Source organism: Streptomyces sp. PL-25 (genome assembly GCF_058344915.1).
Genome location: NZ_CP136997.1, coordinates 798073 through 1255628, shown reverse-complemented (window position 1 = coordinate 1255628; position 457556 = coordinate 798073). Strand labels below are relative to the sequence as shown.

Annotated in this window: 398 protein-coding genes, 7 tRNA genes, 3 rRNA genes, 10 pseudogenes and 2 riboswitches (2 of these 420 only partly in view); of the genes and pseudogenes, 244 read left to right on the top strand and 174 right to left on the bottom strand. The window is 73.6% G+C overall.

Annotated elements, in window-relative coordinates:
* The 4 genes from cbiE to R4Z62_RS05515 all read left to right on the top strand — a co-directional run.
* On the top strand, window positions 1–438 hold the 3' portion of the coding sequence (gene cbiE, locus R4Z62_RS05530; RefSeq protein ID WP_355478634.1) for a precorrin-6y C5,15-methyltransferase (decarboxylating) subunit CbiE. The gene continues 804 nt to the left of window position 1, outside the view; only the last 438 of its 1242 coding nucleotides appear in the window; its start codon lies off the left edge, out of view; its stop codon occupies window positions 436–438.
* 345 nt (window positions 439–783) lie between these two features.
* Window positions 784–4797: a nicotinate-nucleotide--dimethylbenzimidazole phosphoribosyltransferase gene (gene cobT, locus R4Z62_RS05525; RefSeq protein ID WP_491519248.1), complete on the top strand. Its 4014-nt coding sequence runs from the start codon at window positions 784–786 to the stop codon at window positions 4795–4797.
* Between the two features lie 197 nt (window positions 4798–4994).
* Complete coding sequence (gene cobA / locus R4Z62_RS05520; protein WP_064531733.1) at window positions 4995–6227, top strand: uroporphyrinogen-III C-methyltransferase; 1233 nt, start codon at window positions 4995–4997, stop codon at window positions 6225–6227.
* A gap of 42 nt (window positions 6228–6269) precedes the next feature.
* Window positions 6270–7088: a TrmH family RNA methyltransferase gene (locus R4Z62_RS05515; RefSeq protein WP_064531731.1), complete on the top strand. Its 819-nt coding sequence runs from the start codon at window positions 6270–6272 to the stop codon at window positions 7086–7088.
* A 107-nt stretch (window positions 7089–7195) separates the two neighbouring features.
* Here the strand turns inward: R4Z62_RS05515 and R4Z62_RS05510 are convergent, their stop codons facing one another.
* Window positions 7196–8668, bottom strand: coding sequence for a serine/threonine-protein kinase (locus R4Z62_RS05510; protein ID WP_491519247.1), 1473 nt, complete (start codon window positions 8666–8668; stop codon window positions 7196–7198).
* A 589-nt stretch (window positions 8669–9257) separates the two neighbouring features.
* Between R4Z62_RS05510 and R4Z62_RS05505 the strand changes: the two genes are divergently transcribed.
* The 3 genes from R4Z62_RS05505 to R4Z62_RS05495 all read left to right on the top strand — a co-directional run bounded on the left by R4Z62_RS05505 (window position 9258) and on the right by R4Z62_RS05495 (window position 11123).
* Entirely contained in the window at window positions 9258–9452 is a 195-nt protein-coding gene (locus R4Z62_RS05505; RefSeq protein WP_064531727.1) for a hypothetical protein, read from the top strand.
* Between the two features lie 336 nt (window positions 9453–9788).
* Window positions 9789–10742, top strand: a complete 954-nt coding sequence (locus tag R4Z62_RS05500) for a phosphotransferase family protein (RefSeq protein ID WP_491519246.1) — start codon at window positions 9789–9791, stop codon at window positions 10740–10742.
* Between the two features lie 81 nt (window positions 10743–10823).
* Window positions 10824–11123 (top strand): TFIIB-type zinc ribbon-containing protein, encoded by a 300-nt coding sequence (locus R4Z62_RS05495; RefSeq protein ID WP_018570257.1) that lies wholly within the window; start codon window positions 10824–10826, stop codon window positions 11121–11123.
* A gap of 56 nt (window positions 11124–11179) precedes the next feature.
* Here R4Z62_RS05495 and R4Z62_RS05490 read toward each other — a convergent pair.
* From R4Z62_RS05490 to R4Z62_RS05470, 5 genes are all read right to left on the bottom strand, one after another.
* Window positions 11180–11251: transfer RNA gene (locus R4Z62_RS05490), tRNA-Val, on the bottom strand.
* Between the two features lie 34 nt (window positions 11252–11285).
* Window positions 11286–11357, bottom strand: a tRNA-Val gene (locus R4Z62_RS05485).
* 36 nt (window positions 11358–11393) lie between these two features.
* Window positions 11394–11465, bottom strand: a tRNA-Val gene (locus R4Z62_RS05480).
* A 1-nt stretch (window position 11466) separates the two neighbouring features.
* Window positions 11467–11540 (bottom strand) — tRNA-Cys (locus R4Z62_RS05475).
* A gap of 37 nt (window positions 11541–11577) precedes the next feature.
* Window positions 11578–11650 (bottom strand) — tRNA-Gly (locus tag R4Z62_RS05470).
* A gap of 177 nt (window positions 11651–11827) precedes the next feature.
* On the opposite strand from R4Z62_RS05470, the gene R4Z62_RS05465 reads away from it, so the two are divergent.
* The 3 genes from R4Z62_RS05465 to R4Z62_RS05455 all read left to right on the top strand — a co-directional run bounded on the left by R4Z62_RS05465 (window position 11828) and on the right by R4Z62_RS05455 (window position 14612).
* Window positions 11828–12889 (top strand): chorismate-binding protein, encoded by a 1062-nt coding sequence (locus R4Z62_RS05465; RefSeq protein ID WP_355478642.1) that lies wholly within the window; start codon window positions 11828–11830, stop codon window positions 12887–12889.
* Window positions 12886–13707, top strand: coding sequence for an aminotransferase class IV (locus tag R4Z62_RS05460; protein WP_355478644.1), 822 nt, complete (start codon window positions 12886–12888; stop codon window positions 13705–13707). The genes R4Z62_RS05465 and R4Z62_RS05460 overlap by 4 nt, the downstream gene beginning before the upstream one ends.
* 80 nt (window positions 13708–13787) lie before the next feature.
* Window positions 13788–14612 carry a GNAT family N-acetyltransferase gene (locus R4Z62_RS05455; protein WP_382851038.1) on the top strand — a complete coding sequence of 275 codons (825 nt, stop codon included), beginning with the start codon at window positions 13788–13790 and terminating at the stop codon, window positions 14610–14612.
* Between the two features lie 22 nt (window positions 14613–14634).
* On the opposite strand, the gene R4Z62_RS05450 is transcribed toward R4Z62_RS05455, so the two are convergent.
* Entirely contained in the window at window positions 14635–15174 is a 540-nt protein-coding gene (locus R4Z62_RS05450) for a DsbA family protein (RefSeq protein ID WP_491519245.1), read from the bottom strand.
* A 256-nt stretch (window positions 15175–15430) separates the two neighbouring features.
* Here R4Z62_RS05450 and R4Z62_RS05445 point away from each other — a divergent pair, with 256 nt between their 5' ends.
* Window positions 15431–15889 (top strand): hypothetical protein, encoded by a 459-nt coding sequence (locus tag R4Z62_RS05445; protein WP_491519244.1) that lies wholly within the window; start codon window positions 15431–15433, stop codon window positions 15887–15889.
* Window positions 15890–16027: 138 nt separating this feature from the next.
* Window positions 16028–16180 carry a hypothetical protein gene (locus R4Z62_RS05440; protein WP_018570251.1) on the top strand — a complete coding sequence of 51 codons (153 nt, stop codon included), beginning with the start codon at window positions 16028–16030 and terminating at the stop codon, window positions 16178–16180.
* Window positions 16181–16243: 63 nt separating this feature from the next.
* On the opposite strand, the gene R4Z62_RS05435 is transcribed toward R4Z62_RS05440, so the two are convergent.
* The gene (locus R4Z62_RS05435; RefSeq protein ID WP_064531712.1) at window positions 16244–16804 is read right to left on the bottom strand and encodes a CGNR zinc finger domain-containing protein; all 561 of its coding nucleotides are present in this window, start codon (window positions 16802–16804) and stop codon (window positions 16244–16246) included.
* 261 nt (window positions 16805–17065) lie between these two features.
* Complete coding sequence (locus tag R4Z62_RS05430) at window positions 17066–17479, bottom strand: SsgA family sporulation/cell division regulator (RefSeq protein WP_004002642.1); 414 nt, start codon at window positions 17477–17479, stop codon at window positions 17066–17068.
* Between the two features lie 190 nt (window positions 17480–17669).
* Here R4Z62_RS05430 and R4Z62_RS05425 point away from each other — a divergent pair, with 190 nt between their 5' ends.
* The 4 genes from R4Z62_RS05425 to R4Z62_RS05410 all read left to right on the top strand — a co-directional run bounded on the left by R4Z62_RS05425 (window position 17670) and on the right by R4Z62_RS05410 (window position 19218).
* Window positions 17670–18170 (top strand): TIGR02611 family protein, encoded by a 501-nt coding sequence (locus tag R4Z62_RS05425; protein ID WP_491519243.1) that lies wholly within the window; start codon window positions 17670–17672, stop codon window positions 18168–18170.
* 113 nt (window positions 18171–18283) lie between these two features.
* A tRNA-Val gene (locus R4Z62_RS05420) sits at window positions 18284–18355 on the top strand.
* Between the two features lie 302 nt (window positions 18356–18657).
* Window positions 18658–19104 carry an SRPBCC family protein gene (locus tag R4Z62_RS05415; RefSeq protein ID WP_064531708.1) on the top strand — a complete coding sequence of 149 codons (447 nt, stop codon included), beginning with the start codon at window positions 18658–18660 and terminating at the stop codon, window positions 19102–19104.
* 39 nt (window positions 19105–19143) lie between these two features.
* Window positions 19144–19218, top strand: a tRNA-Val gene (locus R4Z62_RS05410).
* 122 nt (window positions 19219–19340) lie between these two features.
* Here the strand turns inward: R4Z62_RS05410 and R4Z62_RS05405 are convergent.
* Both R4Z62_RS05405 and R4Z62_RS05400 read right to left on the bottom strand, forming a co-directional pair.
* Window positions 19341–19691 (bottom strand): annotated as a pseudogene (locus R4Z62_RS05405) (ATP-binding protein); the annotation flags it as partial.
* A gap of 166 nt (window positions 19692–19857) precedes the next feature.
* On the bottom strand, window positions 19858–20586 hold the full coding sequence (locus R4Z62_RS05400) for a 3'-5' exonuclease (protein ID WP_355478711.1): 729 nt from the start codon (window positions 20584–20586) through the stop codon (window positions 19858–19860).
* A gap of 279 nt (window positions 20587–20865) precedes the next feature.
* On the opposite strand from R4Z62_RS05400, the gene R4Z62_RS05395 reads away from it, so the two are divergent.
* From R4Z62_RS05395 to R4Z62_RS05380, 4 genes are all read left to right on the top strand, one after another.
* Window positions 20866–21432 carry a DUF4365 domain-containing protein gene (locus tag R4Z62_RS05395; protein WP_355478652.1) on the top strand — a complete coding sequence of 189 codons (567 nt, stop codon included), beginning with the start codon at window positions 20866–20868 and terminating at the stop codon, window positions 21430–21432.
* Complete coding sequence (locus R4Z62_RS05390; protein WP_355478654.1) at window positions 21429–22667, top strand: hypothetical protein; 1239 nt, start codon at window positions 21429–21431, stop codon at window positions 22665–22667. The genes R4Z62_RS05395 and R4Z62_RS05390 overlap by 4 nt, the downstream gene beginning before the upstream one ends.
* Before the next feature lie 99 nt (window positions 22668–22766).
* The gene (gene thrS / locus R4Z62_RS05385; protein WP_064531702.1) at window positions 22767–24743 is read left to right on the top strand and encodes a threonine--tRNA ligase; all 1977 of its coding nucleotides are present in this window, start codon (window positions 22767–22769) and stop codon (window positions 24741–24743) included.
* A gap of 80 nt (window positions 24744–24823) precedes the next feature.
* Entirely contained in the window at window positions 24824–25369 is a 546-nt protein-coding gene (locus tag R4Z62_RS05380; RefSeq protein WP_064531700.1) for an HIT family protein, read from the top strand.
* Between the two features lie 31 nt (window positions 25370–25400).
* Here the strand turns inward: R4Z62_RS05380 and R4Z62_RS05375 are convergent, their stop codons facing one another.
* Window positions 25401–27056 (bottom strand): AbeC-like domain-containing protein, encoded by a 1656-nt coding sequence (locus tag R4Z62_RS05375; RefSeq protein WP_064537260.1) that lies wholly within the window; start codon window positions 27054–27056, stop codon window positions 25401–25403.
* 195 nt (window positions 27057–27251) lie between these two features.
* Entirely contained in the window at window positions 27252–29450 is a 2199-nt protein-coding gene (locus R4Z62_RS05370) for an elongation factor G-like protein EF-G2 (protein WP_491519242.1), read from the bottom strand.
* Between the two features lie 206 nt (window positions 29451–29656).
* Between R4Z62_RS05370 and pgsA the strand changes: the two genes are divergently transcribed.
* From pgsA to R4Z62_RS05295, 15 genes are all read left to right on the top strand, one after another.
* The gene (gene pgsA, locus R4Z62_RS05365; protein WP_064531696.1) at window positions 29657–30388 is read left to right on the top strand and encodes a phosphatidylinositol phosphate synthase; all 732 of its coding nucleotides are present in this window, start codon (window positions 29657–29659) and stop codon (window positions 30386–30388) included.
* Window positions 30385–31329 carry a phosphatidylinositol mannoside acyltransferase gene (locus R4Z62_RS05360; RefSeq protein ID WP_382851334.1) on the top strand — a complete coding sequence of 315 codons (945 nt, stop codon included), beginning with the start codon at window positions 30385–30387 and terminating at the stop codon, window positions 31327–31329. The genes pgsA and R4Z62_RS05360 overlap by 4 nt, the downstream gene beginning before the upstream one ends.
* Window positions 31326–32489 (top strand): glycosyltransferase family 4 protein, encoded by a 1164-nt coding sequence (locus tag R4Z62_RS05355; RefSeq protein ID WP_382851332.1) that lies wholly within the window; start codon window positions 31326–31328, stop codon window positions 32487–32489. The genes R4Z62_RS05360 and R4Z62_RS05355 overlap by 4 nt, the downstream gene beginning before the upstream one ends.
* Window positions 32490–32947: 458 nt before the next feature.
* Window positions 32948–33490, top strand: coding sequence for a LemA family protein (locus R4Z62_RS05350; RefSeq protein ID WP_064531690.1), 543 nt, complete (start codon window positions 32948–32950; stop codon window positions 33488–33490).
* Window positions 33491–33636: 146 nt separating this feature from the next.
* Window positions 33637–34551, top strand: coding sequence for a pyridoxal 5'-phosphate synthase lyase subunit PdxS (gene pdxS / locus R4Z62_RS05345; protein ID WP_018570236.1), 915 nt, complete (start codon window positions 33637–33639; stop codon window positions 34549–34551).
* 8 nt (window positions 34552–34559) lie between these two features.
* Window positions 34560–35171, top strand: coding sequence for a pyridoxal 5'-phosphate synthase glutaminase subunit PdxT (gene pdxT / locus R4Z62_RS05340; RefSeq protein ID WP_491519241.1), 612 nt, complete (start codon window positions 34560–34562; stop codon window positions 35169–35171).
* Between the two features lie 79 nt (window positions 35172–35250).
* On the top strand, window positions 35251–36003 hold the full coding sequence (locus tag R4Z62_RS05335; protein WP_064531685.1) for a YebC/PmpR family DNA-binding transcriptional regulator: 753 nt from the start codon (window positions 35251–35253) through the stop codon (window positions 36001–36003).
* Between the two features lie 108 nt (window positions 36004–36111).
* Window positions 36112–36669 carry a crossover junction endodeoxyribonuclease RuvC gene (gene ruvC, locus R4Z62_RS05330; protein WP_018570233.1) on the top strand — a complete coding sequence of 186 codons (558 nt, stop codon included), beginning with the start codon at window positions 36112–36114 and terminating at the stop codon, window positions 36667–36669.
* The gene (gene ruvA / locus R4Z62_RS05325) at window positions 36666–37271 is read left to right on the top strand and encodes a Holliday junction branch migration protein RuvA (protein WP_355478665.1); all 606 of its coding nucleotides are present in this window, start codon (window positions 36666–36668) and stop codon (window positions 37269–37271) included. The genes ruvC and ruvA overlap by 4 nt, the downstream gene beginning before the upstream one ends.
* A 57-nt stretch (window positions 37272–37328) precedes the next feature.
* The gene (gene ruvB, locus R4Z62_RS05320) at window positions 37329–38399 is read left to right on the top strand and encodes a Holliday junction branch migration DNA helicase RuvB (RefSeq protein ID WP_064531679.1); all 1071 of its coding nucleotides are present in this window, start codon (window positions 37329–37331) and stop codon (window positions 38397–38399) included.
* A gap of 163 nt (window positions 38400–38562) precedes the next feature.
* Complete coding sequence (gene yajC, locus R4Z62_RS05315) at window positions 38563–39072, top strand: preprotein translocase subunit YajC (RefSeq protein ID WP_355478667.1); 510 nt, start codon at window positions 38563–38565, stop codon at window positions 39070–39072.
* A 132-nt stretch (window positions 39073–39204) separates the two neighbouring features.
* Entirely contained in the window at window positions 39205–41028 is a 1824-nt protein-coding gene (secD, locus tag R4Z62_RS05310; RefSeq protein ID WP_355478669.1) for a protein translocase subunit SecD, read from the top strand.
* Window position 41029: 1 nt separating this feature from the next.
* Window positions 41030–42154, top strand: coding sequence for a protein translocase subunit SecF (secF, locus tag R4Z62_RS05305; protein ID WP_355478671.1), 1125 nt, complete (start codon window positions 41030–41032; stop codon window positions 42152–42154).
* Window positions 42151–42690 (top strand): adenine phosphoribosyltransferase, encoded by a 540-nt coding sequence (locus tag R4Z62_RS05300; protein WP_355478673.1) that lies wholly within the window; start codon window positions 42151–42153, stop codon window positions 42688–42690. The genes secF and R4Z62_RS05300 overlap by 4 nt, the downstream gene beginning before the upstream one ends.
* Window positions 42691–42887: 197 nt before the next feature.
* A complete protein-coding gene (locus R4Z62_RS05295; RefSeq protein WP_064531669.1) occupies window positions 42888–45416 on the top strand; it encodes a RelA/SpoT family protein in 2529 nt (842 codons plus the stop codon).
* A 162-nt stretch (window positions 45417–45578) separates the two neighbouring features.
* On the opposite strand, the gene R4Z62_RS05290 is transcribed toward R4Z62_RS05295, so the two are convergent.
* Window positions 45579–46808: a DUF349 domain-containing protein gene (locus R4Z62_RS05290; protein ID WP_064531667.1), complete on the bottom strand. Its 1230-nt coding sequence runs from the start codon at window positions 46806–46808 to the stop codon at window positions 45579–45581.
* Between the two features lie 138 nt (window positions 46809–46946).
* Window positions 46947–47771: a peptidylprolyl isomerase gene (locus tag R4Z62_RS05285; RefSeq protein WP_355478676.1), complete on the bottom strand. Its 825-nt coding sequence runs from the start codon at window positions 47769–47771 to the stop codon at window positions 46947–46949.
* Between the two features lie 179 nt (window positions 47772–47950).
* Between R4Z62_RS05285 and R4Z62_RS05280 the strand changes: the two genes are divergently transcribed.
* Together R4Z62_RS05280 and hisS are read left to right on the top strand one after the other, a co-directional pair.
* Window positions 47951–48667, top strand: coding sequence for an MBL fold metallo-hydrolase (locus R4Z62_RS05280; protein ID WP_355478678.1), 717 nt, complete (start codon window positions 47951–47953; stop codon window positions 48665–48667).
* Window positions 48668–48678: 11 nt separating this feature from the next.
* Window positions 48679–49941: a histidine--tRNA ligase gene (gene hisS / locus R4Z62_RS05275; protein WP_491519240.1), complete on the top strand. Its 1263-nt coding sequence runs from the start codon at window positions 48679–48681 to the stop codon at window positions 49939–49941.
* Window positions 49942–50065: 124 nt separating this feature from the next.
* Here hisS and R4Z62_RS05270 read toward each other — a convergent pair whose 3' ends face one another.
* Window positions 50066–50920, bottom strand: a complete 855-nt coding sequence (locus R4Z62_RS05270) for an ABC transporter permease (protein WP_355478681.1) — start codon at window positions 50918–50920, stop codon at window positions 50066–50068.
* The gene (locus R4Z62_RS05265; RefSeq protein WP_382850959.1) at window positions 50917–51777 is read right to left on the bottom strand and encodes an ABC transporter ATP-binding protein; all 861 of its coding nucleotides are present in this window, start codon (window positions 51775–51777) and stop codon (window positions 50917–50919) included. Before R4Z62_RS05265 ends, R4Z62_RS05270 begins: the two co-directional genes overlap by 4 nt.
* Before the next feature lie 183 nt (window positions 51778–51960).
* Here R4Z62_RS05265 and R4Z62_RS05260 point away from each other — a divergent pair, with 183 nt between their 5' ends.
* The 3 genes from R4Z62_RS05260 (at window position 51961) to rpsD (ending at window position 54946) form a co-directional block, all read left to right on the top strand.
* Window positions 51961–52617, top strand: a complete 657-nt coding sequence (locus R4Z62_RS05260) for a vitamin K epoxide reductase family protein (protein WP_064531661.1) — start codon at window positions 51961–51963, stop codon at window positions 52615–52617.
* Window positions 52618–52677: 60 nt separating this feature from the next.
* Entirely contained in the window at window positions 52678–54033 is a 1356-nt protein-coding gene (locus R4Z62_RS05255) for a replication-associated recombination protein A (protein ID WP_064531660.1), read from the top strand.
* A gap of 298 nt (window positions 54034–54331) precedes the next feature.
* A complete protein-coding gene (gene rpsD, locus R4Z62_RS05250; protein ID WP_009187613.1) occupies window positions 54332–54946 on the top strand; it encodes a 30S ribosomal protein S4 in 615 nt (204 codons plus the stop codon).
* Between the two features lie 22 nt (window positions 54947–54968).
* Here rpsD and R4Z62_RS05245 read toward each other — a convergent pair whose 3' ends face one another.
* Window positions 54969–57239, bottom strand: a complete 2271-nt coding sequence (locus R4Z62_RS05245) for an ATP-binding protein (RefSeq protein ID WP_491519239.1) — start codon at window positions 57237–57239, stop codon at window positions 54969–54971.
* 173 nt (window positions 57240–57412) lie between these two features.
* On the opposite strand from R4Z62_RS05245, the gene R4Z62_RS05240 reads away from it, so the two are divergent.
* The 12 genes and pseudogenes from R4Z62_RS05240 to nusB all read left to right on the top strand — a co-directional run bounded on the left by R4Z62_RS05240 (window position 57413) and on the right by nusB (window position 71358).
* Window positions 57413–57862, top strand: coding sequence for a DUF948 domain-containing protein (locus tag R4Z62_RS05240; protein ID WP_173860802.1), 450 nt, complete (start codon window positions 57413–57415; stop codon window positions 57860–57862).
* A gap of 9 nt (window positions 57863–57871) precedes the next feature.
* Window positions 57872–58231, top strand: a complete 360-nt coding sequence (locus R4Z62_RS05235) for a hypothetical protein (protein WP_064531658.1) — start codon at window positions 57872–57874, stop codon at window positions 58229–58231.
* Complete coding sequence (alaS, locus tag R4Z62_RS05230; protein ID WP_491519238.1) at window positions 58231–60903, top strand: alanine--tRNA ligase; 2673 nt, start codon at window positions 58231–58233, stop codon at window positions 60901–60903. Before R4Z62_RS05235 ends, alaS begins: the two co-directional genes overlap by 1 nt.
* Before the next feature lie 8 nt (window positions 60904–60911).
* Window positions 60912–61376, top strand: a complete 465-nt coding sequence (gene ruvX / locus R4Z62_RS05225; RefSeq protein WP_064531655.1) for a Holliday junction resolvase RuvX — start codon at window positions 60912–60914, stop codon at window positions 61374–61376.
* 120 nt (window positions 61377–61496) lie between these two features.
* A complete protein-coding gene (gene mltG / locus R4Z62_RS05220; RefSeq protein WP_491519237.1) occupies window positions 61497–63290 on the top strand; it encodes an endolytic transglycosylase MltG in 1794 nt (597 codons plus the stop codon).
* Complete coding sequence (locus R4Z62_RS05215) at window positions 63290–64117, top strand: shikimate dehydrogenase (protein ID WP_491519236.1); 828 nt, start codon at window positions 63290–63292, stop codon at window positions 64115–64117. The genes mltG (R4Z62_RS05220) and R4Z62_RS05215 overlap by 1 nt, the downstream gene beginning before the upstream one ends.
* Before the next feature lie 523 nt (window positions 64118–64640).
* A pseudogene (gene aroC, locus R4Z62_RS05210) lies at window positions 64641–65826 on the top strand (chorismate synthase).
* The gene (aroB, locus tag R4Z62_RS05205) at window positions 65823–67490 is read left to right on the top strand and encodes a 3-dehydroquinate synthase (protein WP_078531242.1); all 1668 of its coding nucleotides are present in this window, start codon (window positions 65823–65825) and stop codon (window positions 67488–67490) included. Before aroC ends, aroB begins: the two are co-directional and overlap by 4 nt.
* Window positions 67491–67654: 164 nt before the next feature.
* Window positions 67655–68569: a Pro-rich N-terminal domain-containing protein gene (locus R4Z62_RS05200; protein WP_491519235.1), complete on the top strand. Its 915-nt coding sequence runs from the start codon at window positions 67655–67657 to the stop codon at window positions 68567–68569.
* A 625-nt stretch (window positions 68570–69194) separates the two neighbouring features.
* Window positions 69195–70301, top strand: coding sequence for an aminopeptidase P family protein (locus tag R4Z62_RS05195; protein WP_355478702.1), 1107 nt, complete (start codon window positions 69195–69197; stop codon window positions 70299–70301).
* Between the two features lie 47 nt (window positions 70302–70348).
* Window positions 70349–70915: an elongation factor P gene (efp, locus tag R4Z62_RS05190; RefSeq protein WP_018570203.1), complete on the top strand. Its 567-nt coding sequence runs from the start codon at window positions 70349–70351 to the stop codon at window positions 70913–70915.
* Between the two features lie 2 nt (window positions 70916–70917).
* Window positions 70918–71358 carry a transcription antitermination factor NusB gene (gene nusB / locus R4Z62_RS05185; RefSeq protein WP_018570202.1) on the top strand — a complete coding sequence of 147 codons (441 nt, stop codon included), beginning with the start codon at window positions 70918–70920 and terminating at the stop codon, window positions 71356–71358.
* A 229-nt stretch (window positions 71359–71587) separates the two neighbouring features.
* Here nusB and bldD read toward each other — a convergent pair whose 3' ends face one another.
* Window positions 71588–72091 (bottom strand): transcriptional regulator BldD, encoded by a 504-nt coding sequence (bldD, locus tag R4Z62_RS05180; protein WP_006131213.1) that lies wholly within the window; start codon window positions 72089–72091, stop codon window positions 71588–71590.
* A gap of 276 nt (window positions 72092–72367) precedes the next feature.
* On the opposite strand from bldD, the gene pyrR reads away from it, so the two are divergent.
* The 14 genes from pyrR to R4Z62_RS05110 all read left to right on the top strand — a co-directional run bounded on the left by pyrR (window position 72368) and on the right by R4Z62_RS05110 (window position 89043).
* Complete coding sequence (pyrR, locus tag R4Z62_RS05175; protein ID WP_355482619.1) at window positions 72368–72964, top strand: bifunctional pyr operon transcriptional regulator/uracil phosphoribosyltransferase PyrR; 597 nt, start codon at window positions 72368–72370, stop codon at window positions 72962–72964.
* Between the two features lie 110 nt (window positions 72965–73074).
* Entirely contained in the window at window positions 73075–74055 is a 981-nt protein-coding gene (locus R4Z62_RS05170; RefSeq protein ID WP_491519234.1) for an aspartate carbamoyltransferase catalytic subunit, read from the top strand.
* Window positions 74056–74060: 5 nt separating this feature from the next.
* Entirely contained in the window at window positions 74061–75347 is a 1287-nt protein-coding gene (locus R4Z62_RS05165) for a dihydroorotase (RefSeq protein WP_491519233.1), read from the top strand.
* A complete protein-coding gene (locus R4Z62_RS05160) occupies window positions 75344–75937 on the top strand; it encodes a PH-like domain-containing protein (protein ID WP_037896515.1) in 594 nt (197 codons plus the stop codon). Before R4Z62_RS05165 ends, R4Z62_RS05160 begins: the two co-directional genes overlap by 4 nt.
* A complete protein-coding gene (gene carA / locus R4Z62_RS05155) occupies window positions 75934–77076 on the top strand; it encodes a glutamine-hydrolyzing carbamoyl-phosphate synthase small subunit (RefSeq protein WP_381737089.1) in 1143 nt (380 codons plus the stop codon). Before R4Z62_RS05160 ends, carA begins: the two co-directional genes overlap by 4 nt.
* Complete coding sequence (gene carB, locus R4Z62_RS05150; protein ID WP_491519232.1) at window positions 77069–80377, top strand: carbamoyl-phosphate synthase large subunit; 3309 nt, start codon at window positions 77069–77071, stop codon at window positions 80375–80377. The genes carA and carB overlap by 8 nt, the downstream gene beginning before the upstream one ends.
* Before the next feature lie 68 nt (window positions 80378–80445).
* The gene (locus tag R4Z62_RS05145) at window positions 80446–81552 is read left to right on the top strand and encodes a quinone-dependent dihydroorotate dehydrogenase (RefSeq protein ID WP_491519231.1); all 1107 of its coding nucleotides are present in this window, start codon (window positions 80446–80448) and stop codon (window positions 81550–81552) included.
* Window positions 81549–82394, top strand: a complete 846-nt coding sequence (gene pyrF / locus R4Z62_RS05140; RefSeq protein ID WP_491519230.1) for an orotidine-5'-phosphate decarboxylase — start codon at window positions 81549–81551, stop codon at window positions 82392–82394. The genes R4Z62_RS05145 and pyrF overlap by 4 nt, the downstream gene beginning before the upstream one ends.
* A 288-nt stretch (window positions 82395–82682) precedes the next feature.
* The gene (locus R4Z62_RS05135; RefSeq protein WP_003977346.1) at window positions 82683–83006 is read left to right on the top strand and encodes an integration host factor; all 324 of its coding nucleotides are present in this window, start codon (window positions 82683–82685) and stop codon (window positions 83004–83006) included.
* A gap of 61 nt (window positions 83007–83067) precedes the next feature.
* On the top strand, window positions 83068–83661 hold the full coding sequence (gmk, locus tag R4Z62_RS05130; protein ID WP_051115955.1) for a guanylate kinase: 594 nt from the start codon (window positions 83068–83070) through the stop codon (window positions 83659–83661).
* Between the two features lie 50 nt (window positions 83662–83711).
* Complete coding sequence (rpoZ, locus tag R4Z62_RS05125; RefSeq protein ID WP_018570191.1) at window positions 83712–83984, top strand: DNA-directed RNA polymerase subunit omega; 273 nt, start codon at window positions 83712–83714, stop codon at window positions 83982–83984.
* A gap of 159 nt (window positions 83985–84143) precedes the next feature.
* On the top strand, window positions 84144–85346 hold the full coding sequence (gene coaBC, locus R4Z62_RS05120) for a bifunctional phosphopantothenoylcysteine decarboxylase/phosphopantothenate--cysteine ligase CoaBC (RefSeq protein ID WP_355482627.1): 1203 nt from the start codon (window positions 84144–84146) through the stop codon (window positions 85344–85346).
* A 238-nt stretch (window positions 85347–85584) separates the two neighbouring features.
* Complete coding sequence (gene metK, locus R4Z62_RS05115) at window positions 85585–86793, top strand: methionine adenosyltransferase (RefSeq protein WP_355482629.1); 1209 nt, start codon at window positions 85585–85587, stop codon at window positions 86791–86793.
* A gap of 102 nt (window positions 86794–86895) precedes the next feature.
* Window positions 86896–89043, top strand: a complete 2148-nt coding sequence (locus R4Z62_RS05110; RefSeq protein ID WP_491519229.1) for a primosomal protein N' — start codon at window positions 86896–86898, stop codon at window positions 89041–89043.
* Between the two features lie 173 nt (window positions 89044–89216).
* On the opposite strand, the gene R4Z62_RS05105 is transcribed toward R4Z62_RS05110, so the two are convergent.
* Window positions 89217–89762, bottom strand: coding sequence for a hypothetical protein (locus R4Z62_RS05105; RefSeq protein ID WP_018570187.1), 546 nt, complete (start codon window positions 89760–89762; stop codon window positions 89217–89219).
* A 338-nt stretch (window positions 89763–90100) separates the two neighbouring features.
* On the opposite strand from R4Z62_RS05105, the gene fmt reads away from it, so the two are divergent.
* The 9 genes and pseudogenes from fmt (at window position 90101) to R4Z62_RS05060 (ending at window position 100316) form a co-directional block, all read left to right on the top strand.
* Window positions 90101–91033, top strand: a complete 933-nt coding sequence (gene fmt, locus R4Z62_RS05100) for a methionyl-tRNA formyltransferase (protein ID WP_064531627.1) — start codon at window positions 90101–90103, stop codon at window positions 91031–91033.
* A gap of 1245 nt (window positions 91034–92278) precedes the next feature.
* A complete protein-coding gene (locus tag R4Z62_RS05095) occupies window positions 92279–93697 on the top strand; it encodes an RsmB/NOP family class I SAM-dependent RNA methyltransferase (RefSeq protein ID WP_355482634.1) in 1419 nt (472 codons plus the stop codon).
* A 79-nt stretch (window positions 93698–93776) separates the two neighbouring features.
* Window positions 93777–94463 (top strand): ribulose-phosphate 3-epimerase, encoded by a 687-nt coding sequence (rpe, locus tag R4Z62_RS05090; RefSeq protein ID WP_064531623.1) that lies wholly within the window; start codon window positions 93777–93779, stop codon window positions 94461–94463.
* Between the two features lie 92 nt (window positions 94464–94555).
* Window positions 94556–95599: a sugar-binding transcriptional regulator gene (locus R4Z62_RS05085; protein WP_079158841.1), complete on the top strand. Its 1044-nt coding sequence runs from the start codon at window positions 94556–94558 to the stop codon at window positions 95597–95599.
* Between the two features lie 65 nt (window positions 95600–95664).
* Window positions 95665–96121, top strand: a pseudogene (locus R4Z62_RS05080) (guanyl-specific ribonuclease).
* A 69-nt stretch (window positions 96122–96190) separates the two neighbouring features.
* A complete protein-coding gene (locus tag R4Z62_RS05075; RefSeq protein WP_491521843.1) occupies window positions 96191–96448 on the top strand; it encodes a barstar family protein in 258 nt (85 codons plus the stop codon).
* 123 nt (window positions 96449–96571) lie between these two features.
* Window positions 96572–98023 carry a GuaB1 family IMP dehydrogenase-related protein gene (locus tag R4Z62_RS05070; RefSeq protein WP_079158840.1) on the top strand — a complete coding sequence of 484 codons (1452 nt, stop codon included), beginning with the start codon at window positions 96572–96574 and terminating at the stop codon, window positions 98021–98023.
* A 321-nt stretch (window positions 98024–98344) separates the two neighbouring features.
* The gene (locus R4Z62_RS05065; RefSeq protein ID WP_064531617.1) at window positions 98345–99820 is read left to right on the top strand and encodes an amino acid permease; all 1476 of its coding nucleotides are present in this window, start codon (window positions 98345–98347) and stop codon (window positions 99818–99820) included.
* A gap of 43 nt (window positions 99821–99863) precedes the next feature.
* Window positions 99864–100316: an Lrp/AsnC family transcriptional regulator gene (locus R4Z62_RS05060; protein ID WP_064531615.1), complete on the top strand. Its 453-nt coding sequence runs from the start codon at window positions 99864–99866 to the stop codon at window positions 100314–100316.
* 9 nt (window positions 100317–100325) lie between these two features.
* On the opposite strand, the gene R4Z62_RS05055 is transcribed toward R4Z62_RS05060, so the two are convergent.
* Entirely contained in the window at window positions 100326–100877 is a 552-nt protein-coding gene (locus tag R4Z62_RS05055) for a hypothetical protein (RefSeq protein WP_064531614.1), read from the bottom strand.
* Between the two features lie 317 nt (window positions 100878–101194).
* Here R4Z62_RS05055 and R4Z62_RS05050 point away from each other — a divergent pair, with 317 nt between their 5' ends.
* Together R4Z62_RS05050 and R4Z62_RS05045 are read left to right on the top strand one after the other, a co-directional pair.
* Window positions 101195–101992 (top strand): carbon-nitrogen hydrolase family protein, encoded by a 798-nt coding sequence (locus tag R4Z62_RS05050; protein WP_491521842.1) that lies wholly within the window; start codon window positions 101195–101197, stop codon window positions 101990–101992.
* Between the two features lie 56 nt (window positions 101993–102048).
* Window positions 102049–103746, top strand: coding sequence for a flavin monoamine oxidase family protein (locus R4Z62_RS05045; protein WP_064531612.1), 1698 nt, complete (start codon window positions 102049–102051; stop codon window positions 103744–103746).
* Between the two features lie 16 nt (window positions 103747–103762).
* On the opposite strand, the gene R4Z62_RS05040 is transcribed toward R4Z62_RS05045, so the two are convergent.
* The 3 genes from R4Z62_RS05040 to R4Z62_RS05030 all read right to left on the bottom strand — a co-directional run bounded on the left by R4Z62_RS05040 (window position 103763) and on the right by R4Z62_RS05030 (window position 107065).
* On the bottom strand, window positions 103763–104692 hold the full coding sequence (locus tag R4Z62_RS05040) for an LLM class F420-dependent oxidoreductase (protein ID WP_491519228.1): 930 nt from the start codon (window positions 104690–104692) through the stop codon (window positions 103763–103765).
* A 111-nt stretch (window positions 104693–104803) separates the two neighbouring features.
* A complete protein-coding gene (locus R4Z62_RS05035) occupies window positions 104804–105526 on the bottom strand; it encodes a DUF5995 family protein (RefSeq protein ID WP_389599939.1) in 723 nt (240 codons plus the stop codon).
* Window positions 105527–105655: 129 nt separating this feature from the next.
* The gene (locus R4Z62_RS05030; RefSeq protein WP_064531608.1) at window positions 105656–107065 is read right to left on the bottom strand and encodes a uracil-xanthine permease family protein; all 1410 of its coding nucleotides are present in this window, start codon (window positions 107063–107065) and stop codon (window positions 105656–105658) included.
* A gap of 152 nt (window positions 107066–107217) precedes the next feature.
* Here R4Z62_RS05030 and R4Z62_RS05025 point away from each other — a divergent pair, with 152 nt between their 5' ends.
* Complete coding sequence (locus tag R4Z62_RS05025) at window positions 107218–107676, top strand: acyl-CoA thioesterase (protein ID WP_064531606.1); 459 nt, start codon at window positions 107218–107220, stop codon at window positions 107674–107676.
* On the opposite strand, the gene R4Z62_RS05020 is transcribed toward R4Z62_RS05025, so the two are convergent.
* Window positions 107636–108847 (bottom strand): MFS transporter, encoded by a 1212-nt coding sequence (locus tag R4Z62_RS05020; protein ID WP_491519227.1) that lies wholly within the window; start codon window positions 108845–108847, stop codon window positions 107636–107638. The genes R4Z62_RS05025 and R4Z62_RS05020 overlap by 41 nt on opposite strands.
* A gap of 138 nt (window positions 108848–108985) precedes the next feature.
* Between R4Z62_RS05020 and R4Z62_RS05015 the strand changes: the two genes are divergently transcribed.
* Window positions 108986–110197 (top strand): ROK family transcriptional regulator, encoded by a 1212-nt coding sequence (locus R4Z62_RS05015; RefSeq protein WP_064531602.1) that lies wholly within the window; start codon window positions 108986–108988, stop codon window positions 110195–110197.
* A 66-nt stretch (window positions 110198–110263) separates the two neighbouring features.
* On the opposite strand, the gene R4Z62_RS05010 is transcribed toward R4Z62_RS05015, so the two are convergent.
* Window positions 110264–111022: an SDR family oxidoreductase gene (locus R4Z62_RS05010; protein ID WP_491519226.1), complete on the bottom strand. Its 759-nt coding sequence runs from the start codon at window positions 111020–111022 to the stop codon at window positions 110264–110266.
* A 378-nt stretch (window positions 111023–111400) separates the two neighbouring features.
* Window positions 111401–111531, top strand: a riboswitch (FMN riboswitch).
* A 151-nt stretch (window positions 111532–111682) separates the two neighbouring features.
* On the opposite strand from R4Z62_RS05010, the gene R4Z62_RS05005 reads away from it, so the two are divergent.
* The 9 genes from R4Z62_RS05005 (at window position 111683) to R4Z62_RS04965 (ending at window position 119182) form a co-directional block, all read left to right on the top strand.
* Window positions 111683–112291, top strand: a complete 609-nt coding sequence (locus R4Z62_RS05005) for a riboflavin synthase (protein WP_064531598.1) — start codon at window positions 111683–111685, stop codon at window positions 112289–112291.
* Entirely contained in the window at window positions 112288–112932 is a 645-nt protein-coding gene (locus tag R4Z62_RS05000) for a nicotinamide mononucleotide transporter family protein (protein ID WP_064531596.1), read from the top strand. The genes R4Z62_RS05005 and R4Z62_RS05000 overlap by 4 nt, the downstream gene beginning before the upstream one ends.
* Window positions 112929–114269, top strand: a complete 1341-nt coding sequence (locus R4Z62_RS04995; RefSeq protein WP_491519225.1) for a bifunctional 3,4-dihydroxy-2-butanone-4-phosphate synthase/GTP cyclohydrolase II — start codon at window positions 112929–112931, stop codon at window positions 114267–114269. Before R4Z62_RS05000 ends, R4Z62_RS04995 begins: the two co-directional genes overlap by 4 nt.
* A 57-nt stretch (window positions 114270–114326) precedes the next feature.
* Window positions 114327–114812, top strand: a complete 486-nt coding sequence (gene ribH / locus R4Z62_RS04990) for a 6,7-dimethyl-8-ribityllumazine synthase (protein ID WP_018570166.1) — start codon at window positions 114327–114329, stop codon at window positions 114810–114812.
* 34 nt (window positions 114813–114846) lie between these two features.
* Window positions 114847–115119, top strand: a complete 273-nt coding sequence (locus R4Z62_RS04985; RefSeq protein ID WP_018570165.1) for a phosphoribosyl-ATP diphosphatase — start codon at window positions 114847–114849, stop codon at window positions 115117–115119.
* A 49-nt stretch (window positions 115120–115168) separates the two neighbouring features.
* Window positions 115169–116017 carry an ATP phosphoribosyltransferase gene (gene hisG / locus R4Z62_RS04980; RefSeq protein WP_064531594.1) on the top strand — a complete coding sequence of 283 codons (849 nt, stop codon included), beginning with the start codon at window positions 115169–115171 and terminating at the stop codon, window positions 116015–116017.
* A gap of 13 nt (window positions 116018–116030) precedes the next feature.
* Window positions 116031–116492, top strand: a complete 462-nt coding sequence (locus R4Z62_RS04975) for a PH domain-containing protein (protein WP_064531592.1) — start codon at window positions 116031–116033, stop codon at window positions 116490–116492.
* A gap of 267 nt (window positions 116493–116759) precedes the next feature.
* Complete coding sequence (locus tag R4Z62_RS04970; RefSeq protein WP_064531590.1) at window positions 116760–118106, top strand: hemolysin family protein; 1347 nt, start codon at window positions 116760–116762, stop codon at window positions 118104–118106.
* On the top strand, window positions 118103–119182 hold the full coding sequence (locus tag R4Z62_RS04965) for a hemolysin family protein (protein WP_064531588.1): 1080 nt from the start codon (window positions 118103–118105) through the stop codon (window positions 119180–119182). The genes R4Z62_RS04970 and R4Z62_RS04965 overlap by 4 nt, the downstream gene beginning before the upstream one ends.
* Before the next feature lie 118 nt (window positions 119183–119300).
* On the opposite strand, the gene R4Z62_RS04960 is transcribed toward R4Z62_RS04965, so the two are convergent.
* Together R4Z62_RS04960 and R4Z62_RS04955 are read right to left on the bottom strand one after the other, a co-directional pair.
* Window positions 119301–121169, bottom strand: coding sequence for an AAA family ATPase (locus R4Z62_RS04960; RefSeq protein ID WP_385502961.1), 1869 nt, complete (start codon window positions 121167–121169; stop codon window positions 119301–119303).
* 518 nt (window positions 121170–121687) lie between these two features.
* Window positions 121688–122311 carry a uridine kinase family protein gene (locus R4Z62_RS04955; protein WP_064531584.1) on the bottom strand — a complete coding sequence of 208 codons (624 nt, stop codon included), beginning with the start codon at window positions 122309–122311 and terminating at the stop codon, window positions 121688–121690.
* A 273-nt stretch (window positions 122312–122584) separates the two neighbouring features.
* Here R4Z62_RS04955 and R4Z62_RS04950 point away from each other — a divergent pair, with 273 nt between their 5' ends.
* The 5 genes from R4Z62_RS04950 to R4Z62_RS04930 all read left to right on the top strand — a co-directional run bounded on the left by R4Z62_RS04950 (window position 122585) and on the right by R4Z62_RS04930 (window position 129057).
* Entirely contained in the window at window positions 122585–123541 is a 957-nt protein-coding gene (locus R4Z62_RS04950; protein WP_064531582.1) for a hypothetical protein, read from the top strand.
* 37 nt (window positions 123542–123578) lie between these two features.
* A complete protein-coding gene (locus tag R4Z62_RS04945) occupies window positions 123579–125123 on the top strand; it encodes an amino acid permease (protein WP_491519224.1) in 1545 nt (514 codons plus the stop codon).
* Window positions 125124–125833: 710 nt separating this feature from the next.
* Window positions 125834–127222, top strand: a complete 1389-nt coding sequence (locus R4Z62_RS04940; RefSeq protein WP_491519223.1) for a C39 family peptidase — start codon at window positions 125834–125836, stop codon at window positions 127220–127222.
* A gap of 156 nt (window positions 127223–127378) precedes the next feature.
* A complete protein-coding gene (locus R4Z62_RS04935) occupies window positions 127379–127534 on the top strand; it encodes an SCO1431 family membrane protein (RefSeq protein ID WP_107440583.1) in 156 nt (51 codons plus the stop codon).
* A 350-nt stretch (window positions 127535–127884) separates the two neighbouring features.
* Window positions 127885–129057 (top strand): acyl-CoA dehydrogenase family protein, encoded by a 1173-nt coding sequence (locus R4Z62_RS04930; protein WP_355482672.1) that lies wholly within the window; start codon window positions 127885–127887, stop codon window positions 129055–129057.
* Window positions 129058–129282: 225 nt separating this feature from the next.
* Here R4Z62_RS04930 and R4Z62_RS04925 read toward each other — a convergent pair whose 3' ends face one another.
* Window positions 129283–129723, bottom strand: a complete 441-nt coding sequence (locus tag R4Z62_RS04925; RefSeq protein WP_491519222.1) for a hypothetical protein — start codon at window positions 129721–129723, stop codon at window positions 129283–129285.
* Window positions 129724–130012: 289 nt separating this feature from the next.
* Here R4Z62_RS04925 and R4Z62_RS04920 point away from each other — a divergent pair, with 289 nt between their 5' ends.
* The 4 genes from R4Z62_RS04920 to fxsA all read left to right on the top strand — a co-directional run bounded on the left by R4Z62_RS04920 (window position 130013) and on the right by fxsA (window position 134093).
* Window positions 130013–130453 carry an Lrp/AsnC family transcriptional regulator gene (locus tag R4Z62_RS04920; protein WP_018570152.1) on the top strand — a complete coding sequence of 147 codons (441 nt, stop codon included), beginning with the start codon at window positions 130013–130015 and terminating at the stop codon, window positions 130451–130453.
* Between the two features lie 68 nt (window positions 130454–130521).
* The gene (locus R4Z62_RS04915) at window positions 130522–132126 is read left to right on the top strand and encodes an amidohydrolase (protein WP_491519221.1); all 1605 of its coding nucleotides are present in this window, start codon (window positions 130522–130524) and stop codon (window positions 132124–132126) included.
* 520 nt (window positions 132127–132646) lie between these two features.
* Complete coding sequence (locus tag R4Z62_RS04910) at window positions 132647–133447, top strand: polyprenol monophosphomannose synthase (protein WP_018570150.1); 801 nt, start codon at window positions 132647–132649, stop codon at window positions 133445–133447.
* An 82-nt stretch (window positions 133448–133529) separates the two neighbouring features.
* The gene (gene fxsA / locus R4Z62_RS04905; protein WP_491519220.1) at window positions 133530–134093 is read left to right on the top strand and encodes an FxsA family membrane protein; all 564 of its coding nucleotides are present in this window, start codon (window positions 133530–133532) and stop codon (window positions 134091–134093) included.
* A 119-nt stretch (window positions 134094–134212) separates the two neighbouring features.
* Here the strand turns inward: fxsA and R4Z62_RS04900 are convergent, their stop codons facing one another.
* The 4 genes from R4Z62_RS04900 to yczE form a co-directional block, all read right to left on the bottom strand.
* Window positions 134213–134587 carry an RNA polymerase-binding protein RbpA gene (locus R4Z62_RS04900; RefSeq protein WP_003977404.1) on the bottom strand — a complete coding sequence of 125 codons (375 nt, stop codon included), beginning with the start codon at window positions 134585–134587 and terminating at the stop codon, window positions 134213–134215.
* A 279-nt stretch (window positions 134588–134866) separates the two neighbouring features.
* Window positions 134867–136228 carry an MFS transporter gene (locus R4Z62_RS04895; protein WP_491519219.1) on the bottom strand — a complete coding sequence of 454 codons (1362 nt, stop codon included), beginning with the start codon at window positions 136226–136228 and terminating at the stop codon, window positions 134867–134869.
* Between the two features lie 83 nt (window positions 136229–136311).
* Complete coding sequence (locus R4Z62_RS04890; protein WP_491519218.1) at window positions 136312–137079, bottom strand: glycerophosphodiester phosphodiesterase family protein; 768 nt, start codon at window positions 137077–137079, stop codon at window positions 136312–136314.
* A complete protein-coding gene (gene yczE / locus R4Z62_RS04885; RefSeq protein ID WP_491519217.1) occupies window positions 137076–137729 on the bottom strand; it encodes a membrane protein YczE in 654 nt (217 codons plus the stop codon). Before yczE ends, R4Z62_RS04890 begins: the two co-directional genes overlap by 4 nt.
* 99 nt (window positions 137730–137828) lie before the next feature.
* Between yczE and R4Z62_RS04880 the strand changes: the two genes are divergently transcribed.
* Window positions 137829–139328 (top strand): SCO1417 family PLP biosynthesis transcription factor, encoded by a 1500-nt coding sequence (locus tag R4Z62_RS04880; protein WP_064531567.1) that lies wholly within the window; start codon window positions 137829–137831, stop codon window positions 139326–139328.
* Window positions 139329–139513: 185 nt separating this feature from the next.
* On the opposite strand, the gene R4Z62_RS04875 is transcribed toward R4Z62_RS04880, so the two are convergent.
* Both R4Z62_RS04875 and R4Z62_RS04870 read right to left on the bottom strand, forming a co-directional pair.
* Window positions 139514–141235, bottom strand: a complete 1722-nt coding sequence (locus R4Z62_RS04875) for an ATP-binding cassette domain-containing protein (protein WP_491519216.1) — start codon at window positions 141233–141235, stop codon at window positions 139514–139516.
* Between the two features lie 124 nt (window positions 141236–141359).
* The gene (locus R4Z62_RS04870) at window positions 141360–141554 is read right to left on the bottom strand and encodes a hypothetical protein (protein ID WP_018570143.1); all 195 of its coding nucleotides are present in this window, start codon (window positions 141552–141554) and stop codon (window positions 141360–141362) included.
* A 345-nt stretch (window positions 141555–141899) separates the two neighbouring features.
* On the opposite strand from R4Z62_RS04870, the gene R4Z62_RS04865 reads away from it, so the two are divergent.
* The 8 genes from R4Z62_RS04865 to R4Z62_RS04830 all read left to right on the top strand — a co-directional run bounded on the left by R4Z62_RS04865 (window position 141900) and on the right by R4Z62_RS04830 (window position 154766).
* Entirely contained in the window at window positions 141900–142292 is a 393-nt protein-coding gene (locus tag R4Z62_RS04865) for an ankyrin repeat domain-containing protein (protein WP_018570142.1), read from the top strand.
* Between the two features lie 325 nt (window positions 142293–142617).
* Window positions 142618–144036, top strand: a complete 1419-nt coding sequence (locus tag R4Z62_RS04860) for a HEAT repeat domain-containing protein (protein WP_491519215.1) — start codon at window positions 142618–142620, stop codon at window positions 144034–144036.
* 177 nt (window positions 144037–144213) lie between these two features.
* Window positions 144214–145347, top strand: a complete 1134-nt coding sequence (locus R4Z62_RS04855) for a glycosyltransferase family 4 protein (protein WP_491519214.1) — start codon at window positions 144214–144216, stop codon at window positions 145345–145347.
* Entirely contained in the window at window positions 145344–146546 is a 1203-nt protein-coding gene (locus R4Z62_RS04850; RefSeq protein ID WP_491519213.1) for a glycosyltransferase, read from the top strand. Before R4Z62_RS04855 ends, R4Z62_RS04850 begins: the two co-directional genes overlap by 4 nt.
* Before the next feature lie 56 nt (window positions 146547–146602).
* Window positions 146603–147298: a GntR family transcriptional regulator gene (locus R4Z62_RS04845; RefSeq protein WP_018570138.1), complete on the top strand. Its 696-nt coding sequence runs from the start codon at window positions 146603–146605 to the stop codon at window positions 147296–147298.
* A 103-nt stretch (window positions 147299–147401) separates the two neighbouring features.
* Window positions 147402–148928: a hypothetical protein gene (locus tag R4Z62_RS04840; RefSeq protein ID WP_491519212.1), complete on the top strand. Its 1527-nt coding sequence runs from the start codon at window positions 147402–147404 to the stop codon at window positions 148926–148928.
* Between the two features lie 102 nt (window positions 148929–149030).
* Window positions 149031–149924 (top strand): hypothetical protein, encoded by an 894-nt coding sequence (locus R4Z62_RS04835; RefSeq protein WP_491519211.1) that lies wholly within the window; start codon window positions 149031–149033, stop codon window positions 149922–149924.
* Window positions 149925–150113: 189 nt separating this feature from the next.
* Window positions 150114–154766, top strand: coding sequence for a hypothetical protein (locus tag R4Z62_RS04830; protein ID WP_491519210.1), 4653 nt, complete (start codon window positions 150114–150116; stop codon window positions 154764–154766).
* A gap of 87 nt (window positions 154767–154853) precedes the next feature.
* On the opposite strand, the gene R4Z62_RS04825 is transcribed toward R4Z62_RS04830, so the two are convergent.
* A complete protein-coding gene (locus R4Z62_RS04825; RefSeq protein WP_491519209.1) occupies window positions 154854–155423 on the bottom strand; it encodes a hypothetical protein in 570 nt (189 codons plus the stop codon).
* A 418-nt stretch (window positions 155424–155841) separates the two neighbouring features.
* Here R4Z62_RS04825 and R4Z62_RS04820 point away from each other — a divergent pair, with 418 nt between their 5' ends.
* The 4 genes from R4Z62_RS04820 to R4Z62_RS04805 all read left to right on the top strand — a co-directional run bounded on the left by R4Z62_RS04820 (window position 155842) and on the right by R4Z62_RS04805 (window position 160359).
* Window positions 155842–158853, top strand: a complete 3012-nt coding sequence (locus R4Z62_RS04820) for a nitrate- and nitrite sensing domain-containing protein (RefSeq protein ID WP_491519208.1) — start codon at window positions 155842–155844, stop codon at window positions 158851–158853.
* Complete coding sequence (locus R4Z62_RS04815) at window positions 158850–159284, top strand: roadblock/LC7 domain-containing protein (protein ID WP_018570131.1); 435 nt, start codon at window positions 158850–158852, stop codon at window positions 159282–159284. The genes R4Z62_RS04820 and R4Z62_RS04815 overlap by 4 nt, the downstream gene beginning before the upstream one ends.
* A 9-nt stretch (window positions 159285–159293) precedes the next feature.
* Window positions 159294–159689 carry a DUF742 domain-containing protein gene (locus R4Z62_RS04810; RefSeq protein ID WP_064531559.1) on the top strand — a complete coding sequence of 132 codons (396 nt, stop codon included), beginning with the start codon at window positions 159294–159296 and terminating at the stop codon, window positions 159687–159689.
* 64 nt (window positions 159690–159753) lie between these two features.
* Window positions 159754–160359 (top strand): GTP-binding protein, encoded by a 606-nt coding sequence (locus R4Z62_RS04805; RefSeq protein ID WP_064531558.1) that lies wholly within the window; start codon window positions 159754–159756, stop codon window positions 160357–160359.
* A 70-nt stretch (window positions 160360–160429) separates the two neighbouring features.
* Here the strand turns inward: R4Z62_RS04805 and glpK are convergent, their stop codons facing one another.
* Both glpK and R4Z62_RS04795 read right to left on the bottom strand, forming a co-directional pair.
* Window positions 160430–161956: a glycerol kinase GlpK gene (gene glpK, locus R4Z62_RS04800; RefSeq protein ID WP_064531557.1), complete on the bottom strand. Its 1527-nt coding sequence runs from the start codon at window positions 161954–161956 to the stop codon at window positions 160430–160432.
* A gap of 259 nt (window positions 161957–162215) precedes the next feature.
* The gene (locus R4Z62_RS04795; RefSeq protein WP_491521841.1) at window positions 162216–163829 is read right to left on the bottom strand and encodes a GGDEF domain-containing protein; all 1614 of its coding nucleotides are present in this window, start codon (window positions 163827–163829) and stop codon (window positions 162216–162218) included.
* Between the two features lie 156 nt (window positions 163830–163985).
* Here R4Z62_RS04795 and R4Z62_RS04790 point away from each other — a divergent pair, with 156 nt between their 5' ends.
* Together R4Z62_RS04790 and R4Z62_RS04785 are read left to right on the top strand one after the other, a co-directional pair.
* Entirely contained in the window at window positions 163986–164834 is an 849-nt protein-coding gene (locus R4Z62_RS04790) for a M15 family metallopeptidase (protein ID WP_491519207.1), read from the top strand.
* 37 nt (window positions 164835–164871) lie between these two features.
* Window positions 164872–165408 carry an NUDIX domain-containing protein gene (locus tag R4Z62_RS04785; RefSeq protein WP_491519206.1) on the top strand — a complete coding sequence of 179 codons (537 nt, stop codon included), beginning with the start codon at window positions 164872–164874 and terminating at the stop codon, window positions 165406–165408.
* Window positions 165409–165516: 108 nt separating this feature from the next.
* On the opposite strand, the gene R4Z62_RS04780 is transcribed toward R4Z62_RS04785, so the two are convergent.
* On the bottom strand, window positions 165517–167877 hold the full coding sequence (locus tag R4Z62_RS04780) for a glycoside hydrolase family 31 protein (RefSeq protein WP_491519205.1): 2361 nt from the start codon (window positions 167875–167877) through the stop codon (window positions 165517–165519).
* Window positions 167878–168090: 213 nt separating this feature from the next.
* Here R4Z62_RS04780 and R4Z62_RS04775 point away from each other — a divergent pair, with 213 nt between their 5' ends.
* A complete protein-coding gene (locus R4Z62_RS04775; RefSeq protein WP_385503018.1) occupies window positions 168091–170058 on the top strand; it encodes an acetoacetate--CoA ligase in 1968 nt (655 codons plus the stop codon).
* Between the two features lie 122 nt (window positions 170059–170180).
* On the opposite strand, the gene R4Z62_RS04770 is transcribed toward R4Z62_RS04775, so the two are convergent.
* A complete protein-coding gene (locus R4Z62_RS04770; protein WP_382847243.1) occupies window positions 170181–171500 on the bottom strand; it encodes an aminotransferase class I/II-fold pyridoxal phosphate-dependent enzyme in 1320 nt (439 codons plus the stop codon).
* Between the two features lie 56 nt (window positions 171501–171556).
* Between R4Z62_RS04770 and R4Z62_RS04765 the strand changes: the two genes are divergently transcribed.
* Window positions 171557–172864 (top strand): MFS transporter, encoded by a 1308-nt coding sequence (locus R4Z62_RS04765; protein WP_491519204.1) that lies wholly within the window; start codon window positions 171557–171559, stop codon window positions 172862–172864.
* Between the two features lie 35 nt (window positions 172865–172899).
* Window positions 172900–173808 carry a DUF8829 domain-containing protein gene (locus R4Z62_RS04760; protein WP_064531550.1) on the top strand — a complete coding sequence of 303 codons (909 nt, stop codon included), beginning with the start codon at window positions 172900–172902 and terminating at the stop codon, window positions 173806–173808.
* Window positions 173809–173937: 129 nt separating this feature from the next.
* Here R4Z62_RS04760 and ptsP read toward each other — a convergent pair whose 3' ends face one another.
* Together ptsP and R4Z62_RS04750 are read right to left on the bottom strand one after the other, a co-directional pair.
* The gene (gene ptsP, locus R4Z62_RS04755) at window positions 173938–175608 is read right to left on the bottom strand and encodes a phosphoenolpyruvate--protein phosphotransferase (protein ID WP_385503027.1); all 1671 of its coding nucleotides are present in this window, start codon (window positions 175606–175608) and stop codon (window positions 173938–173940) included.
* Between the two features lie 77 nt (window positions 175609–175685).
* Window positions 175686–176135, bottom strand: coding sequence for a PTS sugar transporter subunit IIA (locus tag R4Z62_RS04750; protein WP_491519203.1), 450 nt, complete (start codon window positions 176133–176135; stop codon window positions 175686–175688).
* 566 nt (window positions 176136–176701) lie between these two features.
* Between R4Z62_RS04750 and R4Z62_RS04745 the strand changes: the two genes are divergently transcribed.
* From R4Z62_RS04745 to R4Z62_RS04685, 13 genes are all read left to right on the top strand, one after another.
* A 16S ribosomal RNA gene (locus tag R4Z62_RS04745) occupies window positions 176702–178226 on the top strand.
* A gap of 265 nt (window positions 178227–178491) precedes the next feature.
* Window positions 178492–181609 (top strand): 23S ribosomal RNA (locus R4Z62_RS04740).
* An 84-nt stretch (window positions 181610–181693) separates the two neighbouring features.
* Window positions 181694–181810 (top strand): 5S ribosomal RNA (rrf, locus tag R4Z62_RS04735).
* Together the 16S, 23S and 5S rRNA genes form the textbook arrangement of a ribosomal RNA operon.
* A gap of 107 nt (window positions 181811–181917) precedes the next feature.
* Window positions 181918–182526 carry a cardiolipin synthase ClsA gene (clsA, locus tag R4Z62_RS04730; protein ID WP_018571207.1) on the top strand — a complete coding sequence of 203 codons (609 nt, stop codon included), beginning with the start codon at window positions 181918–181920 and terminating at the stop codon, window positions 182524–182526.
* 116 nt (window positions 182527–182642) lie between these two features.
* Window positions 182643–185138 (top strand): sugar phosphate nucleotidyltransferase, encoded by a 2496-nt coding sequence (locus tag R4Z62_RS04725; RefSeq protein WP_491519202.1) that lies wholly within the window; start codon window positions 182643–182645, stop codon window positions 185136–185138.
* Between the two features lie 144 nt (window positions 185139–185282).
* A complete protein-coding gene (locus tag R4Z62_RS04720; protein WP_107440582.1) occupies window positions 185283–186203 on the top strand; it encodes a DUF881 domain-containing protein in 921 nt (306 codons plus the stop codon).
* Window positions 186200–186532 (top strand): small basic family protein, encoded by a 333-nt coding sequence (locus R4Z62_RS04715; protein WP_006134295.1) that lies wholly within the window; start codon window positions 186200–186202, stop codon window positions 186530–186532. Before R4Z62_RS04720 ends, R4Z62_RS04715 begins: the two co-directional genes overlap by 4 nt.
* 5 nt (window positions 186533–186537) lie before the next feature.
* Window positions 186538–187371, top strand: a complete 834-nt coding sequence (locus tag R4Z62_RS04710) for a DUF881 domain-containing protein (protein ID WP_491521840.1) — start codon at window positions 186538–186540, stop codon at window positions 187369–187371.
* 61 nt (window positions 187372–187432) lie between these two features.
* Window positions 187433–188389 (top strand): FHA domain-containing protein, encoded by a 957-nt coding sequence (locus R4Z62_RS04705; protein ID WP_079158838.1) that lies wholly within the window; start codon window positions 187433–187435, stop codon window positions 188387–188389.
* Window positions 188390–188427: 38 nt separating this feature from the next.
* Window positions 188428–189165 carry a transcriptional regulator FtsR gene (gene ftsR / locus R4Z62_RS04700; protein WP_064531542.1) on the top strand — a complete coding sequence of 246 codons (738 nt, stop codon included), beginning with the start codon at window positions 188428–188430 and terminating at the stop codon, window positions 189163–189165.
* 89 nt (window positions 189166–189254) lie between these two features.
* Complete coding sequence (locus tag R4Z62_RS04695) at window positions 189255–189728, top strand: bifunctional nuclease family protein (RefSeq protein WP_026253112.1); 474 nt, start codon at window positions 189255–189257, stop codon at window positions 189726–189728.
* 198 nt (window positions 189729–189926) lie between these two features.
* Window positions 189927–190571, top strand: coding sequence for a MerR family transcriptional regulator (locus tag R4Z62_RS04690; RefSeq protein WP_079158837.1), 645 nt, complete (start codon window positions 189927–189929; stop codon window positions 190569–190571).
* Between the two features lie 114 nt (window positions 190572–190685).
* On the top strand, window positions 190686–192155 hold the full coding sequence (locus R4Z62_RS04685; protein WP_491519201.1) for a DNA polymerase IV: 1470 nt from the start codon (window positions 190686–190688) through the stop codon (window positions 192153–192155).
* A gap of 213 nt (window positions 192156–192368) precedes the next feature.
* On the opposite strand, the gene R4Z62_RS04680 is transcribed toward R4Z62_RS04685, so the two are convergent.
* Complete coding sequence (locus R4Z62_RS04680; RefSeq protein WP_491519200.1) at window positions 192369–192746, bottom strand: PRC-barrel domain-containing protein; 378 nt, start codon at window positions 192744–192746, stop codon at window positions 192369–192371.
* Window positions 192747–192859: 113 nt separating this feature from the next.
* A riboswitch (glycine riboswitch) is annotated at window positions 192860–192954 on the top strand.
* A gap of 176 nt (window positions 192955–193130) precedes the next feature.
* Here R4Z62_RS04680 and gcvP point away from each other — a divergent pair.
* Window positions 193131–196016: an aminomethyl-transferring glycine dehydrogenase gene (gene gcvP / locus R4Z62_RS04675; protein WP_491519199.1), complete on the top strand. Its 2886-nt coding sequence runs from the start codon at window positions 193131–193133 to the stop codon at window positions 196014–196016.
* An 84-nt stretch (window positions 196017–196100) separates the two neighbouring features.
* Here the strand turns inward: gcvP and R4Z62_RS04670 are convergent, their stop codons facing one another.
* The 3 genes and pseudogenes from R4Z62_RS04670 to modA form a co-directional block, all read right to left on the bottom strand.
* The gene (locus R4Z62_RS04670; protein ID WP_491519198.1) at window positions 196101–197192 is read right to left on the bottom strand and encodes an ABC transporter ATP-binding protein; all 1092 of its coding nucleotides are present in this window, start codon (window positions 197190–197192) and stop codon (window positions 196101–196103) included.
* 82 nt (window positions 197193–197274) lie between these two features.
* Window positions 197275–198121: pseudogene (gene modB, locus R4Z62_RS04665) on the bottom strand (molybdate ABC transporter permease subunit).
* Window positions 198118–198946, bottom strand: a pseudogene (gene modA / locus R4Z62_RS04660) (molybdate ABC transporter substrate-binding protein). The pseudogenes modB and modA overlap by 4 nt, the downstream one beginning before the upstream one ends.
* Before the next feature lie 199 nt (window positions 198947–199145).
* Here modA and R4Z62_RS04655 point away from each other — a divergent pair.
* Window positions 199146–199610: a molybdopterin-dependent oxidoreductase gene (locus tag R4Z62_RS04655; protein WP_491519197.1), complete on the top strand. Its 465-nt coding sequence runs from the start codon at window positions 199146–199148 to the stop codon at window positions 199608–199610.
* Window positions 199611–199642: 32 nt separating this feature from the next.
* Here R4Z62_RS04655 and R4Z62_RS04650 read toward each other — a convergent pair whose 3' ends face one another.
* The 3 genes from R4Z62_RS04650 to R4Z62_RS04640 form a co-directional block, all read right to left on the bottom strand.
* Entirely contained in the window at window positions 199643–200035 is a 393-nt protein-coding gene (locus R4Z62_RS04650; RefSeq protein ID WP_064537234.1) for a TOBE domain-containing protein, read from the bottom strand.
* 67 nt (window positions 200036–200102) lie between these two features.
* Window positions 200103–202052: an APC family permease gene (locus tag R4Z62_RS04645; protein ID WP_491519196.1), complete on the bottom strand. Its 1950-nt coding sequence runs from the start codon at window positions 202050–202052 to the stop codon at window positions 200103–200105.
* A 203-nt stretch (window positions 202053–202255) separates the two neighbouring features.
* Entirely contained in the window at window positions 202256–202813 is a 558-nt protein-coding gene (locus R4Z62_RS04640) for a hypothetical protein (protein ID WP_491519195.1), read from the bottom strand.
* Window positions 202814–203276: 463 nt separating this feature from the next.
* Between R4Z62_RS04640 and R4Z62_RS04635 the strand changes: the two genes are divergently transcribed.
* Window positions 203277–203657 (top strand): beta-xylosidase family glycoside hydrolase, encoded by a 381-nt coding sequence (locus R4Z62_RS04635; RefSeq protein ID WP_491519194.1) that lies wholly within the window; start codon window positions 203277–203279, stop codon window positions 203655–203657.
* Window positions 203658–203675: 18 nt separating this feature from the next.
* On the opposite strand, the gene R4Z62_RS04630 is transcribed toward R4Z62_RS04635, so the two are convergent.
* Window positions 203676–203882: a DUF5999 family protein gene (locus R4Z62_RS04630; RefSeq protein ID WP_026253111.1), complete on the bottom strand. Its 207-nt coding sequence runs from the start codon at window positions 203880–203882 to the stop codon at window positions 203676–203678.
* A 332-nt stretch (window positions 203883–204214) separates the two neighbouring features.
* Complete coding sequence (locus R4Z62_RS04625; protein WP_355485400.1) at window positions 204215–204799, bottom strand: hypothetical protein; 585 nt, start codon at window positions 204797–204799, stop codon at window positions 204215–204217.
* A gap of 556 nt (window positions 204800–205355) precedes the next feature.
* On the opposite strand from R4Z62_RS04625, the gene R4Z62_RS04620 reads away from it, so the two are divergent.
* Both R4Z62_RS04620 and R4Z62_RS04615 read left to right on the top strand, forming a co-directional pair.
* Window positions 205356–206876 (top strand): glutamate-cysteine ligase family protein, encoded by a 1521-nt coding sequence (locus tag R4Z62_RS04620; protein ID WP_491519193.1) that lies wholly within the window; start codon window positions 205356–205358, stop codon window positions 206874–206876.
* A 166-nt stretch (window positions 206877–207042) separates the two neighbouring features.
* The gene (locus tag R4Z62_RS04615) at window positions 207043–207843 is read left to right on the top strand and encodes a CPBP family intramembrane glutamic endopeptidase (RefSeq protein ID WP_389602017.1); all 801 of its coding nucleotides are present in this window, start codon (window positions 207043–207045) and stop codon (window positions 207841–207843) included.
* Window positions 207844–207886: 43 nt separating this feature from the next.
* On the opposite strand, the gene R4Z62_RS04610 is transcribed toward R4Z62_RS04615, so the two are convergent.
* Entirely contained in the window at window positions 207887–208696 is an 810-nt protein-coding gene (locus R4Z62_RS04610; RefSeq protein ID WP_491519192.1) for a PhzF family phenazine biosynthesis protein, read from the bottom strand.
* 165 nt (window positions 208697–208861) lie between these two features.
* The gene (locus tag R4Z62_RS04605; protein WP_355483723.1) at window positions 208862–209809 is read right to left on the bottom strand and encodes a GNAT family N-acetyltransferase; all 948 of its coding nucleotides are present in this window, start codon (window positions 209807–209809) and stop codon (window positions 208862–208864) included.
* A gap of 345 nt (window positions 209810–210154) precedes the next feature.
* On the opposite strand from R4Z62_RS04605, the gene R4Z62_RS04600 reads away from it, so the two are divergent.
* The 4 genes from R4Z62_RS04600 (at window position 210155) to R4Z62_RS04585 (ending at window position 213909) form a co-directional block, all read left to right on the top strand.
* Window positions 210155–210769 carry a PadR family transcriptional regulator gene (locus tag R4Z62_RS04600; protein ID WP_078510172.1) on the top strand — a complete coding sequence of 205 codons (615 nt, stop codon included), beginning with the start codon at window positions 210155–210157 and terminating at the stop codon, window positions 210767–210769.
* 253 nt (window positions 210770–211022) lie between these two features.
* The gene (locus R4Z62_RS04595; RefSeq protein ID WP_064531526.1) at window positions 211023–211613 is read left to right on the top strand and encodes a Clp protease N-terminal domain-containing protein; all 591 of its coding nucleotides are present in this window, start codon (window positions 211023–211025) and stop codon (window positions 211611–211613) included.
* A gap of 151 nt (window positions 211614–211764) precedes the next feature.
* Window positions 211765–212781 (top strand): EamA family transporter, encoded by a 1017-nt coding sequence (locus tag R4Z62_RS04590; protein WP_491519191.1) that lies wholly within the window; start codon window positions 211765–211767, stop codon window positions 212779–212781.
* 177 nt (window positions 212782–212958) lie between these two features.
* The gene (locus R4Z62_RS04585; protein WP_491519190.1) at window positions 212959–213909 is read left to right on the top strand and encodes a DMT family transporter; all 951 of its coding nucleotides are present in this window, start codon (window positions 212959–212961) and stop codon (window positions 213907–213909) included.
* Between the two features lie 86 nt (window positions 213910–213995).
* Here the strand turns inward: R4Z62_RS04585 and R4Z62_RS04580 are convergent, their stop codons facing one another.
* The gene (locus R4Z62_RS04580) at window positions 213996–214679 is read right to left on the bottom strand and encodes a pyridoxamine 5'-phosphate oxidase family protein (RefSeq protein ID WP_355483776.1); all 684 of its coding nucleotides are present in this window, start codon (window positions 214677–214679) and stop codon (window positions 213996–213998) included.
* 35 nt (window positions 214680–214714) lie between these two features.
* On the opposite strand from R4Z62_RS04580, the gene R4Z62_RS04575 reads away from it, so the two are divergent.
* Window positions 214715–216046, top strand: a complete 1332-nt coding sequence (locus tag R4Z62_RS04575) for an aminotransferase class I/II-fold pyridoxal phosphate-dependent enzyme (RefSeq protein WP_491519189.1) — start codon at window positions 214715–214717, stop codon at window positions 216044–216046.
* On the opposite strand, the gene R4Z62_RS04570 is transcribed toward R4Z62_RS04575, so the two are convergent.
* Window positions 216037–217131 carry a DMT family transporter gene (locus tag R4Z62_RS04570; RefSeq protein WP_491519188.1) on the bottom strand — a complete coding sequence of 365 codons (1095 nt, stop codon included), beginning with the start codon at window positions 217129–217131 and terminating at the stop codon, window positions 216037–216039. The genes R4Z62_RS04575 and R4Z62_RS04570 overlap by 10 nt on opposite strands.
* Before the next feature lie 73 nt (window positions 217132–217204).
* Between R4Z62_RS04570 and R4Z62_RS04565 the strand changes: the two genes are divergently transcribed.
* The 7 genes from R4Z62_RS04565 (at window position 217205) to R4Z62_RS04535 (ending at window position 222768) form a co-directional block, all read left to right on the top strand.
* Complete coding sequence (locus tag R4Z62_RS04565) at window positions 217205–218107, top strand: LysR family transcriptional regulator (RefSeq protein ID WP_064531521.1); 903 nt, start codon at window positions 217205–217207, stop codon at window positions 218105–218107.
* A 118-nt stretch (window positions 218108–218225) separates the two neighbouring features.
* Window positions 218226–219017, top strand: coding sequence for a HipA family kinase (locus R4Z62_RS04560; RefSeq protein ID WP_491519187.1), 792 nt, complete (start codon window positions 218226–218228; stop codon window positions 219015–219017).
* The gene (locus R4Z62_RS04555) at window positions 219014–219460 is read left to right on the top strand and encodes a DUF3037 domain-containing protein (RefSeq protein WP_385494032.1); all 447 of its coding nucleotides are present in this window, start codon (window positions 219014–219016) and stop codon (window positions 219458–219460) included. Before R4Z62_RS04560 ends, R4Z62_RS04555 begins: the two co-directional genes overlap by 4 nt.
* A gap of 160 nt (window positions 219461–219620) precedes the next feature.
* Window positions 219621–220382 (top strand): 3-oxoacyl-ACP reductase FabG, encoded by a 762-nt coding sequence (gene fabG / locus R4Z62_RS04550; RefSeq protein ID WP_064531519.1) that lies wholly within the window; start codon window positions 219621–219623, stop codon window positions 220380–220382.
* A 13-nt stretch (window positions 220383–220395) separates the two neighbouring features.
* Window positions 220396–221163, top strand: a complete 768-nt coding sequence (locus tag R4Z62_RS04545) for an SDR family oxidoreductase (protein ID WP_018571168.1) — start codon at window positions 220396–220398, stop codon at window positions 221161–221163.
* Between the two features lie 199 nt (window positions 221164–221362).
* The gene (locus R4Z62_RS04540) at window positions 221363–222046 is read left to right on the top strand and encodes a uracil-DNA glycosylase (RefSeq protein ID WP_064531518.1); all 684 of its coding nucleotides are present in this window, start codon (window positions 221363–221365) and stop codon (window positions 222044–222046) included.
* A gap of 194 nt (window positions 222047–222240) precedes the next feature.
* Window positions 222241–222768, top strand: coding sequence for a hypothetical protein (locus R4Z62_RS04535; protein ID WP_382848698.1), 528 nt, complete (start codon window positions 222241–222243; stop codon window positions 222766–222768).
* 90 nt (window positions 222769–222858) lie between these two features.
* On the opposite strand, the gene R4Z62_RS04530 is transcribed toward R4Z62_RS04535, so the two are convergent.
* From R4Z62_RS04530 to R4Z62_RS04520, 3 genes are all read right to left on the bottom strand, one after another.
* Window positions 222859–223380 (bottom strand): hypothetical protein, encoded by a 522-nt coding sequence (locus R4Z62_RS04530; RefSeq protein WP_491519186.1) that lies wholly within the window; start codon window positions 223378–223380, stop codon window positions 222859–222861.
* A 271-nt stretch (window positions 223381–223651) separates the two neighbouring features.
* Window positions 223652–224167, bottom strand: a complete 516-nt coding sequence (locus R4Z62_RS04525; protein ID WP_064531515.1) for a DinB family protein — start codon at window positions 224165–224167, stop codon at window positions 223652–223654.
* 19 nt (window positions 224168–224186) lie between these two features.
* Window positions 224187–224888: a TetR/AcrR family transcriptional regulator gene (locus tag R4Z62_RS04520; RefSeq protein WP_491519185.1), complete on the bottom strand. Its 702-nt coding sequence runs from the start codon at window positions 224886–224888 to the stop codon at window positions 224187–224189.
* A 113-nt stretch (window positions 224889–225001) separates the two neighbouring features.
* Between R4Z62_RS04520 and R4Z62_RS04515 the strand changes: the two genes are divergently transcribed.
* Complete coding sequence (locus tag R4Z62_RS04515; RefSeq protein ID WP_491519184.1) at window positions 225002–226234, top strand: FAD-dependent monooxygenase; 1233 nt, start codon at window positions 225002–225004, stop codon at window positions 226232–226234.
* A gap of 67 nt (window positions 226235–226301) precedes the next feature.
* Window positions 226302–227216, top strand: a complete 915-nt coding sequence (locus tag R4Z62_RS04510) for a Gfo/Idh/MocA family protein (RefSeq protein ID WP_064531513.1) — start codon at window positions 226302–226304, stop codon at window positions 227214–227216.
* On the opposite strand, the gene lnt is transcribed toward R4Z62_RS04510, so the two are convergent.
* On the bottom strand, window positions 227131–228711 hold the full coding sequence (lnt, locus tag R4Z62_RS04505) for an apolipoprotein N-acyltransferase (protein WP_491519183.1): 1581 nt from the start codon (window positions 228709–228711) through the stop codon (window positions 227131–227133). The two genes, R4Z62_RS04510 and lnt, sit on opposite strands and share 86 nt — an antisense overlap.
* Window positions 228712–228944: 233 nt before the next feature.
* On the opposite strand from lnt, the gene R4Z62_RS04500 reads away from it, so the two are divergent.
* Together R4Z62_RS04500 and R4Z62_RS04495 are read left to right on the top strand one after the other, a co-directional pair.
* Complete coding sequence (locus tag R4Z62_RS04500; protein ID WP_064531511.1) at window positions 228945–229532, top strand: DUF4291 domain-containing protein; 588 nt, start codon at window positions 228945–228947, stop codon at window positions 229530–229532.
* 90 nt (window positions 229533–229622) lie between these two features.
* Entirely contained in the window at window positions 229623–230363 is a 741-nt protein-coding gene (locus tag R4Z62_RS04495) for an SDR family NAD(P)-dependent oxidoreductase (protein ID WP_064537228.1), read from the top strand.
* A gap of 84 nt (window positions 230364–230447) precedes the next feature.
* On the opposite strand, the gene R4Z62_RS04490 is transcribed toward R4Z62_RS04495, so the two are convergent.
* The 3 genes from R4Z62_RS04490 to R4Z62_RS04480 all read right to left on the bottom strand — a co-directional run bounded on the left by R4Z62_RS04490 (window position 230448) and on the right by R4Z62_RS04480 (window position 232574).
* Window positions 230448–230627: a hypothetical protein gene (locus R4Z62_RS04490; RefSeq protein WP_037874387.1), complete on the bottom strand. Its 180-nt coding sequence runs from the start codon at window positions 230625–230627 to the stop codon at window positions 230448–230450.
* A 103-nt stretch (window positions 230628–230730) separates the two neighbouring features.
* Window positions 230731–231606 carry an undecaprenyl-diphosphate phosphatase gene (locus tag R4Z62_RS04485; RefSeq protein ID WP_491519182.1) on the bottom strand — a complete coding sequence of 292 codons (876 nt, stop codon included), beginning with the start codon at window positions 231604–231606 and terminating at the stop codon, window positions 230731–230733.
* Window positions 231607–231794: 188 nt separating this feature from the next.
* Window positions 231795–232574 carry a TVP38/TMEM64 family protein gene (locus R4Z62_RS04480; RefSeq protein ID WP_064531509.1) on the bottom strand — a complete coding sequence of 260 codons (780 nt, stop codon included), beginning with the start codon at window positions 232572–232574 and terminating at the stop codon, window positions 231795–231797.
* Window positions 232575–232916: 342 nt separating this feature from the next.
* Between R4Z62_RS04480 and tuf the strand changes: the two genes are divergently transcribed.
* Both tuf and R4Z62_RS04470 read left to right on the top strand, forming a co-directional pair.
* Window positions 232917–234086 carry an elongation factor Tu gene (gene tuf, locus R4Z62_RS04475; RefSeq protein ID WP_064531508.1) on the top strand — a complete coding sequence of 390 codons (1170 nt, stop codon included), beginning with the start codon at window positions 232917–232919 and terminating at the stop codon, window positions 234084–234086.
* Between the two features lie 195 nt (window positions 234087–234281).
* Window positions 234282–235127: a spermidine synthase gene (locus R4Z62_RS04470; RefSeq protein WP_064531507.1), complete on the top strand. Its 846-nt coding sequence runs from the start codon at window positions 234282–234284 to the stop codon at window positions 235125–235127.
* Window positions 235128–235252: 125 nt separating this feature from the next.
* Here R4Z62_RS04470 and R4Z62_RS04465 read toward each other — a convergent pair whose 3' ends face one another.
* Window positions 235253–236308 (bottom strand): DUF8017 domain-containing protein, encoded by a 1056-nt coding sequence (locus R4Z62_RS04465; RefSeq protein WP_355483752.1) that lies wholly within the window; start codon window positions 236306–236308, stop codon window positions 235253–235255.
* A 144-nt stretch (window positions 236309–236452) separates the two neighbouring features.
* Between R4Z62_RS04465 and R4Z62_RS04460 the strand changes: the two genes are divergently transcribed.
* Together R4Z62_RS04460 and R4Z62_RS04455 are read left to right on the top strand one after the other, a co-directional pair.
* Complete coding sequence (locus tag R4Z62_RS04460) at window positions 236453–236890, top strand: DUF4442 domain-containing protein (RefSeq protein WP_018571151.1); 438 nt, start codon at window positions 236453–236455, stop codon at window positions 236888–236890.
* 237 nt (window positions 236891–237127) lie between these two features.
* On the top strand, window positions 237128–237781 hold the full coding sequence (locus R4Z62_RS04455) for a DedA family protein (RefSeq protein ID WP_491519181.1): 654 nt from the start codon (window positions 237128–237130) through the stop codon (window positions 237779–237781).
* 48 nt (window positions 237782–237829) lie between these two features.
* Here the strand turns inward: R4Z62_RS04455 and R4Z62_RS04450 are convergent, their stop codons facing one another.
* Complete coding sequence (locus R4Z62_RS04450) at window positions 237830–238405, bottom strand: gamma carbonic anhydrase family protein (RefSeq protein ID WP_064531504.1); 576 nt, start codon at window positions 238403–238405, stop codon at window positions 237830–237832.
* Window positions 238406–238538: 133 nt separating this feature from the next.
* Here R4Z62_RS04450 and R4Z62_RS04445 point away from each other — a divergent pair, with 133 nt between their 5' ends.
* The 3 genes from R4Z62_RS04445 to R4Z62_RS04435 all read left to right on the top strand — a co-directional run bounded on the left by R4Z62_RS04445 (window position 238539) and on the right by R4Z62_RS04435 (window position 240703).
* The gene (locus R4Z62_RS04445) at window positions 238539–239345 is read left to right on the top strand and encodes an acyltransferase (protein WP_389601590.1); all 807 of its coding nucleotides are present in this window, start codon (window positions 238539–238541) and stop codon (window positions 239343–239345) included.
* 185 nt (window positions 239346–239530) lie between these two features.
* Complete coding sequence (locus tag R4Z62_RS04440; protein ID WP_382850418.1) at window positions 239531–240106, top strand: helix-turn-helix domain-containing protein; 576 nt, start codon at window positions 239531–239533, stop codon at window positions 240104–240106.
* Window positions 240107–240148: 42 nt separating this feature from the next.
* Entirely contained in the window at window positions 240149–240703 is a 555-nt protein-coding gene (locus tag R4Z62_RS04435) for a YbaK/EbsC family protein (RefSeq protein WP_382850421.1), read from the top strand.
* A gap of 63 nt (window positions 240704–240766) precedes the next feature.
* On the opposite strand, the gene R4Z62_RS04430 is transcribed toward R4Z62_RS04435, so the two are convergent.
* Window positions 240767–241183, bottom strand: coding sequence for a CoA-binding protein (locus tag R4Z62_RS04430; protein ID WP_491519180.1), 417 nt, complete (start codon window positions 241181–241183; stop codon window positions 240767–240769).
* Between the two features lie 169 nt (window positions 241184–241352).
* On the opposite strand from R4Z62_RS04430, the gene R4Z62_RS04425 reads away from it, so the two are divergent.
* The 5 genes from R4Z62_RS04425 to R4Z62_RS04405 all read left to right on the top strand — a co-directional run bounded on the left by R4Z62_RS04425 (window position 241353) and on the right by R4Z62_RS04405 (window position 247638).
* Entirely contained in the window at window positions 241353–242084 is a 732-nt protein-coding gene (locus R4Z62_RS04425; RefSeq protein WP_382850427.1) for a hypothetical protein, read from the top strand.
* On the top strand, window positions 242081–242623 hold the full coding sequence (locus R4Z62_RS04420; RefSeq protein WP_491519179.1) for a SixA phosphatase family protein: 543 nt from the start codon (window positions 242081–242083) through the stop codon (window positions 242621–242623). Before R4Z62_RS04425 ends, R4Z62_RS04420 begins: the two co-directional genes overlap by 4 nt.
* Window positions 242624–242681: 58 nt before the next feature.
* Window positions 242682–243308, top strand: a complete 627-nt coding sequence (locus R4Z62_RS04415) for a YigZ family protein (protein ID WP_491519178.1) — start codon at window positions 242682–242684, stop codon at window positions 243306–243308.
* Between the two features lie 120 nt (window positions 243309–243428).
* Window positions 243429–244598, top strand: coding sequence for an exonuclease SbcCD subunit D (locus R4Z62_RS04410; protein WP_491519177.1), 1170 nt, complete (start codon window positions 243429–243431; stop codon window positions 244596–244598).
* 46 nt (window positions 244599–244644) lie between these two features.
* Window positions 244645–247638, top strand: a complete 2994-nt coding sequence (locus tag R4Z62_RS04405; protein ID WP_491519176.1) for an AAA family ATPase — start codon at window positions 244645–244647, stop codon at window positions 247636–247638.
* Window positions 247639–247657: 19 nt separating this feature from the next.
* On the opposite strand, the gene R4Z62_RS04400 is transcribed toward R4Z62_RS04405, so the two are convergent.
* Window positions 247658–248104 (bottom strand): Lrp/AsnC family transcriptional regulator, encoded by a 447-nt coding sequence (locus tag R4Z62_RS04400; protein WP_064531495.1) that lies wholly within the window; start codon window positions 248102–248104, stop codon window positions 247658–247660.
* A gap of 123 nt (window positions 248105–248227) precedes the next feature.
* Here R4Z62_RS04400 and R4Z62_RS04395 point away from each other — a divergent pair, with 123 nt between their 5' ends.
* Window positions 248228–248716: a rhodanese-like domain-containing protein gene (locus R4Z62_RS04395; protein ID WP_491519175.1), complete on the top strand. Its 489-nt coding sequence runs from the start codon at window positions 248228–248230 to the stop codon at window positions 248714–248716.
* Window positions 248717–248823: 107 nt separating this feature from the next.
* Here R4Z62_RS04395 and R4Z62_RS04390 read toward each other — a convergent pair whose 3' ends face one another.
* Together R4Z62_RS04390 and R4Z62_RS04385 are read right to left on the bottom strand one after the other, a co-directional pair.
* On the bottom strand, window positions 248824–250515 hold the full coding sequence (locus R4Z62_RS04390) for a DUF885 domain-containing protein (protein ID WP_491519174.1): 1692 nt from the start codon (window positions 250513–250515) through the stop codon (window positions 248824–248826).
* Window positions 250516–250605: 90 nt separating this feature from the next.
* Complete coding sequence (locus R4Z62_RS04385; RefSeq protein WP_018571136.1) at window positions 250606–251097, bottom strand: Lrp/AsnC family transcriptional regulator; 492 nt, start codon at window positions 251095–251097, stop codon at window positions 250606–250608.
* Between the two features lie 71 nt (window positions 251098–251168).
* On the opposite strand from R4Z62_RS04385, the gene R4Z62_RS04380 reads away from it, so the two are divergent.
* Window positions 251169–252386: a trans-sulfuration enzyme family protein gene (locus R4Z62_RS04380; protein WP_491521839.1), complete on the top strand. Its 1218-nt coding sequence runs from the start codon at window positions 251169–251171 to the stop codon at window positions 252384–252386.
* 233 nt (window positions 252387–252619) lie between these two features.
* On the opposite strand, the gene R4Z62_RS04375 is transcribed toward R4Z62_RS04380, so the two are convergent.
* From R4Z62_RS04375 to pdxR, 5 genes and pseudogenes are all read right to left on the bottom strand, one after another.
* A complete protein-coding gene (locus tag R4Z62_RS04375) occupies window positions 252620–254074 on the bottom strand; it encodes a GNAT family N-acetyltransferase (protein WP_389601580.1) in 1455 nt (484 codons plus the stop codon).
* A 185-nt stretch (window positions 254075–254259) separates the two neighbouring features.
* A complete protein-coding gene (locus tag R4Z62_RS04370) occupies window positions 254260–256923 on the bottom strand; it encodes a DUF7824 domain-containing protein (RefSeq protein ID WP_491519173.1) in 2664 nt (887 codons plus the stop codon).
* Window positions 256920–258329, bottom strand: a complete 1410-nt coding sequence (locus R4Z62_RS04365) for an SWIM zinc finger family protein (RefSeq protein ID WP_064531490.1) — start codon at window positions 258327–258329, stop codon at window positions 256920–256922. The genes R4Z62_RS04370 and R4Z62_RS04365 overlap by 4 nt, the downstream gene beginning before the upstream one ends.
* A gap of 168 nt (window positions 258330–258497) precedes the next feature.
* A pseudogene (locus R4Z62_RS04360) lies at window positions 258498–260082 on the bottom strand (alkaline phosphatase D family protein).
* Window positions 260083–260283: 201 nt separating this feature from the next.
* Window positions 260284–261852, bottom strand: a complete 1569-nt coding sequence (pdxR, locus tag R4Z62_RS04355; RefSeq protein WP_491519172.1) for a MocR-like pyridoxine biosynthesis transcription factor PdxR — start codon at window positions 261850–261852, stop codon at window positions 260284–260286.
* Here pdxR and R4Z62_RS04350 point away from each other — a divergent pair.
* A pseudogene (locus R4Z62_RS04350) lies at window positions 261843–262688 on the top strand (EamA family transporter); the annotation flags it as partial. The gene pdxR and the pseudogene R4Z62_RS04350 overlap by 10 nt on opposite strands.
* Before the next feature lie 93 nt (window positions 262689–262781).
* Here the strand turns inward: R4Z62_RS04350 and R4Z62_RS04345 are convergent.
* Entirely contained in the window at window positions 262782–263612 is an 831-nt protein-coding gene (locus R4Z62_RS04345) for an alpha/beta fold hydrolase (protein ID WP_355483944.1), read from the bottom strand.
* 397 nt (window positions 263613–264009) lie between these two features.
* On the opposite strand from R4Z62_RS04345, the gene R4Z62_RS04340 reads away from it, so the two are divergent.
* Window positions 264010–264771 (top strand): GntR family transcriptional regulator, encoded by a 762-nt coding sequence (locus R4Z62_RS04340; RefSeq protein WP_355483946.1) that lies wholly within the window; start codon window positions 264010–264012, stop codon window positions 264769–264771.
* Window positions 264772–264880: 109 nt separating this feature from the next.
* Here the strand turns inward: R4Z62_RS04340 and R4Z62_RS04335 are convergent, their stop codons facing one another.
* Window positions 264881–266041 (bottom strand): ROK family transcriptional regulator, encoded by a 1161-nt coding sequence (locus tag R4Z62_RS04335; RefSeq protein ID WP_064531485.1) that lies wholly within the window; start codon window positions 266039–266041, stop codon window positions 264881–264883.
* Between the two features lie 384 nt (window positions 266042–266425).
* On the opposite strand from R4Z62_RS04335, the gene R4Z62_RS04330 reads away from it, so the two are divergent.
* Window positions 266426–266869 (top strand): hypothetical protein, encoded by a 444-nt coding sequence (locus R4Z62_RS04330; RefSeq protein ID WP_382848430.1) that lies wholly within the window; start codon window positions 266426–266428, stop codon window positions 266867–266869.
* Between the two features lie 4 nt (window positions 266870–266873).
* Here the strand turns inward: R4Z62_RS04330 and mug are convergent, their stop codons facing one another.
* From mug to R4Z62_RS04295, 7 genes are all read right to left on the bottom strand, one after another.
* Window positions 266874–267431, bottom strand: a complete 558-nt coding sequence (mug, locus tag R4Z62_RS04325; RefSeq protein WP_491521838.1) for a G/U mismatch-specific DNA glycosylase — start codon at window positions 267429–267431, stop codon at window positions 266874–266876.
* Complete coding sequence (purB, locus tag R4Z62_RS04320; protein WP_491519171.1) at window positions 267428–268870, bottom strand: adenylosuccinate lyase; 1443 nt, start codon at window positions 268868–268870, stop codon at window positions 267428–267430. Before purB ends, mug begins: the two co-directional genes overlap by 4 nt.
* 139 nt (window positions 268871–269009) lie before the next feature.
* Window positions 269010–269813, bottom strand: a complete 804-nt coding sequence (locus R4Z62_RS04315) for an SGNH/GDSL hydrolase family protein (protein WP_491519170.1) — start codon at window positions 269811–269813, stop codon at window positions 269010–269012.
* Window positions 269814–269989: 176 nt separating this feature from the next.
* A complete protein-coding gene (locus tag R4Z62_RS04310) occupies window positions 269990–271003 on the bottom strand; it encodes a hemolysin family protein (RefSeq protein WP_389598440.1) in 1014 nt (337 codons plus the stop codon).
* Window positions 271000–272466, bottom strand: a complete 1467-nt coding sequence (locus R4Z62_RS04305) for a hemolysin family protein (protein WP_491519169.1) — start codon at window positions 272464–272466, stop codon at window positions 271000–271002. Before R4Z62_RS04305 ends, R4Z62_RS04310 begins: the two co-directional genes overlap by 4 nt.
* A 167-nt stretch (window positions 272467–272633) precedes the next feature.
* Complete coding sequence (locus R4Z62_RS04300; protein WP_385491688.1) at window positions 272634–273068, bottom strand: GNAT family N-acetyltransferase; 435 nt, start codon at window positions 273066–273068, stop codon at window positions 272634–272636.
* A 139-nt stretch (window positions 273069–273207) separates the two neighbouring features.
* Window positions 273208–274092: an LLM class F420-dependent oxidoreductase gene (locus R4Z62_RS04295; protein WP_491519168.1), complete on the bottom strand. Its 885-nt coding sequence runs from the start codon at window positions 274090–274092 to the stop codon at window positions 273208–273210.
* A gap of 185 nt (window positions 274093–274277) precedes the next feature.
* Here R4Z62_RS04295 and R4Z62_RS04290 point away from each other — a divergent pair, with 185 nt between their 5' ends.
* Both R4Z62_RS04290 and R4Z62_RS04285 read left to right on the top strand, forming a co-directional pair.
* Complete coding sequence (locus R4Z62_RS04290) at window positions 274278–274529, top strand: hypothetical protein (protein ID WP_064531476.1); 252 nt, start codon at window positions 274278–274280, stop codon at window positions 274527–274529.
* Between the two features lie 40 nt (window positions 274530–274569).
* Window positions 274570–274908, top strand: a complete 339-nt coding sequence (locus R4Z62_RS04285) for a fic family toxin-antitoxin system, toxin component (protein WP_381740553.1) — start codon at window positions 274570–274572, stop codon at window positions 274906–274908.
* 191 nt (window positions 274909–275099) lie between these two features.
* On the opposite strand, the gene bioD is transcribed toward R4Z62_RS04285, so the two are convergent.
* The 3 genes from bioD to bioB are packed head-to-tail and all read right to left on the bottom strand — an operon-like array spanning window position 275100 to window position 278377.
* The gene (bioD, locus tag R4Z62_RS04280; RefSeq protein WP_491519167.1) at window positions 275100–275828 is read right to left on the bottom strand and encodes a dethiobiotin synthase; all 729 of its coding nucleotides are present in this window, start codon (window positions 275826–275828) and stop codon (window positions 275100–275102) included.
* Window position 275829: 1 nt separating this feature from the next.
* Entirely contained in the window at window positions 275830–277119 is a 1290-nt protein-coding gene (locus tag R4Z62_RS04275; RefSeq protein ID WP_491519166.1) for an adenosylmethionine--8-amino-7-oxononanoate transaminase, read from the bottom strand.
* Window positions 277112–278377: a biotin synthase BioB gene (gene bioB / locus R4Z62_RS04270; RefSeq protein ID WP_491519165.1), complete on the bottom strand. Its 1266-nt coding sequence runs from the start codon at window positions 278375–278377 to the stop codon at window positions 277112–277114. The genes R4Z62_RS04275 and bioB overlap by 8 nt, the downstream gene beginning before the upstream one ends.
* Window positions 278378–278524: 147 nt before the next feature.
* On the opposite strand from bioB, the gene R4Z62_RS04265 reads away from it, so the two are divergent.
* Window positions 278525–279652: an 8-amino-7-oxononanoate synthase gene (locus R4Z62_RS04265; RefSeq protein WP_491519164.1), complete on the top strand. Its 1128-nt coding sequence runs from the start codon at window positions 278525–278527 to the stop codon at window positions 279650–279652.
* 74 nt (window positions 279653–279726) lie between these two features.
* Here the strand turns inward: R4Z62_RS04265 and R4Z62_RS04260 are convergent, their stop codons facing one another.
* Window positions 279727–279957, bottom strand: coding sequence for a DUF397 domain-containing protein (locus R4Z62_RS04260; protein WP_064531470.1), 231 nt, complete (start codon window positions 279955–279957; stop codon window positions 279727–279729).
* 28 nt (window positions 279958–279985) lie between these two features.
* Entirely contained in the window at window positions 279986–280846 is an 861-nt protein-coding gene (locus R4Z62_RS04255; RefSeq protein ID WP_064531469.1) for a helix-turn-helix domain-containing protein, read from the bottom strand.
* A gap of 218 nt (window positions 280847–281064) precedes the next feature.
* Between R4Z62_RS04255 and R4Z62_RS04250 the strand changes: the two genes are divergently transcribed.
* Complete coding sequence (locus R4Z62_RS04250; protein WP_491519163.1) at window positions 281065–281517, top strand: ATP-binding protein; 453 nt, start codon at window positions 281065–281067, stop codon at window positions 281515–281517.
* Between the two features lie 75 nt (window positions 281518–281592).
* Here R4Z62_RS04250 and R4Z62_RS04245 read toward each other — a convergent pair whose 3' ends face one another.
* Entirely contained in the window at window positions 281593–282066 is a 474-nt protein-coding gene (locus tag R4Z62_RS04245; protein WP_064531467.1) for a C40 family peptidase, read from the bottom strand.
* 689 nt (window positions 282067–282755) lie between these two features.
* On the opposite strand from R4Z62_RS04245, the gene R4Z62_RS04240 reads away from it, so the two are divergent.
* Together R4Z62_RS04240 and R4Z62_RS04235 are read left to right on the top strand one after the other, a co-directional pair.
* On the top strand, window positions 282756–283115 hold the full coding sequence (locus R4Z62_RS04240; RefSeq protein WP_491519162.1) for an ANTAR domain-containing protein: 360 nt from the start codon (window positions 282756–282758) through the stop codon (window positions 283113–283115).
* A 181-nt stretch (window positions 283116–283296) separates the two neighbouring features.
* Entirely contained in the window at window positions 283297–284886 is a 1590-nt protein-coding gene (locus R4Z62_RS04235) for an alpha/beta hydrolase (protein ID WP_491519161.1), read from the top strand.
* Between the two features lie 86 nt (window positions 284887–284972).
* On the opposite strand, the gene R4Z62_RS04230 is transcribed toward R4Z62_RS04235, so the two are convergent.
* Entirely contained in the window at window positions 284973–285722 is a 750-nt protein-coding gene (locus R4Z62_RS04230; protein WP_491519160.1) for a lysophospholipid acyltransferase family protein, read from the bottom strand.
* Window positions 285723–285915: 193 nt separating this feature from the next.
* On the opposite strand from R4Z62_RS04230, the gene R4Z62_RS04225 reads away from it, so the two are divergent.
* From R4Z62_RS04225 to R4Z62_RS04210, 4 genes are all read left to right on the top strand, one after another.
* Window positions 285916–286554, top strand: a complete 639-nt coding sequence (locus R4Z62_RS04225) for a DedA family protein (RefSeq protein ID WP_064531463.1) — start codon at window positions 285916–285918, stop codon at window positions 286552–286554.
* Window positions 286555–286655: 101 nt separating this feature from the next.
* Window positions 286656–287090, top strand: a complete 435-nt coding sequence (locus R4Z62_RS04220) for a DUF6153 family protein (protein ID WP_355483975.1) — start codon at window positions 286656–286658, stop codon at window positions 287088–287090.
* A 114-nt stretch (window positions 287091–287204) separates the two neighbouring features.
* Complete coding sequence (locus R4Z62_RS04215; RefSeq protein WP_355483977.1) at window positions 287205–287951, top strand: DUF305 domain-containing protein; 747 nt, start codon at window positions 287205–287207, stop codon at window positions 287949–287951.
* 167 nt (window positions 287952–288118) lie between these two features.
* Window positions 288119–288607, top strand: a complete 489-nt coding sequence (locus tag R4Z62_RS04210) for a DUF4396 domain-containing protein (RefSeq protein ID WP_355484742.1) — start codon at window positions 288119–288121, stop codon at window positions 288605–288607.
* A 61-nt stretch (window positions 288608–288668) separates the two neighbouring features.
* On the opposite strand, the gene R4Z62_RS04205 is transcribed toward R4Z62_RS04210, so the two are convergent.
* Complete coding sequence (locus R4Z62_RS04205; RefSeq protein ID WP_018571100.1) at window positions 288669–288974, bottom strand: hypothetical protein; 306 nt, start codon at window positions 288972–288974, stop codon at window positions 288669–288671.
* A gap of 210 nt (window positions 288975–289184) precedes the next feature.
* Here R4Z62_RS04205 and R4Z62_RS04200 point away from each other — a divergent pair, with 210 nt between their 5' ends.
* Entirely contained in the window at window positions 289185–289604 is a 420-nt protein-coding gene (locus R4Z62_RS04200) for a CBS domain-containing protein (RefSeq protein ID WP_064531460.1), read from the top strand.
* Between the two features lie 120 nt (window positions 289605–289724).
* Here R4Z62_RS04200 and rocD read toward each other — a convergent pair whose 3' ends face one another.
* The 3 genes from rocD to R4Z62_RS04185 all read right to left on the bottom strand — a co-directional run bounded on the left by rocD (window position 289725) and on the right by R4Z62_RS04185 (window position 292385).
* Window positions 289725–290948: an ornithine--oxo-acid transaminase gene (gene rocD, locus R4Z62_RS04195; RefSeq protein ID WP_491519159.1), complete on the bottom strand. Its 1224-nt coding sequence runs from the start codon at window positions 290946–290948 to the stop codon at window positions 289725–289727.
* Entirely contained in the window at window positions 290945–291757 is an 813-nt protein-coding gene (ddaH, locus tag R4Z62_RS04190; protein WP_064531458.1) for a dimethylargininase, read from the bottom strand. Before ddaH ends, rocD begins: the two co-directional genes overlap by 4 nt.
* Window positions 291758–291881: 124 nt before the next feature.
* Window positions 291882–292385 (bottom strand): Lrp/AsnC family transcriptional regulator, encoded by a 504-nt coding sequence (locus R4Z62_RS04185; RefSeq protein WP_064531457.1) that lies wholly within the window; start codon window positions 292383–292385, stop codon window positions 291882–291884.
* Between the two features lie 77 nt (window positions 292386–292462).
* Here R4Z62_RS04185 and R4Z62_RS04180 point away from each other — a divergent pair, with 77 nt between their 5' ends.
* Genes R4Z62_RS04180 through R4Z62_RS04165 form a run of 4 tightly spaced genes read left to right on the top strand, consistent with a single transcriptional unit; the run spans window position 292463 to window position 296547 of the window.
* Window positions 292463–293218 carry a LytR/AlgR family response regulator transcription factor gene (locus R4Z62_RS04180; RefSeq protein ID WP_064531456.1) on the top strand — a complete coding sequence of 252 codons (756 nt, stop codon included), beginning with the start codon at window positions 292463–292465 and terminating at the stop codon, window positions 293216–293218.
* Between the two features lie 14 nt (window positions 293219–293232).
* Window positions 293233–293592, top strand: coding sequence for a hypothetical protein (locus R4Z62_RS04175; protein WP_064531455.1), 360 nt, complete (start codon window positions 293233–293235; stop codon window positions 293590–293592).
* A gap of 13 nt (window positions 293593–293605) precedes the next feature.
* A complete protein-coding gene (locus R4Z62_RS04170; protein WP_355484747.1) occupies window positions 293606–295336 on the top strand; it encodes a sodium/solute symporter in 1731 nt (576 codons plus the stop codon).
* On the top strand, window positions 295333–296547 hold the full coding sequence (locus tag R4Z62_RS04165; RefSeq protein WP_382848402.1) for a sensor histidine kinase: 1215 nt from the start codon (window positions 295333–295335) through the stop codon (window positions 296545–296547). The genes R4Z62_RS04170 and R4Z62_RS04165 overlap by 4 nt, the downstream gene beginning before the upstream one ends.
* 27 nt (window positions 296548–296574) lie before the next feature.
* On the opposite strand, the gene R4Z62_RS04160 is transcribed toward R4Z62_RS04165, so the two are convergent.
* The 5 genes from R4Z62_RS04160 to R4Z62_RS04140 all read right to left on the bottom strand — a co-directional run bounded on the left by R4Z62_RS04160 (window position 296575) and on the right by R4Z62_RS04140 (window position 301346).
* Complete coding sequence (locus R4Z62_RS04160; RefSeq protein WP_107440580.1) at window positions 296575–296745, bottom strand: hypothetical protein; 171 nt, start codon at window positions 296743–296745, stop codon at window positions 296575–296577.
* A 115-nt stretch (window positions 296746–296860) separates the two neighbouring features.
* Window positions 296861–297811, bottom strand: a complete 951-nt coding sequence (locus R4Z62_RS04155) for a cytochrome c oxidase assembly protein (protein WP_491519158.1) — start codon at window positions 297809–297811, stop codon at window positions 296861–296863.
* Window positions 297812–297960: 149 nt separating this feature from the next.
* Window positions 297961–298986, bottom strand: coding sequence for a 6-phosphofructokinase (locus R4Z62_RS04150; RefSeq protein ID WP_064531452.1), 1026 nt, complete (start codon window positions 298984–298986; stop codon window positions 297961–297963).
* Window positions 298987–299358: 372 nt separating this feature from the next.
* Entirely contained in the window at window positions 299359–300087 is a 729-nt protein-coding gene (locus tag R4Z62_RS04145; RefSeq protein ID WP_064531451.1) for a type 1 glutamine amidotransferase, read from the bottom strand.
* 20 nt (window positions 300088–300107) lie between these two features.
* Window positions 300108–301346 (bottom strand): MurT ligase domain-containing protein, encoded by a 1239-nt coding sequence (locus R4Z62_RS04140; protein ID WP_064531450.1) that lies wholly within the window; start codon window positions 301344–301346, stop codon window positions 300108–300110.
* A 158-nt stretch (window positions 301347–301504) separates the two neighbouring features.
* On the opposite strand from R4Z62_RS04140, the gene def reads away from it, so the two are divergent.
* On the top strand, window positions 301505–302050 hold the full coding sequence (gene def, locus R4Z62_RS04135; protein WP_355484753.1) for a peptide deformylase: 546 nt from the start codon (window positions 301505–301507) through the stop codon (window positions 302048–302050).
* 118 nt (window positions 302051–302168) lie between these two features.
* Here def and R4Z62_RS04130 read toward each other — a convergent pair whose 3' ends face one another.
* Entirely contained in the window at window positions 302169–302813 is a 645-nt protein-coding gene (locus tag R4Z62_RS04130) for a TetR/AcrR family transcriptional regulator (protein WP_018571086.1), read from the bottom strand.
* A 169-nt stretch (window positions 302814–302982) separates the two neighbouring features.
* On the opposite strand from R4Z62_RS04130, the gene R4Z62_RS04125 reads away from it, so the two are divergent.
* Complete coding sequence (locus R4Z62_RS04125) at window positions 302983–304209, top strand: acyl-CoA dehydrogenase family protein (protein ID WP_491519157.1); 1227 nt, start codon at window positions 302983–302985, stop codon at window positions 304207–304209.
* Between the two features lie 119 nt (window positions 304210–304328).
* On the opposite strand, the gene R4Z62_RS04120 is transcribed toward R4Z62_RS04125, so the two are convergent.
* The 8 genes and pseudogenes from R4Z62_RS04120 to R4Z62_RS04085 form a co-directional block, all read right to left on the bottom strand.
* The gene (locus tag R4Z62_RS04120; protein WP_018571084.1) at window positions 304329–304895 is read right to left on the bottom strand and encodes a cupin domain-containing protein; all 567 of its coding nucleotides are present in this window, start codon (window positions 304893–304895) and stop codon (window positions 304329–304331) included.
* A gap of 6 nt (window positions 304896–304901) precedes the next feature.
* Entirely contained in the window at window positions 304902–306134 is a 1233-nt protein-coding gene (locus R4Z62_RS04115; protein WP_064531446.1) for a cytochrome P450, read from the bottom strand.
* A pseudogene (locus R4Z62_RS04110) lies at window positions 306131–307198 on the bottom strand (type III polyketide synthase); the annotation flags it as partial. The gene R4Z62_RS04115 and the pseudogene R4Z62_RS04110, both read right to left, overlap by 4 nt.
* 493 nt (window positions 307199–307691) lie before the next feature.
* Window positions 307692–307931, bottom strand: a complete 240-nt coding sequence (locus tag R4Z62_RS04105) for a DUF6213 family protein (protein WP_018571081.1) — start codon at window positions 307929–307931, stop codon at window positions 307692–307694.
* Window positions 307932–307956: 25 nt separating this feature from the next.
* On the bottom strand, window positions 307957–309342 hold the full coding sequence (locus tag R4Z62_RS04100) for an NADP-dependent succinic semialdehyde dehydrogenase (RefSeq protein ID WP_385491636.1): 1386 nt from the start codon (window positions 309340–309342) through the stop codon (window positions 307957–307959).
* Between the two features lie 77 nt (window positions 309343–309419).
* Entirely contained in the window at window positions 309420–309905 is a 486-nt protein-coding gene (locus R4Z62_RS04095) for an NUDIX hydrolase (protein WP_064531444.1), read from the bottom strand.
* Window positions 309902–311440, bottom strand: coding sequence for an ATP-dependent DNA ligase (locus R4Z62_RS04090; protein ID WP_382843428.1), 1539 nt, complete (start codon window positions 311438–311440; stop codon window positions 309902–309904). The genes R4Z62_RS04095 and R4Z62_RS04090 overlap by 4 nt, the downstream gene beginning before the upstream one ends.
* A gap of 66 nt (window positions 311441–311506) precedes the next feature.
* Complete coding sequence (locus tag R4Z62_RS04085; protein ID WP_491519156.1) at window positions 311507–312547, bottom strand: NAD(P)/FAD-dependent oxidoreductase; 1041 nt, start codon at window positions 312545–312547, stop codon at window positions 311507–311509.
* A gap of 86 nt (window positions 312548–312633) precedes the next feature.
* Here R4Z62_RS04085 and R4Z62_RS04080 point away from each other — a divergent pair, with 86 nt between their 5' ends.
* The 6 genes from R4Z62_RS04080 (at window position 312634) to R4Z62_RS04055 (ending at window position 318288) form a co-directional block, all read left to right on the top strand.
* A complete protein-coding gene (locus R4Z62_RS04080) occupies window positions 312634–313272 on the top strand; it encodes a helix-turn-helix domain-containing protein (protein WP_491519155.1) in 639 nt (212 codons plus the stop codon).
* 137 nt (window positions 313273–313409) lie between these two features.
* A complete protein-coding gene (locus R4Z62_RS04075) occupies window positions 313410–314387 on the top strand; it encodes an NADPH:quinone oxidoreductase family protein (protein WP_389474235.1) in 978 nt (325 codons plus the stop codon).
* Window positions 314384–315577: an acyl-CoA dehydrogenase family protein gene (locus R4Z62_RS04070; RefSeq protein WP_491519154.1), complete on the top strand. Its 1194-nt coding sequence runs from the start codon at window positions 314384–314386 to the stop codon at window positions 315575–315577. The genes R4Z62_RS04075 and R4Z62_RS04070 overlap by 4 nt, the downstream gene beginning before the upstream one ends.
* Entirely contained in the window at window positions 315574–316722 is a 1149-nt protein-coding gene (locus tag R4Z62_RS04065; protein WP_491519153.1) for an acyl-CoA dehydrogenase family protein, read from the top strand. The genes R4Z62_RS04070 and R4Z62_RS04065 overlap by 4 nt, the downstream gene beginning before the upstream one ends.
* A gap of 351 nt (window positions 316723–317073) precedes the next feature.
* Complete coding sequence (locus tag R4Z62_RS04060; RefSeq protein ID WP_385491620.1) at window positions 317074–317967, top strand: phosphatidylinositol-specific phospholipase C/glycerophosphodiester phosphodiesterase family protein; 894 nt, start codon at window positions 317074–317076, stop codon at window positions 317965–317967.
* A 126-nt stretch (window positions 317968–318093) separates the two neighbouring features.
* Window positions 318094–318288: a hypothetical protein gene (locus tag R4Z62_RS04055; RefSeq protein WP_018571071.1), complete on the top strand. Its 195-nt coding sequence runs from the start codon at window positions 318094–318096 to the stop codon at window positions 318286–318288.
* A gap of 44 nt (window positions 318289–318332) precedes the next feature.
* Here R4Z62_RS04055 and R4Z62_RS04050 read toward each other — a convergent pair whose 3' ends face one another.
* The 6 genes from R4Z62_RS04050 to xylB form a co-directional block, all read right to left on the bottom strand.
* Window positions 318333–319565, bottom strand: a complete 1233-nt coding sequence (locus R4Z62_RS04050; protein ID WP_491519152.1) for a phosphodiester glycosidase family protein — start codon at window positions 319563–319565, stop codon at window positions 318333–318335.
* Between the two features lie 212 nt (window positions 319566–319777).
* The gene (locus tag R4Z62_RS04045; RefSeq protein WP_064531437.1) at window positions 319778–320125 is read right to left on the bottom strand and encodes a VOC family protein; all 348 of its coding nucleotides are present in this window, start codon (window positions 320123–320125) and stop codon (window positions 319778–319780) included.
* Window positions 320126–320415: 290 nt separating this feature from the next.
* The gene (locus R4Z62_RS04040; RefSeq protein ID WP_491519151.1) at window positions 320416–322497 is read right to left on the bottom strand and encodes a SpoIIE family protein phosphatase; all 2082 of its coding nucleotides are present in this window, start codon (window positions 322495–322497) and stop codon (window positions 320416–320418) included.
* Window positions 322498–322757: 260 nt separating this feature from the next.
* Window positions 322758–323369 carry an N-acetylmuramoyl-L-alanine amidase gene (locus R4Z62_RS04035; RefSeq protein ID WP_491519150.1) on the bottom strand — a complete coding sequence of 204 codons (612 nt, stop codon included), beginning with the start codon at window positions 323367–323369 and terminating at the stop codon, window positions 322758–322760.
* 473 nt (window positions 323370–323842) lie between these two features.
* A complete protein-coding gene (locus R4Z62_RS04030) occupies window positions 323843–325051 on the bottom strand; it encodes an ROK family protein (protein ID WP_491519149.1) in 1209 nt (402 codons plus the stop codon).
* Window positions 325052–325125: 74 nt separating this feature from the next.
* A complete protein-coding gene (gene xylB / locus R4Z62_RS04025; protein WP_491519148.1) occupies window positions 325126–326571 on the bottom strand; it encodes a xylulokinase in 1446 nt (481 codons plus the stop codon).
* A gap of 180 nt (window positions 326572–326751) precedes the next feature.
* Here xylB and xylA point away from each other — a divergent pair, with 180 nt between their 5' ends.
* Window positions 326752–327918, top strand: coding sequence for a xylose isomerase (gene xylA / locus R4Z62_RS04020; protein ID WP_064531433.1), 1167 nt, complete (start codon window positions 326752–326754; stop codon window positions 327916–327918).
* 57 nt (window positions 327919–327975) lie between these two features.
* On the opposite strand, the gene R4Z62_RS04015 is transcribed toward xylA, so the two are convergent.
* The 3 genes from R4Z62_RS04015 to R4Z62_RS04005 form a co-directional block, all read right to left on the bottom strand.
* Window positions 327976–329343 carry an esterase-like activity of phytase family protein gene (locus tag R4Z62_RS04015; protein ID WP_491519147.1) on the bottom strand — a complete coding sequence of 456 codons (1368 nt, stop codon included), beginning with the start codon at window positions 329341–329343 and terminating at the stop codon, window positions 327976–327978.
* A gap of 495 nt (window positions 329344–329838) precedes the next feature.
* Window positions 329839–331176, bottom strand: a complete 1338-nt coding sequence (locus R4Z62_RS04010) for an SWIM zinc finger family protein (protein ID WP_491519146.1) — start codon at window positions 331174–331176, stop codon at window positions 329839–329841.
* The gene (locus tag R4Z62_RS04005) at window positions 331173–334037 is read right to left on the bottom strand and encodes an SCO1167/SCO6262 family helicase (RefSeq protein ID WP_491519145.1); all 2865 of its coding nucleotides are present in this window, start codon (window positions 334035–334037) and stop codon (window positions 331173–331175) included. Before R4Z62_RS04005 ends, R4Z62_RS04010 begins: the two co-directional genes overlap by 4 nt.
* A gap of 266 nt (window positions 334038–334303) precedes the next feature.
* Between R4Z62_RS04005 and R4Z62_RS04000 the strand changes: the two genes are divergently transcribed.
* Together R4Z62_RS04000 and R4Z62_RS03995 are read left to right on the top strand one after the other, a co-directional pair.
* Window positions 334304–335359 (top strand): fatty acid desaturase family protein, encoded by a 1056-nt coding sequence (locus R4Z62_RS04000; protein ID WP_491519144.1) that lies wholly within the window; start codon window positions 334304–334306, stop codon window positions 335357–335359.
* Between the two features lie 231 nt (window positions 335360–335590).
* A complete protein-coding gene (locus R4Z62_RS03995) occupies window positions 335591–335773 on the top strand; it encodes a tail-anchor membrane protein (protein WP_491519143.1) in 183 nt (60 codons plus the stop codon).
* Here R4Z62_RS03995 and R4Z62_RS03990 read toward each other — a convergent pair.
* Together R4Z62_RS03990 and R4Z62_RS03985 are read right to left on the bottom strand one after the other, a co-directional pair.
* Window positions 335748–337178, bottom strand: coding sequence for a tannase/feruloyl esterase family alpha/beta hydrolase (locus R4Z62_RS03990; RefSeq protein WP_491519142.1), 1431 nt, complete (start codon window positions 337176–337178; stop codon window positions 335748–335750). The two genes, R4Z62_RS03995 and R4Z62_RS03990, sit on opposite strands and share 26 nt — an antisense overlap.
* Window positions 337179–337439: 261 nt before the next feature.
* On the bottom strand, window positions 337440–338402 hold the full coding sequence (locus R4Z62_RS03985; RefSeq protein WP_491519141.1) for a hypothetical protein: 963 nt from the start codon (window positions 338400–338402) through the stop codon (window positions 337440–337442).
* Between the two features lie 454 nt (window positions 338403–338856).
* Here R4Z62_RS03985 and R4Z62_RS03980 point away from each other — a divergent pair, with 454 nt between their 5' ends.
* Window positions 338857–339726 (top strand): oxygenase MpaB family protein, encoded by an 870-nt coding sequence (locus tag R4Z62_RS03980; RefSeq protein WP_491521837.1) that lies wholly within the window; start codon window positions 338857–338859, stop codon window positions 339724–339726.
* On the opposite strand, the gene R4Z62_RS03975 is transcribed toward R4Z62_RS03980, so the two are convergent.
* Complete coding sequence (locus R4Z62_RS03975) at window positions 339703–340236, bottom strand: PadR family transcriptional regulator (protein WP_491519140.1); 534 nt, start codon at window positions 340234–340236, stop codon at window positions 339703–339705. The genes R4Z62_RS03980 and R4Z62_RS03975 overlap by 24 nt on opposite strands.
* 161 nt (window positions 340237–340397) lie before the next feature.
* Between R4Z62_RS03975 and R4Z62_RS03970 the strand changes: the two genes are divergently transcribed.
* A complete protein-coding gene (locus R4Z62_RS03970) occupies window positions 340398–341153 on the top strand; it encodes an alpha/beta fold hydrolase (protein WP_491519139.1) in 756 nt (251 codons plus the stop codon).
* Between the two features lie 57 nt (window positions 341154–341210).
* Here R4Z62_RS03970 and R4Z62_RS03965 read toward each other — a convergent pair whose 3' ends face one another.
* Both R4Z62_RS03965 and R4Z62_RS03960 read right to left on the bottom strand, forming a co-directional pair.
* Window positions 341211–341810 (bottom strand): class I SAM-dependent methyltransferase, encoded by a 600-nt coding sequence (locus R4Z62_RS03965; protein WP_382843396.1) that lies wholly within the window; start codon window positions 341808–341810, stop codon window positions 341211–341213.
* Between the two features lie 195 nt (window positions 341811–342005).
* Window positions 342006–342434, bottom strand: a complete 429-nt coding sequence (locus R4Z62_RS03960; protein WP_491519138.1) for a PPOX class F420-dependent oxidoreductase — start codon at window positions 342432–342434, stop codon at window positions 342006–342008.
* Window positions 342435–342528: 94 nt separating this feature from the next.
* Between R4Z62_RS03960 and R4Z62_RS03955 the strand changes: the two genes are divergently transcribed.
* Together R4Z62_RS03955 and R4Z62_RS03950 are read left to right on the top strand one after the other, a co-directional pair.
* Complete coding sequence (locus R4Z62_RS03955; RefSeq protein WP_491521836.1) at window positions 342529–342942, top strand: roadblock/LC7 domain-containing protein; 414 nt, start codon at window positions 342529–342531, stop codon at window positions 342940–342942.
* A 123-nt stretch (window positions 342943–343065) separates the two neighbouring features.
* Entirely contained in the window at window positions 343066–344124 is a 1059-nt protein-coding gene (locus tag R4Z62_RS03950) for a DUF6397 family protein (protein WP_491519137.1), read from the top strand.
* A 77-nt stretch (window positions 344125–344201) separates the two neighbouring features.
* On the opposite strand, the gene R4Z62_RS03945 is transcribed toward R4Z62_RS03950, so the two are convergent.
* Window positions 344202–345068, bottom strand: coding sequence for an acyl-CoA thioesterase (locus R4Z62_RS03945; protein ID WP_491519136.1), 867 nt, complete (start codon window positions 345066–345068; stop codon window positions 344202–344204).
* Window positions 345069–345126: 58 nt separating this feature from the next.
* A complete protein-coding gene (locus R4Z62_RS03940) occupies window positions 345127–347640 on the bottom strand; it encodes a DEAD/DEAH box helicase (RefSeq protein ID WP_491519135.1) in 2514 nt (837 codons plus the stop codon).
* Between the two features lie 145 nt (window positions 347641–347785).
* Here R4Z62_RS03940 and R4Z62_RS03935 point away from each other — a divergent pair, with 145 nt between their 5' ends.
* The gene (locus tag R4Z62_RS03935; protein ID WP_064531421.1) at window positions 347786–348580 is read left to right on the top strand and encodes a metal-dependent hydrolase; all 795 of its coding nucleotides are present in this window, start codon (window positions 347786–347788) and stop codon (window positions 348578–348580) included.
* A 119-nt stretch (window positions 348581–348699) separates the two neighbouring features.
* Here the strand turns inward: R4Z62_RS03935 and R4Z62_RS03930 are convergent, their stop codons facing one another.
* The 4 genes from R4Z62_RS03930 to R4Z62_RS03915 all read right to left on the bottom strand — a co-directional run bounded on the left by R4Z62_RS03930 (window position 348700) and on the right by R4Z62_RS03915 (window position 353465).
* Window positions 348700–348957, bottom strand: a complete 258-nt coding sequence (locus tag R4Z62_RS03930; RefSeq protein ID WP_018571046.1) for a type B 50S ribosomal protein L31 — start codon at window positions 348955–348957, stop codon at window positions 348700–348702.
* A gap of 69 nt (window positions 348958–349026) precedes the next feature.
* Complete coding sequence (locus tag R4Z62_RS03925) at window positions 349027–349494, bottom strand: DUF5709 domain-containing protein (protein ID WP_491519134.1); 468 nt, start codon at window positions 349492–349494, stop codon at window positions 349027–349029.
* 306 nt (window positions 349495–349800) lie between these two features.
* On the bottom strand, window positions 349801–351582 hold the full coding sequence (locus R4Z62_RS03920) for an ABC transporter ATP-binding protein (protein WP_491519133.1): 1782 nt from the start codon (window positions 351580–351582) through the stop codon (window positions 349801–349803).
* Window positions 351579–353465, bottom strand: a complete 1887-nt coding sequence (locus R4Z62_RS03915; RefSeq protein WP_491519132.1) for an ABC transporter transmembrane domain-containing protein — start codon at window positions 353463–353465, stop codon at window positions 351579–351581. Before R4Z62_RS03915 ends, R4Z62_RS03920 begins: the two co-directional genes overlap by 4 nt.
* 508 nt (window positions 353466–353973) lie before the next feature.
* Here R4Z62_RS03915 and R4Z62_RS03910 point away from each other — a divergent pair.
* The gene (locus R4Z62_RS03910; protein ID WP_079158827.1) at window positions 353974–354564 is read left to right on the top strand and encodes a L,D-transpeptidase family protein; all 591 of its coding nucleotides are present in this window, start codon (window positions 353974–353976) and stop codon (window positions 354562–354564) included.
* Between the two features lie 27 nt (window positions 354565–354591).
* Here the strand turns inward: R4Z62_RS03910 and R4Z62_RS03905 are convergent, their stop codons facing one another.
* On the bottom strand, window positions 354592–355047 hold the full coding sequence (locus R4Z62_RS03905) for a MarR family winged helix-turn-helix transcriptional regulator (RefSeq protein ID WP_355475858.1): 456 nt from the start codon (window positions 355045–355047) through the stop codon (window positions 354592–354594).
* 207 nt (window positions 355048–355254) lie between these two features.
* Between R4Z62_RS03905 and R4Z62_RS03900 the strand changes: the two genes are divergently transcribed.
* Window positions 355255–357057, top strand: coding sequence for an ABC transporter ATP-binding protein (locus tag R4Z62_RS03900; protein WP_491519131.1), 1803 nt, complete (start codon window positions 355255–355257; stop codon window positions 357055–357057).
* Window positions 357058–357200: 143 nt separating this feature from the next.
* Window positions 357201–358103 (top strand): endolytic transglycosylase MltG, encoded by a 903-nt coding sequence (mltG, locus tag R4Z62_RS03895; RefSeq protein WP_491519130.1) that lies wholly within the window; start codon window positions 357201–357203, stop codon window positions 358101–358103.
* 22 nt (window positions 358104–358125) lie between these two features.
* Here the strand turns inward: mltG (R4Z62_RS03895) and R4Z62_RS03890 are convergent, their stop codons facing one another.
* Window positions 358126–359205: an NAD(P)-binding domain-containing protein gene (locus tag R4Z62_RS03890; RefSeq protein WP_491519129.1), complete on the bottom strand. Its 1080-nt coding sequence runs from the start codon at window positions 359203–359205 to the stop codon at window positions 358126–358128.
* A gap of 58 nt (window positions 359206–359263) precedes the next feature.
* Here R4Z62_RS03890 and R4Z62_RS03885 point away from each other — a divergent pair, with 58 nt between their 5' ends.
* A complete protein-coding gene (locus R4Z62_RS03885; protein ID WP_355475850.1) occupies window positions 359264–359686 on the top strand; it encodes a secondary thiamine-phosphate synthase enzyme YjbQ in 423 nt (140 codons plus the stop codon).
* 89 nt (window positions 359687–359775) lie between these two features.
* On the opposite strand, the gene R4Z62_RS03880 is transcribed toward R4Z62_RS03885, so the two are convergent.
* The 3 genes from R4Z62_RS03880 to R4Z62_RS03870 all read right to left on the bottom strand — a co-directional run bounded on the left by R4Z62_RS03880 (window position 359776) and on the right by R4Z62_RS03870 (window position 361912).
* Window positions 359776–360228: a universal stress protein gene (locus R4Z62_RS03880; protein WP_064531411.1), complete on the bottom strand. Its 453-nt coding sequence runs from the start codon at window positions 360226–360228 to the stop codon at window positions 359776–359778.
* Window positions 360229–360286: 58 nt separating this feature from the next.
* Window positions 360287–361009 carry a hypothetical protein gene (locus R4Z62_RS03875; protein ID WP_491519128.1) on the bottom strand — a complete coding sequence of 241 codons (723 nt, stop codon included), beginning with the start codon at window positions 361007–361009 and terminating at the stop codon, window positions 360287–360289.
* A 321-nt stretch (window positions 361010–361330) separates the two neighbouring features.
* Window positions 361331–361912 (bottom strand): TetR/AcrR family transcriptional regulator, encoded by a 582-nt coding sequence (locus R4Z62_RS03870; protein WP_064531410.1) that lies wholly within the window; start codon window positions 361910–361912, stop codon window positions 361331–361333.
* 246 nt (window positions 361913–362158) lie between these two features.
* On the opposite strand from R4Z62_RS03870, the gene R4Z62_RS03865 reads away from it, so the two are divergent.
* The 4 genes from R4Z62_RS03865 to R4Z62_RS03850 are packed head-to-tail and all read left to right on the top strand — an operon-like array spanning window position 362159 to window position 367041.
* Window positions 362159–362770 (top strand): (2Fe-2S)-binding protein, encoded by a 612-nt coding sequence (locus tag R4Z62_RS03865; RefSeq protein WP_491519127.1) that lies wholly within the window; start codon window positions 362159–362161, stop codon window positions 362768–362770.
* Window positions 362767–363759 carry an FAD binding domain-containing protein gene (locus R4Z62_RS03860; protein WP_491519126.1) on the top strand — a complete coding sequence of 331 codons (993 nt, stop codon included), beginning with the start codon at window positions 362767–362769 and terminating at the stop codon, window positions 363757–363759. The genes R4Z62_RS03865 and R4Z62_RS03860 overlap by 4 nt, the downstream gene beginning before the upstream one ends.
* Window positions 363756–365897 (top strand): xanthine dehydrogenase family protein molybdopterin-binding subunit, encoded by a 2142-nt coding sequence (locus tag R4Z62_RS03855; RefSeq protein WP_064531408.1) that lies wholly within the window; start codon window positions 363756–363758, stop codon window positions 365895–365897. Before R4Z62_RS03860 ends, R4Z62_RS03855 begins: the two co-directional genes overlap by 4 nt.
* Window positions 365890–367041 carry an XdhC family protein gene (locus R4Z62_RS03850; protein WP_491519125.1) on the top strand — a complete coding sequence of 384 codons (1152 nt, stop codon included), beginning with the start codon at window positions 365890–365892 and terminating at the stop codon, window positions 367039–367041. Before R4Z62_RS03855 ends, R4Z62_RS03850 begins: the two co-directional genes overlap by 8 nt.
* A gap of 45 nt (window positions 367042–367086) precedes the next feature.
* Here R4Z62_RS03850 and R4Z62_RS03845 read toward each other — a convergent pair whose 3' ends face one another.
* From R4Z62_RS03845 to R4Z62_RS03830, 4 genes are all read right to left on the bottom strand, one after another.
* Entirely contained in the window at window positions 367087–369990 is a 2904-nt protein-coding gene (locus tag R4Z62_RS03845; RefSeq protein ID WP_491519124.1) for an ATP-binding protein, read from the bottom strand.
* A gap of 164 nt (window positions 369991–370154) precedes the next feature.
* Window positions 370155–371177 carry a (-)-alpha-amorphene synthase gene (locus tag R4Z62_RS03840; protein ID WP_491519123.1) on the bottom strand — a complete coding sequence of 341 codons (1023 nt, stop codon included), beginning with the start codon at window positions 371175–371177 and terminating at the stop codon, window positions 370155–370157.
* A 5-nt stretch (window positions 371178–371182) separates the two neighbouring features.
* Window positions 371183–372694 (bottom strand): cytochrome P450, encoded by a 1512-nt coding sequence (locus R4Z62_RS03835; RefSeq protein ID WP_491519122.1) that lies wholly within the window; start codon window positions 372692–372694, stop codon window positions 371183–371185.
* Window positions 372695–372976: 282 nt separating this feature from the next.
* Window positions 372977–373381, bottom strand: a complete 405-nt coding sequence (locus tag R4Z62_RS03830; RefSeq protein WP_398338306.1) for a DUF5997 family protein — start codon at window positions 373379–373381, stop codon at window positions 372977–372979.
* Between the two features lie 72 nt (window positions 373382–373453).
* On the opposite strand from R4Z62_RS03830, the gene R4Z62_RS03825 reads away from it, so the two are divergent.
* Window positions 373454–374311: a LysR family substrate-binding domain-containing protein gene (locus R4Z62_RS03825; protein WP_491519121.1), complete on the top strand. Its 858-nt coding sequence runs from the start codon at window positions 373454–373456 to the stop codon at window positions 374309–374311.
* Between the two features lie 116 nt (window positions 374312–374427).
* On the opposite strand, the gene R4Z62_RS03820 is transcribed toward R4Z62_RS03825, so the two are convergent.
* Entirely contained in the window at window positions 374428–374904 is a 477-nt protein-coding gene (locus R4Z62_RS03820; protein WP_064531402.1) for an Lrp/AsnC family transcriptional regulator, read from the bottom strand.
* A gap of 299 nt (window positions 374905–375203) precedes the next feature.
* Between R4Z62_RS03820 and R4Z62_RS03815 the strand changes: the two are divergent.
* A pseudogene (locus R4Z62_RS03815) lies at window positions 375204–376704 on the top strand (FUSC family protein).
* 213 nt (window positions 376705–376917) lie between these two features.
* Window positions 376918–377955 carry a lactonase family protein gene (locus tag R4Z62_RS03810; RefSeq protein WP_355475834.1) on the top strand — a complete coding sequence of 346 codons (1038 nt, stop codon included), beginning with the start codon at window positions 376918–376920 and terminating at the stop codon, window positions 377953–377955.
* A 183-nt stretch (window positions 377956–378138) separates the two neighbouring features.
* On the opposite strand, the gene R4Z62_RS03805 is transcribed toward R4Z62_RS03810, so the two are convergent.
* Window positions 378139–379059: a sirohydrochlorin chelatase gene (locus R4Z62_RS03805; protein WP_107440579.1), complete on the bottom strand. Its 921-nt coding sequence runs from the start codon at window positions 379057–379059 to the stop codon at window positions 378139–378141.
* A gap of 210 nt (window positions 379060–379269) precedes the next feature.
* Entirely contained in the window at window positions 379270–380259 is a 990-nt protein-coding gene (locus R4Z62_RS03800; protein ID WP_491519120.1) for an N-acetylglucosamine kinase, read from the bottom strand.
* Between the two features lie 227 nt (window positions 380260–380486).
* Here R4Z62_RS03800 and R4Z62_RS03795 point away from each other — a divergent pair, with 227 nt between their 5' ends.
* Window positions 380487–381164 carry a uracil-DNA glycosylase gene (locus tag R4Z62_RS03795; protein WP_064531397.1) on the top strand — a complete coding sequence of 226 codons (678 nt, stop codon included), beginning with the start codon at window positions 380487–380489 and terminating at the stop codon, window positions 381162–381164.
* Window positions 381165–381348: 184 nt separating this feature from the next.
* Here R4Z62_RS03795 and R4Z62_RS03790 read toward each other — a convergent pair whose 3' ends face one another.
* From R4Z62_RS03790 to R4Z62_RS03780, 3 genes are all read right to left on the bottom strand, one after another.
* Window positions 381349–382866, bottom strand: a complete 1518-nt coding sequence (locus R4Z62_RS03790) for a sensor histidine kinase (protein ID WP_491519119.1) — start codon at window positions 382864–382866, stop codon at window positions 381349–381351.
* A 121-nt stretch (window positions 382867–382987) separates the two neighbouring features.
* Window positions 382988–384145, bottom strand: a complete 1158-nt coding sequence (locus tag R4Z62_RS03785) for a WD40/YVTN/BNR-like repeat-containing protein (RefSeq protein ID WP_491519118.1) — start codon at window positions 384143–384145, stop codon at window positions 382988–382990.
* A 180-nt stretch (window positions 384146–384325) separates the two neighbouring features.
* Window positions 384326–386095 carry an acyl-CoA dehydrogenase family protein gene (locus tag R4Z62_RS03780; RefSeq protein ID WP_491519117.1) on the bottom strand — a complete coding sequence of 590 codons (1770 nt, stop codon included), beginning with the start codon at window positions 386093–386095 and terminating at the stop codon, window positions 384326–384328.
* Window positions 386096–386165: 70 nt separating this feature from the next.
* Between R4Z62_RS03780 and R4Z62_RS03775 the strand changes: the two genes are divergently transcribed.
* The 3 genes from R4Z62_RS03775 (at window position 386166) to R4Z62_RS03765 (ending at window position 392611) form a co-directional block, all read left to right on the top strand.
* Window positions 386166–386915, top strand: a complete 750-nt coding sequence (locus R4Z62_RS03775) for a PaaX family transcriptional regulator C-terminal domain-containing protein (protein WP_491519116.1) — start codon at window positions 386166–386168, stop codon at window positions 386913–386915.
* Between the two features lie 258 nt (window positions 386916–387173).
* Window positions 387174–388268: a hypothetical protein gene (locus R4Z62_RS03770; RefSeq protein ID WP_491519115.1), complete on the top strand. Its 1095-nt coding sequence runs from the start codon at window positions 387174–387176 to the stop codon at window positions 388266–388268.
* A gap of 17 nt (window positions 388269–388285) precedes the next feature.
* On the top strand, window positions 388286–392611 hold the full coding sequence (locus R4Z62_RS03765; protein ID WP_491519114.1) for a cation-translocating P-type ATPase: 4326 nt from the start codon (window positions 388286–388288) through the stop codon (window positions 392609–392611).
* Window positions 392612–392692: 81 nt separating this feature from the next.
* Here R4Z62_RS03765 and R4Z62_RS03760 read toward each other — a convergent pair whose 3' ends face one another.
* On the bottom strand, window positions 392693–393772 hold the full coding sequence (locus tag R4Z62_RS03760) for an NADH:flavin oxidoreductase/NADH oxidase (RefSeq protein ID WP_491519113.1): 1080 nt from the start codon (window positions 393770–393772) through the stop codon (window positions 392693–392695).
* Between the two features lie 90 nt (window positions 393773–393862).
* On the opposite strand from R4Z62_RS03760, the gene R4Z62_RS03755 reads away from it, so the two are divergent.
* Window positions 393863–394258 carry an ArsR/SmtB family transcription factor gene (locus tag R4Z62_RS03755; protein ID WP_491519112.1) on the top strand — a complete coding sequence of 132 codons (396 nt, stop codon included), beginning with the start codon at window positions 393863–393865 and terminating at the stop codon, window positions 394256–394258.
* 60 nt (window positions 394259–394318) lie between these two features.
* On the opposite strand, the gene R4Z62_RS03750 is transcribed toward R4Z62_RS03755, so the two are convergent.
* Entirely contained in the window at window positions 394319–395056 is a 738-nt protein-coding gene (locus R4Z62_RS03750; protein ID WP_491519111.1) for a TetR/AcrR family transcriptional regulator, read from the bottom strand.
* A 143-nt stretch (window positions 395057–395199) separates the two neighbouring features.
* On the bottom strand, window positions 395200–395937 hold the full coding sequence (locus R4Z62_RS03745) for an NAD(P)-dependent oxidoreductase (protein WP_491519110.1): 738 nt from the start codon (window positions 395935–395937) through the stop codon (window positions 395200–395202).
* Window positions 395938–396067: 130 nt separating this feature from the next.
* Between R4Z62_RS03745 and R4Z62_RS03740 the strand changes: the two genes are divergently transcribed.
* Window positions 396068–396715 carry a TetR/AcrR family transcriptional regulator gene (locus R4Z62_RS03740; RefSeq protein WP_491519109.1) on the top strand — a complete coding sequence of 216 codons (648 nt, stop codon included), beginning with the start codon at window positions 396068–396070 and terminating at the stop codon, window positions 396713–396715.
* Window positions 396716–396733: 18 nt separating this feature from the next.
* Here the strand turns inward: R4Z62_RS03740 and R4Z62_RS03735 are convergent, their stop codons facing one another.
* From R4Z62_RS03735 to R4Z62_RS03720, 4 genes are all read right to left on the bottom strand, one after another.
* A complete protein-coding gene (locus R4Z62_RS03735) occupies window positions 396734–397471 on the bottom strand; it encodes an HAD family hydrolase (protein WP_064531387.1) in 738 nt (245 codons plus the stop codon).
* Between the two features lie 15 nt (window positions 397472–397486).
* The gene (locus tag R4Z62_RS03730) at window positions 397487–398194 is read right to left on the bottom strand and encodes a phosphatase PAP2 family protein (RefSeq protein ID WP_491519108.1); all 708 of its coding nucleotides are present in this window, start codon (window positions 398192–398194) and stop codon (window positions 397487–397489) included.
* Window positions 398195–398329: 135 nt separating this feature from the next.
* On the bottom strand, window positions 398330–399265 hold the full coding sequence (locus tag R4Z62_RS03725) for a M56 family metallopeptidase (protein WP_491519107.1): 936 nt from the start codon (window positions 399263–399265) through the stop codon (window positions 398330–398332).
* 99 nt (window positions 399266–399364) lie between these two features.
* Window positions 399365–399970 (bottom strand): DUF5134 domain-containing protein, encoded by a 606-nt coding sequence (locus R4Z62_RS03720; RefSeq protein WP_491519106.1) that lies wholly within the window; start codon window positions 399968–399970, stop codon window positions 399365–399367.
* Window positions 399971–400275: 305 nt separating this feature from the next.
* Here R4Z62_RS03720 and R4Z62_RS03715 point away from each other — a divergent pair, with 305 nt between their 5' ends.
* Entirely contained in the window at window positions 400276–401898 is a 1623-nt protein-coding gene (locus R4Z62_RS03715) for an FUSC family protein (RefSeq protein WP_491521835.1), read from the top strand.
* 266 nt (window positions 401899–402164) lie between these two features.
* Window positions 402165–402656, top strand: a complete 492-nt coding sequence (locus tag R4Z62_RS03710; RefSeq protein WP_234021285.1) for a MarR family winged helix-turn-helix transcriptional regulator — start codon at window positions 402165–402167, stop codon at window positions 402654–402656.
* 103 nt (window positions 402657–402759) lie between these two features.
* Here the strand turns inward: R4Z62_RS03710 and R4Z62_RS03705 are convergent, their stop codons facing one another.
* On the bottom strand, window positions 402760–403563 hold the full coding sequence (locus R4Z62_RS03705) for a VOC family protein (RefSeq protein WP_382843348.1): 804 nt from the start codon (window positions 403561–403563) through the stop codon (window positions 402760–402762).
* Between the two features lie 127 nt (window positions 403564–403690).
* Window positions 403691–404083, bottom strand: coding sequence for a VOC family protein (locus tag R4Z62_RS03700; RefSeq protein ID WP_355475802.1), 393 nt, complete (start codon window positions 404081–404083; stop codon window positions 403691–403693).
* A 71-nt stretch (window positions 404084–404154) separates the two neighbouring features.
* Between R4Z62_RS03700 and R4Z62_RS03695 the strand changes: the two genes are divergently transcribed.
* Entirely contained in the window at window positions 404155–404694 is a 540-nt protein-coding gene (locus R4Z62_RS03695; RefSeq protein ID WP_064531380.1) for a GNAT family N-acetyltransferase, read from the top strand.
* A gap of 8 nt (window positions 404695–404702) precedes the next feature.
* On the opposite strand, the gene R4Z62_RS03690 is transcribed toward R4Z62_RS03695, so the two are convergent.
* Complete coding sequence (locus R4Z62_RS03690) at window positions 404703–405386, bottom strand: glycerophosphodiester phosphodiesterase (protein WP_079158824.1); 684 nt, start codon at window positions 405384–405386, stop codon at window positions 404703–404705.
* 443 nt (window positions 405387–405829) lie between these two features.
* Here R4Z62_RS03690 and R4Z62_RS03685 point away from each other — a divergent pair, with 443 nt between their 5' ends.
* The 5 genes from R4Z62_RS03685 (at window position 405830) to R4Z62_RS03665 (ending at window position 410507) form a co-directional block, all read left to right on the top strand.
* Window positions 405830–407227, top strand: a complete 1398-nt coding sequence (locus R4Z62_RS03685) for a DUF6421 family protein (RefSeq protein WP_491519105.1) — start codon at window positions 405830–405832, stop codon at window positions 407225–407227.
* A gap of 41 nt (window positions 407228–407268) precedes the next feature.
* On the top strand, window positions 407269–408027 hold the full coding sequence (locus R4Z62_RS03680) for an SDR family NAD(P)-dependent oxidoreductase (protein ID WP_064531377.1): 759 nt from the start codon (window positions 407269–407271) through the stop codon (window positions 408025–408027).
* Window positions 408024–409097: a threonine aldolase family protein gene (locus R4Z62_RS03675; protein WP_064531376.1), complete on the top strand. Its 1074-nt coding sequence runs from the start codon at window positions 408024–408026 to the stop codon at window positions 409095–409097. Before R4Z62_RS03680 ends, R4Z62_RS03675 begins: the two co-directional genes overlap by 4 nt.
* A gap of 95 nt (window positions 409098–409192) precedes the next feature.
* A complete protein-coding gene (locus tag R4Z62_RS03670; RefSeq protein WP_491519104.1) occupies window positions 409193–409786 on the top strand; it encodes a transglutaminase domain-containing protein in 594 nt (197 codons plus the stop codon).
* Between the two features lie 19 nt (window positions 409787–409805).
* Window positions 409806–410507: a B3/B4 domain-containing protein gene (locus R4Z62_RS03665; RefSeq protein ID WP_355475795.1), complete on the top strand. Its 702-nt coding sequence runs from the start codon at window positions 409806–409808 to the stop codon at window positions 410505–410507.
* Window positions 410508–410510: 3 nt separating this feature from the next.
* Here R4Z62_RS03665 and R4Z62_RS03660 read toward each other — a convergent pair whose 3' ends face one another.
* Window positions 410511–410729: a hypothetical protein gene (locus R4Z62_RS03660; RefSeq protein WP_064531373.1), complete on the bottom strand. Its 219-nt coding sequence runs from the start codon at window positions 410727–410729 to the stop codon at window positions 410511–410513.
* A 126-nt stretch (window positions 410730–410855) separates the two neighbouring features.
* The gene (locus R4Z62_RS03655; protein WP_491519103.1) at window positions 410856–411584 is read right to left on the bottom strand and encodes a lysophospholipid acyltransferase family protein; all 729 of its coding nucleotides are present in this window, start codon (window positions 411582–411584) and stop codon (window positions 410856–410858) included.
* Window positions 411585–411841: 257 nt separating this feature from the next.
* On the opposite strand from R4Z62_RS03655, the gene R4Z62_RS03650 reads away from it, so the two are divergent.
* From R4Z62_RS03650 to R4Z62_RS03625, 6 genes and pseudogenes are all read left to right on the top strand, one after another.
* A complete protein-coding gene (locus tag R4Z62_RS03650; RefSeq protein ID WP_107440768.1) occupies window positions 411842–412213 on the top strand; it encodes a TlpA family protein disulfide reductase in 372 nt (123 codons plus the stop codon).
* A 202-nt stretch (window positions 412214–412415) separates the two neighbouring features.
* A complete protein-coding gene (locus R4Z62_RS03645; protein ID WP_064537215.1) occupies window positions 412416–412940 on the top strand; it encodes a flavin reductase family protein in 525 nt (174 codons plus the stop codon).
* A gap of 229 nt (window positions 412941–413169) precedes the next feature.
* Window positions 413170–413958, top strand: a complete 789-nt coding sequence (locus R4Z62_RS03640; RefSeq protein WP_064531370.1) for an electron transfer flavoprotein subunit beta/FixA family protein — start codon at window positions 413170–413172, stop codon at window positions 413956–413958.
* Between the two features lie 55 nt (window positions 413959–414013).
* Window positions 414014–414976: an electron transfer flavoprotein subunit alpha/FixB family protein gene (locus R4Z62_RS03635; protein WP_064531369.1), complete on the top strand. Its 963-nt coding sequence runs from the start codon at window positions 414014–414016 to the stop codon at window positions 414974–414976.
* Window positions 414977–415125: 149 nt separating this feature from the next.
* Window positions 415126–416863 (top strand): annotated as a pseudogene (locus tag R4Z62_RS03630) (transposase).
* Window positions 416864–417042: 179 nt separating this feature from the next.
* Window positions 417043–418347 carry a DUF6986 family protein gene (locus R4Z62_RS03625; protein WP_064531368.1) on the top strand — a complete coding sequence of 435 codons (1305 nt, stop codon included), beginning with the start codon at window positions 417043–417045 and terminating at the stop codon, window positions 418345–418347.
* Window positions 418348–418397: 50 nt separating this feature from the next.
* Here R4Z62_RS03625 and R4Z62_RS03620 read toward each other — a convergent pair whose 3' ends face one another.
* Window positions 418398–419471, bottom strand: a complete 1074-nt coding sequence (locus R4Z62_RS03620) for a LacI family DNA-binding transcriptional regulator (protein WP_064531367.1) — start codon at window positions 419469–419471, stop codon at window positions 418398–418400.
* Between the two features lie 208 nt (window positions 419472–419679).
* Between R4Z62_RS03620 and R4Z62_RS03615 the strand changes: the two genes are divergently transcribed.
* The 3 genes from R4Z62_RS03615 (at window position 419680) to R4Z62_RS03605 (ending at window position 422271) form a co-directional block, all read left to right on the top strand.
* Window positions 419680–420633: an ROK family protein gene (locus R4Z62_RS03615; RefSeq protein ID WP_389598563.1), complete on the top strand. Its 954-nt coding sequence runs from the start codon at window positions 419680–419682 to the stop codon at window positions 420631–420633.
* Between the two features lie 213 nt (window positions 420634–420846).
* Complete coding sequence (locus R4Z62_RS03610; protein WP_018570967.1) at window positions 420847–421041, top strand: hypothetical protein; 195 nt, start codon at window positions 420847–420849, stop codon at window positions 421039–421041.
* Between the two features lie 183 nt (window positions 421042–421224).
* Window positions 421225–422271 carry an NUDIX hydrolase gene (locus R4Z62_RS03605; RefSeq protein WP_064531365.1) on the top strand — a complete coding sequence of 349 codons (1047 nt, stop codon included), beginning with the start codon at window positions 421225–421227 and terminating at the stop codon, window positions 422269–422271.
* Window positions 422272–423126: 855 nt separating this feature from the next.
* On the opposite strand, the gene R4Z62_RS03600 is transcribed toward R4Z62_RS03605, so the two are convergent.
* Both R4Z62_RS03600 and R4Z62_RS03595 read right to left on the bottom strand, forming a co-directional pair.
* Entirely contained in the window at window positions 423127–423843 is a 717-nt protein-coding gene (locus R4Z62_RS03600) for an MBL fold metallo-hydrolase (protein WP_491519102.1), read from the bottom strand.
* Window positions 423844–423938: 95 nt separating this feature from the next.
* Window positions 423939–425291: a dipeptidase gene (locus R4Z62_RS03595; RefSeq protein WP_355475786.1), complete on the bottom strand. Its 1353-nt coding sequence runs from the start codon at window positions 425289–425291 to the stop codon at window positions 423939–423941.
* A gap of 250 nt (window positions 425292–425541) precedes the next feature.
* Between R4Z62_RS03595 and R4Z62_RS03590 the strand changes: the two genes are divergently transcribed.
* The 3 genes from R4Z62_RS03590 (at window position 425542) to R4Z62_RS03580 (ending at window position 428839) form a co-directional block, all read left to right on the top strand.
* Window positions 425542–426840: a geranylgeranyl reductase family protein gene (locus tag R4Z62_RS03590; RefSeq protein WP_064531362.1), complete on the top strand. Its 1299-nt coding sequence runs from the start codon at window positions 425542–425544 to the stop codon at window positions 426838–426840.
* Between the two features lie 104 nt (window positions 426841–426944).
* Window positions 426945–428177: a sensor histidine kinase gene (locus tag R4Z62_RS03585; protein ID WP_491519101.1), complete on the top strand. Its 1233-nt coding sequence runs from the start codon at window positions 426945–426947 to the stop codon at window positions 428175–428177.
* Window positions 428174–428839 carry a response regulator transcription factor gene (locus R4Z62_RS03580; RefSeq protein ID WP_385491451.1) on the top strand — a complete coding sequence of 222 codons (666 nt, stop codon included), beginning with the start codon at window positions 428174–428176 and terminating at the stop codon, window positions 428837–428839. The genes R4Z62_RS03585 and R4Z62_RS03580 overlap by 4 nt, the downstream gene beginning before the upstream one ends.
* Window positions 428840–428882: 43 nt before the next feature.
* Here R4Z62_RS03580 and R4Z62_RS03575 read toward each other — a convergent pair whose 3' ends face one another.
* Entirely contained in the window at window positions 428883–429644 is a 762-nt protein-coding gene (locus R4Z62_RS03575; RefSeq protein ID WP_355475781.1) for a maleylpyruvate isomerase family mycothiol-dependent enzyme, read from the bottom strand.
* A 220-nt stretch (window positions 429645–429864) separates the two neighbouring features.
* Here R4Z62_RS03575 and R4Z62_RS03570 point away from each other — a divergent pair, with 220 nt between their 5' ends.
* Window positions 429865–432456 (top strand): ATP-dependent Clp protease ATP-binding subunit, encoded by a 2592-nt coding sequence (locus R4Z62_RS03570; RefSeq protein ID WP_491519100.1) that lies wholly within the window; start codon window positions 429865–429867, stop codon window positions 432454–432456.
* A gap of 7 nt (window positions 432457–432463) precedes the next feature.
* Here R4Z62_RS03570 and R4Z62_RS03565 read toward each other — a convergent pair whose 3' ends face one another.
* The 3 genes from R4Z62_RS03565 to R4Z62_RS03555 form a co-directional block, all read right to left on the bottom strand.
* Window positions 432464–433633: an MFS transporter gene (locus R4Z62_RS03565; RefSeq protein WP_355476054.1), complete on the bottom strand. Its 1170-nt coding sequence runs from the start codon at window positions 433631–433633 to the stop codon at window positions 432464–432466.
* Between the two features lie 221 nt (window positions 433634–433854).
* Window positions 433855–434427: an Rv1733c family protein gene (locus R4Z62_RS03560; protein WP_237305298.1), complete on the bottom strand. Its 573-nt coding sequence runs from the start codon at window positions 434425–434427 to the stop codon at window positions 433855–433857.
* 168 nt (window positions 434428–434595) lie between these two features.
* On the bottom strand, window positions 434596–435456 hold the full coding sequence (locus R4Z62_RS03555; protein WP_491519099.1) for a class I SAM-dependent methyltransferase: 861 nt from the start codon (window positions 435454–435456) through the stop codon (window positions 434596–434598).
* A 206-nt stretch (window positions 435457–435662) separates the two neighbouring features.
* On the opposite strand from R4Z62_RS03555, the gene R4Z62_RS03550 reads away from it, so the two are divergent.
* Window positions 435663–436043: a luciferase domain-containing protein gene (locus R4Z62_RS03550; RefSeq protein ID WP_491519098.1), complete on the top strand. Its 381-nt coding sequence runs from the start codon at window positions 435663–435665 to the stop codon at window positions 436041–436043.
* 151 nt (window positions 436044–436194) lie between these two features.
* On the opposite strand, the gene R4Z62_RS03545 is transcribed toward R4Z62_RS03550, so the two are convergent.
* Entirely contained in the window at window positions 436195–436974 is a 780-nt protein-coding gene (locus R4Z62_RS03545; RefSeq protein ID WP_018570954.1) for a DeoR/GlpR family DNA-binding transcription regulator, read from the bottom strand.
* A gap of 131 nt (window positions 436975–437105) precedes the next feature.
* Here R4Z62_RS03545 and R4Z62_RS03540 point away from each other — a divergent pair, with 131 nt between their 5' ends.
* Together R4Z62_RS03540 and R4Z62_RS03535 are read left to right on the top strand one after the other, a co-directional pair.
* Entirely contained in the window at window positions 437106–437996 is an 891-nt protein-coding gene (locus R4Z62_RS03540; protein WP_064531354.1) for an SIS domain-containing protein, read from the top strand.
* A gap of 161 nt (window positions 437997–438157) precedes the next feature.
* On the top strand, window positions 438158–439030 hold the full coding sequence (locus R4Z62_RS03535) for a class II fructose-bisphosphate aldolase (protein ID WP_491519097.1): 873 nt from the start codon (window positions 438158–438160) through the stop codon (window positions 439028–439030).
* On the opposite strand, the gene R4Z62_RS03530 is transcribed toward R4Z62_RS03535, so the two are convergent.
* A complete protein-coding gene (locus R4Z62_RS03530) occupies window positions 439020–440153 on the bottom strand; it encodes a methyltransferase (RefSeq protein ID WP_355475770.1) in 1134 nt (377 codons plus the stop codon). The genes R4Z62_RS03535 and R4Z62_RS03530 overlap by 11 nt on opposite strands.
* Window positions 440154–440275: 122 nt before the next feature.
* On the opposite strand from R4Z62_RS03530, the gene R4Z62_RS03525 reads away from it, so the two are divergent.
* Both R4Z62_RS03525 and R4Z62_RS03520 read left to right on the top strand, forming a co-directional pair.
* Window positions 440276–440926 (top strand): alpha-ketoglutarate-dependent dioxygenase AlkB, encoded by a 651-nt coding sequence (locus R4Z62_RS03525; RefSeq protein ID WP_355475768.1) that lies wholly within the window; start codon window positions 440276–440278, stop codon window positions 440924–440926.
* A gap of 83 nt (window positions 440927–441009) precedes the next feature.
* Window positions 441010–442248, top strand: a complete 1239-nt coding sequence (locus R4Z62_RS03520) for an ROK family protein (protein ID WP_491519096.1) — start codon at window positions 441010–441012, stop codon at window positions 442246–442248.
* A 27-nt stretch (window positions 442249–442275) separates the two neighbouring features.
* On the opposite strand, the gene R4Z62_RS03515 is transcribed toward R4Z62_RS03520, so the two are convergent.
* From R4Z62_RS03515 to R4Z62_RS03500, 4 genes are all read right to left on the bottom strand, one after another.
* Window positions 442276–442662, bottom strand: coding sequence for a tautomerase family protein (locus R4Z62_RS03515; protein WP_382844295.1), 387 nt, complete (start codon window positions 442660–442662; stop codon window positions 442276–442278).
* A gap of 103 nt (window positions 442663–442765) precedes the next feature.
* Window positions 442766–443698, bottom strand: coding sequence for a phosphotriesterase family protein (locus R4Z62_RS03510; RefSeq protein WP_491519095.1), 933 nt, complete (start codon window positions 443696–443698; stop codon window positions 442766–442768).
* A complete protein-coding gene (locus tag R4Z62_RS03505; protein ID WP_491519094.1) occupies window positions 443695–444306 on the bottom strand; it encodes a DUF4865 family protein in 612 nt (203 codons plus the stop codon). Before R4Z62_RS03505 ends, R4Z62_RS03510 begins: the two co-directional genes overlap by 4 nt.
* A gap of 14 nt (window positions 444307–444320) precedes the next feature.
* Window positions 444321–444911 (bottom strand): TetR/AcrR family transcriptional regulator, encoded by a 591-nt coding sequence (locus tag R4Z62_RS03500; protein WP_064531346.1) that lies wholly within the window; start codon window positions 444909–444911, stop codon window positions 444321–444323.
* 347 nt (window positions 444912–445258) lie between these two features.
* On the opposite strand from R4Z62_RS03500, the gene R4Z62_RS03495 reads away from it, so the two are divergent.
* A complete protein-coding gene (locus R4Z62_RS03495; protein ID WP_491521834.1) occupies window positions 445259–445570 on the top strand; it encodes an SHOCT domain-containing protein in 312 nt (103 codons plus the stop codon).
* Between the two features lie 335 nt (window positions 445571–445905).
* Here R4Z62_RS03495 and R4Z62_RS03490 read toward each other — a convergent pair whose 3' ends face one another.
* Both R4Z62_RS03490 and R4Z62_RS03485 read right to left on the bottom strand, forming a co-directional pair.
* Window positions 445906–446448, bottom strand: a complete 543-nt coding sequence (locus R4Z62_RS03490; protein ID WP_064531344.1) for an ATP-binding protein — start codon at window positions 446446–446448, stop codon at window positions 445906–445908.
* A gap of 216 nt (window positions 446449–446664) precedes the next feature.
* Window positions 446665–447006, bottom strand: a complete 342-nt coding sequence (locus R4Z62_RS03485) for a hypothetical protein (protein WP_491519093.1) — start codon at window positions 447004–447006, stop codon at window positions 446665–446667.
* Between the two features lie 367 nt (window positions 447007–447373).
* On the opposite strand from R4Z62_RS03485, the gene cds1 reads away from it, so the two are divergent.
* Window positions 447374–448498, top strand: coding sequence for an L-cysteine desulfhydrase Cds1 (gene cds1, locus R4Z62_RS03480; RefSeq protein ID WP_355475757.1), 1125 nt, complete (start codon window positions 447374–447376; stop codon window positions 448496–448498).
* A 28-nt stretch (window positions 448499–448526) separates the two neighbouring features.
* Here the strand turns inward: cds1 and R4Z62_RS03475 are convergent, their stop codons facing one another.
* Window positions 448527–449414 (bottom strand): DeoR/GlpR family DNA-binding transcription regulator, encoded by an 888-nt coding sequence (locus tag R4Z62_RS03475; protein ID WP_491519092.1) that lies wholly within the window; start codon window positions 449412–449414, stop codon window positions 448527–448529.
* A 339-nt stretch (window positions 449415–449753) separates the two neighbouring features.
* Between R4Z62_RS03475 and R4Z62_RS03470 the strand changes: the two genes are divergently transcribed.
* Entirely contained in the window at window positions 449754–452228 is a 2475-nt protein-coding gene (locus tag R4Z62_RS03470) for a hypothetical protein (protein ID WP_491521833.1), read from the top strand.
* Here R4Z62_RS03470 and R4Z62_RS03465 read toward each other — a convergent pair.
* The 4 genes from R4Z62_RS03465 to R4Z62_RS03450 form a co-directional block, all read right to left on the bottom strand.
* Window positions 452198–454639: a right-handed parallel beta-helix repeat-containing protein gene (locus tag R4Z62_RS03465; protein ID WP_491519091.1), complete on the bottom strand. Its 2442-nt coding sequence runs from the start codon at window positions 454637–454639 to the stop codon at window positions 452198–452200. The two genes, R4Z62_RS03470 and R4Z62_RS03465, sit on opposite strands and share 31 nt — an antisense overlap.
* 192 nt (window positions 454640–454831) lie before the next feature.
* A complete protein-coding gene (locus R4Z62_RS03460) occupies window positions 454832–455437 on the bottom strand; it encodes an Rv1733c family protein (RefSeq protein WP_491519090.1) in 606 nt (201 codons plus the stop codon).
* Between the two features lie 165 nt (window positions 455438–455602).
* Window positions 455603–456427: an MOSC domain-containing protein gene (locus tag R4Z62_RS03455; protein ID WP_491519089.1), complete on the bottom strand. Its 825-nt coding sequence runs from the start codon at window positions 456425–456427 to the stop codon at window positions 455603–455605.
* A 42-nt stretch (window positions 456428–456469) separates the two neighbouring features.
* Entirely contained in the window at window positions 456470–456898 is a 429-nt protein-coding gene (locus tag R4Z62_RS03450; RefSeq protein WP_026253062.1) for a DUF6643 family protein, read from the bottom strand.
* A 299-nt stretch (window positions 456899–457197) separates the two neighbouring features.
* On the opposite strand from R4Z62_RS03450, the gene R4Z62_RS03445 reads away from it, so the two are divergent.
* A protein-coding gene (locus R4Z62_RS03445) for a TerD family protein (protein WP_491521832.1) crosses the window boundary here: on the top strand, window positions 457198–457556 show its start. It continues 994 nt past the right edge of the window; the window shows 359 of its 1353 coding nt (coding positions 1–359); its start codon is at window positions 457198–457200; its stop codon lies beyond the right edge, outside the window.

Below are 457556 nucleotides of genomic sequence, written 5' to 3'. Positions count from 1 at the left end.
GTGTGGGACATCGGCTGCGGCAGCGGCGCGTTCGCCACCGAGGCCGCGCGCGCCGGCGCCGCCGTCATCGCCGTCGACCGCGACCCGGACGCCTGCGCCCGCACCGAGGCCGCCGCCCGCCGCTTCGGCGTCCAGGTGCAGGTGGTGCACGGCACCGCCCCGCACGTCCTGGAGAACCTGCCCGAACCGGACGTCGTACGGGTCGGCGGCGGGGGAGCGGCCGTCGTCGACGCGGCCGCCGACCGGCGCCCGCAGCGCATCGTCGCGCACGCCGCCAACCGCGACACGGCCGAACGCGTCGGCCGCGGCCTGACCGAGCACGGGTACCAGGTCGAGTGCGCCCTGCTCCAGGCCGTCGAACTCGACACCCGCGCCTGGACGGAGACGGAGCGGAGCGTCGCGTTCCTGCTCAGCGGGGTCGCGGACCACGCCCCGTGATCGGATTGTCGGACCGCGCGCGGTAGGCTGGCCGATCGTTGTACCGCACTGGGGGCTCCGGAGCTTCGTTCTCAATGTCCGGAAAACCCACCCGTTGTGCGGGGGGTGCGGTACGGCACAACCGGAGGACGCGCAACGTGGCGCAGTCCACAGCGGGCCGTGGCGGAAGACGCTGTCACGGCGGGCGGACGACCGCGACAATGCCACTCAATGGCTTTGTCGCCTTTTTTGGGTGGGTCGTTCGTGCCGCCGGGCACGGACGCTCGTTCTTCACTGGGGGGCGGTCGGTGCGCCGTTCCCGGTGAGCTGGTCGTAGGAGCACTAACCGATGGGCGAGGGGTACGCATGACCGACACCGGCCAGGTCCCGGGCGAGGGACTGCCGGAGAGCGCAGGCATGGTGGAGCAGCCGGGCGTCCCCGCACACGGCGCGTACACCTACCTCTCCGAGTCTCCCGCCGAGGACGAAGACCTGCTGCTGCCGGGCTCCCAGGGCGCGTGGGGCAACGAAGTGCCCCCGCCCGCCCCGGAACCGGTCGTCGAGGCCGTCCACCAGCCGGGCCCGCACGAGACGTCCGGCCGCGACAGCGGCTCGGTCGACCTGAGCGGCGTCCTGCACCCCGACCCCCAGACGGCCCAGCCGGCTGCCCCGGCACCGGCCCCGCGCCGGCCGCTGCACCTCGGTCCGCCGACCCCCGACGCCTCCACCAGCCCGGTGCGCTCGCTGGCCGACCGCGGCCCGGCCGACGCGCCGGTCCGGCAGCCCGGCCCGGCCTCCACCGTCCCGGGGCCCGAGTACCTCGACGCGGCGCAGGCGGCTCCGGCCCCCGTCGTGAGCCTGCACGGCGCCCCGCAGGGCGCCGCCCCCTGGGGCGCCCCGGCGGCTCCCGCTGCACCGCAGGCGCCCGCGGAGCCCGCGGCCGGGGACGCGGTCGCTCCGGACGCCGAGCCGGTCGGCCCGGCCCAGGCGGCCGTCGCCCGGCTCACCGCCCAGGCGGGCGCACCGGCCCCGGCCCCGGACGCCGCCACGGAGGCGGGGCACGCCCCCGAGACGCGGCAGCCGGAACAGCACGGACACGACGACCGGCACGAGGCAGCGGCTGAGATCGCGTCCGAGGCCGCCGCCGTCGCACCGGGTCCCGCAGCGGAACCGGCGCCCGAGGGCGAGTCCGAGCCCGTACCGTCCGCCGATCAGGTCGCACCCGTGCCCGTGCCCGAAGTGGGGTCGGCCGGGACCGCCGAGGACACCGCCGCCGAGGGTGTACCGGCGCAGGAGGCCGTCGCCGTCCCCGCCGGGACGGACCCCGTCACCCCGGACGCACAGGTCCGGGCGGCCGGTCAGGCCCCCGAGCCCGCCGGGACCGAGGAGGCGGCGCAGCCTCAGCAGCCGGCCGAGGCCCGGCCGGCCGCGCCCGCCGCTCCGGTGGCGGACAGCGCGCCCGCGCCCGGAACGGCGACCGGCGTCCCGGTGGCCGCCGAGCAGCTGGTGGCCGACGAGACCGCCGTACCCGAGCAGGCCGCCGCAGCCGCTCCCGGCCAGCACGTGGACGCCCCGGCCCCCGCCCCTGCGCCGGTGGCCGCCGCAGAGCCGGTCACCGCGCCCGAGCAGGCGCCCGCCCCGGATCAGCCTGTCCCCGCCGAGGCGGCCCCGGAGCCCGAGCAGGCCGTCGAGCCCGCACCGGCACCGGCGCAGGCCCCGGCCGCTCCCGTCGAGGCCGAGACCGAAGCCGTACCCCCGCAGGTACCGCACCCCGGTGCTCCCGAGGTGTCCGCCGAGCAGACGGCAGAGCAGACGGCAGAGCAGGAGCAGCCGGTCACGGCCCCCGCCCCGCAGCCCGCCGGGACCGCCACCCAGAACCCGGAAGCCGGGACCGCCACCCAGAACCCGGAGCGCCAGATCCCCGAGGCAGCCGAGGCGCCTGAGGGCACCCAGGTGCCCGAAGCCGTCGACGGAGCCCCGCAGCCGGTCCCCGCCCCCGAGGAGACCGCCCAGGTCCAGGCCCCGGCCGACGCCTCCGCCGTCGCGCCCGCCGCCCGGCCGGACCAGGCCCAGGCCGCCCCGGTCGCCGACGCCCCGGCTCCCGGGGCCGTCACCGAGCCGGTCACCCCCGAGGCGCCCGCCGTGCCTGAGGCCCAGGCAGTGCCTCAGACACCGGAAGCCTCCCAGGCCCCGGAACCCGACGCCGCCCCCACCGCAGAGGCCCCGGCCCCGGCCCCGGATGTCCAGCTCCCGTCCACCGGCGAACCCGAGTCCCTGTCGGCCGCCCCCCACGCCGAACAGCCCCCCGCCGCCCCGCAGCAGCCGCCCGTCGCCGCACCGGAGCAGGAAGCGACCGCTGCGGCGCAGCCGGTCCAGGTGCCGGTGCCGCAGCCTGTCGCCGAGGTCCCGCAGGAACCCGTGGTGGCGGTCCCGGCGCCCCGTTCCGGTGACACCGAGCCCGTGGCCACCGCCGCGACCGCCGCCCCCGCCGAGCCCGACCCCGAGGTGGTCCAGCAGGCGGACGACCTGGAGACCCGGGGCGCCGGTCAGGAAGAACACGAGGAGCACGAGCACCGGGCTGCCGAGGCCGCCGAGGGGCAGCCGGAGGACGGCCCCGCCCCCGAGGCGGAGGCCCCCCGGCACGTGGGACCGGCCGCGCCCGGCTACGACGACGCCGAGCGCGAGGCCGTGCTCAAGGTGATGCGCGAACGCCGCGACATCCGCAACGGCTTCCGCGACGACCCCATCCCGCACGAGGTGCTGCTCCGGGTGCTGGAGGCGGCCCACACCGCGCCCAGCGTCGGCCACTCCCAGCCCTGGGACTTCGTCGTCATCCGCTCCGCCGACACCCGCCGGGCGATGCACGAACTGGCCGAGCGGCAGCGCGAGGCGTACGCCAAGTCGCTGCCCAAGGGCCGCGCCAAGCAGTTCAAGGAACTGAAGATCGAGGCCATCCTCGACACCCCGGTGAACATCGTCGTCACCGCCGACCCCACCCGCGGCGGCCGGCACACCCTGGGCCGCCACACCCAGCCGCAGATGGCGCCGTACTCCGCCGCGCTCGCCGTGGAGAACCTGTGGCTCGCCGCCCGCGCCGAGGGCCTGGGCGTCGGCTGGGTCAGCTTCTTCGACGAGCGGGAGATGGTCCGCACCCTCGGCCTGCCCGAGCACCTGGAGGTCATCGCCTACCTGTGCGTCGGGTACGTCGACGAGTTCCCGGACGAGCCCGAGCTGATGCAGGCCGGCTGGTCCAAGCGGCGCCCGCTGTCCTGGGTGGTGCACGAGGAGACGTACGGGCGGCGCGCGCTGCCCGGCGAGGACCCGCACGACCTGCTCGCCGAGACCGTCGCGCAGATCCGGCCGCTGGACGCCAAGGCGCTCGGCGAGGCCTGGGAGCGGCAGAAGCGCATGACCAAGCCGGCCGGCGCGCTCGGCATGCTGGAGATCATCTCGGCCCAGCTGTCCGGCCTGTCCCGGCAGTGCCCGCCGCCGATCCCGGAGCCCGCTGCCGTCGCCGTCTTCGCCGGTGACCACGGGGTGCACGCCCAGGGCGTCACGCCCTGGCCGCAGGAGGTCACCGCCCAGATGGTGGCGAACTTCCTCGGCGGGGGAGCGGTCTGCAACGCCTTCGCCAACCAGGTGGGCGCCGAGGTCTGCGTGGTCGACGTGGGCGTCGCCGCCGACCTCCCGGCCACCCCGGGCCTGCTGCCCCGCAAGGTGCGCGCGGGCACGTCCGACATGACCACCGGGCCCGCCATGACCCGCGAGGAGGCCAAGAAGGCCATCGAGGTCGGCATCGAGACCGCCCGCGACCTGGTGGCGGCCGGCAACAAGGCGCTGCTCACCGGCGAGATGGGCATCGCCAACACCACCGCCTCCGCCGCCCTCATCTCGGTCTACACCGGCGTCGACCCCGCCGAGGTCACCGGCCGGGGCACCGGCATCAACGACGAGACGCTGGCCCACAAGACCGAGGTGGTCCGCCGCGCCCTCGACGTGCACCGGCCCGACCCGGCCGACCCGATCGGCGTGCTCGCCGCGATCGGCGGCTTCGAGCACGCGGCCATCGTCGGTCTGCTCCTGGGCGGCGCGTCGCTGCGTACGCCGGTGATCCTGGACGGGGTCAGCGCGGGTGCCGCCGCCCTGGTGGCCCGCGCCATCGCCCCGGAGGTGCTGGCCGCCTGCATCGCCGGGCACCGCAGCGCCGAACCGGGCCATGTCGCCGCCCTCAACAAGCTCGGTCTGCGCCCCCTGGTCGACCTGGACCTGCGCCTGGGCGAGGGCACGGGCGCGCTGCTCGCGCTGCCGCTGGTGCAGAGCACGGCGCGGGCGATGCACGAGGTGGCGACGTTCGACTCGGCGGGCGTCACCGAGAAGTGACCCGGGTGTCCTGAGCCGGGCGGGTACGCGCTCTCCGCGTACCCCCCGGCCCCGCCGTACCCTGAACCCACGGTTAAAATCCGCACGTCAGGGCCGCTCCGAAGCCGTAGCGCCCGTCACCGTCGCACCGCTTCGACCGCATCCCCACGTCGCCCACCGCCGCCGCGACCGCCGTCCGGACGAGGAGCCGCACCACCATGGCCGAACACCCCGCCTACCCCGTAGGACTCCGCCTGTCCGGCCGCCGCGTGGTCGTCCTCGGCGGCGGCCAGGTCGCCCAGCGCCGGCTGCCGGCCCTCATCGCGGCCGGCGCGGACCTCGTCCTGGTCTCGCCAGCGGCCACGGCCTCCGTCGAAGCGATGGCGGACGCCGGTGAGATCTCCTGGCTGCGGCGCCCGTACCAGGACGGCGACCTCGCCGACGCCTGGTACGCGCTGATCGCCACCAGCGACCACGACGCCAACACCCGGGCCTCCGCCGAGGCCGAACGGGCACGCGTGTGGTGCGTGCGCGCCGACGACGCCGACGCGGCGACCGCCTGGACCCCGGCCACCGGCCACAGCGAGGGCGTCACCGTGGCCGTGCTCACCACCCGGGCCAGCGGACGCGACCCCCGGCACACCGCCGCCGTCCGCGACGCCGTCGTCGAGGGACTGCGCGACGGCACCCTGGTCGCCCCGCACCACCGCACCCGCACCCCCGGCGTCGCCCTGGTCGGCGGCGGCCCCGGCGACCCGGACCTGATCACGGTGCGCGGGCGCCGGCTGCTCGCCGAGGCGGACGTCGTCATCGCCGACCGGCTCGGACCGCGCGACCTGCTGGCCGAACTCCCGCCGCACGTCGAGGTGATCGACGCCGCGAAGATCCCCTACGGCCGCTCCATGGCCCAGGAGGCCATCAACAACGCGCTGGTCGAGCACGCCAAGCAGGGCAAGTCGGTGGTGCGGCTCAAGGGCGGCGACCCGTACGTCTTCGGCCGGGGCATGGAGGAGGTCATCGCGCTCACCGAGGCGGGGATCCCGTGCACGGTGGTGCCGGGCATCTCCAGTTCCGTCTCGGTGCCGGGCGCGGCCGGCATTCCCGTCACGCACCGCGGCGTCGCCCACGAGTTCACCGTCGTCAGCGGGCACGTGGCCCCCGACGACCCGCGCTCCCTGGTCGACTGGGCCAGCCTGGCGAAGCTCACCGGCACCCTCGTGATCCTGATGGGCGTCGACAAGATAGGCAGGATCGCCGAGACCCTGGTGGCCCACGGCAAGTCCGCCGACACCCCGGTCGCCCTCGTCCAGGAGGGCACCACCGCCGCCCAGCGCCGCGTCGACGCGACCCTCGCGACCGTCGCCGAGACCGTACGCGCCCAGGATGTCCGCCCGCCGGCCGTCATCGTCGTCGGCCCGGTCGTCACGGTCGGCCCCGCCCCCGCCGCCTGACGGCACCCCTCCCACCGCACCAGGACAAGGCAGCAGCTCCCCGTGGCCGAACTCATCACCGTCGACGACCCCGCCGACCCCCGCCTGCATGACTACACCGGCCTGACCGACGTGGAACTGCGCCGCCGGCGCGAACCCGCCGAGGGCCTGTTCATCGCCGAGGGCGAGAAGGTCATCCGCCGGGCCGCCGACGCCGGGTACGAGATGCGCTCGATGCTGCTGTCCGCCAAGTGGGCCGACGCCATGCGCGACGTCCTCGACACGCTCGACGCGCCCGTCTACGTGGTCGCCCCCGACCTGGCCGAAGAGGTCACCGGCTACCACGTGCACCGGGGCGCGCTGGCGTCCATGCGGCGCAAGCCGCTGCCCGCCGCCGCCGACCTCCTGGCCACCGCCCGCCGGGTCGCGGTCATGGAGGCGGTCAACGACCACACCAACATCGGCGCGATCTTCCGCTCGGCCGCCGCCCTCGGCATGGACGCGGTGCTGCTCTCACCCGACTGCGCCGACCCGCTCTACCGCCGCAGCGTCAAGGTCTCGATGGGCGCCGTCTTCTCCGTGCCGTACGCCCGCCTCGACACCTGGCCGCAGGGTCTTGACGCGGTCCGCGAGGCCGGCTTCGCCCTGCTCGCGCTCACCCCCGACGCACAGGCCCGCTCCCTGGACGAGACGGCCCCGCACCGGATGGAACGGGTCGCGCTGATGCTCGGCGCGGAGGGCGACGGCCTCTCCCGCCGCGCCCTGGCCGCCGCCGACACCTGGGTCCGTATCCCGATGTCCCACGGCGTGGACTCCCTGAACGTCGGCGCGGCGGCGGCCGTCGCCTTCTACGCCGTCACGGCCGGCCGCCCGGAGGCGTAGCCCGCCCGTAGGCGTAGCCCGTACGGAGCCGCGGCCCGCGCGTGAGACGCGTGCCCGCCGGGGCGGGCGGCCCGGTGCGGAGACGGGTCAGTGGCCCGGGAGAAGGGTCAGTGGCCCGGTGCGGAGGCGGTCTCCGCCGCCTGCCCGTGCTGCTGCTCCACGCGTACGCCGCCCTGCTCGACGCCGAGCCCCCGGGACGGCCCCTGGCAGCCCTGGGCCGCCGCGATACCGAGCGCGACCAGCAGCGTCACCACCACGAACACGAACAGCCGCTGCCGCAGCAGCCGCGGGTTGGCCGGGCGCAGACCGGTGGACGTGCCGCGCGGGCGCGGCCGGCCGGGACCGCCGCGGGTGGCGGGACGGTTGCCGCCGCCGGGCCGGGACCCGCCCCTGGACGCCGGGACCGGCCGTCCGCCCGCCCGGGACGACGCGCCGGTGGCCCGCGGCCCGCCCCCGTCCCGGGGAGCGCCGCCCCGCCCGGCCGGGGCGCCGCCGCGCGGCGGGGGCGTCCGGGGCGCGGCAGCCTGCTGCCGCCGCTGCCCGCGCGCCTCGGGATGCCCGCCGCGCTGCTGCTCGGCCGCCCCGCCGCGCCGCTGCTCTGAGTACGGCGACCGCTGGCCCTCGGGACGGGCGGCGCGCTGCTGCTCCGGGTAGGTGGCGCGCTGCTGGTCCGGGTAGGTGTCGGCCATCCGGCCGGTGGGCCGGTCCGCCTCGGCGGCGCGCGGCGACGGCGGCCGCGGCTCGCCCAGGCCCTGCGCCTCGCGGGCGGCGATCTCCTTGAGCCGCAGCGACAGTTGGAGCGTGCTGGGCCGGTCGTCGGGATCCTTGGCCAGGCACGCCCGCACGAGCGGGGCCAGCGCGTCGGGCACCCCCTGGAGATGCGGCTCCTCGTGCACCACGCGGTACAGCATCACCTCGGAGCTGCCGTGCCCGAACGGCGAGTCGCCCGTCGACGCGTACGCCAGCGTCGCGCCCAGCGAGAACACGTCGGTCGCCGGGGTGACGGCGGCGCCGCGCACCTGCTCCGGGGCGAGGAAGCCGGGGGAGCCGACCGCCGTGCCCACATGGGTGAGCGTCGAGGCGCCGGTCGCCCAGGCGATGCCGAAGTCGATGATCCGCGGGCCCTTGGGCGACAGCAGGATGTTGGAGGGCTTCAGGTCCCGGTGCACCACACCGGCCTCGTGGACCGCGACAAGACCCTCCGACAGGGCGGCCCCGACCGCGGCCGCCTCGGCGGCGCCCAGCGCGCCCTCGTCGGCCACCTTGTCGTGCAGGGAGGGGCCGGGCACGTACTGCGTGGCGAACCACGGCCGGTCCGCCTCCAGGTCCGCGGCCACCAGCCGGGCGGTGCAGCCGCCCCGGATCCGCCGGGCCGCCGAGACCTCGCGCGCGAACCGGGAGCGGAACTCCTGGTCCTCCGCCAGATCCGGCCGGATGACCTTCAGCGCGACCCGCTGGCCCTTCCGGTCGGAGCCGAGATAGACCACGCCCATCCCGCCCGCGCCGAGCCGTCGGTGAAGCCTGAACGAGCCGACGACGCGCGGGTCCTCGCGCCTCAGGCGCATCATCGCCATGTTCATCCCCGCTGCCCGGTCCCTGTGACGAGCCACAGCTTACGTTTCCGGGACCGCTCGCGCGCAGAGGCCGCGCCCTCTCGACCCGATCGATTGTCACTGCCGTGCGCGAGAGTTGAGGGGCGGTCAGCGCACGGCCTGCCCGTCGGCCCGGCCCGCGGGCAAGATCCCAACCGCCCGTGCCGACAGGGGGGTTGGAGATCCCGGAGGCCGCCCGCCGGTCCGGGCCGGGGCCGCGCCGAAGACGGCCGGGAGCGAGCGGACGGCACCGTGGCGGGCGGTCGGACGGCGGGCGGACGCGGGGGACCGGCCCCACCCGGAAGTGAGCGATGTCACCGCCCGTGTCCGGAAATGCCGGGCAGTCCGGGCACCCTCTCCGGGATGACCCGGAGACGGAGGAGGACGTCTCCACCCAGGGGAGTACGCCCCCGGGCACGGCTCATCCTCCGGGAGGCCCGCCAATCGGTACGAGGGCATGACGCCCTGCGTCCGCCCCGCCCCTAGATTTGAGGTCAAGCGGCGGGTGCAGCACTCGTCCCCCGAGGTCAGACACCCGCCGCTGCCGATGACAACCGAGACGGTCAGGAGAGGGACCATGGCCCACACGGCACCGCGGACCGCGTTCCGCGTCCCGGGACGCCTCACGCGCCCCCGCCGCACAGGCCGTCGCCACCCGCTGGTGGCGACCGTGATGGCCCTTCCCCTGGCGGCCCTGCTCCTGCTCGTCTTCGACGGGTGGGACACCGTGGCCACACAGGCGTCGTCCGTGGGAGTGATGCTGGGGCGCTGAGCGGCGCCCCAGGCCCGGAAGAGCGGTCCGGGCGGGGACATCCACCCATGAAACCCCGTGGGGACGGGGGTGCGGCGGACGGCAGAATGCCGGCGCAGCTGGGGAGCTGCGCCGGCATTGCCGTGTCCGGCCCCGCCCGCCCACGGGCCACACCCACAGACCTCACTCGCGCACCCTCCCCTCGGACACCGCCCGCGGCTCCCGCCCAGCCCGGGGCCTCCGCCCGCGACACCACCCCGTAGGCTCACTGCCCGGCGCGCCGCACCCGGACGCCATGCCCGGCGCCGCACCCGGACACGGTGCCCAGCCGCCGCACCCGGACACCAGGGGGAGCCCGTGACCGCCACCACCACCGCCCCCATCGACCCGCCCCCCGCACTGGCCGCGCAGGTCATCAGGGCCGCCCACCCCGGCGCGCCCGGCTGCGACCGCCCGACGACCGTCCTGGCCGACCGCCCCGACGCCACGGTGGTCCGGCACTGCGGCACCGTCGCGAAGGCGCACGCACCGGGCACGGACCCCGCCGCGCTCGCCCACCGCCTGGCCCTGGCCGCCCGCCTGCCGGACATCCTGCTGCCCCCGCTCGACCCCGCCCCCGTGGCGTCGGGCGACCGCCTCGTCACCTTCTGGCCGCACGGCACGCCCGTCGACCCCGAGGTCCCGGAGGCCGCGCCCTGGGAAGCCACCGCCGCGCTCCTCGCCCGCCTCCACCGCACCCCCGTGCCGCCCGGACTGCCGCCCATGCGCGGCCCGGAGAAGGCCGCCCGCGCCGTCGCCCGGCTGCGCGCCGGCGCCCCCGGCCACCCGGCCGCCGGCCCGGTCCTGCGGGCGTGGGCCGCCCTGCCCGCCTGGGCGCGCGCCGAGGCACCCGCGCCCGGTCCCGCCGCCGTCTGCCACGGCGACCTGCACCTGGGCCAGCTCGTACGCCATCCGGTACCCGACGGCCCCTGGCTGCTGATCGACGTCGACGACCTCGGCACCGGAGCGCCCGCCTGGGACCTGGCGCGTCCCGCCGCCTGGTTCGCCTGCGGGCTGCTCCCGCCCGACGACTGGACCCGCTTCCTCACCGCCTACCGGACGGCGGGCGGCCCCGCCGTGCCGCATGACGGCGACCCGTGGGCCGCCCTGGACACCGCCGCCCGCGCCCTGACCGTGCAGAGCGCCGCACGGGCCGTGGCCAAGGCGGCGGCGGCTGGCCGCGCCCTGGACGAGGTGGAGCGGGCCGTGGTCGACGCCTGCCACCGAATGGCGCCGCCGCCCGGCGAGTTGGCGGGCGGACCGCCCCAGTAAGGTGCAACCGACCGCGGCCGGACGGAGTCTGTCCAGGCGGTACCCCGAAGCAGAACCCACCGGTGAGGAGTTGAGCCGAGCATGCAGTGTCCCAAGTGCCACGCGCCGATGCACACCTACAACCGCAACGGCATCCAGATCGAGCAGTGCAGTGGCTGCCGCGGCATCTTCCTCGACTACGGCGAGCTGGAGGCACTGACCCGCCTGGAGTCCCAGTGGTCGCAGCCCGCCCCGCCGCCGCCCGCCCCGCAGGGCTACCCGGCCCCGCAGGCGTACCCCGCCCCGCCCGCCCCCGCCTGGGGCGCTCCGCACGGCGGCCACGGGCACTACGGACACGGCCACAAGCGCAAGAGCTTCGGCCACATGCTCTTCTCCAGCTGAGCCCCGGCACGCGAAAGCCCCCGGCCGTACGAGACGGCCGGGGGCTTGCTGCGGTGTGGACGATACTGGGATTGAACCAGTGACCTCTTCCGTGTCAGGGAAGCGCTCTCCCGCTGAGCTAATCGTCCTCGGGACCGTGACCGCAGGATCACGGGCGGTGCGTGCGCGATACTGGGATTGAACCAGTGACCTCTTCCGTGTCAGGGAAGCGCTCTCCCGCTGAGCTAATCGCGCGGGTCAGGACCTCGCCGTACGAGACGGCCGGTCCGGTGGACGATACTGGGATTGAACCAGTGACCTCTTCCGTGTCAGGGAAGCGCTCTCCCGCTGAGCTAATCGTCCTTGGAGGTGGAGACGGGATTTGAACCCGTGTAGACGGCTTTGCAGGCCGTTGCCTCGCCTCTCGGCCACTCCACCAGGAGTGCAGGGGACCGGGAGTCCCCTCTTTCCTGCGAGCGGACGACGAGGCTCGAACTCGCGACCTCAACCTTGGCAAGGTTGCGCTCTACCAACTGAGCTACGTCCGCCTGTCGGTGCGGTCCGCTTGCGCGTCCCGGCGACGTGTTGAACTCTAGCGGATTCCCGGGCCAGTACAAAAACGCGTTTGCGCAGCGTGCTGCGGTGCGTCCCGCCGAGGACCTGGTCAGGCCCCCCGCAGGACACACACGGGCCACCCGGTGGACACCGGTCCTAGACTCGGTGCCGTGCTCGACCTGCCTCCTCTGGCGCGCTTCGGCGACCGCCTCGCGACCGGCCTGACCGATGTCACCGACGACCCGGCGGCCCTGGACTCCACCGGTTTCTGGGCGGTCGCCGCCGACTACGAGGGCCGTCTGACCTGCGCCCGCTTCCGCGACGTACGGCACGCGCCCGTGCCCGCCCCGGTGCCCGGCGCCTGGCGCGGACCGGCCGCCGCCGACTGGACCTCCTCGCTCGACCGCCGCGCGTACACCGCGGGCGTGCGCCGGGTGCGCGAGCACATCGCGGCCGGCGAGGTCTACCAGGTCAACCTCTGCCGGGTGCTCTCCGCGCCGGTCCGCCCCGACGCCGACGTGGACGCGCTCACCGCCGTCCTGGCCCGCGGCAACCCGGCCCCGTACGCCGGAACGATTCGCTTGCCGGAGCACGGCGTGGAGATCGCCACCGCCTCCCCGGAGCTGTTCCTGCGCCGCGCGGGCCGCACCGCGGAGTCGGGCCCGATCAAGGGCACCGCCCGCACCGAGGACGAACTCCTCGACAAGGACCACGCCGAGAACGTGATGATCGTGGACCTGGTCCGCAACGACCTCGGCCGGGTCTGCGCCACCGGCAGCGTCACCGTCCCCGACCTGTGCGCCGTCGAGAAGCACCCCGGCCTGGTCCACCTCGTCTCCACCGTCCGCGGCGACCTGCGCCCCGGCACCGGCTGGCCCGAACTGCTCGCCGCCGCCTTCCCTGCCGGTTCGATCACCGGCGCCCCCAAGTCGAGCGCCCTGCGGATCATCGACGCCCTGGAGACCGCGCCCCGCGGACCGTACTGCGGCGGCATCGGCTGGGTCGACGCCGACCGGGGCACCGGTGAACTGGCCGTCGGCATCCGCACCTTCTGGATCGACCGGCCCGGCGGCGCCGGAACGGGCGCCGTGCTGCGCTTCGGCGCGGGCGCCGGCATCACCTGGGACTCCGACCCCGAGGGGGAGTGGCGGGAGACCGAACTGAAGGCGGCCCGGCTGCTCGCGGTAGCGTCGGGCACCTACGAGCACGGCGGAGAGGACACGGCACTGTGAAGGTATGGCTCGACGGCGCACTGCGGGACCTGGAGTCCGCGCGCGTCTCCGCCCTGGACCACGGGCTGACCGTGGGCGACGGCGTCTTCGAGACGGTCAAGGCCACCGAGGGGAAGCCGTTCGCGCTCACCCGCCACCTGGACCGGCTGACCCGCTCGGCCCGCGGCCTCGGCCTGCCCGCCCCCGACCTCGACGAGGTCCGCCGCGCCTGCGCCGCCGTCCTCGGCGCCCACTCCGTGCCGCTCGGCCGGCTGCGCATCACCTACACCGGCGGCCACGGCCCCCTCGGCTCCGACCGGGGCGAGCACCCGCCCACCCTCGTCGTCGCCCTCGGGGAGGCCGCCCGCCGCCCCGACTCCACCGCCGCCGTCACCGTCCCCTTCACCCGCAACGAACGCGGCGCCCTCACCGGTCTGAAGACCACCTCCTACGCGGAGAACGTCGTCGCCCTCGCCCGTGCCCGCGCCCAGGACGCCTCCGAGGCCCTGTTCGGCAACACCGTCGGACAGCTCTGCGAGGGCACCGGGTCCAACGTCTTCGTCGTCCTCGGCGGCGAGATCCACACCCCGCCGCTCGCCTCCGGCTGCCTCGCCGGTGTCACCCGCGCGCTGGTCCTCGACTGGACCGGAGCCCGCGAGAGCGACCTGCCGCTCGACGTCCTGGACCGCGCCGAGGAGGTCTTCCTCACCTCCACCCTGCGCGACGTGCAGGCCGTCCACCGCGTCGACGGCCGCGAGCTGCCCGGCACGGCGGGCCCGGTGACCGCCAAGGCCATGCGGATCTTCGACGAGCGGTCCGGGGACGACCTCGACCCGTGACCGCGCGGCGGTCGCGGGACGTCGCGCACGTCGCGGAAAAAGAGCTGACGCGGGCCGCCGGGGCGGGTAGAAATCCCCTGATGACCACCACCCTGCGGCCCACCGAGCCGCTCCAGCAGCACCCCGACGGAACCCGCTCGCGCCGCTACCAGGTCTGCGTGAACAGCCGCCCCGTCGGCGTGCTCCATCTGGCCACCCACCCGGTCTTCGGGCCCGCCGTCGCCCGGATCCTCGACCTGCGCATCGACGAGCCCGACCGGGGCCGGGGCCGCGGCACGGTGGCCGCGCTGGCCGCCGAGGAGGTCGCGCGCGACTGGGGGTGCCGGCGCGTCGAGATCACCGTGCCCGCCGCCGAGGAGGCCGCCCTGCGGCTCGTCGCCGCGCTCGGCTACGTCCCGCGCAACCGCGGCATGGAGAAGCGACTCGGCGCCACCGCGCCCGAACTGCCCGCGGGCACCCGCGGCCGGCCGCTCACCGACGCCGAGTACGGCCCGTGGCTGGAGCACGGCAAGGCCGTCTACGCGCAGAGCTGGATCGACCGCGGCGTACCGGCCGACGAGGCGCACGCCAAGTCGGAGGCCGACCACGCCCGGCTGCTGCCCCAGGGCCCGGCCACACCGGACATGCTGATCAGCGTCCTGGAACACGAGGGCACCCCGGTCGGCACCCTGTGGGTCGCCCTCGACGAGGACAGGGCGTTCGTCTACGACGTCGAGGCCGACGCGCGCTTCCGCGGCCGGGGCCACGGCCGCTCCCTGATGCTGCTCGCCGAGGCCCAGGCCATCGCCGCGGGCCGGCCCGTCCTCGGCCTCAACGTCTTCGCCGGCAACACCCCGGCCGAGCGCCTCTACGACTCCCTCGGCTACCGCACGACCCTGCACTCCCTCTACAAGGAACTGCCCTGACCCCACGGCCGCGGGGGAGCGGTCAGGCCGTGTCCTGGCCGCCCCGGCCCTGCTGCGCCAGCAGCCGGTCGACGATCTCCTCGACGCGCTCGCGCAGCCCCTCCTGGCTGGTGCCGCCGTCCAGGCGCTCGCCGCCGACCACATACGTCGGTGTGCCCGTCACCCCGATCGCCTTGCCCTCGGCCTGGTCGGCGTCCACCACCAGGATGTGCCGGCCGTCGATCAGCGCGGTGTCGAACTCCTCGGCGTCCAGGCCCAGTTCACGGGCCACCTCGACCAGCAGCGGCTCGCCCCGGCGGTCCAGCTCCGCCACCCGGGCGAGCACCGCCTCCACGTACGGCCACAGCCGCCCCTGCTCGGCGGCCTCCTCGGCGGCCTGCGCGGCGGCGAAGGCGTGCCGGTGCTTGTCCAGCGGGAAGTGCCGCAGCCGCAGCTCCAGCCGGTCGCCGTAGCGGGCGCGCAGGGCACGCAGGTCGTCCAGCGCCGTACGGCAGTCCGGGCACTGGAGCTCGCACCAGACGTCGAGGACCGGGGCCGTGGATGCGGGGGAGGTGTCGCTCATGCCACCAGTCTTCCAGGCCCGCGGCGCGGCACCCAATCCCCGCCCGCCGCGACCGGCGCCCCCGCCCGGCCCTCGGCCCACGCCCCGCCGGGCGCCGCCCGTGACCGGCACCTGCGGAGGAGGCGACCCGGAGATCTCCCTGATGTCGGTCCCGGACGTGGCCCGCGGCCCGGTGGGAGGTGCAGGATGGAAGGGACGAAGGGCCCGGACCGGCTGCCCGGCCGCCCCGACCGCAGAGCACCGCCTGGAGGACCGGATGATTGCCGAGACCGTCTGTTGCGCCGTCTCCGCGGCCGGGCTGGGCATCGCCGCGGTCACCGCCTACCGCAAGCGGTTCCTCGCGGCCGCCCGGGTCGCCGCCTACTCGCTCGTCCCGGTGGGGCTGGTGATGACCGGGGCCGTCGGCTGGCTGGCCCGCACCGCCTTCAGTCCCACCGCCTGGGCCGGATTCGCCCTGCTCGGCTGCGCCTGGGTGCTCTTCGCGACGACCCGCGCCGTCGAGCGCCGCCGGGGCGGCACCCGCAAGGAGCGCAGAGCGGCGGCCCGCGCCGCCGCACCGGAAGCGGTGGCCCCGGCGGCCTCCGCGCCCTCCCTCGGCGGCGCCCGCAAGCCCGCCGACCGCCCGTCCGGCGCCCAGAGCTCCCGCCCGGCCTCCGCGCGCGGCGGCGACGACTTCAGCGACATCGAGGCCATCCTCAAGAAGCACGGGATCTGACATCCGACCGACGCCGGTCCTGGAAACGATCAAGCTCTGACCCGATCCGGAGCGAAGATCACGGAATCCGCGACGACCCGGACATTCGGTGCGTGTTGATCGCGCCGCGGGTCCTGGCTGGGTCATCATCACCGCGAGATGGTGGACACGACCCAGAGCGAGGCCGCGCCGCAGAAGGACAAGCCGCGCGGCTGCCTCTTCGCCCTATCCCAGCCACCGCTGATGATCTTCCTTGCGGTGATCGGGTGTCTGCTGCTCATGGCTGCGTTGCACGACCTGCTGCTGCTGTGAGCCGTACCGTGGTTCCTCGGCGTCACCCGCCGGGGGCCACGACCCACCGGAGCGGTCCCGGGCTCAGCCCGCCGCCTCCTTGCGCCGCGCGCGGTACGCGGCCACATGCAGCCGGTTGCCGCAGGTGCGGCTGTCGCAGTAGCGCCGCGAGCGGTTGCGGGACAGGTCGACGAAGGCCCGCCGGCAGTCGGGCGCCTCGCACCGGCGCAGCCGCTCCTGCTCCCCGGCCACCACGAAGAACGCCAGCGCCATCCCGCAGTCCGCCGCCAGGTGATCGGCGACCGACGCACCGGGGGCGAAGTAGTGCACATGCCAGTCGTAGCCGTCGTGGTCCGTCAGCCGGGGCGTGGTGCCCGCCGCCGCCACCAGCTCGTTGATCATCCCGGCGGCCGTACGGGAGTCCGGGGCGGAGAAGATCCCCGCGAACCGCCCGCGGATGCGGCGCACCGCCGAGAGATCGAACTCCGAGAGGACCCCGACATCGCTCATGTCGTGCCGGCGTACGAAATCCGTCAGCGCGGCGAGATCCGCCAGCCCGTCCGGCGCCGAGTCGTCCTCCGGTGCGGTGTTCACCAGATCCACCACGGTGTCGAGCGCGCACCGGGTGTCGTGGGTGATCAGCACGTTTCGCTCCCTGGCCTGGGGATCGGGCACACGCCCGCCGATGCAGGCCGATGGTAGCGGCCCCGCCGTCACCCGAGCAGCGCACAGGCGCGCCACGGTGCGCCCAGGCGGGCCCCCGCCGCCCCCGGACGCGCGCGGGCGCACCGGCGGCGGCCCCCGAGGGGAACCGGCGCCGGTGCGCCCTGTGCGCGGTCGTCCTGGCCCGAGCCGTCTCCCCGAGTGGACGGCAACGGGCAGCTCGAAGGGCCTCGGCGGCTACCGCTAACTCTCCGCGAGGATGTGCGACAGCTCCTGATCGAGATCGAAGTGCCGGTGTTCCGTGCCCGGGGGCACGGCCGCGTCCGTCCGCTTCAGGAAGGACTCCAGGGCCCGCGCCGGGGCCTCGAGCAGTGCCTCGCCCTCCGGAGAGCTCAGGGCGATGCACACGACGCCCTGACCATGACTGCGCGACGGCCAGACTCGGACGTCGCCGGTGCCCGTGGGACGGTGAAGCCCCTCGGCGAGGAGGTCGCGGGCGAACACCCACTCGACGGTCTCCTCGGCTCCGGTGTGGAAGGTGGCGTGCACGGCGTAGGGGTCGGCCGTGTCGTACCGCAGGCCTGCGGGGACAGGCAGGGAGGACTCGCTCGACACAACGAGGCGCAGGTGCAGCTCGCAGCTGACCGTGGTGTTCATAAGCGCCAGGGCCTTTCGCTCAGTGTGCGCTCGGGGATTCGCACGTCGGCGAAATCGACATGCCACCTACGGTGCCGTTGTAAACCCCTCTGAGTGTTTTGCCTGGCTTTACGTAACTCTTCCGGCCGAGAACCCGTTCGGGCGGTACGGCCATTCCGGTGACCGGATTCTCTCCGGTAGGTTCGGACATATGAATACGGGGAGTGACGAGCCGGCCCAGGTTGCCGCGACGCCGGACGGAGCGACGATGGAGGGGAAGCCCGAAGTACCCCGCGACCCCCACGGCAGGGCCGGGGCGGACGGGGCGCCGGACCGCCGGGGCCTCGGGTCCCGCGCGCCCGAGTTCGTCCGGTCCCGGCGCGTGCTCCACGTCAGCTGGCAGGTCGGCGTCTTCGTCGTCGGCCTCGCGGTCGTCGTCACCGGCGTCATCCTGCTCCCGCTGCCCGGACCGGGCTGGGTGGTCATCTTCGGCGGCATGGCGATCTGGGCGACCGAGTTCGTCTGGGCCCAGCTCGTGCTGCGCTGGACCAAACGCAAGGTCACCGAGGCGGCCCAGCGGGCCCTCGACCCCAGGGTGCGCCGCCGCAACATCGCTTTGACCGTGGCCGGACTCGTGATCATCGCGGTGCTCGGCGGGATCTACCTGTGGAAGTTCGGCCTGGTCATGCCCTGGAGCATCAAGCACCAGTGAGCCGGACCGGCCGCCGGTGACCGGCCCGCGAGACCTCCCGGCCCCCTGCGGCCCCCTCCCGGACCCTGGTCCGGGGCACCGGCTGACATGCGGTAATGTTCTTCCTGCACCCGGGGCGATTAGCTCAGTGGAAGAGCGCTTCGTTCACACCGAAGAGGTCACTGGTTCGAACCCAGTATCGCCCACCCCGGTCCCACGGCCCGTCCCTGAACACAGGACGGGCCGTCGGTGTATGCGCACCGGTGGACGCCGATCCATGAAGGCGGACTTTCCCGTCCCGCTTTCACCGCCGCGTCCCACCACCGTGTCTCTTTCCACCGGGAGTTCCGCGAGCGGACTCGCGATGAAAATCTCCCGACGATTTCCAATACCCCGTCATATTCCTTCGGACGCAGGGCACAAGAGGCTTCGGCGCCCGTCCTCCGGACCCGGCCCGGCACCGGAAAAGCGGCCCGCGGGCAGCGGCGCACCGGGCAGACTGAGGACCATGGACTGGACCCACTACCGCTTCCTCAGCCGGTGGCCCGTGCCCGCCCCGCCCGCCGCCGTGTACGCGGCCCTGGAACGGGTCGAGGACTACCCGCGGTGGTGGCCGCAGGTGCGCGAGGTCCGCCGGACCGGCGCCACCGCAGGCGTCGTCCGGATCCGCTCCCTGCTGCCGTACGACATGACGTTCACCGCCCGCGAGGCGCGCCGCGACCCGGCCGCCGGGATCCTGGAGGTGGCGATGACCGGGGACATCGACGGCTGGGCGCGCTGGACCCTCACCGCCCACGGCACCGGCACCCTGGCCCGCTACGACCAGGTCGTCGACGTGCACAAGCCGCTGCTCAGACGCCTCGCGGTGCCCGGCCGCCCCGTCTTCCGGCTCAACCACCGGCTGATGATGAGCGCCGGACGGCGGGGGCTGGCCGCGCATCTGGCGACGGTTTGAACGAAGGCCCCCCGGACCTGTATGGTTCAGTGCGTTCCCGGGCGATTAGCTCAGTGGGAGAGCGCTTCGTTCACACCGAAGAGGTCACTGGTTCGAACCCAGTATCGCCCACCAGAAGAAGTTCATTGGAGCCCGGTACCTTCCAGGGGCCGCCCGCCAGGGCGGCCCCTGTTCGGTGTAGGTCGCTGTGCGCTCGCCGGCCGACGCGGGCGCGGCCGGCGTCCGCAGCGGTGGTGTCACACCAGTGAGATCGCGCACCACACGACTTCGCCGCCGGTGGGCAGCAGGCAGTGGTCCCACTCCTTGGAGATCTCGCCCACGATGAACAGCCCTCGGCCGCTCTCAGCGTCCTCGGACTTCGTCGTGTCGGGAACGGGCGGGCGGTTGCTGGGGTCGGCCACTTCCGCGACGAGCCCTGCTGCGTCGTGGCGAAGGGTCAGCGTGACGTGAGCGTCCGGTACATCGGGCGCGACATGCCGCACGGCGTTGGACACCAACTCGCAGACGGCCAGCTCGGTCGTGTCGATCCGCTCGTCGGCGACCTGCCAGGCGCTGAGGACATCGCGGACGTGCCGCCTGGCCCACGGCGTGGCTTCGGGAAACCCAGCCGGATTTCAACCGATGCGCCGTCGTCTGATCGGCCGAGTCCGTTCCTGGTGACGCTCCGGACCAAGGGCCGGCCCGCAGCAGCGGACCGGCCTTCTTCATGTCACCGCCCGCCGCCCCGCCCCGGCGCCGCGGACCCGTACCGCCTCAAGCCGCCGCCGGCAGCTCCGGGCGCAGTGGCCAGGCCGGATCCACGGTCTCCATGGTGCCGGTGCGCGCGAACCACGCCTGCAGGCCCCGCGCCTGCGCCGCGTGCCAGCCCGTCTGCAACGCGTGCAGCTCGGCGGGGGACAGCCGCTCCAGCCGGGCCGCGAACCGGCGGCCGAGCGCCCGGACCACCTCCAGCGCGGCCAGCGCGTCCGCCGCCGCGTCATGCGCCTCCGCCAGCGTCACCTCGTAGTGCGCGCACAGATCGGTGAGCGTGCGCCGCCCCTTGCGGTAGCGGTCCAGATGCTTGTCCAGCACCCGCGGATCCAGCACGCTCAGCGGCGACGACTCCAGCCAGCGGCCCAGCGAGGACGCCCGGTGCCGCCGCAACTCCCGGTCCAGCAGCGTCAGATCGAACGGCGCGTTCATCACCACGAGCGGGCGGCCCAGCGCGGCCTGTTCCGCCAGCTCCTCGGCTATCTCGTACATCACCGGCGCGGGCCAGCGCCCGTTGCGGTGCAGATGCTCCTCCGTCAGGCCGTGCACCGCCGTCGCCGCCTCGGGCACCGGCACCCCCGGATTCACCAGCCAGCGCACCGTCCTGGGCCGCGCGCCCGGCGCGTCCTGGACGACGACGGCGGCCGACACGATGCGGTCGGTCTCGACGTCGACGCCCGTGGTCTCCGTGTCGAAGGCGGCCAGCGGCCCCTCGTACCAGCAGCACGTCATGTCGACCACAACTCCTCGCTCACCCAAGGCGGCTGACGTGCCGTCCGCCACCCGAACCGGTGATACCCGGGCCGTTTGCGGCGTACGCCGGAAGGAGACAACAGCAGTACGGGTCTTTGCAGTTCACGGACCCGCTCCGCGGACCGGGGCACGCGCCCCCGGCGGCGGCCCCGGCACGCGCCCGGCCCGCCCGTCGCCGGCCTCCGTGTCACCCCCGTTCCACCCACACCCCGTTCGGTACGTCTCTCTCGATTCCCCTGGTGCGGAAGGCTGTCGGTCATGGTGACGGCGCAGCCCGAGCGGAGCGGGCTGCTGCCCGGCCGCGCGGGCACCCGACGCGGCACACTCGCCACCACCGCCTGCATGGAGACCTTGCAGGTGGGCTATCTGCACGCCGTCGCCGCCGCGGCCGGCTGCTCCCTGTCCCAGCCCTTCCCGGACAACGGCATCGACTGGCACGTCAGCCACAGCGCCCCCGGACACACCGTCGACGACGAGGTGACCGTCAAGGTGCAGCTCAAGTGCACCTACCAGCTCCCGCCCCACCCGCCGGGCCCGACCTTCGCCTTCACCCTGGACAACGCCCACCTGGCGAAGCTCGCCCGCACCCCGGTCTCGGTCCACAAGATCCTGGTCGTGATGATCGTGCCGCGCTCCCAGGACCAGTGGCTGCGGGCCGGACACGACCGGCTCGACCTGAGGCACTGCTGCTACTGGGTCAACCTCGCCGGCCATCCGATCACCGGCCGCCACCGCACCACCGTACGGATACCGACCTCGCGCATCTTCGACGACCGGGCCCTGTGCGAGATCATGACGCGGGTCGGGACCGGAGGCAGACCATGACGCACCGTCCCCCTGACCAGCCGCAGCGTCCCGCGCGCCCGCACCCCGCCACCGCGCCCCCGGCCGGCGTCCCGCACCCCGCCGACGTCGACCCCGCCGTGCTCGCCGCCCTGCTGCACCGGCACGGCTGGCAGCGGCGCGGCGGCGCCACGGGACGCTACGGCCGCTGGACACCGCCCGGCCCCGGCGGCGCCGCCACCAGCCTGCTGGTGCCCGTCAGCCGCGCCTTCCCCGACAGCGACGACCTGCTCGGCGAGGTGCTCGACGCCCTCGTCCGCGCCCGCACACCGTCCGCGTACGCCGTCCTGGCCGCCCTCGCCGTGCCAAGCGACGAGATCCACTGGTGGCGCGACGAACCGGGCGGCCCGGCCGGGACCGCCGCCTGGACCGCCGCGGAACGGCTGCGCGCCGCCGCCCGGCAGACCCTGCTCGCCGCCGCGCTCGCCACCCGCGCGCGCACCGGCTACCACGGCGCACGGCACCGCCGCCCGGCCGCCGCCTGCCTCGACCACGTCCTGGTCGGCTCCGGCAGCGGCGGCACCGGCCTGACCGCGCTCGTTCCCGTCGACCCCGCCCGGCCGCTCGCCGTCCGGCTCCACCGGGCCGTCCACGCCGTCCGCGAGGCCATTGACCACCGCCGGGCCACCGGAGCCCTGGACGCCTTCGACGGCGCGGTCCGGGCCGGCGCCAGCCGCGAGCTGACCGAGGCGCTGATCGCGCTGGTGCGCGGCAGCGAGAGCGCCCGGATCGCGGTCGACTGGGCACCCGCCGCGGGCGTACCCGAGCACTGCGGGACCGAGCCGGTCGAGTTCTCACCCGGCGACCTGCCCGTGCTGCGCGAAGCCGGCGCCCGCTATCTGCGCGCCGAGCCGTCCGTGCCCGTGCGGATCACCGGCGCGGTGGTCCGGCTGCGCAGACCCCGGCCCTACGGCGAGGGCACCGCGCGGCTGCGCGTCCTCGCGGGCGCCGAGGTGCCCTACGTCCGCGTCGTCCTCGCCGAGGAGGACTACCGCACCGCCGGGCACGCGCACCTGGCCGGCCTGCCGGTGCGGATGCGCGGCAGGCTGGAGAGCCGCGGCGGCTTCCGCCGGGTCACGGGCGCCTGCGAGGTCGTCCCCGTGCGGGTGGACGACGAGGAGCGGGACCGGCTGATGAAATGGCTGGGGGAGGGGCCCGTGGACCCGGATCTCTTCGGCGGACCGGAGGCCGCGGCGGGCGGCGCACCGCGGGGCTGACGACAACCGCTTCGCGGAGGGTGCCTTCGTCTCGGTACCATCCCAGTCATGCGCGCGCTCCCGGTATGGCGCCGCACCCCCTTCAGTCAGGAGAGACCGGTGTCAGACGTCCGTGTGATCATCCAACGCGATTCCGAGCGGGAAGAGCGCACGGTGACGACGGGCACCACGGCCGCCGACCTCTTCGCCGGCGAGCGCTCGATCGTCGCCGCGCGCGTGGGCGGCGAGCTGAAGGACCTGGCGTACGAGGTCGCGGACGGCGAGACCGTCGAGGGTGTGGAGATCACCTCCGAGGACGGTCTGAACATCCTGCGCCACTCCACCGCGCACGTCATGGCGCAGGCCGTGCAGGAGCTGTTCCCCGAGGCCAAGCTGGGCATCGGCCCGCCGGTCAAGGACGGCTTCTACTATGACTTCGACGTCGAGCGGCCCTTCCACCCCGATGACCTCAAGGCCATCGAGAAGAAGATGCAGGAGATCCAGAAGCGCGGGCAGCGGTTCGCCCGCCGGGTGGTCACCGACGCCGAGGCCCGCGAGGAGCTGGCCGGCGAGCCGTACAAGCTGGAGCTGATCGGCCTCAAGGGCTCCGCCTCCTCCGAGGACGGCGCGGACGTCGAGGTCGGCGCCGGCGAGCTGACGATCTACGACAACCTGGACGCCAAGACCGGCGAGCTGTGCTGGAAGGACCTCTGCCGCGGTCCCCACCTGCCCTCCACCCGGCTCATCCCGGCGTTCAAGCTGATGCGCAACGCCGCCGCCTACTGGCGTGGCAGCGAGAAGAACCCGATGCTCCAGCGCATCTACGGCACCGCCTGGCCGTCCAAGGACGAGTTGAAGCAGTACCTGGAGTTCCTCGCCGAGGCCGAGAAGCGCGACCACCGCAAGCTGGGCAACGAGCTGGACCTCTTCTCCATCCCCGAGCAGATCGGCTCCGGCCTCGCCGTCTTCCACCCCAGGGGCGGCATCGTCCGCCGGGTCATGGAGGACTACTCGCGCCGCCGCCACGAGGAGGAGGGCTACGAGTTCGTCTACACCCCGCACGCGACGAAGGGGAAGCTCTTCGAGACCTCGGGCCACCTGGACTGGTACGCCGACGGCATGTACCCGCCCATGCAGCTCGACGAGGGCGTGGACTACTACCTCAAGCCCATGAACTGCCCGATGCACAACCTGATCTTCGACGCGCGCGGCCGGTCCTACCGCGAACTGCCGCTGCGCCTCTTCGAGTTCGGGACGGTGTACCGGTACGAGAAGTCGGGCGTCGTGCACGGTCTGACCCGCGCCCGCGGCTTCACCCAGGACGACGCGCACATCTACTGCACCCGCGAGCAGATGGCCGACGAGCTCGACAAGACGCTCACCTTCGTGCTGAACCTGCTGCGCGACTACGGTCTGACCGACTTCTACCTGGAGCTGTCGACCAAGGACCCGGAGAAGTTCGTCGGCTCGGACGAGGCGTGGGAAGAGGCCACCGAGACCCTGCGCCAGGTCGCCGAGAAGCAGGGCCTTCCGCTGGTCCCGGACCCGGGCGGTGCCGCCTTCTACGGCCCGAAGATCTCCGTCCAGGCCAAGGACGCCATCGGCCGCACCTGGCAGATGTCGACCGTCCAGCTCGACTTCAACCTGCCCGAGCGCTTCGACCTGGAGTACACCGCCGCGGACGGCTCCAAGCAGCGCCCGGTCATGATCCACCGCGCGCTGTTCGGCTCCATCGAGCGGTTCTTCGCGGTGCTCCTGGAGCACTACGCGGGCGCCTTCCCGGCGTGGCTGGCCCCGGTCCAGGCGGTCGGCATCCCGATCGGCGACGCGCACGTCGACTATCTGCACACGTTCGCCGCCGAGGCCAGGAAGAAGGGCCTGCGGGTGGAGGTCGACTCCTCCTCGGACCGGATGCAGAAGAAGATCAGGAACGCGCAGAAGCAGAAGGTGCCGTTCATGGTCATCGCGGGCGACGAGGACATGGCGAACAACGCCGTCTCCTTCCGCTACCGCGACGGCTCGCAGGACAACGGCATCCCCTTCGACGAGGCCATCGCCAGGATCGCGAAGGTGGTCGAGGAGCGGACGCAGGTCTGACCCACGCGAGCAGGCCCCCGGGAGGCACGGCTTCCCGGGGGCCTGCTCCGTCCCCGGGCGGCACGCCATATGCTGCACGCATGACGAGTGAGCCGGAGCAGCAGATCGGAGTGGGGACGCAGGACGCGTTCCAGCGCCTGTGGACGCCCCACCGGATGGCCTACATCCAGGGCGAGAACAAGCCGACCGGTCCAGGCGCCAAGGACGGCTGCCCCTTCTGCGCGATCCCGGCCAAGTCCGACGAGGACGGTCTGATCGTCCGGCGCGGCGAGCAGGTGTACGCGGTGCTCAACCTCTACCCGTACAACGGCGGCCATCTGATGACGGTGCCCTACCGCCATGTCGCCGACTACACCGACCTCACCGCGGCGGAGACCGCCGAGCTGGGGGAGCTGACCAAGCAGGCGATGCGGGCCCTGCGCGCGGCCTCCGGAGCGCACGGGTTCAACATCGGCATGAACCAGGGCTCGGTGGCGGGCGCGGGCATCGCCGCCCATCTGCACCAGCACATCGTGCCCCGCTGGGGCGGCGACACCAACTTCATGCCGGTGGTCGGGCACACCCGGGTGCTGCCCCAACTGCTCGCCGACACCCGCAAGATGCTCGCGGAGGCCTGGCCCGCGTAGTCCCGGGCCCGGCCCCCGCCGCGCGCGGGTGCTACGCGTCGTACAGATCGGCCTTCCTGGGCGAGGCGTCCTGGACCATGCCGCTGAGCACCGAGGAGCGGTTGCCGAACTTCTCGACGTCCACGCCGTTGTCCCGCAGGACCTTCAGCGCCGCCGTGTGCACCACCCGCAGCACGGGCGTGGCGGCGCGCAGCGCGTCGTCGGCCATGAAGCGGTGGCGCCAGGGCTGGTCGGCCCAGGCGTGCCGCAGTCCGAACGGCTCGGGCAGGGCGAGGCTGCCGCCGAGCCAGTTGAGCAGCGGCGGGTACCAGGTCAGCGGGGCGCGGGCGGCGAGCCGTACCACCTCGTCGGTGTCGATCAGGGGCAGCTTGACCTTGCGGGTCTCCCAGAACCGGAAGGCCTTCTGCACCTCCTTCTCCTTGGCCGCGGGCTTGCCGTTGAAGAGCGGGTTGACCGGGCCGAGGGCGTGGCCGGTGACCTCGATGCGCAGCGTGTTGTGCAGCACGGTCACGGTGATCATCATGGTGATCACCAGATGGCCGTCCCAGAGCGTCCACTGGACGCCGAGGTAGTGCCGGTCGCCGCTGCCGAACTGCTGCTTGTTGCAGATGTCCTGCACGGCGTGGCTGCGGACGGTGTACGCGTCCACGTCGGTGCCGCCGGGCCGGGCGACCTCCTTGGCGTTCTCCCCGATGGGGGTGACGATCCAGTGGGTGATCGTCGGCTTGGTGAAGCCGCCGGTGTTGATGGAGGTGCGCTCCAGCATGCCGAGGCCGCCCTGGATGGCGTTGATCACGTCCCAGCTGCGGAACGGGTGGAACTCCTTGCCCGGTTCCGCCGAGACCAGGTCCTCGGCGAGCTGCCAGCTGCCCCAGCGGGTGCCCATGCCGAGTATGCCCTTGGGGCCGGCGTAGAAGACCGAGTTGGAGCGCTGTTCGGCACTGAGCCGGGCGAGTTCCTTGCGGATCTGCTCGGCCGCGTCCCCGGGGTTGCCGGGGACGGCCTCGGGGATCTTGGCGCCGACGCCGCCGCCCGAGAGCAGCCCGGACCAGCGTTCGCGCAGGTCGCGGGCGGTGCGCTCACAGATCCGCTTGGCCCAGAACCAGCCGGCGACCGGCATGACGACGGCCGCGCGCGCGTACCAGGCCCAGAAGCCGTGGAAAGGCATCTTGACCAGGAAGAGGACGGCGAGCGCGCCCATGGCGACCAGCAGGGTGGTGGCGAGCATCCCGGCCCGCTTGTCCTCGCGGCGGCTCATGGTGGTGCGCAGGACGAACACCAGCAGCCAGACCAGGAAGCCGGGCAGGAACAGCACCCCGCACAGCACCGTGACGGCCGAGAGCCAGTTGTCGCGCTCGCGGCGGATGCGCTGGGCGGCCAGGCAGTGCTCCACGACGACCTGGGGTTCGATGCCGAAGGACTGGATGAGCGGCTTGCGTCCGGCGCCGAGCATGCGGTCGATCACGGCGCGGGAGAACGCCTCGCCGAGCCGGGGGCGGAAGATCTTCGCCCAGGGGCGCGGCGGCTTGACCGTGGACTGGTGCCAGTCGTTGTCGGCTTCCTTGATCTTCTCCACTTCGTCGTCCCGGTAGGCGGCGGCGGCCAGCGCGAAGGTGGCCGCTGTCTGTCCCGCCGCGCCCGAGAGGGGAATCTGAGCCCCTGGACTGAAATCGAATCCGTCCGTCACCGCCGCCCCCACTGCCGCCGATTCTGCATCTGCGGCCTTCCCGACTTCCCTGCCTCGCACACCTGTTGATCAGGTCATCAGCGTATCGGCACCCGCCCTTCCGCACAGGTGGACGGCCGAAGCCGTCCACCTGTGCGGAGCGCGGTGTCCCGTACTGCCCCGCGCGACCGCTCCGTTGTGCGCCCGGCGCGTCGACTAGGAGGCTTCGCGCTCCTGTTGGCGCAGCCGGTCGGCGATCTGCTGCGGCATCGGTTCGTGCCGGGCGTAGCGGCGCTCGAAGCGGGCCGTGCCGTGCGACAGGGACCGCAGGTCGATCGCGTACCGGCCGATCTCGATCTCGGGCACCTCGGCCCGCACCAGGGTCCGGCCGCCGCTGATCTGCTCGGTGCCCAGCACCCGGCCGCGCCGCCCGGACAGGTCGCTCATCACGGCGCCCACGTAGTCGTCGCCGACCAGGACGCTCACCTCGGCCACCGGTTCGAGCAGATGGATCCGGGCCTCGGCCGCGGCCTCCCGCAGCGCCAGCGCGCCCGCGGTCTGGAAGGCGGCGTCGGAGGAGTCCACCGAGTGCGCCTTGCCGTCCAGCAGCGTGACGCGGACGTCGATCAGCGGATGACCGGCGGCCACCCCCTTCGCGGCCTGCGCCCGTACGCCCTTCTCGACGGAGGGGATGAACTGCCGCGGCACCGCGCCGCCGACGACCTTGTCGACGAACTCGATGCCCGAGCCGCCCGGCAGCGGCTCCACCTCGATCTCGCAGATGGCGTACTGGCCGTGGCCGCCGGACTGCTTGACGTGCCGGCCGCGGCCCGCCGACCGGTCGGCGAACGTCTCCCGCAGGGAGACCCGGTGCGGGACGACGTCGACCTGGACGCCGTAGCGGCTGCGCAGCCGTTCCAGGGCCACGTCGGCGTGCGCCTCGCCCAGGCACCACAGGACCACCTGGTGGGTGTCCTGGTTCTGCTCCAGGCGCATCGTGGGATCCTCGGCGACCAGCCTGGCCAGGCCCTGGGAGAGCTTGTCCTCGTCGGCCTTGCTGTGCGCCTGGATGGCGAGCGGCAGCAGCGGGTCGGGCATCTGCCAGGGGGCCATCAGCAGCGGGTCGTCCTTGGCGGAGAGGGTGTCGCCGGTCTCGGCGCGGTTCAGCTTGGCCACGGAGACCAGATCTCCGGCGACGGCGTGCGTCACCGGGCGCTGCTGCTTGCCGAACGGGGTGGACAGGGCGCCGATCCGCTCGTCGACGTCATGGTCCTCGTGGCCCCGGTCGGCGAGGCCGTGCCCGGAGACGTGCACGGTCTCGTCCGGACGCAGGGTGCCGGAGAAGACGCGTACCAGGGAGACCCGGCCCACGTACGGGTCGGAGGCCGTCTTGACGACCTCCGCGACCAGCGGTCCGTTCGGGGCGCACGGAGCCGGGCGGCGCGAGCGGCCGTCGGGCGTGGTCACCTCGGGCGCCGCGTGCTCCAGGGGCGTGGGGAAGCCGCGGACGATCAGGTCGAGGAGTTCCACCGTCCCGATGCCCTGGCGGGCGCCGTCGGCGGCGGGGGCGGCGGCCAGCACGGGGAAGAAGGCGCCGCGTGCGACGGCCCGTTCCAGGTCCTTGATCAGGGTCTCCACGTCGACCTGTTCGCCGCCGAGGTAGCGGTCCATGAGGGTCTCGTCCTCGCTCTCGGCGATGATCCCCTCGATGAGCCGGTCGCGGGCCTCGTCCATGCGCGGCAGTTCGTCCGTGCCGGGTTCGGACTCCTTGCGCTCCCCGCTCGCGTAGTCGAACAGCTTACGGGTCAGCAGGCCGACCAGGCCGGTGACCGGGGCGTGTCCGTCGGGGCCCTCGGGTCCGTGCAGCGGCAGATACAGGGGGAGGACGGCGTCGGGGTCGTCGGCGCCGAACGCCTCGGCGCACACCCGGGTCATCTCCCCGAAGTCGGCGCGGGCGGCCTCCAGATGGGTGATCACGATGGCGCGCGGCATGCCGACGGCGGCGCACTCCTCCCACACCATGCGGGTGGAGCCGTCCACGCCGTCGGAGGCCGAGACGACGAAGAGGGCCGCGTCGGCGGCCCGCAGACCGGCGCGCAGCTCCCCGACGAAGTCCGCGTAGCCGGGTGTGTCCAGCAGGTTGATCTTGATGCCGTCCCAGGCGACGGGCACCAGGGACAGCTGCACCGAGCGCTGCTGGCGGTGCTCGATCTCGTCGTAGTCGGAGACGCAGCCGCCGTCCTCCACACGGCCCGCCCTGTTCACCGCCCCCGCCGTCAGCGCGAGAGCCTCCACCAAGGTCGTCTTGCCCGATCCGGAGTGGCCGACCAGCACCACGTTCCGCACGGACGCGGGGTGGTCGGCCGCCATCGCCCTGCCGGCGGCTCCGGGATGTGTGTGCGCCTTGTCGCCCATGATCCTGCCCTCCCGTGCACGGTGAGGTCCTGTGGGCGCGGACACGCGGCACCGCGTCACCGGCGGCTCCTGCGACGCCCGCGGTCATTCGAGCTTTGCACTCCCGTCATGCCGCGTCCATACGAAGGACCCGATCCCGCCGCCCGCCCGTGCCCCGCAAGGGCCCGAGGGTGCCCGGACGCGGCGCACGCGCGCGCGTGACTACGATGGGCCAGCCGGTGGCCAGCAGGGGCCGCCCGGCGACAGCGACCCTCGGGAAGGCCATGCTGAACAAGTACGCGCGTGCATTCTTCACGCGTGTCCTCACACCGTTCGCCGCGTTTCTCATCCGCAGGGGTGTGAGCCCCGACACGGTCACGCTCCTCGGCACCGCCGGAGTGATGGCGGGCGCGCTGGTCTTCTACCCCCGGGGCGAGTTCTTCTGGGGCACGGTGGTGATCACGCTCTTCGTGTTCTCCGACCTGGTCGACGGCAACATGGCGCGCCAGCTGGGCCGTTCCAGCCGCTGGGGCGCGTTCCTGGACTCCACCCTGGACCGGGTGGCCGACGGCGCCATCTTCGGCGGGTTCGCCCTCTGGTACGCCGGGCAGGGCCACGACAACACCCTGTGCGCGGTGTCGATCTTCTGCCTGGCCAGCGGCCAGGTGGTGTCGTACACCAAGGCGCGCGGTGAGGCGATCGGCCTGCCCGTCGCCGTGAACGGCCTGGTCGAGCGGGCCGAGCGGCTGGTGATCTCCCTGGTCGCGGCCGGATTCGCGGGCCTGCACAAGTTCGGGGTGCCCGGCATCCAGTACCTGCTGCCGGTCGCCCTGTGGATCGTCGCCGCCGGCAGCCTGGTCACGCTCGTCCAGCGCGTGGTCACCGTGCGCCGCGAGTCGGCCGAGGCGGACGCCGAGGCCGCCCGGCAGGAGAACCAGGGGAGCGGGGCGTCGGCGTGAGCGCCCGGGAGCGCCTCACCGACGCGCTGTACGGCCTGGGCTGGAGCACCGTCAAGAAGCTGCCCGAACCGGTGGCCGTCCGGCTCGGCCGCACCCTCGCCGACCTCGTCTGGAAGCGGCGCGGCAAGGGCGTCCTGCGGCTGGAGGGCAACTACGCGCGCGTGGTGCCCGGCGCGAGTCCCGAGCGGCTGGCGGAGCTGTCCCGCGCGGGCATGCGCTCCTATCTGCGCTACTGGATGGAGTCCTTCCGGCTGCCCGCCTGGAGCGCCGAGCGGGTCCGGGGCGGCTTCGCCCCCGACGACGTGCACCACCTGACCGACGGCCTCGCCTCCGGCAGGGGCGTCGTCCTCGCCCTGCCGCACCTGGCCAACTGGGACCTGGCGGGCGCCTGGGTCACCACCGCGCTGGAGACGCCGTTCACCACGGTCGCCGAACGCCTCAAGCCCGAGACGCTCTACGACCGGTTCGTCGCCTACCGCGAGGGCCTGGGCATGGAGGTGCTGCCGCACAGCGGCGGCTCGGCCTTCGGCACCCTGGCCCGGCGGCTGCGCGACGGCGGCCTGGTCTGCCTGGTCGCCGACCGCGACCTGTCCTCCTCCGGCGTCGAGGTCGAGTTCTTCGGCGAGACGGCCCGGATGCCGGCCGGGCCCGCGCTGCTCGCCCAGCAGACCGGCGCCCTGCTGCTGCCCGTCACCCTCTGGTACGACGGCTCGCCCGTCATGCGGGGCCGGGTCCATCCCCCGATCGAGGTACCGGCGACAGGTACGCGGCCCGAGAAGACGTCTGTCATGACACAGGCGCTGGCCGACGCCTTCGCCTCGGGTATCGCCGACCATCCGGAGGACTGGCACATGCTCCAGCGCTTGTGGCTCGCGGACCTCGAACCCCGCCCCGAGCGGGCCGGTCGGGCCGGACAGGAAGCGGAGGGGGACGCGGCGTGAGGATCGGCATCGTCTGCCCGTACTCCTGGGACGTCCCCGGCGGCGTGCAGTTCCACATCCGCGACCTCGCCGAGTACTTCATCCGCCTGGGGCACGAGGTGTCCGTCCTCGCGCCCGCCGACGACGACACCCCGCTGCCGCCCTACGTCGTCTCGGCCGGCCGCGCGGTCCCGGTGCCGTACAACGGGTCGGTGGCCCGCCTCAACTTCGGCTTCCTCTCGGCCGCCCGGGTACGGCGCTGGCTGCACGAGGGCCGCTTCGACGTGATCCACATCCACGAGCCGACCTCGCCGTCGCTCGGCCTGCTCACCTGCTGGGCGGCGCAGGGCCCGATCGTGGCCACCTTCCACACCTCCAACCCGCGCTCCCGGGCGATGGTCGCCGCGTACGCCATCCTCCAGGCGGCCCTGGAGAAGATCAGCGCGCGCATCGCGGTGAGCGAGTACGCCCGGCGCACCCTGGTCGAGCATCTGGGCGGGGACGCCGTGGTCATCCCGAACGGCGTCGATGTCGACTTCTTCGCCCGCGCCGAGCCCCGGCCCGAGTGGCAGGGCGGCACGATCGGCTTCATGGGCCGCATCGACGAGCCCCGCAAGGGGCTGCCCGTGCTGATGCGGGCCCTGCCGAAGATCCTCGCCGCGCACCCGCAGGCCCGGCTGCTGGTCGCGGGCCGCGGCGACGAGGAGGAGGCCGTGGCGAGCCTGCCGCGGGAGCTGCGCGCGCGGGTGGAGTTCCTCGGCATGGTCAGCGACGAGGACAAGGCGCGCTTCCTGCGCAGCGTCGACCTCTATGTGGCGCCCAACACCGGCGGCGAGAGCTTCGGCATCATCCTCGTCGAGGCGATGTCCGCGGGCGCTCCCGTGCTCGCCTCCGACCTCGACGCCTTCGCCCAGGTCCTCGACCAGGGCAAGGCCGGTGAGCTGTTCGCCAACGAGGACGCGGACGCCCTGGCCGACGCCGCCGTACGCCTCCTCGCCGACCCGGCCCGCCGCACCGGACTCCGCGAGCGCGGCAGCGCCCACGTCCGCCGCTTCGACTGGTCCACCGTCGGCGCGGACATCCTCTCCGTCTACGAGACGGTCACCGCCGGCGCGGCGGCGGTCGCCACGGACGACCGCGCCACGGGGCTGCGGGCACGGCTGGGGCTGGTCCGCGACTGAGCGGGTGGGGCTGCGGGGTGCGGCGGGCGTGCGGGCGGTTCGATGCGGGCGGTTCCGGGCGCGTGCGGTTCGCAGGCCGTGTGGTTCGAGGGCCGTGTGGTCTGACGGGCGTGCGGCCAGAGTCGCGCACGCCCCTCCGCCCACCCCGCCCCGGTGCCGTCTCGGCCTGCGAGCCCGAGGGACGGATCGGCGCCCCTGCTGTCGCCCCAGGGATGGATCGGCGCCCCCGCTGCCGCGCGTCCGCGCCCTCTTCCGGACAGCCGCAGACCTCGCCCCGCCCCAGGCGCCGTGTCACTCCCCGCCCCCAAGGGGCGGATCGGCGCCCCTGCTGCCGCGCGCCCGCGCCCCCGCTGCCCGCCCCGGGGACCGGCACCCACTGGCCCCGAGCCGCTCGGCACACCCCCGTCCGCCCCGACCGGCCGCAGGCCCCCCTCCCCGCACCGGTAGCCTTGCCGCCCGTGATCGCAACGCTCATCTGGATCCTTGTCGCGCTCGTGGCCGTCGGCCTCTATCTGAGCTGGACGGCGGGCCGGCTGGACCGGCTGCACGCCCGGATCGACGCGGCGCGGGCCGCGCTGGACGCGCAGCTGCTGCGCCGTGCCTCGGTGGCGCAGGAACTGGCCACCTCCGGGGTGCTGGACCCGGCCGCCTCGATCGTGCTGTACGAGGCCGCGCACGCGGCCCGGCAGTCCGAGGAGGAGCAGCGGGAGGTCGCCGAGAGCGAGCTGAGCCAGGCGCTGCGGGCGGTGTTCGGCGAGGCGCAGCAGGTGGAGGCGGTCCGCGCGGTGCCCGGCGGCGAGGAGGCGGCGCGCGAGCTGGCCGAGGCGGTGCGCCGGGTGCCCATGGCCCGCCGCTTCCACAACGACGCCGTGGGCGCGGCCCGCAGACTGCGCGAGCACCGCAAGGTCCGCTGGTTCCGGCTGGCCGGGCACGCCCCCTTCCCGCTGGCCTTCGAGATGGACGACGAGCCCCCGGCGGCGCTGGTGGAGCGCGCGGCCTAGCGATCCGCGCCGCCCGGCACCTGCCGTACAGGGGCCGTCCGGGCAAAAGGATCCACCCGCTTGTCATTGGCCCTTGCCGTGGACTGGTCCACTCGCGTTTCCTCTGGGTGCATCAACCCCCTCTTTCCACCCGAGTGAGGTCACCCGTGTCCACCACGCTTCCCGATTCCGCCCAGACTCCCGAGACCGGTACCGCGCGCGTCAAGCGCGGCATGGCCGAGCAGCTCAAGGGCGGCGTGATCATGGACGTCGTCACGCCGGAGCAGGCGAAGATCGCCGAGGACGCGGGCGCCGTCGCCGTCATGGCACTTGAGCGGGTCCCGGCCGACATCCGCAAGGACGGCGGCGTGGCCCGTATGTCCGACCCGGACATGATCGAGGGCATCATCGAGGCCGTCTCCATCCCGGTCATGGCCAAGTCCCGCATCGGCCACTTCGTCGAGGCCCAGGTCCTCCAGTCGCTCGGCGTCGACTACATCGACGAGTCCGAGGTCCTCACCCCGGCCGACGAGGTCAACCACTCCGACAAGTGGGCCTTCACCACCCCCTTCGTCTGCGGTGCCACCAACCTGGGCGAGGCCCTGCGCCGCATCGCCGAGGGCGCGGCCATGATCCGCTCCAAGGGCGAGGCCGGCACCGGCAACGTCGTCGAGGCCGTCCGCCACCTGCGCCAGATCAAGAACGAGATCGCCCGGCTGCGCGGCTTCGACAACAACGAGCTGTACGCCGCCGCCAAGGACCTGCGCGCCCCCTACGAGCTGGTCAAGGAGGTCGCCGAGCTGGGCAAGCTGCCGGTGGTCCTCTTCTCCGCCGGCGGCGTGGCCACCCCGGCCGACGCCGCCCTGATGCGGCAGCTCGGCGCCGAGGGCGTCTTCGTCGGCTCCGGCATCTTCAAGTCCGGTGACCCGGCCAAGCGCGCCGCCGCCATCGTCAAGGCGACCACCTTCTACGACGACCCGAAGATCATCGCGGACGCGTCCCGCAACCTCGGCGAGGCCATGGTCGGCATCAACTGCGACACCCTCCCCGAGACCGAGCGCTACGCCAACCGCGGCTGGTAGTCCACTCCATGAGCAGCGAAGCACCTGTCATCGGCGTCCTGGCCCTCCAGGGCGACGTACGGGAGCACCTCACCGCCCTGGCCGCGGCCGACGCCGTGGCCAGGCCGGTCAGGCGCCCCGAGGAACTCGCCGAGGTGGACGGCCTGGTCCTGCCCGGCGGCGAGTCCACCACCATCTCCAAGCTCGCCGTCCTCTTCGGCGTGATGGACCCCCTCCGCGCGCGCGTGCGTGACGGCATGCCCGTCTACGGCACCTGCGCCGGGATGATCCTGCTGGCCGACAAGATCCTCGACCCGCGCTCGGGCCAGGAGACCGTCGGCGGCATCGACATGATCGTGCGCCGCAACGCCTTCGGGCGGCAGAACGAGTCCTTCGAGGCGGCCGTGGACGTCCGGGGCGTCGAGGGCGATCCCGTGGAGGGCGTCTTCATCCGCGCGCCCTGGGTCGAGTCCGTGGGTGCCGGGGCCGAGGTGCTCGCCGAGCACGGCGGCCACATCGTGGCGGTGCGCCAGGGCAACGCGCTGGCCACGTCGTTCCACCCGGAGCTGACCGGCGACCACCGTGTGCACGCCCTGTTCGTCGACCTGGTGCGCGCGATACGGGCGGCGGAGTCCTTGTAGGATCTCCAGGGGTACCTCCCGGCTGCTTCAGGCCCGGGGGCGTTCGTACAGGATGGGTTTACGCGAAGGAGACAGGCAGATGTCCGGCCACTCTAAATGGGCCACGACGAAGCACAAGAAGGCCGTCATCGATGCCAAGCGCGGCAAGCTCTTCGCGAAGCTGATCAAGAACATCGAGGTCGCGGCGCGGATGGGCGGCGTCGACCTGGACGGCAACCCGACGCTCTACGACGCCGTGCAGAAGGCCAAGAAGCAGTCGGTCCCGAACAAGAACATCGACTCCGCCATCAAGCGCGGCGGCGGTCTCGAGGCCGGCGGCGCCGACTACGAGACGATCATGTACGAGGGCTACGGGCCGAACGGCGTCGCGGTGCTCATCGAGTGCCTCACCGACAACCGCAACCGCGCCGCCTCCGACGTCCGCGTCGCCATGACCCGCAACGGCGGCTCCATGGCCGACCCCGGCTCGGTGTCGTACCTGTTCAACCGCAAGGGGGTCGTGATCGTCCCCAAGGGCGAGCTGTCCGAGGACGACGTCCTGGGCGCCGTCCTGGACGCGGGCGCCGAGGAGGTCAACGACCTCGGTGACACCTTCGAGGTCCTCAGCGAGGCCACCGACCTGGTCGCGGTCCGCACCGCCCTTCAGGAGGCCGGCATCGACTACGACTCGGCCGACGCCAACTTCGTCCCGACCATGCAGGTCGAGCTGGACGAGGACGGTGCCCGGAAGATCTTCAAGCTGATCGACGCGCTGGAGGACAGCGACGACGTGCAGAACGTCTTCGCCAACTTCGACGTCAGCGACGAGGTCATGGAGAAGGTCGACGCCTGACGCACGTACGGCGCCACCGGCGGGCCGAGGGACACGTCCCTGGGCCCGCCGCCGTTGTCAGTGGCACCCGATAGCCTGCGCGGACAGGAGATCGAAGGGAAAGATCGCGTGCGCGTACTGGGGGTGGACCCGGGGCTGACCCGCTGCGGGGTCGGTGTCGTGGAGGGGGTCGCGGGCCGGCCGCTGACCATGATCGGTGTGGGCGTGGTGCGGACCCCCGCGGACGCCGACCTCGGACACCGCCTGGTCGCCGTCGAACAGGGCATCGAGCAGTGGCTCGACGAGCACCGCCCCGAGTTCGTGGCAGTGGAGCGCGTCTTCAGCCAGCACAATGTGCGCACGGTGATGGGCACCGCCCAGGCCAGCGCCGTCGCCATCCTGTGCGCCTCCCGCCGCGGCATCCCCGTCGCCCTGCACACCCCCAGCGAGGTCAAGGCCGCCGTCACCGGCAGCGGACGCGCGGACAAGGCCCAGGTGGGCGCCATGGTCACCCGTCTTCTACGGCTCGCCGCGCCGCCCAGGCCCGCCGACGCCGCCGACGCCCTCGCCCTCGCCATCTGCCACATCTGGCGCGCCCCCGCGCAGAACCGGCTCCAGCAGGCCGTGGCCCTGCACACCGCCGCCGCCACCAGGACGGCCCCGCACACGAAAGGCCGTACGGCATGATCGCCTTCGTCAGCGGCACCGTCGCCGCACTCGCCCCCGACACCGCGGTGATCGAGGTCGGCGGCGTCGGCATGGCCGTCCACTGCACCCCGGGCACCCTGTCCGCCCTGCGGATCGGCCGCCCCGCCAAGCTGCACACCTCCCTCGTCGTCAGGGAGGACTCCCTGACCCTGTACGGCTTCGCCGACGACGACGAGCGCCAGGTCTTCGTGCTCCTCCAGACCGCCAGCGGCGTCGGCCCGCGCCTGGCCCAGGCCATGCTCGCCGTGCACAGCCCCGACGCGCTGCGCCGCGCGGTCGCCACCGGCGACGAGAAGGCCCTCACCGCCGTCCCCGGCATCGGCAAGAAGGGCGCCCAGAAGCTCCTCCTGGAGCTGAAGGACCGCCTCGGCGCGCCGGTCGGCGCCCCCGCGGTCGGCGCCCCCGTGACCCAGGGCTGGCGCGACCAGCTGCACGCCGCCCTGATCGGACTCGGCTACGCCACCCGCGAGGCCGACGAGGCCGTCACCGCCGTCGCCCCGCAGGCCGAGGCCGCCGACGGCACACCTCAGGTGGGGCAGCTGCTGAAGGCGGCCCTCCAGACCCTCAACCGAGCCCGCTGACGCACCCGAGCCCGCTGACGCCACCGGCGCCCCGCGCCCCGCTAGGAGACATCCGCAGTGAACTGGGACGACACGCCCGACACCACCGCCGCCGAGCGACTGGTGGGCTCTGTCGCCGACCGCGAGGACCAGGCCGTCGAGGCCGCCCTGCGGCCCAAGGACCTCGGCGAGTTCATCGGCCAGGAGAAGGTCCGCGAACAGCTCGACCTGGTGCTGCGCGCCGCCCGCGCGCGCGGTGCCACCGCCGACCACGTGCTGCTCTCCGGCGCCCCCGGCCTCGGCAAGACCACCCTCTCCATGATCATCGCGGCCGAGATGGGCGCCCCCATCCGCATCACCTCCGGCCCCGCCATCCAGCACGCGGGCGACCTCGCCGCCATCCTGTCCTCGCTCCAGGAGGGCGAGGTGCTCTTCCTCGACGAGATCCACCGCATGTCCCGGCCCGCCGAGGAGATGCTGTACATGGCGATGGAGGACTTCCGCGTCGACGTGATCGTCGGCAAGGGCCCCGGCGCCACCGCCATCCCGCTCGAACTGCCCCCCTTCACCCTGGTAGGCGCCACCACCCGGGCCGGACTGCTGCCGCCCCCGCTGCGCGACCGCTTCGGCTTCACCGCCCACATGGAGTTCTACGAGCCCGCCGAGCTGGAGCGCGTCGTGCACCGTTCGGCGCAACTGCTCGACGTGGAGATCGAGGCCGACGGCGCCGCCGAGATCGCCGGCCGCTCCCGCGGCACCCCCCGCATCGCCAACCGCCTGCTGCGCCGGGTGCGGGACTACGCGCAGGTCAAGGCGGACGGGATGATCACGCGTGACATCGCCGCCGCGGCCCTCGCCGTCTACGAGGTCGACGCCCGCGGCCTCGACCGCCTGGACCGGGCCGTGCTGACGGCACTGCTCAAGCTGTTCGGCGGCGGCCCGGTGGGCCTGTCGACGCTGGCGGTGGCGGTGGGGGAGGAGCGTGAGACCGTGGAAGAGGTCGCCGAACCGTTCCTCGTCCGCGAGGGCCTGCTCGCCCGCACCCCGCGCGGCCGGGTCGCCACTCCGGCCGCCTGGGCGCACCTCGGCCTCACCCCGCCCGGCTCGCCCGGGGCGGGAAACGGACAACAGGACCTGTTCGGGGCGTGACGGCGATCCATTGGCCCGGGGAGGAACCCAGGTGCCATGCTGAGCGTTGTTCCTTGCACGCGGACTCCCTTAGACTCCGCCGATGCCGCCCTTGTCGACGGCAAGCACACCCCCAACCATCAGGCCGCTTTCCACCGCGGTCGTGTGAAGGAAGTTCCGACCCGTGAGTCTCGTGACCCTCCTCCCGTTCATCGTGCTCATCGGGGCCATGTTCCTGATGACCCGGTCGGCCAAGCGCAAGCAGCAGCAGGCCGCCACCATGCGGAACCAGATGCAGCCCGGTAGCGGAATCCGCACCATCGGGGGCATGTACGCGACGGTCAAGGAGGTCAACGACGACACGGTCCTCCTCGACGCCGGGCCGGGCGTGGAGCTTCTCTTCGCCAAGAACGCCATCGCGACCGTCCTGTCCGACGACGAGTACAACCGCATCGTCCACGGCGTCGAGCACGACCTGAAGTCCGACACCGACATCGTTCCCGACGACGCCTCCTCCCTCACCGAGACCGACGAGCCCGCCGCCGACGCTTCCGCCGCCTCCGACGACAAGCCCATCGACCTCGGCAAGAAGGACGCGGCCGAGCCGAAGGGGGAGGAATCCGCCGACGCCGCCGCCGAGGCGAAGGCGGACGAAGAGCCGAAGAAGACCGACGGCGACTCCGGGGCGAAGTAGTCACCACCCAGGGCGCGCGGCACCGCCCGCGCGCCCTGGGACGTGTTCACTTCGCGCGGGATCCCGACACCATGTCATGGCCGCACACCAAGCCCACCCGGCGCGGAGCGGCCCGAGAGGGAGTACGAGAAGGTGGCAGCACCTAAGAAGGGCCGGAGCGCGAGCGCCCAGAGCAAGCCATGGCGCTCGCTGGCCCTCATCCTGATCGCCATCGTGGCGCTCACCGGTGGCATGTTCGCCTCCGGGCACACCACCCCGCGCCTCGGCATCGACCTGGCCGGCGGCACCAGCATCACCCTGAGGGCGGTTCCCGAACGCGGTCAGGAATCCGCGATCAACAAGGCCAACATGGATACCGCGGTCGACATCATGAACCGCCGTGTCAATGGTCTGGGTGTCTCGGAGGCCGAGGTTCAGACCCAGGGCCGTGACAACATCATCGTCAACATCCCCAAGGGTACGAACTCCAAGGAGGCCCGGGAGCAGGTCGGCACCACCGCCAAGCTGTACTTCCGCCCGGTGCTGGCCACCGAGGTCTCCGCCGGCCAGCCCCCGGCCAGCCCGGCGCCGTCCTCCAGCGCCTCCGGCAAGCCCGGCGACAAGGCCACGGACAAGCCGGGCGACAAGGCCACCGACAAGACCGGCGACAAGGACAAGGCGACCTCCGGCTCCTCCAGCCCCTCGTCGACCGCGACGCACCAGGGCCGCGCCGTCACCGACGGCCTGAAGGCCGACGCCTCCCCCTCGACGGGCAGCACCGGCTCCGCCAAGCCGGACTCCTCGCAGAGCCCCAAGGCCCCCGCCTCCCCGACGGCCGGCGGCGCCACCTCCGGTGACGACAGCAAGCTCCAGGCCGAGTACGCCGCCCTGGACTGCTCCAAGGAGTCCGTCCGCGCCACGGCCGGCAAGGGCGTCAAGCCCACCGTGTCGACCGTCGCCTGCGGCCAGGACTCGCAGGGCCAGTGGGCGAAGTACCTCCTCGGCCCGGCCGGCGTGGACGGCACCGACGTCAAGAAGGCCCAGGCCGTCTTCAACACGCAGAACGGCTCCGGCTGGACCGTCACCATGGAGTTCACCTCCAAGGGCGCCAAGAAGTTCGCGGACATCACCGGCAAGCTGGCGCAGAACCAGACGCCGCAGAACCAGTTCGCGATCGTCCTGGACGGCAACGTCGTCTCCGACCCGTACGTCCGCGAGGCGCTGACCGGCGGCAACGCCGAGATCACCGGCCGCTTCACGCAGTCCGAGGCGCAGGGCCTGTCGAACATGCTGTCCTACGGCGCGCTGCCGCTGACCTTCAAGGAGGACAGCGTCACCACCGTCACCGCCGCGCTCGGCGGCGACCAGCTGCACGCCGGCCTCGTCGCGGGCGCCATCGGCCTCGCCCTGGTCGTCGTCTACCTGCTGATCTTCTACCGCGGCCTGTCGGTCATCGCCATCCCCTCGCTGCTGGTCTCGGCGATCCTCACCTACGTGATCATGGCGCTGCTCGGACCGGGCATCGGCTTCGCGCTGAACCTGCCGGCCGTCTGCGGTGCCATCGTCGCCATCGGCATCACGGCGGACTCGTTCATCGTGTTCTTCGAACGCATCCGGGACGAGATCCGCGAGGGCCGTACGCTGCGGCCCGCCGTGGAGCGCGCCTGGCCGCGCGCCCGCCGCACCATCCTCGTCTCCGACTTCGTGTCCTTCCTCGCCGCCGCGGTGCTCTTCATCGTCACCGTCGGCAAGGTGCAGGGCTTCGCGTTCACCCTCGGTCTCACGACCGTGCTGGACGTCGTCGTCGTGTTCCTGTTCACCAAGCCGCTGATGACGATCCTGGCGCGCCGGAAGTTCTTCGCCGACGGCCACCGGTGGTCCGGTCTCGACCCCAAGGCCCTGGGCGCCAAGGCGCCGCTGCGACGCACCCGCCGCCCCTCCCGTCCCGCCGGCCCCGTCGACCCGAAGGAGGCGTGAGATGTCCAAGCCCGGCAGCCTCGGCGCCCGACTCCACCGCGGCGAGGTCGGCTACGACTTCGTCAAGAACCGCAAGCTCTGGTACGGCATCTCCATCCTGATCACCATCACGGCCATCCTCGGCCTGGCGGTGCGCGGCCTGAACATGGGCATCGAGTTCCAGGGCGGAGCGGTCTTCACCACCCCCAAGCACATGACCGCCTCGGTCAGCCAGGCCGAGACGTTCGCGGAGGACGCCTCCGGGCACGACGCGATCGTGCAGAAGCTCGGTGACGGCAGCCTGCGCATCCAGATCGCCGGCATCGAGACCGGCAAGTCCGACGAGATCAAGGACGCGCTGGCCAAGGACCTGAAGGTCAGCGGCGAGCAGATCAACGCCGACCTGGTCGGTCCCAGCTGGGGCGAGCAGATCGCCAACAAGGCATGGCAGGGCCTGGCGATCTTCATGGTCCTGGTCGTGATCTACCTGGCGATCGCCTTCGAGTGGCGCATGGCCGTCGCCGCCCTGGTCGCCCTGATCCACGACATCACGATCACCACCGGTATCTACGCCCTCGTCGGCTTCGAGGTCACCCCCGGCACGGTGATCGGTCTGCTCACCATCCTCGGCTACTCGCTCTACGACACGGTCGTCGTCTTCGACAGCCTCAAGGAGCAGACGAAGGACATCACCAAGCAGACCCGCTGGACCTACAGCGACCTCGCCAACCGCTCCATCAACGGCACCCTGATGCGCTCCATCAACACCACCGTGGTGGCGCTGCTGCCGGTGGCGGGCCTGCTGTTCATCGGCGGCGGCGCGCTCGGCGCGGGCATGCTCAACGACATCTCGCTGTCGCTGTTCGTCGGTCTGGCCGCCGGCGCGTACTCCTCGATCTTCATCGCCACGCCGCTCGTCGCCGACCTCAAGGAGCACGAGCCGCAGATGAAGGCCCTCAGGAAGCGCGTCCTGGCCAAGCGCGCCCAGGCCGCCGCCGAGGGCACCCCGGTGACGGCCGAGGGCACCGCGGACGACGGGTCCTACGACGACGAGGCCGAGGACGCGGCCCCCGCCGTGGTCGGCCCGCGCAACCAGCCCGCCGCCCGCAGCCGGGGCCGGGGCCGACCCTCCGGGAAGCGCCGATGACCGACATCCGGGAACTGCTGCTCAGCCGGATCCGCGATGTCACGGACTACCCGGAGCCGGGGGTGGTGTTCAAGGACATCACCCCGCTGCTCGCCGACCCGGCGGCCTTCTCCGCGCTCACCGAGGCACTGGCGGAGATCGCCACCCGCCAGGGCGCGACCAAGGTCGTCGGCCTGGAGGCGCGCGGCTTCATCCTGGGCGCCCCGGTCGCCCTGCGGGCGGGCCTCGGCTTCATCCCGGTGCGCAAGGCGGGCAAGCTCCCCGGAGCCACCCTCCGCCAGGCCTACGAGCTGGAGTACGGCTCGGCCGAGATCGAGGTGCACGCCGAGGACCTGACCGCCGCCGACCGCGTCCTGGTCGTCGACGACGTCCTCGCCACCGGCGGCACCGCCGAGGCGTCGCTCCAGCTCATCCGCCGCGCGGGCGCCGATGTCGCCGGTGTCGCGGTCCTGATGGAGCTGGGCTTCCTCCAGGGCCGCGCCCGCCTGGGCACCGCCCTGGACGGCGCCCCGCTGGAGGCACTGCTCCAGGTCTGAGCACGGCGCACGCACACCCGCGTGACGCCATTACGGCAGCGACGGGACGGGCCCGGAGGAATCCGGCGCCCGTCCCGTGCGTTTTCCCCGGTGAACGGCCCGCGCACCGGGCTGAAGGCGATCCGGGAGCCCGGGATCGCTACCATGGGACCTCCGGAGCCTGACCGGGGCACCCGGATCGCGCACGAGGAGTCCTCTTGCCAGACGAGGCCCAGCCACTGACCGCCGCCAAGCCCGAGTCCGCCTCGGCAGCCGCGGCGAAGCCCGCGCCGAACGCGAAGGACGCGAAGAACGACACCCGCGGCCCGGTCGAGCGCGTCTCGTCCGCACCCGTCGAGAAGGCCGCCGAGTCCGTGCGCCCCAAACCGGCCCCTCCCGTGCGCGCCGCCGGCGGCCAGCCCGCCCGCTCCGGCTCCTCCAACCGCGTCCGCGCCCGCCTGGCCCGCCTCGGCGTCCAGCGCGCCAACCCGTACAACCCGGTCCTGGAGCCGCTGCTGCGGATAGTGCGCAGCAACGACCCCAAGATCGAGACGGCCACCCTGCGCCAGATCGAGCGCGCCTACCAGGTCGCCGAGCGCTGGCACCGCGGCCAGAAGCGCAAGAGCGGCGACCCGTACATCACGCACCCGCTCGCCGTCACCACCATCCTCGCCGAGCTCGGCATGGACCCGGCCACCCTCATGGCCGGCCTGCTGCACGACACCGTCGAGGACACCGAGTACGGCCTGGACGACCTGCGCCGCGACTTCGGTGACGTGGTCGCCCTGCTCGTCGACGGCGTCACCAAGCTCGACAAGGTCAAGTTCGGCGAGGCCGCGCAGGCCGAGACCGTGCGCAAGATGGTCGTCGCCATGGCCAAGGACCCGCGCGTCCTGGTCATCAAGCTCGCCGACCGCCTGCACAACATGCGCACCATGCGCTACCTCAAGCGCGAGAAGCAGGAGAAGAAGGCGCGCGAGACCCTGGAGATCTACGCGCCGCTCGCCCACCGCCTGGGCATGAACACCATCAAGTGGGAGCTGGAGGACCTCGCCTTCGCGATCCTCTACCCCAAGATGTACGACGAGATCGTCCGCCTGGTCGCCGAACGCGCCCCCAAGCGCGACGAGTACCTGGCGATCGTCACCGACGAGGTCCAGTCCGACCTGCGCGCCGCCCGCATCAAGGCCACCGTCACCGGCCGCCCCAAGCACTACTACAGCGTCTACCAGAAGATGATCGTCCGCGGCCGCGACTTCGCGGAGATCTACGACCTGGTCGGCATCCGCGTCCTGGTCGACACGGTCCGCGACTGCTACGCCGCCCTCGGCACCGTGCACGCGCGATGGAACCCGGTCCCCGGCCGGTTCAAGGACTACATCGCGATGCCCAAGTTCAACATGTACCAGTCGCTGCACACCACGGTCATCGGCCCCAACGGCAAGCCCGTCGAACTGCAGATCCGCACCTTCGACATGCACCGCCGCGCCGAGTACGGCATCGCCGCGCACTGGAAGTACAAGCAGGAGGCCGTCGCCGGTGCCTCCAAGGTCCGCACCGACGCGCCCCGGTCCACCGGCAAGGACGGCAAGGCCGGCAGGGACACAGCCATCAACGACATGGCGTGGCTGCGCCAGCTCCTCGACTGGCAGAAGGAGACCGAGGACCCGGGCGAGTTCCTCGAATCACTGCGCTTCGACCTCTCCCGCAACGAGGTCTTCGTCTTCACGCCCAAGGGCGACGTCATAGCGCTCCCGGCCGGCGCCACCCCGGTGGACTTCGCCTACGCCGTCCACACCGAGGTCGGCCACCGCACCATAGGAGCACGGGTCAACGGCCGCCTCGTCCCGCTGGAGTCCACCCTGGACAACGGCGACCTGGTGGAGGTCTTCACCTCCAAGGCGGCCGGCGCCGGGCCCTCCCGCGACTGGCTGGGCTTCGTCAAGTCGCCGCGCGCCCGCAACAAGATCCGCGCCTGGTTCTCCAAGGAGCGCCGCGACGAGGCGATCGAGCAGGGCAAGGACGCCATCGTCCGCGCCATGCGCAAGCAGAACCTGCCCATCCAGCGCATCCTGACCGGCGACTCGCTGGTCACGCTGGCGCACGAGATGCGCTACTCGGACATCTCCGCGCTGTACGCGGCGATCGGCGAGGGCCATGTATCGGCCCAGAACATCGTGCAGAAGCTCGTCCAGGCCCTCGGCGGCGAGGAGGCCGCCACCGAGGAGATCGACGAGAGCATCCCGCCCGCCCGCGGGCGCGGACGCAAGCGCCGCTCCAGCGCCGACCCGGGTGTCGTCGTCAAGGGCGTCGACGACGTGTGGGTCAAACTGGCCCGCTGCTGCACACCGGTGCCCGGCGACCCGATCATCGGCTTCGTCACCCGCGGCAGCGGGGTCTCGGTCCACCGCAGCGACTGCGTCAACGTGGACTCGCTCTCCCGCGAACCCGAGCGGATCCTGGACGTCGAATGGGCGCCCACCCAGTCCTCGGTCTTCCTGGTCGCCATCCAGGTCGAGGCCCTGGACCGCTCCCGGCTGCTCTCGGACGTCACCCGCGTCCTGTCCGACCAGCACGTCAACATCCTGTCCGCGGCCGTGCAGACCTCCCGCGACCGCGTCGCCACCTCCCGCTTCACCTTCGAGATGGGCGACCCCAAGCACCTGGGGCACGTCCTGCGCGCGGTGCGCGGCGTGGAGGGCGTCTACGACGTCTACCGGGTCACATCGGCCCGCAACCGGACCTAGTCAGCACGCACCGGTCCCAGCCGGCCCGGGAGCCGCCCAGGCACCTCAGCCGCCCCGGCAGCCTCCCGGGCGCCCGGAGCACCGGGAAGGCGACGGCAGACGGCGAGAGGGCCCCGTACGGCGTGTACGGGGCCCTCTCGCCGTCTGTCCTGCGCGCCGCGCTCAGCCGCCGAACTCCTGGAGGCCCTTCAGAGCCTGGTCCAGCAGCGCCTGGCGGCCCGACAGCTCCTTCTCCAGCTTGTCGGCCCGCGCGTTGTTGCCCTGCGCCCGCGCCTGCTCGATCTGGCCCCGCAGCTTGTCCACGGCGGCCTGGAGCTGACCGGTCAGACCCTCGGCACGCGCGCGTGCCTCCGGGTTCGTCCGGCGCCACTCGCTCTCCTCGGCCTCCTGGAGGGCCCGCTCGACCGTGTGCATCCGGCCCTCGACCCGCGGACGGGCGTCCCGCGGCACATGGCCGACGGCCTCCCAGCGCTCGTTGATCGAACGGAAGGCGGCACGCGCGGCCTTGAGATCACCGATCGGCAGCAGCTTCTCCGCCTCCTCGGCCAGCTCCTCCTTCAGCTTCAGGTTCTCCGACTGCTCGGCGTCCCGTTCGGCGAAGACCGAACCGCGCGCGGCGAAGAACACGTCCTGGGCGCCACGGAAGCGGTTCCACAGGTCGTCCTCGTGCTCGCGCTGCGCACGCCCCGCGGCCTTCCACTCCGCCATCAGCTCGCGGTACCGGGCCGCCGTGGCGCCCCAGTCCGTCGAGCCCGACAGCGCCTCGGCCTCGGCGACCAGCCGCTCCTTGATCCGGCGCGCCTCCTCGCGCTGCGCGTCCAGCTGCGCGAAGTGCGCCTTGCGCCGCTTGGAGAACGCCGAGCGCGCGTGCGAGAAGCGGTGCCACAGCTCGTCGTCGGACTTGCGGTCCAGGCGCGGCAGCCCCTTCCAGGTGTCCACCAGCGCGCGCAGCCGCTCACCGGCCGCCCGCCACTGGTCCGACCCGGCCAGCTCCTCCGCCTCGGTGACCAGCGCCTCCTTGGCGTGCCGGGCCTCGTCCGCCTGCCGGGCGCGCTGCGCCTTGCGCTCCTCGCGCCGCGACTCGACGGTCTCGACCAGCTTGTCCAGGCGGCTGCGCAGGGCGGCCAGATCACCGACCGCGTGATGCGCGTCGACCTGCTCCCGGAGGTGGTCGACGGCGGCCTGGGCGTCCTTCGCCGACAGATCGGTGGTGCGTACGCGCTTCTCGAGCAGGCCGATCTCGACCACCAGGCCCTCGTACTTGCGCTCGAAGTAGGCCAGTGCCTCATCGGGGGAGCCGGCCTGCCAGGAACCGACGACCTGCTCGCCCTCGGCCGTCCGCACGTACACGGTCCCCGTCTCGTCGACGCGGCCCCACGGGTCGCTGCTCACAGCGCCTCCTCCACATGATGCCTGCGGGGGGCTCTGGAGGCTCCCCCGGGCATCGTCCACAGTTTCGTCACGGCCAACATAGGCGACCAGCGGGTTTCCTGTCCGCATCCAGCGCGACCGAAATCGCGCGGTTGACGGTCAGGACTTCGTGACCGTGGCCTTGTTGATCACGACCGTCGCGTTCGGGGCGCCGTCGCCGGCGCCCGAGTTCTCACCCGCGGCGGCGATCTTCTTCAGCACCGTGAGGCCCGACTCGGAAATCGTACCGAACGGTGCGTAGTTGGGCGGCAGCTGGCTGTTCTGGTACACGAGGAAGAACTGGCTGCCCCCGGTGTGCTTCTGCCCGGTGTTCGCCATCGCGACCGTGCCGGCCGGATAGACGTTGCCCTTGAGGCTGGCGTCCTTGAGGTTCTCGTCCGGGATCGTGTAACCGGGGCCGCCCGTGCCCGTACCGGTCGGGTCGCCGCACTGGAGCACGTAGATCCCGTTCGTGGTGAGCCGGTGGCACTTCGTGTGGTCGAAGAAGCCCTTCCCGGCCAGGAAGTCGAACGAGTTGACGGTGTGCGGAGCGGCGGACGCCTTCAGCGACATGTCGATGTCACCGCACGTGGTGGCGAGCTTCATCGTGTACTTCGCCGACGTGTCGATCGACATCGCCGGCTCCTTCTTCCAGCTCAGCTTCGCCACCGAGCCCGCGGCCGGCTTCGCGCACGGGTCCGGCGCCTTGGGGCTGGCCGACGGGCTCGCGGAGACGTCCGCGCTCGCGTTCGCCTTGTCGTCCTTGTCGCTCTTGAGCGCCCCGGTCGAGTACAACGCGACACCACCGATGACGACCACGCCGAGCACCGACGCGATCACGGAGTTGCGCGTGCGTGCCTTGCGCCGCGCGGCGGTGCGCCGCTGCTGCTGCCGCAAGAACTTCTCCCGGGCGAGCTGACGCCGCCGCTGCTCCTGGCTGACCACCGGGTTCTCTCCTCATGCGTCTGGAATGTCGACCGGCACCCGCGCGGCCGGTGAGCCGGTCGCCCGTGTGTGCCCCGTACCGTATATGGGTTCGCTGAGGATCCGGCAGCGCCGGTAGTCTCTGACCGCGGGCGCGGTCACCCGATGCCCGCCCGTATCGACACAAACGAAGGACGATCGTGCTCATTGCCGGGTTCCCCGCCGGGGCCTGGGGGACGAACTGCTACCTCGTCGCCCCCGCCGCCGGTGAGGAGTGCGTGATCATCGACCCCGGCCACCAGGCCGCCCAGGGAGTCGAGGAAGCGCTGAAGAAGCATCGGCTCAAGCCCGTCGCCGTCGTCCTCACCCACGGCCACATCGATCATGTGGCCTCGGTCGTCCCCGTGTGCGGCGCGCACGGCGTACCGGCCTGGATCCACCCGGCCGACCGGTACATGATGAGCGACCCCGAGAAGGCCCTCGGCCGTTCCGTCGGGGCGCCGCTGATGGGCGAGCTGACCGTGGGCGAGCCCGACGACGTCGAGGAGCTGACCGACGGCGCGCGGCTGGAGCTGGCCGGCCTGGAGTTCTCCGTCGCGCACGCCCCCGGCCATACCAAGGGGTCGGTGACCTTCCGGATGCCCGAGACCGCGGACATCCCGTCGGTCTTCTTCTCCGGGGATCTGCTCTTCGCCGGCTCCATCGGACGCACCGACCTGCCCGGCGGCGACATGGCCGAGATCCTCGACTCGCTGGCCCGCGTGTGCCTGCCGCTCGACGACTCGACCGTGGTGCTGTCCGGCCACGGCCCCCAGACGACCATCGGCCAGGAGCGCGCCGCCAACCCGTATCTGCGGCAGGTGGCCGCCGGCCGCCGCGAGCACGGCGCCGGCGAGGCTCCCCGACGAGGAATGTGACGAGAGACTTCGTGAGCACCTTCAAGGCCCCCAAGGGCACGTACGACCTGATCCCCCCGGACTCCGCGACCTACCTGGCGGTCCGCGAGGCCATCGCCGCCCCGCTGCGCAACTCCGGCTACGGATACGTCGAGACGCCCGGCTTCGAGAACGTCGAGCTGTTCGCCCGCGGTGTCGGCGAGTCCACCGACATCGTGACCAAGGAGATGTACGCCTTCGAGACCAAGGGCGGTGACCAGCTCGCCCTGCGTCCCGAGGGCACCGCCTCCGTGCTGCGCGCCGCCCTGGAGGCCAACCTGCACAAGGCGGGCAACCTCCCCGTCAAGCTCTGGTACTCCGGCTCGTACTACCGCTACGAGCGCCCGCAGAAGGGCCGTTACCGCCACTTCTCGCAGGTCGGCGCGGAGGCCATCGGCGCCGAGGACCCGGCCCTGGACGCCGAGCTGATCATCCTCGCCGACCAGGCGTACCGCTCGCTGGGCCTGAGCGACTTCCGCATCCTGCTCAACAGCCTCGGCGACAAGGAGTGCCGCCCGGTCTACCGGGCCGCCCTCCAGGACTTCCTGCGCGGCCTCGACCTGGACGAGGACACGCTGCGCCGGGCGGAGATCAACCCGCTGCGCGTGCTCGACGACAAGCGTCCCGACGTGCAGAAGCAGCTCACCGACGCCCCGCTGCTGCGCGACTACCTGTGCGACGCCTGCAAGACGTACCACGAGGAGGTCCGGGCCTTGCTGGAGGCTCAGGGCGTCTCCTTCGAGGACGACCCCAAGCTGGTCCGCGGCCTGGACTATTACACCCGCACCACCTTCGAGTTCGTCCACGACGGCCTCGGCTCGCAGTCCGCGGTCGGCGGCGGTGGCCGCTACGACGGCCTGTCCGAGATGATCGGCGGCCCCGCGCTGCCCTCCGTCGGCTGGGCGCTCGGCGTGGACCGCACCGTCCTGGCCCTCCAGGCGGAGGGCGTCGAACTCCGCCTGCCCCCCGCCACCAGCGTCTTCGCCGTCCCGCTCGGCGAGGAGGCGCGCCGGGTGCTGTTCGCCAAGGTCACCGAGCTGCGCAAGGTGGGCGTCGCGGCGGACTTCTCCTACGGGCACAAGGGCCTCAAGGGAGCGATGAAGAACGCCAACCGCAGCGGCGCCCGTTTCACCCTGGTCGCCGGTGAGCGCGACCTCGCCGAGGGTGTCGTCCAGCTCAAGGACATGGAGTCCGGCGAGCAGACGGCGATCGGCGTCAACGAGGTCGTGGCGGAGCTGGAGTCGCGGCTCGGCTGAGCGGCCGGAAGAGCGCGCGGCGGGCGCCGGGAGCCTTGACGGGCACCCGGCGCCCGCCGCCGTTCACGGCGGCACGACCTGGCCGTCCGGGCGGCGCGCTTCACGGGCCGCGCCGCCGTCCCCGTCAGCCCGTACGCCGGTCCTTCCAGCGGAACGTCAGCAGGCACAGCACCAGTCCGCCGGCGCACCAGGCCGCCAGCACCAGCGCGATCCGCCCGAACTCCCAGGAGCCCGCCTGCTCCAGCACCCGGGCCGAGTCGGGCAGGAACACCCCGCGCAGGCCCTGGCAGAGCCACTTGAGCGGGAAGAGGGCGCCGACGTCCAGCATCCAGTCCGGGATGGTGCTGACCGAGATGTAGACCCCGGAGACGAACTGGAGCACCAGGAACGGCAGGACGACCACGGAGGTGGCGCTCTTCGCCGACCGGGGCACCGAGCTGATCGCGATGCCCAGCAGCGCGCACCCGGTCAGACCGAGCACGAAGATCCAGGCGAAGTGGAACCAGCGGACCGCGTCCGTGGGCAGGTCGACACCGTAGACCGTCGTCCCGACGAGCAGCAGGACCGCCGTCTCCAGGACCCCGGTGACCAGCACCAGCCAGATCTTGCCCAGGAAGTAGGCGGCCGGGGGCATGGGCGTGCCGCGCAGCCGGCGCAGCGCCTTCTCGTCCCGCTCCACGGCGATCGACACGCCCAGCGACTGGAAACTCGTCGACATGATGCCCGACGCCATCATCGCGGGGACGTACAGCTGCGAGGCGGTGATGCCGGTGCCCTGGACGGCGTCGTGGAAGATCGAGGCGAACAGGAACAGGAAGACCACCGGGAAGGCGAAGGTGAACACCACCTGCTCGCGCTGCCGGAAGAACTGCTTGATCTCCAGGGCGCCCCGGGCCAGTCCCAGGCCCCACGCCCCCGGCGGCCGCGGATCCGCGTCGCGCGCCAGGGTCCCTCCGCCGGGGGCCGCGGTGGTGGTCATCGGGTGTTCTCCTGTCCGGTCAGCCGGAGGTAGACGTCCTCCAGGGTGGGGCGGCTCACCCGGAGTCCGGGTATCTCGCCGTCGAAGCGGTGCATGAGCGCGGCGACGGTCCTGGTGGGGGTGTCCGTCTGCTCGGTGCGCGCCGCGCCGTCGTGCTCGGTCCACTCCACGGTGGCGCCGGTGCCGAAGCGTGCGCGCAGGGCGGCCGAGGTGCCCTCGGCGACGATCCGGCCGCCGGCCACCACCGCCAGCCGGTCGGCGAGCGCCTCGGCCTCCTCCAGGTAGTGCGTGGTCAGCAGGATCGTCGTCCCCTCGGCGGCGAGCTGCCGGATCAGGTCCCAGAACTGCCGCCGGGCCGCCGGGTCGAACCCGGTCGTCGGCTCGTCCAGGAGCAGCAGTTCGGGGCCGCCGATCACACCGAGCGCGACGTCCAGCCGGCGCCGCTGCCCGCCCGAGAGGGACTTGATCCGGCTGTCCGCCTTCGCCTCCAGACCGACCAGCGAGATCACCTCGCCGGGGTCGCGGGGCCGGGGGTAGTAGCGGGCGAAGTGACGCACGGTCTCGCGGACCGTCAACTCGGCGGGCGCGGATTCGTCCTGCCAGACGATCCCGACGCGGGAGCGCCACGCGCGCGTGCCGGTCGCCGGGTCCGACCCGAGGACGGTGACCTCTCCCGCGTCCCGTGAGCGGTGGCCCTGGAGGATCTCCACGGTGGTGCTCTTGCCCGCCCCGTTGGGTCCGAGCAGGCCGAACACCTCGCCCTTCTCGATGCCGAGATCGATCCCGTCGACCGCGGTGACGTCCCCGTAGCGCTTGCGCAGCCCCCGTACGGCCACCGCGAGTTCGTTCGATGTCATGCCCAGAGCGTCACCCGGAACGGTGGCTTCCGGGGAAGATTTCGCGATCTTCGTCGTTCTACAGCGTTCTTCGGCGGTCTTCCTCGTTCTCCTTATCTCCAGCGAACGGTGGGCACCCGGGTGGGTGCGGCACAATGGCCCTGCCCGAAGAAGGTCCAACTCTCAAGTGACGGAATCGGCGTGATGAGCAAGACGACAGTCAGGGACGTCTCGACGGATCCCGGCCCGCAGTCCGCTGCACCCGGGCCGCGCACGGCGGGCGGCAGCCGTGCCTTCGCGCTGCTGCTGGTGATCACCGGTGCCGCCGGGCTGCTCGCCGCCTGGGTCATCACGATCGACAAGCAGAAGATCCTCGAGGGCAAGCTGTCCGGCAAGACGTTCACGCCGAGCTGCAGCATCAACCCGATCATCTCCTGCGGCAGCGTCATGGAGAGCAAGCAGGCCGCCGTCTTCGGGTTCCCCAACCCGATGCTCGGCCTGGTCGCCTACGGCATCGTCATCTGCGTCGGCATGAGCCTGCTCGCCCGCGCCCGCTTCCCCCGCTGGTACTGGCTGACCTTCAACGCCGGCACGCTCTTCGGCGTGTGCTTCGTCACCTGGCTCCAGTTCGAGTCGCTGTACCGGATCAACGCGCTGTGCCTGTGGTGCTCGCTGGCCTGGGTCGCCACGATCACCGCGTTCTGGTACGTCACGTCGTTCAACGCGCGCAACGGCTTCCTGCCCGCCCCGCGCCCGCTGAAGACGTTCCTGAGCGAGTTCACCTGGGTGCTGCCGGTGACCCACTGCGGGATCATCGCCATGCTGATCCTGACCCGCTGGGGCAGCAGCCTCTGGGCCTGAACCGCCCCCGCGGTCCACGGCCCCGGCGGCGTTGTCAGTGGGGTGCCATAGGGTTTCCGTGTGGAGCCCGACCTGTTCACCGCCGCCGCGGAAGACCGCCAGGAGAAGGACCCGGCCGCCAGCCCCCTCGCGGTCCGGATGCGCCCGCGCACCCTCGACGAGGTGGTGGGCCAGCAGCACCTGCTCAAGCCAGGCTCGCCGCTGCGCCGGCTCGTCGGCGAGGGAGCGGGCGGTCCCGCGGGACCGTCCTCGGTGATCCTCTGGGGCCCGCCCGGCACCGGCAAGACCACTCTGGCGTACGTGGTCTCCAAGGCGACCAACAAGCGCTTCGTGGAGCTGTCCGCGATCACCGCGGGCGTCAAGGAGGTCCGCGCGGTCATCGACGGCGCCCGCCGCGCCTCCGGCGGGTACGGCCAGGAGACCGTCCTCTTCCTCGACGAGATCCACCGCTTCAGCAAGGCCCAGCAGGACTCCCTGCTCCCGGCGGTCGAGAACCGCTGGGTGACCCTGATCGCCGCCACCACGGAGAACCCGTACTTCTCGGTGATCTCCCCGCTGCTGTCCCGCTCCCTGCTCCTCACGCTGGAACCGCTCACCGACGACGACGTGCGCGGTCTGCTGCGCCGCGCCCTCGCCGACGAGCGCGGCCTGAGGTCCGCCGTCGCCCTCCCCGAGGACACCGAGGACCATCTGCTGCGCATCGCCGGCGGTGACGCGCGCCGCGCGCTGACCGCCCTGGAGGCCGCGGCGGGCGCGGCTCTGGACAAGGGCGAGGACGAGATCTCCCTGACGACGCTGGAGGAGACCGTCGACCGGGCCGCGGTGAAGTACGACCGCGACGGCGACCAGCACTACGACGTCGCCAGCGCCCTGATCAAGTCCATCCGGGGCTCGGACGTCGACGCGGCCCTGCACTACCTGGCCCGGATGATCGAGGCGGGCGAGGACCCCCGGTTCATCGCCCGGCGGCTGATGATCTCCGCCAGCGAGGACATCGGCCTGGCCGATCCGAACGCGCTGCCCCTGGCGGTCGCCGCCGCCCAGGCCGTCGCCATGATCGGCTTCCCCGAGGCGGCCCTCACCCTCAGCCACACCACCATCGCCCTCGCCCTGGCCCCCAAGTCCAACGCCGCGACCACGGCGATCGGCGCCGCCCTCGCGGACGTGCGCGGGGGCCTGGCCGGATCGGTGCCGCCGCATCTGCGGGACGGGCACTACAAGGGCGCCGCCAAGCTCGGCCACGCCCAGGGGTACGTCTACCCGCACGACCTGCCCGAGGGCATCGCCGCCCAGCAGTACGCGCCGGACGCCCTCAAGGACCGCGAGTACTACACCCCGAGCAGGCACGGCGCGGAGGCGCGGTACGCGGACGCGGTGGAGTGGACCCGCAAGCACCTCGGTCGGAAGCGGCCATGAGCACCCTGTAGACTGCCTCGAAGTGCCGAGTCCCGTGCCGTCAGAGCGGGACAGCCGGCCGGAGCCCGGACCGTCGAGGACCGGCTCCAGGAGCGTCGCGCACCGTCGAACGGTGTCGCGGGCAGCCCACCACCACCCGGGATCCCGGGACGGTCGGTGGGCCACTCGCGTGCTGCACGTATGTGCCCAGACCAGGGAAGCGGCTGCCCGGCAGTCCCTCAGGGACCGACGGGTTCTCCCAGGCTGCGGATGCGACCTCCGTAACCCTGACAAGCCGAGAACTACGAAATGAGAGACAGTGGCGAACCAGTCCCGCCCCAAGGTCAAGAAGTCGCGTGCCCTCGGCATCGCGCTGACCCCGAAGGCCGTCAAGTACTTCGAGGCCCGTCCCTACCCGCCGGGTGAGCACGGCCGCGGTCGCAAGCAGAACTCGGACTACAAGGTCCGTCTGCTGGAGAAGCAGCGTCTGCGCGCGCAGTACGACGTGTCCGAGCGCCAGCTCGTCCGCGCCTACGAGCGTGCCTCCAAGGTCCAGGGCAAGACCGGTGAGGCCCTGATCGTCGAGCTGGAGCGCCGCCTCGACGCGCTGGTCCTGCGTTCGGGCATCGCCCGCACGATCTACCAGGCCCGCCAGATGGTCGTCCACGGCCACATCCAGGTGAACGGCCAGAAGGTCGACAAGCCGTCCTTCCGCGTCCGCCCCGACGACGTCGTGCAGGTCCGCGACCGCTCCAAGGAGAAGACGCTCTTCACCATCGCCCGTGAGGGCGGCTTCGCCCCCGAGGGCGAGACCCCGCGTTACCTCCAGGTGAACCTCAAGGCCCTGGCGTTCCGCCTGGACCGCGAGCCGAACCGCAAGGAGATCCCGGTGATCTGCGACGAGCAGCTCGTCGTCGAGTACTACGCCCGCTGATCCCGGCAGGCCGCGCGGTACCTCAGCCCGCCGTCTCCCCGCCCTTCCGGGTGGGCGAGGCGGCGGGCTGCCGCGTGTGCGGGCTCCCGCCCCCGGCCTGCCCGCGCGGCCCCGGCAGCGCACGCAGAGGCCGGCTCCCCGCCCGCCCCAGGGCCCGCGCCACGGCCGCCTCCCGGCCCAGTGCGGCCCCCTCGCGCACCCGTGCCTCGTAGTGTGCGTCGCCCAGCCGCTCCCGGGCCCGTGCCTCGCACAGCTCGTGCGGCGCGTTGTAGTGGACCGAGCCGAACAGCCGCAGCCCCACCGACGCCCACATGCCGCCCGCGGCCCCCTGGAGCACCGCGGCCTCCGCCGCGTCGCCCTCGCTGACCGTCACCAGTGCCAGCAGCTCCACCGCCAGCACCGAACCGAGCAGGTCGTGGAAGCCGTGGGTGTCGGTGAGGCAGTCGACCAGCAGATCCCGGGCGTACCCCAGCTTCCCCTCGTGCCAGGCGGCGTACGCCAGCACGTACAGCGCGTAGGCGCGCGACCAGCGCTCCCCGTGGTCGTCGCAGACCCGGCGGACGTCCTCGCACAGCCGCACCGCGTCCGCGAGATCGCCCCGGAAGGCGCGGGCCATCGCCAGCTCGACCCGGCCCATCAGCACCGTGCTGTTCAGCTCGCCGATCTCGCGGTAGCGCTCCAGTGCCGAGCGCAGCAGCCTCTCCGCGCGTTCCATGTCGTCCGTGACCAGCGCCAGACAGCCCGTGCGGTGCTCCGCGTAGGCCAGCGCCGTCGCGCTCGCCGCGGACTCCGCGACGCGGCGGCACTCCTGGAGCGCGGCCAGCGCGGGCCCGGTGTCGCCCTGGAGGATCGCCACGTGCGCGAGCACCCACAGCGCCTTCAGCCGGGACGGCTCATGGCCGCCGTCCAGCGCCACGGCGCGTGCCAGCCAGTGCCGGCCCTCGGCCAGCCGCCCGCACCCGGCCCAGCAGAACCACAGGCAGCCCGCCAGGTACTGGGCCAGACGCGCCTCGTCGGGGCCGGTCATGCAGTACTCCAGGGCGCTGCGCAGATTGGGCAGCTCCGTCTCGATGCGCGCGGCCACCTCGGTCTGCCGGGGCGAGAACCACTCCAGTTCGCACCAGGTGGCCAGGCCGACGTACCAGTCGCGGTGGCGGCGCCGCAGCCGTTCGGCGTCGCCGGTGGCGGCCAGCCAGCCGGCGCCGTAGGCGCGGACCGTGTCCAGCATCCGCAGGCGCGGTCCCGCCGCGGTCTCCTCGCGTGCCACCACGGACTGCGCGACCAGCTCGCCCAGCACGTCCAGGACGTCGTCGGCGGGCAGCCCGTGGCCGCCGCACACATACTCGGCGGCCTCCGGGTCGAAGGGCCCGGTGAACACCGAGAGGCGCGCCCACAGCAGGCGCTGCTCGGGTGTGCACAGCTCATGGCTCCAGCCGATCGCGGTGCGCAGCGTGCGGTGCCGGGGCAGGGTGTCGCGGGGGCCGCCGGTCAGCAGCCGGAACCGGTCGTCGAGCCGTTCCAGCAGCCGGGCCGGGGGCAGGGTCCGCAGCCGTCCCGCCGCCAGCTCCACCGCGAGCGGGAGCCGGTCCAGGCGCCGGCACACCTCCCGCACCGCCGGGTCGGCGGCCTCGACGCTCACGCCGTGCTGGGCGGCCCGCGCGATGAGCAGCCGGACCGCCTCGTCCTCGGCGGGCGGATCCAGCGGGAACAGCCGCTCACCGGCCACCCCGAGCGGCCGGCGCCCCACGGCCAGGACCCGCACCTGCGGCACCCGCCGCAGCAGCTCGGCCACCAGGTCGGCGCATGCGTCGGCCAGGTGCTCGAACCCGTCGAGCACCAGCAGCAGCCGCGGCCCGGCGGCGGCGCGGGCCCCGTCCGCCCCGACCGCCCCGTCCGCCCCGGTGAAGCCCAGGACCCGGGGGAGGGCGAGCAGCGTCTCGCGCGGGGTGCGCGCCGTGTGGTCGGTCAGCTCCAGCGCCTCCACCACGGCGTGGTCGACGAAGTCCGCGTCCCGCAGCGGCGTCAGGTCCACCCGCGCCCAGGCGCGCGGCACCTCCGGATCGGCCCCGCCGCGCCGCGCGCCGTCCGCGGCCCAGCGCGCCGCGGCCCGCGCCGCGAGCCGCGACTTGCCGACCCCGCCGGTGCCGGTCACCGTCACCAGCCGGGCGGCGCCGAGCGCCCGCGCGAGCGCGCCGAGTTCGGCGCGGCGGCCCACGAACGCGTCGGGCTCGGCGGGCGGACCGGCCGCCGCCCCGCACCACCGCGGCGGCCGGCCGGACGTCGGATCAGGCATGGCGTCTCGCATGGGACACGGAGCGTACTGAAACGTAATCACTCCGTACAATCGACGGCGGCGGCCGGCCGCGCGCCGGGGGTAATCGGGTACGGAGCCCCACCCGTGTCGCGATAGGCTCGGTGCACGACTTTCTTGATGTTCTCGAAGTTCAGGCACGTTTCAGGGAGCGGGTGCGCACAGTGTCCGGTGGTGAGGTGGCCGGGATCCTGGTGGCCGTGTTCTGGGCGATCCTGGTCTCCTTCCTCGCCGTCGCGCTGGCGAGGCTGGCCCAGACGCTCAGGGCGACCACCAAGCTCGTGGCGGACGTGACCGACCAGGCGGTCCCGCTGCTGTCCGACGCCTCCCAGGCGGTGCGTTCGGCGCAGACCCAGATCGACCGTGTCGACGCGATCGCCTCCGACGTCCAGGAGGTCACGTCGAACGCGTCCGCGCTGTCGACCACCGTGGCCTCCACCTTCGGCGGTCCGCTGGTCAAGGTCGCCGCCTTCGGCTACGGCGTGCGCCGGGCCCTGGGCGGCCGCAAGGAGGACGTGCCCGCCAAGGCGTCGAGGCGTACGGTGATCGTGGGCCGCACCGTCCCGGCCGCGCGGCGGGGGAAGCGGAACAACCGGGAGAAGTAAGGACTAGCGATGTTCCGCCGTACGTTCTGGTTCAGCACAGGTGTCGCCGCCGGTGTGTGGGCCACCGCCAAGGTCAACCGCAAGCTGCGGCAGCTGACCCCCGAGAGCGTCGCCGCCACCGCGGCGAACAAGGCTCTGGAGACCGGCCACCGGATCAAGGACCGCGCGGTGGGCTTCGCCCTCGACGTCCGCGACAACATGGCCCGGCGCGAGGCCGAACTCGGCGAGGCGCTCGGTATCGACGCCCCCGTCGACCGCGAACTGCCCCCGCCCCGGCGGCTCGCCGCCATCGAGAACCACCACAGCCCGAAGTACGTCGAGGGATCGACGTACCCGACGTACTCGTACAACCGGAATGAGGACCACTGATGGAGTCGGCTGAGATCCGCCGCCGCTGGCTGAGCTTCTTCGAGGAGCGCGGGCACACCGTCGTCCCTTCGGCGTCGCTCATCGCGGACGACCCGACTCTGCTCCTCGTCCCGGCCGGCATGGTGCCCTTCAAGCCCTACTTCCTGGGCGAGGTCAAGCCGCCGTTCCAGCGCGCCACCAGCGTGCAGAAGTGCGTGCGCACGCCGGACATCGAAGAGGTCGGCAAGACCACCCGGCACGGCACGTTCTTCCAGATGTGCGGCAACTTCTCCTTCGGCGACTACTTCAAGGAAGGCGCCATCAAGTACGCCTGGGAGCTGCTCACCAGCCCCCAGGACAAGGGCGGTTACGGCCTCGACCCCGAGCGCCTGTGGATCACCGTCTACAAGGACGACGACGAGGCCGAGCGCATCTGGCACGAGGTCGTCGGCGTGCCCCGCGAGCGCATCCAGCGCCTGGGCATGAAGGACAACTACTGGTCCATGGGCGTCCCCGGCCCCTGCGGCCCCTGTTCCGAGATCAACTACGACCGCGGCCCCGAGTTCGGCGCCGAGGGCGGCCCCGCCGTCAACGACGAGCGGTACGTGGAGATCTGGAACCTCGTCTTCATGCAGTACGAGCGGGGCGAGGGCATCGGCAAGGACAACTTCGAGATCCTCGGGGACCTGCCGAGCCAGAACATCGACACGGGCCTCGGCCTTGAGCGGCTCGCCATGATTCTGCAGGGCGTGCAGAACATGTACGAGATCGACACCTCCATGGCCGTCATCAAGAAGGCCACCGAGCTGACCGGTGTGGCCTACGGCGACACCCACGCCTCGGACGTCTCGCTGCGTGTGGTCACCGACCACATGCGCACCTCCGTGATGCTCATCGGCGACGGCGTCACCCCGGGCAACGAGGGCCGCGGCTACGTGCTGCGCCGCATCATGCGCCGCGCCATCCGCAACATGCGCCTGCTCGGCGCCACCGGGCCGGTCGTCAAGGACCTCGTCGACGTCGTCATCGGCATGATGGGCCAGCAGTACCCGGAGCTGGTGACCGACCGCGAGCGCATCGAGAAGGTCGCCCTCGCCGAGGAGAACGCCTTCCTCAAGACGCTCAAGGCCGGCACCAACATCCTGGACACCGCCGTCACCGAGACCAAGCGGTCCGGCGGCGCGGTCCTCTCCGGCGACAAGGCGTTCCTGCTCCACGACACCTGGGGCTTCCCGATCGACCTCACCTTGGAGATGGCCGCCGAGCAGGGCCTCTCGGTGGACGAGGACGGCTTCCGGCGCCTGATGAAGGAGCAGCGGGAGCGGGCCAAGGCCGACGCCCAGGCGAAGAAGACCGGTCACGCCGACATGGGCGCCTACCGCGAGATCGCGGACAGCGCCGGCGAGACCGACTTCATCGGCTACAGCGACACCCAGAGCGAGTCCACGGTCGTCGGCATCCTCGTCGACGGCGTCTCCTCCCCGGCCGCCACCGAGGGCGACGAGGTCGAGGTCGTCCTGGACCGCACCCCGTTCTACGCCGAGGGCGGCGGCCAGATCGGCGACACCGGCCGCATCAAGGTGGACACCGGTGCCGTCATCGAGGTCCGCGACTGCCAGAAGCCGGTGCCGGGCGTCTACGTCCACAAGGGTGTCGTCCAGGTCGGCGAGGTCACGCTCGGCGCCAAGGCCCAGGCCAGCATCGACGTGCGCCGCCGCAAGGCCATCGCCCGCGCCCACTCGGCCACCCACCTGACCCACCAGGCGTTGCGCGACGCGCTCGGCCCGACCGCCGCCCAGGCCGGTTCGGAGAACCAGCCCGGCCGCTTCCGCTTCGACTTCGGTTCCCCCGCCGCCGTGCCGACGGCCGTGATGACCGACGTCGAGCAGAAGATCAACGAGGTGCTCGCCCGCGACCTGGACGTGCACGCCGAGGTCATGGGCATCGACGACGCCAAGAAGCAGGGCGCCATCGCCGAGTTCGGCGAGAAGTACGGCGAGCGGGTCCGGGTCGTCACCATCGGCGACTTCTCCAAGGAGCTGTGCGGCGGCACGCATGTGCACAACACCGCCCAGCTCGGCCTGGTGAAGCTGCTCGGCGAGTCCTCCATCGGCTCGGGCGTACGCCGGATCGAGGCCCTGGTCGGCGTGGACGCCTACAACTTCCTGGCCCGTGAGCACACGGTCGTCGCCCAGCTCCAGGAGCTGGTCAAGGGCCGTCCCGAGGAGCTTCCGGAGAAGGTCTCCGCCATGCTCGGCAAGCTGAAGGACGCCGAGAAGGAGATCGAGAGGTTCCGCGCGGAGAAGGTCCTCCAGGCCGCCGCCGGTCTGGCCGAGTCCGCCAAGGACGTGCGCGGGGTGGCCGTGGTCACCGGTCGGGTGCCGGACGGCACGACCCCGGACGACCTGCGCAAGCTGGTCCTCGACGTGCGCGGGCGCATCCAGGGCGGCCGGGCCGCCGTGGTCGCCCTGTTCACGGTGAACAACGGCAAGCCGCTCACGGTCATCGCCACCAACGAGGCCGCGCGCGAGCGCGGTCTGAAGGCCGGTGACCTGGTGCGCACGGCCGCCAAGACGCTCGGCGGCGGCGGTGGCGGCAAGCCGGACGTCGCCCAGGGCGGCGGCCAGAACCCGGCCGCGGTCGGCGACGCCGTGGACGCGGTGGAGCGGCTCGTGGCGGAAACGGCCAAGTGAGCGGAGCGATGAGGAGAGGCCGCCGGCTCGCCGTCGACGTCGGGGACGCCCGGATCGGGGTCGCGTCCTGCGACCCCGACGGGATCCTCGCCACACCGGTGGAGACGGTCCCCGGCCGGGACGTCCCGGCGGCCCACCGCCGGCTGCGCTCGCTCGTCGAGGAGTACGAACCCATCGAGGTCGTCGTCGGTCTGCCCCGCTCCCTCAAGGGGGGCGAGGGCCCGGCGGCCGCCAAGGTCCGCGCCTTCGCGGGGGAGTTGGCCAAGGGCATCGCCCCGGTGCCGGTCCGCCTGGTGGACGAGCGGATGACCACGGTGACGGCGAGCCAGGGACTGCGGGCGTCCGGGGTGAAGTCCAAGAAGGGACGCTCCGTGATCGACCAGGCCGCCGCGGTCGTCATTCTCCAGCAGGCCCTGGAATCCGAACGGGTGTCAGGCAGAGCACCCGGCGAGGGCGTCGAAGTGGTCATCTGATCGCGGTACGGTAACGTTCCGCGCGATGCGGCGGTCCTCGAACGACCGCCGCACGGCAAGAGGCGGAACAGAAGCGGGCGTCACGCATCGTGACCACCGCCTCGCGGCGCTAGGGGATCGATGACTGAGTATGGCCGGGGCCCGCACCCCGAACCGTGGCATCCGGAGGACCCGTTGTACGGGGACGGCGGATGGGGAGGTCAGCAGGTCCCCGCGGACCCGCAGTCCCCCTACGGCGGCCTGCCCCAGCACCATCCCCAGGCGCCGCAGCAGCACCACGACCCGCAGGCGCAGCAGCACCACGGCGGCTGGGCCCAGACGCCGCAGCCCGGCTACGACGGGCAGTACCCACAGTACGGGCACCAGCCCACCGGACAGTCCCCGCACTACGACCCGCACCACGATCCGCAGGGCGGCCGGCCGCACTACGACCCGCACGCCCCGCAGGCCGGCCAGTCCCCGGGCCAGTACCAGCAGGGCGGCTGGGACGGCACCGGGGCGCACGCCCAGCAGCCGTACGGCACCGACCCCGTCGACCCGTACGGCGGGCAGTCCCTGGCCTACGGCCAGGAACAGCATGATCTCTACGGCACTCCCGAGGCCTACCCGCCCCCGGAGCCGCCGAACCGCAGAAGTCCCGAACCGGAGCCGCGGACCGACTGGGACCCCGAGCCCGAGCCGGCCCAGGACGAGGACCACGCCTTCTTCGCGGACGGTGACGGGGACGACGCGGACACCGACGACGATCCGGACGCCGACGCACCCGGGCGCGGCCGGGGACGCGGTGAGCGCGCCGGACGCGGCGGCAAGGGCCGGGCGGGCAAGGCCGGCCGGAAGAGACGCAACGGCTGTGCCTGCCTGGTCGTCGTCGCGGTGTTCGGCGGCGGCATCGCCGGCGTCGGCTACTACGGCTACCAGTTCTACCAAAATCGTTTCGGCGCGGCGCCCGACTTCGCGGGCAGCGGCAACGGCGAGCAGGTCACGGTCGTCATCCCCAAGGGCGCCGGCGGTTATGTGATCGGCCAGGAGCTGAAGAAGGCGGGTGTCGTCCAGAGCGTCGACGCGTTCGTCTCCGCCCAGGCCGCCAACCCCGACGGCAAGCAGATCCAGGACGGTGTCTACACCCTCCAGAAGCACATGTCCGCCGCGAGCGCCGTGCAGCTGATGCTCAGCCCCAAGAGCCGCAGCAACCTGATCATCGCCGAGGGCTCGCGCAACACCGCGGTCTACGCGCTGATCGACAAACGCCTGGGGGTGCCCGACGGCACCACCGCGAGCGCGGCGAAGAAGGACTACAAGAAGCTCGGGCTGCCCGAATGGGCACTGAACCACGCCGACCTCAAGGACCCGCTCGAAGGGTTCCTCTTCCCCTCCAGCTACGCCGTCGCCAAGGGCCAGCAGCCCGAGGACGTGCTGAAGGACATGGTGGCGCGGGCCAACGAGCGCTACACCGCGCTGGGCCTGGCCAAGAAGGCGCAGGGCCTCGGGCTCGACGGCCCCTGGCAGCTGCTCACCGTGGCGAGCCTCGTGCAGGCCGAGGGCACCAGCCACGACGACTTCCGCAAGATGGCCGAGGTCGTCTACAACCGCCTCAAGGCCGGCAACACGCAGACCAACGGCAAGCTGGAGTTCGACTCCACGTACAACTACGTGAAGAACCAGAGCAAGCTCGACCTGTCCATCGCCGAACTGCGCAGGTACAACAACCCGTACAACACGTACTACGTCACGGGCCTGCCCCCCGGGCCCATCGACAACCCCGGCGAGGAAGCGCTCAGGGGCGCCCTCGACCCGACGGACGACGGCTGGTACTACTTCATCTCGATGGACGGCAGGACCAGCAAGTTCACCAAGACACTCGCCGAGCACGAGAAGCTGGTCGACGAGTGGAACCTCTCCAAGAAGAGCCAGTGATGACGTCATCCCGCCGGGCCGCCGTACTCGGTTCGCCCATCGCCCACTCCCTCTCCCCGGTGCTGCACCGCGCGGCCTACGCCGAGCTGGGGCTCACCGGCTGGTCCTACGACCGGTTCGAGATCGACGAGGCGGCCCTGCCGGGCTTCCTCGAAGGACTCGGGCCCGAGTGGGCGGGGCTGTCGCTCACCATGCCGCTGAAACGGGCCGTCATCCCGCTGCTCGACGAGATCAGCGATACGGCGGCCTCCGTCGAGGCGGTCAACACCGTCGTCCTGACCGAGGACGGCCGCCGCACCGGCGACAACACCGACATCCCGGGCATGGTCGCCGCGCTGCGCGAGCACGGCATCGAACAGGTCGACTCGGCGGCGGTGCTCGGCGCGGGCGCCACCGCCTCCTCCGCACTGGCCGCCCTGGCACGCGTCTGCACCGGCGAGGTCGTCGCCTACGTCCGCAGCGACGCCCGCGCCGCCGAGATGCGCGGCTGGGGCGAGCGGCTGGGCGTGGAGGTCCGCACCGAGGACTGGTCGCGGGCCGGACGGGCGCTGACCGCCCCGCTCGTGATCGCCACCACCCCGGCCGGCACGACCGACGCCCTCGCGACCGCCGTACCCGAACGGCCCGCCGCCCTCTTCGACGTGCTCTACGACCCCTGGCCCACCCCGCTGGCCGCCCGCTGGTCCATGGCAGGCGGCGCCGTCGTCAGCGGCCTCGACCTCCTCGTCCACCAGGCGGTCCTCCAGGTCGAGCAGATGACCGGCCGGGCCCCGGCCCCGCTGGAGGCCATGCGCCGGGCCGGCGAGAAGGCCCTGGCGGACCGCTGACCCCCGGATCACCCGCCCGCTCGCTCGCCCACCTGTCCGCCCGTGCCGGGCGGTGTGCCCGGCCCGGCCGTGGGGCGGGTGACAGACCGCCCGTGCTGGCCCCTGTCCCCCGAACGCCCCTGCCGAACGCACCCCGGCCGCCCCGCCGGAGCGGCTCCCGGTGGCGCGTCCGAGGGCGCTGACACGACCGCTGACGCGAGCGCTGACAGCCGGATCGCCCCAGCCCGTCCGCCGGGCGGGGCGGGGCTCTCGGGCCGGCTGGCGCGTCCCGGCTCGGGGGCACCCCAGGTGTGCTCCGGGGCGGTCGCGGCGGGTGGGAGGCCCGGCCGCGGCGTACCGCGGCCGGACGCCCCGCGCTCCGGTACGGGCCCGGCGCGCACCCCGCGCGGTGTCCGCCGGCCGTCCGGCTGGTGGACCGGCGGCGGGCTTCGGCTCCCGGACGTGGGAGGATCGGGGACGGCGGGCCAGGGCCGCGCACCCGGTCGCGCCGTCGCAGTTCGAGGCGCGAGCATGAGGAGCATCGTTGAGCAGGTTGCGTTGGCTGACCGCGGGGGAGTCCCACGGACCCGCACTTGTCGCGACGCTGGAGGGCCTTCCCGCCGGCGTGCCCATCACCACGGACATGGTGGCGGACCACCTCGCGCGGCGCCGCCTGGGCTACGGGCGCGGCGCACGGATGAAGTTCGAGCGGGACGAGGTCACCTTCCTCGGCGGGGTCCGGCACGGACTCACCCTCGGCTCCCCGGTGGCCGTCATGGTCGGCAACACCGAGTGGCCCAAGTGGGACAAGGTCATGGCGGCCGACCCGGTGGACCCGGGACGAGCTGGCCGAGCTGGCGCGCAACGCGCCGCTGACCCGGCCCCGCCCCGGCCACGCCGACCTGGCCGGCATGCAGAAGTACGGCTTCGACGAGGCCCGGCCGATCCTGGAGCGGGCCTCCGCCCGGGAGACCGCCGCGCGCGTGGCGCTGGGCGCGGTCGCGCGGTCGTACCTGAAGGAGACGGCCGGCATCGAGATCGTCTCGCACGTCGTGGAGCTGGCCGCCGCCAAGGCGCCGTACGGGGTGTACCCGACCCCGGCGGACGTGGAGCGGCTGGACGCCGACCCGGTGCGCTGCCTGGACCCGGACGCCTCCGAGGCGATGGTCGCCGAGATCGACCAGGCCCACAAGGACGGCGACACCCTCGGCGGTGTGGTCGAGGTCCTCGCCCACGGCGTCCCCGTGGGCCTCGGCTCGCACGTGCACTGGGACCGCCGCCTCGACGCCCGGCTCGCCGCCGCCCTCATGGGCATCCAGGCGATCAAGGGCGTGGAGCTGGGCGACGGCTTCGACCTGGCGCGGGTGCCCGGCTCGAAGGCGCACGACGAGATCCTGACCACCGACGAGGGCATCCGGCGGGCCACCGGCCGCTCCGGCGGCACCGAGGGCGGCCTCACCACCGGTGAACTGCTGCGGGTGCGCGCCGCGATGAAGCCGATCGCGACCGTGCCGCGCGCCCTGCAGACCGTCGACGTGGCCACCGGCGAACCGGCGCAGGCCCACCACCAGCGCTCCGACGTGTGCGCGGTCCCGGCGGCCGGGATCGTGGCCGAGTCCATGGTGGCCCTGGTGCTCGCCGACGCGGTCGCCGAGAAGTTCGGCGGCGACAGCGTGCCCGAGACCCGCCGCAACGTCCGCTCCTACCTCGACAACCTGGCGATCCGATGAGCGGGGCCCCGGCCGTGGTCCTGGTCGGGCCGATGGGCGTGGGCAAGTCCACCGTCGGCCGGCTGCTGGCCGACCGCCTCGGCCTCGCCTACCGGGACACCGACGACGACATCGTGGCCGAGCAGGGCCGCGCCATCTCCGAGATCTTCGTCGACGAGGGCGAGGACGCCTTCCGCGCGCTGGAGAAGGAGGCGGTGCGCCGGGCGGTCGCCGAACACGGGGGCGTCCTCGCGCTGGGCGGCGGCGCCGTCCTGGACGCGGACACCCGCGCGCTGCTGGCGCCGCTGCCCGTCGTCTGTCTGTCGATGGACGTCGAGGAGGCGGTGCGCCGCACCGGCCTGAACGTGGCCCGCCCGCTGCTCGCCGTCAACCCGCGCAAGCAGTGGCGCGAGCTGATGGAGGCCCGCCGCCATCTGTACGAGGAGGTCGCCACGGCGGTGGTCGCCACCGACGGCCGCACCCCCGAGGAGGTCACCGGAGCCGTCCTGGACGCGGTGGGGCTGAAGGACGCGGCGGCGCCGAAGACCGTATCCCCCGGGGCGGGCGCCCCGGACCCCGGGCAGGAGAACGCGATGACGCAGCAGGTGACCAGGATCCGGATCGGCGGCACCGACGGCACCGATCCCTACGACGTGCTGGTGGGCCGTCAGCTCCTGGGCGAGCTGGCCGGGCTGATCGGCGAGCAGGCGCAGCGGGTCGCCGTCATCCACCCCGAGGCGCTCGCCGAGACCGGCGACGCGCTCCGCGCCGACCTGGCCGGGCAGGGCTACGAGGCCGTCGCCATCCAGGTGCCGAACGCGGAGGAGGCCAAGACCGCCGAGGTCGCCGCCTACTGCTGGAAGGCGCTCGGCCAGTCCGGGTTCACCCGCTCCGACGTGATCGTCGGCGTGGGCGGCGGCGCCACCACCGACCTGGCCGGGTTCGTCGCCGCGACCTGGCTGCGCGGGGTGCGCTGGGTCGCCGTCCCGACCACCGTGCTCGCCATGGTGGACGCGGCCGTCGGCGGCAAGACCGGCATCAACACCGCCGAGGGCAAGAACCTCGTCGGCGCCTTCCACCCGCCCGCGGGCGTGCTGTGCGACCTGGCCGCGCTGGACTCCCTCCCGGTCAACGACTACGTCTCCGGGCTCGCGGAGGTCATCAAGGCGGGCTTCATCGCCGACCCGGTCATCCTCGACCTGATCGAGTCCGACCCGCAGGCCGCGCGCACCCCGGCGGGTCCGCACACCGCCGAGCTGATCGAGCGCTCCATCCGGGTCAAGGCCGAGGTGGTCTCCGCTGACCTCAAGGAGTCCGGTCTGCGGGAGATCCTCAACTACGGCCACACGCTCGGCCACGCCATCGAGAAGAACGAGCGCTACAAGTGGCGGCACGGCGCGGCCGTCGCCGTCGGCATGCACTTCGCCGCCGAACTGGGCCGTCTGGCGGGCCGGTTGGACGACGCGACCGCCGACCGGCACCGCACCGTCCTGGAGTCGGTCGGGCTCCCCCTGCACTACCGCCACGACCAGTGGCCCAAGCTGCTGGAGACCATGAAGGTCGACAAGAAGTCCCGGGGCAACCTGCTGCGGTTCATCGTGCTCGACGGCCTGGCCAGGCCCACGGTGCTGGAGGGCCCCGACCCGGCCGTGCTGCTCGCCGCGTACGGCGAGGTGGGGGAGTAGCTCCCCCGAAGGGCGATCCGTCCGATCCGCCGTGCGGCGGCGGGCACTTCGGACCGTCCCCGGCCGTTCACCACAGGGCGGCCGGGGACGGTACCGTTCGGTAAGGAGCGGGCACGGGCCCGCTGCCAGCGCCCATGGCCTTGTACGAGACGGAGTGGCACCGGATGCAGCACGCAGTGGGTTCTCCGCTGCCGCCGCCCCACCAGCCGGGGCACGGACCGGCCGCAGGCTGGCCGCCGGCCGCACATCACCCCGGGCCGCACCCGGGCGCCCATCCGGCCCCGGGCCCGGTGCCTCCGCCGCCCCCGGCCCCGGGCCACCACGCCGGACCTCCGGCCGGACCCGCGGTCGGCCACCCGGCCGGACCCGCGGCGGGCCACGCACCGGTGCCGCCGCCGCAGGTCTCCGCGGCCCCCGTGCCGCCCTCCGCGCCGGACGCCACCGGCCATGTCCGGCTGCCGCCCGGCGCTCCGGTCGCGATGCCCGCGCCGCCGCCCGCCCAGGCCGTGCCCGACCCGACCGTCACCACGCTCGCGGTGCTCCTCATCGGCCCCGCGGGCGCCGGCAAGACGAGCGTCGCGCGCCACTGGGCCGAGCACCGCCGGGTGCCCACCGCGCACATCAGCCTCGACGACGTCCGCGAGTGGGTCCGCTCCGGCTTCGCCAACCCGCAGTCCGGGTGGAACGACAACTCCGAGGCGCAGTACCGCCTGGCCCGCCGCACCTGCGGCTTCGCCGCGCGCAACTTCCTCGCCAACGGCATCTCCTGCATCCTCGACGACGCCGTCTTCCCCGACCGCCCGGTCGTCGGACTCGGCGGCTGGAAGCGGCACGTGGGACCTGGACTGCTCCCCGTGGTGCTCCTGCCCGGACTCGACATCGTCCTGGAGCGCAACGCCGAGCGCAGCGGCAACCGCCGCCTCACCGACGAGGAGGTGGCCCGTATCCACGGCCGCATGGCCGGCTGGTACGGCTCCGGGCTGCCCATCATCGACAACTCCCAGCTCGACATACCGACCACGGCCCACGTCCTGGACGAGGTCCTCGCCCGAGCCATCGCGAGCCCGCCGAACTGGTAGCCCAGCGGGCGGGGCAGCGCGCGGGGCGGACCGCCGGGGAGACGGGGGCGGGGACCCGGGTCCCCGTCAACCGTCGGGCCCACCGGCGCCCGACGCACCACCCCGCGTCCGGCTCCCGGAGGCTGACCGGCATGCGTCGTGCCGTCGCGCGGTTCGTCCTGCCGGTGCGCCGGGCGGCCCGGCCACGTCGCCGCGGCTCCTGGCGGGGCGAGCCGCAGGCCGTCCCAGCGGCAACCGGAGTGTCCGGAGTATGTCGTGCCCCCAGTCGTGCCCCCGAGGGCTCCGCCCCGGCACTCCACCGGCGGCACCCGCCACGCCGCGCGCCCCGCGGCTGTCGTCCCCGTCACCGCCGCGTACCGACAGCGCCGTTCCACCGGGACGGGCGAGCGCCTGCGGGGGAGACACGCGGATCCGCCTGTCCGGCGGCCTCCGGCGGGCAGCGCACTACGGCCGTACCCCCCACCCCGCCGGGCCCCTGCCGGGCCGGCCGGTGTGCGTCCACCGCACCACCACCCGCACCGTCACCCGCACCACCACCCGCCCCCACCGCGCACGCGGGCCCGCTCACCGCCCACTCGGCCTCTCCCGAGCGGCACGGTGCGGGCGGAACTCTTACGCTCGGTTCATGTCAGAGGTGTACGCGGCCCGCCGGACCCGGCTACGGGAGCGCTGCAACGCGGGCGGCAGCGCGGCGGCGCTGGTGACTCGTCCCGCCAATGTGCGGTACCTCGCGGGCGCGGCCCCGCACGGCGCCGTCCTGCTCCTCGGAAAGCGCGAGGACCTGCTGGTGAGCCAGAGCCCGCCGGAGGACCGGCCCGGCGAGGGGCGCCCCGACGAGGCGCTGCGCACGCAGGTGCTGCCGCAGCCCGGCGGCGACCCGGCCGTCGCCGCCGCCGACCTCGCGGGCTCCCAGGGCGCCGACTCCCTCGCGATCGAGGAGCACCACGTCACCGTCGCCCGGCACCGGGCGCTGGCCTCCGTCGCGCCGGGACTGCGCATCACCGACCTGGGCAGCGCGGTGGAACAGCTCAGGGTCGTCAAGGACGAGGAGGAGATCTCCTGTCTGCGGATCGGCGCCGAGATCGCCGACCAGGCCCTGGGCGAGCTGCTGGAGTCGATCCTCGTCGGCCGCACCGAACGCCATCTGGCGCTGGAGCTGGAGCGCCGGCTCGTCGACCACGGCGCCGACGGCCCCGCCTTCCCCACCTCGGTCGCCACCGGCCCCCACTCGGGCCGCCGTGGCCACCGGCCCACCGACCGCAGGGTGGAGGAGGGCGACTTCCTCTCGGTGTGCCTGGGCGCGGCCTACCGCGGCTACCGCTGCGAGATCGGCCGCACCTTCGTGATCGGCACCTCGCCGGCGGACTGGCAGATCCAGCTCTACGACCTCGTCTTCGCAGCCCAGCGGGCCGGGCGGGAGGCGCTGACCCCCGGGGCCGCCTGCCGCGACGTGGACCGCGCGGCCCGGCAGGTGCTGGACTCGGCCGGGTACGCCGAGGGGCTGCAGTCCCTCACCGGACACGGTGTCGGACTCGAAATCGACGAGGACCCTCAGTTGGCGCCCGCGGCCATGGGTAAACTGGACGCTTGCGTGCCGGTCACCGTCGAACCGGGGGTCCACCTCCCGGGCCGGGGCGGTGTCCGGATCGATGACACGCTCGTCGTGCGCCCCGAGGCGGACGGCGGACCCGAGCTACTCACCATCACGACCAAGGAGCTGCTCGCGCTGTAGGAGTGCGCGCGCCGGGGTCGTACGTCAGTCCAGGAGATTCCGCAACCGTGGCTTCCACGAACGACCTCAAGAACGGCCTGGTGCTCAAGCTCGAAGGCGGCCAGCTCTGGTCCGTCGTCGAGTTCCAGCACGTCAAGCCCGGTAAGGGCCCGGCCTTCGTGCGCACCAAGCTCAAGAACGTGCTCTCCGGCAAGGTCGTCGACAAGACCTTCAACGCCGGCGTCAAGGTCGAGACGGCCACCGTCGACAAGCGCGACATGCAGTTCTCGTACATGGACGGCGAGTACTTCGTCTTCATGGACATGGAGACCTACGACCAGCTGATGGTCGACCGCAAGGCCGTCGGCGACGCCGCCAACTTCCTGATCGAGGGCTTCAGCGCCACCGTCGCCCAGCACGAGGGCGAGGTGCTCTTCGTCGAGCTGCCGGCCGCCGTCGAGCTGGTCGTGCAGGAGACCGAGCCGGGTGTCCAGGGCGACCGCTCCACCGGCGGCACCAAGCCCGCCACGCTGGAGACCGGCCACCAGATCCAGGTCCCGCTCTTCATCACCACCGGTGAGAAGATCAAGGTCGACACCCGTACGAGCGACTACCTCGGCCGGGTGAACAGCTAACCGTGGCTGCCCGCAACACGGCCCGCAAGCGCGCCTTCCAGATCCTCTTCGAGGGCGACCAGCGAGATGTCGACGTCCTCACCGTCCTCGCGGACTGGATCCGGCTCTCCCGGTCCGACACCCGGCAGCCGCCGGTCAGCGAGTACACGATGCAGCTGGTCGAGGGGTACGCCGGGCACGCGCGGCGGATCGACGAGCTGATCGCGCAGTACGCGGTCGGCTGGACGCTGGACCGCATGCCGGTCGTCGACCGCAACATCCTGCGGCTCGGCGCGTACGAGCTGATCTGGGCCGACGAGACGCCGGACGCCGTCGTGCTGGACGAGATGGTGCAGCTGGCCAAGGAGTTCTCCACGGACGACTCGCCGTCGTTCGTCAACGGGCTGCTCGGCCGGCTGAAGGACCTCAAGCCCTCGCTGCGCCGCGCGAGCGACGAGGCGTAGGCGCGAGCAGAGCACACACACGTCCGAGGGCCCGCAGCGCGACCGCTGCGGGCCCTCGGACGTGTCCGGGGGTCCCTGGGCGCCATGGGCACCTCCGGGCCCGCAGAAAGCCGCCGGGGTGGCCGGAACCGTCAAGTTCCGGCCACCCCGGCGGCACGTTTCTGCTGAGACTGCTGGGTCTGTGGGGGCCTGGCGTCGCTACCGGGGCCGCTGTGGCGCCTGGTGCCGCTCAGGCATCCTCGTGGGACGCCACCGCGCGGCGCGCGTCCGCGTCCAGCACGCCCCAGCTGATCAGCTGCTCGGTGAGGACCGAGGGCGACTGGTCGTAGATCACGGCGAGGGTGCGCAGGTCGTCCTGGCGGATCGAGAGCACCTTGCCGTTGTAGTCGCCGCGCTGCGACTGGATCGTCGCCGCGTAGCGCTGGAGGGGGCCCGCCTTCTCGGCCGGGACCGTGGCAAGACGCTCCAGGTCGAGGACCAGCTTCGGCGGCGGCTCGGCGGCGCCGCCGGGGGTGGTGCCCGGCAGCAGCTCCTGCACCGGCACCCCGTAGAAGTCCGCCAGCTCGGCGAGGCGCTGCACGGTCACGGCACGGTCGCCGCGCTCGTACGAACCGACCACGACCGCTTTCCATCGGCCCTGGCTCTTCTCCTCGACACCGTGGAGGGAAAGGCCCTGCTGGGTGCGGATGGCCCGGAGCTTGGCCCCGAGCTGTTTGGCGTATTCGCTGGACATATGGCTCCCCGGACACTGTGTCGACGCGGCCTGGCTGGACTGCCACGCCGGGCGGCTGGTAACTCACTGTGAGGTTACGCAGCGTTACTCTGCCGCGTCAAGCCGAATGGTCCACACCGCCTCTTCCGTGCTATCGGTGGCGCATTGAGCCGACCGGGTGAATCGGGAGCGGGAGGGGGCGGCCGGGGCGGCGCGCGGCACCTGCTACCGTGGATGGCGCAATTCCGACGTCCTTTAAGGTCCGTCCCGTGAGGCGGAGAAGGAGGTCCGTTTCGTATGGACAAGCAGGACACCCACGCAGGTCCGCAGGCGACCGATGCCCGCCCCGTGCTCGAGGGCCCCGACATCGCGCGTGTACTGACCCGTATCGCCCACGAGATCGTCGAACGCGCCAAGGGCGCCGACGACGTGGTGCTGCTCGGCATCCCGACCCGCGGCGTCTTCCTCGCCCAGCGGCTCGCGGCCAAGCTCGCCGAGATCACCGAGCGCACCGTCCCGGTCGGCTCCCTCGACATCACCATGTACCGCGACGACCTGCGCATGCACCCGCCGCGCGCGCTGGCCCGCACCGAGATCCCCGGTGACGGCATCGACGGCCGCCTGGTCGTCCTCGTCGACGACGTGCTCTTCTCCGGCCGCACCATCCGCGCCGCCCTCGACGCGCTCAACGACATCGGGCGCCCGCGCGCGGTGCAGCTCGCCGTCCTCGTCGACCGCGGCCACCGCGAACTGCCCATCCGCGCCGACTACGTCGGCAAGAACCTCCCCACGTCGCTGCGGGAGACGGTCAAGGTCCAGCTCGCCGAGGAGGACGGCCGCGACACCGTGCTGCTCGGTGCCAGGCCGGACGCCCCGGGCGAGCGGCAGCCGTAGCCCACGCGCGCGTACGCACACCGCCGTACGCCCCGCGCGTGTGCCCACGCGCGCCTCTGTGCCCGAATTCTCCCGTTCTCCCGAATGAACTGCCTTACGGAGCCTGACAGATGCAGCGTCATCTCATCTCGGCCGCCGACCTCACCCGCGACGACGCCGTCCTGATCCTCGACACCGCCGAGGAGATGGCCCGGGTCGCCGACCGGCCGATCAAGAAGCTGCCGACCCTGCGCGGCCGCACCGTCGTCAACCTCTTCTTCGAGGACTCCACCCGCACCCGGATCTCCTTCGAGGCCGCCGAGAAGCGGCTCTCCGCGGACGTCATCAACTTCACCGCCAAGGGCTCCAGCGTCTCCAAGGGCGAGTCCCTGAAGGACACCGCCCAGACGCTGGAGGCCATGGGCGTGGACGCCGTGGTCATCCGGCACAGCGCCTCCGGCGCCCCCTACCGCCTGGCCACCTCCGGCTGGATCGACGCCGCCGTGATCAACGCGGGCGACGGCACCCACCAGCACCCCACCCAGGCCCTGCTGGACGCCTTCACCATGCGCCGCCGCCTGACCGGCCGGGACACGGGACTCGGCCAGGACCTGTCCGGCAAGCGCATCACCCTGGTCGGCGACGTCCTGCACAGCCGGGTCGCCCGCTCCAACGTCGACCTGCTGCACACCCTCGGCGCCGAGGTCACCCTCGTCGCCCCGCCCACCCTGCTGCCGGTCGGCGTCACCTCCTGGCCCTGCGAGGTCTCCTACGACCTCGACGCCGCCCTCCCGAAGTCGGACGCCGTGATGATGCTGCGCGTCCAGCGCGAGCGCATGAACGCCGCCTTCTTCCCGACCGAGCGCGAGTACTCCCGGCGCTACGGCCTGGACGGCGACCGGATGGCGAAGATGCCCGAGCACGCGATCGTGATGCACCCCGGTCCGATGGTCCGCGGCATGGAGATCACCGCCGAGGTCGCCGACTCCCCGCGCTGCACGGTCGTCGAGCAGGTCGCCAACGGCGTCTCCATCCGGATGGCCGTGCTGTACCTGCTGCTCGGAGGCAACGAGCCCGCCGTCACCCACACCCGCACCAACGAGGAGAAGTAAGACCCATGAGCAAGATCCTTATCCGTGGTGCGAAGGTGCTCGGCGGCGAGCCGCAGGACGTGCTGGTCGACGGCGAGACCATCGCCGAGGTGGGGACCGGACTGCCCGCGGAGGGCGCCGAGGTCGTCGAGGCCGGCGGCAAGGTCCTCCTGCCGGGCCTGGTCGACCTGCACACCCATCTGCGCGAGCCGGGCCGCGAGGACTCCGAGACCGTGCTCACCGGCACCCGCGCCGCCGCCGGTGGCGGCTACACCGCCGTGTTCGCCATGGCCAACACCTTCCCCGTCGCCGACACCGCCGGCGTGGTCGAGCAGGTCTGGCGCCTCGGCCGCGAGCACGGCTACTGCGACGTGCAGCCCATCGGCGCCGTCACCGTCGGCCTGGAGGGCAGGAAGCTCGCCGAGCTGGGCGCCATGCACGAGTCGGCCGCCGGGGTCACCGTCTTCTCCGACGACGGCAAGTGCGTGGACGACGCGGTGATCATGCGCCGCGCCCTGGAGTACGTGAAGGCGTTCGGCGGCGTCGTCGCCCAGCACGCCCAGGAGCCCCGCCTCACCGAGGGCGCCCAGATGAACGAGGGCGTCGTCTCCGCCGAGCTGGGCCTGGGCGGCTGGCCCGCCGTCGCCGAGGAGTCGGTCATCGCCCGGGACGTGCTGCTCGCCGAGCACGTCGGCTCCCGCGTCCACATCTGCCACCTCTCGACCGCCGGCAGCGTCGAGATCGTCCGCTGGGCCAAGTCCCGCGGCATCGACGTCACCGCCGAGGTCACCCCGCACCACCTGCTGCTCACCGACGAGCTGGTGCGGACGTACAACCCGGTCTACAAGGTCAACCCGCCGCTGCGCACCGAGCGCGACGTGCACGCGCTGCGCGAGGCGCTGGCCGACGGCACCATCGACATCGTCGCCACCGACCACGCGCCGCACCCGCACGAGGACAAGGACTGCGAGTGGGCCGCCGCCGCCATGGGCATGGTCGGCCTGGAGACGGCCCTTTCGGTGGTCCAGGAGACCATGGTCGCCACCGGACTGCTGGACTGGGCGGGCGTCGCCGACCGCATGTCCGCCGCCCCGGCCCGGATCGGCCGGGCCACCGGCCACGGACGGCCCGTCTCGGCAGGCGAGCCCGCCAACCTCACCCTCGTCGACACGGAATACCGTGGGCAGGTCGACCCCGCGGGCTTCGCCTCCCGCAGCCGCAACACTCCGTACGAGGGACGCGAGCTGCCGGGCCGTGTCACCCACACGTGGCTCCGGGGCAAGGCCACGCTCGTCGACGGGAAGCTCACGTGACACCTGCAACACTGCTCGCAGCCCAGCTCACCACCTCACTCGCCGATGAGGAGAAGTCGGCCTCGGTCACCAACTGGGGCGGACGCATCGGCTGGCTGGTCGGCCTCGCCCTGTTCGTCGCGCTCGTCTACTGGCTGATGCGCGAGGGCTGGAAGTGGCGCGGCACCCTCCAGAGCGACCTGCCCGCCCTGCCCGACGCGCCGGAACACCCCGGCGAGGCGAGACTGACGATGACCGGCCGCTACCACGGCTCCACCACGGCCGGCCAGTGGCTGGACCGCATCGTGGCGCACGGCCTGGGCACCCGCAGCCGGGCCGAGCTGACCCTCACGGACGCGGGCCTCGACGTCGTACGCCCCGGCGCGCACGACTTCTTCGTCCCGGCCGCGCAGCTGCGCGGGGCCCGGCTCGACAAGGGCATCGCCGGCAAGGTCCTCTCCGAGGGCGGCCTGCTGGTGGTGACCTGGGAACACGGCGGCAAGCTGCTCGACTCCGGCTTCCGCTCCGACCGGGCGGCCGAGCACACCGAGTGGGTCGAAGCCATCAACTCCATGACCGAAGCAAGCACCACGGAAGGCGCCGAACGATGACCACCTCCACAAGGGGAACCGAGAGGGTTCCCGCCGTACTCGTCCTGGAGGACGGCCGGGTCTTCCGGGGCCGCGCCTACGGGGCCGTGGGGGAGACGTTCGGCGAGGCCGTGTTCTCCACCGGCATGACCGGCTACCAGGAGACCCTGACCGACCCGTCGTACCACCGCCAGGTCGTCGTCATGACCGCCCCGCACGTCGGCAACACCGGCGTCAACGACGAGGACGCCGAGTCCAGCCGCATCTGGGTGGCCGGCTACGTCGTGCGCGACCCCGCGCGCGTGCCGTCCAACTGGCGCTCCCGCCGCTCCCTGGACGAGGAACTGGCCGCCCAGGGCGTCGTCGGCATCAGCGGCGTCGACACCCGCGCCCTCACCCGCCATCTGCGCGAGCGCGGCGCCATGCGCGTCGGCATCTTCAGCGGCGACGCCGTCCGCGACGACGCCGCGCTGCTGGCCCGCGTCCAGCAGGCCCCCGAGATGGTCGGCGCCGACCTCTCCGCCGAGGTCGCCACCAAGGAGGCGTACGTCGTCCCGGCGATCGGCGAGAAGCGGTTCACCGTCGCCGCCGTCGACCTCGGCATCAAGGGCATGACCCCGCACCGCATGGCCGAGCGCGGCATCGAGGTGCACGTGCTGCCCGCCACCGCCACCGTGGAGGACGTGTACGCGGTCGCGCCCGACGGCGTGTTCTTCTCCAACGGCCCCGGCGACCCGGCCACCGCCGACCACCCGGTCTCCGTCATGCGGGGCGTCCTGGAGCGCGGCACGCCGCTGTTCGGCATCTGCTTCGGCAACCAGATCCTCGGCCGCGCCCTCGGCTTCGGCACCTACAAGCTGAAGTACGGCCACCGCGGGATCAACCAGCCCGTGCAGGACCGTACGACCGGCAAGGTCGAGGTCACCGCGCACAACCACGGATTCGCCGTCGACGCCCCCGCCGACCGGGTCTCCGACACCCCCTTCGGCCGCGCCGAGGTCTCCCACGTCTGCCTCAACGACAACGTGGTGGAGGGCCTCCACCTGCTCGACAAGCCGGCCTTCAGCGTCCAGTACCACCCCGAAGCGGCGGCAGGACCGCACGACGCCGCCTACCTGTTCGACCGCTTCGTTTCCCTGATGGAGGGCCAGCGTGCCTAAGCGCACCGATATCCAGTCCGTCCTGGTCATCGGCTCCGGCCCGATCGTCATCGGGCAGGCCGCCGAGTTCGACTACTCCGGCACCCAGGCGTGCCGCGTCCTCAGGTCCGAGGGCCTGCGGGTGATCCTCGTCAACTCCAACCCGGCGACGATCATGACCGACCCGGAGATCGCCGACGCCACCTACGTCGAGCCGATCACCCCGGAGTTCGTCGAGAAGATCATCGCCAAGGAGCGCCCCGACGCCCTGCTGCCCACCCTGGGCGGCCAGACGGCCCTGAACACCGCCATCTCGCTGCACGAGAACGGTGTCCTGGAGAAGTACGGCGTCGAGCTGATCGGCGCCAATGTCGAGGCCATCCACAAGGGCGAGGACCGCGACCAGTTCAAGCTGGTCGTCGAAGAGGTCCGCAAGAAGATCGGCCACGGCGAGTCCGCCCGCTCGGTCATCTGCCACACCATGGACGACGTCCTGGCGGGCGTGGACGAGCTGGGCGGCTACCCGGTCGTCGTCCGCCCCTCCTTCACCATGGGCGGCGCCGGCTCCGGCTTCGCGCACGACGAGGAGGAGCTGCGCCGCATCGCGGGCACCGGCCTCACCCTCTCGCCGACCACCGAGGTCCTCCTGGAGGAGTCCATCCTCGGCTGGAAGGAGTACGAGCTGGAGCTGATGCGCGACAAGAACGACAACGTCGTGGTCGTCTGCTCCATCGAGAACTTCGACCCGATGGGCGTGCACACCGGTGACTCGATCACCGTCGCCCCGGCGATGACCCTCACCGACCGCGAGTACCAGGTGCTGCGCGACATGGGCATCGCCATCATCCGCGAGGTCGGCGTCGACACCGGCGGCTGCAACATCCAGTTCGCGGTCAACCCCGAGGACGGCCGGGTCATCGTCATCGAGATGAACCCGCGCGTCTCCCGCTCCTCGGCCCTCGCCTCCAAGGCGACCGGCTTCCCGATCGCCAAGATCGCCGCCAAGCTCGCCGTGGGCTACACCCTCGACGAGATCCCCAACGACATCACGCGGGAGACCCCGGCCTCCTTCGAGCCGACCCTCGACTACGTGGTCGTCAAGGCCCCGCGGTTCGCCTTCGAGAAGTTCCCGAGCGCGGACTCCACCCTCACCACCACCATGAAGTCGGTCGGCGAGGCCATGGCCATCGGCCGCAACTTCACCGAGGCCTTCCAGAAGGCGCTGCGCTCCCTGGAGAAGAAGGGCAGCCAGTTCGCCTTCACCGGCGAGCCCGGCGACAAGAGGGCCCTGCTCGAAGCGGCCGTACGCCCCACCGACGGCCGGATCAACACGGTCATGGAGGCCATCCGCGCGGGCGCCACCCCCGAGGAGATCTTCGACTACACGAAGATCGACCCGTGGTTCGTCGACCAGCTCTTCCTGATCAAGGAGACCGCCGACGAACTGGCGGCGGCCCCCGAGCTGACCGCCGACCTGCTCGCCGAGGCCAAGCGGCACGGCTTCTCCGACCAGCAGATCGCCGGCATCCGCGGCCTGCGCGAGGACGTCGTCCGCGAGGTCCGGCACACCCTCGGCATCCGCCCGGTCTACAAGACGGTCGACACCTGCGCCGCCGAGTTCGCCGCGCGCACGCCGTACTTCTACTCCTCCTACGACGAGGAGAGCGAGGTCGCCCCGCGCGAGAAGCCCGCGGTGATCATCCTGGGCTCCGGCCCCAACCGCATCGGCCAGGGCATCGAGTTCGACTACTCCTGCGTCCACGCGTCCTTCGCGCTCTCCGACGCCGGGTACGAGACCGTGATGGTCAACTGCAACCCGGAGACCGTCTCCACCGACTACGACACCTCCGACCGGCTCTACTTCGAGCCGCTCACCCTGGAGGACGTCCTGGAGATCGTGCACGCCGAGCGCCAGGCGGGACCGGTCGCCGGTGTCGTCGTCCAGCTCGGCGGCCAGACACCGCTGGGCCTGGCCCAGGCGCTCAAGGACAACGGCGTGCCGATCGTCGGCACCCCGCCCGAGGCCATCCACGCCGCCGAGGACCGGGGCGCCTTCGGCCGGGTCCTCGCCGAGGCCGGCCTGCCCGCGCCCAAGCACGGCACCGCCACCACCTTCGCCCAGGCCAAGGCCATCGCCGACGAGATCGGCTACCCGGTCCTGGTGCGCCCGTCCTACGTCCTGGGCGGACGCGGCATGGAGATCGTCTACGACGAGGCCCGCCTGGAGGCGTACATCGCCGAGTCGACCGAGATCAGCCCCTCCCGGCCGGTGCTCGTCGACCGCTTCCTGGACGACGCCATAGAGATCGACGTCGACGCCCTCTACGACGGCGAGGAGCTGTACCTCGGCGGCGTCATGGAGCACATCGAGGAGGCCGGCATCCACTCCGGCGACTCGGCGTGCGCGCTGCCGCCGATCACCCTGGGCGGTTTCGACATCAAGCGGCTGCGCGCCTCCACCGAGGCGATCGCCGAGGGCGTCGGCGTCCGCGGCCTGATCAACATCCAGTTCGCGCTGGCCGGTGACATCCTCTACGTCCTGGAGGCCAACCCGCGCGCCTCGCGCACCGTCCCCTTCACCTCGAAGGCGACCGCGGTGCCGCTGGCGAAGGCCGCCGCCCGGATCTCGCTGGGCGCCACCGTCGCCGAGCTGCGCGAGGAGGGTCTGCTGCCGAGGAACGGCGACGGCGGCACCATGCCGCTGGACGCGCCGATCTCCGTCAAGGAGGCCGTGATGCCGTGGTCGCGCTTCCGCGACATCCACGGCCGCGGCGTCGACACCGTCCTCGGCCCGGAGATGCGCTCCACCGGCGAGGTCATGGGCATCGACTCCGTCTTCGGCACGGCCTACGCCAAGTCGCAGGCGGGCGCCTACGGCCCGCTGCCCACCAAGGGCCGCGCCTTCATCTCGGTCGCCAACCGCGACAAGCGGTCGATGATCTTCCCGGCCCGTGAGCTGGTCGCCCACGGCTTCGAACTGCTCGCCACCTCCGGCACCGCCGAGGTCCTCAAGCGCAACGGCATCAACGCCACGATCGTGCGCAAGCAGTCCGAGGGCACCGGCCCCCAGGGCGAGAAGACCATCGTCCAGCTCATCCACGACGGCGAGGTCGACCTCATCGTCAACACGCCCTACGGCACCGGCGGGCGCCTCGACGGCTACGAGATCCGTACGGCGGCCGTGGCCCGGTCCGTGCCGTGCCTGACGACGGTCCAGGCGCTCGCCGCCGCCGTCCAGGGCATCGACGCGCTCAACCACGGCGACGTGGGCGTCCGCTCGCTCCAGGAACACGCCGGGTTCCTGATCGCGGCCCGCGACTAGCAGCAGCCCCGAGGGGGACACCGGAAACGGTGTCCCCCTCTTCATGAGGTCGTCATGAGGACACAGTGATGTACAAGCTCTTCTTCCGTCTCGTCTTCCGGCGGATGGACCCCGAACAGGCCCACCACCTCGCCTTCCGCTGGATCCGCCTGGCCGCCCGCGTGCCGGTGCTGCGCACCTTCGCCGCGGCCGTCCTGGCCCCCCGCCACCAGGAGCTGCGCACCGAGGCCCTGGGCCTGCGCATGCACGGCCCCTTCGGACTCGCCGCCGGCTTCGACAAGAACGCCGTCGCGATCGACGGCATGTCGATGCTGGGCTTCGACCACGTCGAGATCGGCACCGTGACCGGCGAGCCGCAGCCCGGCAACCCCAAGAAGCGGCTGTTCCGGCTGGTCGCCGACCGCGCGCTCATCAACCGCATGGGCTTCAACAACGACGGCTCGCTGGCCGTCGCCGCCCGCCTGGCCTCCCGCACGCCGGTCTTCCGCACCGTCGTCGGCGTCAACATCGGCAAGACCAAGGTCGTCCCCGAGGAGGAGGCGGCCGGTGACTATGTGAAGTCCGCCGAGCGCCTCGCCCCGTACGCCGACTACCTGGTCGTCAACGTCTCCTCGCCCAACACGCCCGGACTGCGCAACCTCCAGGCCACCGAGGCGCTGCGCCCGCTGCTGAGCGCGGTGCGCGAGGCCGCCGACCGGGCCGTGCCCGGCCGCCGGGTGCCGCTGCTGGTCAAGATCGCGCCCGACCTCGCCGACGAGGACGTGGACGCGGTCGCCGACCTCGCCGTGGACCTCGGCCTGGACGGCATCATCGCCACCAACACCACCATCGCGCGCGAGGGGCTCGGCCTGCGGTCGGGCCCGGGGCTGGTCGCCGAGACCGGCGGGCTGTCCGGCGCGCCGCTCAAGGAGCGCTCCCTGGAGGTGCTGCGCCGCCTCTACGCGCGCGTGGGCGACCGGATCACCCTGGTCGGCGTGGGCGGCGTCGAGACCGCCGAGGACGCCTGGCAGCGCATCCTGGCCGGCGCCACGCTGGTCCAGGGCTACAGCGCCTTCGTCTACGAGGGCCCCTTCTGGTGCCGCGCCATCCACAAGGGTCTCGCCGCCCGCCTGCGCACCAGCCCGTACGCCACCCTCGCCGACGCGGTCGGCGCCGACGTGAGGACGTCCGCATGAGCCCCCTGGAGCCCTTCGGCGCGCGGCTGCGCCGCGCCATGGACGAGCGCGGCCCGCTCTGCGTCGGCATCGACCCGCACGCGTCGCTGCTGGCCGAGTGGGGTCTGAACGACGACGTGGCCGGTCTGGAGCGGTTCAGCCGCACCGTCGTGGAGGCGGTGGCCGACCGGGTCGCCGTCCTCAAGCCGCAGAGCGCCTTCTTCGAGCGGTTCGGCTCGCGGGGCGTGGCGGTGCTGGAGAAGTCCGTGGCTCAGGCGCGGGCGGCCGGCGCGCTGGTCGTCATGGACGCCAAGCGCGGCGACATCGGCTCGACCATGGCCGCTTACGCGGAGTCGTTCCTGCGCGAGGACGCGCCGCTGTTCTCGGACGCGCTGACCGTCTCGCCGTACCTGGGCTACGGCTCGCTCGGGCCCGCCGTCGACCTGGCGCGGGAGAGCGGCGCCGGCCTGTTCGTGCTGGCGCTGACCTCCAACCCGGAGGGCGCCGAGGTGCAGCACGCGGTCCGCCCGGACGGGCGGACCGTGGGCGCGACCGTCCTCGCGCACCTGGCCCGGGAGAACGCGGGGCAGGACCCGCTGGGCTCCTTCGGCGCGGTGGTGGGTGCCACGCTCGGCGATCTGTCCTCGTACGACCTGGACGTCAACGGGCCGCTGCTCGCCCCCGGTATCGGCGCGCAGGGCGCGACGCCGGCCGACCTCCCCGCGGTCTTCGGGCCCGCGGTGCGCAACGTGGTGCCCAATGTCAGCCGGGGTGTGCTGCGGCACGGTCCCGACGTGGCGGCGCTGCGGGACGCGGCGGACCGGTTCGCGGCGGAGATCCGGGCCGCGGTGGCCGCCGGCTGAGGCCCTTCGCGGAGGTTCCGGGGACGTCCCGGGTCTGGATCCACGGCGAAAACCGAGGCAATATGTCCTAAATGTCCGACCTCACCAAGGCTGACCAGGACTTTTCCGCTGTTCTCGCTGACTCTGGCGCCCTCGACCGCTAGTCTCCGTCGAGTGGGGGCGCCTCCCACGCCCTTCAAGGCAGTGGGGGCAGCGGGCAGGCGTGTTGCTCGTGGCCCCCCAGGTGTGGGGCGACTAGGTTCCTCACCGGTCCGTATCCGACAGTTCGACATCCGAGGTGACGTAGGCGTGGCTCTTCCGCCCCTTACCCCTGAACAGCGCGCAGCCGCGCTCGAAAAGGCCGCCGCGGCTCGCCGGGAGCGGGCCGAGGTCAAGAATCGACTCAAGCACTCCGGCGCCTCCCTGCACGAGGTCATCAAGCAGGGCCAGGAGAACGACGTCATCGGCAAGATGAAGGTGTCCGCCCTTCTTGAGTCCCTGCCGGGCGTGGGCAAGGTCCGCGCCAAGCAGATCATGGAGCGACTCGGCATCTCCGAGAGCCGTCGTGTGCGCGGCCTCGGCTCCAACCAGATCGCTTCCCTGGAGCGTGAGTTCGGCAGCACCGGCTCCTGAGCCCCCCGGGGCCCCGCGACCGGGGTCCCGGGCACTGCGGGATTGCTGGAATAATCGCCGCATGGCTGTAACACCCCGGGGGACGACCCCCGTACCCCCGGACGCACGTCCGCGGCTGACCGTGCTCTCCGGCCCCTCCGGGGTCGGCAAGAGCACGGTCGTCGCTCATATGCGCAAGGAACACCCCGAGGTCTGGCTCTCCGTGTCGGCGACGACCCGCAAGCCGCGCCCCGGTGAGCAGCACGGCGTCCACTACTTCTTCGTCACCGACGAGGAGATGGACAAGCTGATCGCCAACGGCGAGCTGCTGGAGTGGGCCGAGTTCGCCGGCAACCGCTACGGCACGCCGCGCGCGGCGGTGCTGGAGCACCTGGAGGCGGGGGTGCCGGTCCTGCTGGAGATCGACCTCCAGGGGGCCCGCCAGGTCCGCGAGTCCATGCCCGAGGGCCGCCTCGTCTTCCTGGCCCCGCCCTCCTGGGAGGAGCTGGTGCGCAGGCTCACCGGCCGGGGCACCGAGCCGCCCGAGGTGATCGAGCGCCGGCTGCGGGCCGCGAAGGTCGAGCTGGCCGCCGAGTCCGAGTTCGACGAGACCCTGGTCAACACCTCCGTCGAGGACGTGGCGCGCGAGCTGCTAGCCTTGATGGACGTCGTGTGATCGTCACGATCATCCCGGCTGATTCTTTCCCATCCATCGGAAGGTAGAGCGTGTCCTCTTCCATCTCCGCGCCCGAGGGCATCATCAACCCGCCGATCGACGAGCTCCTCGAGGCCACCGACTCGAAGTACAGCCTCGTGATCTACGCGGCCAAGCGGGCCCGCCAGATCAACGCGTACTACTCGCAGCTCGGCGAGGGCCTCCTCGAGTACGTCGGTCCGCTCGTCGACACCCACGTCCACGAGAAGCCGCTCTCCATCGCCCTGCGCGAGATCAACGCGGGTCTGCTGACCTCCGAGGCCATCGACGGCCCGGCCCAGTAGGGCGACACGGTAGAGCAGACGCGCATAGGTCGTATCTGCATACCGCAGCAGGTTCTTCTGCTCTTCCACAGGCCCGGCAGCGCGACTGCCGGGCCTGTGGTGTGTCATAGAAGGCGTGCGCCGCACCGGGCGCACCGGGGCCGATTCCGGGGAGAGACGGTGGACAAGCCGAAGGTCGTTCTGGGGGTCAGCGGCGGCATCGCCGCGTACAAGGCGTGCGAGCTGCTGCGCCGGTTCACCGAGTCCGGGCACGAGGTGCGCGTCGTCCCCACCGCCTCGGCGCTCCACTTCGTCGGCGCCGCCACCTGGTCCGCGCTGTCCGGCAACGCCGTCGCCACCGAGGTCTGGGACGACGTCCACGAGGTGCCGCACGTACGCATCGGCCAGCACGCCGACCTGGTGGTCGTCGCCCCGGCCACGGCCGACCTGCTGGCCAGGGCAGCCCACGGCCTCGCCGACGACCTGCTGACCAACACCCTGCTCACCGCGCGCTGCCCGGTGGTCTTCGCCCCCGCCATGCACACCGAGATGTGGGAGCACCCCGCCACCCGGGAGAACGTGGCGACGCTGCGCCGCCGCGGCGCCGTGGTCGTCGAGCCCGCCGTCGGCCGGCTCACCGGCGTCGACACCGGCAAGGGCCGGCTGCCCGACCCGGCGGAGATCTTCGAGGTCTGCCGCCGGGTCCTCGCCCGCGGCGCCGCCGCCCCCGACCTCGCCGGACGGCATGTCGTCGTCAGCGCGGGCGGCACCCGCGAGCCCCTGGACCCGGTCCGCTTCCTCGGCAACCGCTCCTCCGGCAAGCAGGGCTACGCGCTGGCGCGCACCGCCGCCGCCCGGGGCGCCCGGGTCACCCTGGTCTCGGCCAACGCCGAGCTGCCGGACCCGGCCGGGGTGGACCTCGTCCGGGTCGGGACGGCCGTGCAGCTGCGCGAGGCGGTGCTGAAGGCCGCCGCGGACGCGGACGCCGTGGTGATGGCCGCCGCCGTCGCCGACTTCCGGCCCGCCGTCTACGCGGCCGGGAAGATCAAGAAGAAGGACGGCCAGGAGCCGGAACCGGTCGCCCTGGTGCGCAATCCGGACGTCCTGGCGGAGATGTCGGCCGACCGGGCGCGGCCCGGACAGGTGATCGTCGGCTTCGCCGCGGAGACCGACGACGTCCTCGCCAACGGCCGCAGGAAGCTCGCGCGCAAGGGCTGCGACCTCCTCGTGGTGAACGAGGTGGGGGAGCGCAGGACCTTCGGCTCCGAGGAGAACGAGGCCGTGGTCCTGGCCGCCGACGGCGGTGAGACCCCGGTGCCGCACGGGCCGAAGGAGGCCCTGGCCGACACCGTGTGGGATCTCGTGGCCGCCCGGCTCGGCTGACCGCCGCGCCGCTTCGCACGTGACTCGAACACGGGACGCCGCCGCTCAGGTGCCCTGTTCAAGGGCCCCGGGCGCGGGGCAGAATGCCCGTGCCGCAGGTCACAGCACTCCCGAGTGGCGAGACAGGTGGGCCGGCGGCCGAGTGCGACCGATAAACTGTTTCTCGGACGGACCGGGCGCAGCCTCCGTGCCGTCCGCCCATGATCAGCCAGCAGCCGCTGCAACCCCAGGGAGCGTTGTGTCCCGTCGCCTGTTCACTTCGGAGTCCGTGACCGAGGGTCACCCCGACAAGATCGCTGACCAGATCAGCGACACCATCCTCGACGCGCTGCTGCGCGAGGACCCGTCCTCCCGCGTCGCCGTCGAGACGCTGATCACCACCGGCCTGGTGCACGTCGCCGGTGAGGTCACGACCAAGTCCTACGCGGACATCGCGACCCTCGTCCGCAGCAAGATCCTCGAGATCGGCTATGACTCCTCGAAGAAGGGCTTCGACGGCGCCTCCTGCGGCGTGTCGGTGTCCATCGGCGCGCAGTCCCCGGACATCGCACAGGGCGTCGACGCGGCCTACGAGGCCCGCGTCGAGGGCGACGACGACGAACTGGACCGGCAGGGCGCCGGCGACCAGGGCCTGATGTTCGGCTACGCCTCCGACGAGACGCCGACGCTGATGCCGCTGCCGATCTTCCTCGCGCACCGCCTGTCCAAGCGCCTGTCCGACGTGCGCAAGAACGGCACCATCCCCTACCTGCGCCCGGACGGCAAGACCCAGGTCACCATCGAGTACGACGGCGACAAGGCGGTCCGCCTTGACACGGTCGTCGTCTCCTCGCAGCACGCCTCCGACATCGACCTGGAGTCGCTGCTCGCCCCCGACATCCGCGAGTTCGTCGTCGAGCCGGAGCTGAAGGCGCTCCTGGAGGACGGCATCAAGCTGGACACCGAGGGCTACCGCCTGCTGGTCAACCCGACCGGCCGCTTCGAGATCGGCGGCCCGATGGGCGACGCCGGGCTGACCGGCCGCAAGATCATCATCGACACCTACGGCGGCATGGCCCGCCACGGCGGCGGCGCCTTCTCCGGCAAGGACCCGTCCAAGGTGGACCGCTCGGCCGCGTACGCCATGCGCTGGGTCGCCAAGAACGTCGTGGCCGCCGGCCTGGCCGCCCGCTGCGAGGTCCAGGTCGCGTACGCGATCGGCAAGGCCGAGCCGGTCGGCCTGTTCGTCGAGACCTTCGGCACCCACAAGGTGGAGCCCGAGAAGATCGAGAAGGCGATCGAGGAGGTCTTCGACCTCCGTCCGGCCGCCATCATCCGCGACCTCGACCTGCTCCGCCCGATCTACTCCCAGACCGCCGCCTACGGCCACTTCGGCCGTGAGCTGCCCGAGTTCACCTGGGAGCGCACCGACCGCGTGGACGCGCTGCGCCAGGCCGTCGGCGTCTGACCGGTCCCCCGCACACCACCTCGGCTCCCAGGATCTGACCCGACCCGGTCACGGCCCTGGGAGCCGTCGTCGTTGTCAGTGCCGTTTGGTAGGAATGCAAGCGTGAGCAGCGAGAACGGGTCGGGGGCGGGCGGCGCCGAGGGTGCGCCGCCCGAGCAGCTTGCGCTCATCCGGGAGAGCGTGCGCAAGGCCAAGGAGCCCCGCGCCAAGCCCCGGACCTGGCGCGGCGCGGCCCTGGCCCCGCGGCTTCCGGTCGCCCGGGTGCTCGTCGACAAGGGCGTGCTCCACCTCGACCGCACCTTCGACTACGCGGTCCCCGCCGAGCTCGACGCGGACGCGCAGCCCGGGGTGCGGGTCCGGGTGCGGTTCGGGGCCGGCCGGCACCGGGTGCGCGAGGGCCGGCGCGAGGGCGGCGGCCTCATCGACGGCTTCCTCGTCGAGCGGCGCGCCGAGACCGACTACTCCGGGCCGCTGGCCGCGCTCGCCCAGGTCGTCTCGCCCGAGCCGGTGCTCGGCGAGGAACTGCTCGCGCTGGTGCGCGCCGTCGCCGACCGCTACGCGGGCAGTGTCGCCGACGTGCTCCAGCTGGCCGTGCCGCCGCGCAGCGCACGGGCCGAGCGGCGGCCGTCCCCGCAGCCGCTGCCCCCGCCCCCCGCCCCCGACGCCGGTTCCTGGACCCGGTACGAGCACGGCGCCGCCTTCATCGAGTCGCTCGCCGCGGGCGGCACCCCCCGCGCGGTGTGGAACGCGCTGCCCGGACCGCGCTGGAGCGAGGAGACGGCGCGGGCCGTCGCCGCGACGCTCGCCTCCGGGCGCGGTGCGCTCGTGGTCGTCCCGGACGGCCGGATCGCCGCCCGCCTGGACACCGCGCTGACCGGCCTGCTGGGCGAGGGACGGCACGCGCTGCTCACCGCCGACGCCGGACCCGAGAAGCGCTACCGGCAGTGGCTCGCGGTGCGCCGGGGCTCCGTACGGGCCGTGGTCGGCACCCGCGCCGCCATGTTCGCCCCGGTCCGCGACCTCGGACTCGTGGCCCTGTGGGACGACGGCGACGACAGCCACAGCGAGCTGCACGCGCCGCAGCCCCACGCCCGCGAGGTGCTGCTGCTGCGCGCCGCGCAGGACCGGTGCGCCTTCCTGCTCGGCGGCTGGAGCTGCACCGTCGAGGCGGCGCAGCTCGTCGAGACCGGCTGGGCGCGACCCCTGGTGGCGGCGCGCGAGCAGGTGCGCCGGGCGGCCCCGCTCGTGCGCACGGTGGGCGACGGGGACCTCGCCCGGGACGAGGCCGCCCGTGCCGCCCGGCTGCCCTCGCTCGCCTGGCAGACGGCCCGGGAAGGACTGCGCCACGGCCCGGTCCTGGTGCAGGTGCCCCGGCGCGGGTACGCGCCGCGGATGGCCTGCGCCCAGTGCCGGGCCCCGGCCCGCTGCCGGCACTGCGCGGGCCCGCTCCAGGGCCAGGACGCGGGGGTGCTCCGCTGCGACTGGTGCGGGCAGGAGGAGTCCGCCTGGCACTGCCCGGAGTGCGGCTCCCCGCGGCTGCGCGCCCAGGTGATCGGTGCCCGGCGCACCGCGGAGGAACTGGGGCGGGCCTTCCCCGCCGTGCCGGTGCGCACCTCGGGCCGCGAGCAGGTGCTCGACACCGTGCCGGGCACGCCCGCGCTGGTGGTCAGCACACCGGGCGCCGAGCCGGTCGCCGAGGACGGGTACGCCGCCGCCCTCCTGCTGGACGGCTGGGCCATGCTGAGCCGCCCCGACCTGCGGGCGGGCGAGGACGCCCTGCGCCGCTGGATCGGCGCGGCCGCGCTGGTACGGCCGCAGGAGGCGGGCGGCACCGTGGTCGTCGTCGCCGAGCCGACCCTGCGGCCCGTGCAGGCCCTCGTCCGCTGGGATCCGGCCGGCCACGCCTTGCGGGAGCTGTCCGAGCGGGCCGAGCTGGGCTTCCCGCCGGTGTCCCGGATGGCCGCCGTCACGGGCCCGCCGGAGGCGGTCGCGGACTTCCTGCGCGGGGTCGCCCTGCCACCGGCGGCCGAGATCCTGGGCCCCGTGCCGGTACCGGCCACCCCGGCCGGACGCCCCCGGCGGCCCGGCGCGCCGCCCCCCGGCGAGCACTGGGACCGGGCCCTGGTCCGGGTGCCGCCCGGCAGCGGAGCCGCGCTCGCCGCGGCCCTGAAGTCCGCGCAGGCGGCCCGGACGGCGCGCGGGAGCGAAGCGGCGGTGTGGGTGCGCATCGATCCGCCGGACATCGGCTGACGTGTACGCGGGCGCGTGCCGGACCCGGCGTGCCCGGCGTGTCCGGCGGAGGATCCGGGGCCGGAGACAGGGGGAGGGAACGACGGCGGATCCGGGACCGCAGGTGGGGGTGGCGTGCGGGGGAGCGGGGGTGCTCGCCGCGGCGCGGGGGCACGGCGCAGCGTGACGGGGTGTCAGCCGTTGCGCGGGCCCGGGAAGGCCGTGGGCCTGACGTCCTCCCGCAGCGCGGGGCTGCCCGCGGTCGGCTGGGTCGGCATGGAGCGGGCGGCGGGGACCGTGGGCACGGAGGAGATGGCCGGACCCACGTTGACCGGGCGGGGTCCGGGGGTCTCCGGCGTCCGCTCGGGCTCCGCTGCCGCCGCCTGCGCCGCGGCCCGGCGCGCGCCGTAACGGCGGTGCACGGCCTGCTTGGTGACGCCGAGCGCCGAGCCCACGGCGTCCCACGAGAAACCGAGCGAGCGGTCGAAGTCGACGGCCGCCGTGACCAGGGTCTCGACGCTGTCCCGCAGCTCCTGCGCGAGGCGGACCGTCGGGGCGGGGGCGCGCCCGTAGACGACGAAGCCCGTGGAGGGGCCGGTGCGGCGCGGGCGGTAGACGTTGCCCAGCTGGGCGGTGAGCGTGCGCAGCGCGTCCACCTGCCGGCGGACCCGCTCGATGTCCCGCACCAGCAAGTGCAGGCTGGCACGGGCCTGGGCGTCGTGGGTTGCGTGGTCGGCCATGAACAAGCCTCTCGAACCGGCGTTGAAAGGAACGGGCCGTACGAGCGGCCCCTTTTGGTCAACTCTCACTTGACCAACGCGTTTTCGGCCCGCTGGTCACGCTCTGGGGGCGTAAGAGCATGTGCGTACGCCCCCTGCGCGGCGGGCGTGCGCTGCGGGACGGGGTGTGCGCCGCCGCGCGAACAGGCGGGCGCCGCCGGGGCGGGGGGACCGTGCGCGGCCGGAGGCGGCGGCGCACGGTCCCGGGGCTTCCCCGCCGTGGCCGTGGCCGTGGTCGTCCGTGGTCATAGACTTGTGGGCCGCGCATCCCATCCCGACCGAGAGGCCCGCACCCGCTCATGAAGCTCGTCTTCGCCGGTACCCCCGAGGTCGCCGTTCCCGCCCTGGACGCCCTGATCGCCTCCGGGCGGCACGAGGTCGCGGCCGTCGTCACCCGCCCCGACGCCCCGGCAGGCCGGGGCCGCAGGCTGGTCGCGAGCCCCGTCGCCGACCGCGCGGAGGAGGCCGGGATCGAGGTGCTCAAGCCCGCGAGGCCGCGTGACCCCGACTTCCAGCAGCGGCTGCGGGAGATCGCCCCGGACTGCTGCCCGGTCGTCGCCTACGGTGCCCTGCTGCCCCCGAGCGCCCTGGAGATCCCCGCGCACGGCTGGGTCAACCTGCACTTCTCCCTGCTGCCCGCCTGGCGCGGCGCCGCGCCCGTGCAGCACAGCCTCATGGCGGGCGACGAGATCACCGGCGCCTCCACGTTCCTCATCGAGGAGGGCCTGGACTCCGGCCCGGTCTACGGCACCGTCACCGAGCTGATCCGGCCCACCGACACCAGCGGTGACCTGCTCACCCGGCTCGCGTTCGCCGGTGCGGGACTGCTCGCCGCGACCATGGACGGCATCGAGGACGGCAGCCTGAAGGCCGTGCCGCAGCCGGCCGAGGGCGTCACCCTGGCGCCGAAGATCACCGTCGAGGACGCCCGGGTCGACTGGAGCGCGCCCGCGCTGCGCGTCGACCGGGTCGTGCGCGGGTGCACGCCGGCGCCCGGCGCCTGGACGACGTTCCGCGGCGAACGCCTCAAGCTGATCCAGGTCGCCCCCGTGCCCCAGCGCACCGACCTCGCCCCGGGGGCGCTCGCCGTCGGCAAGAACGACGTCCGCGTCGGCACCGGGTCGTACGCCGTCGAGCTGCTGTGGGTCCAGGCCCAGGGCAAGAAGCCCATGCGGGCGGCGGACTGGGCGCGCGGCGCGCGCATCGCCGAGGGCGAGACCCTCGGCGGCTGACCGGCTGACCGGCTGACCGGCTGACCGGCTGACCGCCCGGACTACGAGCCGGCCACCCCTCGGCCCGGCCATCCGGAGGGTCGGCCATCCGGCAGTTCGACCTCCGTCCGCCCGGTCGGGCTGGGGGTGCGGGGCGCTGTGAGGGACGGGGACGGCGGCGGACCGGGGGCGGCGTGTGCGCGGCCGGTCGTCCGTAGTCCTGGCGCGGCGAGCGCAGCGGGGGAGACAGACACGGGGTACGAGGGCTCGGGGGCCGCACGGGACCCGTGGGCCGGAGCGGGCCCAGGGGCCGGGTCGGGTCGGAGCGGACCCGGCGCACGGGCCGTGGGCCGGGCGGACAGCGCATCCGGGCCACGCGCACCGGCGGGCCGCCCGGCGGTCCCGGCCGGACGGGGCGTGCGGGACGGTGCGAGGGATGGGGACGGCGGCGGACCGGAGGCGGCGTGCGCGCGGCCGGTCGTCCGTAGTCCTGGCGCGGCGGGGGAGGCAGACGGGGGGGGCAAGGGCCCGGAGGCCGGAGCGGCATCGGGAGTCGGAGCGGACCCGGGGGTTGGAGCGGCACCGGAACCCGGTGTGGGCCCGGGGGTTGGGGGCCACCGGAACCCGGAGCGGACCCGAGGGCCGGGGCGGCCCCGGGGGTTGGAGGGGCACCGGGAGTCGGAGCGTGCCCGGGGGTTGGAGGGGGGCCCGAGGGCTGGAGGGGCACCGGACCCCGGAGCGGACCCGGGTGCCGGAACGGCACCGGACCCCGGAGCGGCCCCGAAGGCCGGGGCGGCCCCGGAGCCCGAAGTGGAGCCAGCGATGGAGCGGTCCCGGAACCCGGAACGGACCCGAGTGCCAGGACGGCCCAGGGGAACCAGGGGCCGGGTCCGCACCGTAAGCCGAAGCGGACCCGGAAGCCGAAGCGGACCCAGGAGCCGGTGAGGCCCCAGGTGCTGGCGGAGGACCCAGAGGCCGGAGTCGGTCCGGAGGCCGGAGTCGGTCCAGGAGCCGGTGAGGCCCCAGGTGCCGGCGGAGGACCCAGAGGCCGGAGTTGGCCGGAAGGCCGGAGTCGGTCCAGGAGCCGGAGTCGGTCCAGAGGCCGCAATCGGTCCGGAGGCCGGAGTCGGTCCAGGGGCCGGAGCGGCACCGGCGTACGGGCCGTAGGCTGGGCGGACAGCGCATCCGGGCCACACGCACCGGCGGCCCGGGTCCCAGCCGGGGCGTCCGTGCGACGGCGGCCCCAGACATCCGGAGCACCTTTTCGTGAGCGACACCCCCCGTCGGCCCCGCAAGCCCGCCAAGCCCTACCGCCGGCCCCAGAAGGACCCCGTCCGCATCCTCGCCTTCGACGCGCTGCGCGCCGTGGACGAACGGGACGCGTACGCCAACCTCGTCCTGCCGCCGCTGCTGCGCAAGGCGCGCGAGAAGGGCGACTTCGACGGGCGGGACGCCGCGCTCGCCACCGAGCTGGTCTACGGCACGCTGCGCCGCCAGGGCACGTACGACGCGATCCTCGCCGCCTGCGTGGACCGGCCGCTGCGGGAGGTCGACCCGCCCGTCCTGGACGTGCTCAGCCTCGGCGCCCACCAGTTGCTCGGCACCCGTATCCCGAGCCACGCCGCCGTGTCCGCCACCGTCGAGCTGGCCCGGGTCGTGCTCGGCGACGGCCGGGCCAAGTTCGTCAACGCGGTCCTGCGCAAGGTCGCCCGCACCGACCTCGACGGCTGGCTGCAGACGGTCGCCCCGCCCTACGACGAGGACCCCGAGGACCACCTCGCCGTCGTCCACTCCCACCCGCGCTGGGTCGTCTCCGCCCTGTGGGACTCGCTCGGCGGCGGACGCGCCGGCATCGAGGACCTGCTGGACGCCGACAACGAGCGGCCCGAGGTCACCCTGGTCGCCCGGCCCGGCCGGGCCACCACCGACGAACTCCTGCACGAGGAGGCGGCGCTGCCCGGCCGCTGGTCCCCGTACGCCGTGCGGCTCACCGAGGGCGGCGAGCCCGGCGCGGTGGACGCCGTGCGCGAGGGCCGGGCGGGCGTCCAGGACGAGGGCAGCCAGCTCGTCGCCCTGGCCCTGGCGAACGCGCCGCTCGACGGACCGGACCGCGCCTGGCTGGACGGCTGCGCCGGACCCGGCGGCAAGGCGGCCCTGCTCGCCGCGCTGGCCGCCGGGCGCGGCGCGGTGCTGCTCGCCTCGGAGAAGCAGCCGCACCGGGCCGGCCTGGTCGCCAAGGCACTCGCCGGGAACCCGGGCCCGTACCAGGTCATCGCCGCCGACGGGACGCGTCCCGCCTGGCGGCCGGGCAGCTTCGACCGGGTCCTCGTCGACGTGCCGTGCACCGGCCTGGGCGCGCTGCGCCGCCGTCCCGAGGCGCGGTGGCGGCGCCGCCCCGAGGACCTGGAGGGCTTCGCCCCGCTCCAGCGCGGGCTGCTGCGCACGGCGCTGGAGTCGGTCCGGGCGGGCGGTGTCGTCGGCTACGCCACCTGCTCGCCCCACCTCGCCGAGACCAGGGCGGTCGTCTCCGACGTGCTCAAGCAGTTCCCGGAGACCGAACTGATCGACGCCCGGCCGCTGCTCCCCGGCGTCCCCGCGCTCGGCGAGGGCCCGGACATCCAGCTCTGGCCGCACCTGCACGGCACCGACGCGATGTACCTGGCCCTGATCCGCCGGACCGGCTGAGCCCCGGCGGCCTGGGCCGGGGCGCGGCCCCCGGGTACCGCCGTTACGGCCCGGCGCCGCGGCATGGCAGGCTTGGGGCATGGCCGTGCAGATCAACCCCAGCATCCTGTCCGCGGACTTCGCCCGCCTCGCCGAGGAGGCGAAGGCGGTCGAGGGCGCCGACTGGCTCCACGTCGACGTGATGGACAACCATTTCGTCCCCAATCTCACGCTCGGCGTGCCGGTCGTGGAGTCCCTGGCGCGCGCGGCGGACACCCCGCTGGACTGCCATCTGATGATCGAGGACCCGGACCGCTGGGCGCCGCAGTACGTGGAGGCGGGGGCCTCCTCGGTCACCTTCCATGTGGAGGCCGCTGCCGCGCCCGTGCGGCTGGCCCGGGAGATCCGGGCCAAGGGGGCGCGGGCCTCGATGGCGCTCAAGCCCGCCACCCCGATCGAGCCGTACGAGGACCTGCTGCCCGAGCTGGACATGCTCCTGATCATGACGGTGGAGCCCGGCTTCGGCGGACAGGCGTTCCTCGACATCATGCTGCCGAAGATCCGCCGCACCAGGGAGCTGATCGGCCGGCACGGCCTCCAGCTGTGGCTCCAGGTGGACGGCGGGGTGTCGGCCTCGACGATCGAGCGGTGCGCGGACGCCGGCGCCGACGTCTTCGTCGCCGGTTCGGCCGTCTACGGCGCCGAGGACCCGGCCGAGGCGGTCCGTGCCCTGCGCACCCAGGCGGAGAAAGCGACCGCTCAGGCGTCCTGGGTGTGCAACCACTGAGCATCAGGTACGTGAACGGCTCTCATCAGGGCTGATCGACAGCGCCGAATCTGCAAGGATGAACGGCGAATGCACGTGTGAACAGCAGTCGTGTGAACAGCAGTGAGGAGAACGCCGTGTCGGGTATGTCGGCGGGCCGGTCAGCAGTGCGGATGGGACCCGCTGAGCTGGTGCAGGCGGCGGCCATGGCCCGCCGCTTCTACCTCGAGGGCAAGTCCAAGATCCAGATCGCCGAGGAGTTCGGCGTCAGCCGCTTCAAGGTGGCCCGGGTCCTGGAGACCGCCCTCGAACGGGATCTGGTGCGCATCGAGATCCGCGTCCCCGCCGAGCTGGACGCCGAGCGCTCCGACGCGCTCCGCGCCCGCTACGGCCTCAGGCACGCCGTCGTGGTCGAGTCCCCGGCCGAGGCCGAGGAGACCCCGGACCCGGAGAACCTGGGCGAGGTCGCCGCCGACCTGCTCGGCGAACTGGTCGACGAGGGCGATGTGCTGGGCCTGGCCTGGGGCCGCTCCACCATCCACATGGCGGCGGCGCTGGACCGGCTGCCCCCGTGCACCGTGGTCCAGCTGACCGGTGTGTACGACGCGGGGACCTCCGAGCGCGGCTCGGTGGAGGCGGTGCGCCGCGCGGCCCAGGTCTCCGGCGGCGACGCCCACCCCATCTACGCGCCGATGCTGCTGCCGGACGAGGCCACCGCCGCCGCGCTGCGCAACCAGACCGGCATCGCCCGTGCCTTCGAGTACTTCGACAAGGTCACGGTCGCCTGTGTGTCCATCGGCTCCTGGGAGCCGGGCATCTCCACGGTGCACGACATGCTCAGCGACGAGGAGCGCGCCCACTACGCCTCGCTCGGCGTCGCCGCCGAGATGGCCGCGCACCTCTTCGACTCCGAGGGCCGCCGGATCGGCCGGGACCTGGGGGAGCGCTGCATCACGGTCACGGCCGACCAGCTCCGCCGGATCCCCGAGGTGGTCGCCATCGCGGGCGGCCAGCGCAAGGCGGCGGCGATCGACGCGGTGCTCCGCTCCGGCCTGGTCACCAGCCTGGTCACGGACACCTCGGCCGCCGACCACCTGCTGGCGGCCGGACCGGCTCCCAAGTCGGCCCTGAACCGCTCGGACCCGGACGGCGTCTGAGCGCACGGCCCCCTCGGGGGGCCTGGAGCAGGCCGCCGGAGGACGGCCGTGGGAGCATCGTCGGCATGCTGCTGCGGTCCGTCCCCCGCCTGTTCGCGGGGCTCCTCGTCTGTCTCTCCGTCCTGCTGGCCGGGTGTTCCACCGCTCAGGGCCCGGCCTCGCCGGCGTCCTCGCGGTCCGCCTCCCACGGCCACGGCAACCCCTCCGCCGGATCCGGCACGGCCACCCCCTCCTGGGCCCGCGGGCACGGCCACCGTCCGCGTGTCCCGGCTGCCGTCCGAGGCCCGGCAGACCCTGGCCCTGATCGACAAGGGCGGCCCGTTCCCGTACACACAGGACGGTGTGGTCTTCGGCAACCTCGAGCACCGGCTGCCCCGGCACCAGCGGGGCTACTACCACGAGTACACGGTCAAGACCCCGGGCGCGCGCACCCGGGGCGCCCGCCGTCTGATCACCGGGCAGCACGCCGAGCTGTACTACACCGACGACCACTACGACACCTTCCGGGCGGTACTGCGATGAGTGAAGACCCGACCGGGGCGGCTGGTGGTCGCCCTTGACCTCGACGGCATCACGGACAAGGCGGGCCTGATGGACCGCGCCGCCCGCGCCCTCGCGCTGCCCGACTGGTTCGGCCGCAACTGGGACGCGCTGGCCGATTCCCTGGGCGATCCCTCCGTATGGCCGAAAGACGCCGCCGGGCGCGGGCTTCTGCTGGTCGTCGTGGGGTGGCGCCCCTACGCCGAGGCCCGTCCCGAGGAGTGGCGCATCGCGCGGGAGGTGTTCGCGCAGGCGTCGCAGCGCACCCCCGCGCTCACCGTCGCCCTCGCCCTTGGAGGTTCCTCCTAACCCCCCGCTGACCAGCCTGGATGTTGTGACAGGGCATGACGGGCCATACGGCATGGGACAATGAAGTACGTGCTCTTTCCCCCTGGCTGACCTGTCCGGGGGCCACCTCTGATCGACTGGGATGTGCAGCACGTGCGTTTCCTCAACGACATCCAGCCCGCGTACGACCTGACGTACGACGACGTCTTCATGGTGCCGAGCCGCAGCGCGGTCGGCTCGCGTCAGGGCGTGGACCTCAGCTCCCCGGACGGCACGGGCACCACCATCCCGCTCGTCGTCGCCAACATGACCGCGATCGCCGGCCGCCGCATGGCCGAGACCGTGGCCCGGCGCGGCGGTCTGGTGGTCATCCCGCAGGACATCCCGATCGAGGTCGTCACCGAGGTGACCTCCTGGGTCAAGGGCCGCCACCACGTCCTGGACACCCCCATCGTGCTGGCCCCGCACCAGACGGTCGCCGACGCCCTGGCCCTGCTGCCCAAGCGCGCGCACAACGCCGGTGTGGTCGTCGACGAGGACCAACGGCCCGTCGGCGTGGTCACCGACCGGGATCTCACCGGGGTGGACCGCTTCACCCAGCTCGAAGTGGTGATGAGCAAGGACCTGCTCCTGCTGGACGCGGACATCGACCCGCGCGAGGCGTTCAACCGGCTCGACGCCGCCAACCGCCGCTACGCGCCCGCCGTCGACCGGGACGGCCGCCTGGCGGGCATCCTGACCCGCAAGGGCGCCCTGCGGGCCACGCTGTACACCCCGGCCGTGGACGCGCAGGGCAGGCTCCGGGTCGCCGCCGCCGTCGGCATCAACGGCGATGTGGCGGGCAAGGCCAAGCAGCTCCTCGACGCGGGCGTCGACACGCTCGTCATCGACACCGCGCACGGCCACCAGGAGTCGATGATCAGCGCGGTCCAGGTGGTCCGCGCCCTCGACCCGCGGGTGCCGATCGTGGCCGGGAACATCGTCTCCGCCGAGGGCGTCAAGGACCTGATCGACGCGGGCGCGGACATCATCAAGGTCGGGGTGGGCCCGGGTGCCATGTGCACCACCCGCATGATGACCGGTGTGGGTCGCCCGCAGTTCTCCGCCGTGCTGGAGTGCGCGGCCGAGGCGAGGAAGTACGGCAAGCACGTGTGGGCCGACGGCGGTGTCCGCCACCCCCGCGACGTCGCCATGGCACTGGCCGCCGGCGCGTCCAACGTGATGGTCGGCTCCTGGTTCGCGGGCACCTACGAGTCGCCCGGCGACCTCCAGCAGGACGCCAACGGCCGCCTCTACAAGGAGTCCTTCGGCATGGCCTCCGCGCGCGCGGTGCGCAACCGCACCTCGGAGGAGTCGGCGTACGACCGGGCCCGCAAGGCGCTGTTCGAGGAGGGCATCTCCACCTCCCGGATGTTCCTCGACCCGGACCGCCCGGGTGTCGAGGACCTGATCGACTCGATCATCGCGGGCGTCCGCTCCTCCTGCACCTACGCCGGTGCGGGCTCCCTGGAGGAGTTCGCCGAGAAGGCGATCGTCGGCGTCCAGAGCGCCGCGGGCTACGCCGAGGGCAAGCCGCTGCACGCCAGCTGGAGCTGACCGGCACCCGCTGAGGCGAGGCCCCCGCTCTCCCGGTGACGGGAGCGCGGGGGCCTTCCGCATGCCGGACACACCCGGTCAGTCCCACCCGTCCCGCACGCAACGGACGAAAGCACCGGCGCAACGAACACCCGCGCCGGGCCCCGGAACGCAACGATCATGCGGGGAGACGCAAGGTTGCTGCATTACGCTTGTGAAGCGCAGCCTCATAAGGTCTGCGCTGTACATGGCGTGGCAGGGACCCCGCTCGGTGGGTCCCCGCGGGACGGGGCGCCACCGGTCCCGCCCGCTCCGACACATCGCAGCGACAAGGAGCCGCGCGTGCTCGACCAAGGCGCACCCCCGGACCGCAGCACCACCGTCCCCCCGTCTCTCGGCGCCCGCCTGATGCGCCGCAAGCCGGTGGAACGCCTGGTCGCAGAGGGCGGTCAGGGTGAGGGCGGAACGCTCAGGCGGTCCCTGGGGCTGTGGCAGCTCACCATGATCAGCATCGGTGCCACCCTGGGCACCGGCATCTTCGTGGTGCTCGGCGAGGCCGTCCCCAAGGCCGGGCCCGCCGTCACGCTCTCCTTCGTGATCGCCGGTCTCACGGCGCTCTTCTCCGCCCTCTCCTACGCCGAGCTGGCCGGCACCATCCCGGTCTCCGGATCCTCGTACTCGTACGCATACGCAACGATGGGCGAGCTGATCGCCTGGATCTGCGGCTGGTGCCTGGTCCTGGAGTACGGCGTGTCGGTGGCCGCCGTCGCCGTCGGCTGGGGCGAGTACCTCAACGAGCTGCTCAAGGGCACGATCGGCGTGACCATACCCGCGGCCCTGTCGGCGCCGCCCGGCGACGGCGGGGTCTTCAACCTGCCCGCGCTGCTCGTCGTGCTGCTCGCGATGGTCTTCCTGCTCGGCGGCGCCAAGGAGTCGGCCCGCGCCAACACGGTCATGGTGTGTGTGAAGATCGCCGCGCTGATCCTGTTCTGCGCCATCGGCGTCCAGGGCTTCCGCTCCGGCAACTACTCCCACTTCATGCCGCTCGGCATGGGCGGTGTCAGCGCGGCGGGCGCGACGCTGTTCTTCTCGTACATCGGCTTCGACGCCGCCTCCACCGCCGGTGAGGAGGCCAAGAACGCGCAGCGCGACCTGCCCCGCGCGATCATGCTCTCCCTGGTCATCGTCACCGCGCTGTACGTCCTGGTCGCCGCCGTCGCGGTGGGCGCCAAGCCCTGGCGGCAGTTCAACGACTCGGAGGCCGCCCTCGCCCAGATCATGCGCGATGTCACCGGCCAGAGCTTCTGGGGGACGCTGCTGGCCTTCTGCGCGGTCATCGCCATCGCCAGCGTCGTACTGACCGTGCTCTACGGCCAGACCCGCATCCTGTTCGCCATGTCCCGCGACGGCCTGGTGCCCAAGGCGTTCTCCCGCGTCCACCCGAAGTCCGGCGCGCCCCGGGTGAACACGCTCATCGTGTCCCTGTTCTGCGGTGTGCTGGCCGCCGCCATCCCGCTGGGCCAGCTCGCGGACGCCACCAGCATCGGCACCCTCTTCGCCTTCGCCCTGGTCAACGTGGCCGTCGTGGTGCTGCGCCGGACCAGGCCCGCCATGCGCCGCACCTTCCGGGTGCCGCTGTCGCCGGTGCTGCCCGCGATCGGCTTCGTGCTGTGCGTGTGGATGATGGGCAGCCTGTCCACCGTCACCTGGGTGGTCTTCGGGATCTGGATGGCCGCCGGGCTCGTGATCTACTTCCTGTACGGCCACCGCCGTTCCCGTCTCGCGGCCGGTTCCGGCCCCGCGACGGCAGCCCAGTAGACCGGACGACCGGACCCGAGCCCGGAGAAATGACCCGCACCCCGTGCTGAACGAACTCGACGAACGCATCGTGCACGCCCTCGCCGAGGACGCCCGCCGCTCCTACGCGGACATCGGGCAGCTGATCGGACTGTCCGCGCCCGCCGTCAAACGGCGCGTGGACCGGCTGCGCGCCACCGGCGCCATCACCGGCTTCACGGTCCGCGTCGACCCGGCGGCGCTCGGCTGGCACACCGAGGGCTATGTGGAGATCCACTGCCGGCGCAACACCTCGCCGGAGACGATCCAGCGCGGCCTGGAGCGCTACCAGGAGGTCGTGTCCGCGTCCACCGTCACCGGTGACGCGGACGCGATCGCCCAGGTCTTCGCCGCCGACATGCGCCACTTCGAACGGGTCCTTGAGCGCATCGCGGGCGAGCCGTTCGTGGAGCGCACCAAGTCGGTCCTGGTCCTCTCCCCGCTGCTGCGCAGGTACTCCTCCGGCTCACCCACCTGAGCCCCTTCCTCACTCGGTGGGATACACCGGGTGCCAGGGCAGCACCGTGAAGTCGCCGGTGCCCGGCTCGACGGTCTCGAAGGGCGCCGCGCCCAGGCAGCGCGGCACCGTGAGCTTCTCGGTGTCCTCACTGATCCAGGTGTAGCCCACCCGGTCGTGCCGCCCGTCGTCGGTGACCGTGATGCCGACCCGGCGCCCCTTGAACGGGGTGTCCGAGTCGGTCACCACGCCCGTCAGCACCGCCGTCCGCCCGCCCGTCGTCAGGCAGTCGACCCGGCCCCGTGCGTAGCCGCCCCTGCCGTTCAGATAGTGGCTGAAGGCGAACGTGCCGTACGCCTTGAGCGGGTCCATGGTGTCCTTCGCCGCCAGATGCGCGTCGAAGGAGAAGGTGATGTCGTCGCCGAGCGGCCGGTACAGCTTGGCCGTGCCGGTCAGGGCCGCCGCCTCGCGCTGTGGCGGCCGGCCGCGCCCGCCGTCGGCGGCAGCGACGGCCGTACCCGTCGCGCACACCGCTAGCGCGGCCGCCGCGGCCGCCGGCACACGCATCCGTCCCCTGCCCATGGGCACCTCCCGTGATCGTTCCTGCCCGGTCCCTCCGGGTGTGCCCACCCTCCCGCCGCCCGGGGCCCCGGCGCGTCGTCCGCCGGTCGGCACCCGCCTCCGCCGCGCGGGGGAGGCGCACCGGCCGGACGTACCCCCGCGGCGGCAGCGCGGCGGCGTCCGCCGCGCAACGAATCGCCGCGGGCGCCGCCCGGGGCGCAACGGATCGCCCGCACAGACGCAACGGTCCCGTCTTGTCCCTCCGACCAGGCGAAACGTACCGTCGTTCCGGCCCCCCGACCGCGCCCCGCACCCTCCCTAGGACCGCCATGCCGCCGCTGCGCACCGCCCTGCTCCAGAGCTCCGGCCGCCCCGGCTCCGTCGCCGAGAACCTCAAGGTGCTCGACACCGCCGCGGGCCGCGCCGCCGAGGCAGGTGCCGGGCTGCTGGTCACCTCGGAGATGTTCCTGACCGGGTACGCGATCGGCGACGGCGTCGGCCGGCTCGCCGAGCCCGCCGACGGGGAGGCGGCCGACGCCGTCGCCGAACTCGCCTGCCGGCACGGCCTGGCCGTCGCCTACGGCTACCCGGAGCGGGCCGGCGAGGCCGTCTTCAACTCCGTCCAGCTGATCTCCGCCGACGGCACCCGGCTGGCCGGCTACCGCAAGACCCACCTCTTCGGCCCCTTCGAGCGCGAGGTGTTCACGCCCGGCGACGAGCCCGTCGTCCAGGCCGAGCTGGGCGGCCTGAGGGTCGGCCTGCTGATCTGCTACGACGTCGAGTTCCCGGAGAACGTCCGCGCGCACGCCCTGGCCGGTACCGACCTCCTGGTCGTCCCGACCGCGCAGATGCACCCGTTCCAGTTCGTCGCCGAGTCGCTGGTGCCGGTGCGCGCCTTCGAGAACCAGCTCTACGTCGCCTATGTCAACCGGGCCGGGCAGGAGGGCGACTTCGAGTTCGTCGGCCTCTCCGTCCTCGCCGGACCCGACGGCAGCGCCCGCGCCCGCGCCGGCCGCGGCGAGGACCTGCTCCTCGCCGACGTCGACCCCGCCGCGCTCGCCGCCTCCCGCGCGGCCAACCCGTATCTGAGCGACCGCCGCCCCGGCCTCTACGGTTCCCTCGGCACCCCCGGCTGACGCCCGCCCCGCCCCCGCAACCCCGCGACCTTCCCCGTGCAAGGAGTCCGTACCCCATGACGTCCACCGTGCCCAACGCCGTCGAGCACGCAGACGAGCAGCAGCCGCCGATCACCATGTTCGGCCCGGACTTCCCGTACGCCTACGACGACTTCCTCGCCCACCCGGCCGGGCTCGGCCAGATACCCGCCACCGAGCACGGCGCCGAGGTCGCGGTCGTCGGCGGCGGCCTGTCCGGGGTCGTGGCCGCCTACGAGCTGATGAAGATGGGTCTGAAGCCCGTCGTGTACGAGGCGGACCGGATCGGCGGCCGGCTGCGCACCGTCGGCTTCGAGGGCTGCGACGAGTCGCTGACCGCCGAGATGGGCGCGATGCGCTTCCCGCCCTCCTCCACGGCGCTCCAGCACTACATCGACCTGGTGGACCTCAGGACCCGGCCCTTCCCCAACCCGCTCGCCGAGACCACCCCCTCGACGGTCGTCGACCTCAAGGGCGAGTCGCACTACGCCGAGACCGTCGACGACCTGCCGCAGGTCTACCGGGACGTCGCGGACGCCTGGGGCCGGTGCCTGGAGGAGGGCGCCGACTTCTCCGACATGAACCGCGCCCTGCGCGAGCGGGACGTGCCGCGCATCCGCGAGATCTGGTCGCGCCTCGTGGAGAAGCTCGACAACCAGACCTTCTACGGCTTCCTGTGCGACTCCGAGGCGTTCCGGTCCTTCCGGCACCGGGAGATCTTCGGCCAGGTCGGCTTCGGCACCGGCGGCTGGGACACCGACTTCCCGAACTCCATCCTGGAGATCCTGCGCGTCGTCTACACCGAGGCGGACGACCACCACCGCGGCATCGTCGGCGGCTCGCAGCAGCTGCCCCTCAGGCTGTGGGAGCGCGAGCCGGAGAAGATCGTCCACTGGCCGTACGGCACCTCGCTGAAGTCCCTGCACCCCGGAGGCGAGCCGCGCCCGGCCGTGACCCGGCTGCACCGCACCGCCGGCAACCGGATCACCGTGACGGACGCCGACGGCGACATCCGCACCTACCGCGCCGCGATCTTCACCGCCCAGTCCTGGATGCTGCTGTCCAAGATCCAGTGCGACGACGAGCTGTTCCCGATCGACCACTGGACGGCGATCGAGCGCACCCACTACATGGAGTCCAGCAAGCTGTTCGTGCCGGTGGACCGGCCGTTCTGGCTGGACAAGGACGAGGCCACCGGGCGGGACGTCATGTCGATGACGCTGACCGACCGGATGACCCGCGGCACGTACCTGCTGGACGACGGCCCGGACAAGCCCGCCGTGATCTGCCTCTCCTACACCTGGTGCGACGACAGCCTGAAGTGGCTGCCGCTGTCCGCGAACGAGCGGATGGAGGTCATGCTGAAGTCGCTGTCGGAGATCTATCCGCGGGTCGACATCAGGAAGCACATCATCGGCAACCCGGTGACCGTCTCCTGGGAGAACGAGCCCTACTTCATGGGCGCGTTCAAGGCCAACCTGCCCGGCCACTACCGCTACCAGCGCCGCCTGTTCACCCACTTCATGCAGGACCGGCTGCCCGCGGACAAGCGGGGCATCTTCCTGGCGGGCGACGACATCTCCTGGACGGCCGGCTGGGCCGAGGGCGCCGTCCAGACCGCGCTGAACGCGGTCTGGGGCGTGATGCACCACTTCGGCGGGGCCACGGACGCGGCCAACCCGGGCCCCGGCGACGTCTACGACGAGATCGCGCCCGTCGAACTCCCCGAGGACTGAGCCCGGCCGCGGGCCGTCACAGCCCCGCGGCCCGCGCCTTCTCGTACAGCTCGGCGGCCACGTCCTTCAGCTCACCGGCGTCCCGCAGGGTGCTCTGGACATCGACCAGGATCTCCTGCATCCCCAGCTCCACATAGGGGAACAGGTCCTCGACGATCTGGTCGACGCTGCCGTGGAAGTGCGCCCGGTCGGCGCCCTCCTGGGCCTTGGCCGCGTAGCGGGCGTTGGCCCGCAGCACGGTCCGGATCGGCTGCTGCCGGCCGCGCTCGGCGGCCAGATCCTGCAAGGCGTGCCACTGCGCGGCCACCTGGTCGATGCCCATGCTGGTCGGCAGCCAGCCGTCCGCGTGCTCCACCAGCCGCTCACGCGCCTTGCGGCTGCCCGCGGCCAGCAGGACGGGGATGGGCCGGGCGGGCTTGGGGCCCACCAGCGCCGAGTCGATCCGGGTGACCGGGCCGTGGTGGCGCACCGGGTCCGGGCCCCACACCGCGCGGCAGACGTCGATCACCTCGTCCAGCACCCGGCCGCGCTCCTCGATCGGGCGGACGCCCGCCGCCGCGTACTCGTCCGTCGACCAGCCGGTGCCGAAGCCCGCGATCACCCGGCCGCCGCTGGCCGCGTCCAGCGAGGCGAGCGAGCGGGCGAGCTGGAACGGCACGTGCAGCGGCGCCACGAGCACGCTGGTGCCCAGGTCCACCCGCTCGGTGGCCGCCGCGGCGAGGGTGAGCGTGACCAGCGGCTCGGCCACATGGCGGTAGGCGTCGGGCCAGGGCAGGCCCTCGATGCCGTACAGGCCCTGGGTGGCGGGCTCGGGGAACAGCGCCCGCTCGTACACCCACAGGCTGTCGTAGCCGATCTCCTCCGCGGCCCGCGCCACGTCGGGCACGTCCCTGCCGAGGTCGTACTGCCGGTTCTGCGGAAGGCCCAGTCCCAGACGGGTCGCCATGGCGATGCGCTCCTTCGTGATGCCGGTGATCACCGATGTCCCGGTGCAGAAGAGCCAACGTACCGTGAGGACAAGGGAGTTCCGGGGAACCGGGTGCGGGCCGGGCGGGTGTCAGCGCGGCAGCGGGGTGAGCATCATGCGCGCGGTGAGGCCGACGGCCGCGTCCAGCCGGCGGGCGGACTCCCCGGCCAGCTCGGGCACCGGGCGCAGCGCCCACAGCGTCCGCGCGGCCGTCCAGGCGGCGTCCCGTGCCCGCTCGGGGTGCCAGGCGCCGAGCAGATGGGTGAGCGGGTCGGCGATCCGCAGCAGGTCGGGGCCCGGCGCCAGGTCGTCCCGGGCGCGTTCCTCCAGCGCGGCGAGGAGATCGCCCACGCGCTCGAAGGCGCCCTCCAGCTCGGCCGGTTCGCACCCCAGGGCGGCGCAGGTGTCCACCACGGCGAGCGCCAGATCGTGCCCGGTGTGCGCGTGCAGGCCCGCAAGGGCGAACTGGAGCGGCCGTACGCCGGGGTGCCGGCGCGCCTGGAGCAGCGGACGCCAGCAGTCCGGCGCGCGCCGCTCCCCGGCCGCCGGGTCCACGGCGGCCAGATACCGTCCGGCGAGCCGTGCGTGCAGCGCGGCCGCGGCCCGCGCGGTGGCGGGCCGCCCGGCCGCCGGGCGGCGGGCGGCCTCCTCGGCGACCGCGAGGTAGGCGCGGTGGAAGACCGCGATCCCGTCCCGCTCCGGCGGTCCGGCGGCGCTCGCGCGCAGCCGGGCCAGGACCGTGTCCACGGCGGCTGCGGTGTCGGTGGTCCCGGCGGCGTCCGGCCGGCGGGCGAGTCGTGCCGATTGCCCCATGCGGGCAGCGTCGCAGGCACGCACCGCGGCCGGTGCCGACGGGCCGGACGCTTCCCCGGAACGGGGGAACGCCCGCCCGGTCCGGGGCCGGTCCGCCGGATGTACGGCTACGGTGCGGCCGGTGCGCGGCTACGGCGCGGAGGTCCCCGCGTCGCCACCGGGACGGCCCGGCGCGTCGTAGGAGGAGGTGCCCTCGTCGAGCAGTGGTTCCTGCTGCTTCAGATGCGCGGGGGCGAAGGCGCGCAGGGCGTGGTAGCCGGTGATGACGACGACCGTGCCGAGGGCGATGCCGCTCAGGGAGAAGGTGTCGGTGAACTTCATGCTGACGTTGCCGACGCCGATGATGATGCCCGCGGCGGCCGGCACCAGGTTCAGCGGATTGCGCAGGTCGACCCGGGCGTTGCTCCAGATCTGCGCGCCGAGCAGACCGATCATGCCGTACAGGATGACGGTGATGCCGCCGAGCACACCGCCCGGGATCGCGGCCACGACCGCGCCGAACTTCGGGCAGAGGCCGAACAGCAGCGCGAACCCGGCGGCGGCCCAGTAGGCGGCCGTGGAGTAGACGCGGGTGGCGGCCATGACGCCGATGTTCTCGGAGTAGGTGGTGTTGGGCGGGCCGCCCACCGCCGTGGACAGCACGGAGGCCACGCCGTCCGCCGAGATCGCCGTGCCCAGCTTGTCGTCGAGCGGGTCGCCGGTCATCTCGCCGACCGCCTTCACATGGCCCGCGTTCTCCGCGACCAGCGCGATGACGACGGGCAGCGCGACCAGGATCGCCGACCAGTGGAACGCCGGGCCGTGGAAGGACGGCAGCCCGACCCAGTCGGCCTTGCCGACGCCCGAGAGGTCCAGGCGCCAGTGGTCGGTGAGCTTCCCCGACCCGTCCACGGAGTGGATCTTGCCGAAGACCCGGTCGAAGATCCACGAGATGCCGTAGCCGAAGACCAGCCCGAGGAAGATCGCGATCCGGGACCAGAAACCCCGCAGGCAGACGACGGCCAGACCGGTGAACAGCATCACCAGCAGCGCGGTCCACTGGTCCTGCGGCCAGTAGGTGGAGGCGGTCACCGGGGCCAGGTTGAAGCCGATCAGCATGACGACGGCGCCGGTGACGATCGGCGGCATCGCGGCGTGGATGATCCGCGCCCCGAACCGCTGCACCGCCACACCGACCAGGAACAGCACCGCGCCGACGACCAGGACCGCGCCGGTCACCGTCGCGCTGGTGCCGCCCTGCGCCCGGATCACCGCGGCGACGCCCACGAACGACAGCGAGCAGCCCAGGTAGCTGGGCACCCGGCCGCGGGTGGCGAGCAGGAAGATCACGGTCGCCACGCCCGACATCATGATGGCGAGGTTGGGGTCGAGGCCCATGAGCACGGGGGCCACGAAGGAGGCGCCGAACATGGCCACGACGTGCTGGGCGCCGAGCCCGACCGTGCGGGGCCAGGACAGCCGTTCGTCGGGCCGGACCACCGCTCCGGGTGCGGGCGTGCGCCCGTCACCGTGCAGTTTCCAGCGCACGCCGAGGTCCATGGTGGGGTTTCGCTTTCTCTGTACGTGAAGTCGGTCGAGACCATTGTGCGGGTGGCGGGCGGCTGACCAGCACCTTCCCCGCCACACAAGGTGAGCGACCGCTTAGGATGGCGGGCGAACCATCCCCGGCCCGTACGTCCAGGAGCACCGCCGTGACCACCGAAGCACCCGCAGCACCCGACCTGTCGTACGGACGGCTGGTCCCCGTCGCCGTCCACTTCGACGACCTGGACGCCCTGGGACTGCTGCACAACGCCCGCTACCCGCTGCTGGTGGAGCGGGCCTGGTCACAGCTGTGGCACGGGCACGGCTTCCGCTTCGAGGGCGACTGGACGGCGGCGGGCGACGCCTGCAACGCGGTCAGGGAACTGCGGATCACCTATGACGCGCCGGTCACCCGGCCGGGTGAGTACGCCGTCCACCTGTGGCTGGACCGGCTCGGCACCACCGGTCTCACCTACGGCTTCCGCTTCTGCTCGGCCGACGGCGCGCTGACGTACGCCTCGGGCAGCCGCGTCCTGGTCCGGCTGGACGCGGCCACCCTGCGGCCCGCCCCCTGGAGCGAGGGGTTCAGGCGCGCGGGCCGGGCACTGCTGCGTCCGGCGCGGTGATCTTCGGACGGTCCCGGTCACCGGCCCGCAGCACTCCGGCGAAGACCGCGAGGCCGCAGGCCAGCACGGTGACGAGACCGAACGACACCACCAGGCTGGTGGCCTGGGCGAGCCCGCCGATCGCACTCGGCGCGACCAGCCCGGAGGTGTACGTGATGGTCGCCACGCCCGCGATGGCCTGACTGGGGTTCGGTCCGCTGCGGCCCGCCGCGGCGAAGCAGAGCGGCACGACCACCGCGATACCGAGCCCCATCAGCGCGAACCCGCCCATCGCCACGGCCGGGTGCCCCGCCAGCACCACCAGCAGCCCGCCCACGACGGCCAGCAGGCCCCCGGCCCGCACGGTGCGCACCGAGCCGTACCGGTTCACCACGCGGTCGCCGGCGATCCGGGCGACGGCCATGGTGAGCGTGAAGCCCGTGGTGCAGGCCGCGGCGAGCCCGGCCGAGGTCTCCAGCTGGTGGCGCAGATACACCGCCGACCAGTCCAGGCTGGCGCCCTCCGCGAACACCGCGCAGAACCCGACCGCGCCGATCAGCAGCGCCGACCTGGGCGGCAGCGCGAACCGCGGCGGCGGCTCCTCGTCCTCGGCCGGCTGGAGGTCCAGCACCCAGGTGCAGGCGACCAGGCCGAGGACCGTCAGCACACCGGCCGCCAGGACATGGTGCAGGCGGGCGTCCGCGCCCAGGTGCGCGGCCAGGGTGCCGGCCGCCGAGCCGACCAGGGCGCCCCCGCTCCACATCCCGTGCAGCCCGGACATGATCGACCGGCCCAGCCGGTTCTCGACCTCCACGCCGAGGGCGTTCATCGCGACGTCCGCCATGCCGGACGAGGCGCCGTAGACGAACAGCGCCAGGCACAGGACCGGCAGGTTCGGGGCGAGGGCGGGCAGGACCAGCGAGAGCGTCCACAGGGCCAGCAGGCCGCGCAGCGCGGTGCGGGCGCCGAAGCGGTGGCTGATGCCGCCCGCGAGCGGCATCGCCAGGGACGCGCCCAGCGCGGGGAAGGCGAGCGCGAGGCCCAGCTGCCCGGCGCTGACCGAGGCATGGTCCTGGATCCACGGCACCCGGGTCGCGAACGAACCGGTCACCGAGCCGTGCACGGCGAAGACGGCCGCCACGGCGTACCGGGCGCGTCTGACCTCGCGCTGCTGGTGGACCACTGCTGTCATTCTCCGGCCCCTCCCGGGCTGTGTGCTCTCCGGCCGACGTGCGGACGTAAACTATCAGGGACCCTGCCTGATAGATAGGGGATTTGCGGCCGCCCGCCCCGCGCGGCCCGGTCCCGCGGATCTGGGAGGATTCCCGCCATGCCCGCATCCCCGAGCACCGCCCGAGCCATCAACGACCGGCTCGCCCTGCGCCTGTTGCAGCAGGAAGGGCCGTTGACGGCAGGGCAGTTGAAGCAGTTCACCGGGCTGTCCCGGCCCACCGTCGCCGACCTGGTCGACCGCCTGACGGCCTCCGGTCTGATCACCGTCGTGGGGGAGTCCGGCGAGCAGCGGCGCGGCCCCAACGCGCGGCTCTACGGCATCGTCGCCGACCGCGCGTACCTCGCCGCCCTCGACGTGCGCACCGACAGCGTCGCCGTGACCGTCTCCGACCTGCTGGGGCGGGAACTGGCCGAGGCGTCGGCGCCGGTCGGCCCGGACACCGGGACCGGCCCCGCGGTCGAGCAGGCCGTCACGCTCGTGGAGCGGGCCGCCAAGGAGGCGGGAGCGCCCCGGCTGCACACCGTCGGCATCGGCGCGCCCGGCCTGATCGACCCGGTGTCGGGCGAACTGCGCGACTCCACCGGGCTGCCCGAGTGGCACCGCCGGCTGGTGGCCGCCCTCCAGGAACGGCTGCCACACGCGCGGGTCATCGTCGAGAACGAGACCAACCTCGCGGCCCTGGCCGAGCAGCGCGACGGGGCCGCGAGGGGGCGGGACACCTTCGTCCTGCTGTGGCTCGGCCACGGCACCGGCGCGGCGGTGGTCCTGGACGGCGCGCTGCGGCACGGCGCCTCGGGCGGCACCGGCGAGATCGGCTTCCTGCCCGTGCCCGGCACCGGCGGCCTGCCCTCGGCGACCGACTGCACGGGCGGCTTCCACTCGCTGGCGGGCTCGGCGGCGGTGGTGGAACTGGCCGCCGAGCACGGGCTGACGGGTACGCCCTCGGGCCGTGAGGCGGCCGCCGCGGAACTGGTGCGCGGCGCGGTGCGCGGCTCCTCGCCCCAGGCCGGGCGGTTCCTCGACGCCCTCGCCGACCGGCTGGCGCTCGGGGCGGCCTCCGTGGTGGCCGTGCTGGACCCCGGGTGCGTGGTGCTCGGCGGGGACACCGGCCGGGCCGGCGGCGAGGCGCTCGCCGCCCGGGTGGCCCGGCGGATCGCCCGCATGTCACCCCTGCCCACCCAGGTGCGGCCGAGCACCCTGGGCGGTGCGGCCGTCCTGCGCGGGGCCCTCCTGACGGCTCGCGACCGCGCCCAGGAGATCCTGTTCGCCCCGCCCGGCACGACGGGGGCACCGGTCCGGCCGGTGTGACAGCACCCGCGCGCGGACACCCCCGGCCCCGCCGTCCCCGTACGCGGATGTCGCTGCCCCGCCGTCTCAGTCCGGCAGGCCGGTGCCCCCGAAGCGTCCCGTCAGATACTCCTCGAAGGTCCGCCTGCCGACCGCCCGGTCCGGGGCGAGATGGCCGCCCTCGCGGTAGCCCCGGTAGACCCGGCCCGCCAGCGGGACGTTCAGGACGGGGCGGTGGCGGCCCGTCGCCCTGAGATAGGCGCGGGCCAGGGACTCGACGCCGCGGACCTCGGGGCCGCCCATGTCCGGCACCCGGCCCGCCGGAGCACCCGCCGCCAGCGCGGCCAGCCGGCCGGCGACCTCCGCGACCTCCACCGGCTGGTCCCGCACCCCGGCCGGGAGCAGCATCACCGGCGGCCTGGCCAGCTTCCCGAGGAGGTCGGCCACGAGGTCGTGGAACTGGGTGGCACGCAGCACGGTCCAGCCGAGACCCGACTCCTCGACCAGCCGCTCCACGGCCCGCTTGGTCTGGTAGTAGCCGAGCGGCACGTGGTCGACGCCCACGATGGAGACGTACACGAGATGGGAGACCCCGGCGCCGCGCGCCGCCGCGATCAGATGGGCGGCCCCCTCCTCGTCGCCGCCCCGGGGCGAACTCGCGCAGTGCACGACCGTGTCCACGCCCGCGACGGCCGTGTCCAGCCCCGGGCCGCCCTCGCGCAGATCGACGCCGTACGGCCGGGAGCGCCGGCTGAGCACGCGCACCTCGTGCCCGTCCGCGCGCAGCCGCTCGGCGACGAGCGCGCCGAGGGTTCCGGTGCCGCCGGTCACCAGGATCGTGGTCATGAGGCCCAGTCCCTTCCCTGACGTCGTGCGAGGTCCGTGACGTCGTACGAGGTCCGTGAGTCGTACGAGGTTCAGCTTGTCCGGCTTCGGGCCCGCCCGCACCCGCGCCGCGCGAGCGGCCCTGCGGCGATCCGAACTGGCGTCCGGTGCCGCCCTGTTGACCCCACTGGTCTAGTCCTTTTACTGTCTGACCCAGGAACAGACCGGCCCGGCGGCGGTGACGACGGCCCTTGCCCGCCGCCGGGCCTTTCACGCGCGCCCGGCGCACCCCGGCACGCGCGCCCGTGCCGAGGGCGGTACTGCGCTCTGTGAGCGAGCCCACACCGATCGTCCGGATGGACGTCCACCGGGCGTGGCACACTGGCCGTGTACCAGTAGCAGCGCACTCCGGGGTCGGTGAAAGTCCGAACCGGCGGTTACAGTCCGCGACCCGGTCGCTTCCAGCGGCCGGTTGACCAGGTGAAATTCCTGGACCGACGGTTAAAGTCCGGATGGGAGGCAGTGCGCGGCGAGCGGGCACATCTGTGCGCGTCGCCGTCTACGGGCCCGTTCGGCGACGGGTCCGCTCCGGCGTCGGCGCCCGGCGTGTGGTCCCCTCGTGTGCTCTGCCGTCTCGGCAGCCCCGGAGTCCGTGCCCGAAGAGGCAGGAGGACCCGGGAAGTGTTCACCGGAATCGTCGAAGAGCTGGGCGAGGTCACCGCCGTCGAGGACCTCGGCGACGCCGCTCGCTTCCGTCTCCGCGGCCCCGTCGTCACCGAGGGCGCGCGGCACGGCGACTCCATCGCCGTGAACGGCGTCTGTCTCACCGTCGTCGAGCACGACGGCGAGGAGTTCACCGCCGACGTCATGGCGGAGACCCTCAAGCGCTCCAGCCTCGGCGTCCTCGCCGCGGGCTCCCGGGTCAACCTCGAACGCCCCACCGCCGTCGGCGCCCGCCTCGGCGGCCACATCGTGCAGGGCCACGTCGACGGCACCGGCACGATCCTGGAGCGCACGCCCTCCGCGCACTGGGAGATCGTGAAGATCTCGCTGCCCGCCCCGCTCGCCCGCTATGTCGTCGAGAAGGGCTCCATCACCGTCGACGGCATCAGCCTCACCGTCGTCGAGGCCGGCGCCGAGCACTTCACCGTCAGCCTCATCCCCACCACCCTCGCCCTGACCACCCTCGGCATCAAGCAGCCCGGCGACCCGGTCAACCTGGAAGTGGACGTCGTCGCCAAGTACGTCGAGCGACTGCTCGGCGACCGCGCCCCGGGGGCCGGCCGGTGAACTGGCTGAACTCCGAGGCGTTCACCGCGTTCGGCCAGCACATCAAGTGGTCCGACATGATCGGCAACATCATCGGACTGCTCGGTCTCGCCTTCGGCTGGCGCCGCTCGATCTGGAGCTGGCCCACCCAGTTCCTGTCCGGCGCGATCCTCTTCGCCGCCTTCGCCACCGCCCACCTCTCCGGCAGCGCGGGCAAGCAGATCGTCGTCATGGTCGTCGCCGGCTACGGCTGGGTGCAGTGGAACCGCGGCCGGCGGACGGGGGCCGACGGCCACATCGCCGTCCGCTTCGCCACCTGGCGGGAACGGGCCGCCCTGCTCGCCGTCGCCGCCGTCGGCACCGTCGCGGTCGCCTCCCTGTTCGAGGCGTACCCGTCCCTGTCCTGGGACCCCTGGCCGGACGCCTACATCTTCGTCGGAACCGTCGTCGCCATGTACGCCCAGGCCCGCGGCATGGTCGAGTTCTGGCTCGCCTGGCTGCTCGTCGACGCCGTCGGCGTCCCGCTGAACTTCGCCAACGGCTTCGCCTTCTCCGGCTTCGTCTACGTCCTCTACGGCGCGCTCGTCCTGTGGGGCCTGCGCGACTGGTGGCTGCGCTCCCGGCACGGGGCGCGGCCCGTCCCGGAAGGAGCGCCCGCATGAGCGCCCACCCGTCCGCCACCGCCCCGAACGAGGCGCTGCGCGCCGCGCCCGCGGTCCCGCCCGTCCTCTACAGCACCGACAACATCGAGGACTTCGCGCTCGACCCGGTCGAGCAGGCCGTCGCCGACATCGCGGCCGGCCGTCCCGTCGTGGTCGTCGACGACGAGAACCGTGAGAACGAGGGCGACCTCGTCGTCGCCGCCGAGAAGGCGACCCCCGAGATCGTCGCCTTCATGATGAGCGAGTGCCGCGGCCTGATCTGCGCCCCCATGGAGGGCGGGGAACTCGACCGGCTGCACCTGCCGCAGATGGTCGAGGACAACACCGAGTCGATGCGGACGGCCTTCACGGTCTCCGTCGACGCCACCGCCGCGCACGGCGTCACCACCGGCATCTCCGCCGCCGACCGCGCCACCACCCTCCAGCTCCTGGCGAGCGGCACCGCCGAGCCCACCGACCTCGTACGGCCCGGCCATGTCTTCCCGCTGCGCGCCCGGCCCGGCGGCGTCCTCGCCCGCGACGGCCACACCGAGGCCGCCGTCGACCTCGCCCGGCTCGCGGGACTGCACCCGGCCGGCGCGATCGTCGAGATCGCCGGCGAGGACGGCCGGATGCTCCGCCTGCCCGACCTGGTCCTGTTCGCCCGCAAGCACGGTCTGACCATCATCTCCATCGAGGACCTGATCGCCCACCGCCGCGGCAGCGAGCCCACCGTCCGCCACGAGGCGGAGGTCAGCCTCCCCACCGCGCACGGCACCTTCACCGCCCACGGCTTCCGCTCCACCGTCGACGGCGTGGAGCACATCGCCCTGGTGCACGGCGAGATCGGCACCGGCGAGGACGTCCTGGTCCGCGTCCACTCCGAATGCCTGACCGGGGACGTCTTCGGCTCCCTGCGCTGCGACTGCGGCCCCCAGCTGGACGCCTCCCTGGAGCGCATCCAGCGCGAGGGCAGAGGAGTGGTGGTCTATCTGCGCGGCCACGAGGGGCGCGGCATCGGCCTGATGTCGAAGCTGCGCGCCTACGAGCTCCAGGAGCGCGGCCGCGACACGCTGGACGCCAACCTCGAACTCGGCCTGCCCGCCGACGCGCGGGACTACGGCGCCGGCGCGCAGATCCTGCGCGACCTCGGGGTGCGCAGCGTCCGCCTGATGACCAACAATCCCGACAAGACCGAGGCGCTGACCGGCCACGGCATCAAGGTCACCGGCCGCGAGCCCATGCCCGTCCAGGCCGGTGAGCACAACCTCCGCTACCTGCGCACCAAGCGGGACCGGATGGGGCACGACCTGCCCTGGCTGGACGCGTCCACCGCGTCCGCCTGCGGCAACCAGTAGACCTGCGCGGGCCGGCCGGGACCGGCACGGGCGAGAACACCAGCACGGAGGAGACACGTGAGCGGCAAGGGTGCACCGGAACTGTCCGTCCGCAACTGCGGCGACCTCAGGGTCGCCGTCATCGCGGCGCAGTGGCACGAAAAGGTGATGGACGGACTCGTGGACGGCGCCCTGCGCGCGCTGCACGAGCTGGGGATCGACGAGCCCACGCTGCTCCGGGTCCCCGGCAGCTTCGAACTCCCGGTGGTGGCCAAGGTGCTCGCCGGACGCGGCTACGACGCGGTCGTCGCCCTCGGTGTCGTCATCCGCGGCGGCACCCCGCACTTCGACTACGTCTGCCAGGGCGTCACCCAGGGTCTGACGCAGGTCTCCGTGGACACCGGCGTGCCCATCGGCTTCGGCGTGCTCACCTGTGACGACGAGGAACAGGCGCTGGACCGGGCCGGTCTGGAGGGCTCCCGCGAGGACAAGGGGCACGAGGCGGTGACCGCGGCGGTGGCGACCGCCGCCACGCTGCGTTCAGTATCCGAACCCTGGCGGTGACCAGGGGGCCGGAGCGCGTAGGGTAAGCAGCACCATGTCCAAGAAGACGTTCGAGGAGCTGTTCACAGAGCTCCAGCAGAAGGCCGCCCACGGCGACCCCGCCACCTCCCGCACCGCCGAACTGGTCGGCAAGGGGGTCCATGCCATCGGCAAGAAGGTCGTCGAGGAGGCCGCAGAGGTCTGGATGGCCGCCGAGCACGAGGGCAAGGAGGCCGCCGCCGAGGAGATCTCGCAGCTGCTGTACCACGTCCAGGTGATGATGGTCGCCCGCGGCATCTCCCTGGACGACGTCTACGCCCACCTGTAAGCCACCGCACTCCGCCCGCACATCCCCTCACGCGAAGGAAGCCGACCTCATGCTGCGCATCGCCGTCCCCAACAAGGGTTCACTCTCCGGCCCTGCGGCGGACATGCTGCATGAGGCCGGCTACCAGCAGCGCCGCGAGTCCAAGGAACTGCGCATCGTCGACCCGGTCAACGAGGTGGAGTTCTTCTACCTCCGCCCCCGCGACATCGCGATCTACGTCTCCTCCGGCCGGCTGGACATCGGCATCACCGGCCGCGACCTGCTCGTGGACTCCGGTGCCGACGCCGAGGAGATCCTCCCGCTCGGCTTCGCCCGCTCCACCTTCCGCTTCGCCGCCAAGCCGGGCACGGCCGAGAGCGCGCGGGACCTGAAGGGCCGTACGGTCGCCACCTCCTACGAGGGCATCGTCGCCGGACACCTCGCCGAGCACGGCATCGACGCCTCCGTCGTCCACCTCGACGGCGCCGTGGAGACCGCCATCGAACTGGGTGTCGCCGAGGTCATCGCCGACGTCGTCGAGACCGGCACCTCCCTGCGCAACGCGGGCCTCGAGGTCTTCGGCGAGCCGATCATGAAGTCCGAGGCCGTCGTCATCCGGCGCACCGGCGCCGACACCGAGGACCCCAAGGTCCAGCAGTTCCTGCGCCGCCTCCAGGGCGTCCTGGTCGCCCGGACGTACGTGATGATGGACTACGACTGCCGGGTCGAGCAGCTGGAGAAGGCCGTGGCGCTCACCCCCGGCCTGGAGTCCCCGACCGTCTCCCCGCTGCACAACGAGGGCTGGGTCGCCGTGCGCGCCATGGTCCCGGCCAAGGACGCCCAGCGGATCATGGACGACCTGTACGCGATCGGCGCCCGCGCCATCCTGACCACGGCCATCCACGCCTGCCGCCTCTGAGGACGACCGACCGATGTCCGACCTGCCGCCCGCCCTTCCCGTCACCTTCCGGCCGGGGCACACCCGCGCGGTGCTGCTCTCCGCGGGGGCCGCGATCTTCGTCGTGATCGCGGCCGTGGCCGTCCTGCTGGAACAGCTCACCCCGGGCGAACGCATCAGCTTCGTCTTCACCGGCGCCCTGCTGGCCGGCGTGCTGGCGCTGCTGGCCCGGCCGAAGGTGGTCGCCGACGACTCCGGCGTCACTGTGGTGAACATCGCATCCCGGCGTCATCTGGAGTGGCCGCAGGTCCTCCAGGTGAATCTGCGGCCCGGCGACCCCTGGGTGTTCCTCAACCTGAGCGACGGCACCAGCCTGCCCGTACTGGGCATCCAGCCCGGAATCGCAAGGCAGCGGGCCATCGCCGACGCCCGCGCGCTGCGTGCCCTCGTCGAGTCGCACGCCACCGCGGACCCGGAGCAGACCCGCGGCGCGTGACCCGCACCCGCCTCCGGGGTGAACCTCGGGGGCGGCTCGGGGGCCTCCGCCCTGACGCATCCGGCCCGGACTTGATTAATCTGGTGGGCGGAGACGTGTCGCTGCGTCCCCGCCCCTGAGCGCCGCCCGGTGCCAGGGGTTCCTGCTACCCGAGGAGTGACTCCCTCCGGCGATGGACGGATCGTCCTGCAGTACCTGCGCCGCCCCCTGCCGACATAGCGCGCACCGCGACCGAGCGGTCCGCCCGCGCTCACAGGCGGCGGCATCATGACCCTCCCCCTGCTGCTCCTCGGAGCGGCCCTCCTGCTGATCCTCGCCAACGGCTTCTTCGTCGCGGCGGAGTTCGGCCTGGTGACGGTCGAGCGCCCGGACGCCGAGAAGGCCGCGGCCGACGGCGACCGACGCGCCCGTACGGTCGTCGAGTCGCTGGGCGAGCTGTCCTTCCAGCTCTCCGGCACCCAGCTCGGCATCACCATCACCTCCCTCGTCGTCGGCATGCTCGCCGAACCGGCGCTGGCCGAGCTGCTGCACGGCCCCATCACCGCGACCGGCCTGCCCGCGGGTGCCGTCTCCGGTGTCGCCGTGGTCGTCGGCATGCTGCTCGCCTCCGCCCTCCAGATGGTGATCGGCGAGCTGGTCCCCAAGAACTGGGCGGTCTCCCGGCCGTTGCAGGTCGCGCGGTTCGTCGCGGGCCCGCAGCGCCACTTCTCGCGGCTGTTCCGCCCGGTGATCGCCGCGCTGAACACCGTCGCCAACCGGCTGGTACGGGCCCTGGGCGTGGAGCCCGCCGACGAGCTGGCCTCCGCCCGCACCCCCGGCGAGCTGGTCTCGCTGGCCCGGCACTCGGCCCAGGCCGGCGCCCTGGAGCAGGACACGGCCGACCTGTTCGTCCGCACCCTGTCCCTGGGCGAGCTGACCGCGCAGCACGTGATGACGCCGCGCGTGAAGGTCAGCGCCCTCCAGTTCTCCGCGACCGCCGAGGACGTGGTCAATCTCACCCGGGCCACCGGGCTGTCCCGCTTCCCCGTCTACCAGGAGAAGATCGACGAGGTGGTCGGCATGGCCCATCTCAAGGACGCCCTCGCCGTCCCGGCGCACGAGCGGCTGCGCACCCCGGTCGGCCGTATCGCCCGGCCCGCGCTGCTGGTGCCCGAGACCCTGCCGGTGCAGCCGCTGCTGGCGCAGCTGCGCAGCGAGCAGCCCATCGCGGTCGTCGTCGACGAGTACGGCGGTACCGCGGGCGTCGTCACCCTGGAGGACATCGTCGAGGAACTCGTCGGCGAGGTCCGCGACGAGCACGACGCCAAGGACGTGCCCGAACTCGCCCCGGTCCCGCCGGAGGACGGCCGGCCCGCCTGGGACGCCGACGGCGGCTGCCGGGTCGACCTGCTCCGCCGCATCGGCCTGGACGCGCCCGAGGGCCCGTACGAGACCGTCGCCGGACTGGTCGCCGATCTGCTCGGCCGCATCCCGGCCCCCGGCGACCGGGCCGAACTGCCGGGCTGGCGGCTGTCCGTGCGCCAGGTCGGCCACTACCGCGCCGAACGGGTCCGCCTGGTCCGCACGGCCACCGCGGCCGACACCGCCGAGGCCGTCACGGAGGCCGCCCGATGAGCGTGCTCCAACTGGTCCTGGCCGCCCTGCTGGTGCTGGCCAACGGCTTCTTCGTCGGCGCCGAGTTCGCGCTCGTCTCCGTGCGCCGCAGTCAGATCGAACCGCTCGGCACCGCCCGCGCCCGCCAGGTCCTGCACGGCCTGGAGCGGCTGCCGCAGATGATGGCCGCCGCCCAGTTCGGCATCACCGTCTGCTCGCTGACCCTGGGCGCCGTCGCCGAACCCACGGTGGCGAAGCTGCTGGAGCCGGTCTTCACCTGGATGCATCTGCCGCACGGCGTGGTGCACCCGCTGGGCTATGTCATCGCGCTGGCCGCCGTGGTCTTCTTCCACCTGGTCATCGGCGAGATGGTGCCGAAGAACCTGGCGATGGCCGCCCCGGAGAAGGCCGCGCTGTGGCTCGGCCCCGGCCTGGTCGCCTTCGCCCGCGTCTGCAAGCCCGTCACCGTCGCGCTCGGCGCCTGCGCCCAGGGCATCCTGCGGCTCTTCCGGGTCGAGCCCAAGGACGAGGTCGAGGCCGTCTTCACCAGCGAACAGCTCAACCGGCTGGTGGAGGACTCCGGGCAGGCCGGGCTCCTCGGCCCCGAGGAGCAGGAGCGCCTGGAGGACGCGCTGGAGCTGGGCTCCCGGCCGGTCCTGGACGTGCTGCTGCGCCGCGACGCCCTGGTGACGGTCAGCCCGTCGGTCACCCCCGGCGAGATCGTCGCGCTCACCGCCCGCACCGGGTACTCGCGTTTCCCGGTCGCCGCGGGCAACGGCGCCTTCATGGGGTATCTGCACGTCAAGGACGTCCTCGACCTGGAGGACTCCGACCGGGCCGTCCCGCAGCGGATATGGCGCCCGATGACGACGCTGAGGTCCGAGCTGCCGCTCGACGACGCGCTGACCGTGATGCGCCGCGCCGCCACCCATCTCGCCCAGGTGGCGGACGCCTCCGGCAGGGTGCTCGGCGTGGTCGCGCTGGAGGACGTCCTGGAACTGCTCGTCGGCGAGGTCCGCGACCCCGCCCACCGCGCGGCCCCGGAGATCCGCCTCACCGAACCCCGCCCCAGCGGTGAACAGGCTCTCGCCACCTGAGCCGGACGCCCACCCGCCCGAGCCCGCGGCCGCCCGGCCGCGGGCTCGGGCACGTCCCGGCCCGGCCGGGCCCTCGTCCGTCAGGACCGCGGGGCCTCGCGACGGGCCGCGGGCGCCGTCACAGGGCCGACGGATCCTGCGGGCCCCGGCCCGACAGCACCTCGCCGTACGCCTGCATCAGGTCCGGCAGCCGCAGGGTCGCCAGATCGTCGCGGGTCAGGGTGCCGGGATAGCCGGACAGGCGCAGGTCGCGATAGGCGCAGCTCTTCTCGTACAGGGTGCGCAGGAACCGGCCGTTGCCGAGTTCGTCGATCCAGCCCTGGTCGACCACGTGCGCGGCGATGGAGCCCAGCTCGTCCAGCGCCTCCTCGTCCCACTGGTCGCCGTTCTCCGCGGCCAGCACCTTGCCTATCTCGGTGAGTTCGCCGGGACGGTACGAGGGGAAGTCCACGCGGCTGGTGAAGCGGGACGAGAGACCGGGGTTGGCGGCCAGCAGGCGGTCCATGCCCTCGGGATAGCCGGCGAGGATCACCACCAGGTGGTCCCGGTTGTCCTCGGCCCGCTTCAGCAGCACCTGGAGGGCCTCGTCGCCGTACGCGTCGCCCTTGCCGTACCCCGAGTTGGACAGCGAGTACGCCTCGTCCACGAAGAGCACCCCGCCGATCGCGGAGTCGATCAGCTCGTTGGCCTTGACGGCGGTCTGGCCCAGATACTCCCCGACCAGGTCGGCGCGCTGGGCCTCCACCAGATGGTCGCCGCCGAGCAGGCCGAGCGCGTAGAAGACGCGGCCGAGGATCCGGGCGACGGTGGTCTTGCCGGTGCCGGAGGGGCCGGAGAAGACGAAGTGTCGTTTCGGCGGCTGTACGGGCAGCCCCTGCCCGGCGCGCAGCCGGGCCATGTTCAACTGTGCCGACAACGCCTTGACCTGGCGTTTCACCGGCTCAAGCCCCACCATGCGCTCCAGCTCGGCGAGCGCCTGCTCGAGTAACGCGGGGTCGGTGGGACCGCTGGGCAGCGGACCGCCCGCGCCCGTGCCGCGCTCGCGCACCGAGGGTCCGGCCGGCGGCGGGAACGGTCCGGCGGCGGGCGGATCGGGTTCGTCCAGGCGCAGGTCCCGGCCCTCGGTGCCGAACAGCGGGTCCAGCACGTCGGGGCCGTCCACGCTGTCCTGGCCGGCCCCGGCGAGGGTGACCGCGGCGAAGTCGGCGGCCTCGTCGTCGTAGCCGTCGCCCTCGGCGATGGCGGCGAGCCGTGCCGAGGTGTCCATGAAGGCGGGGTCGACCCGGTGCACCGCCCGGTACAGGGGGAGCGCTGCGGCGCTGCGGCCGGTGCCCTCGTGCGCCCGCGCCAGCCAGTAGCGCAGCTCCTTGCGCTGCGGCTGCTCGCTGCGGCACCGCATCAGCGCGGCCGACAGCAGCGGCTCGGCCTGTCCGTACATCTCCAGCCTGACCCGGGCCATGCCGCCGAACAGCCCGGCCTCTATGCCGAGCATCGCGTCGTCGACCAGCGGGTCGGTGTGCCGTACGAGCTGCTCCCAGTCCTTGACCAGATAGGCCCGGCAGGCGTGCAGGAACCGGACCTGGGCGTCGGTGTCCACCGGCGGCAGCCCGGCCAGCGCCCGGTCCAGCTCGGGCACATGGCGGCCGTCCAGCCAGTGCGAGGCGTGCGCGAGCAGCAGATCGCGGGGGCTCTCCAGCACCGGCTGTACCCACCAGCCGAGCCAGTACCAGGAGTTGAGGGTGCGGCGGTGCCGGGTGCGCTGCTCGCCGAAGCGGTCGCGGTGGCGGAACATCCGCAGCAGCGCGGTCGTCGTGTCGACGCGCAGCGCGTGCAGTCCCAGCCAGCCGTCCGCCATCGCCGGATCCATCTCCACCGCGGCCCGGAACTCCTCCTCGGCCTGCGGATAGGCGCCCATGGTGTAGGCGTCCACGCCCCGCAGCCAGGCGAGGTCGGCCGGGGCCTCGGGGCCCTGCGTGCCGAAGTCCATCACGTCCCCCACAGACCGTGCCCCCGTAGGTTGGCCGCCGGACGGTCGCCCGGTGGCCGCCTTGGTCGAACCGCTGTGCCGCGGACCGGAGTTGCAGGTGCGCGAAGCAGTCGTTCGAAGGCCGCACCGAGGGCATCGTACCTGCGGGGCCGTCGCCCGCCGAAGGGTGCGGTGCACCCCGTTCGGCGCGGGAGGAGCGGACCGCGAGAAGAGCGGGAGCGGGACCGGAGCAGGAGGGGCGCGGGACGGGTGCGGGGCGGGCGCGGGGCGGGAGCGGAAAGGGAGCGGAGACAGTACATCCGATTTAGTGACCGTGGGTGACCGAATGGAGCCGTCCGGCGTCCGGATAGCGGTGTCCGGGCAGAACGAAGCCCCCGGTCACGGGGGAACAACCGGGGGCTTCGCGTCAGTGGGCGGTCTTCGATGACCGCACATTGAGAACGTAAGACCTGTACGGGCCCCCGGTCAAGCGAAGTTGGGACACTGGACCAAGTTCCTCCACAGGCGCCTTCACAAGTTCAGCACATTGCCTCCGGGTCCTCACCCTGCGTAGCGACTTGGTCCGGACCAGCCGCTCCCGCGGGGCCGGGCAGTACCTCGTACCCCTCGGCGGACCGGCGTACCAGGAGATCCGCGAAGGGCCGGGAGGGGTCGGCGGCGAAGTGCCGGCGCTCCGCCTCGACCCACCCGGACCAGAACTCCCGCTGCTCCGCGCCGTCCCGGGCCCGGCCGCGGGCCCAGGACTCCTCGCGCGGCAGGTCCATCCAGAGCAGCCGGGCCAGATGCGGGCGCAGCGCCCGGCGGCCCGCGCCCACCCCCTCGACCAGGACGACCGGCGCGGGCGCCAGCGTGCGCGAGGCGGGGCCGAAGCGCCGCGCCCGCCAGTCGTAGGGCGCGTAGCGGGCGTTCTCGCCCCGGCTGAGCGGACCGATCACCTCACGCAGCAGCCGCGCGTCCCACCCGAACAGCTCCGCGTGGCTCGCGACGTCGTCCAGGTGCAGGACCGGCGCACCGCCGAGCGCCGCGGCCAGCCGGGCGGCGAAGGTGGACTTCCCCGACCCGGCGTGCCCGTCGACGCCGATCAGGCGGACGGGGCCGCAGGACGGGGGGAGGCGGCGCAGCCGGGCGGCGAGGGAGTGAATGGCTGTTCCCGGGGGGAGCGGTGCGGGCGGAGGGGCGGGTGCCGACGTGATGGCATATTTACCGGGAACATTCTAGTGACCGGTCATACCGGACGTGCGCGACACCGCCGCGCGCACATTCGGGGAACGCGCGTCGGAACACCCTCAAGTCCCCCTCGCCGCACCGGCAATCACGGGACGAACATGTCGAGAATCGCGTTCCGGTTGTGCCTCGTGCTGAGTAAAGTGCCGTGAGCGCACCGTGAGGCATCGTGCGGGAACGGCAGGGGGAAGATGACCGCTGGGTTATTCGACGGGCAGTACGTCTGGCACCCGGCGGCGGACGACCGCGTACTCGCGAGTGTGTGCGTGGACATCCGGGCCGGCCGCTGGGCGAGTGCCCGTACGGCTCTCGCCGAGACACGCGCCGACTTCGGGCTGCGGGCGCACCGCTCCCTGGTGCTGGCCTCGGAGGCCGCCGACTCCGATCTCGCCGAACGCTGGCTGGCCGAGGAACCCGGCCCCGAATCCGCCCTGGTCTGGGCGCGGGTGGCGGTGCACCGGGCGCTGCGCGCGGCCGACGCCCGCGACGAGCGGGCCGCCGCGCTGGAGCGGATAGCGCTGTCGGCCTGCGACCGGGCCTCGGCGGTGGACCCGGCCGACCCCACGCCCTATGCGGCCAAGCTGGCCATGGCCCGGCTGCACCGGCTGCGCGACCCCGCGCCGCAGGGCCTGCTGACGGCTCCGCCCGGACCCTGGCGGCTGTTCGCGCACATCCTCTCCCTGGACCCCTGGCACCGCGAGGCGCACCACCGATTTCTGGCCTTCTTCTTCACCCGGCACGGCGGCTCGGTCAACGCGGCCTGGGACGTGGCCGCCTTCCTGAGCCAGCGCGCGCCCGCCGACTCGGCGCTGCGGCTGCTGCCGCTGGTCGCGCTGGTGGAGAGCTACGACCCCTCGCAACTGCTCGCCGACCGGGTCTGGGAGCAGCCGCAGTGGCGCTCCGCCGCGCTGGCGATCTACCGGAACTGGCTGCCCGCGGTGGCCGGTTACCGGTTCACACCGGTGCTGGACCTGGCCTATCTGGCGCATGCGCTGGTCCTGGCCGGCTGCGAGTTCGAGGCCCGTGCGGTGCTCACCGCCATGGGCCCCTACGCATCCCGGATGCCGTGGTGCGTCTTCGGCGACCCCGTGGAGCAGTTGTCCCGGGCGCGGCGGGCCTGCGGCCTGCCGGTGCCGACCTCCCCCTGAACCCTTGTCCGACCCCCCACCGAGAGAGAGGCCGACCGTGTCGGAACGGATACAGCTCCCACGTGCGAGAAACCGTGGCGCAGCCGCCGCCCCGGGCGCGTTCGACGACGACGCGACCCTGCACGCGATGGGTTATCCGAGAAAACTCACCCGCCGTTTCAAGGCATTCGACAATTTTGCGATCTCCTTCACCATCATCAATATAATCTCCGGTATTTTCTCGTCCTTCGGATTCGGAATGAACGCGGGCGGCCCCCGCATTCTCGTATTCGGCTGGATCGGCGTCTCCGTCATGGTGCTCTTCGTCGGCGCTGCCATGGGCGAGGTGGCCTCCGCCTATCCGACGAGCGGCGCGCTGTACTTCTCGGCGGGCAAACTCGCCCGCCGGCACAAGGGCGCCTGGTCCTGGTACACCGGCTGGCTGAACTTCGTCGGCCAGGTGGGCGGCACCGCGGCCACCGGGTACGCGGCGGCCACCTTCATCCAGGCGTTCATCGCGCTCCAGTGGTCCGACTACCGGCCGACCGCCCACCAGACGGTGCTGATCACCGCGCTCATCATCGTGCTCCAGGGGCTCGCCAACACCTTCACGGTGCAGTTGGTCGCGGTACTGAACCGGATCTCCGTGTGGTGGCTGCTGATCGGGATGGTGGTCATCGTCACCGCGCTGATCGCCGTCCCCGATCATCACCGTCCGGCGTCGTTCGTCACGCATTTCGCGAACAACACCGGTTTCACAAGCGGACTTTACGGCGGGCTCCTCGGTCTGCTGGTCACCAGCTGGACCTTCACCGGCTTCGACGGCAGCTTCCACATGTCCGAGGAAACCGTGCAGGCGACCGTCAACGCGCCCCGGGGCATCGTCCGCGCCATCGGCTATTCCGCGATCACCGGCCTGATCCTCATGCTCGCGCTCGTCTACAGCACTCGGGACTACGCGCATGTGGCGAGCACGGACGCGCCACCCGTCCAGATCCTCATCGACGCGCTCGGCCTGGGCACGGCCAAGGCGCTGCTGCTGATCGTCATCGGGGCCATGCTCTTCTGCGGACTGGCCAACCTCACCAGCAACACCCGGCAGATCTTCGCCTTCTCCCGGGACGGCGCCATGCCCGGCTCCCGCTGGTGGCACTCGGTCTCCCCGCGCACCCGCACCCCCGTCAAGGCGGTCTGGCTGGCGGTCGCCTGCTCGCTGGCGCTGATCCTGCCCGGCTGGTGGTCGCACACCGCCTTCACCGCCATCGTCAGCGTCAACGTCGTCGGGCTCTTCCTCGCCTACGCCGTCCCGATCCTGCTCCGGCTGCGCCTGGGCGACGAGTTCCAGCGGGGCCCCTGGCACCTGGGCCGCTGGAGCCGCCCGGTCGGTGTCGTGGCCGTCACCTGGATCGCGCTGAGCAGCATCCTGTTCATGCTCCCGCAGGCGTCGCCGATCACCGCCGACTCCTTCAACTACGCCCCGATCGCCCTCGGCGTGGTCCTGCTCGTCGCCACCGTCTGGTGGTTCGCCACGGCCCGCCGCCGCTTCCAGGGCCCGGTCAGCTACGGCCGCCCGGACGAGGTCGCGGCGATGGACCTGATCTGAGGGGGCGCTCACGGGTGCCCGGCGGATCCGGCGGGCACCGCGCCGGACCCGGTTCCCCGGTGGACCGGGCCCTGATCGCGGGGTGAGCGGGCGGGACGGGCGGGACCGGAGGCCCCCGGCCCTGCGGGGGCCTGCCGAGCGGGGTCCCGTCGAGCGGAGTCCCGCGAAAGCCCGGGTGGACCCTGCGGTCGGCCGCTCGTCGGACCACCGGCCGGAGACGGCGCCGTCCGTCCGGGCTCCGGTCCGGGGCGGCGCCTCCGGGACGGTGCCCAGGGCTGTCCGGTGCCGGGTTGTCGGCCCCGGCTCGGCCTGCGCGGCCCCGGGTGGCCCGGCCGGGCCCGCGCGGTCCTGAGGGCGCCGGGCCCCGGCCCCCGGCCCCGGGTCCTCGGCCCACCGGAGGCGCCGGCCCCCGGCTCCGGACCCGTGCCCCGGCCCCCGGCCCACCGGAGGCGCCGGCCCCCGCCTCCGGCTCCGGCACCCCGGGGCACCCCTCGGCATCCGGGTCACCCCGGGGCGTCCCGCGGTGCCATCCCCACCCGAGTCCCCGACCTGCGCCGATGCGCGTCCCATGCCAGTGGTGGAGACCAATATTGCTGGGCGTGGCGTGCGACGAAGTGCTGGCAGGAGGCGGTCGCCGCCGCCATAGTGGGCGCATCCCGTGCACGGACCGGTCACCCGCCCCGACTCGGACACCTGGGGGTCTTCCACCCATGAGCGGACTCGAACAACCCTCCCGCCGATCCGTCCTGGCCGCCGCGGTCGCCGCCGCCGTGACGGGCACAGTCACCCCGGCCGCCGCCGCACCGCGCGGTCCGGCGGACTCCGCCGGCCCCGGCATCCTCTCCGGCGCCGGCCGCACCCCGGCCCGCCCCGTCGACTACCGCGCCTGGACGACGTACAGCGACTGGCGCGGCGGCGCCGGGCACGGCACCCGGGTGTCGCCCGGCCCCCGCGCGGGCCTGGAGATCGCCGCCCCGGCGGGCACCACCGACTACACCGACCCGCACACCGGCACCACCGCCCCGTGGGAGTACGCCACCTGGACCGGCCCGCGCCACCGCCTCGCCGTCCCCGCCACCGAGGCGATCGCCTCCTGGAACGCGCACACCCCGCCCGGCACCTGGCTCCAGGCGGAGCTGCGGGGCACGTACTCCGACGGCACCGACACCCCCTGGTACGTGATGGGCCGCTGGGCCGCCGGTGACCAGGACATCAAGCGGACCTCCGTCGACGACCAGAGCGACGGCAGAAGCACGGTCTGGACGGACACCCTCTCCGTGGACGACCCGGCCTCCGGTCTGCGCCTGGCCGCCTACCGGCTGCGGCTCACCCTGTACCGCAGGCCCGGCACCCGTCTCACGCCGACCGTCCACCGGGTCGGCGCCATGGGCTCAGACGTGCCCGACCGCTTCACCGTCCCCGCCTCCGCACCCGGCGCCGTGGGCACGGAACTCGGCGTCCCGCGCTACTCGCAGGAGATCCACGCGGGCCAGTACCCGCAGTACGACAACGGCGGCGAGGCGTGGTGCAGCCCGACCTCCTCGCAGATGGCCGTGGAGTACCTGGGCGGCCGGCTCACCCCCGCCCAACTGGCCTGGGTCGACCCGTCCTACACCGACCCGCAGGTCTGCCACGCGGCCCGCTCCACCTACGACAGCCAGTACGAGGGGTGCGGCAACTGGCCCTTCAACGCGGCCTACGCCGCGACGTTCGCCGGCCTCCAGGGCGTGGTCACCCGGCTCGGCTCGCTCACCGACCTGGAGACGCTGATCGCCGCCGGTCTCCCGGTCGTCACGTCCCAGTCCTTCCTCAAGTCCGAGCTGACCGGCGCCGGTTACGGCACTTCCGGCCATCTGATGACGGTCGTCGGCTTCACCGCCGAGGGGGACGTGATCGCGAACGACCCGGCCTCTCCCGGCGACGAGGCGGTACGGCGCGTCTACCGGCGCCGTGAGTTCGAGAACATCTGGCTCAGGACCAAGCGCCACAACGACGCCGGGAAGGTCGTCTCCGGCAGCGGCGGTGTCTGCTACCTGTACTTCCCCGTGCGCCTCTCCCCGCGCAGGCGCCGGGCGCTCCAGGCGGTGGGCGTGCGCTGACCGGCGGCTCACGCGCGCGAAGGCCCCGGGCGACCGGGGCCTTTCCTGTGACCAAGCCCACCGCCGCCGCGGGCGCCGGCGGTGGCAAGGTGGACGGGAGGCGGGCGCAGTGCCCGCGGGGGAGTCCACCCGGCCCGTCAGACCCTGCGAGAGATCATGAGCGCTCCATCGGCCACCGCCGCCGCACCCGCCCGCGTCCGCACCGGCGGCCCCCAGGACGACGGCGACGGCGCCAAGATCGTCGAACACGTACTCGGCTGGACGCTGGTCGTCGTGATCGCCATGCTCGTGGCCCAGCTCGGTCTCCTCTGACCCGCCCGCACTCCCGCCGCTGCCTTTTCCGTCCGGCCCCTGTCCGGCCGCCGGTCCACTCCTGCCCGGCCGCAGGGACACCCTTGCCCGCCCGCAGGGACACCCTTGCCGCACCCCTGCCGGGCGCCGATCCGCCGGCTCGCGGGAACGTGGTTCGGCCTTTCTTGAAGTAAGCGGTCGTTAACCGGTGACTCCATGCCTCTGATCGGGCATACTCACAGCGCACAGCCGCTGGTCAGCCGCTTCCCGCGACCCGGGAGGGCAGCCGTCGGCAGGCCCGAGGAGACCCCCGGCGGAGCCGCCCCACAGGGTGCTGTCCGCCAGTGCCCGACAGGGAGGAGAGCGTCGCCATGCCCGACCGCGCCCCGCAGCCGGTGGACCGGCAACTGCCCACGGACGAGGCCCGGGAGCTGATCTCGCTCGTCCGCGACATCGCCCAGCGCGAGATCGCCCCGAAGGCGGCCGAGGAGGAGGACGCCGGACGCTTCCCGCGCGAGGTCTTCGGCCTGCTGTCCCGCTCCGGCCTGCTCGGCCTGCCCTACGACGCCGAGCACGGCGGCGGCGAGCAGCCCTACGAGGTCTACCTCCAGGTCCTGGAGGAGCTGGCGGCGGCCCGTCTCACCGTGGGCCTCGGCCTGAGCGTGCACACCCTGGCCGCCTACGGGCTCGCCACGTACGGCAGCAAGGAGCAGCGCGCCGAGCACCTGCCCGCGATGCTCGGCGGCGGACTGCTCGGTGCCTACGCCCTGTCCGAACCCGCCGCCGGCTCCGACGCCGCCTCGCTCAGCACCAAGGCGGTCCGCGACGGCGACGGCTGGGTGCTCAGCGGCACCAAGTCCTGGATCACCCACGGTGGCATCGCCGACTTCTACACGGTCATGGCCCGCACCGGCGGACCCGGCCCGCGCGGGATCACCGCCTTCCTGGTGCCCGGCGACGCCGAAGGGCTGAGCGCCGCCGCGCCGGAGAAGAAGATGGGCCTGAAGGGCTCGCCCACCGCGCAGCTCCACCTCGACGGGGTGCGGGTGGGCGACGACCGGCGGCTCGGCGAGGAGGGCCAGGGCTTCGCCATCGCACTGGCCGCGCTCGACTCGGGACGGCTCGGCATCGCGGCCTGCGCCATAGGCGTGGCGCAGGCGGCCCTGGACGAGGCGGTCGGGTACGCCACCGACCGGCACCAGTTCGGGCGGCCCATCGCCGACTTCCAGGGGCTGCGCTTCATGCTCGCCGACATGGCGACCCAGATCGAGGCGGGCCGGTCGCTCTATCTGGCGGCGGCCCGGCTGCGCGACGCCGGCAAGCCGTTCTCCCGGCAGGCCGCCATGGCCAAGCTGTTCTGCACGGACGCGGCGATGAAGGTGACCACCGACGCCGTCCAGGTGCTCGGCGGATACGGCTACACCGCGGACTTCCCGGTCGAGCGCTATCTGCGCGAGGCCAAGGTGCTCCAGATCGTCGAGGGCACCAACCAGATCCAGCGCATGGTCGTCGCCCGGCACGTGGCCGGACCCGAGACCCGCTGAACCGCCCGGGGCGGGGTCCGGCGGCGAGCCGCCGTCCGGGCCCGTCAGGGGCAGCCGCGCCCCGGCAGCGCGCGCGGGCGCACGGACCCCGCACCAGGGCGCGCCGTTGCGCGCCCATGGCACGGGAAGGTGCCGCGGAAGGCCGCGGCGGCCGTGGACAGCGGTGAAGAGAAGCGAAGAAGGGCGAAGAGCGGCGGAGGCCGAGGCCGGGCGGCGCCCGGCCGCTCAGGCGGCCTGGCGGCGCATCGCCGGCGCGGCCGTCCGCATCGGGCGCGAGCCCGGACCGCCGACGTGCGAGAAGGGCTGCATCCGCCAGTCGAGCCCCTGCGGGAGCGTCAGCAGCAGGGCGGTCTGCTGCTCCTGGGGTCCGGCGGACTCGTCCGCGGGCCGGGCCTCCGTGGCGTTGCGGCCGGTGCCGGCGCAGACGGTGAGGCCGAACGGGTTCCACGGCGAGGCGCACAGCGCGTGCTCCGGCAGGATCTCCTCGTCCGCCAGCAGCGCGATGGGCTGCGCGCACTCCGGGCAGACCACCCGGAACATCTCGAAGGTGTCGTAGGTGTCGAAGTCCTCGCCGAACTCGTCCGGTTCGACGCCCTCCGGCTGGGGCTCGCTCACCGGCTGCTGCCGCTTGGGCACGGAACGACCAGGGCGCTTAAGACTCTGCATGGGATTCTCCCCCTAAGGCTGGGCCGTGAAGGCGCTGCGGCCTCGACCACAGCAAGCACTTCCCGTCCGGTCTCGGCGGTAATCACGAGGACATCACGAAGCGCGTCCGGCTGTTTGTGGCGTTGGTCACATGCCACGCACAGGTGCCCGCCGCGTCCCGTTTGTCCTCCGGTGCGCCCCGGCTGGCGCCCCCTGCCGGACGGATCCCGGGCCGACCGGGCCCGAAGGCGGCGCGACCCGGGCCGCCGAGGTATCCGGAGAGATCAACCGCACTGTAGGTTCTTGCGCCATGGAGGAGCTGGACCGACAGATCGTGCAGCTGCTCGTCAAGGACGGGCGGATGAGCTACACCGACCTGGGCAAGGCCACGGGCCTGTCCACGTCTGCCGTGCACCAGCGGGTGCGGCGGCTCGAACAGCGTGGCGTCATCCGCGGGTACGCCGCGGTCGTCGACGCCGAGGCCGTCGGGCTGCCCATGACCGCCTTCATCTCGGTCAAACCCTTCGACCCCAGCGCCCCCGACGACATCGCGGACCGCCTGGCCGGTGTGCCCGAGATCGAGGCGTGCCACAGCGTGGCCGGCGACGAGAACTACATCCTCAAGGTGCGCGTCGCCACCCCGCACGAACTGGAGGAGCTGCTGGCCCGGGTGCGGACCCTGGCGGGCGTGTCGACGCGTACCACGGTGGTCCTGTCGACCCCCTACGAGGCGCGCCCCCCGCGGATCTGAGCGGCCCGGCACGCGGGGCACCGGCCCTGCGTGCGGGAGCGCGCGGGTGAGGCGCGAGACTGGGGCGCATGAGTGAGCGCACCGCCGAACCGCAGACCGTCCTCCTCCGCCGCGGCGAGGTCCACAGTCCCGCCGACCCGTTCGCCACCGCCATGGTCGTCGAGGCCGGACATGTCGCCTGGGTCGGCTCCGAGGGTGCCGCCGACGCCTTCGCGGACGGTGTCGACGAGGTGGTCGACCTGGACGGCGCCCTGGTCACCCCGGCGTTCACCGACGCCCATGTGCACACCACGAGCACCGGTCTCGCGCTCACCGGCCTCGACCTGTCCGACGCGCCCTCCCTGGAGGCGGCCCTGGCCCGGGTGCGCGAGTTCGCCGCCGCCCGCCCCGGCGACCGGGTCCTGCTCGGCCACGGCTGGGACGCGGCCCGCTGGCCCGGCGGGCGCCCGCCCACGCGCGCGGAGCTCGACGAGGCCACCGGCGGACGCCCGCTCTACCTCAGCCGGATCGACGTCCACTCCGCGGTCGTCACCACCGCCCTCCTCGACCTGGTACCGGCCGTCTCCGGGCCCGTGGACGGCCCGCTGACCGCCGGTGCCCACCACGCGGTGCGGGCCGCCGCGTTCGGCGCCGTCACGCCCGCCCAGCGCACCGCGGCGCAGCGCGCCGCGCTCGCCCGCGCCGCCTCCCTGGGCATCGGCTCCGTCCACGAGTGCGGCGGCCCGGACATCTCCTCCGAGGACGACTTCACCGGCCTGCTCGCCCTCGCCGCCGAGGAGCCCGGCCCCCGGGTCGTCGGCTACTGGGCCGAGGAGGACGTCGACAAGGCACGCCGCCTCGGGGCGCTCGGCGCGGCCGGGGACCTCTTCGTCGACGGCTCCATCGGCTCGCACACCGCCTGTCTGCACGCGCCGTACGCCGACGCCCGGAGCACCGGCACCTCCTACCTCGACGCGGACGCCGTCGCCGCCCACGTCGCCGCCTGCACGGAGGCCGGCCTCCAGGCCGGTTTCCACGCCATCGGCGACGCCGCCGTCTCCGCCGTCGTGGACGGGATGCGCGCCGCCGCCGAGAAGGTGGGCCTGGCCCGCGTGCGCGCCGCCCGGCACCGCGTCGAGCATGCCGAGATGCTCACCCCGCAGACCATCGCGGCCTTCGCCGAGCTGGGGCTCACCGCGTCCGTGCAGCCCGCCTTCGACGCGCTGTGGGGCGGCGAGGACGGCATGTACGCCCGGCGGCTCGGCCCCGAGCGGGCACGCACCTTGAACCCGTTCGCCGCGCTGCTGCGCGCCGGTGTCCCGCTCGCCCTGGGCTCCGACAGCCCCGTCACCCCGCTGGACCCGTGGGGCACCGTGCGGGCGGCGGCCTTCCACCGCACACCCGAGCACCGGATCTCGGTGCGGGCCGCGTTCACCGCCCACACCCGCGGCGGCTGGCGCGCGACCGGCCGTGACGACGCCGGTGTCCTGGTGCCCGGCGCGCCCGCGGACTACGCCGTGTGGCGCACCGGCGAGCTGGTCGTCCAGGCCCCCGACGACCGGGTCGCCCGCTGGTCGACCGACCCGCGCTCGGGCACCCCGGGCCTGCCCGACCTCGGCGCGGGCCGCGAACTGCCCGTCTGCCTGCGGACGGTGGTGGGCGGCCGGACCGTCTTCGTACGGCCGGGCGAGTGATCTACGGGGGCGGCGCGGCGGCGGTGATCGCCCGCCGCCCCGTCGCGCGACCTGCGCATCCTCGGCACCCGGCGCACCGATGGGGCCGTCCGGGCAGGTCAGATCCGTGTTTGACAGGCGACGGCAGGTGGCCGGTAGGTTCTGCCGGGTCCACCACCGGACGCACGGCCGGGGAACGTCCGTACCCGCGTCGCAGCGCCGCTGGGTCAGGGACGGTGTGCCGCACCGGGTCACCGTCGCTGGGAGCCAGGCTCAGCGTCCGCGTCGGCGGGGGAACGTTCCGGGCGGTCGGCGAGGTGTGACCCGGGTGGGGCCCGGTCGCTCAGTAGACAACGGCTCTCGGTCGATCCGCAGCCAGCGGGTCCCAGGTCGGCCCGAAGGGCGCCGGGCCCTCTCTGCGAAAAAGAGGATTCTTACCCCACTCCGGCGGAACCGACACCCCGGAATGCACGTCGCGTCGCATCAGCCCAGGCCGTGGCCACTATGGTGGTCCCCTGCGTACGGACATGAAGGGGCAGCAGTGAACCACGGCGACGGCACCCTCGCGGCTGGGGCCAAGGAGAGGCGGTTCGGTCCGCTCGGTACGGCACTGGTGATCATTCCGACCTACAACGAGGCGGAGAACATCAAGTCGATCGTGGGCCGGGTCCGCAAGGCCGTTCCCGAGGCGCACGTCCTCGTGGCCGACGACAACAGCCCCGACGGCACCGGCAAGCTCGCCGACGAGCTGGCCGGGGAGGACGGGCGCGTCCACGTCCTGCACCGCAAGGGCAAGGAAGGGCTCGGCGCCGCCTATCTCGCGGGCTTCCGCTGGGGCCTGGAGCGCGACTACGGCGTGCTGGTCGAGATGGACGCCGACGGCTCCCACCAGCCCGAGGAACTGCCCAGGCTGCTGACCGCCCTCAAGGGCGCCGACCTGGTCCTCGGCTCCCGCTGGGTGCCGGGCGGGCGCGTGGTCAACTGGCCCAAGTCCCGCGAGTTCCTCTCCCGCGGCGGCAGCACCTACTCGCGGCTCATGCTGGACGTCCCGATCCGCGACGTGACCGGCGGCTACCGGGCGTTCCGGCGCGAGACCCTGGAGGGTCTCGGCCTGGACGAGGTGGCCTCCCAGGGGTACTGCTTCCAGGTCGACCTGGCCCGGCGCGCCATCCGGGCCGGCTTCCACGTCGTGGAGGTGCCCATCACCTTCGTGGAGCGCGAGCTCGGCGACTCCAAGATGAGCCGCGACATCGTCGCCGAGGCCCTGTGGCGGGTCACCTCCTGGGGCGTGGGGGAGCGCGTGACCAAGCTCACCGGCCGGGGCGGCGGCACCCGCTCGTAGGGTCCGGCGCCGGTGCCCGCCCCCGTCCGGCCGTGGGCACCCGCTTATCCCGTGCTGAGCCGGGCCCAGGCACACTGGGAGTATGACGACAGGCGCTCCGACCTCCCCGCACTCCACCACCAGGCCCCGGCGCTCGCGGCTGCGCAGGTTCCTGCCGCTGGGCGTGGCCGTGTGGCTGGTGCTGGAGATCTGGCTGCTGACGCTCGTGGCGGGCGCGGCCGACGGACTGACCGTGTTCCTGCTGCTGGTGGCCGCCTTCGTGCTCGGCGCCGTGGTGATCAAGCGGGCGGGCCGCCGCGCCTTCCAGAACCTCAACGAGACGCTCCAGCGCGGCACCGCCCCCTCCGACCGGCGCGGGGGCAACGGCCTGATGATGCTGGGCGGCCTGCTCCTGATGATCCCCGGCATGATCTCGGACGTGGCGGGTCTGCTGCTGCTTCTCCCGCCGGTCCAGCGGGCCGTCGGCCGCCTCGCCGAGCGCACGGTGGAGCGCAGGCTCCGCACGGTCGGTCCGGGCACCCTGGGCGACGCCTTCCAGCAGGCCCGTATGCACCGCCCCGACGGCAAGGTCGTCCAGGGCGAGGTCATCAGGGACGACCGGCCCGGCGACGCCCCGCGCGAGCAGCGCCCGCCGCTGAACCGCTGACCGGGCCGCCCGGCCGGGGCACGCCCCGGAGAACAGAACAGGACGGGCGCCGTACGTGGATCACGTACGGCGCCCGTCCTGCTTGGGGTGCGCTGGTAACCGGCTCACGCCACGCGGGACTACGCGCTCTTGCGGCTGTCCCGGGGATGAACAGCGATGTTCATCGCCCCGGACCGCAGCACGGCGAGACGCTCCTCGAGGACCTCTTCGAGCTCCTCGCGGGTGCGCCGCTCCATCAGCATGTCCCAGTGCGTACGCGCCGGCTTGGCCTTCTTCTCCTCCGGGCCGTCGCCGTCCACCAGGAGTGCCTGGGCCCCGCAGACCTTGCACTCCCACTCCGGCGGGATCTCCGCCTCGACCGAGAAGGGCATCTCGAAGCGATGTCCCTTCTCGCATGCGTACTCCACGGCCTGGCGCGGGGCCAGGTCGATGCCGCGGTCCGTCTCGTAGCTGGTCACCACGAGGCGCGTGCCGCGAAGAGCTCGCTCACTCATGAATCGTGCCTCCCGGGCTTGTCGCCCACAGGACAGGTGTCGCTGTCGTCGTCATCCGGTCAACGTCCGGTCGGCGGTAAAGATTCCCGTTCCGATGTCCCGTTCCGGGTCATGTGTCGCCGTCGTAGCCGCAGCCTTGTCAACCAGTGCAGTACCCACCGGCGCCCGGTTTGTCACATCTGCAAGGAGATGTCACCCAGCGTTTCGGCATCTTTGACGCGCAGTAACGGTACGCCTGGCAGGCCAAACGCGTACACTACAGCGCTTTCGCCCTCAGTGCTAAATCCGGTCGGGCACCGGATTCCCCGCGTCCCGGATCGCCCGCCCCACCGGCACCCGCGCGAGCAGCGCGAACCCGATCACGAAGAACACCACCAGCGAGACGATCGCGTCCCGGTAGCTCCCGGTCAGCTGATAGGTGAGCCCGAACAGCAGCGGCCCCAGCCAGCTCATCCCCCGGTCGCTCATCTCGTACGCCGAGAAGTACTCCGCCTCCTTGCCCGGCGGCACCAGATGCGAGAACAGCGACCGGGACAGCGCCTGGCTGCCGCCGAGGACGAGCCCGATCCCGGCCGCCAGCACGAAGAACCACACCGGCGCGCGGGCCGGCAGGAAGAACCCGGCGGCCAGGATCACCGTCCAGGCGGCCAGCGACCCGAGGATCGTGCGCTTGGCCCCGTGCACCCGGGCCAGCCGTCCCATCCCGAGCGCCCCGGCCACCGCCAGCACCTGCACCATCAGCACCGCCGTGATCAGCGTCGACTGGCCGAGTCCCAGTTCCTCCGAGCCGTACACCGACGCCTGCGAGATCACCGTCTGGATGCCGTCGTTGTAGACGAGGTACGCCAGCAGGAAGGCCAGCGTGCGCGGCTTGCCGCGCATGTCCCGCACCGTGGCCGCCAACTGACGCCAGCCGTGCCGCCCGGACGGCGCCGGCCGGTCCGTGCGCCGGTCGCGCAGCCGGGTCAGCGGCACGAGGGTGAAGACGCCCCACCACAGCCCCGCCGAGGCCAGGCAGATGCGCACCGCCATCGCCTCGGACACCCCGAAGGAGTCGTGCGCGGTGAACAGCACCAGATTCGCCACCAGGACGAGCGACCCGGCCGCGTAGCCGAACGCCCAGCCCCGGGAGGAGACCGCGTCGCGCTCGTCGGGGGCCGCGATCTGCGGCAGATAGGAGTTGTAGAGGACCATCGAGACGGCGACCGAGGCGTTGGCCACGATCAGCAGCCCGCCACCGAGCAGATAGCGGTCGCCGTCCAGGAAGAACAGGCCCGCCGTCGCCGCCGCGCCCACATAGGCGGCGGCCGCCAGCAGCGGCTTCTTGCGGCCGGTGCGGTCCGCCGCGGCGCCCGCCATCGGCATGAGCACGATCGCGACCACCACGGACACCGAGACGCAGTACGCGAAGAACGACCCGGCCCGCACCGGGACGCCCAGCGGGTGCACATACCCGTCGGCGTCCGCTGCGGCCCGCGCCACCGTGGTGAGGTACGGCCCGAGGAACACGGTGAGCACGCTGGTCGAGTAGACGGAGCAGGCCCAGTCGTAGAAGTACCAGCCGTGCTGCTCGCGCCGCCGCGCGGCGCCGTCGCCGTCCTCGGGGGAGGCCGCCGTGCTCCGCCCAGGGGGGACGCCCATGGCCCCCACGGTGCCGGTACCCACTCGCGCCCTCGCCTCCCCGCCGCTGCCGCCGCGCCGCCCGGGACCCGGACGCGCCGGGCTCAGACCCAGACGCCCCGCTCCTGAAGGACCGTACGCAGCGTGTCGATGTGATCGGTCATGATGCCATCGACACCGAGGTCCAGGAGCCGCTGCATCTCCTCCGCCTCGTTGACCGTCCACACATGCACGTGCAGCCCCCGCGCGTGCGCCGCGCGGACGAACAGCCGGTCGACCACCGGGACGCCCGACTGGGACACCGGCACCTGCACGGCCACCGCCGAGCGGCGCGGCACGAGCGGCACACCCCAGGAGCGCAGCCGCAGTTCCAGCACCCCGCGCCTGCCGTACGACGTGGCCAGGCGCGGTCCCGCCAGCCGCCGCGCCCGCACCACGCGCGCCTCGGAGAACGATCCGACGCACACCCGCCCCCAGGCGTCCGCGCGGTCGAGCACGTCCAGCAGGGGCAGCAGCGCGGGCTCCGCCTTGACGTCGACGTTCCAGCGCACCTCGGGGAAGGCGGCCAGCAGGTCCTCGAAGAGCGGGACCGGCTCGCGGCCCGCCACGCGCGCCCGGCTCACCTCCCGCCACGGCAGCTCGGCGATCCGGCCCGCGCCGTCGGTCACCCGGTCCAGCGTCGCGTCGTGGAAGGCGACCAGACGTCCGTCGGCGGTGGCGTGCACATCGGTCTCGATGTACCGGTAGCCCCGCTCCACCGCCCGCCGGAACTGGGCCGCCGTGTTCTCCAGGCCGTCGGCCGCCCCGCCGCGGTGCGCGAAGGCGATCGGGCCCGGATGGTCGAGATAGGGGTGGCGTACATGCGTGGTCACGGACGCAGTATCACCCGTTCGGGTGTACCAGCGGCAACGGCGGCGCCGCTGCCGGGAGCCCCGGGCACGGCGAAGACGCGCAGAAAGAACTGGGCCAGCGGCCCGATGGAGACCGCGTACAGCACGGTGCCCGCGCCGATGGTGCCGCCGAGGGCGAAGCCGGTGGCCACCACCGCCACCTCGACGGCCGTGCGCATCAGCCGGATCGACCGGCCGGTGCGCCGGTGCAGCCCCGTCATCAGCCCGTCCCGGGGGCCGGGCCCGAAGCGGGCGGAGATGTACAGGCCCGTCGCCACGCCGTTGAGCAGGACGCCCGCCACCAGCACCGGGATCCGCACCGCCAGGGTGTGCGCGTCCGGCACCAGGGCGAGGGTGCCATCCATGGCCAGTCCGACGACGAACACGTTGGAGACGGTGCCGAGGCCGGGCCGCTGGCGCAGCGGGATCCACAGCAGCAGCACCACCGCCCCCACCGCGATCGACACCACTCCGATCGTGAGCCCGGTCAGCTCGGCCAGGCCCTGGTGCAGTACGCCCCAGGGTTCCAGGCCGAGTCCGGCCTCCACGAGGAGCGCGGAACTGGCGCCGTACAGCGCGAGACCCGCGTAGAGCTGGACGAGGCGCCGCCCGAGGCGGTCCGGCGTGGACAAAGTGCCCCCCTGATGGTGGAAGTGGACTGACGCGTGACACTCTGTGGCGTGGGGAAGAGACCCATCCATGGCCAATTCGGGGAAGGTGGACTGGTCTGCATGGCGCAGTGGACTTCTGCGGTGGGCGCGGCGCAGCTCGCCCGGCAGCTCAGCTCCCAGCAGGACCGGCCGGCGGGGCCCGGCTCCCGCCGCCCGCCCGCCTACCGGGCACTCGCGGACGGCATCCGACTGCTGGTCCTGGAGGGCCGCGTCCCCGTGGCCGCCCGGCTGCCCGCCGAGCGCGAACTGGCCCTGGCCCTGTCCGTCAGCCGCACCACCGTCGCCGCCGCCTACGAGGCGCTGCGCACCGAGGGCTTCCTGGAGTCCCGGCGCGGGGCCGGCAGCTGGACCGCCGTCCCGGCCGGGAACCCGCTGCCCGCGCGCGGGCTCGAACCCCTCCCGCCGGAGGCCCTGGGCTCGATGATCGACCTGGGCACCGCCGCGCTGCCCGCGCCCGAGCCCTGGCTCACCCGCGCCGTGCAGGGCGCCCTGGAGGAACTGCCGCCCTACGCGCACACCCACGGCGACTATCCGGCGGGGCTGCCCGCGCTGCGCGCGATGATCGCCGACCGCTACACCGCCCTCGGCATCCCGACCATGCCGGAGCAGATCATGGTCACCACCGGGGCCATGGGCGCCATCGACGCGATCTGCCACCTCTTCGGCGGCCGGGGCGAGCGCATCGCCGTGGAGTCGCCCTCCTACGCCAACATCCTCCAGCTGATGCGCGAGGCGGGCGCCCGGCTGGTGCCCGTCGCCATGGCCGAGGGCCTGACCGGATGGGACGTCGACCGCTGGCGCCAGGTGCTGCGGGAGGCCGCGCCCCGGATCGCCTACGTCGTCGCCGACTTCCACAACCCGACCGGCGCCCTCGCCGACGAGGACCAGCGGCGCCGCCTGGTGGAGGCGGCCCGTTCGGCGGGCACGGTGCTCGTCGTCGACGAGACCATGAGCGAGCTGCACCTCGATCCCGGTGTGGAGATGCCGCGGCGGGTGTGCGGCTTCGACCCGGCCGGGTCCACGGTGATCACCGTGGGATCCGCCAGCAAGGCGTTCTGGGCGGGCATGCGGATCGGCTGGGTGCGCGCCGCGCCCGACGTGATCCGCAGCCTCGTCGCCGCGCGGGCCTACGCCGACCTGGGCACCCCGGTGCTGGAACAGCTCGCCGTCAACTGGCTGTTCGGCACCGGCGGCTGGGAGCAGGCCGTCGAGCTCCGCCGGGCCCAGGCCCGCGACAACCGCGACGCGCTGGTCGCGGCGGTCCGCCGCGAGCTGCCCGCCTGGGAGTTCGAGGTCCCCCGGGGCGGTCTGACCCTGTGGGTGCGCACGGGCGGACTGTCGGGCTCGCGCCTGGCGGAACTGGGGGAGCGGGTGGGCGTCCGCGTCCCCTCCGGGCCGCGCTTCGGTGTCGACGGCGCCTTCGAGGGATATGTCCGGCTGCCGTTCACCGTGACGGGAGCGGTCGCGGAGGAGGCGGCGATCCGCCTGGCGGCGGCGGCCCGGCTGGTGGAGTCGGGTGCCTCCGGGGGCGGCGAGTCGCCGCGGACGTTCGTGGCGTAGCGCGTGGGGCGGGGCGCGTTGGTTGCGTAGCTGGGAGGGCATCCGGCTGCCGTGCGCCGTGGCGGGGCGGTCGCGAAGGAGGCGGCGGTCCGGGTGGTGGAGTCGGTCCGGGTGGTGGAGTCGGGTGCCTGCGGGGGCGGTGAGTCGTCCCCGGACGCGGCCGGGGAAGGCCGCCGCCCGGCGGCTCAGGACGGCTCGCCCACGGCCGCCTCCGGCGCCAGCGCTTCCTCGACCGCTTCCGCCGCCGCCTCCGTCCCCTCCGTCCCCTCCGTGTCCGCCGTCTCCGTCCCGGCCGCCTCCGCCGCCTCGGCCGCCCGCACGGACTTGGTGAACCGGGCGGACTTCGCGGACCTGGCCACCGCCTCCGGAGGCTCCGGGACCGTCTCGCCGTCCGCCGGTGTGGTCTTCGGCGGCAGCAGATCCTGCACGGCCGTGCGCAGCGCGTCCCCGGCGGAGTCGTCGTACGGGTCGGGGGTCGCCGGCACCTGGAGCCGGTGCACGGGCCCGGTGCCCAGCCGGGCGTACCCGCGTCCGGGCGGCACGACCGGCGGCGGCGTGGTGTGGGGCGGCGCCCCGAGCACTGCCTTGAGCTGCTCCGCCGTGGCGGGCCCGAGCACGACACGCGCGCGCGTGTGCTGGCGCAGCGCGTCGCTCAGCGCCTCCGCGCTGTCGAACTGCTCGGCGACGATGACCGTGACATCGACCGCGCGGCCGTGCCGCAGCGGCACCTGGAGCAGCGCCTGCGGGTCCTCCCGGCCGTCCGCCGCGGCCAGGTGCGTGAACGCGGTCGGCCGGTCCAGCAGCAGCCACAGCGGGCGCCTGGTGTCCGCCGGCGGCGGGTGGCCGGCCTGCCGCGCCCGGTTGACGGCGATCAGCCGCCGCTCGGTCTCGGTGGCCGCCCACTCCAGGCTCGTCCGCACCCCCGACAGCCCGCACTCGACGGCGAGCACGCCGTCCCGGCCGGTCAGACAGGCGTACTCACCGGTGCCGCCGCCGTCGACGATCACGACGTCGCCGTGCCGGAGCGCCTGGAGGGCGAGCGAGCGCAGCAGCGTGGAGGTGCCGCTGCCCGGCTGGCCCATGGCCAGCAGATGCGGCTCGGTGGAGCGCAGCCCGGTGCGCCAGACGACCGGCGGCACGTCGTGCTGCTCCTCGCCGTAGGTGAGGGGGAGCGTGCGCTGCACCTCGCTCGGGTCGGTGAAGCCGAGCACCGTCTCGCCGGGCGCGGTGACGAACCGCTGGGCGGCGATGCCGGTGGGCAGCGGATCCAGCGCGGTGAGGGACAGCTCGTTGCCCTCCTCGTTCCAGCCGAAGAGATACTCCCGGTCGCGGCCCGCCTTGGCGGTCAGCAGATGCTCGATCCGCGCGCGTGACTCCGCCTCGCCGTCGGTGAAGTAGGCCGGGTAGCGGATCAGCAGCCGGCGCAGGCGGCCGGAGTCGTCGAAGGCGGAGGAGGGGAACGCCTTCTGCCACTCCCCGCCGTGCGCGTACAGCGGGGACGGGTCCTCGGCCGTGGAGAAGTACGGGACCAGGGCCTCGTAGAGCGTGCTCAGGCGCTGGTTGCGCGACTCCTCGGCGGGGTCGGGTCCGGGCGGGGTCCGGTCGCGTCCGTGCCAGGCCGCGGCCGCGGTCACCACGAGGGCGGCCAGCAGCGGTCCGTACGGCACCAGGGCCACCGTGAGGATCACCGCGGCCACCAGGAACAGCAGCGGTCCCCGCCGGTCCCCGGGGGTCTCCGCCCATCGGCGGCGGCCGGCCGCGGCGAGCCGGCCCAGACCCCGGGCGATGGTGATCAGCGGATGGAGGATGTCCGTGGCGCTGTCGGCCGCCGTCCGGGCCAGCTCCCGGCTCCGGGCGAGCTGCGCGCCGCCTGTGCTCAGAATGCGGGGGAGGGGGCGCCGGGCCACTGCTGCCTCCTGGGAGTGCGTAGGGGAGACCGGGTTGCCCCCGGCACGTGGACGGAGCGGGCCGGGGGCGAAGTCCTCGGGGACCGCGGGGGTCGCGGGATCCTGGACGTCCTCGGGGCGGGCGTCAGAACCGCATGCCGCCGAGCAGACTGGCCAGGCTCTCGCCGCCGGCCCGGATGCTCGGCGCGATCGCGGTGCTCGCCAGGTAGAAGCCGAACAGCGTCGACACGCACGCGTGGGAGGGCTTGAGCCCGTCCTTGCGGAAGAAGACGAAGCCGATGACGCCGAACAGGACGACGCCTGAGATGGAGAGGATCATGTGAGATCTCCTGGTGTCGAAGGGGGACGGTCACCCTGAGTCCTTCCAGGATCACAGCATGTATCTGTATGACAAAAGGTGCAACCGGGTGAAATGCTCTGTATCGCCCCCGGTCGGCGGACCCGGTCCCGGACCCGGTCCCGGGTGCCGTGTCCGGGGCGGCGACGGCGCCGCCGCCCGCGGCGATCTTCACCTCCGGTACGGCGCGTCGCGCACCGGACGAGCCAGTACCCTGTCGATTCACCCGTACGGCCGAGCACCGCTCACGGCCGTACGCTTGCTCCCCGCACGTCACCAGCAGTCACCCACAGTCCCCGAAGCCCGCAGCGAGAGGTGGTCCGCCCGATGAGTGAAGCCCCCGACCCCGAGGTCGTGGAGCTGGCGACCAAGATCTTCGATCTGGCCCGGCAGGGGCGGACCGAGGCGCTCGTCGCGTACGTCGACGCGGGTGTCCCCGCCGACCTCACCAACGACCGGGGCGACTCCCTCGTGATGCTCGCCGCCTACCACGGCCACGCCGACGCGGTCCGTGCCCTGCTGGCCCGCGGCGCCGACGCCGACCGCGTCAACGACCGCGGTCAGACGCCCCTCGCGGGAGCGGTTTTCAAGGGCGAGCAGGGTGTGATCGAAGCCCTGCTGGAGAGCGGTGCCGACCCGGCGGCGGGCACGCCGTCGGCGCTCGACACGGCCCGCATGTTCGGCCGCACGGAGCTGCTGGAACTGTTCGGCCGGCAGTGAGCGCGGCGGGCCCCCGACAACCGGGAGGGGCCCGCCCACCGGCGACGGCACGGAAAACGGGGGAGGCGGTACAGGGCCGCCGGAAATTTCGGTCGCGGCAGCGCAGACACCGGGCCATCATGACGTCGTGATTCACGGACGCGACGGCTGGGCAGGTGTTGCCGCACCGCGCGGGCCGTGACGCGGCCCGTATGGGCCACCGACGAGAGGCAGAGGAAGATGGTCTACAGCAAGCCAGAGACGGCGGGTACCCCGACGTGTTGTCACGCGGCCAGCTAGTGCGTGTTCCCCGGTTGCGTCGACGCTTGATGTGAGGCTGTTTCCCATGTTCGATCCGGTCATAGCGCCCAGCGGCACGCTGCTCGGCCTGCTCCAGCGGGGCCGCGGCGACGGCACACTGCACGCGCTCACCGCCCCCCGCGCCGAGGCGCTCGCGGCACTGAACCACTGCGTGCTGCGCGACCCCCGCCACGACTGGCAGGTGGAGAACCGCTCCCTGTACTACGCCCGGCTCCTGCTCGACCTCGGCGGTGAGCTGGACGCGATCGAGGCGCACCTGTTCGACCCCGAGGACGCCCTGGACACCGAGGAGTCCCGCACCGGACTCGCCCTCGCCGTCCTCGGGCACCTCGCCTCCTACGGCCGCCGCGACGCGCTCGCCCTGCTGCGCCGGTACGCCGCCGTCGGCGCCAACTGGGCGTGGGCCCTGGACGAGCTGGCGCTGCGGGACGACGACGCGGGCCTGCGCGCCCTGGCCGCGCCCGTCCTCGCCCGCTTCTCCGCCGACGCCGAGGGCGAGGCCGCACTGGCCGCCGCCGTCCGCGACGCCTTCGAGCCCCGGCCGTGGCGGCTGTGGGCCGAGGATCCCCGCCCGGCGATCGCCGGCCGGGTGCGCGTCGCCCACGAGACCGGCTGTTTCGACCGCTGGCAGCGGCAGCTGAGCCCCACCGGACCCCGGCCGGGCTGGAGCGTACGAGCCGTGTTCGAGTGGGCCCAGCAGGGCGCCGAACGCGGCGCGGCCCTCCATGTCCCCGCCGCCCGCTGCCTGGCCGCCGTGGCGGGCCCCGACGACCGGCCCGAGATCCTCCGGGCCGCCCGGCAGGGCACCGACGGCGCCCGCTGCACCGCCCTGCGCTATCTCGCCGACGGCAACGACCCCGACACCCTCGCCCTGATCGAGACGGCCGTGTCCGACGGCACACCCGCCGTCGTCGAGGCGGCCGTCGACGCCTTCGAACGCATGCGCAGCGTCGCCGCGGTCGACCGGGCGCGCGCCTGGGCCGGCCGCCCCGACCCGCTGGGCGCCGCCGCCGGACGCATGCTCGCCTGCCGGGGCGGAGCCGGCGACCGCGCCCTCGTCCTGGCCGCCCTGCGGGAGGCGGTACGCGGCGAGGGACCCGACGCGCCCACCCTGTGGACCCTGGTGGACGGCACCGGACGGCTCGGCATCGCCTGTGCGGCCCCCGTGCTGCGGCACGTCTACCGCGAGACCGCCTCCTCCCATCTGCGCGGCCGCGCGGCCCGCGCGCTCGCCGCGACCGACCCCTCCTTCCCCGCCGGGTTCGCCGTCGAATGCCTGTGGGACTGCGAGGAGAGCACCCGCGAGGTGGCCGCACGGAACGCCGAGACCGCCGACCTGCGCGTCGTCGAGCAACTGCGCAGGCTCGCCGCCGACCCGGCCGAGGAGGCCGAGGTCCAGACCGCCGTACGCAGCAGGATCGAGCCCGACGTCGCCACGGGGTGAGCGGCCCGCGGGGGCCCGGCGCGTCCTCCCGGAGTCTCCGGGCCGCGTCCGGCCGGGGCTCCCGGAGCAGGCCCGGCGCACCGCCGCCCGGAGGCGCCGTCCAACGCTCACGGGACGTTCCCCGGCCGGACAGATCGACGTCGACGCGTCCACGTCCGGCCCGGCGACAACCCGGGTATGCGTGTCGTCATCGTCACCGAGTCCTACCCGCCCGATGTGAACGGCGTGGCCCACTGCGCCCACCAGACCGCCCGCCACCTCGCCGAACGCGGCCACGGCCCGCTGGTCGTGGCCCCGGCCACCGCTTCGGGCGGCCCCGGCCGGACCGGGGAGTGCCCCGGCGTCCGCACCGTCCGGATCCCCTCCCTGCCACTCCCGGGCTACCCCCAGGTCCGTGTCGCCCTGCCCAGCCGGCGGGTCGCGGCGGCGCTCACCGCACACCGCGCCGACCTGGTGCATCTGGCCGGGCCCTTCGTGCTCGGCGCGCGGGGCATGGCCGCCGCCGCCCGCCTGGGCATCCCGGCCGTCGCCGTCTACCAGACCGACCTCGCCGGATACGCCCGCACCTACGTGGGCACCGGCGAGGCCGCCGCCTGGCGGCGGCTGCGCGCCGTCCACTCGGCCGCCGACCGCACCCTCGCCCCCTCCGGCGCGGCCGTGCGCGACCTGCGCGCCCACGGTGTGCCCCGCGTCCGGCTCTGGCCGCGCGGCGTCGACACCGTCCGCTTCCACCCCGGCCACCGGGACGGGGCCCTGCGCCGCGCGCTCGCCCCGCACGGTGAACTGATCGTCGGCTACGTCGGCCGGCTCGCCCCCGAGAAGCGGGTCGGGCTCCTCTCGGAGGTCTGCCGCCTGGCCGGGGTCCGGGTGGTGGTCGTGGGGGACGGGCCCAGCGGGCCGCACCTGGCCGGCGCCCTGCCGGGAGCCTTCTTCGCCGGCCCCCGCACCGGCCCGGAGCTGGCCCGGTACTTCGCCTTGCTGGACGTCTTCGTGCACACCGGCCCGTTCGAGACGTTCTGCCAGACCGTGCAGGAGGCCATGGCCAGCGGGGTGCCGGTGGTGGCGCCCGCCGCCAGCGGCCCCCTCGACCTCGTCGCCCATGGCAGCACCGGGCTGCTCGTCCCGCCGGGCGACGCCGTGGCCGTGCGCGACGCGGTCCACGCGCTGGCCGCCTCGCCCGCCCGGCGCGCCGCGTACGGGGCGGCCGGCCGCGCGGCCGTCGAGGGCCGCACCTGGACCGCCGTCGGCGACCGGCTCATCGGCCACTACGAGGACGTGCTCGCGGCCCGGCGCACGGCGGTGGCGGCATGACCGCCGGGCCGCTGCGCATCGTCCGGCTCGCGAACTTCGTCACCCCCGCCTCCGGCGGACTGCGCACCGCGCTGCGCGAGCTCGGCAAGGGTTACCGGGCGGCCGGCCACGAACCGGTCCTGATCGTGCCCGCCGACCGGCACACCGACCGGCAGACCGCACAGGGCCGCGTGATCACTCTGCCCGGACCGCCGCTGCCCGGCACCGGCGGCTACCGCGTGCTCACCGACCGCCGGCGGCTGGCCGCCCTCCTGGAGGAGCTGGCCCCCGGCCGCCTGGAGGTCTGTGACCGCACGACCCTGCGCTGGACCGGCCGGTGGGCGCGGCGGGCCCGGATCCCGGCCGTCATGGTCTCCCACGAGAGCGCCGACGGGGTGCTGCGCACCTGGGGCGTGCCCGAGCAACTGGCCCGGCGCACCGCCGACGCCGCCAACACCCGTACCGCGCACGCCTACGCGCGGGTCGTGTGCACCACCGGGTTCGCCGAGCGCGAGTTCCGCCGGATCGGCGCGCGCAACGTCGTCCGCGCCCCCCTCGGGGTGGACCTGGCGGAACGGCATCCCGGGCGGTACGACGCCGGGCTGCGCGCCCGGTACGCGCGCGGGGACGAGGCGCTGCTGCTCATGTGTTCGCGGCTGTCGGTGGAGAAGCGGCCGGGCACCGCACTGGACACCCTCCAGGCACTGCGGCGGCGTGGAGAGCGGGCGGTGCTGGTGATCGCCGGGGACGGCCCGCTGCGCGGCCGCCTGGAACACCGCGCGCGTGCGCGTGGCCTGCCGGTCGTCCTCCTCGGGCACGTCGGGGACCGGGAGCTGCTGAGCGCACTCCAGGCGTCCGCCGACGTGTGCCTGGCCCCCAGGCCCGCCGAGACGTTCGGGCTGGCCGCCCTGGAGGCGCTGGCCTGCGGCACTCCGGTGGTCGCGAGCGCGTCCTCCGCGCTGTCCGAGGTGATCGGAGCGGCCGGGGCCACGGCGGCCGACCACGGCGAGGCGTTCGCCGACGCCGTGGCGTCCCTGCTCGCGCTCCCCGGGCCGGAGCGGCGCGAGCGGGCACGCGCGCGTGCCGAGCGCTTCGGCTGGCCCGCCGCCGCTGCGGCCTTCCTCGCGGCCCACGACGCGCATCCCGCGCCCGCCCGTGAGATGCCCGCCCGTGAGGCGTCGGATCGTGAGGTGCCGGATCGGAGGGCGGCAGATCGTTGAGCGATCCCGCAATACGCCTGTTGTCTCGTCCTCCTGTCTGCGATTGAATTCCGCGCATGGGAGACCAGCTGACGCCCTTGGCCGACGACCGCGCCCTGCTGGGCCGCACCAGCACCGCCGAGCGGGTCTCGGACATCCTCCGGAGCCGGATCGCCGAGGGCTTCTTCCCGCCCGGCACCCGGCTGTCGGAGGACGGTATCGGCGGCGCCCTCGGCGTCTCCCGCAACACCCTGCGGGAGGCGTTCCGGCTGCTCACCCATGAGCGGCTGCTCGTGCACGAGTTGAACCGCGGTGTCTTCGTGCGGGTGCTCACCGTCGAGGACGTCGAGGACATATACCGCACCCGGCGGTTGGTCGAGTGCGCCGTCGTCCGCGGTCTCGGCGAGCCGCCGTACGCCCTGGACGGCGTGGCCGCCGCCGTCGCCGAGGGTGCGCGGGCCGCGCGCGAGGCCGACTGGAAGACGCTCGGCACCGCCAACATCCACTTCCACCGGGAACTGGTCGCCCTCGCCGGCAGCGAGCGCACCGACGAGCTGATGCGCAGCGTCTTCGCCGAACTGCGCCTGGCCTTCCACGTCGTGGACGACCCGCAGCGGCTGCACGAGCCCTATCTCACCCGCAACCAGCACCTCCTGGACATCCTGCGCGGCGGCGACCGGCACGCGGCCGAACAGGAGCTGGCGGTCTACCTCGACGACTCGCTGGACAAGGTCGTCGAGGTGTACCGGCGGCGGGTCGGCGCACCGGCGTAGCGCGGCGCACCGGCCACGTCCCGGACGGCGGGCGAGGGCCGCGCGCCGGGGTGCGTCTGCGCCGTTTGGGACGATGTCAGACCGAGGACCTAGTCTGTGCACCGTGACTTCGCCTGCACCGACGGACAGCGTTCCGCCCCAGTTCAGCGCGGGGCCGCGCCCCGCACCGGGCCCGGCCGCCGACGAGGGACTGGCGCGGCGGCTGCGCGCGCTCGCCTGCACCGCGCCGCTGCACGACCTCGACACCCGCAAGGCGAACCTGGCGGGGGAGTACTCGGTGTACGGCATGGCCGAGGTCGCCCTCGCCGCCATCGACCTCGTCACGCTCAACATGGACTTCGACACCGGCGCCGACCACGACCAGATCGTCGCCCGGCTCGTCCCGCGCGTCGCCGCCCAGGCCCCGCGCCGCCCCGCCGCCGAGCACGAGCGGGTGGCCCGCTGGGTCCTGGAGAACCTGATCAACGTCGGCAGCGCCGACCGAGGCTTCCGCGCCGTCTACGGCACCTTCGCGCAGGACGGCACCTACGTCCGCCGGGACTACGACTTCAAGCTGATCGAGGAGGTCCCCGGCCCCGGCGGCAGCGTCTATCTGCGCACCACGGACGAGGCGGTCAACGTCCTGGTCGGCGCGCTGGACACCGACGTCACCAGCGCCCAGATCGCCGCCGAGGTCAAGCTCGAAGTACTCATCAGCCGCGGCCGGCTCGCCGACGCCCAGCTCGCCGCCGAACAGGCCCGCTACCGGACCGTGCAGTACTCCGAGACCCTGCGCCGCGCCCTCGACGCCACCCGGCGCAACGTCCGCGCGGTGGACTGGCTCAGCGCTGTGCCGGACATGATCGCCGAGGCCCTCGACCACGTCGCCGACCGCTACCGCCACGAGAACGCGATCCTGACCAACATCCGCAAGGCCCGCGACGAGACCGAGGAGCCCGAGCACAAGCGGCGCGCCGCCGAACTCGTCGACATCGTCAAGGACTGCATCCGCCGCCACACCCAGCTCCAGTCCCGGCTGCTGGAGGCGGGCCCGCTCTTCCGCGCCGAGCAGGACCGGCAGGCCTTCGCCACCCCGCTGACCACCTCCGGGACCGACCTCTACGGACATCTGCTCGCGCCCACGCTCCCGCTGCCGCTGGAGAGCGCCCTGCGTGTCACGGACGCCTTCTTCGCGCACGGCACCGGACTGCGCACGCCGGTCTCGGTCCGCGTCGCCGACCTCGTCGACATCCTGCTCACCCCGCCCGTGGAGCGCGAGCACCTGGGCGCCGAGATGCCCGAGCCCGATCTGATCGCCACCCCGGACGACAGCCGGTTCAGCGAGGAGCAGCTCGCCGCCGCGATGGACCTGCTCGACCTGCCCGCCGACGCCCCGCGCCGCCTGTCCGGGCTGCTGGCCGAGGCCCGCCGCACGGACGCCGACCTGCCCTACCTGGTCGCGCTGCTGGCCGTGCACGCGGCCAGCCCGCCGGTCGGCACCGCCTACCGCCAGGGCGAGCAGAAGCTGCTCTTCGCCGTGGACGACGGCACCGCACTGGACGACCCCGAGTTCGGCGGCGCCGACCTCATCGTCGGGACGGCGCTGCTGGACGCCGCCGGGATGGCCGCGGACCGGACGGAAGCAGCATGAGCGCGCACGACGGCGCCCACCGCGACCCCCGCGGCACCGCTGCCGCCAGTACCACCAGCGACGCCGGTGCCGCCGGTGCCGACATCGACAAGGAGCCCAGCCGTGAGCGAGCACGTCGAGTGGAGCGAGGCGGAGACCACCCCCGCCCCGCCGCCCTCCGGCGCCGTCACCCCCGCCGACGCCGCCGACGCGGCCCGGCTCGTCGCCTTCGGCCTGCAGCCCAAGCTCCAGCCCGCCCGCGACCAGGAGTACGCCGATCTGCTCCGCCGCCACCGCGAGGACCCGGCCTTCGCCCGCCTCGCGGACGCCGTGGCCGCCGGACTCGGACTGGTTGTCTTGGAGGTGTCCCCGCGCGCGGGCATGGCGGTGACCGCCGCCGAGGACTCGGTGTTCGCCGTCCGCATGGGCGACTACGCCCGGCGGACCGCCGCCGACTCCGGCGACCGCTTCCTGCACGGCCTCGCCCACCTCGCCGTGGCCGCCCTCGCCTTCCCGCGCCCCGAGGACCTGGCCGACGACGCCTACATCGGGCGGGTCACGGTCAACGGCGTCGACGCCTTCGTCCGCCAGGCCTGCCGCCGCCTGGAGGAGCGTGCCGAGGAACAGGGGGAGAACACCGATCCCGTCACCGACGCGCCCGGTCTTGAGGCCGCGTGGCGGATCTGGGCCCGGCGCAGCGCCACCGGCGCCACCAAGGACGCCCGCCGCCCCGCCGCCTCCACCACCGGCATCGTCGCCAAGGCGCTGGCGTTCCTCACCGACTCCGGGTTCCTCCAGCGCACCGGCGACGAGAGCGGCGGCACCTACCGCACCACCGCCCGCTACCAGCTCCAGGTGCGCGACATGGCGGGCGCCGCCGCCCTGGCCGAACTGCTCGACCTCGGCGTCGTCCCGGTCACCGACGGCACACCCAGCCTGCTGCCCGCCGAGGACACCGACGACCTGGAACTGGTGGCCGACGCCGGACTGCCCTTCCACAGCCCCGCCCAGCCATGAACCAGCACAGAACAAGACCACACAGAACAAGACCACACAGAACAAGTCGGCACTGAACGACACGGCCCTGAACAACACGGCGGCCGGCGCCGATCCGGCATCGGACCGGCGCTGCTCCCGCACCACCAGCCCGCACCACCACCCCGCACCACCACCCCCGAACTGCCAGAAGACTGACGAGAGTCCGCCATGTACGAGCTGTCCCGGGTCCGCCTCTACTCCATCGGTCCGGCCGGTGCGCGCTACGCCGACACCGTGCTCGACCTGCGAGGAGTGGGCGAGCCGGTGCCCGACCCCGCGCCCACGCAGGCGGAGTTCTTCGAGGAGGAGCCGGTCGGCCCGCCGCGCCGCCCCGCACCCGCGGGCGTGCTCTTCCTGGAGAACGGCGGCGGAAAGTCGGTCCTGCTCAAGCTGATCTTCTCCGTGATGCTGCCCGGCCACCGCAACACCCTGGGCGGCGCCAGCTCAGGCGTCCTGCGCAAGTTCCTGCTCGCCGACGACTGCGGGCATGTCGCGCTGGAGTGGCAGCACGTGCTGACCGGCGAGTGCGTCGTCGTGGGCAAGGTCAGCGAGTGGCGCGGCCGCCAGGTCTCCAACGACCCGCGCAGGTTCGCCGAGGCCTGGTACTCCTTCCGGCCCGGACCCGGCCTCACCCTGGACAACCTCCCCGTCGCCGAGGCCACCTCCGTGCGGCCCTCCGCCGAGGGGACCTCCGGAGCCCAGGGCAGGCGCCGCACCATGAAGGGCTTCCGCGACGCTCTCACCGAGGCGGGCAAGGCGTACCCGCATCTGGAGGTCCACTGGGAGGAGATCCACGACCGCTGGATCGAACACCTCGGCGACCTCGGCCTGGACCCCGAACTCTTCCGCTACCAGCGCGAGATGAACGCCGACGAGGGCGAGGCCGCCGGACTGTTCGCGGTGAAGAAGGACTCCGACTTCACCGACCTGCTGCTGCGCGCCGTCACCGACACCCGCGACACCGACGGACTCGCCGACCTCGTCAGCGGCTTCGGCAACAAGCTGGGCCGCCGCGCCGAACTCATCGCCGAACGCGACTTCACCGCAGGCTCGGTGGACCTCCTCGGCCGGATCGTCGACGCCGCCCAGGCCCGTACCCGCGCGCGTGAGATCCACACCGCAGCCGAGCGCCGCACCCGCACCCTGGCCCGCCGGCTCTCGGCCCGCGCCGTCCGGGAGCGGCTGCGCGCCGCCGACCTCGCCCAGCGCGTCACCGCCGCCGCCTACGCCGTCACCCACCGCGAGGGCGCCCGCGAGCGCAGCGCGCTGATCGCCGCCGAACTCGCCTACCGGCACGCCTCGCTGGCCCTGGCCGCCGCCGAGAAGACCGCCGCCGCGCAGAAGCGTGAACTGGCCGACGCCCGCACCCTGCACTCCGCCTGGCAGGCCGCCGAGGCCGTGCTGCGCCACCGCGCCGCCGCCGACCGCGTCACCCGCGTCTCCGCCGCCATCCAGGAGGCCGAACGGGACGCGGCCCCCGCCCTGGCCGCCCGCGCCAAGGCCGCCGTCGACCTCGTACGGGCCCTGCACGCGGCGGCGCAGAGCGCCGAGGCCCTCGCCAACGAGGGCGAGGAGCGGTCCGCCCGGCTCCAGGAGACCGGCGAGGCGGCCCACCGTGACGCGACCGCCGCCGCCACCGAGGCGCAGCGCGCCCGCAGCGAGACCGGCCACCTGCGCCAGCGGCTCAGCGAGGTCGAGCAGGAGACCGCCGAGGCCGTCCGCGCGGGCTGGCTCGACGACAGCGCCCCCGACGCCGACCCGGCCCGTGCCGCCCTCGCCGCCAGCGACGCCGAGAAGACCGCCGTGGCGGCCTGGGACGAGGCCCGCGAGGTCGCCCGCAAGGCCACCGAACACGCCCGCGAGGCCGCCTCGGCGGAGTCCCGCGCGGAGCTCACCGCCGCCCGCGCCGCCGACGCGGCGGCCGCCGCGGGGCGGGCCCACGACGCCGAACGGCGGACCGCCGAGGCCCTCGCCGCCGAGCCCCGTCTCGCCGAGCTGCTGAGCCTGCCCGCCGCCCCGCCCGCGCGCGTCGGTGTCCCCGGCCCGCGCACCGGCCCCGACGACGCGGCAGGCCCGGCGGGCACAGCCGCGGGCGAGCCCCCGCACCCCGCCGACGGTCCCCTCGGCCCCGAGGACCTGGACCGCTGCGCCGACGACCTGCGCGGCCTGCTCGACGAGGCTGTCGCCACCGCCGAGCGGCAGCTGTTCGACCTGCGCACCGCCGCCGCCGACGACTCCCGGATCCTCGGCGCGCTCGGCGACGGCGGCTTGCTGCCGCCCGGCCCCGACGTCCTGGCCACCGTCGAGTACCTCGGCGAGCACGGCATCCCGGCCCTGCCCGGCTGGCGCTACCTCGCCCAGGCCGTCGACCCCGCCGACCACGCGCGCGTCCTGGCCGCCCGGCCCGAGCTGGTCGACGGCGTGATCATCACCGACCCGGACACCCACGCCCGCGCCCGCGACGCCCTCGCCGACGCGGCGCTGCTGCCCCGCTCCGCCGTCGCCGTCGGCACCGCCGCCGCCCTGCTCGCCCCCACCCCGGCCGCCGACGACACCGCCACCGGCGTCTTCCTGGTCCCGCCGAACCCCGCCATGCACGACGAACACGCCGCCGACGAGGAACGGCAGGCACTGCGCGCGCGGGCGACCGAACGGGACGAGGAGATCCGCCGGCTCGCCGCCCGGCTCGGCAAGGACCGCGAACTGGCGGCCCGGCTCGCCTCCTGGCGCACCGGCTGCCCCGCCGGGCGGCTGGCCGAACTGACCGCGGCGGCCGAGCGGGCCCGCGCCTTCGCCGAGGAGGCCGAGGCCGAGCTGACCGAGGCGCGGACCGCCCGCGCGGAGGCCGAGGAGAGCGCCGCCGAGGCCACCCGTGTGCGCGACGAGCGCCAGGAGAGCGCCCAGAGGGCCCGGCGCGCCGCCGACGCCCTCGCCGGGCTCGCCTTCCGGCTGCGCGAACGCGCGGGCTGGCAGGCGAGACTCCGCGAACTGGCCGACGAGAGCGCCGAGGCGGAGGCCCGCGCCCAGAGCTGCCTGGACCGCGCCCGCGCCGCCGACGAGGACCGCCGGGCCGCCCAGCGCGCCGCCGACGACGCCCGCCGCACCGCCCGCGCGCTGCGCGCCGAGCGCTCCGAGATCGCCGGCGCCCCCGACGACGTGCCCGAGAGCGACGACGACACGCCGAAGGCGTCCCTGCCCGCGCTGCGCGAGGCGTACCGCGCCGCCTCCCAGGTGTACGAGAAGGTGGGCGTCGGCGCCGACCTGCGCGCCGAACAGGCCCGCGCCGAGAGCGACGAGAGCGCGGCCCGCGCCGAACTGGACCGGCTCAGCAACAAGGTCCGCACCCGCGCGGAACAGCTCCTCCAGTCACCCGACGGCTCCGACGGGCCCTCCCGGCAGGCCGCCGCAGCCCGCGCGGAGGAACTGGTGCAGCTCCTGGAGACCCGTATGTCGTCCGCGAGCGAGCAGCTCGGGCGGCTGCGCGGCGAGGCCGAACGCCTCGCACCCGAGGACGGCGAGACCCACACCGAGCTGCCCGAGGACCTGCTCCCGCGCGACGCCGAGCACGCCCAGGCCCTGCTGCGCACCGCCACCGGCGAACTCGCCACGCACACCGGCGAACTGGCCGGCGCCCGCGAGGCGCACGGCGAGCTGCTGGAGTCCCACCGCGCCGCCGAGGACGCGGCCGGCGGCTTCGACGAGATCGCCGCCATGCTCCGCGACCTGCTGCGCGAGCAGAGCGGCGACGAGGAGCAGGAGGAGCCGGAGCCGTACCCCGGCAGCCCGGAGGAGGCCCGGCAGGCGGCGGCCGAGGCGCGCCGCTCGCTGCGCGGCTGCGCCGCCGACCTGTCCGCCGCCGAGTCCGCCGTGCGCGAGGCGAGTGACATCCTGGTCCGGCACGCCAACTCCAGCCGCTACGAGCAGGTCCGCACCCCCGCCCGGCAGCAGATCCGCGAACTGCCCGCCGCCGCCCTGCCCGAGCACGCCCAGAAGTGGGCCGAGGCCTTCGCGCCCCGGCTGCGCGTCCTCACCGACGAACTGGCCCAGCTGGAGCGCAACCGCGACTCGATCGTGGACCGGCTGCGCGGCCTGGTGGAGTCGGCGCTGGCCACGCTCCGCTCCGCCCAGCGCCTGTCCCGCCTGCCGGAAGGGCTCGGCGAGTGGTCCGGGCAGGAGTTCCTGCGCATCCGCTTCGAGGAACCCGACCAGGCCACCCTCACCGAGCGGCTCGGCGAGGTCATCGACGAGGCGACCCGCGCCGCCGTGAAGAAGAACTCCGACCTGCGCCGCGACGGCATGTCCCTGCTGCTGCGCGGGGTGGCCGCCGCGCTCCGCCCCAAGGGCATCGCCGTGGAGATCCTCAAGCCGGACGCCGTGCTGCGCGCCGAGCGGGTCCCCGTCGGGCAGATGGGCGACGTCTTCTCCGGCGGCCAGCTGCTCACCGCGGCCATCGCCCTGTACTGCACGATGGCGGCGCTGCGCTCCAACGACCGCGGCCGCGACAAGCACCGCCACGCGGGCACCCTGTTCCTGGACAACCCCATCGGCCGCGCCAACGCCACCTATCTGCTGGAGCTCCAGCGGGCCGTCTCGGACGCGCTCGGGGTGCAGCTCCTCTACACCACCGGCCTGTTCGACACGACCGCGCTCGCCGAGTTCCCGCTGGTGATCCGGCTGCGCAACGACGCCGACCTGCGCGCCGGGCTGAAGTACATCAGCGTGGAGGAGCATCTGCGGCCCGGCCTGCCCGAGCAGCCCACGGGCGACGAGACCGCGCACAGCGAGATCACGGCGACGCGGATGTACCGCCGCCCGGCCTGACGGGCCCGACCGGCCGGACTCGTGGCGCACCCCGGGGCACGGGAGCCTTCGGGGTGCGCCACGGCCACCAGAGGTGCGGCACGGCCGCTACGGGTGCGAGAGCCGCCCCGTGCCGCCCTGGCGGCGTATGCGCTCCTGGGCGCGCTCCGCGGCCCGCGCCTCCCGCCGGGCGCGGCGCCGCTCGCGCCTGAGGGCCCGCGCGGTGCTGCTCGGCGTGGAGACGACGCCGTTGCGCTGCTTCCACACCTGGCGGGTCACCCAGACGTCCAGCGCGGCCCAGGTGGCCACGACCGTGCTGGCCACACCGCTGATGACCATGGGAAAGGCCAGCCAGGACCCGGCCAGGGTGCACAGGAACGCCACCACGGCCTGGATGAGGGTGAGCGCGATGATCAGCACCGCGCGCACGGCCGCCTCGCGCACCGGGTCCGGCATCCTGCGCCGCCGCGCGGGCTCCTCGATCCACAACGGCTTGTACACCGACCGCTGCTCCGGCCCGCCCCCGTACGCAGCGCCCACTCGCCCGCCGTCGCGGTGCCGCTCGCCCCGGGCCGCCGGAATGTCCCGATCGGATGCCTCCCAGGCCGCCCGCCCCGCCCCTGCCCCGCGCGCCGCAGCACTGTCGGCCGCCTCCGCGCGCCGCCCCGCCGTGCCCATCAACCTGTCACTCCCCACCGCCAGCAGACCGCTCGCCCCGGTGCCCGAAGAACCGGCTCCCCATTGGCTGCCCGGCTTGCGCTGTTCTACGCCGCACAGGTGCGCGACGCGGCCCCAGTGGCCGATTCCGCCCCATGCCTCATGGAGTAGGACGAACGGCACGTCCTGAAGATTCCCGGAAAGGGAATGATCTCGGCCAACCGACCGGGGCGCCCGGCCTGTTCCGATGGCCTGTCAGTTTCGTGTTCCGGGCCGTCATCTCCCGCAATGCCCGGACAACTCGCCCCCTGGTGCCGCTGATGCGGACGTTCGTCCTCCGGCCGCCTCTTCGAGTTACCTGTGTGTCGGTAGTAGGCTCGCGCCGTTTGTTGACGCACATGTGTACCCCCTGACGGAGGGGGTCGAGCTGGGGGAGGCCATGCGCTTTCGCGGGAAGTCCATCCGCCGGAAGATCGTGGCGCTCCTTCTCGTGCCGCTGCTCTCGCTGACGGCCGTCTGGGCCTTCGCCACGGTGATCACCGGACGGCAGGCCGGCCGGCTCTTCGACTCGTCGACCGTGGTGGAGAAGGTCGTCTACCCCACCGAGGACACGGTCCGCGTCCTCCAGCAGGAACGCCGCCAGACCCTCGTCCACCTCGCCGACCCGCGCGCCGCCGACGGACTCGCCGCGCTGCGGCGCAGCCGGACCGCCACCGACCGCGCCGTCGGCGAACTCCGCCGCAACGCGAACGACGGCGACGTCCGCGGCGCGCTCGGCACCGGCGACGACGGACGGCTGACCGCCGTACTGGACGCCCTGGACGGACTCGACTCCCTGCGCCGCAGCGTCGAGGACGGCACCGTGCGCCGCGGCCAGGCCCTCGACCTCTACAACCGCCTGGTCGACCCCTGCTTCGGCCTGCTCGCCGGGCTCCGGGTCGTGGACGACGCCGAACTGGACAAGCAGTACCGCGCCCTGGTCGACCTCGACCGCGCCCGCGAACTCCTCTCCCGCGAGGACGCGCTGCTCGGATCCTCCCTGGTCGTCGGCACCGTCACCCGCGACGAGGCCCGCAGCGTCTCGGCCCTCGTCGCCCAGCGGTCCCTGCTGTACGAAGTGAACCTGCCGCTGCTGCCCGCCGCCGAACGGAGCCGCTACCAGCGCTTCTGGGTGAACGCCGCCTCCGCCCCGCTGCGCACGGCCGAACAGGCGGCCGCCGCCACCACGTCCGGCACGCCGCACGGGGTGAGCGCCAAGAGCTGGGACGGCGCCGCGGCGAACGCGCTCGCCGACCTCGGCACCATCGGCGACCGCGCCGACGACCGCTTCGAGGACCGGGTAGGACCGGTCGCCATGAGCGTCATCCTCCAGGCCGCCGTCGCCGGTGTCCTCGGACTGCTCGCGCTGCTCTTCTCGCTCTACCTCTCCGTGCGCATCGGCCGCGGACTCGTCCGGGACCTGCGCCAGTTGCGGCTGGAGGCCCATGAGGCGTCCGGTGTCCGCCTGCCCGGCGTGATGCGCCGGCTGTCGGCGGGCGAGCAGGTCGACGTGGAGACCGAGGCGCCCCGCCTGGAGTACGACAAGAACGAGATCGGCGAGGTCGGCCAGGCCCTCAACACCCTCCAGCGGGCCGCGGTGGAAGCCGCCGTGAAGCAGGCCGAACTCCGCGCCGGCGTCTCCGAGGTCTTCGTCAACCTCGCCCGCCGCAGCCAGGTCCTGCTGCACAAGCAGCTCACCCTCCTGGACACCATGGAGCGCCGGACCGAGGACACCGAGGAACTCGCCGACCTGTTCCGCCTCGACCACCTGACCACCCGGATGCGCCGCCACGCCGAGGGCCTGGTGATCCTCTCCGGGGCGGCCCCGTCGCGGCAGTGGCGCAAGCCGGTGCAGCTGATGGACGTCGTCCGCGCCTCCGTCGCCGAGGTCGAGGACTACGAGCGCATCGAGGTCCGCAGGCTGCCCAGGGTCGCCCTCACCGGCCCCGCCGTCGCCGACCTCACCCACCTCGTCGCCGAACTGCTGGAGAACGCCACGGTGTTCTCCCCGCCGCACACCGCCGTGCAGGTCGTCGGGGAGCGGGTCGCCAACGGGTTCACCCTGGAGATCCACGACCGCGGCCTGGGCATGTCCGCCGAAGCGCTGCTGGACGCCAACCTGCGGCTCGCCGAGACCCCCGAGTTCGAACTGTCGGACACCGACCGGCTCGGGCTCTTCGTGATCAGCCGGCTCGCCCAGCGGCAGAACGTCCGCGTGTCCCTCCAGCCGTCGCCGTACGGCGGCACCACGGCGGTGGTCTTCATCCCGGACGCGCTGCTGACCGACGAGGTCCCCGACACCAACGGCATCGGCTTCCGCCTCGACCGGCCCGCCGCCAAGGCCGCCGACCGCGAGGAGAACCGCAGGGCCGTCCTCTCCCAGAACCCCGTCCCGCTCCCGGGCCTGCCCGTGTCGCTGCTGGACGGGCCGGTGGAACTGGAGGCGCCCGTCGACCTGGACGCCATCGCGGGGTTCGAGGAGTTCCCCGGCGCCCTCGGCGACGAGGACAGCGAGCGCGGCGGGCTGTTCCGGCCCCGGTCCGCGTCCCGGCCGCAGCCGGACGAGGCCGCCGCGCGCCAGCAGACCGGCCCCCGGGCGGGCACCGGTCCGCGCGGCACGGCGGACCGTGCACCCGGCGACGAGACCCCGGACGGCCCGGTGCCGCTCACCCGGCGCCGCACGCCCAAACTGGTCAGCTCCCACGGCCGCCCGGTGACCGAGGCGCGGCCCCGCCGCGACGGCGCGGACCGGCAGGACACCGCGCGGACCGGCCGCGCCGAGCCCGAGGCCGCCGCCGGACTGCCGACCCGTCGCCGCGGTGGCACACCGCCGCCGCGCGGCACCGAGCCGGGCCCACGCGGCGGGCAGGACACTCCGCGGTCGCCGATGGGCGCGAGCGGGGAGGGCGGGCGGCCTCCCGCCCTTCCGCAGCGCGCCCGCCGCGCCGCCCTCGCCCCCGGCGACCGGGACGGCGCCGACGGCACGGACGCCATCGAAGCGACGACGGCCATACCGGCCGCACCGGCGACCACGGCCACACCGGGCACGGCAGCCACAGCGGACGCAGACGTCACAGGTGACGCCGCGGACGCCCCCCGCACCGCCGCGACCGGGCGGCCCGGGGGACCCGAGGGGGCCGGCGGGACCGGGGGCCCGGACGGACCGCCCGCCGGCGCCGGGGCGCTGCCCCGCCGCGTCCGGCAGGCGAGCCTGGCCCCCCAGCTCAGACAGACTCCCGCGCCGCGCACCGGGACCCGGGCCGAACCGGACGAACGGGACGCCGACGAGGTACGCGACCGGATGGCCGCGCTCCAGCGCGGCTGGCGGCGCGGCCGCGAGGAGAACGCCGTGGGTGACGACGCCCACGACGGCAGCACCGCACCACGAACGACTAAGGGGGACGGTCGATGACCGCACCGAAGGCGACCGGCCACACCGCCACCGGCAAGAAGGAACTGAACTGGCTCCTCGACGACCTCGTGGACCGGGTCGCGAGCATCCGCAAGGCCGTCGTGCTCTCCGGGGACGGCCTGGCGACCGGGGTGTCCAAGGACCTGACCCGCGAGGACAGCGAGCACCTGGCGGCCGTGGCCTCCGGCTTCCACAGCCTCGCCAAGGGCGTGGGCCGGCACTTCGAGGCGGGCAGCGTCCGGCAGACGCTCGTCGAACTGGACGACGCGTACCTGTTCGTGACCGCCGCGGGTGACGGCAGCTGTCTCGCCGTGCTGGCCGACGCGGACGCCGACATCGGCCAGGTCGCCTACGAGATGACCCTCCTGGTCAAGCGGGTCGGGGAGCACCTGGGCGCCGCCCCGCGCACCGACCTGCCGGCCGGCGGGTAGTGGGATGACATGAACGGAGACGGCCAGGCACCCAGCCCCTGGTTCGACGACGAGGCCGGACCCGTGGTCCGCCCGTACGCCATGACGCGGGGCCGTACCAGCCACGCGGCACAGCACCGCCTCGACCTGATCGCGGTCGTCGTCACCGAACCGCACGTGGACGACGCGGAGGCGGACCACTCGCTCTCCCCGGAGCACGTGGACATCGTCGAGCTGTGCCGCCGCACCCCGCAGTCGGTCGCCGAACTCGCCGCGGAACTCGACCTCGCCATCGGCGTGGTGCGCGTCCTGATCGGAGACCTCGTGGACCAGGAGTACGTCCATGTGAGCCGGCCGGTGCCCCCGGCCGAGCTGCCGGACGAGAGTGTGCTGCGTGATGTGATCAACGGCCTGCGGGCGCTGTGAGCGCCCCGGCGGCCGGCCGGCCCAGGCCGGAGAAGAAACCCATGCCGAGCAGGAGAAGAATTCGATGATCTTCGGGCGTTCCGAGCGCGGCAAGCCGCCCGTCGAGCCCCTCACGCTCAAGATCCTGGTGGCCGGCGGCTTCGGCGTGGGCAAGACGACCCTCGTCGGCGCGGTCAGCGAGATCAGGCCGCTGCGCACCGAGGAACTGCTCACCGAGGCGGGCCGCCCGGTCGACGACGTCAGCGGGGTGGAGGGCAAGCACACCACCACGGTGGCCATGGACTTCGGCCGGATCACGCTCCGCGAGGACCTGGTGCTCTACCTGTTCGGCACCCCCGGGCAGGAACGGTTCTGGTTCATGTGGGACGAGCTGTCCGAGGGCGCGCTCGGCGCGGTCGTGCTCGCCGACACCCGCCGCCTGGAGGACTGCTTCGCCGCCGTCGACTACTTCGAACGGCGGGCCATCCCGTTCGTCGTCGCCGTCAACTGCTTCGAGGGGGCCGCCCGTTACCCGGCGCGTACCGTCAGGGACGCGCTCGACCTGGACGACGGCGTCCCCCTGCTGCTGTGCGACGCCCGCGAGCGCGAGTCGGCCAAGGAGACCCTGATCGGCGTCGTCCAGCACGCCATGGCGTACACCGCGGCCCGCCGCAGGGCCGTCCCCGGCTGAGGCCGCGTCCACGCGCGCGTGCGTCGCGGATGTCCCGCACGCGCGCGTGCCGGACGCACGGCGCCGGCGGTCACGCGTCGTCGTCGCCGTCCTCCAGCCAGCCGAAGCTCTTCTCCACCGCTTTGCGCCAGTTGTGGTACTCGCGCTCCCGCACCCGGTCCTCCATGGAGGGCGTCCACTCGGCGTCCTTCTGCCAGTGCGACTTCAGCTCGTCCAGGTCGCTCCACACACCGGTGGCGAGCCCGGCCGCGTAGGCGGCGCCCAGACAGGTCGTCTCGGAGACCCTGGGCCGGATCACCGGCACGCCGAGCACGTCCGCCTGGTGCTGCATCAGCAGATTGTTCTTCGTCATCCCGCCGTCCACCTTCAGGGCCGTCAGGCGCACCCCGGAGTCCTGGTACATGGCGTCCACCACCTCGCGGGTCTGCCAACTGGTCGCCTCCAGCACGGCGCGCGCCAGATGCGCCTTGGTGACGTACCGCGTCAGGCCGGTGACCACGCCCCGCGCGTCCGCGCGCCAGTAGGGCGCGAACAGACCGGAGAACGCGGGCACGATGTACGCGCCGCCGTTGTCCTCGACACCGGCCGCCAGCGGCTCGATGTCGTCGGCGGTGCCGATGATGCCGAGCTGGTCGCGGAACCACTGCACCAGCGCGCCCGTGATCGCGATGGCGCCCTCCAGGCAGTAGACCGGTGCCTCGTCGCCGATCTTGTAGCCCATGGTGGTGAGCAGCCCGTTCTTGGACGGCACGGGCCGGTTGCCGGTGTTCAGCAGCAGGAAGCTGCCGGTGCCGTAGGTGTTCTTCGCGTCGCCCACGTCGTAGCAGGCCTGCCCGAACACGGCGGCCTGCTGGTCGCCCAGGGCCGAGGCCACCGGCACGCCCGCCAGATGGCCGACCGCGGTGCCGTACACCTCGGACGAGGAGCGGATCTCCGGGAGGATCGCCTCGGGGACGTTCATGGCCGCCAGGATGGCCGGATCCCACTGGAGGGTCTCCAGGTTCATCAGCATGGTGCGGCCCGCGTTGGTGACGTCCGTGACGTGCCGGCCGCCGTCCGTGCCGCCGGTCAGGTTCCAGATGAGCCAGGAGTCGATCGTGCCGAAGGCGATCTCCCCGCGCTCGGCGCGGTCGCGCAGGCCGGGCACGTTGTCCAGCAGCCAGGCCGCCTTGGGACCGGAGAAGTAGCTGGCCAGCGGAAGCCCGGTCTGCTCCCGGAACCGGTCCTGCCCCTCGCTGCCGCCCAGCCGGTCGCACAGCGCCGCGGTACGGGTGTCCTGCCAGACGATCGCGTTGTGCACGGGCTTGCCGGTGGCACGGTCCCACAGGACGGTCGTCTCGCGCTGGTTGGTGATGCCCAGCGCGCTGAGCTGCCCGGCGCGCAGCCCCGCCCTGGCCGTGGCGCCCTCGACCACCGCCTGCACCTTCGCCCAGATCTCGGTGGCGTCGTGCTCGACCCAGCCCGGCTTGGGGAAGATCTGGCGGTGTTCGCGCTGGTCGACGGCGACGATGGCACCGTGCCGGTCGAAGACGATGCACCGGCTCGACGTGGTGCCCTGGTCGATTGCGGCCACGTACTTCTCGGCGTTGTCCGTCATGGCTACCCCTTGGAGACGCGGTTCCGGCGGATCGCGCGGCCGGAACCCCACCGGAGGAACGACCGGGCACGGGACCGCTGCGGCCCCCGCGCCCTCACTCGTACGAGTGTGTCCCAGCGGGGCGGAACCCGCTCGGGATGACCACCGCGCGCCCGGCGACCTCACCCGCGCCCCGGCGCGTACCCCGGCACCCGCCCGCGCCCCCGACCGCCCTGTCCAGCCGCGACCGTCCCGCCGTCCCGCCTTCCCGGCGGGGCTGTCAACCGGCCTGCGGCACCGTGGCCCCCCGCCCGCGGCGGACCGTGTGGCCGGGCCGGGGCGCCCGGCCGACGACCCAGCTGGGGCCCTCCAGGGCCTTCGCCGCCCGCTTGAGCGGGGCCAGACAGACGGCTGCCTGCCGGTGGTCGGCCACGCTTCCCGGCTCGCAGACGACCGTGGCCAGGGACAGGGTGACCGGCATCCCGCCCGCCGACCAGGGCGGGTCCAGCACGGCGGCCGCCAGCGGATCGAGCGCTCCGGGGTCCGCCAGCAGCAGGAAGTCGTCGCCGCCGATGTGTCCCACGCGCGCGGTCCCGGACGCGGCCTGCTCCAGGCTCCGCCCGACCGACCGGATCAGCTCGTCCCCGGCGGCGAACCCGGCGCCGTCGTTGACCTGCTTGAAGCGGTCGATGTCCAGCCAGCTCAGCGAGAACGCCCGGCCGGAGCGGATCCGCCGGTCCACCTCCGACGTGATCGCGTCCGAGCCGGGCAGCCGGGTCAGCGGGTTCAGCCCGGCCGCCTCCTCCACCCGGGACTCGGCCAGGGCCCGTACGAGGTCCGTCGGCCGTACGACACCCACGCACCGCCCGCGGCGGTCGACGACCGCCACGTCGTCGGAGATCCGTTCCTGCGTGCCGCGCGCGATCATGTCCAGCACCTCCCAGGCCGACGCATCGACGTCCACCGTGCGCGGCGGATCGCCGAGCCGGGCGGCCGGACGGTCGGCGTACAGGGCGTGACCGTAGCGCCCCGACATCATCAGCAGGAAGCGGGACCGGTGCACGGACCGCAGCGGCACCCCGTGACCGTCCACCAGCAGCACGCCCGTCACCTCGGGCGCACCGGTGAGCAGCGCCCGCACCCGGCCCGCCGGGACATCCGCGGGCAGCAGCGCGGCGGGCCGCAGGAAGGGGCGCAGCGACGGTCCCGGGCCCGGCGCGGCCGGGGCGAGGGCGGGGGAGCGGGGCGGCACGTACACGTCCGCCACGGGCCGCCGGGCCGGCGGCGCGAACAGCTCGCCCTGCGCCCACTGGGCCCCGGAGGACACCGCGAGCGCGCATTGCCGTTCGGTCTCCACGCCCTCGACGGCCAGCAGCGCCCCCGACTGCTCGCACAGCGTGCGCATGGCCCGTACCGCCGCAGGCCGGGACAGCAGCGAGGAGTCCAGTTTCACCAGGTCGGGGGCGAGGTCGACGAGCAGCCGCAGCGGCATGTCGCCGTCCCCCACACCGTCCGCGCCGATCCGGAACCCCAGCTCCCGCACGGCGGACACCGCCTCCAGCAGGGCCGGGCGCGGCGGTACGACGTCGAGCGTGACCTCCCACGGCAGGCGGCCCGCTTGCCGCACGGCCTCGCCCAGGGCGGACAGGCCGCCGAGGTCGGCGAGCGTGCGGGCGAACACGTTGATGTGCAGGGGCAGCAGCGTCTCCGTGCGGGCCGCCGCGCGCAGCGCCGACACGGCCAGCCGGCCGTCCAGCTCGGGGTCGCGGAGCGCCTCGGCGAGCACGTCACCGGTCTCCGGCCGGGCCAGGACCTCCAGGGCCGCGACCCCTCCGGTGGCGAGGTTGACCACCGGCTGGAAGGCGAAGCGGAGCGAGTCCGCCCAGGGACGCATGGGATGCACGGGAGCATGATGGCGCCGGGGGCGGCGGCGCGGGCCGCGTTCATGAGACGTTCACGCGAGGTCACCCGTCGGCGGTACGCCGTAGGCGGAGCGGCTTCCGGGTGTTCCGCTTCCCCGGCGGGCCGGGCCCCGCTAGATGTAGGAGACATGACACAACTGTCCCGGCCCGCCCGCGCCGCCGTCACCGCCCTCGCCGCCCTGCTGACCCTGACCGCCGCCTCCGCGACGGCCGGTGCCGCACCCCGGAACCGCAGCGTCCTGGACCCGCGGGCCCCCGCCGACTTCGTGGCCCTGAGCGACATCGACCCGACGATCCTCCAGGAGATGCGCTACTTCACCCCGCACAACTTCATGGGCGAGCCCGTCGACGGCTACCGCCGGCCGATGTGCCTCCTCACCCGCCCCGCCGCCCAGGCCCTGCACCGCGCCCAGCGCCGGCTGCTGCGCCGGGGCTACACCCTCAAGGTGTACGACTGTTACCGGCCGCAGCGCGCCGTCGACCACTTCGTGCGCTGGGCCCGCGCCCTCGACGACCAGTCCATGAAGGGCGAGTTCTACCCGCGCGTCGACAAGACCCGCCTGTTCGACGACGGCTACATCGCGGCCAAGTCCGGCCACAGCCGCGGCTCGACCACGGACCTCACCGTCGTCCCGCTCCCGGTCCGGCCGACCCCTCCGTACGATCCCGCCCGGCCCCTGACGCCCTGCTACGCACCGCGCGAGGAGCGCTTCCCGGACAACTCCCTCGACATGGGCACGGGCTTCGACTGCTTCGACACGCTCGCGCACACCCTCGACCCCCGGATCCGGGGCCGCCGGCACGCCCACCGGATGCTGCTCAAGGACACCCTGGAGCACGTCGGTCTCGTGAACCTCCCCGAGGAGTGGTGGCACTTCACCTACCAGCCCGAACCGTATCCGGACACCTACTTCGACTTCCCCGTCTCCCGGGCCTCGCTCACCAGCGGTCCGCGCACGGGCGCCGAGCCCTCCTGACGCAGGACGTCCGGTTGGGATCGGATACAGTCCGCGCGTGTCCGAGAATCCACACCCGACTGTCAACTCCGTGCCCCATTCCCACTGTTCGGGCTGCGGAGAGCCCTACGGAGAGGGCATCTCCGGCTGGCCCCGCACCTGCCCGGCCTGCGGGGCCGTGGCCTACCGCAACCCGCTGCCGGTCGCGGTGGCCCTCCAGCCCGTCTACGACCCGAAGGGCACCGCCCTGGTCGTGATCACCCGCACCATCGGCCCGGCGCGCGGCGGCACGGCCCTGCCCGGCGGCTACGTCGACGACCGCGAGGACTGGCGCCAGGCCCTCGTGCGCGAACTCAAGGAGGAGACGGGCATCGACGCCGTCGCCCGTGACGTACGGCTCGCCGACGCCATGAGCGCGCCCGACGGCCACCTCCTGCTCTTCGGCATGCTCCCCGAACGCCCCGCCGAGGGACTGCCGGAGTCCGCCGCCACCGACGAGACGTCCGGCTGGCACCTGCTGCGCAGGCCCGAGGAACTGGCCTTCCCCCTGCACACCCTGGCGGCACGGGCCTGGTTCGAGGGCCGCTACGTCTGACCCGTCCAGCCCCGTCCAGTCCCCTTCAGTCCAGCCGTCTCCCGCCCCGTCTCCCGCCCCGGGCCGGACCCGGCCACCGGCCCGCCGTCCGGCCCGGCCAGGTCCGGCTCAGTCAAGCCCCCGCACCCGCACCGGACGCGACGGCGCCACCGCACCGTCCTCCCGCTCCTGCTCCACGACCACCCGCCGGCCCTGCCCGCGGACGGAGTACCGCTCGATCGCGGGCTCGTCCCAGCCGTCGCCCGCGTCCGGCACCACCAGCCCGCCCCCGCCACGCCCGGGGGCGGGCGCCCACACCTCCAGTTCGACCTCGTCCGTCCCGCCCCGCACCGGGAGCACGGCACCCGCGCGCGCGAGCACCGGGATCCGCCCCAGCGGCGCCTCCACGACCGCCTTCCCCGGCCCCTCGTACGCCCGCCCGGTCGCCGTGTCGTACCAGCGGCCCCGCGGCAGCCGCACCGTCCGCCGCTCCGCGCCGGGCAGCAGCACCGGCGCCACCAGCAGCGCGTCGCCCAGCAGGAAGGCGTCCCCGCAGTCCCGCAGTGCCCGGTCCTCCGGGGTGTTCCACCACACCGGGCGCACGTACGGCGCGCCCGTGCGCCGGGCCAGATGCGCCAGCGTGACGAAGTACGGCAGCAGCCGGCGCCGCTCCAGCAGCGCCGCGCGCGCGTGCTCCAGCACCTCGGGACCGAACTCCCACGGCTCCCGCCGCCCCGCCCGCAGGCTCGCGTGCGTCCGGAACAGCGGCAGATACGCGGCGAGCTGGAACCAGCGCAGGTACAGCTCGGGCGAGGGACTGCCGTCGAAGCCGCCCACGTCCGGCCCCGAGTAGGGCACGCCGCACAGGCCAAGACCCAGCACCAGCGACAGCGACGCCCGCAGTCCGGGCCAGCCCGTGGCCACGTCCCCCGACCAGGTCCCGCCGTAGCGCTGCAGCCCGGCCCAGCCCGAACGCGAGAACACGAACGGCCGCTCCCCGGGCACCGCGGCGCGCACGCCCTCGTACCCGGCCTGCGCCATGCACAGCCCGTACACGTTGTGCGCCTCGCGGTGGTCGCCGCCCCGGCCCTCCAGCGCGTGCCGCGCCGACCGCGGCAGCGTGGTCTCGCCGAAGGCCGCGAAGGACGTCGGCTCGTTCATGTCGTGCCAGAAACCGGAGAAGCCCTGGGCCAGCCGCTCCCGGTACAGCCCGCCCCACCACGCGCGCACGCGCGCGTGCGTGAAGTCCGGGAAGACCGTCTCGCCGGGCCACACCACACCCCGTACGACGCCCCCCGACGCGTCCCGTACGAAGGCGTCCTGCGTCGTCCCCGAGTCGTACACGGCGTCACCCGGCGTGGCGCGCACCCCCGGGTCGACGATCGACACCAGCCGGATCCCGTCGCGGCGCAGCTCCTCCGCGAGCACGGGCAGCTTGGGGAAGCGCTCCTGGTCGACGGTGAACACCCGGTGCGCGTCCAGGTGGTCGATGTCCAGGTGTACGGCGTCCAGCGGGAGACCGCGCTCCTGGTAGCCCGCGACGATCCGGCGCACCTCCTGTTCGCTGCCGAAGCCCCACCGCGCGTGCTGGTGGCCGAGCGCCCACGCGGGCGGCAGCGCGGCCGCACCGGTGAGCGAGGCCCAGGTGTGCAGCACGCGCGCGGGAGTGCCGACGATCACCCAGCAGCGCAGCGGACCGCCGTCCATCCGCAGCTCGCTCGCGCCGGGCCGGTCGTGCCCCGAACCGGCGCCCTCCTCGCCCTCGCGCAGGACGACCGTCCCGTCCCAGGAGTTGTCGTGGAACACCAGGTGGGTGCCCGCGTCCGCGACGACCAGCTGCACCGGCATCGTGAGGTACAGCGGATCGTCGCCGGGCCCGAACGGGCGGCCGGGATCGGTGTTCCACAGGCGGTAGGCGCCGTCGCGCAGCCGCGGCCCGGACGCCCGCGCGCCCAGGCCGAAGAACCGCGCGTCCGCCGTCACCCGGGACCGCTGCATCCAGCGCGCCGTCCCGCCGCCGACCGGCTCCCACCAGCGGGGCGGCAGATCGCGGCGCAACGGCACACCGCCGGGCGTGCACACCTCCACGGCCCCGTGCCGCGAGACGGTGACGGTGACCCGCTCGGCCACCACCCGCCAGCCGCCGTCCTTGTCCGGCTCCAGCACCGCCCGCGGGTCGGGCTCGGGGCCCTGCCCGGCCAGGGCGTACGACGGCAGGGGAGCGGCCCCGTCCCAGCCCCAGAAGACCGCTCCGTTCGCCGCGACGAGCAGGCGCAGCTCCGAGCGGCTGAACCGCACCACACCGCCCCCCGGGCCGGGCAGCGCGTCCAGCACCTCACCGGGCACCCGCGCCCGCTCCGCGCCCCGCGGGGGCAGGCCCTCGGCGTCGGCACGCCGCCGGCGCCAGGCGGCCCGTACGGTGCGCACCCCCTGGGCCGCCCCCGCGGAGCCGACCGCCTTCACCGAACGCACCAGGTCACGACCGTTCATGCTGATCACCCTGCCATTGACGGCGCCGCGCGGAGGTGTCGTTCAACTGCCGTTCACCCAGGCTCGGGCCACATCTTCACGACAGGGACTATGTGGGGCCAACCCTGGTGCGGAAGTCGATCACATGGCATCGTCCGTGTCAGCCGCGTCACGCGCACACCCCAGCACGTGCGCGGACCGACGCACACGACGCGCAGAGTCCGGGAGCCGCCCATGTCGACCGTGAATCCCCTGCCGCTCTGGCAGCCCGATCCGCAGCGGATCGCCCAGGCCCAGATCACGCGGTTCCAGGCGTGGGCCGCCGCACACCACGGAGCGCCCGCCGAGGGCGGCTACCCGGCCCTGCACCGCTGGTCCGTCGACCACCTGGAGAGCTTCTGGCGGGCCGTCACCGAGTGGTTCGACGTCCGCTTCGGCACCCCCTACGCGCGCGTGCTGGGCGACCGCACGATGCCCGGGGCGCAGTGGTTCCCCGGCGCCACCGTGAACTACGCCGAGCACGCCCTGCGCGCAGCGGCCACCCGCGCGGACGAGCCCGCCCTCCTCCAGGTGGACGAGACCCATGAACCGCGCCCGGTGACCTGGTCCGAGCTGCGCCGCCAGGTCGGCTCGCTCGCCGCCGAGCTGCGCGCCCTCGGCGTACGCCCGGGGGACCGGGTCAGCGGCTATCTCCCGAACATCCCCGAGGCCGTCGTCGCCCTGCTCGCCACCGCCGCGGTCGGCGCCGTCTGGACCTCCTGCGCCCCCGACTTCGGCGCCCGCAGCGTCCTCGACCGCTTCCAGCAGGTCGAACCGGTCGTGCTGTTCACCGTCGACGGCTACCGCTACGGCGGCAAGGAGCACGACCGCGGCGACGTCGTCGCCGAACTGCGCCGCGAACTGCCCACCCTGCGCGCCGTGGTGCACATCCCCCTGCTGGGCAGCGCCGCACCGGAGGGCACCCTCGCCTGGTCCGACCTGACCTCGGCCGACGTAGAACCCGTCTTCGAACAGGTGCCCTTCGACCATCCGCTGTGGGTGCTGTACTCCTCGGGCACCACGGGCCTGCCCAAGGCCATCGTGCAGTCCCAGGGCGGCATCCTCGTCGAGCACCTCAAGCAGCTCGGCCTGCACTGCGACCTGGGCTCCGGGGACCGCTTCTTCTGGTACACGTCCACCGGCTGGATGATGTGGAACTTCCTCGTCTCCGGCCTGCTGACCGGGACGACGATCGTCCTGTACGACGGCAGCCCGGGGTACCCCGACACGGGTGCCCAGTGGCGCATCGCCGAGCGCACCGGGGCCACCCTCTTCGGCACCTCGGCCGCCTATGTGATGGCCTGCCGCAAGGCGGGGGTGCACCCGGCGCGCGACCACGACGTGTCCCGGATCCGGTGCGTCGCCACCACCGGGTCCCCGCTCCCGCCCGACGGGTTCCGCTGGCTGCACGACGAGGTCGGCGACGACCTGTGGATCGCCTCCGTCAGCGGCGGCACCGACGTCTGCTCCTGCTTCGCCGGGGCCGTGCCGACCCTGCCCGTCCACATCGGCGAGCTCCAGGCCCCCTGTCTCGGCACCGACCTCCGGTCCTGGGACCCGGAGGGGCGGCCCCTGGTCGACGAGGTCGGCGAGCTGGTCGTCACCAACCCCATGCCCTCGATGCCGCTCCACTTCTGGAACGACCCGGACGGCAGCCGCTACCACGACAGCTACTTCGCCGTGTACCCCGGCGTATGGCGGCACGGCGACTGGATCACCCTCACCTCCCGCGGCTCCGTGATCATCCACGGCCGCTCCGACTCCACGCTCAACCGCCAGGGCGTGCGCATGGGGTCCGCCGACATCTACGAGGCCGTCGAGCGGCTCCCCGAGATCAGGGAGTCCCTGGTCATCGGCGTCGAACAGCCCGACGGCGGCTACTGGATGCCGCTCTTCGTCCAGCTAGCCCCCGGAGCCGTCCTGGACGACGCGCTGCTGGACCGCATCAAGCGGACCATCCGCGAACAGCTCTCCCCGCGCCATGTGCCCGACGAGGTCATCGCGGTCCCCGGCGTCCCGCACACCCTCACCGGCAAGCGCATCGAGGTCCCGGTCAAACGCCTGCTCCAGGGCACCCCGCTGGAGAAGGCGGTCAACCCCGGCTCCGTCGACGACCTCGGCCTGCTGCGCTTCTACGAGGAACTGGCCCGCAAGCGCGCCTGACCCGTCCGGGCCCGGCCCGGCGGACCCGGCCCGGCCCGGCGGACCCGGCCCGGCCCGGCGGACCCGGCCCGGCCCGGCGGACCCGGCCCGGCCCGGACGGGGCCGAGTCCGCCGCCCGCCGGTCAGCCGCCGTAGGTGGCCTCCGACTCGCCCAGCACCGCGGCGAAGTCGGAGGCCAGCCGGGCCGCGTCCGCGGGTTCCAGTCCGGCCACGGAGATCCGCACCCCCGGCGGTGACGCCAGCCGGAATCTGGCACCCGCCGCGACCCACCAGCCGTGGGACCGCAGCCCGTTCACCACCGCCGACTCGTCGGCCACCGGTACCCACACGTTCATCCCGCTCGCCCCGTGGGCCGCGATGCCCCGGGCCGCCAGCTCCCCGAGCAGGGCGCCGCGGCGCACGGCGTACGTCCCGCGCGCGCGGGACACCAGCGCACGCGTGTCCTCGTCGGTCAGCAGCCCGTGCACCGTCTCCTGGAGCAGATGGCTGACCCAGCCCGAGGTCAGCAGCAGACGCCCGTCGTGCCGCGCCAGGGTGACGGCGTCGCACGCCGCCACCGCACAGCGCAGGTCCGCCCCGAGGAACTTGCTCACCGTCCGCACATGCACCCACCGGGACAGACCGGCGGAGCCGAGGGCGTGCAGCGGTACGTCCGCCACCGCCGACGCGTGGTCGTTCTCCAGGACCAGGACGTCCGGCTCCTCGCGCAGCACATCGGCGAGCGCCGCGCGCCGCTCGGCCGAGAAGCACCCGCCGTACGGGTTCTGCCCGCGCGGACTGCACACCACGGCGCGCGCACCGGCCCGCAGCGCCCGCCGCAGGGCCTCGGGCCGCATCCCCTCGTCGTCCACCGCCACCGGCACGCTGCGCAGCCCCAAGGCGGTCACGAGGTCGAGCAGGTGGTGATAGCCCGGATCCTCCATCGCCACCGCGTCGCCGGGGCGCAGCTCCACGGAGAGCAGCCGGCCCACCAGATCCAGCGCGCCGTGCGCGAAGGTCACGTGCTCCACCGGCATCCCGTCCGCGCCGAGCCAGTCGCGCGCCGCGTCCTCCAGCCGGGGCAGCCGGGGTGTCGAGCGGTGCGAGCGCGCACCGGGCGCCAGCCGGGACGGCGGCGCCGGAGCGGGCAGGAAGGCGGGATCCGGATGCCCGCCCGCCAGATCGCGCAGCCCTCGCGGGACCTTCGGCGGCCGGCGTGAGGCCACCGCGGGGGCGGGCGCCACCACGGTCCCGCCCCGGCCGCGGGTCACCACGATGCCCCGCCCGCGCAGCTCCTTGTACGCCGTCGCCACCGTCCCCGGGCTCACCGCCAGTTCGTCCGCGAGCCGCCGCACCGGCGGCAGCGCCGCGCCCGGCGCCAACGCCCCCTCGGAGACCCCGCGTTCCACCGACGCGGCAATCGCCTTGGCCGTCGCCCCACTGATCGCATAATGTACTGCCACGTTGATCATTATGTATCAATACATAATTTCAGGCAAGTTTCCGGCAAGGGGGAGCAGTGCGCATCACTCGCGGCACGAGAACCAAGGGCAGCGGCACCACACCGGCCACCAGGACGGGACGCCCACGCGTACCCGGCGGCCCCGACGGCCGCCGCATGCTCCTCGTCGCCCTCGTCGACCGCACCGGCAGCGGACTGTGGGCCTCCGTCTCCGTCCTCTACTTCACCTACGTCTCCGGACTCTCCCTCGCCCAGGTCGGCACCCTCGCCGCCCTCGCCGGAGCCGTCGGCATCGCCGGCGCCCCCCTCGGCGGCCGCCTCGCCGACCGGTTCCCGCTCACCCGTGTCCTCATCGCACTGCAACTCCTGCGCGCCGTGGCCTCCCTGGGGCTGCTCACCACGGACGACTACGCCCTGCTGCTCGCCTTCTCCGCCCTCTGCGGCCTCGGCGACCGCGCCGCCAGCATCCTCACCAAGCTCTACGCCACCCGCGTCTCAGGCCCCGACCGCGTCCGCTACCAGGCCCTCAACCGCACCGCGGCCAACGCGGGCTGGGCCCTGGGCGGCCTCGCCGCCGCGGGCGCCCTCGCCGTCGGCACCACCGCCGCCTACCGGTGGCTGCTCCTCGGCGACGGCCTCTCCTTCGCCGCCGTCGCACTGCTCACCCTGCGCTGCGGCGAACCCCCCTCGCCCTCCCGCACCGTCACCCCCTCCGGCGCCCCGGCCCCCACCGCCCCGCCCGCCACCCCGTGGCGGGACCGCACCTACCTCGCCTACGTCGCCACCGAGACCGTCCTCTTCCTCGACGACGCGGTCTTCAAGGTCGGCCTCCCCCTGTGCATCGCCCACAGCAGCGACGTCCCGCACGGCCTCGCCCCCCTGCTGATGGTCCTCAACAACGTCATGGTCGTCGCCCTCCAGGTCCCCCTGGCACGCTTCGGTGCCACCACCGCCGCGGCCCGCACCCTCCTGCTCCCGCTCTCGGTCGCCTACGCCCTCGGCGGCACCGCCCTCGCCCTCTCCACGGCCGGCGGCACTTTCACGGCCGTCGCGCTCCTCACCGGCGCCGCCGTGGCCTTCACTCTCGCCGAGATGCTCCACGCCACCGTCTCCTGGGAACTGTCCGTCGCCCTCGCCCCCGGCGCGGCCCAGGGCACCTACCTCGGCGTCCACGGACTGGCCCAGGCCGCCCAGCGCACCATCGGCCCCCTCGCCGTCACCGCGGCCCTCGCCACCGGCCCCGCCGGATGGGCCGTCTTCGGCGGCGGCATCGCCCTGACCTGCGTCATCCAGCACCGCACCGTCCGCGACCGCCTCAGCCGGCCCCCGTTGTCAGTGCCCCCGGTTACGGTGAGTGAGCATTGATCGACCGTGCACACACGGCACACCATGGGGGAAACATGGCGCACACCGACCACCGGACCATGCGACGCGCCCTGCGCCGCGAGATCGCCGGCACCATCGGCCTGCTCACCGACGCACAGGACTTCCGCGCCATGCGGCGCTACCGGAGCTTCGTCTTCGAGGACCACACCACCTACCTCCGCCACGTGGAGGCGCTCCTGAGGGTCAGGGCCGCCCAGGGCGGCCACACCACCGTGGCCCTCTTCGACCCCGAGGAATACGCCGCCTTCTGCGCGCGGACCGGCCTCGAACCGGACGCGGCCGCCAGCCGCGCCCGCTTCACCGCCGAACTCGCCGGCGCGGGCCCGGCCCTGCCCTACGACGGCCGGCCCCTCACCGAACTCGTCCCCGCCCTCGTCGACGAGGCCGTCCGCCAGGCCACCTGGGAGTACGCCTCCACCCTCCTCGCCCGGCTCGGCCCCTGCGCCGCATGCGGCGAGGACATCGGCCGCGCCGCCTTCGCCAGGGCCGCCGGCCTCCTCGTCCGCGTCCTCGACACCGCCCCGCCCGGCAACCGCCATCTGGTGTGCAGCGTCTCCACCGCACCCGAGACCCTGCTCGCCGCGCTCCGTGCCGACGACCAGGACGGCGACGGCCCGCCGGACGACACCACCCGCCTCGACGAGGCCGAAGCCCTCGAGTTCACCACGGTCCTGGCCCTCGGCCTCGCCACCCGCAGCCCCGGCGGCCTCGTCATGCGCACCACGGCACCGGGCACACCCGACCGCGTCTACGGCTGGCGCCTGCGCGGCGACGGACTGCACCCGCTCACCGCCGCCGAGGTCTTCGACGCCTACTGCACCGACATCGAGTCCGGCGACCTCGTCGCACCCGAGTCCGGCGTGGACTACACGACACCCCCCGACCTCGGGGACGAAGGACCCACACCCCCGCACCGACACTGAACAGAACCGGCACGGAACAGATCGGGCACCGGACAGAACCGGCACCGGACGCACGAGGGGCGCCCCGCCCGAAGGCGGAGCGCCCCTCACGGACCGGCCGGTGTGCGGACCGGTCCTCTCACCGGCCGCTCACTCGCCGGACAGCACCGCCTGCGCTGCCTCGCGCGCCTCCTCGGCACTGTCCGTGGCCCGTGCCGCCGCGGCGGCACGCTCGCACTGCGCCAGCGTGTACTTGGCCAGCGCGGCCCGTACATACGGAAGAGACGCCGCACCCATCGACAGGGAGGTGACCCCCAGACCGGTCAGCACACACGCCAGCAGCGGATCCGCGGCCGCCTCACCGCAGACACCGCAGCTCTTGCCCTCGGCCCGCGCCGCCTCGGCGGCCAGCGCGACCAGGTCGAGCAGCGCCGGCTGCCACGGGTCCTGCAACCGCGACACCGCACCCACCTGACGGTCGGCGGCGAAGGTGTACTGCGCGAGGTCGTTGGTCCCCAGCGACAGGAACTCCACCTCCTGGAGCACCGACCGCGCCCGCAGCGCCGCCGACGGGATCTCCACCATCGCACCGAACTTCGCCCGCAGCCCCGCCGCACGGCAGGCGTCCGCGAACGCCTTGGCGTCGGCCCGGTCGGCGACCATCGGCGCCATGACCTCAAGGTGCACCGGCAGCCCCTCGGCCGCCTTGGCGAGCGCCGTCAGCTGGGTGCGCAGCACCTCCGGGTGGTCCAGCAGCGTCCGCAGCCCACGCACGCCCAGAGCGGGGTTCGGCTCGTCCGCGGGCGTCAGGAAGTCGAGCGGCTTGTCCGCGCCCGCGTCCAGCACCCGCACGACCACACGGCCCTCGGGGAACGCCTCCAGCACCTGCCGGTAGGCCTCGACCTGCTTCTCCTCGGACGGCGCGTTCTTGTTGTCGTCCAGGAACAGGAACTCGGTCCGGAACAGGCCCACGCCCTCGGCGCCCGCCTCGACGGCCGCCGGGACGTCCGCGGGCCCGCCGATGTTGGCCAGCAGCGGCACCTTGTGCCCGTCGGAGGTCGCGCCCGGACCCGTGGAGGCGGCCAGCGCGGCCCTGCGCTCGGCCGCGGCCGCCTCCAACTGCTCCTTCTTCTCCTCGCTCGGGTTCACGAAGATCTCGCCGGAGCTGCCGTCCACGGCGATCACCGTGCCCTCGGCCAGCTCACCGGCCCCCGGCAGCGCCACCACGGCCGGCACCCCGAGCGCCCGCGCCAGGATCGCGCTGTGACTCGTCGGCCCGCCCTCCTCGGTGACGAAGCCGAGGACCAGCGTCGGGTCGAGCAGCGCGGTGTCGGCCGGCGCCAGATCCCGCGCGACCAGCACATACGGCTCGTCACTGTCCGGCACACCCGGCATCGGCACACCCAGCAGGCGCGCGACGATACGGTTCCGCACGTCGTCGAGGTCCGCCACGCGCCCCGCCAGGTACTCACCGGCACCCGCCAGCAGGTCCCGGTACGCGGCGAACGCGTCGTAGACGGCGCGCTCCGCGGTGCTGCCGACGGCGATACGCCGGTCGACGTCCGCGATCAGCTCCGGGTCCTGCGCCATCAGGGCCTGCGCCTCGAGCACGGCCTGTGCCTCGCCGCCCGCCAGGTTGCCGCGCGCGGTGAGGTCGGCGGCCACGGCGTCCACGGCCTGGCGGGCGCGCCCCTGCTCACGCTCCGCCTCGTCGGCCGCTATCTGCTTCGCGGGCGGCTCCAGGACCGCCGTACCCATGTGCCGAACCTCGCCGATCGCCACACCGTGGCTCACACCGACGCCTCGCAGCGTTGTCTCCATCTCACCCGTCTCCGTTAATGCGGCGCATGCCGCCGTGGTGGTCGTTCTGTGCGCCGTCCCGGCGAACGGCGGGGCGGTCAGCTCCAGGAGAAGAGGCTGTCGCCGGCCTTCACCTCGCCGCTCTCGTGCAGGTCGCCGAGGGACTCCGCCGTGGCCTCCAGGGCGACGACGGGACACACGGGGGACTTGCCGGCGGCCTCGACGGCGGCGGGGTCCCAGCGCACCACGGCCTGGCCGCGGGACACCGTGTCGCCCTTGTTCACGAGCAGCTCGAAGCCCTCGCCGTCGAGCTGAACGGTGTCGATACCGAGGTGGACGAGCACGCCGTGGCCCTGCTCGTCGACGACGACGAAGGCGTGCGGGTGCAGCGAGACGATGACACCGTCCACGGGAGCGACGGCCTCGGAGGGCTCACGCACCGGGTCGATGGCGGTGCCGGGGCCGACCATGGCGCCGGCGAAGACGGGGTCCGGCACGTTGGCCAGTCCGATGGCACGTCCGGCGAGCGGGGACGTCACGGTGGTCATGGGAAGCCTCCCAGGGGTGGAGATTCATAGGGCCGTCACTGCCTGTACCGGACGGCGTGCTGTCCAGCAGCGTATGTCACGGTAAGTGCCGGTTCCGGCCGAGAGCTTACGACAGCTCACCTTAGTGGTCTAGACCACCAATCCCATGGATTTGCACCCGCTCCACGGGCCCCTGTACAGTCTTACTCCTGCCTGGGGGTGAGCGACGCGAACGAGCGTCCTCGACCCGAGCAGAACCCAACTCGTCAGATCCTATCTCTGGATCCCCTTCCGCATGCTCGCGGGACGGTGGTCAAGAGGGCCGGAAAAGCCTGATAGAGTTTGGAACACCGAAGGGAAGCGCCCGGAGGAAAGCCCGAGAGGGTGAGTACAAAGGAAGCGTCCGTTCCTTGAGAACTCAACAGCGTGCCAAAAGTCAACGCCAGATATGTTGATACCCCGTCTCCGGCCGTCATGGCCGGGACGAGGTTCCTTTGAAGAAAACACAGCGAGGACGCTGTGAACCAGGGGAACATTCCTTCCCCTTGGTTCCGCTCTCGTGGTGTCGCCCCGATTACGGGGAAGCATTCACGGAGAGTTTGATCCTGGCTCAGGACGAACGCTGGCGGCGTGCTTAACACATGCAAGTCGAACGATGAACCACTTCGGTGGGGATTAGTGGCGAACGGGTGAGTAACACGTGGGCAATCTGCCCTGCACTCTGGGACAAGCCCTGGAAACGGGGTCTAATACCGGATACGAGTCTCCAAGGCATCTTGGAGACTGTAAAGCTCCGGCGGTGCAGGATGAGCCCGCGGCCTATCAGCTTGTTGGTGAGGTAGTGGCTCACCAAGGCGACGACGGGTAGCCGGCCTGAGAGGGCGACCGGCCACACTGGGACTGAGACACGGCCCAGACTCCTACGGGAGGCAGCAGTGGGGAATATTGCACAATGGGCGAAAGCCTGATGCAGCGACGCCGCGTGAGGGATGACGGCCTTCGGGTTGTAAACCTCTTTCAGCAGGGAAGAAGCGAAAGTGACGGTACCTGCAGAAGAAGCGCCGGCTAACTACGTGCCAGCAGCCGCGGTAATACGTAGGGCGCAAGCGTTGTCCGGAATTATTGGGCGTAAAGAGCTCGTAGGCGGCTTGTCACGTCGGTTGTGAAAGCCCGGGGCTTAACCCCGGGTCTGCAGTCGATACGGGCAGGCTAGAGTTCGGTAGGGGAGATCGGAATTCCTGGTGTAGCGGTGAAATGCGCAGATATCAGGAGGAACACCGGTGGCGAAGGCGGATCTCTGGGCCGATACTGACGCTGAGGAGCGAAAGCGTGGGGAGCGAACAGGATTAGATACCCTGGTAGTCCACGCCGTAAACGGTGGGCACTAGGTGTGGGCGACATTCCACGTCGTCCGTGCCGCAGCTAACGCATTAAGTGCCCCGCCTGGGGAGTACGGCCGCAAGGCTAAAACTCAAAGGAATTGACGGGGGCCCGCACAAGCGGCGGAGCATGTGGCTTAATTCGACGCAACGCGAAGAACCTTACCAAGGCTTGACATACACCGGAAAACTCTGGAGACAGGGTCCCCCTTGTGGTCGGTGTACAGGTGGTGCATGGCTGTCGTCAGCTCGTGTCGTGAGATGTTGGGTTAAGTCCCGCAACGAGCGCAACCCTTGTCCCGTGTTGCCAGCAGGCCCTTGTGGTGCTGGGGACTCACGGGAGACCGCCGGGGTCAACTCGGAGGAAGGTGGGGACGACGTCAAGTCATCATGCCCCTTATGTCTTGGGCTGCACACGTGCTACAATGGCCGGTACAATGAGCTGCGATACCGTGAGGTGGAGCGAATCTCAAAAAGCCGGTCTCAGTTCGGATTGGGGTCTGCAACTCGACCCCATGAAGTCGGAGTCGCTAGTAATCGCAGATCAGCATTGCTGCGGTGAATACGTTCCCGGGCCTTGTACACACCGCCCGTCACGTCACGAAAGTCGGTAACACCCGAAGCCGGTGGCCCAACCCCTTGTGGGAGGGAGCTGTCGAAGGTGGGACTGGCGATTGGGACGAAGTCGTAACAAGGTAGCCGTACCGGAAGGTGCGGCTGGATCACCTCCTTTCTAAGGAGCACATAGCCGAATGCAGGCAAATGTTCTGCACGGTTGCTCATGGGTGGAACGTTGACTATTCGGCACGGTTCGGATGTCTTCTGCTAGTACTGCTTCGGCGTGGAACGCAAGGGGATGGATGGAACGTGTCGGGCACGCTGTTGGGTCCTGAGGGAATGATGCCCTCAGTTTGCCGGCCCCGGTGAAGCATCGTTTGTTCGGTGTGACGGGTGGTTGGTCGTTGTTTGAGAACTGCACAGTGGACGCGAGCATCTGTGGCCAAGTTTTTAAGGGCGCACGGTGGATGCCTTGGCACCAGGAACCGATGAAGGACGTGGGAGGCCACGATAGTCCCCGGGGAGTCGTCAACCAGGCTTTGATCCGGGGGTTTCCGAATGGGGAAACCCGGCAGTCGTCATGGGCTGTCACCCGCTGCTGAACACATAGGCAGTGTGGAGGGAACGCGGGGAAGTGAAACATCTCAGTACCCGCAGGAAGAGAAAACAACCGTGATTCCGGGAGTAGTGGCGAGCGAAACCGGATGAGGCCAAACCGTATGCGTGTGAGACCCGGCAGGGGTTGCGTATGCGGGGTTGTGGGATCTCTCTTCTACGGTCTGCCGGCCGTGGGACGAGTGAGAAACCGTTGATGTAGGCGAAGGACATGCGAAAGGTCCGGCGTAGAGGGTAAGACCCCCGTAGTCGAAACATTAGCGGCTCGTTTGAGAGACACCCAAGTAGCACGGGGCCCGAGAAATCCCGTGTGAATCTGGCGGGACCACCCGCTAAGCCTAAATATTCCCTGGTGACCGATAGCGGATAGTACCGTGAGGGAATGGTGAAAAGTACCCCGGGAGGGGAGTGAAATAGTACCTGAAACCGTGTGCCTACAAGCCGTGGGAGCGTCGGATGCAGCTTGCTGTATCTCGTGACTGCGTGCCTTTTGAAGAATGAGCCTGCGAGTTTGCGGTGTGTTGCGAGGTTAACCCGTTGTGGGGTAGCCGTAGCGAAAGCGAGTCCTAACAGGGCGGTGGAGTAGCACGCTCAAGACCCGAAGCGGAGTGATCTAGCCATGGGCAGGTTGAAGCGGAGGTAAGACTTCGTGGAGGACCGAACCCACCAGGGTTGAAAACCTGGGGGATGACCTGTGGTTAGGGGTGAAAGGCCAATCAAACTCCGTGATAGCTGGTTCTCCCCGAAATGCATTTAGGTGCAGCGTCGTGTGTTTCTTGCCGGAGGTAGAGCACTGGATAGGCGATGGGCCCTACCGGGTTACTGACCTTAGCCAAACTCCGAATGCCGGTAAGTGAGAGCGCGGCAGTGAGACTGTGGGGGATAAGCTCCATGGTCGAGAGGGAAACAGCCCAGAGCATCGACTAAGGCCCCTAAGCGTACGCTAAGTGGGAAAGGATGTGGAGTCGCAGAGACAACCAGGAGGTTGGCTTAGAAGCAGCCACCCTTGAAAGAGTGCGTAATAGCTCACTGGTCTAGTGATTCCGCGCCGACAATGTAGCGGGGCTCAAGCGTACCGCCGAAGTCGTGTCATTCACAATAGCCCCAACGGGTGTGTGGATGGGTAGGGGAGCGTCGTCTGCCGGGTGAAGCGGCACTGGAAGGTAGTCGTGGACGGTTGACGAGTGAGAATGCAGGCATGAGTAGCGATTCACACGTGAGAAACGTGTGCGCCGATTGACTAAGGGTTCCTGGGTCAAGCTGATCTGCCCAGGGTAAGTCGGGACCTAAGGCGAGGCCGACAGGCGTAGTCGATGGATAACCGGTTGATATTCCGGTACCCGCTGTGAAGCGTCAAACATCGAGCATCGTGATGCTAAGGCCGTGAAGCCGCCCTGATCTCTTCGGAGTTGAGGGGAGTGGTGGAGCCGCTGAACCGAGCGGTTAGTAGGTGAGTGATGGGGTGACGCAGGAAGGTAGTCCATCCCGGGCGGTGGTTGTCCCGGGGTAAGGGTGTAGGCCGCGAGGTAGGTAAATCCGCCTTGCATATGGCTGAGACCTGATGCCGAGCCGATTGTGGTGAAGTGGATGATCCTATGCTGTCGAGAAAAGCCTCTAGCGAGTTTCATGGCGGCCCGTACCCTAAACCGACTCAGGTGGTCAGGTAGAGAATACCGAGGCGTTCGGGTGAACTATGGTTAAGGAACTCGGCAAAATGCCCCCGTAACTTCGGGAGAAGGGGGGCCATGTCTGGTGATCGGATTTTCTCCGTGAGCTGGGGGTGGCCGCAGAGACCAGCGAGAAGCGACTGTTTACTAAAAACACAGGTCCGTGCGAAGCCGTAAGGCGATGTATACGGACTGACGCCTGCCCGGTGCTGGAACGTTAAGGGGACCGGTTAGCTCCATTTCGGTGGGGCGAAGCTGAGAACTTAAGCGCCAGTAAACGGCGGTGGTAACTATAACCATCCTAAGGTAGCGAAATTCCTTGTCGGGTAAGTTCCGACCTGCACGAATGGCGTAACGACTTCTCGACTGTCTCAACCATAGGCCCGGTGAAATTGCACTACGAGTAAAGATGCTCGTTTCGCGCAGCAGGACGGAAAGACCCCGGGACCTTTACTACAGTTTGATATTGGTGTTCGGTTCGGCTTGTGTAGGATAGCTGGGAGACTTTGAAGCGTGCACGCCAGTGTGTGTGGAGTCGTCGTTGAAATACCAGTCTGGTCGTGCTGGATGTCTAACCTGGGTCCGTGATCCGGATCAGGGACAGTGTCTGATGGGTAGTTTAACTGGGGCGGTTGCCTCCTAAAGGGTAACGGAGGCGCCCAAAGGTTCCCTCAGCCTGGTTGGTAATCAGGTGTTGAGTGTAAGTGCACAAGGGAGCTTGACTGTGAGACCGACGGGTCGAGCAGGGACGAAAGTCGGGACTAGTGATCCGGCGGTGGCTTGTGGAAGCGCCGTCGCTCAACGGATAAAAGGTACCCCGGGGATAACAGGCTGATCTTCCCCAAGAGTCCATATCGACGGGATGGTTTGGCACCTCGATGTCGGCTCGTCGCATCCTGGGGCTGGAGTCGGTCCCAAGGGTTGGGCTGTTCGCCCATTAAAGCGGTACGCGAGCTGGGTTTAGAACGTCGTGAGACAGTTCGGTCCCTATCCGCTGTGCGCGTAGGAGTCTTGAGAAGGGCTGTCCCTAGTACGAGAGGACCGGGACGGACGAACCTCTGGTGTGCCAGTTGTTCTGCCAAGGGCATGGCTGGTTGGCTACGTTCGGGAGGGATAACCGCTGAAAGCATCTAAGCGGGAAGCCTGCTTCGAGATGAGGGCTCCCACCCACTTGATGGGGTAAGGCTCCCAGTAGACGACTGGGTTGATAGGCCGGATCTGGAAGCACGGTAACGTGTGGAGGTGACCGGTACTAATAGGCCGAGGGCTTGTCCTCAGTTGCTCGCGTCCACTGTGTTGGTTCTGAAACCACGAACAACCCCATGTGCCACACATGGTGCGGTTGATTGTTTCATAGTGTTTCGGTGGTCATAGCGTGAGGGAAACGCCCGGTTACATTCCGAACCCGGAAGCTAAGCCTTACAGCGCCGATGGTACTGCAGGGGGGACCCTGTGGGAGAGTAGGACACCGCCGAACTCCTTTTAGAGCTCTGGCTCTTGGGCAACAGCCCAAGAGCCAGAGCTTTTTTGCGTTGAGGTAGGGTCAGGGGGCATCGTAGGCACTTTTTCCCAGGAGGCCCCCGGGTGGAGGTCCAGGAGACCCGTGTCCAGACAGACCGGGTCCTCACCATCCCCAACATCCTCAGCATGGCGAGGCTCGTCGGCGTACCGCTGTTCCTGTGGTTGATCCTCAGACCGGAGTTCGGCGGCCCCAAGAGTGATGGCTGGGCCTTGCTGGTTCTGGCGCTGAGCGGCATCAGCGACTATCTGGACGGCAAACTCGCGCGGCGCTGGAACCAGATCAGCAACCTCGGCCGGCTTCTCGACCCCGCCGCCGACCGGCTCTACGTCCTTTCCACGCTCGTCGGGCTGACCTGGCGCGAGATTCTGCCGGTCTGGCTGACCGCCGCGCTGCTCGCCCGGGAATTGATGTTGTTGGTGGCGGTGGCGGTCCTCAGGCGTCACGGCTACCCGCCGCCGCAGGTGAACTTCCTGGGGAAGGCAGCGACGTTCAACTTGATGTACGCCTTCCCGTTGCTTCTCCTCAGTGACGGAAGCGGATGGATCTCGTCACTCGCTGCTATTTTCGGATGGGCGTTCGCCGGATGGGGTACAACCCTCTATTGGTGGGCAGGAGTCCTCTACGTGGTGCAAGTCCGCCGTCTTGTCCGTGCGGACGCCATGGCCGACTGAGCTCGCCTATTCGGGCAGCCGCGGTGGCTCCGATGGCCCGCTTCGGAAAAGTGCGGGACAATCAGGACGGGTGAAGTCGGCTAGATCGTCATCTCTTGGAGGAGGACGCTTCCGACATGAAGGCCGTCGTGATGGCCGGAGGCGAAGGCACACGCCTTCGCCCGATGACCTCGAGCATGCCCAAGCCGCTCCTGCCGGTGGCCAACCGGCCGATCATGGAGCACGTTCTGCGGCTGCTCAAAAGGCATGGGCTGAATGAGACCGTCGTCACAGTCCAGTTCCTGGCTTCGCTGGTCAAGAACTATTTCGGTGATGGTGAAGAGCTCGGCATGGAGCTCACCTATGCCAATGAGGAGAAGCCACTCGGTACCGCGGGAAGCGTCAAGAACGCCGAGGAGGCGTTGAAGGACGACGCCTTCCTCGTCATCTCCGGCGACGCGCTGACCGACTTCGACCTCACCGACCTGGTCCGGTTCCACAAGGAAAAGGGCGCGATGGTGACCGTGTGTCTTACACGCGTTCCCAACCCCCTGGAATTCGGCATCACCATCGTCGACGAAGAGGGCCAGGTCGAGCGCTTCCTGGAGAAGCCGACCTGGGGTCAGGTCTTCTCCGACACCGTGAACACGGGCATCTATGTGATGGAGCCCGAGGTCTTCAACTACGTGGAGGCCGATGTCCCCGTCGACTGGTCCGGCGATGTCTTCCCGCAACTGATGAAGGAAGGCAAGCCCATCTACGGGTATATCGCCGAGGGCTACTGGGAGGACGTGGGCACCCACGAGAGCTACGTGAAGGCCCAGGCCGACGTCCTCGAAGGCAAGGTGGACGTCGACATCGACGGCTTCGAGATCTCGCCGGGCGTCTGGGTCGCGGAAGGCGCCGAGGTGCATCCCGACGCCGAGCTGCGCGGTCCGCTGTACATCGGTGACTACGCCAAGGTGGAGGCCGGCGCGGAGATCCGCGAGCACACCGTCGTCGGGTCGAACGTCGTCGTCAAGAGCGGTGCCTTCCTGCACAAGGCCGTCGTGCACGACAACGTGTACATAGGGCAGCACAGCAACCTGCGCGGCTGTGTCGTGGGCAAGAACACCGACATCATGCGGGCCGCGCGCATCGAGGACGGCGCGGTCATCGGCGACGAGTGCCTGATCGGCGAAGAATCGATCGTGCAGGGCAATGTGCGGGTGTATCCGTTCAAGACCATCGAGGCGGGCGCCTTCGTCAACACCTCGGTCATCTGGGAGTCGCGGGGCCAGGCGCACCTCTTCGGGGCCCGTGGCGTCTCCGGCATCCTGAATGTGGAGATCACCCCGGAACTCGCCGTACGGCTCGCGGGAGCGTATGCGACGACCCTGAAGAAGGGCTCCACGGTCACCACCGCCCGCGACCACTCCCGAGGTGCGCGTGCCCTGAAGCGGGCCGTCATCTCCGCGCTCCAGGCCAGCGCCATCGACGTACGGGACCTGGAGAACGTACCGCTGCCCGTCGCCCGGCAGCAGACCGCGCGCGGCAGCGCCGGCGGCATCATGATCCGCACGTCGCCCGGGGTGCCGGACTCGGTCGACATCATGTTCTTCGACGGGCAGGGCGCCGACCTGTCGCAGGGCAGCCAGCGGAAGCTGGACCGGGTCTTCGCGCGGCAGGAGTACCGGCGGGCGTTCCCCGGCGAGATCGGCGACCTGTACTTCCCCTCCAGCGTCTTCGACTCGTACACCGGTTCACTGCTGCGCAACGTGGACACGACCGGGATCGCCGAGGCGGGCCTCAAGGTGGTCGTGGACGCCTCCAACGGCAGTGCCGGCCTGGTCCTGCCGAGCCTGCTCGGCAAGCTCGGGGTGGACTCGCTGACCATCAACCCCGGCCTGGACGAGTCCCGGCCGACGGAGACCGAGGAGATGCGCCGGGCCGGCCTGGTGCGGCTCGGCGAGATCGTGGCGTCCTCCGGGGCCGCGTTCGGCGTGCGGTTCGACCCGGTGGGCGAGCGGCTGTCGCTCGTCGACGAGAAGGGCCGGATCATCGAGGACGACCGGGCGCTGCTGGTCATGCTGGACCTCGTCGCCGCCGAGCGGCGCAGCGGCCGGGTGGCGCTGCCGGTCACCACGACCCGTATCGCCGAGCAGGTCGCCGCGTACCACGGGACGCAGGTGGAGTGGACGACCACGTCGCCGGACGACCTCACCCGGGTCGGCGGCGAGGAGGGGACGATCTTCGGCGGTGACGGCAAGGGCGGATTCATCGTCCCGGAGTTCAGCAGCGTCTATGACGGCACGGCCGCCTTCGTACGGCTCATCGGTCTGGTGGCGCGCACGCAGCTGACCCTCAGCCAGATCGACGCGCGGATCCCGCGGGCCCATGTCCTCAAGCGGGATCTGGCCACGCCGTGGGCCGTCAAGGGCCTGGTCATGCGCCGGGTCGTCGAGGCGGCCGGGGAGCGCTTCGTGGACACGACGGACGGGGTGCGGGTCGTGGAGACCGACGGCCGCTGGGTGATGGTGCTGCCCGACCCGGCCGAGGCGGTCACCCATCTGTGGGCCGAGGGTCCCGACGACGCCTCCGCGCAGGCCCTGCTCGACGAGTGGTCGGCGGTCGTCGACAGCGCCGGACGGTAGACCGGCCGCCGGTGCCCGCCCCGCGCGGGCACCGGTCCCGCCGGACGTCCTGCACGCGCGCGCGTGCAGGACGAGTGAGCCCGGGGGAGCCTGTCCGGCACGCCGGTGGGGGCCGTTCGGAGGTATCGCCCCAGGCGTGCGACGATGTGCGGCATGCCGCAGCGACCCCCCATTCGGAGCACACCCCCGCGGCCCTCCCGTCCTGATGCCTCCATGTCGTTGATCACCAACGTCATGGACCACAGCCTCGACGACGGTTACGCCGAGGCCGCCGCACGGAAGAAGGCCGCCGGTGAGGGCGGGCTGCCCAAGACGCTCCGCGCGCGGCTGGGACTGGCCGCCGGTCTGGTGCTCGCGGCGCTCGTCGTCACCGTGGGAGCGGCACAGGCGCGCGTGGCGGCGCCCGTGGTCGCCAAGGAGCGCCAGGAGCTGATCGACCGCATCGACCGCGAGACGGCGGCGGCGGACAAGCTGGAGGACGGCGTCGACCAGCTCCGCGACGACGTGAACGCGCGCCAGCGGCAGGCGCTCAGCCACAGCGGCGGCAACGCGCAGGCGGACCTGGCCGGGATCCTGGCGGGCGCGACCGAGGTGCACGGCCCCGGGGTGAAGCTCGTCGTGAACGACGCGAAGGAAGCCGGTTCGGGGGGCTCCGGCAAACCGCGCGAGACGTCCGGCTTCTCCGACACCGGACGGGTGCGCGACCGGGACATGCAGCGCGTCGTCAACGGGCTGTGGCAGTCGGGGGCCGAGGCCGTCTCCGTCAACGGGCAGCGGCTGACCGCCCTGTCCGCGATCCGGGCGGCGGGTGACGCCATACTGGTCGACAACAGGCCGCTGGTGCCGCCGTACACGGTGCTCGCGGTGGGGGACGGGCAGCGGCTGAGCAGCAGGTTCCAGGACAGTCCGGACGGGCTGTACCTGAACGCGCTGCAGGACAACTACGGCATCCGGACCGGTATCTCCGTGGAGAGTGACCTCCGGCTGCCCGCGGCACCGAGTGTGATCGTACGCACCGCGCGGCCGACCGCAGAGCAGAACAAGACTGGGAAGGGCACATCGTGATCGCCGTACTGGGCCTCATCGTGGGAGTGGTGGCCGGCCTGTTGGTCCGGCCCGAGGTTCCGGCGGTCGTCGAGCCGTATCTGCCGATCGCCGTGGTGGCGGCGCTGGACGCCGTCTTCGGCGGGCTGCGGGCCATGCTGGACGGCATCTTCGACGACAAGGTCTTCGTGGTGTCGTTCCTGTCGAACGTGGTCGTGGCCGCGCTGATCGTGTTCCTGGGCGACAAGTTGGGCGTGGGTGCCCAGCTGTCCACGGGGGTCGTGGTCGTCCTCGGCATCCGGATCTTCTCCAACGCCGCGGCCATCCGGCGCCACGTCTTCCGGGCGTGAGCGCGATGAACGACCGGGACCAGGCGCCGGAGAACCGGCTGCGCAAGGAACTGCCCGCGGAGGTGCCGGCCCAGGCCCCCGGCGCCGATCCGGACCGCGAAGCGCCGGCGCCCTCGCTCACCGGCCGGCAGCGGCTGGCGCAGGGGCTGTGGCCGCCGCGGTTCACCCGGGCCCAACTCGTCGTCGCCGTACTGCTGTTCGGGCTGGGCTTCGGCCTCGCCATCCAGGTCGCGTCCAACAGCGACAGCGACAACGCCCTGCGCGGCGCCCGGCAAGAAGATCTTGTACGCATCCTCGATGAACTGGACGACCGTACTCAGCGTCTTGAGGACGAGAAGCAGGGCCTCGAGAAGCAACGCCAGGAGCTGGAGAACAGCTCGGACCAGGCCGAGGAGGCCCGCAAGCAGACCGAGGAGAAGGAACGGCAACTGGGCATCCTGGCAGGCACGGTGGCCGCGCAGGGACCCGGCATCACAATGACCATCAAGGACACGAAGGGGACGGTCCGGGCCGACATGCTGCTCGACGCGATACAGGAGCTGCGCGCCGCCGGTGCGGAGGCCATCGAGGTCAACGGCGTGCGCGTGGTGGCGGGCACCTATCTGACGGACTCCGGCAAGAGCGTGGACGTCGACGGGAACAAGATCAATACGCCGTTTCGTTTCCAGGTCATCGGCAAGCCGCAGGACCTGGAGCCGGCGCTCAACATCCCCGGAGGCGTGGTGCAGACCCTGGAGAAGGAGCAGGCCACCGTGTCCGTCGAGCGTTCGGACAAGATCGTCGTGGACGCCTTGCGAGCAGCGAAGCTGCCTGACTACGCTCGGTCGTCCTCGCAGTGAACCGGGGGTGCATGGCCGCCGTCGAGCAGGGGCATGAGGTTGCGGGGGGTCGGCGCACCGATTGGGTGGTGCGTGGTGGAAACTGTCTGGTGGATACGGACGTTGTGAGGATGTCCGGGTCGACCGGTGTACGACGTCAGGGTTCGTCCTGCCCCACGGGCGGGTCTGTTTCGGTCAAGGGGAATCGCCCGTGAAGTTGTTTGCGAAGTTGTTCGGCAAGAGCGCGCGAGAGGGCGGCGAGAACGCGACCGCCCGCCATCGCGCACAGCCCGGCGCGGCGGAGGGCCAGCGCCCGCTGTTCAGGGACCAGGTCGCCGGTCAGGGCGGTGACTTTTCCGGTGGCCACGGCGCGCCGTCGGTTGACCCTGCCCAGGCCGGCGGCATAGGTTTCGGCCAACCGTCAACCTCAGGTGCGGGTGGAGGGTTTGCCGCCGACCCGTACGCGTCCCATTCCCCGGCGGGGCAGCCGCGGCAGGAGGATCCGTCCATGTCGGCCCTGGTGTGTACGAGGTGCGGTAACCGCAATGCGGAGAACAGCCGCTTCTGTTCCAACTGCGGCGCGCCGCTGAGGCCCGGGGCGGTGCCGGAGCGTGCGTCGGAGACGACGTCCACGATCTCCATCTCCGGTCTGGAGGCCTACGACGCGGAGGCCACCGGCCAGACGCCGATGCTCTCGCCCGAGGCGCAGGCCGCCGTCGACGCGCTGCCGCTCGGCTCCGCCCTGCTGGTGGTGCGCCGCGGCCCTAACTCGGGCAGCCGCTTCCTCCTGGACGGCGAGCTGACCACGGCCGGCCGCCATCCGCAGAGCGACATCTTCCTCGACGACGTGACGGTCTCGCGTCGCCATGTGGAGTTCCGCCGCGTCCAGGACGGCTCGTTCACGGTGGCCGACGTCGGCAGCCTGAACGGCACGTATGTGAACCGGGAGCGGATCGACGAGGTCCCGTTGTCCAACGGCGACGAGGTGCAGATCGGCAAGTACCGGCTGGTCTTCTACTCGAGCCGGCAGGGCTACTGACCTCCCCGGACGCCGTCCGGGGAACCCAGGGAAGGTCCATGCTTCATACACCGAGCGGTGGTGCCGGGCACGGCACCACCGCCGCGGACAGTGGGCTGATGAGCATCGGCACGGTGCTGAACGCGCTGCGCGAGGAGTTCCCCGAGGTCACCATCTCCAAGATCCGCTTCCTGGAGGCGGAGGGCCTGGTGGAGCCCCGGCGCACCCCCTCGGGGTACCGCAAGTTCAGCGCGGACGACGTCGAGCGCCTCGCCCGGGTCCTGCGGATGCAGCGGGACCACTATCTGCCGCTGAAGGTGATCCGCGAGTATCTGGACGCGGTGGAGCGGGGCGAGGCGGTGCAGCTGCCGGTGCTCGGCCGGCAGCGCGGCGGTGAGGCGGTCCCGCGGCGGACCGAGGCACCGGCCGCGGCCCGGATCGGCCGGGCCGGGCTGCTGGCCGCCGCGGAGATCGAGGACCGGGACCTCCAGGAGTGGGAGTCGTACGGGCTCGTCACCCCACTGGAGGACGGCACCTACGACGCCGAGACCGTCACCGTCGCCTCGCTCATCCGCGAGCTGGGGCGTTTCGGCATCGAACCCCGTCATCTGCGGGTGATGAAGGCCGCAGCCGACCGGGAGGCCGGGCTCGTCGACCAGGTGGTGGCTCCGCTCAGACGGCACCGCAACCCGCAGACCAGGGTGCACGCCGAGGACCGTACGAAGGAGCTGGCCGCGCTCACGGTCAGGCTGCACTCGGCGCTGGTGCAGACCGCGCTCGGGGTGCGGCTGCCCTGAGGGTGCCGGGCGGCCGTCCGGCGGCCGGATCGGCCTTCCGTTCCCGGCCCGACTACCCAAACGTCCCGGGCACGGCCTAGGGTTGCTGTGTGAACGAGCTCGATGTCGTAGGTGTCCGGGTCGAAATGCCCTCCAACCAACCGATCGTGCTCCTGCGTGAAGTGGGAGGCGACCGCTACCTCCCCATCTGGATCGGCCCCGGGGAGGCGACGGCGATCGCCTTCGCGCAGCAGGGCATGGCCCCCGCGCGTCCGCTGACCCACGATCTGTTCAAGGACGTGCTGGAAGCCGTGGGCCAGGAGCTGACGGAAGTACGCATCACGGATCTGCGCGAGGGCGTCTTCTACGCCGAGCTGGTCTTCGCCAGCGGAGTGGAGGTGAGCGCCCGCCCGTCCGACGCCATAGCGCTCGCGCTGCGCACCGGCACGCCGATCTACGGCAGTGACACGGTGCTCGACGACGCGGGCATCGCGATCCCGGACGAGCAGGAGGACGAGGTGGAGAAGTTCCGCGAGTTCCTCGACCAGATCTCGCCGGAGGACTTCGGCACCAGCAGCCAGTGAGAACAGCCGCATGTGCCAGCGGTCGGCCGGGGTGCCCTTGAGCCCCTCACGAGGGCATTCGGCTAGCCTTTCCCCGCGGTGGGGCACGGGAAACCACTCTTAGGGTGATTATCACTCGGCGTGCCGAGTGTGGCGATCGTTGACGCACCCGTGGTGACTGCCTACCGTCGAGGAGGCAGGTCAAGGACGGAGGTCGGCGTGAGAAGCAGCGGCGACGGTACGGCTGGGGGTGCCCCCGGGATCGACGTCGGGGGAAGCGGTCCGTACCGGCTTCACGACAGCGCGGCCGACCAGGCTCCGCAGCGGCCGGCGGCCGTGCCGAGCGGCAAAGGGGCGGCGTCCATGGCGTCCGAGGAAATCGGCTACCGGGGCCCGACGGCCTGTGCGGCGGCCGGCATCACCTACCGGCAACTGGACTACTGGGCCCGCACCGGCCTGGTCGAACCGAGCGTGCGCCCGGCCCACGGATCCGGCACCCAGCGGCTGTACAGCTTCCGCGACGTCGTCGTCCTGAAGATCGTCAAGAGGTTCCTGGACACCGGTGTCTCGTTGCAGAACATCCGGACCGCCGTGCAGCACCTGCGCCGGCAGGGGTTCAGCGACCTGGAGCGCATGACGCTGATGAGCGACGGCGCGACGGTCTACGAGTGCACCTCGCCCGACGAGGTGCACGCCCTGCTCCAGGGCGGCCAGGGCATCTTCGGCATCGCCGTCGGAGTGGTGTGGCGCGATGTGGAGAGCGCCCTGTCGCAGCTGCACGGCGAGCGTGTCGACACCGGTGAGACCCTGGTCGGCCACAACCCCGGGGACGAGCTGGCCAGACGCCGCAACCGGGCGGTCTGACCGCCCCCGGGCCCGCTCGGCGGCGGGCCGGATCCCGGTCGCGGACGGCCGCGTGAGCGCGCGTCGTGCGCCGCGCCGGGGGCATTGTCAGTGGCGTGGTGCAGCATCGGAGATGTGAGAAGCGCGCCGACGATCCTGCATCTCGACATGGATGCCTTCTTCGCCCAGGCGGAGCAGGCGTCCAAGCCGAGCCTGCGCGGGAAGGCGGTCGTGGTGGGCGGCCTGGGCCCGCGCGGTGTGGTGGCCACCGCGTCGTACGAGGCGCGGGTCTTCGGCGTCCACTCCGCGATGCCGATGGCCCAGGCGCGCCGCCTGGCACCGAACGCCGCGTATCTGGTGCCGCGCTTCGGCTTCTACCGGTCGATCAGCGAGCAGGTGATGGGGCTGCTGCGGGCGCTGTCCCCGCTGGTGGAGCCGCTGAGCCTGGACGAGGCGTTCGTGGACCTGGAGGCCGGGGGAGCGGCCTCGGACGCGGAATCGGCCCGGCTGGCGGGAGCGCGGCTGCGGGCCGACATCCGGGCCGTCACGGGGCTGACGGGCTCGGTCGGCCTGGCCGCCTCCAAGATGCTCGCCAAGATCGCCTCGGAGCGGGCCAAGCCGGACGGTCTCGTCCTCATCGAACCGGGCACGGAGCGCGCCCTCCTCGGCCCCCTGTCGGTGCGGACGCTGCCGGGCGTGGGACCGGCGACGGGGGACCATCTGCGCCGGGCCGGGATCCACACCGTCGACGAGCTCGCCGAGGCGGGCGAGGACGAGCTGGTGCGCCTGCTGGGCAAGGCGCACGGGCACGCGCTGTACGGGATGGCGCTGGCCCACGACGAGCGGCCGGTGGTCGCCGAGCGGGAGACGAAGTCGGTGTCGGTGGAGGACACCTACGACATCGACATCCACGACCGGCTGCGGGTGGGCCTGGAGGTGCAGCGGCTGGCCGACCGCTGTGTGGGGCGGCTGCGTGGGGCCGGGCTGTCGGGCCGGACCATCGTGCTCAAGGTGCGGCGGTACGACTTCTCCACGCTGACCCGGTCGGAGACGCTGCGCGGGCCCACCGACGACCCCGCGGTGGTGCGGGAGGCAGCCGCCCGGCTGCTGGACTCGGTGGACACCACCGGCGGAGTGCGGCTGCTCGGTGTGGGCGTGTCCGGGCTCGCCGACTACACCCAGGAGGATCTGTTCGCCCAGGCGGCCGGCGGGGCGGCGGAGAGTCCCGAGGCGGAGCCCGTGGACGAACCGGCACCGGAACCGGCGGAGCCCGCCGAGCGGCACTGGTCCGCGGGGCACGACGTACGGCACAGCGAGCACGGACACGGCTGGGTGCAGGGCAGCGGCGTCGGCAGGGTCACGGTCCGCTTCGAGACACCGCAGTCGGCGCCGGGGCGGATCAGGACCTTCCGCGTGGACGACCCGGCTCTGGAACCGGCGGATCCGCTGCCGCTGGTACGGCGAAGACCGGCGGAGGCGACGGAACCGGCGGCCGAGGCCGAGGCCGATACGGCGGCCACCCCCGGAACCGGAACTGCGGGTGCCCCGGGCACGAAGGGCGCCGCGGGCGCCCCCGGGGGCGGGACCGCGCTGGGCGTCGGATGAGCAGCAGTGCGGTGTGGTGTGGTGCGTGGCAGGGCCAGGCCGGCGGTGCGGTCGGTGCGGCCCGGTGCCGGGGTGGGTGAAGCCGGCGGGACGGGAACCGGGCCGTACGCGACCGCGACCGCGACCGGGGCCGGGCGCGGGAAGGACAGGGAGGGCAGGGAGCCGGTGAGTGCGGGAGGGAGGTGCGGAGGGGGTGTGCGGGCCGGGGCTTGCTCAGGGCTCCTCCGTGCCGGAGCCCGCCAGCTTGCCGAAGTCGCGGTCCGGGGGAGCGACCGGAGGTGTCACGTCGAGGCCGTAGTGGTGGTAGAGCTGGAGTTCCTGCTCCGGGGAGAGGTGGCGGCCGACGCCGAAGTCCGGCGCCTCCTTGATCAGGGCGCGGTCGAAGGGGATGCGCAGGGCGCCCTCGACCAGTTCGCTGGGCTCCAGGGGCACGAAGGCGTCCCGGGAGAACAGGCCGGTGCGTATGGCCGCCCACTCGGGCACACCGGTCGCGTCGTCGAGGTAGACCTCGTCCACCGTGCCGATCTTGTGGCCGTTGCAGTCGAACGCCTTGCGGCCGATCAGGTTGCGCGGATCGATCTCGGTCAGCACGGTCCCTCCACAGGGTCGCAACTCATCCGTAAGCACTACAAAAGAGCACATTAGGCGGGGCGGCCACTCGAAGGCTCGGGCTCCCGGCCCGCTGGTACCCTGGCAGCGGCTGCTGACCCCGTGCGGGAGAGTCCTCCAGCAACACCGGAGGCGCCGAAGGAGCAAATCCTCCCCGGAATCTCTCAGGCCCACGTACCGCACGGACGAGGTCACTCTGGAAAGCAGAGCGGGTGTCGACGGCGTCCGCTCTCACCGACGGTGAAAGCCGGGCGCCCGCAGACGACCCGGTGAAGCTCTCAGGTTGAGATGACAGAGGGGGAGGCCGTCGGGACACCCGCGCCGTGGTGTCCCTCGAAGGTCGCGTCAGACCAGGAGGCCTCCGCAATGACCGCCCAGCGCATTCCGCTCTCCGAGCTCGAACAGGGCATCCCCTTCGAGCAGCGCCACATCGGGCCCGACCAGGAGGCGCGGGCCAAGATGCTCGCGCAGGTCGGCTACGGCTCGCTCGACGAACTCACCGCCGCCGCCGTGCCGGACGTGATCAAGAACGCCGACACCCTGGACCTGCCCGGCGCCCGCACCGAGGCCGAGGTGCTGGCCGAGCTGCGCTCCCTCGCCGACCGCAACCAGGTCCTCGGCTCGATGATCGGACTCGGCTACTACGGGACGTTCACCCCGCCGGTCATCCTGCGCAACGTCATGGAGAACCCCTCCTGGTACACGGCGTACACCCCGTACCAGCCGGAGATCTCGCAGGGCCGCCTGGAGGCGCTGCTGAACTTCCAGACCGTGGTCGCCGACCTCACCGGTCTGCCGACCTCCGGCGCCTCCTTGCTCGACGAGGGCACCGCCGCCGCCGAGGCGCTGGCGCTGTCCCGGCGCATGGGCAAGAACAAGAAGGGCCTCTTCCTGGTCGACGCGGACACGCTGCCGCAGACCATCGCCGTCATCGAGACCCGCGCCGAGCCGGCCGGTGCCGAGGTCGTCGTCGCCGACCTGAGCGACGGCATCCCCGCGGCGCTCGCCGAGCGCGACATCAACGGCGTCCTCCTCCAGTACCCCGGCGCCTCCGGCGCCGTCCGCGACCTCAAGCCCGTCATCGACCAGGCGCACGCGCTGGGCGCCCTGGTCACCGTCGCCGCCGACCTGCTCGCCCTCACCCTGCTGAAGTCCCCCGGCGAGCTGGGCGCGGACATCGCCGTGGGCACCACGCAGCGCTTCGGCGTGCCGATGGGCTTCGGCGGACCGCACGCCGGTTACATGGCGGTGCGCGAGCAGTTCGCCCGCAGCCTGCCCGGCCGCCTGGTCGGCGTCTCCGTGGACGCCGACGGCAACAAGGCGTACCGCCTCGCCCTCCAGACCCGCGAGCAGCACATCCGCCGCGAGAAGGCCACCAGCAACATCTGCACCGCGCAGGTGCTGCTCGCCGTCATGGCCGGCATGTACGCCGTCTACCACGGGCCCGAGGGCCTGAAGGACATAGCGCTGCGCACCCACCGCTACGCCGCCGTCCTCGCCGAGGGCCTGAAGGCGGGCGGCGCCACCGTCGTCCACGGGGCGTACTTCGACACGCTGACGGTCCGCGCCGAGGGCCGCGCCGCCGAGATCGTCGCCGCCGCGCGCGAGGGCGGCGTGAACCTCCGCCTCGTCGACGCCGACCACGTCTCGATCGCCTGCGACGAGACCACCACGCGCGCCCAGCTGCGGACCGTGTGGTCCGCCTTCGGCGCCACCGGCGACATCGACGCGCTGGACGCCGCCGCCGGCCAGGTCCTGTCCCAGGACCTGCTGCGCACCGACGCCTACCTCACCCACCCCGTCTTCAGCCAGCACCGCTCCGAGACGGCGATGCTGCGCTACCTGCGCAAGCTCGCCGACCGCGACTACGCGCTGGACCGGGGCATGATCCCGCTGGGCTCCTGCACCATGAAGCTCAACGCGACCACCGAGATGGAGCCGGTCACCTGGCCCGAGTTCGGCCAGCTGCACCCCTTCGTCCCCGCCGAGCAGGCGCAGGGCTACCTCACCCTCATCCGCGAGCTGGAGGACCGGCTCGCCGAGGTCACCGGCTACGACAAGGTCTCCCTCCAGCCGAACGCCGGATCGCAGGGCGAGCTGGCCGGTCTGCTCGCCGTGCGCGGCTACCACCGCGCCAACGGCGACGAGCAGCGCACCGTCTGCCTCATCCCGTCCTCCGCGCACGGCACCAACGCCGCCAGCGCGGTGATGGCCGGGATGAAGGTCGTCGTGGTGAAGACCGCCGAGGACGGCGAGGTCGACGTCGACGACCTGCGCGCCAAGATCGAGCAGCACCGCGAGCAGCTCGCCGTGCTGATGATCACCTACCCGTCCACGCACGGTGTGTTCGAGGAGCACGTCGCGGACATCTGCGCCCAGGTCCACGAGGCCGGCGGCCAGGTCTACGTCGACGGCGCCAACCTCAACGCCCTGGTCGGCCTCGCCAAGCCGGGCCACTTCGGCGGCGACGTCTCGCACCTGAACCTGCACAAGACGTTCTGCATCCCGCACGGCGGCGGCGGTCCCGGCGTCGGCCCGGTCGCCGTACGCGCGCACCTCGCGCCGTACCTGCCCAGCCACCCGCTCCAGCCCGCCGCGGGCCCGGAGACGGGCGTGGGACCGGTCTCCGCCGCGCCCTGGGGCTCGGCGGGCATCCTGCCCATCTCCTGGGCGTACGTCCGGCTGATGGGCGGCGAGGGCCTCAAGCGCGCCACGCAGGTGGCCGTGCTGTCCGCCAATTACATCGCCAAGCGCCTGGAGCCGCACTTCCCGGTGCTCTACACCGGCCCCGGCGGTCTGGTCGCCCACGAGTGCATCATCGACCTGCGTCCGCTGACCAAGGCGACCGGTGTCAGCGTGGACGACGTCGCCAAGCGGCTGATCGACTACGGCTTCCACGCGCCGACGATGTCGTTCCCGGTGGCCGGGACGCTGATGATCGAGCCGACCGAGTCCGAGGACCTGGCCGAGCTGGACCGGTTCTGCGACACGATGATCGCGATCCGGGCCGAGATCGACAAGGTCGGCTCGGGCGCCTGGCCCGCCGACGACAACCCGCTGTGCAACGCCCCGCACACCGCCGCCGCGCTCGGCGGCGAGTGGGAGCACGCCTACAGCCGCGAGGAGGCCGTCTTCCCGGCCGGTGTCTCCACGGCCGACAAGTACTGGCCGCCGGTGCGCCGGATCGACCAGGCGTTCGGCGACCGCAACCTGGTCTGCTCCTGCCCGCCGCTGGACGCGTACGAGGACTGAGCGGACGGTACGTCCACGAGGGGCCCCGCCCCGGCCCGCAGCGGCCGGCGCGGGGCCCCTCCCGTGTGCGCGGGCCCGCCCGGGTCAGGCCGGGTAGGCGTGGGTCTGGGCCGCCTTGACGGCCGCCCAGACCCCGGCGCCCGGCTCCAGCCCGAGCTCGGCGGCGGCGACCGTCGTCAGATCGGCGGCGAGGGCGAGTTCGCCGGTGAGGTCGGCGCGGATCCGGTCGCCGTGCGTCTCCAGACCGGCGACCTCGCAGCGCCACAGATTGCGCGCGCTGGTGTCGGCGGGGCGCTCCCGGTGGAGGGTGACCGCGCCCGGCGGGAAGGCGACGAAGGCCGGTCCGGTGAGCTTCTCGGTGGTGGTGAGAGCGGTGCCGGACTCCAGCCGCACCAGGTGCCCCTCGGCGCGCCCGCGGTACAGGTTCAGACCGACGAGCTGCGCGATGTAGTCGGTGCGCGGCCGGCGGGCGATCTCCGCGGGGGTGCCCTCCTGCACCACCCGGCCGTGCTCGACGACCACGAGCCGGTCGGCCAGCACCATCGCGTCCAGCGGGTCGTGCGTGACCAGCACGGCCACCGCCTCGAACTCGGCGAGGTGCCGGCGGAGCTGGGCGCGCACCTCCAGCCGGGTGCGGGCGTCCAGCGCGGCGAGCGGCTCGTCCAGGAGCAGCAGCCGCGGCCGGGTGGCCAGCGCGCGGGCCACGGCCACCCGCTGGGCCTGGCCCCCGGAGAGCCGGCGCGGTTTGGCCCCGGCGTGATCGGCCAGGCCCATGCGCGCCAGCCACTCGCCGGCCTGTGCGCGGGCCTCGGCCCTGGTCGCGCCCTGGCAGCGCGGGCCGAAGGCCACGTTGTCCAGGGCGGACAGGTGCGGGAAGAGCAGATAGTCCTGGAAGACGACCCCGACCGGGCGCTTCTCCGGCGGTGTGCGCTCCAGCTCGGCGCCGTCCAGCCGCAGCCGCCCGCCGGTCAGCGGGACCAGTCCGGCCAGGGCGCGCAGGGCGGTGGTCTTCCCGGCGCCGTTCGGGCCGAGCAGCGCCACGACCTCGCCGGGCGCGGCGGTCAGGGGCACGTCGAGCCGGAAGCCGCCCCGGTCGACGACGAGGTGGGCGTCGAGTCCGGTGTCGGGCCCGTCGCCTGCGCGGACCCGGTGCGCGGTCTCGTCGATGTCGGTCATGAGGCGATCGTCCAGGATGCGGGGCCGTCCGGGGGAGGGGAGGGCGAGCGGGAAGGGAGCGGGAGGCGCGGCGCGGCTCGGTTCATGAGGACGCCGTCATCCAACGGTCCCGCAGACCCGCGAGGACCGCGATCGACACGGCCAGCAGCACCAGGCTCAACGCGATGGCGGCGGCCGGGTCGTCCTGGAGCGCCAGGTAGACGGCCAGCGGCATGGTCTGCGTACGGCCCGGGAAGTTCCCGGCGAAGGTGATCGTGGCGCCGAACTCGCCGAGCGCCCGCGCCCACGCCAGCACCGCGCCCGCCGCGATGCCGGGCGCGATCAGCGGCAGGGTGACCCGGCGGAACGCGGTGAAGCGGGACGCGCCGAGCGTGGTGGCCGCCTCCTCGTAGCGCGGGTCGGCGGCGCGCAGCGTGCCCTCGACGCTGATGACGAGGAACGGCATGGCCACGAACGCCTCCGCGACCACCACACCGGCCGTGGTGAAGGGCAGCGTGATCCCGAACCAGGAGTCGAGCCACTGCCCGACCACGCCGTTGCGCCCGAGCGCCAGCAGCAGCGCCACACCGCCCACCACCGGCGGCAGCACCAGCGGCAGGGTCACCAGGGCCCGGACGAGGCCGCGGCCGGGGAAGTCGGGTGCGGGCCAGCAGCCAGGCCAGCGGCACGCCCAGCACCAGACTCACGGCGGTCGCTGCGGTGGCGCTGACCAGCGAGAGCTGGAGCGCCTGCCAGACCTCGGTGCTGGTCAGCTGGTCCGGCAGGCTGCGCCAGGGCGCGCGGATCAGCAGGGCGAGCAGCGGCAGCAGCAGGAAGGCGAGGCCCACCAGGGCGGGCAGCAGCAGCGGCAGCGGCACGCCCCGGACGGCACGCCGGCGCCGTGCCCCGCCTCCGCGGGTCACGGCGCCGGCCTTGTCGGTCACGGTCACGGCTTGAGGAAGCCGGCCTGGGACAGCACCCTTCTGGCCCTCGGCCGAGGTGACCAGCTCGATGAACGCCTTGGCGCCGGCGGTGTTGGGGGCGTTCTTCAGCGGGGCGATCGGGTAGTCGTTGACGGCCTTGGCCGACTCGGGGAACTCCACGCCCTCCACCTTGTCACCGGCCGCGTGCACATCGGTCTTGTAGACGACGGCCGCGTCGGCCTCCTTCAGTTCCACCTTGGTCAGGGCGCTCTTGACGTCCTGCTCGTAGGAGACCGGGGTGAGCTTGAGGTCGCTGGCAGTGAGCGCCTTCTGGGCGGCGGCGCCGCACGGCACCGTCTTGTCGCACAGGACCACCTTCAGACCGGACTTGGTGAGGTCCTTCAGGGAGGCGATCTTGTCCGGGTTGCCGGGCAGGGTGGCGATCTCCAGCTGGTTGCGGACGAAGGTGACGGGCGCGGCGCCCTCGTCCTTCTTGTCCGTCACGATCTTCATCGTCTTGGCGCTCGCAGCGGCGAACACGTCGGCCGGGGCGCCGCTGGTGATGCTCGCGGCCAGGGTGTCGCTGCCGCCGAAGTTGAAGGCCACCTTGGTGCCGGGGTGCTGCTGCTCGAACTCCTTGCCGAGCGTCGTGAAGCTCTCCTTCAGGGACGCGGCGGCGAAGACCGTCACGGTGCCGGACAGCTTCGGGGCTGAGGAGGCCGAGGAGCCGCCGGAGGGCGCGTCGGAGGACGAGGACGAGTCGGAGGAGGAGCAGGCGCTGAGGGCCAGCAGGGCCACGGCTCCCGCACCGGCCACCTGCAGGGTCCGGGTCCGGCGCACGGAACGGGTCATCACGGGTCTACTCCTCTGGTCGTGCACGAAAAAGAAAGGTGTCGCGCCCTGGCACGGCCGTGCGGGGCCGTGCCGCGATGATACTGCCGCAAGTGCGAGGCATAAGTCTCCTGTTGCTTCGCATGAGCTGGTGCTTCCGTATCTCAGGGTCGCATGTGCGTTTGTACGGTGTCGTCCCGCGGGTACGGACCTGCCGGAGGTGGTGGCCGTGCCGCTCGCCGAACTCGTCCTGACCGGTGACCTCACCCGACCGGCGCGTCTGACCGTGCCGGACCTGCTGGGCTGGCCCCAACACCGGGCCCGGGTCAGCTTCGACTGCGCGACCAGCGGGGTGCGGCGCCACCGCTTCGCCGGGCCCCGGCTGTACGACGTGCTGGCGGACGCCGGGCCCGGCTTCGACCCGGCCCGGCGCAAGGACCGGCTGCGGTTCCTGATCGACGTCGCGGGCGCGGACGGGCACCGTACGCTGCTGTCCTGGGCGGAGATCGACCCGGACTTCGGGGCGGCGCCGGTGCTGCTCGCGGTGGCCCTGGACGACGTACCGCTGGACGGCGACGGACCGCAGCTGGTGCTTCCGCAGGACCGCTGCGGGGCGCGCTACGTCAGCGGCATCAGGGCGATCCGGGTGGACGGCGGATACGGCGCGGGCGCCGTGGCGGCCTGAGCGGCGGCCGGAGGACCGGCCCCGCCCGGCGGTCACGTCCGGTCGATGTGCACGTTCGTCGACTTCACCCGGGCGGTGGCCTCCATGCCGACCTCCAGGCCGAGTTCCTCCACGGCCTCCCGGGTCAGCAGCGAGACCAGGCGGTGCGGGCCGGCCTGGATCTCGACCTGCGCGGCGACGTCGCCGAGCTTGATGGCGGTGACGATGCCGGGGAAGGCGTTGCGGACCGAGGTGTAGGAGGGGTCCTCCTCGCCGCCGGACTTGGCCAGTTCGACCGAGAAGGCGGCGAGGTCCCGCCCGTCGATGAGCCGCCGCCCGCCCTCGTCGCGGTGGGTGGCCACCCGGCCCGCATCCGCCCAGCGGCGGGCGGTGTCCGGGCTGACGCCGAGCAGGCGGGCGGCCTGGCCGATGGTGTAGGACTGCATGCCGGTCACGATAGGGCCCCGGACCGGCGCGGCGGACGCAGGGGCGGCGGCGAGTGCCGGGGTGTGCTCATCCGGTGTGGACGCGGGGGCGCCGGGCCGGGTCCGGTTCGGCCTCGCGCAGCACCTCGCGGGTGACCGGGGCGACCTCGCCCTGCCCGAAGAGGAAGAAGCGCAGGAAGTTGTGGAAGGGGTTGCCCTCGGTCCACTCGAAGTAGATGTGCGGGGTGCGGTCCGTCATGTCGCGGATGCGCAGGAGCAGCGCGGCCAGGGCGTTGGGGACGGAGGCCGACTCCAGGGCCAGGACGCGGTAGCGGCCGTGCAGGACCTCGCCGCGCACCGTCAGGCCCGACTCGAACTCGGACGGGTCGGTGACCGTGACCTCCGCGAAGACGAAGTCATCCGTGTCGGGGATGTCGTTGTCGGAGCGGATCTGCTCGATCTTGTCGCGGTACTCGGCCTTGTCGCGCCGGTCGGGCTCGTTGGCGATGATCCGGATCTTGCGGCTGGCGATGTCCCTGACGAAACGTTCCGCCATCGGGTCCAGCGTCACACTGGTCACCCGCAGCTCGAAGGCACGGGCCAGCCGCGACAGCAGCGAGACGAGGATGATCCCGGCGATGAAGCAGGCACCGATCTTCACGCCGTCCGGGCGCTCGATGACGTTGACCACGGTCGTGTACAGGAACACGGCCGAGATCACCGCGAATCCGACCGTCCAGCCGCGCTGGCCGGCCTTGTGCGCGGCGATGGTCACCGCGATGGCCGCCGAGCTGATCAGCACCAGCACACCGGTCGCGTACGCGCCGCCCTGCTTGTCGACGTTCGCGTCGAAGATCCAGGTGACCAGGAAGGCGATCAGTGTGAACACGAGGACCATCGGGCGCACCGCGCCGGCCCAGTGCGGGGCCATGCCGTAGCGGGGGAGGTAGCGCGGCATCAGGTTCAGCAGCCCGGCCATCGCGGAGGCACCCGCGAACCACAGGATGGCGATGGTCGAGACGTCGTAGACCGTGCCGAAGGCGTTCCCGAGGTAGTGGTGCGCCAGGTAGGCCAGCGCACGCCCGTTGGCCGCGCCGCCGGGCTTGAACTCCGCCGCGGGGATCAGCAGCGTGGTGATGAAGCTGGTGGCGATGAGGAAGCAGCTCATGATCAGGGCGGCCGTGGTGAGCAGCTTCCTGGTGTCCCGGATCCGGCCGGTCGGCCGCTCCTCGGTGTCACCGGCGTCACCGCGCACATGCGGCATCACGGCGACACCCGTCTCGAAGCCGGACAGGCCCAGCGCGAGCTTGGGGAAGACCAGCAGGGCCACGCCGACCATGGCGAAGACGCTGCCGTGCTGGGCGGTCAGGGCGCCCGTCCAGTCGGTGACCAGGTGCCCGGCGGTGACGACGTGCCAGATGCCGGAGACGACCACCACGACGTTCAGCGCCAGATAGACGCCGACCAGGACGACCGCGACCCCGATCGCCTCCAGGAAGCCCTTGAGGAACACCGCGCCGAGCAGCGCCAGCAGGATCAGCGTGATCAGCATCTGGTGGCTGTGCAGCACGTTCGTCAGATGGGGGTTCTCCACCAGGTGCGTCGAGGCGTCGGCGGCCGACAGGGTGATGGTGATGAGGAAGTCGGTGGCGGCGAACCCGAGCAGGGTCAGCACGAACAGTTTGCCCTGCCAGAACGACAGCAGGCGCTCCAGCATCGCGATGGAACCCTGGCCGTGCGGGCTCTCCTCGGCGACCCTGCGGTACACCGGCAGGGCGCCCGCGAGGGTGACGAGCACCAGGACGAGCGTGGCGACCGGCGAGAGCAGCCCGGCGGCCAGTGCCGCGATGCCCGGCTGGTAGCCGAGGGTGGAGAAGTAGTCGACCCCGGTCAGGCACATGACCCGCCACCAGCGCTGCCCCTTGTGCGGGGGCTCGGGCGCGGCGTGCGGGCCCTGCTGCACGCCCTTGCCCATGTCGGACAGGCCCTTCAGCATCCAGGCGTGGAGCCGGCTGGGAGGGTGCTCGGTGGTGGCCATCGGCCCTGCTCCAAAGGTGCGGCCGGGCCGGACGACGGCTCGGCGTGTGAGTCCGGCCGGCCTGCGGACGGGGCACCAGCGTATGCGGAGAGTGATGTGCGGGCCCATGCGTGATGGGCCGGGCGGGCGTCAATCTTCCGTTAAGAACAGCCCCGTCCCACCTGCGCGGATGCCCCCGGATGAGGGTCGGCGGGGCGTCCTGGTCAGGGTTCGAGGCCCGAGATCCGGAACACGGTGCGTGTCGTCTCGCGGTCCACCCGCTCCTCAAGGTCACGCAGCGCGTCCGTCCCGCAGCGCAGCAGGCCGCGCGCCGCCGATGTCCGCGCGTCCTCCGCCAGGTGGTACCAGAGGCCGGGGTTGTCCACCAGGATCCGCGGATCGATCTCGACGCGGCCGCCGAGGGCGTCCCGCAGGACCAGTCGCCGGGAGACACCGTCCACGACCCGCACCGACACCAGCGAGTCGGTGCGCACCCGGCGGCGGCGCAGCGGCGTCCGGCAGGAGAGCCAGCCCTCGCCCGCGCTCACCCGGGGCGGACAGAGCACGCCGAGGAGCAGCAGCGCGAGCGTGAGCCAGAGCAGCCCGCGCCACCAGGTCAGCGCGCCCGTGCCCGCGTCGATCAGCAGCAGCAGGCAGAGCAGCGCCGCAGCGCACCGCAGCGCGGTGTGCAGTTCCCGGGCCCAGTGGCGGTCGCCCGCCGGTGGCGCGGACCGCCGCGCGGGTGCGCCGACGCCCCGCCGAGTCTCGTAGCCGTACCCCATGACCTCCACGCTAGGACCCCGCGCGCGCCGGACCGCACCCCTTGACACGGCCCTGACGTGCGGTCGGCCGTTCTTGACGCCGCGCAGGCGGACCGGTCGGGGCGGGGCCCCGGGTGCGCCGCCCGCGTGCGTCGTCCGCGGCCCCGCGCACGCAGGCGCCGCGTATCGCCGCCGGTCGCTTGTTCGCGTCCGCGGGCCGCCCCTGCGGCGCGGGTTGCTTCGCAAGATTCGCCGGCCATGGCGAAATGTCCGGCATCTTTGGGACGCGTCCGCGCGGGTACTTCCCCGGAGTTCCCGAGTTCCATGTGCTGGGCCGGGAGACCTTCCTGGTGCCCGTCGAGTGGGTGGACGGCCGGCCGCGGGCCGGCCCGGTCCGCGAGCGGCGCCCGGCCTCCGCCGCCTGGCACCCGCTGCCGCCCGAACCGGCCCGCGACGACTTCGACGGGCCCGCGCTCGCACCGCGGTGGCTCCCCCCCCCCCGCGCGGCAGACCGGACGACTCCTGGTCGCTCGGTCGCCGCCCGGGGTGGCTGACGCTGACCGCGACCGGCGACAGCCTCGACCGGCCCGGCCACGCCTTCGTCGGCCGCCGGGAGCGGCACCCGGACTGCCGTACGGGCGGCCGGGGCGACATCGGCTCGGGCCGGGCCGGACTGTCCGTGTGCCTGGACGAGGCGCACCACTACGGCCGGGAGTCTGCGGGGGACGGCGAGCGTGACGGCGCGCATCGGTCCGGCGCGGCGTTCGACTGGTTCGAGCACAGCCCGCCCGTGGTGAGGCGCGCGAGAGCCGGGCCGCACAGGCGTGTGCGTCCCGGCCCCGTGGTGGGCGGGCGGTCCGTGTGACGGAGCCGCCCGTCGTGCTCAGGCCGCGGTCATCACCCGGTCGGTGCCCAGCGGGCGGTGCGGGGCGATGATCTGCCCGTCCGGCAGCAGCTCACCGGTGTCCTCGAAGAGGAGCACGCCGTTGCACAGCAGGCTCCAGCCCTGCTCCGGGTGGTGCGCCACGAGACGGGCGGACTCCCGGTCGGCGGAGTCGGCTGACGGACACGGTGTCTGGTGCTGGCACATGGGCGGGATCTCTCGCTGTGTCGTGTGGTCCGGGATGGCTGTCGTCTGTGTCCTGCGGCTGTCGGCATCGGCCATGGCCGCCCCCCGTTTGATGAGTCGGACTGAAACCAGTGTTGCCCCGCGGACGTGATTCCGCAGGAATTTCGCGGCACCGTCTCTCACAGATTCAAGACGCGTCACCCGCGCGAGCGGTTCACCTCCACCGCGGGGTCCCTTCGGATGGTTCGAGGGGGCCGGATGGGGCTAGTCCGGTCGGGTCAGGGGAGAACGGCGGACCTTCGCGGGGTCCTGCGAGGGCCCCGCGGTGGTCCTACGACGACGAGCGGCGGCCCTCAGGCGGGGGAGCCCAGGAGCCGTACCGGAGTCACCCGGTGGGCGAGGACCGGCAACAGGTCGGCCACCCGGTGCGGCACATGGGCCGGGACGCCGGGCGGGGCGGGCGTCAGCGGGATGAGGAGATCGGTGGCGGCCGGGTGGCCGGCGGCGCCGTCCTCGGACAGGTCGCCGTGCAGCCACAGCGTGAGCATGTACAGGCTGGGCATCGACAGCAGGCGCGGCTGGTAGGGCTGCGGCAGGGTCTCCGCCTGGCGCAGGGCGCGCTCGGTCGAGGCGACGTAGGGGCCCTCGAAGAAGTGCGAGAAGGTCCAGCCGTCCGGGGTCAGCCGGGTCTCCGCCGCGGCCACCGCGTGATCGCCGCAGCGGACCAGGAAGCGCCACCCGGCCAGCCGGGTCGCGGAGATTCCCGCCGGAGTGATCCGGTCGAGGACGTGCACGGGCAGCGGGAGTTCCGGGGTCGCGGGGGCCTGCGCTGCATGGAGGGCGGGGATCCGTGCCTCGCGGACCGCGGTGGGGGAACCGAGGGCGGTGAGGACGGAACGGAGTGCGGGCGCGGGGGCCGGGGGGACGTGCAGCGGCATGGTGGGTCGCCTCTCATTCGACAGGCACGGTGGCGCGAGGGCGGGGCGGGGGCGGACGGCGCTGTCAGCTCTCGGGGCAGGGTGGCGCAGCCGGGGTTTCCGGTGAACGGGGTGACGGAGCGCGGCCTGCCGCTTGACCCTGACGACGGGTCCAGGGTCATGGACGCCGACCTTCTGCCGTGGTGCCGAGTTTATACGACACATGTTCTGGTGTTGTTTCGTCTACCTGTTTCCGGCAGGGGCGACAAGGGTTCATTCGGCCGGTGATATGCGGGAATCATCCCAGTTCTCGGCGGACCGCGCCGCGATGACCTCGGGTGATGCCGATTCGGTGGACGGCTCGTTGTCGTCGGCGTTTTTCACGACTTCTCAGGGGCACCCGATACAGCCGGGTGCTTCATGCCGCGTGAATGTGCCTGTGGACACAGGAGACAAGCGTAGTCGGTGCCGGGCCGCGACGGGACGTTATCGATCGCGTTGGCGGGGCATCATCCCACCTGACCAGGACCCAGGCGGCCGGAGCATCGGGCCCGCCCGAGCGAGGAAGGACGCTGCGATGGGGGAGAAGGTCGTGGCAGGCCAGTTCGACCTGTCCGATCGCAACCGCTACCGCGACAAGCTCAGGCGATGCCTGAAGGGGCTGGAGCGGTTGCTGGAGGAGAAGCGGTTCGACCGCCCCAAGAACCTCATGGGGCTGGAGATCGAATTGAATCTCGTCGGCTCCGACGGGATGCCGAAAATGCTGAATGCGCAAGTACTGGAGCGCATCGCGAGCCGGGACTTCCAGACCGAACTCGCGATGTTCAACCTGGAAGTCAACATCGCCCCGCACCGGCTGGGCGGCCGGGTATTCGACCGCCTCGCGGAGGAACTGACGACATCGTTGGCATATGCCGACCGGAAAGCCGGGGAGGTGGACGCCTCGATCGCGATGATCGGTATTCTGCCGACCCTCGACCGGGACGACCTGGTCTCCTCGAACCTCTCCGACGTCGACCGCTACGCCCTGCTCAACGACCAGATCGTCGCCGCCCGCGGCGAGGACTTCTCCCTGGACATCGACGGGGTGGAACATCTCGTCTGCACCTCGAAGTCCATCGTCCCGGAGGCCGCCTGCACCTCCGTGCAGCTCCACCTCCAGGTCACCCCCGGGCGGTTCGCGGACGTGTGGAACGCCGCGCAGGCGGCCAGCGCCGCGCAGATCGCCGTCGGCGCCAACTCCCCGTTCCTGTTCGGGCGCGAGCTGTGGCGCGAGTCGCGCCCGCCCCTGTTCCAGCAGTCCACCGACACCCGCCCGCCCGAGCTCCAGGCGCAGGGGGTCCGCCCGCGCACCTGGTTCGGCGAGCGCTGGGTCACCTCGGCGTACGACCTGTTCGAGGAGAACCTGCGCTACTACCCGGCGCTGCTGCCGATCTGCGACGAGGAGGATCCGCTCGACGTGCTCGACGCCGGCGGCGTGCCGAAACTCGCCGAGCTGGTCCTGCACAACGGCACCGTCTACCGCTGGAACCGCCCCGTCTACGACGTCGCGGACGGGGTGCCGCACCTGCGCGTGGAGAACCGCGTCCTGCCCGCCGGGCCGACCGTCACGGACGTGGTCGCCAACGCCGTCTTCTACTACGGGCTGGTGCGGGCCCTCGCGGAGGAGCTGCGGCCGGTGTGGACCCGGCTGCCCTTCGAGGCGGCGGCGGCCAACTTCGACGCGGCCTGCCGGCACGGCATCGACGCCCGGTTCACCTGGCCGCGGCGGGGCCGTGCCTCGGGTACGGCCGAGACCGACGCCGTCACCCTCGTACGCGACGAGTTGCTGCCGCTCGCCGCGGCCGGGCTGGACTCCTGGGGCGTGGAGCCGGCGGACCGGGACCGCTACCTCGGTGTGATCGAGGAGCGCTGCCGGCGCCGGACCAACGGCGCCCGCTGGCAGGCCGACACCTACCACCGGGCCCGCGAGGAGCAGGGCCTGGACCGGGAGGCGGCGCTGGCGGCCACGACCCGGCGCTACTGCGAGCTGATGCGGCTGGGCGAGCCGGTGCACACCTGGCCGGTGGGCCTTCCGGAGCCGGTGCCCCTGCGCTGAACCCCCGGGGAGGATCGTTTCCGCGGGGCCGTCGGGCGCCCTCGGCCGGAGGGTGTGCCCCGGCCGGGGGCGCCGCGCCGGGCGGGCACCCGGCGGGGGGCGGCCGTGCCGGGAGGGAGCGGATCGGGCAAGCTGTGACCTCTCAGGACGTGAACGGGAGGCGCGGGTGCAGGCGGAGGCGGGACCGGGGACCGATCTCTATGCGGACGAACGGCTGTCACGGCGTGCGCTCCGGGACGAGACGCTGCTCGTCCTGGCGCTCTCGCTCGGGGCGAGCGGGGTCTCCGCCCTGATCAGCTTTGTCGGCTCGGTCACGAAACCCGGCGGCCTCAAGGACCAGGCGGCCACGCTCAACGCCTCGGCCGCCCCGGGCCGCCCCTGGCTCGACCTGGCCTGGCAGCTGTTCGGGATCGCGAGCGCCCTGGTGCCCGTCGCGCTCGTCGCGCATCTGCTGCTGCGCGAGGGGCAGAGCCTGCGCACCCTCGGGTTCGACCGCACCCGCCCCTGGCCCGACCTGGGCCGCGGGGCCGCCGTCGCGGCGGTCATCGGCAGCACCGGCATCGCCTTCTACCTCGCCGCCCGCGGCCTCGGCTTCAACCTCACCGTGGTGCCCGAGGCGCTGCCCTCCGTGTGGTGGAAGTACCCGGTGCTGGTGCTGTCCGCGGTGCAGAACGCGGTCCTCGAAGAGGTGATCGTCGTCGGCTATCTGCTGCGCAGGCTGGGGCGGCTGGGCTGGACCCCGGGAGCCGCGCTCGCGGGCAGCGCCGTCCTGCGCGGCTCGTACCACCTCTATCAGGGCATCGGCGGCTTCCTCGGCAACATGGCCATGGGTGTGGTGTTCGTCTGGCTGTACCGGCGGTGGGGCCGGGTCGGACCGCTGGTGGTGGCCCACTCGCTGCTGGACATCGGCGCGTTCGTCGGCTACGCCCTGCTCGCGGGGAAGGTGGACTGGCTGCCGACGGCCTGACCCGGCCGGGCCCGCGCTCCGGAGGCACGTCCCTTACGCGGCCTCAGACGCGCAGTTCGCCCTCGATGACCGTCACGGCGTGCCCGGTGAGCAGGGTGCGTCCGCCGCGCAGCTCGGTGCGGACCAGGCCGGAGCGCGGCGAGGCCTGGAGACCGGTGAGGGCGGGGCGGCCCAGGCGCTCGGACCAGTAGGGGGCGAGGGCGGTGTGGGCGCTGCCGGTCACCGGGTCCTCGTCGATGCCGATGTTGGGGAAGAAGCACCGCGAGACGAAGTCGTAGCCGCGGGCGGGGTCCTCGGCCCGCGCGGTGGCGATGACGCCGCGCGCCGAGTGCGCGGCCAGCGCCCTGAGATCGGGGTCGAGGCCCCGGACGGTCTTCTCGTCGGCCAGTTCCAGCACCAGGTCACCGACGTCGGGACCGGTGTCGAAGGCGGTGCGGGGCGTGGCGCCGAGGGCTTCGGCGACCCCGTCCGGGACAGCGACCGCGGTGAGCGGGGCGGTCGGCAGGTCCAAGGTGATCGCGCCGCCGTCGGCGGGGGCTGCGGCGAGTACGCCGCTGCGGGTGGCGAAGCGCACAGGCCCCGTGTGCGCACCGGTGGTGTGCAGGACGTGCGCGGTGGCGAGCGTGGCGTGCCCGCACATCGCGACCTCGGTGGCCGGGGTGAACCAGCGCAGCGCCCAGTCGGCCCCGCCGCCCGCGGGCAGCGGGTGGGCGAAAGCCGTCTCGGCGTGGTTGACCTCCAGGGCGACCCGCTGGAGCCACGGGTCCTCGGGAAAGGCGTCGAGGAGCAGGACCCCGGCGGGGTTGCCCGCGAAGGGACGGTCGGTGAAGGCATCGACGATACGAATCCGCATGCGCCGACGGTAGAGGGCCCGGCGGGACCCGGGCCAAGGCCAATCCGGGTCCGGCGGCCTGGTCGGAGCCCGGAGCCCGGAGCCCGGAGCCCGGAGCCCGGAGCCCGGAGCCGGCCGGGCGCCGGGCGCGCACGCGGTCCGCGCCCGGCGCCCGGCCGACCCGGTTCAGCCCCAGGTCATGTTGATCTCGCGCTCGAAGTTGACGTATCCGGCGCGTCGGAACGCGTTCGCCATCGGGACGTTGCCGAGGTCCGTGGAGGCACGGATGCGCGGGACGTCCTGCTCGGCGAGGACGCGGGTGCCCTCGGCGAGAAGGTCGTCGATGTAGCCGTTGCCGCGGTGCGCGGGAAGGACCGCGATGTAGGCGATGATCGGGTTGTAGCCGTTGTGGGCCGGCAGGACGAATCCCACCGGTTCTCCCCGGGGCAGGGTGGCGACCCGCCACCAGTCCCGCGGGCTGGTGTAGAGGGCCAGTTCCTCCTCGTAGTGCTTGAGGGCCGCCTCCCGGGGGGACAGCCGGGTCAGGTCGGCGCGGCCGTGCGCGTCGAGCGTGCCGTCCATCGCCGACGTCATCAGGGACACGAGTTCCCCGCTGTCGTGCGGCGGCCGGAACGCGAGGCGCCCGCCGGGACCGGGGACCGGTGTCTCCGGACGCCACTCCAGGCGTAGCCGTTCGACGAAGAGCCGGGCACCGGTCCGCTCCAGGACGGCCATGCGGTCCTCGACGATCCGTCTGGGCAGGGCGTCCTCGCGCCAGTCCGGCGGGACGAAGCGGCTGTAGTCAGGGGGCTGTGCCCCGTCGGGCAGGGTCGCCGCCAGCGCGGTGCGCAGCAGGCGTTCCCCGATGTCGAGGCGGTCGGCACCCGGTTCCGGTACGTCGTCGATGTCGAGGACGTCCAGGACGAGAGGTGCGCCGCCGCCCGGCCGGCTCCACCAGGCGGCCCTGGCCACCAGGCGGTCACCGCGCAGGGCGACCCACATCCATTCAGGCCGCCGACGGCCTGTGGCGAGGTCGTCCGCCAGCTCGGCGTTGAGGCCGTAGGGGAGTCGGGTGAAGAGGTCGAGTTCTTCGCGTCCACGGAGGGGACGCAGGGTCAGGTCGTTCTGTTCCACGGTGTAGGCACGCTCCGGTGAAGGCGCCCGGCCGCTCCGGGGGTCAGACGCGGTGCGCGCCCCGGGAGGACACAAGCGCAGTGATCTTGGGAATCATCGGCTTATCCCTCCTCTCGCTGTCATGACTCCTGCCGCGTCGGCAGGGGTTCGGCCGCCATGTCTATCCGACGCCGGACCTGGGCCGCAATGCCTTTATGGGGCCGGTCGCCGTGCCTGAGGGGGCCCGGACCGGCGGCCCGTCGGCAGGCGGCCGGGCGAGGCTGTCGTCGGACGGTTGCCAGGCGAGCTGTTCCGATATATCGTTGAGGCATCGCGACAGATCAACGATGGAATGGAGTAGTGGCGATGCGTACCCATGGATTCGAGCGTGGACACCGGCACGACGGCCCCTGGCGCGGCCGCGAGGACTTCGACGGGCGCCGGGCGGCATTCGGCCCCTTCGGGCCGGGCGGACCGGGCTTCGGTCCGGGCTTCGGACCCGGCCCCTGGGGTGGCCGAGGGCGTGGCGGACCGAGGGGGAGGGCGCGGCGCGGTGACGTACGGGCATCGATCCTGGCCCTGCTCAAGGAGCGGTCCATGCACGGCTACGAGATGATCCAGGAGATCGCCGAACGCAGCGGCGGCGCGTGGAAGCCGAGCCCCGGCTCGGTCTACCCCACCCTCCAGCTGCTGGAGGACGAGGGCCTGATCGCCAGTGAGTCCGAGGGCGGCAAGAAGCTCTTCTCCCTCACCGAGGAGGGCCGCGCGGCCGCCGAGGAGACGCCGGAGGCACCCTGGCAGGAGGCCACGCGCGGGATCGACTGGGAGGCTCTCGGCGAGATCCGCCAGGCCGGCGCCGGACTGATGGAGGCCTTCGGGCAGGTCTGGAAGACCGGCAGCAAGGAACAGCGCGACAAGGCGCTCGCGGTCATCAACGAGGCCCGCAAGAAGCTGTACCTGATCCTCGCCGACGAGGACTGACGGGCGGCGTCCGGTATCCGGCATCCGGCGCTCCGTGGGGCGAACCGCTCCACGGAGCGCCTTCGCCGGTCACGGAGCGGATCGCGGAGCAGCTCGGTGCCGTCTGTGAGGCGTCCCGGCGGCTGCTGTGCGAATTGACCTGATCTCATCCGTAAGGAGGAGATTCCGGCCCGCCGTGTCCACTCTGCGTGGGACGCGGAAATGCTTCCCGCCGGGGATGCCCGGGGCCCGCGGGACTGATGGGCTGGGGGATGTGCAAGCCCGTATCCCCCGGCAGCCGGTCCGTGAGCAGGACGGCAGCCCCCCGGTCGACGACGCCGGGCTCAGTGCCGAACTGTCGGCGGTGGTCGCCGGTGCCCGTCGGCGGGCCCTGCGGGACGCGGACCGGCAGATCGACACCGCCCACCTGCTGCACTCGCTCCTAGAGGCGGACCCCGAGGTGCGCGAGGTGTGCGGTGGCGGCCCGCGGATCGTCCGGCTGCTCGGCTACCTCGTCCAGCGCAGCATCGGCTACGGCCTGCGTTGGCAGAGCGGCGTGGAGGACTCGGGCGCCCTGCCCGTGGTGACCGAGGCGGCCGCCGCCGAGGCCGACGGCTGGTCGCCGGTGGCGTCGGCCGCCCTGGAGCACGCCCGTGCGCGCGCCGCCCGCCGCGGTGACGACCCGGCCCGCGGCGTCGACCTCCTCGCCGGAATCGTCGAGGTGCCCGGATCGCGGGCCGTCGAGGTGCTCGCCCGCGCGGGGATCGACGCCCGTGAACTGGCCGCCGGTATCCCGGAAGCGGGCGGGGGAGGGGGCGCGGACGGGGACCGGGGCCCCGCCGAGGAGTACGCCGGGGACGGCTGACCCGTCCGCCGTCCCGCACCGGCCCGCACCGGCCCGCGCCGCCGGCCCGCACCGGCCCATGCCGCCGTCCCGTCCCGCGAGACGTGCGTGCCGTCCAGCCGGTGAGACAGGTGCCAACAGGAGTGACGCTCATGTCGCCGCCTGTCATCATGTGCCGGTGGTTACGTCTGGGATCAGTCAGCGGCAGTCCGGCAGAGGCGTCGGGCTCGGTCTCGCGCTCGTCTCCGCGGTCGCCTTCGGCGGCTCGGGGGTCGCGGCCAAACCGCTGATCGAGGCGGGCCTCGACCCGCTGCACGTCGTCTGGCTGCGCGTCACCGGCGCGGCCCTGGTCATGGTGCCGCTCGCCGTCCGCCACCGCGCGCTGCTGCGCCGGCGCCCCGCCCTGCTCGCCGGGTTCGGACTGCTCGCCGTGGCAGGCGTCCAGGCCTGCTACTTCGCCGCGCTCTCCCGTATCCCCGTCGGTGTGGCGCTGCTCATTGAGTACCTGGCACCGGCCCTGGTCCTCGGCTGGGTCCGCTTCGTGCAGCGGCGGCCGGTCACCCGGGCCGCCGCGCTCGGCGTGGTCCTCGCGGCGGGCGGACTCGCCTGTGTCGTCGAGGTGTGGTCCGGGCTGGGCTTCGCCCCGCTCGGCCTGCTGCTCGCCCTCGGCGCGGCCTGCTGCCAGGTCGGCTACTTCGTCCTCTCCGACCAGGGCGGCGACGCGGGCGACCAGGCACCCGACCCGCTCGGCGTCATCGCGTACGGGCTGCTCGTCGGCGCCGTCGTGCTGACCGCCGTGGCGCGGCCCTGGGGCATGGACTGGTCGGTCCTCGCGCACTCCGCCCGGATGAACGGGACCCAGGTCCCGGCCGTCGTCCTGCTGGTCTGGATCGTGCTGGTCGCCACGGTCCTCGCGTACGTCACCGGCGTGCTCTCGGTGCGCCGGCTCTCCCCGCAGGTCGCGGGTGTGGTGGCGTGCCTGGAGGCGGTCATCGCGACCGTGCTGGCCTGGGTGCTGCTCGGCGAACACCTGTCCGCGCCGCAGGTGGCGGGCGGCGCCGTGGTCCTGCTGGGCGCGTTCATCGCGCAGTCCTCGGCGCCCGCCGGGAGCGCGACGGCGCCGGCCGCGGACGGTGCCGCGGAGCGGGAGTTGTCGGCGCGCGGCACCACGATCCAGGACAGGCGCTAGGCTGCGGACCATGCACACGCCCGCGCGAACCGTCTCGCCGCCCGCCGCCTGAGGCGGGCCCTTCGGCCGGTCCGGCGCCATGCCGGGCCGGACGGTGCTGCCCGCAGAAGAAGTCCGACGACCCCGCCGAACCGGGGTCCTCCTTCCCGAACTTCTGCACCTCTGCGGAGAGAACTCGTGTCGCATGCTTCCTCCGGCCTGTCCCTCGGGCGTGGCCTCCTCTGTCTGATCGTCGCCGGTGCCGCCTGGGGCACCGCCGGTGCCGCCGCCTCCCTGGTCTACCGCGCCAGTGACATGGGACCGGCCGCCCTGTCCTTCTGGCGCTGCGCCGTGGGCGTCGTGCTGCTGCTCGCCGTCCGCCTGCTGCGCCCGCGCGTGCGGCCCGCGGCGCCCGTCGGCCGCCGTGCCGTCCTGCTGCGGGCCGGTGCCACCGGGTTCGGGCTCGCCGTCTTCCAGACCGCCTACTTCGCCGCCGTCTCCGCGACCGGCCTCGCGGTGGCGACCGTCGTCACCCTCGGCGCCGGGCCGGTGCTCATCGCGCTCGGCGCCCGGCTCACGCTGGGCGAACGGCTCGGCCGGTCCGGCGCCGCCGCTGTCGCCGGGGCGCTGGCCGGGCTCACCGTGCTGGTACTGGGCAGCGGTGGCGCCACCGTACGGCCGTGGGGTGTCCTGCTCGCCCTCGCCTCCGCGGCCGGGTACAGCGGGATGACGCTGCTGACCCGCCGCTGGGGCCGGGACGGCGGCGCCGACCACTCCGCCACGACCGTGGGGGCGTTCGCGGTGGCCACGCTGTGCGTGCTGCCGCTCGCCGCGGCCGAGGGGCTGATGCCGCACACCGTCGAACCGGTCCGGCTGCTGTGGCTGCTGGCCTACATCGGCACGGTGCCCACCGCACTCGCCTACGCCCTGTACTTCGCGGGCGCGGCGGTCGTCCGCTCGGCCACCGTGTCCGTGATCATGCTCCTGGAGCCGGTCAGCGCGGCCGTGCTGGCGGTCGTCCTGCTCGGGGAGCGGCTGACGGCGGCGACCCTCGTCGGCACCGCGCTGATGCTCGGCTCGGTCGGCGGCCTCGCCGTCGCGGAGACCCGCGCGGCACGGACCGCCGAGGAGGAACCCGCCCTGGTGTGACGGGAGGTGGGGGAGGCCCCGCCCGGGATCCGCCGTCCCGGGCGGGGCCCTCCCGGAGTTCCCCTACGGCGCTCGTCGCGCCGCCGTCACAGCTCCGAGAGGTAGCCGGGGACCTCGACACCGGCGGCGAGGTCCGGTTCGGCGAGCGGCGTGCCGTACACCGTGCGGACCGGGACCACCCCGGCCCAGTACGGGAGGCCGAGGTCCTCGGGCTCCTCGTTCACACCGCCGGTGCGCAGCTTGGCGGAGACCTCCGCGAGGTCCAGGCGGAGCACGGCGGTGGCGGCGAGTTCCTTCGTGTTGCCGGGGCGGGAGTCGGCCGCCCGGCCGGGCACCACGTGGTCCACCAGCGCGTCCAGGGCCGTCCGCTTCTCCTCGGGGTCGGTCACCTGGTGGGCGGTGCCGTGCACCACGACACTGCGGTAGTTGACCGAGTGGTGGAAGGCGGAGCGGGCCAGCACCAGGCCGTCGACATGGGTGACCGTCAGACAGACCGCGAGGCCCGGGTCGGCCTGGCCGGCCATGCGCAGCGGGCGTGAACCGGTCGAACCGTGCACGTACAGCCGCTCGCCGACCCGGCCGTAGAGCGTCGGCAGCACCACGGGCGCCCCGTCACGGACGAAGCCCAGGTGGCAGACGTATCCCTCGTCGAGTATCGCGTGCACCAGTTCCTTGTCGTACGCGGCCTTCTGCGCGGACCGGGTGGGGACGGTGCGGTCGGTCCGGGGGTAGGTGTCGGCCGGCGGTGTCGGCTGCGAGGTCCCCTGCATTGCGGTCTCCATTGCACTAGTGCATAATTGGCTTTGTGCTAGGAGAATATCGGATCGAGGGCCGTCGCGCAGCGGACATCGCGTCGAGCGTCGAGCGGGCGGTGGGCTCGGGAGAGCTGGAGCCGGGGCAACTGCTGCCTCCCATGCGGGAGTTGGCGACACAGCTCGGCGTCAATCCGAACACCGTGGCCGCCGCGTACCGCGTGCTGCGCGAGCGCGGGGTCATCGAGACGGCCGGGCGCCGCGGCAGCCGGGTGCGGCCCGCGCCCGCCACCACCGGACGCGACCGCATCCGTGTGGATGTGCCCGAGGGCGTGCGGGACGTGTCCGCGGGCAACCCGGACCCGGCCCTGCTGCCGCCGCTGGCACCGGCCTTCGCCGCCGCGACGGCCGAGGCCGACCGCGCGCCCGTCCTCTACGGCGACCTGGCCGTGGACCCGGGCCTGGCGCGCGCCGCCCGTGCCGCACTGGACGCCGCGGGCGTGCCGGACGGGCCCCTCGCGGTGGTGACCGGCTCGCTGGACGGCGTCGAACGGGTCCTCACCGCCCATCTCAAGCAGGGGGACACCGTCGCCGTGGAGGACCCGGGCTGGGGCCGCACGCTCGACCTGGTGCCGGCGCTCGGGCTGCGGACCGTGCCGGTCCGCGTGGACGACGAGGGGCCGCACCCCGAGGCCGTGCGGCGAGCGCTGGCGGGCGGTGCGCGCGCCCTGATCGTCACCGACCGGGCACAGAACCCGACCGGCGCCGCGCTGAGCGCCACGCGCGCGCGTGCCCTGCGTGCCGTCCTGGCCGAACACCCGGAGACCCTGCTGATCGAGGACGACCACGGCCACGGCATCGTCGACGTCCCGCTGCACCCGCTCGCCGGGACCACCCGGCACTGGGCCTTCGTCCGCTCGGTCGCCAAGGCGTACGGTCCCGATCTGCGTCTGGCCGTGCTCACCGGTGACGAGGTGACCGTGGACCGGGTGCGCGGACGGCAGCGGCTCGGGCCCGGCTGGGTGAGCCTGCTGGTGCAGCGGGCCGTGCTGCGGCTGCTGACGGACGGCGCGCCGGAAAGCGGCGCCGTGGCGGCCCGGTACGACGAGCGGCGCGAGCGGCTGATCGGCGCGCTGGCGGAGCGCGGGGTGGCCGCGCGCGGGCGCAGCGGGATGAACGTGTGGGTGCCGGTGCCGGACGAGACCGGTGCCGTCGCCCGGCTGCTGCACGCGGGCTGGGCCGTCGCCCCCGGCGCCCGCTACCGGCTCAGCGAGCCTCCGGGCATCCGCATCACCGTCTCGACGCTGCGCGGGGAGGAGACCGAGCGGCTGGCGGACGCGGTGGCGGCGGCGCTGGAACCGGCCGCGGCGCGCAGCTACGTCTGAGCGGGCGCCGCCGGTACGGGGCGGGAGGGCTGTCCGGACGGCTCGGGCTGTCCGGACGGTTCCTCGGACCGCCGGCTCTCGGCGGCCGTGGCCGTGGCCGGGAGTGTCGGCGCGGGCGTGGCCGTGGCTTCGGGGGCGGACCGCCCTGTCCTGCCGCGCGGCCCGGCCTGGGTCAGGGCCGCGCCCGCCAGCACGATTACCGCGCCGACCGGAGTCGACCAGGTCAGCTCCTCACCGAGGACGGCGACCCCGGCGGCGGCCGCGATGACCGGCACGAAATAGGTCACCATCTGGGCCGTGGTGGGCCCCACCTCGGCGACCAGCCCGTACTGCACGAGCATGGCGAACCCGGTGCCGAGCGCGCCCAGCGCGGCGACCGCCAGCAGCGGCAGCAGGTCCACCTGGGCCGGTACGTCCGTGAACAGCGGCGTGACGACCGCCAGTTGCACCGTGGCCAGCAGCAACTGCCCGCCGGTCAGGGACAGGTGCGACTCCGGGGCGCCGGCCAGCGTGCGACGGACGTAGATCCAGCCGACCGGGTAGCTCAGCGAGGCCAGCAGCGCCATCGCCGTGCCGCCCGCGTCCAGGCCGTGGAAGCCCTGCCAGGCGCCGAGCACCGTGAGCACCCCGAGGAAGCCGAGCCCGAGCCCCGCCACCCGCACCCGGGTCGGGCGGTCCTCGGAGAGGGCGACCAGCGAGAGCACCATGCCCCACAGCGGCGAGGTGGCGTTGCAGATGCCCGCCAGCGTGGACGGGATGGTCAGCTCCGAGTAGGCGAAGAGCGAGAACGGCAGCGCGTTGAGGAAGAACCCGGCGACCGCCAGATGGCCCCAGGTGCGCGCACCGCGCGGCAGCCGCTCCCGCTTCACCGCCATCGCCACGGCCAGCACCGCCGTGCCGAACACCAGCCGCCCCAGCGTCACCTGGAACGGCGCGAAGCTGCGCGTGCCCACCTTCATGAACAGGAAGCTGAAGCCCCAGACCAGCGCCAGGAAGGCGAACCGGACCCGCCAGTGCGCGGGGCGGCGGGCCCTCGGGGAAGGGGACGGCGGGGACGGCAAGGCGGCGGCGGTCGCGGTGGTCATGCTCGTAGCGTGCCGCGCTCAACCTCGTAGCACAATCGAGAATTCGCGCGCTGTACCTCGTAGTATCGCTTACATGTTGAACCTGGAGCGCCTGCGGACCCTCGACGCCCTCGCCCGGCACGGCTCGGTCAGCGGCGCGGCCGACGGACTGCACGTGACGACCTCGGCCGTCTCGCAGCAGCTGGCGAAGCTGGAACGCGAGGTGGGCCAGCGGCTCCTGGCCAGGAACGGCCGGGGCGTACGCCTCACCGACGCCGGGCGGCTGCTCGCCGAACACGCGGCGCGCATCCTCTCCCAGGTGGAGCTGGCCCAGTCCGATCTGGAGGCCCAGCGCGGGCAGGTGGTCGGCGAACTGCGGCTGGCCGCGTTCCCCACGGGTGCGCGCGGCCTGTTCCCGGCGGCGCTGTGCCATCTGCGCGCCCGGCACCCGGCACTCGGTGTCACCACCGCCGAGGTGGAACCCGCCCCCGCCGTACGGGCCGTGCTGCGCGGTGACGCCGACCTCGCCGTGGTCCTCGACTGGTACAACAAGCCGCTGCCCGTCCCCGAGGGGCTCGTCCGGGCGCCGCTCCTCGACGACCCCGTGGATGTGGCGCTGCCCGCCGCGCATCCGCACGCGGACCGCGCCGACGCCGGGCTGGAGGACTTCGCCGCCGACGACTGGATCAGCTGGGGCGACGACGAGTTCTGCCACGAGTGGCTGCTCGACACCCTGCGCTCCAAGGGGGTGGAACCCCGTGTGGCGCACCGCGCCCAGGAGCACGCCACCCAGCTCGCGCTGGTCGCGGCCGGCCTCGGGGTGTGCGTGGCGCCGCGCCTGGGGCGGGGGCCGCTGCCGGCCGGGGTGCGGGCCGTTCCGGTGCGGCAGGCGGTGCGGCGGCACGTCTACGCCGTGTGGCGGGCCGACGCCGACCGCCGCCCCTCGATCCGGGCGGCGGTGGAGGCCCTGCGCGCCGCGGGTGACCAGCTCGGCTGAAGGGCCGGGCCGCCCGGCCGGCGCGCGGACACCGGTCCGCCCGCCCGGCCGCGCCGGTGTCCGCGCGCGTTGTCCACAGGGCGGCCGGAGGGGTGCGTGCCCCCAGTAGCCTGGGGCGATGCTCAAGGAAGTCAACGCGACCCGGTTCATCACACCGCTCCGTGAGGGCGGTTCGCTGCCGGGGCTCGTCGAGGCCGACGACCTCGGCACGTACGTCCTGAAGTTCAGCGGCGCCGGTCAGGGCCGCAAGACGCTCGTCGCCGAGGTCGTCTGCGGTGAACTGGCCCGGAGGCTGGGGTTCCGTGTGCCGTCCCTCGCGGTCGTCGGCCTGGATCCGGTGCTCGGTCTCGGTGAACCCGACGAGCGGGTCCAGGAGCTGTTGCGCTCCAGCGGCGGGGGCAACCTCGGGATGGACTTCCTCTCCGGTGCCCTCGGCTTCGACCCGCTGGCCTTCCCGGTGGACGCCGAGGAGGCCGGGCGGATCGTCTGGTTCGACGCGCTGGTGAACAACGTGGACCGCTCCTGGCGCAACCCGAACCTGCTCAGATGGCGCGGCGCGCTGTGGCTGATCGACCACGGCGCCACCATGATCTGGCAGCACAACTGGCCGGGCGCCGAGGCGTCCGCGGCCCGTCCGTACGACGCCTCCGACCACGCCCTCGCGTGCTTCGCCCCGGATGTCGCGGCCGCCGCCGCGGATCTGGCACCGCGGATCACCGAGGACCTGCTCGCCGAGGTGACCGCCGAGATCCCGGACGCCTGGCTGACGGACGAGCCCGGCTTCGCCACCCCCGGCGAACTGCGCCGCGCCTACGCCCGGCCGCTGCTCGCGCGGGCCGCGGTGATCCACGAACGCATCCAGGGAATCCAGGGCAGCCAGGACTCCGAAGGGAACGGGGGGACCACGTGAGCGACCACCACATCCTCGGCGGCCGACAGGCGGGCGAGCGCCACATCATCGGCAGCCGGACGAGTGACCGGGACGTCTTCGAGTACGCCCTGCTGCGGATCGTCCCGCGGATCGAGCGCGGCGAGTGCCTCAACGCCGGAGTGCTCGTCTACTGCCGGGCCAAGGCGTACGTCGGCGCCCGCACCCATCTCGACGAGGCGCGGCTGCGGGCGCTCGACCCGGACGCCGACGTGGCGGGCGTGCGGGCCGCGCTCGCCGCCGTCGAGGGCGTGTGCGCGGGCGGTGCGGCGGCCGGGCAGGCGGCCGGGGACGACGCCGGCCGGCGCTTCCGCTGGCTGGTCGCGCCGCGTTCCACGATCGTCCAGCCGGGTCCCGTGCACACCGGACTCACCCTCGACCCGGCCGCGGAGGCGCAACGGTTGCTCGATCTCCTGGTGAGGTAATGGATCACACGTGGCGGGCGTGCCGTTGACACCGGGTGCCAGGGCTTCTAGCGTCACGTCCACCAGAGGTACTAAGCGGTCGCTCACCGCTGACCGGATTCACCGGCCGGGCTCCGGGCCCGGTCCGGGCAGGTTCTCTCAAGGGCGAGGAGAAGCAGCAATGTCCACCACTGACCAGCGGGTCGCCGTCGTCACCGGAGCCGCACGCGGCATCGGTGCCGCCACCGCCGTACGGCTGGCCGCCGAGGGCCGCGCCGTCGCCGTGATCGACCTCGACGAGGCCGCCTGCAAGGGCACCGTGGAGACGATCACCGCGGCCGGCGGCCGGGCCGTCGCGATCGGCGCCGACGTCTCCGACGAGGCGCAGGTCGAGGCGGCGGTCGCGCGCGTCGTCGAGGAGCTCGGCGCGCCGACGATCCTCGTCAACAACGCGGGCGTGCTCCGGGACAACCTGCTGTTCAAGATGAGCGCCTCCGACTGGGACACCGTCCTGAGCGTGCATCTGCGCGGCTCCTTCCTGATGGCCCGCGCGGTCCAGAAGCACATGGTGGACGCGGGCTTCGGCCGGATCGTCAACCTCTCCTCGTCCTCCGCGCTCGGCAACCGCGGCCAGGCCAACTACGCGGCCGCCAAGGCGGGCCTCCAGGGCTTCACCAAGACCCTGGCCAAGGAGCTGGGCAAGTTCGGCATCACCGCCAACTCGGTGGCCCCCGGCTTCATCGCCACCGAGATGACCAAGGCCACCGCCGAGCGCGTCGGCATGGGCTTCGAGGACTTCAAGGCCGCCGCCGCCACCCAGATCCCGGTGCAGCGCGTCGGCGAGCCGGAGGACATCGCCAACGCCATCGCCTTCTTCACGGGCGACGCCGCAGGTTTCGTCTCCGGCCAGGTCCTGTATGTCGCCGGCGGACCGCTCAACTGAGGGACACACGCACATGACTTCCGAGGAACTGCCCCCGCTGTCGGGCAAGGTCGCCCTCGTCACCGGCGCCAGCCGCGGCATCGGCTACGGCGTCGCCGAGGCACTGGTGGCCCGGGGCGACCGGGTCTGCATCACCGGCCGCAACGAGGACGCGCTCAAGGAGGCCGTCGAACGGCTCGGTTCCGACCGGGTCATCGGCGTCGCGGGCAAGGCCCACGACGAGGCCCACCAGGCGGTGGCCGTCGACCGGGTGATGGAGGTGTTCGGACGGGTCGACCACCTGGTCAACAACGCCGGCACCAACCCGGTCTTCGGCCCGATCGCCGACCTCGACCTGAACGTGGCGCGCAAGGTCTTCGAGACCAACGTGATCTCCGCGCTCGGCTTCGCCCAGCGCACCTGGCACGCCTGGCAGAAGGACAACGGCGGCGCCATCGTCAACATCTCCTCGATCGCCGGTCTCGCGCCCTCGCCGTTCATCGGCGCGTACGGCATCAGCAAGGCCGCGATGATCAACCTCACCCAGCAGCTCGCGCACGAGTTCGCGCCGAAGGTGCGGGTCAACGCCATCGCGCCGGGCGTGGTGAAGACACGGTTCGCGCAGGCCCTGTTCGAGGGCCGCGAGGACGAGGCCGCCGCGGCGTACCCGCTCGGCCGGCTCGGCGTGCCCACCGACATCGGCGGCGCGGCGGCGTTCCTCACCTCCGAGCAGTCCGACTGGGTCACCGGCCAGACGCTCGTCGTCGACGGCGGCCTCTTCCTCAACGCGGGCGTGGGCTGATCCGGCCGGGGACACCCACACCGGCACCACCGGGTACACACAGGCACCACCGGTACACAGGCCACCGGTGCACAGGCACGCGGCCGGTGTGCCGGTGGTGTCCCGCGTCGGTCTCCGGCGGGCTCTCCGTGCGGCGTTGTCAGTGGGCGCCTGTAGGTTCTGTGGGCAGGAAGTGACCATAGATCGTGAGGACGTTGACGTGACCGACATCGCCATGCTGCCCGAGTCCTGGCGCGGGGTTCTGGGTGACGAGCTGCAGCAGCCCTACTTCAAGGAGCTGACCGAGTTCGTCGAGGAGGAGCGGGCGAAGGGTCCCGTGTATCCGCCGCGCGAGGAGGTCTTCGCCGCGCTGGACGCCACGCCCTACGACCAGGTGAAGGTCCTCGTCCTCGGTCAGGACCCGTACCACGGCGAGGGGCAGGGCCACGGCCTGTGCTTCTCGGTGCGCCCCGGCGTCAAGGTCCCGCCGTCGCTGCGGAACATCTACAAGGAGATGCGCGAGGAGCTGGGCACCGAGATCCCGGACAACGGCTATCTGATGCCGTGGGCCCGGCAGGGCGTGCTGCTGCTGAACGCGGTGCTCACGGTCCGCTCCGGCGAGGCCAACTCCCACAAGGGGCGCGGCTGGGAGAAGTTCACCGACGCGGTGATCCGCGCGGTGGCCGACCGTCCCGACCCGGCCGTCTTCGTGCTCTGGGGCAACTACGCGCAGAAGAAGCTGCCCCTGATCGACGAGACCCGGCACGTGGTGGTCAAGGGCGCGCACCCCTCGCCGCTGTCCGCGAAGAAGTTCTTCGGCTCCCGTCCGTTCACCCAGATCAACGAGGCGGTCGCGGCGCAGGGACACCAGCCGATCGACTGGCAGATCCCGAACCTGGGCTGAGCCGGAAGGCCGGGAGCCGGGGGACCGGGTGGCGCGGCGGTCAGGGGCGCGCCACCTGTCGGCCGGCCCGTCGTCACGGCGCCGTGCGTCCTGTGTCGTGTCCCGTCCGGGGCTGCCTGAGCCGGATTGCCGGTGGGTGCGGTTAGCGTCGGGGGAGTCGGGTCGGGCACAAGGCTGGCAGGGCTGGAGGCGCCGTGACGGAGCGGCAGGAGCAGACGGCGGGCGACGCCGTGCTGACGCGGATCGGTCAGAGCGTCATCCTGCACCACGCCGGTGACCGCGAGGAGGCCCGCGTGCGTTTCCTCGCGCTCTGGCACGAGCTGGGCGAGGACGGCGACCCGCTGCACCGCTGCACCCTGGCGCACTACCTGGCCGACACCCAGGACGATCCCTCGGACGAACTGGCCTGGGACCTCAGGGCGCTGTCCGCCGCCGAGGAACTCACGGGCGAGCGGCGCCCGGGGCACGAGGGCGCGCCAGCGGTCCGGGCCCTGTATCCGTGCCTGCACCTGAACCTGGCCGCCGACTATGTGAAGCTCGGCCGCAGCGAGGCCGCCCGCAGCCATCTGCGCCGCGCCCGCGGCACCGCCGCCTCCCTCGCCGAGGACAGCTACGGCGACGGCGTCCGCGCGGCCATCCACCACCTGGAGCTGCGGTTGGGCGAGGACGGCCCGGCCGGACCGGGAGAGGACCCGGGCGGACCGCCCCGCCAGCGGTCGTAGCGGCGGACGGCCGGGCGCCGCGGCTGCGCGGGCGGGGCGGGGCGTGCAGGAAGGACACGGAGGCGGGATGCGTGACCGGGCCTGGGCCGCTCAACGCCCGTAGGTCTGGCCGCAGATCTTCGCCTCCGGACTGCCCGGACGCCAGTGGCCGTACTCCTTGCCGAGGGCGCAGATGCCCGGGTTCGCCGGTACGGCGTGCCGGGCGGCGGGTGTCGTGTGCCGTGGCGCGGGCGGATGCGGCGGCCGTGGCGCGGTCTCGTGGCCGGACTTGTAGCCGGGGGCGCCGGGGGCCGTGGAACGCGGCGCCGGGTGCTGGTCCCGCGCCGCGGGCCCGGTCGCGGCGGATGTCGCGGGCGGCGCCGCCGGGGTGTGCGTGCGCGGGCGGGCGTCCGGTGCCGTGGGGCCGTCGGAGGAACCGGCGCGTTCCAGGGCCTCCCGGGCGGGTGCCTGGACGGCGCGCGGGCCGGTACCGCCCTCCGGGCGCGCAGCCGGACCGGCGGCGGAGGCCGTCGCCGGGACACCGGAAGGTGGCCGCTGGACCGTGACGCAGCCGGTGAGGGCCGAGACGGCCAGGGTGATCAGGAGCGTTGCGGCGGTCGTCGTTCGATGCACCCGCGCCACTCTGCTGCCCCGGCGGCCCGCATGACCTGCGGACGGCCGCAGGATGCCCCGCACGGGTGATGTCCCGCCCCTCGGGGAGTGGCCGCCGGGCGCGCGGGTGACGCTGCGGTGCGGGCCGTACCGGGCGACGGCCGTGGCCGGACCCCGCGACCGCCACGCCCTACGACCCTGTAGTCGCCCCGTCGCCCTGTCGCCCTGTCGTCCCGTCGTCCCGTCGCCCCGTTGCCTCCTTCGCCCCGGCGCCCTTTGCCCGGCGCCGCGCTCAGTCTCCGGTCGCGCCGTCGATGCGCTCGCGGATCAGGTCGGCGTGGCCGTTGTGGCGGGCGTACTCCTCGATCATGTGCGTGTAGATCCAGCGCAGGTTGAACGGGTCGGCGCTCGACCTGTGGCGGCCCTCGGAGAGGTCGTCGAGGCTCAGTCCGGCGGCGATGCGGCGCGCGGCGTCGATCTCCGCCTGCCAGGCGGCCTGGGCCTCGGCCCAGGTGTCGGCAGCGGTGACGCGGAAGTCGCCGTCCAGGTCCTGGTCGTCGTAGTAGATCGGCGGCGCGTCCTCGCCCGCCATCACCCGGCGGAACCAGCCGCGCTCCACCTCCGCCATGTGCCGCACCAGCCCCAGCAGGGTCAGCCCGGAAGGCTCCGCGGACGCGGTGCGCAACTGCTCGTCGGTCAGGCCCTCGCACTTCCACGCGAGTGTCTGCCGGTGGTAGTCCAGCCAGCCGTCCAGCATGGTGCGCTCGTCGGCGTTCTGGGCGGGCTCGCGGCGTTCGGTCGTCGTCATACGCTGATCCTCGCGCAGGTCAGACCCTCGCACCAGGAGTTTTTCCCCCGCCCCCGAGCATGCCGCCCAGCAGTTCCCGCAGGCCGGCCCTTACGTCGTCGAGTCGCGGGCGCCGCGCGTGGAAGGTCCCGGCCACGCACGAGAACATCAGCCCGTCCGCCCACGCGACGAGGGACAGCACATGCCGCTCAGGGTCCGTGGAGCCCATCGCCGTGACCAGTGCGGTGAGCTGGTCGCGGAAGCGGGCGCCCGCGGCGTCGAAGGGGGCGCGCAGCTCCGGGCGGCGGGTCGCCTCCAGGGCCAGCTCGTAGCGGGCGAGCGTCAGCCGGCGGTTGCCGGTGAGCGCGCGATGGGTGGCGAGCGCCAGGCCGTCCACCAGCGAGTCCAGGCCGCCGGTCCGCGGATCCGGCATCTCGTGCAGCGCCAGCACCCGGGCCTCCCGGTCGGCCAGCCTCCGTACGGCCAGTTCCAGCAGCGCCTGCCGGGTGCGCGCGATGTTCGACGTCGAGCCCTGCGGAAGCCCGGCCGCCTCGTCGACGGCCCGGTGCGTCAGCCCGCGCATCCCGCGCTCGGCGAGCAGCGCGAGGGCGGCGTCGGCCACGCGGTCGGCGCGGGTGGCGGAGGCGGCGGGACCGGCGCTGTCCGGGGTGCCGGGGTCATCGGGGCTGTCAGGGCTGACAGGGCTGTCGGCGCGCGGGGCGGGTGCGTCGGGAGCGGGCATGGAGATCAACCTACCGGCGGACTACGCCCGTAGTGCACCTCACTACATCCGTAGTACGGTCGGGGTGTCCAAGCGTCACTACAGGTGTAGTCTCGACTGTGCGGGAGGCAGCCATGTCCCAGCCCCAAGCCCCGAACCCGTCCGCGGGCCCGTCCCCGGCCGTCGTCATCATCGGCGGGGGCATCGGAGGGCTGGCCGCCGCCGCGGCCCTGCACCTGTCCGGACGCCGGGTCACCGTGCTGGAGCGCGCCCCTTCCCTGGAACCGGTCGGCGCGGCCATCTCCCTCTCCCCGAACGCCCTGCGCGCCCTGGACGTCCTCGGCGTCGGCGACCGGATCCGCGATCTGGCCGCCTGGCAGGGCGACGGCGGGCTGCGCACACCCGGCGGCCACTGGCTGGCCCGCACCGACGCCGCCGCGGCGGCCGCACGCTTCGGCGGCCCCATCGTGCTGCTGCCCCGGGCCACGCTGGTCGGTGTGCTGGCCTCGCTGTTGCCTCCCGGCACCGTCCGCACGTCCGTGGACGCCCGCCTCGCCGACCCCGGGGACGCGCACAGGCCGGCCCGGGTGACCACCCCCGACGGCGAACTGGAGGCCGACCTGGTGGTCGCCGCCGACGGCATCCACTCCGCGTCCCGCCGGACCCTGTTCCCGGACCACCCCGGGCCCGTCTACTCCGGGTTCACGACCTGGCGCGTCATGATCCCGGTACCGGGCGCCGCGTTCCCCTCCCACGAGACCTGGGGCCGCGGCTGCCTGTGGGGCACCCACCCGCTCAAGGACGGCCGGGTGTACGCGTACGCCGCGGCGCGGACGCCCGCCGGGCAGCGCGCCGACGACGAACGCGCCGAACTCCTGCGCCGCTTCGGCCACTGGCACCACCCGGTCCCCGCCGTCCTCGCCGCCGCCCGCCCCGAGGACGTGCTCCGCCACGACGTCCACCACCTCGCACCGCCGCCGCCCGCCTACCACCGCGGCCGGACCGCTCTGCTCGGCGACGCCGCGCACGCCATGCCGCCCACCCTCGGCCAGGGCGGCAACCTGGCCGTCGAGGACGCCGTCGTCCTCGCCCACCACGTCGATGACCTGGCCGCCTACACCGCAGCCCGGCTGCCCCGGGCGACCGCCCTCACCCGCCGGGCCGTCCGGGTCGCCCGCGTGAACATGACGGGCAGCCGCGCCGGTGCCGCCGTACGCGACGCGCTGGTCACCGCCGTCTCCAGGACCGTGCCGGGAGCGCTGCTGCGCGGCTTCGACGGCGTCGCCGACTGGCGCCCTCCGCAGCCGCCGTATGCTGCGGTGCGGGCGGGCCGGACACCCGCCGCCCGAGGCAACGAGCACGGCTGAACGCGAACGGACGGCGCCGCACGGCGGCGTCCGCGACGGCCGGTCGAGCGACGACGAAGGAGCGCACGTGAAGGTCGGCTGCATCGGACTGGGCGACATCGCGCAGAAGGCGTACCTGCCGGTCCTCGGCGCGCAGCCCGGCGTCGACCTGCACATCCAGACCCGGACGCCCGCCACCCTCCAGCGGGTCGGCGACATCCTCCACCTGCCCGCCGAGCGCCGCCACGCCGACCTCGACTCCCTGCTCGCGCAGGATCTCGACGCGGCCTTCGTGCACGCGCCCACCGCCGTCCACCCCGAGATCGTCACCCGGCTCCTGGAGGCCGGCGTCCCCACGTACGTCGACAAGCCGCTCGCCTACGAACTCGCCGACTCCGCCCGCCTGGTGGCGCTCGCCGAGGAGCGCGGCGCCGGGCTCATGGTCGGCTTCAACCGGCGCTACGCGCCCGGGTACGCGCAGTGCGCCGAGCACCCGCGCGAGCTGATCCTGCTCCAGAAGAACCGGGTCGGGCTGCCCGAGGAGCCCCGCACGATGGTCCTCGACGACTTCATCCATGTCGTGGACACCCTGCGGTTCCTGGTGCCGGGACCGGTCGACGACGTCACCGTGCGCGGCCGGATGCGGGACGGGCTGCTGGAGCACGTGGTGCTGCAACTGGCCGGGGACGGCTTCACCGCGCTCGGTGTGATGAACCGGCTCAGCGGCTCCGCCGAGGAGATCCTGGAGGTCTCCGGGCAGGACACCAAGCGGCAGGTGGTCAACCTCTCCGAGACCGTCGACCACAAGGGGCAGCCGACCCTGCGGCGGCGCGGCGACTGGGTGCCCGTCGCCCGCCAGCGCGGCATCGAGCAGGCCGTGCTGACCTTCCTCGACGCCGTGCGCGAGGGGCGGGTGCTCAGCGCCCGGGACGCGCTGGAGACCCACGACCTGTGCGAGCGCGTGGTGCGGACGGTGCTGGAGCGCCCCGGCGCCGCCGCCTGAGCACCTTCCGCACGCCCTCGTGCGCCCCCACCGCGGCCAGCACCAGCAGCGCCGCGTGCACCGGCCAGTCGCCGAGGCGGACGTACGGGGTGACGCCGTGCGCGACCGGTACCTCGTACACCCGGGCGGTGCTGTCGCCGGTGCCCAGCCAGGGGCCGATCCGCCGCCCGTCCGGGCCGTAGACGGCGGACACGCCGGTCAGGGTGGCGTGCACCATGGGCCGTCCGGTCTCGGCGGCCCGCAGCGCGCCGAGCGAGGCGTGCTGCTCGGGCGCCCAGCTGTGCTGGAAGGTCGACGTCGACGACTGGGCGAGCAGCACCCCGGCGCCGTCCCGCGCCAGATGGCGGCTCATGTCCGGGAACGCGGTCTCGAAGCAGACCAGCGGGCCGATCCGCAGCCCGTGCCCGACGTCCATGACCACCTGCTCGGTGCCCCGCCTGCGGTTCTCGCCCGCGGCCTTGCCGACGGAGGTCGCCCAGCCGAGCAGTGAGCGGGCCGGGATGTACTCGCCGAACGGGACCAGCCGCATCTTGTCGTACCGCTCACCGGTCGGGCCCTGCGGTCCGACGAGCACGGAACTCTTGTAGATCCCGGGCCGGTCGGAGCGCCGGGCGTCCACATTGACCAGGACGTCCGCGCCGACCTCCCGGGAGAGGGCCGCGATCCGCCGGGCCAGGTCGGGCCGGTCGGCCAGGTCGAAGCCGACGCTGCTCTCGCCCCACACGACCAGGTCCACACCGCGCCCCGCGAGACCGCGGGTCAGCTGCTCCTCCCGGTCGAAACGCCGCTGGCCGCTCTCGGCGCCGTCGACCACACCCGGCTGCACCACCGCGACGCGGACCTGGCCGTCGACGGCGGGACGCGGCGCCCACACCCACGCCGCGGAGGTCACCGCGGCGGTCACGGCGAGCCCGGCCACCGCGGGCACCCGCACCCCACGCGCCGCCACGAGCAGGGCGAGGGCCGCATTGACGGCCACCACCAGGAAGCTGAGCAGCCACACCCCGCCCACCGACGCCAGGCGCAGCGCGGGCGCCACCTGCCACTGGCTGGCGCCCAGCATCCCCCAGGGCCCGCCGAGCCCCTGCCAGGACCGCACGAGTTCCGCGGCCAGCCAGCCCGAGGGCAGCACCACGAGCGCCGCCGCCGCCCGCCCGGCGGAGGGCCGCCCGGCCAGGAACCGCCGCACCAGCCACCCCCAGGGCACCCACAGCACACCCAGCAGCGCCGCGAGCACCACGGTGAACACATGCAGGCTGGGCAGCAGCCAGTGGTGCACGGCCAGCATGTAGCCCAGCCCGCCGCACCAGCCGTCGTAGGCGGCCCGCCGCGCGGTCGGCGCGGACCGCACCAGCAGGATCCACGGCACCAGCGCGCCGTAGGCGAACCACCACAGCGCGGGCGCCGGGAAGGCGAGCATCGGCAGCGCCCCCGCGAGCACCGCGAGCACCCCGCGCCGCCAGGGCGAGTCGAGCCAGCGTCCGAATCTCTCCATAGGGCGCCCTCCTACCCGTCGACGGCCCCGGTCACCCGGTGATCCACGGGTGGATCCAGTGTGCGCGTCCCGCCGCCCGACGCCCAGGCCACCGGCCGGGAGGACGCACCGGACACCGTGGGACACGGGGGACGAGGCGGACGCCCGCGACGGGCGGGCGCCCCGGATATTCGCTGGCCCCGCCGGGCACGGCCGCCGATGCTGGGCGCGTGAACGATCAGTCTCCCGAGCCGATGCCCCGCTTCGGTGTCCGCGCCCGCCACACCGCGTCCACAATCACCGTCTACCAGGCCTACCGCCCGCAGATCGGCGGCCCGGCCGCCCGCGACGGCCGTTTCCCGTCCACCTGGAAGCGGGACCGGATGACCTGGATCAAGCCGTCGTTCCTCTGGATGATGTACCGCTGCGGCTGGGGGACCAAGGAAGGCCAGGAGACCGTCCTGGCCGTCGAGATCGACCGCGGCGGGTTCGAGTGGGCGCTGCGGCACGCCTGCCTCTCGCACCATGTACCGGCCCTGCACGGTGACCGTGCCTCCTGGCAGGCGCGGCTGAGACAGGCGCCCGCGCGGGTGCAGTGGGACCCGGAGCGGGACCTGGGGCTCGCTCCGCTGCCGTACCGCTCCCTGCAGCTCGGGCTCGCCGGTGAGGCCGCGGTCCGGTACGCGGACGAGTGGATCGCCGGGATCGAGGACGTCACGCCGCTCGCGGCCAAGATCCACGCGTTGGTCCGGTCGGGTGAGCCGGAGCGGGCGCGGGCGCTGCTGCCCGAGGAGCGGCCGTACCCGCTGGACGACGAGGTGCTCGCGCATGTGCGGGCCTAGGCTGATCACATGCGGGCGGTGTCCGGCGCGGATGCCGGGGCCCCGGCCCGCGGACGGCGCGAGCAGGCGGGAACGGAACCGGAGGTCGGCATGAAGCGACTCGTGACGGTCGTCACCGGGGGCAGCCGGGGCATCGGCGCCGCGGTCTGCCGGCGGCTGGCCGGCGACGGCCATGACGTGGTGATCGGCTACGTCCGCGACACCGGCGCCGCCGAGGCCGTCGCCGACGAGGTGCTGGAGGCCGGGGCGCGCAGCGTCGCCGTGCGGGTGGACACCTCGGTGGAGGCCGATGTCGAGCGGCTGTTCGCCGTGGCGGAGGAGCGGCTCGGGCCGGTGACGGGGCTGGTGAACAACGCCGGTGTGACCGGGCCGCTGGGCCGCCTCGCCGACGCGGACCCGGCCGACCTGCGCCGGGTCGTGGACGTCAACCTCACGGGCACGCTGCTGTGCTCGCGCCGCGCGGCCCAGCTGATGACCCCGCGCGGAAGCGGTGTGATCGTGAACGTGTCGTCCGCCGCCGCCACGCTCGGCAGTCCCGGCGAGTATGTGCACTACGCGGCGACGAAGGCCGCCGTCGACGCGCTGACCCTGGGGCTGGCCAAGGAACTCGGCCCGGACGGCATCCGTGTCAACGCGGTCGCGCCGGGCATGATCGACACCGAGATGCACGCGGCGATGGGCGATCCGGACCGGGTCCGCCGTGCCTCCGGCGCGATCCCGCTGCGCCGCCCGGGGCGGGCCGAGGAGATCGCCGCCGCCGTCGCGTGGCTGATGTCACCGGACGCCTCCTACGCGTCGGGAGCGGTGCTGCGGGTGTCCGGCGGGCGCTGAACCGGCGGTGGCGTGCGCGGTGCGGGGGTCTGCCGGCGGTCGGGAGGCGGCACGGCCGGTGCGCGCGGCGGGCGGCCGGGCCGGTCAGGCCGCTTTGATCACCCGGCCCCGGATGGCGGCGGCCCACTCGACCACCAGCAGTTCGTACTCCGCGCGCTCCTGGGCCGACAGGGACCCGCCCGCACGCAGCCAGAGCGCCCGGATCTGCTCGTTCAGCTCGGCGGCGGACCGCACGGAACCAAGGGCCATGGAATCGGGGGACATGCCCCAAGCCTAGGGGCAAGCACTGACACAGCGCTACCGGACGGCTACAGGAACCGTAGGGAGTCGGTCACCTGTGCGAGGCCGTCCCGCGTCCGCGGGCCGCTCACTCCGCCGACTCGGCCGCGTGCGGGCTGAGTACACCGGCCGTGACCAGACCGATGATGACCAGGCCCAGCACCACCCGGTACCAGACGAACGGCATGAAACTCTTCGTCGAGATGTAAGCCATGAACCAAGCGATGACCCCGTATCCCGACACGAACGCGATCACCGTCGCGAACAGCGTCGGTCCCCAGACCACCTGGCCGGTCTCCATCGCGTCCTTCAACTCGAAGACGCCGGAGGCCAGTACGGCCGGAATGGCCAGCAGGAAGGAGTAACGGGCCGCCGCCTCGCGCCGGTAGCCCATGAAGAGGCCGCCGCTGATGGTGGCGCCGGAGCGGGAGACGCCCGGGATCAGCGCCATCGCCTGGCAACAGCCGTAGATCAGACCGTCCTTGACGCCCAGGTCGCGCAGGGACTTGCGCTGCTGGGGCGCCCGGTGCCGGCCGCCCTTCTCGTCGCGCGCCGCCGTCCGGTCGGCGATGCCGATGACCACACCGACCACGACGAGCATCGTCGCCGTGATCCGCAGATCGCGGAACGGCCCCTCGATCTGGTCCTTGAGCGTCAGGCCGAGCACCCCGATCGGGACGGAGCCGACGATGACCAGCCAGCCCATGCGGGCGTCGGGGTCCGCGCGCATCGACCGGTCGAAGAGCGAGCGGGACCAGGCGGCGACGATGCGCCCGATGTCCTTGCGGAAGTAGATCAGCACGGCCGCCTCCGTGCCGATCTGGGTGATCGCCGTGAAGGCGGCGCCGGGGTCGTCCCAGCCCGAGAAGGCCGCCGTCAGCCGCAGATGCGCGCTGGAGGAGACGGGAAGGAACTCGGTCAGCCCCTGGACGAGTCCGAGGACGAGCGATGCGAACCAAGACATGGGGGTACGGAGTCCAAGTGCCGAGCGGGCAGGGGCGACGGGCGCACCGGGCCGCCGTGTGCCGCGGGCAGGGCCTGGGGTGCCGAGGGGCAGCGTAGCGGTCCGACATGACGAAAAACCCACCGGGGCTTTACCGGTCGTTTACGAAGAGGTGTGCACCTGTTCGGCTCGGCGCCCCGCTCCCGGTCTCAACGCGCGCGCAGATGATGCCGCTTGCGCCAGGCCACCACCGCGCCCGCCAGGGCCGGTACGGCGATGCAGGCCATCGCGACGAGGAAGGCCGGGGAGGTGGGGGTGGCGGCGCGGGCGCCCGCGACCGCGTAGGCGGCGGTGTTCGGGACCGAGCCGACCGCCGTGGCCAGCAGGAACGCGGGCCAGCCCATGCGGGAGACGGCGGCGCAGTAGTTGGCGGCCCAGAACGGCACCCCGGGGAACAGCCGGGCGGCCAGCATCGAACGGAAACCGTGCCGGCTCAGCTGCCCGTCCGCCGCCCGAAGCAACCGGCCGCGCAGCAGCGGCCGCAGCGCGTCCTGCCCGAGCACCCGGCCGAGCCCGAAGGCGATCCCGGCGCCCAGGACCGTACCGGCGAGCGCCGCCGCCAGTCCCGCGCCCGAGCCGAACAGCGCGCCCGCGGCGAGGTTCAGCAGCGGGCGCGGCACGAACGCCACCGTGCACACGCCGTACGCCGCCGCGAACAGCAGCACGGCCGCGAACCCGCCGAGCTGCGGCGGCCAGCCGTGCGCCAGCAGTCTCTGCGGCTGGAAGAGCAGGACGCAGGTCCCGGCCGCCGCGAGCAGCGCCAGCAGCAGGGACAGCCGCGACCACGGCGACAGCAGCACGCGCGCGCAGCGGGCGGACACGGTGAGGGAGACCGGCGCGGCCGTGAGCACGGCGGCGCCCGGCTCCGCGGCGGTGGCCCGGGGAGAGGCCGTGGCGGTGCCCCCAGAGCGGTTGGTGGCATCGAGCATCTGGTGACATTAACCGACGGGTGTGTCTGATCGCCGTACGGTTCGTCTCACCCACGTCACAGACGCCGGTCCGCGTACGGGCGCCCGGGTGCCGCCGCGGGGCCGAAAACCATTCGACGCGCGCCGGTCGTCCGGCGATGATCGGAGCATGTTCCGGCACGCCTTCCTCCTCGCAGCATCCGCGGTCGCGGATGCTCCGAAGGCTGCCGTCCGGATCCTCACGGCCGCAGTCGACGGCGCCCGAAGCTGACCCTCCCCGGATCGTCCGGCGGACCCCGCAGGGGGAGGGTCGGCGCTCTCCCGGGGTCCCGTCACACTTCTCACCGGCTTCGAGGTACACCCATGTCCAAGACGGCGTACGTCCGCACCAAACCGCATCTGAACATCGGCACGATGGGCCATGTCGACCACGGCAAGACCACGTTGACGGCGGCCATCACCAAGGTCCTGGCCGAGCGCGGCGGCGGCACGTTCGTGCCCTTCGACCGCATCGACCGGGCGCCCGAGGAGGCCGCCCGCGGCATCACCATCAACATCGCGCACGTCGAGTACGAGACCGACACCCGGCACTACGCGCACGTCGACATGCCCGGCCACGCCGACTACGTCAAGAACATGGTCACCGGGGCCGCGCAGCTCGACGGGGCGATCCTCGTCGTCTCCGCGCTCGACGGGATCATGCCGCAGACCGCCGAACACGTGCTGCTCGCCCGGCAGGTGGGCGTCGACCACATCGTCGTCGCCCTCAACAAGGCCGACGCGGGCGACGACGAGCTGACCGACCTGGTCGAGCTGGAGGTCCGCGACCTGCTCACCCGCCAGGGCTACGCCGGTGACGCGGTACCGGTCGTCCGGGTCTCCGGACTCAAGGCGCTGGAGGGCGACCCCCGTTGGACGGCGTCGGTCGAGGCGCTGCTCGACGCCGTCGACACCTATGTGCCGATGCCCGAGCGGTACCTGGACGCGCCGTTCCTGCTGCCGGTGGAGAACGTGCTCACCATCACCGGCCGCGGGACCGTCGTGACCGGCGCCGTCGAGCGCGGCACGGTCCGGGTCGGCGACCGGGTCGAGGTGCTGGGCGCCGCGACCGAGACGGTGGTCACCGGCCTGGAGACCTTCGGCAAGCCCATGCGGGAGGCGCAGGCCGGGGACAACGTGGCGCTGCTGCTGCGCGGTGTCCCGCGCGACGCGGTCCGCCGCGGGCACGTCGTGGCCGCCCCCGGCAGCGTGACGCCGCGGCGGCGGTTCACCGCGCGGGTGTACGTGCTGTCGGGCCGCGAGGGCGGCCGGACGACACCGGTGGCCACCGGCTACCGGCCGCAGTTCTACATCCGCACCGCGGACGTGGTCGGTGACGTCGACCTCGGCGGGGCGGCGCTCGCGCGGCCCGGGGACACGGTCACCATGACCGTGGAACTGGGGCGCGAGGTGCCCCTGGAGCCGGGTCTCGGCTTCGCCGTCCGGGAGGGCGGCCGGACCGTGGGGGCCGGGACGGTGACCTCCGTGGAGTGAGGCCGCGCGCGGTCCGGTGAGCGGGGCGGCAGCGGGGTGGCAGCGGGGTGGGAGCGGGGGCGGCGGCAGCGGGCCGCCCCCGCTCCCACCGACTGCCGCTGCCGCCCTCCGCGGCGCCTGCCGTTCCGGCCCGGTGCCAGGCCCGTTGCCTGTCCCGGCACAATGAGGGGTTGCCTGGCCCGGCACAATGGGGGAGTGACCGAGCCCATCCCCGTGAGCCGTGCCGTCGACCACGGGACCGCCAAGCTGATGCCCGACGTCGACCGCGAGCGCGCGTGGCTGCTGACGGTGGACGGGGCGCCGCAGTCGTACGTCGACCTGGACGCGCCCGCTCACCTGGAGTTCGAGTACACGCGCAGGATCGGGCACGTACTGGACACGGTGGCCGAGGAGGGCCGGCCGCTGGACGTGCTGCATCTGGGCGGCGGCGCGTTCACGCTGCCCCGCTACGTGGCGGCGACCCGGCCGGGCTCGCGCCAGGACGTCGTCGAGGCCGACCGGGGGCTGCTGGAACTGGTCGCGGAATGCCTTCCGCTGCCCGCGGGATCGGGCATCACGCTGCACGCGGCCGACGCCCGCGCCTGGCTGGAGAGTGCCCCGGCGGACTCGGCGGACGTGCTGGTCGCGGACGTCTTCGGCGGCTCCCGTGTCCCGGCGCACCTCACCTCTCTCGGCTGCGCGCGGGCGGCGGAGCGGGTGCTGCGGCCGGGCGGCGTCCACGTCGTCAACCTCGCCGACGCCGCGCCGTTCGCGTTCCTGCGCTCCCAGCTCGCCACGCTCGCCGAGGTGTTCGAGGAGACGGTGCTGATCGCCGAGCCCGCGGTGCTGCGGGGCCGCCGCTTCGGCAACGCGGTGCTCGCCGCCGCGCACCGCCCGCTCGACACGGCCGCCCTGGCCCGGCGCACCGCCTCGGACACCTTCCCCGCCCGGGTCGAACACGGCGCCGCGCTGCGGAAGTTCGCGGGCGCCGCCCGCCCGGTGCGCGACGAGGACGCCGTGGCGTCCCCCGAGCCCCCGGGCGGGGCCTTCGGCATCGGCTGACGGGCCCGGCGGCCGCGGCGGTCCTGGCGGCGGCGGCCCTGCCGTGGCGGTCCTGGCGGCGGCGGCCCTGCCGTGGCGGTCCTGGCGGCGGCGGCCCTGGTGGCCGTGGCGGTCCCGGCGGGTTCTCAGCCGCCGGTGGGTGTTCCGTGCAGGCGGACCGTGGCGAGGACCTTCATGACGGTCGCCTCGGGCACCTCGTCCTTGACGCCCTTGACCCCGTAGAAGTTCCAGGACACGAAGTCGCCGTTGGAGTTCTTGAAGCCGAAGGTGAGCGCCTTCCCGTCGGTCGCGCACTTGCCCTTCATCGGCGTCTTCGTCGACTGCGCCCAGGCGATGCTGCCCTGGATGCCCGAGGTGGTCTTGAAGGGCTTGGCCTTCTTGTCGAACGTGAGGCTCTTCTTGTCGGGCTGGGTGAAGCCGCCGTAGACCCACCAGGGCACCGTGTTCACGGCGACCTCGTCGGTGTTCTTCGCGCCGTCGGCGCCCTTGACGCCCGCCGTGGCCAGGGACGTGTCCTCGGTGCGCCCGTCCTTGTCGTCGTCGGACGTGCACCACTTGGACTTGTCCTGGGCGACTCCGGACATGACCGCGAGCAGCTTGCCGGTCTTGTGGTCCTCGAACCCGACGCCGACACCGGGGGCCTTGACCTCCCAGTCGGCGGGCACGTCGAAGGCGACGCCCCACTTCGGGTTGACGACCACCTTCCAGCCCGCGACCTGCGGCTTCTCCGTCTCGTTGCCCCGGGGGTTGTCCTCCGTCGGGTCGACGGTGGGATCGTTCTGCGTGGCGGAGGAGGCCGGGGCGGAGACCGAGGGGCTCGCCTTCTGGTCGGTGGACCCGCCGTCCGCCTTGTCGTCCTTCTTGCCCCCGAGGACCAGGAACCCGGTCACACCGGCGGCCACCACGACGGCCGCCGCCGCGACGATGGCGACGACCTTCGTCCGGTTCCCGCCACCGCCGCCGCTCCCGCTGCCACCGCCGACCGGCGGCTGCGGCGGCATCGGAGCGCCCCACTGCGGCTGCTGCACAGGAGGCGGCGGCTGCTGCGCATAGGGGTTGGGCTGCTGATAGCCCGGCTGCTGATACGGATTCGGCTGCTGGTACCCCGGCTGCTGGTACGGGTTGCTCTGCGGGTCCTGCGGGTTCTGCTCGCCCCCGGGCGGCTGCTGTCCTGGCCACATGGGCAGTAACCCTAGGGCGCCGGGGACACGATTCGGTCACCGGCCCTTGTCAGGGACGTACCAGAAAGCGGACGGCGGGGCGGCTCCCGCTCTGGTCAGAGTGCGCTACTCGTGAGTAACCTTCTGGCCATGAGCGCAGATCAGATGTCCATCGGCGAACTGCTCGCCGCCACGGTGCCGATGGTTCGCACCCTGAACCTCGAGTACCTGGAGACCACTCCGGAGCGGGCCGTCCTCGCCCTGCCGGACCAGGAGGAGTACCGCAACCACGTCGGCGGGCCGCACGCCGGGGCGATGTTCACCCTCGGCGAGTCGGCCAGCGGCGCCATCGTCCTCGCCGCCTTCGGCGACCAGCTCTCCCGCGCGGTGCCGCTGCCGGTGGACGCGCGGATCGCCTTCAAGAAGATCGCCCTCGGGCCGGTGAAGGCCACCGCGACCCTCGGCCGCCCCATCGCCGAGGTCGTCGCCGAACTCGACGAGGGCAAGCGCCCCGAGTTCCCGGTGGCCGTCGAGATCCAGCGCGAGGACGGCGCCGTGACCACGGAGATGACCGTGGTCTGGACCCTCCGCCCCAACAGCTGACCGTCGGCGCGGCCCCGGCCGCCGGCGGCGAGAGCGCCGTCGCCGGCCGGAGCGGCGCCGCCTGCGGACGCCCGCCCCGGCGGGCGGTGCCACGCCCGGCGGCCGGGGCGCTCGCGCGCGGAAGCCGGAAGCGCCGGCCGACCCGGTACGCTTCTGAGGGGCGCGCTTTCGGGGGGCGCCTCTCGGGAACGCACGTGACGCGAGACGCGCGTGACACGAAACGGGGAGGATCCGGCGGTGCACGTCCAGGATTGGCTCGACACGGTGCCTGCGGCCGCCGTCTACGCCGTGGTGGCGCTGGTCATCGGCCTGGAGAGCCTGGGCATTCCGCTGCCCGGCGAGATCGTCCTGGTCTCCGCCGCGCTGCTGTCCTCGCAGAACTCGGGCATCAACCCCATCGTGCTCGGCGCGTGCGCCACCGCGGGCGCGGTCGTGGGCGACTCCATCGGCTACGCCATCGGCCGCAATGGCGGCAGACCGCTGCTCGCCTGGCTCGGGAGGAAGTTCCCGAGGCACTTCAGCGAGGGCCATGTCGCCACCGCCGAACGCTCCTTCCAGAAGTGGGGCATGTGGGCCGTGTTCTTCGGCCGCTTCGTCGCCCTGCTGCGCATCTTCGCCGGCCCGCTCGCCGGTGTGCTGCACATGCCGTACTGGAAGTTCCTGATCGCCAACGTGCTCGGCGGCATCTGCTGGGCGGGCGGCACGACGGCCGTCATCTACTACGTCGGTGTCGTCGCCGAGTCCTGGCTGAAGAAGTTCTCCTGGCTCGGCCTGGTGGCGGCCGTGCTCATCGGCCTCGTCTCCTTCCTGGTGGTCAAGCGCAAGGCCAAGAAGGCGCAGACCGCCCACCAGGAGAGCGAGACGGCGGAGCCGGTCGCCGCGGGCGAGTAGCACCGTCCCGCCCTTCCGCTCCCTCCCCGCCTCCGGGGTCCCGGGGCTCTAGCCCTCGGCGCCGCCCGCCGGTTCCCGCCGTGCGTGGGCGTCGCGGTGCGTGTGGGCGTCGCGGTGCGCCTTCGCCAGCTCCGCGTACATCGTGCCGTTGAGCGTGATCCCCTGGCGCTCCTCCTCCGTCAGCTCCCGCCTCACCTTGGCGGGCACGCCCGCGACCAGCGAGCCCGGCGGCACGCGCATGCCCTGCGGCACCAGCGCCTGCGCGGCGACCAGCGACCCGGCGCCGATGACCGCCCCGTTCAGCACCGTCGCGCCCATCCCGATCAGGCAGTCGTCCTCGACCGTCGCACCGTGCACCACCGCGTTGTGCCCGACGGAGACGCGCGCGCCGACGCTCACCGGGAAGGTCGGGTCGGCGTGCAGGGTGCAGTTGTCCTGCACATTGCTGTCCGCGCCGACCGCGATCCGCTCCACGTCGCCGCGCAGCACCGCGCCGTACCAGACACTCGCCCCCGCGCCGAGCACCACCTCACCGATCACCGACGCCGAAGGCGCCACGAACGCCTCCGCGTCCACCTGCGGCTCCCGGCCGCCGATGCCCATGACCAGCGCCTCGCGCGTCATCCTCGTCCCGCCTTCCGCTGCCGTCCGCGGCCTCCTCGGGGCCGGGTACCCGGGCACCGTACGTCATCCGGTGGGGTGAAGATCACAGGTGTCCGGCCGCGTGCGGGCGATGGGGCCTGAGTACGGTGAGCGGGTGCCTCAGCGCAAGAACACGTTCTCGTCATGGTCGTCGTGGTCATCGTGGTCGTCTCGGTCTTCGTTCCGGCCGCGCCGGATCGCGCAGCGCGCCGTCCACGCGGGCTGGGCCTGGGTGCAGCGCACGGGTTCCGTCACCGCGGAGCACCCCGGTCGGCTCCGCTTCGGTGCGATGGGAACAGGTACCAGACTGGCCTTCCCGCTCGGCACGGTCTTCGGCGAGCCCTGGATCCACCTCGGCGCCCACTGCATCGTCGGCGAACAGGTCACGCTGACGGCCGGCCTGATGCCCGACCTCGACCTGGGCCCGGAGCCGATCCTGCGCATCGGCGACGGCGTCGTCCTCGGCCGCGGCAGCCATGTCATCGCCGACACCACGGTCACCATCGGCAGCGACTGCTACTTCGGCCCCTACGTCTACGTCACCTCCACGAACCACTCCTACGACGACCCGCACCAGCCCATCGGCAAGCAGTGGCCGCGGATGGAGCCGGTGGAGATCGGCCCGGGATGCTGGATCGGCACCGGCGCCGTCGTCCTGCCGGGCGCCCGGATCGGCCGGAACGTGGTGGTCGCGGCCGGGGCGGTGGTCCGTGGCGAGGTGCCCGACCACGCGGTCGTGGCCGGAGCGCCCGCCCGGGTCGTACGCCGCTGGACGCCCGCCGGGGGCTGGCAGCCGCCGCTGCGGACCCCGGCACCCGTGCCGATACCGGACGGCGTCACTCCGGAGCAACTGCTGGCGCTGGCGTCCCTGGCGGAGGACACCGCGGCCGGTCCGCTCGCCGGGCTGGACGCGGAGAGCTGACCGGCGGAGCGCCGGCCGGGCATCGGAGGGGGAGCGGCCGCGACGGCGGAGGGCGGCCGACCGGACGGCCGACGGGCCGGGGAGTGCTGTCGCGGCGGCCTCGCAGTACAGTTCGGCGGACGAGCGGGTGCACTCCACCGTAGTTCGGTGCGGTAAACCCTGGCATTCATCATATTGGACGGAATGTGTCGGACCTCGAACTGCTGACCCAGTCCCTGGCGCGCAACGTCAGACGCTGGCGCGGCGAGCGCGGCTTCACCCTGGAAGCCCTCGCCGCCCGCGCGGGCGTCAGCCGCGGCATGCTCATCCAGATCGAGCAGGCCCGCACCAACCCCAGCCTCGGCACCGTCGTCAAGATCGCTGACGCGATCGGGGTCAGCATCACCACCCTGCTCGACTACGAGCGGGGCCCCAAGGTCCGGATCGTCCCCGCCGACCAGGCGGTCCGTCTCTGGCACACCGAGGCGGGCAGCTACAACCGGCTGCTCGCCGGCGCCGAGGCGCCCGGCCCGCTGGAGATGTGGGAGTGGCGGCTGATGCCGGGGGAGTCCAGCGCCTCCGATCCGCATCCCGGCGGCACCGTCGAAATGGTCCATGTCACGGCGGGCGAACTGACGCTCACCGTGGACGGCACGGAGTACCGGGTGCCCGCGGGCGCGAGCGCCTCGTTCGAGGCGGGCGCCCCGCACGCGTACGCCAACACCGGTGCCGTTCCCATGGAGTTGGTGATGGTGGTGTCCGTACCGCCGCCCGCCCACTGAGACGTCCGGCGGACCGTGCCGGGCCCTTGCTAGCGTGCCGCCATGCGTGCACCCATCGGAGACTTCGACCACGCCGTCCCCGCCCCCGACTGCCTCGACGAACTGATCGGCCCCGTCGCCGACGCCGTGCGCCACTGGCGCGGCAGCGTCCCCGCCGACCAGATCGTCCACGTCGACACCGACCCGCAGTGGGCCGACACCGCCGCCTTCGTCGAGCACTACGGACGCGAGCTGCTCGAACAGTCGGCGAACTGCGTGGTGGTCGCGGGCAAACGCGGCGGCACCTCGCGGCTGGCCGCCTGCGTGGTCCTCTCCACCACCCGCGTCGACGTCAACGGCGTGGTGCGCCGTCAGCTCGACGCGCGCAAGGCGTCCTTCGCGCCGATGGACGTCGCCACCGGCGAGACCGGCATGGAGTACGGCGGCATCACCCCGCTCGGCCTGCCCGAGGACTGGCCCGTCCTGGTCGACTCGGCCGTCGTCGACCTGCCGTACGTCCTGGTCGGCAGCGGCCGGCGGCGCGGCAAGCTCCTGGTGCCGGGCAAGGCGTTCACGGAGATCCCGGGGGCCGTGGTCCTGGACGGCCTGGGCGTCTGAGCGGCGGAGCCGGAGACGGGGTGGTGCCGGGCTCAGGGGCCCGGCGCCGATCCGCGCACGGTCCTAGCGCGCCTGCTCCAGGCGCGGGATCTCGATCGCCGGGCAGCGGTCCATGACCATCTCAAGACCCGCGACCCGGGTGCGCGCGTACGCGGCCTCGTCGACGACGCCGAGCTGGAACCACACCGCCCGCGCGCCCTCGGCGACCGCCTCGTCGGCGACCTGTCCGGCCAGCCGGCTGTTGACGAACACATCGACGACGTCCACGGCGAAGGGAATGTCCGCCAGCCGGGCGTAGCCCTGCTCGCCGTGCACGGTCTCCGCCGCCGGGTGCACGGGGACCACCCGCTTGCCGAACCGCCGCAGCACCTCGGCGACGCCGTACGCGGCCCGGTCCCGGTTGTTCGACAGGCCCACGACGGCCCAGGTGTCACCGAGCCCGGTCAGGATCCTGCGCACCGTCTCCGCATCGCCGTACACCACTGTTCTCCTCACACCTCGGGAAAGGGCCGCTCCCGCCTCGGGGAGGGCGCCACGGACGCGGCAACGCCGCGGCCGGGCCGCGGATTCCCCGGCCGGGTTCCGCCACACCGTCCGCAATGTGGGCCACATGCCTGCGCCCGGCCCCTCGGACCCTTACGCTCGGCCCGTGCTGCGCATCACCGACGCCCGAACCGGCGAGCCCGTCGACGCCGCCCCGGCCCGCCGCGGCCTGACCCGTATCGAGGCGCACGCGTCCGGCTTCGACGCCACCGGCCTGCGCGTGCTCCTCGTCGCCGACCTGCTCGTCCGCGCTCTGGAACTGGGCGGGACACCGGTGTGGGCCCTGCTGACCGGTGACCGGGAGCAGGCGGAGCTGCGGGCGGGCGCCGCGGCCCTCGGCATCCACCCCTTCGAGGACAGCAGGGGCCTGGGCGCCGCCCTCGGCGAGGCACAAGTGGTGCATGTGGCCCGCGAGGACGACGACGGCGCGACCGGCGGCGTACGGCTGGCCGTCGCCCCCGTGGACGCGGCGCTCCCCGTCACACCCGCCCCCGACGGCGACCCCGCCGCCTGGCGCCTGGCGCTCCTCGCCCAGCCCCGCACCCGGCGCGTACGCCTGGACGCGGACACGCTGGACGAGGCCGGCGCGACCCTCGCGCGCTGGCGCGGCGCCGTCGCGGACTGGGCCCGCCGGCCCTCGCGGCCGATCCCCGACGACGTACGCGCCGAGCTGCGCGCCGCCTGGGAGGACGACCTCGACATCCCGGCGGCGCTCGGCGTGCTGGAGCGGGCCGCGTCCCGCCCCGACCTGCCCGACGGCGCCCGCTTCGAGACGTACGCCTACGCCGACCGGCTGCTCGGCCTCGACCTCGCCCTCGCCGTGGGGCGCGGCGCGTGATCGTCCGCCCGGCCGCCGGACCGCTGCGCCGTCTGGCGGTGCTGCGGCACGCCAAGTCGGCCCGGCCCGAGGGCGTCGCCGACCACGAGCGCCCGCTCGCCGTCCGGGGCCGCCGGGACGCGCCGGCCGCCGGGCGCGCGCTCGCCGAGGCCGACACGCTGCCGGACCTCGCCCTGTGCTCCACCGCCCTGCGCGCCCGCAGGACCTGGGAGCTGGCCGCCGCCCAGTGGGGCACCCCGCCGCCCGTGCGGTACGAACCGAGGCTCTACGCGGCGGACGCGCCCCGCCTCCTGGAGGTGGTGCGCGAGGTGCCGCCCCACGTCGAGACGCTGCTCCTGGTGGGGCACAACCCGGGCCTGGAGGACCTGGTCCGCGACCTCGCCGGGGACGGGCTCGACGACACGCTCGACCGGCTCCGGGTGAAGTTCCCGACGTCCGCGATCGCCGTACTGTCCTGGCGCGGCGCGGGCTGGCCCGCGCTCACCCCCGGAGCGGCCCTGCTGACCGCCCTGCTGGTGCCTCGCGGCCCGCGGTCCTAGCCTCGGCAGCGCTCCGCCCCGTGGCCGGGGGCGGGCGGCGTCCGCATAGGCTGGCCGGATGCAGGACGAGTACCGCACAGTCGCCCGAGCCGGCGTCCACGAGACCGAGATCAACCGCTCGCGCTTCCTGTGCGCGCTCGCCCCGGCCGCCGACGAGCGGGAGGCGCAGGAGTTCGTCGCCGCGGTCCGCAGGGAGCACGCCGACGCCACGCACAACTGCTGGGCCTATGTGATCGGGGCCGACGCCGGCACCCAGCGGGCCAGCGACGACGGCGAACCGGGCGGCACCGCGGGCGTGCCCATGCTCCAGATGCTGCTGCGCCGGGACATGCGGTACGTCGTCGCCGTGGTCACCCGCTACTACGGGGGCGTGAAGCTCGGCGCGGGCGGTCTCATCCGGGCCTACGGCGGCGCGGTGGGGGAGGCGCTGGACACCCTGGGCACCGTGACGCGCCGCCGCTTCCGGCTGGCCACGGTCACCGTCGACCACCAGCGGGCCGGCAAGGTGCAGAACGACCTGCGGGCCACCGGGCGCGCGGTGCGCGACGTGCGCTACGGCGAGGCCGTCACCATCGAGATCGGCCTGCCGGACGCCGACGTGGACGCGTTCCGGTCCTGGCTGGCGGACGCCACGGCCGGGACCGCCGGGTTCGAACTGGGCGGCGAGGCCTACGGCGACGCGTGAAAGCTCACGCGACACAACGGTCATGTGATGACAAAGGGGGGAGAACGGCACCGGGCGTGGTGGGTCGATACGGGCATGAGCACCCGTGCTGTCGGACCCGGCGGCTAGTCTTCGGGGATCATGAGGTTCCTGCACACTTCCGACTGGCACCTGGGCCGGGCGTTCCACCGTGTGAACATGCTCGAAGCGCAGGCCGTCTTCGTCGGCCACCTCGTGGCGACCGTGCGTGAGCGCGAGGTCGACGCGGTGGTCGTGTCGGGAGACGTCTACGACCGCGCGGTGCCGCCGCTGGCCGCCGTCGAGCTGTTCGACGACGTCCTGCACCGCCTCGCCGCCCTCGGCGTGCCCACCGTGATGATCAGCGGCAACCACGACTCCGCCCGCAGGCTCGGTATGGGCGCCGGACTGATCGGCCGCGCGGGCATCCACCTGCGCACCGAGCCCGCCGCCTGCGGCACCCCCGTGGTGCTGCGGGACGCCCACGGCGACATCGCCTTCTACGGGCTGCCGTATCTGGAACCCGCCCTGGTCAAGGACGAGTTCGGCGTCGCGAGGCCGAGCCACGAGGCCGTCCTCGCCGCCGCCATGGAGCGGGTGCGCGCCGACCTCGCGGGCCGTGCGCCCGGCACCCGCTCCGTCGTCCTCGCACACGCCTTCGTCACCGGCGGCGAGGCCAGCGACAGCGAACGGGACATCACCGTGGGCGGCGTCGCCGCCGTCCCCGCGGGCGTCTTCGACGGCGTCGACTACGCGGCCCTGGGGCACCTGCACGGCAGCCAGACCATCACCGAGCGGGTGCGCTACTCCGGCTCGCCGCTGCCGTACTCCTTCTCGGAGGCGGCGCACCGCAAGAGCATGTGGCTCGTCGACCTGGACGCGGCCGGGACCGTCACCGCCGAGCGCGTCGACTGCCCCGTCCCCCGCCCGCTGGCCCGGATCCGGGGGCCGCTGGAGGACCTGCTCGCCGACCCGGGCCTCACCCGCCACGAGGACTCCTGGGTCGAGGCCACCCTGACCGACACCGTCCGCCCGGCCGACCCGATGGCCCGCCTCGCCGCGCGCTTCCCGCACACCCTCAGCCTGGTCTTCGCCCCCGAGCGGGCCCCCGACGAACCGGACGTGTCCTACGCCCGCCGCCTCGCGGGCCGCAGCGACGAGCAGATCGCGCGGGACTTCGTCGCCCACGTGCGCGGAGCGGGACCCGACGCGCACGAACAGGCGGTGCTGCGCGACGCGTTCGACGCGGTGCGCGCCGACGACGCCGGACGCGAACGCGAGGCGGCACGGTGAGCCCCCGCCGCGCCCCGAGGTGCCCCGGCGGACCGGAGGGGGCCCGATGAGGCTGCACCGGCTCGACATCACCGCCTTCGGCCCCTTCGGCGGCACCCAGAGCGTCGACTTCGACGCCCTGTCCGCCGCCGGGCTGTTCCTGCTGCACGGCCCCACCGGCGCCGGCAAGACCTCCGTCCTGGACGCCGTCTGCTACGCGCTGTACGGATCCGTGCCCGGAGCCCGGCAGAGCGCCCAGGGCGCCACCCTGCGCAGCGACCACGCGGCCGCAGGCACCCGCACCCAGGTCACCCTGGACGTCACCGTCGCCGGGCGGCGCCTGGAGATCACCCGCCTGCCGCCCTGGGAGCGCCCCAAGAAGCGCGGCACCGGCACCACCGTGGACAAGGCGCAGACCTGGCTGCGCGAGTACGACGCGACGGCGGGCGCCTGGAAGGACCTCAGCCGCTCCCACCAGGAGATCGGCGAGGAGATCACCCAGCTGCTCGGCATGAGCCGCGAGCAGTTCTGCCAGGTCGTGCTGCTGCCGCAGGGCGAGTTCGCGCGGTTCCTGCGCGCCGACGCCGAGGCCCGCGGCAAGCTGCTCGGCCGCCTGTTCGACACCCAGCGGTTCGCCGACGTGGAACGGCGCCTCGCCGACCGCAGGCGCGCCACCGAGGCCCAGGTCCGCGAGGGCGACGCCGCGCTGCTCGCGGACGCGCACCGCATGCAGCAGGCGGCCGGCGACGCCATGGAACTGCCCGCCCTGGCACCCGGCGACCCCGGCCTGGCCGAGGCCGTCCTGACCGCCGCGGCCGTCGCCCGCAGCACCGCCCGGGAGCAGTTGACCGTCGCCCACTGCCGGCTCACGGCCGCCGAGACCGCGCGCGCCGCCGCCGCGCGCGCCCTGGACGACGTACGCGAACGGGCCCGGCTGCAACGCAGGTTCGCCGAGGCGCGGCAGCGCGCCGAACGGCTCGGCGAGCGGGCCGGTGTCCACCGCGCGGCGCAGGAGCGGATGGCGCGGGGACGCAAGGCGGAGACCGTGGCGCCCGCCCTGGCGCTGCGCGAGGCGGCCGACGCCGAACACCGCCGGGCGACCGCCGCCGACGCACGCGCGCGTGCCCTGCTGCCCGAGGACAGCGCGCAGGCCGGTCCGGCCGGGCTCGCCGCCGCCGCGCGCCGCGCCGCCGAGGAACTGGGCGGCCTGGAGTCGGCCCGCCGCGCCGAGCGCCGCCTGACCCACCTCGCCGCCGAACGCGCCGAGGTGGACCGCCAGGCCCGCGCCGACGAGGACCAGCTGCACGACGCCGAGGGCTGGCTCGCCGGCTGGGACACGGCCCGCGCCGCCCTCCAGGCCCGTATCGAGTCCGCGCAGGAGGCGGCCGGCCGGGCCGAACAGCTCGCCGTGCGCCGGGAGTCCACGCGGACCCGGCTGGAGGCCGCCCGCACCCGCGACCGGCTGACCGGGGAGGCCGCACAGGCGCAGCGGTCCGCCCTGGACTCCGCCGAGCGCGCCGTACGGTCCCGGGACCGCTGGCTCGACCTGAAGGAACAGCGGCTGAACGGCATCGCCGCCGAACTGGCCGCCGGGCTCACCGACGGCGCGCCCTGCGCCGTGTGCGGCGCCACCGAGCACCCCGCGCCCGCGCGCAAGGTGGCCGGGCACGTCGACCGGGCGGCCGAGGAGCGCGCCCAGACTGCCCACCAGGACGCCGAGGAACAGCGCGCGCGGGACGAGCGCAGCCTCGCCGCCGTACGCGAGGCGCTGGCCGCCGCCACCGCCGAGGCGGGTGACGCGCCCGCCGCCCAGCTCGCCGGGGAGGCCGCCGAGCTGGAGCGGCTGTTCACGCGTGCGCGGGGCGAGGCGTCCGCGCTGCACGCCGCGCAGGTGGAGCTGCGCACGGCCGAGGAGGAGCACGCCCGGCGCCTGGCCGTGCTGCGGCAGGCCGAGGTCCGCGCCGCCGCCCGGCAGACCCGCAGGGAGAACCTGGACCGCGAACGCACCGCCCTCGAAGCGGAACTGGCCGAGGCCCGGGGCGGCGCGGGCAGCGTCGCCGCCCGCGCCGCCGAACTGGAGCGGCACGCCGCCCGCCTCGCCGACGCCGCCGACGCGGCGCGCGCCGCCGAGGAGAGCGCCGAACGCCTCAAGGACGCCGACGGGCGGCTCGCCGAGGCCGCCTTCCGGGCGGGCTTCGAGACCCCGCGTGCCGCGTCCGACGCCCTCCTCGACGACGCCGCCCACCGCGACCTCCAGCACCGCCTGGACGCCTGGCACGCCGAGGAGGCGGCCGTCCGCGCCATGCTCGCCGAGGCCGACACGGTGGCCGCCGCCGGACAGCCCGCCGCCGACGTCCCCGCGGCGGAGGCCACCGCGGAGACGGCCGGGCGGCGGCTGCGCGAGGCCGCCTCCGCGCGGGACGCGGCGGCCCGCCGCTGCGCCGAACTCGACCGGCTCTCCGCACGGGCGGCCACCGGCGTACGCCGGCTCGCCCCGCTGCGCACGCAGTACGACCGGGTGGCCCGGCTCGCCGCGCTCACGGCGGGCACCTCCGCCGACAACGAACGCCGGATGCGGCTGGAGTCCTACGTCCTCGCCGCCCGCCTGGAACAGGTGGCCGCCGCCGCCACCGCGCGGCTGGGGCGCATGTCCTCCGGCCGCTACACCCTGGTCCACTCCGACGACCGGGCCGGACGCGGGCGCAGCGGCCTCGGGCTGCACGTCGTGGACGCCTGGACCGGCCGCGAGCGGGACACGGCCACCCTGTCCGGCGGCGAGACGTTCTTCGCGTCCCTCGCCCTCGCCCTCGGCCTCGCCGACGTCGTCACCGACGAGGCGGGCGGGGTCCGGCTGGACACCCTCTTCATCGACGAGGGCTTCGGCAGCCTGGACGACCAGACCCTCGACGAGGTCCTCGACGTCCTCGACTCCCTGCGCGAACGCGACCGCAGCGTCGGCATCGTCAGCCATGTCGCGGACCTGCGCCGTCGCGTCCACGCGCAACTGGAGGTCGTCAAGGGGCGGTCGGGGTCGTCCGTGCGGCAGACCGGCCTCGCCTGAGCCTGCCCGGCTCAGCGGCTCAGCGGCCCAGCGGGCGGCGCGGCAGCGGCGAGGAGTACACGACGCTCGTCGTCACCGAGCCCAGGGCGCCGATGCGGCCGGTGGTCTCCTCCAGGTGGCGCATGGAGCGGGCGGTGACCTTGATGACGAAGCAGTCGTCGCCGGTCACATGGTGCGCCTCCAGGATCTCGGGGGTGGCGGCGACCAGGTCGTGGAAGGGCTTGTAGTTGCCGTGGGGGTAGCGCAGCCGGACGAAGGCGAGGATCGGCAGGCCCAGGCGTTCCGGGTCGACCACGGCCGCGTAGCCCTGGATGACGCCCGCCTCCTCCAGCCGCCGCACCCGCTCGGTGACGGCGCTCGGGGACATGGAGACGGCTCGGGCCAGTTCGGCGAAACTGGCCCGTCCGTCGCGCTGGAGGGCATCGAGGATGCGCCAGTCGGTGGCGTCCGGGGAAAACACGGTCATGAGGGGTGGATAGCAGGTGGATCCCCGGCAGATCAAGGGGAGCACCGGCGATCGCCACTTCAGGCGAGCGGTCCGCGGCCGTAGATTTCCGGTCGTCGGAATGATCTGCGGAAGGAACAGACGATGACCGTCACCACCGCCCACGGGGCGCCGGATCCCGTCCTGCGGGTGCCCCCGGCGCCCCCCGCCGAGGCCGCCGCGCACTTCCGGGCGAGCCTCGCCTTCCACGCCGACGTCTCGGACGTCGCCGCCGCGCTCGCGGCCGGCGCCGACCCGGGGTTCGTGGTGGTCGACTCCCGCTCCACCGAGTCCTGGGACCAGGGCCATGTCCCCGGCGCGGTCCACCTGCCCACGGCGCTGATCCCCGAGCAGGCCCCGGCGCTGCTCGACCCGGCCGTCCCGGTCGTCACCTACTGCTGGGGCCCCGGCTGCAACGGCGCGGCCCGCGCCGCCCTCGCCCTCGCCGAACTCGGCTACGCGGTCAAGGAGATGCTCGGCGGCTTCGAGTACTGGGTGCGCGAGGGCTTCGCCTACGAGACCTGGCAGGGCGGCGAGCGCCGGAACCCCGACCCGCTCACCGCGCCGGTGGCGGCGGACGACTGCGGCTGCTGAGCGGCGGCACGGGCACAGCGGGGGAGCAGGAGCGTGGGCGGGGGGTGGGGGCGGCCGGAGGAGTCCGGCCGCCCCCACCCCCTTCTTCTCTCCGCCTCAGAGACGGATCACAGCTGGGACAGCTCGTCCAGCAGGTCGTCCAGGCCCAGCGAGCCCTGCGAGAGCGCCGCCATGTGCCAGGACTTGGCGTCGAACGCGTCGCCGTGCCGCTTCCGGGCGTTCTCCCGGCCCAGCAGCCAGGCACGCTCGCCCAGCTTGTAGCCGATGGCCTGGCCGGGCATCGACAGATAGCGGATCAGCTCGCTCGCCACGAAGTCCCGCGGACGGCTGCTGTGCGCGCCGAAGAACTCCAGGGCCAGCTCAGGCGTCCAGCGCTCGCCCGGGTGGAACGGCGAGTCCGCCGGGATCTCCAGCTCCAGGTGCATGCCGATGTCGATGATGACGCGGACGGCGCGCATCATCTGCGCGTCCAGGTAGCCGAGCCGCCGCTCCGGGTCGGTGAGGAAACCGAGTTCGTCCATCAGGCGCTCCGCGTACAGCGCCCAGCCCTCGGCGTTGGCGCTGACGATGCCCACGGTCGCCTGGTAGCGCGAGAGGCTGTCCGCCACGTGCGCCCACTGCGCGAGCTGGAGGTGGTGGCCCGGCACACCCTCGTGGTACCAGGTCGAGACCAGGTCGTAGACCGGGAAGCGGGTCTGCCCCATGGTGGGCAGCCAGGTCCGGCCCGGCCGGGAGAAGTCGGCGGACGGAGCGGTGTAGTAGGGGGCGGCGGCACCGCCGGGCGGCGCGATGCGGGACTCCACCCGCCGTACCCGCTCGGCGAGTTCGAAGTGGGTGCCGTCGAGCGCCTCGATCGCCTCGTCCATCAGGCCCTGGAGCCAGTCGCGGACCTCGTCGACGCCCTCGATGTGCGTGCCGTGCTCGTCCAGGTGCGCGAGCGCCGCCCACGGGGTCTCGGCGCCCGGCAGGACCTTCTCCGCCTCCTTCTTCATCTCGCCGAGCAGCCGGTGGAACTCCGACCAGCCGTACGCGTAGGCCTCGTCCAGATTCAGGTCCGTGCCGTTGTAGTAGCGGGAGAAACGCGCGTAGCGTTCGCGGCCGACCGTGTTCGGCGTGCCCTCGATGGCCGGCGCGTAGACGTCCCGCATCCAGTCCCGCAGCGCGACGACGGAGGCGGTGGCCGCCCGCGCGGCCTCGTCCAGCTCGCCGCGCAGGGAGTCGGGGCCGGCGGCGGCGAAGTCCTCGAACCAGCCGCGGCCCGAGCCGTCCGTGTCCGACCACTCGGTGAGCTGGCCGATGAAGGTCTGCGTCGGCCGCGGCGCCGCGTACAGCTTGCGTTCGAGACCCAGGCCCAGGGACTCGCGGTAGCCCTCCAGCGCGGCCGGGACCGCGCGCAGCCGCTCGGCGACCGCCGCCCAGTCCTCGTCGGTGTCGGTGGGGGTGATGGTGAACGCCTCGCGCACCGAGTGCACCGGGCTGTGGATGTTGCTCACCGCGCGCAGGCCCTCGTCGGCCTCGTGCACCGCGATCTCCGCGGTCAGCCGCTCGCGCAGCAGGCGCGCGCACCGGCGCTCGGCCTCGCTGTCCGCGCCGGGGCGGAGCGCCGCCTCGGCCAGCCGCGCCAGCGTGGTGCGCGCCAGCTCCGCGACCGCCTCCTGACCCGCGGGCGAGGTGTCGGGCAGCTTGCCCGAACTCTCCTTCACGCCGAGGTACGTACCGGTGATCGGGTCGAGGGCGATGAGTTCGTCGACGTAGGCGTCGGCGACCTGACGGGGCAGCGGGCTCTTGGTGTCTGACATGCGGCCCATCCTCGTACGAGGACGTGGTCCGCGTCAGCCCGGTTGCCCGCGCGAGCGGCCCGGAACCGCCGGTTACCGGTCCGATTTCGCTCAGAGCGTCGCGGGTCGCTCGCCCGGCGGCAGCAGCGGCCCGCAGTCCCACTGCTGGAAGATCAACCGGGTCTCCACCCGGGCCACCTCGCGCCGGGCCGTGAACTCGTCCAGCACCAGACGCTGAAGATCCGCCATGTCCGCCACCGCCACATGCACCAGGTAGTCGTCGGGCCCGGTCAGATGGAACACCGTCAGCGACTCCGGCAGCGCTCTGATCCGGTCGACGAAGGGCCCCACCAGCTCCCGGCGATGCGGCCTGACCTGCACCGACAGCAGTGCCTGGAGACCACGGCCCAGCTTGGCGGGGTCCAGCCGCAGCTGGTGGCCGAGGATCACGCCCGAGCGGCGCAGCCGGGTCACGCGGTCGAGACAGGTCGACGGAGCGACCCCGATCCGCGCGGCGAGATCGCGGTAGGTGGTCCGGGCGTCGTTCTGCAGCAGTCGCAGCAGATGGAGATCCACCGGATCCAGTACGACTGAGGCGGCCATGTGCCGAACGTAACACGGCCTTTCGCCCGGCGACCCCGGCCCCTGTTCACTCTTCCGTCATGGACACGCCCATGGACTCCGCGCGCACGTCCGCGTACGACGACCCGCCTCCCGCACCCCGCGCCCTGGCCACCGAGGCCGTGCACGCCGGCTGCGAGGACCTCGCCCGGCAGGGACTGCACGCCCCGCCGATCGACCTGTCCACCACCTACCCCTCCTACGACAGCCGGGCCGAGGCCGCCCGCATCGACGCCTTCGCCGCCGACGGCGCCGAGTTCGAGGGGCCGCCCGTCTACGGGCGCCTCGGCAACCCGACCGTGTCCCGCTTCGAGACCGCCCTCGCCCGGCTGGAGGGCACCGAGGCCGCGGTCGCCTTCGCCAGCGGGATGGCCGCGCTCAGTGCGGTCCTGCTCACCCGGTCCGCCCTGGGCCTGCGGCACGTCGTGGCGGTACGCCCCCTGTACGGCTGCAGCGACCATCTGCTGACCGCCGGACTCCTCGGCTCCGAGGTGACCTGGACCGACCCGGCGGGCATCGCCGACGCGCTGCGCCCGGACACCGGCCTGGTGATGGTGGAGTCCCCGGCCAACCCGACGCTGGCCGAGGTGGACCTGCGGGCCGTCGCCCACGCCTGCGGCTCCGTACCGCTGCTCGCCGACAACACCTTCGCCACCCCCGTGCTCCAGCGCCCGGCCGGGCAGGGCGCCCGGCTGGTGCTGCACAGCGCCACCAAGTACCTGGGCGGGCACGGCGATGTGATGGCCGGTGTCGTCGCCTGCGACGAGGAACTCGCCGGGCGCCTGCGCCAGGTGCGCTTCGCCACCGGCGGTGTCCTGCACCCGCTCGCCGGCTACCTGCTGCTGCGCGGCCTGTCCACGCTGCCCGTGCGGGTACGCGCCGCCTCGGCCACGGCCGCCGAACTGGCCGCCCGGCTGGCGGCCGACCCCCGGATCGCCCGTGTGCGCTACCCGCGCATCGGCGGCGCGATGGTCGCCTTCGAGGTGCACGGCGACCCGCACGAGGTCATCGGCCGGGTGCGGCTGATCACGCCCGCCGTGAGTCTGGGCAGCGTGGACACGCTGATCCAGCACCCCGCCTCCATCAGCCATCGCATCGTGGACGCCGAGGACCGGCGCGGCGCCGGGGTCAGCGACCGCCTGCTGCGGATGTCGGTCGGCCTGGAGGACGTCGACGACCTGTGGGCCGACCTGGACGCCGCCCTGGGGGACCGGCAGCCGCAGGACCGGGACCGCCGGGAGGCGCAAGGGCTGCATCCGGCGGTGAACTGAGCACCTCCGTCCGGAGGAGCGCCCTCTCCGAGGGTCCCGCTGGGGGCTTCGGAGAGGGCGGCCGCCGATCGGGAGCGGGTGGTGCTCGGTGGGCTGTGGTGGACCGTGGGAGCGGCGGCACGCGGGTGGGGCGCGCGGGGGAGCGTGTGCGCCGGGCCGCGGACCGGGAGCGTGTGCGTCGGGCCGCGGACCGGCGCCGCTCGTCCGTGGTCAGCGGTGCAGGCCGTCCGTGGTCAGCCGCGTGAGCGGCCCGGCCCGTCGTACTCCTCGCGGCGGCTGTCGTACGCCGCCGGGCGGCCGGAGACCGCTCCCGCGTCCAGCCGGGCCGTGATCACCAAGGTGCCCTCCTCGATCTGGTAGTCCAGCGGCAGGCCGAGACCCCGCATGGCGCTGATCATGCCGGTGTTCGCCGCCTGCGTGACGGCGTACACGCTCGCGCAGCCCGCCTCGACGGCCAGGGCCACGAGCCGGCCCAGCAGTTCGGCGCCGACACCGCGCCGCTGCCAGTCGTCCTCGACGAGCAGGGCCACCTCCGTCTCGTCGCCGTCCCAGAGCAGATGACCGAGGCCGATGATCCGGCCGGACGCGGTCTGCGCGGCGAGGGTCCGGCCGAAGCGCGGGCTGAGAAGGTGGTTCAGATAGCGGTCGGCGTCCTTCACCGGTCCGTGGTACCGCAGGCCGAGGGTGCGCGCCGAGCAGCGCTCGTGCATCCGCCGGGCCGCCGCGAGGTCGTCGGTGTCGGCACGGCGCACGGTGATCGCCTCGCCCTCGGGCAGCGTCAGCACGTCCTGGCCGCGCGGCACCCGCGGACCGAGCCGCGTGTCCAGCTCCACCAGCGCGCGGGCCCGCGCGAACTCCGTGGGCGTGAACGGCAGATACGGCCGCTCCACGGTGATGACCCCGCCCTCGGGCGCCCGCAGCCTCAGCACCGTGTCCTCCAGTACGCCCTCGGCCGGCACCTCCCCGTCGGCGCCCGCGCCGCCCGCCGGGCGCCCCGGCAGCGAACGGATGGTGCACCTGCCCAGCAACTGGCGCAGCGCCAGCGGGAGTTCCGCGGTGTCCAGCGCGGTGCGGGCCGCCAGGCCGAGGACCCGCGTCGGCGCGTCCACCAGGTCGTGGGCGTCGGCCCGCTCGATCCAGGTGTCCGTGCCACCGGCCGACCGCGCCGACCGGGTCAGCTCCGACGCCTCGGTGCCGCCCGGGGCGCGCAGCAGGAACTCGTCCACCGTGCCCTCCGCGAGCGGATGCGTCTGGAGGCTGAGGATGTCGACGCCCCGTTCGGCCAGGGCCGCGCAGAGCACGGCCAGCGACCCCGGTTCGTCCCGCACCGTCGTCCGCATCCGCCACAGCGTGCTCGCCGCCGCGGCGCGGTCCCCGGCCGCCGGTGCGGACCCGGGCGCGGACCCGGCCTGCCGTCCCCCGGCGGCGTGCGGCCGGGCGCCGGTATCCTCCGGCGGGGGAGGCGCGTGACCGTGGCGCCGTGCCCACCAGGTGTGGAAGCCCGCCGTCGCGAGCAGCACCAGCGCCGAGGCGACCAGCAGGGCGGGCCCGTCCGGGCCGTGCCCGATCAGGTTCGCCACCGCGTCGGCCACCGCGACGGCCGTGAACAGCGCCGCCAGTTCGACCATGTCCCGACGCCAGTGGTGCACCGGACGCCCGTGCCGCGTGATCCGTGTCACATCAGACATTTCTCTTCTCATGCCGTCACTGTGGAGGAGCCGTGTTGCGTGATCACGAACGCTCTGTGACTTACTGGTAAAGCGCGGTTCTGTGCTTTTTGCCGCCTTTCGTGTCGGTCGGTGCTCTTCGGTGGGCTTCCTTCAGCCGATGACTGATGGGAGGTGTGCCGCTCCCGGACGGGAGCCGTGGCGCGTCAGGCGGCCAGCCCCGCCGTCAGCGCGCCGCGCAGCCGGCGGGCCTCCATGACCACCCGGGACGAGCCGCGCCGCTCCGCCGCCCCGGCCAGGTGGGGCAGCTCACCGCGCGCCCCCGACCGTTCGGCGCACTCGGCGGCGACCGCCAGCAGTTCCCCGAGCCCGCGCACCGGCGCGGCCGGACCGTCGGTGGCGAGATCGGCGAGCAGCACGGGCAGGGTGTGCCCCAGCAGGTTCCACACGGTGGTGTGCGCTCCGGTGGCGGCGGCCGTCCGCAGCGAGTCCACGAGCCGGAGCGGCTTCACGGCGCCGCGCCGTATCAGCTGCCCCAGGTCCGCACCGAGCCGGGGCGCGTCCAGTTGCCCGCGCGCCGCCAGCACCAGCAGCGCGTCGACGGCGGCGAGCCGGTCCTCCGGATGCCGCGCCCCCAGCCCGTACGCCACGGCGAGATGCGTCGTCTCGCCCGCCTCCCCGCCGGACTCGGCCAGCAGCGGCAGCACATGGGACATGCCCCGTACGTCGTGCAGGGCGAGGTGGGACAGGTCGCGCAGCATCCGCACCGCCACCAGCTCACGCCGCTCGGGCAGCACGGCCGGCCACTGCGCCTTCAGCGAGTCGTACCAGTGGTAGCAGTCGCGCCCCTCCTGGGACGCGCTCACCGGCCTGCCCAGCGCCCGGAAGGCGGGCGGGAAGTCCTGCTGGAGTTCGCGCAGTTCACCGAACTCGGTCAGGATCGCCGGACCCGACGTGGTCCGCCGGACCACCGGCAGCTCGGGGCGCTCCTCGGCCAGCCAGCGGGCGAGCCGGGCCCCCTCCGCCGTGCCCAGGGCCGCCGCCCGCCGGGCCGCCGTCTCGGCCGCCGCGCGGTCCTCGCGCCGCACCCGCAGCAGGGCCTGCGCGAAGTCGGCCGCCGCCACCCGCGCCCCCAGCCGCCCGTACTCCTCCAGGCGCGTCACCAGTTCGCCGGGCTCCAGCAGGCCCGTGTTCCAGGTGGGCGTCGCGAGCAGGAAGGGCAGCGGCCGAGTCCGTATCCGGTACGCCACTTCCCACACCCGGCTGTCGAAGGCGTGCGACAGCGCGCCGTGCCCGCAGAGGTGCCTGGGCACCTCGGCCTGCGTGGCGCGGTGGAGCCTGGTGACGCTCACCTTCTCGTGCAGGGCGACCAGCAGCAGGTCGAGGGCGTCCGACGTGCCCACCAGGCCCCGGTAGTGCCGGTGGAAGCGGCTCTCCACGCGCACGGCGGCGTGCTCCTCGGTCTCCGCCCACCAGCGGCGGGCGACCACCGGCTCCAGTGCCTCCCGCAGCGCCGCCGCACCGCGGAACGCGTGGCGCACCAGCCCGTCCAGGGTCCGCTCGAACGTGGCGCTGTCGCTCTCCGCCGCCAGGGCGGCCCCCACCTCCTCGGCCAGCTCGGCGGGCGAGGACGGGGCCGGAGCGAGCCGCGCCGGGCCCGGCACCGGCGGCAGGATCTCCTCGTGCACCAGCGCGGACGCGTCCAGCGGCGCCGCGCCCAGGGAACCGGTCGCGCGGGCGCGCAGCGCGGGCCCGAGCTGCCCGGCCGCCGCCACGACGGACGCCCGCGCCTCGGTGGACCGCAGCTTTTTCAGATGCCGCTCCACGAGCTTGAGCGCCCGCTCCTGCACATCCGCGTCCTCGTGCCCGAAGGCCTCGGCGACGGTGGGCAGCAGCGCGTCGGCGGCGCCGGCGTCCCGGCCGAGCACCTTGCCCAGCAGCACCAGCTGCGTCCGCACCAGCTTGCGCTCCGGACGGAACAGGACCGCGGCGGACAACTGCGCCAGCGCGCGGTGGGGCAGTTCGCCGTCCAGGGCCAGGGCGCCGAGCTGCGCCTGTGCGTGGGCGGCCACCGGGGACGCCGCGTCGGAGGCCATCGCCACCCAGTCGGCCACCCGTGCCCGCTCCTCCTCGCGGGTCAGGCCGAGCGCCTTCAGCACCCGCAGGAACGCCCGGTGGTCACCGGTGGAGCCGCCGCGCAGCAGCCGGGCCACACAGGCGTCGACCGTCTCCGCGCGATCGAGCCTGCCGTCCGCGGTGAGCAGGGCCAGCGCGCCGTGCCAGCTGTGCGGGCCCTCCTCCGAGCCCCAGCCGAGCACTCCGCCGATGTCGTCCGTCGCGAAGAGCGCCCGTACCAGCTCCCTCAGCTGCGGCTCGCCGCGCAGCCGGTCCGCCAGATGGCCACCGCGCTGCCACAGCCCGGCCATGTGCTGCGCCCAGCCCCGCACATAGGCGTCGGTCGTCGGCACCGGGCAGCCGGCCAGCCGCACCAGTCCGGCCATCAGCTCGAACCGCACCCCCGAGGAGGCGGGCCGCTGGGCGAGCCGGTGCACCACGTCGGCCAGCCAGGCCGGGTCCCGGTCGCCCAGCAGATGGAGGAAGACCGCGGGGGCGGCACCCGGCCAGCGCATGTCGGCGGCCGCGATCCAGGTCGCCACGCCCGCCGCCCCGGTCTGGCAGGCCGCGCCCGCCGCGTGCAGCGCCGGGTAGGCGCGGCGGGACTCCGCGCCCCACCGCGCGGCCCGCAGCTCCTTGCGCAACTCCTTCAGCGCGGGGAACTCCGCCCGCCGCTCGGCGTCGGTCATCCCGTCGAGCAGGGCGACCGTCTCGGCCGTCCGTCCGGCCCGTACCGCGTCCATCAGTCCGCTCATCGCGCACCCCCGTCGACCGCCGCGCCGCCGCGCGTCCCGTTCTGTGTCCCACCGGTACGGCCGCGCCGCACCATGCTCACCGCGAGCGCGTGCTTGCACGGTCCGCGTCCGCCCCGGTACTTCGCCCACCACAGACAACTGCAACTGAGCGCCCCGTCCTCGCCGCGCACCCGGTGGGTGTGCCCGTCCTCGGCCGTGACCGTCGCCAGGGCGCCGTCCAGCGCCACCGCGCCCGCGTCGGCCAGTGCCCGTGCGGCCCGCAGCCGCGGGTTGTGCCGCTCGGCGCGCCCGGCGTCGTAGGGCAGCTCCCGGTGGAAGTACGCGGCCTCGGCGGTGTCGTAGCCGACGCGGCCCGAGGTGCCGAGCCGCACCAGCGCGGCGCGCACGCGCTCCGGGGTCAGCCCGGAGGAGGCGGCCAGGTCGGCGATGTCGACGCGGGGCTCCCAGGCCAGCAGCACCGAGATCAGCTCGGCGTCCTCGGCGGCCTCCTCACCGGCCAGCGCCTCCAGGACACCGCCCTCGCCGGAGAAGCCGCGCGAGGCGTCCGGGGACAGCGTCAGCGTCAGCCGCATACCGGGCAGGACGGCCTCCCAGGCGCTGGCCGCCGCGGCGTCGCCGCCCACCGCCGGGCCGTAGATGCGCAGGGCCGTCGCATGGCGCAGCACCCGCTGGAGCGAGGCCAGCCGCTCCGGCCCCGGCAGGCACACCGCGCCGGGCACCGGCCGTGTCGTGGGCCGCAGCGTGCGCCCCGCGGGCACCACCCAGCGCGGGCCGCCGCCGCGGCTGCCGCGCGGCAGCGACCGCAGGAAGCGCACCGCCTCGGCCGCGGTCAGCTCGGCCCGCAGATCGAAGGCGGACGCTATGACCTGGGCCTCGGCGAAGCCCCGCAGCCACCGGTCGGGCAGCGGGACCTTCTTCTCCACCACCGGCCCGTCCAGCGTGGTCACGGCCAGCTCCTCCGGGCCGACCCGCAGATGCAGCGGATCGTCCGCGCCGATGCGGGACAGCGCCTCGCGCAGCGGGTTGTTGACGTCGACATTGGTCGTGCCGTGCCCGACGTCGCCGCCGTCGAGACCGGAGCGCAGGACGTCCAGGCGCGCGTACACCCCGCAGCAGCCGGAGAAGGACTCGAAGCGCAGCCGGTCGCCGTTGCCCGTCACCACCGGATCGAGGGAGGCGCGCAACTGCGGCTGGTAGTAGCGCGCGGCGGCCACGTCCGCCACCGCCAGCAGCCCCGCCGCCGCCGTCTGCGGCCGCGTCAGGAAGCCCGCGAAGAAGCGCGGATGGTCCTCGGCGCCCGCCGGGGTGGAGCCCTGGGAGGTCTCCAGCCCCAGACGTCGGCCGCCGTCGGCGGACTCCAGCACAGAGGGTCGCCGGTAGGTCACGTTCTGCAAAGATCGCGTCATGGGAAAACCGTAGAGGCGACCACTGACAATCGGCCCTGACCTGCGAAAACACCCGCCCGCACGGTCAGTTGGAGCCGGTCGGGGGACGCCGCCGCGCACCGGGGATCCGGCCGGTGCGCGGCGGCGGGGAAGGACGTCCGTGAACCGGCCAGGGACGTCCGGGGCCGGTTACTGCCCGACCCGGCCCGGCTGGAGCGCCTTGGTGAAGAGCACACTGCCGTCCTGCTCCCGCAGCCGGACCGTCAGCTCGCCGCTGCCGCCGTCGATGTCGACCTCGCCGAAGAACTGGTAGCCCTCGGCGGGTGAGACGTTGGCGACGGCGGGCGCCTTGACGAACACCCGGTCGGGGCCGAACGTGCCGTCCAGCTCGCTGGCCGGGAAGGCGCCCGCGTTGAGCGGACCGGAGACGAACTCCCAGAACGGCGCGAAGTCCTTGAACGCCGCCCGCGACGGGTCGTAGTGCTGCGCCGAGGTGTGGTGGACGTCGGCGGTCAGCCACACCGTGCCGGTGATCCGCCGGTGCTTGACGAACCGCAGCAGCTCCGCGATCTGGAGTTCGCGGCCGAGCGGCGCGCCCGGGTCGCCCTGCGCGACCGCCTCGAAGTTCGGCTTTCCCTCGACCCCGTCCGGCACGACGAGCCCCAGCGGCATGTCCGCGGCGATCACCTTCCACACCGCCCGGGACCGGGACAGCTCCCGCTTGAGCCAGCGCAGCTGCTCCTCGCCGAGGATGCCCTGCGGGTCGCGCTTCTGGTCGTCGGGCGAGTTGGCGTTGCGGTAGGTCCGCATGTCCAGCACGAACACGTCGAGCAGCGGGCCGTGGTGGTGGACGCGGTAGATCCGGCCGTCCGGACGGCCGCTGACCGTGGAGATCGGGAAGTACTCGGAGAAGGCCCGCCGCGCCCGCAGCGCCAGATCGTCCAGCCGGGTGCCGGCCGGGTAGGGCGTGCCGCCGCCCGATGACCTCGCCCGGGTACCAGTTGTTGCGCACCTCGTGGTCGTCCCACTGGATGATGCCGGGCACCTGGGCGTTGAACCGGCGCAGCGCACCGTCCAGCAGGTTGTAGCGGAAGTTGCCCCGGTAGTCGGCCAGGGAGACGGCGACGTGCGACTTCTCCTCGGTGGTGACGCTCCGGTAGACGCTGCCGTCCGGAAGCGCGGCGGTGGCCTCGATCGGACCGTCGGCGTAGATGTTGTCGCCGCTGCACAGGAAGAAGTCCGGGTCCAGCTTCGCCATGGCGTCGAAGATGCGGTAGCCGCCGATCGACTCGTTGATGCCCCAGCCCTGCCCGGCGATGTCGCCCGACCACACGAACCGCACGCCCTGGCGGCGCCGCGCGGGGGCGGTGCGGAAGGTGCCGTGGACCGGCTCGCCGGTGCGGCGCGGGTCGTGCGGGTCGGCGAGCAGTACGCGGTAGTGGATCTGCTCGCCGGACGGCAGCCCGTGCAGCCGGGCCGTGCCGGTGAAGTCCGAGCCGGGGCCGAGCAGCGGGCCGTGCCACCGGCGGGGGTTGCGGAACGACTCGGTGGCGGACGTCTCGACGATCATCCGGGCCGGGCGGTCGGAGCGCACCCAGACCAGGCCCGAGTCGGCGGTCACGTCGCCCGCCTGCACGCCCCAGCCCGCCCGGGGGCGGCCGGACAGGGCGAGCGCCGGTGCCGCGCCGAGCGCGCCGGGCAGGGTCAGGGCCGCCGACGCGGCCAGTGAGCCGCGCAGCACGCTGCGACGGCCGGGGAGCGGACGAGGGGACATGCGGACGCCTCCAGGGACGAGATCCGGCCAGTGTTCGCAGCCACACCTACTGGTGCAGTGAGGCGAAGACGGAAACCGCGGGTGAACAGCCACCCGCGCGCAGGCCACCCGGGTGGCGCCCCCGGCGCGCCGCCCCGGTGTGACGGTCGCCACCTACGGGCCTACGGGCCTCCGGGCTCATGGGCCTACGCGCTCACCGGCCTATCCGTCTGCCGGCCTACGCGCGGCCGCCTCCGCCATCAGCCGCACCCCGGCACGGATCCGGGCGGGCGGTAGATGCGCATATCCGAGGACGAGACGCACACCCGCGTCACCCTCGGCCCGCGATGCCCGAGAGGCCCGTGCGCCGCCGTCCGTGCCCCCGCCGTCCGCGCCGCCACCGCCTCCGTCCGGCCCGCCCCCGAGCGCGGGAAGCTCCCCGGTGCCCGGCACCGCACCGGCACGCGCGTGCGTGTACGACGCCAGGGAGCGGACCGCGACACCGGCGCCGCCCACGCGCGCGAGGAACCGCTCCTCGGGCCCGTACCGCCGCGGCAGGGCGGCGATCAGGTGCAGCCCCGCGGCGATCCCCGACAGCCGTACGCCGGGGAAGTGCTCCTCCAGGGCGGCGACGAGCGTGTCCCGGCGCTCCCGGTAGGCGCGCTGGCAGCGGCGCAACTGGCGGTCGTAGTCGCCCCGTTCGACGAAGCGGGCGAACAGCGCCTGGTCGACGGCCGGGTGACCGAGGTCCATGGTCCGCTTGCGTTCGACGACGTCGTCGGCGAGCGAGTCGGGCACCAGCAGCCACCCCAGCCGCAGCCCCGGCGCCAGGGACTTGCTGACCGAGCCCGCGTAGACGACGCGTTCGGGGTCCAGGCCCTGGAGGGCACCGACCGGGGCGCGGTCGTAGCGGAAGTCGCCGTCGTAGTCGTCCTCGAAGACGATGCCGTCCACCGACCGCGCCCAGTCCAGCAGTCCGGCGCGGCGCCGGGCGGAGCACGCGATCCCGGTGGGGAACTGGTGGGACGGAGTCGTCACCACGGCCCGCACCCCGGACCGGTGCAGCGGGCCGAGGGCCGGACCCTCTCCGTCCAGGGGCAGCGGGACGGTGCCGACACCGACGGACGCGTACAGGGACGTGTGCTGGGGGCTGCCCGGGTCCTCGACGCCGACCGCCCGCGTCCCGCGCGCGTGCAGCACGGATCCGAGCAGACAGGTGGCCTGCGCCACGCCCGAGACGACCACGAGGCGCTCGGGGTCGGCTACGACGCCGCGGCGGCGGGCGAGGAGTTCGGCCAGGGCCGCGCGCAGGTGGGGCAGACCGCGCGGATCGGGATAGCCGAGGGCCTGGTGGGGGAGGTCCGCCAGCACCGAGCGGTGCGCGGCTGTCCACGCGGCACGCGGGAACAGCGACAGGTCGGGGGTGCCCGCCACGAAGTCGGCGCGGGTCCCGGGCGTACCCGGAGAGAGGTCACGCGCGCGCGTGCGGGCCGCCCGGACCGAGCCGCCCACCCAGGTACCCGCACCGCGCCCGCTGCGCAGGTACCCCTCCGCCGTCAACTGCTCGTACGCCTCGGTCACCAGCCCGCGGGACACGCCGAGGTCCGCCGCGAGGTCACGGCTCGAGGGCAGCCGCGTCCCCGGGGAGAGCCGGCCGGAGCGGACGGCCTCGCGCAGCGCGGCCTGGAGCGTGCGGCCGCGCGCGCGGGCCGGCGCCGAGGCGGCGGGCAGCAGCAGTTCCCAGGCGGCGGTACCGGCCGCCGTAGCCGGATTGGTCCCCGATGACGTCATGGAAGTGGACCTTAAACCGGACCGCCGCGCTGCCTAGCGTCGCCGTCATGAACGCCACCACCTCGCGCGGTGCCCTGCTCGCCGCGCTCGCCTGTGTCCTCGTCGGAGGATCCTTCACCGCCAACAGCGTCCTCGGCCACTACCCCTACGCGGGGGGCCAGTTCCTGCGCTACGGCCTGGCCTGCCTGCTGCTCCTGCCGCTCGCCGGGCGCGGCGCGCGGGCGCGGCTGGGGGTGCTCTCGCCGCGGGACTGGGCCCGGCTGGCGCTGCTCGCCGCGGTGGGCATGGTCGGCTTCAACCTGGCCGTCATCGCCGCCGAGCGCACCGCTGAACCGGCGGTGCCCGGTGTCCTCGTGGGCTGCGCCCCGGTGGTCGTCGCCGTCCTCGTCCCGCTCCTGGAGGGACGCCGTCCGCAGCGGGCGGTGCTGTACGGGGCGTCGCTGGTCGCCGCCGGGGCCCTGACCGTGCAGGGCTGGGGGCGGACCGACGGCGCCGGGATCGCCTTCTCCGCCGGGGCGCTGGCCGGGGAGGTGGGCTTCTCGGTGCTCGCCGTGCCGGTGCTGGCTCCGCTCGGGCCGCGGCTGCTGTCGGCCGTGGTGTGCGGCGTCGCCGCCGTGGAGGCGGCCGCCGCGGGGGTGATGCTCGACGGCACGGCGTGGCTGCGGCGCCCGGACGCGGGCGAGACCGCCGCGCTGCTGTGGCAGGCGGCGGTCGTGACGGTCGTCGGCTTCGTGTGCTGGTACATGGGGATGCAGCGGCTCGGCGCCGAGCGCGCCACCCTCTTCTCCGGGCTCATCCCGGTCGCCGCCGCCTGCTCCGCGCCCCTCGTCGGCACCGGCTCCTACGGGGCGGCCCAGGCGGCGGGCAGCGCCCTGGTGGCCGCGGGGGTCGCCATGGGGTCCGGGGCGCTACGGCCGGCCGGGCGGCGCTCAGCGGCTGCCGTCGAGCAGCACGCGCGCGACGAGCGCCGGGTCGTCGTTCATCGGGACGTGCCCGCAGCCGGGCAGCCGCACCAGCCGGGCGCGCGTGACGGTCTGCTTGGCGCGCACGCCCTGCCGGGGAATCAGCAGGCGGTCCTTGCTGCCCCAGGCCACGGTGACGGGGATGTCCGGGATGTCGTCCGCGAAGCGGACCCCGACGCCCGCACGGAGGGTCTCCTCGAACCCGGTGGCCCGCGCGAGGGCCAGCGTCTCGGCGACCACCGACTCGGGTGACCGGCGGCCCGGACGGGCGTAGATGGTGCTCGTCAGGACGGTGCGCCCGGCCGCGGTGCGGGAGAGCCGTTCGACCAGCGGCAGCGGCGTGCGCCGCGCGACGGCCCGCATCCCCTGGAGGACACCGAAGGCGTAGCGGCGCTCGGCCTCGGTCCAGAACCCGGCGGGCGACAGGGCCGTGACGGACCGCGCGAGCTTCTCGCGGCCCATCTCCAGTGCGAGCAGGCCGCCCAGGGAGTTGCCGGCCACATGGGGCCGGTCGATCTCCAGGGTCTCGCACAGCGCGCCGAGGGCGGCGTTCATCGTCGGCAGGTCGTGCCGCAGCCCGTCCGGCAGGGCGGGCGAGGCGCCGAAGCCGGGCAGGTCCACGGAGACGACGTCCCGCTCGCCCGCCAGGAGGTGGATCACCGGGTCCCACGCCTGTCGGTGGTGGCCTATGCCGTGCAGCAGGAGCAGCGGCTCACCGTCGCCCACGCGCGCGTAGGACAGGGTCACGGTCCGCGGGCCGTGCGGGGAGGGGACCGGGAAGGAGACGGTGGCGGACATGGGGTGCTCCTCGTCGGGAATCTCGGCAATCGCTGACGGACACTGAGTAGACAGCTTGTCAGCAATTACTACTGGCGGGTAGCCCCCGGTGCGCGGTTCCTGGTCATCGCGCCGACAGTGCCCCCTCGGCGGCGACGCTCCTGTGAAGAGCCCTGTGCGGCATGCCCCTGGTGGCCCCCGTCCCCGCGACGGGGGTTTTGCCGTCATGTCACGAATGACGGCTTGTGCGAACGTCACATGAACGCTTACCGCGTGACAGCCGTCTTCTCCACAAGCGGCCGATGATTGGTCTTGACCAAGGATCGGCGGCAGTCCTATGGTCGCAGAGAAGTACAACAACCTTTAATAAACAAGGGCGCTAAAACGCCGCCGGACCACGGCGATTGCGGAGGACAGGGTGGGGACCACGCAGCTGGAAACGGTGCCGGAGCCGAAGTACTGGCACCTGAGGACCGTCCTCAGTGAGGCACTGGACTCCGAGTTCTCGGTCGGCGAGATCCTGCCCAACGAGCGGGAGCTGGCCGCCCGTTTCGGCGTGGCCCGCGCGACCCTGCGCCAGGCGCTCGAACAGCTGGAGCTGGAAGGCAGGCTCCAGCGCCGCCGCGGTGTCGGCACCACCGTCGCGCCGCCGCGCGTGGGCGTGGCCGTGGGCACCGAGCAGCACGCCTGGCCCGGTGCGGCGGACGACGCCTGGCACCCCGTGGACTGCGTCCAGGCGGCACCGCCCGCGGCCGTCGCCGACGCCCTGGAGACCGACCGCGACCAGCCCGTGCACACGGTGCGCCGGTCCCGGGTGAGCCAGGGCCAGCCGGTCGCCGCCGAGCTGTTCTACATCCCGGCGTCCTCGATGCCCGGCCTGACCGCGATCGACGCGCCCTCCGGCGCGGCACGCGCGCGTGCGGTGCTGCGCGAGCTCCAGCACCTGGAGCTGGAGGGCCAGGAGCAGGCCGTCGAGCTGGGCTCCGCCCGCGCCGACGACGCCAAGGAGCTGGACCGGCTGCCCGGCGCCCCCGTCCTGGTCGTCACCACCCGCTTCATCGCCGGGGGACGCACCGCCGCGCTCTCGGTGGCCACCTACCGGGCCGACACCTGCCGCCTCACCTTCGGGGACTCCGGCGGCGTGGAGATCCACCACGGGCCCGAACGCCAGGCATCCTGACCCCGGCCGGACCGGCGCCGGCCGACAGATCCGCGGGCACGGGCCTGCCCTGGCCCCGCCGGGCCGAGTCGCGATGCACGGGGCGGCGGCCGCCGCCCCGCGTCCGTCCTCAGTGCCGGGCCGCCGCCACCTTGCTCTCCACCGCGAACAGCTCCTCCTCGACATGGTCGAGGGCCAGCCGCAGGGCGCCCGTCGCCACGGCCGCCTCACCGAGCATCGACAGGGTCACCTGCGGCGTACGCAGGCAGTAGCGGGCCAGCTCGCCGCGCAGCGGCTCCAGCACCCCGTCCAGGCCGGCCGCCCAGCCGCCGACGACCACCAGCTCCGGGTCCAGCGCCAGCACCAGTGCCGCCACGTCGTGGACGAGCCGCTGGATGAAGCGGTCCATGGCCGCCACCGCCTGCTGGTCGCCCTTGCGGGCCTGGGCGAACACCGCCGCCACCGCCTGCTCGTCCAGGGGGTGCAGCGGCTGGTCCGTGGTCGACAGCAGCGTCTCGGGCGTGACGCCCCGGCCCAGCAGGTGCAGCGCGCCGATCTCGCCCGCCGCGCCGCCGAACCCGCGGTGCAGCCGCCCGCCGATCAGTGAACCGGCGCCCGGACTCAGTCCGGCCAGCACGAACACCACGTCGTCGGAGTCGGTGGCGGCACCCTTCCAGTGCTCGGCGACCGCCGCCGCGTTGGCGTCGTTCTCGACCAGCACCGGGCACCGGAAGGAGCGGCTGAGCCGCTCGCCCAGGTTCAGCCCCGTCCAGCCGGGCAGCGCGGTGCCCAGCCGGACGATGCCGCCCGCCTCGACGATCCCGGGCGTGCCGACCCCCACGGCCCGCAGGGAGCTGCGCGGGACACCGGCCCGGCGCAGCAGCTCGGCGACCGCGGTGCGCAGCCGCTCCAGGCGCTCGTCCGCGTCCGCCGTCTCGCCCACCTCCTTGGCCTGGGCGCCGAGCACCCGCCCGTCGAGATCGGACAGGAGCGCCGCCACGCGGTGGGGGCCGATCTCCAGGCCGAGCAGGTGCCCCGCCTCGGCACGGAACCGGTAGCGCCGCGCGGGCCGTCCCTGACGGCGTGCGGCGCCCTCCTCGGCGGCCTTCTCGGCGACGAGTCCCGCCTCCATGAGGTCCTCGACGACGCCCTCGACCGTGGGCCGGGACAGCCCGGTCACCCGGGTGATCTCCGTGAGCGTCGCGCAGTCCGTGGCACGCAGCGCGTGCAGCACCACCGCGGAATTGATCCTTCGCAGCAGCGAGGGATCCCCGCCGGTCAGCCGCCCCAACGTCCTTCCTCCCAGCTCGTGCGCGTGTTGGGCGGATCGTACTCGGCGCGGGCCGGGGCAGCGAGTGCCGGGGACGGCGGGCGCGCTGCGCACGGCCGGGCGGTCCGGCCGGGCCGCCCCGGAACCCGCCTCCGGCACCCCGAAAAGGAAGTCCGGACCGCGTCCCGTCCGCGACGGCCCCGCCAGCCGTCACCCCCGTCCGTCACCCGTCTCCCGCGATCCGCACCACGGCGCCGACCGCTGCCCCGCCGCCACCCCCATGGGCCGTCCGCGCCCCCCCCACGGGCCGTCCGCGCCCCCCACGGGCCGTCCGCGTCCCGCCCCGCGGCCGACCCCACCCTGACGCACCGCCAATTGTCAGTGGTGCCCGCTTTACTGGAACGCATGGACATCGCGAAGGCTCTCGCCGTGATCGACCGGCTGTGCTCCGGGGAGTTCCCCGCCGAGCCCGGCCGGACGGACGCCGGTACGGCCGGACCCGGCTTCCTGACGGCCGAGTTGGAGACGAGCGACGACTTCTGGGAGGACGACGGCACCCGCCGGGAGGAGACGGCGGAGCAGTTCGCGTGCGAGCTGGACGGGCTGGGGGAGCGGCTGACCGAGCGGTGGGGCGCTCCGCAGGAGTTCAGCCTCTACGGCGTCTTCGAGCGGACCGTGCTGGGCGAGGCACCGGGGGAGCCGTGGGCCTCGCTCAGCGGGCATGTGCCGGATGTCCGGCTGTGGCGGTCGCACGAGACCGGCCGGTGGATAGCCCTCGGCGTGTCCCAGTGGGACCGCGAACTGCCGTTCCAGCTGCTCGCGGTGGTCACCGACCGGGACCCGCCGTGACCCGTCAGGCGGTCTCCGCGGCCGCGGCGGCCTCCCGCAGCCTGGCGTACTCCTCGGCCATCGTCTCCGCCGTCCAGTGCGCGTTCAGACCGCTGGGGTTGGGCAGCACCCAGACCCGGGCGGAGCCGATCGTCCGCTCCTGCGGACCGATGCGCGCTCCCCGGTCCGCGAAGGCCGCGCGGTACGCGGTGACGCCGACCACGGCCAGCCAGCGGGGCCGCAGCCGGGCCACCTTCCGCTCCAGCAGCCGCCCGCCCTCGCGGTACTCCTCGGCGGTCAGCTCGTCCGCCCGCGCCGTGGGCCGGGCGACCACGTTGGTGATGCCGAGCCGGTACGTCAGCAGCTCGGCCTGCTCGGCGGGGGCCAGCAGCCGCGGGGTGAAACCGGAGCGGTGCAGCACCGGCCAGAACCGGTTGCCGGGACGGGCGAAGTGGTGCCCCGTGACGGCGGTGGTGAGGCCGGGGTTGATGCCGCAGAAGAGCACGCTGAGGCCGTCCGCGACCACGTCCGGTACGAGCCGGTCGCGGGCGGCCTCCAGCTGGGCCGGGGTGGGGCGGGTCAGAGGATCGCCCCCGGAGCGTAGGCGGCGGCCTCCGGGTGCTTCTCGACGATCTCCCCGATCCGGGCGACGACCGCGCCGACCTGGTCGGCGGCGGCGCCGGTGAAGGACAGCTTGTCCGCCATCAGCTCGTCGAGCCGGGCGCGGTCCAGCGGCAGGCGCTCGTCGGCGGCCAGCTTGTCGAGCAGGTCGTTGCGCTCGGCGCCCTGCTCGCGCATGGCGAGCGCGGTGGCGACGGCGTTCTCCTTGATGGCCTCGTGGGCGACCTCGCGGCCGACACCGGCCCGCACCGCGCCCATCAGCACCTTGGTGGTGGCGAGGAACGGCAGGTAGCGGTCCAGCTCCCGGGCGACCACCGCGGGGAAGGCACCGAACTCGTCGAGCACCGTCAGGAAGGTCTCCAGCAGCCCGTCCAGCGCGAAGAACGCGTCCGGCAGCGCGACCCGGCGCACCACGGAGCAGGAGACGTCGCCCTCGTTCCACTGGTCACCCGCCAGCTCACCGGTCATCGACGCGTAGCCGCGCAGGATCACCATGAGGCCGTTGACGCGCTCGCAGGAGCGGGTGTTCATCTTGTGCGGCATCGCCGAGGAGCCGACCTGGCCGGGCTTGAAGCCCTCCGTGACCAGCTCGTGCCCGGCCATCAGCCGGATCGTCTTCGCCAGCGAGGACGGCGCCGCCGCGAGCTGCACCAGCGCGGTGACGACCTCGTAGTCCAGGGAGCGCGGGTAGACCTGGCCGACCGAGGTGAGGGCCCGCCCGAAGCCCAGGTGGGCGGCGATCCGCTGCTCCAGCTCCGCCAGCTTCGAGGCGTCGCCGCCGAGCAGGTCCAGCATGTCCTGGGCGGTGCCCACCGGGCCCTTGATGCCACGCAGCGGGTAACGGCCGAGCAGTTCCTCGATCCGTCCGTGCGCCACCAGCAGCTCGTCGGCCGCGGTGGCGAACCGCTTGCCGAGGGTGGTGGCCTGCGCGGCGACGTTGTGCGAGCGGCCGGCCATGACCAGCTCCCCATACTCCGCGGCCAGCTTGCCCAGCCGCGCGAGCACCGCCACCGTACGGTCGCGCACCAGCTCGAGGGAGAGCCGGATCTGCAGCTGCTCCACGTTCTCCGTGAGGTCGCGGGAGGTCATGCCCTTGTGCACGTGCTCGTGCCCGGCGAGGTCGTTGAACTCCTCGATGCGGGCCTTCACGTCGTGCCGGGTGACCTTCTCGCGCTCGGCGATCGAGGCCAGGTCGACCTGGTCCAGGACGCGCTCGTAGTCGGCGACGGCCGCGTCCGGCACCTCGATGCCGAGGTCCTTCTGGGCGCGCAGCACGGCGAGCCAGAGCTGCCGCTCCAGCCTCACCTTCTGCTCGGGCGACCAGAGCGTGGCGAGCTCGGCGGAGGCGTAACGTCCGGCGAGGACGTTCGGGATGCGGGGCATGGCGGGAGCGGAAGTCACGTGTACGGATTCTACTGGCGATTCCTGCAGGCCAGCGCCACAGGGGTGTTCGTCGGAACCTACGAAAGCACGGGGGGCGGTGCGGGACGGCAGGGGGGCGGGCCCGAAGCGGCGCGGCCGTCCGCCGGACAGGTCCTGGCTAGGCGTCCGCCGGGCGCCGGGCCGAGTCGGGCTCTGCCCAGGGCAGCAGCTCGGGGCGCTTGGCCGGGCGGCCGTCACCGGAGGAGCGGCCGGTCAGCCGCCTGCCTATCCAGGGCAGCAGGTGCTCACGGGTGAAGCGGGCGTCCGCGATCCGGCGGTCCAGCCAGCCCGGCGGCGCGGTCGCCGGTGGCGGCGTGTGCCACTCGGGGTCCTCCGGCTCGTGGCCGAGCGCCTGCCACACCGCCTCCGCGACCCGGCGATGTCCCTCGCCGGTCAGGTGCAGCCGGTCCACGCCCCACAGCCGCGGATCGGCCAGGGAGGCGGCGCCGTACAGGTCGACGACGACCGCGCCGTGCCGCGCCGCAAGCTCGTCGACGCAGGCGTACAGCTCCTCCATGCGCGGCCGGAACCGCTCCAGGACGGGACCCCGGCGGCCGGGGCTGCGCATCAGCACCAGCCGCTCGCACGACGGCGCCAGCCGCTCCACCGCCTCGGTGAGCAGGCCCCGCACCCGGCCCATGTCGCACTTGGGCCGCAGGGTGTCGTTGAGCCCGCCGACCAGGGTGACCACGTCCGCCCGCATGGCGGCGGCCACCTCGACCTGCTCGTCGACGATCTGCCCGATGAGCTTGCCCCGCACGGCGAGGTTGGCGTACCGGAAGCCGGGGGCGCGGGCCGCCATCCGGGCCGCCAGGAGGTCGGCCCAGCCCCGGTAGGAGCCGTCGGGCAGCAGGTCCGACATGCCCTCGGTGAAGGAGTCGCCGACCGCGACCAGACTGGAGTACGTGGGATACGTCTGCATGGCGTGAGCGATGGTATCCCGCCGGACCGGCCGCATACCAAGCGGTCGGTCCGACCCCGGAACCCCCCGGCCGCGGCCTCCCCGCACCCCCGCCGGGCCGCGACCTCCCCGCGTCGGCGGCCGGGGGCGCGGCCCCGGGTGGGGCCGTCCGGCCCCCGGCCGGACGGGGCGGCGGCTCAGGCAGGCTGCCCGAACAGTTCCCGCAGCACGTCCTCCATCGTCACCAGACCGGCCAGCCGCCCGTCCGAGCCGAGCACGGCCGCCAGGTGCGTCCGGCTGCCGCGCATCGCCGTGAGCACGTCGTCCAGCGGGGTGCTCTCCCTGACCCGGGCGATGGGGCGCATGTCACCCGGACGGAACGGCTCGGAGCGCGGCGAGGCGTCCAGCGCGTCCTTCACATGCAGATAGCCGATGATCCGGCGGCCCTCGTCGACCACCGGGAAACGCGAGAACCCGGACTCCGCCGTCAGCTGCTCCAACTGCTCCGGGGTGACCCCCACGCGCGCGTAGACGACCTGTTCCAGCGGCAGCACGACATCGCGCACCGGCCTGCTGCCCAGTTCCAGCGCGTCGTGCAGCCGCTCCTGCGCCCGGTCGTCGATGAGACCGGCCTGCCCGGCGTCCTTGACGATCTGGGCCAGCTCCGCGTCCGTGAAGGTCGCCGAGACCTCGTTCTTGGTTTCCACCCGCAACAGCTTGAGCAGGGCGTTGGCGAACGTGTTCACCGTGAAGATCACCGGGCGCAGGGCGCGGGACAGCGCGACCAGCGGCGGGCCGAGCAGCAGCGCGCTGCGCACCGGCTCCGCGAGGGCGACGTTCTTCGGCACCATCTCGCCGAGCAGCATGTGCAGATAGGTGGCCAGCGCCAGCGCGATCACGAAGGACACGGCGTGTCCCGCGCCGGCCGGCACGCCCACCGCGTGGAACACGGGCTCCAGCAGATGCGCGATGGCGGGCTCGGCGACCACACCGAGGACCAGCGTGCACAGCGTGATGCCGAGCTGGGCCGCCGCGAGCAGCGCGGACACGTGCTCCAGGCCCCACAGCACGCTTTTGGCGCGCCGGTCGCCCTGCTCGGCGTACGGCTCGACCTGGCTGCGGCGCACCGAGATCAGCGCGAACTCGGCGCCGACGAAGAAGGCGTTGACGACGAGGGTCGCCAGACCGATCAGAATCTGTACGGCGGTCACCGGCCGGCCCTCTTCCCGTCCTGCGCGTCTTGCGCGTCTTGCGCGTGCTGCACGTCCTGTGCGTCCTGTGCGTGCTGCGCGTTCCTGGTGGCCTGCTCGTCGCCGCGTCGGCCGCCCCGGCGCCCGGCGCGCTCCGGGACCATGGCGAGGTCCGCGTCGTCGAGCGGCGCGTGCAGCAGCACCCGGGCCGCCCGCCGCCCGCTCGCGTCCGTCACCTCCAGCCGCCACCCGGCGACCTCCAGAACGTCACCGGTCTCCGGTATCCGGCCCAGTTCCGCGGCGACGAGACCGGCGAGGGTCTCGTAGGGCCCGTCGGGCGCGCGCCAGCCGACCCGGACGAGCTGGTCCACGCGCGCGGAGCCGTCGGCCGAGTACAGGGCGCGGCCCTCCTCGTCGGCCCCGGCGGGGGCGAGGTCCGGCGTCTCGTGCGGGTCGTGCTCGTCGCGCACCTCGCCGACGACCTCCTCGACGATGTCCTCCAGCGTGGCCACGCCCGCCGTGCCGCCGTACTCGTCGATGACGACCGCCATCGTCCGCCGCCCCGACAGCCGGTCCAGCAGCCGGTCCACGGTCAGCGACTCGGGGACGAGCAGCGGCTCGCGCATGATCTCGGAGACCCGTACGCGGGTCCGTCGCTCGGCGGGCACCGCGAGGACGTCCTTGACGTGGGCCGTGCCCACCACGGAGTCGAGGTTGCCGCGGTAGACGGGGAAGCGGGACAGGCCGGTGGCCCGGGTCGCGTTCGCCACGTCCTCGCAGGTGGCCTGGGCCTCCAGGGCGACGACCTGGACGCGCGGTGTCATCACGTTCTCCGCGGTGAGGTCGGCGAGGTTGAGGGTGCGGACGAACAGCTCGGCGGTGTCCGCCTCCAGGGCGCCCTCCTTGGCCGAGTGCCGGGCCAGCGCCGCCAGTTCCTGCGGGCCGCGCGCGGAGGCCAGCTCCTCGGCGGGCTCCACCCCGAACCGGCGCACCACGCGGTTGGCCGTGTTGTTGAGATGCGTGATGAACGGGCGGAAGGCGGCGCTGAACCAGCGCTGCGGGGTGGCGACGTGCCGGGCCACGGCGAGCGGCGCGGAGATCGCCCAGTTCTTGGGCACCAGCTCGCCGACGACCATCAGGAACACCGTGGACAGCGCGGTGCCCACGACCAGCGCCACCGAGGTCGCCACCGACCGCGACGCGCCGAGCGACTGGAGCGGACCGGCCAGCAGCGCGGCGATCGACGGCTCGGCGAGCATGCCGACCACCAGATTGGTGACGGTGATGCCGAGCTGCGCGCCGGACAGCTGGAAGGTCAGGTTCCGTACGGCCTTGAGCGCACCGGCGGCACCGCGCTCACCGCGCTCCGCCGCCCGCTCCAGCGCGCCGCGCTCGACGGTGGTGAGCGAGAACTCGGCGGCGACGAAGGCGCCACAGGCCAGTGACAGCAGGACCGCCACGAGCAGGAGCAGCACTTCGGTCATCGGGTCACCCCCGTCCCATGGTCGGACAGGACGCGGGGGACCGCTCGGTGGTGCGCGGGGCTACTGGGAGGCTCGCCCATGGACGGACGCTCACAACCTTTCATGGAGGAACGAGTGTCCCTCCATGGTAAAGGACGGGCAAAAACACCTTCTCCGTGCCGGCCGCATCACTTTTCGTGACCGTCCAGCGGCTTCACCCAGCGCCGCCAGTGCTCCTCCGGCGCGTAGCCGGCCGCACGCCAGGCGTGGTGCGCCCGCTCATTGCCGGTGAGCACCATCGCGTCGCCGCGCCGACCGCCGAGCCGGGCGAACCGCTCCTCGGCGGCGGCGAGTAGCGCCGAGCCGATGCCCCGGCGCCGCCGGTCGGGCCGCACCGCGAGCCGGTACAGATGGCAGCGCCAGCCGTCGAAGCCCGCGATCACGGTGCCGACCAGCTCGCCGGCGTCCTCCGCCAGCAGCAGCGCCTGCGGGTCCCGGCCGACCAGCCGGGCCACGCCGTCCCGGTCGTCGCTGATGCTGGTGCCCTCCGCGGCCGTCCGCCAGAAATCCAGGACGGCGGAGAGATCGTCGGCGGTCGCGGGGCGTATGCGCAGCTCGTTCATGGCGTGATCACATCACAGCCCTGCCCGCACAGCCCTGCCCGCACAGCCCTGCCCGCACAGCCGTGCCCGCACAGCCGTGCCCGCACAGCCGTGCCCGCACAGCCGTGCCCGCGCGGCCCCGCCCCGCCGCCCCACCCCCTCACTGCCCCCGCAGCGCCTCCAGGACCGGCGCGAACGCCTCCATGTGCGGTTCGAGCACCGTCAGATAGGAGAACCCGAACCGCTCGCGGTGCGCGTGCACCCGCGCGACGATCTCGTCCAGCGTGCCCACCAGCACGATCGGCAGTTCCAGGGCCGCGTCCGGGGTCAGCTGCGGCTGCCGCTCCAGCAGCGGCGCGAGGACCGGCCCGGGGTCGTCGGTGACGGCGACGAGCTGGATGAGCAGGTTCAGCTCGGCCGGTTCCGCGCGCCCTGCCGCGTAGGTGCGGTACAGCGCCACCCGCTCGTCCAGCTCCTCGGCCGTCAGCGGGGTCAGCCTGTCGCCGTCCGTGGACGGCCGGGCGCCCGTGAACGCCGCGATGTCGGCGTGTTCGGCGGCCAGCCGCAGCATCCGGTCGCCGTTGGCGCCGATCAGCAGCGGGACCCGGGGCCGCTGCGCCGCTCGCGGCCGGTGGTCCGGGGAGCCGAGCAGCCGGTCCAGCTCCTCGACGGTGCGCCGCAGATGGGCGACGCGCTCGCCCGGCGTACCCCAGGGCAGCCCGGCCCGCTCGTGCTTCTCGCGTACGTATCCCGTGCCGAGCCCCAGTTCGAGCCGGCCGTCCGTGAGCGCGTCCGTCGTGGCCACCTCGCGGGCCAGCAGCGCGGGGTTGGAGAAGCCCGCGTTCAGCACGAAGGTGCCGAGGCGGGGCCGCTCGGTCGCCTCGGCCGCCGCCACCAGCGCCGGGAACGGCGCGACCCAGCCGAGATGGTCCGGGACGAGGATCACGTCGTACCCGAGTTCCTCGGCCCTGCGGCACTTGGCGCGCCACTCACCGGCGGACGCCGGATCGAGCAGGTTGACCCCGAAGCGGAACGGACGCGGCATGAACTCTCCTCAGCTGGACGGGACATGAGCCGGGCGTGAGATGAAGTGAGACGGACCGGACGGGGCGGCGGACGCCCGCCGCGATTCCATCATCCGTACGCGGCCGCCGCCAGCGGCTCGGGCCGGCGGGCACGGACCAGGGACCGCGCTTGCCGCTGCTAGCGGTTCGGCGCTAGCGTCGAGGTATGGCGAAGACCCAGCTGAACGTACGGGTGGACGAGGGCACGGCCCGCGCCGCCCGCGAACGCGCCCTCGCCCGCGGTATGAGCGTCAACCGCTACATCGAGGAACTGGTCCGCCAGGACACGGGAGAGGTGGGCCGCACCTTCGTGGAGGCCGCCGCCGACTTCATGAAGAGTTACGAGGCCGTCTTCGCCGAGGAATTCGACGGGGCGGGCTCGCCGTCCCGGGCGACGACCGGCGAAGACCGGCGCTGAGCCCTTGAGCGACATCACCGTCGACCTCGCCTGGCTGCTCATGCTCGCCGAACGCATGACACCGGGCGATCCGCAGGTCACCGACTGGGGCGCCCTCGTCGCCGCGGTGGCACGGCACCGCGCCGAGATCTTCGACGTCCCCGTCTACGACTCGCCGCAGGCGCGGGCCGCCGCGCTGCTGCAACTCCTCGTCCACGTGCCCGCGCTGGAGCGCTCCAACGCCCTGTTCGCCTCCGCGGTGGCGTACGCCTACCTGGTCGCCAGCGGTCTGAAGGTCGCCACCTCTCCCGAACAGGTGCGCGATCTGGCCAGGCTGGTCAAGAGCGGTGACGCGTCGGTGCAGGAGATAGCGCGGGAACTGCGCCGGTGGAGTGTGTGACCCACCGTCCCCCGTGATCCACCGTCCCCGTGATCCACTGCCCTCGTGACCCACTGCCGCCGTGACCCACTGCCGCCGTGATCCGCTACCCGCCCCGTGACCCGCTGACCGGGAGCCGTGGGCAGGCCCGGCGGCCACGGACGGCCGCCGGGCCCACGGGGCGGCGCACAGGCGCGGCGGCCGCGGCCGTACTACCCGAGCGGCGCCGGTGCCTCCCGCGCGGCGAACGCCGCCGCCTCCCACCGGCCGAGGAGCCGGGGGGCGAGCCAGCGCGGCGCGCCCGTGCGGAAGTCGGCGGGGGCGAGCGCCCCGGCGCCCTCGGGCAGGGCGCCGAGCAGTGGGGCGCCGGCCACCTCGGGCAGGTCGGCGACGTTGCAGCGGGAGGCGAGATCGGGGTGCGCGGGCCAGCTGCCGATCACCACGCCGAGCAGATCGAGCCCGCGCCGGCGCAGCTCACGGGCGGTCAGCTCGGTGGTGTTGAGCGTGCCGAGCCCCGCCGAGGCGACGAGCAGGACCGGAGCGCGCAGCAGCCCGGCGGCGTCCGCGAGGGTCCCGCCCGCGGCGTCGAACCGTACGAGCAGACCGCCGGCCCCCTCCACCAGCACCAGGTCGTGCTCGGTCGCAAGCTTGGCGGCGGCCTCGGCGACCTCCTCGGGCCGCACCGGCGCCCGCCCCGCCCGCAGCGCGGCGGTCCCGGGGGCCAGCGGCTCCGGATAGCGGGCCACCTCGCGCGCCGTCACCGCACCGGCGAGCCGGACGACCTCGTCGGCGTCCCCGCGCTCGTCCGGGGTCACACCCGTCTGCGCGGCCTTCAGCACGGCCACCGACCGGCCGGCCGCCAGCGCCGCCGCCGCGACGGCCGCCGTGGTGACCGTCTTGCCGACCTCCGTGCCCGTGCCCGTGATCACCAGTACCGGCATCTCATCCCTCCCGCGCCGCCGCGCACACCGCGCGGCCGATCCGTGCCAGGTCCGCGTCGTCCGTGACGTACGGCGGCATCGTGTACACCAGGTCCCGGAACGGCCGCAGCCACACGCCCTCGCGCACGGCGGCCCGGGTCGCCGCCGCCATGTCCACCGGGTGGTCGAGCTGGACGACCCCGATCGCGCCCAGGACGCGCACGTCCCGCACGCCCGGGAGCTCCGCGGCCGGTGCGAGACCTTCGCGCAGACCCGCCTCGATCCGCTTGACCCCGGCGCGCCAGTCCTGGCCGAGCAGCAGCTCGATCGAGGCGCACGCCACGGCGGCGGCCAGCGGATTGCCCATGAACGTCGGCCCGTGCGCCAGCACCGGGACCTCGCCCCGCGAGATCCCGTCGGCCACCCGCGCGGTGCACAGCGTCGCGGCCATCGTCAGATAGCCGCCGGTGAGCGCCTTGCCCACGCACATCACGTCCGGGGTCACCGCCGCGTGCTCCGCCGCGAACAGCGCGCCGGTGCGGCCGAACCCGGTCGCGATCTCGTCGAACACCAGCAGCACCCCGTGCGCGTCGCACGCCTCGCGCAGCACCCGCAGATAGGCGGGGGAGTGGAACCGCATCCCGCCCGCGCCCTGCACCACCGGCTCGACGATCACGGCGGCCAGCTCCCCGGCGTGCCGCTCGATCATCTCGCGCAACCGTGCGGCGTACGCCTCCTCGTAGGCGGCCGGGGGCGGGTCGGCGAAGAGCTGGCGCGGCAGCACACCGGCCCACAGCTCGTGCATCCCGCCCTCGGGGTCGCACACGGACATCGGCTGCCAGGTGTCCCCGTGGTAGCCGCCCCGCCAGGTCATGAGCCGCCGCTTCTCGGGCCGGCCGAGCGAACGCCAGTACTGGAGGCACATCTTGACGGCGACCTCGACCGACACGGAGCCCGAGTCGGCCAGGAAGACGTGCTCAAGGCCCTCGGGTGACATGTCGACAAGGAGTTTCGCCAGCCGGACGGCGGGCTCGTGGGTGAGCCCGCCGAACATCACATGGCTCATCCGCGCCAACTGCCCGCGCACGGCCTCGTCGAGCACCGGGTGGCCGTAGCCGTGGATCGCCGCCCACCACGAGGACATCCCGTCGACCAGCTCGCCCGAGCCGTCGGCGAGCCGCAGCCGCACCCCGCTCGCCGACTCCACGACGAGCGGTTCCTGACGGCCGGGCATCGGTCCGTACGGGTGCCACACGTGCCGCCGGTCGAGAGCGAGCAGCGCGGAGACGTCCGGTCCGGACAGATCAGGCATTGGGCGCGAGATCCGTACCGGCGCCGCGGTGGCGCAGCGCGACCAGGTCGGTGCGCGGCTCGGCCGGGGCCGCCGACGCCGCCGGGGCGACCGGAGCCGCCGTGCCGCAGACCCCGCCGCCCTCGTGCGACCCGCACCCCGCTCCCGCGTGCGGCCCGCGGCCCGACTCCTCGGCCGCACCGCACCCGCCGCCCTCGTGGGAGCCGCAGCCCGCGCCCTCGTGCGAGCCGCAGCCGCCCTCGGACCCGCCCGCGCGCCGGTGCTCCGGCAGGGTCACCTGGTCGGTGCCCTCCACCTCGAAGCCCGCGTCCGCGATCATCTCCAGGTCGGCCTTGCCCGCCTGGCCCTCGGTGGTCAGATAGTCGCCGAGGAAGATCGAGTTGGCCAGGTGCAGGGCGAGCGGCTGCATGGTCCGCAGATGGACCTCGCGGCCGCCGGCGATGCGCACCTCGATGTCCGGGCAGACGAACCGGACCATCGCGAGGATCCGCAGGCACCGCTGCGGGGTGAGGTTCCACTCCTTGGCCAGCGGGGTGCCCTCGACCGGGATCAGGAAGTTGACCGGCACCGAGTCCGGGTCCAGCGCGCGCAGCGCGTAGACCACGTCGACCAGGTCCTCGTCGCTCTCGCCCATGCCCGCGATGAGCCCCGAGCACGCGGACAGCCCCGCCGCGTGCGCCTTGTTCACCGTGTCCACCCGGTCGGCGTACGTGTGCGTCGTGGTGATCTCGCCGTACGTCGACTCGGCGGTGTTGAGGTTGTGGTTGTACGCGTCGGCGCCGGCCGCGCGCAGCCGCTCGGCCTGGCCGTCGGAGAGCAGCCCGAGGCAGGCGCACACCTCGACGCCCTCGTTCTCGTCCTTGATCGCCCTGATGGTCTCCGAGACCCGGTCCACGTCGCGGTCGGTCGGGCCGCGCCCGCTGGCCACCAGGCAGACCCGCTTGGCCCCGCCGGCCAGCCCGGCCGCCGCGGCCCTGGACGCGTCACCGGGCTTGAGCCAGGTGTACTTGAGGATGTCCGCCTTCGAGCCGAGCCGCTGCGAGCAGTACGAGCAGTCCTCGGGGCACAGGCCGGACTTGAGGTTGACGAGATAGTTGAGTTTCACCCGTCGGCCGAACCAGTGACGCCGCACCTTCCCCGCGGCCGCCACCACATCGAGCAGATCGTCGTCGGAGGTGGCCAGCACGGCCAGAGCTTCCCCGCGGGTCGGCGCCTCGCGCCGAAGCCCCTTGTTCACCAGCGTGTTCAGCAGGTCCATGAGAGCCGATCCTGTCCTACGGGGCCGCCCGGGGCCAAGGAGACTGTGCACAACACGGGCCGCTCGACGTGTGGGTATCCCCACACCGTGCGTGACGTGTCGTGCGGCTAGTGTCTGTCCACTGCCTACAAAAGTCCCGGAGGAGCCATGGCGTTCGGCTGGATCGACGAGCAGGCGGACGCACGCCGCCGCGCCGGACTCGTCCGGACGCTGCGGCCCCGCCCGGCCGACTCGCCCCTGCTCGACCTGGCGAGCAACGACTACCTGGGCCTGGCCCGCCACCCGGAGGTCACCGAGGGCGCGGCGGCGGCGGCCCGCATCTGGGGCGGGGGAGCCACCGGATCCCGGCTGGTCACCGGCACCACCGCGCTCCACCGCCAACTGGAGGACGAACTCGCCCGGTTCTGCGGCTTCGAGGCGGCCCTCGTGCTCTCCTCCGGCTACGCGGCCAACCTCGCCGCGGTCACCGCGCTCGCCCCGCACGGCTCGCTGCTCGTCTCGGACACGGGCAACCACGCCTCGCTCATCGACGGCTGCCGGCTGGCCCGCGCCGGCACCCAGGTCGTCGCCCACGCGGACCCGGACGCGGTGCGCAAGGCGCTCGGCACGCACGGCGGGCAGGCCGTCCTCGTCTCCGACACGGTCTTCTCCGTAGACGGCGACGCGGCACCGCTCGCCCGGCACGCCGAGGTCTGCCGGGAACACGGCGCGGGACTCGTCCTCGACGACGCCCACGGCCTGGGTGTCCTCGGGGACGGCGGGCGCGGCGCCCCGCACGCGGCGGGCCTCGCGGGCGCCGACGACGTGGTCGTGACCGTCACCCTGTCCAAGTCGCTGGGCAGCCAGGGCGGAGCGGTGCTCGGGCCCGCCCGGGTCATCGACCATCTGGTCAACACGGCCCGGACGTTCATCTTCGACACCGGGCTCGCCCCCGCGGCGGCGGGGGCGGCCCTGGCCGCGCTGCGGCTGCTGCGCCGCGAGCCGGAGCGCGCGGCGCGGGCGCGGGCGGTGGCGGCGGAACTGCACGCCCGCCTGAGCGGCGCGGGACTGCGCGCGGTGCGCCCGGACGCGGCGGTCGTCTCGGTGTGCGCGCCGTCCCCGGAGCAGGCCGTGCGCTGGGCGGCGGACTGCCGTACGGCGGGCCTGGCCGTGGGGTGTTTCCGGCCTCCTTCCGTGCCCGACGGCATCTCACGGCTCAGGCTGACCGCCCGCGCGGACCTGTCCGGGGCGCAGATCGAACGCGCTGTACGAGTGATCGGCGAGACGCGGCCATGAGTCGGGGGACACGGCCGTGAGTCGCCCGTGGGCGGGAGGATCCGGGGCGGGCCCGGAGGACGCCCCGGCGGTGCTCAGATCCGGTGTGCCGCTGCCGTGAACCGCGCCCAGCTCGCGCGGGAGAAGAGCAGCGCGGGCCCGGTCGGAGCCTTGGAGTCGCGCACGGCGAGGAGTCCGGCGTAGGGCTGCGCGGCCGGACGGGCCGTCTCGACGCAGTTGTTCGCCCCCGTGCTGTAGCTGCTGCGCAGCCAGCGCACCCCGTGCAGATCGGTCGTGGAGGATAAGTTCCGAGGCGGAGCAGACATGGTGCCTCCTTGATGCGGTCGCCCGCCGTCACCTGTCCTGGTGTATCCCGGCGATGAAGTCCAACGAGTCCTCGGTCGAAAGCGCGTGGGACCGAAGCGTGTCGAAGGCCTCGGAGTAGGCCTCGAGGTCTTCTTTCCGTTCGAGGTGGAGGCTACTCGTCAAGTTGTCGAGAACGACCACATCCAGATCAGAAGTGTTCGAAAAAGAGAAGATAACGAAAGGGCCGGTGATGCCGATGTGCGCACCGGCCGCGAACGGCAGGACCTGCAAGGACACCTGGGGCAGCCGCGCCGCCTCGGCCAGCCGCTCCAGCTGGTGCGCCATGACCTCCGGGCCGCCGACCTCCCGGCGCAGAACCGCCTCGTCCAGCACCACCTTCAGCGTCGGCGGCGGCACCGCCCGCAGCACGCCCTGCCGGGCCAGCCGCACCTCCACCAGCGCGTCCAGCCGCTCGTCGTCGAGTCCGTCCACCGCGGCCCGGGTCACCGCGCGGGCGTACGCGGGGGTCTGGAGCAGCCCGGGGACGACCGAGGTCTCCAGGGTGCGCATCGCGCTGGCCTGGGACTCCAGGCTGATGAAGTCGCGGTACGTCGGCGGCAGTACCCCGCGGTAGGCGTGCCACCAGTGCGGCCGGTCCTGGCCGTCGTCGGCGCCCGACAGCATCAGGAGCAGCTCGCGCAGCTGGGCGTCCTGGACCGCGTACGCGTCGAGCAGCGTGCGGACATCGGCCGGTTTCACACCGCTGGCGCCGGTCTCGATCCGGCTCACCTTCGACTGGTGCCAGCCCACGAGCCGGGCCGCCTCGCCGCTGGTGAGCCCCACGCCGGTGCGCAGCGCGCGCAGTTCCGCACCGAGCTTGCGGCGGCGCACCGCGGGACCGTGCTGCATGGGACGCGCTCCTGACTTCTCCCGGGACCGACGGCGCATACGGTCGCCCGTCGCAGAGTTCACCGCTTCGAGCGACAGATATATGCATATCTTGGTGGATCGCCACCCGTGACCGGTCCGGTGGTGGCAACCTGACGGCGAAGCACCAGTCCGGGACCGTACTCGAAACCATCCGCTCCTGTCGGACCGCGGCCCCGTGGGAAAGGGACGACGTCGTCATGGCAGACCATCTGGAAGCATCCGTCACTCTGCCGAGCGATCCCGCCTCGGTCGCGGCCGCCCGCGCCTACGCGGTCGGCACGCTGACGGAGTGGGGCCTGCCGTCGGACGCGGACGCCGCCGACACCGTACGGCTCATCGTCTCCGAACTCGCCACCAACGCCGTGGAGCACACCCTCGGCCGGTCGCCCACCTTCACCGTGCACCTCGCCCTCGACCACGACGAGCGGGTGCGCATCGGCGTCACCGACAGCCACCCGCGCTTCCCCAGACGGCTGCCGGCCGCCGTCCAGCAGGACAACGGCCGGGGCATGGTGATCGTCCGGTGGCTCAGCGCGGAGTACGGCGGCAGGGTGCGCGTGCGGCCCACCCGGGAAGGCGGCAAGACGGTCAGCGTGGAACTGCCGTGGCCGGTCCGCGCCGCGCCGGCCACGGGCCGGGACGAGCCGTAGCCGACGAGGCCCGTAGCCGGCGGACCGTCGCCGGTCCGCCGGTCCGCCGTCCCGTCGCCCCGCGACCCGGGCGGGTCAGCCGATACGGCCGTACCAGACGTTCCTGGTCCAGATCTTCTCCAGCTTCACCACGTCCCCGGTCTTGGGGGCGTGCCAGATCTTGCCCGAGCCGGCGTAGATCCCGACGTGGTAGACGTACGAACCGGAGTGGAAGAACACCAGGTCACCGGCGCGACGGCTCTTCGAGGAGATGTGGTGCGACTTGTTGTACTGCTGTGCGGCCGTACGCGGCAGGCTCTTGCCGGCCTTCTTGAAGGAGTACAGCGTGAGCCCGGAGCAGTCGAACCTCCTCGGCCCCGTCGCTCCCCACTGGTAGGGGGCGCCCTTCTTGGACGCCGCGATGTTCAGGGCCTTCGTCGCCATGGTGGCGGCCGAGGCGTCGGAGGCGACACCGGGCACCACGATCGAGCCGCCGACGGCGGCGAGCGTCAGAGCCGAGGCGGTTCCGGCCCTGACCATGAGCGACGGGACACGATTGAGCGCAGTCATGCGCAACCCTTCGTCAGCCGCCTGTGAAGGATGACCTGTCGGATTCGGGCTGGCGAAGTTGCCCGGCCGCCTGCTGGCGGCTTCACCCCAAGGGCTGCTCGGCCCGGCCGTGGCGCGACCGTTCCGGCGACCCGTCTTGCTCGGGTCCTCCACTCCTGCCGATCCACTTCCGTCGACCGGGCATCCGGGCGGTGGCAGGACTCGGCGTCCGCCCGGACCGCCCCGCCGCTGCGGCGGGGGCTTGTCGTCAGACAGGGATCTTCACCTACGGCTGTCCGAAAATCCCAACGGAACCTGTGCTTTGTGTTGTTACTCACCACTCGTCCGTTCGAGTGGATGCCGTTCCGTTCGAACCGCTTCCTCCCGCCCGGCCGAGCCCCGGACCAGGAGCGGAAGAATTCGTTCCGCCATCCGGGCGGACACGCGCCGCAACCCGAACGGCCCTGGAAAAAAGTGGTGCGCCTACGCCGAAAGGCGGTACCCCGTTCGGTCCGTTTCGGTCAGTTTCGGTCTGCTTCGATCCGACCCGATCCCGCGCGGGTGCGGCGTCGACGGCGCCGCCCGCCCGTCGCCGTCGGCCCGGCCGCCCGCCACGGAGGTCCGTCGCCGCCCGGCTCCGGTCGTGCGCGCGACCCGCATGGAGCAAGCTGGAGGAGGACTCCGGCCGTTCGACGACCCAGGGGATCTCCATGGCGTTCTTCGCGATGTCCAGGTGGCATCCGCTCCAGCCGCTGTCCGTCACCGACCTGGTGGCGGAGCACGAGCGGCTGCACGAGGAGATCGCCCAGCTGCAGCGCGGCCTGACCTCGCACGCCGTCATCGACCAGGCCATCGGCGCCCTGGTGGCCGTGGGCCGCATCACCCCGGACAGCGCCTGGCGGGTGCTGCGCGAGGTCTCCCAGCGGACGAACACGAAGGTGCGCACGGTCGCCGAGCACATCCTGAAGTTCGCGCAGGGCGGCGCCCTGTCCGACACCGAGCTGGAGGAGCTGCGGCGGGCGCTGGGCCGGCACGCCGCGCGCCGCGCCCCGGACCGCTGCGACTCCTGAGGCGGCCTTTCCGCCCTCCCGGCGCGGGCGCTCCGGCGCGTCTCCGCTGAGCGGAACATCCGACGCCGGTTATCGGATTGGCAAAGAAGGTCAACGACCCCTGTCCTCAGGCGCCTCACAGCCGGAAGGATCCCCCGTACTCGATTCGCAACGATGTACGGGGAGGTCCCACTTGAGGGTTATGAGACCGAAGAACCGGGCGGTGGCGCTCGGTTCGGCCGGCGCGCTCGTCACGGCGACGCTGATAGCCGGCGCCGTGGCGGCACCCGCGGCCAGCGCGGACAGCCGCCGCGGCCAGGACCGCGAGGCCGTCGGCGCGGCGATCGCCGCCGCCCGTGCCGCCCACGCCGGCATCCAGTGGCAGGACTGCCCCGCCGACTGGGGGCTGGCCAAGCCCATCCAGTGCGGGTACGTCTCGGTGCCGCTCGACTACGCCCACCCGTACGGCAAGCAGATCAAGCTCGCCGTCGACCGCATCGGCAACACCGGCACCAAGCAGGACCGCCAGGGCGCCCTCATCTACAACCCCGGCGGACCGGGCGGCTCCGGCCTGCGCTTCCCGACCCGGGTCACCGCCAAGAACCCCGTCTGGGCGAACGTGGCGAAGGCGTACGACTTCGTCGGCTTCGACCCGCGCGGCGTCGGCCACTCCACGCCGATCTCCTGCGCCGACCCGCAGGAGTACGTCAAGGCCCCCAAGGCCGACCCGGTGCCCGGCTCCGAGGCCGACAAGCGCGCCCAGCGCAAGCTGGCCCGCGAGTACGCCGAGGGCTGCCTGGAGCGCACCGGCCGCGCCATGCTCCAGCAGATGACCACGCCGAACACCGCGCGCGACCTCGACGTCATCCGCGCCGCGCTCGGCGAGAAGAAGATCAACTACCTGGGCGTCTCCTACGGCACCTACCTCGGCGCCGTCTACGGCACGCTGTTCCCGGGCCATGTCCGCCGGATCGTCGTCGACAGCGTCGTCGACCCGTCGCGCGACAACATCTGGTACGAGGCCAACCTCAACCAGGACATCGCCTTCGAGGGCCGCTGGAAGGACTGGCAGGACTGGGTCGCGAAGAACGACGCCAGCTTCCACCTCGGCACCACCCGGGCCGCCGTCCAGGACAAGTGGCTCCAGCTGCGCGCCACGGCCAAGAAGCACCCCCTCGGCGGCGTCGTCGGCCCGTCCGAGCTGCTCGGCTTCTTCCAGACCGCGCCGTACTACGACTCCTCCTGGGTGCCGGTGGCGACGGCGTTCAGCAAGTACTTCGCCGGTGACCCCCAGCCGCTGATCGACGCCGCCGCTCCCGACATGTCCGACATCGCGGGCAACATCTCCACGGAGAACGGCAACGCCGTCTACACGGCCGTCGAGTGCGCCGACGCCAAGTGGCCGACCAGCTGGCGCAAGTGGGACCGGGACAACACCCGGCTCAACGCCCAGTACCCGTTCCTGACCTGGTCCAACGCATGGATGAACCTGCCGTGCGCCACCTGGCCGGTCAAGCAGCAGACCCCGGTGAACGTCAAGACCGGCAAGGGGCTGCCGCCGGTCCTGATCGTCCAGTCCACGCGGGACGCCGCCACGCCGTACCCCGGCGCCGTCGACCTGCACCAGCGCTTCAAGGGCTCCCGCCTGATCACCGAGAAGGACGCGGGCTCCCACGGTGTCACCGGTCTGGTCAACCCGTGCATCAACGAGCGGGTGGACACCTACCTGCTCACCGGCAAGGTGGACCGGGCGGACGTGACCTGCGGTCCGCACGCCACGCCGAAGCCGTAGCACCCGGCCGTACGCGGTGAGGGGCGGCCGGGATCCCCGGCCGCCCCTTCGCCGCGCCCGGCCCCGGACGGGACCCCGCCGCGCTCTCAGGTGAGCGGGGAGCGGGGGAACCCGCGCTCCCCGCGGGCCCGTGACCCGTCCCGCGCGGACGCCGGTGCCGCGGGCTGCCCGGCCTTGGCCACGGCCGCGTACTGGTCGACGTACTCCTGCCCGGACAGCGACAGGATGGCGTACATGATCTCGTCGGTGACGGCCCGCAGGACCGCCTTCTCCTCCTCCATCCCGGCGTAGCGGGAGAAGTCCAGGGGACGGCCGAAGCGGATCACGACGGGGCGTGGCCGGGGGATCACCCGGCCCGGGGGCTGGGCCTCGAAGGTGCCGATCATCGCGCAGGGGATCACCGGCACGCCCGCCTTGAGCGCCATCACCGCGACGCCCACCTTGCCCTTGTAGAGGCGGCCGTCGTGGGAGCGGGTGCCCTCCGGGTAGATGCCGAGGAGCTCGCCCCTGCCGAGCACCCCGAGGCCCTCGCGGACGGCGGCCCGGCCCGCCTCCTTGCCCGACCGGTCGACCGGGATCTGCCCGGCGCTGCGGAAGAAGGCGGCGGTCAGCCGGCCCTTCAGCCCGGGGCCGGTGAAGTACTCGGCCTTGGCCAGGAAGGTGATGCGCCGCTTGAGGATCGCGGGCATCAGGAAGTGGTCCGAGAACGAGAGATGGTTGCCCGCGACGATGGCCGCGCCGGTCTCCGGCACATGCTCAAGACCCTCGATGCGCGGCCGGAAGGCCAGTCTCAGCAGCGGACCCAGCAGGACGTACTTGAGCAGCTGGTAGAACACGGCTCGCCCCTCACTCGCAGGTCCCACGCGCGGCCGCGGGCGCCCCGGACCGCGTCCGGCCGGAGTCGTCCCGGCCTCTCGACTTTACTGACACACGGTCAGTCGGGCGCCCTTCGCGGACGCACGGATCGGCGTACGGGCCGGACGCGGTGTCTGCCGGGCTCCGTGCGCCGGGCGACGTACGGTGGGCGGTATGGCTCCTCCGCTGCCCGGTCCGCTGGAGCATCTGGCCCCGCTGCTCAGCCAGTACGGTTATCTGGCCGTGGGCGGTGTCGTCCTCGTGGAGGACTTCGGGGTGCCCGCCCCCGGCGAGACGATCCTGCTCGCGGCCGGTGTGTACGCCGGGGCGGGCGAGCTGAACGTCCTGGCCGTCGGCCTCATCGCGTTCGCCGCCGCGGTGATCGGGGACAACATCGGCTATCTGATCGGACATTTCGGCGGGCGGGCCTTCGTCCACCGGTGGGGCAAGTACATCTTCCTGACGCCCAAGCGGTTCGAGACCGCCGAACGGTTCTTCACCCGGCACGGCGGCAAGATCGTCACGGTGGCGCGCTTCGTCGAGGGACTGCGCCAGGCCAACGGCATCATCGCCGGCACCACCGGGATGCACTGGCTGCGCTTCCTGGCCTTCAACGCGCTCGGCGCGGCGCTGTGGGTGGGCCTGTGGGTGTCCGTCGCCTACTTCGCGGGCACGCACATCGACACCGTCTACGACACGATCAAGCGGTACGAGGTCTGGGTGCTGGTGGCCGTCGCCGTCCTCGTCGCCGCGCTGGTCGTCCGGCATCTGCTGCGCCGCCGCGCGGAACGGGGGAAGCCGGAGGCGCGGTGACGGGCGCGCGGTGTTCCCCGGGGCCGGGCGCCGGCGTCCCTGACGTCCGGCGGCGGCGGGGGCGGCGCTCCGCGCGGCCGGATGCTCCGTACGATGTGACCATGACGTCCGGCACCCGCACCCGCGCCCGCTCGGCGGTGCGCCGTGCCCGCCGGACTCTGCTGGTCCTGGCCGTACTGGCCGGGGTGCTCGCGATGCACGGCTTCGCCTCCGCCGGGGCGCCCGCGCCGGGCCACCACGGGACGGCGGCGGCGCCCGGGAGGCCGGCCGCCCACGGAGCCGCCGCGCCCGTGCACCGGGCCGGGGACTCCTGCCGTCACCTCTCCGGCCCGGACTCGGACGGCATGCCCATGCAGCACGCGGACGGCACCTGCGCCGCCGCCGGTACGGCGACGGGATACGCGCCGTCCGCCCCGCCGCCCGCGCCGTTCTCCGCCGTCGCGCTCCCGGTGACGCTCCCCGCGGGGCCGGTCACCCCCACTGCCGACGGCCGGGCCCCGCCCGACCTCGCCGAACTGCAGCTCCTGCGGATCTAGAGGCGCCCGCACGGCATCCGGACCTCACCGCGTCCGGTGTGCCGTGCTCCGGTACCGACCTGATCCGCCGGTCCCGCGCGCCCGCGCGCGGGCTTTCCGAGGAGCTGTACCTTCATGGCGATCCGCCACACCGGCCGCCGCGTCCCGCGCACCGGCCGTACCTTCCGCACCCTCCGCACCCTCCGTCTCCGTCACGCCGCCCTTCCGGGAGCTGTCCTCGTCGCCGCGCTGGCGCTCACCGCCTGCGGCGGCGGCAGCGGAGACGCATCGTCGGCGGGCCACTCCGCTCACGGCAACGGGTCCACCGGCCGCCCGTCGGCCACCGCCCCGGCCGGACCGGGGAAGCACAACGCGCAGGACGTGTCGTTCGCGCAGGAGATGATCCCGCACCACCGGCAGGCCGTGGAGATGGCCGCCCTGGCACCGAGCCGGGCCCGGTCGCGGCAGGTCAAGGACCTCGCCGCGCAGATCAGGCAGGCCCAGGACCCGGAGATCGAGACCATGACCGGCTGGCTGAAGGCATGGGGCGCCGCTGTCCCGTCCGCCGGTCACTCCGGCATGCCGGGCATGCCCGGCATGGACCACTCGGCCTCCGGGGACCCCGCCTCCGGGCACTCCGCCTCCCCGATGCCCGGCATGATGACGGACGCCGACATGGACGAGCTGACCGAGCTGTCCGGTGACGCCTTCGACCGGGCCTTCCTGCGCATGATGATCGGCCATCACGAAGGCGCCGTCGCCATGGCCCGCACGGAGCAGACCGAGGGGGCCGACCGGGCCGCCGTCGCCCTGGCGAAGTCGGTCACCACCTCGCAGTCGGCCGAGATCGACCGGATGAGGAAGCTGCTCGGCGACCGGTAGGCCCGCCTCCGTTCCGGGACGGCCGACGCACGTCAGCCGTCCCGGAACGACGCCCGTAACGACTCCCGGACATGCTCGGAATACCCCCAGGGGGTATATGGTTCCCCGATGTGCACGACCCCGCACGACCCCGCACGACCACATCACGCATCGACAAGGGAGCGACGATGGAACACGTGGACCACGAGCACGCGCACGAGCGCCGCCACGGCGCTCCCGGAGGCACCTCCTGGCGCATGGCCGCGCAGGCCACCCTGCACTGCCTGACCGGCTGCGCCGTCGGCGAGGTGCTCGGCATGGTCATCGGCACCGCCGCCGGACTGCACAACGCCGCCACGGTCGTCGTCTCCGTCGCGCTGGCCTTCGTCTTCGGTTACGCCCTGACGATGCGCGGGGTCCTGCGGGCCGGGCTGCCGTTGCGGCGGGCGCTCAAGGTCGCCCTGGCCGCCGACACCCTGTCCATCGCGGTCATGGAGCTGATCGACAACACCGTCATGGTGGGCGTGCCCGGCGCCATGGACGCGGGGCTCGCCGACGCGCTGTTCTGGGTCTCGCTGGTGCTCTCCCTCGCCCTGGCGTTCCTGCTGACCACCCCCGTGAACCGGTGGATGATCGGCCGGGGCAAGGGGCACGCCGTCGTGCACGCCTACCACTGACCGGCCGGGCGGGGCCGGTCCGTCCGTGGGCCGCTCCGCCCGTGGGCCGCTCCGGCAGCGGTCAGGGGTAGCGGCGGTCGTCCGGCTGGGTCGTCCCGCCGCCCGTCGGGCGGGTGTCCGTCCCGCCGTACCGCGCCACCCGGTGGTGGCGGTGGTGCGTCGCGGCGCCGGCCAGCATGGACAGGCCGAGGCAGAAGAGCAGGGCGAGCGCGAGCCCCGCGCTGAAGATCGCGAGAGTGTTCAGCGTGACGATGTCGTTGCCGAGGATCGACACCGTGTACTGGGGTCCGCCGGACAGGTTGCCGGCGATGGCCAGACCGGTGAAGGCGCCCGTGGCCGCGAGGAGCAGCAGGCCGATGAGCAGCATGGGAGTCATCTCCTCAGGAAGTCCCTCAGGGAGTGCCGTCATCCGCCCGGGTACCCGCATCTCCCGGGCGCCAACGAACAGCCGGGGGCGGTGCGGCGGGGCGCGGGGCGGACACAGGCGCGGCGCGGCGGGTGCGGGCGGGCGCCCGCCGGGTACCCGGCGCGCACAGTGCGGTGGACGGCACCGCAGGACCCCACGGAGGGAGGCGTCATGGCTCAGCACGTACGCGACATCATGACCAGTCGGCTGGTGACGGTGGAGCCGCAGACCTCGGTCACGGCGGTGGCCCAGAAGATGCGCGACGAGGACATCGGAATCGTCCTGGTGACCGACGGCGACGAACTGCGCGGCCTGGTCAGCGACCGCGACCTGGTGGTGCGCTCGCTGGCGGACGGTGGCGACCAGGAGCAGCGGACCGTGGCCTCCGCGTGCAGCGACGACCTCTTCACCGTGGGCCCCGACGAGGAACTGGGCCACGCGGTGGAGCTGATGCGGGAGCATTCCGTGCGCCGGGTGCCGGTCGTCGACCACGGCCACCCGGTGGGCATCGTCTCCCTCGGTGATTTGGCCATCGAACGGGACCCGGGTTCCGCGCTCGGCGACATCAGCGCGGCCCGGCCCAACGAGTAGGCGGGGCGCAACGCGCGGACCGGGGGCGCCCCGGGCGGGGCGCCCCGCCCGGGGCGCCCCCGGCCGTGCCGTGAGTGCCGTGCCGTGCCGTACGTCAGGAGACCGGAAGGTCCGGCGGGCTCAGGACGTCAGCACCCGCTCCAGCGACCCCAGCGCGGAGCGCAGTTCGGTCTCGGTGACGGTCAGCGGCGGCGCGAGACGGATCGTCGACCCGTGGGTGTCCTTGACCAGGATCCCCTCCCGCATCAGCCGCTCGCTGATCTCCCGGCCGGTGCCGATGGCCGGGTCCACGTCGACGCCCGCCCACAGCCCGCGCGAGCGGAAGCCGAGCACGCCCCTGCCGGTCAGCGCGGTGAGGCCCTCGCGCAGGACGACGCCCAGTTCGGCGGCCCTGCGCTGGAACCCGCCGGTCTCCAGCAGTTCCACCACCGCCGTGCCGACCGCCGCGGCCAGCGGGTTGCCGCCGAACGTCGACCCGTGCTCGCCCGGCCGCAGCACGCCCAGCACCTCGCGGCTGCCGACCACCGCCGACACCGGCACGATGCCGCCGCCCAGCGCCTTGCCGAGCAGCACGAGGTCCGGCACCACGCCCTCGTGCTCCACGGCGAGCGTGTGCCCGGTGCGGCCCAGACCCGACTGGATCTCGTCCGCGACGAACAGACAGCCCGCCCGGCGGGTCAGCTCGCGCACCCCGGTGAGATAGCCGTCGTCGGGCACGATCACGCCCGCCTCGCCCTGGATCGGCTCGATCAGCACGGCGGCCGTGGTCTCGTCGACCGCAGCCTCCAGGGCGGCCAGGTCGTTGTAGGGGACGATCCGGAAGCCGGGCGTGAACGGCCCGAACCCGGCCCGTGCCGTCTCGTCGGTGGAGAAGCCGACGATCGTCGTCGTCCGGCCGTGGAAGTTGTCCGCGGCGACCACGATCGTGGCCCGGTCGGCGGGGACGCCCTTGACCTCGTAGGCCCACTTGCGGGCGACCTTGATGCCGCTCTCCACCGCCTCGGCGCCGGTGTTCATGGGCAGCACCATGTCCTGCCCGGTCAGCGCCGCCAGCCGCGTGGCGAAACCGGCCAGCCGGTCGTTGTGGAAGGCCCGCGAGGTGAGGGTGAGCCGGTCGAGCTGGTCGCGGGCCGCCTCGATCAGCGCGGGGTGGCGGTGGCCGAAGTTCAGGGCGGAGTACCCGGCCAGCATGTCGAGGTAGCGGCGGCCCTCGACGTCCTCGACCCAGGCGCCCTCGGCCCGCGCCACGACCACCGGCAGCGGGTGGTAGTTGTGCGCGAGCACCGGCTCCTCCGCCCGGATCAGCTCGTCGGAGGTGGTACGGGTGTCTGCGGGTGCGGTCATGAGCGGATCTCCTGGGTGCAGCACTTGATCCCGCCGCCGGCCTTGCGGAACTCCGACAGGTCGACGGGGACGGGCAGATAGCCGAGGTCGGTGAGGCGGCCGGCGAGGTCCGTCGCGCCGGGCGACATGAACACGTGCAGGCCGTCCGAGACGGAGTTGAGTCCGAAGGCCTCCGCGTCCCTCCGGGTGGCGATCACCGCGTCCGGGTACAGCCGGGCGAGCACCTCGCGGCTGCCCGGGGAGAACGCCTCGGGGTAGTACGCGATGTTCTCCTCGTCGAGGACGAACAGCGCCGTGTCCAGATGGTAGAAGTACGGGTCCACCAGGGTCAGCCCGATCACCGGGACGCCCAGGAACTCCTGGGCCTCGCGATGGGCCTCCCGGGTGGTGCGGAAGCCGGTGCCGGCCAGCAGCCAGCGCCCGGCCGGGACGAAGTCGCCCTCGCCCTCGCACACCGACTCGGGCCGGTACACGTCGAACCCGGCCGACTTGAACCAGGTGTCGTAGGGCAGGGACTCCGGGCGCCGCTCGGGCGCCTTGAACAGGGAGCCGAAGACACGGCCGCCGACGACGACCGCCGCGTTGGCGGCGAAGACCATGTCCGGCAGCGAGGGGACGGGTTCCACGGTCTCGACGGTATGACCGTGGGCGCGGTAGGCGTCGGTCAGCGCCTGCCACTGGGCCTGGGCGCGTCCGGTGTCGACGGGACGGTCCGGATGCATCCAGGGGTTGATCGCGTACTGCACGGCGAAGTGTCTGGGTTCGCAGACGAGAAAGCGCCGCCGGCGCGGCACACGGGATCCGGGCACAGAGGGGTTCCTCCGCTTCCTGGGGTGTCGACTGAGGGTTGACACCACGGTAGGAAGCGGGCGATACGGCCGACAAGGAACGAAACCTGCGCGTTCACGCAGCGATGCTGCGTCTTCAAAGGATTCAGCGCACGTCTGCTGCGTCCTCGGGAGCGGGCTGACTGGCCCCCGCCTCCGGGCTGTCCGGCAGCAGATGGGAGAGCACCATCACGCTGATCGTCTTGCGGATGAACGGCTCCACCCGGATCCGCTCCAGCACCTCCTCGAAGTGCTCCACGTCCCGCGCCCGCACGTGCAGCAGCGCGTCCGCGCCCCCGGTCACCGTCATCGCCGCCGTGATCTCCGGATGGTTGCGCACCACCTCGGCCAGCCGCCGCGGCGGCGCCGCGCCCTCGCAGTACACCTCGACGTACGCCTCCGTGCGCCAGCCCAGCGCCGCGGGCTTCACCGTGGCCGTGAACCCGGTGATCACCCCCGTGTCGCGCAGCCGGTCCACCCTCCGTTTGACGGCGGTGGAGGAGAGTCCGACGGCCGCGCCGATCTCCGCGAAACTCGTACGGGCGTTCGCCATCAGAGCGGTGAGGATCTTCCGGTCGAGATCGTCGAACGGCGTGGGCCTGCTGTTCATGCCCGCACTGTATCCAGCGCCCCCGGCCGCGCCCGGCACATGTCCAGGGCCGCCGTTCGCCCCTACACTCCACGTTCATGCTGCGCGCCCTCGCCGTCGACGACGAACGCCCCTCGCTGGAGGAGCTGCTCTACCTGCTGAGCGCGGATCCCCGCGTCGAGGGCGTCGAGGGCGCCTCGGACGCCACCGAGGCGCTGCGCCGCATCAACCGGGCGCTGGAGTCCGGACCGGGCGGCCCCGACGCGATCGACGTCGTCTTCCTCGACATCCACATGCCGGGCCTCGACGGCCTCGACCTGGCCAGGCTGCTGACCGGGTTCGCCGCACCGCCGCTGATCGTGTTCGTCACCGCCCACGAGGACTTCGCCGTGCAGGCGTTCGACCTCAAGGCCGTCGACTACGTCCTCAAACCCGTCCGCCGGGAACGGCTCGCGGAGGCCGTCCGCCGCGCCGCCGCGCTGCGCGAGACGGCCGTACGGATCCCGGTGAGCGAACCCGACCCCGACCAGCTGCCCGTCGAACTCGGCGGCGTCACCCGGTTCGTCGCCGTCGACGACATCACCCACGTCGAGGCCCGGGGCGACTACGCCCGGCTGCACACCGCCCGGGGCAGCCACCTCGTCCGCATCCCGCTGTCCACACTGGAGGAGCGCTGGCGCGCCCGCGGCTTCGTCCGCATCCACCGCCGCCATCTCGTCGCGCTGCGCCACATCGGTGAACTCCGCCTGGACGCGGGCTCGGTGAGCGTCCTGATCGGCACCGAGGAACTCCAGGTCAGCCGTCGGCACGCCCGCGAACTGCGGGACCTGCTGATGCGCCGGACCGGACGCTAGAGGGGGCGCACACCGTGCCGCAGGACCCCGCCGAGCGCCGCGTCGTCGTCACCGGACCGCCCCGCCGCACCCGCCGCGCCACCGGCCACTACCGCCCGCGCACCGAGATCGACGAGCAGACCACGCTCGGCCACACCTACGTCCGCTCCCTGATGCGCGCCCAATTGCGCACCGCGCTCACGGTGTCCGGCGTGCTCGTCCTGCTCGTCGGCCCGCTGCCGCTGGTGTTCGCCGCCGCCCCCGACGCCCGCCGCCTGACCTGGGCCGTCCTCGGCTTCGGCCTCTACCTCCCGCTCGTCCTGCTCGCCCGCTGGTACGTCCGCCGCGCCGAACGCAACGAACGCGACTTCGCCCGCCTCGTCGAGGACCGCTGAGGACCGCGCCCCGGTGAACTCCGCCTACACCGTCCCCGCCGTCGCCCTCGTCGTCGTCGCCACCGTCCTCGTCGGCGCCTTCGGGCTGCGCATGTCCCGGACCACCTCCGACTTCTACGTCGCCTCCCGCACCGTGGGGCCGCGCCTGAACGCCGCCGCGATCAGCGGCGAGTACCTCTCCGCCGCCTCCTTCCTCGGCATCGCCGGACTGGTCCTCGTCCAGGGCCCCGACATGCTGTGGTACCCGGTCGGCTACACCGCCGGATACCTCGTCCTGCTGCTGTTCGTCGCCGCCCCGCTGCGCCGCTCCGGCGCCTACACACTGCCCGACTTCGCCGAGGCCCGGCTCGCCTCCCAGGGCGTGCGGCGGCTGGCGGGCGCCTTCGTCGTCGGCATCGGCTGGCTGTACCTGCTGCCCCAGCTCCAGGGCGCCGGCCTCACGCTCGCCGTGCTCACCGGGGCCCCCGGCACCCTCGGCGGAGTGATCGTCGCCGTCGTCGTGGTGGCCATCGTCGCGGCCGGCGGCATGCGCAGCATCACCTTCGTGCAGGCCTTCCAGTACTGGCTGAAACTGACCGCCCTGCTCGTCCCCGCCCTCTTCCTGCTGCTCGCCTGGCAGAGCGACGGCGCCCCCCGCCACGCCTTCGACGAACCCGCGGCCTTCCGCGCCCCGCGCACCGTCCGCGTCGGCAGCACCCTCGACCTGCGCCTGGACCGCCCCCTCACCGTCACCGTGCACGGCACCGTCGACGGCCGCCCGTACCCCGGCGAGCCCGTGCGCCTGGCCGCCGGCACCCACCGCCTCGGCGGCGGCACCCGCCTCACCTTCCGGTCCGGCGACCCGGTGCCCGCCGCCGACCGGGCCGGCACCGGCGGCATGTCGACCTCGCTCGCCGCGGGCCGCGAGGAACGCCCCCTGTACGCCACGTACGGCCTCATCCTCGCCACCTTCCTCGGCACCATGGGACTGCCGCACGTCGTGGTCCGCTACTACACCAGCCCGCACGGGGTCGCCGCCCGCCGCGCGACGGTCGCCGTGCTCGGCCTCATCGGCGCCTTCTACCTGCTGCCGCCCCTCTACGGCGCCCTCGGCCGCCTCTACGCCCCCGAACTGACCCTCACCGGCGACGCGGACGCCGCCGTCCTGCTGCTGCCCGACCGGATGATCGGCGGCCTCGGCGGCGACCTGCTCGGGGCGCTGGTCGCGGGCGGCGCCTTCGCCGCCTTCCTGTCCACCGCCTCCGGACTGACCATGGCGGTCGCCGGGGTGCTCACCCAGGACGTGCTGCCCTCACGCGGCCCGCTGCCCGCCCGAGGCGTACGGCACTTCCGGCTCGGCACCGTGCTCGCCATGGCCGTACCGCTCGCCGTGAGCGTCCTGGCCGGGGGACTGCCGGTGGCCGACGCCGTCGGACTCGCCTTCGCGGTGTCCGCGTCCTCCTTCTGTCCGCTGCTCGTCCTCGGCATCTGGTGGCGGCGGCTCACCCCGCCCGGCGCGGCGGCCGGGATGCTGGCCGGCGGCGGGGCCGCGTTCGTCGCCGTCGCCGTCACCCTGGCCGGGCTCCCGGGCACCGGCCCGCCGCACGCGCTGCTCGCCTGGCCCGCCCTGTGGTCGGTGCCGCTGGGCTTCCTCACCATGGTGCTGGTGTCCCTGGCCACCCCCGGCCGGGTGCCGCCCGGCACCGCGGCCGTGCTCGCCCGCTTCCACCTGCCCGAGCCGCCCGGCACGGAGGCCAAGGCGTGAGCGGCTTCCTCGCCGGGCTGTGCGTCGCCGTCCTGCCGCTGCTGGCCGCCGGGTTCTGGCTGGGCCGGCGCACCGCCAGGACCCCGCGTCCGGGCGGTCTCGGCACGCCCGTCGAGCACGCCACCTTCCGGACCCTGCACACCGCCTCCCTCGCCGCGCCCCCGCTGCGGGCCGGACTCACCGAGGAGACCGCCCGCAGATCGGCCCGGCGGCTGCGGTCCCTGCTCGGCACCGACGCGCTCTGCCTCACCGACGACACACGCGTACTGGCCTGGGACGGCGTCGGCGCCCACCACCGCGCCGAGATCATGGAACGGCTCACCGGCCCCCTGGAGACCGGGCGCGGCGAGGCGTTCCGGCTCGGCTGCACGGCACCTGACTGCCCGGTGCGCTGGGCGGTGGTCGCCCCGCTCACCGTGGACGACCGGGTGCACGGCGCCCTGGTCGCCTGCGCGCCCCGCGAGTCGGCCGTCCTGGTCCGCGCCGCCGCCGAGGTGGCCCGCTTCGTCTCGGTCCAGCTCGAACTGGCCGACCTGGACCGCTCCCGCACCCGGATCGTCGAGGCCGAGATCAAGGCCCTGCGCGCCCAGATCTCCCCGCACTTCGTGTTCAACTCGCTGGCGGTGATCGCCTCGTTCGTGCGCACCGACCCCGAGCGCGCCCGCGAGCTGCTGCTGGAGTTCGCCGACTTCACCCGCTACTCGTTCCGCCGGCACGGCGACTTCACCACGCTCGCCGACGAACTCCACGCCATCGAGCACTACCTCTCGCTGGTCCGGGCCCGCTTCGGCGACCGCCTCGCCGTCACCCTCCAGATCGCCCCCGAGGTGCTGCCCGTCGCGCTGCCCTTTCTGTGTCTGCAACCGCTCGTGGAGAACGCCGTCAAACACGGTCTGGAGGGCAAGGCCGGGACCTGCCGCATCCGCCTCACCGCCCGGGACGCGGGCGCGGAGGCGCTGGTCGTCATCGAGGACGACGGCGCCGGCATGGACCCCGGACTGCTGCGCCGCATCCTCGCCGGGGAGGACAGCCCCTCCGGCGGCATCGGCCTGTCCAACGTCGACGACCGGCTGCGCCAGGTCTACGGCGACGACCACGGCCTGGTCATCGAGACCGCGCCCGGGGCCGGAATGAAGATCACCGTGCGGCTGCCCAAGTACCAGCCGGGCGTGCACTCCTCGGCCCGGCTCGGCAGCGGCCCCGCGAACTGAGCGGCGCGGAAGGGAGCTGGGAGGGGGTCAGGTGCGGTGGGTCACCACCACGCCCAGGGTCGCGAGACCCAGCACCACCCAGCCGAACCACAGCCAGCCGTTGCCGCCGAGCGCCACCGTGTACGCCGTCACCGCGACCAGGGAGCCCACGGTGAGCACCCCCATCGCTCTCGTGGAACCGTCCGTCGAACCGGGCATCGCGGCACCCTCCTCCTGGTCGGCCTCCCTCCCATGGTGCCCCGGAATCCGACTCCTGGGAGGCTCCGGTGCACGCACCGTGCGGAAGTGACAGCGGAAAGAGCGCGTGGCGGGGTCAGTTGCCGCGGGCGTTGAGCGAGGCCAGATAGGCGTTGTAGGCGGCCAGCTCCTTGTCGCCGTCCCGCTCGGCGGCCCGGTCCTTGCGCTTGGCCTGCCGCTGCTCCGAGCGGTACCACTGGAACAGCAGCGCCAGCAGCACCAGCACCGAGGGCACCTCGCTGAACGCCCAGGCGATGCCGCCGGCCGCCGTCTGGTCGGACAGCGCGTCGATGCCGAGCGAGGCGGGCGGGTCGCGGAAGGTGTCCACCAGGGGCGTGGAGCCCATCATCAGCGCGATGCCGAAGAACGCGTGGAAGGGCATGCCCGCGAACAGTTCCAGCATCCGCATCAGATAGCCCGGCCGGTGCGGGCCCGGGTCGATGCCCATGATCGGCCAGAAGAACGCCACCCCGACCGCGAGGAAGTGCACCATCATCGCGATGTGCCCGGCCCGCGAGCCCATCAGGAGGTCGAAGAGCGGGGTGAAGTACAGCGCGTACAGGCTGGCGACGAACAGCGGGATGGTGAACGCGGGGTGCGTGATGATCCGGACGTAGCGGCTGTGCAGCAGGGCCAGCAGCAGTTCGCGCGGACCCTTGCGGCCCCGGCCCGCCACCGGCAGCGCGCGCAGCGCCAGGGTGATCGGGGCGCCGAGCAGGATCAGGATCGGCGAGAGCATGCTGATCACCATGTGCTGGACCATGTGCACGCTGAACATGACCATGCCGTAGTCGTTCAGCTTGGTGCACATCATCAGCACCACCGTCAGCACCCCGACGACGTACGCCACCGTGCGGCCCACCGGCCAGGAGTCGCCGCGCCGCCGCAGCCGCACCACGCCCCAGCCGTAGAGCGCGAGACCGAGCAGGCAGGCGACGAGGAAGAACGGGTCCGCGGACCATGCGAGGCCGCGTCCCAGCGTGAACGGCGGCAGATCCATCATCATGCCGTGCCCGCTGTGATTCATCCGCCGGCTCCTGATTCGTGGGGGTGTGCGCTGTCCGACCCCAGCTGTGGGCGTCCGTGACCGTCTGTCCCCAGCTGTCTGTCGGCACCCAGACTAGAACCGCCCCCGGCCGCTCTCGCGACCGGGGGCGGCTGACGCGCGGGCGTGTCCTACAGCACGCACTCCGCCTCGGCGTACCGGTCGGCGGGCACCGTCTTCAGGGTCTCCACGGCCTGCGCGAGCGGCACCATCACGATGTCCGTGCCGCGCAGCGCGGTCATCCGGCCGAACTCCCCGCGGTGCACGGCCTCCACGGCGTGCCAGCCGAACCGGGTGGCCAGCACCCGGTCGTACGCCGTCGGCGTGCCGCCGCGCTGGACGTGCCCGAGGATGACCGGCCGCGCCTCCTTGCCCAGGCGCTCCTCCAGCTCCAGGGAGAGCTGCCGGGCGATGCCCGCGAACCGCTCGTGGCCGTAGACGTCCTTGCCGCCCTCGTCGAAGTCCATGGTGCCCGGCAGCGGCTTGGCGCCCTCGGCCGCGACCACGATCGCGAACCGCTTGCCCGCCGCGAACCGCTCGCCGACCTTCTTCGCCAGCTCCTCGATGTCGAAGGGCCGCTCAGGGACGACCACGGCGTGTGCGCCGGCGGCCATGCCGGACTGGAGCGCGATCCAGCCGGTGTGGCGGCCCATGACCTCCACGATCAGCACCCGCTGGTGGGACTCGGCGGTGGTCTTCAGCCGGTCGAGCGCCTCGGTGGCCACCGTCACGGCGGTGTCGAAACCGAAGGTGACGTCGGTGACCGCGATGTCGTTGTCGATGGTCTTGGGCACGCCGACGATGGGCAGGCCGTTGTCCGAGAGCAGCCGGGCCGCCTTGAGGGTGCCCTCGCCGCCGATCGGGATGATCGCGTCGAGCCCCAGTTCCTGGACATGGCCGCGGGCCCGCTCGACCCCGTCGCGCAGCTGCTCGGGACGCACCCGGGAGGAGCCGAGGATGGTGCCGCCGAGGGCCAGGATGCCGCCGACCGCGTCCAGGTCGAGCTTGAGGTAGTCACACTCCAGGAGGCCCTTCCAGCCGTCCCGGAATCCGATGACCTCGTCGCCGTGGTCGGCGACGGCACGGTGCACGACGGACCGGATGACGGCGTTCAGGCCGGGGCAGTCGCCGCCGGACGTGAGGACACCAATGCGCATAGCCCGAACAACCTTCTCCACGTGGGCCGGGACCGGACCGCGCTGTCCGGCTCGATCCCGGCCACCCTACCGGCGTGAGGGGGTGCTGCCGTACGGGCCGTCCGGCTGGTGGACGCGGGTGCACAGGTGAGCGGAGGCGTCGTCAGCCGGGCCCGGTCACGAACGTCCCGCGCGCACCTTGCGGGGAGCTTGCGAGGGGCTTGAGGAGAGCCGACACCCGGCCGAAGCGCCGGGAACGCAGTCACCGCGGTCACCGCGGACACCGCAGTCACCGCGTACACGGCAGTCACCGCGGCCGCCGGGAGACACCGCGGGCGCGCCCGGGAGGTTTCCCCGGCGCGCCCGCGGGCCGCCGTGCCGTGCCGTCCGCGCTCAGGCGGGCTGCTCGGCGGCGGCGATGCGCTCGGTGCGCAGGGCCTCGTACCAGCGGTCGTCGATCGGCGGCAGCGCGTTGACGTCGAGGGCGAGCTTCAGCAGCAGGTCCGCGATCTGCGGATTGCGGGCCAGCACGGGTCCGTGCATGTAGGTGCCGAAGACCGTGTCGTTGTACGCGCCCTCCGTGCCGTCGCCGGTGCCGTTGCCCCGGCCGACGCGCACCTGGGCGAGCGGCCGGGCGGCCGGGCCGAGGTGGGTGACGCCCTGGTGGTTCTCGAAGCCGGTCAGCTGGGGCAGCCCGAGGCGCGGGTCGACGTCACCGAGGACGTCGCCGACGCACCGCTCGCCCTCGCCGCGCACGGACACCACGTCGAGCAGGCCGAGGCCCGGCTCGCGCTGGCCGAGGTCGTTGACGAACTCGTGGCCGAGGATCTGGTAGCCGGCGCAGACCGAGAAGACGATGGCGCCGTTCTGCACCGCCTGGTACAGGTGGCCGTCGCGGCGCAGCCGCTCCGCCGCCAGCCGCTGCGGGCGGTCCTCGCCGCCGCCGATCAGGTAGATGTCGCCGGAGGTCGGGATCGGCTGGTCGCTGCGCACGTCCAGGCGGGCCACGTCCAGGCCGCGCTGCCGGGCCCGGCGCTCCACGACGAGCGCGTTGCCCTGGTCGCCGTAGGTGCTCAGCAGGTCCGGGTAGATCCACACCAGCCGCAGTTGGTTGTCGCTCATGAAGTGCTCGTCCTTCGTGATCAGTTGCCGACGCGGCGGCGCAGGTCCTGGAACGCGGTGTAGTTGGCGATGACCTCGATCCGGCCGGGCGGCGCCTGCTGCACGGCCTGGTCGAGGTTCTCGCAGACCTGGAAGTGCTGGTTCGCCACCTCCAGACGCACCGCGAGGTCCAGCTTCCGGTCGCCGATCACGAGGAGCGGGTGGCCGGTGAGACGGGTGTAGTCGACGTCCCACAGCCAGGAGGTGTCGGTGCCGTCGGCGCCGCGCGCGTTCACCGAGAGGATGACCGGGGTCGGCGGCGGGTCGATCAGCGAGAAGGTCTCCAGCCAGCCGGCCGGGTTCTTGGCCAGCAGCAGGCGCAGGTCGCGGCCCTGGAACTGCACGACGTCGTAGCGTCCGGCGACCGCCTGCACCTGGTACATCCGCTCCAGCGCGACCTGCGGCGGCACCCCGAAGACGGCGGCGACGGCCGCCGAGGAGGCGGCGTTGGCCTTGTTGGCGCGGCCCGGCAGCTGGAGGTGGATCGGCCAGGCCGAGCCGTGCGGGTCCAGGACGTGGTCGCCGGACAGGGCCCAGCTGGGCGTGGGCCGGCGGAAACCGCACTCGGCGCAGAACCAGTCGTCGCCCGGACGCTGCATCACACCGCCGCAGGACGGGCAGGACCAGGCGTCGTCCTTCCACATCTGCCCGGCGGCCACCCAGATCACATTGGGCGAGGAGGACGCGGCCCACACCACCAGCGGGTCGTCGCAGTTGGCGACGACCACGGCCTTGGAACCGGCGAGTCCCTCCCGCCAGTTCTCGGCGAGCATCCGGGTCTCGGCGGCCCGGTCCAGCTGGTCGCGGGAGAGGTTGAGCAGCGCGATGCACTTGGGGTCGGTGTCCCGGGCGACGCCCGCGAGGTACTTCTCGTCGACCTCGATCACACCGAACTTGGCGTCCGAGCCGCCCGCCAGCGCCGAGGTGATGCCCGCCGGCATGTTGGCGCCGAGCGCGTTGGACACCACCGGGCCCGCGGCCCGCAGCGCCTCGGCGATGAGCCGGGTGGTGGTGGTCTTGCCGTTGGTCGCCGACACCAGGATGACATCCAGGTTCTGGGCGAGCCGGGCCAGCAGGTCGGGGTCGAGTTTGAGTGCCACCCGGCCGCCGATCACCGAACCGCTGCCGCGCCCCGCGGCGCGCGATGCCGCCGCGACCGCCTTGCCCGCGGTCACGGCCAGCTTGGCCCGCGGCGTGAGCGGGTCCGAGTTGCCTGCCATCAGTTCTCGATCCTCCTTGCGTACGCGCCGCGCCTGAGCCATCCGGCAACGTGGTGTGGACCTCAGCCTATCGAGATCCGTTCACGCACCCGAATTCCGGCACCCCTGCGGCGCTCGCGCGCCGTTCGCGCGTGCAGAAGGACCGTACCCTTGCCGCCATGCGACACGGCTCGATCCCCGGCGCCCGCGGGCGCGTACGGCCCCTCACCCTCTTCGGCGACGAGGCGCTGCGCGCACCCTGCCGGGAGGTCACCGGCTTCGGTCCCGAACTGGCCTCGCTCGTGGAGGACTTGTTCGCCACGATGTACGCCGCGCGGGGGGTGGGACTGGCCGCGAACCAGGTGGGCGAGGAGCTGCGGGTGTTCGTCTACGACTGCCCCGACGACGAGGACGTGCGGCATCTGGGGCATGTGGTGAATCCCCGTCTGGTGGCGGCGGACGGCATCGTGCTGCGCGGTCCGGAGGGCTGTCTCTCGCTGCCGGGCCTGGAGGCGGGGACCGAGCGCCACGACCGCGCGGTCGTGGCGGGATTCACAGTGACGGGGGAGCCGGTGACGGTCGAGGGGACGGGATTCTTCGCCCGCTGCCTCCAGCACGAGTGCGACCATCTGGACGGCCGCCTGTATGTGGATCATGTCACGGGCCTGCGCCGGCGCAGGGTGCTGCGGCAGGCGGCGCGGGCACCCTGGGCCCGCCGGGGGTGACGGCGGGAGCGCCGGGCCGGGCGGGAACCACGGATCCTGGTGGGTGTCCGCGGCCGGGCGGGGATCCGGGGCCGGGCGGGAATCCGGACCGGCGGGCGCCGGGCCCGGGGCGTGCGGGCTAGAAGCCGGGTCCTCCGGCCTTGTCGCCGGCGCCCGCGAGCCGGCCCCACAGCAGATCGGCGAGGCTGCGCACCAGTTCCGCGCGCGAGCAGGGGCGTTCGCCCAGCCACCAGTCGCCGGCCGCGTGCATCATGCCGACGATGCCGTGCCCCCACACCCGGGCCAGCTGCTGGCCGCCCGGCCCGAGGTCGAGGCGTTCCCCGATGACCTGGGCCAGCTCCTCGCCCATCCGGCGCAGCAGCGGCGCGGAGTGCTTGCCGACGTCGAAGCCCTGGTCGCCGCCCTGGCCGCCCTCCGCCGGATGCATCAGGAAGCGGTACACCTGGGGCCTGGCCTCGATCGCGGCGAGATAGGTGTCGAGCGTGGCCTCGACACGGGCGCGCCGCTCGGCGGGCGCGTCGAGGGCGGCCCGCAGCGAGTCGAGCAGGGCGTCGGTGTGCCGCTTGGCGAGGGCGGCGTACAGGCCGCCCTTGTCGCCGAAGTGGCGGTAGAGGATCGGCTTGGTGATGCCCGCCTCGGCGGCGATGGCGTTCATCGACGCGTGCGGACCGTCGCGCAGCACCACCCGGTCGGCGGCCTCCAGCAGCTCGCGCCGTCGGCGGTCGGCGGACCGCTGCTGATCGGTCCGCTGCGTGGTGTCCATGATCTCTCCCCACCCGTGCTGATTCGGTGACGCCTGCGCAAACTAACACTGACCGGGCCCGCGGCATCGAACGGGCTGCCGAGGCGGCAGCGGCACTTGACTTCTCCTACTGGTCGGTAACACAGTACGGTTACCGCAAGTAACACCACAGTGTGCCGCTGGAGGGGACATGGCCGAGTTCACCATGGAGCTCAACGACGAACAGAAGGAGGTGCGGGACTGGCTGCACGGCTTCGCCGCCGATGTGATCCGCCCCGCCGCCGCCGAATGGGACGAGCGTGAGGAGACTCCCTGGCCGGTCATCCAGGAGGCCGCCAAGGTCGGCATCTACTCCCTGGACTTCTACGCCCAGCAGTACTTCGACGCCACCGGCCTCGGCATCCCGATGGCCATGGAGGAGCTGTTCTGGGGCGACGCGGGCATCGCCCTGTCGATCGTCGGCACCGGCCTCGCCGCCGTCGGCGTCCTCGCCAACGGCACCGAGGAGCAGATCGGCACCTGGATCCCGCAGATGTACGGCGACCCCAGCGACGTCAAGGTGGCCGCCTTCTGCTCCTCCGAGCCCGACGCCGGCTCCGATGTCGCGTCCCTGCGCACCCGCGCCGTCTACGACGAGGCCAAGGACGAGTGGGTGCTCAACGGCACCAAGACCTGGGCGACCAACGGCGGCATAGCCAACGTCCACGTCGTCGTGGCCTCCGTCGACCCCGGGCTTGGCTCCAAGGGGCACGCCTCCTTCATCGTCCCGCCCGGCACCCCGGGCCTGTCCCAGGGCCAGAAGTTCAAGAAGCACGGCATCCGCGCCTCGCACACCGCCGAGGTCGTCCTCGACCATGTGCGCGTCCCCGGCTCCTGCCTGCTCGGCGGCAAGGAGAAGCTGGACGAGCGCCTCGCCCGCGCCCGCGAGAAGGCCGAGGCGGGCGGCGAGCGGGTGAAGAACGCGGCGATGGCCACCTTCGAGGCGTCCCGCCCCGCGGTCGGCGCCATGGCCGTCGGCACCGCGCGCGCCGCCTACGAGGTCGCCCTCGACTACGCGAAGACCCGCGAGCAGTTCGGCCGGCCGATCATCGACAACCAGGGCGTGGCCTTCCAGCTCGCCGACATGGCCACCTCCGTCGACGCGGCCCGCCTGATGGTGTGGCGTGCCTCCTGGATGGCGATCAACGGCAAGCCGTTCACCGCCGCCGAGGGCTCGATGTCCAAGCTGTTCGCCAGCGAGACCGCGAAGAAGGTCACCGGCCAGGCCATCCAGATCCTGGGCGGCAACGGCTACACCCGCGAGTACCCGGTGGAGCGGATGCACCGCGACGCGGCGATCTACACCATCTTCGAGGGCACCAGCGAGATCCAGCGGCTGGTCATCTCCCGTACGGTCTCCGGCCTGCCGATCCGCTGATCCGCCCACCGCCCGGGACGCTCCGGTGACGGCGGTCCGCCGGCGGACGACGGGTCCGCCGGCGGTCACCGGGGCGCGGCCGAGGCACCGGGGCGCGGCCGAGGCGCCGGGGCGGGCCGTCAGCGGTGCCTGAGCGGGGTCAGCTGCTCGATGTCGTAGCGCCGCCGCAGCGCCTCGATCGCCGCGTGGTCGGGCGGCCCGCCGCTCCTGAGGATCTCCAGCAGCTCCTCGAAGTACCGCTCATGGTCCGGCGGCGGGGACGCCTGGAAGAACATCTTCGCCGGGCTGTCCGTGGGGTTGGCGAACGCGTGCGGACAGCCCGGGGGCACGGCGATGACCGTGCCCGGGGTGGCCCGCACCACGCGGTTGCCGGACCGGGACTCCCACTTCTGCCAGCGGTCGGGCGTCCGCACCCGCGGCTCGAACGCGAGCACGTCCAGCTCGCCCTCCAGCACGTAGAACAACTCCTCGCTGCGCGTGTGCACATGGGCGCCCACGTCGAAGCCCGGCGGGACCTCCACCTCGAAGGTGGAGGAGGTGCGCGAGTGCGAACCGGTCACCTTGAACGTCACCCGCTGGGCGGCCGTCTCGACCACCCGGCCGTGGCCCGGTGGCACGAGCAGCCCGTCCACCGCGGCGAGTTCGGGATCCTCGATCGCGGGAAGCGGCGGCTCGATCGTCGTCATCGGCGCTCACCACGCCACGGGCAGGGCCTCGGGACCGCGGATCAACGCGCCCTTGCGGAACGGCACCTGCTCCGGCGCCACCGCGAGCCGCAGCCCCGGCAGCCGGTCGAGGAGGGCGTCCACCAGCAGTTCGGACTCCATCCGGGCCAGCTGGCCGCCCGGACAGTAGTGCGGGCCGAACCCGAACGCCACGTGCGGGTTGGGGCTGCGCGTGAAGTCGATCCGCTCCGGGTCGGGGAAGACCTCCGGGTCGCGGTTGGCCGACAGGTAGGACACGTAGATCGCGTCGCCCGCCCGGATCCGCACTCCCTTGATCTCCACGTCCTCCAGGGCGATCCGGGACAGACCGACCGCGTTGCGGTGCGGGATGTAGCGCAGCAGCTCGTCGATGGCCTGCGGCCGGACCGAGGGGTCGGCACGCAGCCGGTCCGCCAGTTCGGGCCGGGTCAGCAGCAGGTAGAACATCTGCCCGCTGTTGTTGGTGACCGCCTCGCCGCCGATCTGGAGGAGCACCGCGAGACCCACGGCCTCCTCCAGGGTGATCTCGCGCCGTCCCACGGCGGCACCGAGCAGCGAGGCGACGTCCTCGTCGGTGCTGTCCGCGCGCGCGTCGATCAGCTCCGTGAAGTACGCGCCCATCTCCTCCTTGGCCTGCTCGCTGACGTCGGCGCCGTGCGAGGAGGACAGGATGTACTGGGTCCAGGTGTGCATCGCGTGCCGGTCGGCGGCCGGGACACCCATCAGCTCGCAGATCACCGCGATCGGGAAGGGGCTGAGCACCGCTGCCGTCAGATCGGCGGGCGGCCCGGCCGCCACGAGTTCGTCGACGAGCTCGGCCAGCATCCGCCGGGCGCTGTCGCGCACCCGCTCCACGCCGCGCGCCGTGAACGCGGGCGCCACCGACCGGCGCAGCCGGTTGTGGTCGGGCGGGTCCAGGAAGCCGACCGCGCCCCGGGACGGGATGAAGTGCGGGGCCAGCCTGGTGACCTGCCGGTCCATGACGGCCTCCCGGCTGAACCGGGCGTCGTTGGTGACCAGCCGCACATCGTCCATGCGGGTCACCAGCCAGGCCCAGCCCTCGCCGTTGGGCAGCTGGATCCGGGTGACCGGGCCCTCCTCCATCAGGTCGGCCAGGACCGGGTCGAAGTCGACCCCGGTCAGATCGAGGGCCGGCCAGTGCCGCACCGGGCACTGCTCGCCCGCGGCCGGATCCGGTTCGGTGAGCGTCTTCTCGCTCATGACTGGTCCCCGATCTGCCAGTTGCCGAGCGACATCTCGGCGGTGATGCCGGGGCCGAACCCGGCGAGCAGCCCGCGCGCGCCGTCCTGGACGCCGCCCTCGTCGAACAGCCGGCGCAGCGCGTCCAGCACGACGGCGCTGGCGATGTTGCCGTACTCGGTGAGCGTGGACCGGCTGAAGCGGAACGCGTGCGGCTCGACCTTCAGGAACTTGGTGAGGTCGTCGAGGATGCGCGGGCCGCCCGCGTGGATGACGTAGAAGTCGAGGTCGGAGGCGTCCCAGCCGTGCAGCCCGGCCAGGTCCTGGAGCGCCGGGGCGAGCGGCTCCATGGTGGTGGGCACCCGCTTGTCCAGCAGGAAGTGGAAGCCGGTCTCCCGGACGTCGTACGCGATCCAGTCCTCGGTCTTGGGGATCAGGTACGAGCCGTTGCGCGCCAGGCGCACTCCGGTGCCACCGGTGCCGCGGACCACGGCGGCGGCGATGCCGTCGCCGAACAGCCCGTTGGACAGCAGCGAGCCGACACCGATGTCGGTGGGCTGGTAGCACAGCGAGCAGAACTCGCAGGCCACGATGAGCGCGTTGGCGTCCGGGTAGGCCGTGCAGAAGTCGTGCGCGCGGTTGATCGCCGCGCCGCCCGCCGCGCAGCCGAGCTGCGCTATGGGTATCTGACGGGTCGTGGAGTCGAAGGCCATCTCGTTGATCAGCCACGCCGTGAGCGAGGGCATCATGAAGCCCGTGCACGAGACGTAGATGATGACGTCGATGTCGGTGGTCAGGAGTTCCGCGTCGTCGAGTGCCCGCTGGATGACCGCGGGGACCCGGGCCTTGGCCTCGTGCTCGTAGAGCTTGTTGCGCTCCTGGAAACCCGGGTGCTTCAGGGTCTCCTCGATGGGCTGCACGATGTGCCGGGTACGCACGCCGGTGTTCTCGATCAGCCGGAGGGCCAGCGCGAGTTGCGGGTGGTCCGCGTGCCGGGAGCGCGCGAGGTCCAGCGTTTCCTCCATGGTGATCACGTGCTCTGGAACGGACACCGAGGGCCTGCACAAAGTCGCCATGATCCGTGCCTGCTTTCGCCTTCCGGAAGGCCGGTAGCCCCCCGGTCAGAGGGTGGTGCACCCAGAAGGGTGGTCCACCCACGATCACCCGGGAGAGCGACGATCTCGCGCCGGACTACTCCAATCCGGGGACGGAGGGCCGGGGCCGCGCGGCCTGGGCGGGGGCGCCCAAGGGCCGGTCGCTGCGCTGCGTACGACGACGAAGACGCTGGTCAGAAGCGTCGTCCGCCGGGCCGGGGCGGTGCGCGCCGAGCGGGTCCGCGCGGCGCGCGGTGACGGCACGGAGGGCGGGGTCCCGCGCGCGGTGCGCGGGCGGCGTGCGCGGGCCGTACGGCGGGAGGGGTGAACGCGGTGTGCGCGGACGGCGCACCCGCGGCCCCGCCCGGGAACCTGGGAAAGGGAGCGCGCCCGGGAACCCGGGGAGGGGAGCGCGGGGGAGGGGCGGATGCCCGGCCGCGGCTCGGGGCGGCGAGGTCACACGGGCCGGGCGGGCGCGCGGCGCTCAGCCGGACGCGGCCCCGCTGCTGTGCGCGATGCACGCCACGTCGATCCGGTCGGCCAGTTTCGCCAGTTCGATGGTCAGCGCGGCCACGGTGTCCTCGTCGAGCCTCTCCTGCCCGGTCTCCACCAGCCGCAGCCACCGGCCGCCCACCGTCCGCAGCAGCTTGCTCACATCGGCGGCGGACACCTGCAAGGTACCGCGGTCGTCGACGATCAGAGGGAGTGTCACTTCGCGGTTCACACCAGCGATCGTAGCCGCGGAAGCCTCACGCTCCGTGCCACACCGTGGTGATGTTGCAGAACTCGCGGATTCCGTGCCCGGACAGCTCACGCCCGTACCCCGACCGCTTGATCCCGCCGAACGGGAACGCCGGGTGCGAGGCGGTCATGCCGTTCACATACACCCCGCCGGCCTCCAGGTCCCGTACGAACCGGTCCACCTCGGCCTCGTCCCTGGTCCACACGTTCGAACTGAGCCCGAACGGGGAGTCGTTGGCGATCAGCACGGCCTCGTCGAGGTCGGCGGCGCGGTAGAGCGTGGCGACCGGTCCGAAGGCCTCCTCGCGGTGCACGCGCATCTCCCGGGTGACACCGGCCAGCACGGTCGGCGGGTAGTACCAGCCGGGCCACGCGGGGCGTTCGCCACCGCACAGCACCTCGGCGCCGCCGCGCCGGGCGTCGTCGACCAGCTCCTCCAGATCGGCCCGGCCCCGCTCGCTGGCCAGCGGCCCCACCTCGGTGTCCTCCTGCGTCGGATCGCCCACCTTCAGGGCCCGCATCCCGGCCACGAACCGCTCCGTGAAGGCGTCGTAGACGTCCGTGTGCACGATGAACCGCTTCGCGGCGATGCACGACTGCCCGTTGTTCTGCACCCGCGCCGTCACCGCGACCTCGGCGGCCCGCCGCACGTCGGCCGACGGCATCACCACGAACGGATCGCTGCCGCCCAGCTCCAGCACCGTCTTCTTGATCATCTCCCCGGCGGTGGACGCCACCGCCCGCCCGGCCGGTTCGCTGCCGGTGAGCGTGGCCGCCCTCACCCGGTCGTCGCGCAGGATGTCGTCGACCGCGCCCGAGCCGATCAGCAGGGTCTGGAAGCAGCCCTCGGTGAAGCCCGCCCGGTGGAACAGGTCCTCCAGGTACAGGGCGGTCCCCGGCACGTTGGAGGCGTGCTTGAGCAGGCCGACGTTCCCGGCCATCAGCGCGGGCGCGGCGAAGCGCACCACCTGCCACAGCGGGAAGTTCCACGGCATCACCGCGAGCACCGGACCCAGCGGCCGGTAGCGCACCAGGGCCCGCGAGCCGCCGGAGTCCGACACGTCGGCCGCGGCCGGTTCCTCGTCGGCGAGCAGCTCCTCGGCGTGCTCGGCGTACCAGCGCATCGCCTTGGCGCACTTGGCAGCCTCCGCGCGCGCCTGCGTGACCGGCTTGCCCATCTCCGTCGTCATGGTCCGGGCGACCTCGTCCCGGTCCTCGTCCAGCAGGTCGGCGGCCCGCTCCAGCATGCGGGCCCGCTCGGCGAAAGACGTCGTCCGGTACGTGCGGAAGGTGGCCTCGGCCAGCTGGAGCCGGCGCTCGATCTCCTCCTCGCCCATGGCCTGGTACGTCTTGAGCGTCTCGCCGGTGGCCGGGTTCACCGTGGCGATGGACATGGCTGACCTCCCTCGGGAGCGGGCTGTGCTTCGACCTTCGCCCGCCGCGCCGCCCGCCGCAACGCGTGGGCCCCTCGTCAGAGCGAGTGCTCGGCCAGCCGGTCGAGAAACGCGGCCTGGGCGGTGACGATCACCTCGCGGGCCGCGTCGAGCCCGAACCAGGCCACCCGGTCCAGCTCCGGGAACTCCTGGGTCCGTCCGGAGCGCGGCGGCCACTCGGTCACGAAGGTGCCCGGGACGATCGCCGCCGGGTCGAGATCGCCCTCGACCGCCCACACGGTCACCGTCTTGCCGCCCGCCTGGCGCACCTCGCCGAGCGGCAGCGCCTCACCGTCCGGCGGCGCGAGCCCCAGCTCCTCCCGGAACTCGCGGCGGGCGGCCCGCCAGGCCGGTTCGTCCTCCTGGTACTCGCCCTTGGGCACGGTCCACGCGCCCTGCTCGCGCCGGGACCAGAACGGGCCGCCCATGTGGCCGAGCAGCACTTCGAGGCCGCCGGGGCCGGTGCGCCGGAACAGCAGCAGTCCGGCACTGCGCCCGGAGCGCCGCCGCGGGCCGCCGCTCACGGCCGTACCTCCGGGTGCGCGGCCAGCAGCGTCCCGACGGTGTCGGCCTCCTCGGGGCGCTTGTCCTCGCGGTAGCGCACCACCCGGGCGAAGCGCAGGGTGACGCCCGCCGGATAGCGCGTGGACCGCTGGAGCCCGTCGTAGGCGATCTCCACGACCAGTTCCGGGCGGACCAGCACGCCCCAGCTCCTCTCCTCCACGGCCAGCTCCCGCAGCCGCTCGGTCTGCCAGGCCAGCAGCGCGTCGGTCATGCCCTTGAAGGTCTTGCCCAGCATCACGAAGCCGCCGTCCTCGGTCCGCGCCCCCAGGTGCAGGTTGGACAGCCGCCCGGTGCGGCGGCCGTGGCCCCACTCGGCGCCCAGCACCACCAGGTCCAGGGTGTGCACGGGCTTGACCTTCAGCCAGGACGCGCCGCGCCGGCCCGCGCTGTAGGGGGCGTCGAGCCCCTTGACGACCACGCCCTCGTGGCCGCGCTCCAGGGTCCGCGCCAGGAACTCCTCGGCCCGCGGCACGTCCTCCTCGCCCGCGACGAGGGTGCGCCTGACCCGCATCGGCTCCGGCACCAGCCGGGCCAGCTCGGCGTGCCGCTCGGCGAACGGCAGGTCGAGCAGGTCGCGGTCGCCGACCGACAGCGCGTCGAAGAAGACCGGTGCGACGGGGACCGCGGCCGCGGCGGTGGCCACGTCCAGCCGGGAGCCGACGCGTCCGGCCGTCTCCTGGAAGGAGCGCGGCCGGCCCTCGGCGGTGAAGGAGATCACCTCGCCGTCCAGCACGAACCGCTCGCCCGGCAGCGCCAGCGCCGCCGCGTGCACCTCGGGCAGCCGGTCGGTGATGTCGTCCAGGGTGCGGGTGTGGATCCGTACGGTCCGGCCGTCCCGGTGCACCTGGACCCGGATGCCGTCCAGTTTCTCCTCCACGGCGCACGCGCCCAGCTTCGCCACCGCCTCCGCCACCGAGGAGGCGCTGTGCGCCAGCATCGGCAGCACCGGTCGGCCCACGGTGAGCCGGAACCGCTCCAGCGCGGGCGGGCCGTCGGCGAGCAGGGCGGCGGCCACCGTCCGGAGGGATCCGGCCAGCATCACCGCCCGCCGCACGTCCGCCGCCGGGGCGCCGGTCGCCGCGGCGAGCCCCTCGACCGCGACCGCGTCCAGCGCGCCCTGGCGGACCTCGCCGGTCAGCAGCCCCAGCAGGAAGCGCTGCTCGTCCTCGGTCGCCGCGGCCAGCAGCGCGCCGACGATCCGGGCCCGCTCGGCCTGCGCACCCGGACCGGAGACCTCGCCCAGGTCCGTCAGCCGGGCGTCCACCTCGCGCACGGTCAGGGAGGGCTCGGCGGCCGGCGGCACCGGGCGGCCGAGCACCTTCCAGCCGACGCCCAGCCGCCCCTGGGGCAGTCTGCCCGCCAGATACGGGATGACGACCGGCACGTCCTCGGCCGCCGCCTCCCGGAACAGCTCCGCGAGCAGAGCGGTCTTGCGCGACCGCGCCGAGGCGGCGGCCACCTCCCGTGACACCTGAGCCAGCCGGGCGAGCAACATGCAGTCATGGTGCACCGCAGGGGGCCGCTCCACACCTGCGCATCCGGCCGGCCGCCGCCGCGCGTGCTACGCCGGTTCCGACTCCCGCTCCGGCTGGGCCGCGAGCGCCGCGTCCAGGTCGGCGAAGAGCAGGTCGCCGTTGATGGCCGCACCGGCGCGGTAGCCCCGGCTCGCCGCGTTGACCACCTGCTCGGCGAAGCCGCTCGCGTTGCCCGCGGCCCACAGGCCCGGGACGGTCGTCAGTCCCCGCTGGTCGATCACGGGGTAGGCGCCGAACGGTGTGTCGCCCAGCTCGGCGCCCAGTTGCCGCAGGAGATCGTTGCCGGGCACCGCGCGCGGGGCGACGAAGAGGACCTCACGGGCGTGGACGCTCCCGTCGGCGAGCCGGACACCGCTCAGCCGGCCGGCCTCGGTGACGAGCCCCGCCACCTCGCCCGGCACGACGCGCACTCCGGCCGCCGCCAGCCGGCGCAGGTCGGTGTCGGACAGCTCGTCCTCGCCGAGCCGGTGCAGGAACAGCGTCACGTCCCCGGACCACTGGCTGACCATGAGCGCCTGGTGCACGCCCAGCGGGGTCGTCGCGAGCACGCCGAAGGCCCGGTCGCGCACCTCCCAGCCGTGGCAGTACGGGCAGTGCAGCACGTCGTCGCCGAACCGCTCGGCGAGCCCCGGAACGTCGGGCAGCTCGTCCTTCAGTCCGGTGGCGACGACCAGGTGCCGGGCGTGGACGGTGCGTCCGCCCGCCAGGGTCACGTCGAACTCGCCCGCGGTGTCCCGTACGGCGCGCACCGCCCGGTCCCGGACCAGTCCGACCCCGTACCGCGCGATCTCCTCGCGGCCGGCGGCCAGGAACTCGGCGGGCGGCATGCCGTCCCGCGACAGGTAGCCCTGCATGTGGGCGGCGGGCGCGTTGCGCGGCTCGCCCGCGTCGACGACGAGCGTACGGCGCCGGGCCCGGCCGAGGACCAGTGCGGCGGAGAGCCCGGCCGCGCCGCCGCCGACGACGACCACCTCGTACCGGTCGCGTCCCTCGTGTCCGTCGGGCCCGTCATGCCCGCCGCGCGGCTCGCTTTCGGTCGTCTGCTCCGGCTCGGTCATGGTGACCATCTCCCTCTCGTCGCGCCTTTCCTCGCGACGGTCGCTCCAAGCGTGCGGGATTGACAAATGGCTTTGCTGATTCTGCAATGGCGGGTATGGCGAGGGACACGACGGACGCGATGGGCGGTACGGGCGCGACGGACGACGTACTGGCGGGTGTGGGACCGAGGCTGCGGCGGATCCGCAAGGAGCGGGAGGTGACCCTCGCGGGCCTGTCGGAGACCACCGGCATCTCCGTCAGTACCCTCTCGCGGCTGGAGTCAGGGCTGCGCAAGCCCAGCCTGGAGCTGCTGCTGCCGATCGCGCAGGCCCATCAGGTGCCGCTCGACGAGCTGGTCGGCGCCCCGCCGGTCGGGGATCCCCGGGTGCGGGCCAGACCCATCGTGCGCGGCGGCCGCACCCACTGGCCGCTCACCCGGCAGACCGGCGGCCTCCAGGCGTACAAGGTGCTCGAACCACGGCGCAAACAGGACCCGGACCCGCGCACCCACGAGGGCTACGAGTGGCTGTACGTGCTCTCCGGGAAGCTGCGGATCGTGCTGGGCGAGCACGACGTGGTGCTCTCGGCGGGCGAGGCCGCGGAGTTCGACACGCGCGTGCCGCACTGGTTCGGATCGACGGGGGAGGGGCCGGTGGAGTTCCTGAGCCTGTTCGGACCGCAGGGCGAGCGGATGCACGTACGGGCGCGGCCGACGCGGTCCACGCGGCGCGGCGGGCGCGAGGAGGGCGACTGAGGCTGCCTGTACCGCGAGTACTCCGGGTGGTCCGGAGTTCCCCTCGGAGCGAGTGCTCCCTGGAGTTCCCCTCGCGGCAAGCGACCGCTTAGTATGCCGTCACCGATCGGACGACGCAGTTTCGCGGAGGCGGGCGCATGCAGGCATGGCGAGTGCACGAGAACGGCGAACCGAGCAAGGTGATGCGTCTGGAGGAGACCGAACGGCCCGTGCCCGGCGCCGGTCAGGTCCTCCTCGCGGTGCGCGCCGCCAATGTCAACTTCCCGGACGCCCTGCTGTGCCGCGGCCAGTACCAGGTGCGGCCGCCGCTGCCCTTCACTCCCGGAGTGGAGATCTGCGGCGAGACCGAGGACGGCCGCAGGGTCATCGCCAACCCGGCCCTGCCCCACGGCGGTTTCGCCGAGTACGCCGTCGCGGACGCCGCAGCCCTGCTGCCCGCGCCCGAGGCGCTGGACGACGCCGAGGCCGCCGCCCTGCACATCGGCTACCAGACGGGCTGGTTCGGCCTGCACCGCCGGGCACGCCTCGAAGCGGGGGAGACCCTGCTCGTGCACGCCGCGGCCGGCGGCGTCGGCAGTGCCGCCGTGCAGCTCGGCAAGGCGGCCGGTGCGACCGTCGTCGGCGTCGTCGGCGGCCCCGCCAAGGCGGCCGTGGCCCGGGAACTGGGCTGCGACGTCGTCGTCGACCGGCACGCCGAGGACGTCGTGGCCGCCGTCAAGGAGGCCACCGGCGGCCGGGGCGCCGACGTGGTCTACGACCCGGTCGGCGGCGAGGCGTACACCCAGTCCGCCAAGACCGTCGCCTTCGAGGGCCGGATCGTGGTCGTCGGCTTCGCCGGCGGGACCGTCCCCGCCCCGGCGCTCAACCACGCCCTCGTCAAGAACTACTCGATCCTCGGCCTGCACTGGGGCCTGTACAACACGAAGAACCCGCAGCTCGTGCGGCACTGCCACGAGCAGCTCACCGCACTGGCCGCCCGCGGCGCGGTCAAGCCGCTGGTGAGCGAGCGGGTGCCGCTGGGCGGCGCGGCGGACGCGGTGCAGCGGGTCGCCGACGGTGTCACCACCGGCCGCGTCTCCGTGCTGCCCGCGCGGGGCGAGGGGGCCGCCGTATGACCGCCGTCGCCCTGGACGCGGCCGGACTGCGCCGCCGCGCCCGCGAACTGCTCGCCGCCCACCCGCCCGCCACGACGGACCGGCTCGCCTTCCTCCAGGCACGCTTCGACGCCGGACTGGCCTGGGTGCACTTCCCCGAAGGGCTCGGCGGACTCGGCGCCCCCCGCACCCTCCAGGCCGTCGTCGACGCCGAACTGGAGGCAGCGGGCGCCCCCGACAACGACCCGCGCCGCATCGGCATCGGCCTCGGCATGGCCGCCCCGACCCTCCTGCGCCACGGCACCGACGAGCAGAAACGGCGCTTCCTGCGGCCCCTGTGGACCGGACAGGAGGTCTGGTGCCAGCTGTTCAGCGAGCCGGGCGCCGGGTCCGACCTCGCCGCCCTCGGCACCCGCGCCGTCCGGGACGGCGAGGACTGGATCGTCGACGGCCAGAAGGTGTGGACCTCCAGCGCCCACCTCGCCCGCTGGGCCATCCTCCTCGCCCGCACCGACCCCGCGCTGCCCAAGCATCAGGGCATCACCTACTTCCTGTGCGACATGACCGACCCCGGGGTAGAGGTCAGGCCGCTGCGCCAGCTCACCGGCGAGGCCGAGTTCAACGAGGTCTTCCTGACCGGCGTCCGCATCCCCGACGCCCACCGCATCGGTGAGGCCGGCGACGGCTGGCGGGTCGCGCGGACCACCCTGATGAACGAGCGCGTCTCCATCGGCGGGATGCGGCTGCCCCGCGAGGGCGGCATGATCGGCCCGGTCGCCAGGACCTGGCGCGAACGCCCCGGGCTGCGCACCCACGACCTGCACCAGCGGCTGCTGACCCTGTGGGTGGAGGCCGAGGTCGCCCGGCTCACCGGCGAGCGGCTGCGCCAGCAGCTCGCCGCCGGACAGCCCGGTCCCGAGGGCTCCGGCATGAAGCTCGCCTTCGCCGGCCTCAACCAGCGCATCAGCGGCCTGGAGGTCGAACTGCGCGGCGAGGAAGGGCTCCTGTACGACGACTGGACCATGCGCCGCCCCGAACTCGTCGACTTCACCGGCCGGGACGCCGGATACCGCTATCTGCGTGCCAAGGGCAACAGCATCGAGGGCGGGACCAGCGAGATCCTGCTGAACATCGTCGCCGAGCGCGTCCTCGGCCTGCCCGCCGAACCGCGTACCGACAAGGACATCGCCTGGAAGGACCTGGCCCGATGAGCACCCAGCCGGACCCCCTGTCCGCCGGAGCGGCCCGCCCGCACGCCGGGCCGGACCTCCTGTACTCCGAGGAGGAAGAGGCGCTGCGGGCCGCCGTCCGCGACCTGCTCACCGACCACTGCGCCGCGCCGGACGTGCTCGCGCGCACGGAGTCGGACACCCCGCACGACGTACCGCTGTGGCAGACCCTGGCCGCAGGCATGGGCCTGGCCGGGCTGCTGGTGCCCGAGGAACTCGGCGGCCAGGGCGCCACGCACCGCGAGGCCGCCGTCGTCCTGGAGGAACTGGGCCGCGCGGTCGCGCCCGTGCCCTACCTGACCAGCGCGGTGGTCGCCACCGAGGCGCTGCTGGCCTGCGGGGCGGACGACCTCGTCACCGCGCTGGCCACGGCCGCCTCGACCGGCGTGCTGGCCGTCGCCCTGCACACCGCCCCCGGCGCACCCCACGCCGTCGTACGCCACGAGAACGGCACCCTGCACGGCGAGCTGACCGCCGTCGCCGACGCGGCGGTCGCCGACGTCCTGCTCGTACCCGCCGACGACGGCGGCCTGTACGCGGTCGACGCCGCCGCCGCGACCGTCGTCCCGCAGGTGCCCCTGGACCTGACCCGGCCGCTCGCCCGCGTACGCCTGGACGGCGCCGCGGGCCGTCGCCTCGGTGACGCGGAACCCGCCGTGCGCCGCGCCCTGCGCGCCGGGGCGGGGCTGCTCGCCTCCGAGCAACTGGGCCTGGCCGAGTGGACGCTGACACAGACCGTGGCCTACCTGAAGGAGCGCAAGCAGTTCAACCGGCCCGTCGGCGGCTTCCAGGCCCTCAAGCACCGGCTCGCCCGGCTCTGGCTGGAGACCGTCCACCTCCGCGCCGCCGCACGCAACGCCGCCGACGCGCTCGCCCGCGACGAGGACGCCGACGTGGCGGTCGCCGTCGCCCAGGCCTACGCGGCCGCCGTCGCCGTGCACGCCGCCGAGGAGGCGGTGCAGCTGCACGGCGGCATCGGCATGACCTGGGAGCACCCGGTGCACCTGTATCTGAAACGGGCCAAGTCCGACGCGCTCGCGTACGGCACCGCGGGCGTCCACCGGGAGGCGCTGGCCGCGCTGGTCGACCTCCCGGCGCCACCGGCCGCGCCCGCGCCCGTCGGCTGACCCGCACCGGCGGAGGTCCGCCCCCGTGCCCGGACCTCCGCTGCACCTGGCCCGTCCACCGTCCCGACCGCCGGCGGACCACCGGTCCCGGCCGCCGGCGGACCACCGGTCCCGGCCGCCGGCGGACCACCGGTCCGGGCCGCCGGCGGACCACCGGTCCGGGCCGCCGGCGGACCACCGGTCCGGGCCGCCGGCGGACCACCGGTCCCGGCCGTCGGCGGACCACCGGTCCGGGCCGCCGGTGAACACGGGCGGACCATCCGGCCAACTCCCTTCGCCTGAGAGCCCGTTGGGCCTGTGCGCCGCGCATACTCCCTTGAGGTCCCGTACGCCCCTCAAGGGAGGCAGAGCATGGCCCTCACCACCCGTCGCAGAGCCCTCACCACCCTCGGTGCCGCCCTCGCGGGCACCGTCGCCCTGCCCGCCGCGCGGGCCGCCGCCGGTGACCGGCGGCCCGGCCCGCGCCCGCTGTGGCGCGCCCACGCGCACAACGACTACGAGCACCCGCGCCCCCTCCTGGACGCCCTCGACCACCGCTTCGGCAGCGTCGAGGCCGACATCTACCTCGTCGGCGGACAGCTCCTGGTCGCCCACGACCCGGCCGACCTCGACCCCCGGCGCACCCTCGAAACCCTCTACCTCGACCCGCTGGGCGCCCGCGTCCGCTCCCACCACGGCTCCGTCTACCCAGGCGCAGCCGCCCGGCCGCTCCAGCTCCTCGTCGACATCAAGACGGAGGGCGCCGCCACCTACCGGGAACTCGACCGCCGTCTGACCCGCTACCGGCACCTGTTCACCAGCTGCGCCCACGGACGCGTCCGCCCCGGCCCGGTCACCGCCGTGATCTCCGGCGACCGCGCGGCCCGCGGCCCGATGGAGGCCCAGACGGTGCGCCGGGCCTTCTACGACGGACGGCTCACCGATCTCGGCGGTCCCGCGCCCGCCTCCTTCGCCCCGCTGATCAGCGAGGACTGGACGTCGCTCTTCACCTGGCAGGGCACCGGCCCCTTCCCGGCCGCCGAGCGCCGCACGCTGCGCGGCATCGTCGCCCGTGCCCACGCCCACGGGCAGCGGGTGCGGTTCTGGGCCACACCCGACGCTCCCGGACCCGCCCGCGACGCCCTGTGGAGCGAACTGCTCGCCGCGGGCGTCGACCACCTCAACACCGACGACCTCGCCGGTCTCGAAGCCTTCCTCGACGCCCACGCCCACGAGGGCCGCGGCGGACGCCCGGCCAGGCCGTAGGACCGCTCGCGCGGCCACCGGCAGAACCACACGTTCGGCGGACACGTCAGCCGCCCGGTCGAACCCTCCGCTACGCCACACTTGCGGCCGAAAGCCGCGAAGTGGGCGTGGCGGAGGAGGTTGACGATGGCCATTTCCATCTCGGTGGTGCTGCTGCTCGCGATCCTGGCGATCATCTTCGTGCGCAACGGCGCCCTGAAGTGCTCCCATGCCCTGGTCTGCGGCATGCTCGGCTTCTTCCTGGCCGGCTCCAGCATGGCGCCCACCATCCACGAGGGGCTGGCGGCCACCGCCGAGATCGTCAGCAGCCTGCGGCCCTGACACGGTGGGGGTCCGCGCCCCGCGCTGCCTGCCCGAAGGACGGGTCACGCGCCGGAGAACACCCCGACCCCGTTGGCGACCGCCCGTTCGGCGCCGTCGCTCGGATGGTTGCGCACCGTCACCTTCGTGGCGCCGGGCTCCCGGGCGACCAGCGTGCTGGAGCCGCCGCCGTCCAGATTGAAGCCGTCGCTCGCCCCCAGGTCGCGCAGGGCGGCGGCCACCTCGGCGAGGGTCAGCCCGCTCCGGTACGCGGACGCCCCGTCCAGCGCCAGGAGCAGCAGCCGGTGCCCGCCGTCCGCGATGCCCACGGCGGTGCGCACGGCCGCCGTCGCCCCGTCGAGCCCGGACACCGCCGCGCCGCCGCGCAGCACCGGGAAACCGCCCACCGCGAAGGCGTACGGCACTCCGGAGGCCGCCGTCACCCGGTGCTCGACCCGCACCGCCTCGCCCACGGAGAGCGCGCGCAGCCGCTGCGCTCCCGCCTCCCGGCCCACCAGCACCGTGGTGCCGTCCGGGACGGCGCCGCTGCCGGGAGCGCCGGCCGTCCGGGTCACCCTGCCGTCCCGGACCGTCACCTCGTAGGTGTCCTTGCTGCACGGCGCGCCGCGTTCGGTGTCCGTGCCGCAGACCGTCCGGGCCCGGGAGACGGAGCCCCAGTCGGAGGTGTAGGCACCGACCGAACCGACCGGCAGCGCGTACTGGTTGAAGCCGCCGAGCTTCACCTGCCCCTCGGGCGTGGTCACCGTCCCGGACAGGGCCAGCCGGTCGAGGCGCGCCCTGCGGTCGGTGCCCACGCCGAGCACGTCCTCGGTGGTCGTACCGGGCGGCAGAGCCGGGCCGAAGCGCTGGCCGCGCGGTACGGCGGCCTTGAGCGCGCGCCTGTCCGCGATCTCCGGACCGACCGAAGCGCCGGTCGCCGCGACGCCGGGGTGCTGGGTCTCGGTGATGTCGAAGAAGTCCCCGTTGACCCCGGCGAGCGCCCCCTGTGCGGTGGCCAGCCGGGACACGGTGCCCCGCGCCGCCACGGCGTCCGGGTGCAACAGGCCGACGCGCACGTCCTTGTCGTCCAGATCGACGCCGATCACATGCACCCGCACCGTGCCGTGCGCCGCGGCGAGGTCGAACTCGCGGTACTCCACCCCCGGTGCGATCTGCTCGGCGCCGGGCGCGCCGCTGGCCGGCGCCGCCGCTCCCACCAGGGCCGTGCCCGCCAGCGCGCCGCCGGCGAGGAGAACGGCCAGTGCCGTGGTGAACCGCCCGGCGCGCCGCGCCGCCACAGGTCCCGCTGTGCCCACCGTGCCCCCTGATGTGTCGTCAACTCGGTACGGACACAGGGCAGTGCAGCAGAAGCCGGTGTCTCAGGAGGTACCCGGACGCCGACGACGCGGGAACAGAGGGGAAAACGCACTCCTTCGGGTGTCTTCGGCCGCACGCCTCCCGCCGGTTGCGCCTGGACCGGTGCGGGGAAGGGCCGGGGGGAGGGCAGTCCTCAGCGGTGCCCGAGGACGTTGACGACCCGGCCGTTGGGATCGCGGACGAAGAAGCGGCGTACACCCCACTCCTCGTCGGTCAGCGGATGCACGATCTCCGCGCCGCGTTCGCGCAGCACGGCATAGGCGGCGTCGACGTCGTCGACCTCCACGCTCAGATCGGGTGCGACCGGCGCCGTCCGGTCCTCACCCATGAAACTGATCTGCGCGGCCGGGTTCACGGTGGAGGCCAGGGTCCTGATCCACCCGTGGTCCATGACCTCCTCGAAGCCGAGCAGCCCGTAGAAGTCCGCGCTCTCCTCCAGGGCTTCGGAACGGACGTTGGGGACGACACGGCGGACCTGCATCGGGCGGCTCCGGTGATCAATGGTCTCCGCGGACGCGCGAGGTGCCGTACGCGGACGGACCCGGCCAGCCTAGCGAACCGCCCCGGGAGAGGGCCGAGTCGGGCAGGTCCTGGTCCGGCCCCGGTCCGATCCAGGTCCGATCCAGGTCCTGGCTCGGTGCATGCTCGGTCAGGGTTTGGCCGTGCTTCGGTTGGGCTTCGGCAGGGTGCCGGGGGCGGGGTACGGTCCGCGGTCGGCCCGGTGTCGGTCCTGCGGTCCGGGGGCGCGGACAAGTCGGCGGCAAGTCGGCGTCAGGGGGCGTCCGCCACGGACTGCTCGGTCCACACCGTCTTGCCCGTCGCCGTGTAGCGGACCCCCCAGGCCTGGGCGAGCCGGGCGGCGATGAACAGCCCACGCCCGCCCTCGTCGGCGGAGCGCGCGTGCCGCAGATGCGGGGCGGCCCGGCCGGCGTCGCTCACCTCGCAGGTGAGCGTACGGTCGTGGATCAGGCGGAGTTCGAGCGGCGGGTCTCCGTACAGCACGGCGTTGGTGACGAGTTCGCTCACGATGAGCTGGGTGTTGTAGGCGGTCTCGTCGTCCACGCCCCACGCGTCGAGCTGTTCACCCGCGAGGGCGCGGGCCGTTCCGACGGCTGCGCTGTCGTCGTCGAGCCGCCAGCAGGCGAAGGCGTCGGGCGGCAGGGACCGGGTGCGTGCCACGATCACCGCGGCGTCGCCCGCCGCCAGGTCCTTCGGCAGCGCGTAGACGACGGCGTCGCACAGCTCCTGGAGCGGCCGGTCCGCGTAGTCCGGCGCCGAGCGCAGCGCCCGGGAGGAGTCCGCGAGATAGGCGGTGACCCGCGGGTCGCTGGTGAACACCAGCACGCTCCCGGCGGGCACCTCGAACTCGACGGTCGCGAACGGCGCGTCCTCCGCCATGCCCAGCGGCGGCCCGGCGGGAACATCGGGGACGTCCACGCTGTGGTCGGGACGGATCACCACCGGGGCCAGATCACCGGCCGCCGCCGCCACGCAGGTCCCGGTCAGCGGGTCGTGGACGGCGTACACGCAGTCGGCGGTCAGCGCCTCCCGGCGCAGCGGATCGCCCAGCGGCAGGTTCGCCCGCTCGAACGCGAGCTGCGCCGCCGTGTCGTGCAGGCGGGCCAGCAGTTCGTCGGCGGAGAGGTCGAACGCCGACAGGGACCTGAGGACCGTGCGCAGCTGACCCATGGTGGCCGCCGCGTTCAGACCCCACCCGGACACGTCCCCGACGACCAGCGCGGTCCGCCCGCCGGACAGGGCGATCGTGTCGTACCAGGCGCCGGGGTCGGCACCGGTGAGCGACAGATAGGCGGTCTCCAGCGACGCGTGGGACTCGGGGCGGCGGGGGAGCAGCTGACGGTGCACCGTCGCGGCGACGGTGTGCTCCCGGATGAAGCGCCGTGCGTTGTCGACGCACAGGGCCGCGTGCGCCGCCAGTTCGACCGCGAGCTGCCGGTCGCCCGCGTCGAACGGCGGCGACTCGTCCGTGCGGTACAGGCTGACCAGCCCGAGCGCCGCATCGCGCAGCGCCAGCGGCACCACCAGCAGCGTGTGGGAGTCCGAGGAGTGCATGGCGTCCGCCCGCGGCGGGTCGGCGGGCATCCACGGCGCCCGCGGGCGCAGCGGCACCACCCGAGGACGCAGATCGGTCAGCGCCTGGGTGAAGGGCGTGGGCCCCGGCAGCCGTCGTACGTCACCGACCGGGTGCGCCTGCGGCGGATGCGTGCGGCCGCTGCGGAACGCGGTGCGCATCAACGGCGTACCCGGCGGCAGCGGAGCCGGCGGCGGCTCGTCGCCGCGGACCACCGAGTCCACCACCTCCACCACCGCGATGTCCGCGAACTCCGGAACCAGGGCCTCCACCAGTTCCTCACCGGTCACCATCGGGTCGAGGGTGCGCCCCACCTGTCGCCGTACCGCGTCGAGGACCCTGGCGCGGGAGCGCCCCCGCTCCCGCTCGGTGACGTCAAGCGCGGTCACCGCGAGGCCCAGCACCCGCCCGTCGTCGCCCTCCAGCCGCATGGCGGTGGCCTCGAAGCAGCGCTCCTCCGGCGGCTCCGCCCGGACGCACGCCTGCACGAGCCGCTGCCACAGGGGCTGACCGGTCTCCAGCACCTCGCGCAGCGCGGTCTCCAGGTCGTTGTCCTCGACCATGCGGTAGACGTCGCGGACCGGCCTGCCCACCAGGTCGTCCGGAGAGGTCTTCCGCATCCCGGTCGCCGCGGTGCTCAGCCGCACCACGCGCAGATCCGGGTCCAGCAGGTGCAGTCCGACCGGTGAGCGGGTGAAGAGCGCCTCCAGCATGGCGGCCGAGATCTCGTCCGTGGGCCGTCCGGGATCGCCGTACGCCACTGGGACCTCCTTCGGCCGGCCGGTCCGTCCGCCTCCGCCGCGCGCCGGGCCCGTGCCCACGGTGCGGGCTTCCAGCGTGCTCCGCCCGGGAGCCCGCCGCACGCGCAGCGCTCGGTCCACGGCGTGCGGCGTGCAGGTGTGCGGCGGGCAGGTGTGCGGGTGCGTGGCGCGCGGGTGGGTGGTGCGCGGGTGGGTGGTGCGCGTGTGGGCGGCGGGCGGTGCGGTGTGTGGCGGGCGCCCGGTGGGGCGCCCCACCGCCGTCACATGAAGTTGACCATTCTCAGATAGCGGACCCAGTCCCAGTGCGGTCCCGGATCGGTGTGGTCCGTGCCCGGCACCTCGTAGTGCCCGATGATGTGCGAGCGGTCCTTGGGGATCTGGTGCCGGTCGCAGATGGCCGCGGTGAGGCGCGCCGACTGTTCGTACAGCGCGTCGGTGAAGTACGCGGGCTGGTCCACCCACCCTTCGTGCTCGATGCCGATGCTGTGCGTGTTGTAGTCCCAGTTGCCCGCGTGCCAGGCGATGTCCGCCTCGCGGACGCACTGCGCCACATGGCCGTCGGCGGAGCGGACGAGGTAATGCGCCGACACCTTCTTCTGCGGGTTCTGGAAGATGGCGAGGGTGTTGGCGTACGTCTCCTGGGTGACGTGGATGATCACCCGGTCGAAGGAGTAGCTGGTGGGCCGGTCGGACGCCGTGTAGTTGGAGGAGGAGGCCGGCAGCCACTCGGTGGGTGGATACCCGGCGCTCAGCGGACGGGGGCGCGCGGCTGCGGGGGAGGCGGGGAGCAGTAAGGCGGTGGGGACGGCGGCGAGCGCTGCGGCACCCCGCAGGATGCGCCGTCGGCTGGGCTGGGATCCTGCCCGGTCCATGGGCGACGACCTTTCTCGTGTGTGGGGGTCTCGTGTGTGGGGGGCCTCGCTTCTCGTGGGGGATGCGAGGTGGGGAAGCGTGTCGCCGGCGGGGGTGCGTGCCGAGGGTGCGTGCCGGTGGTGCGGGTGTCTGTCGGCGGGATGCGCGTAGATGCCGGCGGTCGGGATGCGCGTAGATGTGGGGGCGGGGGCGGGGGCGAGGACGGGTGTCGGTGGCGGTGAGTCTCGCGCACGGCCGGTCGCTGGGTGCGGAGCCGGGCGGCGTGTCCGGTCGGTGTCGCCCGCCCCGGCGGTGCGGGGATCGACCGGGTGGGCGCGGGCCGTCGTCGTGGGCCGCAGGGCCGGCGGACGGCGTCTCGCGTGAATCACGGTACGGCGCCGCCGGGTTGGACAGAAGGGCGCGGCAGGGATCCGTGGACGCGCGGCGCGTTGTGGAGAACTCGGCCACCCGGACGAGTGAAGTGCAGCGGGTTTCAGACGTGTTCGGCCACGGCTGACGGGTCGTCGAGGACGGCACGCACCACCGAGTGCGCGGCGCCCAGCAGCGGTCCCTCGGGGCCGAAGGACGAGACGGACACCGGGCAGGCGGGGCCCGCGGTGCGCCGGTCCAGTTCGGCCTCGAGCGAGGGCAGCAGCCAGGGCGCGAGCCCGGCCAGCGCGCCGCCGAGCACGACGGTCTCGGGGTCGAGCAGATTGACCGCGCCGGTCAGCGCGACGCCCAGCGCCCGGCCGGCGTCCCGCAGTGCCCCCCGCACCCGCGCGTCCCCGGCGGCGGCACGAGTCGCGAGCAGTCCGACCCGGCCCTCGCCCGCCTCCAGCCCGGCGGCCCGCAGCACGGCCTCCTCACCGGCGTACTGCTCCAGGCAGCCGCGTCCGCCGCACGGGCAGGCGGGGCCCTCCGGCTCGACCGGGACGTGCCCCAGCTCACCGGCGAAACCGCGGGTGCCGCGCAGCAGCCGTCCGTCGACCACCACCGCGGCGCCGATGCCGATCTCCGCGGACACGTGCAGGAAGTCCGGCGGCGTGTCCCGGCCGAGCCAGAGTTCGGCCAGGGCGCCGAAGTTCGCCTCGTTGTCCACGGTCAGGGGGCACGCGCCGGGCAGCAGGGCGCCGAGGTCGGTGTCGTGCCAGTCGAGGTTGGGGGCCCGGACGACCGTACGGCCGTCGCGGGCGACCAGGCCGGGCACGGCGACGGCGAGCCCCGCCGGCCACAGCCCCTGGTCCCGCGCCTCGGCGACGACCTCGGATATCAGCGCGCCGAGGTCCGCCGCCACCGGTTCCGGGGCCCGGCCGCGGTTCGTGCCGTGTCGCACCGCCCGCGCCCGGACCGTGCCGCGCAGGTCGACCGCACAGGCCGCGAGGTGGTCGACGCCGACCTCGGCGCCGATCCCCGCCGGGCCCCGGCCGCTGACCGCGAGCGCCGACCCCGGGCGGCCCACCCGGCCGGGCCGCTCGGGCCCCAGTTCCTCCAGGAGGCCGGAGCGGACGAGCTCGTCGACCAGCGTCGACACCGCTGCCCGGGTGAGTCCGATGCGCGAGGCGACGGCTGCCCGCGACAGCGGACCCTCGGCGCTGACGGTGTGCAGGACGCGGGCGAGGTTGCGGCGGCGCATGCCCTGCTGGGTGTCGGGCTGCGGGCGGCCAGGACCGGTCGGGCGGGGCTCGTTCAGCGGTGCGGTCATGCCTGGGTCGTCCTCGGTCGGTGTCCTGCGGCGGTGGGCCGACGGTCGGTGTCCGCTGGGCCGCGCCGGTCTCGTCAGTGCTCCCGCGCGCCCCGCTCCAGCAGCGGGGCCGCGTCGGAGAGTACCCCGGAGATCCTGGTCAGCGTCGTCTCGTCCCGCTCCACCGGATCGAGCACGGGCCCGTCGGCAGTCCGCCAGCGGCGGGCGACCGCGGCCGGGTCCTCGCCGGTCAGCAGTCCCGCGGCCTGGGCGGCGGCGCCCAGCGCGACCAGTTCCCCGGCCTCGGGGATCCGCACCGGCCGCCCCGACAGCCGCCGCACGGTCTGCTGCCAGGCCGTGCCGCGGGCCCCGCCGCCGATCAGCACCAGGGGAGCGGTGCGGTCGGCGTCCTGGTCGAGGACCCGGTCCAGCGCGCCGAGCAGGGCGTGCACAGCGCCGTCGTAGGCGGCCTGGAGCAGTTGTCCCGCGGTCGTGTCGTGGCGCAGTCCGTGCAGCAGGCCGGAGGCGTTCGGCAGGTTCGGGGTGCGCTCGCCGTCGAGGTAGGGGAGCAGGGTGACGCCGGTGCCCGGTTCGACGGCCTCCCGGTCGACACCGAGGAGTGCGGCGATCCGGTCGACGGCGAGCGTGCAGTTGAGGGTGCAGGCCAGCGGCAGCCAGTCGCCGCGCGCGTCGGCGAAGCCCGCCACCGTGCCGGACGGGTCGGCCGGACGGTGCTCGGAGACCGCGTACACCGTGCCCGACGTGCCGAGGCTGAGCACCGGGGTGCCCGGAAGCAACCCGAGGCCGAGCGCCGCGGCGGCGTTGTCACCGGTGCCGGCCGCCACCAGGGTGCCCTTGGAGAACGGCAGGTCGTGGATGTCGCGGACCGTCCCGGCCACCTCGCCGGGCCGCACCACCCGGGGCAGCAGCGCCGGGTCGAGACCGATCCGGCCGAGGACGTCCTCGTCGTACGCCTCGGTGGCGGACGCCCACCAGCCGGTGCCCGAGGCGTCGCCCCGGTCGGTGGTGCCCTCGCCGGTCAGACGTTCGGTCAGATAATCGTGCGGCAGGCGCACCGACGCCACCGAACAGGCCGCCTCCGGTTCGTGCTCGGCGAGCCAGGCCCACTTGGTGACCGTGAAGGAGGCGCCCGGCACGCTGCCCGTGCGCCGCGCCCACGCCTCGGGACCGCCCAGCTCCGCCACGAGGCGGCGGGCCTGCGGCGCCGAGCGCACGTCGTTCCACAGCAGGGCCGGCCGTACGGGATCGCCGTGCGCGTCCAGCGTGACGAGCCCGTGCTGCTGGCCGCCGACCGACACGGCGGACGCCTCGCGCGCCGCGGTCCCGCACCGGTGCAGTGCAGCGCGCAGCGCGTCCCACCACTGGCGGGGGTCGCTCTCCCGGCCCTCGCCGGTGGAGACGGTGTGCGGCGCCTGCCCGCTCGCCACGACCCGGCCGGTGGCCGCGTCGACGACGAGCACCTTGGTGGACTGGGTGGACGAGTCCACACCGACGACGAGCGGACCCTCGGCTGCTGACATCGGCTCTCCTCTTCCTCGCGGTTCACGGGGCTGTGACGTGCGGTTCTCCTGGAGCGCCGGGGTGCGTGACCCGGGCTTCGCGCCGGTCGGCGCCCCCTCGTCCCTTCCCAGGGACGCGTCGGCATACTAATTTGTAAATCGCCATGACGAAATAGTCGCAAGCGAGCAAGGAGCCGCGGCATGAACTACCAGCCCACCCCCGAGGACCGGTTCACGTTCGGGCTGTGGACCGTCGGCTGGCAGGGACGGGACCCGTTCGGCGACGCCACCCGCCGCGCCCTCGACCCGGCCGAGACGGTCCGGCGCCTGGCCGGGCTCGGTGCCCACGGCGTGACCTTCCACGACGACGACCTGATCCCCTTCGGCTCCTCCGACGCCGAGCGCGACACCCACGTCAAGCGGTTCCGCCAGGCACTGGACGCGACCGGCATGACGGTCCCGATGGCCACCACCAACCTCTTCACGCACCCCGTCTTCAAGGACGGCGCCTTCACCGCCAACGACCGCGACGTGCGCCGCTACGCGCTGCGCAAGACCATCCGGAACATCGACCTCGCGGCGGAACTGGGCGCACGCACCTACGTCGCCTGGGGCGGCCGGGAAGGCGCCGAGTCGGGCGCCGCGAAGGACGTACGGGCCGCCCTGGACCGCATGAAGGAGGCATTCGACCTGCTCGGCGAGTACGTCACCGACCAGGGCTACGACCTGCGCTTCGCGATCGAGCCCAAGCCGAACGAGCCGCGCGGCGACATCCTGCTGCCCACCGTCGGCCATGCCCTCGCCTTCATCGAGCGCCTGGAGCGCCCCGAGCTGTACGGCGTGAACCCCGAGGTCGGCCACGAGCAGATGGCCGGACTGAACTTCCCGCACGGCATCGCACAGGCCCTGTGGGCGGGCAAGCTCTTCCACATCGACCTCAACGGCCAGTCCGGCATCAAGTACGACCAGGACCTCCGCTTCGGCGCCGGTGATCTGCGTGCCGCGTTCTGGCTCGTCGACCTGCTGGAGAGCGCCGGCTACGACGGTCCGCGCCACTTCGACTTCAAGCCGCCGCGCACCGAGGACCTGGACGGCGTGTGGGCCTCCGCGGCCGGCTGTATGCGCAACTACCTCATCCTGAAGGAGCGCGCCGCTGCCTTCCGCGCCGACCCGGACGTCCAGGAGGCCCTGCGCGCCGCCCGTCTCGACCAACTCACGCAGCCCACCGCGGCCGACGGTCTCCAGTCGCTGCTGGCCGACCGTTCGGCCTACGAGGAGTTCGACACCGACGCCGCCGCGGCCCGCGGCATGGCCTTCGAACACCTCGACCAGCTCGCCATGGACCACCTGCTCGGCGCCCGCGGCTGAGTCCGTGACGCGCAAGGGGCGGCACGCGCGCGTGCCGCCCCTTCCGATGACGCGTTATCAGATGCCGTGCGGCAGCCGCACGTAGGTCACCGTGGTCTTGATGCCGCTGTCCACCAGCCGCCCCTGCGCGTCGAACGCGTCCGGGCCGTCCGTCATCCCGAAGTCGTTGTCGTTGATCAGGGCGAGCGTCCGGTCGTCCACGCGCGCGATGCCCTCGATCTTCCCCGGCACCCCGGCGACCTTGCCCAGGTCGACCACGAGCCGCTTGGCGAGCACCGGCACACCGGCCGCCGCGGGATCGTCGAGCTGCTCCAGCGACGGCGAGGTGGTGTCGTCGTCCCACCGGCCGCCGAGGATGTCCGCCCGGCGGTCCAGCCGCACCAGGTGCAGCCGTGCCGCCCTGTCGGTGCGCTCCTCCACCAGCAGCCGGTCACGGCCCACCGCGACGACGGAGGAGATCTTCAGCTCGGAGGTGTCGTCCTCGCCGGGGTCGACGACGCCCACCGGGTCGAAGCGATACGCGTACTCGGCGGTGACCGCCTGCTTGCGGGGCGAGAAGCGCAGCAGTCGGGTGGTGCGCGAGGCGTCCCCGGAGTCGGCGTCGGGCAGCGACAGCGGGCTCTGCACAGCCATCACCAGGTCACCGCCCGGCAGCAGCGCGAGCCCCTCGAACCCGCGGTTGACCTTCCGGTGCAGCAGCACGGACGGCAGCGCCTCCACCACCCGGTAGTCGGCGCCGGTGAGACGCAGCCCCTTGGGCACGTACCGGGTGAGCACCTTCCCGCGCGCGGAGACGTGGACCAGCGACGGGCCGTACTCGTCCGCGAGCCAGAAGGAGCCGTCCGCCGCCCGGACGATGCCCTCGGTGTCCAGTCCGTTCGGGTTGTACGGCAGTGGGGTCCGCGCGTCGTAGGAGTACGGGGCCTCGTCGCGTCCCTCCTGGTTGGACAGGCCGGTGACGGGCTTGCCCGAGGAGGTCGTCAGGGGGATGGCGTCCAGCACCCGCACCGCGCCGCCCGACACCTTGATCTTCACGATCGCCGGGTCGAAGCCGGGCACCGGGAACGTACGGCGCTTCTTGCCGGACACCTTGATCTGGCCGTTCGGCCCACGGTCGGTGACCGTCCAGAACTCGCCCTTGCGGCCCGCCGGGTAGATGTCGCTGCCGATGCCGCCCAGGTTCACGCCCCGGTCGTCGTCCACGGTGCCCGGCAGCAGCCGGTTGCTGAACGCGCCGAGCGGTATGTCCCCGAGCGTGGCCGTGCCGACGACGCGCGCGTCGCGGGAAGGGGCCTTCCCGCCCCGGTCGTGGCCGACGGCGGCCGTGGCCGTGCCGGCTGCCGCTAGCCCGGCGAGCAGGGCGAGCGGAAGCCCCGCTGCGAGAGTGCGCCGGACACGGCGCCGACCGGGGACGTGCGAGGACATCGAGCCTCCTGAGAACCAAGTGTGCTGACAGCGGTCAGGGTTGGACGCCACGCACAACGGAGGGCTACGGAGGCGTGAACAGGAGGCGTCGGCGGGCGGTCGACCTGGGACTTTTCTCGGTGCGGTCGGTGCGGTCGGTGCGGTCGGTGCGGTCGGTGCGGTCGGCGTGTCGGGTGCGAGGGTGGCACCTTGCCGCTGACTGACCGGGCGCGGCTCACCCCGGTCCACCCCGGTCCACCCGGATCCACCCCGGTCCTGTCTGGTTTGGTTCGTTCTGGACTGGTCGGGTCGGATCACGTCCGCCGGATCGGGGCCGGTCCGTCGCGGTCCGGCCCGCCGCGGTCCGGCCCTCCGCCCTTCCGGTCCTCCGCCCTGCCGGTCCTCCGCCCTGCCGGGCCCGGTGTGTCAGCCGCCGCCCGGCCGGGCACGCGCCTGCCCAGGCGCTCTCAGGCGCTTCCAGGCGGGCTGAGGCGGGTCGAGGCGTGTCCGGGAACCTCAGACGCCCTCGTGCCCCGGTCCGGCCCCCGAGGCACCCGCCGCGGCGCCCTCCGTGCCGTCCCAGCCCTTCGCCGTGGCGAGCGCGGTCGCGGGGTCCTGGGCGGGACCGCCCGCCGGTGCCCAGTGGCCGTGCTCCTTGCGGAAGGGCCACCAACGGCCGTCCCGGCCCAGCCGGATCTGGTGGCCCGTGCCGACGACGGTCCAGCGGTTCCCCGTGCCCCGCAGGGACGGCCGGTCCTCCTCCCAGGCCGCCGCGAGGGCGGCACGCGCGCGTGCCTGTGCCTCGCCGTCGACGGCCCACTCCTCCTCCAGCACGGCCACACCGGCGGCGCCGCCCGTCCGCCACGCCCGCACGGCACGCGCGAGTTGGGCCCTGCTGCGCCCCGAGCCCTTGGCCAGCCGGTCCAGGAGGGCGCGATCACCGGGACCGCCCGCGGCGCCGGTGCCTTCGCAGGCGCCCTCGGCGAGGCGTACGGCGTCCAGCCCGACGGTCAGGCCGAACTCGTCCGCCCACCCCAGGGAGACGCCGTCGCCCGCCCCACTGAGCCACCTGTGGGCCCTGGCGGCGGTGCGCGCGGCCAGGAATTCCAGCGCGGCCGGATCGACCCCGGGCGCCGGAACCGTCTCGGTGCCGAGCGACGGTGGCAGACCCGGCCCCGCCGGCGGTGCGGGCAGCGGCGGCAGCGGTGGCAGGGCGGCCCCGCGGGCGTACGCCTCCGCCGCGTCCACACCGTCCGGCGGCGGCTGTTCGCCGGCCTCCGCGGCGTCCCGGGCGTGCAGTTCACCGAACAGGGTCCGCTCGTCCCGGCCGCGCATCAGCAGCAGCACGAGGGGGTCCTCGTCCAGCAGCCGCGCCACCAGGTGGCACAGTGCCGCCGTGTGTCCGCAGTGGTCCCAGGCCCCGCAGTCGCACCGGGGCTCCAGGTCACCGATGCCCGGCAGGAGTTCGATGCCGACGGCCGCGGCATCCTCGACCAGTTCGGGCGGCAGATCGCGGTCGAGCAGGGCCGCGAGGTGCCCCGAACGCTCCACGGCCACATCGAGGAAGCGAGCCCACCCGTCGTCGGAGAGCGGCTCCAGCAGGACGTCCGCCCGGTGCGCCGTACGGTCCCGGTCGTGCACCACCGCCGTGATCCGGCCCGGACGCACCGACACGGCGCCCACCGCTCCCGCGCGGGCCAGGCGCCGTCCCGTACGCACCTGCTGGGCCTCCAGCGCGGTGTCCTCCAGCGCCTTCAGCCAGGCATGGCCCCACCACGTCCGGGCGAAACCCCGCCCCTGGGCCGGGGGCAGCGCCTCGAAGATCCGCTCCGTGTCGCTCGCGTGCTCGTTCATCGGACCTCTCCTCTCAGCTCGACCAGCGCGGCCAGTTCGGCGTCGGTCAGTTCGGTGAACGCGGCCTCGCCCGACCCGAGGACCGCGTCGGCGAGATCACGCTTGCGGTGCAGCAGCGCGGCGATACGGTCCTCCACCGTGCCTTCGGCGATCAGCCGGTGCACCTGCACGGGCCGGCTCTGGCCGATGCGGTACGCCCGGTCGGTGGCCTGCGCCTCCACCGCGGGGTTCCACCAGCGGTCGTAGTGCACGACGTGCTCCGCGCGCGTGAGGTTCAGTCCGGTGCCCGCGGCCTTCAACGACAGCAGGAACACCGGCACCTCACCGTCCTGGAAGCGCCGAACCTGTGCCTCACGCTCCGCGACAGGGGTGCCGCCGTGCAGGAACTGCGACCGCACCCCGCGGGCCGCGAGATGCCGCTCGAGCAGCCGCCCCATCCGCACGTACTGGGTGAAGACCAGCACCGCCGCCTCCTCCGCGAGGACGGTGTCGAGCAGTTCGTCCAGCAGTTCGAGCTTCCCGGACCGTCCGGGGATCCTCGGCCGGTCCTCCTTGAGGAACTGCGCGGGATGGTTGCAGATCTGCTTCAGGCCGGTCAGCAGCTTCACGACCAGCCCGCGCCGGGCCATGCCGTCCGCGGCGGAGATCCCGGCGAGCGTCTCGCGCACCAGGGCCTCGTAGAGCCCGATCTGCTCCGCGGTGAGGGAGACGGCGTGATCGGTCTCCGTCTTGGGCGGCAGCTCGGGCGCGATCCCCGGGTCGGACTTGCGGCGCCGCAGCAGGAACGGCCCGACGAGCCGCGCGAGGCGCTCGGCGGCGGCCGGGTCCCGGCCGCTCTCGACGGCCTGCGCGTAGCGCGTGCGGAAGGCGCCGAGGCCGCCCAGCAGGCCCGGGGTCGCCCAGTCGAGGATCGCCCACAGCTCGGACAGGTTGTTCTCCACGGGGGTGCCGGTGAGCGCCACGCGCGCGCGTGCCCCGATGGCCCGCAACTGCCGGGCCGTGGCCGAGTACGGGTTCTTCACGTGCTGCGCCTCGTCCGCCACGACCATGTCCCAGGGCACCTCGGACAGCCGCGGCGCGTCCAGGCGCATCGTCCCGTACGTGGTCAGCACGATCTCGCCGTCGGCGAGGCCGGCCAGGTCGCGCCGCGCGCCGTGGAAGCGGCGCACCGGCGTACCGGGCGCGAACCTCTCGATCTCCCGCTGCCAGTTGCCCATGAGCGACGTCGGACAGATCACCAGGGTGGGGCCGCCGGTCGCCGGATCCTGCTGCCGGTGCAGGTGCAGCGCGATCAGGGTGACCGTCTTGCCGAGTCCCATGTCGTCGGCCAGACAGCAGCCGAGCCCCGACGACGTCATCCGCACCAGCCAGCCCAGACCGCGCGCCTGGTAGTCGCGCAGCCGGGCGGCGAGCGCGGCCGGCTGCCCCACCGGTTCCTGTGCCTGCGGTCCCGTGAGGAGGTCCCGCAGGGCCGCCAGCCATCCCGTGGGCCGCACCTCGACCCGGTGGCCGTCGACCTCGGCGGAGCCCGTCAGGGCGGCGCCCAGCGCCTGCACGGCGGTGACCTTCCGGTCCTGCCGTCCCCGGGCGCGGCGCAGTTCGTCGGGGTCGACCAGCACCCACTGGCCGCGCAACCGCACCAGGGGCCGGTTCGCCTCCGCCAGACGGTCGAGCTCCGCGCGGGTGAGCCGCTGACCGCCCAGCGCGAACCACCAGTCGAAGGCGAGCAGCGCGTCGGCGGACAGCGTCGCGCCGGGACCCGGCGCGGGACCCGCGGTGCCGCCCGCGCCGTCCGGCGGCCCGAGGGTCGCCCCGGAGGTCAGCCCGCGGGCCGTCGCCGCCGGCCAGTGCACCTCGACCCCGGCGGCGGCGAGCGCACGGGTGCCCTCCCCGAGCAGTTCGGCGATCTCCTCGTCGGCGAGTTCGACGGCGTCCGGCACGGCTGCCGACAGCAGTGGTGTCAGCGCGGGCCAGGACCGGGCCGCCCGGCGCAGGGCGAGCAGGACGTCCGTCCGCGCACGGGGACCGAACGCCTCGGCCGGGCCGCCCGATCCGGCCCAGACCTCCGCGGCGTCGGAGACCCGGGCGGGACCGCTCACACTGTGCACCTGGAGCACCGCGCGGAACCGGGGGTCCGGGCCGTCACCGTCGGCGGACTCCAGCCCCGTCACCTCGACCCGCAACGAGATCCGCAGACCCGCGTCGTGGCCCGCCGCGACCTCGGCGGCCCACGCCCGCTGCTCCGGGAGGTGCTGCGGCTCCTGTGCCGCGTAGGCAGGCCCGGCCGTGACCAGGGGCGCGGCGGGCGACCGGGGCAGCGTGTCGGCGACCGCGTCCAGGAAGGCGCGCAGCAGACGCCCGGGGTCGGGCAGCCGCGGCGGTCCGGGCACGTCGAGCGGTACGGCGTGCGCCTCGGGCGGCATCGCGGCGGCCAGTGCGCCGACCCGCTCCGCGTCCTCGCCCAGGAGGGGCGCCGCGCGCCAGGCGTCGTGGTCGGTCGCCGACAGCCCCGGCAGCAGCAGGCCGCGCGCCGTGAAGTGGAGGCCCAGTACGGCCGCCGCGCCCCAGAAGGCGGCGGCGCGGTGCCCCGGGCCATCGGCACGCGCGTGCGTGAGCACCGGCAGCGCCGAGCGCAGGGGAAGCACGACGGCGGGCACGGTCACCGGAGCGACCCCGCCGTCGCGAGCGACGACGACCGTCAGCTCGGTCACGGATGCCCGCGCGGGGGCCGGGGGAGCCGAGCCGTCGGGACGCCAGAAGGCGACCCGGCCGGAGCGCGCCGGGTCCGCGGGCAGGAACACGGCGCAGCAACGGGCGAGTTCGGAGAAGTCGGACGGTGTCGCCGGGAAGGTCCGCTGCACAGTGATGGCGATTCCTCAAATTTGACTACTGGTGGTCGGCCGCCGAGGGTACAGCACATCGGCGGCCGACCGGGAACAAGGCGTCGGTGACGTGGGCATGTCCTGCGGAGGTGTCGCTGGCCCCCCGGCGCCTGCGGGGGTGTTCCCCCCGCCCGCGGGGAGGCGGCCCCCCTGCGAGGCGGGGTGTTGGCGCCATGGCCGGGACAGGGCTTCGATCCATACGTTTTCTCAGGTCAGGCCGTTGCCGAGAGACCGGAGACCCCACCATGCCCCAGCCCGCCGCAGCCGTCGCGGACGGCACCCAGGAGAGGGCCGGCGGGTCCGCCGCCGGCAGTGAGTTCGCGCCCCTGCTGCGCACCGTCAAGGACCGGGGACTGCTGGGGCGGCGGCACGGGTGGTACGCGCGCGTCATCGCAGGCAACGCGCTGGCCCTCGCGGCGGTCGTCGCGGGGCTCTTCCTCGTGGGCGACTCCTGGTGGGCACTGCTCCTGGCGGTGCCGTTCGCCGTGCTCTTCGCCCGTACCGCGTTCATCGGCCACGACGCCGGACACGCGCAGATCAGCGGCGACAAGGCGGTCAGCCGGGCGATCGGCCTGGTGCACGGCAACCTGCTGCTCGGCCTGAGCTACTCGTGGTGGAACGCCAAGCACAACCGGCACCACGCCAATCCCAACCACCGCGACAAGGACCCGGACGTCGCCGCCGACGTACTGGTCTTCACCGGCGAACAGGCCGGGGTCCGGCAGGGCTTCCGCCGCTGGCTCACCCGGAACCAGGCCTGGCTGTTCTTCCCGCTCACCCTGCTCGAAGGCATAGCCCTCAAGGTGCACGGCTTCCAGGATCTGCGCCGTCAGTCGCCCCGGGAACGCCTCGTGGAGGGCGCGCTCCTCGTGGCCCATGTGGTGGGGTACGCGGCGCTGCTGCTCACCGTGCTGTCCCCGGGGAAGGCCCTCGCGTTCGCCGCCGTGCACCAGGCGCTGTTCGGCCTGCATCTGGGACTGTCCTTCGCGCCCAACCACAAGGGCATGGAGATGCCGGACCCGGACGGCGACCGCTGGGGGCACCTGCGCCGCCAGGTGCTCACCTCGCGCAACATCCGGGGCGGTGTCCTGACGGACTGGTTCCTCGGCGGCCTCAACTACCAGATCGAGCACCATCTGTTCCCGAGCATGCCGCGCCCGCATCTGCGGCTCGCCCAGCCCCTGGTCCGCGCCCACTGCCAGGATCTCGGCATCCCCTACGCCGAGACCGGCCTCGTCGACTCCTATCGCCAGGCCCTGCGTCATCTGTACGAGGTGGGGGAGCCTCTCAGGGTGGAGTAGCCGAGGCCGGTGCACGGGCCCTCGGGGCGCCACCGGCCGACCGGGCGGTACGGCCGCACGGACCGCACGGGCAGCCATGGGGTGACGACGGGAGTCGAGGACCCGAGGCGACCCGTAGGGGCGCGGCTCAGGGATGTCTCAGGGGCTTCTCGGGGTCGCGGACCGGAACCGCCGGAGCGGCGGAGCCGTTTTCACGACAGAGAGCGGCAGTGGCCGCGAAGGAGGCGACAGATGTCGAAGAAAGCGAAGATCGCCGCGGGTGGCGTGGCAGTCGGCCTGATCCTGTGGATCTGGCTGCCCTTCTGGGCCGTGCTCCTGATCGTGCTGGGTGTCCCGGCCGCCGCCTACCTCGCGCTGGACCCCTCCCAGCGTCGTCGGCTGCGCCGCGTCACCCGCAAGGGACTCGACCGCTGATCCGCCGGCCGCGGTCCTGATGTCCGGGTGCCCGTCCGCCCAGGGCGCAGGAGTCGACCACATCACCGCTCGCGGGCCTGCCGACGGTCCGGTCCGCGGGCGGCCGCACACCGTGCTCCACCCACGCCGCCAGAGCGTCGAAAGCGGATCGGTAACAGGGCAGGATCGGCCGCAGCCGGTCCGGATAGGTGTCGTACAGCCCGTCGACGTGTGTGCCGCCCTCGATCGTGTAGTACTGGTGCAGAGCACCCCGGCCGCTCGCGTCGACCATGCGCGCGTACACATCGGAGTCTGCGGCCCGGGGGAGCAGCGAGTCCAGATCACCGTGCAGTGTGATCAGCGGTTTGCCGATCCGCCCGGTCAGTGCCACACGGGCCACCGCGCGGTGCACGGAGGCGGGACGTGCGGCGTAGTCGTAGGCGGCGTCGGAGGGGCACGGCGCCAGGATCTGCTCCGGCGTGCTCCCGGCCGACGCTCCGGGGCAGGCCGGGTCGTAGCCGGGGTCGAACTCGGCACGGTAGATCTTCTGCGTCACCCCCCAGTACGCCTGCTCGTGGTAGGGCCACAGGAACTCCGATCCGCGCGCGAACCCCACGGCGTACAGCGCCGAGTCACCGGCCGACCCCAGGGACCGGGCCACGGCGGCGGGCAGCGAGGTGAGCAGGTTCGGACCGCCCGCCGTCCACAGGGCGCCCTCCCGGTCCACGCCGCCGTCGTACAGCTCCGGATGGTGCTCAAGCTGCCAGCGCGTGAGGTATCCGCCGTTGGACATGCCGGTCATGTACGTCCGGCGCGGTGCGCGGCCGTACCGTTCGGTGAGCACACCGCGTGCGGCGCGCGTGAGCTGGGTGGTGCGCGTGTTCCACTCGGCGACCGCCTCGCCGGGCCGGGCCCCGTCGCGATAGAAGTCGGCCGAACTGTTGCCCTTGTCCGTGGCGGCGTAGGCGTAGCCCTGAGCCAGCACCTGGTCCGAGATGGCCTTGTCCGTGGCGTACTGCTTGCGTGTGCCCGGCGCTCCGGTGACCACCAGACCGCCGTTCCAGTGGTCCGGCAGCCGGATCACGAACTGCGCGTCGTGCCGCCACCCGTGCGTGGTGTTGAAGTGCGAGGAGTCCGGGAAGTAGCCGTCGATCTGCACACCGGGCACACCGGAAGGCACGCGCGTGTCCCGGGCGGTCAGCCCGGCCTGGTCGGCCATGTCCGTGTAAGGGGTTCCGGCGAGTCCGGTGGTGGTCAGATCGGGCAGACACGCCGTCTGGACGAAGGCCGCGCCCGGCACCCGCAGCCGGCCCCCGTGCCCGCAGTGGCCGTCGGCCCCGGTCGCGGCGGCCACCGGGGCGGGCCAGGCGGCGACACCGGTCAGCAGCGCGGCGGTGGCGAGCGGGACTCCACGGGACAGACGCACGACGACTCCGGAGAGGAAGGGAACAGGGGGCTCGGGCCGGCGCACGAGGTGGTGCGGCCCGGAGCTGCCCCATCGTGCGGGGTCCGCTCCCGCCAACTCCATGGGTTGGCGCCATATGCAGAGATGAGTCGCTGTGGTGAGCCAAGACATACGCCGGCGGACGAGCCGCCACGGAACGCTCGCGGTGCGCGCGTCCGGGGAGGTCTGGGGCCGTCATGGGCGATGGCGCTCGCAGAGGCGAGAGCCGGTCGCGCGAGGGTGTCAGCTGGGGCGTACCGCCAGCCGGTCGAGGGCCTCCAGCAGACGGGGCAGCTCCGGCCCCCGGCCCACCGGCAGCACCTCGCCGGGCTCCTCGTCGAGGAGCACGAAGGCGATGTCGTCGGTCCGGGCCACCATCGACCACCCCGGTCCGTCGGCACGCAGGGTCCGTGCCTCGCCCGGAGCGAAGGACGACCTGATCCGGCCCAGCGGCGGCGGCGAGTCCACGTAGGCGCGAGCCTCCGCCAGGACACGCCGGACACCGCGATGTCCCGCGGAGGCGTCCTGCGCTGTCCGGTCCGCCACGCTTTCGCCGCCCCCGACCTCGGCTCCTGGGGCCGTCTCCGGGGCCCGCCCGGACGCCGGTCCCTCCCCGGGCTCGCGGCCCAGGCCGGAGCCCCGCCCCTGCGCGGTCTCCTCGGGTTCGCTCCCCTCCGGTCGACTTCCCCCGGCCTGGGCGAAGTACGTGGCGTCGCCGATCTGCTCCCGCCACGCCGTCCAGCGCAGGGCGATCTCATCGGCGCCCAGACGGCGCTGAGCGGGCCCCCAGACGCCGGTGTCCGGCGGTGTCAGCAAGGGACCGTCCCCCGCGTCGGGGGCGGGATCGTGCGGCGCGGGCACGCCGGGAGCCGCGACGGCCACGTCGAGCGGCCAGCCCGGCAGGGCGGCGACCACCGTGCGCTCCCCGGGCGACAGGTCGTACTCCATGCCGCAGTCCCAGGACGCGATGGCCACCGCCACCAGTGACACGTCGTCGACGGCCACGGTCCACCGCGCACCTGCGCCGTCCTGACCGAGCACCAGCCCGTACCCGTCCACCAGCGGGGCCAGACCGAGCGCCGCACAGGCTTCCGGATAGTCGTCGCCCAGCACGCTCGGGAACTGCGCGGGCGTCAGCAGGACCGCCGTCAGCACGTAGAGCGCGTCGTCCGCGGCGGCGACGGCTTTCTCGCCCGTCCCGGCCATCCCAGCCTCCCCATCGGTTCGTCCAACGGCGCGCACCCTAGTGCGCGGGCCAGGAGGTTGTCACGACTCCAGGTACCGCGCGGACCTGCAGTTTGCCACCCCGTAGGGGGCGAAACGGCCGTACCGGTGCCCCTCGGACGCCCAGAACCTGTCCGGTCGGTCATGGCGAAGACGCGGGGTGGGGCACGCACATCCGCCGCGTTGTCGTCCGTTGCCGACGCTCCGCGTCGACGCCCTCCTCCGCCTTGCGACTACACGCACCACACCCCGCTCACCCGCGCCCACAAGGCGCTGTCGCCTCCCTCCACCATGATCGGCCGGACAGGTCCTGGCCGGGCGCATGTTGCCGACACGGATGGTGCATCTGTGGCTACGCACAGTAGAGTTGGGCCTCGGACGGCAGGAGGGGTGCGCAGTGGCGAAGCGGTTCGACCGGCTCGAGCAGATCCGCCGGATGGATCCGGTGACCGAGGCGACGGAGATCCACCGGCTGACCGCGGTGTACGAGTTCCCGTGGGACTTCACCCGCGCCCTGGAACTGGCCCTCTACCGGACGTACGCCGTCCCGAGCATCGGCCGGCTGCTCGCGGAGACGGCCGAACTCACGGAGCGCTCCCAGAAGCGCTACGACGACACGGCGCTGCTCCTCGACGCCGTCATCGAGCACGGATTCGCCGGTGAACGGGGCCGCACCGCCATCCGGCGCATCAACCAGATGCACCGCAGTTACGACATCAGCAACGACGACATGCGCTACGTGCTGTGCACGTTCGTCGTGATGCCCAAGCGGTGGATCGACGCGTACGGCTGGCGCAGGCTGTCCCGGCACGAGACCGTGGCCGCCGCCGTCCACTACCGCACGCTCGGCCGGCACATGGGCATCAAGGACATCCCCGAGTCGTACGAGGAGTTCGAGGCGCACCTCGACGCCTACGAGAAGGCCCACTTCGGCTGGGACGACCGGGCGCGGACGGTCTCCGACGCCACGCTCGGCCTGATGGCCTCCTGGTACCCGCGCCCCCTCGCCCCGCTGCTGCGCCGTGCCACCCTGGCCCTGCTCGACGAGCCGCTGCTGGAGGCGTTCCGCTACGACCCGCCGTCCGCACTGACCCGCCGCTTCGTGCGTGGCGCGGTGCGCGCCCGGGGCCGGGCCGTCCGGCTGCTTCCGCCGCGCAGGACGCCGCACTTCGCGCGGCAGAACTGGGAGATCAAGAGCTACCCGGACGGCTACCGGGTGGCCGATCTCGGCACCCGCCCCGTCCCCGGCCTGCGGGGGTGCCCGGTGCGGCATGCCGGCGACTCAGCCGACGGCGTCGTCCAGTGAGTCGATCGTGCTGCGGAGCCATGCCACTTCCGCCTGGCTGGTGGCCCGCGCGACGGTGAGGATGCCGCGCCGGAAGGGGTCGCCGAGTTCTTCGGCGCGCAGCGGCCGGTCGCCCTCGTAGAAGAAGCTCGAAGGGGTCTCGAGAAAGCTCAGTCTGCGCCGCAGCACGGCCGCCTGGTCGCCCGGATCGTCCAGGTGCCTGAGGAAGGCCAGGACGGTGAACCAGCGGTTCTCGTCCGTGATGTCCTGCTGGACCGGTTCGGCGAGGCGGCGGCGCAGCTCGCGCCTGCCCTCGTCGGTGAGCGTGAGGACATGGCGCGGTGCCGCCACGGCCCCCGGTTCGGTGGCCCGTTCGAGCAGGCCGGCCTTCTCCAGCCGCTTGATCGCGGGGTAGAGCGTGCTCTCGGCGACAGGCCGTACGTGACCCGTCAGCGCGGTGATGCGTTTGCGCAGCTCATAGCCGTGCAGTGGGGTGTCGTAGAGGAATCCGAGGATGGCCAGCTCCAGCATTCCCGCATTGTCGCGTACATCCGCGGTACATCGTGCCCCTGGTACAGCAGATCAGCTGTACAACGCTCCTTTGATACATCGACTGAGCAATACCTCGTCACCGATGTATGTTCCTTGAGGGGGTCCCGGACATACCGGTGCCGTGATGCACGGAGGGTGACATGAAGCAGGCCGAGTTCGACGGAGCGGGCAGCATGATCCGCTGGACCGAGACACCCGGCGCCGAGCCCGCGCGCGTGTATGCGCACGGACTCGGCTCGATCTCGTCGGTCTACCACGCACACATCGCGGCCCGCCCCGAAGTCGTCGGGCGGCGCAGCCTCTTCGTCGACCTGCCCGGACACGGCATCAGCGACCGGCCCGCCGATTTCGGCTACACCCTGGAGGAGCACGCCGACGCCGTGGCCCGCGCACTGGACGAGGCGGAGCTGACCGGAGCCGAACTGGTCGCGCACAGCATGGGCGGGGCCGTCGCGATCGTGCTCGCCCACCGCAGGCCCGACCTCGTCTCCCGGCTGGTCCTCGCCGAGCCCAATCTGGACCCGCTCCCACCGGCGAGCGCGGGCAGCAGCATCATCGGCTCCTTCGGCGAGGAGGCGTTCGTCGACGGAGGCCACGCGCGCGTGCGGCTTCAGGCGGGACCCGTGTGGCCGGCGACCCTGCGGCTCACCGACCCGCGCGCACTGCACCGCAGTGCGGTGGCTCTCCGACGCGGCACCCGGCCCACGATGCGCGACATGCTTCTGCGCCTGCCCGTGGACCGCCTCTGCCTCCAGGGAGAACTGAGCGGCGAACTGCCGGGCAGAAGCCGTCTGGAGGAGGCGGGCGTACGCGTGGTGACCGTGCCGGACGCGGGCCACAACATCATGTTCGACAACCCGGACATGTTCGCGGCAGCCGTCGCCGGAACACTGTGAGCGGTGCCCGCCCGGTGGCCCGTACGCCGCGCGCCCTCGGGGCGCGGGACAGCGGTGTCAGCCCTCCCGGACGGCGAGCGCCAGGAAGCGGGCGTCCTCGTCGACGTACGACGTCATGCGCCATCCCGATCCGGCCAGCAGCGGTCGGAGACGGTCTTCCGCGCGGAGGTCGTCCGGTGTGATCCGGCGCCCCTGACGCGCCGCGAGCGCCGCCCGGCCGATCGGATGGAACAACGCGAGCATGCCACCGGGCCGCACCACGCGCCGCAACTCCCGCAGGTTCTCCGCGGGCCGCGGCAGATGCGCGACGAGACCGGCCGCGAAGACGGCGTCGAACGACTGGGTCCTGAACGGCAGGGCGCTGACATCGGCCAGCAGCAGCCGCCCCTCACGGTCGCGGCCGGCCCGCACCGCGGCCTCCAGCATCGCCGGCGTGACATCGGCGCCCACGACCACGCCCGACACGCCCACGGCGGCGCGCAGCGGCGGCAGCGCGCGTCCGGTCCCACACCCCGCGTCGAGCACGCGGTCGCCGTCGCCGAGTCCCAGCTCGGCGACGGCGGCGGCGTAGGCGGGGCCGTCGTCGGGGAATCTGCTGTCCCAGTCCGCGGCGCGGGCGGTGAAGAACTCCTGCACGTGCGTGATGTCGTCGCTCATGCACGGCATGATCCCGCACCACCGCGCAGGCGTGCCGGGGAAGACGGCGGGCGGGAGGCGCCGGGGGTCAGGTCAGGCCCGCGCGGATCAGCCGGGCCCACCCGATATCACCCGGCATCAGCCGGAATCAGGACCACCTGGCATCGGCCGGAATCGGGATCACCCGGCATCGGTATCACCCTGCATCGGCCGGAATCAGTCGGCGAGGTCCCGCATCGCCACGACCTTGTCGATCGCGGCCCGGACCAGAAGCTCTCCCGGCACGCCGTTGCGTTCCCCGAACTCCTCGGCGCGCTCCTCGCCCATGTAGCGGGCGCCGATCCGGGCCGCCCAGTGCCGGACCTCGTCCAGGTCCTCGGAGAGCCGGGCCCGGCCCTGCACCACCACGAAGGTGAACGGTGGCCGGTCGTCGTCCACACAGAGCGCGAACCGGCCGTCCCGCACCAGATTGCGCCCCTTCACCGTCTCCTTCCCGGTGTTGAAGACCACGTCGTCCCCGTCGAGCAGGAACCAGATCGGCGCCACATGCGGGCTTCCGTCGGCCCGGACGGTCGACAGCTTGCCGGTGCGGGTGCCGTGCGAGACGAACGCCCGCCATTCCTCGTCGGTCATCTTCTGTGCCATGCCCCCATCCTGCTTGCCGGGGCAGGAACAGTGGGGAAGGCTGGCGGGAGATCCTCCGATCTGGAGGAGACGACGCATGGGGGGCGAACAGATCATGGAGCACAACCGCACACTCGGTTGGCTGCTGGACGACCTGACCGAGCGGGTGGGGAACGTCCGGCACGCCCTGGTCCTGTCCACCGACGGACTGGTCACCGGAGCCAGCACGGGCCTGCGCCGCGAGGACGCGGAGCACCTGGCCGCCGTCGCGTCCGGCCTGCACAGCCTCGCCAAAGGGTCCGGGCGCCATTTCGGCGCGGGGTCGGTACGGCAGACGATGGTCGAGTTCGACGACGCGGTGCTGTTCGTGACCGCCGCCGGCGCGGGCAGCTGCCTGTGCGTCCTCAGCAGCGCCGAGGCCGACATCGGCCTGATCGCCTACGAGATGACCCGGCTGGTGAACCGGGTCGGCGAGCATCTCGACGTCGCCACTCGCCAACCCGAGCGTCCCCCCACAACTGACCTCTGACCAGCGCGTTCGCGGGTCACCCGTGAGTTATCCACAGGCTTGCGCCGAAATGCGCGGTTCCGGCTACGGTTTTTGGTGTGCGAGCGCGGCAGGCGCGAGCAACTCACCTCACGGGGGACCCACATGTCCGGCACCACCATCACGCACGCATCCGTATCCGCCCTCGAGCCGGTCTCCGGGAATCCCGGCGCGTCCGTCGGCCAGAGCCGAGCCGCCAAAGAACTGGGACTGAAGCGCCGCGAGTTCGAACTGGCCGTGGGCCTCGGCCACATCCGGACGCTCGCCGACGACGGCGGAGGCGGCTGCCGCGTGGAGCGAGCCGAGATCGAGAGGCTCCGGGCACAGGAAGGCTTTCCGCAGGCGCTGCGCGATCGGGTGGAGGCAGTGGGCACCAGGCAGGCCGCGCAGATCATGCGGATGATCACGGTCCGGTTCACCCGCCTGGCCCGGCTGGGTCTGCTCGTGCCCGTCGCGTTCTACCTCAATCGGTACCGGGCCGTCGTCTGGCTGTATCTCGCCGACGAGCTCCGGCAGTTCGCGGCGGACGAGAAGAACACCTCGCTGCTGACCCGGCCGCTGGCCGAGACGCTGCGGGACCAGTTGGACGCGGGCGTGGACCTGCGCCCGCGCAACTGGCGCGGGCGGCACCTGGGCTTCCTGCTCCGGCAGGCCGCCGACGACCCCTGGGCACAGGCGGCGGCCCCGGCGTCACTGCTCGACCCGCTCCAGATCTCGGAGATCATCCCCGATCCTTACGAGCGCGCCCATCTGAACCGCCACCGGACCCGGCCGCAGCCGCACGGCGCGCCCGGTTCGCCCGCCGCAGACCTCGTCGAGCACCTCTCCACGGCGCAGGACGCCGACGAGATCGCGTGGCTCCGGGCCGACTTGGCGCAATCGATGCGGGAAGCCCGCGCCCACCGGCCCGCACCGCGCCCGGCGCCGCACCACGCCGATCCGGCATCCCACCACCTTGTCCCGGGGCCGGCCTCCGGCCGACGTCCGGTCGGAGACCGGCGGCGAGCCTCCGACCGGCGTCCCGCCCTCGACAGCCGACGGCACGCTCCGGAGCGACGCCGCCCGCCCGAGCCCGCTCGGAAGCGGTCCGGACATCACCCTGGGCAGCGGCCCGCACGACGCTCGCACGGACTGCTCGGACGGCTGTTCCGCAGAGGCGCCTGACCCGCGAGCCGTGACGCGTCCGCGGCCCGCGCCACACCGCAGATCCGGCGGCGCGTCGGCGCGTCGGCACGCGAGGGTCACACCGGGCGGAACAGACCCTCCTGGACGACGGACACCAGCAGACGCCCCTCGGTGTCGTAGATGCGCCCGCGGGCCAGCCCCCGCCCGCCCGTCGCGATCGGTGACTCCTGGTCGTACAGGAACCACTCGTCCGCCCGGAACGGCCGGTGGAACCACATGGCGTGGTCCAGCGACGCCATGTCGAAACCGCGCGGACCCCAGAGCGGTTCGACCGGCAGGCGTACGGCGTCCAGCAGCGTCATGTCACTGGCGTATGTCAGCGCACAGGTGTGCACCAGCGGATCGTCGCCGAGCGGACCGACCGCGCGCATCCACACCGCGCTGCGCGGTTCGGCGTCCTCGACCTCCTCGGTGGTCCAGCGCAACCGGTCCACGTACCGGATGTCGAAGGGCTGGCGGCGCGCCATGCGCTCGAACTGCTCCGGCAGCGCGCCCAGGTGCTCGCGGACCTCGTCGGCGACCGTCGGCAGGGACTCCGGCGACGGCACCTTGCGGGCCGGCGGCAACTGGTGATCGAAACTGCCCTGTTCGGGCTTGTGGAAGGAGGCGGTCAGATTGAAGATCGTGCGGCCCTGCTGCACCGCGGTGACCCGGCGCGTCGTGAAGGACCGCCCGTCCCGCACCCGCTCCACCTGGTACACGATCGGCACCCCCGGACGGCCGGGCCGCAGGAAATACGCGTGCAGGGAGTGCACCGGGCGGTCGCTGTCCGTGGTGCGCCCGGCGGCCACGAGAGCCTGTCCGGCCACCTGGCCGCCGAAGACCCGTTGCAGGGACTCCTGCGGACTGCGGCCGCGGAAGATGTTGACCTCTATCTGCTCCAGGTCGAGCAGATCGACAAGCCTCTCGGCCGGGTTCGTCATGGGCGCGGTTCTCCTGTGTTCACGGCGGGGCGTGCGCTTCCCGGGGACCGGAGTCGGTTCACAACTGTCCGACGGCGGTCACCCGCACGATCGCACGGCCCTCGGCGTCCGAAGCGGCCAGGTCGATCTCCGCGCTGATGCCCCAGTCGTGGTCGCCGTTCGGATCGTCGAAGATCTGCCGCACCCGCCACAGCCCGTGCTCCGGCTCCTCCTTGATCACCAGCAGCTTCGGGCCGCGGGCGTCCGGACCGGTACCCAGGTCCTCGTACTCGTCCCAGTAGCGGTCCATGGCCTCGCCCCACGCCTCCTCGTCCCACCCGGACTCGGCGTCCATCTCGCCCAGTTCGGCGACCTGGTCGAGGGCGGCGAGCTCCACCCGGCGGAACAGCGCGTTGCGGACCAGGACGCGGAAGGCGCGCGCGTTGGAGGTGACCGGCTTGACCTGGTCGGCCTTCTCCTGTGCCTCCTCCGCGGTCATCCCCGCCGGGTTGGCCAACTGCTCCCACTCGTCCAGCAGGCTGGAGTCGACCTGGCGCACCATCTCGCCCAGCCAGGCGATCAGATCCTGGAGGTCCTCGGACTTCAGGTCGTCCGGGACGGTGTGCTCCAGGGCCTTGTAGGCGCTGGCCAGGTAGCGGAGCACGATGCCCTCGGTCCGCGCCAGCTCGTAGAGGGAGACCAGCTCGGTGAAGGACAGCGCCCGTTCGTACATGTCCCGGACCACGGACTTGGGCGACAGCGGATGGTCACCGACCCACGGGTGGCTCTTGCGGTAGGTGTCGTAGGCGTGGAAGAGCAGTTCCTCCAGCGGCTTGGGGTAGCTGACGTCCTGGAGGCGCTCCATCCGCTCCTCGTACTCGACGCCGTCCGCCTTCATCGCGGCCACGGCCTCGCCGCGCGCCTTGTTCTGCTGGGCGGCCAGGATCTGCCGCGGGTCGTCCAGCGTGGACTCCACGACGGACACCATGTCCAGCGCGTAGGACGGCGACTCGGGGTCCAGCAGCTCGAAGGCGGCCAGGGCGAAGGTGGACAGCGGCTGGTTCAGCGCGAAGTCCTGCTGGAGGTCGACCGTGAGGCGCACGATCCGGCCCTCGGCGTCCGGCCGGTCGAGCTTCTCGACGATGCCGCCGTCCAGCAGCGAGCGGTAGATGGCGATGGCCCGCCGGATGTGCCGCAACTGCTGCTTGCGCGGCTCGTGGTTGTCCTCCAGCAGATGCCGCATCGCCTCGAAGGCGTTGCCGGGACGCGCGATCACCGACAGCAGCATGGTGTGCGTCACCCGGAAACGCGACGTCAGGGGCTCCGGCTCGGAGGCGATGAGCTTGTCGAAGGTGGTGTCCGACCAGGCGACGAACCCCTCCGGCGCCTTCTTGCGGACGACCTTGCGGCGCTTCTTCGGGTCGTCGCCCGCCTTGGAGAGCGCCTTCTCGTTCTCGATAACGTGCTCGGGGGCCTGCGCGACGACGAAGCCCTCCGTGTCGAAGCCCGCGCGTCCGGCGCGGCCCGCGATCTGGTGGAACTCACGGGCGCGCAGGGTCCGCACCCGACTGCCGTCGTACTTGGTGAGCGCCGTGAACAGCACCGTGCGGATCGGGACGTTGACCCCCACACCGAGGGTGTCCGTACCGCAGATCACCTTCAGCAGACCGGCCTGGGCCAGCTTCTCCACCAGCCGCCGGTACTTGGGCAGCATGCCGGCGTGGTGGACACCGATGCCGTGCCGCACGTACCGGGAGAGGTTGCGGCCGAACTTGGTGGTGAAACGGAAGTTGCCGATCAGCTCGGCGATCTGCTCCTTCTCCTCGCGCGAGCACATGTTGATGCTCATCAGCGCCTGGGCCCGCTCCACCGCCTGGGCCTGGGTGAAGTGCACGATGTACACGGGCGCCTGCCGCGCCTGCAGCAGCTCCGTGAGTGTCTCGGTGAGCGGGGTGCGCCGGTACTCGTACGACAGGGGGACCGGGCGGGTCGCCGAGCGGACCACGGCCGTGGGGCGGCCGGTGCGGCGGGCGAGGTCCTTCTCGAAGAAGGAGACGTCGCCGAGTGTCGCCGACATCAGGACGAACTGGGCCTGCGGCAGTTCCAGCAGCGGGATCTGCCAGGCCCAGCCGCGGTCCGGTTCCGCGTAGAAGTGGAACTCGTCCATGACGACCTGGCCGACGTCGGCGTCCTTGCCGTCGCGCAGCGCGATGGACGCCAGCACCTCGGCGGTGCAGCAGATGACGGGCGCGTCGGCGTTCACGGAGGCGTCGCCGGTGAGCATGCCGACGTTCTCGGTGCCGAACAGCTTGCACAGCTCGAAGAACTTCTCCGACACCAGCGCCTTGATCGGAGCGGTGTAGAAGGTGACCTCGTCCCGGGCCAGGGCGGCGAAGTGCGCACCGGCGGCGATCATGCTCTTGCCGGACCCGGTGGGCGTGGACACGATCACGTTCGCCCCGGAGACCGCCTCGATCAGCGCCTCCTCCTGGTGCGGGTAGAGCGTGAGACCCCGCTCCTGGGCCCACGACTCGAAGGCTTCGTAGAGGGCGTCGGGGTCGGCGGTCGGCGGCAGCTGATCGATGAGGGTCACGCACCCATCTTGCCTGGCCGCCCGGCCCCAGCGGGAATCGGCTGCCCGAGCGAAGATCACGACCGCTACGCTGTGTCGCCGACGCGGTGTCAGCACACCGGGCCGACTGGACGACGGCACACGACGAACGGGGCGGGGAACGGCCATGATGGGACCAGCACACTCACTGTCGGGTGCCGCAGCCTGGCTGGGCGTCGGAGCGGCGGCAGCGGCGATGGACCACCCGATGCCCTGGCCGGTCGTGCTGGTCGGCGCGCTGATCTGCGCCGGGGCGGCCCTCGCCCCCGACCTGGACCACAAGGCCGCCACCATCTCGCACGCCTTCGGGCCGCTGTCGCGCTGGCTCTGCGAGATCGTGGACAAGCTCTCCTACGCCGCCTACAAGACGACACGCAAGAAGGGCGACCCGCGCCGTTCCGGCGGTCACCGCACGCTCACGCACACCTGGCTCTGGGCGGTGCTGATCGGTGGCGGTGCCTCCGTCGTGGCGATCACCGGCGGACGCTGGGCGGTCCTCGCGATCCTCTTCGCCCACATGGTCCTGGCCATCGAGGGGCTGCTGTGGCGGGCGGCCCGCGGCTCCAGCAGCGACGTCCTGGTGTGGCTGCTGGCCGGGACGAGCGCCTGGATCCTCGCCGGGATCCTGGACAAGCCGGGCAACGGCTCCGACTGGCTGTTCACGGCGCCGGGCCAGGAGTACCTGTGGCTGGGGCTGCCGATCGTGCTGGGCGCGCTGGTCCACGACATCGGGGACGCGCTGACCGTCTCCGGATGCCCGATCCTGTGGCCGATACCGGTGGGCCGCAGGCGCTGGTACCCGATCGGACCGCCCAAGGCGATGCGCTTCCGGGCGGGCAGCTGGGTCGAGCTCAAGGTGCTGATGCCGGTGTTCATGGTGCTCGGCGGAGTGGGCTGTGCGGCGGCGCTGAACGTCATCTGACCTGTTCGCCGGGCCCGGTCTCCCGCGCCCGGCCGCCGCACGGACGGCGGGCCGGGCCGTCACGACTCCTGTCGGCCGCGTCCTCCGCCCAGCCTCTGCCCCCGCTCTCCTGCGCGGCCTCAGCCCTGGCCGGAACCGCCCCCGTAGCGGCGCTCGAACCGGGCGACCCTGCCCTCGGAGTCGACCGTGCGGGCCTTGCCGGTGTAGAAGGGATGGCTCTCCGAGGAGATCTCCACGTCCACCACCGGGTATGTCTCCCCGTCGTCCCAGTCGATGGTCTCGTCACTGGACGCGGTCGACCGGGTGAGGAAGGCGTAGCCGGCGGCCCGGTCGCGGAAGACCACGGAGTGGTAGTCGGGGTGCTTGTCCTGCTGCATGGATGCTCCTCGTCGTACGGCGGTGGCCCGGAGGGCGGCGGCGACGGGGCGCGGGCGGCGAGGGCTGCCCTACAGGGACTCCTCGTCGACGACGTGCATCGCGGCCTCCTCGGCGGAGGCGGCTGCTCCGTCGATGCCCACGTCCGTGGCGACCAGCGCGCTCTCCTCGTCCTCGTGCACACCCTCGTCGGGCGCGACGAGCCGGCCCGAGCGGCCGGCACCGACCTCGTTGTCCAGGAGTTCCCCGTCGGAGCCGTCGCAGTCACCGATGCCGTCGCCGTCCGGCGCGGCGAGCTCGGGCAGCTCCTCCGACAGTCGCTGGTCCAGAGTCTCGCCCCGCCGGCGCTCGGCCGCCGTCACACCGGTGTGCTCCACGGCCCACGGCCGCTCGGGAGGGGACCAACCGCGGTCCAGGGGGTCCTCGACACCGTCGTTCTCCAGCGTGTCCTCCGAGTCGAGGACCCCCGTGTCCTCCTTGACCTCGGAGTCGTCATCGGGCTGGTAGACGTCGTCTCCCCATCCGTCGGCGCTGTCCACGGGTACCTCCAGGTGGTGGGGACGGGCCCGTTCTCGCTCCGCCCGGCGCGAGCCGGACGGTCCCCGGGCGCTCCCCGAGCCGCTTCCACCTCCCAGACTTCCACCCCTGTTCGGCACCGCGCAACGGCACGGCCGCCCCGCCCCGGCCGTGCGCCCGCCGGGACCGTCCGGGTCTCCCCGGCACCCCCGGACCGCACGCCCGCCGCCACCGCCGATGCCGACGCGCACGCCGCTGTCACCACCGTCGGCGCCGCGCGCGGTGCCCGCCGTCTCGGCGACGGCTCCACGCGCGGCGCCCCGGATGCCTCAGCCGTGCCAGGAGCGCCACAGCGCCGCGTAGGCGCCGTCCGCCGCGACCAGCTCGTCATGACTGCCCAGCTCGCTGACCCGGCCGTCCTCGACCACGGCGATCACGTCGGCGTCATGGGCGGTGTGCAGCCGGTGGGCGATGGCCATGACGGTGCGTCCGTCCAGGACACGGGCGAGGGACCGTTCCAGGTGCCGGGCCGCGCGCGGGTCGAGGAGCGAGGTCGCCTCGTCCAGGACCAGGGTGTGCGGATCGGCCAGGACCAGGCGGGCCAGCGCGACCTGCTGCGCCTGGGCCGGTGTGAGCGCGAGACCGCCGGAGCCGACCTCGGTGTCCAGGCCGTCGCCGAGCGCGCGGGCCCAGCCGTCCGCGTCGACGGCTCCCAGCGCCGCCCACAGCTCGGCGTCCGCGGCGTCGGTACGCGCCAGCAAAAGGTTGTCGCGCAGCGAGCCCACGAAGACGTGGTGCTCCTGGTTGACCAGGGCGACATGGGAGCGGACGTCCTCGGCGGGCATCCGGGACAGCTCGGCGCCACCGAGGGTGATCCGGCCGTCCCGGGGGGCGTAGATACCGGCGAGGAGCCTGCCCAGTGTGGACTTGCCGGCGCCCGAGGGCCCGACCAGGGCCAGCCGGGTCCCCGGTTCGACCTCCAGGGAGACCTTGCGCAGCACGTCGACACCCTCGCGGTAGCCGAAGTGCACCCGGTCCGCGTGCACCTTCCGCCCGTCGGGAGCCAGCGAGGCGTCCCCGGCGTCCGGCTCGATGTCGCGGACGCCGACCAGCCGGGCGATCGACACCTGCGCCACCTGCAACTCGTCGTACCAGCGCAGGATCAGTCCCACCGGGTCGACGAGCATCTGCGCGATGAGGGCGCCCGTCGTGAGCTGGCCGACCCCCAGCCAGCCCTGGAGCACGAAGACCCCGCCGACCATCAGTACGGAGGCGAGCACCGTCACATGGGTGATGTTGACGACCGGGAACAGCACCGACCGCAGCCACAGGGTGTAGCGTTCCCAGGCTGTCCACTCCTTGATGCGCCGCTCCGACAGGGCGATGCGGCGTTCGCCCAGCCGGTGCGCCTCCACGGTGCGCCCGGCGTCGACCGTCTCGGCGAGCGCGGCGGCCACCGCGGCGTATCCCGCGGCCTCCGAGCGGTAGGCGGACGGCGCCCGCCGGAAGTACCAGCGGCAGCCGACCACCAGCAGCGGCAGGGCCAGCAGCACGGCCGCGCCCAGCGGCGGAGCGGTGACGACCAGTCCGCCCAGCAGCAGCACCACCCACACCACACCGATGGCGAGCTGGGGCACGGCCTCGCGCATCGCGTTGGCGAGCCGGTCGATGTCCGTGGTGATCCGGGACAGCAGGTCGCCGGTGCCCGCCCGTTCCAGCACGCCGGGCGGCAGGCCCACCGACCGGACGAGGAAGTCCTCGCGCAGGTCGGCCAGCATCCGTTCGCCGAGCATCGCGCCGCGCAGCCGCACCTCGCGCACGAACACCGCCTGGACGGCCAGCGCCAGCACGAACAGGGCGACGGTCGTCCCGAGACGCAGTTCCCGCGTCCCGTCCGAGACCCGTTCGACCAGATCGCCCAGCAGCCACGGGCCCGCCATGGAGGCGAGGACCGAGACGGTGTTGACGGTGACGAGCAGCACGAAGGCCCGCCGATGGCGGCGCAGCAGTTCGCCCACGTAGGCGCGGACGGTCGACGGGGCGCCGACAGGCAGGGTGTCGGCCGTCGTCGGTGCCGCCGGGTCGTAGGCCGGAGGGGCCACGCCGATCATGCGGTCTCCTCGATCTCTTCCAGTTCTTCGAGCGCGTCCCGCAGGGCGCCCTCGCAGTCCTCCACGGGCGTCTCGGCTCCCGCGGCCCGCTCCTCGTCCGTCTCGCGGGTCACCACCGACCGGTACCGGGGGTCGGTGCGCACCAGCTCGCGGTGGGCGCCGACGGCGGCGACCGCGCCCTCGTGGACGAGGACCACGCGGTCGGCATGGTCCAGGAGCAGCGGTGAGGAGGTGAGGACCACGGTGGTGCGCCCGGACCGCAGGTCCTTGAGACCCTCCGCGATCCGGGCCTCGGTGTGGGAGTCGACGGCGGAGGTCGGCTCGTCCAGGACCAGCACCTCCGGGTCGGTGACGAGGGAGCGGGCCAGGGCCAGACGCTGGCGCTGGCCGCCGGAGAGGGACCGGCCGCGTTCCGTGATGCGGACGTCCATCGGGTCCTCGGCGGCCGACGACGCCTGGGCCAGAGCCGTCAGGACGTCACCGCACCGGGCCGCCGCGAGCGCCGCGTCGGCGGTGACCTCGCCCGAGGCGGGCACGTCGAGCAGTTCGCGCAGCGAACCGGAGAGCAGCACCGGGTCCTTGTCCTGCACCAGGACGACCGTGCGGGCCCGGCCGAGCGGCAGCTCGTCCAGCGGCACGCCGCCCAGGAGCACTGAGGGGCCGGGTTCCTCGGGGTGGCCGCCCAGCCGCTCCGCGAGGCGGCCGGCCGCGTCGGGGTCCCCGCACACCACGGCGGTCAGGACCCCCGCGGGCACAAGGAGTCCGGTCGCCGGGTCGTACAGGTCCCCGGAGGGAAGGGACGAGGCGGCCGCCGGCCGGTCCGCGGGACCGGGGAGGTCCGGTGCCGGAGCGTCGACCTCCGTCCGCCGTGGCCCGCTCCGGGGCGCGGTCCGTTCCAGTGACAGCACCCGTGCCGCGCGCTTGGCGGACGGGCGGGAGAAGGAGTACGCCATGGCGATCTCCTCGAAGTGGCGCAGAGGGTAGGTGAGGACCATGACGGAGCTGTAGACGGTGACGAGTTCGCCCACGGTGATGCGGCCCTCGCGGGCCAGGTGCACGCCGTACCAGACGACGGCGATCAGCAGCAGACCCGGAAGCAGGACCTGGACGGCCGAGATCAGCGACCACATGCGGGCGCTGTGCACGGCCGCCTGCCGGACCTCCTGGGAGGCGCGGCGGTAGCGGTCGAGGAACAGTTCCTCGCCGCCGATGCCGCGCAGTACCCGCAGACCGGCCACGGTGTCGGAGGCCAGCTCGGTGGCGCGGCCCGCCTTCTCGCGCTGCACGTCGGCCCGCCGGGTGGCGCGCGGCAGCAGCGGCAGCACGGCGAGTGCCAGCGCGGGCAGGCCCACCGCGACCACCACGCCGAGCGCCGGTTGGTAGACCAGGAGGGCGACGCAGACCAGCACGACGGTGACGGCCGCCGCGGTGAACCGGGAGACGGCCTCCACGAACCAGCCGATCTTCTCGACGTCGCCGGTGGAGACGGCCACCACCTCTCCGGCGGCGACCCGCCGGGTCAGCGCCGAGCCCAACTGGGCGGTCCTGCCGGCCAGGAGCTGCTGGACCCGGGCCGCCGCGGTGATCCAGTTGGTCACCGCGGCGCGGTGCAGGAAGGTGTCGCCGAGCGCGTTGCCCACGCAGACCAGGACCAGGAGGCCGCCGCTGAGGGCCAGCCGGGTGCCGGAGCGGTCGACGACGGCCTGCACGGCGACACCGACGCAGAACGGCAGCGCGGAGACGGAGCAGAAGTGCAGCAGTCCCCAGGCCAGTGCTCTCAGCTGGCCGCCGAGCTGGTTGCGTCCCAGCCACCACAGGAATCGGGGACCCGAGCGTGCGTCCGGCACACCCGGGTCGGGATACGGAAGGTCTTGAATCTGCATGACGTCCCAGTGGTTCGGGTCGAGGGCACAGGCGCCGCGGTGGCGGCGGCGAGAGTCGTGACAGGTTCGCCGCGCGAAGCAGCCGAAGGCAACCGGTTTTCCGCCGCCGTACCGGCCGGGCAACAGGGCTGACGATGTGAGAGGTGACGGGAAGCCAGTGGGACGGCCGTGCGGCCCGCTCGCGCGCGCGGCCTCGGCGTCCGGGTCTCGCGCGGGCCGGATCCAGTACCTTCTCGACCCCCTCGCCGGGCCCGTCCCACGCGCCCGACACGCTCCAAAGAGAAGCGAATAAGGCTATTTGGACCAACGTCGAGTGGATCGTCAGGTCCGGCGTGTCCAGCATGGGTTCATGCGAAGAGGCGGCGTAAGACGTGCGATGGTCGCTATGACGGCCTGTGGATTCTTTCTGACGACTCTGGCCGCGTGCGGCGGCGAGCGGACCGAGGTCCGCCACGGAGACGTCCCGAGGCCGGGTGGTCCTTCGGGGTCCGCCCGGCCCACTCCGACCGTGAAACCGGCCCGGGTCCCCGGCGTCGGTGAGCGGATGTGGCAGCGGGTCCCGGCAGGCACCCGCCAGATCCTGACGGTGTACGGGGACGGCAAGAACTCCCCGGACGGCACCGCCGTGCTGTACGAGAAGCACGGGAACGCGTGGCAGCGGGTCGACAGCTGGCCGACGCACAACGGCAAGCAGGGGTGGAGCACGGACCACCGCGAGGGCGACGAGCGCAGCCCGGTGGGCGTGTTCACGCTCTCCGACGCCGGTGGTCTCCTCGACGACCCGGGCACCAGGTTCCCGTACACCCAGGACGAGGAGGCGTTCGCGTCCCCCTACTACTGGGACGAGGCCCACTGGCACGACTTCGACTACGTGATCGCGATCGACTACAACCGCCGGACGGGCACCCGGCCCGACGACCCGACCCGTCCGCTCGGCCAGCGCAAGGGCGGCGGCATCTGGCTGCACCTGGACCACGGCGACGGCACGCTGGGGTGCGTCAGCCTCCCGGAGTCGGCCATGGAGTACCTACTGCGCACGCTGGACCCGAAGGACAAGCCCGTCGTGGTGATGGGGGACAAGGACGACCTGAAGGCGTAGTCGCCCGCGGCGGGGCGGCCGGTGGACTCAGCAGCGGTGCCCGCGCGCGGGCACCGTGCCCACGAGGGTGTCCAGCAGGTCACCGAGGACCGTGCGCTGCTCCGCGGTGAGGGGGGCCAGGATCTCCTCGGCGGCGGACCGGCGCGCGCCGTGCAGTTCTCGCAGGGCCATGCGCCCGTCGTCGGTCAGCTCGATACGGGTCACCCTGCGGTTGGCCGGGTCGGGGACCCGGCGCACCTTCCCGTTCGCCTCCAGCCCGTCCACCAGGGTGGTCACCGCGCGCGGCACGACCTCCAGGGACTGGGCGAGATCCGCCATCCGGGGCGGCTCGCCGAAGTGCGCCAGCGTGCGCAGCAGCCGGGACTGCGCCGGTGTGATGCCGAGGGCGTGCTCCTCCAGGTGGCGTTTCTGGATGCGGTGCACCCGGCGGGTGAGCCGGAGCAACTGCTCGGCGAGGGGGCCGTCGGGGTCGGGCGTGGTCATGCGGGAACAATATCAGGATGCCGCTCATTATGAGCATAGGTAACAATGAGCTAGCATCCGAAAGGCCGCCGCCGGCCGTGGTCCACCAACCGTGACCGCAGACCGCAGACCGCAGACCGCAGACCGCAGACCGCAGACCGCAGACCGCAGACCGCGCGGGCCGCGGGTCCGGCCGAGCCGCCCGTCGCAGCCATCCCGTAGGAGCCCATGCACCCCGACCGTCACCCCTCCTGGACCCCGTCCGCCGACGCGCAGGAACAGCCCCGGCAGGTCCGCCGCATCCTCGGGCTGTTCCGCCCCTATCGCGGCCGCCTCGCGGTCGTCGGCCTGCTGGTCGGCGCCGCGTCCCTGGTCTCCGTCGCCACGCCCTTCCTGCTGAAGGAGATCCTGGACGTCGCGATCCCGCAGGGCCGCACCGGTCTGCTCAGCCTGCTCGCCGCGGGCATGATCGTCAGCGCCGTGCTCACCAGTGTCTTCGGCGTGCTGCAGACCCTGATCTCCACGACTGTCGGCCAGCGGGTGATGCACGACCTGCGCACCGCCGTCTACGGACGCCTCCAGCGCATGTCCCTGGCCTTCTTCACCCGCACCCGCACCGGCGAGGTGCAGTCGCGCATCGCCAACGACATCGGCGGCATGCAGGCCACCGTCACCTCCACCGCCACCTCGCTGGTCTCCAACCTCACCAGCGTGGTCGCCACGATCGTCGCGATGGCCGCGCTCGACTGGCGGCTGACCGTGGTCTCGCTGCTGCTGCTCCCGGTGTTCGTGTGGATCAGCCGCCGTGTGGGCAACGAGCGCAAGAAGATCACCACCAGGCGGCAGAAGCAGATGGCCGCGATGGCCGCCACCGTCACCGAGTCGCTGTCCGTCAGCGGGATCCTGCTCGGTCGCACCATGGGCCGCTCCGACTCGCTGACCAGGTCGTTCGCCGAGGAGTCCGAGGGCCTGGTGGACCTTGAGGTCAGGTCCAACATGGCCGGACGGTGGCGCATGGCCGTCATCACCATCGTCATGGCCGCCATGCCTGCCATCATCTACTGGACCGCGGGCCTGGCTCTCAGATTCGGCGGCCCCGAGGTCTCCATCGGCACGATCGTCGCCTTCGTCTCGTTGCAGCAGGGCCTGTTCCGGCCGACCGTGAGCCTGTTGTCGACCGGCGTGCAGATACAGACCTCGCTCGCCCTGTTCCAGCGCATCTTCGAGTACCTCGACCTGCCGATCGACATCACCGAGCGCGAGCGGCCCGTCCGCCTCGGCCAGGTCAAGGGCGAGGTCCGTTTCGAGGACGTGACCTTCCGCTACGACGACAAGGGCGCCCCGATCCTCGACGGCATCGACGTCACGGTCCCGGCGGGCAGCAGCCTCGCGATCGTCGGCCCCACGGGCGCGGGCAAGTCCACGCTCGGCTACCTGGTTCCCCGGCTGTACGACGTGAGCGCGGGGCGCGTCACCCTCGACGGCGTCGACGTGCGCGACCTGGACTTCGACACGCTCGCCCGCGCGGTGGGCGTGGTCTCCCAGGAGACGTACCTCTTCCACGCCTCCGTCGCGGACAACCTGCGCTTCGCCAAACCTGACGCCACCGACGAGGAACTGCGCGCGGCGGCCAAGGCGGCCCAGATCCACGACCACATCGCGGCCCTGCCCGACGGGTACGACACCGTCGTCGGCGAGCGCGGCCACCGCTTCTCCGGTGGCGAGAAGCAGCGCCTGGCCATCGCCCGGACCATCTTGCGGGACCCCCCGGTGCTCATCCTCGACGAGGCCACCAGCGCGCTGGACACCCGTACCGAGGCGGCCGTCCAGGAAGCCATCGACGCGCTGTCGGCCGACCGGACCACGCTCACCATCGCCCACCGCCTCTCCACCGTCCGCGACGCGGACCAGATCCTCGTCCTCGACTCCGGCCGCGTGGCCGAGCGCGGTACGCACGAGGAACTGCTCGAACAGGACGGGCGTTATGCGGCGCTGGTCCGCCGTGACGCCCGACTGGAACCGACGACGTGAAGCCCGAGCAGAGTCGACGACGCGAGGCCTGACCGGAGCCGGAGACGTGACGCCCGATCTGAGCCGGCGACGTGACACTCGACCTGAGCCGACAAACCGACGATATGCCGGGTTTATGATCTCCGGAGCGTTACCGTGCCCGCATGCAGACGAACACGCCGTCACGGAAGACCGTCACGCTGACGCGCCGGGGCCGGCTGGCCCTCGTCGTGTCCGGGGCCGTCCTGGCGGGCACCGCCGTGGCGGTGCCGCTGCTGACCCTGCGCGAGGACGGACCGGTGCGCCCGCACGCGCTGGTGATCCCGGAGGGCTGGCGGGCCGCCCAGGTGTACGCCGCCGTCGACCGGGCGCTCGACGTGCCACCCGGCAGCACCCGGCAGACGGCCGGCAAGGGCGGACTCGGGCTTCCGGAGGTGGCCGAGGGCAACCCGGAGGGCTATCTGTTCCCGGCGACCTACCGGATCGACGACCGGTCGACCCCGCGGTCGCTGCTCTCCGCGATGGTCGGCGCCGCGGCCAGGAAGTTCACCGCGGCGCCGCCGGGCGCGGGCCCGCAGCGCACCACGATGAACCTTCACCAGGCGGTCACCATCGCGAGCATCGTCCAGGCGGAGTCCGCCACCAAGGCCGACATGGGCAAGGTGGCCCGGGTGATCTTCAACCGGCTGGAGCAGGGCATGCCCCTCCAGATGGACTCCACCCTGAACTACGGCCTGGACCGCGCCACCGTGCGCACCACCGCCGAGGACACACGGATCGACAGCCCGTACAACTCCTACCAGCGGATGGGGCTGCCGCCGACGCCCATCGACAACCCCGGTGAGGACGCGCTGCGCGCGGTGTACAACCCGGCCCCGGGCGACTGGCTGTACTTCGTCACCGTCAAACCGGGCGACACCCGCTTCACCGCGGACTACACCCAGCACCAGCGCAACGTGGACGAGTTCAACGCCCGTCGGCAGAGCCTCGCGCAGCAGCGCCCCGGGCAGCAGCAGCAACACCAGCCGGAGCAGGGCACCCGCAGCCCGCAGCCGGCGCCGAAGTGACCGGGGTCGGCGTCCGGAGGCCTCAGGCGGCGACGGCCGGATCCCCGGCCAGCAGCCGCCGGACGTCGCGGACGGCCGCGCGTCCGGCCCGGTTGGCGCCCACGGTGCTCGCCGAGGGGCCGTAGCCGACGAGATGGACGCGAGGATCGGCGGCGACCCGCGTCCCGTCGAGGCGGATGCCGCCGCCCGCCCCGCGCAGCCGCAGCGGCGCCAGATGGTCGAGCGCGGCCCGGAAGCCCGTCGCCCACAGGATGACGTCCGCCGCCAGCCGCTGTCCGTCCGGCCACTCCACTCCCTCGGGGGTGATCCGGGCGAACATGGGCCGGCGGTCCAGCACACCGTCGCGCAGCCCCTGCCGCACGGCGTCGTTCAGCGGGAGGCCCGTCACCGAGACGACGCTCCGGGGCGGCAGGCCCTGCCGGACCCGTTCCTCGACGAGCGCGACCGCGGCGCGGCCCGCGTCCTCGTCGAAGGGCCCCTCGCGGAAGACCGGCGGACGGCGCGTCACCCAGGTGGTGGCCGCCGCGTACGGCGCCAGTTCCAGCAGGTGCTGGGTCCCGGAGGCGCCGCCGCCGACCACGATCACCCGCTGCCCGGCGAACTCCTCGGGCCCGGCGTACTGCGCGGTGTGCAACTGCCGTCCGCAGAAGGTCTCCTGCCCCGGGTAGCGCGGCCAGAAGGGCCGGTCCCAGGTGCCGGTCGCGTTGATCAGCGCCCGTGCCGACCAGTCGCCCTGCGAGGTCTCCACCAGCAGCCGCCCGCCCCCGCCCTCGCGCACGGCGCGCACGTCCACCGGCCGTCGTACCCGCAGGTCGAACACGCGCTCGTACTCGGCGAAGTACGCGCCGATGACCTCCGAGGAGGGCCGCGCGGGGTCGGCGCCGGTCAGCTCCATGCCCGGCAGCGCGTGCATGCCGTGCACCTTGCCGTACGTCAGTGACGGCCAGCGGAACTGCCAGGCGCCGCCGGGGCCGGGGGAGTGGTCGAGCACCACGAATCCGCGCTCCGGCGCGAAGCCGCCGCGCCGCAGGTGATGGGCGGCGGCCAGGCCCGCCTGACCGGCCCCGACGACGACCACGTCGACCTCACGAGTGCTGTCCACGCCAGGACCAACCGCGCCGCGGGCACGGATCTTCCCCGGGATCGAGGAGGATGGGCGCATGTCACACGCCTTCACCACCCGAGTGCTGAACGTCGCCTCCGGCTCGCGGGAGCGGGTCGTGGACCTCACCCGTGACTGCGAGGAGTTCCTGCGGGAGACCTCCGACGGCCGTGACGGTCTGCTCAACCTGTTCGTGCCGCACGCCACCGCCGGTATCGCCGTCATCGAGACCGGCGCGGGCAGCGACGACGACCTGCTGGCGACCCTGCACACCCTGCTGCCCGCCGACGACCGCTGGCAGCACCGCCACGGGAGCCCCGGCCACGGTCGCGACCACGTCCTGCCGGCCCTCGTCCCGCCGCACGCCACCCTGCCGGTCGTCGGCGGCCGCCTGGAACTGGGCACCTGGCAGTCGGTCTGCCTGGTCGACACCAACGTCGACAACCCGAACCGCCAGGTCCGGTTGAGCTTCCTGGCCTGAGGCTGCCCGGCCTGGGAACTCCCGGACGCGACGTCCTGGAACGACTTCCTGGGCCGAGACTCCTTGGCCCGAGGCTTCCCGGCGCGCTCTCAGTGCGCCGGGTCCTTCTCCTGCCGTACGGTCACCACCGGGCAGGCCGCGTGCTGGGCGCAGCGCTGGCTGACCGAGCCCAGCATCGCGCGCGCGAAGCCGCCGCGGCCGCGGCTGCCCACGACAAGGATCTCCGCCCCCTGCGAGGCGCGGATCAGGATTTCCGACGGGTTGCCCTCGACGAGGTACTCGCGCATCCCGTCCGGCCGCCCGTCGGCGAAGACGGCGCGCAGCGCCTCGGCGAAGCGGTCTTTGGCCTGCTCCAGGTCGAACGTCGGGTCGATCGCGGGTCCGGTCCAGCCCGCGTCCGACGGGGTGTCCCAGGCGTGGACGGCCTCCACGACGCCGTCCACCAGTTCCGCGTACCGCACGGCCCAGCGCAGCGCCGCGTAGGACGACGGCGAACCGTCGACACCCACGACCACCCGAGGTCGCGGTCCAGAGGGTTGCATGGGCACCTCACTCGAACGTCGCTGTCCCCCCTGCGGGCGGCCCCGGAGTCCGCGGGCCTCACCTCAACGCTGCCCGGCGCGGCGCGAGCGCGCCAGCCGAGCGCGCGCGGGCGGAGCGGGCGCGGGGCCAGGGCGGGCGCGGGCGGAGCGGGCGCGGGGCCGGGGCGGGCGCGGGGCACGGGGGGGCGCGGGCCGCCGCCAGAGCGCTCGCCGCACCCAGGTAGCTGCCGGTCATCAGGAGCTCGAACCAGACCAGGCCGATCGCCTGCACCTCGTCCAGCCGGGCGCCGGGCGGACACGCGGTGCGCACCATGAGGTCGGGCGGCACCAGCACCCCGCCCAGGGTCACCTGGTCGCTCTCGGCCCCGGCCAGGAAGCCGCTGGACCAGAAGCCGCTGACACCCAGGCCCTCACCGGCCGCGGGGACCAGGGCCACCGCCAGTTCCTGGCCGGCGCCGCCCTTGTGGGGCACGAGCACGCTCGCGGTGAGCAGATCCATGGAACGGGCCAGGCTGCACGGGCGTTTCAACCCGGTGATCCGCAGCCACTCGGGCGTCGGGGTGGCGGACATCGACGGCGACAGGATGCCGGTGCCGCCGCGCCCCTCGGCGAGGCCCGAGGCCATCAGCTGGTTCTCCGTGGCGACAGCCTGGACGAGCATCCATTCGAGTCCCTCGCCGGAGTTGCTGAGCCCCACCAGGGTGACCATCGAGAAGTGGTGCATGGTCGTCGCGACGGCGAGCGAGGGCGAACGGCTGCCGAGGGCGCGCTGCACCCGCACGGCGTCGAGTGCGCGGGCGCCCGTCCCGGCCCTGGAGGGACGCCGGGGCCAGCAGCCCCGGGCCGCCGCTGTCCCGGAAAGGCCCGACCCCGGGGCCGCCGGGCCGCCGGGCCGCTCCAGGGTCACGACGGCACGGCCCGCAGGCTGTCGTCGAGCCCCGGCAGCAGTTCGGTGCGGGCCGTGCGTTCACGGTCCAGGAATCAATCTCATGTCGTCCCCTGCTCCTTGGTCCTCGGGCGCTGGCGGCGGCGCCCCGTCCGCGGTGTCGCCGGTGTCGCTGTCGTGGCAGCGTCCCGTGTTTACGCACGGGGCACCAGGAACTCAGCCGCGGCCGGGCGCACCCACCCGCAGGCCGTCCATGACGAGGTCGAGCAGACGGCTCGCGCGGGACTGCCAGTCGCCGTGCGGATCGAGCTGCCAGATCCCGGCGATGGCGAGGACGAAGTCGTCGGAGCTGACGCCGGGCCGGATGGCACCGGCCTCCTCGGCGGCGCGCAGCAGGAGGTCGGCGGCGGAGGCCAGCGCGGTGTGCCCCGGCTTCGCCGGGCTGCCGGGGGCGGCGGTGGCCTGGCGGATCGCGTCCGCGAGACCGGCCTTGGTCATGGCGAACCGGACCAGCCGGTCCATCCACTCGCGCAGCGCCTGGTCCGGGGAACGGCACTCCAGCAGCTCGGTCGCGCTGTCGGAGACCTGCTGCATCTCGTGACGGTAGATCTCCAGGACCAGCGCCTCGCGGTTGGGGAAGTTGCGGTAGAACGTGCCCTGGCCGACGCCGGCCTTCCTGGCGATCACGCTGAGCGGGGTGTCGGCGCAACGGGTCAGCTCGGCCACCGCCACTTCCAGGATGGTCTCGCGATTGCGTTGTGCGTCCGAGCGCTGAGGCGTGTGCTTCTTCTGCTGCACTCGTCCTCCTTTCGGGTACGCCGCCGAACCCGGCCTTGCTAAGCGGACAGCTGTCCGGTAGTTTCGCGAATAACGGACAGCTGTCCGCTTCGCGTCCACTCTAGCGGTGGGCAGTGCTTTTCCGCCACGCACAGTGCCCTGTTCCGATTCCCAGAGCCCTTGTCCCCGACGTCACTTTTCCTGATTCATCGTCTGTCAGGCCGACATCTCGACGTGTTTCCGCCGCATATGCGAAAGAAGCTGATCATGGACCCAGCCACCTCGTCGACGCACAGCCCGATCACTTTGAACATCAACGGCGAGAAGCACGCGCTGTCCGTCGACCACCGCACCACCCTGCTCGACGCCCTGCGCGAGCGGCTCGATCTGACCGGCACCAAAAAGGGCTGTGACCAGGGACAGTGCGGTGCCTGCACAGTCCTGCTCGACGGCCGCCGTGCCGTCTCCTGCCTGCAACTGGCGGTCGCGGCCGAAGGGCGCGAGATCACCACCATCGAGGGCGTCGCCGAGGGCGACCGGCTGCATCCCGTGCAGCAGTCCTTCCTCGACCTCGACGGCTTCCAGTGCGGCTACTGCACACCTGGCCAGATCTGTTCGGCCGTCGCCGTGATCGAGGAGCACGCGGCGGGCTGGCCGAGCGCGGTCACCGACGATGTGCGCCCCGAGGCCGGACCGCCCCCGCTGACCGCCGACGAGATCAGGGAGCGGATGAGCGGCAACCTGTGCCGCTGCGGCGCCTACGCGTCGATCGTCCAGGCGGTCGAGCGGGCCGCGTCGACCGTGCGGTCCGGCGGCGCGTCCGCCGTGGAGAGCGCACAGAGCGCACAGAGCGCACCGAGCAAGGAGGCCGTGGCATGAGGGAGTTCGGCTATGAACGGGCCCATGACGTCGCCGGTGCCGTCGCGCTGCTGGGCGCCGACCCGGACGCCCGATTCCTCGGCGGCGGCACCAACCTCGTCGACCTGATGAAGACCGGCGTCGAGCGGCCCGCCCGCCTCGTCGACGTACGCGAGCTGCCGCTCGACGGGATCGAGCCCACCGACGACGGCGGTCTGCGCATCGGCGCCACCGTCACCAACAGCGACCTCGCCGCCCACCCGGACGTGCGCCGCCGCTACCCGGCGCTGACCCAGGCGGTACTGGCCGGTGCCTCGGGGCAGTTGCGCAACATGGCGACCGTCGGCGGCAACCTCCTCCAGCGCACCCGCTGCGGCTACTTCACCGATGTCACCCGGCCGTGCAACAAGCGCGTCCCCGGCAGCGGCTGCCCCGCGATCGAGGGGGAGCACCACAACCACGCGATCCTGGGCGCCTCCGAGCACTGCGTGGCCGTCCACCCCTCCGACATGGGCGTGGCCCTGACCGCCTTCGACGCCGTCGTCTCCTACGAGACCGCAGACGGAGCGGGCTCTTCGCCGCTCGCCGACTTCTATCTCCCCGTGGGCGACACCCCGCACCGGGAGACCGCCCTGCCGCCGGGCGCGCTGATCACCGGCGTCGTCCTGCCGCCCGCCCCCGTCGCGGCCCGCTCGCGCTACCGCAAGGTCCGCGAGCGCGCCTCCTACGCCTTCGCCCTCGGCTCCGTGGCCGCCGCCCTCGACGTCCGGGACGGCGTCGTGCACGAGGCACGCCTCGCCCTCGGCGCGGTAGCGTCCCGCCCCTGGCGGGCCCGCACCGCCGAGCGGATGCTGACCGGTGCCCCGGCCGACGCCGCCGGCTTCGCCGCAGCAGCGGACGCCGAACTGGCCGCCGCGAGCCCGCTGCCGCACAACGGCTACAAGGTGGCCCTCCTGCGCAACCTGACGGTGGCCGTGCTGACCGAACTCGCCGAGGAGATGGCTCGATGACCACCGCCACCGGAACACGTACGACCAGGAAGGGCGCCGTCGGGACCGCGCACACCCGCGTGGAGGGCCTCGACAAGGTCACCGGAGCCGCCCGCTACGCCGGTGAGATCCCCTTCGCCGACCTCGCCCACGGTTGGCTGGTGCTCTCCACGGTGGCCCGCGGCCGGATCCGGTCCCTCGACACCGCGCCCGTGCTCGCCATGCCCGGAGTGCTCACCGTCCTCCACCACGAGAACGCGCCGCGCCTGAAGACCGACTTCATCGGCCTGCTGGGCGTCCCCCCGGACCCCACCTCCACCCTCTTCCAGAACGACCGGGTGGCGCACCGGGGCTGGCCGGTGGCGCTGGTCGTCGCCGAGACCTCCGAGCAGGCCAGGGAAGCGGCCGAATCCCTCGTCGTGCACTACGAACAGGAGCCGCACGACGTCGACTTCTCCGCCGGCCGCACCGACGCGTACGAGCTCCAGGGCCATATGCCGGCGGCGACGGAGAAGGGCGACCTGGCGGCCGAACTCGCCGCCTCCGCCGTCACCCTCGACGAGGAGTACACCACCCCTGAAGAGCACCACAGCATGATGGAGCCGCACGCGGCGACCGCCCTGTGGGACGGCGGACGCCTCGAACTCGTCGACTCCAACCAGGGCGCCACCTGGGTCGTCGGCGAACTGGCCAACCTCTTCTCGCTCGACCCGTCCGCCGTGCGCGTGCGCTCCGAGCACGTCGGCGGCGGCTTCGGCAGCAAGGGCGTGCGCGCCCACCAGGTGGCCGCCGTGATGGGCGCGACCGTCCTGCACCGTCCCGTGCGCGTCGTCATGACACGCCGCCAGATGTTCTCGCTGACCGGCTACCGCAGCCCCACCGCGCAGCGGATCAGGCTCGGCGCGGACCCGGACGGCCGCCTGCGGGCGCTGGAGCACCTCTCGCTCAGCCAGACCTCCACCGTCCACGAGTTCGTCGAGTCGTGCGCCGCCCCCTCCCGGGTGATGTACGACGCCGAAGCCCACCACACCGTCCACCGCGTCGTCCGGCTGGACGTGCCGACCCCGACGTTCATGCGCGCACCGGGGGAGGCCCCGGGCTCCTTCGCCCTGGAGTCCGCGCTCGACGAACTCGCCGAGAAATGCGGTCTGGACCCGATCGAGCTGCGCCTGCGCAACGAGCCGGAGCGGGGCCCCGTCTCCGGACTGCCCTTCAGCAGCCGCAATCTGACCGCCTGCTTCCGCGAGGGCGCCCGCAGGTTCGGCTGGGCCGACCGGGACCCACGCCCCGGCGTGCGCCGCGAGGGGCGCTGGCTGCTCGGCACCGGCACGGCCGCCGCGTCCTTCCCCTCCAACGCCGGGCCGTCCACCGCGCTCGTCACGGCCGAGGCGGACGGCACCTTCACCGTGCGGATCGCCGCCGCCGACGTCGGCACCGGAGCGCGCACCGCGCTGCTCCTGGTCGCCGCCGACGCCCTGGAGACGACGACGGACCGGGTCCGGGTGCGCATCGGGGACAGCGACTTCGGACCGGCGATGATCTCCGGCGGTTCCATGGGCACCCGGTCCTGGTCCTGGGCGGTCAGGATCGCGGCCGAAGAGCTGCGCGAGCGGCTGACGCTGGGCGCCGACATCCCGCCGGAGGGCATCACTGTGCGCTCCGACACCACCGAGGCCCTGCGGTCCCTGACCGGCAAGGAACGGCACTCCTTCGGCGCCCAGTTCGCCGAGGTCGCCGTGGACGTCGCCACCGGCGAGGTACGGGTGCGCCGGATGCTCGGCATCTTCGCGGCGGGCCGCATCGTCAACCCGCTCACCGCCCGCAACCAGCTCGTCGGCGGCATGATCTGGGGCATCTCCATGGCGCTGCACGAGGCGGCGGCCCGCGACCGGGCCGACGGCGGACTCTACGGCCCCGACCTCGCCGGCTACCACGTCACGTCGCACGCCGACGTACCCCCGTCGATCGAGGCCGACTGGGTCGACGACCCGGACCCGGACGACCCGGTCGGCATCAAGGGCATCGGTGAGGTGGGCATCGTCGGAGCCGCCGCGGCGATCACCAACGCGGTGTGGCACGCCACCGGCGTCCGCCACCGCGACCTGCCCGTCCGCCCCGACCGCGTCCTGGAGGCAGCCGCTAGGGAGCCGCATGCTTGACATCGCCGAGGAGCTGCACCGCTGGACGGAGGAGGGCCGGGCCTACGCCGTGGCCACCGTGGTCACCGTCGGTGGCAGCGCGCCGCGCGGTCCGGGCGCTGCCCTCGCCGTCGACAGCGAGGGCACCGTCATCGGCTCGGTCTCCGGCGGCTGTGTGGAAGGAGCGGTCTACGACCTGTGCCGACAGGCCCTCCAGGACGGCACCACCGTCCTGGAGGAGTTCGGCTACAGCGACGAGGACGCCTTCGCGGTCGGCCTGACCTGCGGCGGGACCATCGGCATGGTGATCACCCCGGTCGGTGCGCAGGCGCCGGTGCGCACGGTGCTCGGGGCGGCGCTGGCGGCCGCCGTTCGCGACGAGCCGGTGGCCCTCGCCCGGATCGTCCGCGGCCCGGAACGGCTGCTCGGCGCCACGGTCCTGGTCCGGGCGGACGGCACCGACGAGGGCGCGCAGGACGGCGGGTTCGGTGACCATCCGGAGGCGGCCCGCACCGCGGTGGCCGAGGCCAGGGCGCTGCTGGAGGCCGGCCGCACGGGGACCGTGGAGCTGTCCGATGACGGCTCGCACTGCCCCGGCGGACTGACCCTGCTCGTCGAGGTGACCGTGCCGCCGCCGCGCATGATCGTCTTCGGGGCGGTCGACTTCGCGGCGGCACTGGTCAGGGCGGGCAAGTTCCTCGGCTACCACGTGACGGTGTGCGACGCCCGGCCCGTCTTCGCCACCCGGGGCCGCTTCCCCGAGGCCGACGACATCGTCGTGGACTGGCCGCACCGCTATCTGCGGGACACCCCGACCGACCCGCGCACGGTGCTGTGTGTGCTCACCCATGACGCCAAGTTCGACATCCCCCTGCTGACGGTCGCCCTGCGGATGCCGGTCGCCTTCGTCGGCGCCATGGGCTCGCGCCGGACCCACGAGGACCGCAGACGCCGGCTGCGCGAGGCGGGCGTGAGCGAGGAGGAGCTGGACCGGCTGCGGTCCCCGATCGGCCTGGATCTCGGCGCCCGTACCCCGGAGGAGACGGCCCTGTCCATCGCGGCGGAGATCGTCGCCGCCCGGCGCGGCGGGACGGGCACCCCCCTGACCGGCTCGGGAGGTCCGATCCACCACGACCGCGGTCCGGGCGGCACCCGCGCCGCGTAGGCGACCGGCCGGGGCCCGGGAAGGAGAGCAAGGAGGTCAAGGAGGTCAAGGACAGGGTCGGGGATAGGTCTCCAGCGCGGTGGCGAGCCCCGCGGCGTCGGTGCCCACCTTGCGGTACACGGAGGAGAGGAGCTGGCGCACCCCCTGCTCGGTGAGCCGCAGTTCCTTGGCGACCACCGCCACCGGATGCCCCTGCGCGGCCTGTTCGGCGGCTCTGCGTTCCTGCGCGGTGAGCGTGTCGGTCTGCGCGTACCGCAGCGGCAGCGGGCGCAGTCCGGCCGCCGAAAGCTCCGCCCTGGCCCGTACGGCAAGGGCCTCGGCCCCGCAGTGGACCGCGGTCTCCAGGCCCCGGTAGAGCCGGTCGGCCGCGTCCGCGAGCCGGCCGTTGCGGGCCAGGGCGGCTCCGTGCCCCACCAGCGCGCGGGCCAGTTCGTACCCGGCCGGGGACCCCTCCAGCAGGCAGACCGCCTCGGCGTGCAGCTCCAGCGCCGCCGGGCCGCCGGTGACCTCGGCCATCGTGCGCAGCGCCTGCCCGGTGGCCGAGGCCGCGCCGAAGGCCCGCGCCCGCTGGACCGCCTCCCCGGCCAGGCAGACGGCGCGCTCCGGCGCCACGGGTGCCAGCGCCGTCGCCAGGTCCAGCTGCCAGGGGCACCATGCGGGATTGCGCCAGGCCCGGGAGTCCTGCCGGTCGCCGACGGCGGACAGCAGCCGTGCCGTCTCCGCGTGGCGGCCCTCCGCCAGCAGCAGTTCGGCGTACACGGTGCGCGGGTCGGGGTAGATCACCGCGTTCGGGACGGTCTCGCCGAAGGCGTGGTCGTCGGCGACCTGCCGGGCCTCGGCGATCCGGCCCCGGGCCAGCAGCGTCTGGATGAGCACACCGATCGCGAACCACTGCGCCGGGACCGCGCCCTCCACCCGGTCGGCGATGCGCAGTCCTTCGCGGACGTGGTTCTCCGCCTCGGCCAGGCCGCCGCGGTGGTAGTGGATATAACCGAGCAGCGTCTCGCCCAGGGCCAGATGGGAGCCGCGCCAGCCCTTTGCGTTGCACTCGGCGATGCCCCGGCCGAACAGTTCCTCGGCCCGCCGGGGCTGGTCGCAGTACATGAACAGCAGGGCGACCGAGGCGGGCACCTCGAAGCCGCGGTTCTCGTCGGTCCAGCTCATCCCGCCGCGCAGCGCTCGCTCGGCATGGTCGAGGACCGTCTGCCGCGCCTCGCCGCGCACCATGGCGTCCCAGGCGCGCAGCCCCAGGATGTAGCGCTCCTCCAGGGTGCGGCCGGTCAGCCGTTCGGCCAGGCGGGCGAGTTTGCGGGAGCGGGCCGGTGAGTCGGGTTCGTCGGTGCGGAAGGCGCTCCACACGAAGTGGTCGGCCTGCATGCGCAGCCGGGTCCGCGGATCGGTGGCCTTGTGCGCCTCCTCGGCGGCCACGCTCGCGGCCTCCGCCATCCGGTCGGTGTGCGCCAGCGCCTGCGTCAGCCGGTAGACGATGGAGGCCCGCAGCCCGGGGGAGAGACCGGGTTCGGTGAGGGCCTGCCGCAGATGGGTGACGGTGGCCGCGGGTTCGATGAGGAAGGTCGAGCCGGCCAGTTCGTGCAGCAGCGCGGCCCGGTCCTCGGGCGGCGGCGGTTCCTGGAGGGCCCTGGCCAGCGCCCGCCGGGCGGCCTCCGGAGCCCCGGCCCGCAGATACTCGCGGGCGGCCTCCCGCAGACAGGCCACGGCCTCGGGCCTGGCCTCGCACGGCACTTCCAGCAGATGCCGTGCGGCGGCCGTGGGGCCGAGCCCGGCGGCGCGGACGGCCTCGGCGGCGGCGTTGTGCAGACCCACCCGCAGGCCGGGCGGGATGGACCGGTAGATCGCGGTGGCGATCAGCGGGTGCGTGAACTCCAGATTGCCGCCGGTGCCGGGACTGTCGGTGAGGATCCTGGCGGCGCGCAGCTTCGCCGTCTCCTGCGCGGCCTGCTCCACCCCGACCACGGCGACGGCGGCGGCCAGGTCCGGCGGTACGGAGGTGCCCAGCACGGCTGCGGCCGAGGCGAACATGACGGTGCCGGGGCCGAGCCGGCGCAGACGGTCCAGCAGACCGGGCCCCTTGATCGCGGAGGCCACGTCGCGCATCACCGGCAGATCGGCCCCGGTCCCGCGCACCTGCCGTTCGGCGAGCTGGATCGCCAGCTCCACCGCCTCGAAGGGGCGGCCCTCGGTGACCGTGCAGCACTCCTCGCAGAACGCGTCCTCGGCCGACTCGCCCACGTGTTCCCGGATGATCCGGGCCACGCCCGTGGCGGAGAGCGGCCTCAGCGCGTGCGGGCGGTTCTCGTGGTGCTCGACCAGGGCACGGAAGGCGGTGGCCTCGGGCGGCAGTTCGCCGGGACGGTAGGCGACGACGATCAGCAGGGGAAGGTTCTCGATGCGGGGTGCGAAGGAGGCGAGCCAGCTCAGCGACTCCGCGTCGGACCAGTGCGCGTCGTCCAGGAGCAGCACGACCGGCGCCCGCGCCACGGTGAGACGTGTCATCACCCAGTCGAGACCGTCACGCACCCCGGCCGGATCCGGCACCCGGGCGCTGTCGGACGCCTCCAGACCGAGCGCGGTGGCGACGATGTCGTACCAACTGCCCAGGAACTCGCGGCGCTCGGCCTCGGGCATCGCCGCCAGCGGGGGCTGCACCAGTTGCCGGACCACGTGGAAGGCCAGCTCCTGCTCGTTCTCGCCGCCCCGGGCCGACAGGACCGTGCAGCCCTGGGCCAGGGCCCGCGCGCGCAACTGCGCCATGAGCGTCGTCTTCCCCAGCCCGGCGGGACCGGTGAAGGCCAGCAGCCCGCCGCCGCGCAGGGACCCCTCGGCGGACGCGGCCAGGGAGGCCAGCGCGTCGTCCAGCACCCGCAGTTCCCGCTGCCGTTCCAGCAAGGGCCGGTGTCCGGTGTGCGACTGCCACGGCTCATCTGCCATGTGCCCTACCGCTTCCTGTGCTTCGGCCGTCCGAGGAAGCCAGAGCGTACGCCCGCGTGGTCCCCGGACGGCCGAATGGGGCATGGAAGAGGCAAGGAAGGGTGAATCTTCTCGCTCCGAGGATTGACGCCCCTTCCAGGTGGGTAACGCGCCTCGGATGTCCGCTACCGGGTGGGCGCCTGGGCGGAGTCCGCGTACCGCGGCACCGTCCGGGACCAGTGGTAGCAGCCGCGGATCCAGCCGGTCATGCCGTCCACATAGCCGGCACCGGCGGGGCTGAGCTCAGGGGCCAGTTCCGCGCGGAGCCGTTCGAACTCATGGATGGTGCCGTTGATCCGGCCGATGGCCGACGTCACCGCCTCCGGCAGCGAGCAGTCGTGGGCCCGCTGATAGCCGAGGGCCAGGTTGATCAGTCCGCCGGTGCGCTGCTCCTTCACCGCGGAGTAGAGGTCCGGTATCCACACCGCGGCGTCGGAGGACAGCGCCGTCAGCCGCCGCATCAGCGGGTGGTGGAGTTCGCGCGGGGCCAGTTCGCCGGTCTGCGCGGCCTCGCACAGGGGGTAGAACGGCTGCACCCCCGCCGTCAGCGACCGTATCGACGTGCACACCCCGAGACGCGGCGCGGCGGACCCGTGCTGGGCCACCGCCTCGTACATCAGCCCGTGCACGTACTCCTGGCCGTACCAGGCCCAGCGTGCCGCCTGGGCGGGGGTGCAGCGCCGCCGGACCTGCCGGTGGAGGTCGGTGAGCGCCGCCCCGAGAGGCGTCGTCGGCGGCCGGCCCTCGCGCAGGACCGCGATGCTCTCGCACAGCATGGGCAGCAGCCGGTCCGGTCCCTGCTCACCGACCTCCTCCGCCCGGTCGTCGAAGACGAACTGGTAGGCGATCTGGAGGGCGACGAGCCGCAGGATGTCCGCGTCGACGTCCGGGGTGGTGTACGAGGCGAGCTGGGCCGGCCGGGTCCGGACGATCATGTCCGCGACGTCCGGATCGGCGGTCAGACCGCGGTCGTCCAGCCAGTCGTCCGTGGCCGCCACCGCCTCCGCCTCATGGGGGTTGCTGCGGAAGGCATAGGGCATGTGGAGGCGGGCGTCGATCAGATCGTTGAGCGAGGCAGCCGGGTCGGAGAGCGCCTCGGCTGCCGGGACTGCCTGTCGTGGTACGCGTTCCTCTTGCCGCGTCGCCACCTCGGTCACCTGCCCTTCGGGTCGGAGTGGTCCTGCTGGCGGACCGAGCGCGGAGGGGTCCCGCTCGGTCCGGGCGGTGCCGGTTCGGGGGACGTCGGTCCGGCGGAGGCCGGTGCGAGCGGCGGCGGTTCGGCGGAGGCCGGTCGGAGCGGCGCCGGTCCGGGCGCCGCCGGGCAGGTCCGGCCCGCGCCCGGCTGCGGCGCGCCCGGCCGGGACGGGCCCGCGCGGACCGGCCGCGGTTCGCAGGTCATCACCAGCGACCGGGGGCCCAGCGTCACGGCCGGGCGCAGGGGCGCCACCGGTCCCGGCGGATGGCGCAGCCGCAGCCGGCCGGCGATCGTCGCGACCGCCACCGTGGCCTCCGCCACCGCGAGCGCGTCGCCGACGCACTTGCGGTTGCCCGCGGCGAAGGGCAGCATCGCGCCGTGCGGCACGGCCGCCGTCCGCCCCGGCAGCCAGCGGTCCGGCAGGAACCGCTCCGGCTCGGGGAACGACGCGGGATCGTGGTGCAGCAGATACGGGCTGTAGAGGACGGTGGCGCCCCGGGGGATCCGGCAGCCGCCCAGCTCGGTCTCCTCGGTGGTGACCCGGGTGAACAGCCAGCCGGGCGGGGAGTGCCGCAGCGTCTCGGTCACGACGTTGCCGGTGCGCACCAGCAGCGGCAGTTCGGCGGCGGTCGGCGCGCGCCCGCCCAGTACCGTGTCGACCTCCTCGTGCACCCGGCGTTCGGCCTCCGGATGCCGGGCCAGCAGGCTGAAGAGGGAGGCCAGGAGGAGAGCGGTGGTCTCCACCCCGGTGAGCAGCAGGGTGATGAGATGGTCGTGCACCTCCTGCCCGGTGATCGCGGGCCCGTCCTGCCCGCGCTCGGCGGCCAGCAGGGTGCCCAGCAGATCGTCCCGCGGTGCCTGGGCGCGCCGCCGTGCGACGGCCGCGTCGATCAGGCCGTGCAGGCGTTCGAGAGCGTCCCGGTAGCGGCGGTTGGCGGGCAGGGGCACCCGGAAGGGCGCGTCCAGCGGCACCACCGTACGGACGAACAGCCCGCGCACCACGGTGGACAGACACTCCCTCAGCTCGGCGGCCGCGGCCTCGTCGAGCGTGTCCGAGAGCAGGACCCGGCTGGTGACGCGGGTCGTGAGGGCCATCGTCGCCGCGCTCACGTCGACGCGCTGTCCCGGCCGCCAGGTGTCGCACAGCGCCGCGGCCTCGGCGCCCATCAGGTCCGTGTACGCGGCCACGCGCGTGGCGTGGAACCGCGGTTGCAGCAGCCGCCGCTGTCTGCGGTGGGTCTGCTGGCGGCTGGTGACCAGGCCGTCCCCCATCAGGGTCCGGAGCCGGTCGTACTGGGAGCCGCCCTTGTCGAACGTCCGGGTGTCCACGAGCATCCGGTGGACCAGCTCCGGATGGCACACGATCCAGGCGGGCACCGGGCCCAGCCGGATCCGGACGATGTCCCCGCGCCGCGGCAGAGAGTTGAGAAAATCCAGCGGACGGCGGAACAAGGCGATACCGTGGCTCAAGAAAGGGAATATGCCCGGCGCAGTACCCACGGTCCAGGACCGGTCGGATAGGTCGGTCGTGGATACGGCACCGGTTGACGCACCGCTCATCGAATACCACCTGCCTCAGTCGGCACACAAAAATGGGGCGGTCTTTCAGGGCTTGGCGCTCGAACCATGTCCTGCCCAGTTCAACGCGTGCGCCGACCGCCCTCCGCTGTGCACGGGGGGCGCACGGGAGCGCGCGGAAGCGTGGGACGAACCACCTGTGCGACGTACCGAGGCGGCCGGGCCGCCCCCGCGTCAGGCGTCCGGGGAGTCACCCTCCCCGGCCCGCTCGGCGTTCCGCTTCTTCAGCCGCGCCGCCTCCTTGCGGACCTCGGCCTGGGTGGCGCGCTCCTTCTCCAGCCACTCGGGCCCCTCCTGCCTCAGGGCCTCGATCTGCTCGGTGGTGAGCGCCTCGGTGACCCCGCCGCGCGCCAGGCCCGCGATGGAGACACCCAGCCTGGCCGCGACCACCGGACGGGGGTGCGGGCCGTCGCGCCGCAGCTCGCGCAGCCACTCGGGCGGATCGGCCTGGAGCTGGTCCAGCTCGGCGCGCGAGACGACGCCCTCCTGGAACTCGGCGGGCGTGGCGGGCAGGTACACACCCAGCTTCTTCGCCGCGGTGGCGGGCTTCATCGTCTGGGTGCTCTGGTGCGACTTCATGGTGTCCAGACTATCCACCGGCGGGGCCGGGTCCCGACCACGCCGGGTGACCCGGACGGGTAACCTGGCCGGGTGACAGGCTCGGAGACATCCCCCACGTTCCGGCTCGCGTACGTCCCCGGGGTGACGCCCGCCAAGTGGGTGCGGATCTGGAACGAGCGCCTGCCCGACGTCCCCCTCGCCCTCGTCCAGGTACCGGCCGCCGACGCGTCCGCGGTGCTCGGCGAGGGCCGCGCGGACGCGGGCGTCGTACGCCTGCCCGTCGACCGTACGGTCTTCAGCGCGATCCCCCTCTACACCGAGACCACCGTGGTCGTCGTCCCCAAGGACCACCTGGTGACGGCGGCGGACGAGGTGTCCCTCGCCGACCTGGCCGACGAGGTCGTCCTGCACCCCCAGGACGACGTCCTCGGCTGGGAGCGGCCCCCCGGCGAGCCCGCCTTCGAGCGCCCCGCGACCACCGAGGACGCCGTGGAACTGGTCGCGGCCGGTGTGGGAGTCCTGATCGTGCCGCAGTCGCTGGCCCGGCTGCACCACCGCAGGGACCTGACCTACCGGACCGTCGCCGACGCCCCGCAGTCGGGTGTCGCGCTGGTGTGGCCCGAGGAGGCGACCACCGACCTGGTCGACGACTTCATCGGGATCGTGCGCGGCCGGACGGCCAACAGCACCCGCGGCCGCAGCCGGCCCGAGGCGCAGGCCGGGACCGGGCGCGGGCAGGACACGGGGACCGGCCGCAAGGCCGCTCCTGGCAAGGGCTCGGGCAAGGCCCCGGGCAGGTCGGCGGGCAAGGGTGCGGGCGCGGGCGGCACCGGCAGGACGGCCCAGAGCCGAGGCGGCTTTGGCCGCACCGGCGGGGCGCGCGGCGCCAAGGGCGCCCAGGGCGGAGCCAGGGGCGCCAAGCGGGGCCGGCCGCGCCGCAGTTCCTAGCCTCCCGAAGTCCAGGGCCAGATCCACATCCGGCCCAGAGCCAGGGACAGATCCGGGCCCAGGTCCGGGGCCGGGACCAGGTCCGGATCCGGGGCCGCAGGCAGGTGCTGCCCGGTTCACTTCCCGGACGCACGCCCGATCGACTCCACCAGCGGCAGCAGCCGGTGCGGGACGCGTTCGCGCAGGGCCACCTCGGTACGGGTGCGGACCACGCCCGGCAGGCTGATCAGCTTCTGGATCACGTCCTCCAGGTGGGCGTTGTCGCGCGCCACGACCCGGGTGAGCAGATCGCCGCCGCCGGTGATGGAGAACGCCTCCACGATCTCCGGCACCCCGGCCAGCGCGTCCCCCACGTCGTCCAGGTGCCCCTGGGTGACCTCGATGTGCACGAACGCCAGCACCGGGTGGCCGAGCGCGGCGGGGGAGAGGGACGGACCCGTCCCGGTGATCACACCGTCGCGCTCCAGGCGGTCCAGCCGGGCCTGGAGCGTGCCCCGGGCGATGCCGAGGACGCGCGCGTACTCGCGCACGCTGGTGCGCGGCTGCTCCAGGAGCAGCCGCAGGATGCGGGTGTCGAGTTCGTCCACGGCCATGGCGGCGCCGGTCTCCCTGGGAAGGCGTCGTTCGACCCGACTGTACCAATGGCCCACTCCCGCCCCCGGCCGGTGAGCCAGGCACGCCCGTCCATTGGCCTGTCGCCAGGGCTGTTGTCCGAGCCCCCGCTGTGCCAATGGCCCAGTCATTCCGGAGCCACTTGAGCCAGAGCCCCCGAGGATGCTCTCATGGACGGGTCGATGGCGCTGCGGATCCCCGCGGCGCCTTTTTCATGCCGGTCCCGGCACGCCCGTCGTGCCGTGCCGGGTCCACACGTCTGCCGAGGGGGCGGTCATCAGTGCTCAAGAGGGTGTTCGCGGCTCCGGATCCCGGGCGGGCGCGGCTGCGGTTCGCGTCCCGTGCCGTCCTCGGGATCGGCCTGGCGACCGCCGTGTGCGGGCTGGCCGGACACTCCCTGCACGGCGCCGTGACCGGCGGGCTCGCCGCGCTGCTCGTCCTGTTCACCGTCACCGACCCCACGGTCCGCGGCCAGGCGGTCACCACCGTGCTGCTGCCCGTCGTCGGCGTCCCCGTCCTGGCCGCCGCCGCGGCGCTGCACGGCCTCCCGGTGGCCCGGGACCTCACCTTCCTGGCCCTGGTCGGCGCCGGTGTCTACGCGCGCCGCTGGGGGCCGCGCGGCCACAGCCTGGGTGTCTTCGCGTTCATGACCTTCTTCGTGGCCCAGTTCCTGCACGCCACGACCGGGCAGCTGCCCGAGCTGTCCACCGCCCTTCGTGCTGTCCGTGCTCACCGCCGCCGGGGTGCGCTTCGGGCTGTGGTGCTACGAGCGCCGCAGCTCCCCGGTCGCCCCGCCGCTGCCCCCGGACGGCACCGGCCTCGCCCGGGTGACCACCCGGCAGGCGGTCCAGGCGACCGCCGGCGCCGGGTTCGCGCTTGTCGTCGGCCAGCTGGTGTCCGGGCAGCGCTGGTACTGGGCGGTCGGCGCCACCTGGTGGGTGTTCGTGAACACCGCCTCACGCGGCGAGACGCTGGTCCGCGGCTTCCGCCGGGTCCTCGGCACGGTGCTCGGCATCGGCCTGTGCGCCTTCCTCGTCGCCCCGCTGCACGGAGCCGCGCTGCCCACCGCCGCGCTCGTCGCCGTCAGCGTCTTCGGCATCTTCTACACCGCCGCCGTGTCCTACACCTGGATGATGCTCTGGGTCACCCTCCTCGCCACCTCGCTCTACGGCCTGCTCGGCGTCCTCACCCCAGGGCTGCTCTCCCTGCGGCTGGGGGAGACGGCGGTCGGCGCGCTCGGTGCCTGGCTCGCCGTGCTGTTCGTGCTGCCGGTCAGCACCCACGCCGTCACCGGCGCCTGGATCCAGCGCGCCCTGCGCTGCGTGCACACCTGCACCGCCGAGGCCGCCGCCCGGCTCGCGGGTGCCACCGACGCCGACCCGGCGCCCCGGGTGGCCGAACTGGAACACCTGCTGGGCCGGGTACGGCTCTCCGTCGCCCCGCTCGTGCACCCGCTGAACCCGATGCTCGGCCGCAAGCGCCGCGCCCGCCAGGTGCTCGCCCTGCTGGACGACTGCGCCCGCGAGGTCCGCGGCCTGGTCGCGGTTGCCGCCGATCCCGTGGCCTCGCACGACGCGCGGCTGGCTGCCGCCTGCTGGCGGGTGGAGGCCGCCGTCGAGGGGCTCACCGACGGCGGCGGTACGTCCCTCACCGCCGCCGGCACCGCCCACCCCGCCGCTGAGGCGCCCGCGCTCGCCCACCTGCACGGCCTGGAGCGGGCCCTCGCCGAACTGGCCGCCCCGCTGCGCGCGCCGTCCGGCTCGCCGCTGGTCGGCGCCTGACGCGCGAACCGCCCCGGGGACGGGCGCTCCGCGCCGACGTACACTCCCGCGCCTGCGCCGTGGCCCCTCGCGCCCCAGGCGCACGGCCGTCCCGCCCGGCGTGCGTCCGGAGGGGCGCGGCGCCACCGGAACACTCGCCGCCACCATGGTCTAGACCGTTCTTGATCGGCTGCTACCGTCACCCCGAAACGGGTCGACGGAGAGGGGACAGCGGTGGCAGACGAGGGCGGCAGGCGGCAGCGGGCGTTCATCGGGTCGTTCACGGCGGCGGGAGGCCCCGGCGTGGTCACGGCCGCCGTCACCGAAGGCGGCGCGCTCACCCCGCTGAGCAGCGTGGACGGCGTGCTGGACCCCTCCTACCTCGCGCTGTCGGCGGACGGCGGCACGCTCTACGCGGTCAGCGAGACCACCGAGGGCGCGGTGGCCGCGTACCGGGTGAAGGGCGAGACGGTCGAACTCCTCGGCCCGCCGGTCCGCGTCGGCGGCAGCGGCCCCACCCACCTCAGCCTGGCCGACGGGCACGTCCTGACGGCCAACTACGACTCGGGCAGCGTCAGCGCCGTACCGGTGCGCGCGGACGGGAGCCTCGCCCCGAGCGTGTCCGACGTGCTGGCGCACACCGGCTCCGGGCCGCACGAGCGCCGCCAGCGCGGCCCGCACGCCCACCAGGTGCAGCCCGACCCGAGCGGCCGGTGGGCCGTCAGCGTCGACCTCGGCACGGACTCGGTGCGGGTGTGCACCCTGGCGGACGGCGGCCTCGCCCTGCACCGCGAGATCGCGCTCCGCCCCGGCTCCGGCCCCCGCCACCTGGCCTTCCACCCGGACGGCCGGCACGCCTACGTCGTCAACGAGCTGACCCCGACCGTCACCGCCTGCCGGTGGGACGCGGAGACGGGCTCGCTCAAGCCGCTGGCGGAGACCCCGGTGCTGCCCGCCGCCCCCGCGGGCGACGCCTACCCGTCGGGCATCGTGGTCTCCCCCGACGGCCGGTTCGTGTGGACCGCCACACGCGGCGAGGACGTCCTGTCGGTGTTCGCCGTCGAGGCGGACGGCGCGCGGCTCGAACCGGTCGGCACCGTCCCGTGCGGCGGCCACTGGCCCCGAGCCCTCACCTGGTCCGACGGTTGTCTGTACGTCGCCAACGAGCGCTCCGGGGATGTCACCTGGTTCGCCGTGGACCCGCTCACCGGCCGCCCCGAACGGGCCGGTGCCATCAAGGTCGCGGCCGCGTCCTGCGTGGTCCTCGGCTGACCGCACCACTCACCCGCGGCACCGCCCCGGGCCCGCGGCGACACGACGAAGGGCCCGCTCCCGGACATCCGGGGGCGGGCCCTTCGCGGCAGTTGTGCGGCAGCCGTACGGCACCCCCCGCGGCAGGCGCACGCACCGTGCGCGGCAGGCGCGGCGTACGACCGGCGCGCGCCGGCGCGCACGTCAGCGGACCGGGGCGCCCTGCGCCTGCTGCGGGGCGATGCCCAGTGCCGTCGTGTACTTGGCCAGGGCCAGCTTGCCGATCGCCGGGTACGCGCCGAGCGCCTCGGCGGCCGGGCAGTCGGCCTCCTTGGCAGCGGCCTCGACCAGCTCGGCGTCGATCTCCGGGCCGACCAGGTACGGCGCCAGCGCGAGCTGCTGGGAACCGGAGGAACGCAGCTGCTCGGCGACGCCCGCGATCGAACCCTCCTGGTCGAGGGCGGCGGCCATCACCGGCACGGCGAGCCGTGCCGCGAGCAGCATGCCGGTGATCCCGGCCGCCTGCACGGCCTCCTCGCCGCCGACCGACGCGAGGATGATGCCGTCGGCGGCCGTCGCCACGGTGAACAGCCGGGCGCGGTCGGCGCGGGCCAGACCCGCTTCCGACAGGCGCACGTGCAGGGCCTCGGCGAGCAGCGGGTGCGGGCCGAGCACGTCGGTCAGCTCGGCGGCGACCCGGCTCTCCATGACGGCCTGGCGCAGCCGGCGCAGCAGGGCATTGTCCGGACCGGCGAGCAGCGGCACCACGACCGCGACCGGACCGTCGGGCTCGGCGGCCTCCCCACCGGCGGCGAGCGCCTGCTCGTAGCGGGCCGTCCGCTCGTCGGCCGCGCGCGCGAGCACGGACTGGACCGTCGGGAACTCCGCGTCGTCCCCGTCGAGAAACCCGATCAGGGCGTCCAGACCGGGAAGCTCGGAGCGGGCGATGCTCACGACCTCCTCGGCGAGGCTGCGCGTGGCGGCACCGGGCGTGCCCGGCACCGCGAGGACGAGCGCGGGCGCGCCCTCGGGAGCCGCCAGCGGTTCGGGTCGGCGGTGCCGTCCGGGCTGGCGGGGGCGCGGCATTCGTACAGGCAGGCCGGCGGGCCCAGTGGGGGAGCTCATGGCGCCGCATGTTACTGGCTTTCGGGCTCCCCCTGTTCGGGGAGGGGGCGGGTGAGCGGTTTCCGTCCGGTTTTGTCGCTTGAGTGACAAGCCGATCGGAATTGATCGATGTGTGCAATCGGACGGCACACGACAACTCGCCCAGGACGTAGGGGCACTTGTCCGGAACAGGACGGACATGTACTGGTTGGGGGCGACCGGGTCCCGGTTTCAGAGGCATTCCCGAGGGACGTACAACATCGTCCCGTCCGCCGGGAGGGTCAGCGCGCCCCCGGCCAGATCGGCCGCGATCCGCACCGCTCCGTGCAGCGGATCCCCGTCCGCGGCCACGCGCCGCGCGTGCGGCAGCCGTGCGGCCAACTCCTCGCCCAGCGGCCCGAGAAGAGGCTCGCCCATCTTGAACAGGCCGCCGGTGAGCGCGATCGACGGGGCACCCGAGGCCGGGCAGACCGCGGCGGCCGACTCGGCCATGTGCCGTGCCGCCGCCCGCAGCACCCCGGCCGCGACCGGATCGTCCGGGGCGCAGGCGGCCACCTCGGGAGCGAAGGAGGCCAGGACGGCGGCGCGGTCGGTGCGCGGATAGAGCATGCCGGGCAATCGGGACAGCGGGCCGAACCTCTCCTCGGCGCGGGCGCGCAGGGCGGCCGAGCCGCCGTCCCGTCCGTCGTGGGCGCGCAGCGCGGCCTCAAGGCCGGCCCGGCCGATCCACGCCCCGCTGCCGCAGTCGCCCAGCAGATGGCCCCAGCCGTCGGCTCGGCGCCAGCCGCTCAGATCGGTCCCGACCGCGATCAGACCGGTACCGGCGGCGACGACGGCGCCCGGCCGCGCCCCCAGGGCACCGACGTACGCGGTGACCGCGTCGGCCGCGAGCGCGACCCTGCGCGCCCCGAACTCCCGGGCGAACGCGCCGGGCAGTTCGGCGCGCAGCGCGTCGCCCAGTGTGGCGAACCCGGCCGCCCCCACGACGGCCGTCTCCAGCTGCCCGAGCCCGGCCTCCGCGGCCAGGTCCCGCGCGAGCGGTGCGAGCTGCGCCAGCAGATGCCCGGGATCGATCCCCCCGGTGCCGGTGCGCACGGGTTCCCGGGACTCGCGCTGCGCAAGCGGTCCGCGGCCGGGCACCCCCACGGTGACCCGGAGACCGGAGCCGCCGGAGTCCACGGCGAGGAAGCCGGCCGCGCCCGTGTCCTTCCGGGCCGTCACCGCCGCCTCCGGACGGGACGGACCGGGCAGCGCGGCCTGACCACTGGGCGCATCGGGCGTGCCTCCTCCACCGGGGGCCCGCACGGCCTCGACGGGCGTACGCGGACCCCGCCGGATGTCGACGGGACGGACGAGACGGAAGGGTAGCGCCGCAGGCCGCGCACCGCAGGCGCACCGCGGGAGGTCCCGGTGCGGGGCACCGGCGCGTGCCAGTAGAGTGACGCGCCGTGGCACCACGACCGTTGCATGAACTCGTCGAAGCGGGCTGGGCGAAGGCCCTCGACCCCGTGGCCGAACGCATCGCCTCCATGGGGAACTTCCTCCGGGCGGAGATAGCGGCCGGCCGGACCTATCTGCCCGCCGGAGCGAACGTCCTGCGGGCCTTCCAGCAGCCGTTCGACGACGTCCGCGTCCTGATCGTCGGCCAGGACCCCTATCCCACACCGGGCATGGCCATCGGGCTGAGCTTCGCGGTCTCGCCCGAGGTGCGCTCGCTGCCGGGCAGCCTGGAGAACATCTTCCGGGAGCTGCACACCGACCTGGGCCTGCCCAGGCCGTCCAACGGGGACCTCACGCCGTGGACCCGGCAGGGCGTGCTGCTGCTCAACCGGGCGCTGACGACCGCGCCGCGCAAGCCCGCCGCGCACCGGGGCAAGGGCTGGGAAGAGGTCACCGAGCAGGCCATCCGGGCACTGGCGGCCCGGGGCAAGCCGCTGGTGTCGATCCTGTGGGGCCGCGACGCGCGCAATCTGCGACCGCTGCTCGGGGACCTGCCGGCGATCGAGTCCGCCCATCCCTCGCCGATGTCGGCGGACCGGGGGTTCTTCGGCTCGCGTCCGTTCAGCAGGGCCAACGACCTGCTCGCGCAGCAGGGCGCGCAGCCGGTGGACTGGCGACTGCCCTGAGCCCAAGGGGGCCGTCCCGGTCCGGGGCGGCCCGCCGTCCACCGGGGCACCCCGGGCACTGGCGTCGGCACCGGGCGCGGCCCGCCCCGGACCGGGGCGCTCCTGACAAGGTCCCGTACGCGTCCGAGCCCCGCTGCACTCGTCCGTGGCCGCCGCACCCGGTCGCCGAGGACAGGCCGTCACGTCAGCGGCGACGGGCACAGGCGCGGTCATCGCCGCTTCCCCCCACCTGTTCGACCTGTTCGACGCGTTCCGGCCCGGCGGCCCTTGCGGAGGGCACCGTGTCCGGGCCGTCGTCCCGCTCCGGGCGGTACGGAACCGGCAAGGTGAACGCCACCTCGAAACCCTCCGCACCCCCCGCGGGACCGGGACCGGGACCGGGTCCGGCGCGGAAGCTCCCGCCATAGAGCCGCACCCGCTCGTACATGCCGACCAACCCGTGCCCGGCCCCCCGGACCGCGGCCTCCGCCACCCCGCCTACCGCGGTACTTCCTGCGGAGCGGGCGGATTCCGGGGTGCGCCGGCCGGTTCGCGCGGCGCGTCCCACCGGTCCTTTGCGCCCACCGGCCCCTCTGACGGCCGCTCCCGCCGCGCCGTGCCCGGCGGCACCGACCGGGACCGGGGCCGGAACCGGGCCGTCGTCCCCGGTCGCGGCCGGTGGGTCCTGCGTCCGGTCTCCTCCGTCGTCGGACACCGTGACGGACAGCAACTGGGCCTCGTAGGCCAGCGATATGCGGACCCGGGCGTGCGCACCGGCGTGCTTGAGTGTGTTGGTGAGGGCCTCCTGGACGATGCGGTAGGCGCACAGGTCGGCTCCCGGGGCGAGCGGCCGGGGAGTGCCGGAGACCTCGGTCTCCACGACGAGGCCCGCCGCGACCGTCCGGGCGGTCAGCTCGCCCAGCCGGGCGAGGCCCGCGTCGTCTCCGGTGGGCGGCCCGGACACGGCCTCGGTGCCGTCCGGACCGACCCGCAGCACTTGGAGCAGGCCGCGCATCTCCTCCAGCGTCTCTCGCGCGGTGTCCTCGATGACGCACAGCGCGGCGCGTGCCCTGGCGGCGTCCGTGTCGAAGACGTACCGGGCCAGACCGCTCTGCACCGAGACGACCGACAGATGGTGGGCGACCACGTCGTGCAGCTCGCGGGCGATGCGCAGCCGCTCCTCCGTCACCGCGTGCCGGGCGCGGGCCCCCTCCTCGGCGCGCAGCCGCGCGGTCAGCCGGTCCAGCTCGGTGTTCTGCTTCTCCAGCCGGCGCAGGTTCATGCCGAAGCCCCAGGCGAGCAGCAGCACCACCAGCGTCTGCCCCACGGCCACCAGGGGCGACATCGCGTGGGAGGCCAGCGCGTTGTAGGTCCAGACCGCGACGACCGGTACCGCCGCCGACGCGGTACGGCGCGTCGGCTGAGCCGAGGCGATCGTGAAGAACGCCAGCATCGGCGACCACACGTTGACCGACGGCTGGTAGCCGAGCGCCGTGTACAGCACGAGACCGGCGCAGGTGGCGCACAGCACCGGCCACGGAGCGACCCGGCGCACCGCGAGCGGCAGATGGACGGCCGAGGTCAGGGCGATCGCGCGGGCGTCGAAGGGCGGCCAGCCCGCCGGCCGGTACCCGAGGGCGAACCCGAGGGTGACCCCCAGCAGCGCGAGCGCGATCAGGGTGTCCAGACGGAGGCGTTGACGGGGTGTCACCCAAAGGCGCATGGCCGCAGGGTAGCCAGCTGCCTCCGGCACGTCAGCAGCATCGGGGGAGAGGAGCCCCTCACCTTTGGACACGGCCCGCACCGCACACCCCCGCTCGCCTCGCCTCGCCTCGCCCCGCGCCTCAGCCGATCACCGCCGCGCGGACACACAGCACGTCCGGCAGGTGCGAGGCCAGTTGCTCCCAGCTGTCGCCGTCGTCGGCCGACGCGTACACCTCGCCGTTGCGGTTGCCGAAGTACACGCCCGCCGGGTCGGCGTCGTCGGTGCACAGCGCGTCGCGCAGCACGGTCCCGTAGTGGTCCTGCTGCGGCAGCCCGGCCGAGAGCGGCTCCCAGCTCCGCCCGGCGTCCGCCGTGCGGAACACCCGGCAGCGGTGTCCGGCGGGCACCCGGTCCGCGTCCGCGTTGATCGGGAACACATACGCCGTGCCGCCGCGGTGCGGGTGCGCGGCCGCCGCGAAGCCGAAGGTGGAGGGCAGGCCCTCGCCGATGTCCGTCCAGCGCCCGCCGCCGTCGTCGCTGCGGTACACGCCCCAGTGGTTCTGGAGGTAGAGCCGGTCCGGGTCGACCGGGTCCTGGGCGACCTTGTGGACGCACTGGCCGAACTCGGGATCGGGATCCGGCAGGAACACGGCGGACACCCCGGAGTTGGCCGGCGCCCAGCTCGCTCCGCCGTCGGCCGTGCGGAACACCCCGGCGGTGGAGACGGCGACCGTGACGGCCTTCGGGTCGCGCCGGTCCGTGACCACGGTGTGCAGGCCCTCACCGCCACCGCCGGGCACCCAGCGGGAGCGGGTGGGATGCTCCCACAGCGGCCGGACCAGCGCGAAGCTCTCGCCGCGGTCCTCGGAGCGGTACAGCGCGGCCGGTTCCGTGCCCGCGTACACCACGTCCGGTTCCGCGGCGGCCGGGTGCAGTTGCCACACCCGCTCCAGCGACGCGCCGGTGTCCCGCGGGAACCGCACCGCGGGCCGGTCCGGCTCGGTCCAGTTGCGGCCCAGGTCGTCGGAGTGGAAGACGGACGGCCCCCAGTGCGCGCTGTCCCCGGCGGCCAGCAGCCGCGGGGCCGCGCCCCTGGTGTCCACGGCGACCGCGTACACCGCCTGCGCGTTGAAGTGGGGGCGGTCGTCGAACTCCCAGGAGCCACCCCGCCGTCGCCCGATGAACAGGCCCTTGCGGGTGCCCACCGCGAGCAGTACCTCGGTCATGCCGGCCACCTCCGTGACACATCGGCCCAAAACGCCTTCGTCCCAGGCACCGGCCAGTCTGCACCCCACCACTGACAGTCACCTCCGCGGCGACGTCACCGCAGGTCACACCGGCCTGGTCCGCCACGGGCCGGTGTGACGAGGCAGGGCGATGTGGCGGGGGAACGGGGGCGTGGCGGGGGAGCGGGGCGGAAGCGCGCGCCGCGGCGGTGCCGGAGCCGCGCGGCGGTCGCGGCACGCGCGATCAGCGGCTCACCCGAAGTCCGGCAGTGCCCGTCCCAGGACCGCGTCGAGGTCGGCGGTGTCCGGCAGGGTGCCGAAGGAGTGGCCCCAGTCCCCGCCCAGCCGCGTGGCGCAGAACGCGTCGGCGACCGCGGCCGGGGCGTGCCGGACCAGCAGGGACGCCTGGAGGGTCAGCGCCATCAGCTCCACCAGTCGGCGCGCGCCCACCGGGGACGCCTCGCCGAGCCCCTGCCGCAGCCGGGTCACGGCCGCGTCCAGCCGGGCGTCGGCGCCACGGGCGAGGGCGAGCTCGGCGAACAGCGCCTCGGCGGCGCCGGGTTCGCGCTCCAGGGCCCGCAGCACGTCGAGCGCGTTGACGTTCCCGGAGCCCTCCCAGATCGACAGCAGCGGCGCCTCCCGGTAGTGCCGGGGCATGCCGGACTCCTCGACGTAGCCGTTGCCGCCCAGGCACTCCAGGGCCTCCGCGGTGAAGGCCGGGCCCCGCTTGGTGACCCAGTACTTGCCGACGGCGGTGGCGATGCGCCGGAACGCGGCCTCCTCCGGAGCCCGCGGGCCGCCCCGCACCGCCCGGTCCGCGGCGCCCGCGAGCCGCAGCGTGAGCGTCGTCGCGGCCTCCGACTCCAGCGCCAGGTCGGCCAGCACATTGCGCATCAGCGGCTGATCGGCGAGCAGCGCGCCGAAGGCCCTGCGGTGCCGGGTGTGGTGACCGGCCTCCACGAGGGTCTTGCGCATCAGGGCCGCCGACATCATCACGCAGTCCAGACGGGTGCAGTTGACCATCTCGATGATCGTCCGGACACCCCGCCCCTCGGGGCCGACCACCCAGGCCACCGTCCCGTCGAACTCCGGTTCGCACGACGCGTTGGACCGGTTGCCCAGCTTGTCCTTGAGCCGCTGGATCCGGAAGGCGTTGCGGGTGCCGTCCGGCAGGACGCGCGGCACCAGGAAACAGGTCAGACCGCCCGGCGCCTGCGCGAGCACCAGGAAGAGGTCGCACATGGGAGCCGAGGTGAACCACTTGTGCCCGCGCAGCGTGTACACGCCGGGCTCGGCGGTCGGCACGGCCGTCGTCGTGTTCGTGCGCACGTCCGAGCCGCCCTGCTTCTCGGTCATGCCCATCCCGGCCAGCAGACCCGCCTTGTCGGCCGGCGCCCGCAGGCCCGGCTCGTAGACCCGGCCGGTCAGCAGCGGTTCGTAGACCGCGGCCAGTTCGGGCTGGGCCCGCAGGGCGGGTAAGGCGGCGTACGTCATCGACGTCGGACAGCCGTGTCCGGCGTCGGTGTGCCCCCACACCAGCCCGCCCGCCGTGCGCGCCACATGGGCGCCGGGCCGGTCGTCCGCCCAGGGCGCGCCCGCCAGGCCCTCGGCGACCGCGGTCCCGATCAGGTGGTGCCAGGCCGGGTGGAAGTCGACCTCGTCGACCCGGTTCCCGTAGCGGTCGTGGGTGCGCAGCTCCGGCTCGTGGCGGTTGGCGAGCTCGGCCCACTCCTGCGCCTGGACGCTTCCGGCCCGCGCCCCGAGCCGCCGTACGTCCTCCTCGGCCCATCCGGCGCCCTCCCGGTGCAGCCCCTCCAGCAGCGCCACGTCGTCCGACGCGTCGTAGGGGGCCAGGGGAGGGGGCTGGTTCGTCACGTCGTGGGTCGCGTACGGGCCGGAAGCCGGGGGCGTCGGAGCTGTCGGAGCTGTCGGAGCTGTCGGAGCTGTCGGAGCTGTCGGGGATGCCGGCGGTGTCGGAGGTGTCGTCCGGGTGTTCGCTGCGTGTGCGAGTGTCGAGGCCATAGCGCAGTGTTGCACTATTCGTTCAGCCGCAGCAATAGTGCAACATGAGTGGTCCGTACAGTACGTGACCATGAACGCCTCCCAGGGGCCCGCCCCGCTCGACCTGCGTCCGCTCTCCGCGCGGTCCGTCGTCCTGAGCCTCCTGCTGGGCACCCACCCGCCCGAGCTGCCGGTGAAGGACCTCGTGCGGGCCGTCGAGCCCTTCGGTGTCGGCGGATCGACCCTGCGCGCCGCGCTCAGCCGGATGGTGGCGGCCGGTGATCTGCGGCGCGCGGACGGCGTGCACCGTCTCAGCGACCGGCTGCTGGAACGCCAGCGGCGCCAGGACGCGGCCGTGCATCCGCTGACCCGTTCCTGGGACGGCACATGGGAGACGGCCGTCGTGACCGCGACCGGCCGCGGACCGGCCGAACGCGCCGAACTCCGCGCCCGGCTGACCGCCCTCCGCCTCGCCGAACTGCGCGAGGGCGTATGGCTGCGGCCCGCCAACCTGCGCCGCCCCTGGTCCGGCGACCTCGACGGCGTGGTCCGGCGCTTCACCGCCCGGCCCGAGGAGGACGCCCGCGGCCTGGCCGCCGGCCTGTGGCCGCTCGACGCCTGGGCGGCCACCGCCCGCGCGCTGCTCGCCCATGTGGCGGAAGCGGACCGCCCGGCCGGCCGCTTCACGGCCCTGGCGGCCGTCGTACGGCATCTGCTGGACGATCCCGTCCTGCCCGCCGCGCTGCTGCCCGCGCACTGGCCGGGTCCGGAACTGCGCGCCGTCTACACGCGACGGCAGCGGGAACTGACCGAGGAGGTGCTGGGCGGCACCGGGCGGTGACCCTGCTCCGCCTCCTCCCTCCTGCTCCGCCTCCTCCCTCCGGCACCGTCTCCTCCCTTCGGCACCGTCTCCTCTCCTTCGCCGCCGGCTTCTCCGCCGCCCGTCCTCCTGAAGGTCCTGCGGCTTCCTGAGGACCCCTGTGGCCCGGTCCCGGTGGCGCCTGCGCGGGCCCTGGAGTTCCCTGAGTAGGGCGGGTGGCCGGCACGGTCGTGGGCACCCGGCGGGCACGGACGGGATCTCACGCAGGCGAGGAGAGTCATGGCTGAGCAGAAGTCGTCGGTCCTCATGCTGCCCGTGCACGGCGCCACCTCGCTGCTGGGCAAGGTGCCCGGCGCCGGGACCCTGGGCAGGGCCGCGCAGGGCACGCTGCGCAGGATCGGCGCCGTGTCGCCGAAGGGACGGCGGTTCGCGGTCTACACGGGAGCCGGAGTGCTCGGCGTCGCCGGTGTGGTGGAGTGGCCGGTGGCGGTCACCGGCGCCGCGGTCGCCTGGCTCACCCGGCCCCGGCCGGAGCACACCGGACAGCCCGGCACCGCCGGGGACCACGCGTCCGGCGCGCGGCGTGCCGCAGCGGGCTCCGCCGGCACGCGGGCCGCCCGCGCCACGGCCCGCCGCACACCGCGCAGGCACCCCGACGACCGGCCGCCGTCGTCCTCGGGGGAGCCGGAGGCCGCCGGGGTCCGGGGCCCGAGCAGGTCCTCGCTGGCGAAGAGCACGACCGCCAAGGCATCGGCCACGGCCGCGTCCGCCGTCAACGTGGGCTCCGGCCGCGCGGCGGCGGTCAGGACGACTGCTGCCAGGACGGCCGCGAAGAAGGCGGCTACCGAAGCGCCCGAGACCAAGGCCGGGAAGTCCGCGAGAGGGACGTCCGCCACCAGGACGGTGAAGGCCGGGACGACCACGGCCAGGACGCCGGCCGCCGAAGCGCCCGCGGCGAAGACCGCCGCGCCCGAGCCCCCGAAGGCCGCGGCCGCCACGGGCCGCACCGCCTCCGGCCGGGCGGGCGCCGCCCGTCCCGCCGCGAGCAAGTCCTCGGCGGGCAACACGGCCACCCGCAGGGCGACCACCGCCGCCCGCAAGGCGACGGCCTCCGGGACCACGACGGCGGAGTCCCCGGCCGCCCGGTCCGCGAAGGCCGCCAAGACGCCGAAGGCCGCCAAGACGGCGAAGGCGGTCAAGGCGGCGAAGGCGGTCAAGGCGGCGAAGGCGGTCAAGGCCGTGAAAGCCGCCAAGAGCGCCAAAGCCACGAAGGCCACCCCCGCCGAAGCCGCCGCGGGCAAGCAGGCCAAGGGGAAGGCCGCCTCCGCCGGCCGGCTCGGTCCGACGGCGCGGCCCGGCCGCACCACCCTCTGACGGCGCGAAGGCACACGATGCTCGCTCTGCTCACGGCTCCCTCGGCCGCCGTACGGCTGCTGCCGAAGGCGCCCGCCCTGCTGGCCCAGGCGTCCGCGCGGGCGGCCGCCCCGGCGATCGGGGCGGCCGCCGGAGCACTGGCGGGAACCGCGCGCGCGGGCGTGCGCGGCGCGGATTCGGCGGCACGGGTCGTGCGCGTCGCCCGCAACGCGTTGCCCGGCGCACGCGGCCACTGGCGCTCCGGCGCACGCGCCCATCTGGCGCTGCGCGCCGCCGACCCCGACCAGGTGCGGCGGGCCGGCGGCAGGGAGCATCTGGCGCGCCGGGTGGCCGCCGCCCTGGCCGAGCGACCCGACGTGCTCTTCGCGTACTGGGACCAGGGCCTGGCGCGGCTGGTCGTCACCATGACGGAGGACGAGGCGGCCGAACAGGTCGTGGACCGGGCGGCCGATCTCGCCGCCCGGCACGGACTGGTCCTCCAGGGCGGCGACCCCGAGGAACCGGCGCACCCGGCCGACCCCGCCGGCGTACGGGCCGCCGCCGCGACACTGGCCGCCGACGCGCTCGGCGTCGCGGCGGGCGTCACCGCCTCCGTACTGCGGCTGCCGCCCTCGCCCCGCCTGGCGACCGCCGCGGTGACGCTGCTGCGGGAGAACCCCTGGGCACGTGCCTGGCTGCGGGCCCGGCTGGGCCCCGCCCGCACGGACTTCCTGCTGGCCTGCGCGAACGCCGCCGTCCACGGGGCCGGACAGACGCCCACCGCGCTGCTGCTCGACGGCGCGCTGCGCGCCTGCCAGCTCATCGAGACCGTGGCACGCGCCGCCGCCTTCGACACGGTGCACGACGAACTGTGCTCGCCCGGCCGGGCCGGCGCCGCCCTCGCCCCCGCGTCCCGCCCGCCGCTGCGGGAGTCGCCCGCCCAGGAGTACGCCCGGCACGCCTCGGCGGGCAGCCTGGTGGGCGCGGCCGTGACCCTGCTGGTCAAGCACGACGGCGCCGAGGCCGCCGAGGCGGCCCTCGCCGGTTCCCCCAAGGCCGCGCGCTACGGCCCCGCCGCGTTCCACGCCGTGCTCGGCACGGCGCTGGCCAGGACCGGTGTCCTGGTCCGCGACCCGGAGCGGCTGCGGACGCTGGAGATGGCGGGCACCGTCGTCCTGCACCCGAGCGCGCTGCGCACCGCGCGGGGCGACGCCGACGCCTGGGCCGAACCCGTGCTGGACGCCGCCCGCCGCGCCGGACTCCGGGTGATCGTCATGGACGATCCGGCCCTGGAGGACGTCACCCCGCTCGCGGACCAGGTGGTGGACGCCCGGCGGCCCCTGGACGACGTGGTGTACGGGCTGCGCGCCGAGGAGGACGCGGGCGTGGTGATCACGGTCGCCCGTGCCGCGTCCGCCGACGACCAGGACGTCCTGGCCGGTCTCGGCGGCAGCGATGTCGCCGTGGCCCTCACCGACCAGGGCGGTGCCGTCGTCTGGGGCGCCGACGTGCTGGCCCTGCACGGGCTGTGCGACGTCTGGCGGCTGCTGAGCGCGGTCCCCGTCGCACGCACGGTGGGCCACCGGGCGCAGACCCTGGCCCGCTCCGGCGCCGCGCTGTCCGGTCTCCTCGTCGCCGTCGGCGAGTCGCGCCGCCGCAGGGGGCGGCTGTCCGTGCTGCCCGGTCTGCGGCACGCGCCGGTCGACCTGAGCGCCGCCGCCGCCCTGTTCTCCGGGACGCGGGCCGCCCTCGGCGTGGCGCTCGCCCGCGCCCCGCGTCCCCGCGCGCGCGTGCACTGGCACGAGCTGGGTTCGGACGAGGCCAGGGAGCGGCTGGAGCACGAGGACCGGGCCGAACCGGGCCCGCTGGCACGGGCGGCCGGCGGGGTGCGCGGCGCGGCGGGCGGCGCCGTACGGCATCCCGCGCTCGCCCCGGCCCGCTGGACGTTCGAACTGGGCCGGGCCGTACGCGGCGAGCTGCGCGACCCGCTCACCCCCGTCCTCGCGGTCGGCTCGGCGGCCTCCGCCATCCTCGGCTCCGTGATGGACGCGCTGCTGGTGGTCGGCGCCCTCGACCTGAACGCCCTGGTCGGCGGCGTCCAGCGGCTGCGCGCCGAACGGGCCCTGTCGGGGCTGCTCGCCGACCAGAAGCGCAAGGCACGGCTCGCGCCGCCGCCCGACGAGGCACCGGCCGGCGGCACCCGCACCGTCGAGGCGGGCAAGCTGCGGCCGGGCGACGTCATCGAACTCATGGCGGACGACGTGGTGCCGGCCGACGCCCGGCTGCTGTGGGAAGAGGGCCTGGAGGTCGACGAGTCCGCGCTGACCGGCGAGTCGCTGCCGGTGCAGAAGCAGCTCGCGCCGACTCCGCACGCCGTCGTCTCCGACCGGCTCTGCATGGTCTTCGAGGGCACGACGGTGGTGGCGGGCCAGGCCCGCGCGGTGGTGGTGGACACCGGTGAGCGCACCGAGGCCGCCCGCGCCGTGCACCTCGCCGCCCGCACCCCGCCCGCGGCCGGTGTGCAGGCCCGGCTCCAGGAGCTCACCCGCGAGGCGCTGCCGCTGACGCTGACCGGCGGAGCCGCGGTGACCGGCCTCGCGCTGCTGCGCGGCACCCCGGTGCGGGAAGCGGTCAGCGGCGGTGTGGCCGTCGCCGTGGCCGCCGTCCCCGAGGGGCTGCCCCTGGTGGCCACCGTCGCGCAGCTCGCCGCGGCCCGCCGGCTCAGCCGGTACGGCGTGCTGGTGCGCACCCCGCGCACCCTTGAGGCGCTCGGCCGGATGGACACCCTCTGCTTCGACAAGACGGGCACGCTCACCGAGAACCGCCTGCGGCTGGTGCGCGTCGGCGACGCGGACGGCGGGATCCACCCGGTGGGCGACGCGGCCTGCGCCGCCACGGTGCGCGCGGCGGCCCGTGCCTGCCCGCGCGGCAACGGCGGCTCGGGACGGCCGGTGCACGCCACCGACGAGGCGGTCCTCGACGCGGCCGGACCCGACCCGGACTGGAACCAGCTCGAAGGGCTCGACTTCGAGGCCGGGCGCGGCTACGCGGCGGCCGTCGGCCGGACCGGGGACGGCCCGCGTACGCTCGTCGTCAAGGGCGCCCCGGAGACGGTCCTGCCCGCCTGCGCGGGGCTGCCCGCGCACGCCTTCGGCGCGGCGCAGACGCTGGCCGGCGACGGGCTGCGGGTGCTCGCGGTCGCCCGGCGGCGCCTCGCCGAGGACGAGCAGGAGACGGACGTACTGGAACGGCCGCCGGGCGACCTGGAGTTCGCCGGTCTGCTCGCGCTGTCGGACGTGCCGCGCGAGACCTCCACCGCCCTGGTGAGCGGCCTGTACGAAGAGGGCGTACGCCCGGTCATGCTCACCGGGGACCACCCGCAGACCGCCCGCGCCATCGCCACCGAGCTGGGCTGGCCGCAGGACACGGTCGTGGTCACCGGCGACGAACTGGCCGCCGCCGACCGCTCCGCCCGCGCCAAGATGCTGCGCGACGCGGGCGTGGTGGCCCGGGTGGCGCCGGAACAGAAGCTCCAGGTGGTGGAGGCGCTGCGGGACGCCGGCCGGGTCGTGGGCATGGTGGGCGACGGCGCCAACGACGCGGCGGCGATCCGGGCCGCCGACATCGGGGTGGGCATCAACGCCCGGGGCTCGGCCGCCGCGCGCAACGCCGCCGACATCGTCCTCACCGCCGACGACCTCACCGTCCTGATCCACGCGATCGGCGAGGGCCGGGCCCTGTGGCACAGCGTCGCCGACGCCATCGCCATCCTGATCGGCGGCAACGCGGGCGAGGTCGGCTTCGGCATCCTCGGCACGCTGGTGTCCGGCCGTGCGCCCCTGTCCACCCGGCAGATGCTCATGGTGAACCTGTTCACCGACCTGTTCCCGGCGATGGCGGTGGCGGTGACCCCGAAGGGCGACGCCGGGGCGGCGCGGGCCGCCTCGCCCGAGGACGCGGCCGGCGGGGTGCTCGGGGCACCGCTCGTCCGGCAGATCCGCCACCGGGCGCTGACGACCTGCCTCGGCGCGCTCACCGCCTGGCTGATCGGGCGGTTCACCCCGGGCACGGCCCGCCGTTCCGGCACCATGGCCCTGTGCGGCGTGGTCGGCACCCAGCTCGCCCAGACCCTGCTGGACCGCCGGGACAGTCCGCTGGTGCGGCTCACGTCCGTCGGCTCGGCCGCCGCCCTCGTCGCCGTGGTGCAGACGCCGGGCGTCAGCCATCTCTTCGGCTGCACCCCGCTGGGCCCGGCCGCCTGGGCCGGGGTCGCCGCCGCCATCGCCCTGGCCCTCGCGGGCCAGCGGGCGCTGCCCCGCCTGGAGGACACGGTGCGCCGCCTGCTGCCGGCCGGGGCCGCCTGACCGCGCGCCTTGGCGTGCCTGGCCCGCGGACGGCGAACGGGCCACCGGGACAGTTCCCGGCGGCCCGCTCGGCACCGTCGCTCAGACGGAGCGGTGGTACTGGTCCGGCACATGCACCGGGGCGGCCAGCTCGCGGGCCGCCTGCCGGGCCCAGGACGGGCTGCGCAGCAGCTCGCGGCCGAGGAGCACCGCGTCCGCCTCGCCGTTGGCGACGATCTTCTCCGCCTGCTCCACCTCGGTGATCAGACCGACCGCGGCCACCGGCATCGGCGTCTCGGCCTTCACCCGGGCCGCGAACGGCACCTGGTAGCCGGGGCCGACCGGGATGCGGGCGGCGGAGGCGTTGCCGCCGGTGGAGACGTCCAGCAGATCGATGCCGTGGGCGTGCAGCTCGGCGGCGAGGCGGACCGTCTCGTCGGCCGTCCAGCCGTCCTCCTCCAGCCAGTCGGTCGCGGAGACGCGGAAGAACAGCGGCTTGTCGTCCGGCCACACCGCACGCACCGCGTCGACGACCTCCAGCGCGAAGCGCACCCGGTTCTCGTACGAGCCGCCGTAGGCGTCGGTGCGGTGGTTGGAGTGCGGCGAAAGGAACTCGTGGATCAGATAGCCGTGGGCGCCGTGCAGTTCGGCGATCTCGAAGCCGGCGGTCAGCGCCCGGCGCGCGGCCGCGGCGAACTGGCCGACGATCTCCCGGATCTGCTCGACGCTCAGCTCGTCCGGGACGGGATGCCCCTCGGCGAAGGGCACCGGGCTGGGCGCGACCGGCTGCCAGCCGTGCGCCTCGGGCCCGAGCGGCGCCCCGCCCTTCCACGGCCGCTCGGTCGACGCCTTGCGCCCGCTGTGCGCGAGCTGGATCGCCGGTACGGTGCCCTGGTCGCGCAGGAAGCCTGTGATCCGACGGAACGCCTCGACCTGGGCGTCGTTCCAGATGCCGAGGTCGTAGGGGGAGATCCGGCCCTCGGGCGAGACGGCGGTGGCCTCCACGACGATCAGACCCGTGCCGCCGGCCGCGCGCGCCGCGTAGTGGGCGAAGTGCCAGTCGTTCGGCACGCCGGTCGCCGGGCCCTCGGGCGCGGCCGAGTACTGGCACATCGGAGGCATCCAGACCCGGTTGGGGATCGTCACTTCGCGCAGGGTGAAGGGCTCGAAGAGCGCGCTCACGGCGGACTCCATTCGTCACGGGACAGGGGGCAGGCTTGTACGGTAACGCTCGTAGTACGGCAACTGTCAAACTACGACGTGCATCGTAGGATGGGCAGCCCGTACGAAGTGGAGCCGCACGTGATCGCCACCGCCCCCGTTCCCGCCGCCGGCAGCCGCGACCTTCCGCATCCCGAGCGGGCGGAGATCCGTCTGGAGGGTGTGCTGCACGCGCTGTCCGAGCCCCTGCGGCTGCAAGTCGTGCGGAAACTCGCCGCCGAGGGCGGCGAACTGTCCTGTTCGCACTTCGACCTGCCCGTCACCAAGTCGACCACCACACACCACTTCCGGGTGCTGCGCGAGGCGGGCGTGATCCGGCAGATCTACCGCGGCACGGCCAAGATGAACGGCCTGCGCCGCGACGACCTCGACCGCCTGTTCCCCGGCCTGCTCGACACCTTGCTCGACGCCGCCGCCCGCCAGGACGCCCGCCTCACCTCGGCCTGACCGCTCCGCACGCGGGGCGGAGCGGCTCCGGGCGCCCGGAGCCGGGGCGTCCGCGCGTCGTCACTCCGGGCGGTCCGGGAAGGGCTCCGGCCGGTCCGGAGACGGCTCCGGACCGGCCGGGGACGGCCCCGGCCGCTCCGCCGGGGGCCGGCCGGTGGCGAAGAAGCGGGAGACGTCCGTGCCGCAGGGCCCGCCGGTCGCACCGGAGTCCGGGGACAGACCGAGGTCCCGGTCGAGCCGGTACCGCTCGAACAGCTCCGCGCGCAGCAGCGGCACGGGCATGGGGGCGCCGGGCACCAGTGCCGCGTAGACCGCGCCCATCAGCAGTGCGCGCAGCATCGGGTAGTCGGTGTCGGCGTTCGCCGAGCCGTGCCGGAGCACGGTGTCCCGCAGCAGGTGCGACAGGCGCTGCTGCTCGGGGCACTGCACGAAGCCCTCGGCCTGGAGGATCCCCGCCATGTGGTGGCGCATGAGGACGGGCCGGTCGCGGGCCAGGCCCAGGATCGCGTCGATGGCCCGCGCCATCCGCTCCGCGCCGTCCTCGGTGCGCGGCTCGCGCTCCAGCGCCTCCTCCAGCGTGCGGTGCATCAGGCGGTGCACCGCGGACTGGACCAGCTGCCGCTTGCCGGGGAAGTAGTACGAGACCAGACCGCGTGCGGAGCCGGCGCGGTCGGCGATGTCCCCGAGCGTCGTCGCGTCGTAGCCACGCTCGCCCACCAGTTCGACGGCCGCCTGGAGAAGCCGTTCCCGGGAACGCCGTCGCAACTCTTCATTGACCGAGGCGCTGCGCGGGGACATCCTGTAACTCCTGCGTTGACTGGCTGCCAGCCAACTATACTCAACGCCAGCGCGCCGCCCCCTTCACGGGGTGCGGTCGGGCTGCCGCCCGTCTCGGGCGACGCGGGGGATCGTCCGAGACGGGCACACCTTCGCCCCATTGGTTACCTGGGGCTACTTTCCAGGGCCCGCTCCTCCGGCCGGTCGGCACCGGCGTTCTTCCGGATCTCACGCCAGATCATGCGGGGCACGTTCGGCCGCACCCGCGTGGTCGCCACCCCCATGGCGCGGCGCGAGTACCGGTCGTCGGACACCTGGGCGAGCATGCTCGCGGCCAGGTCGGAGCGGGCCGTGAAGACACCATCCGCGCTGTCCTCGGCGAGCAGGTACGGCGTCGGCCCGGGATGGTCGAAGAGACCCGAAGGGCGCACGATCGTCCAGTCCGTGCGGCTCGCGCGCACCACCTCCTCCATCCGCCGCATGTCCTCGTGCGCGGCGCGGGCGATCACCCGGTTGACGTACGGATCGAGGACGTTGTTGAAGAAGAACGCCCCGCTCGGCCGCCAGCCGGGATCCAGGACGCTGGAACTGACGACCAGCAGCCGCCCGGCCCCGTGCCGTTCCATGGCGGCGGTCATGTGCCGGGCCGCCGTCGAGTAGAGGGTGACGGGGCCCTTTCCGGGCGGGACGCCCAGCGCGGAGAGGACCGCGTCCTGACCGGCGACCACCTCGGCGACCGCCTCCGCGTCCCGGGCGTCCGCCGCGGTCACGGTCAGCCCCTCGCGGGCGGCGACGGCCTGCGGCCTGCGGGTCACCGCGGTGACCTCGTGCCCGGCGGCGAGGGCCTGGGTGAGCAGTTCGCGGCCGGTGGGGCCGCCGGCTCCGAAGACGGCGATACGCATGGGGCTCTCCTCGGTGGGTGGTGGTGACGGGTGCCGGGTCCCGCTGGGCGGGGTCCGTCCGGGCGACCCCCGCTCGAAGGCGCCCGGACGCCTTGACAGTGCCGTCCGGGCGGGCCGATATTCAACGCTGATGAATAAAACCCGCGGCCGCCCACGCGGCCGGCCCGCCACCAGGACCCGGATCGCCGAGGAGGCACGCGCCCTGTTCCTCGCCCGCGGCTACCAGGGCACGACGCTGCGCGCCGTCGCCGCCGCGGCGGACGTCGACGTCGCGCTCATCGGCTACCACTTCGGTTCGAAGCAGGGTCTGTTCGGCGAGGCGATGAATATCGACTGCGGCCGCTCGACCGCCGTCGCCCGCGCCCTGGAGGGCGATCCGGCGCACCTGGCGGAACGGCTCGTCGACGCCGTGACGGCGCTCTGGGAGGAACCGGAGGAGGGCGGCGCCGCCGGATTCGCGGCCCTGGAACCGGTGGCGATGCGCGACGAGGACGTCATGCGGGTGTTCCGGGAGTTCCTGGAGCGCGAGGTGCTCGGCCGGATCGCCGCGCACCTCGGCGGCCGGTACGCCACCGAGCGGGCCACGGCGGCGGTGGCGGTGCTCGGCGGCCTGATCTTCACCCGCTATCTGAACCCGCTGGGCCCCGTCGCCGCCCTGGACGCCGCCGCCGTACGGCGCGTCCTCGCCCCGCCCCTGCGGGCGGCCCTGTACGGCGGCCCGGCCCCGGTCGCCGTCCCCGAGCGCCCGCGGCCCGCACGCCTGCCGCGCACGGCCTGAGCCGGCCGCCCGGCGCGCTCAGCCCGTCCGGTCGTGCGCCGGGGCGGCCGGGTCGGCCGGGGCGCGGTGGGGCACCAGGCCGAGCACCGGGAGCAGCGCGTCCGGGCGCTCCGCGACGGGCAGGTGGTCCACGAAGTGCACCGCGCAGCCCAGCGCCGCGGCGCCGCCGTCGGCCTCACGGCTGTCGCCCACCATCAGCACGTCCTGCGGCCGCGCGCCGAGCGCGGCGCAGGCCGTGGCGAACAGCCGCGGATCCGGCTTCTGGACGCCGTGCTCGTACGACAGGACGTACGTGCCGACGTAGGCGTCCAGGCCGTGCGCGCGGAACACCGGGCGCAGGTCCCAGCCGATGTTGCTCACCACGCCCACCGCGATGCCGCGCTCGCGCAGGGTGCGCAGCACCTCGCGCGCGTCCGGGTACGGAGCCCAGGCGGCCGGTGTCATGTGCCGCTCGTACAGGGCGTCGTGCAGCGCGGGGTCGGGCAGGGCCACCAGGCGGGACATGGCGGTGTAGGCGGCCCGGTGCCGGTCGGCGCTGCGGTCCCTCACGCCCCACAGCCCGGCCAGTTCCGCCGGGACCCGGACGGGCGGCGCGCCGCCCGGCAGCGCGCCCGCCTCCTCCAGGCCACGGGCGGCCTCGGCCAACTCCCGCTCGCCGAGGGTCTGACGGGCCTCCGCCAGCACCGCGCGCAGCCAGGATTCGGTGGACTCGGCGCGGAAGAGGGTCCCGGAGAAGTCGAACAGTACAGCGGTCATGAGGGTGATCTTCGCTCAATTCCCGCGCGCGGGCCACCCGTTGGGGACGGCACAGGCCGCCGCGACCACGGCGGCGCCGAGCAGCCAGCCGCCGAGGACGTCCGAGGGCCAGTGGACGCCCAGCCAGACGCGCGTCAGGCCGACACCCGCCACCGAGAGCACGGCCAGGGCCAGGGCGGCGCTCCACGGCCCGCGCCCGGTGCCGTACTGGTGAAGCAGCCGGAGGAACAGCCCGCAGACCACGGTCGCGGTCATCGCGTGGCCCGACGGGAAGGACGCGTACGCTGCGGAGTCCACCGGATCGGGCCAGACCGGCCGGTCCCGGCCCAGGGCCGCCTTGAGGCCCTGTTGCAGCAGGGCGCCCAGCGCGCAGGTGCACACCAGCCACGCCGCCGTCCGCCAGGCGGCGGCCCGCCGTACGAGCCACACCGCGACCACCGCGCACAGCAGGCGCAGGGTCAGCGGGTCCCACACCCAGTCGGTGAGGACGCGGCAGGCGCGGGTGATCCCCGGCTCGGCGACCGCCCGGCGGTGCGCGGCACGGGCCACGGCGCCGTCGAACGTGGTCAGGGGCCGCCACCGCAGGGCGACCAGCGCCGCGGGCACCGCGGCGCACAGGCCCAGCACGGCCGCGAGGCGCGCGGCTGCCGCCCGCCGGACCGGGGGGCAGCGCGACGGGCGCGAGGACCGGGAGGGAGGGGAGGGAACGGGGGCGGGGCGCATGACGCGATACTGGCCGCCCGGCGGCCGGTGAAACACCGGGCCGCCCGATGCCCCGCCCGCCCGATGCTCCGCATATCCGGGCGCGGCACGCCCGGTCGGGGCCGGTCGCGGGCTGTGGCCCCGGTCGCGCGGGACTCAGCCCAGCGCCCGCAGCCCCGGTACCAGGGTGACCAGGACCGGCACCACCGGCACCAGCGCCGCCACCGCCGTCAGGCGCAGCCGGTGGGCGGCGGTGAGCCGGTCCGGGGGAGTGAGCAGCCGGTGCACCCGCTGCCGCACCTGGCCCCGCGGGGCGGGGCACGGGCCGAAGACGCCCCGGTGCTCGTTGAGTTCGACCAGGGCCAGAGCGGTGGTCAGCCGGCCGAAGCGGCGCGAGGCCATGTCGTCGGCGGCGAGTTCCACCAGGCGGTGCATCTCGTCCCGGAACGCGGCGAACACCGGCACCTGCGGAAAGCCGTCCGCCAGCGCCGCCGAGCAGTGCAGCAGCCAGTCGTGACGGGCCCGCGCATGACCCTGCTCATGGGCGAGTACGGCGTCCAGCTGTCGCCCTTTCAGACGGCGCAGGGCGGCGGTCGTGACGACCAGGCGGGGTGACGCGCCGGGCAGCCACCAGGCCTCCGGCCGCTCACCCTCCAGGACGACCAGCCGGCCCGTTCCGCTCTGCTCGCCGGGCAGCAGCGGTGCGCGGACGAGGAGTTCGGCCCGCCGGTGACGGCGCCGTGTCCGGGACCGTACGACCTCGCGGACCAGCATCGCGGCGCTCCACACCCCACCGCAGGCGAGGGCCACCGCGGTCGTCGGCGCCCAGGCACCGGCCGCGCCCAGCGCGTACGCCTCCACCACCGCGCTCGGCGCCGTGGCGAAGACGTGCCCGCGCACCTCCTGCCATGCCGCGGCGGCGCTGAGCGTCATCGACAGCGCGCAGCACAGCAGGACGGCGGCCACCACGCACTGCCAGACCCACAGCGCGACCACCGGTTCCCGGTCCGGCCAGTCGGCTCGGGCGAGGAGCCGGGGCGCGGCGACGGCGAACAGCGCGCCGATCAGCAACAGGACCGCGGGGACCATCATGCGAGCACCCTATTGAGCGGACGGGCGCTCAGGGGGCGGCTCGCGCGGCAAAGTGACACAGGCCACGGAGCGGGACGGCCGGTGCTCCGCGCCCCGGTCTCACATCGTCAGCAGCATCGCCACCATCGCCATCCCCATCGACAGGCGGCAGACGCGCGCCAGTTCGGGCCGGTCGCCCCACCCCAGGCCACCGGGCGCCCCGGAGCCGTGGCCGGTGCCCGCGCCGGTGCCCGTGCGTATGCCCGTGCCCTGGGGGCCCGCCACGGCCGGGACCAGGCGGGCGCCGCTGAGCAGGACGTATCCGGCGAAGTACAGCAGCAGGGCGCCGGTGAGGAGGGGGACGCCGGAGCCGCCGTGGGCGTGGTGGTGCCCCTGGGGGGCGGCGGCCATGGCCAGCGACATGTAGACCATCGCGGACGTCCCCACCAGGTGGTGCAGATGGTGCTGCGGACCGGTCCGCGCCGCCCACAGGGCGCGCAGCGCCGCGACGCCGAAGACCGCCGCGTAGACCGGCCAGGCCCAGGCGGGCGGGGTGAACACCGCGGCGGGCACGGCCATGGCGGCCATGCCGAAGCCCATCAGCGCCTCACCGCCCGCCGAGCGGCGCTGCTCCTGGTCGGGGCTGCGCATGCGCAGCAGACAGTAGGCGCCGGTCGCCGCGCACAGCGCGACCAGCAGCCAGCCGGGCGAAGCCGGTGCGTGCACCCGCCCACCTCCCGCTCGAAGGTCCGGACCGCGGTTCGGCGGCCTTCCGCTCGGTCAAGCGATGCCCGGGGCACACGGTGCGCACACGAGCGCAAGGAGGTACTGGGGGAGCGTGCCCGGGAGCGCGCACGCCGGGCGCCCGGTCCTCCCGCCATATGCTTTACAGGTAAAACACCTGTTAAGGTTGTCTCATGAGCAGTGCGAACCCTTCCCCCGAGCCGAACCGCACCCCCACGCCCGCCCCCACCACCTCAGCCCCGGATCCGGCTCCGGCCCGGAGCGCCCGGCGGCTCCCGCTCACCGGCGTGCTGCGGCTCGGCCGTCCGTCCGACATCTGGTTCAAGCCCGCACTCAGCTCGGTCGTCTCCGTCGCGCCGCCGAACCTCACGCTGCTCGCCCTCGGCCGGCTCGACCTGGCCATGTACACCATGGCCGGATCGCTGTGCGCCCTGTACGCCCACAACCGCCCCTACGCCGCCCGCGCCCGGGTCCTGGCCTGGGTGGTGCTCGGCATGGTCGGCGGCCTCGCCCTCTCCCTGGTCACCGCCTCGCTCACCCGCGACCCCGTCGTCCTGGTCGCGGTCGGCGCGCTCATGGCCGCCGCGCAGAAGGCCCTGTGCGACGCGACCCGGGTGGGCCCGCCCGGCAACGTGGTCCTGACCTTCATCAGCTCCGCGTCCCTGTTCGCCCCGCAGACGCTCGGCCAGGTCCCCGCCCACCTCGCGCTGGCCCTGGCCGCCGCTGCCTGGGCCTGGCTGGTCTGCATGGCGCCCGGCCTGCTGCGCCCGCACGGCCCGGAGCGCCGGGCCACCGCGCAGGCGCTGAACGCCGCCGCCGCGTACGCCGCCACCCGCGGCACCGGGGACGGCCACGCCCGCCTGCGCGCCGCGGCGGCCGCCGCCGTGCAGGCCGCCTGGCAGGCGCTGCCGGTCGCCGGGGCGCGGGCCGCCTCCCGGCGCGATCTCGCCCGGCTCGTCATCCGGGCCGAGGTCGCCCTCGCCGCGCCCGCCGACGCCGACCCGGAGCGGCTGCGGACCTGGGCGCGCGAGCTGTGCGGCAGCGGTCCGGTCCCGCGGGCCGGTGAGACGGCGGCGGCCACCGACGAACTCCTCGGCGTCCACGCCGAGGCCGGCGCCCCCCACCGCTCCTGGTGGAGCCGGCTCGGCCCGCTGGCACCCATCGCCGTGCGGACCGCGCTCGGCTGCGCGCTCGCCGGATACGCCTCCCTGGCCCTGGGCATCGGCCGCCCCTACTGGGCGCTGGTCACCGCCGCCTCCCTCTACCAGGCCAACGTCACGCTCACCTGGAGCCGCGGTGTGCAGCGGGTCGTCGGCAACCTCGTCGGCGTCCTCGTCTTCGCCGCGCTCGTCCCGCTCGCGCACACGGGCGGCCTGGCCCTCGTCCTGGTCTGCGTGGCCCTCAACTTCGGCGCCGAGGCGCTGATGGGCCGCAACTACTGGCTCGGCAGCATCTGCGTGACCCCCATGGCGCTGCTCGTCACCGAGTTCGCCGGACAGCGTCCGGCGGGGGAGCTGATGACCGAGCGGGCCGTGGACACCGTCGTCGGCGCCCTGGTCGGCTTCGTGGCCGCCGTCGCCGTCACCAACCGCCGGGCGGGGGACCGGATCGGAGACGCGCTGACCGCCGTGGACCGGGCCCGCGAGCGGGCCGCGCGCCTGCTCGCCGAACCGCGGCCCGACCGGACGGCCCTGGAGTCCGCCCGCCGGTCCCTGGCCGCCGCGCTGGTCGAACTGCGCGCCACCGCCGACGCCGCCGCCGGGGAGTGGTGGCAGCGCGCGCTGCCCCAGGAGCGGGTCGTGCTCACCGAGCAGTCCGCACACCGTACGCTCGCCGCGACGGTACGACGCCTGGGGCTGCATGCCCCGGTGACGAGCACGGGCAGGACGACGGAGGACGCACGGCCATGACGGCGAGCAACGGACGACCGGTACCCACGGCGGCGGGGACCGGGGACACGCCCCACGGCCGGGAGTACCCGGACTCCACCGGACGGACGGGCTCCATCGGGCGGGCAGATCCACCGGCGCCGGAGCTGTACCCGGCGCCGCAGGAGCCCCCGGAGCCGTCCGCCGAGCCGGCCGGTGCTCCAGCGGCGGCCGATGATCCAGAGGCGGACGCGGCGGACGCGGCGGACGCGGCAGCCGCCGCTGCCGGACCCGCCCCGGACGACACCGTGGCCGGTGTCGTCCGGCAGTGGCGGGCCGTCCACCCCGAGCTGGACACGGCCCCGATGGAGATCATCGGCCGTATCAACCGCTGCTCCGCGCTCCTCCAGCAGGCGGAGGACGCCCCGCTGCGCCGGGCGGGGCTGAGCCGGCCCGAGTTCGACCTGCTGGGCGCCCTGCGCCGGACCGGCCACGAACTGACCCCGAGCGAGCTGGCCCGCGAGACCTTCTCCTCGGGGGCGGCCGTGACCAAGCGGCTCAAACAGCTCACCGAACGCGGCCTGGTCGAGCGGCGCGGCGACACCCGTGACCGCCGCGTCGCCCATCTGCGCCTCACCGAGGCCGGCCGGGACCTCGTGGACGGCCTGCTGCCGGACCAGCTCGCCTACGAGAGGACCGTGCTCGCCGGGCTGGACACCGCAGGCCGCGGCGATCTGGCCGCACTGCTGTGCGAACTCCTCACCCGCCTGGAGGGCCGCCCCGGCGCCGCCCGCTTCTGAGCCCGCCGCACACCGCCGCACCGGCCCCCGCCACCGCACCCGGCAGCCCCGGTCGCCCGGCTGCCCCCGCGACCGCCCCGGCCGTGCGCGGCCTGCCGCCGCCTCAGCCCCCGGCGGCGGTCCCGGTCCCGGTCTCCTCGTCGGTCCCGTCCTCCGTCTGGTAGACGCCGAGGGCCGCGCCCTGCGGGTCGCACAGGACGGCCATGCGGGGCCCGTGCGGGACCGAGACCGGCTCCTGGAGGAGGCGGGCCCCCGCGCGGGCCGCGACCTCGGCGGTGGCGTCGACGTCCTCGGCGGCGAAGTAGGGCAGCCACTGCGGCGGCACATCGGAGGGGAAGCGCTCGTGCAGCGCGGTCACCCCGCCGAAGTCCATGCCGTGCATGCCCCACTGCGTGTACCACTCCGAGGCGTTGACGCTCCAGCCGAACACACCGGTGTAGAAGTCCCGGGCCCGCTTGACGTCCCGGGTCGCCAGCTCGACCCAGCCCAGCGCGCCGGGCCGGTTGAACACCGCGGCACCGGCGAACTCCTTGGCCTGCCAGAGCTGGAAGGCGGCGCCGGACGGGTCGAGGGCCACCGTGCGGCGGCCCTCGTCGAAGATGTCCATCGGGCCGCGGATCACCGTGCCCCCGGCGTCCACCACCCGGTTCGTTGCCGCGTCGTCGTCGGCGACGGCGAACGAGACGTTCCAGGCGACCGGCTGGGTGGGCCGGTACAGCGGGCCGATCCCGGCCACCGCCGCGCCCCCCAGGCGCGCGACGGTGTAGCCCCGCAGCTCGGGCCGGGGGTCCGGCGCGGCGCAGTGCCAGCCGAACACCTCGCCGTAGAACCGCTTGGCCGCCTCCAGATCGCTGGTCCCCAGCTCCGCCCAGCAGGGGCCGCCGATCACCGGCTTGTCGAACTCCATGGCACTCCTCCGGGAAGGCTCGCCCCCACCACCAGAACGCTATCCCCGGTCACCGACGGTGGCCAGCGGGAGCCGTACGGCCGGGGACGGCCTGGGGCGCCGCCGGGCGCCGGGGCGGGCGTCCGGCTCAGATGCCCGGCCGGTAGCGCAGCGGGTGCTCGGCGGGGACCTCGACGAGCACGACGGGCACGCCGTCCGGATCGGCGATCCACATCTCGATCAGCCCCCACGGCTCGCGCACCGGCGGACGGACGATCTCCACCCCTGCCGCCCGCAGCTCGGCGTGGGCGGCGTCCAGGTCCTCGACCTGGAGCCACAGCCGCACGGCGGTGGACGGCGGCACTTCGGAGCGCCCCGACAGCTCCAGGAAGCCGCCCCCGAGGAAGTACACGGTGCCGCGCTCGGGGCCGGTACCGAACTCACGGTGGACGGCGAGGCCCAGCCGCTCGCCGTAGAAGACGCGGGAACGCTCGGGGTCCGTGGGCCGGATCAGTACCCGGCTGCTGAGTACATGCACCATGCGGCGCACCCTAGCCACAGAGATACCCTCGGTGCTGCCCCACCGCGCCAGAGATCCCGAGAGGCCCCTCCATGGACACCGCCGCCACCGCACCGGTCTTCCGCGACGCCACCGACGCAGATGTCGAGGCCCTGGTGGCACTGATCGAGTCGGCGTACCGGGGAGATGCGAGCCGGGCCGGGTGGACCACCGAGGCCGACATCCTGCACGGGCAGCGCACCGACCCCCGGGGCGTGCTGGATGTGATCGAGTCGCCCGACAGCAGGCTGCTGACGGTGGAGCGGGACGGCCGCGTGGTCGCCTGCTGCCAGCTGGAGCACCGCGGCGACCACGCCTACTTCGGCATGTTCGCGGTCAGTCCGGCCCTCCAGGGCGCGGGCCTCGGCAAGCTGATCATCGCGGAGGCGGAACGGCAGGTCCGCGAGGCGTGGGGCGTCACGGAGATGCACATGACGGTGATCTCGGTGCGCGAGGACCTGATCGCCTGGTACGAACGGCGCGGCTACCGCCGTACGGGACGGATGAGCCCCTTCCCGTACGGCGACGAGCGCTTCGGGGTGCCGCAGCGCGCCGACCTCCGCTTCGAGCTGCTGGTCAAGCCGCTCGGGTAGCGGGCGCGCTACGCGGTGAAGCGGCCGGTGCGCTTGATCTCCGGGAAGTCGGTGGTCGCGCCGTCCAGCTCCAGGGCGCGGACCAGGCGGAGGTGGTCGGTGGTGTTCACCACCCAGCCGATGATCCGCAGGCCGGCCGCGCGGGCGTGCTCGACGACCTCCAGGGTGAGCCTGCGGATGTTCAGCACGAGGGTGCCCGCGCCGGCCCCGACCGCGCGTTCGACGACCTCGGTGCCGTAGTGGTCGGCGACCAGGGCGGTGCGGACGCCGGGGACCAGCCGGGTGATCTCGCGGAGGGCCTCGTCGTGGAAGGACAGCACCTCGACCCGGGCGACCAGGTCGCGGCGGCGCATCACCTCCGCGAGCGCCTTCGCCGCCGCCACGTCCTTGATCTCGGCCTGCAACGGCGCCCGTACGGCGTCGAGCACCTCCTCGAACAGCGGGATCCGCTCGCCGCGGCCCGCGTCCAGCGCGCGCAGCTCGGCCAGGGTCTTGTCGGCGATCGGGCCGCTGCCGTCCGTCGTGCGGTCCACGTCGGCGTCGTGCATGACGACGAGGGCGCCGTCCTTGCTCAGGTGCAGATCGAGTTCGATGGCGTCGAGGCCGGCCTGCTGGGCGGCGACGAACGAACGGAGGGTGTTCTCGGGCTCCACACCCATGATCCCGCGGTGACCGATGGTAAGGAAGTTCAAGGTTCAACTCGCTTCCGTCGACGGCGGCTCGGCTCGCCCGCGGACCTCAGGGACCTCGTCGTCCACGCGGCAGTGCCGCAGCCTAACGGTCCGGAGTCGGGTTGAACCCCTGCGTACACGGAGCAGTGGGGTGACGGCCGGGCGGCGCCGGGGCCGTGCCCCCTGGCGCGGTCACCCGGGCGTGGGCGAGTCCCGGTCGCGTTGACCGGGGAGAGCCCTCGGCGGCACCGCCGCCCGTGCGTGGCGGGAAACCGCCGTACCGCCGACCGGGGGTGGCATCACTCGATCGACCTACGGGAAGTAGCCGCCATACGAGTGCCGGGCAGGAAAATAGTCGGTGAGAATGCGCGCCCGCAGGATAATTTTCGGAGGCTGCCCTTGCTGGAAGAAAGCTCATATGTATACGGTCTTCTTACGCGAGCTTCTCCCGTGGAGGGTGGGTCATGACGGAAATTCTTGTGCAGGTGGGTCCGGAGGGGCAGGTTCCTCCGGCGAGCAGGGTGATCGAGCACCCGGCGTGGCCCGTGCTCAAGGATGCCGTGGAGCAGATCCGGCCATGGCAGTCGAAGGACGGATCGATCGACTTCGAGGCCGAGGGAGCGCCCGCGCGCGAGGACGCCGAGGCGGCCGTGGCGCGTGTGTGCGACGCCGTGACGGAGCTGTCCGCCCTGCTGCCGCACGACGCCGACTACCACCGGGCGCTCGTCGCCGATCTGCGCCGCTGGGCCGACGGCGGCTTCGAGGTGCCCGACTTCCTCGACTCCCTGCTGGCCTTCCAGCCGGCCGCGCACCGCGTGGACGGACTCCAGCACCTGGTCGTCTTCGCGATGTACACGCAGAACGGCAACCCGGACCGCAATCTGGAGGCGGTCGTGCTGCGGATGGTCTGGCCGGACTGGCTGGCCGAGCTGGAGCGCACCCGGTACGACAACCCGCTCTTCTGCGGCATCACGTTCGAGGACTTCACGGCGGGTTACGACACCAACTCCGCCGTGCTCTTCCCCGAGACGATCGCCGTGCGCGAGGCGCCGGAACGATTCTCCTGGGGTGGCATCTTCTGCGACCGGGAGGCCGCCCGCTTCCGCCGCGTGACCGCCGCCGCCGTGGACCTGCTGGGCCTGAGGCTGCCCGAGGACATCGCCGCCATGGTCCACGACCAGAAGCGCTGCGAGGAGGCGTTCGTCCTGTGGGACATGGTCCACGACCGCACCCACAGCCACGGCGACCTGCCCTTCGACCCGTTCATGATCAAGCAGCGCCAGCCGTTCTGGATGTACGGCCTGGAGGAGCTGCGCTGCGACCTCACCGCCTTCAAGGAGGCCGTGAAACTGGAGCAGGACGGCGTCGGCCAGGCCCGCGACGTGCAGTACGCGGTGCTCTTCGACCGGATGTTCCGCTTCCCGGTCACCGGCGAGCGCGTCCGCAACTACGACGGCCTCGGCGGCCAGCTGCTCTTCGCCTACCTGCACCGGCACGACGTGGTCCGCTGGACCGACAACAAGCTCGCCATCGACTGGGAGCGCGCCCCGCAGGTCACCAACCAGCTGTGCGCCGAGATCGAGACGCTCTACCGCGACGGCATAGACCGCCCGAAGCTGGTGCACTGGTTCGCCGGGTACGAGCTGGTCTCCCGCTACCTCGCCCCGCACCCCGGCTCCAAGTGGGCCAAGGGCCCCGACGCCCTCGACCTGAGCCTGCCGCCGCGCAAGCTCGTCGATGACGTGCTTCCGGACGAGTTTCCGCTCAGCATGTTCTACGAGGCACTGTCCAAGAAGCTGAAGAACGTGATCGCCTCCACCAAGGGGATCACGGCGGACGGCACCGAGCAGGTCGCCGCGTGAGCGACCGCGTCCAGAACACTGCTGCTACGGAGGCGAAGAAGATGGCGGGCAACGGGGCTCTCAGCGGTGCGGTGATCGCGGTGGCCGGCGCGGGCGGACCCGCCGGCCGGGCGACGCTGCTCAGGCTCGCCGAGGCGGGCGCCACCGTCGTCGGGGCGGACAACGACCCCGAGCGGCTCTCCGAGGCCGTGGACGCCGCGCGCTACGCCTCCGGCGGGGCCAGCGTCACCGGCGACACGGTCGACCTGCTCGACCTCCAGTCCACCCGGGAGTGGGCCGCGCACGTCGAGAAGGACTTCGGCCGCGTCGACGGCCTGGTCCATCTCGTCGGCGGCTGGCGCGGCAGCGAGACCTTCACCAAGACCAGCCTGGACGACTGGGACTTCCTGGAGCTGCTGCTCGTCAAGACGGTGCAGCACACCTCCCTGGCCTTCCACGAGGCGCTCCAGCGCAGCGACCGCGGCCGGTACCTGCTGATCAGCGCCGCGGGTGCCAGCAAGCCCACGGCGGGCAACGCCGCGTACTCCGCCGCCAAGGCCGCCGCCGAGGCGTGGACGCTGGCCATGGCCGACTACTTCCGCAAGGCCGGGAAGGCGGAGGGCGCCGAAGGGCCCACGTCGGCGGCTGCGATCCTGGTGGTGAAGGCGTTGGTGCACGACGCGATGCGCGCCGAGCGGCCCAACGCGAAGTTCGCGGGCTTCACGGACGTCAAGGACCTGGCCGAGGCCATCACCGACGTCTGGAGCAAGTCCGCCGCGGAAGTGAACGGAAAACGTCTGTGGCTGACCGAGCAGCCGTGAACCCTGCCAAGACCGACGCGCGCCGCCACCACGACCCGGAGGTCCGCGGCTTCGCCAGCGACAACTACGCCGGGGTGCACCCGGAGGTGCTCGCCGCCCTGGCCCTGGCCAACGGCGGCCACCAGGTCGCGTACGGCGAGGACGACTACACCGGGAACCTCCAGCGCGTCGTGCGCGGCCACTTCGGCGCCGGCGCCGAGGCGTTCCCCGTCTTCAACGGGACCGGCGCCAACGTCGTCGCGCTCCAGGCGGTCACCGACCGCTGGGGCGCGGTGATCTGCGCGGACAGCGCGCACATCCACGTCGACGAGGGCGGCGCCCCCGAGCGCATGGGCGGCCTCAAGCTGCTCACCGTGCCCACCCCCGACGGCAAGCTCACCCCCGAGCTGATCGACCGGCAGGCGTACGGCTGGGAGGACGAGCACCGCGCGATGCCGCAGGTCGTCTCGATCACCCAGAGCACGGAGCTGGGCACCCTCTACACGCCCGGGGAGATCCGCGCGATCTGCGAGCACGCCCACGCCCACGGCATGACCGTGCACCTGGACGGCTCCCGGATAGCCAACGCCGCCGCCTCCCTGGACGTCCCGATGCGGACCTTCACCAACGCGGTCGGCGTCGACATCCTCTCGCTGGGCGGGACGAAGAACGGCGCCATGTTCGGCGAGGCGGTCGTCGTCCTCAACCAGGACGCCGTGCGCCGGATGAAGCACATCCGCAAGATGAGCATGCAGCTCGCCTCGAAGATGCGCTTCGTCTCGGTGCAGCTGGAGGCCCTGCTCGCCAAGGACCTGTGGCTGCGCAACGCCCGGCACGCCAACGAGATGGCCCAGCGGCTCGCGGAGGGCGTGCGCGCGGTGCACGGCGTGGAGGTCCTCTACCCGGTGCAGGCCAACGGCGTCTTCGCCAAGCTGCCCCACGACGTGAGCGAACGGCTCCAGAAGAGGTTCCGCTTCTATTTCTGGGACGAGACCGAGGGTGTCGTGCGCTGGATGTGCTCGTTCGACACCACGGAGGACGACGTGGACGCGTTTCTCGCCGCGCTGAAGGAAGAGATGGCGCGCGGCTGACAGGGGCGGTCAGGACCGCTCAGTATCTGCATAGTTATGCGATCATTCGTAAAGTCATTGACTGTCGAGTGATCGCATTCCTATGCTCTGCGGGCATGGAGCTGACCCAGCACACCCCCGACCTGTCCGCTTATCTCGCCGCCGACGAGGCGATCGACCATGAACACCCGGTGGTACGCGAGACCGCGGCCCGGCTGGCCGAGGGGGTGGCGGACTCGTATGCCTATGCGCGGTCCGCGTACGAGTTCGTGCGCGACACCATTCCGCACTCGCAGGACTCTGAGGATCCGCGCGTCACCTGGCGGGCCTCCGACGTCCTGCGGCAGCGCACCGGCATCTGCCACGCCAAGGCCCACGCCCTGGCCGCCCTGCTGCGCGCCGAGGACATCCCCGCCGCCCTCTGCTACCAGCGGCTGACCTGGGACGGCGGCGGCGGTCACGTCCTGCACGGCCTGGTCGCCGTACGGTTCAACGGCGCCTGGCACCGCCAGGACCCGCGCGGCAACAAGCCGGGCGTCGACGCGCAGTTCTCCCTCGGAGGCGAACGCCTGGCCTTCGTGCCCGATCCCGAGTCGAATGAGATGGACTACCCGGTACTGTACGCTGAACCTCATCCGGCGGTGCTCGCCGCCCTGAAGGCCGCCCCCGACCGGTCGGCGCTGGCCGCGGCGCTCCCCACCCACCTGTGACCCGCGAGACGGACGGACCATGACGCTCACCCTCACCGTGTCCGACGAGGTGCGCGCGCTCGCGCCCGGCTTCACCCATGTGGCCGTCGAGGCGCACGGCCTCGTGAACGGCCCCAGCACCGAGGCCGGTTCGGCGCTCCTGGACGACGCGGCGCGCCGGCTGGCCGCCCGCCTGGACGGCCGCGCCCCGCACGAGGACCCGCACATGGCGGCCTGGCGCGAGACCTACACCGCCTTCGGTGCCAAGCCGTCGCGCACCCGCAACTCCGCCGAGGCCCTGGCCAGGCGCGCCCTCTCCGGCGCCGGTCTGCCCCGCGTCAACGCCCTCGTCGACCTCTACAACGCCATCAGCGTCGCCCACCTGATCCCCGTCGGCGGCGAGGACCTGGACCTGATCCAGGGCGGTATGCGCCTGGTGCGCGCCGGCGGCGAGGAGGACTTCGTGACCGTGGCCGGCGGCGAGGAGGTCGTCGAGCACCCCGAGCCCGGCGAGGTCGTGTGGTGCGACGGGGCCGGGGTCACCTGCCGCCGCTGGAACTGGCGCCAGGGCCCGCGCACCCGGCTCACCGACCGCACCGCCTCGGGCCTCTTCCTGCTGGAGAGCCTGGCGCCGATGCCCGTCGCCGACGTGGTGCGGGCGGCCGGCGAACTCGCCGAACTGCTGGAGAAGTCCAGCCCGGGTGCCCGCGTCACCGTACGGGGCCCGAAGTCCGCGGCCTGAGCCTCAGGGACGGCGGAACTGGTCGCTCATGGTCGGCATGGTGTTGTGCATCGACAGCGTGGAGTACGCGCTGCGGTCCCGCTGCGCCTGGATCCGGCTGGCCTGTTCGATGAGGAGACCGTCCGCGTTGTGCGTGGTGCTGCTGCGGCGGCGCAGGACCACCACGACCAGCCACGCGGCGATCGCGGCGAACAGACCGAACATGAGACCGATCGTGGCCATGGAACCCCCCGTCCCGGCATCCGTCCCGGCGCGGCCGTCCGCCCGGACCGGATGGCGGTTGCGATGTACGAACCGGCCTTCAGGTTACGGCAGTTCACCCGGGCATGGGCAGGCGGCAGGGCGGCCTCAGTGCGCCGCGGCGGTGCGCAGCTGCTCCGGCGTGGGAGCCGTGCCGCCCAGGTGCGCGGGCATCCACCAGGTGTCCTCCGGGCCCTTCGGGCGGACCGGGTAGGCGCGCTGGGCGGCCTCCAGCAGCTCCTGCACACGCTCGCGCAGCCGCCGCGTGATCGCTCCCGCGTACTGGTCGCGCGGCGCCTCGACGGCCTCGCCCACCCGGACCGTGACCGGGGTGTGGCTGCGCCGGAAGTTGCGCGGGTGCCCCTTGGTCCACAGGCGCTGCGTGCCCCAGACGGCCATCGGGATCAGCGGCACCCCGGCCTCCTGCGCCAGCCGGGCGGCACCGGACTTGAAGCTCTTGAGGGTGAAGGACTCCGAGATGGTGGCCTCCGGGAAGACACCGATCACCTCACCGGAGCGCAGCGAGCCGAGGGCGTGCTCGTAGGCCGCCTCGCCCTGGGTGCGGTCCACCGGGATGTGCTTCATACCGCGCATCAGCGGACCGGAGATCCGGTGCCGGAACACCGACTCCTTCGCCATGAACCGCACCAGACGCTTCTGCGGCAGCGCCGCGAGTCCGTTGAAGATGAAGTCCAGATAGCTGATGTGATTGCTCACCAGCACGGCGCCGCCCTGGCGCGGGATGTTCTCCGAGCCCCGGCAGTCGATCTTGAGATCCCACACCTTGAACATCGTGCGGGCGAAACCGATCACGGGACGGTAGACGAACTCGGCCATGGGCGGGGCGGACCCTTCTGTCTGCCAGGGACTCCCGGCGAAGTTACGCAGCCGTAGGTTTACGGCTCGTCGCAGATCGTGCCCCAAGAACGGCCGGGGAGCCAGCCCGCGTGCCCGTCCCCGGCGAGATCCTCGTCACGTCGGCCCGGCCGCCGGGCGCCCCGTCGGCGGCCGGGGCCCCGCACGGGAATCTTCGGCGGGCCGTACGCGCTGCACCCGGCAGGAGCCGGGCGGGCGGCACGGAACAGCCCGGCGCGATCACCGGAACGCGGGACGGGAGACCACGGGTGCGCACAGGCGAGGCGGACGGACGGCTGGGCGCGGCCGAGTTGGGTGAGCCGCTGGGCGAACGCGCCACGCTGGTGCAGTTCTCGACCGCCTTCTGCGCGCCCTGCCGGGCGACCCGCAGGGTCCTCGGCGAGGTGGCGCGCATGGTCCCCGGCGTCGCCCATGTGGAGATCGACGCCGAGGCCCGCCTCGGACTCGTCCGCGCGCTGGACGTCCGCAGGACGCCCACCGTGCTCGTCCTGGACGCGGACGGCCGCGTCGTGCGCCGCGCCGCCGGGCAGCCCCGTACGGCCGACGTCGTCGCGGCCCTGGGGGAGGTGCTGTGCGGAAGCGGCCTGTGACCGTGAGACATGTCCCATGTGCCGGGACCCACTTGACTGCGCCCGTCACCTCTCGTCAATCTGACTGTATGTCTCGGGAACTCCTTCTCTCCGGGCGGGCACGTCCGGGAGCGACGCCGTCCGCCGGCGCCGCGAGCGCGCGCTGTCCGGGCTGTTGAGCAGCCACGGTCCCCGCGCGTCCCACCAGCAGAAGGACAACTCCATGACGGCCCCGTCCGACCTCTCCTCCGCCGCCTCCACCGCCTTCGAACCGGCCTCTCCCGGCCTGCTGCGCTCCGTCTTCCGGCGGCACGCGGCGGGTGTCGCGGTGATCACGGCGCGCGGCGACCACGGCCCGGTCGGCTTCACCGCGACCTCCCTGACGTCCGTCTCCGCCGAGCCGCCGCTGCTCTCCTTCGGGATCGGGACCGGCGCCTCCAGCTGGCCCGCGCTCTCCCGGACCGGCCACCTCGGCGTCCATCTGCTGGGCGAGCACCAGGAAGAACTGGCCGCCACCTTCGCGCGCAGCGGCGCCGACCGGTTCGCGGCACCCACCTCCTGGCGCGACGGCCCCGAGGGCGTTCCGCTGCTGGACGGCGTGCTCGCCCGGCTGGTCTGCCGGGTGGTCGCACGGGTCCCGGCGGGCGACCACCGCATCGTCATCGCGGAGCTGGTCCTCGGCGACCACACGGGCCCCGGCCGCCCTCTCCTCTACCACCAGGGCCGCTTCAACGCCCTGCGCGACTGACCCGGAGCCGGCCGCTGCGCAGGCCCCTGCGGAACGGTCGAGTTCCGGTTACGCTGCGTTGCGAAGGTCACAGTTCAAAGCGCTTGCTCAGCGGGCAGGAACTGGGTGTACTGGCGAGTAATATTTCGGTCGGAGCGCGGGGTCGCCCCGAACGGGATCGGCCGCTTCAGGCGCCTATGCTGCCTGCAAGAAGGCAGCCCAGAAATGACGATGCAGTAGGAGAGCCGGCGTGAGCTTGAGGATCGTTGTCACTGTGAAGTACGTGCCCGACGCCACTGGCGACCGGCACTTCGCCGATGACCTGACCGTCGACCGTGACGACGTGGACGGTCTGCTCTCCGAACTGGACGAGTACGCGGTCGAGCAGGCGCTGCAGATCTCCGAGAACTCCGACGACGACGTCGAGGTCACCGTGCTGACGGTGGGTCCGGAGGACGCCAAGGACGCGCTGCGCAAGGCGCTGTCGATGGGCGCGGACAAGGCGATCCACGTCGAGGACGACGACCTGCACGGCACCGACGCGATCGGCACCTCGCTGGTGCTGGCCAAGGCCGTCGAGAAGGCCGGTTACGACCTGGTGATCTCCGGCATGGCCTCCACCGACGGCACCATGGGCGTCGTCCCCGCGCTGCTGGCCGAGCGTCTGGGCGTGCCGCAGGTGACGCTGCTGTCCGAGGTCTCCGTCGAGGACGGCACGGTCAAGGGCCGCCGCGACGGCGACACCGCCTCGGAGCGGCTGGAGGCGTCGCTGCCCGCCGTGGTCTCGGTGACGGACCAGTCGGGCGAGGCGCGCTACCCGTCGTTCAAGGGCATCATGGCGGCGAAGAAGAAGCCGGTGGAGTCCTGGGACCTGTCGGACCTGGACATCGAGGCCGACGAGGTCGGTCTGGAGAGCGCCTACACCGTGGTGGAGTCGGCGGCGGAGCGTCCGGCGCGTACGGCGGGCACGATCGTCAAGGACGAGGGTGAGGGCGGCAAGCAGCTCGCCGCGTTCCTCGCGGGCCAGAAGTTCATCTGAGCCCGTATCCGCCCCGTCGTCCCGCACCCTTCGCAAGCAGGAGAGAAGAAGTCCCATGGCTGAAGTCCTCGTCTACGTCGACCACGTGGACGGTGCCGTCCGCAAGCCCACCCTCGAGCTGCTGACCCTGGCCCGCCGCATCGGCGAGCCCGTCGCCGTCGCGCTGGGCAACGGCGCCGCCGACACCGCCGCCGCCCTCGCCGAGCACGGCGCGGTCAAGGTCCTCACCCACGACGCCGCCGAGTACGCCGACTACCTGGTCGTCCCCAAGGTCGACGCGCTCCAGGCCGCCGTCGCCGCCGTCTCCCCGGCCGCCGTGCTGGTCCCGTCCTCCGCCGAGGGCAAGGAGATCGCCGCCCGCCTGGCGCTGCGCACCGGTTCGGGCATCATCACCGACGCCGTCGACCTGGAGGCCGGCGACGGGGGCCCGGTGGCCACCCAGTCGGTGTTCGCCGCCTCGTACACCACCAAGTCCCGTGTCTCCAAGGGCACCCCGGTCATCACGGTCAAGCCCAACAGCGCCGCCGTGGAGGCCGCCCCGGCCGCCGGCACCGTCGAGGCCCTGGACGTCACCTTCTCCGAGAAGGCCACCGGCACCAAGGTCACCGCCCGCACGCCGCGCGAGTCGACGGGCCGCCCGGAGCTGACCGAGGCCGCCATCGTCGTCTCCGGCGGCCGCGGTGTGAACGGCGCGGAGAACTTCGGCATCATCGAGGCCCTCGCCGACTCCCTCGGCGCGGCCGTGGGCGCCTCGCGCGCCGCGGTGGACGCGGGCTGGTACCCGCACACCAACCAGGTCGGCCAGACCGGCAAGTCCGTGTCGCCGCAGCTGTACATCGCCAACGGCATCTCCGGCGCGATCCAGCACCGCGCCGGCATGCAGACGTCGAAGACCATCGTCGCGGTCAACAAGGACCCCGAGGCCCCGATCTTCGACCTGGTCGACTACGGCGTCGTCGGCGACCTGTTCGAGGTCGTCCCGCAGCTCACCGAGGAGATCAAGACCCGCAAGGGCTGATCCGCCGGGCCCCTTGCCGGGGCCGCCCCGGGCCAGGCCCCCGTGACCGCACCGGGACGCTGTTGGTTAATTCGGGGGCTGGGTGACGTCGGCCTTCAAGACCCGGTTGTGGTTTTGAAGGCCGACGTTGTCGTGTGGGGTGGGTGCGGGTGTCGATGCAGCCGATGGGACCGGGGGAGATCCCGGCGGAGACGGTGCGGGTGGGTGGCGCGGGCGGCGTTCCCGAAGGGGAGTCTGGCGATCCGGGTGCGGGACGAGCTGGGGCCGTTGTTCACGGACGAGGAGTTCGCGGACCTGTTCCCAGCGCGGGGAAAACCGGCCTGGTCGCCGGGGCGGCTGGCGCTGGTGCTGGTGTTGCAGTTCGTGGAAGGGCTGACCGACCGGCAGGCCGCGGAGGCAGTGCGGGCGAGGATCGACTTCAAGTACGCCCTCGGGCTTCGGCTCGATGATCCCGGGTTCGACTTCTCGGTGCTGTCGGAGTTTCGGGACCGTCTGGTCGAGGCGGACGCGGGGCGGCGGGTGCTGGACGGCATCCTGGCCGTGGCCGGTGCGCAGGGACTGCTCAAGACGGCCGGGCGGGCCAGGACCGACTCCACTCACGTGGTGTCGGCGGCGAGGGATGTGTGCTGGCTGGAGTTGGTCGCCGAAACACTGCGGTCGGCGTTGAACGTGCTGGCGCAGGCCGCCCCCGACTGGCTGGGGCAGGTGGCCGAGCCGGACTGGTTCAAGCACTACGCGAGCAGGGCCGAGGACTCCCGTTTCCCCAAGGCCCGTACCCAACGGGACGAGATGGGCTTGCGGATTGGACGGGACGGGATGCGGCTGCTCGAAGCGGTCCACTCCCCGCAGGCACCGGAGGCATTGCGGACGTTTCCGCAGGTGGAGACCCTGCGGCAGGTGTGGGTGCAGAACTTCCACCAATTCGATGACGAGGTGAGGCGCCGCCTCCCAAAAGACCGGCCGCCGGGCAGGACCTGCCTGGTCAACCCTTATGACGTTCAGGCGCGCAACAGCGTCAAGCGGGACACTGCCTGGGCGGGATACAAGGTCCACTTCACCGAAACCTGCGACACGGACGCCCCGAACCTGATCACGAACGTGGCCACCACCATGGCGACGGTCCCGGATGTGTCGATGACCGAGCACGTGCATGCCCAGCTGGCCGCAGCAGGCCGTCTGCCCGCAGAACACCTGGTCGACGCCGGATACGTCGACGCCCACGCCCTGGCCGACGCCGGATACGTCGACGCCCACGCCCTGGCCGACGCCGGGTACGTCGACGCCCACGCCCTGGCCGACGCCCGCCGTCAGTACGGCATCACGCTCACCGGACCGGTCGCCGCCGTGGTCAGTCCCCAGGCAGCCGCGGGCAAGGGATTCACTGCCGACGACTTCACCATCGACTGGGAGAACGAGCAGGTCACCTGTCCCGGCGCGAAGACCACCCGCCGCTGGAACCCCGACCGTTCGCCCGAGGGCACCCCGGTGATCCGGGTCCGCTTCAACGGCAGCCAGTGCCGCCCCTGCACGGTGCGCGAGCAGTGCACCAGCTCCAGCCTCGGCCGGCGCCTGACCCTGCGGCCCCGAGAGGAACACGAAGCTCTCCGCCAGGCCCGCGCCGAGCAGGACACCGACAGCTGGAAGACCCGCTACAACACCCGCGCCGGCGTCGAGGGCACCATCTCGCAGGGCATCAGCCGCTGCGGCCTGCGCAGATCCCGCTACCTGGGCCTGGCCAAGACCACCCTTCAGCACCAGCTCACCGGGGCTGCGATCAACCTCGTCCGCATCGATACCCACCTGATCGGCACACCCCGAGCCCACACCCGCACCAGCCACTTCGCAGCGCTTCGCCCCGCCGAGCAGCAACTCGGCGGGGCGAAGTGATCAGGACCCCGAATTAACCAACAGCGTCCCGCACCGGTCACGGGGGCCTCGGTGTCTGCGGCCCGGCCGGGCCGGCCGGGGTTCAGGCCGCGGACAGGTGTTGACCGGCGGGAACGTCCACAGATAGCTTCGTAGTGCGGATTATTGATTCCGTACAACGGAAAACAGGAGGGTGTGGAATGGGTCAGGGCCAGCAGGAGACGGTGGCGACGAGCCTCGCGGGCGCCGTCAGCGAGGAGATCAGCGCCTCCCTCGCCCCGGTCGACGCCGAGCTGGAGCGCCGCTACCCGGGCGACCCCGGCACCCGCCAGCCGGTCCACACCGTCTACGTCCCCGGTGACGCCTTCGCCGCCGACACCCTCCGCTCCTGGGGCGACCGGGCGCTGGCCGCCCTCGACGAACACGCCCCGGACGCCGCCTCCTTCGCCGCGGTCCTGGGCCTGGCCGACGACCTCGCGGAACCCGTCCACTCCCGCGTCCGCGCCAAGCTGGAACGCGAACCGATCGAGGACCTCCGCATCGACTTCGAGGACGGCTACGGCCCCCGCCCCGACGCCGAGGAGGACGAGGCCGCCGCCCGCGCGGCCCGGCTGGTCGCCGAGGCGTACGAGCAGGGCACCGCCGCGCCGTACATGGGCATCCGGATGAAGTGCATGGAGGCACCCGTCCGCGACCGCGGCATCCGCACCCTCGACATCTTCCTCAGCGGACTGATGCGGGCCGGCGGCCTGCCCGGCGGACTGGTGCTGACGCTGCCGAAGGTCACCTACCCCGAGCAGGTCACCGCCATGGCACGGCTGCTGGACGCCTTCGAGAAGGCCCACGGCCTCGAACCCGGCCGGATCGGCTTCGAGATCCAGATCGAGACCAGCCAGTCCATCCTCGCCGCCGACGGCACCGCCGCCGTCGCCCGGATGATCCAGGCCGCCGAGGGCCGCGCCACCGGCCTGCACTACGGCACCTTCGACTACAGCGCCTGCCTCGGTGTCTCCGCCGCCTACCAGGCCAGCGACCACCCGGCCGCCGACCACGCCAAGGCCGTCATGCAGGTCGCCGCGGCGGGGACCGGCGTCCGCGTCTCGGACGGCTCCACCAACGTCCTGCCGGTCGGCCCGACCGAGAAGGTTCACGACGCCTGGCGCCTGCACTACGGCCTCACCCGCCGCGCCTTGGCCCGTGCCTACTACCAGGGCTGGGACATGCACCCGGCGCACATCCCCACCCGGTACGCGGCCGTGTTCGCCTTCTACCGCGAGGGCTTCGAGCAGGCGGCGGCCCGCCTCGCCCGCTACGCCAATCGGGCCGGCGGCGACGTGATGGACGAGCCCGCCACCGCCAAGGCGCTCAGCGGCTATCTGCTGCGCGGCCTGGACTGCGGCGCCCTCGACATCGCCGAGGTCGCCCGGCTCACCGGTCTGACCCGAGCCGACCTGGAGGGCTTCGCCGCGCCCCGGCGCGGCGACCTCACGGCGTCCGCCCAGTAGCGGCCGGCCGGGGCGCCCCCACCCGCGCGGGGCGCCCCGGCGCCGTCGCGTCAGGCCGGCGGCGGCACCTCGCCCGAGCCGCGCTGCACGAGCCTGGTCGGCAGTTCGATCCGCTCCGGGGACAGATGGGTGCCGTCGAGCTGCCGGAAGAGCCGTTCGGCGGCGGTGCGGCCGAGCGCGGCGGCGTCCTGGGCCACGACGGTGACACCCGGCTGGAGCAGATCGGCCAGTTCGAGGTCGTCGAAGCCGACCAGGGCGACCGGCCGGGGCAGTCCGGCCAGGACCCGGATCACGGTGACCGTCACCCGGTTGTTGCCGGTGAAGACCGCGGTGACCGGGTCCGGACCCGACAGCATTTCCTCGGCGGCCCGCCGCACCCGCTCCGGGTCGGTGACGCCCAGCGACATCCAGGAGTCCTCCACGGCTATCCCCGCGTCCTCCATCGCCGCCCGGTAGCCGCGCAGCCGCTCGATCGCCGTGTGGATGCGCGGCATGTCGCCGATGAAGCCGATCCTGCGGTGCCCGTGGGCGATCAGGTGCGCGACGCCGTCGCGGGCACCGCCGAAGTTGTCCGAGAGGACCACGTCGGCGTCGATCCGGCCGGCCGGACGGTCCACGAACACGGTGGCGACGCCCGCCTTGATCTCCGGTTCCAGATACCGGTGGTCGTCGCCGGCCGGGATGATGACCAGCCCGTCCACCCGCCGCGCGCACAGCGCCAGCGCCAGCTCCTGCTCGCGGTCCGGGTCCTCCGCGCTGGAGCCGTTGATGAGCAGGGCGCCGTGTGCGCGGGCCACTTCCTCCACCGCGCGGCTGAGCGGACCGTAGAACGGGTCGGCGAGGTCCTCCAGGACGAGTCCGATGCTCGCCGTGCGCCCCTTGCGCAGCACCCGCGCGCTGTCGTTGCGGCGGAAGCCGAGCGCCTCGATGGCCTCCTGCACCCGCCGCTCGGTGTCGGCGGTGACACCGGGCTCGCCGTTCACCACGCGGGAGACGGTCTTGAGGCCCACGCCGGCCCGCGCCGCCACGTCCTTCATGGTCGGACGGTTGCCGTACCGTGTCCCGGACGCGCGGTCCGGAGCGCGGTCGGCGGGGCGGTCTTCTCGGCGGGCGGTCTCTGGCACGATGCGGCGTCCTGTTCCTTGTCGTCCGCAGGGGCTCTGCGCGGGTCCCTGGGTGCGTATGAGGATGTGGCGTCGAGCATAGAGCCTGGACAACGTTGTCATACGCACGAGAGACTGTCCATCGCATACTCGGTCAGCGCTCCCGCCGCGAGGCCGGGCTGCGCTCACCACTTAGTCCTTACATGGTTGACGGGGAGATCTGACACTGATGCACACCGACCTCGTGGCCGCGCTCGACATCGGCGGCACCAAGATCGCCGGAGCGCTGGTGGACGGCCACGGCAGCATCCTGGTGCGCGCACAGCGCGCCACGCCCGCGAAGGAGGACGGTGAGACCGTCATGCGGGCCGTGGAGGACGTGCTCGGCGAGCTGAGCGCGTCCGCGCTGTGGGGCCGGGCCACCGCGCTGGGTATCGGCAGCGCGGGCCCGGTGGACGCCTCCGCCGGTACGGTCAGCCCGGTCAACGTGCCGGGCTGGCGCGGCTATCCGCTGGTGGAGCGCGCACGTGCCGCGGCTGGGGGACTGCCCGTACAGCTGATCGGCGACGGTGTGGCCATCACGGCGGCCGAGCACTGGCAGGGCGCGGCCCGCGGCCACGACAACGCGCTGTGCATGGTGGTCTCCACGGGCGTGGGCGGCGGTCTGGTCCTCGGCGGCCGGCTGCACCCGGGGCCCACGGGCAACGCGGGGCACATCGGCCACATCAGCGTCGACCTGGACGGCGACCTGTGTCCGTGCGGTTCGCGCGGCTGCGTGGAGCGGATCGCCAGCGGTCCGAACATCGCCCGCCGGGCGGTGGAGAACGGCTGGCGGCCGGGGCCCGACGGCGACACCACGGCCGCCGCCGTGGCCGCCGCCGCGCGCGCGGGCGACCCGGTGGCCGTGGCCTCCTTCGAGCGCGCCGCACGCGCCCTGGCCGCGGGCATCGCGGCGACGGCGACCCTGGCCGAGATCGACATCGCGGTCGTCGGCGGCGGTGTGGGCAAGGCGGGCGAGGTGCTGTTCGGCCCGTTGCGCAGGGCGCTCACGGACTACGCCACCCTCTCCTTCGTCCGGCAACTGACGGTCGTCCCGGCCCAGATGGGCACCGACGCCGGCCTGGTGGGCGCGGCGGCGGCGGCCCTCACGGCACGTACGGACCCGGCGGGGGCCGGGGTCTGAGCGACCGGGCCGCGGCGGGCGGACGGGGACGGGCGGAGGCAAGGGACTCCGGGCGAACGGGAACGGGCGGAGGCAAGGGACTCCGGACGGATGGACGGAAGGCGGGCGGGTCCGCTCGGCGCGGGCGGCCTCATGAGGCGGTGCGGGGCCCGGGTCGGTACGCCGTCGGCCCGCGGTCGCGTGACCAAAGCCGCCGTCCGCCGTTGAGCAGGCATGAAGAAGCGCAGCATGCTCGCCCTCGCCTCCCTCGCCACCGGCTTCGTGGTGGCCGCCGTCTCCCCCTCGCACGCCGCCGACCGGGACGCGCTCGGTGAACTGGGGGTGAAGGACACCGTGGGCGCCGTGGACCACCTCGTCGGCCAGGACGGCCTGCCCGTGGACAAGGACGTCCTGGGACAGAACGACTGAGGCGGACCGGCCGGGCAGCCCCGGGCAGCCCGGCCGGCCCCGCCGGGCGGCCCGCAGCGCAGCGGCGCCGCACCCCTCGCGCGGCGGGGTGCGGCGCCGCTCCGTGTCGTCCTCAACTGGGCCTGGTTTCCGTGGCAGGGTGGAGCGGGCAAGCCACAGGGGGCCAACAGAAGAGGGGGACCAGTGACCGTCGTCTGGATCAACGGCACGTTCGGTGCGGGCAAGTCCGCCACCGCACGGGAACTGATCGATCTGATCCCGAACAGCACGCTCTTCGATCCCGAGGTCATCGGCGGCCTTCTCGCCCAGCACCTCCTGCCGCCCAAGCACCTCGCCGAGGCCGGCGACCTCCAGGACCTGCCGATCTGGCGGCGGCTGGTGATCGACACGGCCGCCGCGATGCTCGCCGAACTGGGCGGCACCCTGGTGGTGCCGATGACCCTGCTCCGCCAGGACCACCGCGACGAGATCTTCGGCGGCCTCGCCGCCCGCCGCATCGGCGTACGCCATGTGCTCCTCGCCCCGGCCGAAACGATCCTGCGTGAGCGGGCGGCCCACCGCGACGCCCCGTCCGGCCTCCCCGACGGCGACCTGCGGACCCACCAGTGGGCCCACGACCGCATCGAGCCCTTCCGCGCCGCGCTGGCCTCCTGGCTCGCCGCCGACGCGCACCTCATCGACAACGGCGCCCTCACCCCGTACGAGACGGCCGTCCGGATCGCCGAGGCGGTCGGCACCGGCGCCGCGCCCCCCTGCGACATCGTGCAGACCCCCGAGCCCACCGCCGAGACCGTCGCCTCCGGTGTGCTGCTCTTCGACGAGCGGGACCGGGTGCTGCTCGTCGACCCCACCTACAAGCCCGGCTGGGAGTTCCCCGGCGGCATAGTCGAACCCGGCGAGGCCCCCGCGCGCGCCGGGATGCGCGAGGTCGCCGAGGAGACCGGCATACGGCTGGAGGAGCCGCCCCGGCTGCTCGTCGTGGACTGGGAACGCCCCGCGCCCCCCGGCTTCGGCGGCTTGCGCCTGCTCTTCGACGGCGGCCGCCTCGACTCCGCCGAGGCCGCCCGGCTGCTGCTGCCCGGCCCCGAACTGCGCGGCTGCCGCTTCGTCACCGAACGGGAGGCCGCCACCCTGCTCCCGCCGGTCCGCCACGAACGCCTGCGCTGGGCGCTGCGCGCCCGCGAACGGGGCGCGGCGGTCTATCTGGAGGCGGGCGTGCCGGTGGGCTGAGCCGGCCCCGCCGGGATCATCCCACCGGGGGCGGCCCGTGGGCGGTCCGGGTGCCCAGGAGCGCGCAGACCGGGGCGTGGGACGGGCCGTGGGCAGGTAGCGGGTGGGCAGGTGGCACGTGGGCCTGTGGGCCGGCGCCCCGGGCACCGATGTACCCTGTGCCGGTCGCCTGATGCGTCCTCTGCCGGTGATCCGGCGGGGGTCCCGCCCTGTCCCGTCCTGTCCTGTCGGTGTCGGGCATGCCGTCCGTCGGCTGTCCGCTGTGCGCCCGTCGGTTGCGCGACGTGCCGTCCGTCGGCCGGCCGTGGCCCGGCGGTGACTGACCGCCGTCGGGCAGGTCGCGGCCGCCGGAGGGCCCGACGGAGCGACCGGAGGCGGGTCCGGGCCCAGCCGCCCGGATCCGCCGTCCGGCCGGGCGGCTGGGCCCCCGCCCCGGGCACCTGGCCGCCGGCGTCCGGGCCACGCCCCCGGACGCCGGGCGCGCGATCTCGGAGCCCGGACCGGAAGACCGGCCCCGGACACTCGAACGGGGATGTCCGCCCGGACGCTGGAGCTCCGGCGCCCGAAAGTCGAATCCACGTCCCGAGGTTCGAGCCCCGGGACCTGGGCCGGATGCCCGAATCCGGACGCCCGGACGGGGATGCCCGGCCTCGGTGCCCCGACTCGGTGCCCGGCGCTCGGAGCCGGCGCCCGAGCCGCGTACTCCCGGCCCCCGAGCCGCGTACTCCCGGCCCCCGAGCCGCGTACTCCCGGCCCCCGAGCCGCGTACTCCCGGCCCCCGAGCCGCGTACTCCCGGCCCCCGAGCCGCGTACCCCCGGCCCGGAGCCCGGCGCCCGAGCCCCGGACGCCCCGCCTCACACAGGCGGTTCGTACCGGGCCGCCGCCCGGCGCAGTGTCTCGCCGGCCCGCTCGGTCACCGGGGCGCCGTGGCCGAAGCAGGCCACCTGCGGTTCGCGGGCGGCCAGTTGCCGGAAGGCGGCGAGGGTGCGGGCGCGGTCGAGGTTGAAGACGCCGAGGACGACGGAGCCGTCGACCGGGGACACGGCGATCGTGTCCCCGGTGAACAGGACGCCGTACCGGGGAAGATGGACGCCGATGCTGCCGTCGGTGTGGCCCGGGGCGTGCACGACGCGGGCGCCGCCGCCGAAGCCGAGGACGTCGCCGTCGGACACCTCGGTGAGCTGCCGGGGGCGGACCGGATCGCCCTCGGGGAGCCGCGCGAGGGCCGCCGCGTGCAGGGCCTGCTCCCCGGCCTCGTAGCGCGGCGGGGGAGGGGCCGCCTCGCCCCTGACGTACGGGGCGTCCAGGCGGTGGGCGAGCACCCGCGCCCCGCAGGACCGGGCGAGTTCGCCCGCCCCGCCCGCGTGGTCCTCGTGGAAGTGGGTGAGCACGATCCGCCGCAGCTCCCCCGGATCGTGCCCCAGGGATCTGATCGCCTCGGTGATCGGCGCGCCCGCGCCCCTGGGCCCGGAGTCGACCAGTGTCAGCCCGTCGTCGTCGCGCCACAGGTAGGCCTGTCCCACGGGGAAGCGGAGCAGGTGCAGCCGGGGAAGGATCTCCACTACGTCCATGCCCCGACCGTAGAGAGGCCCCCGCCGAAGGGCGAGGGCTCTCTGCCGCTGGCAGAGCGGGCGCGGTGGACCGGCCCGCCCGGCGTGCGTGCGGGTCAGCCCGCGTAGTTGCGCAGGAACAGCGCCTCGGCGACCGACAGCCGCTCCAGTTCCTCGGGCGAGACGCTCTCGTTCACCGCGTGGATCTGCGCCTCGGGCTCGCTCAGGCCGATGAGCAGGATCTCGGCCTGCGGGTAGAGCGCGGCCAGGGTGTTGCACAGCGGGATCGAGCCGCCCTGTCCGGCGTACTGGAGCTCCTCGCCGGGGTAGGCGACCGCCATGGCGTCGGCCATCGCCTGGTACGCCGGGCTCGCGGTGTCGGCGCGGAAGGGCTGGCCCTGGCCGATCTGCTCGGTGCGCACCCGGGCGCCCCACGGCGTGTGCGCCTCCAGGTGGGCCTGGAGCAGCTCGGTGGCCTTGGCGGCGTCGACGCCCGGCGGCACCCGCAGGCTCACCAGCGCGCGGGCACCCGCCTGCACGGACGGCGTGGCGCCGACGACGGGCGGGCAGTCGATGCCGAGGACGGTGACGGCCGGGCGGGCCCAGACGCGGTCGGCGACCGCGCCCGAACCGATCAGCTCCACCCCGTCCAGCACCTTGGCGTCCTTGCGGAACTGCTCGTCCTCGTACGCCAGCCCGTCCCACACCGCGTCGGCGGCGAGACCGTCGACGGTCGTCGAACCGTCCTCGGCGCGCAGCGAGTCCAGGACGCGGATCAGCGCGGCGAGCGCGTCGGGCGCGGCGCCGCCGAACTGGCCGGAGTGCAGATTGCCCTCCAGGGTGTCCACCTGGACGCGGACCAGGGTCATCCCGCGCAGCGTGCTGGTCACGGTCGGCAGGCCGACGCGGAAGTTGCCGGTGTCGCCGATCACGATGGTGTCGGCCGCCAGCAGCTCGGGGTGCTCCTCGGCGTAGCGCTCCAGGCCGCCGGTGCCCTGCTCCTCCGAACCCTCCGCGATCACCTTGACGTTGACCGGTATGCCGCCGTTCGCCTTCAGGGCGCGCAGCGCGAGCAGGTGCATGATCACCCCGCCCTTGCAGTCGGCCGCGCCGCGCCCGTACCAGCGGCCGTCACGGTCGGTCAGCTCGAAGGGGGGCGTGGTCCAGGCGGCCTCGTCCAGCGGCGGCTGCACGTCGTAGTGGGCGTACAGCAGCACCGTCCGCGCGCCCTCGGGGCCGGGCAGGTAGCCGTACACCGACTGGGTGCCGTCCGGGGTGTCGAGCAGCGCCACGTCCGTGAAGCCCTCGGCGCGCAGCGCGTCGGCGATCCAGTTCGCCGCGCCCTCGCTCTCGCTCCTCGGATACTGGTCGAAGTCCGCCACCGACTTGAAGGCCACCAGTTCGGCCAGCTCCGCCCTGGCCCCGGGCAGCAGGGAGGCGACGGTCTCGGCGACCGGATGCGACGACATGGGCACGCTCCTTGTGGGTGCGACGTTGCACTCGTGAGCACCTCTGCGGCGCTCTGTGAGCACTTCTGTGTCTTCGGTGATCGTGTCGGTGCGGGCGCGTCCGTGTGGGCGGACGTGTCCGCTGCCGATCCTCCCACAGCGGACCTGGGGGAAAGCGGCCGTAGGATGCGGGGGACAGATGGGGTGCCCCTGCTCGGGCGGAGCCGAGAGCCGGGGGAGGCAGTCGGTTGATGTGGAGCGGTAGACCATCGTGAGCAGCGAGAACTCTTCGGCGGACGACGTGCAGCAGGTGTGGGACGTCGTCGTGGTGGGCGCGGGACCCGCGGGGGCCTCGGCCGCCTACGCGGCGGCGGTCGCGGGGCGGCGCGTCCTGTTGCTGGAGAAGGCCGACCTGCCACGGTACAAAACCTGCGGCGGCGGGATCATCGGTCCCTCGCGCGACTCGCTGCCGCCCGGGTTCGACCTGCCGCTCCAGGACCGGGTGCACGCCGTGACGTTCTCCCACAACGGCCGCTTCACCCGCACCCGGCGCTCCCGGCAGATGCTGTTCGGGCTGATCAACCGGCCCGAGTTCGATCAGCAGCTCGTCGAGCACGCGCAGAAGGCGGGCGCCGAGCTGCGCACCGGCGCCACCGTGACCCGGGTGGAGCAGCACGGCTCGGCCGTGCCGGACCGGCGGACGGTCGCCGTGGTGCTCCAGGGCGGCGAGACCGTGCTCGCCCGCGCGGTGGTCGGCGCCGACGGCAGCGCCAGCCGCATAGGCGCCCATGTCGGGGTCAAGCTCGACCAGGTCGACCTCGGCCTGGAGGCGGAGATCCCGGTGCCCGAGACCGTCGCCGACGACTGGCGCGGCCGGGTCCTCATCGACTGGGGCCCGATGCCGGGCAGTTACGGCTGGGTCTTCCCCAAGGGCGACACGCTCACCGTCGGTGTGATCTCGGCGCGCGGCGAGGGGGCCGCGACCAAGCGGTACCTGGAGGACTTCGTCGCCCGGCTGGGACTGGCCGGTTTCGAGCCGAGCATCTCCTCCGGCCATCTGACCCGCTGCCGCGCCGACGACTCGCCGCTCTCGCGCGGGCGGGTGCTGGTCTGCGGCGACGCGGCGGGCATGCTGGAGCCGTGGACGCGTGAGGGCATCTCCTTCGCGCTCAGGTCCGGGCGGCTGGCGGGCGAGTGGGCGGTCCGGATCGCCGAGGCGCACGACGCGGTGGACGCGCGCCGCCAGGCCCTGAACTACGCCTTCGCCATCAAGGCCGGGCTCGGGGTCGAGATGGCCGTCGGCAAGCGGATGCTGGCGGTCTTCGAGCGCCGCCCCGGCCTCTTCCACGCCGCCCTGACCGGCTTCCGCCCGGCCTGGAAGGCGTTCAAGGACATCACCCAGGGCTCCACGACACTGGGTGAGCTGGTCCGCAACCACCCCTTGGCCCAGCGCGCCCTGAGCATGATGGACCGGCGCCAGCCGGCCGCACCCGCGCCCGCCCCCGCCGAGACCGACACCGGCGCCGAGACGGAGCACGCGGCCGGCACCCGGGAGGCGGACGGTTCCTGAGCGCGGGGGCGGCCCCCTGGGCACCGGCGTACTTCCCCGGGAGTACGGGTGATCACCTCGCCGGGGTGACGTGCCCGGGGGCCGCGACGTCTAGCGTGGCCGGCATGGAAGAGCAGCGCGTACGCGGGGGCGGTCCACCGTGGGGACGGTGGCACGGGCCCGCGGGAGAGCGCGGCGCCGACGGCCGGGAGCGGGCCGGGACCCGCTGGCCGTGGCCCTCCACCGTGCTCGTCACGGCCGTCGTCCTCGCCGGCACCCGCTTCTCGGCCCGCGGGCAGAGCCACCGCGAGGCGCTGGACGCGTACGCGTACGCGCTGCTGGCGGTCGCCGCCGGGCTGCTGCTCTGGCGCACCCGGCGGCCCGCGTTCGTCGTGTACGCCACGGCGGCGGTCACCCTGGCCTACCTCGCGGCCGGATACCCCTACGGTCCCGTGTTCCTGACCGTCGCCGTCAGCTGCTTCAGCGCCGTCGTCGCCGGGCGGCGCCGGGCCGCCTGGACCTCCGTGGGGCTGCTGTGGGCGGGGCACGCGCTGATCGCGCTCTGGCTCTACCGCCTGCTGCCGCCGCCCGGCGACTCCGCCTCCGGCTGGGGACAGCAACTGGTCGTCGCCACTTGGGTGGTGGCCGTCGTCGCGGTCTCCGAACTGGCCCGCGTCCGGCACGAGCAGTGGGCGCGCGAGCGCGCGGAACGCGCCCAGGCCGCCCGGCGCCGCGCCGACGAGGAACGGCTGCGCATCGCCCGCGAACTGCACGACGTGCTCGCCCACAGCATCTCCGTCATCAACGTCCAGGCGGGCGTCGGCCTCGCCCTGCTGGACACCGACCCGGAGCTGGCCCGCACCGCGCTCACCACCATCAAGGCCGCCAGCAAGGAGGCGCTGGGCGAGGTCCGCCAGGTGCTCGGCACGCTGCGCACCCCGGGGGAGGCGCCGCGCGCGCCCGCGCCCGGCCTCGACCGGCTGCCCGAACTGGCCGACCAGGTGGCGCACGCCGGGCTCACGGTCCAGATCGAGGGCACTCCGCCCCCGCTGCCGCCCGGCACCGCTCTCGCCGCCTTCCGGATCGTCCAGGAGGCCCTGACCAACGTCGTACGGCACAGCGGTTCCCGGCACGCGCGCGTGCGTCTCGCGCACGGCGGCGGCACCCTGCGGCTGCGTATCGACGACGACGGACCGGCGACCGGCGCGGCGGCGGGCGGCAGCGGCAACGGGCTGGCCGGGATGCGTGAGCGGGCCGCCGCGCTCGGTGGGACCATCGAGGCGGGTCCGCGCCCCGGCGGCGGCTGGCGGGTGCTGGCCGAACTGCCCCTGACGGCCACCGAGGAGGACGACCGGTGATCCGCGTACTGCTCGCCGACGACCAGTCGCTGGTGCGGGCCGGGTTCCGGGCGCTGCTCGACGCCCAGCCGGACATCGAGGTCGCCGGGGAGGCCACCGACGGTGAGGAGGCCCTGCGCCTGGCGCGGGACGTGCGCCCCGACGTCGTCCTGATGGACATCCGCATGCCCGTCCTGGACGGCCTGGCGGCGACCCGCCGCATCACCGGCGCCCCGGAGCTCGGGGACGTCAAGGTGGTCATGCTCACCACCTTCGAGCTGGACGAGTACGTCTTCGAGGCGATCCGCTCGGGCGCCTCCGGCTTCCTCGTCAAGGACACCGAACCCGAGGAACTGCTGCGCGCGGTGCGGGCGGTGGTCGACGGCGACGCCCTGCTGTCCCCGGGCGTCACCCGCCGCCTCATCGCCGAGTTCGCCGCCCGCTCCAAGGAACCGGCCGCCGCCGACGCCCTGGCCCGGCTCACCGACCGCGAGCGCGAGGTGATGGCCCTGGTCGGCATCGGCCTGTCCAACGCGGAGATCGCCCGCCGCCTGGTGGTCAGCCCGCTCACCGCCAAGACCCACGTCAGCCGCACCATGGTGAAGCTCGGCGCCCGCGACCGCGCCCAACTCGTCGTCCTCGCCTACGAGTCGGGCCTGGTCCGGCCGGGCTGGCTGGGCTGATCCGGCCCGGCCGGTCCGGCCCGCGCCCGCCCGGCCCCGCTGCTCAGCCGATCCCCGAGGTCTCCCGCCACAGCGCGGCCAGCGCGGGATCACCCGTCACCCGCGGCACGGGCACCCGGTTCCACAGCGCCAGGTACAACTGGTCCGCGGGACCGGAGACTTCGGCCTCGGCGTCCGCGCCAGCGCCCGGCTCGGTGACCGGCGGCCCCTCCGACAGCCGTACGGTCCACACCGCGGCGTCCGCACCGGACCCGGCCGGATCGGTGGCGCGCACCCGCAGCACACGCGGCCGGGGCGTACGGACCCGGCTCCGGGAGCGGGCGTGGAAGCCGCGCAGCAGCTCGTCGATGCCGTCGACGGCGAACTCGGCGCCGACCGGGGACGGCAGGCCGCCGCGCGCCGCCTCGGCGTCGAAGCGGTGCACCGCCGTCTCGTGCGCCTGCCGGCGGGTCCAGAAGGCCTGCGCGGACGGCACCGCCAGGGGCGCCGAGTGGAACGTCCAGCACTCCACGTCCTCCGGCGCGCCGGCCAGCACCGCCACGAGGCCGCGATGGCTGTCGCGGTACCACTCCACCAGCGCGGCGCCGTCGAGAGCGGGCGGCTCGTCCAGGGGGCGCGGCGCGGTGTGCGCGTCCGCGACGAGACCGGCCGCCCACCGGTGCACCGCCCCGGTGTGCAGCAGCAGGTCCCGCACCCGCCAGCCCGGACACGTCGGCACCGCGGCACCGGTCCCGGCCTCCTCGGCGGCGGCGGCCAGCAGCCGGCCCTCGCGGTCCAGCGCGTCGAGATACCCGGCGGTCTTCATGGCGGGAAGTGTGCCGCACGGCGTGCGCCCCTGGCGAGCGCCCGGGGGCGTGCGGGCCGTGCGGGCGGGAGGCGTCCCGGTGCGGCCGCCGCCCGCAGCGGGTCGCGGCGATCCCCCAGCACCCCGCTACGACACTGGGTCGGCGTATGCCGCGTTGCGGTGGGCCGAATGGTGGGTTGGTCTTGAAGGGTCTCATTTCCCCACGCTGCGGACGGCGATCATGACGATGTCCCCCTTCGGCGCCTCGTTCGGCGGCCCGGACCCGTTCTCCGAGATCCTCAACCGCTTCTTCGGCATGACACCGGGCGCCTCGCCGCCCCAGGTGCAGCGGGTGCCGATCGGACGGCTGCTCACCGAGTCCGCCCAGGACCTGATCAACCGCGCCACCGGCAAGGCGGCCGAGGACGGCAGCTCCGACCTGGACACCGAGCACCTGCTGTGGGCCTGCACCCAGGTGGAGCCCGCCCGCGGCCTGCTCGCCCAGGCGGGCGCCGACCCCGACCGGCTCGCCGCCGACCTCGCGCGGGCACTGCCCGCCGAGAGCGGCACCCCCTCGGCCGAGCCGGGCCTGACCCCGGCCGCCAAGCGGGTGCTGCTGCGCGCCTACGAGCACTCCCGGGCGGCCGGTGTCTCCTACATCGGCCCGGAGCACATCCTCGGCGCCCTGCTGGACACCCCGGGCGCGGCACCGACCAAGATCCTGGGCGCCCACGGCATCGACACCGAGCAGCTGCGCCGCGGCGCGGAGAGCGTCGCCCGCTCCGAGGCCGGGCCCGGCGGCGCCGAGCCGCCGAGCGACACGCCGACCCTCGACCAGTACGGCCGCGACCTGACCGAGGAGGCCCGCGCCGGAAAGCTGGACCCGGTGGTGGGCCGGGCTGAGGAGATCGAGCAGACCGTGGAGATCCTCTCCCGCCGCTCGAAGAACAACCCTGTGCTGATCGGCGAACCGGGCGTCGGCAAGACCGCGATCGTGGAGGGCCTGGCCCAGCGGATCATCGCCGGGGACGTGCCCAAGACCCTGGAGAACAAGCGGGTCGTCGCCCTCGACCTGACGGGACTCGTCGCCGGCGCCCAGTACCGTGGCCAGTTCGAGGAGCGGCTGAAGAACGTCATCGACGAGGTCAAGGCGGCCTCCGAGTCGACGATCCTGTTCCTGGACGAACTGCACACCGTGGTCGGCGCGGGCGCCACCGGCGAGGGCTCGATGGACGCCGGGAACATCCTCAAACCCGCCCTCGCCCGCGGTGAACTGCACGTCGTCGGCGCCACCACCCTCACCGAGTACCGCAAGTACGTGGAGAAGGACGCCGCCCTGGAGCGCCGCTTCCAGCCGGTCATGGTGCCAGAGCCCAGCGTCGAGGAGACCGTGCAGATCCTGGAGGGCCTGCGCGACTCCTACGAGGCCCACCACCAGGTCCGCTACACCGACGACGCGCTGGCCGCCGCCGCCGAGCTGTCCGACCGGTACGTCACCGACCGGTTCCTGCCCGACAAGGCCATCGACCTGCTCGACCAGGCCGGCGCGCGGGTGCGGCTGCGCTCGATGGGCCGGTCCACCGAGGTCGCCGAGCGCGAGGACCGGCTGGCCAAGCTGCGCCGCGAGAAGGACCAGGCCGTGGCCGGGGAGGACTTCGAGCGCGCCTCCGAGCTGAAGGACCGCATCACCGACGTGGAGACCGAGCTGGAAGGGCTCGCCGAGCGGCGCGAGGGCGTGCTGGAGGTGACCGTCGCCGACATCGCCGACGTACTGTCCCGGCGCACCGGCATCCCCGTCGCCCAGCTCACCGAGAGCGAGAAGGAAAGGCTGCTGAAGCTGGAGGACGCCCTGCACTCGCGCGTCGTCGGGCAGGACGAGGCGGTCACCGCGGTCGCCCAGGCGGTGCGCCGCAGCCGGGCCGGCATGGGCGATCCCAACCGGCCCGTCGGCTCGTTCCTCTTCCTCGGACCGACCGGCGTCGGCAAGACCGAACTGGCCAAGGCGCTCGCCGAGCTGCTGTTCGGCGACGAGAACCGCATGGTCCGCTTCGACATGAGCGAGTTCCAGGAGAAGCACACCGTCTCCCGGCTCGTCGGGGCCCCGCCCGGCTATGTCGGCCACGAGGAGGCGGGCCAGCTCACCGAGAAGGTCCGCCGCCAGCCCTACAGCGTGCTGCTCTTCGACGAGGTCGAGAAGGCCCACCCGGACGTCTTCAACACCCTGCTCCAGGTGCTGGACGACGGACGGCTCACCGACGCGCAGGGCCGCACCGTCGACTTCCGCAACACCGTGGTCATCATGACCTCGAACATCGGCGCCCAGCGGATCCTCGCCCACCACGGCGACGTCGCCGCCATCAAGGACCAGCTGATGGAGGACCTGCGCGGCAGGTTCCTGCCCGAGTTCCTCAACCGCATCGACGACATCATCATCTTCCACGGCCTGGGCGAGGCGGAGCTGAACCAGATCGTCGATCTGCTGCTGGACAACAGCCGCCGTCGCGTCCGCGCCCAGGGCATGGAACTGGAGGTCACCGACGCGGCGAAGAAGCTGCTGGTCGCCCACGGCCACCAGCCCGAGTTCGGCGCCCGCCCGCTGCGCCGCACCCTCCAGGCCGAGCTGGACAACCGCATCGCCTCCCTGCTGCTGAGCGACTCGGCCGACCCCGGTGACACGATCGTCGCCGACGTCGAGAACGACGCCCTGGTGTGCCGGGTCGAGCGTCCGGCGCCGTCCGACGCCAAGGTCTACGAGAACGCCGAGAACGCCGGGGCCGCGGGGGACGGGGCGAAGGCGCAGGGGGAGGCGGGGGGCCCGGAAGCGGCCTCCTGAGCGCCGTTCACTCGTACGCCGTCCGTCGCGTCGCGAACCCGATCGCGGCGGCGACGGCGGCCAGTACGGCGACGCTGGCCAGCGCGGCCCGCAGGGACAGCCAGCCGGCCATGAACCCGATGGCCGGGGGTCCCATGAGCATGCCGCCGTACCCGAGCGTGGAGGCGGTCGCGACACCGTTCGGACCGGCCAGCGCGCCCGCTCGCTCCACGGCGACCGGGAAGAGGTTGGCGAGCCCCAGGCCGGTCACGGCGAAGCCGAGCAGGGCCACCCACACGGCGGGCGCGAGGCAGCCGAGGAGCATGCCGGCCGCGGCGACGCAGCCGCCGCCCACGATGACGCGGGTGCGGCCGAGCCGTTCGAGCAGCGTGGTGCCGGACAGCCGTCCCACGGTCATCGCGAGCGCGAAGCACGAGTAGCCCACCGCCGCGACGCCCGGCGAGGCGTGCAGGTCCTGGGTGAAGTGCAGGGCGCCCCAGTCGGCCATGGCCCCCTCGCCGTAGGCCGTGCACAGGGCGATGAGCCCGAGGACCAGGACGACCCCGCGGGTGCGGCCGCCTTGCCGGTGCCCGTCGCGGCGGTCCCGGCGGGTCCTGCCGCCGTCGGCGGGCGCGGGGGAGTCCAGCCGCAGCAGCGTCCGCCCGGCGACGGCCGTGACGAGCAGACCGGTCACGGTGAGCGCCAGCAGATGGCGGGTGGGGGACAGGAGCCCGGCGACGAGCCCGCCGAGGCCCGCCCCCACCATGCCGCCGAGGCTGAAGGCGGCGTGGAAGGTCGGCATGACCGGACGCCGCAGCGCCGCCACCAGGTCGACGGCCGCGCTGTTGAAGGCGACGTTGATGCCGCCGTAGGCGGCGCCGAACACCAGCAGGACGGCGCCCAGCGCGAGGGCGGAGTGGGTGAGCGGCGGCAGGGCCACGCTGAGCGAGAGCAACACCGCGCAGACGACCGTGACCAGGTGGCTCCCGTAGCGGCGGCACAGCCGGCCGGTGAGGGTCATCGTGACGACGGCACCGGCGGAGACCCCGAGGAGCGCGAGCCCGAGGGCTCCGGTGGAGGAGTGCGTCTGCTCCTTGATGGCCGGGATGCGCACCACCCAGCCGGCGAAGACGAAGCCGTCGAGGGCGAAGAAGGCGGTGAGGGCGATCCGGAGGCGGACGAGCGGGCGGTCCGGCACGACGTTGTGCGGACGGACTTTGTTTATCAGCGGCACAAAACCAGGCTAGAAGGGCGCCGGGAACGGGGCAAGGGGTGGAGCGCGCGCTCCATGGCCGCCATGGCCGGATTCTCCGCAGGTCAGGCTCTTGACGGCGGCTACGGCGGCTACGGCGGCTACGGCGGCTACGGCGGGGCGGTTGCGGGGGCTACGGCGGGAGCCTTGCCGCCGCCCTTCGGCCGTCAGCCCGTCATACGGCCCCAGCGGGCGTCCATCCGGGCCCACTCCTCGGCCCACTGGGCGTCGCGGCGGTGGTCGAGCCGATTCTGCGCGAGCTTGGCGCCGCCGACGACGAAGCCCACGGTGGCCGTCCCGGCCCACAGGCCGCCCAGGACCGCCTGGAAGGCGGTGTCGGCGGCGGAGGCGGGCGGGGAGGTCAGGGCGCCGCGGCCGTTCGTCCAGACGGTGAGGCGGGATCCGGCGGCCACACCGGACGGGACCCGGGTCCGGCCCGTGTGGACCGAGCCGTCCGGATCGGTCCAGCGGACCGTCCCCCACACCAGCGCGCCCCCGGCCGGCCGGGCGGCGCTCCGGGACCCGCCCTCGGCGAGGACGGCGGACACCGGGTGGCTCTGCGCACGGGCACGCTGCGCGTTCTGCTGCATCACGCCCGCCGTCAGCAGCCCGGCCACCAGGGCGCCCACCACGGCGAGGACCCATGCGGCGGCCAGGATCCACGCCTCGACGACATCGCTGGTCCGCCTGAGCGGATTGCGCTGCCAGCGCCACAGCCACATTCCCGCACGACGTGCCATTGCCGACACCCCCTCGTGCCAGACCGACGGGCCTCACTGCCAGTGTGCCTCCATGGGCGGCCGGAGGCTCCTGTGCGCGGGGAGGCGGCGGGGACTGCCCGGGGCCGGGGGCTCCACGGGGGCCGGAGGCAGTCCGCGTGCACGCGGAGCTTCCGGACCCGGCCGTCCTCACACCGAGGCGACCAGCAGCTCCTCCGCCGGTTCGGGCCGCAGCCCGTCCGCGCGGCCGTCGAAGTAGCGCCGCGCCAGGTCGTCCGCGGACACATGGCGGACCTCCGTGAACCCCGCCGCGCGGGCGAGGTCCAGCATCTCCCGTGGGGAGAAGAAGCTGAGGAACGGTGTCCCGGACGCCCGCGCCATGCGCGTCGTGTTCTCCAGCAGGGCGCGCGTGCGCGGTTCCAGGAGCTCGGCGGGCTGCATGAACGTCATGGCCAGCGTGGAACCGGGCGCGAGCGCCGCCACCTGGCGCAGGGTGCCGGTGATCGCCTCCAGGGTGAGGTACATGCTCACGCCGGTGCAGGCCACCACCGCGGGGCGCCCCGCGTCGAAGCCAGCCGCGACCAGCTCCTTCCACCAGGACCCGCCCGCCTCGAAGTCCACGGGGACCAGCCGCAGGCCCTCCGGGACGCCCAGGCCGAGGTCCGCGAGGCGCTGCCGCTTCCACGCCTGCGGTCCGGGCCGGTCCACCTCGAACACCCGCAGCCCGGCGGCGACCTCCTCGGGGCGGCGCTGCGCGAAGGTGTCCAGTCCGGCGCCCAGGACGACGTACTGCGCGACGCCCCGGGCGGCCTCGGCCGTCACCAGGTCCTCGACGAAGCGGGCGCGGGCCACGACACCCGCCCGGAAGGTCCGCGTCCCCTCGGGGTCCATGTCCGGGCGGCGGAGCCAGTCGTCGCCGGACGCCGCCAGCCGCAGGCCGACCTCGTCCTCGAAGACGTACGGCGGTGGATCGGCCCGCAGATGCAGCGCCCGCCACAGGGCGACCCGCACCGCGGTGTGGTCCGCCTGCTCCACCCGGCTGTCCTCCATGCGTCCACCACTCCTTCGCGACGGGGCGGGGGACGGGCGTCCCCCTGGGACAAGGGTGGTACGCCGGCGCGGCGATCAGTACGCCATCGGTGCGCCATTCGCCGTACCTCAGCCGAACGGGTGAAGCCCGGACGGTTTCGGACACGGATCGGTTAAGGCTTGCTCACGCACCGGTTGCCGCGCGGTGAGCGCGTCATGATGGGACCATGACGCTCGCCACGCGTGCACTCGCCCAACTGGCCACCTGGCCCGACCTGATGGAAGCGGCACCGAGCTGTGGCACCGGGCAGGCGCTCAGCTCGGCGCACGGGGAGATCGCCCACTTCCACTCCGACCGCGACGTCGACCTCAAGCTGACCGACCGGGCCATACGGCGGCTCTCGCGCGACCTCAGGCGCTTCGCCGCCGTCCGCGTGGTGCCGGGCTCCTCCTGGGTCACCATCCGTCTCGACGCCTCGGCCGACGTCGATCTCCTCCTGTCCCTCATGAGCGTCGCGCTCAAGGCCGATCAGGGCGGCCTCGGGGAGGGCCGGCCGGTCCCCGTGGGCTGCAACGACGGCCGTGGTGTGGGCTTCCTGCGCACCTGAGGCGGCGCGTCCCCGCGGCGGCCCGGACCTGCGGGGCGCCGCCGCGGGCGGTCCCGGCGCGATGAGCGCCGGCGCCCCCGCGCTCCGGGGTACCGCCGCCGCCCCGGATGCCGCGGGCGGCAGGGGAGCCGTCCCGGCCGGGACGGGCCGTTCAGACCGTGAGGACCCGGACCCCGGCCTCCTCGAACCACCGCACCGTCTCCCCGTCCACCGCCGCGTCCGTGACCAGGGTGTCCACCGACTCCGCCGGGCAGATCCGGGCGAAGGCGCGACGGCCCAGCTTGCTGGAGTCCGCCGCGACGACGACGCGTTCGGCGCGCTCGCACAGCAGGCGGTTGATGGCGGCCTCCGCCTCGTCGTGGGCCGCCGCGCCGTGCGCGACGTCGAAGGCGACCACCCCGAGGACCGCCACGTCCAGGGTGATCTGCCCGAGCACCCCGTCCGCCAGCGGTCCGATCAGCTCGTACGACTGCGGCCGCGCGACCCCGCCGGTGACCACGATCTTGAACTGGGGCCGTACGGCCAGCTCGTTGGCGATGTTGAGCGCGTTGGTCACCACGGTCAGGGCGGGCGTGCCCGAGCCCAGGTCACCGCGGACGGCGAGCGCGCGGGCCACCTCGGTGGTCGTGGTGCCGCCGGTCAGGCCCACCGCCTCGCCGGGCGCGACCAGGGCGGCCACGGCCTGGGCGATCCGCTGCTTCTCCGAGGCGCGGCGGGCCGTCTTGTAGCGCAGCGGCAGCTCGTAGGAGACGCCGTGCACGACGGCGCCGCCCCGGGTGCGCACCAGCATCTGCTGCTCGGCGAGCTGGTCGAAGTCGCGCCGGATGGTCGCGGCCGACACCTCCAGCCGGGACGCCGCCTCCTCGACCTCCAGCCGGCCGCGCTCCACGAGCAGCTCCAGCAGCGCCTTCCAGCGGGCGTCCCGAGACATCGGCGGCCTCCGTTCCTGCTCCTGCGTCCTCCGTGACCCTAGCGCACTTCGCGCACCGGTAGATGCTTGATTGTGCTCGAAACTGCGCTGTATCTTGCAAGAACAATCAGATGACCCCGGGAGGGTGTGCCATGAGCCATGTCGAGGACGAGCTGACCAGCCAGCCGGAGTGCTGGACCCGAGCGGCGGCCGACGCCGCGGGACACGGCGGGGCGCTGCCCGCGCCGGGGGAGCGGGTCGCGATCGTCGGCTGCGGCACCTCGTACTTCATGGCGCAGTCCGCCGCCGCGCTGCGCGAGGGCGCGGGCCAGGGCGAGACCGACGCCTTCGCCGCGTCCGAGTTCCCGCACGGCCGGTCCTACGACCGGGTCATCGCCCTGACCCGGTCCGGCACCACCACCGAGGTGCTCGACCTGCTGGCCCGGTCGAAGGGCACCACCCGCACCACGGCCATCACCGCGGACCCCGCCACGCCGGTGATGACGGCCGCCGACGACGTCGTCGTCCTCGACTACGCCGACGAACGCTCCGTCGTGCAGACCCGGTTCGCCACCACCGCGCTCACCCTGCTGCGCGCCCACTTCGGCCTGCACACCGACGCCGTCGTCGCCGACGCCCGCACCGCGCTCGCCGAGCCGCTGCCCGAAGGACTCGTCGACTGCACGCAGTTCACCTTCCTCGGCCGCGGCTGGAGCGTGGGCCTCGCCAACGAGGCCGGCCTCAAGATGCGCGAGGCGTCCCTGTCCTGGACCGAGGCGTACCCGGCGATGGAGTACCGCCATGGCCCGATCAGCGTCACCACGGCGGGCACCGCCACCTGGGCGCTCGACGAGGCGCCCGAGGGGCTCGCCGAGCAGGTGGCCGGCACCGGCGCGCTGTGGATCCAGGGCACCCTCGACCCGCTGGCCGAACTCGTCCGCGCCCAGCGTCTCGCGGTCGCCGTCGCCGCCTCCCGCGGCCTCGACCCCGACCAGCCGCGCCACCTGACCCGCTCGGTGATCCTCACCCCGGACCCGGCCTGACCGCACCCGATCCGGCCGACCGCACCCGATCCGGCCCGACCGCACCCGATCCGGCCCGACCTCATCCGATCCGGTCCGACCGGATCCGACCGCTTCAGAACAGGTCAGACCGGGTCGGACCGGTCGGCCCACCCCCGCTCCGCCCCCGAAAGGAACAGGCCGTGCCGCTTGCAGCCACCGGTGAGCTGGTCGGCAGCGCCGCCGCCGCGCGCTCCGCCGTCGTCGCCTTCAACGTCATCACCCTGGAACACATCGAGGCCGTCGTCGCCGGCGCCGAGGCGGCCGGCGCGCCCGTCCTCCTCCAGGTCAGCGAGAACGCGGTCAGGTTCCGCCACGGACGGCTGCTGCCGCTCGCCCGCGCCGCCACCGCCGCCGCCGAACAGGCCGCCGTACCCGTCGCGCTGCACCTCGACCATGTGCAGAGCGACGACCTGCTGCGGCAGGCGGCCGACGCGGGCTTCAGCTCCGTGATGTACGACGCCGCCCGGCTGCCCTACGCGGAGAACCTCGCCGCCACCCGGGCCGCCGCCGAATGGGCGCACGCCCAGGGCCTGTGGATCGAGGCCGAGCTGGGCCAGGTCGGCGGCAAGGACGGCAAGCCGCCGCTGGACGCCCACGCGCCCGGCGCCCGCACCGACCCCGGCGAGGCGCGCGCCTTCGTCGCCGACTCCGGGGTGGACGCCCTGGCCGTGGCCATCGGCAACTCGCACGCCATGACCGAGCGCACCGCCGCCCTCGACCACGACCTCGTCAAGCGGCTGGCCGACGCGCTGGACGTACCGCTCGTCCTGCACGGCTCCTCCGGCGTGCCCGACGCCGAACTGACGGCGGCCGTCGCCGGCGGCCTCGCCAAGGTCAACGTCGGCACCGCCCTGAACATCGCCATGACCGACGCGATCCGCGCCCACCTCACCGCGCACCCCGAGGCGGTCGACTCCCGCAAGTACCTCGGCGTCGGCCGCGAGGCGATGGCACAGGAGGTGGAACGGCTCATCCGCGTGATCGGCGCCCGCGCCGCCGCGCCTACCGCCTGACGGCGGACAGCACCACGAACTTCGGGTTGCCGGCCACCAGCCGGCAGTTCCCGAACAGCCGGCGCAGCTTCACGTGGTGGCCCAGGTGCCGGTTGCCGACCACCCACAGCGCACCACCGGGGCGCAGCGCCCGCCGCGCCCCGGTGAACATCCGCCACGCCGTCGCGTCCGTCGTCGCCTGGTGCGAGTGGAACGGCGGATTGTTCAGCACCAGGTCCACGCTGCCCGACGGCACCCCGTCCAGGCCGTCCCCGACCCGGAACTCGGCGTGCCCCGGCACGCCGTTCGCCCGGTACGTCGCCTCCGCCGAGGCCACCGCCTGGAACGACTCGTCCGTGAACAGCACCTCCGCCTGCGGGTTCGCCAGCGCCAGCGCCGTCCCCACCACGCCGTTGCCGCAGCCCAGGTCCACCACCCGCTGTGCGCCCCGCCCGTCCGGCAGGTGCTCCAGGAGGAAGCGGGTGCCGATGTCCAGGCGGTCCGCGCAGAACACCCCCGCGTGGTTCACGACCCGCCGCCCCGCCACCGCGCCCGTCCCCTCTGGCAGCGCGTACGCGTACGGCCACGGGTTCGCGGGCCGCTCCAGGGCCGGGTCCGGGGTGCACAGGATCAGCCGCGCCTTGCGCTCGGCCAGCGAGGTCCGGGTGGGCCCGAGCACCCGCTCGAACAGCGCCAGCGTCGAGGTGTGGATCTCCTTGACCATGCCGGTGCCGACGACGACCGTGTCCGCGTGCACCGAGGGCGCCAGCCGCAGCAGCTGGTCCTCCAGCAGGGCGAGGCTCTTGGGCACCCGCACCAGCAGGACGTCGATCCGCTCGGGCGGCGCGTCCTGGGTGGTCAGCAGCCGGACCGCACCCGTCTCCGCACCGTTGCGGGCGAGGTTGCGGCGGGTCGCCTCCTGCCCGAGGAACGAGTCGGTGATCTGCACCGGCCGGTGCGCCGCCAGCGCCGTGGCCAGCGCGCCCCACCGGTCCCCGAGCACCACCACCGTCCCGGACGGGCCGGGTGTCCGCTCGGCGAGGTGCCGCAGCAGATATTCGTCGGAGGCGTCCCAGGCACGCAGCCGGTCGCGGGGGTCCTCGGGGTGGCGGGCCAGCGTCAGCTCGCCCCAGGGAGTCGTCATACGGTCGTTCATCGTCCGTCCAGGCTAGGCCCTGGCGTCAAATCGCCGTCCGGTCCGGCCGTCCCGCGGCGCCGGGACCCGCCCGCTCCGCGGCGCACCTTCGCCGGGGGCAGGATGGGACCATGGACGCCGAGCTGTTCCCGCGCTCCCGCAGAGAGATCGCGCCGGGCGCCGTGCACATACCGGACTGGCTGGACGCGGCCCGCCAGCGCGACCTGCTCACCGCCTGCCGGGAGTGGGCCCGCCCGCCGGCCGGACTGCGCAGGGTGCGCACCCCCGGCGGTCACGCCATGTCCGCCCGGCAGGTCTGCCTCGGCCTGCACTGGTACCCGTACGGCTACGCCCCCACCGCCGTCGACGGCGACGGCGCCCCCGTCAAACCGTTCCCGGACTGGCTGGGCGCACTGGGCCGGGAGGCGGTGACCCGGGCGCTCGGCGCGGAGGCCGCCGCCGGGGCCGCGTACGACATCGCGCTCATCAACTTCTACGACGCCGACGCCCGCATGGGCATGCACCGCGACAGCGACGAGCACTCCACCGCGCCCGTCGTGTCCCTGAGCCTCGGCGACACCTGTGTGTTCCGCTTCGGCAACACCGCCACCCGCGCCCGCCCCTACACGGACGTGGAACTGCGCAGCGGCGACCTGTTCGTCTTCGGCGGCCCGGCCCGGCTCGCGTACCACGGCGTACCCCGGATCCACCCGGGCACCGCGCCGCCCGAGTCGGGCCTGGACGGGCGGCTGAACATCACCCTCCGGGTGAGCGGGCGGTAGGCCGGGCCCCACCCGGCCGCCGGGCCGGGACCCCGCGCGGGCGGCAGGCCGGCGCCCGCACGGATCATGGGAGACTCGCCCTCATGAGCGGCAAGGCGGACCCCCGGGCGGCGGGGGAAGGGACCACCTCGAGGACGCGGCTTGACCGGGGGCGCGGCGCGCTCGGACCCGCGCTGGAGCTGGTGCACACCGGACGCGCCCCCACCCGCGCCGTGCTCACCGCCGAACTCGGGGTGACCCGCGCGACCGCGGGCGCGGTGGCCGCCGAGCTGGAGGCCCTGGGCCTGATCAGGGTGGACGCGCGGCCGGGCGCGGCGGCCGGATCGCAGGGCCGCCCCTCGCACCGGCTCGCGGTCGCCGAGGACGGCCCCGTCGCCCTGGCCGCGCAGGTGCACGCCGACGGCTTCCGCGCCGCCCTGGTCGGTCTCGGCGGCCGGATCGTCGCGACCGCACCGGGCTGCGAGACCGTCGACGCCGACCCGGCCAAGGTGCTCGGCTCGGTCGTGGAGGCGGGCGCCGAACTGCTGCGCAGCACCGGGCGCCGCTGCGTCGGCGCCGGTCTCGCCGTACCCTCCGCCGTCGCCGAACCGGACGGCCTGGCCCTCAACCCGCTGCACCTCGCCTGGCCCGCGGGCGCGCCCGTGCGGCGGATCTTCGCCGAGTGCGTGCGCGCGGCCGGGATCACCGGACCGGCCTTCGCCGCGAACGACGTCAACCTCGCCGCGCTCGCCGAGCACCGGCACGGCGCCGGACGCGGCGCCCGGGACCTGCTGTGCGTGGCCACCGGACACCGGGGCGTGGGCGGCGCGCTGGTCCTGGACGGGCGGCTGCACACCGGCAGTTCGGGGCTGGCGCTGGAGGTCGGCCACCTCACGGTCAACCCCGAGGGCCGGCCCTGCCACTGCGGCGGCCGCGGCTGCCTGGACGTGGAAGCCGACCCGCTGGCCTTCCTCACCGCCGCGGGCCGGGCGCCCGGCCCCGAGGTGTCCCTGCTGAAGCAGGCCGAGGACCTGATCCGCGGCCGCTACGACGACCCGGCCGTCCGCGCCGCCGCCGAGGCCCTCATCGACCGGCTCGGCCTCGGACTCGCGGGCCTGGTGAACATCCTCAACCCGGACCGGATCATCCTCGGCGGGCTGCACCGCGCCCTGCTCGACGCCGATCCCGGACGGCTGCGCGCGGTCGTCGCGGACCGCAGCCTGTGGGGGCAGAGCGGCGGCGTGCCCATCCTGCCCTGCACGCTGAGCCACAACAGCCTGGTCGGCGCGGCCGAACTCGCCTGGCAGCCGGTCCTGGACGACCCGCTCGGGGCCCTCACCTGACCGGCCGACGGCACCCTCGGCACCCGGTCAGGAGCCGAGGTACTGCGCCTCACCATGGCCCAGCGACCAGTCGGCCGGGCCGTTCTCGGTGAGGGTGACGAAGACGTTGCGGGGCTCCGTACCGGCGTACGCGTGGGCGAGTTCGGCGATGCGCGCGTACAGCGCCCGCTTGCGCCCGTCGCTCCGGCCCGCGCGCAGGGTGACCGCCACGTAGACGATGCCCTCGTCCCGGCGGATTCCCAGGTAGTCCCCGTGCCGGAGGGTGCCGCGCGCGCCGTCGTGGGCGGTCAGTATCTGGAAATGGTCGTCGGGCGGGATGCCGAGCGTCTCGACCAGGGCCTCGTGCACGGCACGGCCGAGCGCGTCCAGCCGGCCGGGGCCGGTGTCCATGGCGTCGATCCGGACGAAGGGCACGGCCGGGGCTCCTCTCGTGTCCTGGTGTTCCCTGTGCTCTGTCGTGCTGGGCTGTGCTGCGCTGGGCCGTGCTGTGCTGCGCCGTGCTGGGCAGGGCCCGCGGTCAGGGCCACTCGACGGCGAACGCTCTGGCGGGGTTGTCCCGCAGGACGCGGTCCGTCAGCTCCTCGCCGAGACCGGCCGCCAGGCGCGGGCGAACGCGGCGCAACAGGTACGGCATCCCGGGACCGCCGTTCACCGACCGGGCCCCCGCGGTCACGGTGTCGCCGCCGAGCAGCAGTTGTGCGCCGAACCCCGCGTCGGCCAGCGCCCGCACGGCCTCGGGCATGTGCCAGTCGGTGGCGTGATGGGCGCGGGAGGGGCCGTCGAAGGCGAGCCAGCAGCCGGTCCGCGCCGCCTGCACGTGCAGGACCGGGTCGGGGAACCGGTTGAGGTGCCCGAGGACCACCCGGTGGGGCGGCACCTCCAGCGTTCCGCAGAGCAGCTCCAGGACGTCCGGCGCGGCCGTGCCCTGCTCCAGGTGGACGGCGACCGGCGCGCCCGTGGCGTGATGGGCCTCGGCCGCGGCGGTCATCGTCCAGCGGGCGTGCGCGTCCAGGGCGTGGAAGCCGCCGGCGACCTTGACGAGACCGGCCCGGACGCCCGAGGTGCCGATGCCGTCGGTCAGTTCGCCGACGAAGACCTCGGCGAGGCGGCCGCGCAGAGCGGCGAGTGTCTCCTCGGCGTAGTGGCCGGCCTGGTGCAGTCCCGTCGCGCACACCACGTGCACGCCGGCCGCCCGGGACACGCCCGGCAGTTCGGCGGCCCGGCGCCCCATCCCGTACGGCGTCCACTGCACGACGGCCTCCCCGCCCGCCGCGCGGAACGCGCCCAGTTCGGCGCGCGCCGCCGGTACGTCGTCCAGTTCCTGCCCGGCCAGCAGGGGGCTGCGCAGGAAGAGGTGGTCGTGTGCGTCGGTCACCCCGAGCCTGTCCGGAGGGATGTCACCGAGCACGGTGCGGACGGCGGCGTGGACGGCGGCGTGGACGGCGGTCACCACTGCCGTCCGGGCGTCAGCGCCTTGCGTCCGGGCTGGGACAGGTGCAGGACCTGGAACACCTCGCCGCCGCCACCGGGCGCGGCGGACGCCGCGGAGACGGCGGCCTCGCGGCGCGACCAGAGCGAGAAGCGCACCAGTTCCCAGCGGCTCGTGTCCACCCCGGCCGCCACGAGGACCGCCCCGTCCCGGTCCGCCGACCGCCGCGTCCCGTCCACCGCCTCCTCGGCGAACTCGGCCAGTGCCACCCCCTCGGGCACCGGAGTGCGCTGCCGCACCGCGAAGGCGGCCGCCGTGTCCGCCGCCCGGCCCTCCTCGTACGCCAGCCCCGTCCACTGCCGCACCACCGGCCTGCCGAAGTCGCCGACCAGCCCCTGGAAGGGACCGCCGAACAGGAAGGAGTTCATCCCCTCGACGGTGTGCCACAGATAGAACGGCCCGTACTGGTTGACCGGCGAGCCGTCCACGCCGCGTTCGCGCATCAGATACGCCTTGAGACCGAGCCCGGCCCAGTCGTCGAGCAGATGCCCGAGCCGAGCCACCCGGTCCCGGATGACAGCCATGTCGTAGTCGGCGGGCAGGGTCATCTCGTACTGCATCGCGTGCATGTGAAGATCCTTCCTCAGGCCGTCTCGGCGGGGCGGCGCGGGGCGAGCAGGGCGAGGAGTCCGCGGACCCCCGCGTCGAAGGCGCCGGGGGAGCCGGAGGCGCGGGCCAGGACGTATCCGCCCTGCACCGTCGCGAGGATCGCCGCGGCGGTCTCCTCCCCGTCGAGCGAGGCCGGGAACTCCCCCTCCTCCTTGCCCTCCTCGACGATCCCGGCGAGCCGTTCCCGGACGGCGTCCAGCGTCTCGTCGACCGGTGCGCGCAGCTCGTCGCTGGCGACGATGTCCGGATCCATCGTCAGCCGCCCCACCGGGCAGCCGCGCAGCACGTCCCGCTCGCGCCGCAGATAGCCCTCGATGCGCTCGTACGGCGTCCCCGGCCCGGTCAGCACCGCCTCCACCTCGGCGCGCAGTTCCTCCGCGGTGCGCCTGATCGCCGCCAGCGCGAGGTCGGGCTTGCCCTTGAAGTGGTGGTACATGCTTCCCTGCCCGGCCCCCGCACGCTCCAGGATCGCCCGCGGGCTGGTCCCGACGTATCCGCGCTCCCACAGCAACTCACGCGTGGACCGGATCAGTCGCTCCTCTGTGCTCATGCGACCACTGTACATACTAGTAGTTACAAAACCAAGATCAGGAAGGAACCGGGAGCGGGGGACCGGGGGAGCGGACGGGCTATGTCAGGGGAGTGGAGCGTCACCGGTCGGGAGGAGTCCGTTCCGGCCGGTGCGACTCCTTCCCCGGTCCGCGGCGACACCGCGGGGGTGTGGACGCCTGTGCACGAAGGGTATGTACCACAAGGTACATACGGCCCGCGTCCGCGCCGTACCCCGTTCCGTACTCCCCACGAGGTACGCACACTGCCGCTGGCCGTACGACGACCCGGGGCCCTCCCGGGGGCATGGTCGAGGCAGTACGGGAGAACCTCCGAGGGAGATGAACTCAGATGCAGACCCATATGCAGGCCATGGCGGACTGGGGCGGCGGGCCCGGACCGTGGATCCTTCTCTTCCCGCTGATCTGGGCGGCTGTGATCGTCGGCGTGGTCACCGTCCTGCGCCGGACCGGGCTCGGCGGACGGATCGGGCCCTGGCGCGGACCGGTGGCCGGATCGGGGCGCGGGCCGGCCGCCCGGCCCGCGGGCGACTCGCCGCTGGGCGTGCTCGGCCGCCGCTTCGCCTCCGGCGAGATCGACGAGGAGGAGTACTGGCGCCGGATGTCCGTGCTGGAGGAGCACTTCGGCCGCCTCGACAAGGCCGGGGCCCGGTGACCGGCACGGCGGTCACCGCCTGCGGGGCGCGGGCCCGCCGCGCGCGGTCGTCCTCCGGACGGCCACCCTCCGGCCGGGTGTGAGCCTGACGGCGGCGGCCGGGGTCGGCGCGCCCGCGAGGCCGCACCGGGCCCGGTGACCACCGGCCTGTACCCGCCGGACGTCACCGTGGCACCGGCGCGGGTACCGACACCGACACCGACACGCGCGCCGTCCGGCGCGCCCACGCCCCGCCGGCCCCCGAGTGCGTGGGGGACCGGCGGGGCAGCGGGGCAGGTCACGTGACCGGGCGCCGTCTCCGGCGCGGTCACGAGGTCGCCGCCGTCACCGCCCGGTCAGCCGGCAACGGCGGACCGAGCGGGAGCGTGCGCGGGGCGCGCGCCGTCGAGTACCGGCTCGACCTCGGTGAACCGGCGCACGGGCTGCTCCCCGCTCGCCAGTCGTGGCACCCGCGCGGGTGTCGTGACCGGTGCGGCCGCCGTGGGCAGGGTGAACCAGACCACCTTGCCCTGCTCGCCGTCCGGGCGCGCACCCCAGCTCTCGCTCATCGCGGCCACCATCGCCAGCCCCCGGCCCTCGGTGGCCAGCGGCGCGATCGCGCCCATGTCCTCCGCCGACGGAAGACGCGGATCGTGGTCGCGTACGGAGACGGTGAGCCGGTCGAGCAGCAACTCCAGCTCGACGGTGCACGACTTGTCGGGCCGGGCGTGCTGGTGGACGTTGGTCAGCAACTCCGTCACACCGAGCGCGGCCCGGTCTATCAGAGGGTCCAGATGCCAGTAGCGCAAGTGCGCCGATACGATTCTGCGGACCTGGCCGATCCGCGACGGCAGGGCTTGGAGCTCCACCGTGCAGTGCCTGCTTGGGTGACTGATCACGGCTGCGACTCCCCGACGTTGAGGTCCGGAAGAACACGACGTTTCGGATGCAGCAGGGCGCCTGCGTGACACTGCCGCCTGCTGTCGTGGCCGGCGGGCTGGTTCGCAGCGTTATCGCCGGTAAACCCAGAGTGACGTGAGACCAGCGTGACGCAAGGGGTTCGGGAGCGCAAGTTCGCGCCAGTTTCGAGCGGGCCCCGGGCCGGGCCGCGGCGTTCAGCCGTCCCGCCCCGCCGCTCTGGCCGCCCCCGCCGCTCTGCGTACGGCCTCGATGAACCGGTGCGCGGTGGGCGGCCCCGGGTCCCCGGGCACGGCGTCGCCCGCGCCGAGCGTGAGCACGTACCGGTGGCCGTTGAGGTCGGCGAGCGCCCGGTCCTCCGGCGCCAGCCAGGGCCGGGACGCGCGCACCGCCCGGATCGGCGCGCTGTCGATCTCACTGCCGTAACTGGTCAGCAGCTCCAGCCGGCCGTCGCTGATCCGGACCCGCCCGGCCCGGGTGAGCGAGCGCAGTCGTCTGGCGATCCGCACGCCCGTGGCCGTGAACTCCGGCTCCGCCATCCCTGACCGCCCCCTCGCACGCGCCGGACCCTGATGACCACCGGGTCGCGGACCGGCGCGGTTCCTCCGGGGCCCGGTGCGCCCCGGCGGGCTGTTCGTCCCGCGCGGTGCAGTCTGCCCCGCTTCGGCAGCGGGCACCAGTGCGCGCGGGACACCGGACGGACCGTGCCCGGAGCACTGGCGCGAACGCGCCCCCGGACGTGCCCGCCATGCGCCGCCGACGCGCTCTGGCGTGCCGTGCCCCAGGGCTGCCTTTGAGCCGCCCAAAGTAGCGTTTATGCAGGTGAGAAGCGTGGAGAAGGTGTCTATCATCGAGAGCGTCCGGCCGTGCGACACGCCGTCGCGGCCCAGTGTGAGGAGTCCCGCCGTGAGCACCATCGAGCAGCGCCGGACCGGCGAGACCCAGGACGTCGACCGCAGTGACGCCGGCTACCGGGACTGGCTCAAAGAAGCCGTACGCAAGGTCCAGGCGGACGCCAACCGCTCGGCCGACACCCATCTGCTCCGCTTCCCGCTGCCCGAGGAGTGGGGCGTCGACCTCTATCTCAAGGACGAGTCGACGCACCCGACCGGCAGCCTCAAGCACCGCCTGGCGCGCTCCCTGTTCCTGTACGGCCTGTGCAACGGCTGGATCCGCCCGGACCGCCCGGTCATCGAGGCGTCCAGCGGATCGACGGCCGTCTCCGAGGCGTACTTCGCCAAACTGATCGGCGTCCCCTTCATCGCGGTGATGCCGCGCACGACGAGCGCCGAGAAGTGCCGCCTGATCGAGTTCCACGGCGGCCGGTGCCACTTCGTGGACGACCCGCGCACCATGTACGAGGCGTCCGCCCGGCTCGCGGTGGACACCGGCGGCCACTACATGGACCAGTTCACCTACGCCGAGCGGGCCACGGACTGGCGGGGCAACAACAACATCGCCGAATCCATCTTCCGCCAGCTGGAGCTGGAGCGGTTCCCCGAACCGGCGTGGATCGTCGCCACCGCGGGCACCGGCGGCACCTCCGCGACCCTCGCGCGCTACGTCCACTACATGCAGTACGACACCCGTGTCTGCGTCGCCGACCCCGACAACTCCTGTTTCTTCGAGGGCTGGACCAGCGGTGACGCGGACGTCACCTGCGAGCGCGGCTCACGCATCGAGGGCATCGGCCGCCCCCGGATGGAACCGAGCTTCGTGCCGGGCGCCATCGACCGGATGATGAAGGTCCCCGACGCGGCAGCCGTCGCCTCCGTACGCGCCCTGGAACGGGTCATCGGACGCAAGGCGGGCGGCTCGACCGGCACCGGTCTGTGGAGCGCCCTGAAGATCGTCGCCGAGATGCGCGAACAGGGCCGCCGGGGCAGCGTGGTCACCCTGCTGTGCGACCCCGGCGACCGCTACCTCGACAAGTACTACTCGGACACCTGGCTGGCGGAACAGGGCCTGGACCACGCGCCGTACACGGCGGCCCTCGACACCTTCCTCACGACGGGCACCTGGCCGCGCTGACGCCGCCACGGGGCGCCCGGACCGGAACTCAGCCGGCGGACCCCTCCGCCGGCTCCGCGGACTCCACCGACTCCACGGACCCCGCAGGCTCCTGGGCCGGCTCCTGCTCGGGCTCGCCCGCCACGACCAGCCGCAGGTGCTCCGCGATCTCGGCGCGCGCCCCGCCCGGCAGCCCTGCGTCCGTCACCAGCGTGTCCACCTGCTCCAGCGTCGCGAACGAACTCAGCCCCACCACACCCCACTTGGTGTGGTCGGCGACCACCACGACCCGCCGCGCCGACTGCACCAGGCGCCGGTTGGTCTCCGCCTCCGCGAGGTTCGGCGTCGAAAGACCGGCCTCCGCCGATATCCCGTGCACCCCGAGGAACAGCATGTCGAAGTGGAGCGCCGCGATCGCCTGGTCGGCCACCGGCCCCACCAGCGAGTCGGACGGCGTGCGCACCCCGCCGGTCAGCACCACGGTCGCCGCCCCCTGCCGCTGGCCCGAGGTGCGCTGCGCCGTGTGGAACACGTCCGCCACCCGCACCGAGTTGGTGACCACGGTCAGATCCGGCACGTCCAGCAGATGATGCGCCAGGGCGTACGTCGTCGTACCGCCCGACAGGGCGATCGCGGAGCCCGGCGCGACCAGCCGCGCCGCGGCCCGTGCGATGTCCTCCTTGGCCGTCAGCTCCAGCCCCGACTTGGCCTCGAAACCCGGCTCGTGCGTACTGGCCTCCACGACCGGCACCGCGCCGCCGTGCACCTTCTCCAGCACGCCCTGACGGGCCAGCGCGTCCAGATCACGCCGTACGGTCATGTCCGACACGCCGAGCTTGCGGGTCAGTTCGTTGACCCGGACCCCGCCGCGCCGCCGGACCTCGTCGAGGATCAGAGCGCGCCGCTGCTCCGCGAGGAGGTTCTGATTCTCGCTCACGTGTGCTCCGGTTCCTTTCGCCTCGGGCCCGTACGGCCGCCCCGGCCCACCCGGTCCGACCAGGAGGTCCGACCCGCCCCGGTGCGGGCGTCCCATCCTCGCACGGGCCGCCCGTACCGGTGCCATCGCCCGTCCGCAGCGCGTGTGCCGGGGACGCCGCGCCGGGCAGCCGCGGCCCGCACGTCACCCGGATCGGGGAGATTCCGTGACAAGGGCTGTGCCACGGGCCGCGGACCGAGATCCTGGTGGGGACCGGCGAGGACCACGGCGCGTCACGGGGGAGGTGCGGCGATGGAGCGGACACGACGGCACCCGGCGGCCGAGGAGGAACCGGACCGCATGCGCCCGAACCTGACGGCCGGCGAAGCACCGGACGGCACGCGCCCGGACCCGGTGGACACGCCCGCCGGCCCGGCCCCGCCCGCCCTGGAACTCCTCGTCCACGGCGTCGGCGGCACCACACCCGAGCAGATGCTCGACGACGGACGCACGGTCCGCGTCACCGGCGACGACACCGCGGCCGTCTACCGGCGCGCCGCCGACGCCGACGCCGACGCCGAGACCCGGCCCCGGGCCCACGACGGCCGGCCGGTGCCCGAGGCGTACGTCTGGTGCAACCTCACCTCCGGCGACGGCAGCCGCGCCCTGTGGCTGTTGCTGCTGCCGTTCATGGTCGTCAACCTCGCCCACTGGATGCGCCCCGCCGCCCACCGGCGCCCGCGCACCGTACGCCTGTACGGCCTCCTGGTCCGTCTGGCCGGACTGACCCTCACCGTGCTGCTCGTCGCCGCCGCCTGCGAGGTCGCGCTCGACCTGGCCGCCTGGCAGTGCGCGGGCACGCGCGCGTGCACCTCGCGCCACTCCTGGCTGGGCTTCCTGGCACCCGCGTCGGGCGGCTGGTGGAGCGAGCCGGGCCGCCGCCTCGCCCTGGCCGCCCTGGTCCCCGCCGCCCTCACCGGCCTGCTGTGCTACCTCTCGCACCGCACCTGGAGCGCCTACGAGTCCCAGCAGCCGCCCGCCCCGGGCGACGGACCCGGGGAACCCGGCGGCGGTGCCCTGGCGCGCCCCGGCTTCTGGTACGGCCGCCGCCTGGTGGCCCGGCTGCGCGCCGCCCACACCGCCGCCGGACTGCTCACCGTCGCCGCGGCGGTCGCCACCCCGGCCGCGCACTTCGACCGGCGGCCCGGCGGTCCCGCCGTCCTGGACGCCCTCGGCTGGCTCCTGCACGCCGCCCTGCTCGCCACCGGCGCCGCCGCGGTGGCCGTCGTCTGCCGCCGGGGCCGCAGCGAACACCGGCCGGACCGGCGCCTGGACCGCCGCCTCGCCCGATGGCTGCCGCTCGGCGCGCTCCTGCTGCTCCTGCTCGCCGTCCTCTACGCCGGCTGGTCGCGCCCGGCCTGGACATCCACCGGCAGACTGCCGGGCGACGCCTCCTTCGGCGCGCTCTCCCTGACCCAGGGCCTCCTGGTCGTCGCCCTGGCCGCCACCGCCCGCACCCTGCACGGCAGCCGCCCCGCAGGCCACAGCCCCACCGACGCCCCGCCCGGACCCAGGGCCGCGCTGCACGGACAGGGCGGACCCGCGGTCGCGATGCTGGCCTGCGCGCTCGGCGGAGTGATGTCCGGCGGCGTCGCCCAGCGGGTGGCCGACTGGCTGGACGGAACCGGCGGACGGCTGCCCGGCCCGCCGGTCCTGCTCACCTGGCAGGCGTCCGTCATCCCCGTGGTGCTTCTGCTGCTGCTGACGCTCGCCGCACGCCTCGCCGTACGCACCTGGCGACTGGCCCGCACGGAACGCGCCCGCGTGCTCCGCGACCTCGCCGGCCGGCCCGCCGACCGCGAGCGCACCCGCCGGATCGCCCGCACCCGCGCGATGGCCACCCTCACCGACGAAGCGCCCCTCGCCGTCGGCGTCGTCTCCGCGGCCACCCTGGCTCTCGGCACCGCCGCACTCATCGGCGCCCTCGGCACCGGCCGCACCCCCGTCCAGGCCGCCGGCGGAGCGCATCCCGCCGTCCAGGGCGCCGCCCAGACCGCACAGGCGCTGGGCTCCTGGCTCGTCGGACTCGGCTTCGTCCTCTTCGTCACCTGGGGCCGGCGCGCCTACAAGGACGCCTCGGCCCGGCGCACCATCGGCATCCTCTGGGACGTCGGCACCTTCTGGCCGCGCGCCGCCCACCCCTTCGCCCCGCCGTGCTACGCCGAGCGCGCCGTGCCCGACCTCACCTGGCGCATGGCGACCTGGACCCGGGCCACCGGCGGACGGCTGGTCCTCTCCGGACACTCGCAGGGCAGCGTGCTGGCCGCCGCCGCGGCCTGGCAGCTCACCCCCGCGGTCCGCGCCCGGGTCGCGCTGCTCACCTACGGCTCCCCGCTGACCCGCCTGTACGGCCGCTGGTTCCCGGCCCACTTCGGCCCCGACGCCCTTGCCGCGCTGCACCGCGACGTGGACTGCTGGCGCAACCTGTACCGGCTCACCGACCCCATCGGCGGCCCCGTCCTGCCGTCCCGCGACGGCACCGGACCGGACGTCGACCGCGCCCCGCTCAAGGACCCGCTCGTCTACGGCCGTACGGCACGGCACCCGCTGCCCGCCCCGATCCTGGGCCACTCCGACTACCAGGCCGACCCGGCCTTCGCCGAGGAACGCCGACGGCTCCTGGCGCGGCTGCGCCCGGACCTGCCCGCGCCGCGCCCCGCGCCCGGCGACGCCGCCGACCCGGGCTCCGCGCCCCCGGACACCGGATCCGGGAGCGAGGCGCCGCCGCCGGACACCACCGGGACTCAGGGCAGTTCGGGCAGATCCTCGGCGTAGAGCAGCGTCAGATCGTCGGTGTCGGGGTCGTCGAGCTGCGCCACCCGGCTGGCATGGCGCTCCACCATCGCCTCGAACGTCTGGCGCGCGGTGCGGCCGTTGCCGAACGCCGCGCCCCGGGGAAGCTCCGTGAAGTACTTCAGCAGCGCCTCGGCCGTCCCCTCCGCGAGCCGGTACTCGTGCTCCTCGGCCTGCTGCTCCACGATCCGCAGCAGCTCCCCGGGGCCGTAGTCGCCGAAGGTGATGGTGCGCGAGAAACGCGAGGCCACGCCCGGGTTGACCGACAGGAAGCGCTCCATCTCCGCCGTGTACCCGGCGACGATCACGACGACCGCGTCGCGATGGTCCTCCATCAGCTTCACCAGGGTGTCGATGGCCTCCTTGCCGAAGTCGCGTCCGGCGTCCTCGGGGGAGAGGGCGTACGCCTCGTCGATGAACAGCACTCCGTCGCGCGCCCGCTCGAACGCCTCCTGGGTGCGGATCGCGGTGGAGCCGATGTGCTCGCCGACCAGGTCGACGCGTGACACCTCCACCAGGTGGCCCTTCTCCAGCACCCCGAGCGAGGCGAGGATCTCGCCGTACAGGCGGGCGACCGTCGTCTTGCCGGTGCCGGGGGAGCCGGTGAAGACGAGATGGCGTTTGACGGAGGCGGCCTTCAGACCGGCCTGCTGCCGCCGCCGGCCCACCTCGATCATGTCGGTGAGGGCGCGCACCTCGCGCTTGACGCTGTCCAGGCCCACCAGCGCGTCCAGCGCGCCGAGCACGTCCTTCGCGGTGCGCACGGGCTGCTCGGGCCGCGGCTCGGGCGGCAGGTGCCGAGGCTCGGTGTTCCGCTGCCCGGGGATCACGCCGAGCAGCCCGGACGAGGTGTCCGCCGTCTGTACGGCCGTCTCCCTGGGCGCGGACGCGGGCGGGCGTACCCCGGCGCTCTCGTCGCTGGTGCAGTCCTCGACCACCGGTCCAGCCCCGGCCGCCGGGTCCCCGCCGTCCGCGAACTCGTAGCCGCCGCGCGCGCAGCGTTCCGTACGGCACTTCCGCAGTGTCGTACGGCAGCCGTCGATCACATGGAAGCCGTAGCCGCCGCTGCCCGTCACCCGGCAGCCGAGGAAGCTGCCCCGGCCACCGGCGGAGACGTAGAAACCGGCCTCGGCGGGGGAGACGACGGTGCAGCGCTCGATGGTGGGGTCGGCGCCCTTGGTGACGATCACACCGGTCTGGGTGGCGTCCACGGTGCAGTTGTTCAGGGTGCCGCCGCTGCCGTGGTCGCGGAACCAGGCACCGGTGGCGGCCTCCTTGATCCGGCAGTCGTCGAGCTGCGCGGTGGCGCCGTCGCTCACCGACACCGCCGTGTTGCGCACCTGGGACAGGTCGCTGTCGACGACGTCCGCGCGGGAGCCGCGGTCCAGGACGAACAGCGCGTCCGGCACGTCGTGCACCCGGCAGGAGTCGAGGACCGCGGTCGCCCCGTCGCTGACCCACACGGCCGGGTAGTCGCCCGTACTGTCGGCGATCTCGCACTGGTTGGCGTCCACGCGGGTGCCCGGGTCCCACACCGACAGGCCGTTGCGCCCGAAGCGGTGCACGGTGGTGCGGGTCAGCGTCAGCACGGAGCGCGACCTGAGGTCCACCGCGTTCTCCGGGATGTCGTGCAGCCGGCAGTCGGCGAGGGTGAGCACGGCGTCCGTGTCGAGGGTGACGCCGTCCGCGGTGGTGCGGTGCACCTCGCAGTCAGTGAGGTGCGCGGAGGCGCGCCCGCTGACCTGCACGCCGCTGCCGCGGACCTCGTAGACCTCGCAGCCCACCGCCTCCAGCGCGGAGTTGTCGCCGGTCACGGCGAGTCCGGGGCCCGAGGTGTGGTGGATCCGGCAGCGTTCGAACCGGGGGCGGGCGCCGTCGCGGACCGCGACCCCCGACTGCCCGGCGGCCACGACCTCGCACTCCTCGAACACCCCGCCGGCCAGGCCGAGCACGGCGATGCCGATCCCGGCCGGATTGTCCACCGTGCACCGCCGCACCGTGGGCCGGGCGCCGCCGCGCACCTCAAGACCGGAGGCGGACCGGGTCACGATCCGCAGGTCCCGCAGCTCCGGCGTGCCCTCCTCCACCAGCAGCGCGGGCGCGGTCGGGTCCTGGCCCTCCACATGCAGGTCCTGCACCACCGCGGAGGCGCGCACGGTCAACGGGACACCGTCCAGGGGTGCGATGCGCACCGCGCCGGGGGAGCCCTCGGGGCCGCGCAGGGTCACCGGCCGCTGGACGACGAGGTTCTCGCGGTAGGTGCCCGGGGCGACGGTGAGGACGTCGCCGTCCGCCGCGGCCTCCAGGGCCGCGGCCAGCGATGCGTACTCACCCGTGCGGCGCCGCCACCGGGATGTGCCGGTGTGCGTCACCTGGACCGTGCCCTGTGCCATGGCGTTGCCGTGCCCCCACCTCGTCGTACTGATGGCTCGTTCACCTTCGGGGCGCCGCACCCGGTGGCGGGACCGCGGCCGTGCTCAGCCCTTCGGGCCGCCGCGCGCACGCGCGCGGAGAGTCGCCGATCGCGTCGGCCGGTCCACCGTAGCGCGTGCGTGGACGGTCGGTTGACCGGAGTCGCGGCACCGTCAGCTGCCGGCGCCGGTGCGGCCCCAGTCGGGACCCGCGCGGTCCCATGCCTGGTCCCAGCGGGCGTACCTGCGGCGGACCAGGCGCCACAGGACCAGTCTGCGTATGCACTCGGTCAGTCCGGCCGCCGCCAGAGCGGTGCCGAGTCCGGCCAGCACCGCGTGGGTGGTGGCGGTGGCGGTGTCCAGGGGGCGGGTGACGGTCCGGCCGTGCCGGTCGGTCCACAGGCCGAAGTGGTCGCCGGGGTGCGGGTGTCTGAGGTCGGTGCTGGCCGGGCCGTGCCGCCGGGTGCCGTCCGGTCCGGTCCAGTCGGCGAGGACGCGGCTGCGGATCTCCCGGCCCGTCGCGATCTCCGGGTCCGGCGCCGGCGCGGACGCGGTCAGTCGGCGCACGACGACGGCGGAGATCAGGTGCCGGGTGCGGTGCTGGTCGCGCACCGTCCGCTGGAGGGCGTCCTGCGTGACGGAACCGACGAACGAACCGAGCACGGGGGCGACGACCAGGACGAGCAGCAACGTGGCCAGGGCCAGCCAGGATTCGACCAGATCGGTGGTGCGCCGCAGCGGGTTGTGCCGCCAGCGCCAGAGTCCGCAGATCGCTCGCACGCTCCCGCACCCCCTTCCCGCTCCGTGATAACCCCCGGCGGAGCCGTTCGTCCGCGAACCCGGTCGAAGAGAGAGGTACATCACCCCGCACGGGGACTCTCACGAACCTCTCACGAAACCCCAACGAGCGGGCCGCCGCCGCGGGTTCCCGGGACGGGGCGGATGTCACTCCAGGATCGTGACCGGGTCGCCGAGACGGATGGTGCCGGTCGTCTCGGGCACCAGGTTCTGCCCGAAGACCAGGGAGCCGCCGAACCGGCGGTGCCGGCCGAGGGCGCGCAGCGGCTCCTTGCCGCGGGCGCCGGTGTCCTGGTCGGTGGTGGTGACCACGCAGCGGCCGCACGGCTTGGCGACCCGGAAGGAGACCTCTCCGATCGCGACGCGCTGCCAGTCGTCCTCGGCCCAGGCGGCGGTGCCGCCCACCACGACACTGGGCCGGAAGCGGTTCATCGGCACCGGGCCCTCCTCGGCGCGGTCGCCCTCGGCGATCAGCGAGTTGAGGGAGTCGAGGGAGGACAGCGACGTGAGCAGCAGCGGGTAGCCGTCGGCGAAGCTCACGGTCTCGCCGGGGCGCGCGAAGGCCGGGTCGACGGGGCGGCGGGTGGCGGGGTCGTCCATGTGCGCGAGGCGCACCTCGGCGCCCACGAGGGCGCTGCACCAGGCGTGCGCGGCGTCGTCGGCCGCGACGGCCTCCACCTTGTCGCCGAAGATGTCCACCGTGACCGTCGTCCCCGGTACCGGCACGGGGACCGTGAGCGGCTCGTGTCCGGGAGCGGACAGCCGCAGGCCGCCGCCGGGCATCAGCTCGGCGACGGCCGGTGCGAGATGTGGCCGCTGACGCTGGGTGACGACCTTTCCCCCGTCGTCGATCAGCACCCAGCGCCGGTCCCCGGCCAGTCCCCAGGGCTCCACCACGGCCTCCCGCAGCCCCACGGGCCGGAAAGCCTTGACCGGGTGGATGTGTATCGAGCGCAGTTCCGCAGTCCCCATGACCTCATCCTGCCAGGTGGCACGGACAGCCGGGGGGAGCGGTCAGTAGCCGCGGTACTGCTGGTTGTTGTACGGGTCCTGGTACGGCGCGGCGGCCGGCCGCGGGGCCGCGGGGCGCATCGCCTCGTAGCCGGTGCCGTTGACCATCGGGCGGGGCAGCTGCTGCTGCGGGCCCGGGTAGCCGCGCGGGGCGGCGGCCTGCTGCGGGATGTAGGCGGCGGGGGCCTGCTGGAGCGGGGCGGGCTGCTGCGCCTGCGGGTAGCCGTAGGCGGGCTGGGACGGGGCTGCCGGCAGGGCGGGCAGCGCCGAGGGAAGCGCGGGCAGGTGGCTTCCCGTGTCGTACGGCGCGGGGACCCGGATCGGGGCGATCTGCGGGGTGCCCCGCTCGGCGACGAGGGAGTCGTAGATCGGGGTGTCCGGGAAGGAGGCGGAGTAATAGCCGCCGCCATAAGTGGAGCGGGGGGAGGTCATGGCCATAAGTTAAGCCCACGATGTGCTGGTTGGGGAGACCGATAAGAGGGTTGTTTTCCGTGTCGGCGGTGACGTGGGATCCCCAATACGAGCGAAATTGACAAAAAGGGGCGCCGCGGACGGCCCGGATCCTGTAAAAGAGCAGGGTTCTGGGGGGTTACCGGCGGTCTCCCCGGTCGGTTCCGCCGCTCGCTGTGGGAGTTGTGCGCCGCCGGGCATAGGTTGGGCGGGGAGTGAGCCGACGAACTGCCGTGAGCCGGGAAACGGCCTGGCCGAAGTGATGGGGGCGCGACATGTCCATGCCGAAGGGATCGAACACGCCGGTGCCGACGACGGCCCTGCGCGTCGAAGTGGGCCGGCGTTCCGGTCCCGGCGTCCCCGACGTGGACGCCTCCGCCCTGCTGCTGGCACCGAGCGGGAAAGTGCGCTCGGACGGCGACTTCGTCTTCTACAACCAGCCGGCCCACACCTCGGGCGCGGTACGGCACGAGGGCAAGCGGGACGCCGCGGGGCAGGTGACGGACACGCTCGTCGCCGACCTCGCGCGCGTGGAGGCGGCCGTCGACCGGATCGTGCTCGCCGCGTCGGCGGACGGCGGCGCCTTCGGCCAGGTGCCGGGCCTGTACATCGAGGTGCGGGACGCGGCGGCCGGTACCGT

Coding starts and splice junctions, on each gene's coding strand:
- R4Z62_RS04330 (WP_382848430.1), top strand. CDS start 266,426: ATGGACATCGCGAAGGCTCTCGCCGTGATCGACCGGCTGTGCTCCGGG.
- R4Z62_RS04600 (WP_078510172.1), top strand. CDS start 210,155: ATGCGTACCCATGGATTCGAGCGTGGACACCGGCACGACGGCCCCTGG.
- R4Z62_RS04995 (WP_491519225.1), top strand. CDS start 112,929: ATGAGCGCCCACCCGTCCGCCACCGCCCCGAACGAGGCGCTGCGCGCC.
- R4Z62_RS04915 (WP_491519221.1), top strand. CDS start 130,522: ATGAGTGAGCGCACCGCCGAACCGCAGACCGTCCTCCTCCGCCGCGGC.
- R4Z62_RS04825 (WP_491519209.1), bottom strand. CDS start 155,423: ATGGGCACGGCGGGGCGGCGCGCGGAGGCGGCCGACAGTGCTGCGGCG.
- R4Z62_RS04545 (WP_018571168.1), top strand. CDS start 220,396: ATGACTTCCGAGGAACTGCCCCCGCTGTCGGGCAAGGTCGCCCTCGTC.
- alaS (WP_491519238.1), top strand. CDS start 58,231: ATGGAGTCGGCTGAGATCCGCCGCCGCTGGCTGAGCTTCTTCGAGGAG.
- R4Z62_RS04490 (WP_037874387.1), bottom strand. CDS start 230,627: ATGTCCCCCGATTCCATGGCCCTTGGTTCCGTGCGGTCCGCCGCCGAG.
- R4Z62_RS04245 (WP_064531467.1), bottom strand. CDS start 282,066: ATGACTGCGCTCAATCGTGTCCCGTCGCTCATGGTCAGGGCCGGAACC.
- R4Z62_RS03725 (WP_491519107.1), bottom strand. CDS start 399,265: ATGATGGTCCCCGCGGTCCTGTTGCTGATCGGCGCGCTGTTCGCCGTC.
- R4Z62_RS03645 (WP_064537215.1), top strand. CDS start 412,416: ATGACGGCCCCGTCCGACCTCTCCTCCGCCGCCTCCACCGCCTTCGAA.
- R4Z62_RS03830 (WP_398338306.1), bottom strand. CDS start 373,381: ATGAAGTCGCACCAGAGCACCCAGACGATGAAGCCCGCCACCGCGGCG.
- R4Z62_RS04940 (WP_491519223.1), top strand. CDS start 125,834: ATGAGCGGACTCGAACAACCCTCCCGCCGATCCGTCCTGGCCGCCGCG.
- R4Z62_RS03740 (WP_491519109.1), top strand. CDS start 396,068: ATGAATAAAACCCGCGGCCGCCCACGCGGCCGGCCCGCCACCAGGACC.
- R4Z62_RS03805 (WP_107440579.1), bottom strand. CDS start 379,059: ATGAGCTCCCCCACTGGGCCCGCCGGCCTGCCTGTACGAATGCCGCGC.
- secF (WP_355478671.1), top strand. CDS start 41,030: ATGTCCAAGCCCGGCAGCCTCGGCGCCCGACTCCACCGCGGCGAGGTC.
- pdxT (WP_491519241.1), top strand. CDS start 34,560: ATGAGCAGCGAAGCACCTGTCATCGGCGTCCTGGCCCTCCAGGGCGAC.
- R4Z62_RS04780 (WP_491519205.1), bottom strand. CDS start 167,877: ATGAACGGTCGTGACCTGGTGCGTTCGGTGAAGGCGGTCGGCTCCGCG.
- R4Z62_RS04125 (WP_491519157.1), top strand. CDS start 302,983: ATGGCCGAGTTCACCATGGAGCTCAACGACGAACAGAAGGAGGTGCGG.
- R4Z62_RS04580 (WP_355483776.1), bottom strand. CDS start 214,679: ATGCAGGGGACCTCGCAGCCGACACCGCCGGCCGACACCTACCCCCGG.
- R4Z62_RS04500 (WP_064531511.1), top strand. CDS start 228,945: ATGCCCCGCTTCGGTGTCCGCGCCCGCCACACCGCGTCCACAATCACC.
- R4Z62_RS04070 (WP_491519154.1), top strand. CDS start 314,384: ATGACCGCCGTCGCCCTGGACGCGGCCGGACTGCGCCGCCGCGCCCGC.
- R4Z62_RS05415 (WP_064531708.1), top strand. CDS start 18,658: ATGGACTGGACCCACTACCGCTTCCTCAGCCGGTGGCCCGTGCCCGCC.
- R4Z62_RS04285 (WP_381740553.1), top strand. CDS start 274,570: ATGCTCGCCGAACGCATGACACCGGGCGATCCGCAGGTCACCGACTGG.
- R4Z62_RS03465 (WP_491519091.1), bottom strand. CDS start 454,639: ATGGCACAGGGCACGGTCCAGGTGACGCACACCGGCACATCCCGGTGG.
- R4Z62_RS04275 (WP_491519166.1), bottom strand. CDS start 277,119: ATGCCTGATCTGTCCGGACCGGACGTCTCCGCGCTGCTCGCTCTCGAC.
- R4Z62_RS04205 (WP_018571100.1), bottom strand. CDS start 288,974: ATGCTGCTCATCGGCCTGCTGCTCCTCGCGGCCACGGGCGCCTTCACC.
- R4Z62_RS04295 (WP_491519168.1), bottom strand. CDS start 274,092: ATGCCGCGTCCGTTCCGCTTCGGGGTCAACCTGCTCGATCCGGCGTCC.
- R4Z62_RS04210 (WP_355484742.1), top strand. CDS start 288,119: ATGGAACACGTGGACCACGAGCACGCGCACGAGCGCCGCCACGGCGCT.
- R4Z62_RS04855 (WP_491519214.1), top strand. CDS start 144,214: ATGCGTGTCGTCATCGTCACCGAGTCCTACCCGCCCGATGTGAACGGC.
- R4Z62_RS04805 (WP_064531558.1), top strand. CDS start 159,754: ATGATCTTCGGGCGTTCCGAGCGCGGCAAGCCGCCCGTCGAGCCCCTC.
- R4Z62_RS04150 (WP_064531452.1), bottom strand. CDS start 298,986: ATGCGCATTGGTGTCCTCACGTCCGGCGGCGACTGCCCCGGCCTGAAC.
- R4Z62_RS05195 (WP_355478702.1), top strand. CDS start 69,195: ATGTCAGAGGTGTACGCGGCCCGCCGGACCCGGCTACGGGAGCGCTGC.
- R4Z62_RS05380 (WP_064531700.1), top strand. CDS start 24,824: ATGACGAGTGAGCCGGAGCAGCAGATCGGAGTGGGGACGCAGGACGCG.
- R4Z62_RS03520 (WP_491519096.1), top strand. CDS start 441,010: ATGAGCGGCAAGGCGGACCCCCGGGCGGCGGGGGAAGGGACCACCTCG.
- R4Z62_RS04290 (WP_064531476.1), top strand. CDS start 274,278: ATGGCGAAGACCCAGCTGAACGTACGGGTGGACGAGGGCACGGCCCGC.
- R4Z62_RS04185 (WP_064531457.1), bottom strand. CDS start 292,385: ATGAACAGCAGGCCCACGCCGTTCGACGATCTCGACCGGAAGATCCTC.
- R4Z62_RS04120 (WP_018571084.1), bottom strand. CDS start 304,895: ATGACGACGATCGAGCCGCCGCTTCCCGCGATCGAGGATCCCGAACTC.
- R4Z62_RS04625 (WP_355485400.1), bottom strand. CDS start 204,799: ATGCCGCTGCACGTCCCCCCGGCCCCCGCGCCCGCACTCCGTTCCGTC.
- R4Z62_RS04160 (WP_107440580.1), bottom strand. CDS start 296,745: ATGCCCGGTTCGACGGACGGTTCCACGAGAGCGATGGGGGTGCTCACC.
- R4Z62_RS03995 (WP_491519143.1), top strand. CDS start 335,591: ATGTCGAAGAAAGCGAAGATCGCCGCGGGTGGCGTGGCAGTCGGCCTG.
- R4Z62_RS04055 (WP_018571071.1), top strand. CDS start 318,094: ATGGCCATTTCCATCTCGGTGGTGCTGCTGCTCGCGATCCTGGCGATC.
- R4Z62_RS04935 (WP_107440583.1), top strand. CDS start 127,379: ATGAGCGCTCCATCGGCCACCGCCGCCGCACCCGCCCGCGTCCGCACC.
- R4Z62_RS04640 (WP_491519195.1), bottom strand. CDS start 202,813: ATGGGGTACGGCTACGAGACTCGGCGGGGCGTCGGCGCACCCGCGCGG.
- R4Z62_RS03595 (WP_355475786.1), bottom strand. CDS start 425,291: ATGTCGTCGCATCCGGTCGCCGAGACCGTCGCCTCCCTGCTGCCCGGG.
- cobT (WP_491519248.1), top strand. CDS start 784: ATGACCGACACCGGCCAGGTCCCGGGCGAGGGACTGCCGGAGAGCGCA.
- R4Z62_RS04250 (WP_491519163.1), top strand. CDS start 281,065: ATGGCAGACCATCTGGAAGCATCCGTCACTCTGCCGAGCGATCCCGCC.
- R4Z62_RS03625 (WP_064531368.1), top strand. CDS start 417,043: ATGGGTCAGGGCCAGCAGGAGACGGTGGCGACGAGCCTCGCGGGCGCC.
- R4Z62_RS05510 (WP_491519247.1), bottom strand. CDS start 8,668: ATGAACATGGCGATGATGCGCCTGAGGCGCGAGGACCCGCGCGTCGTC.
- R4Z62_RS05400 (WP_355478711.1), bottom strand. CDS start 20,586: ATGACGTGCTGCTGGTACGAGGGGCCGCTGGCCGCCTTCGACACGGAG.
- R4Z62_RS04090 (WP_382843428.1), bottom strand. CDS start 311,440: ATGTTGCTCGCCCGGCTGGCTCAGGTGTCACGGGAGGTGGCCGCCGCC.
- R4Z62_RS03495 (WP_491521834.1), top strand. CDS start 445,259: ATGCAGGCCATGGCGGACTGGGGCGGCGGGCCCGGACCGTGGATCCTT.
- R4Z62_RS04520 (WP_491519185.1), bottom strand. CDS start 224,888: ATGCCCGCTCCCGACGCACCCGCCCCGCGCGCCGACAGCCCTGTCAGC.
- R4Z62_RS03575 (WP_355475781.1), bottom strand. CDS start 429,644: ATGAAGACCGCCGGGTATCTCGACGCGCTGGACCGCGAGGGCCGGCTG.
- R4Z62_RS04015 (WP_491519147.1), bottom strand. CDS start 329,343: ATGTCCTCGCACGTCCCCGGTCGGCGCCGTGTCCGGCGCACTCTCGCA.
- R4Z62_RS05040 (WP_491519228.1), bottom strand. CDS start 104,692: ATGGCGACCCGTCTGGGACTGGGCCTTCCGCAGAACCGGCAGTACGAC.
- bldD (WP_006131213.1), bottom strand. CDS start 72,091: ATGTCCAGCGAATACGCCAAACAGCTCGGGGCCAAGCTCCGGGCCATC.
- R4Z62_RS05055 (WP_064531614.1), bottom strand. CDS start 100,877: ATGGGCAGGGGACGGATGCGTGTGCCGGCGGCCGCGGCGGCCGCGCTA.
- R4Z62_RS03450 (WP_026253062.1), bottom strand. CDS start 456,898: ATGACCTCCCCCCGCTCCACTTATGGCGGCGGCTATTACTCCGCCTCC.
- R4Z62_RS04300 (WP_385491688.1), bottom strand. CDS start 273,068: ATGAACGAGCTGCGCATACGCCCCGCGACCGCCGACGATCTCTCCGCC.
- R4Z62_RS04850 (WP_491519213.1), top strand. CDS start 145,344: ATGACCGCCGGGCCGCTGCGCATCGTCCGGCTCGCGAACTTCGTCACC.
- R4Z62_RS03865 (WP_491519127.1), top strand. CDS start 362,159: ATGGACCCAGCCACCTCGTCGACGCACAGCCCGATCACTTTGAACATC.
- R4Z62_RS04865 (WP_018570142.1), top strand. CDS start 141,900: ATGAGTGAAGCCCCCGACCCCGAGGTCGTGGAGCTGGCGACCAAGATC.
- R4Z62_RS04925 (WP_491519222.1), bottom strand. CDS start 129,723: ATGCAGAGTCTTAAGCGCCCTGGTCGTTCCGTGCCCAAGCGGCAGCAG.
- R4Z62_RS03540 (WP_064531354.1), top strand. CDS start 437,106: ATGAGCCATGTCGAGGACGAGCTGACCAGCCAGCCGGAGTGCTGGACC.
- R4Z62_RS04085 (WP_491519156.1), bottom strand. CDS start 312,547: ATGGTCACCATGACCGAGCCGGAGCAGACGACCGAAAGCGAGCCGCGC.
- tuf (WP_064531508.1), top strand. CDS start 232,917: ATGTCCAAGACGGCGTACGTCCGCACCAAACCGCATCTGAACATCGGC.
- R4Z62_RS04400 (WP_064531495.1), bottom strand. CDS start 248,104: ATGACCGTGTTTTCCCCGGACGCCACCGACTGGCGCATCCTCGATGCC.
- R4Z62_RS05450 (WP_491519245.1), bottom strand. CDS start 15,174: ATGAGCGACACCTCCCCCGCATCCACGGCCCCGGTCCTCGACGTCTGG.
- R4Z62_RS03545 (WP_018570954.1), bottom strand. CDS start 436,974: ATGTCTCGGGACGCCCGCTGGAAGGCGCTGCTGGAGCTGCTCGTGGAG.
- R4Z62_RS03965 (WP_382843396.1), bottom strand. CDS start 341,810: ATGAGCGACGACATCACGCACGTGCAGGAGTTCTTCACCGCCCGCGCC.
- R4Z62_RS03845 (WP_491519124.1), bottom strand. CDS start 369,990: ATGGCAGATGAGCCGTGGCAGTCGCACACCGGACACCGGCCCTTGCTG.
- R4Z62_RS04100 (WP_385491636.1), bottom strand. CDS start 309,342: ATGTCCATCGCCACGGTGAACCCGGCCACCGGCGAGACGCTCAAGACG.
- pyrF (WP_491519230.1), top strand. CDS start 81,549: ATGAGCCCCCTGGAGCCCTTCGGCGCGCGGCTGCGCCGCGCCATGGAC.
- R4Z62_RS04790 (WP_491519207.1), top strand. CDS start 163,986: ATGACACAACTGTCCCGGCCCGCCCGCGCCGCCGTCACCGCCCTCGCC.
- R4Z62_RS05395 (WP_355478652.1), top strand. CDS start 20,866: ATGGTGACGGCGCAGCCCGAGCGGAGCGGGCTGCTGCCCGGCCGCGCG.
- R4Z62_RS04415 (WP_491519178.1), top strand. CDS start 242,682: ATGCAGGACGAGTACCGCACAGTCGCCCGAGCCGGCGTCCACGAGACC.
- R4Z62_RS05430 (WP_004002642.1), bottom strand. CDS start 17,479: ATGAACACCACGGTCAGCTGCGAGCTGCACCTGCGCCTCGTTGTGTCG.
- R4Z62_RS04870 (WP_018570143.1), bottom strand. CDS start 141,554: ATGATCCTCTCCATCTCAGGCGTCGTCCTGTTCGGCGTCATCGGCTTC.
- R4Z62_RS03850 (WP_491519125.1), top strand. CDS start 365,890: ATGCTTGACATCGCCGAGGAGCTGCACCGCTGGACGGAGGAGGGCCGG.
- R4Z62_RS05105 (WP_018570187.1), bottom strand. CDS start 89,762: ATGGCCGACCACGCAACCCACGACGCCCAGGCCCGTGCCAGCCTGCAC.
- R4Z62_RS04145 (WP_064531451.1), bottom strand. CDS start 300,087: ATGAGCGACAACCAACTGCGGCTGGTGTGGATCTACCCGGACCTGCTG.
- R4Z62_RS04565 (WP_064531521.1), top strand. CDS start 217,205: ATGTTGAACCTGGAGCGCCTGCGGACCCTCGACGCCCTCGCCCGGCAC.
- R4Z62_RS03555 (WP_491519099.1), bottom strand. CDS start 435,456: ATGGAGGACAGCCGGGTGGAGCAGGCGGACCACACCGCGGTGCGGGTC.
- mltG (WP_491519130.1), top strand. CDS start 357,201: ATGCAGACGAACACGCCGTCACGGAAGACCGTCACGCTGACGCGCCGG.
- R4Z62_RS04265 (WP_491519164.1), top strand. CDS start 278,525: ATGGCGTTCGGCTGGATCGACGAGCAGGCGGACGCACGCCGCCGCGCC.
- rocD (WP_491519159.1), bottom strand. CDS start 290,948: ATGACCGCACCCGCAGACACCCGTACCACCTCCGACGAGCTGATCCGG.
- bioD (WP_491519167.1), bottom strand. CDS start 275,828: ATGCCGGTACTGGTGATCACGGGCACGGGCACGGAGGTCGGCAAGACG.
- R4Z62_RS04395 (WP_491519175.1), top strand. CDS start 248,228: ATGACCGTCACCACCGCCCACGGGGCGCCGGATCCCGTCCTGCGGGTG.
- R4Z62_RS03775 (WP_491519116.1), top strand. CDS start 386,166: ATGAACGCCTCCCAGGGGCCCGCCCCGCTCGACCTGCGTCCGCTCTCC.
- R4Z62_RS04215 (WP_355483977.1), top strand. CDS start 287,205: ATGGCGATCCGCCACACCGGCCGCCGCGTCCCGCGCACCGGCCGTACC.
- ftsR (WP_064531542.1), top strand. CDS start 188,428: ATGCTTCATACACCGAGCGGTGGTGCCGGGCACGGCACCACCGCCGCG.
- R4Z62_RS05440 (WP_018570251.1), top strand. CDS start 16,028: ATGGTGGACACGACCCAGAGCGAGGCCGCGCCGCAGAAGGACAAGCCG.
- R4Z62_RS04035 (WP_491519150.1), bottom strand. CDS start 323,369: ATGGACCGGGCAGGATCCCAGCCCAGCCGACGGCGCATCCTGCGGGGT.
- R4Z62_RS03550 (WP_491519098.1), top strand. CDS start 435,663: ATGACGCTCGCCACGCGTGCACTCGCCCAACTGGCCACCTGGCCCGAC.
- pgsA (WP_064531696.1), top strand. CDS start 29,657: ATGGGCCAGCCGGTGGCCAGCAGGGGCCGCCCGGCGACAGCGACCCTC.
- R4Z62_RS03655 (WP_491519103.1), bottom strand. CDS start 411,584: ATGGCCGAGTTCGTCTACCGTCCCGTGATCGGTTTCGCCCGCACGATG.
- R4Z62_RS04960 (WP_385502961.1), bottom strand. CDS start 121,169: ATGGACTTCGGCACGCAGGGCCCCGAGGCCCCGGCCGACCTCGCCTGG.
- R4Z62_RS04220 (WP_355483975.1), top strand. CDS start 286,656: ATGACGTCCGGCACCCGCACCCGCGCCCGCTCGGCGGTGCGCCGTGCC.
- R4Z62_RS04385 (WP_018571136.1), bottom strand. CDS start 251,097: ATGGCCGCCTCAGTCGTACTGGATCCGGTGGATCTCCATCTGCTGCGA.
- R4Z62_RS04030 (WP_491519149.1), bottom strand. CDS start 325,051: ATGACCGCACCGCTGAACGAGCCCCGCCCGACCGGTCCTGGCCGCCCG.
- R4Z62_RS03455 (WP_491519089.1), bottom strand. CDS start 456,427: ATGGGGACTGCGGAACTGCGCTCGATACACATCCACCCGGTCAAGGCT.
- R4Z62_RS04845 (WP_018570138.1), top strand. CDS start 146,603: ATGGGAGACCAGCTGACGCCCTTGGCCGACGACCGCGCCCTGCTGGGC.
- R4Z62_RS05455 (WP_382851038.1), top strand. CDS start 13,788: ATGACCACCACCCTGCGGCCCACCGAGCCGCTCCAGCAGCACCCCGAC.
- R4Z62_RS04080 (WP_491519155.1), top strand. CDS start 312,634: ATGGCGAGGGACACGACGGACGCGATGGGCGGTACGGGCGCGACGGAC.
- R4Z62_RS04485 (WP_491519182.1), bottom strand. CDS start 231,606: ATGTCTTGGTTCGCATCGCTCGTCCTCGGACTCGTCCAGGGGCTGACC.
- R4Z62_RS04710 (WP_491521840.1), top strand. CDS start 186,538: ATGAACGACCGGGACCAGGCGCCGGAGAACCGGCTGCGCAAGGAACTG.
- R4Z62_RS05215 (WP_491519236.1), top strand. CDS start 63,290: ATGACGTCATCCCGCCGGGCCGCCGTACTCGGTTCGCCCATCGCCCAC.
- R4Z62_RS04830 (WP_491519210.1), top strand. CDS start 150,114: ATGTACGAGCTGTCCCGGGTCCGCCTCTACTCCATCGGTCCGGCCGGT.
- R4Z62_RS04650 (WP_064537234.1), bottom strand. CDS start 200,035: ATGCAGTCCTACACCATCGGCCAGGCCGCCCGCCTGCTCGGCGTCAGC.
- rpe (WP_064531623.1), top strand. CDS start 93,777: ATGGCCGTGCAGATCAACCCCAGCATCCTGTCCGCGGACTTCGCCCGC.
- R4Z62_RS05260 (WP_064531661.1), top strand. CDS start 51,961: ATGAGCAAGACGACAGTCAGGGACGTCTCGACGGATCCCGGCCCGCAG.
- R4Z62_RS04065 (WP_491519153.1), top strand. CDS start 315,574: ATGAGCACCCAGCCGGACCCCCTGTCCGCCGGAGCGGCCCGCCCGCAC.
- R4Z62_RS03750 (WP_491519111.1), bottom strand. CDS start 395,056: ATGTCCCCGCGCAGCGCCTCGGTCAATGAAGAGTTGCGACGGCGTTCC.
- R4Z62_RS04900 (WP_003977404.1), bottom strand. CDS start 134,587: ATGAGTGAGCGAGCTCTTCGCGGCACGCGCCTCGTGGTGACCAGCTAC.
- R4Z62_RS05170 (WP_491519234.1), top strand. CDS start 73,075: ATGCAGCGTCATCTCATCTCGGCCGCCGACCTCACCCGCGACGACGCC.
- mltG (WP_491519237.1), top strand. CDS start 61,497: ATGACTGAGTATGGCCGGGGCCCGCACCCCGAACCGTGGCATCCGGAG.
- R4Z62_RS05045 (WP_064531612.1), top strand. CDS start 102,049: ATGACGTCCACCGTGCCCAACGCCGTCGAGCACGCAGACGAGCAGCAG.
- def (WP_355484753.1), top strand. CDS start 301,505: ATGCGACACGGCTCGATCCCCGGCGCCCGCGGGCGCGTACGGCCCCTC.
- R4Z62_RS03530 (WP_355475770.1), bottom strand. CDS start 440,153: ATGACGACTCCCTGGGGCGAGCTGACGCTGGCCCGCCACCCCGAGGAC.
- gmk (WP_051115955.1), top strand. CDS start 83,068: ATGGCTGTAACACCCCGGGGGACGACCCCCGTACCCCCGGACGCACGT.
- gcvP (WP_491519199.1), top strand. CDS start 193,131: ATGACCGCCCAGCGCATTCCGCTCTCCGAGCTCGAACAGGGCATCCCC.
- R4Z62_RS03855 (WP_064531408.1), top strand. CDS start 363,756: ATGACCACCGCCACCGGAACACGTACGACCAGGAAGGGCGCCGTCGGG.
- R4Z62_RS04140 (WP_064531450.1), bottom strand. CDS start 301,346: ATGGCAGGCAACTCGGACCCGCTCACGCCGCGGGCCAAGCTGGCCGTG.
- R4Z62_RS03560 (WP_237305298.1), bottom strand. CDS start 434,427: ATGGCACGTCGTGCGGGAATGTGGCTGTGGCGCTGGCAGCGCAATCCG.
- R4Z62_RS04225 (WP_064531463.1), top strand. CDS start 285,916: ATGGCTCCTCCGCTGCCCGGTCCGCTGGAGCATCTGGCCCCGCTGCTC.
- R4Z62_RS04010 (WP_491519146.1), bottom strand. CDS start 331,176: ATGAACGAGCACGCGAGCGACACGGAGCGGATCTTCGAGGCGCTGCCC.
- R4Z62_RS05270 (WP_355478681.1), bottom strand. CDS start 50,920: ATGACCACCACCGCGGCCCCCGGCGGAGGGACCCTGGCGCGCGACGCG.
- R4Z62_RS05010 (WP_491519226.1), bottom strand. CDS start 111,022: ATGACCACGATCCTGGTGACCGGCGGCACCGGAACCCTCGGCGCGCTC.
- R4Z62_RS04305 (WP_491519169.1), bottom strand. CDS start 272,466: ATGACCGAAGTGCTGCTCCTGCTCGTGGCGGTCCTGCTGTCACTGGCC.
- R4Z62_RS04970 (WP_064531590.1), top strand. CDS start 116,760: ATGACCCTCCCCCTGCTGCTCCTCGGAGCGGCCCTCCTGCTGATCCTC.
- R4Z62_RS04115 (WP_064531446.1), bottom strand. CDS start 306,134: ATGAGCGAGAAGACGCTCACCGAACCGGATCCGGCCGCGGGCGAGCAG.
- R4Z62_RS04570 (WP_491519188.1), bottom strand. CDS start 217,131: ATGACCACCGCGACCGCCGCCGCCTTGCCGTCCCCGCCGTCCCCTTCC.
- R4Z62_RS04795 (WP_491521841.1), bottom strand. CDS start 163,829: ATGCGTCCCTGGGCGGACTCGCTCCGCTTCGCCTTCCAGCCGGTGGTC.
- R4Z62_RS03695 (WP_064531380.1), top strand. CDS start 404,155: ATGGACACCGCCGCCACCGCACCGGTCTTCCGCGACGCCACCGACGCA.
- R4Z62_RS04240 (WP_491519162.1), top strand. CDS start 282,756: ATGGCGTTCTTCGCGATGTCCAGGTGGCATCCGCTCCAGCCGCTGTCC.
- R4Z62_RS03635 (WP_064531369.1), top strand. CDS start 414,014: ATGGCTGAAGTCCTCGTCTACGTCGACCACGTGGACGGTGCCGTCCGC.
- R4Z62_RS04820 (WP_491519208.1), top strand. CDS start 155,842: ATGCGCTTTCGCGGGAAGTCCATCCGCCGGAAGATCGTGGCGCTCCTT.
- R4Z62_RS04930 (WP_355482672.1), top strand. CDS start 127,885: ATGCCCGACCGCGCCCCGCAGCCGGTGGACCGGCAACTGCCCACGGAC.
- R4Z62_RS05145 (WP_491519231.1), top strand. CDS start 80,446: ATGTACAAGCTCTTCTTCCGTCTCGTCTTCCGGCGGATGGACCCCGAA.
- R4Z62_RS05370 (WP_491519242.1), bottom strand. CDS start 29,450: ATGGGCGACAAGGCGCACACACATCCCGGAGCCGCCGGCAGGGCGATG.
- R4Z62_RS04060 (WP_385491620.1), top strand. CDS start 317,074: ATGGCCCTCACCACCCGTCGCAGAGCCCTCACCACCCTCGGTGCCGCC.
- R4Z62_RS03970 (WP_491519139.1), top strand. CDS start 340,398: ATGAAGCAGGCCGAGTTCGACGGAGCGGGCAGCATGATCCGCTGGACC.
- R4Z62_RS03700 (WP_355475802.1), bottom strand. CDS start 404,083: ATGGTGCATGTACTCAGCAGCCGGGTACTGATCCGGCCCACGGACCCC.
- R4Z62_RS04560 (WP_491519187.1), top strand. CDS start 218,226: ATGCTCAAGGAAGTCAACGCGACCCGGTTCATCACACCGCTCCGTGAG.
- xylA (WP_064531433.1), top strand. CDS start 326,752: ATGAACTACCAGCCCACCCCCGAGGACCGGTTCACGTTCGGGCTGTGG.
- R4Z62_RS03680 (WP_064531377.1), top strand. CDS start 407,269: ATGGCGGGCAACGGGGCTCTCAGCGGTGCGGTGATCGCGGTGGCCGGC.
- R4Z62_RS03880 (WP_064531411.1), bottom strand. CDS start 360,228: ATGCAACCCTCTGGACCGCGACCTCGGGTGGTCGTGGGTGTCGACGGT.
- pdxR (WP_491519172.1), bottom strand. CDS start 261,852: ATGACGTCATCGGGGACCAATCCGGCTACGGCGGCCGGTACCGCCGCC.
- R4Z62_RS03820 (WP_064531402.1), bottom strand. CDS start 374,904: ATGGCCGTGGACGAACTCGACACCCGCATCCTGCGGCTGCTCCTGGAG.
- R4Z62_RS03930 (WP_018571046.1), bottom strand. CDS start 348,957: ATGCAGCAGGACAAGCACCCCGACTACCACTCCGTGGTCTTCCGCGAC.
- R4Z62_RS03985 (WP_491519141.1), bottom strand. CDS start 338,402: ATGGCCGGGACGGGCGAGAAAGCCGTCGCCGCCGCGGACGACGCGCTC.
- ptsP (WP_385503027.1), bottom strand. CDS start 175,608: ATGGAGACAACGCTGCGAGGCGTCGGTGTGAGCCACGGTGTGGCGATC.
- R4Z62_RS04200 (WP_064531460.1), top strand. CDS start 289,185: ATGGCTCAGCACGTACGCGACATCATGACCAGTCGGCTGGTGACGGTG.
- ruvX (WP_064531655.1), top strand. CDS start 60,912: ATGAGGAGAGGCCGCCGGCTCGCCGTCGACGTCGGGGACGCCCGGATC.
- xylB (WP_491519148.1), bottom strand. CDS start 326,571: ATGTCAGCAGCCGAGGGTCCGCTCGTCGTCGGTGTGGACTCGTCCACC.
- R4Z62_RS04895 (WP_491519219.1), bottom strand. CDS start 136,228: ATGGGCGTCCCCCCTGGGCGGAGCACGGCGGCCTCCCCCGAGGACGGC.
- R4Z62_RS04725 (WP_491519202.1), top strand. CDS start 182,643: ATGAAGGCCGTCGTGATGGCCGGAGGCGAAGGCACACGCCTTCGCCCG.
- R4Z62_RS03905 (WP_355475858.1), bottom strand. CDS start 355,047: ATGACCACGCCCGACCCCGACGGCCCCCTCGCCGAGCAGTTGCTCCGG.
- R4Z62_RS05245 (WP_491519239.1), bottom strand. CDS start 57,239: ATGCCTGATCCGACGTCCGGCCGGCCGCCGCGGTGGTGCGGGGCGGCG.
- R4Z62_RS04370 (WP_491519173.1), bottom strand. CDS start 256,923: ATGAGCGGACTGATGGACGCGGTACGGGCCGGACGGACGGCCGAGACG.
- R4Z62_RS04495 (WP_064537228.1), top strand. CDS start 229,623: ATGAAGCGACTCGTGACGGTCGTCACCGGGGGCAGCCGGGGCATCGGC.
- R4Z62_RS03735 (WP_064531387.1), bottom strand. CDS start 397,471: ATGACCGCTGTACTGTTCGACTTCTCCGGGACCCTCTTCCGCGCCGAG.
- R4Z62_RS05390 (WP_355478654.1), top strand. CDS start 21,429: ATGACGCACCGTCCCCCTGACCAGCCGCAGCGTCCCGCGCGCCCGCAC.
- fabG (WP_064531519.1), top strand. CDS start 219,621: ATGTCCACCACTGACCAGCGGGTCGCCGTCGTCACCGGAGCCGCACGC.
- R4Z62_RS04860 (WP_491519215.1), top strand. CDS start 142,618: ATGTTCGATCCGGTCATAGCGCCCAGCGGCACGCTGCTCGGCCTGCTC.
- R4Z62_RS04000 (WP_491519144.1), top strand. CDS start 334,304: ATGCCCCAGCCCGCCGCAGCCGTCGCGGACGGCACCCAGGAGAGGGCC.
- pyrR (WP_355482619.1), top strand. CDS start 72,368: ATGGACAAGCAGGACACCCACGCAGGTCCGCAGGCGACCGATGCCCGC.
- R4Z62_RS04965 (WP_064531588.1), top strand. CDS start 118,103: ATGAGCGTGCTCCAACTGGTCCTGGCCGCCCTGCTGGTGCTGGCCAAC.
- R4Z62_RS03935 (WP_064531421.1), top strand. CDS start 347,786: ATGATGGGACCAGCACACTCACTGTCGGGTGCCGCAGCCTGGCTGGGC.
- R4Z62_RS04260 (WP_064531470.1), bottom strand. CDS start 279,957: ATGTCTGCTCCGCCTCGGAACTTATCCTCCACGACCGATCTGCACGGG.
- R4Z62_RS03780 (WP_491519117.1), bottom strand. CDS start 386,095: ATGGCCTCGACACTCGCACACGCAGCGAACACCCGGACGACACCTCCG.
- R4Z62_RS03790 (WP_491519119.1), bottom strand. CDS start 382,866: ATGCGCCTTTGGGTGACACCCCGTCAACGCCTCCGTCTGGACACCCTG.
- R4Z62_RS04180 (WP_064531456.1), top strand. CDS start 292,463: ATGCTGCGCGCCCTCGCCGTCGACGACGAACGCCCCTCGCTGGAGGAG.
- aroB (WP_078531242.1), top strand. CDS start 65,823: ATGAGCGGGGCCCCGGCCGTGGTCCTGGTCGGGCCGATGGGCGTGGGC.
- R4Z62_RS04435 (WP_382850421.1), top strand. CDS start 240,149: ATGCGTGCACCCATCGGAGACTTCGACCACGCCGTCCCCGCCCCCGAC.
- R4Z62_RS03745 (WP_491519110.1), bottom strand. CDS start 395,937: ATGCGTATCGCCGTCTTCGGAGCCGGCGGCCCCACCGGCCGCGAACTG.
- R4Z62_RS03470 (WP_491521833.1), top strand. CDS start 449,754: ATGCGCCCGAACCTGACGGCCGGCGAAGCACCGGACGGCACGCGCCCG.
- R4Z62_RS03505 (WP_491519094.1), bottom strand. CDS start 444,306: ATGCACGCGATGCAGTACGAGATGACCCTGCCCGCCGACTACGACATG.
- R4Z62_RS04975 (WP_064531592.1), top strand. CDS start 116,031: ATGTCCGACCTGCCGCCCGCCCTTCCCGTCACCTTCCGGCCGGGGCAC.
- R4Z62_RS04460 (WP_018571151.1), top strand. CDS start 236,453: ATGTCCATCGGCGAACTGCTCGCCGCCACGGTGCCGATGGTTCGCACC.
- ruvA (WP_355478665.1), top strand. CDS start 36,666: ATGATCGCCTTCGTCAGCGGCACCGTCGCCGCACTCGCCCCCGACACC.
- R4Z62_RS03705 (WP_382843348.1), bottom strand. CDS start 403,563: ATGGAGTTCGACAAGCCGGTGATCGGCGGCCCCTGCTGGGCGGAGCTG.
- R4Z62_RS05300 (WP_355478673.1), top strand. CDS start 42,151: ATGACCGACATCCGGGAACTGCTGCTCAGCCGGATCCGCGATGTCACG.
- R4Z62_RS04760 (WP_064531550.1), top strand. CDS start 172,900: ATGGCGCACACCGACCACCGGACCATGCGACGCGCCCTGCGCCGCGAG.
- R4Z62_RS05030 (WP_064531608.1), bottom strand. CDS start 107,065: ATGGACCTCGGCGTGCGCTGGAAACTGCACGGTGACGGGCGCACGCCC.
- R4Z62_RS05075 (WP_491521843.1), top strand. CDS start 96,191: ATGGACCGCGCCGCCCGCGCCCTCGCGCTGCCCGACTGGTTCGGCCGC.
- R4Z62_RS03960 (WP_491519138.1), bottom strand. CDS start 342,434: ATGGCACAGAAGATGACCGACGAGGAATGGCGGGCGTTCGTCTCGCAC.
- R4Z62_RS04315 (WP_491519170.1), bottom strand. CDS start 269,813: ATGCAGACGTATCCCACGTACTCCAGTCTGGTCGCGGTCGGCGACTCC.
- hisG (WP_064531594.1), top strand. CDS start 115,169: ATGCTGCGCATCGCCGTCCCCAACAAGGGTTCACTCTCCGGCCCTGCG.
- R4Z62_RS03950 (WP_491519137.1), top strand. CDS start 343,066: ATGTCCGGCACCACCATCACGCACGCATCCGTATCCGCCCTCGAGCCG.
- R4Z62_RS05265 (WP_382850959.1), bottom strand. CDS start 51,777: ATGACATCGAACGAACTCGCGGTGGCCGTACGGGGGCTGCGCAAGCGC.
- R4Z62_RS03615 (WP_389598563.1), top strand. CDS start 419,680: ATGCACACCGACCTCGTGGCCGCGCTCGACATCGGCGGCACCAAGATC.
- fxsA (WP_491519220.1), top strand. CDS start 133,530: ATGACGACAGGCGCTCCGACCTCCCCGCACTCCACCACCAGGCCCCGG.
- R4Z62_RS03600 (WP_491519102.1), bottom strand. CDS start 423,843: ATGGACGTAGTGGAGATCCTTCCCCGGCTGCACCTGCTCCGCTTCCCC.
- R4Z62_RS04480 (WP_064531509.1), bottom strand. CDS start 232,574: ATGCTCGATGCCACCAACCGCTCTGGGGGCACCGCCACGGCCTCTCCC.
- R4Z62_RS04075 (WP_389474235.1), top strand. CDS start 313,410: ATGCAGGCATGGCGAGTGCACGAGAACGGCGAACCGAGCAAGGTGATG.
- R4Z62_RS04950 (WP_064531582.1), top strand. CDS start 122,585: ATGACCGCTGGGTTATTCGACGGGCAGTACGTCTGGCACCCGGCGGCG.
- R4Z62_RS03610 (WP_018570967.1), top strand. CDS start 420,847: ATGAAGAAGCGCAGCATGCTCGCCCTCGCCTCCCTCGCCACCGGCTTC.
- R4Z62_RS05015 (WP_064531602.1), top strand. CDS start 108,986: ATGCCCGCATCCCCGAGCACCGCCCGAGCCATCAACGACCGGCTCGCC.
- R4Z62_RS04255 (WP_064531469.1), bottom strand. CDS start 280,846: ATGCAGCACGGTCCCGCGGTGCGCCGCCGCAAGCTCGGTGCGGAACTG.
- R4Z62_RS04815 (WP_018570131.1), top strand. CDS start 158,850: ATGACCGCACCGAAGGCGACCGGCCACACCGCCACCGGCAAGAAGGAA.
- R4Z62_RS04630 (WP_026253111.1), bottom strand. CDS start 203,882: ATGTGCCAGCACCAGACACCGTGTCCGTCAGCCGACTCCGCCGACCGG.
- R4Z62_RS03770 (WP_491519115.1), top strand. CDS start 387,174: ATGGCTGAGCAGAAGTCGTCGGTCCTCATGCTGCCCGTGCACGGCGCC.
- R4Z62_RS03860 (WP_491519126.1), top strand. CDS start 362,767: ATGAGGGAGTTCGGCTATGAACGGGCCCATGACGTCGCCGGTGCCGTC.
- R4Z62_RS05335 (WP_064531685.1), top strand. CDS start 35,251: ATGTCCGGCCACTCTAAATGGGCCACGACGAAGCACAAGAAGGCCGTC.
- R4Z62_RS04450 (WP_064531504.1), bottom strand. CDS start 238,405: ATGACGCGCGAGGCGCTGGTCATGGGCATCGGCGGCCGGGAGCCGCAG.
- R4Z62_RS04645 (WP_491519196.1), bottom strand. CDS start 202,052: ATGGCCACCACCGAGCACCCTCCCAGCCGGCTCCACGCCTGGATGCTG.
- R4Z62_RS05035 (WP_389599939.1), bottom strand. CDS start 105,526: ATGGGGCAATCGGCACGACTCGCCCGCCGGCCGGACGCCGCCGGGACC.
- R4Z62_RS04410 (WP_491519177.1), top strand. CDS start 243,429: ATGAGGTTCCTGCACACTTCCGACTGGCACCTGGGCCGGGCGTTCCAC.
- R4Z62_RS05505 (WP_064531727.1), top strand. CDS start 9,258: ATGGCCCACACGGCACCGCGGACCGCGTTCCGCGTCCCGGGACGCCTC.
- R4Z62_RS05165 (WP_491519233.1), top strand. CDS start 74,061: ATGAGCAAGATCCTTATCCGTGGTGCGAAGGTGCTCGGCGGCGAGCCG.
- R4Z62_RS04775 (WP_385503018.1), top strand. CDS start 168,091: ATGTCGACCGTGAATCCCCTGCCGCTCTGGCAGCCCGATCCGCAGCGG.
- R4Z62_RS03915 (WP_491519132.1), bottom strand. CDS start 353,465: ATGCAGATTCAAGACCTTCCGTATCCCGACCCGGGTGTGCCGGACGCA.
- R4Z62_RS03920 (WP_491519133.1), bottom strand. CDS start 351,582: ATGATCGGCGTGGCCCCTCCGGCCTACGACCCGGCGGCACCGACGACG.
- R4Z62_RS03955 (WP_491521836.1), top strand. CDS start 342,529: ATGGAGCACAACCGCACACTCGGTTGGCTGCTGGACGACCTGACCGAG.
- R4Z62_RS04130 (WP_018571086.1), bottom strand. CDS start 302,813: ATGGACACCACGCAGCGGACCGATCAGCAGCGGTCCGCCGACCGCCGA.
- R4Z62_RS04045 (WP_064531437.1), bottom strand. CDS start 320,125: ATGCAGGTCCGCCGTGTCGTCCCCAACGTCCGTTCCGAAGCCCTGGAG.
- R4Z62_RS03900 (WP_491519131.1), top strand. CDS start 355,255: ATGCACCCCGACCGTCACCCCTCCTGGACCCCGTCCGCCGACGCGCAG.
- R4Z62_RS03765 (WP_491519114.1), top strand. CDS start 388,286: ATGCTCGCTCTGCTCACGGCTCCCTCGGCCGCCGTACGGCTGCTGCCG.
- R4Z62_RS03755 (WP_491519112.1), top strand. CDS start 393,863: ATGGGCAGCCCGTACGAAGTGGAGCCGCACGTGATCGCCACCGCCCCC.
- R4Z62_RS03665 (WP_355475795.1), top strand. CDS start 409,806: ATGACGCTCACCCTCACCGTGTCCGACGAGGTGCGCGCGCTCGCGCCC.
- R4Z62_RS04235 (WP_491519161.1), top strand. CDS start 283,297: ATGAGACCGAAGAACCGGGCGGTGGCGCTCGGTTCGGCCGGCGCGCTC.
- R4Z62_RS05495 (WP_018570257.1), top strand. CDS start 10,824: ATGCAGTGTCCCAAGTGCCACGCGCCGATGCACACCTACAACCGCAAC.
- R4Z62_RS04750 (WP_491519203.1), bottom strand. CDS start 176,135: ATGACCACCGTGACGTCCCCGCTCGCCGGACGTGCCATCGGACTGGCC.
- R4Z62_RS04985 (WP_018570165.1), top strand. CDS start 114,847: ATGTCCAAGAAGACGTTCGAGGAGCTGTTCACAGAGCTCCAGCAGAAG.
- R4Z62_RS03585 (WP_491519101.1), top strand. CDS start 426,945: ATGGAAGAGCAGCGCGTACGCGGGGGCGGTCCACCGTGGGGACGGTGG.
- R4Z62_RS05200 (WP_491519235.1), top strand. CDS start 67,655: ATGCAGCACGCAGTGGGTTCTCCGCTGCCGCCGCCCCACCAGCCGGGG.
- R4Z62_RS04720 (WP_107440582.1), top strand. CDS start 185,283: ATGTGCGGCATGCCGCAGCGACCCCCCATTCGGAGCACACCCCCGCGG.
- R4Z62_RS04515 (WP_491519184.1), top strand. CDS start 225,002: ATGTCCCAGCCCCAAGCCCCGAACCCGTCCGCGGGCCCGTCCCCGGCC.
- R4Z62_RS04405 (WP_491519176.1), top strand. CDS start 244,645: ATGAGGCTGCACCGGCTCGACATCACCGCCTTCGGCCCCTTCGGCGGC.
- bioB (WP_491519165.1), bottom strand. CDS start 278,377: ATGGACCTGCTGAACACGCTGGTGAACAAGGGGCTTCGGCGCGAGGCG.
- R4Z62_RS04810 (WP_064531559.1), top strand. CDS start 159,294: ATGAACGGAGACGGCCAGGCACCCAGCCCCTGGTTCGACGACGAGGCC.
- carA (WP_381737089.1), top strand. CDS start 75,934: ATGACCACCTCCACAAGGGGAACCGAGAGGGTTCCCGCCGTACTCGTC.
- R4Z62_RS04155 (WP_491519158.1), bottom strand. CDS start 297,811: ATGAATCACAGCGGGCACGGCATGATGATGGATCTGCCGCCGTTCACG.
- R4Z62_RS03685 (WP_491519105.1), top strand. CDS start 405,830: ATGACGGAAATTCTTGTGCAGGTGGGTCCGGAGGGGCAGGTTCCTCCG.
- cobA (WP_064531733.1), top strand. CDS start 4,995: ATGGCCGAACACCCCGCCTACCCCGTAGGACTCCGCCTGTCCGGCCGC.
- R4Z62_RS04880 (WP_064531567.1), top strand. CDS start 137,829: ATGGCGCAGTGGACTTCTGCGGTGGGCGCGGCGCAGCTCGCCCGGCAG.
- R4Z62_RS04525 (WP_064531515.1), bottom strand. CDS start 224,167: ATGACGACGACCGAACGCCGCGAGCCCGCCCAGAACGCCGACGAGCGC.
- R4Z62_RS04345 (WP_355483944.1), bottom strand. CDS start 263,612: ATGTCCGCCACCGTCTCCTTCCCGGTCCCCTCCCCGCACGGCCCGCGG.
- R4Z62_RS04380 (WP_491521839.1), top strand. CDS start 251,169: ATGGACTCCGCGCGCACGTCCGCGTACGACGACCCGCCTCCCGCACCC.
- R4Z62_RS03730 (WP_491519108.1), bottom strand. CDS start 398,194: ATGCGCCCCGCCCCCGTTCCCTCCCCTCCCTCCCGGTCCTCGCGCCCG.
- fmt (WP_064531627.1), top strand. CDS start 90,101: ATGAAGCTCGTCTTCGCCGGTACCCCCGAGGTCGCCGTTCCCGCCCTG.
- R4Z62_RS03670 (WP_491519104.1), top strand. CDS start 409,193: ATGGAGCTGACCCAGCACACCCCCGACCTGTCCGCTTATCTCGCCGCC.
- R4Z62_RS05425 (WP_491519243.1), top strand. CDS start 17,670: ATGAATACGGGGAGTGACGAGCCGGCCCAGGTTGCCGCGACGCCGGAC.
- R4Z62_RS04920 (WP_018570152.1), top strand. CDS start 130,013: ATGGAGGAGCTGGACCGACAGATCGTGCAGCTGCTCGTCAAGGACGGG.
- R4Z62_RS03570 (WP_491519100.1), top strand. CDS start 429,865: ATGACGATGTCCCCCTTCGGCGCCTCGTTCGGCGGCCCGGACCCGTTC.
- R4Z62_RS04465 (WP_355483752.1), bottom strand. CDS start 236,308: ATGTGGCCAGGACAGCAGCCGCCCGGGGGCGAGCAGAACCCGCAGGAC.
- R4Z62_RS03885 (WP_355475850.1), top strand. CDS start 359,264: ATGTCACACGCCTTCACCACCCGAGTGCTGAACGTCGCCTCCGGCTCG.
- glpK (WP_064531557.1), bottom strand. CDS start 161,956: ATGACGGACAACGCCGAGAAGTACGTGGCCGCAATCGACCAGGGCACC.
- R4Z62_RS03660 (WP_064531373.1), bottom strand. CDS start 410,729: ATGGCCACGATCGGTCTCATGTTCGGTCTGTTCGCCGCGATCGCCGCG.
- R4Z62_RS03485 (WP_491519093.1), bottom strand. CDS start 447,006: ATGGCGGAGCCGGAGTTCACGGCCACGGGCGTGCGGATCGCCAGACGA.
- R4Z62_RS04610 (WP_491519192.1), bottom strand. CDS start 208,696: ATGCGGATTCGTATCGTCGATGCCTTCACCGACCGTCCCTTCGCGGGC.
- R4Z62_RS03500 (WP_064531346.1), bottom strand. CDS start 444,911: ATGTACAGTGGTCGCATGAGCACAGAGGAGCGACTGATCCGGTCCACG.
- lnt (WP_491519183.1), bottom strand. CDS start 228,711: ATGGAGAGATTCGGACGCTGGCTCGACTCGCCCTGGCGGCGCGGGGTG.
- R4Z62_RS05445 (WP_491519244.1), top strand. CDS start 15,431: ATGATTGCCGAGACCGTCTGTTGCGCCGTCTCCGCGGCCGGGCTGGGC.
- R4Z62_RS05235 (WP_064531658.1), top strand. CDS start 57,872: ATGTTCCGCCGTACGTTCTGGTTCAGCACAGGTGTCGCCGCCGGTGTG.
- R4Z62_RS03525 (WP_355475768.1), top strand. CDS start 440,276: ATGGACGCCGAGCTGTTCCCGCGCTCCCGCAGAGAGATCGCGCCGGGC.
- R4Z62_RS04670 (WP_491519198.1), bottom strand. CDS start 197,192: ATGACCGACATCGACGAGACCGCGCACCGGGTCCGCGCAGGCGACGGG.
- R4Z62_RS03945 (WP_491519136.1), bottom strand. CDS start 345,068: ATGACGAACCCGGCCGAGAGGCTTGTCGATCTGCTCGACCTGGAGCAG.
- R4Z62_RS03980 (WP_491521837.1), top strand. CDS start 338,857: ATGGATCCGGTGACCGAGGCGACGGAGATCCACCGGCTGACCGCGGTG.
- R4Z62_RS04375 (WP_389601580.1), bottom strand. CDS start 254,074: ATGTCTGATGTGACACGGATCACGCGGCACGGGCGTCCGGTGCACCAC.
- R4Z62_RS05020 (WP_491519227.1), bottom strand. CDS start 108,847: ATGACAGCAGTGGTCCACCAGCAGCGCGAGGTCAGACGCGCCCGGTAC.
- R4Z62_RS03975 (WP_491519140.1), bottom strand. CDS start 340,236: ATGCTGGAGCTGGCCATCCTCGGATTCCTCTACGACACCCCACTGCAC.
- R4Z62_RS04390 (WP_491519174.1), bottom strand. CDS start 250,515: ATGTCAGACACCAAGAGCCCGCTGCCCCGTCAGGTCGCCGACGCCTAC.
- R4Z62_RS04620 (WP_491519193.1), top strand. CDS start 205,356: ATGGGGGAGAAGGTCGTGGCAGGCCAGTTCGACCTGTCCGATCGCAAC.
- R4Z62_RS04365 (WP_064531490.1), bottom strand. CDS start 258,329: ATGACGCGATCTTTGCAGAACGTGACCTACCGGCGACCCTCTGTGCTG.